Origin of the sequence: Allobosea sp. OAE752 (assembly GCF_050433265.1) — a bacterium.
Taxonomy (GTDB): domain Bacteria; phylum Pseudomonadota; class Alphaproteobacteria; order Rhizobiales; family Beijerinckiaceae; genus Allobosea; species Allobosea spartocytisi.
The window spans coordinates 164,943-517,150 of the sequence record NZ_JBNPXO010000004.1; the positions used below are offsets into that span (position 1 = coordinate 164,943).

Here is a 352,208-nt window from a genome sequence, read left to right on the forward strand (position 1 = left end):
GGGGAGGAACGCTGGTTTCGCCATTTTGCCATCGACCGCCCACGCCCGGCCTGAGATCCGCATTCTCACCGGTCTCGTCATTGCGATGGTGCAATCCCGCATTTGCCGACCGGAATGGCGACAAATGCGCCGCGAAGGACCATCTTCCCCGGAAGCGTGGCCTGGCCGCGCAAGGAAGGACAACGACATGCTCGCAGTTCAGGACAAGGCGGGAGCGGCCACGCGGCTCGAAGCTCACGACGCACCCTATCACATTGGCGCGGTGACCTTGCGGGCCCGCGATCTGCCGAAGCTCACGGCCTATTATCGCGATGCCATCGGGCTGAAGCTCCTGCGGGACGCTCCCGGCCTCGCCGAACTCGGCGTCGGTGAAACTGTTCTGGTCCGCCTCGTCGAAGGCGCCGCGCAGCCGACCTCGGCGGCCGGGCTCTTTCACCTCGCCATCCTGCTGCCGTCGCGGCGCGATCTCGCCAACTGGCTGCGCCATGCCGCCACGACCGGCATCCGGCTCGAAGGCGCCTCCGACCATCTCGTCAGCGAAGCGCTCTATCTCTCCGATCCGGAAGGCAACGGCATCGAGATCTATCGCGACCGCCAGCGCCAGGAATGGCCGCGCAAGCCGGATGGCGGCATCGCCATGGCGACCGAGCGGCTCGATCTCGACCGCTTGCTGGCCGAGGCGGCAACCGGCGCCTATGCCGGCATGCCGGAGGGGACGGGCATGGGGCACATCCATCTGCGCGTCGGCGACACGGCCGCCGCCGAGGCGTTCTATCACGGCCTGCTCGGCTTCGATGTGATGGTGCATTATCCCGGCGCGAGCTTCCTTGCCAGCGGCGGCTACCACCATCACATCGCCGGCAATATCTGGGGTAGCCGTGGCGCCGGCCTTCGCGGCGCCGGCGAGGCCGGGCTCGACCGTTTCGAGATCGTGGCGCGCGACACGGCCGATTTCGCGGCCATGCGGGAGCGCATCATCGCGGCCGGTGGCGAAGAGGCTGACGGGGTGCCGTCCATCGCCGACCCCTGGGGCAATCGGCTCGTGCTGACGCGCTGAGCCGGCTCAGCGCGTCAGGAGATGCGAGCGGCGCGTGCCGCCGTTATCGGGCGTGAAGCCGTTCGCTTCCCAGAAGGCCGCGGCGCGTGGGTCGGCCGCCCGCAGCGAAAGCCGCGGCGCCAGCTCCAGCCCCTGCTGGATCAGGGCCGTGGCGAGCACCCGGCCGACGCCGGCCGCGCGATGCAACGGCCGGACATAGACATGCCGCACCCGCAGCAGATCGGGCGCCGGGTCGTAAGGGTCTGGCGTCACCGCGCCGATACCGGCGAGCTCTCCCTCGCGGTAAGCCGCGAAGGCGGCGAAGCGGTCGTCATCGCCGCTATATTGCCCGGACAGCCACTCCGCGCGCAGCCCCTCGATGAAAGCGAAACTCTCGGCGCTCGCCTCGCTGCGCAGCGCTTCGAACTCGTCCGGCAGGCTTTCCGCCAGCCGGACGATATGGACGCTGCCTTCGCTCACAGACCCTCGAACAGGGCGCTGGAGATGTAGCGCTCGGCGAAGGAGGGGATGATCACGACGATGGTCTTTCCGGCATTCTCCGGCCGCGCTCCGACTTCAAGCGCCGCCGCGACCGCTGCCCCCGAGGAGATGCCGGCCGGGATGCCCTCGCTCTTGGCGAGCGCGCGGGCCGTTTCGAAGGCCGTCTGGTTGCCGACGGTGACGACCTCGTCGATCACGGCGCGGTCGAGCACGCCGGGCACGAAGCCGGCGCCGATGCCCTGGATCTTGTGCGGACCGGGCTGGCCGCCGGAGAGGACGGGCGAATCCTCGGGCTCGACCGCGACCATCTTCACGCCCGGCTTGCGCGCCTTGAGCACCTGGCCGACGCCGGTGATGGTGCCGCCGGTGCCGACGCCGGAAATGACGATGTCGACCTGGCCATTCGTGTCGTTCCAGATCTCCTCGGCCGTCGTCTTGCGGTGGATCTCGGGGTTGTGCGGGTTCTCGAACTGCTGCGGGATGATCGAGCCCGGAATCTCGCTCTTCAGCTCCTCGGCCTTGGCGACGGCGCCGCGCATGCCGCCGGGGCCGGGCGTCAGGACGAGCTCGGCGCCGAGCAGGGCGAGCATCTTGCGCCGCTCCAGCGACATCGTCTCGGGCATGACGAGGATGAGCCGATAGCCGCGCGCGGCGGCGACGAAGGCGAGCGCGATGCCGGTATTGCCGGAGGTCGGCTCGATCAGCGTGCCGCCGGGCTTGAGCGCGCCGGAGGCTTCCAGCGCATCGATCATGTTGACGCCGATGCGGTCCTTCACGCTCGAGATCGGGTTGAAGAATTCGAGCTTGGCCAGGATCGTCGCCTTGACGCCACGCTCGGCCGGAAGCCGGTTCAGCTTGACGAGCGGCGTGTCGCCGATGGTGTCGGTGATCGAGTTGTAGATCCGGCCGCGACCGGGGGCCTTGGCGGGGGGCGTCGAGGATTTCTGCGCTGCTTCAGCCATGGGAGACTCCTTGGGTCGGGCCGTTTTGGGATCGGGCCGTTTGGCCGGTGAAGCTAACGTAATTCACACGTTCTGTCGAAGAAAGAGATAAATCACATCTTTATATTGTGAAATCGGGGTGGGACCTGCCATCCGCGGCCGCCGCCCGGTCCAAAGCGCGCCGGCAGAACTCTTCCACAGTGACCTCCTCCAGTGACGACAGGAAGGCGGCTGAGGCGGCCTCGACCTGGGGCGCGATCACATCGTCGATCAGGGCCGAATGCGGCATCGGGCCGAGCGCATCCTCGCCATCGTCCTCCATCGCGGCGCGCACGATGTCACCGGCCGTGATCCTGCGGCGCTCGCGCGCCAGTTCGTAGCCGCCGCGCGGGCCGCGCACGCCTTTGAGGATTCCGGCGCGCACCAGCGCCTGCAGCAGTGTCTCGAGATGGCGCGGCGGCAAGGCGTGCCGCGCGGCGAGCAGCTTCGCCGCCACCGGCGAGGGTCGCGCATGCAGTGCGATGTCGACCACCGCGGCGATGGCGAGAAGGCTGCGGCGGGAGAGGAGCATCATGACCGGCCTCCCGGAGCCTCGCCGCCGGCGATGCCCGTCGAGCCGAAGCCGCCGCCCCCTCTTTTCGTGGAAGCCGAGAAGGCTTCGACGACTTTGAAGGTCGGCCGCAGGATGGGCAGGAAGACGAGCTGCGCTATTCTGTCGCCGGGGGTTATTCGAAGTGGCGCGCTTCCCGGCGGCGTTCTCAGCCAGGCGCTGATGAAGATCTGGTTCTGGTAATCCGCGTCGATCGTGCCGACGCTTTGGCCGAGGATGAGGCCCTTCTTGTGCCCCAGCCCAGATCTCGCGAGCAGGAAGGCGGCGACGTTGGGATCGTTCATCTGGATCGCGATGCCCGATGGGATCAGGACCGCGTCGGCTTGCGGCTGAAGATCGAGCGGTTCGTCGATGCAGGCGAAAAGGTCGATGCCGGCCGACATGTCCGTTTGATATGTCGGGAGGCCCCAATCGAAGATCCGGTCGTCGAGGACCATCATCTCGAAGCGGGGGCTGTCGTGCAGTGTGCTCAAGATGACCCCTCGCGTCGCGGACGCCCCGTTCTAGGCCGCATGCAGGGCGCTGTTCAACTCCCATTCCGGCCGCTGCCTGAGCTCCCGACATGCCTGCGCCCGACCCATCTGCCGGCCGGGGAATGGGGTCGCTGCGGAGGCGCCTTGACGGGGCTGCCCTGAATCGGGCTCGTGCCCGAGCGAGGAGAGGGGACCGGCCGCGCGCGGTCCGGCCCCGGCGTTCCTCGGGGAGGATATCGATCGATGAAGCGCATCGAAGCGTTGGAAGCGACCATCGGCTCGCCGCGGGACTGGCTGGGGCAGGTTCTGATCCCCGGCTGGATCGAGCGGGCCCTGCAGCCGGGCCGCCCGGGCTTCGTCGAGCATTTCGATCCGGCGCACGCCAGGCACGATGCCGGTGCGGTCAGGACGACGCTGGTCACGGCCCGGCTGACCTATGTGTTCAGCCATGCGCATCTGCTCGACCCTTCCGGTCCGGCGCTCGCCGCCGCTCAGCACGGTTTTGCGTTCCTGCGTGATCGCTGCCGCGACGGGCAGGGCCGGTTCCGCCATGTCGTCGGCGAGGACGGCACGCCGGTCGACGCCCGCACCGATCTCTACGATCTGGCTTTCGTCCTCTTCGCCATGGCCTGGTTTCATCGGGCGACGCGGGACGGGCAGGCGCTCGCCATCGCGGACGAGGTCATCGGCTTCATCGAGCGCGAGATGTCGCATCCGGAGGGCGGCTTCGCCGAGGACACGCTCGGCACGCTGCCCCGCCGACAGAACCCGCATATGCATCTGCTCGAAGCCTTCCACGCGCTTGCCGAGGCCACGGGCGAGAAGCGCTGGCTCGACCGCGCCGGCGATATCGTCCGACTGGCCCGCGAGCGCATGGTCGACACCGAGACCGGCTCGCTGGGCGAATATTTCACGCAGGACTGGCAACCGGTCCCCGGCGCCGCCGGCGCCTTGCGCGAGCCGGGGCATCATTTCGAATGGACCTGGCTGCTGCTGCATCACTGGCGGCTCACCGGCGATGTGGCGGCGCGCGACCTCGCGGACAGGCTCTACGCCTTCGCCATCCGTCACGGCCTGGATGATGGCGTCGCGGGGCCCGTCGCGGCCTTCGACGGTCTCGACCGGGCCGGAAAGCTCGTTGCGCCGACGAAGCTGCTCTGGCCGCAGACCGAGGCGATCAAGGCGTTTCTGGCCCGGATCGAATTGCTCGGCGATGACGACGCGGCCGGGCGTCTCGAACCCCATCTCGACGGCCTGTTCCGCACTTTCGTCGCGCCCGATACGGGGCTCTGGTTCAATCAGGTCACAAGAAGCGGGGCGCCCGCACAGACCGTGATCCCGGTGCGCGTGCTGTATCATCTCGTGCTGGCCCTGGCGGAATGGGACCGTGTCGGCCGCGGAGCTGCGCCGGGTTGACCGGCGCTATGCCCTCGCATCGACGGGCTGGCGGATGAAATGGCCGGGAGCGACCTCCACCAGCGCCGTCGGCACCGCCTGCCAATCGAGCTTGCGGATCGGGCTCGGCAATTCGTCGACGGCGAGTTCACGGCGTAGCGCGCGGCGGCGCGGATCGGGAACGGGGACTGCCGCCAGCAGCTTGCGCGTATAAGGGTGGCGCGGGTCGGAGAACACCGCCTCGCGCGGACCGATCTCGACGATCTCGCCGAGATACATCACCGCGACACGATGGCTGACGCGCTCGACCACGGCCATGTCGTGCGAGATGAAGAGATAGGCGAGGCCGAGTTCTGCCTGCAGGTCGAGCATCAGGTTCAGCACCTGTGCCTTCACCGAGACGTCGAGCGCCGAGACCGCCTCGTCCGCCACCACGAGCTTGGGCGAGAGCGCCAGCGCCCGGGCGATCGCGATGCGCTGGCGCTGGCCGCCGGAGAACTCGTGCGGAAAACGCACATGCATCTCGGGCGTGAGCCCGACCTTGCGCAGGAGTTCGGCGACGCGCTCGCGGGCTTCGTTTCCCTTGGCGAGCCCGTGCACCAGGATCGGCTCGGCCAAGGCGCTGCCGACGCTCTTGCGTGGATTGAGGCTGGCGAACGGATCCTGGAAGATCATCTGCATCTCGCGGCGGACATCGCGCAATTCGCTTTTGCCGAGCCCGGTGACGTCGCGCCCGCCGAAGCGGACGGTGCCGAAGGAGGGCTCGACCAGCCGCAGGATCGATCGCCCCGTCGTCGACTTGCCGCAGCCGGATTCGCCGACCAGCGCCAGTGTCTCGCCGCGCCGCAGGCTGAAACTGACGTCTTCGACCGCATGGACTTGGCCCCGCAAGCGGCCGAGCAGGCCACCGCGGATGCCGAAGCGGGTCGTCAGCCCCGCGACTTCGAGCAAAGGCGGCTCGGTCGCCGCGACCGTGTCGGGCTGCTCGACCGGCTTGCCCTCAACCTTGCCGTTATCGGGGTCGATGCGCGGAAAGCGCAACGGGCGGGCATGGCCCTCCATGTCGCCGAGCTTGGGCACTGCCGCGAGCAGCGCCTTGGTGTAGCCGTGGACAGGCGTGTTGAAGACCTGTGAGGCCGGTGCGTCTTCCAGCTTCTTGCCCTTCCACATCACCACGACGCGGTCGGCGATCTCGGCGACGACGCCCATGTCATGGGTGATGAAGAGCACGGACATGCGCTCCTCGTCCTGCAGCGTCTTGATCAGCTCGAGGATCTGCGCCTGGATCGTCACGTCGAGCGCGGTGGTCGGCTCGTCGGCGATCAGGAGCTTTGGCTTGCAGGCGAGTGCCGTCGCGATCATCACGCGCTGGCGCATGCCGCCGGAGAGCTGGTGCGGGTAGTTGTCGAAGCGCGTCTTGGCCGAGGGGATGCGCACCTTGTCGAGCATGCGCAGGGCCTCTGCCTTCGCCGCGCCGGCATCGAGGCCACGGTGGTAGCGTAGCGCCTCGGCGATCTGGAAGCCGACGGTGAGCACCGGGTTCAGGCTCGTCATCGGCTCCTGAAAGATCATCGCGACATCATTGCCGCGGACCTTGCGCATCTCCTCCTCGCTGAGCGCGAGCAGGTCGCGGCCCTCCAGCGCGACCCGGCCCTGGATGCGGCCATTGGCCGATGAGACCAGCCGCATCACCGAGAGCGCAGTCACGCTCTTGCCCGAGCCGGATTCGCCGACGATGGCGACGGTCTCGCCGGGGGCGACGTCGAAGCTCAGGTCCTCGACGGCCCAGCGCCATTGCCCGCCGACGCGGAAGGCGGTCTGGAGGTTTTCGACGGAGAGGACGGGGCCGCTCATCGCTCGCCCTTCAGCTTGGGGTCGATGGCGTCGCGCAATCCGTCGCCGAGGACGTTGAGCGCGAAGACGACGACGAGGATCGCGAGCGACGGAGCCAGCACCAGCCAGTAGCTGTCGAGAATGTTCTCGAAGCCTTCGCGGATCATGCCGCCCCAGGTCGCGATCGGCGGCTTGACGCCGAGCCCGATGAAGGCGAGCGAGGCCTCGGTGCGGATGGCGTTGGCAAGCCAGAGCGAGGCCATCACCAGGATTTCCGGGAAGATATTGGGCAGGATATGCCCTGCCATGATCCGCGCGTCGGAGAAGGCGAGCGCCCGGCCGGCGCCGATATAGTCGCGCTCCTTGACCGTGATCGTCGGCGCCCGCGCGATGCGGGCGAAGGAGGGGATCGAGGTCAGCGCGATCGCGATGGTGATGTTCTCCATCGAGGGGCCGAGCATCGCGACCAGGATCAGGCCGAGGATCAGCGACGGGAAGGCGAGGAGGATGTCCATCGCCTGCATCACCACCACGTCGAAGCGCCCGCCATAATAACCGGCGAGCAAACCGATCAGCGATCCCACGACCATCGCGATGACGGTCGAGGCGATGCCGATCACCAGCGAAATCCGGGCGCCGTAGAGCAGCCGCGAGAGGATGTCGCGGCCGAAATAATCGGTGCCGAGATAGAAATCGTCATGCGGCGGCTGGAGCCGCGACAGGATGTTCTGCTCCAGCGGGTCATGCGGGGCGATGACGGGCGCCAGCACGGCCGCGAGGATCACCGCGACGACGATGGCGAGCCCGACCCAGGAGGTCTTGTTGGCATTGAAGGCGCCGATCGTCGCCTTCAGCCAGCGCAGGCGCGGCGGGGCGACGGGGGCGGCATCATGGACGGAGGTGCTCATGACAGCTTCACCCGGGGGTCGACGAGGGCGTAGGTGATGTCGGTCGCGATGTTCACGAGCACGACGATCAGCGTGTAGATCACCATCATGCCCTGCAGCATGGTGTAGTCGCGCTGGTTCAGCGCACCGACGATCAGCTTGCCGAGACCCGGCCGGTTGAAGACGATCTCGGTCAACACCGAATTGCCGATGAGGATGCCGAGATAGAGGCCGACGATCGTGATGATCGGGATCAGCGCGTTGCGCAGCGCATGCCGCCAGACCACGACGCGCCAGGGCACGCCCTTGGCGCGGGCGCTGCGGACATAGTCCTCCTGCATCACCTCCAGCATGGCCGAGCGGGCGACGCGGGTGATGTAGGCCGCCATGATCAATCCGAGATTGAGCGCCGGCAGCGCCATCGACTGGAACCAGGCTGAGGCCGAGCCGCTGCCGGCCGAGATCACCGGGAACCAGCGCAGCATGATCGCGAAGACGATCAGCAGGATGATCGCCGAGACGAAGGGCGGGAAGGAGAGGCCGAGCAGCGAGGCGATGCGCGTGACATAGTCCGGCATGCGGTTGCGGTTGACGGCCGCCCAGACGCCGAGCGGCACGCCGATGACGATGCCGATCGCCAGCGAGACGATGGTGAGTTCGATCGTCCAGGGCAGGACGGCGAGTACCTCCTGGATCACCGGCCGCCCGGTGACGAGCGAGACGCCCCAGTCGCCGCGCACGGCGCCCCCGAGGAAGCTCAGGTATTGCTCGCTCATCGAGGCATCGAGGCCGAGCCGCGTGCGCATCGCGGCGATCGCGGCTGCGTCGGCCTGGTCGCCGAGGATCACCTGGGCGGGGTCGCCGGGGACGATGCGCACGACGACGAAGACCAGCGAGAGCACGGCCCAGAGCGTGACGATGGCGAAGCCGAGGCGTTTGACGAGGAAGGCGCTCATGATGCCGCCGGTCGTTGAGAAGCTGTTGATCTGGCAAGAAGCCTGGATCGCTGGGTACGGACACCCGGCCGTCAGCCCGGGCTTGTCCCGGGATCCATCGAAGGGCGCGGCGCTCTACGATGGATCCCGGATCGGCGCCGCTTCGCGGCTTGTCCGGGATGACGCAGAGTTTCCCCGTGAAGTCGGGAAACCCGGCCTCACTTCGTGAAGCGCGTCGTCTCCAGCACCGGCGGGCCGAGATTGAGCGAGGCCTTGAGCTCGTAGCCGAGGTCGAGGCTGTCCTTGTAAGCCCAGAGCTGCATCATCTCGTTGACCGGTATGGCGCAGACCTCGGCGATGATCTTCTCCTGCGCAGTCTTCCACAGCGCGAGCTGCTTGGCCTTGTCGGTCTCCGAACGCGCCGCGTCGATCTCGGCATCCGCCACCTTGCAATGCGAGAAGTTGGTCACGGCGGTCGGCGTCTTCACGATCGCGCGCGAATGGAAGAACTGCGAGAGATAGACATCCGCCACCGGGAAGCGCGCCGCCTGGAAATGCACGACCTGCGAGAGGTCCTGCCGGATCTGCTGGTGGAAGGTCGCGTGCTCCACCGGCTGGATCTCCAGGGTGATGTTCGCCTTCTTCAGCAGGGCCTGCACCGCCTCGGTGAAGCTCAGCATCGAGGGCAGGGTGGTGTTGATCGCCTTGATGGTGACGCCGTTCGGGAAGCCGGCCTCCGCCAGCAAAGCCTTGGACTTGGCGAGGTCGAAGGGCAGGAGCGGGGCCTTCTCGTCCGTGCCGAGATAGCCTGACGGCACGACCGAGACGGCCGGGCGCGAGATGTTCTTGCCGCGGAACTGCCAGATCGCGTTGCGGTCGATGGCATAGGCGATCGCCTGCCGGACCTTGATGTTGTCGAGCGGCGGCTGGCTCATGTTGAGATGCAGTACCGACATCTCGGCCGGGCCCATCGCCACGACCTTGACGCCGGGCAGTGCCGTCATGCGGTCGACCCAGGCCTGTTCCTGCCGCCCCAGCATCATGTCGAGCTCGCCGGACTGGAAGGCGAGATCGCGCGAGGAATCCGAGGGGATGAAGCGGTACAGGATTTCGGTCAGCTTCGGCCTGCCGCGGAAATAGTTCGGGTTGGCGACGAGCTTGGCGTATTGCTGAGGCACATATTCCTGGAACATGAACGGGCCGGTGCCGATCGGCTTCTTGGCGAAGCCGTCCTTGCCCAATTCCTCGGCGGCCTTCTTACAGACCATGTTGCCGCCATGGTAGTTCATGACGATGCCGAGCAGGCTCGGGATCGGCTCCTTCAGCGCGATCTTGACGGTGTACTTGTCGGGAGCCTCGATCGACTGCACCGCGCTATAGTCCGACGAGAAGGCCGAGCTGTCCTTGGAGGAGGCCCGCTTCAGCGAATAGACCGCATCCTCCGCGGTGAACTCGCCATAGCCGTGGTGGCACTGCACGCCCTGGCGCAGCTTGAAGGTCCATTCCTTGCCGTCCGCCGAGGAGGTCCAGCTCTCGGCGAGATCGGGCTCGATGAACTCCGGCGAAAGCTCGCCGGGCTTGATGCGGACGAGCCCGTTGAACATCCATTGCAGCATCGCCTTGCCGGGCGTGCCGGAATTCAGATGCGGGTCGAGCACCCCGGCATCCGAGCTCTGCATGCCGACGGTGAGCACGGTCTTCTGCGCGAGGGCCGGACTGGCCATCAGCGCGCCGGCCAACACGGCGGCGAGGATCGAAACGGGTCTCTTCATGATTTTCCCCTGCTTTTGTCGTTGAATACGGGTCTTCGTGATCCGGCATCGGCCTGTCCGGGGGAGCTATCTCCACCCCGGTTCCGGCCCGAGCCGCTTAAAGCGTGTCCTCCAGCCTGCAGTTGACGAGCAATTCCGCGACGGTCGCATTGTTGGGCAGTGCCAGCACGGTGGCAACCAGTTCGGCGAGATCGGCCGGCTGGGTCATCGCTTCCGGCGGCAGCGCGGTACTCGCGGCCGTCATGTCGGTGCGCACGAAGGAAGGGCAGAGCGCGGTGGCGCGCACGCCCTTGTCCCAGGCGATGCGCCGCGCCGCGTGGTTCAGCGCGATCATGGCGTGCTTGGTCATGTTGTAGGCGACATGGTCGTTGCGCACGCGCTTGCCCGACATCGAGGCGACATTGACGATGCGCCCGGCGCCGCAGGCTTCGAGATGCGGCAGGGCGCAATGGATCAGGTTGAGCGGCCCCTTGCAGTTCGCCGCCCAGATCGCGTCGAGCGCGGCCTCATCCGGCGTTCGCAAGGTCATGGCGCTATGCATGCCGGCATTGTTGACGAGCCCGTCGATCCGGCCGAAGCGGGCCGCCGCGGCATCGACCCAGGCGCGATGGCTCGCCCAGTCGCCGGCATCGTAACGAGCGACATGGACCCGCGACGGGTCCCAATCGGCGCTCATCGCCCGCAGTGAGGCGAGATCGCGTCCACCCATGCTCAGGCTGTAGCCTTCCCCATGCAGAAGCTCGGCGACGGCGCGACCGATGCCGCGATTGGCCCCGGAAATCAGGATGACGCGTCCCTCGGGAGCAAGCATGGCGGGCGGTGTCCTATCCGTGCAGGGAGAGTTCGGCGGTGCTGTTCCGGCCGTCCGCGAAACGGTTCAGCCGGAAGGGAGAGAGATCGAAGCGCGGTCGGCGCGACAAGGCGAGGTCGGCCAGGATCTCGCCGGTGACAGGGCCGATGCCGAAGCCATGCCCGGAAAACCCTGCGGCGACGACGAGCCCGTCGATGCCCGTTTCGCCGTCGATCGCCGGCAGGGCGTCGGGCGTGAGGTCGATCAGCCCGCCCCAGAGCCGGGCGATGCCGGCCTCCGCCAACGCGGGCAGGATTTGCGTCGTGCGCGCGATCAACGCTGCGACATCGCGGCTGCGCGGGGCGAGCAGCGCCTCCGTCCAGCCGCGTGGATCATGCGGCCAATCGCCGATGCCGGTGGTGACGCGCAGGCGACCATCGATCTCCTGCCGCCCGGCTGCATCGGCATTGGCGACGCCGAAGACCGGCGCGAGCAGCGGTGGCAGCGGCACGCTCTGCATGACGCAGACCAGCCTGATGGTCAGCGGCAGGGAGAGGCCGAGCGGCGCCAGCAGTTCGGGGGAATGGATGCCGGTCGCCAGGATGACGCGGTCGGCCGCGATGGTTTCGCGATCTTGCGTTTCGACGCCGGTGACGCGGTCGCCTTCGCGGATCAGCGCCCGGATCGGCACGCCTTCACGGATGATCGCGCCATGCCGGCGGGCGGCCTCGGCATAGGCACGCACGGCCGGAACCGGATCGGCATGGCCATCGCCGGGGCAGAAGGAGGCTGCGAGGATGTCCGGTCCGATCGCGGGAGCCTTGTCCCGCACGGAGGCGTTGTCGGGCAGGTATTCGATGGTCAGGCCGAGCTTGCCCTGTTGCGCGACCAGCTCGCGGATGACCGTGACTTCCGCTTCCGTCCGGGCCAGCCGCAGATTGCCGTGGCGGCGATAGCCGGTCGGCACGCCAAGCTCCGCGTCGAGCCCGCCCCAGCGCTCGACCGCCGCCTTCGCCAGCGGCAATTCGGCGGGATCGCGGCCGGATTGGCGGACGCCACCGAGCGTCCAGCCCGACGCCATCGCCGCGAGCTCACACGCCTCAAACAGCGTCACGGAATGGCCGGCCTTCGCGATCTCATAGGCGGCTGAGACGCCGCTGATCCCGCCTCCGACGATGACGACATCAGGCATGGCCGCGCTGCCTTCAGGAGAGGTCGACGTCGATGCGCTGCTCCGTCTCGTCCGGATTGCGGCGCCTGTAGGCGGTGACCTCGAACTCGACCTTGAGCTCGGGCTGGCCGAGCGGCGTGCAGGTCGTGGTGTTGGCGGGGTCGATGTCTCTGAACTTGCGGCCGACGACCGCGTTGACCGCCTCCATGTCGGCGATATCAGGCACGAAGACCTTGACCGCGACGACATCCTTCAACGATGCGCCGACGGCGGCGAGCGCGCCCTCGATATTGCGGAAGGCCTGCTCGGCCTGGCCCCCGGCGTCGGAGGCGATGGCACGGGTCTTGTAGTTCCGTCCGGCGGTGTTCGAGACGAAGATCATGTCGCCCGCCACCACCACCCGCGAATAGCTGTTCAGCGTCTCGTATTTGCTGCCGGATTTGACTTTGACGATCTCGCTCATGGCAGTCTCCGGAGGCGCGGCCTGCGTTGCCGGGCGTCCCGACCGGCAGCATCCCCTTGCGGGAATTGGTGTATACCATTCGAGTTGTTTTGGGCTGTCAAGGATGGGGATGCCCGGCGAGAGCGATGCCATGGAGGTGGCCGACGGAGAACGATCTTCCTGACAATAGGTCACGCGGGCAAAAAAGATACCGGGATACGCTGCTTGCGGGAGTGATCCAGGCTGTTCGCGCCCTGCGTGTCTTATGCCTTGTCGCGTCTTTCGGCGCCGGGGCGAGTCACATTGACAAGCTGGTATATACCAAATCATTCTGCGCTTTCGGCTGATCAAGCCGCCAGAACAGAGAGGGGTATGCGATGGTCTCGATCTCCCGCCGCAATCTGCTCGCCGCCGGTGCCGCCTTGCCTCTTCTGGGATTGCGAGCCCATGCCCAGGCTGCCGGCAAGGTGCTGCGCTTCGGCCTGTCGAGCTTTCCGCCCAGTCTGCAGCCCTGGCTCCATACCGGTACGGCGGCGCTGACCGTCAAGCTGCTGATCTTCCGCGGCCTGACCGGCTTCGACGAGAAGGGGGAGGTCAGGCCGGAGCTCGCCGAAAGCTGGGAGCGCGAGGGCGAGACCGGCTGGGTCTTCAAGCTGCGCCAGGCGAGCTTCCAGAACGGCAAGCCGGTCACCTCCGAGGATGTGAAATGGACGCTGGAGCAGATCGCGGCGCCCAATTCGACGGCCTTCATGAAGGCCGAGTTCGGCGGCGTCGAGCGCATCGAGACGCCCGATGCCCGCACCGTCCGCATCGTCATGAAGCAGCCGACCGTGACGCTGCCGATCTGGCTCGCCAGCCCCCATGTGCCGATCATCGCCAAGGATTCGATCGAGGGGCGCGCGGGTCTCGGCGTCGGTGCGGGGCCCTTCATGATCAAGGCACAGGAGCGTGGTGCTTCGATCGAGGTCGTGAAGTTCGACAAATACTACAAGCCGGGTCAGCCAAAGCTCGATGGCATCAAGCTCGTCGCCTATGCCGACGAGAACCTGCGGGTCGCGGCGTTGCAGGCCGGCGATATCGACCTCATCGAATATGTGCCCTGGCAGTCCATGGGGACGATCGAGAAGGATTCGCGCCTGCGGCTCGTCGCCGTCGACGGTCCTTTCATGGGGCTGAACTTCAACGGCGGCGCCGGCCCGTTCAAGGATGTGCGGCTGCGCCAGGCGGTCGCCCATGCCATCCGCCGCGAGGATATCGTCCAGGCCGCCTTTTTCGGCCGGGGCAGCAAGCTCGAGGGCATTCCGATCCCGTCGAGCAGCCCCTATTTCGACAAGGCCCGCTCGGAATACTGGAACTACGACCCGACCAAGGCGAAGAAGCTGATGGCCGAGGCCGGGGTGCCGAACGGCTTTTCCTGCACGCTGCTCTCGACGGCGCAATATGGCATGCACAAATCGACGGCCGAGGTCGTGCAGGCCAATCTCGCCGAGATCGGCATTCAGGCAAACCTCAATCTGCCCGATTGGGCGGCGCGCGTCGATCTGGCGGGCAAGGGCCGCTATGATTTCATGGTGCAGGGCACGACGGCGGACAACAACGACCCGGACGGTCTCGCACCACTGATCGACGGTGACCTGCCGGCCAACATGGCGCGGAGCTGGCAGATCCCGACCCCCGAGATCCACGCTCTCTTCGCCAAGGGACGCGCCGAGTTCGATCCCGCCAAGCGCAAGGCGATCTATGCCGAGCTGGAGAAGTCCGCCCTGGAACAGGCGCCGCTCGTCGGCCTCGCTTGGCGCTCGCAGGGCTATGCGATGGTGAAGGGTCTCAGCGGCTTCAAATGCTATCCCGGCGGAACGAATTTCTTCTCCGCCTATTCGCTCGACGAGGCCGCGCTGGCGTGAAGCGCTGCGGCGCACCGCATTTCAATGGACACACGCCGTCATTCCGGGCTTGACCCGAAATCCATCGTAGCGCGCTTCATTCTACGATGGCTTCCGGATCGGCGCCGCTGACGCGGCTTGTCCGGAATGACACCGCGTCCCCAGCGCCCTTCGCTCACCCCACCCGCGTCGTCCGCTCCAGCCGTGAAAACCGCTCCAGCCGGAAGGGTTTCGGATCGATTATCGGCGTGCGACCGCTGACCAGGTCGGCGGTGAGCCGGCCCGCGCCGGGGCCGATGCCGAAGCCATGGCCGGAAAAGCCACTGGCGATGAAGAAGCCGGGTAGCCGCGGCACCTCGCCGATCACCGGTACGGCATCGGGCGTCGCGTCGATCAGCCCGCCCCAGCTCTCCTTCACCTTCAGGCCGGCGAAGGCGGGGAAAGCGGCGGTCAGGTTGCGTTGCGCCTCCTGCAGAATGGCTTCGGAGGGTTTGGGATCGAGGATGCGCATGCGCTCGAAGGGCGTTTCCGCCTCGAGCGACCAGCGCCGCGGCGTGCGGGCTTCGTCGAGGAAACGATGGCCGAGACTGAGCCGCAATTCATGGCGCTGCTTGACCAGCGAGGGCAGGAAATCGAAGAGCAGCCGGAAGCTGTCCGGCGCGATCTCGGCCACGCTCGCGCCGCGATGGGCGATGGTGTAGCCGCCGTCCTGCCGTTTGCGGAAGGCGAAATCGGAGGCGCCGACGGCGTGGACGGGGGGACCGTCCAGAGGCTCGGTCCGGAACACCGAACCCAGGATCTTGAGAGCGGGCAGGTCGATTCCGAGATTGCCGAGGAAGAGCCGCGACCAGGCGCCGCCGGCCAGCACGACGCGCTGGCAGGCGATCGGGCCGCGCTCGGTGACGACCCCACTGACGCGGCCCGCCGCCGTCTCGATGCCGCGCACCGCGCAGCGTGTCAGCACGGTCCCGCCATGGCGGCGCAGCGCCCGGGCCATGGCCGGCACGGCCTTTTGCGGCTCGGCCCGCGCATCGCTCGAGGTGAACAGCGCTCCGGCGAAGGCGCGCTTGCCGCCCGGCAGCACGGCGTCGATCTCGCGCGTGCTGAGCAGGCGTGAGTCGAGCTGATAGGATTTGGCGTGGTCGAGCCAGGCTTCGTGCTCGGCAAGCTTGGCGGGCGTGTCGGCGACATAGACGATGCCGGAGCGGGTGAAGCCGGTATCGCCCCCGACCAGCCGGTCCATCTCCGACCAGAGCCGCATGCTTTCGAGGCCGAGCGGGATCTCGCCGGGGTCGCGCCCCATGATGCGCACCCAGCCCCAGTTGCGGCCGGATTGCTCGTGGCCGACCTCGCCCTTCTCGCAGACGGTGACAGAGATGCCCTCGCGCGCCAGGAAGAGCGCGGTGGTGATGCCGATGATGCCGCCGCCGATGACGACGACGTCGCTGGCGGCGGGGAGGGACGGGTCCGGCTCTATGGTCTCGATGGTGATGCCCATCACGAAGGCTCCGGCGGCAGGAAGGAGGAGGCGCCTTGACCGGCCGTCCGCGGCGGCGTCGGCCGGACCGGGGCTGCGATCACGTCTGCGCGGGTGGTGCCGCGCTGCGGAAGACGACGTGGTGGGGGTGGTTGATGGACCGCATATATTCGATCGGCCGGCCGTCGCCGTCGCGCGCCACGATCCGCAGCACGAGCGTCGGCGAGCCCGGCGCCAGCGCGAGAAGCTGGGCTTCGCGCTCGGTCGCCGTCCCGACGCTGATCTCGCGGTCCCGGATGCTGATCTCGATGTCGTAACGCTGCCGCAGCAATTCGTAGAGCGACTGGCCGCCGAGCAGATCCTCGGCCGAGAGGCCCGGGACGCGTTGCGCCGGCAGATAGCTCGTCTCGATGCAGAAGGCCTCGTCGTTCACGCTGCGCAGGCGGCGCGCCATGATGAGTTCGCTGCCCGGCGGCACCTCGAGACGCCGGGCGACGCTCTCGCTCGCGCCTTCCTCGCCGAAATGCAGCAATTTGCTGCCGGGCTCGCCGCCGGCATTGCGGATGATGCGGGTGATGCCCAGCGAGGCCGGCGCATCGATCGGCCGCGACACCTGGACCAGCGGGATGCGCGTGCCGCTGGTGCCGTTGCGCTCCAGCACGTTGCGCTCGACCAGCCGGTCGATCGCCTTGCGCACCGTCATGCGGTTGATGCCGAGCGTGTCGGCGAGCGTCCGTTCCGAGGGAATCCGGTCGCCGGGCCCGTAATCCGGCCCGCCGATGAGGTCGAGGATATAGTCCTGGGCCTCGACATAGATCGGTTTCACCCGCTTCAGCGGCTTGGACATGCCCTGCATCTCTATGCGTTGCGTCTCTCTCGGCGACCGTGGGCCCCGTCGACGGCGGCCGAGGCCGCTTCCTTCGTGTTTAAGGCGAAAAACCTGCGGATGGCTACTGTCCGAAGGGCGCGTGCACCGAAACTGGAATAGGCTTGACAGTCATTGGTATATGGAATTGGTGTATACCAATTCCATCGCCCTTTGAAAGCCCGTCCGGAGCCTTCCATGTCCATCGCCTTCGACCGCGGCGCAATCCTGTCCGGGCTGGAGCCGACGCGCGCGGCGCTGCCAGCGGCTTTCGCGCTCGGACAGGAGCTCGCTCCGCAGATCGACCGCGTCTACATGGTCGCCTGCGGCTCGGCGAACCGGGCGATGCTCGGCATCCAATACTGGCTCGAGCGCTCTTCGCCGGGCATCGAGGTCAGGCGCTATTTCCCGGCCGAGTTCATGGCGATCGACCCGCCGCGGCTCGACGACCGGACGCTGGTGCTGCTCGCTTCGAAATCCGGAACGACGCCGGAAACCGTGGCGGCGGCGCATTTCCTGAAGGATAGGCCCTGCCAGGTCGTCGCCTTCAGCCAATATGGCGACAAGCCGCTGGCGCAGGCGGTGCCGCGGCATTTCCTCGTCGGCGATACCAGCGAATCCTTCGCCGCCATGTTCATGCTGATGCAGGCGCTGATCGGCGGGCTGATGACCGCCAAGGAAGGCTGGCCGCTCGGCGCCAAGCTCATCGCCTCGCTTGACGCGCTTCCGACGGCGATGTGCGACGCGGCCGAGCAGAACGAGGCCCGCGCCGCGGCCGATGCCGCGACCTATGCGGAAGACGACCGCATCTACCACGTCGCCTCGGGGCCGGGCTTCACCACGGCCTATGTCTTCGGCGTCTGCATTCTCATGGAGATGCTCTGGCTGCACAGCTATCCGATCGAGGCGGCCGAGTTCTTCCACGGTCCCTTCGAGATTGTCGACAAGCAGACGCCGATGATCCTGATCACGGGGGAAGACCCGAGCCGGCCCTTGATGGAGCGGGTCGTGAAGTTCTGCGACACCTATGCCGGGCGCGTGATGAACTACGATTCCCGCAATTTCGCGATGAAGGGCATCGACCCGGAGATCCGCCCGATCGTCGCGCCCTATATCCTGCAGGCGGCGCTCAAGCGCTTCTCGGCGCATCTCTCGGTGCTCCGCAACCAGCCGCTCACCACCCGCCGCTACATGTGGAAGGTGGCGTACTGATCCGGGAAGGGACGGCGATGGCCTGGAGGCTGCTGGGGCTCGGCGACAACACGGTCGACACCTATGTCGATCGCGGCCTTCAATTCCCCGGCGGCAATGCCGTCAACGTTGCCGTGCAGGCGAAGCGGCTCGGTGCCGAGACGGGCTATCTCGGCTGTATCGGCTCGGACGAAGCGGGCATGCTTCTCTGCGATGTCCTGAGGCAGGAAGGCGTCGATACGTCACGCTGCCGGATCAGGCCCGGCCGGAACGCCCGCGCCTTCATCGGCCATGACGGGCAGGATCGGCGCTTCCTGCGTTCCGAGCGCGGCGTGCGCGGCGAATGGGGCGCGTTCGACGCCGAGGATCTGTCTTATATAGCCGGCTACGATCTCGTTCACTCCAGCATTTACAGCGAGCTCGGCGAGGCGCTGCCCCCTATGCGTGGCGTGGCCCGGCGGCTGTCCTACGATTTCTCGGAACGCTGGACGGACGAGAACCTCGCCGCGACGCTGCCGGCGGTCGATATCGCCTTCCTCTCGCATCCTTCCGCTTCGGATGCGGATTGCCGGGCCCTGCTGGAGCGCTGCATCGGCTGGGGTGCGGGCACGGTCGTGGCGACGCGCGGCGTGAGGGGCGCGCTGGCGCTCGTGGCCGGCAGCTTTCATGAACAGCCGGCCAGCCCTGCAACCGTGGTGGACACGCTCGGCGCCGGTGACGGTTTCATCGCCGCTTGCCTGCTCGCCATATTGGACGGAGCCGGCATCGCCGCCGCGCTGGCGGCGGGAGCCGAGCATGCGGCTGTTGTCTGCGGCTATCAGGGCGGCTTCGGCCATGGCGTGGCGTGGACGCCCGCCGAGACGACGGTGATATAAGGGAGGACGACAGAGATGGCGTGGCGGATCGGGATCGATTCCGGGGGCACATTCACCGATGTCTGCCTGTTCGACGATGCGACCGGCATGGTCGCGGTCTGGAAGGTGCCCTCGACCCCTGACGATCCCTCCCGCGCCATCGCGCGCGGCACGCAGGAAGGCGTCGAGCGCGTCGGCGCCAGCCCCGCCGACATCGCCTATTTCGGCCACGGCACCACGGTCGGCACCAACGCCCTGATCCAGCATCGCGGCGTGAAGACGGGCCTCGTCACCACCGAAGGCTTCCGCGATCTGATCGAGATCGGCCGGCAGAAGCGGCCGGACCTCTACGATCTCCAGGCCGACAAGGCGCCGCCGCTGGTCACCCGCGACCTGCGCTTCGGCGTCGCCGAGCGCGTCCGCCATGACGGCTCGGTCGAGACGCCGCTCGACGAGGACGCCGTCCGGCGCGCGGCGCGGGCGTTGAAGGCGGAGGGCGTCAAGGCGGTGGCGATCGGCTTCCTCTACGGCTTCGTCCGGCCGGAGCACGAGGAGGCGGCCAAGCGCATCGTCATCGAGGAATTCCCCGAGGCCTTCATCTGCGCCTCGCATGAGGTCGCGCCCGAGTTCCGCGAGTACGAGCGCATCTCGACCACCGTGGTCAACGCCTATCTCGGCCCGGTCATGCAGGGCTATATCCGCCGGCTCGCCGACCGGCTGAAGGAACTCGGCCTCAAGGCGGTGCCGCATCTGACGCAGTCGAATGGCGGCGTCATCGGCTTCGACATGGCGGCGCGCCTGCCGGTGCGCACGGTGCTTTCCGGCCCTTCGACCGGCGTCGTCGCGGCGCAGGCGATCGGCGCGATGATCGGCATACCCAGCCTCATCACCTTCGACATGGGCGGCACCTCTTCCGACGTCGCCCTGCTCAGCAACGGCGAGGCCAAGCTCGCTTCCGAGGCCAATGTCCACGGCTACCCGATCAAGGCGCCGATGCTCGACATCCACACGGTCGGTGCCGGCGGTGGCTCGCTCGCGGCGATCGATTCCGGCGGCTTGCTCAAGGTCGGGCCACGCTCGGCCGGCGCCGATCCCGGCCCCGTCTGCTACGGCCGCGGCGCGACCGAGCCGGCCGTCACCGACGCCAATGTCGTGCTCCAGACCCTGAATCCGACGCATCTGCTCGGCGGCCGCATGCCGATCGACCAATCGCTGTCGAAACAGGCGATCGGCCGCTTGGCGGACGAACTCGGCCTCGACCTGATGGCGACGGCGCAAGGCATCATCTCGGTCGTCACCGCCAACATGGCGAAGGCCATCCGCGTCATCAGCGTCCAGCGCGGGCATGATCCGCGCGACTACGCGCTGGTCGCCTTCGGTGGGGCAGGGCCGCTGCATGCCGCGCGGCTTGCGCGCGAGCTCGACATGAAGCGCATCGTGGTGCCGCGCAATCCCGGCATCGGCTGCGCGCTCGGCCTGCTGCTCACCGACCTGCGCGCCAATTTCGCGACGACGCGATTGGCGACGCTCTCGGAAGCGCTCCTGCCGGACATGGCGGAGATTTTCGTCGCCTTGCAGGAACAGGCCGATCACTGGTTCGCGGAGGAGGGCGTCGCATCGGCCGATCGCCGGCTGAAGCGCACCGCCGACCTGCGCTATCACGGCCAGAACTACGAGCTCGCCATCGACGTACCGGACGGGCCGATCACGCCCGCGACCATTACGGCGCTGGCCGAAGGCTTCGCCGCCGCGCATAAGCGCCTCTATGGCTTCGTCGCGGAAGGCGAGGCGGTCCAGCTCGTGACCTATCGCGTCGAGGCGGTCGGCCTCGTGCCCAAGGCCGCCTTCCGGCCGGAGCCCGATGCCGGGCCGGACGCCTCCCACGCCGTGATCGGCAGCCGCGAGGTCTGGTTCCCCGAGGCCGGCGGCTTCGTCGCCTGCCCGATCTACGACCGCGACAAGCTCAGATCCGGCAATCGCTTCACCGGCCCGGCCATCGTCGAGCAGATGGATTCGACCACCGTGCTGCTGCCGGGCATGACCGCCACCGTCGAGCCCTATCTCAACCTGATCCTGGAGATGCCGTGATGACCGCGACTGCATCCGTCAGCGTCGACCCGATCACCGTCGAGGTCATCGGGTCTTCCTTCGCCTCGATCGCCGAGGAGATGGGCGAGGCGCTGGTCAAGGCGAGCTACTCGACCAACATCAAGGAGCGCCGCGACTGCTCGACCGCGCTCTTCGACGTCGGGGGCCAGACGCTCTGCCAGGCCGAGCATATCCCGATGCATCTCGGCTCCTTCATCGGCATCATCCCGCATATCCTGAAGCGCCACTCCGTCGCGGATATGAAGCCGGGCGACGTCTTCATCGGCAACGACGCCTATGAGGGCGGCGGCACCCATCTGCCTGATATCGTGCTCGCCGAGCCGGTCTTCCACGAGGGCGTGATGATCGCCTGGGCGGTCAACACCGCGCACCATTCCGATTTCGCCGATCGCGGCCACGCCCATATCTACCAGGAGGGCCTGCGCATCCCACCGATCCGCCTCTATGACGGCGGCGTGCTGATGAAGGACGTGCAGGAACTCATCCTGCTCAACTGCCAGGTGCCGCGCGAGCGCCTCTCGGACCTGCGCGCCCAGATGGCGGCGAACCGGCTCGGGGTCGAACGCCTGCGCGCGCTCTGCGACAAATATGGCCGCGATACTGTGCTCGCCGCCGGCAAGGCCTTGCAGGACTATGCCGAGCGCAAGATGCGCGCCGGCATCGCCTCGATTCCCGACGGCACCTATCGCTTCTCGGATTCCTTCGACAATCCCGAGATCGACGAGCCGCTGACCTTCTCGGTCGCGATCACCGTCGCGGGCGAGGAGATGCGGCTGGCCTTCGACTCGCCGCCGCAGATGCGGGCGGGCTTCAACATGGTCTACACCGCGCTGCTCTCGACCGTGTATTACGCGGTCAAGACCGTGGCCGACCCGACCATTCCGCCCAATGCGGGCTTGGCGCGGCCGCTCACCGTCACCGCGACCGAAGGCACGGTGTTGAACTGCGTGCATCCCGCCGCCGTCAACGGCCGCATCGCCGCCTGCCAGCGCGTCGTCGACCTGATTCATGGCGCCCTTGCACAGGCCGTGCCGGACCGTGTGATCGCGGCCTGTTCGGGCGCGGTCGCCTCGGCGACCTTTGCCGGGGAGCAGCCGGGCAGCGGCGAGCTCTGGGTCTATCTGGAGACGATCGGCGGCGGTTCCGGCGCTCGCGCCAACAAGGACGGGCTCCATGGCGTCCATGTCCACATGACCAACACCTCGAACCTGCCGGTCGAGGCATTGGAGCTCGAATACCCGCTGACCCTGCTGCGCTACGAACTGGTCGATGGTTCGGGCGGGGATGGCCGCCAGCGCGGCGGTATGGGGCTCCGCCGCGTCTACCGGGCGGAAGCGCCGTGCCGGCTCAACGTCGACAATTCGCGCCTGACCTCGCGGCCCTGGGGACTGGCGGGCGGCGGCGAGGGGCAGGGCGGCTCCTTCGTCTTCAGCGAGGGCGTCGTGCCTTTCGTCAAGGGCGACGGCGCGCTGGAAAAGGGCCAGATCGTCGAGATCATCACGCCCGGCGCCGGCGGCTATGGTCCGCCCGCGGAGCGCAGCGCCGAGGCGCGGGCGCGCGACCGGGCGGAGCAGCGCCAGTGATCTAGCGCGCCCCTTGGAGCTCAGTCCGCCTTCGCGGCGGCGAGCTTCTGGGCGAGATGGGCGACGAGGCGGCTCGCGACTTCTTCCTTGGGCAGGGTCGGCCAGGTCTCGACGCCATCGACTGTCACGAGATGCACGGTATTGGCGTCGCCGCCCATCACGCCCGTACCGCCGACATCGTTGGCGACGATCAGGTCGCAGCCCTTCTTGGCGAGCTTGACCCTGGCGTGGTCGATGACGTGCTGCGTCTCGGCCGCGAAGCCGACGACGAAGCCCGGCCGCCCGTTCGGGCGATGCGCGACGGTGGCGAGGATGTCGGGGTTCTCGACCAGCGAGAGCGGCGGCAGGGCTCCGCCGTCCTTCTTCATCTTCTCCGATGCGGCGTCGGCCACGCGCCAATCCGCGACGGCAGCGGCGAAGATCGCAAGATCGGCCGGCAGCGCCGCCTCGACCGCCGCCAGCATCTGCCGGGCGGATTCGACATGGATGGTCTCGACCCCGGCTGGATCGGGCAGCGTGACCGGCCCGCTGACCAGCGTCACGCGGGCTCCGGCGGCGGCGGCCGCCGCCGCGATGGCGTGGCCCTGCTTCCCGGAGGAGCGGTTGGCGATGTAGCGCACCGGGTCGATCGGCTCATGCGTCGGCCCGGAGGTGATCAGGACATGCTTGCCGGCGAGCGAGCCGGGGGCCGGTGCATGGTCGCCGCCCGGCAGCCGGCCGAGGAAGCCGATGGCGCGGGTCGAGGGCTTCTCTCCGGCGAGCGCGAGCTCGATCGCGGCGAGGATTTCCGGGGGCTCGGCCATGCGGCCCGGCCCGCTCTCGCCGCGCTCGGCCATGGCGCCGCTATTGGGCCCGACGACGAGGATGCCATCCTTTTCGAGCTGCGCCATGTTCCGCCGCGTCGCCGGGTGCTGCCACATGCGCGGGTTCATCGCGGGCGCGATCAGCACGCGTTTGTCGGTGGCGAGCAGGGCGGTCGAGGCGAGGTCGTCGGCGTGGCCGTTCGCCATCTTGGCGATGAGGTCGGCGGTCGCCGGCGCCACCACGACGAGATCGGTCGAGCGCGAGAGCTGGATATGGCCGATATCGGCCTCGTCGGTCAGCGAGAACAGATCGGTGAAGCAGCGCTCGCCCGCCAGCGACGACACGGCGAGCGGCGTGACGAACTGCTCGCCCGCCTTGGTCAGGATGCAGCGCGAGGCGATGCCGCGATCCTTCAGCCGGCGGATCACTTCGAGCACCTTGTAGGCGGCGATGCCGCCGCCGATGATCAGGAGAACGGAGCGGGATGCGGACAAGGCGGCTCCTCGGGCAGCGCGGGCGTCGGGCTGCTTCCTAGCATCCGCGACGCCGGCCTGTCATGCACCGGCAAGGCTGGCCCGTGCCGCTCATGGGCGCGGCAGGTCCGGCACCTTGTAGGCGGTCGTCGCCTTGATCCGTTCCATGGCGAAGCGCGAGGTGACGTTCTTGAGCGGGATCGTCTCGATCAGCTTCTTGTAGAAGGTGTCATAGGCGGCCATGTCGGCGACGACGACGCGCAGCATGTAGTCGACATCCCCCGCCATCCGGTAGAATTCCATCACCTCCGGCATGGCGGCGGCCGTCTGCGCGAACTTGTCGAGCCAGGGGCCGGAATGGTCGGCCGTCTCGATCTGCACGAAGACGGTGAGCCCGAGCCCGATCTTCTCCGGCGAAACCAGCGCGACGCGCTTCAGGATGACGCCCGCCTGTTCGAGCTTCTGGATGCGCTTCCAGCATGGGGTCTGCGAGAGCCCGACCCGATCCGCCAGATCGGCGATCGAGATGTTGGCGTCGTTCTGCAGCACGGTCAGGATCTTGCGGTCGATGGCATCCATTCTCTGAAATCCGTCATAGGAGAAAATTCGTTCCGTTGATCGCGATCATAAGAGAATAAGTTTCTTTTTGATGTCGATCACTTGCATCCAGATAGAAAATCCTTTTCTCCATCTGTCAATGGGTGCTGTTTTGGCGCCGTCTTGCGAGAGGATTTGAACGATGGATCGCCGCCAGTTTCTCATCGCGGGTGCGACCCTGGCAGCGGCGGCCCCGTTCGCCGGCGCGGCTCGTGCCCAGGCCGTCACGGCACGGGTCGGTTACATCCCGGTCGTCGGCACCGCGCCCTTCTTCGTCGCCAATGGCGAGGGCTGGTTGAAGCAGGGCGGCCTCGAAAGCGCGGTCACCGTCTTCGAATCCGGCCCGAACATGATCTCGGCGTTGGCCTCGGGTACGCTCGACATCTACGTCGCCGGTGTGGCCCCGCTGGCCGTCGCTCGCTCGCGCGGCATCGACGTCCGCGTCGTCGCCTCGACCGCCATCGGCGAGAATGTCGTCGTCGCCGCGCCGTCGCTGTCGAAGTTCTTCACGGCCGGTACCGCGGCTGCGGCCGCCTTCAAGGCGTTCAAGGCGGCAAATGGCAAGCCGGCCCGCCTCGCCACCCAGCCGGCCGGCTCGGTGCCCAACACCACGCTGCAATACTGGCTCTGGGAGGTCGCGAAGGTCGACAAGGCCGATGTCGAGATCGTGCCGATGGGCATCGACGCGACCCAGCAGGCGATCTTGGCCGGCGCGGTCGACGGCGGCAGCGTGCGCGAACCGGCGCTGACCATCCTCCAGAGCCGCAACAGTGCGATCAAGCTCGTCGCTGGCGGCGAGGAGGTCTTCCCGGGTCAGCCGGGCACGGTCGTCGCCGTCTCCGGCGCCTTCGCCACGAAGAACCCCGACGCCGTCCAGAACCTCGTCTCAAGCCTCGTCAAGGCGGCGGCGCTGATCAAGGCCGACCCGGCCAAAGCCGCGCCGCATGTCGGCGCCGCGCTCGGCAAGGGCATCGTCGATCCCGAGCTGATCCGGAAGGCGTTGGGCTCGCCGGCGAGCGTCTTCGAGATCGATCCGCGCAAGATCATCGAGCCCGCACGCGCCATGCAGGCCTATCAGGTCAAGCTTGGCTCGCTCGACAAGGAATTGCCGTTCGACGGATTGTTCGAGACCCAGTATTACGAGCGCGCGATCAAGGCGGGCGGCTGACCACTGTGAAGAGACTTCGGGCTCCGGCCCTTGCCCTTCTGGGCTTGATCGCCTTCCTGCTGATCTGGGAGGCGGTGCCCTATTTCGGCTGGGTGAACCCCGCCTTCCTGCCGCCGCCGAGCGCGCTGCCCAAGGCCTTCATGCGCGAGGTGTCCTCGGGCGCCTGGCTCGCGGCGATCCTCGGCTCGCTCTGGCATTATTTCGTCGGGCTCTTCGTCGGAGCGGGCCTCGGCATCGCGCTCGGCGTGCTCGTCGGCATGTCGCGGATTGCCGAGGAGGCGACGGCCTGGGTCGTGCGCGTGCTGCGGCCCGTGCCCGGCCTCGCCTGGGTGCCCTTCGCCATCATCTGGTTTGGCGTCACACCGGGCGCGGCGGTCTTCATCATCGCCATCGGCGTGTTCTGGATCAGTTTCTTCGCGGCGCAGGGCGCGATCCGCGGTGTCGACCGCGACCTCGTCGAGGTGGCGGACGCCTTCGGCTTCCGCTCGCCCTGGCAGCGCCTGTTCAAGATCCTGCTGCCGGCGGCGATGCCGGGCATCCTCGTCGGTTTTCGCACGGCGCTCGGCCAGGCCTGGATGGCGGTGGTCGCGGCCGAGATCTTCGGCGTCGCCGGCGTCGGCCAGCGCATGATGCAGGCGTCCAGCCTGCTCGCGACCGACATCGTCGTGGTCTACATGCTGACGATGGCGGCGCTCTACGGGCTGCTCGACACGGCCTTCGTCGCCTTCCAGAGATGGGTGCTGCGTTGGAAAGCGTGATCGAGATCAAGAGCCTGTCGCTGACCTTCACCCGCGACGGCGAACAGACCGAAGTGCTGCGCAAGCTCGACCTGAAGGTCGGGCGCGGCGAGTTCCTCGCCATCGTCGGCCCCTCCGGCGTCGGCAAGTCGACCCTGCTGCGCGTCATCGCGGGCCTTGCGAAGCCGAGCGGCGGCGAGGTCGTCATCCACGCGAAGGACAATGCGCGTCGCCCTGTCTCCCTGGTCTTCCAGGATTCGCGGCTCCTGCCCTGGCGCAAGGTGATTTCCAATGTCGGCTTCGGCCTGGAAGGCCGGACATCGCGTGGCGAGCGCCTGAAGAAGGCACAGGAGATGCTCGATCTCGTCGGGTTGGGCGGGCTCGCGCAACGCTGGCCGCATCAGCTCTCCGGCGGCCAGCGCCAGCGCGTCTCGCTGGCGCGTGCGCTCGCGGTCGAGCCGGAAATCCTGCTGATGGACGAGCCCTTCTCGGCGCTCGACGCCCTGACGCGCGAGAACCTGCAGGACGAATTGATCCGCGTCTGGCAGCGCACCGGCAAGACCGTGCTCTTCGTCACCCATGACATCGACGAGGCCGCCTATCTCGCCGACCGTGTCGTGATCCTCTCGGGCGCGCCCGGCCAGATCATCGCCGAGCACCGCATCGACGCCGCCCGTCCGCGCAGGCGTGGCGCGGCGGCGGAGGCCGAGATCGTCCGCGCCGTCCGGCAGGGGCTCGGCGCGGACATCGTGACGGACGGTGCGGCGATCTAGGTCTTCGCGACGAACGCCTTGAACGCCTCGCCATAATCCTTGTGCCAGCGCGAGAGCGGCGGGCGGTTCTCGATGATGTCGCCCATCGCCCAGGCCATGCGCTTCTCGTCGAGGGTGCGCGTCGTCTCGTCATCCGGGCAGAGGATGTAGAAGTCGCCGGCCTTCAGCCGCTCCAGCATGAAATCGACGGTCTGCTCCGGTGTCCAGGCACCCTCCGGCTTCTCGACGCGCCCGCGCGCCGTCAGCGGCGTGAAGACGAAGCCGGGGATCAGCAGATGGGCGCTGACCTTGCAGCCTTCGGTGTTGCGGAGTTCATGCGCCAGCGCCTCGGTGAAGACCTTCACGCCGGCCTTCGAGACGTTATAGGCCGGGTTGCCCGGCGGCGTGGTGATGCCCTGCTTCGAGCCGGTGTTGACGATCAGCGCCGGCGCGCCATGGGCGACCATGCCCGGCCCGAAGATCTGCGTGCCGTTGACGATGCCGCCGAGATTGACCGCGAGGGTGCGTTCCCACGTCTCAGCCGGGCCGAAAATGCCGCTGCCCTGCTGCATCCCGGCATTGTTCATCAGCACATGCACGCGCCCGAAGCGAGCGAGCACCTTCTCCTGCAGCGCCGCGACCTCCTCGCGATGCGAGACATCGGTCGCGACCGCCAGCACGTTGTGCTCGCCGACCAGCGTGGCGAGCACCTGCCCGGCGGCCTTCAACCCTTCCTCGTCGCTGTCGGCGATGGCGACCCTCATGCCGAGGCCGGCGAAGGCGCGGGCGGCGGCGAAGCCGATGCCGGAGGCGCCGCCGGTGATGACGGCCGTATTGGCGGCGATGAGGGCGGGGTGGATCGTCATGGTCTCGGATCTCGCGATTTCAGCGGAGGCGGGAGATAAGGAGTGGTGCGCGGCGACATCATGGCGCGCTGCGGGCGGCGGCGCGATGGCGCAGGATCGCCCGAGACACTGCCTCACCGCCTTGTCATTGGCATGAACGGGTCGTTTGAGGCATCTGGGACCGATGATATCAGACAGAAGTGGGATGATGGCGCCGTATTCCGAAAGACCTGACAGGGGACCCGGCGTTTCGGCCCGGCGGTTTCTGACCGGCGCCCTGCTGGCTCTGGGGCTGGCGTTGCCGGGCGCGGCGCTTGCGGCCGAATCGGCGCCCGTTACCTCCCAGCGTGTCACCGCGACCCTGCTGTCGAGCCGCGACACGGTTGCGCCCGGCGAGCGCTTCCACGCGGCGCTGACCCAGAAGCTTGCCCCGCACTGGCATACCTATTGGCTGAACCCCGGCGATTCCGGCGAACCGACGCAGATCCAGTGGGATCTGCCGGCCGGCGCCAAGGCCGGCGATATCGCCTGGCCGGCGCCGCGCGCGATCCGGGTCGATCCGCTGGTCAATTTCGGCTTCGAGGGCGAGGTCGTGCTGCCGGTCGAGATCACCGTGCCGGCCGATGCCAGGCCCGGCGAGACCTTTTCGCTCAAGGCGAACGCGACCTGGCTGGTCTGCGAAAAGATCTGCATTCCCGAGGAAGGCAGCTTCACGCTCGACCTGGCCGTCGGCGCGGCAAGCGCAGTCGATGAGGCGGCGCAGCAGCGCATCGATGCAGCGCTCGCCGCCCTGCCGAAGCCGGCCGGCTTCCGTGGCAGGCTGAGTGCCGATGGCGACAACCTCGCCTTGGCACTGCCCGGCCTTCCGGCCGGCGCGAGCGATCTGCGCTTCTTTCCGATCTCCGACACGCTGATCGAGCACGCCGCCGACCAGCCCATGAAAGCCGGCGATGTGCCGGGCCTGACGCTGACCCGCTCCAGTGCCTTCAAGCTGGAGCAGCCTGATATCTCCGGCGTCCTGACCTTCAGGCAGGATGGCGTGCCGCGTGCGCTGACGCTGGTGGCCGATGCCGATCCTGCGCTGGTCTCCAAAGCGGCCGAGACCGGTTCCAACGCGCCCCGCCCGGCGGTCGTGCGGATTCCCGTCCCGGCGGAAGGCGCCGACCTCACGCTGCTCGCCGCATTGGCCTTCGCCTTCGCCGGCGGTCTCATCCTCAACCTGATGCCCTGCGTGCTGCCGGTGCTGTTCATCAAGGCGCTCGGCTTCGCCCAGACGGCGCATCGCAGCCGCACTGAGACGCGTGAGCAGGGCCTGATCTTCCTCTGCGGCGTGCTGCTGACCTTCCTGGTGCTGGCCGGAGCCGTCATTGCGCTGGGTGCGCTCGGCGGTAGCGTCGGCTGGGGTTTCCAGCTCCAGTCGCCGCTGCTGGTGATCGCGCTTACCGTGGTGATGGTGCTGATCGGGCTCAATCTGATCGGCGCCTTCGAGATCGGCGGCTCGGTGGTCGGCCTCGGTGACGGGCTCGCCAGCCGGGGCGGGCGCCTCGGCGCCTTCATGACCGGCGTGCTCGCCGTCGTCGTCGCCACGCCCTGCACGGCGCCCTTCATGGGCGCGGCGATGGGCTATGCGGTGACGCAACCGCCGGCGGTCGCGCTCTCGGTCTTCATGGCGCTGGCCCTCGGCTTCGCTCTGCCGGTGGTGGCGCTCTCCTTCGCGCCGGGCCTGCTCAGGCTGCTGCCGAAGCCCGGCCGCTGGATGCTGGTGCTGAAGCAGGCCTTCGCCTTCCCGATGTTCGCGACCGCGATCTGGCTGATCTGGGTCGCTTCGGTCCAGACCGGCCCGCAGGGCGTGCTGGCGGCGCTGGTCGCCGTGCTGGCGGCGGGTTTCGTCGTCTGGCTCGTCGGCGTCACCCGTGGCTCCCTGCCGCGCCGCGCCTTCGGGACTGTGCTGGCCGTGCTGGTCGCGCTCGGCGCCGGCTGGTTCACGGTCGAGAACGCCGTGCCGGGCACCAATGCGGAGGCGCGGGCCGGGGATATCCAGGCCTGGAGCCCTGAGCGCGTCGCCACCCTGCAGGCGCAGGGCAAGCCGGTCTTCGTCAATTTCACCGCCGCCTGGTGTATCACCTGCCTCGCCAATGAGCGCGTCGCGCTCTCGCGGCAGGAGGTGAAGGATGCTTTTGCCAGGCTCGGCGTCACCTATCTCAAGGCGGACTGGACCAACCGCGATTCCCGCATCGCCCAGGCGCTGGCCGAGCAGGGACGCGCCGGCGTGCCGCTCTATCTGTTCTATCCGGCGCGCAAGGACGGGCAGGCCGAGATCCTGCCGCAGCTCCTGACGCCGGATGCCGTGATCGCGGCCGCCGAACGCGCGGCGGGCCGGGATAAGACCGCGGCCAACACGCCGTAGATTCCAACCAGGGAGACAGACATGAAAAGCCTGACCAGACAGACTTTCATCGCCGGCCTCGCTCTTGCCGGGTTTTCGCTCACGACCGGTGCGGCCTTCGCTGAAGGCGCCGCCCGCGTCGGCCAGCCCGCGCCGGCCTTCCAGGCGGTCGATATCGACGGCAAGACCCGCAATCTCCAGGAATTCGCCGGCAAGACCGTGATCCTCGAATGGACCAATCACGACTGCCCCTATGTCCGCAAGCACTACAACAGCGCCACCATGCAGACGTTGCAGAAGGACATGGCCAAGGAGGGCATCGTCTGGCTCTCGGTGATCTCCTCGCCGCCCGGCGAGCAGGGCTATGTCGAGGCGGCGAAGGCGAAGGAGCTGACCGTCCAGCGCGACGCCGCCCCCGCCGGCATCCTGCTCGACCCGAAGAGCCAGGTGGCGCGCGCTTATGGCGCCCAGACCACGCCGCACATGTACATCATCGATCCCAAGGGCACGCTCGCCTATATGGGTGCGATCGACGACAAGCCGTCCTCGAACCCCGCGAGCCTCAATGGCGCGAAGAGCTATGTCCGGCAGGCGGTCGCCGAGCTGAAGGCCGGCAAGCCGGTCTCCGAGGCCAGCACCAAGGCTTATGGCTGCGCGGTGAAATACGCGCCGGCGAGCTGAGCTCTGTCAGCGCTCAAATGCAAAAGGCCGGGCATTTGCCCGGCCTTTTTTGTCGATACGGCAGCAGGCTACTGCGAACGCGGGCCGAGATCGCGCGGCGCGGCGTTGATCGTGACGATCTGGCCGTTGCGCAGTTCGAGCACCGCGAGCCCGCGCTCGACCTGCCCGTCCGGCCGGAAGCGGAAGACGCCGTCGGCTCCTGCGAAGCCCGAGGCATTGGTCAGCACCGCCTCGGAGAAGCGTTGCGAGCCTTGCGTGCGCGCCAGTGCCGCCGCCAGCGAAACCGCGTCGTAGGAGAGGGTCGCGGTGCGGGTCGGGCTGCTGTTGAAGCGCTGCTGGTAGCGTCCCGCGAAAGCGTTGAACCCGGCCGTGTCGGGCGAGGCGAACCAGCCGCCCTGGATCGCCTGCACCTGTGCGATGCCGCTGTCGTTCCAGACGCCGGTGCCGAGCGGCTTCACCTTGCGCGGGTCGAAGCCGGCCTGCTGCAGCGCCTGCCCGAGGGCGGGCATCGCATCGGCCGCGGCCGGAACGAAGAGCGCATCCGCCTGCTGCAGCGAGGGCATCAGGCGCTGGACGGCTGTGCGCATCGCGGCCGGGTCGGAGCCGAAATGCTCGATCGCCGCGACGCGGGCGCCGCGTGCCGCCACCGCCTGCTGGAAGGCGGCCTCGACGACCTTGCCATAGGCGGTGTCGGGCAGCAGCGCGGCGAAGGATTTGCGGCCCTGCTGCGCGGCATAGGCGATGACGCGGTTGACGTCGTTCTCGGGCGGGAAGGAGAGCAGATAGACGCCGCGCGAGGCCACGTTGGAATCGCTGGAGAAGGCGATGACCGGCCGGTTGGCCGCCCGCGCCACCTGTCCCGCCGCCTGCACGGTCGGGGCGAAGAGCGGCCCGATGATGAGTTCTGCGCCTTCCGAGATCGCTTCCTGCGCCGCGGCGCGCGCGCCTTCCGGCGTGCCGCGGTCGTCCTTGACCAGCAGCGTCAGGTCCGCGTTGGGGAATTCGGCCAGGGCCATCTCGGCGGCGTTCTTGAGTGAATTGCCGACCACGCCGCCCTGGCCTTCGGCGCCGAGCGGCAGGATGAGGCCGACCTTGACCTTGCCGGTGCCGATGGTCTGGCCGCTTGGCGCGGCCGGTTCCGTCGAGGCGGGGCCGTCGAAGCCCGGCAGGCCGGCGGGGCCACCGCTGCAGCTCGCGAGCAGCAAGGACAGGGAGACGGCCAGCGCGCCCGCCTTGAACCGCAGAACCGGTACGAAGTGCCGATGGTGCAACACGGGCGATCTCCAGTCGTGACCGGGCCGGCAAAGCCTTGCCCGGTGATACAGTCCCCCCGCGGGACTCTCGTGCCAGTGCCACATGCTATTTTCAAGTTGTTAACTATGGGTTGCATCGGGCCCGTCGCACGCACGCCATGGCGCGGCCGGGGGCGCTGTGGCAGCTTGCGGCCATGTCGAACGCCGCTCCGCCCCGCCCCGCCAGCTACACCGCCTTCGGTCTCAAGGCCGAGGCCGAGCCGCTGTCACCGGGGCTGCACATCGTCGCGACGCCGATCGGAAACCTGCGCGACATCTCCTTCCGGGCGCTCGCGACGCTCGCCGCCGCCGATGCGGTCCTGGCCGAGGACACCCGCACCTCGAAGACGCTGCTGGCGCATTACGGCATCTCGACGCCGCTCCTGCCCTATCACGAGCACAACGCCGCGCAGATGCGCCCGAAGGTGCTGGCGAAGCTGCGCGAAGGCGGCAAGCTCGCTTTGATCTCGGATGCCGGGACGCCGCTCGTTTCCGATCCCGGCTACAAGCTCGTGGCCGAACTGGTGGCGGAAGGCCTGCCGGTTACGGGTATTCCCGGCCCCTCCGCCGTGCTGGCGGCGCTGGTGCTGGCCGGATTGCCGACCGACCGCTTCTTCTTCGAGGGCTTCCTGCCGCCAAAATCGGGAGGGCGCCGCACCCGGCTGACCGAGCTCGCCGCCATTCCCGGCACGCTGGTCTTCTTCGAATCGCCCCGTCGTCTCGCCGAGATGCTGGCCGATGCCGCCGCTGTGTTGGGCGCAAGGCCGGGGGCGGTCGCGCGCGAACTGACCAAGTTCTACGAAACGGTCAGGCGCGGCACCCTCCCCGAGCTGGCCGCGCATTACGAGACGCAGGAGGAGGCGCGCGGCGAGATCGTCGTCATCATCGGCCCGCCGGGCGCCGTCGATCTCGTTCCCAGCGACGAGGCGATCGATGAACGGCTGCGCGCGGCGCTGGCGAAGGTCTCGCTGAAGGAGGCGGTGGCGCAGGTCGCGGCGGAGACCGGCCAGCCGCGCCGCAAGGTCTATGCGCGCGCCCTCGAACTCACCCGCGACGATCCGTGACAGAACCTGCGACGCGCTCGGCATTGCGCAGCCGCCGGGCGCGGCGTTCCGGCCTTTCGGGCCGTCGGGCGGAATGGCTCGCCATCCTCTGGCTGATGGCGAAGGGCTATTGGCTGCTGGAGCGGCGCTTCGGCGGCAAGGGCGGCGAGATCGATATCGTCATGCGGCGCGGGCGCACCGTCGCTTTCGTCGAGGTCAAGGCGCGCGGCCGAATCGAGGATGCGCTCACGGCCGTGACAACGGAAAAGCAGCGCCTCGTCGAGCGGCGCGTCCGGCAATGGCTCGCCCGCAACCCCTGGGCGATGGGCTACGATCTCAGGGCCGATGCGGTCTTCCTGGCGCCCTGGCGCTGGCCGCGCCATGTGCCGGCCGCCTTCGCGCTTGTCCTGTGACGCAGGGCCACCTACTTGCAGGAACCCGACCGGCAGCCCGATAAGAACGGGCCGCAACAGGAAGCCCGCCCATGACTCTCTCCGTCGCCATCCAGATGGACCCGATCGAGCGCATCCGGATCGCCGGCGATACCGGCTTCGCCCTGATGCTGGAAGCGCAGGCGCGCGGCCACACGCTCTACACCTACACCCCCGACAAGCTCTCGCTGCGCGACGGCAAGGTCACGGCGCCGATCCGCCCGGTCACGGTGCGCGACGTCGAGGGCGATCATTTCACTCTGGGGGCCGAGGAGAAGGTCGACCTTTCCCAGCTCGACGTCGTGCTGCTCCGGCAGGACCCGCCCTTCGACATGGCCTATGTCACCACCACCCATATGCTGGAGCGCATCCACCCCAAAACACTGGTGGTCAACAACCCGGCCGAGGTGCGCAACGCGCCCGAGAAGATCTTCGTCACCCATTTCCCCGAGCTGATGCCGCCGACGCTGATCACCCGCGACAGGGCCGAGATCGAGGCCTTCCGCGACGAGTACGGCGAGATCGTCATGAAGCCGCTCTACGGCCATGGCGGCGCGACCGTGTTCAAGACCGGCAAGGGCGATCCGAATTTCGGCTCGCTCTTCGACCTGTTCAGCAATCTCTTCCGTGAGCCCTGGGTGGTGCAGGGCTTCATCAAGGAGGTCACGGAAGGCGACAAGCGCATCATCCTGATCGACGGCAAGGCGGCGGGCGCGGTCAATCGCGTGCCGGCGGTCGGCGATCTCCGCGCCAACATGGTGCGCGGCGGCGCGGCGCGGCCGACCGATCTGTCGAAGCAGGAGCTCGCGATCTGCGAGGCGATCGGCCCCGAGCTCAGCCGGCGCGGCCTGCTGCTGGTCGGCATCGACGTGATCCACGGCAAGCTCACCGAGATCAACGTCACCGCCCCGACCGGCGTGCGCGCCATCAAGAAGCTGGGCGGGCCGGACCTGGCGGCGCAGCTCTGGGATGTGATCCAAGCGAAACGCTGAGAGGTTCCCTTAGACCTCTGACATGGCCATCCCGGGCGAAGCGCAGACCCGGGATCCGTGCCTGAATCTCGGCCGGAAGCGCTCCGGAATGGATCCCGGATCGGCGCCGCTTTGCGGCTTGTCCGGGATCACGGCGCCGTTAATTGATGGCGTTCAGGCCGCGACGTTCGTCCCGTTCAGCGGGTTCGTCTCGTCCCAGCCATAGCGCAGCGTCTCGAAGCGCATCGTCAGCGAATCGACCAGCAGGAGCTTGCCGACCAGCGGTTCGCCGAAGCCGGTGACGGCACGCACGACCTCCAGCGCCATCAGCGAGCCGATGATGCCGGGCAGCGCGCCCAGCACGCCGGCCTCCGCGCAGGTCGGGATCGCGCCCGGCGGCGGCGCATCCGGGAACAGGCAGCGCCAGGTCGGGTTCGGCCGCCCGTCCGGGCCGGTTTCATGGGCGCGGATCGTGGTCAGCGAGCCGTCGAAGCGGCCGAGCGCCCCCATCACCACCGGCCTGTGCTCGTGGAAACAGGCGTCGGAGACGGCATAGCGCGTGGCGAAACTGTCCGAACCCTCGGCGACGACATCGTAGAAGGCGATCATCGCGCGGGCATTGTGCGGGTCGATGCGGGTGACATGCTCCTCGACCACGACATTCGGGTTGAGCCGGCGGATGAAGTTCGCGGCCGCCACGGCCTTGCGCTTGCCGATGTCGTCGGTGGTGAAGATGGTCTGGCGCTGCAGGTTCGAGAGCGAGACCACGTCGTCGTCGACGATGCCGATCTTGCCGATGCCGGCCGCGGCCAGATACTGGATCAGCGGCGCGCCGAGCCCGCCGGCGCCGACGACCAGCACGCGGGCGTTCTTCAGCTTCTGCTGCCCCGGCCCGCCGATCTCCGGCAGGACGATATGGCGCGCATAGCGCTCGATCTCGTCGTCGTTCAGCATCATCTCCCAGAATAGGACCGGATGGCCTTCTTCGGCAATCGCATCGCGTTGCCGCGCCTGCGAAAGAGTTGACCTCATCGCCAGCTTGGCCGCGCCGCCGAGCCATGTCATCGTGGCACCATCGAGGGCCGGCTAACGGCACCCGGCTTCAACAGGGGACTATGCGATGCGTTTGGGTTCTTTCGCGGCGGCGCTGGCCGGCATGGTGTTTTCGGCGGCGGCTTTCGCGCAGCAGCCGATCAAGCCGGCGATCGTCTACGACAAGGGCGGCAAGTTCGACAAATCCTTCAACGAGGGCGTCTTCATCGGCGCCGACAAGTTCAGGAAGGAAACCGGCGTCGAGTTCCGCGATTTCGAGCCGACGAACGATGCGCAGATCGAGCAGGCCCTGCGCCGCTTCGCCCGTGACGGCAATTCGCCGATCATCGCGGTGGGCTTCTCGCAGGCGACCGCGCTGCAGAAGGTCGCGGCCGAGTTCCCGGACCTGAAATTCACCATCATCGACATGGTGGTCGAGCTGCCCAACGTGCAGTCGATCGTCTTTAAGGAGCATGAGGGCTCCTATCTTGTGGGCCTGCTCGGGGCGATGGCCTCGAAGACCGACAAGCTCGGCTTCGTCGGCGGCATGGACATCCCGCTCATCCGCAAATTCGCCTGCGGCTACATCCAGGGCGTCAAGGCGGCCAAGCCCGGCGCCGAGATCTTCCAGAACATGACCGGCTCGACGCCTTCAGCCTGGAACGACCCGGTGAAGGGCGGCGAACTCGCCAAGTCGCAGATCGACCGCGGCGCCGACGTCGTCTACCACGCCGCCGGCGGCACCGGCATCGGCGTGCTCCGGGCCGTGACCGATGCCGGCAAGCTCGGCATCGGCGTCGATTCCAACCAGAACGCGCTGCATCCCGGCAAGATCCTGACCTCGATGCTCAAGCGCGTCGACGTTGCCGCCTACAACTCCTTCATGGCGGCGCGCGACGGCTCCTGGAAGCCCGGCATCTCCGTGCTCGGCCTCAAGGAAGGCGGCATCGACTGGGCGCTCGACGACAACAACAAGGCGCTGATCACGCCCGAGATGAAGGCCGCCGCCGAGAAGGCCAAGGCCGCCATCATCGCCGGAACGGTCCAGGTCCACGACTACATGTCCGACCAGAAATGCACGATGTGAGGCGCGGGCCGCACTCTTGAGCCTCGTGCCTTCCCCTCCCGCGATCGAGCTCGTCGGCATCTCCAAGCGCTTCGGCGCGGTCGCGGCGAACCGGGACGTTTCGCTTGCGGTCGCGGCCGGCTCGATCCACGGCATCGTCGGCGAGAACGGCGCCGGAAAATCGACGCTGATGTCGATCCTCTACGGCTTCTACGAGGCCGATGCCGGCGAGATCAGGATCGCGGGCGAGCCGCGTCGCATCCGCTCCCCCGCCGATGCGATCGCGGCCGGCATCGGCATGGTCCATCAGCATTTCATGCTGGTCGAGACGCTGAGCGTCGTCGACAACGTCGTGCTCGGCGCCGAGGGCGGGGTCAGCCTCAAGGGCGGGCTGGCGAAGGCGCGGGCGGAACTGGCCCGCCTGTCGCGCGAATACGGGCTCGCGATCGACCCCGATGCCACGGTCGGCGATTTGTCCGTCGGCCTGCAGCAGCGCGTCGAGATCCTGAAGGCGCTCTATCGCGGGGCGCAGATTCTGATCCTCGACGAGCCGACCGCCGTGCTGACCCCAGCCGAGGCCGATCAGCTCTTCGCCCTGCTCCGGGCGCTGAAGGCGCAGGGCAAGACGGTGATCCTGATCACCCACAAGCTGCGCGAGATCATGGACGCCACCGACACGGTCTCGGTGATGCGGCGCGGCGAGATGGTCGCCGGGTTCCGGACGGCGGAAACCTCGCCGCCGGCGCTGGCCGAGGCGATGGTCGGCCGGCGCGTACTGCTGCGCGTCGAGAAGCCGCCGCGCGAGCGCGGCGCTGCCGTTCTCGAAGCGGTCGGCCTGTCCTGCCGCGACGCGCGCGGCACCGAGACACTGCGGGATGTGAGCCTGACCCTCCATGCCGGCGAGATCGTGGGCATCGCCGGCGTCGCCGGCAACGGCCAGAGCGAGTTGCTGGAGGTGCTCGCCGGGCTGGTCCAGCCCACGCGTGGCGTCATTCGCCTGGGCGGCCAGATCCTCGCGGCGGCGGATCGTCATCCGGCGCGGCTGCGCGAGCGCGGTCTCATGCATATCCCGGAGGATCGCCATCGCAGCGGCCTCGTCACCGCCTTCAGCGCGGCGGAGAACGCGATCCTCGGCTATCAGGGCGATCCGGCCTTCCGGACCGGGCCCTTCCTGTCGCCGTCGCGGATCGAGGCGCATGCGCTGACGGCCTTCGCGGCCTATGACGTGCGCCCGCCCGATCCCGCCCTGAAGACCGCGAAATTCTCCGGCGGCAACCAGCAGAAGATCGTGCTCGCCCGCGAGATCGAGCGGCATCCGCAGGTGCTGCTCGTCGGCCAGCCGACGCGCGGCGTCGATATCGGCGCGATCGAGTTCATCCACCGCAGGCTGATCGAGTTGCGCGATGCCGGCGTCGCGATCCTGCTGGTTTCGGTCGAGCTCGAGGAGGTGATGGCGCTCTCCGACCGAATCATCGCCCTCTGCGGTGGTCGGATCACGGGGGAACGCGCAGCAGAAACGGCGGATGAGCGCGATCTCGGCCTGCTGATGGCCGGCGTCACGGACGAAGCCGCATGAGCGCCGCCCCGGTCGAACTGCCGCGCTGGGCCGACACTGCGCTGGTGCCGCTCGTCTCGGTGGCGGCGGCCCTGCTGGTCGCCGGCCTCGTCGTCCTCGGCATCGGGGAGAACCCGCTGGAGGCGACGGCGCTGCTGCTGCGCGGCGCGCTCGGCAGCGCGGAAGGTATCGGCTTCACGCTCTACTACGCGACGAACTTCATCTTCACGGGGCTCGCCGTCGCCGTCGCCTTCCATGCCGGGCTGTTCAATATCGGTGGCGAGGGGCAGGCGACCGTCGCCGGCATCTGCGCGGCGCTGGCCTGTGGGGCGCTCTCGGCCATGCCGGGTTTCCTCTCCGTGGCGGGCTTCCTCGCCGCGCCGCTCGCCATCCTCGCGGCGGCTGCGGGCGGTGCGGCTTACGCCTTCATCCCCGGCTGGCTGCAGGCGAAGCGCGGCAGCCATGTCGTCATCACCACGATCATGCTGAACTTCGTCGCCGCGACGCTGATCGTCTATCTGCTGCGCGAAGTGATCGGTAAGATCGGCTCGATGCAGCCCGAGACAGCGGATTTCCCGGCACAGGCCGTGCTGACGCCGATGCACCAGCTCCTCGCACCGCTCGGAATCAAGCTGCCGCCGACGCCGCTCAACAGCGCCTTCCTGCTCGCCCTGATGGCGCTGGTCGCGGTCTGGTTGCTGATCTGGCGCACGCGGCTGGGCTATGCGATCCGCACCGTCGGGGCCAATCCCCGCGCCGCCGCTTATGCGGGGATCTCGCCCGCCGCGGTCACCATGATCGCCATGGCGATCTCGGGCGCGCTCGCCGGCGGACTCGCGGTCAATGAGGCGCTCGGCGTGCAGCACCGGCTGGTGCTCGATTTCACCGCGGGCTACGGCTTCGTCGGCATCGCCGTCGCGCTGATGGGGCGCGGCCATCCGGTCGGGGTGGGCCTGGCGGCGCTGCTTTTCGGCGTGCTCTACCAGGGCGGGGCGGAGCTTTCCTTCGACAAGCCGGCGATCACCCGCGACATGGTGGTGGTGATCGGCGGCGTGCTCATCCTCTTCGCCGGAGCGCTCGACGGGTTGTTCCGCCGGCTGGTGGCGACGGCGCTCGGTCGCGGGGCAGCCGGCTGATGGAGTGGCTCCAGACCCTTGCCGTCGTGCTCGATTCGATGGTCCGGCTCTCGATCCCGCTGATCTGCGCGGCGCTTGCCGGGCTCTGGTCGGAGAAGGCCGGCGTCGTCGATATCGGCCTCGAGGGTAAGATGCTGATCGCCGCCTTCGCCGCTGCGGTCGCGGCCCTCGCCACCGGCTCGGCCTGGGTGGGGCTGGGCGCCGGCATTCTTGCCTCGGTCCTGCTGGCGCTGCTGCACGGCTTCGCCGCCATCACCTGGCGCGGCAACCAGATCGTCTCCGGCGTCGCCATCAACATGCTGGCGGCGGGGCTCACCGTCGTCCTCGGCAATGCCTGGTACGGGCAGGGCGGGCGCACGCCGCCGCTCGAAGGGGCCGCCCGCTTCGGTGAATTGTCGCTGCCCTTCGGCCCATGGGCGCGCGAGCATGTGCCGGTGCTCGGCCTTCTCTATGACGAGGTGGTTTCCGGCCATGCCGCGCCGGCCTATCTCGCCTTTCTCTGCGTGCTGGCCACCGCGCTTGTGCTGAGGCGCAGCCGCTTCGGCCTGCGCATCCGCGCCGTCGGCGAGAACCCCGCCGCCGTCGATACGGCCGGCATCTCGGTGGCCGGCTTGCGTTATGCGGCGGTCGCGATCTGCGGGCTGCTCTGCGGCATCGGCGGCACCTATCTCGCCGTGGCGCAATCGGCCGGCTTCCTGCCGCAGATGACGGCGGGGCGCGGCTTCATCGCGCTGGCGGCCGTGATCTTCGCCAATTGGCGGCCCTGGCCGGCGCTCGGCGCCTGCCTGCTCTTCGGACTGCTCGATGCGGTCGCGATCAGGCTTCAGGGCGTGACGCTGCCGGGCATCGGGCTGGTTCCGGTGGAGGCGATCCAGGCTTTGCCTTATCTGATGACCATCATCCTGCTCGCCGGCTTCATCGGCCGCGCGACACCGCCAAAGGCTTCCGGGATACCCTATGTCAAGGAACGCTGACATGAAGGACCGCTGACTTGGCCGCCGATCCCGATTTCGACGCGCTCTTTGCAGCCGCTTCCCGCCTCCAGCCGCGCGCCTACGCGCCCTATTCACGCTTCAAGGTCGGGGCGGCGCTGCTGGCCGATGACGGCACGGTCCATGCCGGCTGCAATGTCGAGAACGCCGCCTATCCGGTCGGGACCTGCGCCGAGGCCGGCGCCATCGCCGCGATGATCGCGGCCGGCGGCACGGCGATCCGCGCCATCCTCGTCTTTGGCGAGGGCGACGAGCTGGTCACGCCCTGCGGTGCCTGCCGCCAGCGCATCCGCGAATTCGCGAGCCCCGAGACACCCGTCGCCATCGCCGGGCCCGAAGGCATCCGCGCGCGTTTCACGCTGGAGCAGTTGTTGCCAGCGTCCTTCGGACCGGCCAATTTGCCGCGGTGATTTGCGGCGGCCGCATGGACGGCCGGGAGAGGGTTTGCATGGCAGTCGATCCGGCTTTCGACGAAGCGGCATCGGTGCTGATCGACAGGGGGATCGACGGCCCGATCGAATGTGCCCTGGTGCTCGGCACCGGGCTCGGCTCGATCGTCGACGATGTGCAGGACGCCGTCACGATTCCCTATGCCGATATTCCTGGCTTTCCGCATGGCGAGGTGTCCGGCCATGCCCGCCAGCTCTGCTACGGCACGCTGTTCGACCGCAAGGTGCTGATCTATCAGGGCCGCGCCCATTATTACGAAGGCGGCGATTCCGCGGTGATGCGCGTGCCGCTCGGCCTGCTCACCGCCTTCGGCTCGCCGCCGCTGATCCTGACCAATGCGGCCGGCTCGCTTTCGCCCTCGATGGGGCCGGGCAGCCTTGCGCTCATCACCGACCACATCAACCTCAACGGCCCCAATCCGCTCGTCGGCGACCGGGGCGACGGCCGCTTCGTGCCGATGGTCGATGCGTATGATCCGTTGCTGCGCGGGCGGCTGAAGCGCGCCGCGGCGAACGCGATCGTGCCGTTGGGCGAGGGCGTCTACATGTGGTTCTCGGGGCCGAGCTTCGAGACGCCGGCGGAAATCCGCATGGCAAAGACGCTTGGCGCCGATCTCGTCGGCATGTCGACCGTTCCGGAAGTCATCCTGGCGCGGCGCTACGATCTCCGCGTCGCCGGCCTGTCCATCGTCACCAATATGGGCGCGGGCCTCCATGGCGGCGCGCCCCATCACGGCGAGACACGCGATGTCGCCGCGGTGGCCTCGCGCTCGCTGCGCCGCCTGCTGCGCGCCTTCCTGTCGGAGCTTTGAACCATGTCGGACGACGCTTTCGCCAGACGCGCGCTCGCGCTGCTCGACCTGACCGACCTCGCCGACGACGCCACCGAGGACGGCGCCCGCGATCTCTGCCGCCGCGCCGTCTCCGGCCCGGTTCCGGTCGCGGCGGTCTGCCTCTGGCCGCGCTTCGTCGCGACGGCGCGTCTGGCTCTGGGCGACGGCCCGGTGCGGATCGCGACGGTCGTCAATTTCCCGGAGGGCGGGACGCCGATCGCGCCGGTCATCCGCGAGACCGAGGAGGCGCTGGAGGCCGGCGCCGACGAGATCGACCTCGTCCTGCCCTGGCAGGCCGTGCTCGCCGGCCATACGACGGCGGCGACCGCGATGCTCCGCAATGTCAGGATGCGCTGCGGCGACAGGCTGCTGAAAGTCATCCTTGAGACCGGCGAATATCCCGATCTCGAAAAGGTCAGGACCGCGGCCGAGCTTGCCATCGCCTGGGGCGCGGACTTCATCAAGACATCGACCGGCAAGACCGCCCGTTCCGCCAGCATCCCGGCGGCACGCGTCATGCTCAACGTCATCGCCATGGCCGGCCGGCCGGTCGGGCTGAAGCCCTCCGGCGGCATCCGCACGCTCGCCGATGCGAAAGGCTATCTCGACCTCGCCGATGCGATCATGGGGCCGGACTGGGCGACGCCGCGAACCTTCCGCTTCGGCGCGAGCGGCCTGCATGGCGCCTTGCTCGCGGCGATCGACGGCGCCGCGGCCGGTGAGGCCGCACCGGGGAATTACTGATGCGGCTGACGCAGGAGATCATCGCGGCCAAGCGCGACGGCCATGAAGTGCCTGATGCCGATATCCGCCAGATCGTCGCCGGGCTGACCGACGGCTCGGTCAGCGAGGGGCAGGCGGCGGCCTTCGCCATGGCCGTGTTCTTCAACGACATGACCGAGAAGGAGCGCGTGGCGCTGACGCTCGCCATGCGCGATTCCGGCACGGTGCTGAACTGGAACGACCTGCCGGGCCCCGCCCTCGACAAGCACTCGACCGGCGGCGTCGGCGATACGGTGAGCCTGCCGCTGGCGGCGGCGGTTGCGGCCTGCGGCGGCTATGTGCCGATGATCTCCGGCCGCGGCCTCGGCCATACCGGCGGCACGCTCGACAAGCTCGATGCCGTGCCGGGCTATGTGACGCAGCCGGGCATCGATCTCTTCCGAAAGGTGGTGCGCGAGGCCGGCTGCGCCATCATCGGCCAGACCACCGATCTCGCCCCGGCCGACAAGCGCCTCTACGCCATCCGGGACGTCACGGCGACCGTGGAATCGCTGCCGCTGATCACGGCCTCGATTCTGTCGAAGAAACTCGCCGCTGGCCTGCACGGCCTCGCCATGGACGTGAAGTTCGGCTCCGGCGCCTTCCTGCCGGAACCCGCGAAGGCGCGCGCCCTGGCGCAGGCGCTCGTCGGCGTCGCCAATGATTCCGGTCTGCCGACCACGGCGCTGCTGACCGATATGGACGAGCCGCTCGCCAGCGCGGCCGGCAATGCGCTCGAGGTTGCCTATGCGCTCGACCATCTGACGGGGCGCCGGCGCGAGCCGCGCTTCCACGAGGTCACGGTCGCGCTCGGCGCCGAGATGCTGCTGCTCGGCCGTCTGGCGGCGAACCTCGACGAAGCGCGTGGCAGGATCGAGGATGCCTTCGCCTCGGGTGCCGCGGCCGAGCGCTTCGCCAGGATGGTGGTGGCGCTGGGCGGCCCTGCCGATCTGCTCGAAGCGCCGGCAAAGCATCTCGCCGCGGCGCCGGTCGTGAAGCCGGTCTTCGCCGAGACGGCCGGGACGGTCTCGGGCATCGATACCCGCGCCGTCGGCTTCGCGGTCGTGGCGCTGGGCGGCGGCCGGTTGCGGCCGCAGGACGGCATCGACCATGCGGTCGGCCTCACCGATATGGCCGGCATCGGCGCGACGCTCGGGCCGGACCGTCCGCTCGCCATCATCCATGCGCGCGGCGAGGACGCTTTCCTTGCGGCAAGCGAGCGCTTGCGCAAGGCCTATCGGATCGGAGAGGGTGCGGCGCAGGGCGAACTGGTCGCCGGACGGATCACGGAGAGAACACGGGCATGAGTTTGCTTCTGGCCATGACGGGCTGGCATGTCGAGGACTGGCGGGCGCGCTTCCAGGCGCTGCTGCCGGAGATGCCGATCGTGGTGCCGGGCGAGCCCTTCGACCGCCGGGCCGTGCATTATGTCGCGAGCTGGAAGCATCCGGCCGGCAGCCTGACCGGCCTGCCGAACCTCGCGGCGATCTTCTCGCTCGGTGCCGGCGTCGATTTCCTCTTCGCCGACGACAAATTGCCGGAAGTGCCGATCGCACGCGTGGTCGATCCCGACCTGACGACGCGGATGAGCGAATATGTCGTGCTGCATTGCCTGATGTATCTGCGCCAGCAGCATCGCTACATGCGCCAGCAGCAGGCGAAGCTCTGGGAAGACGACCGCAACCAGCCGGCGGCCCGTTCCGTCCGTGTCGGCATCATGGGGCTCGGCGAGCTCGGCCTCGATGCCGTGGCCAAGCTCAAGGTCATCGGCTTCGACGTGGCCGGCTGGAGCCGCTCGCCGAAGAGCGTCGAGGGGCTGCAGACCTTCTCCGGCGAGGACGGCATGAAGGATTTCCTGGCGCGGACCGACATCCTCGTCAGCCTGGTGCCGCTGACGCCCGAGACGCGCGGCATCCTCAACGCCGGGCTTTTTGCGGGGCTCGCGCAGGACGGCCGGCTCGGCGGGCCCTTCCTGATCAATCCGGGCCGCGGCGGCCTTCAGGTCGCGGACGACATCATCGCCGCGCTCGATGCCGGCACGCTCAAGGGCGCGACGCTCGACGTCTTCGAGACCGAGCCGCTGCCGGTGGAGTCGCCGCTGTGGAGCCATCCGGGCGTGACCGTCACCCCGCATAACGCGGCGATGTCCGAGCCGGAGGCGATCGCCACGCTGGTCGCGGCGCAGATCAGGCGGCTGGAGGCGGGCGAGCCGCTGCTGCATGCCGTCGATCCGGCCCGGGGCTACTGAGCAATGGCCCGAAAAGTCGAATCCGGTTTTCGGAAGCGGCCGATGCCGTAGCGCCATCTGGCGCCTTCACCGAACCGTCACCCCGTTGTTGTCGGCGTGCCATCCGGGCGCGCGAAGCCGGCTGGTCCTTTTCAGCCCGGAGAATTTCATGCGCTCGTCGCTCGCCATTATCCTGCTTCTGTCGTCCACCATGCTCGCCGGGGCGCAGGAGTCTCCGAAGGAATTTCCCGCGAAGCTTCTGAGCCAGGCGCTGCTGCCGGCCGAGACGATCATCCCCGCCCCCGCCGATGCACCGGCCGATCTCAAGGTTTCCGGCAAGTTCGTCACGCCGGGCAAGCGCGTCGAGGCCGTCAGCACGGTGATGGGCACCTCGGGCGGGCGCCCGACGGGGCTCTCGACCCCCTTCGCCGGCCAGCCGGTGCAGGGCTTCTCCGGCATCCGTTCGCTGGGCAACAACGAGTTCCTCGTGCTGACCGATAACGGCTTCGGCGCCAAGGTGAACTCGCCCGACGCGATGCTGTTCTTCCATCGCCTGAAGGCCGATTTCGGCAAGGGCGCGCTCGAACGTGTCTCGACCACCTTCCTGCACGACCCGGACAAGAAGGTCCCCTTCCGCATCGTCCATGAGGGCACCGAGAAGCGCTACCTGACCGGCGCCGATTTCGATCCGGAATCGATCCAGCCGATCGGTGGCAAATACTGGATCGGCGAGGAGTTCGGCCCCTATCTCATCCGCGTCGACGCCAATGGCAAGGTCGAGGCCGTGTTCGAGACGCTGGTCGACGGCAAGCCGGCCCGCTCGCCCGATCACTACGCCGTCACCACCCCGGCCGCGCCGAATCTGCCGGTCGAGTTCAATGTCCGCCGCTCGAAGGGCTTCGAGGGCATGGCCCAGTCGCCGGATGGCCGCTTCCTCTACCCGCTGCTCGAAGGCCCGCTCTGGAACGCGGAAACCAAGGGCAACGAGGAGGTCGACGGCAAGGAAGTCCTCCGCATCCTCGAATTCGACGTCCAGAACGAGAAGTGGACCGGCCGTTCCTGGTTCTTCCCGCTCGAAGCCAAGGGCCTCGCCATCGGCGACTTCAACATGATCGACGCCACGACGGGCCTGATCATCGAGCGCGACAACGGCGAGGGCACCGCCGACAAGGCCTGCGCGCCGGGAAGCCGCGGCCCGGACTGCTTCCACGACATCGCCAAGCACAAGCGGATCGTCAAGATCGAGATGACCGACGCCAATGTCGGCAAGCCCGTGCGCCGTATCGGCTATATCGACCTGATGAAGATCGCCGATCCCGACGGCAAGGCGAAGCAGGGCACGAAGGACGGTGTCTTCACCTTCCCGTTCTTCACCATCGAGAACGTCGACGTGGTCGACCGGGCGAATGGCGTGATCGTCGTCGGCAACGACAACAACCTGCCCTTCTCCTCCTCGCGCGACCCGAAGAAGGCCGACGACAACGAACTCGTCCTGCTGTCGGTGAAGGACCTGCTCGACGCGAAGTGAGATCGTGCCTGCGCCGGCACCGCAGTGCGCGGGGTCGGCGCAGGCGCTCCGCGCCAGCGACGCGGTCGTTCCTCGTCTGTTCTTGAAATATTGCCGGCTCGGCGTATAATAAATCGACCAAGCGCCTCGTGCGCGAGGCGTAGTGGTTGGATGATCTTCACCGATGGAGGTGATCATGTTGACCGCGAATACGAACATCAGACGGTCGCAGGACTGGCTAAATCTGATCCTTGCCGCGCTGCTGTTCTTCTCACCCTGGTTCATGGGCTTCGTCGGCGACTTCATGCCGACGCGCAATGCCTGGATCGTCGCCGTGGTGCTCGCCCTGGTCGCGGTCGCCGCGCTCACGGCCTTCGCGGAGTGGGAGGAATGGCTGAACCTGGCACTCGGGCTCTGGCTGGTGGCCTCGCCCTGGATGCTCGGCTTCACCGGCAATCCCGCCGCCTTCCGGACCCATATCGTCCTCGGTCTGCTGACCGCGGCGGTTTCGGCCTGGGCGGTCTGGGATTTCCATCACGAGCCGCACGCAACGGCCTGAGGAGCTCTGCTCCCTTAGCGGATGCCGGTCCCGGCGCGGTCTAATTCCGCAGCGCGCCGGGGCCGGCCATCGCTGCCGGAGGGCATTTGCCCGAGATGATCATGCCCAGCACTTCGTCCTGGGTGATTTCGGTCGTGCGGGCCGTGCCGACCACCTTGCCGTTCTTCATCACCGTGACCCGGTCGGCGAGATCGAAGACATCATGCAGGTCATGGCTGATCAGGAAGATGCCGATGCCCTGCTTCTTGAGCTGCAGGATCAGCTCGGCCACCTGCTTCGTCTCGGCCGGGCCGAGCGCGGCGGTGGGCTCGTCCATGATCAGCACACGGGCGTTGAAATAGATCGCGCGGGCAATCGCGACCGATTGGCGCTGGCCGCCGGAGAGCGCCTTCACCGGTTCCTTGAACCGGCGGAAATGCGGGTTGAGCCGGCCCATCACCTTGCGGGTTTCGGATTCCATCGTCGCATCGTCGAGCGTGCCCCAGCCGGTCAGCAATTCGCGGCCGAGGAAGATATTGGCGGCGGCGTCGACATTGTCGGCGAGCGCGAGCGTCTGGTAGATCGTCTCGATGCCGTGGCGCTTGGCGTCGCGCGGGCTTGAGACCGCGACCTCCTCGCCGTCGACCCGGATCACGCCCGAATCCGCCTTGTAGGCGCCGGACAGGATCTTGATCAGCGTCGATTTGCCGGCGCCGTTATGGCCGAGCAGGCCGACGACCTCGCCCGGCATCAGGTCCACGCTGGCGCCGTCGACCGCCTTGATGCCGCCGAAGGCGATCGAGATGTCGCGCATCTCGATCAGCGGCGTGCCCTGGCCGGGATGGGTGTCGGCGATATCTGCCGGTTCCGCGATGCTCATGGGACCTCCTCAGCCCAGCCGCTTGCGGTAGAGTCCGTCGAGCCAGACCGCGAGCACGAGGACGATGCCGACGACGATGTTCTGCAGGGGGGCGTCGACGCCGATCAGCACCATGCCCGATTGCAGCGACTGCATCACCAGCGCGCCGAGCATCGCGCCGACGATGGTGCCGACGCCGCCGGCGAGCGAGGTGCCGCCGATCACCGCCGCGGCGATGACATAGAGCTCGTCGAGCGAGCCGGCGGCATTGGTCGATGCGTTGAGCCGCGCCGTCGAGATGCAGGCGGAGATGCCGACCAGCGCTCCCATCAGCCCGAAGACCAGCATCAGCACCTTGCGGGTGTTGACGCCCGAGAGCTGCGCCGCCTCCGGATTGCCGCCGATGGCGAAGACGTAGCGGCCGAAGCGCAGACGGTTGGCGACGAAGGTCATGGCGATGCCGACGCCGAGCGCGACCAGCACCGGCACGGCGAGCCCGTGGCCGATGGTGAGTCCGCCCTCCGGCCAGATGCCGCCCTTCGCCTCGACGAGGCGGCGCGCGATGCCCGCCGGCAGCGCGTAGGAATTCGCCATCGTCACGGTCGCGATCACCGCGCCGCAGCCGAGGGCGGCGATCAGGGCTTCCGCCCAGAGCGGGCGCAGCGTGAAGCCGAAGCGCTTGCGCCGGCGCCGGATCAGCGCGGCGGCGACGCAGATCGCGATGCAGGCCAGGATGCCGATCGCCCAGGAGGCGCTGGTGCCGATGGCGCCCTCGACGCCGCCGCCGAGCGGGCGGAAGCGCGAATCCATCGGCGCGATGGTCTGCCCCTGTGTCACCCACCAGGCCGCGCCGCGCCAGATCAGCAGCCCGCCCAGCGTCACGATGAAGGAGGGGATGGCGAGATAGGCGATCAGCGCTCCCTGCAGCAGCCCGACCATGCCGCCGAGGCAGATGGCGACGATCAGGCTGACCAGCCAGGTCAGCGGATGCTCGAAGCCCCAGAGGCCGGGCAGGAGCCTGACCTGCACCAACCCGACCACCATGCTGACGAAGCCGAGCATGGAGCCGACCGAGAGGTCGATGTTGCGGGTCACGATGACCAGCACCATGCCGCAGGCCATCACGGCGATGGAGGAAGTCTGGACCAGGAGATTCCAGAGATTGCGCGCGGTCAGAAAGGCGCCGTCCGAGAGCCAGTTGAAGCCGAGCCAGATCACGGCGAGCGCCGCGACCATGCCGATCATGCGCGGATCGAACTCGATCTCGCGCAGATGGTCGGCGAGGCTGCGGCGCTCCTGCGCCGGGTTGACCGGCGCCGAAGTGGATTCAGTCACAGGCCTTGACCTTGCCGGGCGCGACGCCCTGGCAGACCGCCGATTTCGGCGCCCAGCCGGCGTCGATCACGACGTTGAGGTTTTCCTTCGTCACCGGCACGGGCGTCAGGAACAGCGCGGTCATCTTCTGCTTGGACGGTCCCTGGTCCCAGCTCATCGATTTCGGAATCTCGGAAAGCTTGCTGCCGCCGGCGAGCTTGATTGCGATCTCGGCGGCGTTGCGGCCAAGCTCGCGCGCATCCTTCCAGATCGTCACGGTCTGGGTGCCCAAAGCGACGCGGTTGAGCGCGGCGCGATCCGCATCCTGGCCGGAGACCGGCACCGAGCCGGCGAGCCCCTGCGCGTCCATCGCCGCGATTGCGCCGCCGGCCGTGCCGTCATTGGCGGCGATCACGGCATCGACCTTGTTCTGGTTGCGCGTCAGGATCTGCTCCATGTTGCGCTGGGCATTGGCGGGCAGCCAGCCATCGGTGAAGGCTTCGCCGACATTCTTGATCTTGCCGCTATCGATGGCGGGTTTCAGCACCTCGATCGAGCCCTGGTAGAGGAAACCGGCATTCGGGTCCTGGCTCGAGCCCTTGATGAAGACGTAATTGCCCGCGGGCTTCGCCTTCTGGATCTCGCGCGCCATCATCCGGCCGACCTCGACATTGTCGAAGGTCAGGTAGAAGACCTGCGGGATCTCGATCAGCCGGTCATAGCCGACGACGCTGATGCCCTCGTTCACCGCCTTCTCGACGGCGGGACGGATGGCCTGCGCGTCCTGCGCCAGGATGATCAGCGCCTTGGCGCCGCGGGAAATCAGGCTTTCGACATCGGTGAGCTGCTTGGCGGGGGAGGATTGCGCGTCGGCGGAAAGATAGGTGCCGCCGACCTTCTCGATCGCGGCCTTGATCGCGGCCTCGTCGGTCTTCCAACGTTCTTCCTGGAAATTCGACCAGCTGACCCCGACGACGGGGCCTTTCGATTGCGCGAAGGCGCCTGCGTGAATGGACATGGCGGCAACGGCGATGCTCGCCGCAAGGACGAAACGCTTCATCACTGACCTCCTGAGCTTCCTCTGCCGCAGACTCTCAGGCTTCTCCGAGCCTCCAGGGCGTCCGGCCCATGAAGCTCAGCCCAGCGCCGATGGGCTGTCAAGCAGACTAAGGGAGGTCTGACGAAGCGTCAGGTGACGCGCTTGTCCGCGGAGTCGCAGAGGTCGTTCTGGATGCAGCGCCCGCATTCGGGCCTCAGCGCCTTGCAGGTGTAGCGCCCGTGCAGGATCAGCCAGTGATGGGCGTGGCGGCCGAATTCCGGCGGCACCGCCTTCTCCAGCCCGAGCTCGACCTGCAGCACGTTCTTTCCCGGCGCGATCCGCAGCCGGTTCGCGACGCGGAAGACATGGGTGTCGACGGCATGGGTGGTCTCGCCGAAGGCGATGTTGAGCACCACATTGGCCGTCTTGCGGCCGACGCCGGGCAGGCTTTCGAGCGCCTCGCGCGTGGTCGGCACCTCGCCGCCGAATTCGGCGATCAGCTTCTCGCTGAGCGCGATCACGTTCTTCGCCTTGTTGCGATAGAGCCCGATCGTCCGGATATGCTCGCGCACCGTCTCCTCGCCCAGCGCCAGCATCTTTTCCGGCGTGTCGGCGATGGCGAAGAGCTTGCGCGTCGCCTTGTTGACGCCGGCGTCGGTCGCCTGTGCCGAGAGCACCACCGCGACCAGCAGCGTGAAGGCGTTCACCGATTCCAGCTCGCCCTTGGGCTCGGGATTGGCCGCCCGGAAACGCTCGAAGATCTCGCGGATCTCGGCCGGCTTGCGGGCGCGCGGTAACGTGATGCGCTTTGCGGGCGCGGCCTTGCGCAAGGGCCTGTTCTGCTGATCCATGCCCGCGTTATAATCCGCCGATGGACCTCGACAAGAGCCTCGTCGACGACAGCCGCGACGCCGCCCGGCGCCCGGTCTTCGACGCGACCATCACGCCGCACCGCTCGCTCGGCCAGCACGGCTTCCGCATCGTGATGACGCTGGTCTGTCTGGCGAGTGTGGTCTCCTCGATTCCCTTCGTCGTGCTCGGCGCCTGGCCGGTCGCCGGCTTCTTCGGCATCGACGTTCTCGCGCTGTTCATCGCCTTCCACGTCAATTTCCGTCATGCCCGCGCCTTCGAGCGCATCGTCGTGACGCCGCTCGAGGTCTTCCTGCGCAAGGTCTCGCATCATGGCCGCGAGGCGGTCTGGCGCTCCAATCCGGCCTGGACCCGGCTCGAAAAACAGGCCGACGAGGATTACGGCCTGCTCGGCCTCACGCTCGTCTCGCGCGGGCGCAGCGTCCCGGTCGCCGCCGCGCTCTCGCCGCAGGAGCGGGCGGGCTTCGCCGATGCGCTCGGCGCGGCGCTGGCGCGGGCGCGGCGCGGGCCGGAATATGATCCGCCTCGGTGAGGTTCGGCTGCCGGGCCTTGTCAGCTTTCGGGTGGGAGCGGCATGGTTGGCGCCCTAGATTCGCATCAAGATGACAGATGCGAGGATTTAGCCATGAACGCCCAGGCTCCGATGAAAACGGCGATGACCCCGACGCGCTTCTCCAATGCGGTGCTGTCCCGCGCGGCCGAAGCCATGCCCAACGAGGCGGATTTCCCCGCCGCGGCACCGGGCTCGGACTACGACACCGTCCGGCGCATTCTCTCCTTCATCACCCATAACTGGCGCGAGCAGCCGACGATCGAGGCGATCGCGGATGCGGCGGGCGCAACGCCGACCGATGTCCACCATCTCTTCCGGCGCTGGTGCGGCCTCACTCCCAAGGCCTTTTTGCAGGCGATCACGCTCGACCATGCCAAGGGCTTGCTCGCCTCCTCCGCCAGCGTTCTCGACACGGCGCTGGAAGTCGGGCTCTCCGGACCCGGCCGGCTGCACGATCTCTTCGTCACCCATGAGGCGATGTCGCCCGGCGAGTGGAAGCTCGGCGGCGACGGGCTGAAGCTGTCCTACGGCTTCCATGCCTCGCCGTTCGGCGAAGCGCTGATCGTGGTCACGGATCGCGGCCTTGCGGGTCTGGGTTGGGTCTCCAACAGCGTCGATGGCGGCAAGGTCGTCGGCGGCCGGGCCGAGGCTCTGGCCGACATGATGCGGCGCTGGCCCCATGCCGATTACCATTACGACCCCGCGCTGACGGCGCCCTATGCCGGCCGCATCTTCGATCCCAAGGCCTGGGCGGCCGAGACGCCGCTACGCGTCGTGCTGATCGGCACGGATTTCGAGGTGCGGGTCTGGGAGACGCTGCTCAGGATCCCGGTCGGCTGCGCCACCACCTATGGCGATGTCGCCAGCCATATCGGCAAGCCGAGCGCGGCGCGCGCAGTCGGCATGGCGGTCGGCAAGAACCCGATCTCCTTCGTCGTGCCCTGCCACCGCGTCATCGGCAAGTCCGGTGCGCTCACCGGCTATCACTGGGGGCTGACGCGCAAGCGCGCCATCCTCGGCTGGGAGGCGGGGCAAGCCGCCGCCGGCTGAGCCGCGCTACTTGCGCAGATACATGTCCCAGCAGGGCGCGAGCGCGATGCGTTCGCGCCCTTCGAGCGCCTTGCCGAAATGCTCGCGCAGCATGGCGCGGGCCGTGGTCGGCGGGCATTTCGGCGCCAGGATGGCGTCCGTGCGTGCGAGTTCCGCGAGCGTATCGGAGTCGAGTTCGGGCGTGCTGCGACCGGGATCGGCACCGACCGGCACGGCGCGCGGTGGTGTGCGGTCGAGCAGGCGGTTCATCGGATCGACGAAGTCGAGAGTGAAGAAGCCGTTGAGCTTGCGCCGGTTCGCCGCCTCCCAGCTCCGGATGGCGCGCACGGCCTGCTGCACTTCCAGCAGCCAGGTCGCCTGATAATCGATCTCGGAATAGAGGATATAGGACGGCGGCAGGTCGCGCCGGACGAGATCGTCATAAGTCGCCTGATGGGTCGCATAATGATCGAGCATCGCGGCGGCTCGCGCCTTGATGTCCGGCTTCACGCTGACGCGCCCGAGCGGGCCGAGTTCGGGCAGGTCGAGCGCGGCATAGCTCGGCGCGCCCAGCAGGGCCCGCATGCTGCGCTCGATATAGATCACCGCCGTCGGCAGGCTCACGGCGAGCGCCAGCACCAGCACCAGTGGGCGCATCGGGTCGTCGCGGCGCTGCCACCAGTCGCGGAGCAGGGTGAGCAGGATCGGCCAGAGCCCGATGAATTCGAGCGAGCCGGTGTTCTGTGTTTCGAAGAAGCTCAGCGCCGCGAATCCCGCTGCGAGCCAGCCGAGGGGGCTGTCGGCCAGCGCCCGCCAGCCGGCGAGGGAGGTAGGCAGGCCGCTCCGCCAGGATGCGAGGGCGAGCGCTCCGAGCAGCAGCAGTACCGGGCCGACCACGTTGAACTTGACCGAGGCGACGGTGAGGAAGCGCGGCAGCAACGCGCCGGTGTTGAGGCCGAGCAATTGCAGGATGTCGGCGAGATAGGCCGAGACGATGCCCGTCGCCAGCTCGAGCCCGGCCAAGGCCGCGATGACGAGGCCGGCGGCGATGGCGACGTCGAGCAGGCGCATTCGCCCGGCGACCAGCGCATAGCCGACGATGAGCGTGCCCGTCACCGCGCCGGTGATCTTCACGAGGAAGAGGCTCAGCATCAGCGCGGCGACGAGGCCGATCCGCAAGGCGCGATGACGCGCGAAGAGCAGCGTCGCGATCAGCAGATAGAGCAGCAGGCTGACATGACGGTTGTAATAGCCGTAGCCGTCGAAGCCGGGCGATGGGTAGAGTGAGTGCAGGTTGATCGGCAGCGCGGCGAACATCAGCAGCGGCAGGAGCAGTGCGAGCGCCTGTCCGCGTGCCCGTGGCGCGAGATCGGCCATCAGCAGCGCCGTGAGCGGCAGCAGCACCGGCAGCAGCGCCCAGTTGACCAGCAGCATCGGCTGCGCGGCCGGAAAGAACGCATCGAGCCCGGCGGCGAGATAATAGCCGAGCGGCCCGACCGGCGCGAAGAAGTCGAGCGCCGGGGCCTGCCCGACATGGATGCGCTGGATCGCGTCGAGATAGACGACCGTGTCCCAGGCATTCGGGCCGAGCGGCACGCGCAGCGGCAGGTTCAGCCCGGCGATGACCGCGACGACGAAGGCCGCGATCCAGACGAGAGGGTTGCGCAACAGGCGCCCGGCGAGGTTGCCGCCCTCGCCGCGGGGGAGCCCGGTCCTGATGTCGCCCACCGCCAACGCCAACCCTCCTGGTCGCGCGCTCTCTGACAGAAAAACCTTACCAGCAAGCTGACGCGGTTGCCGACACGGCCCCCTGCCGGCCGAGGTTATGGCCTCAAAGCAGCCCGCGCTTCGCGAGATGGCGCATCAGATGCGAGGCGCCATAGGTCCAGGGCTCGCATTCATCCGTGCGCTTCATCCGGTTGACGAGGCTGCCGAGCTCGGGCGCCGCGATGGTGACGATATCCCCGTATTTATGGGTGAAGCCGCCGCCCGGCGCATCGCGATCCTTGATCGGCGCGAACATGGTGCCGAGATAGAGCGCCGCCCCGTCCGGATACTGGTGATGCGGGCCGATCATCTGCGCGGCAAGATCGGCCGGGTCGCGGCTGATCTTGGCGATCGAGGAGGAGCCTTCGAGCGTGAAGCCGTCCTCGCCCGCGACCGTCAGCGTCACGGTCGTCCTGCGGACATGGTCGAGCGTGAAGCCCGCGTCGAAGAAGCGGATGAAGGGGCCGACCGCGGCCGCGGCATTGTTGTCCTTGGCCTTGCCGAGCAGCAGCGCCGAGCGGCCCTCGACATCGCGCAGATTGACGTCGTTGCCGAGCGTCGCGCCGACGATCGTGCCGGTCGAGGCGACGATCAGCAAGATCTCCGGCTCCGGGTTGTTCCAGCTTGAGGCCGGATGCAGGCCGGCATCGACGCCGGTCCCGACGGTCGACATCGCCGGCGCCTTGGTGAAGATCTCGGCGTCCGGACCGATGCCGACCTCGAGATACTGGCTCCAGGCGCCCTGCTTGATCAGCACCTCCTTGAGATGCATCGCCTCGGGCGAGCCGGGCTTCAGCTTGGACAGGTCGTCGCCGATGAGCTTGCCGATCTCCTCGCGGATCGTCGCGGCGGCGGCCGGGTTGCCGCGGGCCTTCTCCTCGATCACGCGCTCCAGCATCGAGACGGCGAAGGTGACGCCAGCGGCCTTGACCGCCTGCAGGTCGAGCGGCGAGAGCAACCAGGGCTTCGAGGGGTCGCGCCTATCCACGGGCGTGTTCGCCAGGATGTCGGCGAGCGAGGCGATCGCCTCGCCCTCGACCGCGCGCAGCGCCTTGGCGGGATCGGTCGATTCGCACAGATCGCGGCTGGTCGGGAAATGGGCGCTGACGTCGATCACCCGCCCGTTGCGGACGGTGACCACCGCCGGGCCGCCGAGATCGGGCCGCCAGACCCGGCCGGCCAGGACGGCGGTTGCGGCATCCTGCGGCAGGGTCGCTGCGACGGAGAGGTCGAGATCGGGCATGGCGTCGTCCAGGAGAGAAATCGTTCGGGAGCCGGAGAACAGCCGCTTATGCGCAAATGCGCAAGCCGGTTCGCGACCATAGGTGGATTGCGCCGGGCGTCATCGATTTGTCATTGAAATGTCGCCCGCGCTTCATGCTAGCTTGCGCACCAACGACAAGAACCGCGGCGGGGTCCGCCCGCGGAAGGGAGATCGACCCATGAGCATCAAATCCCGTATCCTGATGAGCGCGGCGGCGTTCGCGCTCGCCGGTGCTTCGCCGGCTTTCGCCCAGACCGAGATCCAGTGGTGGCACGCGCTGACCGGCGCCAACAACGACGTCGTCGTCAAGCTCGCCAATGATTTCAATGCCTCGCAGAAGGAATACAAGGTCGTTCCGGCCTATAAGGGCTCCTATCCCGATGCGTTGAACGCCGGCATCGCCGCCTTCCGCGCCGGCCAGGCGCCGCACATCCTGCAGGTCTTCGAGGTTGGCACCGGCACGATGATGTCGGCCAAGGGCGCGATCAAGCCGGTCCATGAGATGATGAAGGAAGCCGGCGAAAAATTCGATCCGAACGCCTATCTCCCGGCGATCAGCGGCTACTATTCGACGGCGAAGGGCGAGATGCTCTCGATGCCGTTCAACTCGTCCTCGATGGTGATGTGGTACAACAAGGACGCCTTCAAGAAGGCTGGCCTCGACCCCGCCAAGCCGCCGAAGACCTGGCCGGAGGTGTTCGCGGACGCCAAGAAGCTCAAGGCCGCCGGCTACGATAAATGCGGCTTCTCGAACGCCTGGGCGACCTGGGCCAATATCGAGCAGTTCGGCGCCTGGCATAACATTGCGCTGTCGACCAAGGTCAACGGCATGGCCGGCACCGATGCGGTGATGACCTTCAACAAGGACCCGGTCTTCCTCAAGCACTGGACCAATCTGGTCGAGCTGCAGAAGGACAAGACCTATGACTATTCCGGCCGCACCAACAATGGCGAAGGCCGCTTCACCTCGGGCGAATGCCCGATCTTCCTGACCTCCTCGGGCTTCTATGGCAACGTCGTCGCCAATGCGAAGTTCGACTGGGGCAACGCCCCGATGCCGTACTACCCCGATGTGCAGGGCGCGCCGCAGAACTCGATCATCGGCGGCGCCTCGCTGTGGGTGATGGGCGGAAAGTCGGCGAACGAGTACAAGGGCGTCGCCAAGTTCTTCACCTTCCTCTCCGACGTCGACCGTCAGGCGAAGCTGCACACCGAGTCGGGCTATCTGCCGATCACCAAGGCCGCTTATGAGAAGGTCAAGGCGTCCGGCTTCTACAAGGACAAGCCCTATCTCGAGACCCCGATCCTCGAGCTGACCAACAAGACCCCGACCGACAACTCGAAGGGCCTGCGCTATGGCAGCCTCGTGCAGATCCGCGACATCTGGTCGGAGGAGCTGGAGGCGGCGCTGAACGGTCAGAAGTCGCCGCAGGCGGCGCTTGACGCGGCTGCCGAACGCGGCAACCAGATGCTGCGCCAGTTCGAGCGGACCGCGGCCCGCTGAGCGGTCGGCGCTCGCATATCCAAGGCCATCCCGGACCGATTCCGTCCGGGATGGCCGTCTCGTTCCAGGGAAGCCGATGCAGAAGAACGCATACTTCAAGGGGCTGACGATCCCCTTCCTGCTGCTTCTGCCGCAGCTCGCGATCACCATCGTGTTCTTCTACTGGCCGGCGACCCAGGCGGTCTGGCAGAGCTTTCTGCTCGAGGATGCCTTCGGCACCGCGACGCAATTCGTCTGGTTCGAGAACTACCAGACCCTCTTCGCCGACCCCGGCTACCTCAGGGCCTTCTTCAACACGCTCATCTTCTCGACCTTCGTCTGCGTGTTCTCGCTGTCGATCGCCCTGCTCTTCGCGGTGATGGCCGACCGGCAGATCCGCGGCGCCGAAATCTACAAGACCCTGCTGATCTGGCCCTATGCGGTGGCGCCCGCCATCGCCGGCGTGCTCTGGCTCTTCATGTTCGATCCCTCGCTCGGCATGCTCGGGCGAGGCCTGCAATCCCTGGGCATTGCGTGGAATCCGCGGCTCAACGGCAACCACGCCATGCTGCTGGTGATCCTGGCCGCCACCTGGAAGCAGATCAGCTACAATTTCCTGTTCTTCCTCGCCGGCCTGCAGTCGATCCCGAAGAGCGTGATCGAGGCGGCGGTGATCGACGGCGCCAAGCCGATGCGCCGCTTCTGGACCATCGTCTTCCCGCTGCTCTCGCCGACGACCTTCTTCCTGCTCACGGTCAACATCGTCTACGTCTTCTTCGACACCTTCGGCATCATCGACTCCGTCACCGGCGGCGGCCCCTCGGGCGCGACCGAGACACTGGTCTACAAGGTCTTCGCCGACGGCAAGGGCGGCTCGAACCTCGGCGGCTCGGCGGCGCAGTCCGTGGTGCTGCTGGTCATGGTCATCGCGATGACGGCGGTCCAGTTCAAGTTCATCGAGCGCAAGGTGAGCTACTGATGGCCTCCGTGCTCTGGATGGACCTGACCGCGGAGGAGTTGCGGGCGAAGGCCGCGGTCGATGCGGTCGTCATCCTGCCGGTCGCCTCGATCGAGCAGCACGGCCCGCATCTGCCCGTCGGCGTCGACACGGTGCTCTGCGGCGGCGTCTGCAAGGCGGCGGCCGAGCGCGCTGATGATGTCGAGCTCGTCGTCGCGCCGACGCTCTGGTGCGGCATGGCCGAGCATCACATGGCCTTCGGCGGCACCTTCACCTTCGACATCCCGACCTATCGCGCGGTGCTCCTGTCCCTGCTGAAGAGCATCGAGCGCCATGGCTTCCACCGCGTGCTGATCGTCAACGGCCATGGCGGCAACATCGCCGCGCTCACCGCCTTCCTGCCCGACTTCGCCCGCGAGACGCGGCTGCATGTCGAGGCGACCACCTATTTCCTGCTGGCGCAGGACGCGCTCCCGTCGCTGCTGGAAGACCAGCAGGGGGTGCAGCACGCCTGCGAGGTCGAGACCTCGATGATGATGGTGCTGGCGCCAGGCTCGGTCCGCGAACCGCGCCTGACTGAAGCTTTCGGCGCGCGAGACGGCGCGCCCGGCCGGGCGACCGTCTCGCGGCACCGTTCTTTCCGTGAGATGACCGAGACCGGCGTGATCGGCGATGCCCGCCGTGCGAGCGTGGAAAAGGGCCGGGCCTGCCTCGATGCCTGCGCCGAGGCGCTGGCCGGGCTCTTGCGCGAAATGGGGAGGGCCGCCTGATGGTCGAGGACCGCCGCCTGGGCGACATGCTCGCCTACATCATCCTGACGATCGGTGTGCTGATCGTCGCCTTTCCGGTCTGGCTGACCTTCGTCGCCTCGACCTGGGACGCGGCGACCGTGATCAACGGCCATATGCCGCTCTATCCCGGGCCCTATTTCTTCGAGAACTACAACCGCATCCTGTTCATCGGCACGTCCAGCACAACGCGCGAGCCGGTGGTGCACATGCTGCTGAACTCCTTCATCATGGCGATGGCGATCGCGCTGGGGAAGATCTTCATCTCCGTGCTCTCGGCCTATGCGGTGGTCTATTACCGCTTCCCGTTCCGGATGACGGCGTTCTGGATCATCTTCGTCACGCTGATGCTGCCGGTCGAGGTCCGCATCTTCCCGACCTTCAAGATCGTCTCCGATCTGAACATGCTCGACACCTATCAGGGCCTCGCCATCCCGCTGATCGCTTCTGCGACCGGCACGCTGCTCTTCCGTCAGTTCTTCATGACGATTCCCGACGAATTGCTCGAAGCCTCCAAGATCGACGGCGCGGGCCCCTTCAAGTTCTTCAAGGACACGCTGCTGCCGCTCTCGATCACCACGATCGCGGCGCTCTTCGTCATCCAGTTCATCTATGGCTGGAACCAGTATCTCTGGCCGCTTCTGGTGACGACGAAGGACTCGATGCAGACCATCGTCATCGCCATCAAGAAGATGATCGTCACCGCCGACGCCCTGACGGAGTGGCAGCTCGCCATGGCCACCGCCATGCTGGCGATGCTGCCGCCCGTCTTCGTCGTCATCGCCATGCAGAGGCTCTTCGTGAAGGGCCTCGTGGAAACCGAGAAGTAATCCGCGAATGGCTCAGGTCACTCTCAGCAACGTCAAGAAGGTCTATGCCGGCGGCGTCGAGGCCGTGAAGGGCGTCTCCTTCGACATCCCCGATGGCGGCTTCTGCGTGCTCGTCGGCCCCTCCGGCTGCGGCAAGTCCACGCTCCTGCGCATGGTCGCCGGGCTGGAGACGATCTCGTCGGGCGAGGTCGCGATCGGCGAGCGCGTCGTCAACCAGATCGAGCCGGCCGACCGCGACATCGCCATGGTGTTCCAGAATTATGCGCTCTACCCGCATATGAACATCTACGACAACATGGCCTACGGCCTGCGCAACCGCGGCACGCCGAAGGAGGAGATCGACAAGCGCGTGCGGGAAGCCGCGCGCATCCTCGCCATCGAGCCCTTCCTCGAGCGCCGGCCGCGCCAGCTCTCCGGCGGCCAGCGCCAGCGCGTCGCCATGGGCCGCGCCATCGTGCGCAAGCCGCAGGTCTTCCTCTTCGACGAGCCGCTCTCCAACCTCGACGCCAAGCTGCGCGTGCAGATGCGCGTCGAGATCAAGAAGCTGCAGCGCGCGCTCGGCGTGACCTCGATCTACGTCACTCACGACCAGGTCGAGGCGATGACGCTCTCCGACAAGCTCGTGGTGATGAATGCCGGCCGGGTCGAGCAGATCGGCGTGCCGGCGGACGTCTATCGCAAGCCGGCGAGCAAGTTCGTCGCGACGTTCATCGGCTCGCCGCCGATGAACATCCTGCCGGGCCTCGTCGATGGCCACGGCATCGTCGCGCTGGGCGACACGGTGTTGCAGGTGCATGATTTGCGCGACGACCTGCCGCCGCAGATGCCGGTCGAGGTCGGCCTGCGGCCGGAGGATATCGAGATCGTCTCCGACGATGATGCCGGTTCGCTGCCCTTCGACGTCGAGTTCATCGAGGAGCTCGGTGCGACCCAGCTCTTCCACGGCAAGCTCGCAGGCCAGCCCTTCGTGATGCAGGCGGCGACGGGCGACGTCCCGGCGCAGGAAGGCCGACTCTGGATCACGGTCGATCCCGGCAAGGTCCATGTCTTCGATCCGAAGACGGGCGTGCGGCTGGGGAAGGACTGAGCACGGCACAGCCGTCATGCTCGGGCTTGACCCGAGCATCTCATGACGCGGAGCTTCCGGAGTCTCGTCGTACCTGAGCTTCTCGGGTCTGCGTTGCGCTGCGCCCGAGAATGATGCCCTGTTTTAGGCCGCCAGATCGGCCACCAGCGCATCGAGCAGCAATGCGCCGTCCGGCGTTGCCGCAAGCCGGCCGCCTTGCCGGTGCATCAGCAGCTTCTCGTCGATCAGGCTGGCGATGCGCTTGGCGTTGAGTTCGCGTCCTGACAGCGCCTTGAACACCGTGGGATCGATCCCCTCGACGAGGCGAAGCCCCATCAGCAGGTATTCGTCGCCCTGCGCCTCTTCGCTCAAGCGCTCGTCCTCGACCAGCGCATGGCCTTCGGCCTCGACCCGTTCCAGCCAGATCTCGGGCCGCTTCTCGGTCGAATGCGCCATGCGGCCTTCCGCCGTCACCAGCCTGCCATGGGCGCCGGGGCCGATGCCGGCGTATTCGCCATAGTGCCAGTAGACGAGGTTGTGGCGGCATTCCGCACCCGGCCGGGCATGGTTGGAGATCTCATAGACTGGCAGGCCGTGCTTGGCCGTGATCTCCTGCGTCGTCTCGTAGAGCGCCGCGCCGGCATCATGATCGGGAATCGCGAGTTTGCCGGCCCGGAACAATCGTTCGAACGCCGTGCCGGGCTCGATGGTGAGCTGGTAGAGCGAGAGATGCTCGGCCGCATGGCTGATCGCCAGCTCCAGCTCGGCGCGCCAAAGGGCCGGAGTCTGCAAGGGCGAGCGGGCATAGATCAGGTCGAAGGAATAGCGCTCGAAATATTGGCGCGCGATCGCCACCGCCGCCAGCGCTTCCTCAGCCGAATGCATCCGGCCGAGCGCCTTGAGATCGGCATCGTTCAGCGCCTGCACGCCGAGCGAGACGCGGTTGACGCCGGCCGCCCGGAAGTCGCGGAAGCGCCCGGCCTCGACGCTGGTCGGATTGGCTTCGAGGGACACTTCGCAGTTCGGATCGACCGCCCAATGCTCGCCGATGGCGTCGAGGATCGCGCCGACGGTGCGGCCCTCCATCAGCGAGGGCGTGCCGCCGCCGAAGAAGATCGAGGACACCGTGCGGCCCGGCACCAGCGCGGCCCGATGCGCGATCTCGCGACGGAAGGCGGCGATGTAGCGGGCTTGGTCGGGTGGCTGCAGCCGGACATGGCTGTTGAAGTCGCAATAGGGGCACTTCGCCAGGCAGAAGGGCCAGTGCACATAGACGGCGAAGCCCGCATCCGCAGTCGGATGCAGGAGCGGCGGCCGCTCGGCGAGGGCGGCCGGGGCGCTCAACCCGGCTTCCTCAAGCAGGCGGCGGCGAGCGCATGGAAGGCGCGCGCGCGGTGCGACAGGCCGGGCGAACCGTCGGCCGGGATGCCGTGCTTCTCCTCAGCCGTCATCTCGCCGAAGGTCTTGTCATGGCCATCCGGCAGGAAGATCGGATCGTAGCCGAAGCCGCCCGCGCCCCGGATCCGCTCGGTGATCGTGCCGTAGACGCGGCCCTCGAACAATTCCTGGTGCCCGTCCGGCCAGGCGATGACCAGCGCCGAGACGAAATGCGCCTTGCGCTGCTCGGGCGCATGGGCGCCGCGCTTGGCGAGTTCCATCTGGACGCGGGCGATCGCCGGGGCGAAATCCTTGCCCGGCCCGGCCCAGTTGGCCGAGAACAGCCCGGGCGCGCCGTCGAGCGCGTCGATGCAGACGCCGGAATCGTCGGAGAGCGCGGGCAATCCACTCGCCTTGGTCGCGGCGATCGCCTTGATCGCCGCATTCTCCGAGAACATGTAGCCATCCTCGACCGGCTCGGGCAGGCCGAGCTCCCCGGCCGAGACCAGTTCGATGCCGTAAGGCGCCAGCAAGTCGCGCATTTCGCGCAGCTTGCCCTGGTTATGGGTCGCGATCACGACCTTGCCGGTGAGGAGGCGGTGGGTGGTCATCGTCAGGCCACCGCGGCCTTCTGCAGCGCGACGAGCTTGGAAACGCCGCCCTTGGCGAGCTTGAGCAGCGCGAGCAGTTCTTCTTCCGAGAACGGTGCGCCCTCGGCCGTGCCCTGCACCTCGACGAGGCCGCCGGAGCCGGTGATGACGAAATTCGCGTCGGTCTGCGCGCCGGAATCCTCGACATAGTCGAGATCGATCACGGGCTGCCCGGCGACGATACCGCAGGAGACGGCGGCGACATGGTCCTTCAGCGGATTGGTGCCCTTGAGCAGGTTGCGGCCTTCCATCCACTTCAGCGCATCGTGCAGCGCGACCCAGGCGCCGGTGATCGAGGCCGTGCGGGTGCCGCCATCGGCCTGGATCACGTCGCAATCGACGACGATCTGGCGCTCGCCGATCGCGGTCAGGTCGACCACGGCGCGGAGCGAACGGCCGACGAGGCGCTGGATCTCCTGGGTGCGGCCGGAGGGCTTGCCGGAGGTGACCTCGCGGCGCGTGCGCTCATGCGTGGCGCGCGGCAGCATCGAGTACTCGGCGGTGACCCAGCCCTTGCCGGTGCCGCGCAGCCAGGGCGGACCCTTTTCCTCGACGGTCGCGGCGCAAAGCACCTTGGTCTCGCCGAACGTCACCATGCAGGAACCCTCGGCATAGCGCACCACGCCGCGTTCGAGCGTGACCTTGCGCATCTCGTCGGCGGCGCGTTTGGAGGGTCGCATGAAATGATCCTGTCTTGCGGGGAGAGGCGGCTTGTAGGCTCTCCCACGTCACCGGGCAAGGCAGGGCGAGCCATATAGCCCTCTTGATCCGCGCGCCCGCCATGCCGACAATAGGGCACGTGCGCGATTTCGCAGCCGAGGTTCATGAGCGCTCATACAACCCGCCCGGAGACGACGAGCAGCCTGGTCGAGATCGACCAGCGCTCGCGCGAGATCTTTCGCCAGATCGTCGACGGCTACCTGACGACCGGCGAGCCGCTCGGCTCCCGCAACATCGCCCGCCTGCTGCCGATGGCGCTCTCGCCCGCGACGGTGCGCAACGTCATGACCGACCTCGAGCTTGCCGGGCTGATTTATGCGCCGCACACCTCGGCGGGGCGCCTGCCCACCGAACGGGGGCTGCGCTTCTTCGTCGATGCGATGATGGAGGTCGGCAACCTCACATCCGACGAGCGCAAGCGGATCGAGGCCCAGATCCGGGCGGCGGCGAGCCATCACAGCCTCGACCAGACCCTGACGGAGGCTTCCGCGCTGCTGTCAGGCCTCTCGCGCGGCGCCGGCGTCGTCGTCACCACCAAGGCCGATCCGCGGCTGAAGCACATCGAATTCGTCCGGCTCGATCCTGCCCGTGCCCTGGTGGTGCTGGTTTCGGAAGACGGCGCGGTCGAAAACCGCCTGCTCGCCCTGCCGCCGGGCCTGCCCGCCTCGGCCCTGACGGAAGCCGCGAACTTCCTCAACGCGCGCATCCTCGGCAAGACGCTCGGCGAAGTGCGTGGCGAGATCGGGGCGCAGCGCGCGCTGATGGAGCGTGAGCTCGACGCGCTCACCGCCCGCCTCGTCGAAAGCGGCATCGCCACCTCCTCGGGCCCGAGCGGCGATCGCCACCTGATCGTGCGCGGCCAGGCCAATCTGCTCGACGATCTCAGGGCGCAGGAGGATCTGGAGCGCATCCGCATGCTCTTCGGCGATCTCGAGACCCAGACCGACGTGATCGACCTGCTCTCCCGCGCCGAGGAAGGCGACGGCGTCCGCATCTTCATCGGCTCGGAGAACAAGCTGTTCTCGATGTCCGGTTCCTCGATGGTGGCGGCGCCCTTCCGCGATGCCGAGCAGCGCATCGTCGGCGTCGTCGGCATCATCGGCCCGACGCGGCTGAACTATGCCCGCATCGTCCCGATGGTCGACTATACCGCCAAGGTCGTCGGCCGCCTGCTGGACGGCAGCCGGTGACGCGCTGGCTGCGGGCTTTAGCCCTTGGAGCTTGCCTGATGACGACCGCTGCCGCTCATGCCGCCTCCGATCTGCTCGCCGCTGCCGAATCCGGAAGAACGGCCGAGGTGGAGGCCCTGATCGCGAAGGGAGCCGATCTCGAAATGCGCGACTCGCAAGGCCGCACGGCGCTCCTCCTCGCTGTCGCCGGCAACCATGTCGAAATGGCCAGGGCCCTGCTCGCCGCCGGTGCGAGCCCCAACACGCAGGCCGCCAACCGCGACACGCCCTGGCTGCTCGCCGGTGCCTCCGGCCGCACGGACATCATCGCGGCGATGTTGCCGCTGAAGCCCGATCTGCGCTTGCGCAACCGCTATGGCGGCAATGCGCTGATCCCGGCCTGCGAGCGCGCCCATGTCGAGACCGTGAAGCTGCTCCTGACCAGCGGCATCGACGTCAATCACGTCAACGATCTCGGCTGGACCTGCCTTTTGGAAATCGTAATCCTCGGCGATGGCGGCCCGCGCCATCAGGAGGTGGCGAGGCTCGTCCTCGCCGCAGGCGCCGATCCGAACCTCGCCGATCGCGACGGCCTGACGCCGCTTGCCCATGCTCGCGCGAGGGGACAGGCAGCCGTGGCTGAATTGATCGAGCAGGCGGGCGGCCGGGCGAAGCGCTGAGTTGGCTTTGAGGGCGGAAGCGGCTATCGAGCGCGGAAAGCAACCGTTTCCGCATTGCAGGTTCCGCCATGTCCGACCAGCTTCCCGACCGTCTCTCCGTCAATCCGGACAGCCCCTTCTATGATGCTGACGTGCTGGCACGCGACATCGGCATTCGCTTCAAGGGCGTCGAGAAGACCAATGTCGAGGAGTATTGCGTCTCGGAAGGCTGGGTGAAGGTCGCGGCCGGCGCCGCCAAGGACCGCTTCGGCCGGCCGATGACGATCACCCTCAAGGGCCCGGTCGAGCCCTATGTGCGCGGCGAGGCCAAGGAAGGCTGAGGCAGCCCGAGCGACCGCCTTTCATTCTCGGGCGGGCGCGCAGCGGTGACCCGAGAAACTCTCCCAGAGGACGCCGGAGCCTCTTCCGGGCGTGAGATGCTCGGGTCTAGCCCGAGCATGACGCCTGTCCTCAGACGAGATCCTTGTAGAAAAACGTCGAGCCGCATTCGGCCCCGTCCGGCATCAGCGCGAAGCGCGGGATGGTGCCGAGCTCCGTCCAGCCCAGCCGGTTGTAGAGCCTTCGCGCGGCACCGTTCTCATCCGTGTCGAGCACCAGCAGGTTGCGTCCCCTTTCTCGGGCGATGGCCTCGGCCCGGCTCATCAGCGCCTCGCCGATCCCCTGCCGGCGCGCACGGGAATGCACCAGCACCTTGGCGATCTCGGCGCGATGCGGCTGGTTGGGCTTGCCGATCAGATGAAGCTGCGCCGTGCCGACGATCCCGTCCGCATTGCGGGCGACGAACAGCACGATCTGTCCTCCCGCGACGCCAGCCGCGACATCGCGCCAGAAGCGCTCGTAATCGGCGGCCGTATTCCAGTTCATGAAGCCGACGGAGGCGCCGTTGGCGACGCAGTCGCGCAGGATGTCTGCCAGCGCCGGCAAGGCCGCTTCGGCGGCCGGAGCGTGGAGGATGTCGATGGCGATGTCGGTGGTCGTGGGGAGAGCGTTCATGCGGCATGTCCCGGAAAAGTACCGCTGCCCGCGGTGAGGATGACGGCGTAGCGCACGGGCTCGACGCCCGGATTGCGGTAAGTGATCGGGCCGCGCAGATGCATCTGCAGGCAATCGCCTTCGGCGAGAGCGTGACTTGTGCCTTCGACCGTCAGGTCGAGCCGGCCGCGCAGCACCCAGATCTGCTGGTCCAGCGCCGGCGCCCCGGCAGCGCTGTCGAGCCGAACCTCAGTACCCCCCGGCAATTCCACCTCGACGATCTCGAAGCTGGAGCCGGTTCCGCGCGGCGAGACGTTGCGGCGCAGATAGCCGCTTGCCGGATCGCGCCAGACCGGTTGCGACGCGCGGCGCGACAGCGGCCCGGTGCCGGCCTCGTCCTCCAGCAGGGCGGAGAGCGACAGCCCGAGCCCGGAGCCGAGCCGGACCAGCACCGTCGCGGTCGGACTCGATTCGCCGCGCTCGATCCGCGAAATCATGGCGCGGCTGACGCCGGTGCGCTGGGCAAGCTCGTCCAGCGTCAGGCCGTGGCGCTGCCGGGCGGCCTTGAGTCGTTCACCCAGCCGGCGGTCGATATCGGTGTCGCTCTCGAATTCCATGAATGTGAGAATAATTCTTACATATTAGAATTGGCAAGATGCTTTCTTAAGTCTCCAAAACCTCCGCCGTCATCCCGGTCGACCGAAGGGAGACCCCGGGGTCCATGCCGGGGCGTTTCCGATGACGGTTCAGGGATGGATCCCGGATCGGCCCGCTTTGCGGCTTGTCCGGGATGACCGGTGTGGTTCTCGCGCCAGCACATGGCTTTGATGCCGCCTGAATCGCGCAACCGCTTGGCGCAACGCGGCTTCACTGCTATGGCGCGCGCATGAGCACCCGTACCATCGACAACATCCGCAACTTCTCGATCGTGGCCCATATCGACCACGGCAAGTCGACGCTGGCTGACCGGCTGATCCAGCAGACCGGCACGGTCGCCGCACGCGACATGAGCGAGCAGATCCTCGACTCGATGGATATCGAGAAGGAGCGCGGCATCACCATCAAGGCGCAGACGGTGCGGCTCGACTATCAAGCGAAGGATGGCAAGACCTACATCCTGAACCTGATGGATACCCCCGGCCATGTCGATTTCGCCTATGAGGTCTCGCGCTCGCTCGCGGCCTGCGAGGGCTCGCTGCTGGTGGTCGACGCCTCGCAGGGCGTCGAGGCGCAGACGCTCGCCAACGTCTATCAGGCGCTCGACGCCAACCACGAGATCGTTACCGTCCTCAACAAGATCGACCTGCCGGCCGCCGAGCCGGAGCGGATCAAGCAGCAGATCGAGGACGTGATCGGGCTCGATGCCTCGGAAGCCGTGCCGATCTCGGCCAAGACCGGGCTCAACATCGAGGGCGTGCTGGAAGCCATTGTCCAGAAGCTGCCCGCGCCGAAGGGCGACCCCGACGCGCCGCTGAAATGCCTGCTGGTCGATTCGTGGTATGACGCCTATCTCGGCGTCGTCGTTCTCGTGCGCGTCATCGACGGCGTGCTCAAGAAGAACATGACCATCCGCATGATGCGGGCCAAGGCGTCCTACGGCGTCGACCGCGTCGGCGTGTTCAAGCCGAAGATGCTGGAGGTCAAGGAACTCGGCCCTGGCGAGGTTGGCTTCTTCACCGCCTCGATCAAGGAAGTCGCGGACACCGCCGTCGGCGACACCATCACCGACGACAAACGGCCGATCGCCGAGCCGCTGCCGGGCTTCAAGCCGGTGCAGCCGGTGGTGTTTTGCGGCATCTTCCCGGTCGATGCCGCCGATTTCGAGGTGCTGCGCGCCGCCATGAGCCGGTTGCGCCTGAACGACGCCTCGTTCTCCTACGAGATGGAAACCTCCGCCGCGCTCGGCTTCGGCTTCCGCTGCGGCTTCCTCGGGCTGCTGCATCTGGAGATCATCCAGGAGCGGCTCGAACGCGAGTTCAACCTCAACCTGATCTCGACGGCGCCATCGGTCGTCTATCGCCTCAAGCTGCGCGACGGCACGTCGATCGAGCTCCACAACCCGGCCGACATGCCGGACGTGATGAAGATCGAATTCATCGAGGAGCCCTGGATCAAGGCGACGATCTTCACGCCCGACGAATATCTCGGCTCGGTGCTGAAGCTCTGTCAGGATCGCCGCGGCATCCAGACCGACCTCTCCTATGTCGGCTCGCGCGCCAAGGTGGTCTACGACCTGCCGCTGAACGAGGTCGTCTTCGACTTCTACGACCGCTTGAAGTCGATCTCGAAGGGCTATGCCTCCTTCGACTACGCCATCACCGACTATCGCGAGGGCGACCTCGTGCGCATGTCGATCCTGGTCAATGCCGAGCCTGTCGATGCGCTCTCGATGCTGGTCCATCGCTCGCGCGCCGATGCGCGCGGCCGCGCCATGTGCGAGAAGCTCAAGGAGCTGATCCCGCCGCATATGTTCCAGATTCCGGTGCAGGCGGCGATCGGCGGCAAGATCATCGCCCGCGAGACCATCCGCGCGCTGCGCAAGGACGTCACCGCCAAGTGCTATGGCGGCGACGCCACCCGCAAGCGCAAGCTTCTGGAGAAGCAGAAGGAGGGCAAGAAGAAGATGCGGCAGTTCGGCAAGGTCGAAATCCCGCAGGAAGCCTTCATCGCCGCCCTCAAGATGGACGATTGAGCGCGTAGCGCTCGCCGTTCCCAGCAAAAACTCGACCGTCATCCCGGACGCAGCGAAGCGGAGATCCGGGATCGATGCCTGAAGCTTTATCTCAAGCGCTCTGGCATGGATCCCGGGTCAAGCCCGGGATGACGCGGAGGTCTGGTGTTGACTGGAAGCGTCAGACGCTCTCGCGCCGATAGGCCGCGCGGTAGCGCGCATAAAGCCGCTGATAAGCCTCGCTCCACTCGGCGCGCGGCGTGACCACCCTCTCCAGCGCGGGCGGCTTGCACAGCGCCTCCGGCGCCTCGCCGGTGACGGCGAGCCGCGCCAATCGCGCCGCCCCGAAGGCACCGCCTCTTTCGCCGCCGGCGCGGTATTCCAGCGGCCGGTCGAGAATCGCAGCCAGAATCTCGCCCCAGAGCGCCGAGCGGGCACCGCCGCCGATCACGCTCAGCGTCTCGATGCGCGGCCCGTCTGCTTCGAGCGCGGCAAGCCCGTCGGCGAAGCTGAAGCCGACACCTTCGAGCACGGCCCGGCCGAGCTCGCTGCGCCGCGTGCCATGGGTCAGCCCGGCGAAGAGTCCGGTCGCCTGCGGGTCGTTATGCGGCGTCCGCTCGCCCGAGAGATAGGGCAGGAAGACGACCTCGCCCGGCTGGTCGGTCTCGTTGGCAATCTCATCCAGCAGTGCCGCTTCCGTCGTGCCGGTCACGCCGCTGACCCAGCTCAGGCTCGAAGCGGCGCTCAGCATCACCGCCATCTGGTGCCAGAGGCCGGGCAGGGCATGGCAGAAGCTGTGCACCGCCTGCGCGGGATTGGCCGAATAGGCGGCGCTGGTCACGAAGATCACGCCGGAGGTACCGAGCGACAGAAAACCCTGTCCCGGCGTGATTGCGCCGATTCCGATCGCTCCGGCCGCATTGTCGCCCGCCCCGCCCGCGACAACGACGCCCTTAGGCAGCCCCCATTCTGTTGCGAGCGTATCGCGCAGTACGCCGCCGGGCTCGCTGCCCTCGACGAGGCGCGGCATCGCCGTCTCGGAGAGCCTGGTCGCGTCGAGCATCGCTTGCGACCAGCGCCGGGCGGCGACGTCGAGCCAGAGCGTGCCGGCGCTGTCCGACATGTCGGAGATCGGCTCGCCGGTCAGGCGCAGCCGCAGATAATCCTTCGGCAGCAGCACCTTGGCGATGCCGGCGAAAATCTCGGGCTCGTGCCGCTGCACCCAGACCAGCTTCGGCGCGGTGAAGCCGGGCATGGCGAGGTTGCCGGTGATCGCGCGTGAGCGCGGTTCGCGCTCCTCCAGCAACCGGCACTCGGCGCCGCTGCGCCCGTCATTCCAGAGAATGGCCGGGCGCAGGACCCGCTCCTGCGCATCGAGCAGCACCGCGCCATGCATCTGGCCGCTGAGGCCGAGACCGCGCACCCCCGCCATCTCCGCCGGCCATCCGGCCTTGAGCCGCGTGAGCGCCCGGTCGAGCGCCTGCCACCAATCCTCGGGGCTCTGTTCGGACCAGAGCGGCTGCGGCCGCGAGACGGTGAGCGGCTCGCTCGCCTCCGCGACGACGCGCTCGTCCGTGTCGACAAGCACGGCCTTGAGGGATGAGGTGCCGAGATCGATGCCTAGGAACATCGCCGCGCCTCAGATGAAGCGCTGCACGAGGTTCTCCAGCATCTCCTGCCGCCCCGACACGGGATGCGGCTCCGGTCCAGCAGCCGCCTTCTCGGCGATCTCCGCGAGCGAGAGCCGCCCGGCGAGGATGTCCTGTCCGAAGCCGCCGTCCCAGCCGGCATAGCGGCGCGAGACGAAATCGGCGAGGCCGCCATCCACGATCAGCCTCTCGGCGTTGAGCAGCGCTCGCGCCAGCAAATCAAACCCGCCGACATGGGCATGCAGCAGGTCGATGGCATCGATCGACTGGCGCCGCACCTTGGCGTCGAAATTGAAGCCGCCGGTCTTCAAGCCCCCCGCCTGCAGGATGCGGTAGAGCACCAGCGTCATCTCGTTGAGGTCGTTCGGGAACTGGTCGGTGTCCCAGCCGTTCTGCGGGTCGCCGCGATTGATGTCGAGACTGCCGAGCAGATCATGCGCCAGCGCATAGGCGATCTCATGCTCGAAGCTGTGGCCGGCGAGCGTCGCGTGGTTGGCCTCGATATTGAGCTTCACCTCGCCGACGAGATCGTAGCGCGAGAGGAAACCGTGTACCGTCGCGGCGTCGAAATCATACTGGTGCTTGGTCGGCTCGCAGGGCTTGGGCTCGATCAGGATCGTGCCGGTGAAGCCGATCCTGTGCTTGTGCTCGACGACCAGTGCGAGGAAGCGGCCAAGCTGGTCGAGTTCGCGCTTCAGATCGGTGTTGAGCAGCGTCTCATAACCCTCGCGTCCGCCCCAGAGCACGTAGTTCGTGCCCCCGAGCCGCTTCGTCACATCGAGCACGGCGCGCACCTGCGCGGCGGCATGGGCGAAGATATGCGGGTCGGGATTGGTCGCGGCGCCCGCGGCATAGCGCGGATGCGAGAACAGATTGGCCGTGCCCCAGAGCAGTTTCACCCCCGTCCGCTCCATATGCCCGGCGAAGCGGTCGGCGATGGCATCGAGATTGGACCAGCCTTCGCGGATGCTGTGACCCAGCGGTACGGCATCGACATCGTGGAAGGCGAAATAGGGTGCGCCAAGCTTGGCGAAGAAGTCGAAGGCGGCATCGGCCTTCGCCTCCGCCATGGCGAGCGTATCGGGCCCGCCGAGCCAGGGCCGTTCGAAGGTGCCGCTGCCGAAGACGTCGCTGCCGGGCCAGCAGAAGCTGTGCCAATAGGCCACGCAAGGGCGCAGGATCTCCGCCATCGGCTGACCCAGCACGAGGCGATCGGGCTCGTAGTAGCGATAGGCCAGTGGGTTGCGGCTCTCCGGTCCCTCGAAACGGATCGCGGGCAGATCGGTGAAATAGCTCATGGCGTTCCCTCGGCTTGGAAGCTCGGGCCTTCACCTGCGAGGCTTGGAGAAATGCCTCGATATTTCAGGTATGACCCATCATTTTGAGTTGCGCACATCTAATCCCGTCTTTATCGCTTTGGGAAGGGGAGGGTGGCGCATGGCGCGGACCACGCTGCAGGATGTCGCGAGCGAGGCAGGGGTCAGCCTCGCCACGGTCGACCGCGTGATGAACGGCCGTTCCGGCGTCCATGCCCGCACCGTCGAGCGCGTCCAGGCGGCGGTGAAGGCGCTCGATTTTCATCCGGATCGCCACGCCTCGCGGCTGGCTCGTGGCCGCGACTACGATTTCCGGATCATCCTGCCCACCGGCGAAAACGACTTCATGAAGATGCTGGAGGGCGAGTTGCGCGAGACCGGCGCGCGGCTGCGGCATGAGCGGATCAAGCTCTCCGTGCAGCAGGTCGACGTCTTCGACGGCCCCCTGCTGGCCGCCGCCATCGAGGAATTGCCCGCGACGATCGACGGTCTTGCCGTGGTGGCGCTCGATCATCCCGCCGTCGTCGAGGCGATCAACAATCTGGTCGCGGCGGGTGTCACGGTGCTGACGCTGGTTTCCGATCTGCCGTCGAGCCGGCGCAGCCATTTCGTCGGTATCGACAATGTCGCGGCCGGGCGCACCGCCGCCAATCTGATCGGCCGTTTCGTGCATGGGTCGGGCAAGGTCGGGCTGATCGCCGGCTCGCTGGCGCTGCGTGACCATATCGAGCGGCAATATGGCTTCGAGCAGGTCATCGCCCGCGAATATCCGAATCTGCAGGTGCTGCCGCTGCGTGAAGGGCGAGACGACAACAGTCGCGTCGAAAGCGCCGCCCGCGCCCTACTGGCCGACCATCCCGATCTCGTCGCGATCTACAGCGCCGGCGGCGGCCAGTCCGGCGTCGTCGCGGCGCTCGAAGCCTCGGGCCGGGCGCGGGAGGTCGTCTTCATCGCCCATGAATTGACGCCTCTTGCGCGGCGCCATCTGGTGCGCGGCACCATCGACGCGATCATCAACCAGGATGCCGGTCACATGGCCCGCAGCGTCGCGCGCGTGCTGCAATCGGCCCGCGAAGGCGCGCCGATCGTGCCGGGGCAGGAGCGAATCCGCATTGACGTGTTTTTGCGAGACAACTTGCCTTGAGCATGGCAATCTGAGGTGCGCACCGCAAAGCCGGCGATAAGACCGAGAGGCGGGCAGGTGCTGTGACGGCTGAGCGGAACGGCAGTTTCCGAAAGGCCGACGGGAGGAGACGAGGGATGAAAACGATCAAGGGACCGGCGATTTTTCTCGCCCAGTTCGCGGGCGACGCCGCTCCGTTCGACTCGTTCGAGGCGATCTGCGCCTGGGCCGGATCGCTCGGCTATGAGGGCGTGCAGATCCCGAGCTGGGACGGGCGCCTCTTCGATCTGAAGAAGGCTTCGGACTCCAAGGACTATTGCGACGAGATCGCCGGCATCGCCCGCTCCCACGGCTTGGCCATCACCGAGCTTTCGACCCATCTGCAGGGCCAGCTCGTCGCCGCCCATCCGGTCTATGACGAGATGCTCGACGGTTTCGCGGCCCCGGAGGTGCGCGGCAATCCCAAGGTGCGGCAGGCCTGGGCGGTCGACCAGTTGAAGCGCGCCGCCCGCGCCTCGCGCCATCTCGGCCTGGACGCCCATGCGACCTTCTCCGGCGCGCTCGCCTGGCCCTTCCTCTACCCTTTCCCGCAGCGCCCGGCCGGGCTGATCGAGACCGCCTTCGCCGAGCTCGGCAAGCGCTGGCGGCCGATCCTCGACGTCTTCGACGAGAACGGCGTCGATGCCTGCTTCGAACTGCATCCGGGCGAGGACCTGTTCGACGGCACGACCTTCGAGATGTTCCTCGACCATGTCGGGCAGCATCCCCGCGCCAACATCCTCTACGACCCCAGCCATTTCGTGCTGCAGCAGCTCGACTATCTCGCCTTCATCGATATCTACCGTGAGCGCATCAAGGCCTTCCATGTGAAGGATGCCGAGTTCAACCCGACCGGCCGCCAGGGCGTCTATTCCGGCTATGCCAACTGGGTCGACCGGGCCGGGCGCTTCCGCTCGCTCGGCGACGGGCAGGTCGATTTCGGGTCGATCTTCTCGAAGATGGCGGCGAACGACTTCGCCGGCTGGGCCGTGCTCGAATGGGAATGCGCGCTGAAGCACCCGGAGGACGGCGCGCGCGAGGGTTCGGAGTTCATCCGCAGCCACATCATCCGCGTCACCGAGCGCGCCTTCGACGATTTCGCCGGTGCCGGCACCGACGAGGCCGCTAATCGCCGCCTGCTGGGCATCGGCTGAGGAGGCGCGCATGGTCATCGAAGCAGGCAGGCAGACGGGCCACGGCCACCGCATCCGCCTCGGCATGGTCGGCGGCGGGCAGGGCGCTTTTATCGGCGGGGTGCATCGCATCGCCGCAAGGCTCGACGACCGCTATGAGCTGGTTGCTGGGGCGCTCTCCTCGGAGCCGGAGCGGGCGAAGGCCTCGGCGCGCGAGCTCGGCCTCGCGGAAGAGCGCGCCTATGGTTCCTATGAGGAGATGGCCAAGGCCGAGGCGGCGCGGCCGGACGGCATCGAGGCCGTCTCGATCGTCACGCCCAATCACATGCATGCGCCGGTTGCGCGTGCCTTCCTGAAGGCCGGCATCCACGTCATCTGCGACAAGCCGCTGACGACGATGCTGGCGGAGGCGCGCGATCTCGCCGCCCTTGTGCGCGAGAGCGGCAGGCTCTTCGTGGTCACCCACAACTACACCGGCTATCCGCTGGTGCGGCAGGCGCGCGCGCTGGTCGCGAGCGGCGCGCTCGGCACGCTCCGTCTGGTCCAGGTCGAATACGCCCAGGACTGGCTGACCGAGAAGACCGAGGCGACCGGCCAGAAGCAGGCCGCCTGGCGCACCGATCCGAAACAGGCCGGCGCTGGTGGCGCGCTCGGCGATATCGGCACCCACGCCTATAATCTCGCGAGCTTCGTCACAGGGCTGAAGCTCAAGGAGCTCTGCGCGGAGCTGACGAGCTTCGTCGAGGGCCGCGCGCTCGATGACGATGTCCAGATCCTCTTGCGCTTCGAGGGCGGGGCCAAGGGCGCGCTCTGGGCGAGCCAGGTCGCGCCCGGCAACGAGAACGGGCTGAAGCTGCGCGTCTATGGCAGCAAGGGCGGCCTCGAATGGGCGCAGGAGAACCCGAACCAGCTCTGGTTCACGCCCTTTGGCGAGCCCAAGCGCCTGCTGACGCGCGGCGGCGCCGGCGCCCTCTCCGAAGCCGCGCGGGTGACGCGTATCCCGAGTGGCCATCCGGAAGGCTATCTCGAAGGCTTCGCGACGATCTACAGCGAAGCGGCCGACGCGATCATCGCCGCGCGTGGCGGCGCCAAGCCCGATCCGGCCGTGACCTATCCGACGGTCGAGGACGGGCTTGCCGGCATGGCCTTCATCGAGGCGGCGGTCGCCTCCTCCAGGGCGGGCGGGCGATGGACGAGCCTCTGATCCATCACGGTGGCGCACCGCCGGGCGCCAGCCCGCCCGTGCTGGCGGCGCGGGGCGTTGCCAAGGCCTTCGGCCCGGTCGAGGTGCTGACCGATGTCGGGCTCGCGCTGGCGACCGGCGAGGTCCATGCCGTCATCGGCGAAAACGGAGCCGGCAAATCGACGCTGATGAAGCTGATTTCCGGCCATCTCGCGCCGACGCGCGGGGCGATTGAGATCGACGGCGAGGCCGTGCATTTCGCCGGCCCCGTCGATGCCGAGAGCCGCGGCATCGTGCTGGTGCATCAGGAAATCCTGCTCGCGCCGCATCTCACCGTGGCGCAGAACATCTTTCTCGGCCGCGAATTGAAGCGCGGCCTGATGGTCGACGACCGCGCCATGAACGCGCAGGCCGCCGCGGCGCTGCGCCAGCTCGGCGTCGAGATCGACCCGAGGGCGCTGGTGTCCCGCCTCTCCATCGCCCGGCGCCAGCTCGTTCAGATCGCTCGCGCGCTCGCGGTGCCCCACCGTGTCGTCATCTTCGACGAGCCGACGGCGTCGCTGACCCCCATCGAGACCGAGGCGCTGCTCAAGGTCATCCGCGCTCTGAAGGCGCGCGGCGTCGCCATCCTCTACATCTCCCATCGCCTGCCCGAGGTCGCCGCCATCGCAGACCGCATCACCGTGCTGCGCGACGGCCGGCTGATCGCGACGCGCGACGCGGACACCCTCTCACCCGTCGAGATGGCCCGGTTGATGGTCGGCCGGGACATGGCGCAGCTCTATCCCCAGCGCAGCGAGGCGCCGCCCGGCGCTATCGCCCTGGAGGTTCGCGATCTCTCCGTGCCCGGCTTCGCGGCCGATATCTCCTTCACCTTGCGCAAGGGCGAGATCCTCGGCTTCGCCGGGTTGATCGGCGCCGGCCGCACCGAGCTGATCGAGGGCGTCACCGGCTTGCGTCCTGCTCACGGCGCGGTCTCGGTTGAAGGCAGGCCGATCCGCCTGGGATCGGTGCGCGAGAGCATGCGGGCCGGCGTCGTCTATCTGAGCGAGGACCGGAAGGGAAAGGGCCTGCTGCTCGGCCAGAACCTGCGGGTCAACCTGACGCTCGCGGCGCTGCGCCGCTTCCTGCGCCATGGCTTCATCGACCGGCAGGCCGAAGAGCGCGAGCTCGACGCCGCCATCGGTGCCTTCGATATCCGGGCGAGGCGCAAGGAGATGCTCGCCGGCCAGCTCTCGGGCGGCAACCAGCAGAAGCTGCTGCTCGCCAAGATGATGCTGCTCGCGCCCGAGATCGTCATCATCGACGAGCCGACGCGCGGCATCGACATCGGCACCAAGCAGCAGATCTATCGCTTCATCGCAAAGCTGGCGGCGGAGGGGAAGGCGGTCATCGTCATCTCCTCGGAGATGCAGGAACTGATCGGCATCTGCCACCGCGTCCTGGTGATGCGCGCCGGCCGCCTCGTCGGCGAGGTCGCGGGCGAGGCGATGACCGAGGACGAAATCGTCGTCCATGCCACCGGCGTCAACGCCATGGCGGGTGACGCATCCATGAGGGCAGCCCAGCCATGACCGACGAAGCCCGGCCACTCGACCTCGACAAGGATGGCGGCCGCAGCGGCCTGGCCCGATTCTTCGGCGAGATCGACATGGCGGCGGTCGCGCCCTTCATCGCGCTCGCCGCCCTGCTCCTGCTTGGCGCGCTGCTCAACCCGAATTTCCTCACCACAAACAACCTGATGAACGTGCTGACGCGCTCCTCCTTCATCGCGATCATCGCGGTGGGCGCGACCTTCGTGATCTCGGCCGGCGGGCTCGATCTCTCCGTCGGCTCGTCGGCGGCGCTGGTCGCCGGCATCATGATCCTGTTCCTGAATGGCGGCGGGCTCGATGGTGGCACGCTGCTGATCGGCGCGGCGATGGGCGTCGCGATCCTCGTCGGTGGCCTGGCGGGCTTCGCCAACGGCGCGGTAACGGTGCTCGGGCGGATAGAACCCTTCATCGTCACGCTCGGCACCATGGCGATCTTCCGCTCGGTCACGACCTGGCTCGCCGATGGCGGCTCGATCGCCGTCAAATCCCCGGACGTCCGTGGGCTGCTACGGCCGATCTATACCGGCACTGTCTTCGGCCTGCCCGTGCCGGTCCTGATCATGGCGGTGGTCGGGCTCGTCGGCGCCTTCATCCTCTACCGCACGGCCTTCGGTCGCCATGTCATCGCGGTCGGCTCGAACGAGGATGTCGCGCGCTATTCCGGCGTCCATGTCGGGCGGGTGCGGGCGCTGACCTATGTCATCCAGGGTGTCTGCGTCGCCATTGCGGTCATCGTCTATGTGCCGCGGCTGGGTGCGGCGACCGCGACGACCGGCCTGCTCTGGGAATTGCAGGCGATCACGGCGGTCGTCATCGGCGGCACGGCGCTGCGCGGCGGCGTCGGCCGGATCTGGGGCACGATCTGCGGCGCCTTCATGCTGGAGGTTGTCGGCAACATCATGGTGCTGTCGAGCCTGGTCAGCGAATACCTGATCGGCGCCGTCCAGGGCGTGATCATCGTCATCGCCATGCTCGTCCAGAAATCGCTGATGCGGAGGAGCTGACGCCCGCATTCCGATACGGCCGGCGGCACAGGGCTCCCGCCGGTTCCGATCCAAAGGCCCGAACCCGATAACCACAAGAAGCAAGGGAGTGAGACAATGCGCAGGATCATGATGGGCCTCGCGGCCGCCGCTCTGACGGCGACGCTTGCCCAGGCACAGCAGAAGAACGTCACCATCGCGGTGTCGATTCCGGCCGCCGACCATGGCTGGACCGGCGGCGTGGTCTATCACGCCGAGCGCGCCGCCAAGATCCTCCAGGCCAATCATCCCGGCCTCAAGATCATCGTGAAGACCTCGCCGAATGGCGCCTCCCAGGCCAATGCGCTGGAAGACCTAACGACGCAGAAGATCGACGCGCTCGTCACCCTGCCGCACAATTCCGACGAGCTCACCGACCCGATCCGGGCGGTGAAGAAGAAGGGTGTCTTCGTCACGGTGGTCGACCGGGCGCTGACGGATCCGACGATCCAGGACCTCTATGTCGCCGGCAACAATCCCGAGCTCGGCCGCGTCGCCGGCCTCTATCTCAAGGAGAAGCTCGGCAAGGGCGACATCGTCGTCATCCGCGGCCTGCCGATCGTCATCGACGAGGAGCGCCAGAAGGGCTTCGACGCGGCCATCGCCGGCAGCGGCATCAAGGTGCTGGAGAAGCAGTTCGGCAACTGGTCGCGCGACGACGCCTTCAAGGTGATGCAGGACTATCTGACCAAATATCCGAAGATCGACGCCGTCTGGTGCCAGGACGACGACATGGCGGTCGGCGTCCTCGAGGCGATCTCCCAGGCCAAGCGCACCGACGTCAAGATGGTCATCGGCGGCGCCGGCATGAAGGAGATGATCAAGCGCGTCGCCGACGGCGACAAGATGATCCCCGTCAACGTGCTCTACCCGCCGGCGATGATCGCGACGGCACTCGAGCTCACCGTCGCGAATTTCTACGACAAGGTGCCGGTGCGCGGCCGCTACATCCTGGACGCGACGCTCGTCACCAAGGAGAATGCCAGCGAGTTCTATTTCCCCGATTCGCCGTTCTGAGCGCAGATCGGAGCGGCGGATGACCGGGAGGGGTCCTCCCGGGCAAGCTGCGATGCGGCATGAGGGCTCCGGAGCAGAGGCGCTCCGGAGCCCTTTTGCTTTTGAGATTGCATCGATTTCACACGGGAACCGAATTGTCATCCCGGGATTGACCCGGGATCCATGCCGGAACGCCACCGATCCAGGCTGGATGTCAGATCGCCTCGGCACCGAGCTTCGCCAGCCAATGGCCGAGCCGTTCCTTGAGAAGGCGGTCGCGCACATAGGAGAGGCTCTCCTCGTCGAGCCGCTCCAGCTCCTCCAGCCGGAAGGCCTCCGGCCCATGCGCGTCCCAGGCGGCCTGCAGCCCGCGATGGGTATGGCTGCGGTGGCGCAAGGTGAAGCGCAGCCGGTTCTCGATGCTGCCGAGATCGGTCGCGCGGCCGACCCAGCGCTGGCCGCTCGGCTCGCAGCGCAGCAGATAGATGCCCGCCGCCGTCTTGCGTTCCTTGTAGGCGGCAACGGCCGCCTTCTTCTCTTCACTGCGCATGGCCGGCCTCGTCGAGGGATCGGGATGCGTAATATAACCCGGATGTTAATGGGGCAAGAAATTTATCCGGGTATATTATCGGCAACGCCGCCGCTTGATCCTCGGCTCCGCTCGTCCGAAGGTTGACCGATGAGCGAGAGCGAACCTGTCCTTCTCTTCGGCGACCTGTCCGGCAAGACCGCGCTCGTGACCGGAGCTTCCGGCGGTCTCGGCCTTCATTTTGCGCGGCTGCTCGCGCGCTATGGTGTCGCCGTGACGCTGGCGGCCCGGCGCAAGGCTGCCCTCGACTGTGCCTGCGCGGAGATCGCTGATGCCGGCGGGGAGGCGCAGGGCCTCGCGCTCGATGTTGCCGATGCGCGCTCCGTCCGGACAGCGCTGGAAGGCCATTCCTTCGACATCCTGATCAACAATGCCGGAATCAGCGGCGCCGCGCCGGCCGCCGAACTGGGCGAGGAGGAATGGGACCGCGTCCTCGACACCAATCTCAAGGGCGTCTTCCTGGTGGCGCAGGCGGTCGCGCGCGGCATGCGCGCCTCCGGCCGGGGCGGGGCGATCGTGAACATCGCCTCGATCCTCGGCCATCGCGTCGCCGGCGGCGTCAGTGCCTATGCCGCCTCCAAGGCGGGCGTGATCCAGCTCACCAGGGCGCTGGCATTGGAATGGGCCCGTGACGGCATCCGGGTCAATGCGCTCTGCCCCGGCTATATCGAGACCGACATCAATCGCGATTTCTTCGCCAGCGAGCCCGGCCAGAACCTGATCCGCCGCATCCCGCAGCGGCGATTGGGCCGGCCCGAGGAGCTTGACGGGGCGCTGCTCCTGCTCGCCTCGCAAGCCGGCAGCTACATCACCGGTTCGACCGTGGAGGTCGATGGCGGCCACCTCGTCTCGTCGCTCTGACGGCGTCCTAATACTTGATCACGCCACGGCGCCGGAAGGCGTCTTCGACCTGTCGGGCGGCCGGGCGACCTCTTGAGCCTTGGCACTCCGCGCCGGTCAGGGCGATTCCGGCGCGGTCCGGTTCGGAAGCTGGGACAACACGCCCATGATGGGCCGCAGATGCTGCTCGAGGATGCCGAGCGCCTTCGCCTCGTCATACTCGCTCAGCGCCTCGATGAGCGCGTGATGTTCTTTGCGGATGCGCGCGATCCGGCTCGGATCCGTGCTGATCGCCGTCATCGCGACGCGCTGCTGGCGCGCCCCGAGCGACTGGTAGAGCTCGGACAGCACGACATTGCCGACAGCGGCGACCATGGCGAAATGGAAGTTCCGGTTGAGCTCGATCCGGCCGAAATAATCGCCCTCCGGCCGCTCGTCGAGCTGCGCGAGGATGGTGCCCATTTCGGCGGGCAGCGGGATTTCCTCACGGCAGATCCGGCTGATGGCGTGGCTCTCGATCATCCGCCGGGCTTCGTAGAGATCGATGAGCTCCTGCGCCGTCACCTGCCGCACCAGCGCGCCGCGGCGCGGCAGCAGATCGATGAAGCGTTCGGCCTCGAGCCGGTGGAAGGCTTCGCGCACCGGCGTGCGCGAGACGCCCAGCGCCGAGGAGATCTGCTCTTCCTCGACGAAGGAGCCCCCCACGAAGCGGCCGCGCAGGATCTGCTCGCGGACATAGAGATAGACCCGCTCGCGCGTCGGCCGGCCGCGCTCTTCGGCGGGCTCGTCCTGAAGCTCGATCATCGCCATGAGCGTATCGTCCCGAAAACCGTATTCCTTTTCGACATGATGCCATGCCGAGTTGGCGGTGGACATCAAAAAATTCGCCACGTATACGTGACGCATCAGAAGCGAAGGGCGCGTCCTCTGTGGCGCGCGACTTGCGCCGGGGAACGTTAAACCGTGCACCTGCCGACTGTGATTCATGCTGTTTTGGCCTGTCGGGCGCCGCATTCGAGCGGCTGCCGTCGGCCGGGCACGGCATGGCGATTGCACATCGCGGGCTGACGCGGAGATCAGCAGCACGCGCGCCAGCCAGAGCAGAGGATCAGCCGATGAGCATCTCCCGCCGTTCTCTCTTAGGTGCCGGTCTTGCCGCTCCGGTACTGGTTTCGCCCCTGTTCAGGCAGTCCGCGCAGGCCCAGCGCGCGAACGGCATCATCCGCTACGGCCTTTCCGCCTTTCCGCCCAATCTCCAGCCCTGGGTCTCGACCGGCGCCTCGGCCGGCACGGTCAAGATGCTGATCCATCGCAGCCTCGTCTCCTACGGGCCGGACGGGGAATTGCGCGGCGAGCTCGCAGAATCCTGGTCGCGTGACGCCGAGGGGGCCTGGGTCTTCAAGCTCCGCCCGGGCTGCGTCTTCCAGAACGGCGACCCGGTCACCGCCGACGACGTCAAATGGTCGATCGAGCAGATCGCCGGCGAGAAATCGACCGCCTATATGCGCGCCCAGTTCCAGAGCATTGAGCGCGTCGAGATTCCCGATCCGGCGACGGTCCGTCTCGTCACCAAGGAGCCGCTGGTGACGTTGCCGAGCTGGTTCGGCAACTACAACACCTTCATCCTCTCGCGGAAATCGACGGCGAACGAGCCGATCGGCGCCGGCCCCTTCCGGCTGGTCGGGCAGGAGCGCGGCACCTCGCTCGACCTCGCGGCCTTCGACAAGTTCTACAAGCCGGGCTTTCCCAAGCTCAAGGGCATCAAATTCGTCGTCTATGCCGACGAGAACCTGCGCAACGCGGCGTTGATGTCCGGCGATGTCGACATGATCGAATACGTGCCCTGGCAGTCGATGGCGGCGGTGGAGGCCGATCCGCGCCTCAAGCTCGACAACCAGGAAGGGCCGTTCATGGACGTGCTCTTCAACGGCACCAAGCCGCCCTTCAACGACCCGCGCGTGCGCCGCGCCGTCGCCCATGCCGTGCGCCGCGAGGACATCGTCAAGGCTGCCTTCTTCGGCCGCGGCAAGCCGCTCGAAGGCCTGCCGATCGTCGAGGGCACACCCTGGTACGACGACAAGCTCGCCCATGGCTGGAACTACGATCCGGCCCGCTCCAAGGCGTTGCTGGCCGAGGCCGGCTTCGCCAACGGCTTCCAGACGACGCTGCTGTCGACCGCCCAGTTCGGCATGCACAAGGACACCGCCGAGATCGTCCAGCAGCATTTGGCAGCGGTCGGCATCCAGTGCGAATTGCAATTGCCGGACTGGTCGACCCGCGTCAGCCGCGGCATGCGCGGCCAGTACGACATGGCGATCCACGGCGTCTCCTCCGACAACAACGATCCGGACGGGCTGACGGTGGTGCTCGACACCACGCTGTCGCCGGCGCATGGCCGCTCCTTCAAGGTCGATGCGCCCCGCACCATCGCGGCCCTCGCGCGGGGCCGGGCCGAGTTCGACCAGGCCAAGCGCGTCGCGATCTACAAGGAGATGCAGGCCGCCGCCTTGGAGGAGGTGCCGCTGGTCGGCCTCGCCTGGCGCCAGCAGGGCTATGGCATGGACAAGAACGTGATGGGCTTCGTCAACCTGCCCGGCGCCCTGACGAACTCCTCCGGCAACATGCTCGAGCAGACCTATTTCGGATGAGCACGGCCTGGCTGACACGGCGGGTCCTGCTGACGCTGGCGATGGCCTGGGTGGTCGCGACCATCGTCTTCCTGGCACTGCACATGGTGCCGGGCGATCCGGCAGAGCTCCTGCTCTCGACCTCGGGCGCGGCGCCCGATCCTGCCTCCGTCGCGGAATTGCGCGAGAAGCTCGGCCTCGACCTGCCGCTGCTCACGCAATACGGGAACTTCCTCGCGGGTCTGCTGCGCGGCGATCTCGGAAACTCCCTCGTCGATGACTACCCCGTTCTGCAGGAGATCGGGCTGCGGCTGCCGCGCACGCTAGAACTGATCCTCGCCGGCACCGTCATCGCCGTCATCTTCGGCGTGCCGGCTGGGGTCTATGCGGCTGTCCATCGCGGCGGAGCCTTCGACCGCGCGGCGTCCTGGATCACGGCGCTGCTGCTCGCCGTGCCGGTCTTCGTCGTCGGTACGCTGCTGGTGCTGCTGCTGGCGCAGACGCTGCGGCTCATGCCGGCGGGCGGCTATGTTCCCTTCGCCCAGGATCCGGCGCAGCATCTCAAGCTGCTGACGCTGCCCGCCATCGCGATCGCGAAAGGCCTGGCGGCGGTGCTGTTTCGCATGACGCGCGCGGCGACGCTCGATGCGCTCGCCCATGACTATGTCCGCACCGCCCGCGCCAAGGGGCTGTCGCCCCGCCGCGTCCTCGTGGTGCATGTCCTGCGCAACGCCCTGAACCCGGTCGTCACCGTGCTCGGCCTGCAGATGGGCACGCTGCTCGGCGGTACCGTGCTGGTCGAATATGTCTTCAACTGGCCGGGCCTCTCCACGCCGCTGCTGCGGGCGGTCGAGGGGCGCGACTATCCGATGGTGGTCGGCATCATCCTGACGATCTCCGTGCTGTTCCTGCTGATCAACCTCGCCGTCGAGCTCCTCCATGCGGCGATCGACCCGCGGGTGCAGGCATGAGGCTCGCACGCGCCAAGGGCCTGAGGCGCCTGATCCTGCCCGCCGGCGTCGTCGGCCTGATCGTGCTCGTCGCGCTCGCCGCCCCGCTCCTGCCGCTGCCGGACCCGATCCGGCAGGATGTCGCCCAGCGCCTCGCCGGCCCGATGTCGGGTTCCTGGCTGGGCCGGGACGAGTTCGGCCGGGACGTGCTCTCGCGCCTGATCTGGGGCGCGCGCACCAGTCTCTCCGTCGCCTTCGCCTCGGCTGTTGTCGCCGGCCTCTTCGGGGTCACGCTCGGCCTGATCGGCGGCTGGACCCGGAGCTGGGGCGCCTTCCTGACCGTGCGCAGCGTCGAGATCATCATGTGCTTTCCGCCGGTACTGCTGGCGCTCTTGGTGGTCACGCTGCTCGGACCGGGCGCAGGCACGCTGCTGCTCGTGCTCTCGGTGCTCTACGTGCCGGGCTTCGCCCGCGTGACCTATGCCGAGGTGCTGGCGGTGAAGGGCCGCGACTATGTCGAGGCGACCCGCGCGCTCGGCGCCACCTCCACGCATCTGCTATTCCGCACCGTGCTGCCGAACATTGCCGGCCCTCTGCTGGTGCAGTTCTCGCTGGCGGTCGCGGCGGCGGTGGTGATCGAGAGCGGTCTGTCCTTCCTGGGCCTCGGCGTCGTGCCGCCATCGCCCTCCTGGGGGCTGATGATCCGCGGCGCGCGGGCGACGATGGAGCAGGCCCCGCTGCTGCTGCTCTGGCCCTGCGCCGCGCTGACGCTGACCATCCTCGCCATGAACCTGCTTTGCGACGCCTTGCGCGATCTGCTCGATCCGCGCACGGCGGAGCACTGATCTCACCGCTCTATCAAGATCAAGCCTGAAGGAAGGACGAAGCCATGGCCGCCAAGACAGATCCCCTCGTTCACATGGGGACGATCACGGGCGGGGAGGCCCGCCAGATTCTCGAAGCGAACCCGGTCATCCTGCTGCCGATGGGCAGCCATGAGGATCAGGGCCCGCACGCGCCGATGGGCGACTATCTCCTCGCCGAGAAGATCGCCGAGCTCGCCGCCATCCGCGCCACCAAGGCCGGCACGCGCACGCTGGTGGCGCCCGTCCTGCCCTTCGGTGGGGCAGACTGGTTCGGCGCCATGACCGGCGGCATCGCCATCTCGCAGGCGACGCTGACACAGGTCATCGCCGAGATGGTCGAGTCGCTGCACCGCAACGGCCTGACGCGGATCATCGTCATCAACGGCCATGGTGGCAATGTCGGGCCGATCGCCGAGGTCGCGCGCGAGCTCTATCTGCGCGAGCAGATCGTGCTGCCGAGCCTCTATCTCTGGCGCATCGGCTACGGCCTCCTGCCCGGCATCCTCGGCGGCGCCGACAAGGCGGCGGCGGTCGCCGGACACGGCTCCGATCCGCTGACCTCGATCGGCCTGCACCTCTTCCCCGAGCTGATCCGCAAGGACCTGATCCCGGAGGGCAAGCCGCTGAAGAAGGACCCGGTTCTCGATCTGCAGTTCACCGGCCTCGGCACGGCGAGCTTCGAGGGCCATGAGGTCGCGATGCCCAACGAATACGACGAGGTCTACAATCTCGGCGTCGCCAAGGGCGATCCGCGCCTGTGCTCGGCCGAGACGGGCGCTGCCCTCACCGAGAAGCTGACCGATATCTGCGCCCGTTTCATCGCGCATTTCGCCAGCAAGGTCTCGGCCTGACGATTCCGCCTGCCGCGGTCGCCCGCGGCAGGCTCGCCCATGCCCAGCGTTCGCACTCGCCAGTTGCAGGAGGTCCCCATGCCGACACGCCGCCTCATCCTCAAGACGGGTCTTGCGACCATCGCCATGCCGGCCGTTCTGCGCGCGCAGGGCCTCAGCGGTCAGATCACCCTGCAATCCTATTCCGGCATCTTCCAGGACAACTACACCAAGGCGGTGATCGAGCCCTTCATCGCGGCCAATCCGGGCGTGAAGGTCAATTTCGTACCCGGTGGCACCTCGGCCCAGATGGTCGGCACCATCCGCGCGCAGAAGGCCGACCCGCAGATCGACGTCTCGATCATGGACGTCACCACCTCCAGCATCGGCAATCTCGAGGGCCTGTTCGAGAAGCTCACCCCGGCCGAGTTCCCGGTGCTCGACGAATTGCTGCCGGAGGCGCGCAAGGCCGGTGGCGAGTTCGGTCCGGCCGTGACCTTCGACCATCTCGTGCTGGTCTATGATGCGGCGCTGACCCCGCCGCTCGCTAAACTCGCCGATCTCTGGCGCCCGGATCTGAAGGGCCAGATCGCCCTTTCGGCCCCGCCGAACATCCAGGGCCTGGCCCTGACCGCCATGGTCGAGAAGATGGAAGGCGGCGACTATCGCAAATCGATCGACGCCGCGATGAAGAAGCTCAGGGAGCTCGCCCCCTCGGTCAACACCTTCGAGCCCAATCCGGACGGCTACTCGCTGATCCTGAACGGCGTCGTCAAGGTCGCGACCGGCTGGAACGCCCGCTCGCAGCTCTATGGCGATCAGTCGAACGGCAAGATCCGCACGCTGCTGCCGCCCGAGGGCTCGGTCTTCCAGATCAACACCATCAACCTCAGCGCCGGCTCGAAGAACCGCGCCGCCGCTGCCGCCTTCGTCAGACACGCCCTCTCCCAGCCGGCGCAGAAGGCCTTCACCGAGCGCATGTTCTACGCGCCGACCAACGCCAAGGCCCAGATCGACGCCAAGGCCGTCGCGCGCACCGCCGCCGCGCCGGAAAGCCGCTCCACCATGATCCCGCTCGACTGGAACGACATCCTCAAGGTGCGCGACCAGTGGAACAATCGCTGGCGGCGCGAGGTCATCGCGGCGGCGCGCTGAGCGGGCAACGGGTAAGCGACGATGAGCTATCTCGAACTTGCCGGGCTGCAGAAGCGCTATGGCGCCTCTGTCGCAGTCGACGACGTCTCGCTCGCCGTGGAGAAGGGCGAGGCGGTCGCGCTGCTCGGCCCCTCCGGCTGCGGCAAGACGACGACCTTGCGGATGCTGGCGGGGCTGGTCGAGCCCGATCGCGGCGCAATCCATGTCGATGGCGCCGCGATTACCAGTTTGCCGGCTCACAAGCGCAATATGGGCTATGTCTTCCAGTCCTATGCGCTGTTTCCGCATCTGAGCGTGGCTGGGAACGTCGCCTTCGGGCTGGAAGAGCGTCGCCGGCCGAAGGCCGAGATCGCGCGGCAGGTCGAGGATGCGCTGGCGCTCGTCCGTCTCGCGGGGCTCGACCAGCGCCGCCCGCGCGAGCTCTCCGGCGGGCAGCAGCAGCGCGTGGCGCTGGCTCGCGCGCTGGTGATCCACCCCTCCGTGCTGCTGCTCGACGAATCCCTCTCCAACCTCGACGCCAAGCTGCGCGACGCGATGCGCCACGAGATTCGTTCGATCCAGCGCTCGCTCGGCATCACCACGCTCTTCGTCACGCATGATCAGGTCGAGGCCTTGACCATGTGCGATCGTATCGCCGTGATGCATCGCGGCCGCATCGCCCAGATCGGCACGGCCGAGGATATCTACGAGCGCCCGGCGACCCGCTTCGTGGCCGAATTCGTCGGACGCGCCAACGCCCTGCCGGCGACGCGCGGTCCAGACGGCAAGGTCCTGCTCTGGAACGAACCGCAGCCCGTCACCGCTCCCGCCAGCGAGGAATTCGACGTCTTCGTGCGGCCGCAACGCATGCGCATCGTTCAGCGTTCGGAGGCGGTCGGCGCGGAGAATGTCCGAGTGAGCGGGCGCATCCTGCGCAGTGTCTTCGTCGGCGACCATGTCGAGGTGCTGGTTGAGGGCGCGGGCGGGCAATTGACGGTCGAGATGCCGTCGGGCAGCCCGGCGCTGGCTGAGGGCGCCGAGGTCGCGGTTATCTGGCGGGCGCAGGACAGCCTGCCCTTCCCGCGCGAGGCGCCATGAGCGCGACGCGTCGACTGCCGCTGCTGCTGGTACCGGCCGGACTCTTCGTGCTGGCCATCTATGCCTGGCCGACCCTGCTCCTGCTGCGCAACGCCTTCAACGAAGTCGGCCCGACCGGCGCGCTGGTCGAGGCCTGGTCGCTGAAGACGGCTGCCGACACCTTCGCCGACGGCTTCACCTTCGAATTGACCTGGAACTCGCTCTGGCTCTCGCTCGTCGCGACGGCGATCGCGCTGGCCCTGGCCTATCCGCTCTCGCTTTTCCTGTTCCGCACGACCTCGCGCTGGCGCAGCATCCTGGCCGTGATCGCCATCCTGCCGATGCTGATCTCCGGTGTCGTGCGCGTCTTCGGCTGGCTCGCCATTCTCGGCGACCGCGGGCTGGTCAACGGCCTGCTGCAATGGCTCGGCCTGATCTCGGCGCCGCTGAAGCTCGTCTTCAACTGGACCGGCGTCACCATCGGCCTGGCCGAGAGCATCATGCCCTACATGCTCCTCGCCTTGCTCGCCGGCTTCGGCCAGCTCGACCGGACGCTGGAGGAGGCGTCGCGCTCGCTCGGTGCCTCGCCGTTCCGAACCTTCCTGCGCGTGACGCTGCCGCTCAGCCTGCCCGCCATCGTGCTGGCGGCGGGGCTCGGCTTCGTCCTCTCCATGTCGGCCTATATCACGCCGAAACTGCTCGGCGGCGGGCGTGTCTTCGTGCTGGCGACCGAAATCTTCGAGCAGGCGACGACCAACACCAACTGGCCGGCGGCCGCGGTGCTCGCGCTCTACACGCTCGTGCTCCTGCTGGTGCTGCTCGCCTTCTCCAACCTGCTGGCCCGGAGGCTGAGGCGATGAACGGCGCCGGCCCCGTCCTCTCCGGCATCGCGGCACTCGTCTATGCGCTGATCCTGGCGCCGATCGTCGTGGTCTTCACGCTCGCCTTCTCGGCGGATAATTTCATCCTGTTCCCGCCTTCGGGCTACTCGCTGCGCTGGTTCCAGGCGCTCGCCGGCAATGCTCCGCTGCTGTCGGCGCTTGGCTTGAGCGTGCAGGTCGCGAGCGTGGTGACGCTGTGCTCGCTCCTCGTCGGCGTGCCCGCCGCGCTGGCACTGGCCAAGGGCGAGTTCCGCGGCAAGGACGCGCTGACCGGCTTCTTCCTCGCGCCGCTGCTGCTGCCGACGCTGATCACCGGCCTCGCATTGCTGCTGTTCTTCACGCCGCTCCGGCTCACCGCGACGCTGCCCGGCCTCGTCCTCGGCCATATGACGGTGACGGTGCCCTTCGTCATCCGGATGATGGCGACGGCCCTCGCCAACCTGCCGCACGACATCGAGGCGGCCGCCGCGACGCTCGGCGCCACGCCCTGGCGGGTGGTGCGGCGCGTGACGCTGCCGCTGGCGGCGCCGGGTCTGATCGCCTGCGCCTGCCTGTCCTTCCTGCTCTCCTTCGACGAGACGGTGATCTCGCTCTTCATTGCCGGCCCGCGCGCCTCGACCCTGCCGGTCGAGATGGTGCGCTATGTCGAAGGCCGCACCGACCCGCTGATCGCGGCGCTCTCGGTCGTTCTCATCATCGCCACGCTGATCGTCGTCGTCGCGGTCGAACGCCTTGTCGGCGTCGCCCGCGCCGTCGGACGATAGCTTGGAAGCATCATGTCGTCCGAAAACCGGTCCCCACTTTTCGGCATCATGCCTCAGGAGAAGACACCATGCCCGATTACCGCATCGCCCCCATGCCCGAGCAGCTTCCGGCCGCGCTCGTGGAGAAGCTGCTGAAGGTCGAGACCGCGACCGTCGGCCACTCCCAGCATTGGGGCTTCATGGATCGCGGCATCCAGCCGTTGCTGCGCACGAAGCGCATCGCCGGCGCGGCGGTGACGCTCGCCATTCCCGGCCAGGATTCGACTTTGCTGCATCACGCGCTCGGGCTGCTCCGGCCCGGCGACATCCTCGTCGTTGACCGCCTGGGTGACGACAAGCACGCCTGCTGGGGCGGCGGCGTCACCGTCGCGGCCAAGGCGGCCGGCGCGCTCGGCGGCATCGTCGACGGCCCCTGCACCGATCTGACCGAGATCCAGGATTCCGATTTCCCGATGTGGTGCCGCGGCATGTCGCCGATCACCACCCGCCTCTACAATCTCGGCGGCACGCTCAACCATCCCATCTCCTGCGGCAATGTGCCGGTGAAGGCGGGGGACGTGATCCTGGCCGACGAATCCGGCGTGCTGGTGCTGCCCCGCGAGGAGGCCGAGGCGATCGCCGACGCGGCCATCGCCCGGCAGGAGCGCGGCGAGAAGACGCAAAACCGCGTCAAGGCCGGCGAGAAGCTCGGCGACATCTCCGGCGCCACCAAGATGGTGCTCGACGCGCTGGCCCAGAACGGCTGAGCCGCCTCGTCCCGAAGCCCCCACGACACCTTCGCCTTCAAGACCGGAATCCCATGATGTCTGAGACCATCGTCCTGCTCGATATGACGACGCCGGAGCGCGCCGACCGCCTGCGCGCGCTCCTGCCGCCGGGCTTCGTCCTGACCCATGGCACGGCGCGCGGCGACGAGCATATGAAGGAGATCATCGCCGAGGCCGACTATGCCATCTCCGGGCAGGTCGGCGTCTCGCGCGAGGTGCTGGCGGCGGGCAGGAAGCTGAAGCTCCTGCACAAATGGGGCGTCGGCTACGACAACATCGACATCGCCGCTGCGAAGGAGCTCGGCATCAGGGTCGCGCGCACCACCGGCTCCAACGCCGTTCCGGTCGCCGAATTCGCGCTCGGGCTGATGCTGTCCTCGCTGCGCTTCATCGCCTATGGCCATGAGGAGCTGAGACAGGGCCGTTGGGCGACCGGCAAGCTGCCCAGCGACACCTACATGCTCTCCGGCAAGACGGTCGGCATCGTCGGCTTCGGCGCCATCGGCAAGAACGTCGCGAAGCTGCTCAAGGGCTTCGGCTGCAAGATCCTCTACAGCAAGCGCACGCCGCTCAGCGCCGCTGAGGAGGCCGAGCTCGGCGTCAGCCATGCCTCGCTGGCGCAGATCCTGGCGGAGGCCGATGTCGTCTCGCTGCACTGCCCGCTGACGCCGGAAACCACGAACCTGATCGATTCTGCCGCCCTCAAGGCGATGAAGAAGACGGCGGTGCTGGTCAACGTCGCCCGCGGCGGGGTGGTCAACGAAGCCGATCTGGTCACGGCGCTGCGGGCGCGGGAGATCGCGGGCGCCGCGATGGACGTCTATTCGGTTGAGCCGCTGCCGCCGGACAGCGAGTTGCTGACCCTCGACAATATCGTGGTGACGCCGCATCTCGCCGCCATGGCGGCCGATAATTTCGCGCCGACGGTCAAGCGCATGTTCGCCAACATGGTGCATGTCTCGCGCGGCGAGCCCGTGCCGGAGCGCGACATCGTCGTCTGACCGGCAGCCTCAACTCCTGAGGAAGCCGATCGATATCCACGGGACTGCTGCGACGATCAGCAGCCCGATGAGAAGGGCCGCGATATAGGCCCAGATGTATTTGAGGCCATCGTCGGGGTTGATCTTCGAGATGGCGCAGGCACCGTAATAGCCGACGCCGAAGGGCGGGGCGAAAAGGCCGATGCCCATCGCGAAGATCACGACCATCGCATAATGGACCTCGTGCACGCCGAGCTGGTGGGCGATGGGGAAGACGAGTGGCCCGAACAGCACGATCGCCGGGATGCCCTCCAGCACCGAGCCGAGGACGGTGAAGGCGACGATCGAGATGCCGAGGAAGCCCCAGCTTCCGCCGGGCACGGCGGCCATGGCCTGGGCGAGGTCGCGCGAGAAGCCGGACTGGGTCAGGCCCCAGGCCATGGCGGTGGCGCAGCCGATGATGAAGATGATGGCACCGGTGAGGGAAGCGGTCTCGACCAGCATCTTCGGCAGGCGCCGCCAGTCGAACTGGCGGTAAAGCAGGAGGCCCGCCAGAATCGCATAGGCGATACCAATGGTCGAGACTTCGGTCGCCGTGGCGACGCCCTCGACGACGGCGGCTCGGATGACGAAGGGCAGCGCGATGGCGGGTGCCGCGATCAGGGCGAGCTTGGCGATCTCGCGGCGGGAGAAGCGCGTGACGTTGCTGAGATCCTCGCCCCTGCAGCGCCACCAGACGACGACGCAGAGCGCAGCACCGAGCACGACGGCGGGCAGCATGCCGCCGGTGAACAGCGCGGCGATCGAGACGCCAGTGACCGAGCCGATGGTGATCAGCACGATCGAGGGTGGGATCGTCTCGGTCTGGGCGCCGGTGGCGGAGAGCAGCGCGACGAGGTCGCCGGGCTTGGCGCCGCGCTTCTGCATTTCCGGGAAGAGCACGGGGGCGATCGCGGCCATGTCGGCGATCTTCGAACCGGAGATGCCGGAGACCAGATACATCGCGCCGATCAGCACATAGGACAGCCCGCCGCGGACATGGCCGAGCAGCGAGGCGAGGAACTGGATCATGGCGCGCGCCATGCCGGTCATCTCGATCAGGGCGCCGAGGAAGATGAAGAGGGGGACGGCGAGCAGGATGAGATGGCTCATGCCCTCGTCGAGCCGGCCGACCATGACGAGCATCGGTGTCGAGGTCGTGCAGGCGAGATAGCCGAAGGTGGCGAGGGCGAAGGAAAAGGCGATCGGCACGCCGGAGAAGACGTTGAGGGCGACGACCCCGACGAAGAAGACGATCAGGTTGAGCTTGCCGAGCGGCTTCAGCATTGGGCCGGCGAGCCAGAACAGGACGACGAGCGCGAGCGTGACGGCGCCCGCCAGCAGCACCGGCTTCCATGAGCCGAAGCGGACGAGGCGCAAGCAGGCGACGACGAGCATCAGGGCGATGCCGATGGGGAGCGCGCCCGCACGCCAGGCATTGGAGATCCCCAGCGCCGGGGTGACGATAAAGTTCTCTTCTTCCGCATACTCCAGCGCATGCGGCAGGATCATCAGCAGGAAGGCGATCGCGGCGGTGATGGCCAGCGCCTCGAGCACCGCACGGGTGCCGGGCGAGACGCGGCTGACAAGGCCGGTCATGCGCATATGCTCGCCGCGCCTGAGCGCGATCACCGCGCCGAGCATCGACAGCCACAGGAACAGGATCGAGGCGAGCTCGTCGGACCACACCAGCGGTGCGTGGAAGACGTAACGCGCCAGAACGCCGGCGCCGAGCAGCGAGATCTCGACGACGACCAGAATCGCCGCGATCGTCTCGACCAGCAGGCCGAGCACCCGCTCGACAGGGGCGGCAGCGCGCCCAAGCGCGGTCGCGGAAACATCCGCCGAAATCGGCAGGCTTGCGCCGTGAGCATCCATCGAGACGTTTCCGCTTATCGTATTTTGAGCCCTTATAGGCCGGGGTGGGTCCGGGAGACTAGCCGTAACGTCGGGTTCTCCCGTTCGGCATGCACGCACCTCGATGCGTTCGGCCGCCTGGCTCAGGCCGATATCCCGTCAAGCAGCTTCGCGGGTTGCCTTTTTGGAAACAAAGAGAGAACATGGGCTATGTCTCTCACCGACGCCATTCTCAACCCACCGCCGGCGCGGCCGGATATCACCCGCGCCGTCTGCCGGGGCGCCAGCCGGCATCTGCGCGAGCGCGGCCATGCCATCGTCAAGGAGATGACCTTTGCCAATGGCCGACGCGGCGACATCGTCGCGCTGTCGCCCGCGGGCGAGCTTTGGGTGGTCGAGGTCAAGTCCGGGCTCGCCGATTACCGGGTCGACGGCAAATGGCCGGATTACCGCGACTATTGCGACGGCTTTCTCTTCGCCGTGGCGCCGGAATTCCCGCGCGAGATCCTGCCTGATGATGTCGGGCTGATCGTCGCGGACGCCTATGGCGGCGAATTGCTGCGCGAGCCGCCGCGCCATCCGCTCGCGCCGGCGCGCCGAAAGATGCTGACCATCGCTTTCGCGAAGCTGGCGGCGGGGCGGCTGGCGCTGCTCGAGGACCCGCCCGGCGCGGGCTGAGCGTCGGAGACGGCTGCGTTGCGCGTGGCGGGGCGCCCCATCGTGAATTCATATCACAGATGATGATCCGTCTCTCATACTAATTCACAGCCGCTTCAGGGGCTATCTCCGGGACAAATCGTATCCGGAGGCTTCCATGCCCGTTGCCCTTTATGCCCTGACCGTCGGTGCCTTCGGCATCGGCGTCACCGAGTTCGTGATCATGGGCCTGCTGCTGCAGGTCTCGGGCGATCTCGGCGTGTCCATCCCCGTCGCCGGCCTGCTGATGACCGGCTATGCGCTCGGCGTCTTCGTCGGCGCGCCCATCCTGACCATCGCGACGCGCGGTCTGCCGCGCAAGACGACGCTGCTCGTGCTGATGGCGATCTTCACCCTCGGCAATCTTGCGGCCGCCCTGGCGCCGAGCTTCGCCTGGCTGATGACGGCGCGCATCGTGACCGCGCTGGCGCATGGCACGTTCTTCGGCGTCGGCTCGCTGGTGGCGACGAGCCTCGTCGCGCCCGAGCGCAAGGCCTCCGCCATCGCGATCATGTTCACCGGCCTGACGCTTGCGACCCTGCTCGGTGTGCCCTTCGGCTCCTGGCTCGGCCTCGCCTTCGGCTGGCGCTCGACCTTCTGGGCGGTCACCGCCATCGGCATCCTGGCTTTCCTCGTGCTCGCGGCCTTCGTCCCCGCCGACAAGGAGCGCGTCGTCCCGGGGCCGCTCGCCGAGGAGCTAAAGGTGCTCGCTCGGCCCCAGGTCCAGCTCGGCCTCGTCATGACCGTGCTCGGCTTCGGCGGCATCTTCGCGATCTTCACCTTCATCCAGCCGATCCTCGTCCAGCTCGCCGGCTTCAGCGAGGCCGCTGTCTCGCCGGTGCTGCTCGTCTTCGGCGGCGGCCTCGTCGTCGGCAACCTGCTCGGCGGTCGCTGGGCCGACCGGAGCCTGGCGCCGGCGCTGATCGGTTCCCTCGCCTTGATGACCGCGGCGATGTTCGCGTCGGGCTTCGCCTTCCACAGCCAGACCGGCGCGGTGATCGCCGCCTTCGTGCTGGGCGCGGCGGCCTTCGCCACGGTGGCGCCGCTGCAGATGTGGGTGCTCCAGCAGGCGGGCGGCGCCGGCCAGGGCCTTGCGTCCAGCCTGAACATCGCCGCCTTCAATCTCGGGAATGCGCTGGGCGCCTGGCTCGGCGGGCTGGTGATCTCGCATGGCCCCGGCCTTGGCGCGATCGCGCCGGTCGCCGCGCTGGTGCCGCTCGCGGCGCTGGGGCTGGCGGCGGTCGCGCTGACGTTGGATCGGAAGGCCGCGCGAACAGTCTGCGCCTGAGCGGTTGCCGACCGATCCAAAAAAGGGCTGCCGGACGATGAGTCCGGCAGCCCTTTTTCATATCCGCAGAGGGTTCAGCGCGGTGCGCGCTTGGCGAGGATGCGCTGCAAGGTGCGCCGGTGCATGCCGAGGCGACGCGCCGTCTCGGAGACGTTGCGGTTGCAGAGCTCATAGACGCGCTGGATATGCTCCCAACGCACCCGGTCTGCCGACATCGGATTTTCCGGCGGCGAGGGGCGGGCGTCGCGGGCGGCGGCCAGCGCGGCGTGGATTTCATCGGCATCGGCCGGCTTGGCGAGGAAGTCGAAGGCGCCGAGCTTCACGGCGCTGACCGCCGTCGCGATATTGCCGTAGCCGGTCAGGACGACGCCGCGCGCATCCGGGCGGCGCTCCTTCAGCCGGGCGATCACGTCGAGCCCGTTGCCGTCGCCGAGCCTGAGATCGATCACCGCGAAGGCGGGAGCCGCCTCTTCCACGGCGGCGAGGCCGGCCGCGACGCTGTCGGCGATGCGCACGATATAGCCGCGGCCTTCCATGGCGCGGGCGAGGCGGGTCAGGAACGGCTTGTCGTCGTCGACCAGCAGCAGGGACATGTCGGCGCCGGTTCCGGGCCTGTCGATCTCGCTCTGGGTATCCTGCATTCTGGTCTCCTTGCCGCTTGTCCATGCGCGCTGCGGTTGCGCGGGTTTTGGGATCGTTTCGGTTGTTCGCAGGGCTTTGGCCCCGCGCTCAACCCCTCTCATGTAGTGCGGATGGCGGGGCTGCGGTACCCCCGAAGGCCGGAAGGTCGGCTTCGAAGATGTCGCGGGGCCAGTCGATCCGGATCGAGGCGCCGCTCTCCGGCGCCGGCCGGTTCGAGAATTCGATCGAGGCGCCGCCGCGTTCGAGCAGCGTCTTGGCGATGAAGAGCCCGAGGCCGAGCCCGCCGCCGGCGCGGTTCTCCGCAGTCCCGCGCGAGAGATAGGGCTCGCCCGCCCGCATCAGCACGTCGGGCGGAAAGCCCGGCCCGTCATCGGCGATGGTCAGCGTGACATGGCTTGCGGTCCAGGATGCACGGATCGTCACGGCCGCGCGCGCGAAATCGACGGCGTTGTCGACGATGTTGCCGAGGCCGTAGATCATGCCGGGATTGCGTCGGCAGACCGGCTCCGGCTTCTCGCCTTGCATGGTGATCTCGAAGGGCACGCCGAAGGGTCGCTGCGGCCCGGCCGTTTCCTCGATCAGCAGGCGCAGCGTCAGCCTGTCGAGCGGGCCGGCATCTTCGTCCTGCAGGCTGGAGAGCTTGGCGAGGATGCCGCGGCAACGCTCGACCTGCTCGCGCAGCAGCGCGATGTCCTCCGCCATCTCCCCGTCGGGCGGGGCGAGGCGCGTCAGCTCGCGGGCGACGAGCGCGATGGTGCCGAGCGGCGTGCCGAGCTCATGCGCGGCAGCGGCGGCGAGCCCGTCGAGCTGCGAGAGATGCTGCTCGCGCGCCAGCACGAGCTCGGTCGCCGCCAGCGCATCGGAGAGGTCGCGCGCCTCCTTGGCGACGCGCCAGGCATAGATGCCGGTGAAGGCGAGGCCCAGCACCAGCGCGGCCCAGTTCCCGAGCTGGTAATAGGGCGGCAGGGTCGGCCGGTCCGGCCCGGCCCAGGGCAAAGGCAGGTGGAAGCGGCTGAGCACGGTCGCCAGCGCCGCGGCGAGCAGGCCGAGCACCAGCGTGCGCTGCGGCGGCAAGGCGGTCGCCGAGATCAGCACCGGCGCCAGGAAGAGGATGGCGAAGGGGTTCTGCAGCCCGCCGGTCAGGTAGAGCAGCGCCGCGAGCTGGACGATGTCGAAGGCCAGCAGCGCGGTTGCCGGAGCGTCCCTCAGCCGGTGGCTCAGCGGAAAACGCACGCGCAGCGCGATGTTGAGCCAGGCCGAGATCGCGATGACGCCGAAGCACCAGCCGAAGGGCAGGAGGAAGCCGAGGCCGAAATGGACGCCGGCGACGGCGACGCTCTGCCCGGCGATGGCGAGCCAGCGCAGGCGCACCAGCGTGTCGAGCCGCAGGTGCCGGTTGGAGCGCATCAGGGCAGGCGTCGTCAGGTCGGAGGCCGTCACTGTTCCAGAACCTTGCCCAAGACCTTGCCCAAAATCTCGCCTAAGACCGCGTTCGACACCCCGTTCAACACCTTGCGATTGCTGCCGTCCTGGCTCCGTCCGCGCCGCTGCGGAGCGAGGTTCCTGCCATTGGCCATCCACATGTCAGAGAATCTTAGCCTTTAGCCGGGTTGAATGAGAACAAAATCAACGTAAGGTGCGTTGTTGCGACGCATCATCGTTTTGCTGCGCCGCCGGAAGGACGTCGAAATCGCATGTACGGGGCCGCCATGTCGTTTGCCTATCATGCCTATGAAGCGGTTCACATGCTGGTGAGCCCGATGCGCGGCGTCTCGGACGCGATGCAATTGGCGTTCAAGAACCCCGCCAATCCGCTGACCTATACGCCGATGGGCCGCAGCGTCGCTGCGTCCTGCGAATTGTTCGAGCGCATGACCCGCCGCTACGGCAAGCCGGCCTTCGGCCTCGACGAGACGACGATCAACGGCGTCAAGGTTCCGGTCGAGGAGCGCGTCGTCTGGGAACGGCCCTTCTGCAAGCTCGTCTATTTCGACCGCAAGATTCCCGGCCGCCGCAAGCCCCAGCCCAAGGTGCTGATCGTCGCGCCGATGTCCGGTCACTACGCCACGCTGCTGCGCGGCACGGTCGAGGCCTTCCTGCCCGGCCACGAGGTCTACATCACCGATTGGGCCGATGCCCGCCTCGTGCCGCTCTCGGAAGGCCGCTTCGATCTCGATGACTACATCGATTACGTCATCGACATGGTGCACAAGCTCGGCCCCGACACGCATGTCATGGCGATCTGCCAGCCTTCGGTGCCGGTTATTGCTGCGGTCGCGCGGATGGAGGCCGAGGGCGACAACGGCGCGCCGCGCTCGATGACGCTGATGGGCGGGCCGATCGACACCCGCCGCTCGCCCACCGCGGTCAACCAGCTGGCCATGGAGCGCGGCACCGACTGGTTCCGGCGCAACTGCATCACCACCGTGCCGTTCCCGCATATGGGCGCGTTCCGGCAGGTCTATCCCGGCTTCATGCAGCTGTCGGGCTTCATGGCGATGAATATCGACCGCCACGTCACCGCCCATTACGACATGTTCAAGCATCTCGTTTCCGGCGACGGCGATTCCGCCGAGAAGCACCGCGATTTCTACGACGAATATCTCGCGGTCATGGATCTGACGGCGGAATTCTACCTGCAGACGGTCGACACCGTCTTCGTCAAGCACGCCTTGCCGAAGGGCGAGATGATGCATCGCGACAAGCCGGTCGACCTCACCGCCGTCCGGCGCGTCGCGCTGATGACCGTCGAGGGCGAGCTGGACGACATCTCCGGCGTCGGCCAGACCAAGGCGGCGCATGATCTCTGCGTCAATATTCCCGACGCGAAGCGGGTCCACTATCTCCAGCCCAAGGTCGGCCATTACGGCGTCTTCAACGGCTCGCGCTTCCGTGCCGAGATTCAGCCGCGCATCTCCGATTTCATGGTCAGCCTCGACATGGAGGCCGCCAAGGATCGCCGCGACGAGAGCGCGGGCGAGCAGCGCAAGGCGTTGAAGATCGCGGGCTGAGCCTTCCCGGCTGACGGAGGCTGCGGCGCGCAGCCTCTTCCGCATCGCCCGCGAATCCCGCACAATCACCGCGCATGCGCATCTCCCTGTTCAAGCGCCAGCCCGACCCGGACCGCATCGACGTGGTCCATGCCGGTCAGCGTTTTCCCGTGCTGGTGAAGCGGCGCGCCAATGCGCGGCGCATGACCCTGCGCGTCTCGCAGGCGACGGGCGAGGTCACCCTGACCTTGCCCGAGCGGGCCGATTTCGCCGCCGGCCGGGCGTTCGCCGAGAATCATGGCGGCTGGATCGCGGCCCGCATCGCCAAGCGCCCCCTCGCCGTGCCTTTCGAGCCCGGGCAGGTAATTCCGCTGCGCGGCGTGCCGCATCGCATCGTCCACTGGTCGAAGGCGCGGGGCGTGACGCAGACGACGACGGACAAGGACGGCGCGCCGATCGTCGCGGTGGCGGGCGAGGGCGCCCATGTCCCGCGCCGGGTCAAGGATTTCCTCAGGCGCCTTGCGCTCGAGGATCTCGAGAAGGCCGTGCGCCGCCATACCGCCAATCTCGGCATCCCCGCCCGCAAGATCACGATTCGCGACACCACGAGTCGCTGGGGTTCCTGCTCCGCGCAGGGGCATCTGAATTTTTCCTGGCGGCTGATCCTCGCCCCGGCCTTCGTGCTCGACTATCTCGCCGCCCATGAGGTCGCCCATCTCAAGGAGATGAACCACTCGCACCGCTTCTGGGCGCTGACGCACAAGCTCTGCCCGCGCACGGAGGAGGCCGAGGCTTGGCTCAAGCGCCATGGGGCGGGGCTGCACGGCTTCGGTTGAGGCGTCGCGGGCAGGCTTCGCCAGCCCTCTTTCCGCCGTTAACCACTTTCTGAAAATTGTGCCCGCACACTGGGCGTCGATTCGCCTTCAGTGTGAGTATGCTTATGGGTCAGGTCATCGCGTTCCGTCGTCCGCCGCAGCCCGCCCCGGCCGGGCAGCCCGTCCTGGGCCTGTTGTCGGCGGTTGATTTCGCTCTGCGCGACCTCGCCGAGATCATGCCCCACATCGCCCTCGATTCCGCCCGCCAGCAGGCCGAAGCCTGCCGCGCCATGCTGGCCGAAGCGTTCGACGCCGAGATCGAGGCCGAGCTCGGCAACTGAACCGTCGCTGCATGGCGCCCCGGCCTCCGTGAGGCTTGCCGGGGCGTCAGAATTGTCGAACCTCTGAGGGAAAGAGCCGGCTGAATCGCTGGCTGGCCGTGGGAGGTTTGCGGATGTTCCTGAGCAACAGCGACATGGTCGATCTGGTCGATCTCAGGCATCGGCTGCATCGCCGGCCCGAGATCTCCGGCGAGGAACGCGAGACCGCCGCGACCATCGTCGCCTTCATCGAACCGACGCAGCCGGACCGCATCGTCACAGGCCTCGGCGGCCACGGCGTCGCGGCGATCTACGAGGGCACCGAGCCCGGACCGACGGTGATGATCCGCGCCGAGCTCGACGCGCTGCCGATCGAGGAACTCTCCAGCAGCGATTATCGCTCTGAAATCCCCGGCAAGGGCCATCTCTGCGGCCATGACGGCCATATGACCATTCTGGCCGGGCTGGCGCGCGGGCTCCACCGCAATCCGCCCAGGCGCGGCCGCGCCATCCTGCTGTTCCAGCCGGCGGAGGAGACCGGCGCAGGAGCGGCCGCCGTCATCGCCGATCCGAAATTCGCCGGGATCGCGCCCGATTACGCTTTTTCCCTGCATAATCGCCCGGGCGTGCCGGTCGGCCATGCCCGCATTTCGGAAGGCGCGGCGAACTGCGCCTCGCGCGGTATCAGGATCGTGCTCACCGGCGAAACCTCGCATGCCTCGACGCCGGAGCATGGCCGCTCGCCCGCGCCGGCCATCGCGACGCTGATCCCCGCCCTGACGGCGCTTGGGCCGGGCGGCCCGCTCGACGAGCATTTCCGTCTGGTCACCGTCACCCATGTCGAGATCGGCGAGCCGGCCTTCGGCATCGCGCCCGGCCATGGCGAGCTCTGGGCGACGCTTCGCACCGTCAACGACGCGCAGATGGGCGCGCTCTGCGCGGCGGCGGAAGCGCTGGCGCGCGAGGCGGCGGAGGCGAGCCGGCTGACGGTCGAGATGAGCTATCACGACATCTTCCACCATTGCGAGAACGAGCCGGAGGCCGTGGCCATGCTGCGCCGGGCGATGGACGAGGAGAACGTCCCGCACGGGCCGACCAAGCCGTCGCGTGGCTCGGAGGATTTCGGCCTGTTCGGCCGTGGTGCGAAATCGGCGATGTTCCTGCTCGGTTCGGGCGATACCGCCCATCTGCACAATCCGGATTTCGACTTCCCGGACGACGCCATCGGCACCGGCGCGCGCGTCTTCATGCGGGCGCTGCGCAATCTCCTCGGCGAAGCGCAGCCGGCCTGAGTCATGGCAGCGAATTGGACAGGGGCCGCCGCGCGCGCGGCCGACATCGCCGCCACCTGGGATCGGGACGCCGGGCCGGGTGGCGCCGTCGTGCTCTTCGACCGCGACGGGGTTCGCGAGGCGTTTGCCGGCGGGTTCGCCAGCATCGAGCACGGCCTGCCCTTCACGCCCGCCACGCCGAACCGCTTCGCCTCGATCAGCAAGCATGTGCTGGCCGTCGCGCTGCTGCGCGAGGGCGTCCCGCTCGATGCCCCGCTCGGCCGCTGGCTGCCCGAACTGCCGGAGCCCTTGGCCGCGGTCGAGCTCGGCCGCGCCCTCGACATGACCGGCGGCCTGCCGGACATGATGGAGGCCTTCTGGCAGCAAGGCGCGCCCTACACGGCGACCTTGAGCGCCGACGAGATCTACGCGCTCGCCTGCCGTTTCCCGTCATTGAGTGCGCCATCGGGCACCGAGATGGCCTATTCCAACACGGGCTGGAGGCTGGGGCAGCGCATTCTCGAGAAGCTGACCGGCAAGCCCTATGGTGAGACCGTCGCGGCGCTGTCGGGCGAATTCGGGCTCTCCTTCCGCCTGCCCTATGACAGCGCGGAGATCGTGCCCGGCCTCGCCACCGGCTATTGGCGCGATGGCGCGGCCTGGCGGCGCGGCCATTACGGCTTCCATTTCTCCGCCTCCGGCGGCATCGCCGGTTCGGCCGCCGACCTCGCCGGCTGGTTTTCGGCTTTGCTCGCCGGCCGCGGTCCGCTCGCCGGCATGCGGGAGCGGCTGACGGCGCCGCGCCATTTCGCGGATGGCAGCGAGAGCGTCTACCGGCTCGGGCTGGTCTGCAGCCGTCTCGGTGGCTTCGACATCGTCGGCCATGGCGGCTCGCTGCCGGGCTATCGCAACCACGCCCTGATGGCGCCTGCGCGCGGCGTCGGCGTGGTCGTGCTGACCAATCGCGAGGAGGAGGCGCTCTGGCCGGCGCTGACGGTGCTGGCGGCCTTGCTGGGAGAGCCGCTGCCGGCTGCGGCAGAGGCTCCTGTGGGGCTCTTCGCCAGCGAGGAGGGCCCGTTCTGGGCCGAGCTGACCGCCGATTCGATCAGCTTCATGGGCGGTTATGAGCGCCTCGTCGCCGATGGCGAGGGCAGCCTGCGCAGCCTGCCGGCCTATCTCGACATCCGCCTGCGGCGGGAGGGGGCGGACGGCCTCGCCGGCCTGATCGGCGGCGTCCGGCGTTCGCTGCGGCGCGTGCCGGCCGACACGCCGTTCGACGCGCGATTGATCGGCCGCTGGCGCGATCCGCATTTCGGCACGGAGATCGCGATCCGGCCGGATGGCACCGCGCTATGGCCCTGGCCGGCCGGCGGCACCGCGACCCGGCTGACGCCGCTGCCCAACGGCCGGGCGCTGGCCGATCTCGCGCACGGACCCTGGCGGGCGCGACCTTGCCTCTGGCTCGACAGTACCGGCGGTTTGCGGGTCGCCGGCCACCGGGCGAGGATCTTGCAGATGGAGCGTGTCGACTAGGCGCTCCTGAGGGGGAGGCGCCGGCCTGACGAAGACTGGAGGAGGTTCCCATGCGTCTACCCCGCCTTGCAACGGCTCTCGCCCTGGCGGCGACGGCCCTGCTGCCCCTTGCCGCCCGGGCACAGACGCAGCCGGCGCCGAACCGGGTGCTGCGCGTCGCGCCGCATGCCGACCTCAAGACGCTCGATCCGGTCGCCGCCTCCATCGTCATCACCCGCATGCACGGGCTGATGATCTACGAGACGCTCTTCGCCTGGGATTCGAACCTCCTGCCCAAGCCGCAGATGGTCGAGAGTTTCGAGACCTCGCCGGACAAGCTGACCTGGTCGTTCACCCTGCGGCCCGGCCTCAAATTCCACGACGGCCAGCCGGTGACGACGAAGGACGTCATCGCCTCGCTCGCGCGCTGGATGAAGCGCGACACCATCGGCGGCAAGCTCGCCGAATATACCGAAGGCATGGAGGCGGTCGACGCCAGGACCTTCAAGCTGAAGCTCAAGCGCCCGCTCGCGCTGGTGCCCTTCGCGCTCGGCTCCGCTGTCGGCCAGATCCCGGTGATCATGCGCGAGGCCGATGCCAAGAGCGACCCGATGAAACCGATCACCGAGGCGATCGGCTCGGGCCCCTTCACCTTCAATCGCGCGGAATGGCGCAGCGGCTCGAAGATCGTCTATGACCGCAACCCCGATTACGTGCCGCGCTCCGAGCCGGCCGACGGGCTCGCGGGCGGGCGGGTCGTCAAGGTCGATCGCGTCGAATGGCTGATCATGCCGGATGCCGCGACCGCCGCGGCCGCGCTCCAGACCGGCGAGATCGACATCTGGGAGCAGCCGAGCCAGGACCTGATCCCGACGATCACTTCCAATCGCGACGTCAAGGTCGAGCGTTATTCCAACCTCGCCAATCAGGTGATGCTGCGGCCGAACCATCTCTATCCGCCCTTCGACAATCCCAAGGCCCGGCTCGCGCTCGCCTATGCCACGGACCAGGCCGATTTCCTCGCCGCCGGCTTCGGTGACGAGGAATGGTGGAAGCGCTGCAACGCCTATTTCGTCTGCGGCAGCCCGAACGGCACCGAAATCGGGGCGGAAGGCTATGCCAAGCCCGATCTCGAGAAGGCGCGCCAGCTCCTGAAGGAAAGCGGCTACAAGGGCGAGAAGCTGGTGCTCTCGACCAGCAATGACATCGCGCCGATCGGCCGCATGGCCGAGGTCGCGGCCGATTCGCTGAAGAAGGTCGGCTTCAATGTCGAGGTCCAGTTCGCCGATTGGGGCGCTGTCACCACCCGCCAGCAGAACAAGAGCCCGCCGGATCAGGGCGGCTGGAACCTCTTCGTCACCTATGCCTCCGGCGCGACCATGCAGTCGCCGCTGACCAATATCGGCACCAACATGGCCTGCGAGCGCGCCTGGGCCGGCTGGCCTTGCGATGCCGAGGCCGAGAAGCTGCGCGGCGCCTTCGTCGATGCGCCCGACGATGCCAGCCGGCAGCTTGCGCTCGAGGCGCTGCACAAGCGGCTGGCGGAGGTGCAGCCTTACCGCGTGCTCGGGCAGTTCGATCAGCCCTATGCCCGTCGCAGCAATATCAGCGGCGTGCTGGCGGCGCCGGTCATGCTGTTCTGGAACATCGAGAAGAAGTGAGGCCGCGCTCTATCTTGGCGCGCGCGTCGGAATGAAATGCGGCTCGGCCCGCCAGATGAAATCGCGGCTTTCGCCGGGTGCGAGCTTGAGCACGCCCGGCTTGTCCGCGAATTCGCCCTGCCAGCCGATCGGGCTCGCCATGCTGAACCACGGCTCGATGCAAAGGAAGGGCGCGCCCGTCGGCTTCGACCAGATGCCGAGGTCCTTGTAGCCTTCCCAGCTCACGCTCAGTGCCCGGACCTCGCGCCCGGCTTCGTCGAGAGCGGCGAAACGCGCGGCGTGATTGGCGACATCCGCAATGACGATGGCGTCATTGGCGAAAAGCCCCTCGGTCAGTTCGAGCTCCCGCCCGGCGAAGGGCAGCGGCAGCGCCGGGCCGAGCAAGCCACCCGCGACGCCGAGGCCGGGGCCGGGTTCGGCTTGCGGGAAGGTCAGCCTGTGCCGCTCCTTCGGAACGCCCTCGGCCAGGGGCCAGAGGAAAGCCGGGTGGGCGCCGACGCCGCAGATCAATGCGGTCTGCGCTGGATTCGTGACATGCGTCGTCACCGACAGCGCGCCATCGGCGATCTCGTAGATCATCCGCAGCACGAAGCGGAACGGATAGATTGCGAGCGTCGCCTCGCTCTCCCGCAATTCCAGCACGGCGCGGCTTTCGCTGCGCTCGACCCATGCGAACAGGCTGTCGCGGGCGAAGCCGTGCTGAGTCAGGTGGTAGGCGCGGCCCTGATGGATCAGCGTGTCCTCCGCCAATCGTCCGACGATGGGAAAGAGCACCGGCGCATGGCGCGGCCATTCCGGCCCGCCATGCCAGAGCAGCGGGCCATCCGCATCCGAAAACGCGACGACTTCACCGCCCTGTGCGCGGATTGTCGCCTTCAGCCCGCCGGAGGCGATCTCGTGGGTGTCGCTCATGGTTCTTCTCCGCCGGCGGCCTGTCCCTGTCGATAAGGCAATCGCCGGCCGCTGGGAATCCGTATGGCCGCACAGGCGCTGCGCGAGGCCCAGCCTTGCCGGCAGGCCGCTTGCCGAAGCCGGGCCTTTCGGGCGATCTGGCGGCGCGGGGCCGTCGAAGCCATCGCGAGCCATGCCTGAGCAGGACCGGCCATGCCCTTCACCATCGACCATATCGTCATCGCCGTCGCCGATCTCGACCAGGCGACGCGGGATTATGAAGCGCTGGGCTTCACGGTTCTTCCCGGCGGCGAGCATCCGCGCGGCTCGCGCAATGCGCTCGTGGTGCTGGCGGATGGCGCCTATCTTGAGATCATTGCCTTCCCGACCCCGGTTCCGGATTTCCGCTGGTGGGAGGTGTTCCGGGCGGCCGGCCCCGGCTTCGTCGACTACGCCTTGCTTCCGGATGATTTCGAAGCGGACATCGCGCGCCAGCGTGCCGCCGGCATCGAGCTGGAGGGCCCGATCGACGGCAGCCGGCTCCAGCCCGACGGCAGCCGCATCGCCTGGCGTTCGGCGCGCCCGCTGGAGCCGGATATCCCGTTTCTGGTCGAGGACACCACCCCGCGCCATCTGCGTGTGCCGGAAGGGGCGCCGCGCATCCATGCCAACGGTGTGACCGGCGTGGCGGCCGTAACTGTGGCCGTGCGCGATTTGGCTGCCGCGACGGCGCGCTACCGCGCCTTGCTCAGGCAGGAGCCTGTCGCGGTCGGCACCGTGCCGGGGCTCGGCTTCGGCCTCGCGCAGTTCCGCATCGGCGAGCAGATATTGTCCATCGTCGCGCCCCGCGACGCAGGCCAGGCGCCTTCGTCGCATCTGGCGGCGCGCGGCCAGGGCATCTGCGCGCTGTCCTTCTTCGGGGCCGAGGACATCGCGCTCGACCGGCGGGCGAGCCATGGCGCGCCGCTGGAGATCGTGCGGCGCCGGCGGTCATGATCTGGTCACGCGCATCGGCGACAAGGGTGCGTTTACATTCGAATCATTCTATTTATTCAATAAAAACAACGACTTGAACGAATCGCGCTGCTCGCCTATGTCTCCTTCCGCTGAAGGAATCGACGGAGGGAAGTGCCAGCATGACCGGCATCACCGAAGCAGATGTCGCGGCCGTCATCGGCCGAATCGACGAGATCATCATGCGGGAAGTGGTCCGCACCGGCGCGAGCCGGCCGGAACTGCGCCGCGCATTCGCCCTGGCCAAAGGGCCGGCCGATTTCTCCACCCATACCGCCTTGCCGGCGCGCATGCGGCGCCTTGTCGACCTGCTCGCTGTCGCCTTGCCCGAGCAGGGGCCGCCGCCGCCCCATCGTCCCGCGGCGATGCGGGGCATCGACCGTGCCGCCTGATCTGTCGGACGGCGAGATGCTCGAAGCGGCAGGGCGCGACATCCGCGAGGCGATGATGGCGGCGTTCTGCGCCGCGCTGCAGGGGACCCGGCTGCCGCCCCTGGCGCTGGTCGAACTGACGGCGGAGGCGCTGGGATCGATCTACAGGGAGGTGGCGGATGCTCATTGCGGCAATCGGCCGTGCCCTTGTGGCTGGCAGCCATGTCCTGCGGCGGATCTGGAGGCGCTTCAAGCGGCGCTGAAGCGCGGCGCGGCGCTGTCGCGGCATCCCGACCTCGCGCGGATGGCGGTGGCCGGCCGGGCCTGATCTCGCATTTCGGGTCGTGCTCATGGTAAGCCGCTTCGAGCCTTCGGAGCAGCATGCGCAACATCCTCGTCATCGGCATCGGAGCCGGCAACCCCGACCACGTCACGATCGAGGCGATCGAAGCGCTCAACCGCGCCGATGTGCTGTTCATTCCCGACAAGGGCGAGGAGAAGGCGGCGCTGCGCCACCTGCGCGAGGCCATTTGCGCGCGTTTCATCCGCAAGCCCGGCTATCGCAGCGTGCCGGTTACCATTCCAAGGCGGGCCGAAGCCGGCGACGACTACCAGGGCGTGGTCGACGATTGGCATGCGCGCATCGCGGCCCGCTACCGGGGCTTGTTCGAGAGCGAGCTGGTCGAGGGCGAGACCGGCGCACTACTCGTCTGGGGCGATCCGGCGCTCTACGACTCGACGCTGCGCATCATGGAGCGGGTCGCGGCTTCCGGCCTCGATCTCGACTGGCAGGTCTATCCCGGCATCAGCAGCGTCCAGGTGCTGGCCGCCCGCCACCGCATTCCGTTGAACACCATCGGCGCGCCGATCCTGATCACGACCGGCCGGCGGCTGGCCGCCGGCTTCCCCGTCGATCAGGACAGCGTCGTGGTGATGCTCGACGGGGAACAGGCCTTCGCCGAGATCGCTCCCGACGGGCTCGACATCTTCTGGGGGGCCTATCTCGGCACGGCCGACGAGATCCTGCTCGCCGGGCCGCTCGCGGAGACCCTCTCCGAAATCACCCGTGTCAGGGCCGAGGCCCGCGCCCGCCATGGCTGGATCATGGACACCTATCTGCTGCGCCGTCGCGTCGCGGCTTGACGGACGCTCCCTCATCCGCCATCGCTCCGGCCGTCCTTCAAGTGCCGGAGCCGTGTCCCATGTCCCTCGCCGATCTCGCCGCCACCATCGACGCCGCCTGGGAGAACCGGGCCGAGATCGGCATCTCGACCAAGGGCGCCGTGCGCGAGGCGGTCGAGCGGACGATCGAGATGCTCGATGCGGGCGAGGCCCGCGTCGCGGAAAAGCAAGGCGCGGATTGGATCGTCCATCAGTGGCTGAAGAAGGCGGTGCTGCTCTCCTTCCGCCTCACCGACAACGTGATCATCGCCAACGGCCCGGGCGAGGGCGTGTTCTGGGACAAGGTGCCGTCGAAGTTCGAGGGCTGGGGCGAGAACCGCTTCCGCGCCGCCGGCTTCCGGGTCGTGCCGCCGGCCGCCGCGCGCAAGGGCTCCTACATCGCGCCGAACGTCGTGCTGATGCCGTCCTTCGTGAACATCGGCGCCTATGTCGACAGCGGCACCATGGTCGACACCTGGGCGACGGTCGGTTCCTGCGCCCAGATCGGCAAGAATGTGCATCTCTCGGGCGGCGTCGGCATCGGCGGCGTGCTCGAGCCGCTGCAGGCCAACCCGACCATCATCGAGGACAACTGCTTCATCGGCGCCCGCTCCGAGGTCGTCGAGGGCGTGATCGTCGGCGAGGGCTCGGTGCTCTCGATGGGCGTCTTCATCTCGGCCTCGACCAAGATCGTCGACCGCGCCACCGGCCAGGTCCATATCGGCAAGGTGCCGCCCTATTCGGTGGTCGTGCCGGGCTCGCTGCCGGGCAAGCCCTTCCCTGACGGCACGCCGGGCCCGGCACTGTCCTGCGCCGTCATCGTCAAGACGGTCGACGCGCAGACGCGCTCCAAGACCGGCATCAACGAGCTGCTCAGGGACTGAGAACGCGTACCGTCATTCTCGGGCGAAGCGCAGCTTCGACCCGGGAATCTCCGGCAGGAGATGCTCGGGTCGAGCCCGAGCATGACGGGAGGGTGATCGCTCAGCCCACGGGCGAGGGAGCGCCGGTTCCCTGCGGCGCCGGCGCGGCGTCGGCTGCCGGCGGCATGGTCGCGTGGGCATCGGCCAGCGCGTCGCGCAGCTTCTGCTCCTGCGAGCGGTCGAGGGAGGTCTTGAGAACGGTGCCGCCGGTGCCGCGGATCGCCTCCAGCACCTTGTCGCCGGTCACCTTCTTGACCAGCACGAACAGCGCCGCATTGCCGGGCTGCAGGCTGCCGGCGAGGTCCTTCATGAACTTGTCGTCGATGCCGTAATCGGTCAGCGCGCCGCCGAGTGCGCCGGAAGCCGCGCCGAGCGCGGCGCCGAAGAGCGGCATCAGGAAGATCGCGCCGATCAGCAGCCCCCAGAACGAGCCGGAGACCGCGCCGAGCGCCGTGGTGTTGAGCAGCTGGTTGAGCTTCACCTTGCCGCCTTCATGCATCACCGCGATGGCGGCGTCGCCGATCTCGATCAGATATTCCTTCTGCAGGCCGATGAGCTTCTGGCGCATCTCCTCGGCGCGGGCCTCGGTCGGATAGACGATGACGACGAGATCGGACATGGCGGCGCTCCTGCTGCAAAGGCGGTGAGCCTGCCTCGGGCAGATGACAGGCAGATGGAAACGCGCCGCCGCCGGCCCGGTTCCTTCACTCCATCGCCGCGGCGGCCGTCGCAGCCTCGGCCGCCCCGCCGCGCAGCGGCAATTCCTCCATCCAGGTGATGAAAGCGAAGGCCAGCGCGAAGCCGAGGAAGGCCGCGCCGAAGACGTAGCGGAACAGCGTCACCATCATGTCGCGATCGACCGTGCCGAGCTTCAGCGCTTCGGGCGAGAGCTGGGCCGTCTCGCCGCCGACGCCGCCGAGTACGATGGCGCCCAGGGCGGCGACGATCAGCGCGCCGCCGATCTGCCGGAAGAAATTCGCCACGCCCGTCACCGTGCCGAGCTGATGCGGCCTGACGGCGTTCTGGATCGAGACCGTCGCGACGGGCAGCAGCGTGCCGAGCCCGAGGCTGACGATCGCCAGGATCATGCAGAACGGCACCAGCGGGATCCGGCCGGAAAACACGGCCATCACCGCGGTCCCCACGGCCGCGACGGCGAGCCCGACCATGGGCACGCGCTTGTAGTGGGTGAGCTTCGTCATCGCGCGCCCGGAGGCGGTGGCGCCGATCACCGTGCCGCAGGTCAGCGGCAACAGGCCGAGCCCGGAATAGGTCGCGCTCAGCCCCATCACCGTCTCGAAATAGAGCGGCAGATAGATGGTCAGGCCGATGAAGGTGCCCATGCCGAAGCCGGCGGCGACCGTGCCGGCGCGCACCACCCGGTTGGTCATGATGTCGAGCGGGATCAGGGGCTCGCTGGCCGTGCGCTGGCGCCAGGCGAACAGGCTCCACAACACCAGCGTGGCCGCGATGAGCCCCGCGATCGGCGCCGAGCGCCACGGATAGGCCGTGCCGCCGGAGGACAGGGCCAGCAGCAGCGAGAGCGTTCCCGCCGTCATTAGCATGGCGCCGAGAACGTCGAGCTTGTGCGGCCTTTCATGCCGCGGCAGGCGCTTCAGCGCCGCGCTCGACATCCAATAGGCGCCGAAGCCGAGCGGAACGTTGATCCAGAAGATCACGGACCAGTGCAGCTTCTCGGCCAGCACGCCACCCAGCACCGGGCCGATGAGCGAGGAGGACAGGAAGACGCTGGCGAAATAGACCTGATAGCGGCCCCGCTCCCGTGGCGGCACCATGTCGCCGACGATGGTCTGCGCCAGCGCGATCAGGCCGCCGCCGCCCAGCCCTTGCACGAAGCGGGCGACGATCAGCAGCCAGAGATTGGGCGCCAGCGCGCAGGCGACCGAGCCGATCACGAAGACGACGATGCCGGAGAGCAGCACGACGCGCCGCCCATGGATGTCGGCGAGCTTGCCGTAGAGCGGCGTAACCGCGGTCGAGGCCAGGAGATAGGCGGTGACGATCCAGGGCAGGTGGGTGACGTCGCCGAGCTCGCGCCCGATCGTCGGCAGCGCGGTCGCGACGATCGTCTGGTCGAGCGCGGCCAGGAACATCGCAACCATGACGCCGATCAGGATCGAGCGGATATCCGCATGCGTCAGCGGCGCGGCATGCGCCTGTGTCTCGACCCGCTTGTCCATGGAGCCTGCAGCCAAACTTGCATCTGGGGAATGGCCACAGGTTAATTCCACGACGCATCATGCGCTAGGAGCGGGGCGTGGGGTCGGCTCTGCGGTGGAGACGGGTCGGCTCAACCCTGGACCGCAGCCGGGTCCATCCACATCACTTCCCAGACATGGCCGTCGAGGTCGCGGAAGCCGTGACCATACATGAAGCCATGGTCCTGCGGCGCGTTGTAGGTCGAGCCGCCGGCGGCGACGGCGGCCTTCACGATCGCGTCAACATCCGCCCGGCTCTCCCGTGACAGGCAGGTCAGGACCTCGATGCTCTCATTGGTGTCGGCGATGGGCTTCGGCGAGAAGCTTTCGAATTTCGCGTGGGTCAGCAGCATCGCGAAGATGGTGTCGCTGATCACCATGCAGGCGGCGGTGTCGTCGGTGAATTGCGGGTTGAAGGAGAAGCCGAGCGCCTGGAAGAAAGCCATCGATCGCGGGAGATCCTTCACGGGCAGGTTGAGGAAGATCATCTGGGGCATGGCTTGTCCTTCAGAAGTGGGAAGCGAGGGTAATCAGACGATGCGGCCGAGTTCCCGCCGGAAGCGAGGCGGGTCGTTGAGCTGCGTATCGACGATCTCATGGGTCCGCTGCCAGATCGGCACTGCCGCGGCCAGAAGCTCAAGCCCCGCCGGGGTCAGCGAGAGCCGCCGGCTGCGGCGGTCGCGCGGGTCGGCCGCGATGCTGACGAGCCCGCGCCGTTCCAGCGGCTTCAGGGCTGCGGTGAGCGTGGTGCGATCCATGGCGAGCAGTTCCGCCACCGGCTTGAGCGAGGGCGGTTCGGGCCGGTTCAGCGACATCAGCAGCGAGAATTGCCCGTTGGTCAGCCCGAGCGGCCGCAGCGCCTCGTCGAAGCGGCGCGCCAATGCGCGGGCCGCACGCTGCACATGCAGGCACAGGCAACAGTCGCGGACAAGCAGGGTCGTCTCGAAGGGGACGCTTCGTGGTTCGGTCATGATCCTTTTCTGTTGATATCAACGATTCCTGTCAAGCCGGAAGCGACGCTCTGCCGGCTTGACGGTCGTTGCCGCGTGAGATGCCTATGGCGCACTTGTCGCAGGGAACCGGACCGATGCCGCTCATGAATGCAGGGAACGCCGTGCTGCTGGTCATCGATCTGCAGGCCCGGCTGGTGCCGGCGATCCATGACGGAGGACGGGTCCTGGCCAATGCGGTCCGGCTCGTCGAAGCGACACGCCTGCTCGACATTCCCGTGATCGTCACGGAACAGAGCCCGTCCAAGCTCGGCCCGACCGTTCCGGAACTCGCCGGAGCCGCCCCTGCCATCGCCAAGACGAGCTTCGACGCCTGCGCCGAGCCCGCCGTTCTCGAAGTCCTGGGCGGCGACAGGGACATCCTCATCTGCGGCTGCGAGGCGCATGTCTGCGTCGCCCAGACGGCCATCACCCTGCTCGAGCATCGTCGCCGCGTCGTGGTGGTGGAGGATGCCGTCGGCTCCCGCGCGCCGGACTCGCATGCTGTCGCGATCCGCCGCCTCGCGGCGCATGGGGCCGAGATCGTCACCACCGAGATGGTGCTGTTCGAATGGCTGCGGAGCGCCGAGCATCCGCAGTTCAGGGCGATCTCGCAGCTGATCCGCTGATCCCGCCGCTCTCGAGCGTCACAGCGGCTTCTTGATCCATTTCGCGACGAGGCCGACGATGCCCTCGCGGAAGAGCAGGACGCAGAGCACGAAGATGCCGCCCTGGACCACGAGAACCCAGGAGCCGAGGCTGGCGAGGTAGTTCTGCATGGCGACGATGACGACCGCGCCGGCGATCGGGCCGAAGACGGTACCGAGCCCCCCGACCAGCGTCATCAGCACGACCTCGCCGGACATCGTCCAGTAGACGTCGGTGAGCGACGCCAGCTGGAAGACGATCGCCTTGGTCGCGCCGGCAAGCCCCGCGAGCGTGGCCGAGAGCACGAAGACCATCAGCTTGTACTGGTTGGCGCGGTAGCCGAGCGAGATGGCGCGGGGCTCGTTGTCGCGGATCGCCTTGCAGACCTGGCCGAAGGGCGAGTGGATGATGCGGTAGATCATCAGCACCCCGCCAAGGAAGATCGCCGCCACCAGCCAGTAGAGCGCGCGGTCGTCCTCCAGGCTGATCAGCCCGAGGAATTTGCCGCGCGGCACGGCCTGGATGCCGTCCTCGCCGCCGGTGAAGCGCGGCGTCTGCAGCGAGAAGAAGAACACCATCTGGGCCAGCGCCAGCGTGATCATCGCGAAATAGATGCCCTGGCGGCGGATGGCGAGCGCGCCGAACACCGTGCCGAGCAGGGCTGCGACCACGGTGCCGAGCAGGATCGCGAGCTCCGGCGTGAGGCCCCAGTTCTTGGCGGTGTAGGCGCTGACATAGCTCGCCATGCCGAAATAGGCGGCGTGGCCGAAGGAAAGCAGGCCGCCATAGCCGAGCAGCAGGTTGAAGGCGAGCGCGAACAGCGCGAAGCAGAGCACCTTCATCACGAAGACGGGATAGGCGACGAAGGGCGCGACCACGAGCAGCGCCGCGATGGCGATGAACAGGTTGCGGTGCAGCTTCGCGGTGCTGTCGTCGGTCTCGGCGAGCGCGACGCCGCTGGCGGCTTCGGTGGTGGCGAGATCGGTCATGTCGTTGTCCTTCTCGCGTCAGGCCGGGCGGCCGAACAGGCCGGCGGGCTTCACCAGCAGCACCAGCACCATGATGACGAAGATCACGGTCGCGGCGCCCTCCGGATAGAACACCTTGGTCAGGCCCTCGATCAGGCCGAGCGAGAAGCCGGTGACGATCGCGCCCATGATCGAGCCCATGCCGCCGATCACCACCACCGCGAAGACGACGATGATCAGGTCGCCGCCCATATTCGGATTGACCGAGTAGATCGGCGCGGCGAGCACGCCGGCGAAGGCCGCGAGCGCGACGCCGAACCCGTAGGTCAGCGTCACCAGCAGCGGCACGTTGATGCCGAAGGCCTGGGTCAGGGTCGGGTTCTCGGTCGCGGCGCGCAAATAGGCGCCGAGCTTGGTCTTCTCGATCAGGAACCAGGTGCCGATGCAGACGGTGAGCGAGGCGACGATCACCCAGGCCCGGTAGTTCGGCAGGAACATGAAGCCAAGATTCTGCCCGCCCGAAAGCTGCGGCGGGATGCCATAGGGCAGGCCGGACGAGCCGTAATAATTGCGGAACAGGCCCTGGATGATCAGCGCCAGGCCGAAGGTGAGCAGGAGCCCATAGAGATGGTCGAGATGGGCGATGCGTTTGAGCAGCAGCCGCTCGATCAGGACCCCGATGGCGCCGACCACGATCGGCGCCAGCAGCAGCGCGGCCCAGTAGTTCAGTCCGAGATAGTTCAGCGCCATCCAGGCCACGAAGGCGCCCATCATGTACTGGGCGCCATGGGTGAAGTTGATGATGTTGAGCAGCCCGAAGATCACCGCGAGCCCGAGGCTCAGGATCGCATAGAACGAGCCGTTGATCAGGCCGAGCAGGACCTGGCCGAACAAGGCTTGTGGCGGGATTCCGAGAAGCTCGAACATGCGTGGCTCAGATCATCTTGTGGGTGGGCTCTCGAACCTCTTCGTGATCCCGGGTCGCCCTGCGGGCGCCCGGGATGACGGTGGAGGGACCGGAAGCGCTCGTTACTTGACCAGCGAGCAGCCGGTCTCGGCCAGAGGCTGGAAGGCCTGCTCGGCCGGCAGCACGGAGATCTGCTTGTAGTAGTCCCACGGGCCCTTCGACTCAGACGGCTTCTTGACCTCGTAGAGATACATGTCGTGCATCTTGCGGCCGTTCGGGCGGATCGAACCCTTGCCGAAGAGCGGGTCGTCCGTCGGCATTTCCTTCATCTTGGCCATGAGGGTCGCCGTGTCCTTGCTCTTGGTGGCCTCGACCGCCTTGAGATAGTGCAGCAGGCCGGCATAGACGCCCGCCTGCACCATGGTCGGCATCTTGCCGCCATTGAGCTTGGCGAAGCGCTGCGACCAGGCGCGGGTCTGGTCGTCGCGGTCCCAGTAGAAGGATTCGGTCAGGACCAGCCCCTGCGCCGCCTGCAGGCCGAGCGCATGGACGTCGCTGATGAAGACGAGGAGCCCTGCGAGCTTCTGGCCGCCGGCGACGATGCCGAACTCGCCGGCCTGCTTGATCGCGTTGGTGGTGTCGCTGCCGGCATTGGCGAGCCCGATCACCTTGGCCTTCGAGGCCTGCGCCTGGAGCAGGAAGGACGAGAAGTCAGTGCCCGGGAACGGCGTCTTGACCGAGCCCAGCACCTTGCCGCCGGCCTTGGTGATGGTCGCGGTCGCGTCGCGCTCCAGCGCATGGCCGAAGGCGTAGTCGGCGGTGAGGAAGAACCAGCTGTCGCCGCCGGCCTTCACCATGGCGCCGCCGGTGCCCTGCGCCAGCGCGTAGGTGTCATAGGTCCAGTGGATGGTGTTGGCGTTGCAGGCCTTGCCGGTCAGGTCCGAGGAGCCGGCGCCGGAGTTGATGTTGATCTTGTTCTTTTCCTTGGTGATCTGGCTGACGGCGAGCGCGACCGAGGAGGTCGGCACGTCGAGGATCAGGTCGACGCCGTCCTGATCGTACCATTGCCGCGCGATGGTCGAGCCGACATCCGGCTTGTTCTGGTGGTCGGCCGAGACGATCTCGACCTTGATGCCCTTCTCGGCCGCCTTGAAGTCCTCGACCGCCATGCGGGCGGCGACAACGGAGCCCTCGCCGGCGAGGTCGGCATAGAGGCCCGAGCGGTCGTTCAGCACGCCGGCCTTGACCGAGATCTGCTGGGCGAAGGCCGGGCTTGCCAATAGGACGGCGAGCGCGCTCGTCGCGAGGAAGGTCTTCAGCTTCATCATCGTTCTCCCTGAGGTGGATGCCGGCGTTTCCCGGCGCTTTTCTGATTGCGGGGCGCTGAGCGGGTCAGACCCCGAGATAGCGGTGGAGCTTGTCGATATTGGCGTCGAGCTCGGCATTGGGGATCATGTCGATGACCTTGCCCTGCTCGACGACATAGTGCCGGTCTGCGACCGTCTGGGCGAAGCGGAAATTCTGCTCGACCAGGATGATGGTGAAGCCTTCCTGCTTCAGCTCCGCGATGGTGCGGCCGATCTGCTCGATGATCACCGGCGCGAGCCCCTCGGTCGGCTCGTCGAGCAGGAGGAGATGGGCGCCGGTGCGCAGGATGCGCCCGATCGCCAGCATCTGCTGTTCGCCGCCCGAGAGCTTGGTGCCCTGGCTCTTCAGCCGCTCCTTGATGTTGGGGAACAGCGTGAAGATGCGCTCCAGCGACAGCCCGCCGGGGCGCACCTGCGGCGGCAGCATCAGGTTCTCCTCGACCGAGAGCGAGGCATAGATGCCGCGCTCCTCCGGCACGAAGCCGATGCCGAGCCGGGCGATGGCGCGCGAGGGCAGGTCGATCGTCTCCTTGCCCTCCAGCACGACCGAGCCCTTGCGCTTGCCGATGACGCCCATGATCGATTTCAGCGTCGTGGTCTTGCCGGCTCCATTGCGGCCGAGCAGCGTCACCACCTCGCCCGGCGCGACGTCGAGGTCGATGCCATGCAGCACATGGCTCTCGCCGTACCAGGCCTCGAGCCCGCGCACTTTCAGCAAGGGCGCGGTGCCGGCCGTGGCGGCCGGGGCCCGGGCGGCTTCAGTGATGGCCATGGCCGCCTCCCGAGCCGATATAGGCTTCGACCACGCGCGGATCCTTCGAGACGGTGGCGTAGTCGCCCTCCGCCAGCACCTGGCCGCGCGCCAGCACGGTGATGCGGTCGCAGAGCGAGGCGACGACCGAGAGATTGTGCTCGACCATCAGGATGGTGCGCTCGGCCGAGACCTTGCGGATCAACGCCTCGATCCGCTCGATGTCCTCGCGGCCCATGCCGGCCATCGGCTCGTCGAGCAGCAGCATCTCGGGTTCGAGCGCCAGCGTCGTCGCGATCTCCAGCGCGCGCTTGCGCCCATAGGAGAGTTCGCCCGCGGTCAGTTCGAGGAAGGGGGAGAGGCCGACCGCCTCGACCAGCCGCCGCGCCTCGGCGTCGAGGTTCTTCAGGCTGCGCTCCGAGCGCCAGAAATCGAAGGAGTCGCCGCGCTTGCGCTGCAGCGCGATGCGGACATTGGTCAGCACCGAGAGCTGCGGGAACACTGCCGAGATCTGGAAGGAGCGAACGAGGCCAAGCCGGGCGATCTCGGCCGGCTTCTCGCCGGTGATGTCGCGACCGTTATAGACGATCGTCCCGCGCGTCGGCGGGAGGAACTTGGTCAGCAGGTTGAAACAGGTCGTCTTGCCCGCTCCGTTCGGCCCGATCAGCGCATGAATCGAGCCGCGCTTGACCTTGAGGTCGACGCCGCTGACCGCCGTAAAGCCGGCGAATTCCTTGGTCAAACCTGAAGTCGACAAAATAATATCTTCAGGCATGCGGAATACTGGCCTTCATCAGCTTTGTCTTTCTTGGTTTATCGTTTCCCCTTGCATGTCATGCTGCACCGCGCTCCAGGCATAAGTCAACGTTCGCTCCCGCCCTGGACGCCGTCTGGCGCCTGATCTCATCCCTTTGTCTTATGCCGCCCTTGTCATGCGAATGAAGGATGCGCGGTGCGCGCCCGCACGCGCAGGCTGCGCGCGATTTCCCGGGTGGTTGGCCGGCATCGCTTTGAACCCATCGCGGATGGGCTGCGACCAAGGGAAAGCTGGTTTACCGGTCGGGGTGATTGCGGTAGAAATGTGACTGCCTTCGATCACCGCTATTTTGATATTTTAGGCGTGTCCCGTCGCGCGAGTGGCCACAGTTGGCCGCGATGCGCGCATGATTGAGCTGGGAGGTTGTCGTGAGCGTCGCGACTCGCATTTCGGTGTTCCGTGCCCGAATGGCCGTGGCCTTTGCGCTGGTGCTCTGTGCTGTGGCGCTTGCCCCGGCAGCCCATGCCGCCGTTCCCGAGCGCCGCGTCGCGCTCGTCATCGGCAACAGCGCCTATTCGGCGGTGCCGCCGCTGGCCAACCCGATGCGCGATGCCAAGGGTGTCTCGGCGGCGCTCAAGCGTCTCGGCTTCGAGGTGGTCGAGGGCTACGACCTCAAGATGGACGACATGACCAATCTGGTGCGTCAGTTCGCCCAGAGGCTCGACGGCGCCAAGGCCGGGCTGGTCTATTATGCCGGTCACGGCATCGCCGTGGGCGATGAGAACTACCTCATTCCGGTCGATGCCTCGCTGCGTTCGGAGGCCGATCTCGATTTCCGTGCCGTCAATATCCAGCTCATCCTGCGCCAGATGCAGCGTGACGAGCGGGTCAACATCGTCATCCTCGATGCCTGCCGCGACAATCCTTTCGCGTCCCAGCTTGCCGCCAGGTCGCGCGCCGTGACCCGTGGCCTGACGCCGATCGAGACGCAGTCCGCCTCCGGCATCCTGATCGCCTTCGCCACCGATCCGCGCGCGACCGCGCTCGACGGTGAGAAGGACGGGCACAGCCCCTTCACCGATGCGCTGCTGAAGCATATCGAGACGCCCGAAGTGTCGATCACCACGGTGATGGACCGCGTCCGCGCCGATGTCTGGGAATCGACGGGCAAGAAGCAGAAGCCCTGGACCAATTCCTCGATCATCGGTGAGTTCAAGCTGAACCCGACGCTGAAGCTGGCCGCGGCCTCCGCGACCGACGTGGCCGGCGGCAGCGCCGACGCGGCCAAGGCGATCAATGCGGCGGTGCCCGCGCCGACCATGCCGGCGGCACCGGTCTTCGACCGCGGCCAGATCGATATCAAGACTTGGGAAGTGGCGGAGCGCGGCAATTCCGCGGCCGACTATCGCGCCTATCTCGACGCCTTCCCCTCCGGCCAGTTCGCCACCTTCGCGCGCAACCGGCTCGCGAGCCTGGAGGCGGCGACGCCGCCGGCCAATGCCGCCACGGCCGCCGCTGCCGCTGCTCCCGCCGTGACCGATGAGGCGCTGAAGAAGGAGATCGGCACCGCCCAGACCGAGGCTGCGATGAAGCTCGACGCCAAGGGCCGGCGCGAGCTGCAGACCCGCCTGCGCGTCGCCGGCTTCCAGCCCGGCAAGCTCGCCGCGAATTTCGGGCCGGGCCAGCGCAAGGCGATCCAGGACTGGCAGAAGTCGCGCAGCGTGCCGGAGACCGGCTTCCTCACGGCCTTGCAGGCGACGGCGCTGCGCGCGCAGAGCGAGCCCGCCTACCAGCGCCTGCTCGCGGATGAAGCGAAGGCTGCCACCGAGAAGAAGAGCAGGACGGTCGAGCGCAAGGGTGGCACGGCGGCCACCCGCAAGATCACCTATGAGGGTGACGAGATGTATCAGCGCGACCTCGCTCGCGAGCGCGGCGTTGCCAGCTCCGGCACCCCGCGGGCCGGCACCACCAGCACTGGCTATCAGGGCCGCGTGCGGCAGCGCGGCGACGCGACGGGCGATTCAGCTGGTGCGGCCGCCTTCGGCTCGATCCTCGGCGGCGCCATCATGGGCGGCATTCTGCGCGGCCGCTGAGGCACGGGATTGAGCGGGACATGAAGAGCCGGCCCTTGGGCCGGCTCTTTGTTATGTAGGCCGGCCGGGGGCGACGCTTTGTCGACGGGTTCGGGACGCGCGCCGATCGCCTCGGGCTCCGCCCGTGCGGTCCTGGCTTATCGCCCGGTTTCCCAGCCCGCCTTGACCAGTTCCGGCACGGCGCATTCCTCTTCCGGCCAGCCGATGCAGAGATAGGCGATCAGCTTCCACTCCGGCGGCGCGCCCAGCGCGGCGGCGATTTCGGCGGGTTCGAGGATCGAGACCCAGCCGACGCCGAGGCCGTGGATGCGCGCCGCCAGCCAGAACTGCGTGATCGCCGCGACGACCGAATAATCCAGCATTTCCGGCATGGTCTGCCGGCCGAGGCCGTGGCCGCGTTGCGTGCCGTGGTCGCAGAACACGGCGAACTGCACGGGGGCCTCGCGCAGACCCTCGAGCTTGAGCCGGGCATAGAGAGCGGCCCGCTCGCCTTCATAGGCGGCCAGCGCCTCGGCGTTGCAGCGGCGGAAGCTCTCCTGCACCGCCTCGCGTTGGGCTGCCTCCGTGACTGCGAGCCAGCGCCAGGGCTGCGAATGCCCGACCGAGGGCGAAAGCTGCGTCTGCGCGAGCAGATCGTCGATCAGCCCGGCGGGGACCGGGTCCCGTCTGAACCGCCGCACATCGCGCCGCCAGCGCAGCAGCTCCGCAAATTGCTGCGCGAAGCCCGGGTCGAAGGCCGGGGGGCCGCTCACGCCGATTCCGCCGTCGCGATGGCGTGAAAGAACGAACCCGTCACCAGGCCGCGGCGGCTTCCCGCGACGGCGGGAGGCGAGCCATGCGGGTCGCGGACGGTGGCGAAGGGCGGGTCCTCGCCTTGCGCGACGATGCTTGCATAGTGGAATTCGTGCCCCGTCAGCGCCGTGCCGGCCGGGCCGAGCGGACCATCCGCCTCCAGCACCGCGCGGCGATAGCCGAGATTCATCTTCCGCTTCGCGAAGGAGGTCTCGACCGAGAGCAGCCCCGCCATGGCGTGCGTCACCCCGTCGGCGTCGGTGAGCTTGCGTCCCAGCACCATGTAGCCGCCGCATTCGCCATGGACCGGGCGGGTTTCGGCGAAGCGGCGCAAGCCTCCGAGGAAGCGGCCGGCGGCAGCGAGCCTGCCGGCATGGAGTTCGGGATAGCCGCCCGGCAGCCAGCAGGCATCGCAATCCTCCGGCGGCGGCTCGTCTCTCAGCGGCGAGAAGGGAAGGATCTCGGCGCCCGCCGCCCGCCAGCCGGCCTCGACATGCGGATAGACGAAGGAGAAGGCGGCATCGCGCGCGATTGCGATGCGTCGGCCGGGCGGAGGCAGCGGCGGGGTCGCCGTCTCCGCCGGTGGCAGTCGCGTCTCCCCGGCGGCCGCGATGACGGCCTCGAGATCGACAGCGGCGGACACGGCCTCGGCCAGGGCGTCGAGCCTGGCATGCAGATCGGCCGTCTCGCCGGCCTGCACCAGCCCGAGATGGCGCTCGGGCAGGATGAGGCTCGCCTCGCGCGGCAGCGCGCCGAGCACGGGCAGGCCGATCAGCTCCATACCCTGCCGCACCAGTCGCTCGTGGCGCGCGCTTGCGACCTTGTTGAGGATGACGCCGGCGACACGGATGCGCGGGTCATAGAGCTTGCAGCCTAACGCAACGGCCGCCGCCGATTGCGCCTGCCCGGAAACGTCGATGACGAGCACGACCGGCCAGCCCAGCAGCGCGGCGATGTCGGCGCTGGCGCCGGTATGGCCGGCCGCGCCCGGCACGGCGTCGAACAGCCCCATCGAGCCTTCGGCGATGACGATGTCGGCGCCATCCGCCGCCTCGCCCGCTATGTGCCCGAGCAGCCCGTCCGACATCGCGTAGCTGTCGAGATTGGCGCTCGCTGCGCCCGTCGCCGCGGCGTGGAAGGCGGGATCGATATAATCCGGCCCGCATTTCAGCCCGCGTACCGTGAGTCCGCGCCGCACGAGCGCGCGTTGCAGCCCGAGCGTGATCGTCGTCTTGCCGGAGCCGGAGCGCGGCGCGGCGATGAGAAGCCCGCGCGCGATCACGTGCCACCCCCCGGCCGGAAGCGGCGATCGTAGCCGGCTGAATAAAGCGCGCTCTCGGCGAAATCGTCGGCTGCCAGCGCCGGCCCGACCAGGATCAGCGCCGTGCGCTCCAGCGCGCCCGCCCTCACCTGCGCGGCGATGGTCGTAAGCGAGCCGCTGAGCACCGTCTCGTCCGGCCATGTCGCCCGGAACACCACGGCGACGGGGCAATCCGAGCCATAGAAGGGCGTCAGCTCCGCCACGACCTGCTCGATCACATGGATCGAGAGATGGATGGCGAGCGTCGCGCCGGAAGCTGCGAAGGTCGCGAGCGTCTCCTTTTCCGGCATGGAAGAGGCACGGCCGGAGGTGCGCGTCAGCACCAGCGATTGTGCCACGCCCGGCAGCGTCAATTCGCGTTTCAGCGCGGCGGCCGCGGCAGCGAAGGCCGGCACGCCCGGCGTCACCGTATAGGGAATCCCCAGCGCATCGAGCCGGCGCATCTGCTCGCCCACCGCGCTCCAGATCGAGAGGTCGCCGGAATGTAGGCGCGCGACGTCCTGCCCGGCCTGATGCGCAGCTTCCATCTCGGCAATGATGGCGTCGAGATCGAGCGGGGCGGTGTCGATGATGCGCGCACCGGGCGGGCACCAGCCCAGCATGGCTTGCGGGATCAGCGATCCCGCATAGAGGCAGACGGGCGCAGCCGCGATGAGATCGCGCCCGCGCAAGGTGATGAGGTCGGGCGCGCCGGGGCCGGCGCCGATGAAATGGATGGTCATGCGCAGAGCGGTTTCATGGTGCTGTCCTGGCGAGCGCGCAGGTGACGCGCCCGGTCGCGATGCGCGGCTGCACCAGCGTGCCGCCCGGCCCGGCGCCGGCGAGCGCGGCGGCCTCCGCCACCGAGCCGACGCCGTAGAGCGAGGCGATCCGGGTCGAGCGCGTGGCGCAGGCGGCTTCGTATCCCTTCAGCGCCTCGTCGGGGATGGCGACGAGCTCGGCCGAACGATCGGCGGCGGCCGCGACCATGCCGGCCTCGGCGGCGCGGCTCGCCAGTGTGGCGAAGCGCGGCGTCGCCATGCCGGAAAGCCCGGCGATCGCCAGAGCCTCGTCGAGGCAGGCGAGGATGTCGGCAGCCTCCGTGCCGGGCCTGATGCCGATGCCGGCGACGAGGCGGGCGGTCATGGTTGCGCACTCCGTTCGACCCGCGCCGTCATTCCGGGCGCAGCGAAGCGGAGACCTGGAATCCATCGTAGAACGCCGAGTCCTCCGCTGGATTCCGGATCGGCGCCGCTTTGCGGCTTGTCCGGACTGTCGATGGAGGAGAGGGAACGCGAAGCGGCCTTCAAGGCTTCTCGACCCGCCACTGCGTCACCGGCATCGCCGGGCGCCAGCCATGCTTGCCGCCGACCGGCGCCAGCCGGTCGATCGAGATGCGCCTGAGCGAGCCGCCATGTTCGGCATGGAGCGCGGCGAGCTTCGCCTCGCCCTCGAGGGTGACGACATTGGCGACGAGCCGGCCGCCCGGCTTCAGCGCCGCCCAGGCGGCGTCGAACAACCCCTCCTCCGTTAGGCCGCCGCCGATGAAGACGGCGTCCGGCGCCTCCTGTCCGACGAAGCCGGCCGGCGCCGCGCCCACCACCTCGACGGCGAGCCCGCCGAGCTCGAGCCGGTTGCGGGCGATCCGCTCGGCCCGCTCGGCGCGGGCCTCGAAGGCGATGGCTCGGTTGCGGGTGTGTCGCTGGCACCATTCGACGGCGACCGAGCCCGACCCGGCCCCGACATCCCAGAGCAGCTCGCCGGCGCGCGGCGCCAGCGCCGACAGCGTGATGGCGCGGATCTCCGATTTGGTGATCTGCCCGTCATGGGCGAACCATTCCTCGTCGAGCCCCGGCGTCAGCGGGAGGATGCGCGAGTCACGGGTGGCCGCGACCTCGACCGCGATCAGGTTGAGCGGCACGATATCGTCGAGCGCGAAGGCATCGGCTCGGCTCTCGCGGATGCGCTCCTGCGGGCCGCCGAGCGATTCCATCACGGTGATGCGGCTTGCGCCCATGCCACGCGCGGTCATCAGGTCGGCGACGGCTCGCGGCGTCGTCTCGTCCCAGGACAAAGCAAGGATGCGCGCCTCGGGCTGGAGATGCGGCACGATCCGGTAGAGCGTGCGGCCATGCAGTGAGACCAGCGCGCATTCCTCCTGCGGCCAGCGCATCCGCGTGCAGGCCATCGAGAAGGAGGAGAGCTGCGGGATGATCCGCATCTCCTCGGGCGGGATCGCCCGGCTCAGGCTGTTGCCGATGCCGTAATGGAACGGGTCGCTCGTCGCGAGCACGCAGACCTTGCGGCCGCGCTCGGCCAGGATCTGCGGCAGCGCGTTGCGGAAGGGCTGCGGCCAGGAGCGAAGCTCGCCGGGGACGGAGCCGACCAGCGCGATATGCCGCTCGCCGCCGAAGACGATCTCGGCTTCGTTCAGCGCCGCGAGCGCTTCTCGGCAGAGTCCGGCGGCGCCATCTTCCCCGAGGCCGACCAGCGAGAGCCAGGGCGAAGCCGGGCGGCTCGACAGAATAACCGATTCACGTAAGACTGCCGGCATGACCGTCCTCATCCTTGGCGGAACGAGCGAAGCTGCTGCGCTTGACCAGCTTCTGGCTGATCAGGCTCCCGAAATTCGTGCCATTATCTCGCTGGCGGGGCATACCGTCGATCCCCGGCCGACGAATCTGCCGGTGCGGATCGGCGGCTTCGGCGGCATCGAGGGTCTCAGGCGCTACCTCGTCGAGGAGGGCATCGTCGCCGTCGTCGATGCGACCCATCCCTTCGCTGCGATCATGCCCTTCCATGCCGAGCATGCCTGCAAGGCGGAAGGCGTGCCGCTGCTGGCGATCCGGCGCGATTCCTGGAAACCGCGCGACGGCGACCGCTGGAAGTCCGTGCCGGACATCGAGGCGGCGGTTCAGGCGCTGGGACGTGAACCCCGGCGGGTCTTCCTGACCGTCGGCCGGCTCGAATTGCCGGCCTTCGCCGATGCGCCGCAGCATCGCTATCTGGTGCGCGCCATCGAGCCGATCGGCGATCGCTTGCCGGTGCCGCATGTCGACGTCATCCAGCAGCGCGGTCCCTTCGATGCCGACGACGAGGAGGATCTGATGCGCCGCGAAGGCGTCGAGGTCCTGGTCAGCAAGAATTCGGGCGGGCCGGCGACCGTCGGCAAGCTCACGGCCGCGCGCCGGCTCTCCCTGCCGGTGGTGATGGTTGAGCGCCCGCCCAAGCCCGATGTCGAGACCGTCGATCATATCGATCAGGTCCTGCCCTGGCTGGTGACGCAGGGGCTCTTCGTCACCGAGCGCGGCGTGTAGACGTAAGGGGCTCCGCCCTCGCGCGCGATCAACCGCGTGCTGGACGCGCCGATCATCACCAGGGTCGCCATATCGGCCGTGCCCGCGGCCGCGATGGCCTCGGCCAGCGTCAAGATGCGCAGGCTCTCGTCCGGCCGTCCGACGGCGCGGGCGAAGAGCACGGGCGCCTCCGGCGCGCGATGCTCCGCCGCCAGCTCCAGCGCCCTGCCGAGCTGCCAGGGCCGCGCCTTCGAGATCGGATTGTAGAGGCAGATCACGAAATCGGCCGCGAGTGCGGCTCCGAGCCGTGCCGTCACGACGTCCCAGGGCTTGAGATTGTCCGAGAGCGAGATCGCGCAGAAATCGCCGCCCAGCGGGGCCCCGGCCTTCGCAGCCGCTGCCAGCATCGCGGTGATGCCGGGTTCCACCGTGATCGGAAGTGCACGCCATTCGACGGGGCCGGCCTCAAGCGCCTCGAACACTGCCGCCGCCATGGCGAAGACGCCGGGATCGCCGCCTGAGACGACCGCGACCTTGCGGTCCTCCGCCGCCAGCCGCAGCGCATGGGAGGCCCGTTCGACCTCGACGCGGTTGTCGGAGGCGTGCTTGGTCAGTCCCTCCCGCTCCGGCACCCGGTCGACATAGGGGCCGTAGCCGACGATGTCGGTCGCGGCATCGAGCGCCGCCTGCGCGGCCGGTGTGATCCACTCCGCCGTGCCCGGGCCGAGGCCGACGATGGTGAGGGAGCCGGTCACAGGCGTCGCCCTTCGCCGGGCACCAGCACCATTGCGAAATAGGGAGCCTCGTCATCGACCTTGTCGGTAAGCCGCGCCACCACCTGCCGCGCCATGGTCGCGCGCTCGACATAGATCGCGCGCCCTTCCAGCCCGGCGGCCACAAGCGCCCGGCGCACCTTCGGCAGGTTGCGGCCGAGCTTCATGATCACGGCGGCGTCGGTATCGGCGAGGCGGCGCGCCAGCTCCGCCTCCGGCAGCGTGCCGGGCAGCACGGTCATGACGTCGTCGCCCCAGGTGATCGGCGCACCGGCCTCGCCCCAGGCGCCGGTCATGCCGGTGACGCCGGGCACGATCTCGGTCGGGAAGCGCGGGGAGAGCCGCCGCCACAGATGCATGAAGGAGCCGTAGAAGAACGGGTCGCCGTCGCAGAGCACGGCGAGCGTCCGCCCGGCCCGCATCTCCGCCGCGAGGCGCTCGGCCGCCTCCTCGTAGAAGGCGGCGATCGGTCCGTCATAATCGGGCTCGCCGACATTGGCCTCGATCGTCACCGGAAAGGCGAGTTCGATCTCGCGGGCCGGATCGGGCGCGATGATCGCGTCGGCCGTGCCGCGGGCATTGCCGCGCCGGCCGCGCTTGCAGAAATGCACGAGCCGGTCGGCCGAGAGAATGATCTCGCGGGCCCTGACCGTCATCAGATCCGGTGCGCCCGGCCCGAGGCCGACGCCGTAGAGCAGGCTCTTCACTGTCCCGCTCACCTGGCTATTCCTTGTCCTGCGCCAGCGCATTGACGGCTGCCGCCGCCATCGCCGAGCCGCCGCGCCGCCCATGCACCACGACGAAGGGCACGCGCCCGTCCCTGGCCAGCGCTTCCTTCGATTCTGCTGCGCCGACGAAGCCGACGGGAATGCCGATCACGGCGGCAGGCCTCGGCGCACCGGCATCGAGCATTTCCAGAAGGCGAAACAGCGAGGTCGGCGCATTGCCGATCACGACGATCGAGCCGGCGAGCCGGGGCTTCCACAGCTCCATCGCGGCGGCGGAGCGGGTCGTGCCCATCCCGGCGGCAAGGGCCGGAACCTGCGGATCGTCAAGCGTGCAGACCACCTCGTTGCCGGCCGGCAGCCGTGCGCGCGTCACACCATTGGCGACCATCTTGGCGTCGCAAAGGATCGGCGCGCCGGCCCTGAGAGCGCTTTGCGCAGCCTCGGCGAAATCCGCCGACATCTCGACGTCATCAGGCAGATCGGTCATGCCGCAGGCATGGATCATGCGCACCACGACGCGCTCGGCCGCTCCGCCGAAGCGGGCGAGATCAGCCTCGGCGCGGATGATGGCGAAGGAGCGTTCGTAGATCGCCGCCCCGTCCTGAATGTAATCGTATGCCCTGCTCAACCGCGCGGTCCTGTTGAACGCGCGGCCCCGGTCAGGCGCGCGTGAATCTCTTGTCCCGGCTGCAATCGCGTGAGCAGCGCCGAAAGGTCAAGCGTCGCAAGCGGCTTGTCCCGCGTCGTGCCGCCGAGCACGACATCATATTCGCCCCGTCGCCCGACCAGCGTGAGGTCGGCGGCAGCGGGATGGGCGCAGGCCTTGACGCAGCCGGAGACATGCAGGGTCACGCCCTGCGCAAGGAGACCGGCGGCCGCGTCGGCGAGAACGGCCGCATCCGCCATGGTCGGTGCCTCTGCACGCGAGCAGGCGGGGCTGCCGGCGCAGGCCTGCACGGAGAGGCGCGGATCGTCGTCGCGCGTGATCAGCCCGAGATCACCCGCCAGCGCGAGCAGGTTCACGGCTTCCCTGCGGTCGAGATCGCGGAAGGCGAGCCCCCGCCAGGGCGAAAGCCGGATATCGGCCAGGCTCGCCTCGGTGCCCGCGCCGAGCTTGTCGAGCGCCGCCGCATCGCAGCGGCCGAAGGGCAGGCCGATGAGCGCCGCGAAACGCTTCCCCGCCAGCTTGAACAGCCCGGCGCGCCGCGGCGGAGGGCGTCGCATCGGCGCGGTGATGTCGGGCAAGGCGGTGAGGCCGGCCAGTGCTTCAGGCGACAGATCGCGCAGGCGACGGATGCGGTCGGGCGCCGCGCTTCGCAGCTTCGCAAAGCGGCCTAGGATGGCCTCAACCGCTGCGGCAGCATCATCGCCGGGGATCGGGCCGCGCCAGAGACGATCGGCAAGGCCCAGCGCCACGCGCCCGGCGCCGATGCCGACGAGCCGGATATCACAAGCGAACCCATCCAGCGCTTGGGGGCCGCCATCGTCGACGATGACGCAGAGCTTGGCCGGCAGGCCTGGAATCACGCGGGCCTGCCCTTCGATCTGCTCGGCCAGCGCGAAGGCATCGATCAAGCCCCGGCCGTCATTCTCGGGCGGCGCATGGCGCCGACCCGAGAAATTCTTCGAAGAGGTGCTCGGGTCGAGCCCGAGCAGGACGGCCTCGTTAAATCCCGCCAGCGGCGAAACCAGTGTCAGCCGCTGCGGCCCGTCGCCGTCATGTTCATCGACGAGACGCTCCGCCAGCAGTCGCTCGACCAGCGCCGGGTGTCTCTCGGGCTTCACGCCACGGATCTGCAGATTGGCGCGCGCCGAGATCTCGATCAGCCCGTTGCCATGCTCGCCGGCCAGAGCCGCAATCTGTCGCAATTGCATGGGAGTCAGCCGGGCACCGGGCGGATGCAGTCGGACCAGCCAGCCATCGCCGGTCTCCATCGGCCGCAAGGCGCTGGGGCACCAGCCGCGCCTCAGGGCTTCCTTGGGAAGCGCGCTCATTCCGCCGCCTCCCGCGCCAGGAAGGCGCCGACCGAGTTGCGGCGGCTCGTCCAGAGCCCGCGGCGGGCCGCTTCCGCCAATCGCGAGCGGATCGAGGCGGCGGCCGGCGCATTGCTGGCTTCGAGCGCCGCCCAGACCTGCGGATCGGCGCAATAGGCCTGGAAGACGGCGTCGAACAGCCCGTCGGCGACGGCATCCGTGCTCGCCGCGAAGACGAAGAGGGTGTCGACCGCCTCGGCCAGCTCCGCCGCGCCGCGCCAGCCATGGGCGAGCTGGCCGGCGATCCAGCGCGGATGTGTCAATCGGCCATGGACGATGCGGGCGATGTCCTCGGCCAGCGTACGCGCCTTCGGCGCCTCTGGATCCGAGCTGTCGAGGCTGTAGAGGGCGGGATCGGCACCGAGCGCCTTGGCTGCCGCGGCGAGCCCGCCGATGACGTCGGCGGCGCTCGTCGCTTCGAGAATGTCGCGCCCGGCGGTGTCGCTGACATGGATGAAGGCGTCGGAGGTGCGGATGCGCTCGGCGAAGCCGGCATCGCGCATGCCCACGCCTTCCGGCCCGCCATAGGCATGGTCGGAAGCCGCGAGATAGGCGGCGCCCAGATCCGCCCGCTCGGTCCAGTCGCCATCAAGCGCGCGGTCGGCCATGGCCGCGCCATAGCGGCCGGGCGCGGCGCCGAAGATGCGCGCGCCATGCCCGCCGCGACGGTGGGCAGCGGCCGGCTCGTTCCAATCGTTCGGCTCGTCCAGCGCCGCCACTGCGCGCGCGGCCTGGTCGATCAGCGCGATCTGCCCTGGAAACGTGTCGCGGAAGGTGCCGGAGATGCGCACGGTGACGTCGAGGCGCGGATAGGCGAGCTTCGGCTGCGGGATGATGCTGAAACCGGTCACGCGGGTCGAAGCTGCGTCCCAGAGCGGCTCGACGCCCATCAGCGCCAATGCATGGGCGATATCTTCGCCGCCGGAGCGCAGTGTCGGCGAGGCCCAGAGATCCATCACGATCCGGCGCGGATAATCGCCATGATCCTGCAGGTGGCGCGACACCACCGCCTGCGCCGCGAGTTGGCCTAGCCTCGCCGCCGCACGTGTCGGGATCGCGCGGGGGTCGAGCGTCGAGAGGTTGCGCCCGGTCGGCAGCACATCGGGGCGGCCGCGATGCGGCGAGCCCGCTGGGCCGGGCGGCACGAAGCGGCCGTCGAGCGCGGCGAGCAGGTTTTCGCGCTCGTTGCGCGCGGAAGCCGGGTCGGCGTCGGAATGGCCGAAGACATGCAGGCCATCGCGGAAGGGCAGTTCGGCGATGTCGCAGAGATGCGCGTCGAGCCGCGTCAACGCCTCGCTCATCGACATGTCCGGCGCGACGCCGCAGGAGGCCGCGAGCCCACTCGCTTCGGCCCGCGCCCGGATTTCTGCGGCGGCGACGTCGGCGCGGCGCGGATCCAGCACCTGCGCCTGCGAGAATTCCTCGACGAGATCGCGCAGCAGCGCGGTTTCGCCGGCGGCCTCGGCTTCGGCCAGCGGCGGCGGCAGATGGCCGAGCGTAAGGGCTGAGAGCCGCCGCTTGGCGGGCGCTGCTTCGCCGGGATCGTCGACAACATAAGGGTAGATCACCGGCAGCCCGCCGACAGCCAGGCGCGGCCAGCAGCCGGCCGAGAGCGCCACCGCCTTGCCCGGTAGCCATTCCGTCGTGCCGTGCGTGCCGAGATGGATCAGCGCGTCGATGGCTTCGGACTGGCGCAACGCAAGGTAGAAGGCGAGATAGCCGTGACCGGGCGGCGCGTCGGGGTCGTGATAAACAGCCTTGCGGTCGGGCGTCGCATCGCGTGGCGGTTGCAGGGCGACGATGAGCTTGCCATGGCGCACGGCGCGGAAGCGGAAGGCGCCGTCGCGGCAGGCTGGATCGGCCTCAGGCGCGCCATGGGCGGCGAGGAGTGTTTCGCGGGCGGGGGCAGGGATCGCGGCGAGCCAGTCGCTATAGGCTGTGAGCGGAATGCTCAGCTCGGCAGCCCCGGTAGTGAGGGCTGCCATCAAGCTAGCCCCCTCATTCATATCTGCGCTGTCATCTCGGACAAGACGCGTCAGCGGCGTCGATCCGGGATCCATGCCAAAACGTCGCTCGGAAAGGTTCAGGCATGAATCCCGGGTTTCCGTTTGGTCGCCCGGGATGACGATGGAGGATAACGGTCCAACCTCATATCCCGCCTCGGCCAGCAATTCCCGGATCGCCGTCACGCTCGCCGGCGTGTCGAGCCCGACGGCGAAGCCGGCCCGGCCGCCGCGCGCGGGATAGTCCGACATCACCAGCGCCAGCCGGCGCTCCGCTGCAGGCTTCAGTGCGAGAGCGATCCAGCCGGCCGCGAGATCGGCCAGCGCGGCGATGCCCTCGGCATCCGGCACCAGCCGGCGGATGGTAAGCCCGGTCGCCGGGTCATTCTCCTCCGCCTTGAAGGCGACTGGAATGGCGCCGATGCGTCCGTCGAATTCCGGCAGCGCCACCTGCATGGCGAGATCGGCGGCGGAAAGGCCGCGCGGCGAGGCGTCCCAGGCCTCGCGCGGACTGCCGACGGGCATGGCCTGCAGGATCGGGCAATTGGCGGCGTCGAGCACGAAATCGGTGCCTTCGCGAGCAGAGAAGGCGGTGGTGGTGACGATCAGTTCGGGTCTGCGGGTCGCGATCAGCGCTGCGAGCTCCGCCGTGACGGTCGGGTCCTTCAGGCTGGTCAGGGCCAGGGGCAGGGGCGCGAGGCCGCGGGCGGCGAGGGCGGCGGTCATCGCCTCGGCCATAGCCGTGTCGCCGGCCGCGACGCCGGAGCGGTAGAGCAGGATCGGGACGAGCGGCCGGCCGGCGGGCAGCGTGGCGAGTGCATCGCGCCAGGGCGAGGGCGAGCCTTTGGGGCCGAGGGCGAAGAACGCCGGCAGGACCAGCGGCACAAGGTCGGATGGAAGTCCTCGCCCTGCAACATGAAGCCCGATCCGCGCCAGCAGCCGCCGCATGTTCTCGGCGCCGCCGCCTGCCTGGAAATAGGCCAGAAGCGCTTCCGCAAGCTCCGCCGGCACCGTCGCATGCTCGCCGAGCCGCGGATCGTCGCGCTCGTCGCCGGGCAGGATCGCGAGCGGGATTCCCTTCTCGCGGCAGGCCGCCCCGAGCTGCTCGATGCCATAGCGCCAGTAGTCCAGCCCGCCGAGGCAGCGCAGCAGCACGAAGCGGCAATGCGCGGCCGTCTTCTCGATCAGGAAGTCGACCGAGAGCGGGTGTTTCAAGCGTCGGAGCGGCGCGAGCCGAACGGACAGGCTGCTGTCACCTGCCGCCACCGCCAGCGCCGAGAGGTCGCTGTCGGTGAAGGACAGGACAAGCACATCTCCCGGCGGCAGGGCGAGATCGACGGCGTCTTCGCCGTCGTCGAGCCTGATCTCGCTGGTCGGGAGAAGATGCATCGGCCGATGTTACGCCCCCGCGAGAGCCGCTTCCACGGCCTTGAGATCGAAGCCCTTGAGCCCGATCACGGTGAGGCGTCCGTCGCGCGACTCGCTCGCGCCCCAGGGCCGGTCGAAATGATGGCCGACGCGCCGGCCGACGCCCTGCACCACGAGCCGCATCGGCTTGCCCGGCACGGCGGTGAAGCCCTTGAGCCGCAGCACGCCCTCGGCCTCGGCGGCCCTGGCGACGCGCGCCGTGAGCTCCTCGGGGGACAAGCCGGCCGGCAGCGGCACGGCGACCGAGTCGAAATCGTCATGGTCGTGATCGTGCTCGCCCTCGCCATGATGCGAGGGGCGGGCGGCGAGGTCGCTTTCGGCCGCGGCACCGAGGCCGACGATCAGCGCCGGCTCGACCTTGCCATGGGCGGTCTCGACGATCTTGATTGCCTTGGGCAGATGCTCGGCAATCTCGGCCTTGACCCGCGCCCGGCCGGCCTCGTCGATGAGGTCGCTCTTGTTGAGCAGGATGAGATCCGCGCAGAGGATCTGGTCCTCGAACACCTCTTCCAGCGGGTTGTCGTGATCGACCGAGGCGTCGGCGGCCTTCTGCGCCGCGAGCGCCTCCGGATCATCGGCGAACTGGCCCTCGGCCACCGCCGGCCCGTCGACCACGGCGATGACGCCGTCGACCGTGACGCGCGAGCGGATCGCCGGCCAGTTGAAGGCGGTGACGAGCGGCTTCGGCAGGGCGAGGCCGGAGGTCTCGATCAGGATATGCTCGGGCGGGTTCGGCCGATTCAGCAGCTTCTCCAGCGCCGGCACGAAATCGTCGGCGACGGTGCAGCAGATGCAGCCATTCGGCAGCTCGACCACGTCCTCGTCGCTGCAGCCGGCGATGCCGCAGCCCTTGAGGAATTCGCCGTCGAAGCCGAGATCGCCGAATTCGTTGACGAGCACGGCGAGCTTCTTGCCCTGCGCGTTTTCGAGGAGGTGGCGCACCAGCGTCGTCTTACCGGCGCCGAGGAAGCCGGTGATGATCGTGCAGGGTGTCTTGCCGAGATTGGCGGTCTGCGGAGCGTTCATGATGTCATCCTTGCTGGCGCGCCGGCAAAGGCGGCACGCGCGCGACCACGCCCTTGCGGAAGGACTGCGGTCGTTCTTTCCAGGGAACGATGCCGTTGGCGCTGGCGGCATAGGCCTCCGCCGCGCCGACGATCTCGTCGAGATGGGTGTCGGTGTCGAGATCGCCGATCAGATAGGTCCATTTCCCGTCGGCGCTGAGCGCGATGGTGCAGGGCCGCTTGCAGACGGCGAGGCATTCGACGGGCAGCACGGGGATCGTGCTGCCCTTGGCTGCGAGCTGCGCGGCGAGGCGTTCGGCCAGCGCCAGCCCCGGCTGGTCGTAACCATCGGGGAGGTCGGCGCGGGCCCGGCGGCAGGCCGTGCAGACATGGATGGTGAGGTCGCCCTCGGACATCTGGTTTGCCTTTCGCGCGGCGCCCGAAGGCGCCGCTATCCTCAGGCCGCAGCCGCGCGGCGGCTCATCCAGGGCCAGAGCGTCCCGACCATGAAGGCGGTGACCAGCCAGAGCGCGGCCTGGATGCCGAGCGACAACGAGGTGAAATGCGCCGCGAGCTCGGCCGGCACCTTGCTCTCCGGCGTCGGCGCATGCGGAGCCCCGACGAGATGCGGCAGCAGGATCACGACGACGGCCAGGAGCTTGAGCCAGGGCGCCTCGTAGCGCAGGAACAGGAACAGCCCGATCGCGGTGGCGATGGTGGTCGCGAGCCACCAGAGCTGGCGCGCCTGCAGGGCGGCCGAGGCGGCTCCCGGCAGTTCCGGCGCGAGCCCCATTCCCGGCGCGAGGCCGAAGGCGAGGAAGCCGCAGGCACCCCAGATCAGCGCGCGGCGCGGGTCGATGCTGTCGCCGGCTGCGATCATGCCGGCCAGCAGCAGCGCCGCGAAGCCGATCGCGGTTCCGATGGTGGCGGCGCTGGTGAAGAGCATGCGCTGAGTGCCGTCCTGCGGCTTCCATTCGTCATGCTCCGCCCCTTCGGCGTGATCGGCGCCGCCATGGACGAGGATGATGCGGGCTTCGCCCTGCGCGAAGGCGAGATGCGCTCTCGCTCCGTCGCGCATGGCGTTTTCATAGGTTTCCGCCTTGAGGATCAGCGGGGTGGTGGTGACATGCTGAAGGGCGGCGATGATTAGCCCAGCCAGGAGCCCGGCCAGGATGCTGACCGTGAGAACACGCGTGACCATGATGGCTTTCCCTCAGTGGCAGGGAAAGGCGAGGCCGTGGCGGGTGTCGTGCGCGGCGTTGTGGACATTCGTCGAGGCCGCGAAACCGGTCGTATAGACCAATGCGATTCCGACGATGAGGGCGGCGGCGACTGCCTTCGCCCGCTCCGAGACGCTGATCTGCGAGGTGGAAACCGAAACGGTATTCATGACTGTTCTCCGTAGCCGCCCCGCCGGCAGCCGGTTGGATCGTTGCGGGTCGACGGCAGGTCTCCTGGCTCGCGGATTTGGCGCCCTTGTGCCGCCTTCCCGGAGCGTGCGCTCCAGTGGCCGATGGCGAAGGACATCCGCTTACAGTTGCGGGGGCAGCCGCGGTCTCGCACCGCGTTCCCTTTTCACCTCCTCGCGGAGGCACCGTCAGCGACGATCATTAGCCTTCGGCGGACTGCTGTGCAATGCAGGAACGGTCCGACACATACACGCTGTCATCCCGGCCGGAGCGCAGCGAAGAGCCGGGATCCATGCCTGAACCTTCTTCGGAAGCGCTCCGGCATGGATCCCGGGTCTCCCTTCGGTCGCCGGGGATGACGCCGAACGAACGCGAAGCCGCCGATGCAGCCCGCCGAAATCCCCCATCTCACCCTCGTCCTCGGCGGCGCCCGCTCCGGCAAGAGCCGCCATGCCGAGGCGCTGATCGAGGCCCAGCCGGCGCCCTGGACCTATATCGCCACCGCGCAGGCCTATGACGACGAGGTGCGCGATCGGATCGCCGAGCATCGCGCCCGCCGGCCCGCCGGCTGGCAGACGGTCGATGCACCGCTCGATCTGGCCGAGGCCATCGCCGCCCAGCCGGCGGGCCGTCCGATCCTGGTCGACTGCCTGACGCTGTGGCTGACCAACCTCATCCTCGCCGAGCGTGACACGGCCGCCGCCCGCGAAGCCCTCATCGCCGCCTGCGAGCGCGCCTCCGCCCCGCTCGTGCTGGTCGGCAACGAGGTCGGCCTCGGCATCGTGCCGGAGAACGCGCTCGCCCGCCGCTTCCGCGACGAGGCCGGACGGCTGCATCAGGCGCTTGCGGCGCGCGCAGCCAGCGTGGTCTTCATGGTCGCCGGATTGCCGATGCGCGTGAAATGATGCGGATGAAAAGATGACCGACAGCGAAGACGCCGCCCGCCACAAGGCGAAGATGGAGAAGCGCAAGGCGGTGCAGGACGCCGAGGTCGCTTCCAAGACGCAGGAAAAAGGACTGCTCATCGTCAATACCGGCCCCGGCAAGGGCAAGTCCACGGCGGCCTTCGGCCTGATCTTGCGGGCGCTCGGCCATGGCTGGCACATCGGCGTGGTGCAGTTCATCAAGGGCGCCTGGTCGACCGGCGAGCGCCGGGCGCTCGAAGCCTTCGGCGATCAAGTGAGCTGGCACAGCATGGGCGAGGGCTTCACCTGGGAGACGCAGGACAAAGCCCGCGACATCGCCGCCGCCGAGCGCGCCTTCGCCAAGGTCAGGGAGTTGATGGCCGATCCCGAGATCAGATTGCTGGTGCTCGACGAGCTCAACATCGCCCTGCGTTACGACTATCTGCCGCTCGCCGAGGTGGTCGAGGTGCTCCGCGCCCGCCGCCCCGACCTCCACATCGTCGTCACCGGCCGCAACGCCAAGCCAGAGCTGATCGAGGCGGCCGACCTCGTCACCGAGATGACGCTGGTGAAGCACCACTTCGCCGCCGGGGTGAAGGCGCAGGAAGGCATCGAGTTCTAAGGTTGCCTCGCAGGTTGGCACGGGAAGCCGGAAGCGTCGTCTTTCTGGGACGTGACTTCGGAGGTCCCGGTCGAGGCGCGAGGATCCCTCTCCTGGAAGGAGAGGGCAGGGCGAGGTGTGGGTGGTCGGACCAGTTCCGTGAGGGCTCCCGGCGGGTCGGGTTCAAGCCGACGTTTTCGCTCGGAACACCTTACCCCTACTCCTCTCCTTTCCAGGAGAGGAGTTCCCGAGCCCCTTGACGAGGGCGGCATTCGCTCTCAAATTGAATCTGAATTCAAGTTCAATTCGGAGCCCGCATGGCCGACGGAACGCCAAAGCAACCGCGCAAGGCCGGGAAGCGGGAGGCGATCCTCTCTGCCGCGCGCGGGATCGTCTCCGAAATCGGCTTCCACGAGACCTCGATCGCCGCGGTGGCCTCCGCCAGCGGCGTCTCGACCGGCAGCGTCTATTCCTATTTCTCCTCCAAGGCCGAGCTGATGGCCGAGATCGTCGCTATCGTCTCGACGCGCGAGCTCGCCGTGCTGCGCGAGATCGCCGCGAGCGATGCTCCCGTCACCGAGCGCCTGACCGCCGCGGTCGAGGCTTTCGCCCGGCGCGCCTTCGCCAATCGCCGCCTAGCCTGGTCGATGATCGCCGAGCCTGCCGACCCGGCGGTCGACGCGACACGGCTTGACTATCGCCGCGAGATCGCCGGCATTTTTCGCGCGCTCGTCGTCGAAGGCGGGAGACAGGGCGTCTTCCGTACCGTCGATTCGGATGCCGCCGCCGCGATGATCGTCGGCGGCTTCATGGAGGCGCTGATCGGCCCGCTCTCGCCGGAACGCTCGATCAGCCCCGAGCGTGGCCGCGAGATTGCGGCTGCGCTCGCCGATCTCTCCCTCGCCGCGCTGATCTCCCGTGAAGGACAGGCCGCATGACCACGCTCGATGCTTACGGCTACGACACCCATGAGGTGCTGAACCAGGCACCCGCGCTGGCGGATTATGACGCCTATGCCGCCGACCCGGCGCTTGGGCGCATTCTCGATGCCTTCGGCGCGGGCTGGTTCCGCGAGCAGGCGGGCGTGGTCGGTGGCCATGTCGGGTCGCAAGCGGTGCAGGACCTGGCGCGGCAGGCCAATCGCAGCCTGCCGGAATTGCGCACGCATGATCGCTGGGGCCGCCGCGTGGATCAGATCGAGTTCCATCCGGCCTGGCACGAATTGATGGGGCTCGCCATGCGCGACGAGTTCCATTCCTTGTGCTGGACCAAGCCGCGCCAAGGCGCGCAGGTGGCGCGTGCCGCCGTCTCCTATCTCTGGAACCAGGGCGAGAACGGCATCTGCTGCCCGCTCGGCATGACCTATTCGGCGATTCCCGTGCTGCGGCGCGATTCCGCGCGCTGGGCCGAGTTCGGCCAGCTGGTCACCTCGTCGGAGTACGACCCGCGCCCCCTGCCGGCCACGCAGAAGCGCGGCGGCACGGTCGGCATGGCGATGACCGAGAAGCAGGGCGGCTCGGATCTCCGCCAGACCCAGACGGTCGCGACGCGCAATGCCGATGGAACGTATTCCCTCACCGGCCATAAATGGTTCTTCTCCGTCCCGCATTCCGACGTGTTCCTGACGCTCGCGCGGACGGAGGAGGGGGTCTCCTGCTTCGTCGTGCCGGGCTGGCTGCCGGATGGCTCGCGCAACCGGCTGCAGATCCAGCGGCTCAAGGACAAGTGCGGCAACAAGTCGAATGCCTCCTCCGAGGTCGAATTCCGCGGCGTCCTCGCCCACCTCATCGGGGAGCCCGGTCACGGCATCCGCGCCGGGCTGGAGATGAACCACTATACCCGCCTCGATTTCGCCGTCGGCTCGGCCGGGTTGATGCGCCATGCGGTGGCGCAAGCCGCGCATCACACGGCCCATCGCCGCGCCTTCCAGAAGGCACTGATCCACCAGCCGATCATGGCGAATGTGATCGCCGATCTCGCTCTGGAGGCCGAGGCCTCCGCCTGGCTCGCCTTCCGCTTCGTCCATGCGCTCGATCGCGAAGGCGAGAGCGAGGCCGAGCAGCTTCTCGGCCGCATCGGCGCGCCGATCGCGAAATACTGGAATTGCAGGCGCGTCACGCCGGTCGTCGCCGAGGCGCTGGAATGCCATGGCGGCAACGGCTTCATCGAGGACCATCTGATGGCGCGGCTCTATCGCGAGGCGCCGCTCAACGGCATCTGGGAAGGCACGGGCAATGTCGTCTGCCTCGACGTGCTCCGCTCGATCCGCCGCTATCCCGATTGCGTGCCGGCCCTGCTCGACGAATTGCGCGCCGCCCGCGGCAACGATCCGCGCTACGACGCCTTCCTCGCCGAGCTTGAGACCGATCTCGTCGACGTGCTCAGGCACGAGCATCTGGCGCGACGCTTCGTCGAGCGGATGGCGCTGGCCCTGTCGGCCTCGCTCTTGATCCGCCACGCGCCGCACGGGGTCGCCGACGCCTTCGTCGCCTCGCGGCTGGCCGGCGGCTGGTCGGGACATTTCGGCTCGCTGCCGCAGGGCGTCGATCTGCAGGCGATCGCGGGGAGAGCCGTGCCCGTTCCCAACTAGGCGGTCACAGGATGGCTGTTGCCGCGAGCAGCGCTGCAAGCACCCAGAGCAGGCCGCAGGAGCGCCGATAGAGTGTAAGCGCTCGCCTGATATCGGCCGCATTCGCTTCGGCCCGGCCATCGCCCATCCAGTGATCCTCGACGCGGGTCTCGCCATAGACGCGCGGCCCGGCGAGGCGCAGGCCCAGCGCTCCCGCCATGGCCGCCTCCGGCCAGCCGGCATTGGGCGAGCGGTGCTTGCCCGCGTCGCGCCGCACGGCCCCCCAGGCATTGCGGGCATCGGCTGTCCGGTCGAGAGCGGTGGAGGCGACCAGCAGCAGCGCCGTCAGCCGCGAAGCGGGCAGGTTGACGAGATCGTCGAGCCGGGCTGCCGCCCAGCCGAAGGCGAGATGGCGCGGCGTGCGATGGCCGATCATCGAATCGGCGGTGTTGATCGCCTTGTAGGCGGCGATGCCCGGCAATCCGCCCGCGCCGAGCCAGAAAGCCGGCGCGACGATGCCGTCGGAAAAATTCTCGGCGAGGCTCTCGATGGCGGCGCGCGACACGCCTGCCTCGTCCAGCGTCTGCGGATTGCGCCCGACGATCATCGCGACGGCTCGACGGCCGCCGTCCAGCCCCTCGCGCTCCAGCCCTTCGGCAACACGAGCGACATGTTCGTGGAGGCTGCGCTGGGCGATGAGCGTCGAGGCGAGGAGCGCGAGCGGGATCAGGCCGAGCAGTCCGAAGGAGAGGCACAGGCGCTGGGCCAGTGCGGACAAGGCGATGATGACGGCGAGCAGCAGGGCCAGCGCCAGCGCGCCCATGGCCTTGCGTGTGACGAAGGAGGCGGCCTCGCGGTTCAGCACTCGATCAAGCATGCCGATCCATCGTCCGATCCAGGTGACGGGATGGCCGATTGCGGCATAGAAGCGCGAGGGATAGCCGAAGGCCGCCTCGATCGCGAGGGCAAGCACGAGCAGCGGCAGGCTGGCGGAGAGGTTCATGCGGAGCGCGGGCGCGATTGGGGCTGGAGACTTGGCTGAGGACGGCATCTGGCATGGCGGTGATCTCGCCACGGCTCGCGCGCTCTTTCCGGATGCGCCCGGGCCCTGGATCGATCTCTCCACCGGGATCAATCCGATCCCCTATCCGCTTCCGGAGCTGCCGTTAAGCCTGTGGACGCGCCTGCCGGGCGCCGATGACGAGGCCGCGCTCCTCGCTGCGGCCCGCGCCGCCTATCGGGTGCCGGGCGATGCCGGTATCGTCGCCGCGCCCGGCACGCAGATCCTGATCGAATTGCTGCCCCGTCTGGCGCCGGCGGGTCCAGTCGCCATCCTCGGTCCGACCTATGCCGAGCATGCCCATGCCTGGCGCAAGGCAGGCTATGTCGTCACCGAAGCGGCAAGGCCCGAAGAGGCGGCGGCGACCCTCGTCGTGGTCAATCCCAACAACCCTGACGGGCGGCTGCTCTCGCGGGCGGAAATCGCGGAGCTTGCGGCGCGCTGCGCTGCCCGCGGCGGCCTGCTCGTCGTCGACGAAGCCTTCGCCGATTTCACGCCGGAGACCAGCATCCTGCCGGATCTGCCGGCCGGTGTGGTGGTGCTGCGCTCCTTCGGCAAGACCTATGGCTTGGCCGGTCTGCGCCTCGGCTTCGCCATTGGTGCGCCCGATCTGATGGCACGGCTCGCGGCGGCGCTCGGACCCTGGTCGGTCGCCGGCCCGGCTCTGCATCTCGGCGCGCGGGCCTTGGCGGATGCCGCCTGGCTCGCCGATGCCGGTGAAGCGCGGGCGCGGGATGCTGCGCGCCTCGATGCCTTGTTGACGCCGCACGGCCGCGTCGTCGGCGGCACGAGCCTGTTCCGTTTGCTCGAAACGCCGGCAGCACCGGCACTCTTCGCCCGCCTCGGCCGCCACGGAATCTATGTTCGCCGCTTCCAGAATGCGCCGGATCGTTTGCGCTTCGGTCTGCCGGGCGATGACGCTGCTTGGTCGCGCTTGCAGCAGGCGCTGGCCGCCGATGTCCGGCAGGCATCGCCGTCAGCGTGAAGCTTGCATGCGATGGGCGCGGGGACAGCAGCCGGCGCGCCGTCTAACGTCGCCCAAAATGCGGATTCGGGAGGAACGGAACAGATGACGTTGTTGCCAGCGGAGAGCGAGCTGACGATCGGCTTCGCCCACGCCGCCTATCAGTTGCAGGACGAGTTCCTGACGCGCGGACGCGGCGCGAAGCATTTCGAGGTGCGCACCCTCGACGATCTGCGCGAGCGGGCGCCGGAAGCCGATGTCCTGGTCGTCTCGGGCCTCTGGCGCAACGACCTCCTGCCGCGCCTGCCGAAACTGCGTTTCATCCAGTCGGTGAGTGCCGGCACCGACCAGTTCGACAAGGCGGCGCTGGCGGCGGCCGGGGTCCGGCTCGCGAGCGCCCAGGGCAGCAATGAGCGCGCCGTCGCCGAGCATGCAATCTCGCTGATCCTGGCTCTGGCGCGCCAGATCCATTTCGCCCGCGACAACCAGATGGCGCAGCGCTGGCGCCCGATGATCGGCGACCGCGCCCGGCGCGAGGACGAGCTCGGCGGCAAGACGCTGGTGATCGTCGGCCTCGGCCGGATCGGCCTGAGACTCGCGAAGCTGGCCTGCGCCTTCGACATGCGCGTCATCGGCGTGCGCCGCAATCCGGAGGCGCATCCGCATGTCCATGCGATCGTCAAGCCCGACCGCCTCGCCGAGGTCGTGGCGGAGGCCGATTTCGTCGCCCTGACCTGCCCGCTCACCCCCGAGACCGAGGGGCTGATCGACGCCCGCATCCTCGGTGCGATGAAGCCTTCGGCCTTCCTCATCAATGTCGCGCGCGGCAAGGTCGTCGACGAGGCGGCCCTGCTCGGCGCGCTGGCGGGCGGCCAGATCGCCGGCGCCGGGCTCGACTGCTTCCATGAGGAGCCCCTGCCGGCCGCCTCGCCCTTCTGGCGCCTGCCGCAGGTGATCGTCACCCCCCACAGCGCCGGCGAGACGCGGCTCTACGAGCGCAATGTCGTCGACATGCTCCTCGACAATCTCGACAGGCTGGCGCGCGGCGAGCAGAGCCTGCGCAACCAGGTCGTCTAGGGAGGATCGCGGCGTGCCGCCGCATCTCTTCCGGCCGGGCGGGCCGGCGCTGATCCCCGCGCTCGGCGTCACCCAGATCTTTGGCTATGGCGCGCTCTATTACGCCTTCACCGTGCTCGCGCCGCGCATCAGCGCCGAATTCGGCTGGGCGCCGGAATGGACCTTCGGCGGTTTCGCCGTCGGCCTGCTGCTGGGCGGCGCGGTCGCGCCGGTGACGGGGAGCCTGATCGACCGCTACGGCACCCGGCTGGTGATGACGCTGGGTTCTGTCCTGGCTGGGCTTTCTCTGATGGCGCTCGCCGAGGTGCGCGGCATCGTCAGCTATGTCGCGGCGATGGTGGTGCTCCAGGCGGTCACGACCGCGGTGTTCTACGACGCCGCCTTCACGGCGCTGAGTCAGGCGCGTGGCGACCGGGCGCGCCGCGCGATCAGCCAGCTCACCCTGATCGCCGGCTTCGCCTCGACCCTGTTCTGGCCTCTGACCAGCACCCTGCTCGCCATCCTCGACTGGCGCGGCGTCTACCGGCTCTACGGCCTGTCGCAGCTCGTCATCTGCGCGCCGCTGCATCTCGCCTTCCTGCCCGGCCGGGTCCGCCGTGCGGCCGCCCAGCCTGCGGCGATCCCGGACAATGCCGGCGCGATCGCGGCGCCGGCCTATCTCGGGGGCGAGGCGCGCCGTCGCGCTTTCCTGCTGCTGGCGCTCGCCTTCTCGCTGCAGGGCTTCGTCGTCTCCGCCATGGCCGTGCATCTGCTGGCGCTGCTGCGCGGTTTCGGGCTCAGCGCGGCCGTGGCGGTGGGCATCGGCACGATGCTCGGGCCGTCCCAGGTTGCGGGGCGCCTCGTTGAGATGCTGTTCGGGAAGGCCGTGCCGCCGGTGACCACCGCCTGGGTCTCGGCCTGCCTGATGCCGCTCGGCCTCGCGCTCCTGTTGATCGGGGGCGCATTGCCGGCGGTCGCCGGCCTCTTCGCGGTCGCCTTCGGCATCAGCATGGGGCTGGGCTCGATCGTGCGCGGCACGGTGCCGCTCCAGCTTTTCGGGCCGGTCGGCTTCGGTGCGACGATGGGCAAGCTCGCGGCGCCCGGCCTCGTCATCAAGGCGGCAGCGCCACTCGTCTTCGCCGTCGCGCTGGAACGCGGCGGCGTCACGGTCTCGACGCTGGTGCTGATCGTGCTGTCCGCCCTGGCGGCGGCGGCCCTCTTCGTGCTCGCCCGCAGCCGTGCGGCGTAAACCTTCAGGCCAGCATGGTGCGCCACCACCGGCGCGCGGCGTCGCGCGTCCGCATGGCGAAGCCATAGGCCGAGGTTTCCCTGACCCAGCCGAGCATGGTGTCGCGCACCCGCACCACCTGCGCCATGATCCAGGCGAACCAGCGATAGCTCAGCAGCTTCTCGCGCCCGGCCTCATAGATGCGCTCGACCAGGACGAAGCTCATCAGATGCGCGAAGGCGGTCACGACGAGCCCGGGCCAGAACTGTCCGCGCGCGAACAGCAGCAGGCCGAAAATCTTCAGCGGTTCGGCGATCGCGAAGGGGATCGCCAGCGCCAGCAGCACGAGCGGGCGCGGCAGGGCGGCGACTTTCTCCTCCAGCTTTTGCACGACGCGCAAATCGGCAAGCCGGCGGATCAGTGGTCGGTAGAGCGGCCGCAGCAGCTCGTCGAGGACGATGAAGACGACGAGGATCGCGCGCAGCACCGCGAGCAGCCCGCGCTTGAGCGGGCCGCGCTTCGGGGCGGGCGGAGGCGAAAACGGATCGGACATCGCAGCCGGATTCATAAGCCTGAATTGATGGCGTTTCAAAGCCTGCGGCGCGGCGCAACCGGGACATGCCCCGCTCAGCGGCGCGCATCCTCCTTGAGCATCGCCGCGCCCTTCTCGGCGATCATCATGGTCGGGTTGGCGGTGTTGCCCGAGGTGATGGCCGGCATCACCGAGGCATCGATGACGCGCAGCCCGCTCACGCCGCGCACCTTGAGCCTTTCGTCCAGCACGGCGAGGGGATCGTCGGCGCGGCCCATCTTCGCCGTGCCGACGGGATGGAAGATCGTCGTGCCGAGCTTGCCGGCGGCCTCCAGCAGCGCCGCGTCGGAATCGGCGGCCGCGCCCGGCAGATATTCCTCCGGCCGGAAGCGGGCGAGCGGCGCCTGCGCCACGATCCGCCGCGTCAGCTTCAGCGCATCGATTGCGACCTGCCGATCCTCCTCCGTATCGAGATAGTTCGGGGAAATGACCGGTCCGTCATAGGGATCGGCCGACCGCAGATGCACGCTGCCCCGGCTCGACGGCCTGAGATTGCAGACGCTTGCCGTGAAGGCGTCGAAGGGATGCAGGCCCGATCCCCAGCTATCCAGCGACAGCGGCTGGAAATGATATTGCAGGTTCGCCGTCGCGTAGTCCGGCGAGGATTTGGCGAAGGCGCCGACCTGCGAGGGCGCCATGGTCAGGGGCCCGGTGCGCAGCGCCACCCATTCCAGCGCCATCAGCGGCCGGCGCCAGAGCCTCGCATAGTCGCTGTTCAGCGTCTTGACGCCATGGACCTTGTAGACCGGCCGGATCTGCAGATGGTCCTGCAGGTTCGCGCCGACGCCGGGCGCGTCGACCAGCGTCTCGATCCCGAGCGACTGGAGATGGGCGCCGCCGCCGATGCCGGAGCGTTCGAGCAGGAGCGGGGAGGCGACGGCGCCGGCCGACAGCACCACCTCGCCGCGCACCTCCACCCTGAGCTTCTCCGCGCTCGGCGTGCCCGCGCCATGGGTGAATTCGACGGCGGTCGCGCGGCCCTCCTCGAAGACGATGCGCTCGACATGCACCCGCGTCTCCAGCCGCAGATTGCTGCGGTCACGCTGGTCGAGCAGCGGCTTCAGAAAGGCGTTGAAGGCGCTCAGCCGCCGTCCGCGCCGCTGGTTCACCTGGAAATAGGAGGAGCCTTCATTGTCGCCGGTGTTGAAATCCGGGATCTTGGCGATGCCGGCCGCCTCGGCCGCGTCGCGGATGGCGTCGAGAATCGCCCAGCGCACCCGCGGATGCTCGACGCGCCATTCCCCGCCGGCCCTGTGCAGCCCGCCGGGCGGCGGCGCGATATGGTCCTCATGTCTGAGGAAATAGGGCAGCACATCGTCCCAGCCCCAGCCTGTGAGGCCGCGCTGCCGCCAGCCATCGTAATCGGCCGCCTGGCCGCGCATATAGACCATGGCGTTGATCGCCGACGAGCCGCCGACGACCTTGCCGCGCGGATAGGCCAGCACCCGGCCGCCGAGCCCCGCTTGCGGCTCGGTCTGGAACATCCAGTCGGCGCGCGGATCGCCGATGGCGAAGAGATAGCCGACCGGAATGTGGAACCAGATCCAGTCATCCTTGCCGCCGGCCTCCAGCACCATGACTTTCTGTTTCGGGTCGGCCGCCAGCCGGTTGGCGACGACGCAGCCGGCCGAGCCCGCACCGATGACGACATAGTCGAAAGTGCCGATCAGGCGGCGGTCGGTCGAAGGCGTATCGGGCATGGCGTTTCCAAGAATCCGGCTGCGAGCCTGCCTGTTCGCCGGCAGTGGATGTGCAATCTGACATAGGTCGGAACGCCGTGTCAGCGCGTGCTTGTGCACATCCATGCTGCTTCTCTGCGGCGCCCCGGACCCTGAGGGCGGATCGCGTTCCGCCGGGCTGGACGCGCGTTAACGGTCTCGCTCTGCCTGCAGAACCCACCGCTGCAGACTTGTCATCGCCGCGACGATGTGGCCGAAGATGAGATGGCCGGCGTTCGCATGCATCCGTTTCGCGACGGGAAGCAAGGCGTGGCCCTGGCGTCGAAGCTCCCGCTGCCGTTGATCCGAGAATGAGCGCCATGACTGAGATCCTGCCGGATGCGGCGGCGAAGAAACTGCTGCAGGGCGTGTCGGACCGCAGCTTCCGGGTCGGGATCATCGGGCTGGGCTATGTCGGCGTCCCGCTCGCCCTGGCCGCTCTCCGTGCCGGATTCCAGGTGCTCGGCTTCGATATCAACTCCGCCCGCGTCTCCGAGCTCAACGAGGGCAGGACCGGCATCAAGCATATTCAGGCCGACGATCTTGCGGGGGCAGCGAAGGCGGGGCGCTTTCTCGCCACGGATGATTTTTCGCAGCTGGACGAGCCCGATGGCCTCATCATCTGTGTGCCGACGCCCCTCACGCGCCACCGCGAGCCGGATCTGAGCTTCATTGTCCGGACCGCGGAAGCGATAGCGCGACGTTTGCGGAAGGGGCAGTTCATCGCGCTGGAGTCCACGACCTACCCAGGGACCACCGAGGAAGTCCTCAAGCCGATCCTCGAACGTACCGGCTTGAAAAGCGGGACGGATTTCTACCTGGCCTTCTCGCCCGAGCGGGAAGATCCGGGCAATCAGCGCTTTGGCACCGCTTCGATCCCAAAGGTCGTCGGTGGCGACGGCCCTGAGGCGCTCGCGATAGCGCAGGCCTTGTACGGCGAACTCGTCGTTCAGACCGTGCCGGTCTCGTCGACCTCAGTGGCCGAAGCCGTCAAGCTGACAGAGAATATCTTCCGTTCGGTCAATATCGCCCTCGTCAACGAGCTGAAGTCGATCTATGCGGCGATGGGCATCGATATCTGGGAGGTTATCGACGCGGCCAAGACCAAGCCATTCGGCTTCATGCCGTTTTATCCTGGGCCCGGACTGGGGGGGCACTGCATCCCGATCGATCCCTTCTATCTCTCTTGGAAAGCACGGGAATACGGAATCACCGCGCGCTTCATAGAGCTGGCCGGCGAAATCAACACGGCGATGCCGCATCTGGTTGTTGAACGGCTGGCGCAGGGTTTGGATCGGCATTTTGCGCGCGGATTGAATGGGGCGCGGATTCTTGTCATCGGCGCCGCCTACAAGAAGAACGTCGACGACATGCGCGAAAGCCCGTCACTGCGCCTGATCGAGCTGATCGAGCAACGCGGCGCCCAGGCGTCCTACCACGACCCGCATGTTCCCATCATCCCGCATACGCGGGAGCATGGCAGCCTGGCCGGGCGTCGCTCCATCGCGCTGGCTTCCGGGACGATCGGCAGTTTTGATGCAGTGCTCATCGCGACCGATCATGATGCGGTCGACTATAGGAGACTCGTTGCGGAGGCGCGCCTCGTCGTCGACACGCGCAATGCCTGTGAACGCAACGGCGCGCTCGCGGACAATGTCATCAAGGCGTGACGTCCTGATGCCGTTCGACCGGTCCGGGACAGGATTGTTATCCCTCCGGCCTCTTGCCACCAGGCCCGGCGAGTTGCGATGAGAGGAGCTGCGATGTCTTTTCATGAGTGCCGCCGTTGAATCACAGCCTGTCGTTGAACCGTGTCGTCGTGACGGGAGCCGCGGGCTTTATCGGCCTTCATGTCGCGGAGGCGCTGCTGGAGCGTGGCGTCGAGGTCATGGGCGTCGATGCGCTCGTCCCCTACTATGACCCGGCGTTGAAGCAGGCGCGCCTCGCCCGGCTGCTGGGCCGCAACGGCTTTTCCTTCGAGCAGATCGACATCGCCGATCATGACGCCTTCGATGCTGCGATCGGTGCATTCCGCCCCGATGCGATCATCCATCTGGCGGCGCAGGCGGGTGTCCGCTACTCGCTTGAAAATCCGCGCGCCTATGCCAGCGCCAATCTCGACGGTTTTCTCTCGGTGCTGGAGGCGAGCCGCCGGCATGCCGTCGGCCATCTCGTCTATGCCTCCTCGAGTTCCGTCTATGGCGCGAATGCGAAGGTGCCGTTCAGCGAGCATGACGGCGCCGACCATCCGGTTTCCCTTTACGCCGCGACCAAGCGGGCGAACGAGCTGATGGCGCATTCCTATGCCCATCTCTACGGGATTCCGATGACGGGGCTGCGGTTCTTCACGGTCTACGGGCCCTGGGGCAGGCCGGACATGGCGTATTTCAAATTCACCAAGGCGATCCTCGAGGGCAGACCGATCGACGTCTATGCCGAAGCGCAGATGAGCCGCGACTTCACCTATGTCGATGATATCTGCGAAGCGATCGTGCGCCTTGCCGCGCAGCCCGCGGCGGCGAACCCGGCTTTCGACCCCGGGCGCCCCGATCCGGCGACATCCACGGCGCCATGGCGCATCTACAACATCGGCAACCACACCCCGGTGGCGCTCTCGCACTTCATCGACGTGGTTGAAGCCGCCTGCGGGCGCAAGGCGATCAGGCGCCACCTGCCCGCGCAGCCCGGCGACGTGCCGGCGACCTATGCCGACGTGGCCGATTTGGCCGCCGCGGTCGATTTCCGGCCGGATACGCCGATCGAGGTCGGCATTCCCCGCTTCGTCGCCTGGTTTCGCGATTTCTACCGCGTCTGAGCCGGGAGGCGGGCCCAGTTCGAGCCGCATCGCGTCGCGCGAATCGAAGGCAGCCACTGCTGGCATCTGACCGCGTCGCGGCAGCCATGACCGGGGCCGCCTTGCTCCGCACAGGCCGTCTGCGCGATAAGCGATGTGCCGCGTCTTCGGTGTCCGAGCCCAACGGAGTCTCGATGAGTTTCGCGAATATCCACGAGCACGGCCTGGTTCGCCTCGCCTGCGCCGCGCCGCGGCTGAAGGTGGCGGATCCGGCTTTCAACGTCGCGGAGACGGTGAAGCTGCTGCGCCGGGCCGATGAAGGCGGCGCCTCGCTCTGCCTGTTCCCGGAGCTCGGCATCAGCGCCTATGCTATCGACGACCTCCTGCAGCAGAACGCGCTGCTCGACGCGGTGAGCGCGGCGCTGGCGCGACTCGTCGAGGAGAGCCGCAGCCTGCGTTGCGTCGCGGTCGTTGGCGCGCCGCTGCGGGTCGAGGGGCGGCTGTTCAATTGCGCCGTCGCGATCCATCGCGGCCGCATCCTCGCCGTGGTGCCGAAGACCTATCTGCCGAACTATCGCGAATTCTACGAGCGCCGCCAGTTCGCTTCGGGCGAGCGGGCAGGGGCCCTCTATATCGACCTCTGCGGCCAGGAGGTGCCTTTCGGCACGGATCTCCTGCTGGCGGCGAGCGATGTCCCGGACTTCATCGTCCATATGGAGATCTGCGAGGATGTCTGGACGCCGATCCCGCCCTCGTCCTTCGGCGCGCTCGCCGGCGCGACCGTGCTGCTGAACCTCTCGGCCAGCAACGTCACCATCGGCAAATCCGACTGGCGCCATGCCCTGTGCAAGGCCCATTCGGGGCGCTGCATCGCGGCCTATGCCTATTCCGCCGCCGGCACGGGCGAGTCGACCACCGATCTCGCCTGGGACGGGCAGGCGATGATCTACGAGAACGGCGCGCTGCTGGCCGAAGCCGAGCGCTTCGCCGCCGAGCCGGAGCTTATCCTCGCCGATATCGACCTCGAGCGGCTGGCGATGGACCGCATTCGCCAGAACACCTTTGGCGACAGCATCGACGTTCACCGCGAGAAGCTCGCCTTCCGCCGCATCGACTTCGCGCTGGAACCGGACCGGGAGAGCGATCTCGGCCTTGCCCGCGCCGTGGAACGCTTTCCCTTCGTGCCGAGCGACGATGCGCGGCTGAGCGAGCTCTGCTTCGAGGCCTACAACATCCAGTCGCATGGCCTGCGCAAGCGGCTGGAAAGCACGCGGATCGACAAGGTGGTGATCGGCGTCTCCGGCGGCCTCGACTCGACGCAGGCGCTGATCGTCGCGGCCCATACCTTTGATGCGCTCGGGCTGCCGCGCGAGAACATCCTCGCCTATACGCTGCCGGCTTTCGCCACCAGCCAGGGCACCAAGGACAATGCCTGGCGCCTGATGCGGTCGCTCGGCGTCAGCGCCGAGGAAATCGACATGACGCCGGCCTGCCGGCAGATGCTGGTCGATATCGGCCACCCCTTCGCCGCGGGCGAGCCCGTCTACGATATTACGTTTGAAAATGTGCAGGCCGGGGCGCGCACTTCCGTGCTCTTCCGCCTCGCCAACCGGCACAATGCGCTGGTGATGGGCACCGGCGATTTGTCGGAGCTGGCGCTCGGCTGGTGCACCTATGGCGTCGGCGATCAGATGTCGCATTACAACGTCAACGGCTCGGTGCCGAAGACGCTGATTCAGCATCTGATCCGCTGGGTGGCGCAGTCCGGCCGCTTCGGCGCGGAGGCTTCGGATGTGATGCTCGACATCCTCGCCACCGAGATCTCGCCCGAGCTGGTGCCCGGTGATGGCGACAAGCCGGCGCAGAAGACCGAGGATTTCGTCGGCCCCTATGCGCTGCAGGATTTCAACCTGTTCTACACGACGCGCTACGGCTTCAGGCCCAGCAAGATCGCCTTCCTTGCCGAACATGCCTGGCGCGATGCCGCCAAGGGCGCCTGGCCGCCCAATATGGAGGAAGGCAAGCGCGTCGCCTACGACCTGCCGGTGATCAAGCGCTGGCTCGGCGTCTTCATCCGGCGCTTCTTCGAGACGAGCCAGTTCAAGCGCTCGGCCATGCCGAACGGCCCGAAGGTCTCGTCAGGCGGCTCGCTCTCGCCGCGCGGCGACTGGCGTGCGCCGAGCGATGCTTCGGCGGCGCCGTGGCTGGCCGATTGGGCGCGCATCCCGGACTGAGCGAAGCAGCGGCGATCGGAGCGGATCGCCCGACCGCCCTTGGTTCGGTGGTGGGGCGCTCAGCTGACGCCGAGCACCCGGATGAGGCCGAGGCTGACTGCCGCCAATGCAAGCAGGGAAAGGGTGACGGCGGCGGTGACCCGCCCGCCGGCTCTGGCAACGACGCGGATATCGACCCCGAGACCCAGGGCCGCCATCGAGACGATGGTGAGGATGGTCGCGGTCGTGGCGATGGGCGCAAGCGCGACTTCCGGGATGAAGCCATGCGTACGCAACGCCGCCATCCCCAGGAAGGCGATGATGAACCACGGCACGAGTTTATTGAAGGCCACGCGTTGCGACGCCGGCTTGACGCCGCCTGTGCCGGTCGCGCTGACATCGTCCCGCAGCCTGTGGCCCAGGATGGAGAGCGCGAGCACGACGGGCCCCAGCATGAGGACGCGGACGAGCTTGACGAGAGTCCCGATCTGCACGCTGGCGGCCGCGACCGGAGCGGTGGCGGCAAGGACCTGGGGGACGGCGTAGACCGTCAACCCGGCGAGAACGCCGTATTGGGTCTCGGACAGGCTCAGGAGCGGGACGAGAAGGGGCAGGCCGAGCACGACCAGAACGCCCAGCACCGCGGTGAAGGCGATGGAGGCGGCCACATCCTTGCCGTCAGCGCCGATGACCGGCGCGACGGCGGCGATGGCCGAGTTGCCGCAGATCGAATTGCCGCAGGCGACGAGGACGGCCATGCGCTTCGGCAGCCCCAGCGCCCGGCCGAGCACGAAGCTGACGACGAGCGCGACCGACACCACCGCCGCGATGCCGGCAATCAAGGCAGGTCCGGCGGCGATGATCATCGCGACATTCAAGGACGCGCCGAGCAGCACGATGGCGATTTCCAGAACGGTCTTCGCCGAGAAGGCGATGCCCGCGCGCCACATTTCGGAGGGCGTCCAGACCGTGCGGACAGCGGTGCCGATCAGGATGGCCAGCACCAGGGCTTCAAGCCAGGCGCGGCCCGTGGCGAAGGCCTCGAGATGCTCCAGCGCGAAGGCGATCGCGCTGATGCCGGCGCAGAGCCCCAGGCCGGGCAGGATTCGCCCCAGGCCCCTCAGCGCTGAAGGGGAGGGCGCGGGCAACGGAGTGACGGAGCGCATATCGGCCATGGGAGAACCTTCTTCTCCGCGGACCTAATCGGAGAAGAATTATGCTGTCTATCGCATTGTTGCGATCATTCCGTTTCATCGGGCCGAACGATTGGCCCGCTTGCGCGTGTTTGCGGAGCCGATGCAGGGCGCTTCGGCAACACCTTCCGATTGGCGTGACCGAGCCATTCTGGCAAATTCAGCTTTCACAATGTTCGCCCGGGGGCAGAAGCCACAGGGAGTTCGTCATGAATCGCTTGCGCTTGACGCTCGAAGCCATCATCGCAAATTCCCGTTGGTTCCTGGCGCCCTTTCTCCTTGGCCTGATCCTCACCCTCGCGGCGCTGCTCTTCAATTTCGCGCTGAAGCTGTTCGATTTTTTCACGAGCGCCCGGATGTCCGATCCGTCCGAAATCATTGTCGGCAGCTTGAAGCTCGTCGACATTGCCTTGACGGCAAATCTGATCGTCATCGTGATCTGCTCGAGCTACGAGAATTTCTTGGCGCCGATCGACGTCCAGCAACGCCCGGCCTGGCCAACCAGCCTGGCAAATGTGGGGTTTTCGGGTCTGAAGCAAAGGCTGCTTGCATCCATCGTCGCCATCGCGGCGGTGAACGTTCTGGAGTGGTTCCTGGATATCGAGAACAGCGCGGATAGTACGAAGCTCGGATGGCTCATCGCCATCATGTTGGGCTTTGCGCTGACGATGCTGCTCATGGCGATCGCGGATCGCGTCGGAGAGGCTGAGCCGCCAAAGCATTAGGGCCAATCGAGGACCGCTGAAGCAGCGGCCACACCCCAACAAAAAACCCGCGGTTCGCGCCGCGGGCTGATCGTCTCGATCTTGGAAGGGCTCAGGCCGCGATCGCGGCCGGGTCCTTCTTCTCCCATTCCTCGCCCCAGATCATCACGGCATGGCCGGGCGAGACCTCGCGGTACTGGCGCACCGGCGGCTCGTAGTCGGGGGCGCGGACCGGGCTCTTGATCTCGTCGTTCGAGACCGGGCGCTTGATCAGGCGCCGGGCCGGATCGGCGACCGGCACGGCGGCCAGCAGGCGCTTGGTGTAGGGGTGCTGCGGGTTCTCGAAGATTGAGACGCGCGGGCCGATCTCGACGATCTCGCCGAGATACATCACCGCCACGCGATGGCTGACGCGCTCCACCACCGCCATGTCGTGCGAGATGAAGAGATAGCCCAGCCCCATGCGCGCCTGCAGGTCGAGCATCAGGTTGACCACCTGCGCCTTCACCGAGACGTCGAGCGCCGAGACCGCTTCGTCGGCCACGATCAGGCGCGGCTCGACCGCGAGCGCGCGGGCGATGCAGATGCGCTGGCGCTGGCCGCCCGAGAACTCGTGCGGGAAGCGGTTGGCCATGTCGGGCGAGAGGCCGACGCGCTTGAGCAGGTCCGCCACCTTGTCGCGCGCCTCCGAGCGGCTGGCAAGGTTGTTGATCAGCAGCGGCTCGGCGATCGCGGTCCCGACATTCATGCGCGGATTGAGCGAGGCGAAGGGGTCCTGGAAGATCATCTGCATGCGCTTGCGCTGCTCGCGCAGGTCATGCTGGTTGAGCTTCAGCACGTCGACGCCGTCGAGCAGCACAGAGCCGGTGAGCGGCTCGATCAGGCGCATCACCGAGCGGCCGGTGGTCGACTTGCCGCAGCCGGATTCGCCGACCAGCGCCAGCGTCTCGCCGGCCTTCAGGCTGAAGGAGACGTTCTCGACCGCATGCACCCGGCCCTTGACCGAGGAGAGCAGGCCGCCGCGGATCTCGAAGCGGGTGGTGAGGCCGGCGACTTCGAGGACGGGACGCTCGGCCGCCTGGACGGTGTCGGGCGTCTCGGTCGGCACGTCGGATTCGCCGGTGGCGCGGTCGACGACCGGGAAGCGCATCGGCCGGGCCTTGCCGATCATCGAGCCGAGCTTCGGCACGGCCGAAAGCAGCGACTTGGTGTAGGGCTTCTGCGGCCGGGCGAAGATGTCCTCGGTCGGGCCGGTCTCGATCTCGTCGCCATTGTACATGACGACGGTGCGGTCGGCGATCTCGGCGACGACGCCCATGTCGTGGGTGATGAAGAGGACGGACATGCCCTCCTCGTCCTGCAGCGTCTTGATCAGCTCCAGGATCTGCGCCTGGATGGTCACGTCGAGCGCGGTCGTCGGCTCGTCGGCGATCAGCAGCTTGGGCTTGCAGGCCAGCGCCATCGCGATCATCACGCGCTGGCGCATGCCGCCCGAGAAGCGGTGCGGATATTCGTGGAAGCGCGACTTCGCGGCGGGGATGCGGACCTTCTCCAGCAGGCGGATCGTCTCGGCCTCGGCCTCGGAGCGCGACAGGCCGCGATGCAGGATCAGCGCCTCGGCGATCTGGAAGCCGATGGTCAGCACCGGGTTCAGCGAGGTCATCGGCTCCTGGAAGATCATCGCGATCTCGTTGCCGCGGATATGGCGCATATCCGCGTCGGGCAGCGTCAGAAGCTCCTTGCCGTTGAGCTTGATCGAGCCTTCGATCTTGCTCGAGCCGGGCGGGGTCAGCCGCATGATCGAGAGCGCGGTGACGCTCTTGCCGGAGCCGGACTCGCCGACGACCGCCAGGGTCTCCTTCGGCTTGATGTCGAAGGAGATGTTGCGGACGACCGACTTCCACTGTCCCTCCACGCGGAAGGAGGTGGTCAGGTTGGAAACGGAGAGGATCGGGGAGGTCATGTCAGGTCCTTCTCTGGATCAGATCACGCGGCGCGGGTCGAGTGCGTCACGCAGGCCGTCGCCGATGAAGTTGATCGACAACACGGTGAGGAAGATCGCGGCACCGGGGAACAACGCCCAGTGCGGCGCGGAATCGAGATGGTCCTTGGCGTCGAACAGCAGGCGCCCCCAGGTCGGGATGTCCGGCGGGAAGCCCAGCCCGAGGAAGGAGAGCGTCGATTCGGCGATGATCGCCGCGGAGACCTCGATCGTCGCCGCGACGATGACGGGCCCGAGCGCGTTGGGCAGGATATGGGCGAACATCTGCCTGAGCTTGGTCGCGCCCTGGGCGCGAGCCGCCTCGACAAATTCCTTCTCGCGCAGCGACAGGAACTGCGCCCGCACCAGCCGGGCGACGGGCATCCAGCGCAGGCCGCCGATGACGACGACGATCAGCACGAAGACGCCGCCCTCGACGCCGAAGAGCGCCTTGAGCTGCTCGCGGAAGAGATAGATCACGAGCAGCAGCAGGGGCAGCTGCGGCAGGGACAGGAACAGGTCCGTCACCCACATCAGAACGGGGTCGGCGACCTTGCGCGACATGCCGGCGAGCGCGCCGATGATCACGCCGACGAAGGTCGCCACCACCATGGCCGCGAGACCGACGGAGAGCGAGATGCGCCCGCCATACATCATGCGCGCCAGGATATCCTGGCCGAGATCGTCGGTCCCGAGCGGGTGGGCGAAGGACGGTCCCTGCAATTGCGCCGTGAAGTCGATGTCGTTGATCGCGACCGGCCACAGCCAGGGCCCGACGACCACGCCGAGAATCAGGAAGCCGAGGATGAAGCTGCTGACCACGGCGAGGCGGTGGCGCTTGAAGCGCCGCCAGGTCTCGCGCCCCGGCGAAACCGCCGCCGTGGTGGCGCGCGCCGCCACGGCCGGTTCAGCTGAAGGAGATGCGAGGGTCGAGCCAGCCATAAAGAACATCCGCAATGAGGTTGAACAGGACCACCAGGCAGGCGAACACGAAGGTCACGGCCATGATGACTGGGGTGTCGTTGGCGAGGATTGCGTCGATCAGCAGCGAGCCGATGCCCGGCACGCGAAAGATCTGCTCGGTCACGAGCGCGCCGCCGAACACGGCGGGCATCTGCAGCGCGACCAGCGTCACCACCGGGATCAGCGCGTTGCGCGTGATGTGGCGCAGCGTGACCTTGCGCTCGCTGAGGCCCTTGGCGCGGGCCGTGGTGACATAGTCGAGCCGGATCACATCGAGCACCGAGGAACGCACATAGCGCGTATAGGACGCTGCCTGGAACAGGCCGAGCACGGTGATCGGCATGATCGCCTGGCGGAACATCTCCCAATACCAGCGCCAGCCGGTCGCGGCGATGTCGGAGCGGTAGACGAAGGGAAACCAGTCGAGCGTCACCGAGAACAGCAGGATGAAGAGCAGGCCGGTGAAGAAGGTCGGCAGCGAGAAGCCGATGAAGGCCAGCGTGTTGGCGATCTGGTCGAAGACGGAATAGGGCCGCGTCGCGGCGTAGATGCCGACGGGCAGCGCGACGCACAGCGCCAGGATCTGCGAGGAGCCGACGACGAACAGCGTGGTCGGCAGGCGCTGCAGGATGAGCTGGTCGACATTGATGCGGCTGGCGAAGGAGAAGCCCCAGTCGCCCTGGGCCATGGCGGAGAGCCAGCGCAGATAGCGCACGAAAATCGGGTCGTTGAGGCCGAAGCTGGCGCGGATGGCCTCGCGCACCTCAGGCGGCACGTTCGGATTCGTCGCCATCTCCGAGAAAGGATCGCCCGGCGCGAGCGCCAGGACCGTGAACAGGATCAGGCTGATGCCGAGCAGGCTTGGAATGGCGATAAGAAGCCGCCGTATCAGATATGTCGCCATGAAGTTTGTTTCTCTTTGCGTGCGCGGCCGGGCCGCGGACTGAACGCCGGTAGCAATCGGCAAGCCCTCCTGCACTTTTGGCACAGGAGGGGCAAGCCGATGCAGTCGCCCTTCACACAGCGAAAGACTGCGTGAAGGGCGTTTTCAAGCTCAGCTGCGATACCAGGCCGCAATGTTCCAGGTATCGACGTCCCAGCCGGAATGGTCGTGCATGACGTTGTTCGCCGCCGCGGCGACGCGGGTGCGCGAGAGCAGCGGCAGGATGATGTTGGCCTCGCAGAAGATCTCGTTGACCTTGATCAGCAGGGCTGCGCGCTTGGCCGGGTCGAGCTCCTTCTGGGCGGCCTTGTAGGCCTCGTCGGCAGCCGGATCCGAGTAGCGCGAGACGTTGCGGCCCAGCCACTTGTTCTCCTTGTTGGCGATCTCCCAGGAGACGAACTGGTTGAGGAAGCGCTCGGGATCGGGCTGCGGCTGCGTGGTCGTGTACATCTCCATGTCGACATAGAGCTTGGTGTAGGTGTCGGGGTTGGCGACGTCCGAGGAGAAGAACACCGAGGCCGTGACCGACTTCAGCTCCAGATCGATGCCGGCGCGCTGGCAAGCCTGCTTGATGATGGCCTGGGTCTTCTGGCGCGGGGCGTTGATCGAGGTCTGGAAGACGTATTTGAGCTTCTTGCCGTCCTTTTCGCGAATGCCGTCGGAGCCCTTCTTCCAGCCGGCCTCGTCGAGGATCTTGTTGGCCTTGTCGATGTTGAACTCGTATTTGAGCTTGGTCGACTTGAACTGCTTGGGCTCGTTGACGAAGCTCGCCGTCGCGATGCCGCCGCGGCCATAGATGAACTTCTGGACCGAGTCGCGGTCGATCAGCAGGTTGATCGCCTCGCGCACCTTCGGATCGCTCAGCGTCGGGTGTTTGGTCTTGACGCTGGAGCGCTCGCCGTCGACCTCGGTCCACGGATCGGTCGGGTTCAGGATGATGAACTCGATATCGCCCGAGGGAACCGTGCTGACCTTGCCGCGTCCGCCGGTCTCCATGCGCTTGAGGACCTCGTCCTCGACCTGCAGGTTCCAGGCATAGTCGTATTCGCCGGTCTGCAGCACGGCGCGCGCCGCCGAGACCGCGTCACCGCCGCCCTTGACCTCGAGCGTGTCGAAGGCGGGCTGGTTCTTGATGTGGTAGTCGGGGTTGCGCTCGCCGGTCAGCACGTCGCCCGGCTTGAAGTCGACGAACTTGTAGGGGCCGGTGCCGATGGGCTTCAGGTTGTCCGGCGCCTCGCGCGACTTGGCGCCGACATAATCGCCGAAGCGGTGCTTCGGCAGGATCTGGCCGACGGTGCCGACGAAGGGGTCGGCCCAGAACGGCGTCGGCTGCTGGAAGATCACCTTGACCGTGAGATCGTCGACCTTCTCGACCTTGATGTTGGTGTAGGAGCCCGTGGTGTAGGCGGCGGTCGCCGGCTCCTTGGCGTATTCCCAGGTGAAGACGACGTCGTCGGCCGTGAACGGCTTGCCGTCATGCCATTTCACGCCGGGCTTCAGCTTCCAGGTGACGCTCAGGCCGTCGGCCGAGAGGCCGCCATTCGCCTTCGTCGGCACCTCGGCGGCGAGGCAGGGGATGAGGTTGCCTTCCTTGTCCCAGCCGGCGAGCGGCTCATAGAAGATGCGCGAGGCGATCTGGTCCTTGGTGCCCGAGGCAAAATGCGGGTTCAGCAGGGTCGGCGCCTGCCAGAGCAGGATCTTGAGCGGTCCGCCGCCGCCGGCCTTGGTCGGCTTGTATTCGAGCGTGGCATTCGCCATCGCCACGTCGTTCCAGACGAGAATTTGGCTCGCGATCGGAGCGGCGATGCCGACTGCCGCCATTTTCTGGATGAAGGAGCGTCGCGACAGCGTGCCTTCCTTCACATCCGCGATCAGGCCGCGGATTTCCTGGTCTTTCATCGGATTGCCTCCACCTTAAAAAAAACAAAAAGCATCCCCGGCGCTCTGGCGCCATTGTTATGGTTGCGGCCTCAGCAAGGCATGTGCCAACGAAAGCGTCAACTGTGCAGCGCGGTGCAAATTCCGGATTTGCCCGCGCTAGCCGGCTGACATTCCCGGGCTACGGGAGTTTTTTCGCCGAACCGCGCCGGTTGTGCAATTTTGTGCGAATCAGTCGGTGAAGACGACAGTTTTTTGCCCGTTGAGGAGCACGCGATCTTCCAAATGGTTGAGCACCGCCCGGGCCAGGACGCGGCGCTCGATGTCGCGCCCCTTGCGGACGAGGTCTTCCGGCGTGTCGCGGTGCGAGATGCGCTCGACGTCCTGCTCGATGATCGGGCCTTCGTCGAGATCGGGCGTGACGTAATGCGCGGTGGCGCCGATCAGCTTGACCCCGCGCTCATGGGCCTGGTGATAGGGCTTGGCGCCCTTGAAGCCGGGCAGGAACGAGTGATGGATATTGATGCAGCGGCCGGCGAGCTTGGCTGAAAATCCATCGGACAGGATCTGCATGTAGCGGGCGAGGACGACGAGGTCGGTCTTCGTCTCCTGGATCAGGCGCCAGATCTCCGCTTCCTGCTCCATCTTGCTCTGGCGCGTCACCGGCATGTGGTGGAACGGCAGCGTGCCGAGATCGGTCGAGGCGATATGCTCGCGCGCATGGTTCGAGACGATGCCGGTGATCTCCATCGGCAGTTCCCCGATGCGCCAGCGATAGAGCAGGTCGGCCAGGCAATGGTCGAATTTCGAGACCAGCAGCATCACGCGCTTCTTCCGCCCGACCTCGCGCAGGCTGGCTTGCATCGCGAAGCGTTCGGCGAGCCCGTCGACGGCGGCCGCGATGGCTTCGTGCGGCTGGCTGCCTTCCAGCCGGTTGAAGACGACGCGCATGAAGAAGCGCCCGGTCTCGGTGTCGTCGAACTGTTGGGCATCGAGGATATTGCAGCCGGCCTCGAACAGCAGCGTCGAGACCGCCGCGACGATGCCGGGCCGGTTGGGGCAGGACAGGGTGAGGATGGAGATGTGTTCGAGCATGGCTGATGCCGCCGGTTCGGCGGCCCTTCGGCAGGAATGACGGGGGATGGCGATGGGACGGGCGGCGCGCGACGCGCTGCCGTCAACCTCGGCCGTTGGCCGGGCGGGTGCCGGCTCTGGCCGGGCTCGTCGGGGCTGGTGCCGTCATGGGCGTGGGGAACCGTTCCAGCGCGACCGTGCCATGGCCGCACCTCTGCAACACCGCGTCGGGCCGATCTTGTCAAGCGCCGGCCTCCGCGTCGTCTTGACTTGGCCTCTCCGAAAATGGAATGTTTATTCCAACAAAAGTGGAACTAAAAAATTTCTGCCGTTTTCAGGGAGCCGGCGCAGGTGCCGCAAGCCGCAAGTTTCAGCCGCAGCCTCGAGGGCCGGGTCGCGATCGTCACCGGCGCCAGCCAGGGGCTCGGCGAGGCGATCGCCCATGAATTCGCCGGCCGCGGCCTCCGCGCCATCCTGTTGACCGGGCGCAATGCCGCGCGCGGCGAGGCGGTCGCCGCGAGCCTGCGCGCGGCGGGCTGCGAGGCGCTCTTCCACCGTGTCGATCTCGCCGATCTCGACGCCGTCAGGCAGATCGTCCCGGCGGCGGAAAAGGCCTTCGGGCGGCTCGACATTCTCGTCAACGCCGCCGGCGATACCGATCGCGGCACGATCTTCGACACCGAGCCCGCGCTCTATGAGCGCATCATGGCGGTCAATCTGCGGGCGCCCTTCTTCCTGATCCAGGATGCGGCCGGGTTGATGCGCCGGCAGAGCATTGCGGGCGCGGTCGTCAACATCCAGTCGATGTCGGCCCATGGCGGTCAGCCCTTCCTCTCCGCCTACAGCGTCTCCAAGGGCGCGCTTGGCGTGCTGACGAAGAACGTCGCCTACGGCCTCATCAAGCACCGCATCCGCTGCAACGGCCTCAATATCGGCTGGATGGCGACGCCGGGCGAAGACGCGATCATGAAGCTGCGCCACGACGCCAAGGATGGCTGGCTGGAGGAAGCTTCGGCCTCCCAGCCTTTCGGCCGGCTGATCGATCCGCGCGAGGTCGCCAAGGCGGTGGCCTATCTCGCTTCCGACGAATCCGGGCTGATGACCGGAGCCAATATCGATTTCGACCAGAATATTCTCGGCGCGCATGACTAGCGCTCCGGGGCGGATCGCTGCAGGACGGCTGCGGAAACGATGACGGGACTTGAAGACACCATGAAGATCGGATTGCTGGGCGCCGGCCGCATCGGGCGCATTCACGGGCTGAACGTCGCCGCGCGGGGCGATGCCGAGCTTGTCGCCGTCACCGACGCGATGCCGGAGGCCGCCGCCTCGCTCGCTGCCGCCACCGGCGCGAAGGTTGCGAGCACCGAGGCGATTCTCGCCGATCCGGCGATCGACGCCGTGCTGATCTGCACCCCGACCGACACCCATGCCGACCTGATCGAGCAGGCGGTTTCCGCCGGCAAGGCCGTGTTCTGCGAGAAGCCGGTCGATCTCGACGCCGCCCGCATCCGCCGCTGCCTCGCCACGGTCGAAAAATCCGGCAAGCCGCTGATGATCGGCTTCAACCGCCGCTTCGATCCGAACTTTGCGGCGCTGGAGAAGCGCCTGCGCGCGGGCGAGGCCGGCGCGATCGAGATCGTCACGGTGATCTCGCGCGATCCCTCGCCGCCGCCGGTCGATTATGTCAGGCGCTCCGGCGGGCTCTTCCGCGACATGATGATCCACGACTTCGACATGGCGCGCTTCCTCCTCGCCGAGGAGCCGGTCGAGGTCTTTGCGCTCGGCTCTGCCCTCGTCGACAAGGCGATCGGCGAGGCCGGCGATGTCGACACCGCCGCCGTTGTCATGAAGACGGCCTCGGGCAAGATCGCCCAGATCTCGAACTCGCGCCGCGCCACCTACGGCTATGACCAGCGCATCGAGGTCCACGGCTCGCAGGGCATGCTGCGCGCCGGCAACATCCACGAGACCACCGTCGAGATCGCGACGGGGCAGGGTTTCCGCGCCGATCCGGTGCAGAACTTCTTCCTGGAGCGCTATGCCGCGGCCTATCGCGCCGAGCTCGACGCCTTCATCGCTGCCTGCCACGGCAAGGCCGCGCCGTCTCCGACCGGCCTCGATGGCTTGAAGGCGCAGATCCTCGCCGATGCCGCGACCGAGTCGGCGCAGACCGGCAAGCCCGTCCGCGTCGATCTGGGAGCGAACTGATGACCCCGGCGGAACGCGATCTGCGCTATTACGCGGCGCTCGGCCTCGCGGCCGAGGCGAGCCATCTGGCGCTGGGCTATTTCAGCAAGCGTGAATCGCTCGGCACCACCATGAAGGGCGCGCAGGACTGGCTGACCATCGCGGACGGCAAGGTCGAGGATTTCCTGCGCCAGCGCCTCTCCGCGCTCTTCCCGAACGATTCCGTCATCGGCGAGGAGGGCGGCGGCCAGGCCTCCGACGCGGTCTGGATTCTCGATCCGATCGACGGCACCGCGAATTTCGCCCATGGCGACCGCAACTGGTGCATCTCGATCGGCTTTCTGGCGGATCGGGTGCCGGAGATCGGCGTCGTCGCGGCGCCGGCGCTGGGCGAGGTCTATGCGGCCCGGCGCGGCGCCGGCGCGACCCTCAACGGCGATGCGATCAAGGTCTCGGGAGGGGCGGACATCGCCCGCGCTTCGGTCGAGCTGGGATGGTCGACCCGTATCCCGGCGCAGCGCTATGTCGAGACCATCGGCCGCAGCTATGCGGCGGGTGCGGCGGTCCGGCGCGGCGGCTCGGGCACGCTCGGCCTCTGCCATGTCGCGAACGGCAGCAGCGACGCCTATGCCGAATTGCACATCAACGCCTGGGACGTCGCGGCCGGCATCGTCATCGCCTCGGAGGCTGGCGCCCATATCAATGACTTCTTCGCCGGCGAAGGCATCGCCAAGGGCAATCCGATCCTGTGCTGCACGCCGGCTCTGGCGCCGGCTCTGAAGGAGATCACCGGGATCGTTTAGCCGGCACGCTATATCGTTGACCTTTTCGGCCAAGTCGTTTCACTTTCACGACAATCACAAAAACCGGACGTAAGAGGCCGGTCCACACAATCAGGGAGGTTATCATGCAGTCGAAATCCTGGCTCAAGGCGGGGCTTTTCGCCGCCATCGCCACCGCGGCCTTTGCCGCGACACCGGCCCGCGCTCAGGGGTCGCTCGTCATGTATTGCGGCGTCCAGGAGGAATGGTGCCGCGCCATGTCGACCGCCTTCGAGAAGGAGACCGGCATCAAGGTCGCGATGACCCGCAAATCGGCGGGCGAGATCTATGCGCAGCTCAAGGCCGAGTCCTCGAATCCGCGCGGCGACATCTGGTGGGGCGGCACCGGCGACCCGCATCTGCAGGCCGCCGAGGAAGGGCTGACGACCGAATACGAATCGCCCGCGAATAAGGACCTCAACGACTGGGCGCTGAATCAGTGGAAGGCCGCCAACAAGCGCACCATCGGCATCTATGCCGGCGCGCTCGGCTTCGGCTTCAACACCGAGCAGATCAAGGCGAAGGGCATCCCCGAGCCGAAATGCTGGGCCGATCTGCTCAACGCCAAGCTCAAGGACGACGTCCAGGTCGCCGATCCCAACTCCTCGGGCACGGCCTATAACCTGCTCGCCACCGTCGTTCAGCTCATGGGCGAGGAGAAGGGCTTCGACTACCTCAAGGCCCTGCACAAGAACGTCAGCCAGTACACCAAGTCGGGCGCCGCGCCGGCCAAGGCCGCGAGCCTCGGCGAGACGGCGGTCGGCATCGTCTTCATCCATGACGCGGTGGTCTTCGCCGTGCAGGGCGACCCGATCAAGCCGGTCGCGCCTTGCGAGGGCACGGGCTACGAGATCGGCTCGATGTCGATCGTCAAGGGCGCGCGCAATCTCGACAACGCCAAGAAGTTCTACGACTGGGCCCTGACCCCGGCCGCCCAGGCGCTCGGCGCTCCCGCGAAGTCCTATCAGGTGCCGTCGAACAAGAACGCGCCGGTGCCGGCCCAGGCCCCGAAGATGAGCGAGATGAAGCTCATCAACTACGACTTCGTGAAATACGGCTCCTCGGCCGAGCGCAACCGCCTGCTCGCGAAGTGGGACAAGGAAGTGAAGGCGCTGCCGAAGTAAGGCGGCACTTCCAAAGCGATCTGGGGAACTCGACCTCGGAAATACCCCGTCATCCCGGGCTTGACCCGGGATCCATGCCAGAGCGCTTGCGATAAAAGTTCAGGCATGGATCCCGGATCTCCGCTTCGCTGCGTCCGGGATGACCACGGCGGTATCGGTCGAACCGTATCATCGACATGAAAGCCGGAACGAACCGGCTCGAACCATCAGGTGAGGGACAGGGCAAGGATGGCACCGGCGACGCGACTCGTGCTGCTGATCGGCTGGATCGGCTATGCGCTGATGCCCTGGTATCTCGTCGAGGGCATGGGCCTGACCGATCTCGGCTGGCTTGCGGGATATCCGTTCGGCAAGGCCGGCAGTGCGCTGGCGCTCGCCCTTTCGGGAGAGGCGCCCTGGCTCCTGCCGGTGGGCATCGCCCTTGCGGTCGCGACCGCCTTCATGGGCAGCGCCGACCGTGCACGGACCGCGAAGGTGCTGATCGGGGCGGGCCTGCTCGGCATGCTCCTGTTCTTCGCCCAGGCCTTCGCCATCGTGCTCAAGGACCAGGGCATTCCCTGGCTCGCCGCTCTGCTGGGCGGAGCGGGCGCGGCCCAGCGCGGCATGGGTGGCGGCGGCTTCCTGACGCTGCTCGCATTGCTGCTGTTGCTCTGCCACGGGCTCGCCTATCGCGGCATCTGCCGCGGCGACCTCTTCACGACCTCCTCGATCGGCATCGTCATCCTGCTGATCGGCCTGTTCATCTTCTTCCCGGTCTGGATCATCCTGAAGAGCGCACTGATCGAAGCGGACGGCACTTTCGCGCCCGCCGCCTTCTTCGCGCGCTTCCTCGATTCCTCGATCTGGGGGCTCGGCTGCGTCACCAGCAACACCAATTGCGGCGTCGCCTGGAACACGCTGGTCCTCGCCGTGCTCTGCGGCGTCATCACCACCTTGCTGGGCTTGGCCTGCGCGCTTTTGATCCTGCGCACTGGCATGCCCGGCAAGCGCATCATGCGGGCGCTGACGGTGCTGCCGATCATCACCCCGCCCTTCGTCATCGGCCTCGCGCTGATCCTGCTCTTCGGCCGCGCCGGCGCGGCCTCGACCCTGCTCTATGAATGGTTCGGGGTTCCCCGCTCGCGCTGGCTCTATGGCCTCCCCGGCGTGCTGCTGGCACAGGTGCTGGCCTTCGCGCCGATCGCCTTCCTCGTGCTGATCGGCGTGGTGCAGGGCATCAGCCCGAGCCTGGAGGAAGCCTCACAGACGCTCGGCGCCAAGCGCTGGCAGACCTTCCGCACCGTGACCTGGCCGCTGCTCAGGCCGGGCATCGCCAATGCCTTCCTGCTCGGCTTCGTCGAGAGCATGGCCGATTTCGGCAATCCGCTGGTGCTCGGCGGCAATTTCGAGGTGCTCTCGACCAAGATCTTCTTCGCGGTGGTCGGCGCCTCCTACAATCAGGGGCAGGCGGCGGTGCTCGCCATCATCCTGCTCGCCTTCACGCTCGGTGCCTTCTGGGTGCAGCAGCGTTGGCTCGGCGACAAATCCTACACCACCGTCACCGGCAAGGGCGATGCCGGCCTGCCGACCCCGCTGCCGCGCCGCGTCTCCTGGCTCGCCACGGCGGCGATCGTGCCCTGGGTCGCGCTCACCGTCGTCATCTATGTGGTCATCCTGATCGGCGGCTTCGTTCGCAATATGGGCCGCGACTTCACCCCGACGCTGGAGCATTACCGCACCGGCTTCGCCATCGACTTCAGCCACGGCATCTTCTTCGAGGGCTCGGCCTGGTCCTCCTTCTTCACCACGGTGAAGGTCGCGGCGATCTCGGCGCCACTGACGGCGCTGATCGGGCTGCTCACCGCCTATCTGCTGACGCGGCAGCGCTTCCGCGGGCGCGGCGCGCTCGAATTCGCGACGATGCTCTCCTTCGCCATTCCCGGCACGGTGCTCGGCGTCGCCTATATCCTCGCCTTCAACGTGCCGCCGATCGAGATCACCGGCACCGGGCTGATCCTCATCATCGCCTTCGTCTTCCGCAACATGCCGGTGGGCGTGCGCTCCGGCATCGCCGGCCTCTCGCAGATCGACAAGAGCCTGGACGAGGCCTCGACCACCTTGCGCGCCCGCAGCTTCACGACGCTCTGGCGCGTCGTGCTGCCGCTGCTGAAGCCGGCGCTGGTTTCCGCCTTGGTCTACAGCTTCGTGCGCTCGATGACGGCGGTCAGCGCCGTGATCTTCCTCGTCTCGGCCGAGTACAACCTCTCCACCGCCTATATCGTCGGGCGCGTCGAGGCCGGTGAATTCGGCCTCGCCATCGCCTATTCCTCGGCGCTCATCGTTTTCATGGCCTTCGGCATCGCGCTGATCCAGTTCCTCGTCGGCGAGCGCAAGCTCGGCCGGCGCAAGATCGTCGCGCTGTCCAGCTCGGTCTCCAACCCCATCACCCAGGGAGCAGCAAGTTGACGAAGGCCGGCCCCGCTTCCGTTGAATTCCGCAATGTCTCGATGCGCTACGGCGCCGTGACGGCGGTCGACAACGTCAATTTCACCATCGAAGCCGGCAAGCTCGTCACGCTGCTCGGCCCCTCCGGCTGCGGCAAGACCACGACCTTGCGCATGATCGCGGGCCTCGAGATCGCCAGCGAGGGCCAGATCCTGATCGGCGGCAAGGACGTGACCAAGCTCTCGGCCGCCGACCGCGACGTCTCGATGGTCTTCCAGTCCTATGCGCTGTTCCCGCATATGAGCGTGCTCGAGAACGCCGCCTATGGCCCCACCGTGAAGGGGCTCGGCAAGGAGCAGGCGAAGCAGATGGCGCTGGAGAAGCTGGCGCTGGTCGGCCTGAAGGGCTTCGAGAGCCGCTACCCCTCCGAATTGTCCGGCGGCCAGCAGCAGCGCGTCGCGGTCGCCCGCGCCCTCGTGCTGGAGCCGCAGGTGCTGCTCTTCGACGAGCCGCTCTCCAATCTCGACGCCAAGCTGCGCCGCCGCGTCCGCGAGGAGATCCGCGAACTGCAGCAGGACCTCAACCTGACCGTCGCCTATGTCACCCATGACCAGGAGGAGGCGCTGGCGGTCTCCGACCGCATCATCGTGATGTCGAATTCGCGGATCGCGCAGGAAGGCGCGCCGCGCGAGCTCTATGAGCAGCCGGCCAATGCCTTCGTCGCGGATTTCATCGGCGACGCCAATCTGGTCGAGGTGACCGTGAAATCCGTGGCGGATGGCCGCGCCGAGGTCGCGATCGGCTCCGCCACGATTTCGCTGCCCGCCCGCGATCTCGGCCCCGGCCCGGCCAAGGTCGCGATCCGCCCCGAGGCGCTGCTGCTGTCCGGCACCGCAGGCCCGGCCTCGCTGCCGGGCAAGATCAGCAAATGCGCCTATCTCGGCAATCACCTCGACGTCATGGTCGAAACCGAGATCGGCGAGCTGTTCGTCGTCCAGTATGGCGCCCGCACGATGCTGGAACCGGGGGCGCCCGTCGCGGTTTCCTTTGCCGAGTCGGGGGTGACGCTGATCCCACCGGCCTGATTCCGCCGCCGAAAGCCCGGATTTCGCCTGCCCGGATCACAATTCCGGTGATCTCATTATGGGCACTTTTTTGCGAGATATCAGTTGGCCGGCTAATCAAAAATTGATAGATTCGGCAGATATTTCAATCCCAAACCGGAGAAAGACCGCACCGAAATGAACGCGAGCGAGAGCGCAACCACCATCCTGATCCATCTGGCCGGCGGCGTCGCGCTGCTGATCTGGGCGGTCAGATTGGTCCGAACGGGCGCGATGCGCGCCTTCGGCTCGCAGCTCAGGCATGCGTTGCAGAGTTTCACGCGCAATCGCTTCGCCGCCTTCGGCAGCGGCATCGCCGTGACCATGGTGCTGCAGAGCTCGACCGCGACGACGCTGCTGGTCTCCTCCTTCGCCGGGCAGGCGCTGATCGTGCCGGCGATGGCGCTGGCCGTCCTTCTCGGCGCCAATCTCGGCACGGCGCTCGCCGCTTTCGTGATCTCGATGGATCTGGGCTGGCTCTGGGGGCTCTGCGTCGCCATCGGCGTCGCGATGTATCTCTCCAGCGAGGCGATGGAACGGCCGCGCAATATCGGCCGCGTCCTCGTCGGTATCGGCCTCATCCTGCTGGCGCTGATCGAGCTCAACGCCGCCGCCGCGCCGCTCGCCCGCTCGCCGACCTTCCGCGTCGTCCTCGGGGCCATCGGTTCCGAGCCGCTGCTCGGTATGCTCGTCGCCATCGCCGCGACCTGGCTGGTCCATTCCAGCATCGCGGTCATCCTGATGATCGCGACCTTCGCCGCCTCGGGCCTGTTCCCGCCGGCAACCGCGCTGACGCTGGTCATCGGCGCCAATCTCGGCAATGCGCTGATCCCGGTGCTGGACCAGCTCGGCGCGCCGGCCGCCCAGCGTCGCGCCGCCGTCGGCAACCTGCTGACCCGGCTCCTGCTGGCGCTCGCCGTGCTGCCCTTCGTCGGCCCGCTCTCGGGCTGGCTGCTCGGCCTGTCTCCGTCGGGCTCGCGCCTCGCCATCGAGTTCCATGTCGTGCTGAACTTCGTCGGCGCGCTGATCTTCCTGCCCTTCGTCAAGCCCATCTCGGGGCTGGTCGAGCGCTTCATGCCCGGCAAGGAGGAGAAGGGCGAGGCGGTGACGCCGCGCTATCTCGACCCCAATGCGCTGGACAGCCCGACCGAGGCGCTCGGCGGCGCGATGCGCGAGGCGCTGCGCCTCGGCGACCGGGTCGAGTCCATGCTGCGCGACACCATGACGCTGCTGGAGAAGGACGAACTCAAGCTCTCCCGCGCCATCGCCCGGGCCGATGACGGCGTCGACACCATCCATGAGTCGATCAAGCTCTATCTGGTCAAGGTCTCGCGCAACGAGCTGACCGACGAGGAAAGCCGCCGCCTGTTCGAGATCGTCACGCTGATCACCAATCTCGAGCATATCGGCGACGTCATCGACAAGAACCTGCGCGAGCTCGCCGAGAAGAAGATCCGCAAGCGCTACTCCTTCTCGCCCGAGGGGCTGGCCGAGATCCGCGAGTTCCATCACCGCGTCGCCTCGGCGCTGGCGCTGGCGCTCAACGTCTTCGCGACGCGCGACCTCGTGCTCGCCCGCCAGCTCTTCGCCGACAAGGCGGCGATGCGCGAGGCTGAGCGGCGCGCCACCGACAGCCATTTCCAGCGCCTGCGCTCGGGCCGGCCGGAATCGATCGAGACCAGCGCGATCCATCTCGACATCATCCGCGACCTCAAGCGCATCCACGGCCACATCGTCTCGATCGCCTACCCGATCCTGGAGAGCGCCAACGAGTTGCGCGAAAGCCGCCTGCGCGAGACCAAGGAAGCGGCGCGCAATCGCGAGACGCCGGCCACGCTCATCCCCGCCCCGCATTCGGGCGGGTGAGCATCGGGCGTTTCGATCGGGAGGTGGCCCGTCCCCGCCGTCATGCTCGGGCTTCACCCGAGCATCTCCGGGCGGAAGGGCTCCCCTTCTTGCATGAGATTCTCGGGTCGAAGCCGCTTCGCCCGAGAATGGCGTTCATGCCTGCCTAACGCGGCGCCGCCAGGATGATCGCAGCGCCCGCGAGGCAGATGATGCCGCCCATCACGTCCCACCGGTCCGGCCTCAAGCCCTCCACCGCCCAGAGCCAGCCGAGCGAGGCGGCGATATAGAGCCCGCCATAGGCGGCGTAGGCGCGCCCGGCCGCGGCGCTTTCCGCCAGCGTCAGCAGCCAGGCGAAGAGCCCGAGCGCAAGGAGCCCCGGCAGCAGCCACCAGACGGGCTTGCCGAGCCGCATCCAGCCCCAGAAGGCGAAGCAGCCGGCGATCTCGAAGAGCGCGGCGCCGATATAGGCGGCAAGCGTAGGCATGGCAGGATCCGGCTGGGTCGCGAATGAGGTTCCCTCGCGGGAGCCCCCAGTCTAAGCCGTCATTGCGAGTGAAGCGCAATGCGAGCAAGCCCGGGACATGTCAGCACAGAATATCGCCATCATCGGCGCCGGCCCGGCCGGATTGATCGCGGCCGAGCGGCTGGCGCAGGCCGGGCATCGCGTCACGATCTACGAGCGCATGGCCTCGCCGGCGCGCAAATTCCTGCTGGCAGGCCGGGGCGGATTGAACCTGACCCACTCCGAGCCGCTCGATGCCGTCCTCGGCCGCTATCGCGAGGCGAAGGGCTGGCTGGAGCCGGCCATCCGCGCCTTTCCGCCGCAAGCCCTGCGCGACTGGGCCGATGGGCTCGGCGCGGAGACCTTCGTCGGATCGAGTGGGCGCATCTTTCCCCGTGCGATGAAGGCCTCGCCGCTGCTGCGCGCCTGGCTGCGGCGTCTCGAAGGGCTGGGCGTCGGGCTGGCGGCCGGGCGGCTCTGGACCGGCTGGGACGCTGCCGGTGCCCTGACCTTCCGGCTCGCTTCCGGCGAAACCGAAACCGTCCATCCCGCGGCCGCCTTGCTCGCGCTGGGCGGCGCGAGCTGGCCGCGTCTCGGCTCCGATGGCGGCTGGGTGCCGCTGCTCGCCGCCCGGGAGATCGCGCTATCGCCGCTCCGGCCCGCCAATGCCGGTTTCACCGTCGCCTGGTCGCAGACGATGCGCGCGCGTTTCGCCGGCACGCCGCTGAAGCGGATCGTGGCGCGCTTCGGCGATGAGGAGGTGGCGGGCGAGGCCATGATCGACGCTGATGGCATCGAGGGCGGCCTGATCTATGCTCTCTCGGCTCCGCTGCGCGAGGCCGTTCGGCGCGATGGCGCGGCGACGCTCCGGCTCGATCTGAGGCCGGACCTGTCCGCCGAGGCGCTCGCTGTGCGCCTGACGAAGCGCCGCAAGGGCGAGACGCTGAGCAACCATCTGCGCAAGGCGGCCGGGCTTTCGCCCGTCGCCGTGGCGCTGCTGCGCGAGGTTGCGGGCGCCGCGATGCCGGCCGAGCCCGGAGCCCTGGCGCTGCTCATCAAGGATGCTCCGCTGCGCCTCGCCGCGCCGATGCCGATCGCCCGCGCCATCTCGACCGCCGGCGGCATCGGCCATGGCGAGCTCGATGCCGGCTTCATGCTGAAGCGCTTGCCGGGCGTCTTCGTCGCCGGCGAGATGCTGGACTGGGAGGCGCCGACCGGCGGCTACCTGCTGCAGGCGAGCCTCGCGACGGGCGCCGCCGCCGCCGCCGGCTTGGAAGCGTGGCTCGGGCAGCGTTGAACGAGGTCGCGCCCGTCACCCCGTGGCGGTCAGCCGGCGCGCGAAGCGGATGCCGCTGTCGACGGTCGAGATTTCCCCGACACGGGCGAGCGAGACGAGGATCTCGCGCACGGCGCGTTCGACCCGGCGCCCCTGCCGGAACTGCCCGGCGATGGCTGCCGCATCGAGCGGGATCGCGGTGCCGCCCAGCATGGCGAGCACCGCCGCGACGCGCTCGACGGCATCGGCCGGAAAGCTCGGTTTCGTCGCGGCGGGACGCGCGGCGACCAGCACCTCCGCCTCGAGCTGTTCCCCGCCCCTGTCCGTGTCGCCATGGCGCGGGCGCTGATAGTCGGGCCGCAGCCAGTGGACATGGCGGCGCTTCTCCTCCTGCGCGCGCTGCTGGTTGAGCGCCACGAGCCGCGCCAGCACCTCCTCCTCGGCGAGATCGGCGGGCCAGCCATAGGCGCTCGCGACGGCAGCATCGACGGCCAGGTGATGCTCGTCGAGGATCAGCGCCAGGCCGCGATCGCGGACACTCGTCTCGGCCGCGCTCAGCGCGGAGCCGGCGCGGATCGCCTCGCGGACATTGTAGAGCTTGGTCAGGGTGAGGTCGGGATGCTCGGCCAGAACCTGCTTGCGCAGCGCGTCCAGTGCCTCGGCCGGCAGCCGGATCGCTTCCTTCTGGGCTTCGCTGGCCTCCGGGAAGGGAAACGGGTCGAAGCAGCGTGATTTCGAGTAGCGGGGCCGATCCTCCAGCGTTGCTCCCTGACGAAGGGACCACATGACATGGAAGCGCGAAGACAGCACGCCGAGATGGAAGGCATCCGACAGCGCGACCGCGACCAGCATGTTGTCGGGCAGGATCGACCCGTCGAGGAACTGGAAGACACGGTGCTTCGCGGTCTCGACCGTGGCGATGTAGCGCTGGAGCTGGGCCAGGGCGGGGCGCAATTCACGGCGCGGCTCCCCGAACAGCCACCATTGCGAGCGATAGCTGGCTCGCCGATTGGCGTCGCGGCCAATGGTCTTGCCGGCGTCGCTCTTGAGTTCCTTCACCGTCAGCTTGAGGTGCTGGTAGATCTCCGGAAAGCGCTCACGGACGGTCTCGGCTGAAAGGCCGAACAGGTCGATGACCATGACGCCGCGCGCTCTTTCCGTCAGGTCGCGGCCGTTGCGATAGGGACGGATGTACATTTCAAGCCCGGGTCTGCGCCCGAGCCCGAATGCCTCGGCTTCGGCCGGCGTCACGATGAAGCCCGCGCCGTGGAGCTTGACGCCGGGCGAACACAGCCCGTCCTGCGCACGCAGGGCGTTTGCCGTGGTCAAGTCGGTACCGATCGTCAGGTCGGTATTGATCCGCCCCCGCCGCTCGTGGAACGCGATCAATGGCTGGTCGCTGTCGAGCCCGGCTTCGGAAAGGACTTCCAGCCGCTTCCCTTCATGCCTGCCGGCCTGTGCGACCGTCATCGCGATACGCACGGCGGCTGCGTCCTTGCCGGCCTTCGTCCAGGGATGGTCGGGTATTGCCATCAAGATCGAAAGCGGGCGTTTGCCGGCGAGATGCCGCTCGATGGTCCGGCGCTGGAAGAGCTGGGTGATGGAGTTGGTGGTGACGAAGCCGAAGCGTCGGAGCTTCGTGCCCGGCCGGGTGAGGATTTCGGCGGCGTGATCCCACCAGTACATCACCAGATCGGCGCTCTCGTTCATCTGCGGATGCACTGCCCACAGGGCCTCGACGTAGACGTCGGTCAGCCGCATGCGCAGATCCTTGCCGCCGATGAAGGGCGGATTGCCGACGATGAACTCCGCTTCCGGCCATGCCGGCAGGCGCGGATTGGGCAGGAATTCGCCGCTGTCGCGCCATTGCGGGATCGGCCAACCGTCCCATGTGAGAACGGCATCGCACTTGTAAATGTGGTCGAGCCTTTCGAGGATCGGTTCCTTGGGCGCGAAGCCACGGGTGCGGAAATGCCATTGCAGATGGCCGATCCAAAGCACGAGATCGGCAATGGCGACGGCCCGACGGTTGATTTCCATGCCGAGGAATTGATGCGGGCCCACCGTGTGTCGCGCGAAGCCGCCAAGCGTCTCGGCACTGCCAAGCTCGCTCGCAGCGTCGAGGACCTCGCCCTCGAGCTTCTTCATCAACTCCTGCGCGACGTGGAGGAAGTTCCCGGTTCCGCAGGCCGGATCGAGCACCCGCGTTTTACACAGCGTCGTGTGAAAGCCCTCGACCAGCGTCAGCGCCTTCCTGGCGTCGCCGCCGTCGCGTGCCTGTTGGGCCGCGCCGAGCACGGCACGCCAATCCTCCCTGAGCGGCTCCATCACCGTCTCGACGACGAGCCGTTCGACATAGGCGCGCGGCGTGTAGTGCGCGCCGAGACGCGCACGTTCCTGCGGGTCGAGCGCCTGTTCCAGCAGCGCACCGAAGATCGCCGGCTCCACCTCCTTCCAGTCATGTTCGGCCGCCGCCAGCAATTCGCCGATTTCCTCGCGGCCCAGCGCGTAGACCTTGGCGTCCTCGTAGAGCTTGCCATTGAAGCGCTTCATGCGCTCGCGCACCGATGTCGAGTACTCGCCCTTGTCCATGGCCTGCCAGAGTTCCGAGACCAGCGGCAGGAAGGAGTCCGGATCGTCGCGGCATTCGCGCAGAAGCGTCTTGAAAGCGTCCTTGCGGATCAGTCCGACATCCTCGGCGAACATCGTGAACAGGCAGCGCATCAGGAAGAGCGCCACCTCCTCCGGGTCGTGCACCCGCTCCAGCGCCTTCGACACCGCCGCCAGCCGCTCGGCGATCGCGCGGGTGACGCGGGCGGCATGGCGCGCCGGGTCGAGCGTGAGAGGCTCGGTCCAGATCGCGGCGAGGCGCCGGCGGATGGCGGGATCGCGCAGTTGGTCGAGATAGACGCGATAGCTCTGCCGGTCGGGAAACTGGCTGTAGTTCTTACCTTGCCCGGTGAAGTCGGCATAGAATTCGAAACAATGACCGACATCGCAGATGATCAGGAAGGGCGGCCAGCCATGTGCCGCGGGCAGTGCCTTGGCATAATCCTCCGCCTGGCGGCGTGCGTTCAGCATCAGCACGTCCCAGGCACGGTCGGCGCCGCGCCGGCCGCGCGGTCCCGCCGGCTCGGCGAAGGGCAGGGCGCCCTGGGCCGGCAGCAATTCCTTGGCCTGCCCCTTCAGCCGGCTCTGCTTCGCCTCCAGGACGAAGGCGCTCTTCTTGTAGAGATCGATCCGCCCGGTCGTGTGTCCGCCCTGCCCGTCGGGAAAGCGCACGGGGTACTCGAAGCGATAGGCCGCCGCGTCGGCGTCGCTGGTTGGCGGCTGCGGCGCCTCGACGCCGATCAGAGGGCACAACTCGCTCAGGAACTGCGCATAGGCCGCGCGCTCCGCCCCCTCCGATACGCGCCAGCGAGTGATGAAGGCTTCGACCTCATCCTCCGCCGGCTCGGGTCTGCTCCCCGGCATCGTAACGGCCCCCTGATTGCGGATGCCGCATCTATACAACTATAAGTTGCAGTTTTCTGTCCTGTCAACTCCTGTCACCAATCATGCCAGCCGGGCGCTGCGCCCCCTCGCATCCGCGGCGGTTCCGCCCCATATTGCGGCCATGCCGAAAAGCTCCGACACCACCGCGACCAAGCCGAAGGCGGCGAAGAAGCCGTCCTCGGCCCGCACGCCGAATTCCAAGGCGACCAAGCCCGAGCTGAAGCCGCTCGAAGGCTATCTCGCCGACCTGCTCAACCCCGCGATCAACCGCGGCACGGCGGTGCCGGGTGGCGCGTCGGGCTTCAGCGACCGGCCGCAGGCCGGCTACGAGGCGAAGCCGAGCTATGCCACGGAACGGCCGGGCGGCGAGGAGAGGCCCAAGCGCAAGCTCTCCAAGAAGGCGGATGGCGCCTTCATCGGCGCCGAGGGCGCGGCGGCCGCGACGGCGAGCTCGCTGCAGCATCTGCTGGAGACCGGCAGCCCCTTCATCCAGCCCGGCAAGCCCTGGACGCCGCACCGGCCGGAGCGCCCCGAGAAATCGGAAGGCGGCATCCGCTTCCAGATGAAGTCGGAGTTCTCCCCTTCGGGCGACCAGCCGACGGCAATCGCCGATCTCGTCGACGGCATCCGCCGGCAGGAGCGCGACCAGGTGCTGCTCGGCGTCACCGGCTCGGGCAAGACCTTCACCATGGCCAAGGTGATCGAGGAGACGCAGCGCCCGGCGCTGATCCTCGCACCGAACAAGACGCTGGCCGCGCAGCTCTACGGGGAGTTCAAGAGCTTCTTCCCCGACAACGCGGTCGAGTACTTCGTCTCCTATTACGACTATTACCAGCCGGAGGCCTATGTCCCGCGCTCGGACACCTACATCGAGAAGGAATCCTCGATCAACGAGCAGATCGACCGCATGCGCCATTCGGCGACGCGCTCCCTGCTCGAACGCGACGATGTGATCATCGTCGCCTCGGTCTCCTGCATCTACGGTATCGGCTCGGTCGAGACCTATACGGCGATGACCTTCTCGGTGAAGCTCGGCGAGCGCATCGAGCAGCGCCAGCTCATCGCCGATCTCGTCGCGCTCCAGTACAAGCGCACCCAGCACGACTTCGCCCGCGGCACCTTCCGGGTGCGCGGCGACGTGATCGAGCTCTACCCGGCGCACTATGAGGACCGCGCCTGGCGCATCGGCCTGTTCGGCGACGAGGTCGAGAGCATCAGCGAGTTCGATCCGCTGACCGGCCAGAAGACCGGCGAGCTCGAATTCATCAAGGTCTACGGCAATTCGCACTACACCACGCCGCGCCCGACGCTGACCCAGGCCGTGAAATCGATCAAGGAGGAGCTGAAAGCCCGCCTCGACGAGCTCAACCGCATGGGCCGCTTCCTGGAGGCGCAGCGCCTCGACCAGCGCTGCACCTTCGACATCGAGATGATCGAGGCCACCGGCTCCTGTAACGGCATCGAGAACTATTCGCGCTATCTCACCGGCCGCAAGCCGGGCGAGCCGCCGCCGACGCTCTTTGAATATCTTCCGGACAACGCCCTCGTTTTCACCGACGAGAGCCATGTCACCGTGCCGCAGATCGGCGGCATGTATCGGGGCGACTTCCGCCGCAAGGCGACGCTGGCCGAATACGGCTTCCGCCTGCCCTCCTGCATGGACAACCGGCCGCTGCGCTTCGAGGAATGGGACGCGATGCGGCCCCAGTCGGTGCATGTCTCGGCCACGCCCGGCGGCTGGGAGATGGAGCAGACCGGCGGCGTCTTCACCGAGCAGGTCATCCGCCCGACCGGCCTGATCGACCCGCCGGTCGAGATCCGGCCCGCCAAGCACCAGGTCGCGGACCTCCTGGACGAGATCAAGGAGGTCACCGAGAAGGGCTACCGCACACTCGTCACCGTGCTGACCAAGCGCATGGCCGAGGATTTGACCGAATATCTGCACGAGAACGGCGTGCGCGTGCGCTACATGCATTCGGACATCGACACGATCGAGCGCATCGAGATCCTGCGCGATCTCCGCCTCGGCACCTTCGACGTGCTGGTCGGCATCAACCTGCTGCGCGAGGGTCTCGACATCCCCGAATGCGGCTTCGTCGCCATTCTCGACGCCGATAAGGAGGGCTTCCTGCGCTCCGAGACCTCGCTGATCCAGACCATCGGCCGCGCCGCCCGCAATGTCGATGGCAAGGTCATCCTCTATGCCGACCACGTCACCGGCTCGATGGAGCGGGCGCTGGCCGAGACCAATCGCCGCCGCGAGAAGCAGCTCGCCTACAATGCCGAGCACGGCATCACGCCGCAGACGATCAAGCGCGCCATCGGCGACATCCTCGGCTCGGTCTATGAGCGCGACCATGTCACGGTCGACAAGGGGCTGGTGGCGCCGGCCTCGGGCCACAACCTCAAGGCCGCGATCGCCGATCTCGAGAAGCGCATGCGCGAGGCTGCGGCCGATCTCGAATTCGAGACGGCGGCCCGCCTGCGCGACGAGATCAAGCGCCTGCAGGCGACGGAGCTGGCGATCGCGGACGATCCGCTCGCCCGGCAGGGCGATGTCGAGGCCTCCGCCGGCAAGTACAAGGGCGAGCGCTCTTACGGCTCCAGCGCCAACCTGCCGCCGACCCGCGCCCGGAAACCCACCGATGCGGATATGGGCCCGCATAATCTCGGCGGCGGCGAGGGCAAGCCGAAATCCGGCGAGAAGCCGAACCCGCTGCTGACCGGCACCTCACGGGTGCGGAAGCCGACGCTCGACGAGATGGGCCCGGTGCCGGAGTCGCGGCCGAAGGGAGCGTCGGAGAGGCGGCGGCGGAGGTAGTTTCGGTCCGAGCAGCCATTACGCCAACGGATTCTGAAATTCTAGGTTGCATTCACTTGGATTTCCTACTCCGATGGAGGGGGGAGAGCAGCCATGAACGAAAGCAGCGCGTCCATCAAAGACCAGAGCTCCGGAGAGAGTGAGAAGCAAGCAGGGGACAAGCAGGACACGAAGCGTCGCGAGATAAAGGGCGGTTTGCCCTATGCTGTAGCGCCAGGGGTCTTCAAGAAAGCACTTGACGGGATTATAGTTTCGGAACGACCTGATAGATTTTCTGGGCATTTCCTCTCGACAATTTTGAATTTGACTGGCGGTTCTTCTAGGGCTATCCCGCCTTTACTCAAGAAGATGAACTTCTTGTCATCGGATGGCACGCCTACTGAACTATATTCAAAATTTAAATCTGATAGTGCTCGTAGTTCAGCTGCTTTGGAGGGTCTGCGGTCAGCCTTTTCCGAGATGTTTCGGCGTAACGAATTTATTCATAAAGCCGACGAGCCCAAGGTGGTAGACCTGATCGTCGAAATAACAGGTCTTAGAAAATCCGACAGAATTGTCGGATTCATATATCAAACATTCGAGACGATAAGGGCTTATATCGATAAAAGCGCGCCTGTATCTGAAGGAGTGGCCGTTATCGATTTTCCGAAAGAGCAAACTGGCTCTCGCGATGACCATACTATAAAGCCGATGGGGATCGGGTTATCGTATAACATCAATATCATACTTCCAGAATCTGAGAATCCTGCCGTATTCAATGCTATCTTTAGAAGCTTGAAGGCTAATCTGCTGTCATGAGTGAGGAGCGGGTCATTGAGTTATTCGTTTTGAAGAACGCGGTTGTAACTGCAGAGCTCAGGAAAATTTCCCGGCAATTTAGAATCGAAAACGTAAAATCGAATATTGAATTAGTTACGGATTCACTTGTGAGTGATTATCTTCAGCAAGTTGATTTCGAGATAATTAAAGACGCAGATCGGATGAGTGAATTCTACAAGATATTTTATGCGCTGGAGAATGATATTAGAAATCTAATTGATGGCGCTCTTGAAGACTCAAAGGGAAAGAATTGGTGGGACACTTCGGTTCCGCAGGCAGTTCAGGAAAATGCTCGGAAGAATCAAGATCGCGAAGCTTCTGAGGGCTTACCTCCTCGATCTGATCGTTTAATTGATTATACAACATTTGGGGAATTGGGAGAGATAGTTAAAGAAAATTGGGATATATTTTCAGGAATGTTCTCAAACGCAAGCAAAAATCGTGTATTGCGAGTCATAAATCGACTTAATCTGGTACGTGGACCAATCGCCCATTGCAATTTTCTTCCGGAAGAAGAAGCAATCAGGCTAAAGCTAGCCGTAAGGGATTGGTATAAATTGATGGAATAGTGGGGAACCCTAAAAGGACAGGCGGTATCACGCGGCTTAAAGGAGCCGCTGAGCCTTTCCCGGAAACTGCTAACCCTCACCAACGTTCTGCGCCACCTCCTCCCATCCGGGCGAAGAGGGCCATCGCGGTGCGTGGGTGGCGTTAGCCATTGCTTGGCACGATTAGCCAGAAACTTGGCAGCGTTTGACGCGGACTCCCCATTGCCGTGGGGATATATAGATGGCCCCAATGGAACGGAGGCCTATGTGACGTTGCTGCAGTTTTCGTACTTGATGATCGCGGTTTCCTACTTGATTGCCGCGGTGGCACTCTATGCGGGCCACTAACCCGCTGAACTAGTCGCGCTAGAAACATGGATGGCGAGGACACGCTCGACCAAGACGACGAGCGCAGGGCGCGCTAGGACTGCCCCATGGCCGTCCCCTCCACCTTCGTCCACGCCTCGCGCGATTTCGAACGCTTTCTGCTCGATGCGCGCGATGAGCTCGGGCTCGGCACCACGCATCAGAGCTATGCGGCGGTGCTGGCCGTGCTCGTCACCTTCCGGGCGATGAAGTGAGCCGCGGAGAATCCCTCTCCCGTATGGCAGAGGGGCAGGGGTGAGGGACCGCCGCTGATCGTCTAGCCGCAACGGAGCCGTTGAGCCTTCTTCAGAAAACGCACACCCTCATCCGGCGCTCCGCGCCACCTTCTCCCAGCCGAGAGAAGGAAAGGCGTAGCGGTTCGGCAGCCCTATCGCTCCTGAGCCTCAGGCCCCGTCGAAAGCCGCGTGATAGCGCACCGTGCCGGCCGGCACCCCGGCGCCGAAGGCGAGGCGCATGAAATATTCCGGCGGCACGCCCTCCAGCACCAGCGCCGGATCGGCAGCAAAACCGAAGCGGCCGTAATAGCCGGGGTCGCCGAGCAACACGCAGCCGCCGGCGCCGATCTCGCGCAGGCGCTGCAAGCCGTCGCGGATCAGGCCTGAGCCGATGCCGCCGCGCTGCCGGCCCGGCTGCACCGAGACCGGCCCGAGCCCGAACCAGCCACGCTCCGCCCCGTCGATCGTCACCGGCGAGAAGGCGACATGGCCGACGATCTCACCGCCCTCGACGGCGACGAGCGAGAGCGTCAGCGCGCCGGCCGCGCGCAAGCCGTCGATGATGGCCGCTTCGGTGCCGCTGCTATGCGGCGCCGCCGCGAAGGCTTCGGTGGTCAGGGCGCGGATGGCGGCTGCGTCCGCGGGCTGTTCGGGGCGAATTGGCATGCTGGCTCCTTGAGAGAGCGCTTATGCCATGCCGCCATCCCGGCGTGGAGTCGAACCCGGTCCGCCGTCAGGCTCGGCCTTGTGCCGAGCATCCCCGTCTCGCGCGGCCGATGGAGGGCGCGGGAACCCTTCTCCCGCAAGGGGAGACGGGAAGAGGCGTCGCGGCTCGCCAAAACTTATCCCCGCCCTTGCAGGCCGCGCCTATCCTCGGCCCACCTCATCCCCGAGGGGCAGCCATCCGGAGGTGTGCCGTTGGTGGGGGTGGGGGCGGCGCCTGCGGGTGGAGTCACGATCCACTCCCGGGAGGCTTCGGGGCACCGCCCTGGGGACACTACGATCCCTGTGCGAGGAGCTCGCTGGGAACGGCCGATGGCATCACGCCTTCGTCCCATGCCCGAGTAGACGCGACAAGGCGATGAGCCGAACTGGCGTCGAAAGGGCTCGCGGCGAAGGATGGCCACAAGGCCCGATAAGCGCGGCCCGGAGACTTAAAGAACGCCGGCAAGCGGAGCGCCACGGGGCGTGCGGAAGGTGGCTCAATCCTTCCGCGCCGCATCCTGGCTCAATGGAAGCGGCCTTATACCCAACCGCGCCTCGCGGCGCTCCGCTGCCCCTCGCTCGCGAACGAACGCCGCAAGGCGGGCGGGGTTTTGGCTCGCGCGGCCCGCATCGGCCATTCTGTCCTCAGGGCGAGATGCCCTGCACCGCCCAGGCGCGCGCCTCCAGCGCGATCGTGCCGTCCTCGGCGATCGGCAGCCCGTCCCGCAGCCTCTGCCGCAGGGACTCGCGCGCCGCCGGCGCCAGGCCGGCGTAATAGGCCGCAGCCGGCTCGGTGCCGAGCGCGAAGGGCTGCCAGAAATCCGCGAAGTCGCGGAACACGGTCGGGATCGTGATCGGCGCGCAGGTGACGTCGGTGAGCCCGGCGGCAAGCGCGAGCCCGGTCAGCCCCTCCTGGGTGCAGAAGGGGAAGCGCCGGTCCTCGCCGAGATCGGCGGCTTGCGGGTCGAGCGCCGTCGCGGCGCTCCAGAAGGCGCGCAGGAACTGCACCCCGCCGCCCGGATAGTCCCAGACATAGAAGCAGATCAGCCCGCGCGGCCGCACCACCCGGCGCATCTCCGCCAGTGCCTTGGCCCGGTCCGGCACGATATCGAGCACCAGCCCCGAGCCGACGGCGTCGCAGCTTGTATTCGCCACCGGCAGGGCCTCGGCGCTGCCCTTCCGGAAGCTGGCGCGGGGATTGGTGATGCGCTCGCGCGCCAGCGCCAGGAGGTCCTCCGAGGGGTCGATCGCGACGACGCTGACCGGCACGGTCAGGCCGAGCAGCGCCTCGGTGAGCGTGCCGCTGCCGCAGCCGACCTCCAGCCATTCGAAGCCGGGCAGGGGGTTCAGCCAGTCGATGAAGCGCGGCGCCAGCTCCCGGCTCCAGCGCGCCATGAAGCGCTCGTCAGTCTCGCCGGCCTGCCATGCGTCATGGCGCGTCTGGTCGGGCATTGCCGGCCTCCGCTTTTCTTTGTTCCGGATGGTGACGCTACGTCATTTTCGTCAGATGCGCCAGTAATCGTCGGTTCTCGGCGCTGTCATTCGGGTGCGATCGCCGCGGGCTTTCATGCCGCCAGGGCAGGCAGCGTCTCCAGCTTGCGGATGGCGGTGCTGAGCTCGGGCTCGTCGACGATATCGGCGGCGTCGGCGAGCTTGAACCAGTGCAGGTCGCGCTGGTGCTGCTCGCGGAAGCTGCCGAGCTGCTTCTCGACCGCCAGCAGATAGAGCTTCACCTCGCAGAGCGCGAAATGGTCGCTCATCCGCTTCCAGTAGCTGTAGCGCCCGGCCGGCTCATGGCCGATGCGGCCGATCACGCCGGCTTCCTCATAGGCCTCGCGCGCAGCGGCGTCGTGGTCCTTGAGGCCCTTGATCGGCCAGCCCTTCGGCACGATCCAGCGGCGTGTCGTCCGCGAGGTCACGAGCAGGATCTCCATCGAACCGTCGGCGGCGCGGCGGATCGGCACAGCGGCGATCTGCGACCGCTTCTCTCCCGTTTTCCGCTTGGCCTTCTTCATCGGTGCGTGGAGACCTTTCCCGGGCAGCACATTTCTCCGGCTCCCGAATCGCGATGATCCGCCGGAGCGAATAAATATTGCATCCAATCGCGAAAATGGAAGAGGCGTTCTGTCATGGCCGGGGGATTACCGGCCCTGATCTGAGCGCATGCCGTCGTTTTCGTCCGGCACCGCCTTCCGTGGCGCTGCGCGAGACATGGGTTTGGTCGGGGAACTGCGCGGCGAGGGGCGCCGTCAGAGCTTCTTGCCGTCCTTGTCGAACTGCTTGAGGAAGGCGATCAGGTCCTGGATCTCCTTCTCGCTGCGGATGCCGGCGAAGATCATCTTGGTGCCGGGGATCTTCGCCTTGGGATCCTTGATGTAATCCGCGAAGGTCGCCTCGTCCCAGGTCAGGCCGGAATTCTTGTTGGCGTTCGAGTAGCTGTAGCCCTCGGCCGCGCCGGAATGCCGGCCGATCACGCCGTTGAGCTCGGGTCCGACGAGATTGCGCGCGCCCTCGCCGATCTGGTGGCAGGCGCGGCATTTGTTGAAGGAGCGTTGGCCGGCCTCGAGATCCTGCGCGGCGGCGGGATGGGCGAGGAGCGGCAGGGCCAGAAGCGATGAGGTCAGGAAGGATACAGCGAGGAGGCGGGGCAGAACGGCGCGCATGGGTCTCGTCTTTCGGGGCCCGGCTTGCGGCCCGGGTCTTCCTTGGAACGGTTCCGGTTTAGCGTGGGCCGGCGCCGGGCCGATATGGGTCCTTTCGACGCGGCCGGGCGGGTGGGGCGCTCAGAGCTCGCCGATCCATTCCGCCACGGAGGCGGTGAAGATGTCCGGGCGCGATACCGGGAAGAGATGTCCGCCGGTTTCCATGATCGAGCGGCGGCAGCCGGGCAGGGCGGCGGCCAGCGCCTCCTGATGGTAGACCGGCACGACCATGTCGTCCCGCGCCCCCATCACCAGGATCGGCATCGGCAGGGCTTCGATATCGGCGGTGCCGTCGAAAGCGAGCAGCGCGTCGATGCGTTCGCGCATCACGGTCCGGGCATGGTCGCTCACCGGCGCGGCCTCGATCGCGTCGTCATAGATGTGCCAGTTCGCCTCGAGCCAGCGCGGCTGGTAGGCGCTGAGCACGGACAGGGCGGCGAAGGCCTGGGGGGCGCAGTCGAGGATGGCGCGCCGGGCACCGAACAGGGCGGTCATGTAGCGGCAGGCCTTGAGCCAGCTTCCGCTGAGGATGAGCCCGTCGAGCCGGCCGGGCGCAAGCTTTGCCATCCCCTGCGCGATGCAGCCGCCGGTCGAATGGCCGAGCACGACGGCCCGGTCGAGCCCGGCCGCGTCGAGCACGGCGAGGCCGTCGCGGGCGAGCCTCTCGATGTCGCAGGGCGCCTCGCCGCGGCTGCTGCCGCCGATGCCGCGCTGGTCGAAGCGGATGATCTCGAAGGAGCGCCCGAGCGTCGCGGCGATGTTCGTCCAGAATCCGGCGGTGCCGCTGAGGCCGCTGACCAGCAGCAGCGGCTGGCCATGGCCCTCGCGGAAGCAGTGGAGCGTGGCTCCGTCATCCGTCTCGGCCCGGAAGTCGATGATCTCGGTTGTCGTCGTCATGTCGTCACCCAACGGGCATGGCCCCGTGCCGCGCAGCAATGGCGCGGCTGCGCCGCCATGGTTCCGCCTTCCCCCTGTCGCGGTGCATCGCCCCGCTGTTCTTCGGTTGCGCTCCGAAGGGCGCTGCCGTCACGTCAGGTCAGGATGACCCATGCGGGCGGAGCCCGCCATGGCGTGAGCGCGAGGGGCGGGATGCGATAAATGCAAGGTCGATAGGTGGAGGACTAACCGTTGCGCGCCTGTTGCATGGCGAAGCTGCGCTTCGCCGCAGCACCGGCAGGTCAGTCTCGTCGATTCGCGGCGTCCGGATCGGTCCGCCAGGTCGCGAGCGGCATGGTCGGCAGATCGAAATAGTCCCGCGTCGTCGCGTAGCCATGGCCGCCCATGCGGCCGACGGCGTCGAGCGCGACGGGGTCGACATGCAGGCGTTCGTCGACGGTATCGCCGCGGAAATGCGCATAGACGATCTCGCCCAGGATGATCTCGCGCGAGCTGCCGATGCCGAGCGTGGTGTGGTGGCGGCATTCGAAGGCGGCCGGCGCCTGGCCGATCCAGGGACAGGGCACCTTGATGCCGGGCATGGCGGTGAGGCCGGCCTCGGCGAGCTCGTCCGTGCCGGGCTCGAAGGGCACGGCGCAGATGTTCATGCCGGCGACAAGCGCGTCGGAGACGATGTTGACGGTGAAGGCCAGCGTCTCGCGGATGTTGCGGCCGGTATCCTTCTGCGCGCCGGTCGGGCGGTATTCGACGCCGAGAGCCAGGATCGCGGGATCGGCGGAGAGGCAGTTGAAGAAGGAGAAGGGCGCGGCATTGACCGTGCCCTGCGCATCGACCGTCGTCACCAGCGCGATCGGCCGCGGCACCACGGCGCCGATCAGCAGCTTGTAGCGTTCGCGCGGCGTCAGCTGCGCGAAATCGAAGGTGACGATGCCGGGGGCTTCCTCGGCCCGCGGCTGCACGGCCGGCGTCGCTGTCATGATGGGGTCAGTCCTTCGCTCAGGGCATAGGGGGCGAGCACGTCGCGGATGTCGCGCTCGATGCGGGGTGTCAGCAGCGCGCGGGTGACGACGGCGCGCAGGTGATGGTCCATCAGGTCGGCGGCGCGGGCGGCGTCGCCGTCGCGCAGGGCCTCGATCAGCTGGCGGTGTTCGGAGACGGCGCATTCCGAGGAATGCGGCCGGCCGTAGATCGCCAGGATCAGCGAGCAGCGCGACGAGGATTCCTGCACATAGCGCAGCAGCAGGGCGTTGCCGGTCATCTCGGCGAGCTTGATATGGAACTCGCCGGACAGGCGGATCGATTCCGGCCCGTCCTGCCCATGCGCCTTTTCCTCCTGCCGGACATGGGCTTCCAGCTCGGCCGCCTGCGCGGCGGTCAATCTCCCGGCGAGGTTCTCGGCGACGAGCCGCTCGAGCCCGCGCCGGACCTCGAAGACGTCGCGCGCCTCCTCCAGCGTCGGATAGGCGACGGAGGCGCCCTTGTTCGGCGTGAGCTCGACGAGCCCTTCCACCGAAAGGCGGTTGAAGGCCTCCCGGACCAGCGTGCGGCTGACCCCGAGCTGCTCGCCGATCGAATCCTCGGGCAGTTTCATGCCCGGTTTCAGCGCCTGTTCGATGATCGCGCGCCGAAGCGCCCTGTAGACGGATTGCGCACGCAATCCCGGCAGCCGTGACTCGCCCATATCGGCCTGTCCTCGCTTTGGTCTGACCTTGCTGGGGACCGTCAATGTCACGAGACGGGGCTCCGTTCCAGTTTGCGCTTGTGTTCAATAATCGCATACAATACGATCAAACAATCGTATGCAAGACTGAACATTAATCGCACACGAGATGGCGCGGAAAGCGCCACGATGCGCACAGAGGTGGCAGTGACGACCGCGCGGCTTCGTTCCGGGCTGCGCCGAATGAAAAAGGGGAGAGTGTCGATGAAGAAGGCCTGGTTGCTGGCGGCCGTTGCCGCTTTCGCGCTGAGCGGCGCGGCGGAGGCGAAGACGCTGAAATGGGGTGCGGGTCGCGAGATCGCCTCGCTCGACCCCTATTCCTTCGGCGAGACCTTCACGCTGTCGGTCCTGAACCACGTCTATGAAGGGCTGGTGCGCTATACCGGCGACCTCAAGATCGAGCCGGCGCTGGCCGAGTCCTGGGAGACGGTGTCGCCGACGGTCTGGCGCTTCCATCTGCGCAAGGGCGTGACCTTCCACAATGGCGACCCCTTCACGGCCGACGACGTCATCGCCTCGCTCGCTCGCGTCTCGGATGCCGCCTCGCCGCTGAAGGGCAATCTGCCGGCCTATAAATCCTCGAAAAAGATCGACGACTACACCGTCGAGATCGAGGTCGACGGGCCCTATCCGCTGCTGCTCAACGACCTCACCAACATCTTCATCTTCGACAAGAAGTGGCTGGAGGAGCACAACGCCCTGAAGCCGACCGATGTCGGCAAGGGCGTCACCGGCTATCCCACCGACCACGCCAACGGCACCGGCCCCTTCTCGATCGAGAGCCGCCAGCCCGACGCCAAGACGATCTTCGTCAAGAATCCCGGCTGGTGGGACAAGCCGCAGCACAATATCGACCGCATCGAGTTCGTCCCGATTGCCTCGGCCTCGACTCGCGTCGCGGCGCTGCTGTCGGGCGAGATCGACTACACCAATGTCGCGCCGCTGCAGGATCTGCCGCGCCTCAAGGCGTCGTCCGACGTCAAGGTGATGCAGACCAACGAATTGCGCTCGGTCTTCTTCGCCTTCAATCTCAAGGACCAGCTCTTCGAGAGCGATGTGAAGGGCAAGAATCCCTTCCAGGACATCCGGGTGCGCGAGGCGCTCTATCGCGCCATCGACATCGATGCGGTCCAGAAGCGCGCCATGCGCGGCCTCTCGCGCAACACCGGTGCGCTCATCGCGCCCGCCATCCCCGGCTATGAGCCGTCGCAGGACGAGCGTCCGCCCTTCGACCTGAACGCCGCCAAGAAGCTGCTCACCGAGGCCGGCTATCCCAGCGGCTTCTCCTTCCAGATGAATTGCCAGAGCGATTCGCTGGTCAATGAGGAGGAGTTCTGCCAGGCGGTCGCCTCGATGTGGTCGCGCGCCGGCTTCAAGCCCAATCTCAGCATGGCGCCGCGCGCCCAGCAGACGCCGAAGCGCACCAAGGGCGATTTCGACGTCCTCTCCTTCGGCTGGGCCAACGAGCCGATGATCGACGCCTATTCCCTGCTCGTGCAGGTGATCCATTCGAAGACCGGCACGGCGGGCGTGTTCAACTGGGGCAATTGGGGCAACTCACAGGTCGATGCCTTGATCGACAAGGCCGGCGTCGAGCTCGACAACGCCAAACGCATCGAAATGATGAAGCAGGCGCTCAAGCTGGTGAAGGAGCAGACCCTGTTCATCCCGCTGCACCAGCAGCCGATGGCCTGGGCGATGCGCGCGAATGTCGAGACGATGGTGCAGGCCTCCGACAACAAGCCGCGCCTGTGGCTGACCAAGCTGAAGTGAGGCTGAACCGCCGCCGTCATGGCCGGGCTTGACCCGGCCATCTCGGAAACGAGCCCTTCATCCGCCTGAGCTTCCCGGGTCTTCGCCAACGCGAAGCCCGGGAATGCCGCCGGAACCCAGGAGCCGCCCATGCCGGCCTTCCTCCTCAAGCGCTTCCTGAATGCCGCCGGCGTCATGCTCGCCGTGGCCTTCCTCGCCTTCCTGAGCTTCCGCTTCGTCGGCGATCCCGTCGAACTGATGCTGAACGAGCAGGCGAGCCAGCAGCAGCGCGACGAATTGCGGACCCGCCTCGGTCTCGACAAGGGCTTCGTGCTGCAATTCGCGACCTTCGTGAAGAATGCGGCCCAGGGCGATTTCGGCATCTCCTACCGCAATCAGCAGGATGTCTTCGCGCTGATCTCGGAGCGCTTCCCGGCGACCTTCGAACTCGTCCTGGTCGCGACCTTCCTGTCGCTCGCCATCGGTATCCCGCTCGGGGTCTACACTGCCATCCGACGAGAAAGCCTCCTCGCCAAGGCGCTGCAATTCGGATCGGTGCTCGGCGTCTCGCTGCCGAGCTTCGCGCTCGGGATCATGCTGATCCTCGTCTTCTCGGTGACGCTGCAATGGCTGCCGGCCTTCGGCCGCGGCGAGGTGGTGAAGCTCGGCTGGTGGAGCACCGGTTTCCTGACGCCGTCGGGGCGCAAGGCGCTGATCCTGCCCGGCATCACCCTCTCGCTCTTCCAGATCACGCTGGTGATGCGGCTGGTGCGGGCCGAGATGCTCGAGACCATGCGCACCGATTTCATCCGCTTCGCGAGGGCGCGCGGCCTGCCGGCCCGCTCGATCCATTTCGGCCATGCGCTGCGCAACTGCCTGATGCCGGTCATCACCGTCACCGGCCTGCAGATCGGCAACCTCATCGCCTTCGCCCTGGTCACCGAGACGGTGTTCCAATGGCCGGGCATGGGCATGCTCTTCGTCCAGGCCGTCACCTTCGTCGATATCCCGGTGATGGCAGCCTATCTGATCATCGTCTCCTTCATCTTCGTCGCGCTGAACACCCTGGTCGACCTGACCTATGCTTACGTCGATCCGCGCCTGCGCGAGGACGCGCTCTCGGGAGCCGCCAATGCCCGCTGAAACCGTCGCGACCGTCGCCAAACCTGCCGATGCCAAACCTGCCGATGCCAAGCCCGGCCGCATCCGGCGCTTTCTCGACAGCGACATTGGCTGGAGCTTCCGCAAGACGCCCGCCGCCTGGATTTCGGCGCTGGTGCTGACGCTGCTGATCGTCACGGCCTTCCTGGCCCCGCTGATCGCCGTGCAGAACCCCTATGATCTCTCGCAGATCTTCATCGACAAGGCCGAGATCCCGCCGATCTGGCAGGAGGGCGGCGAATGGCCCTTCCTGCTTGGCACCGACCCGCAGGGCCGAGACGTGCTCTCCGCCATCCTCTACGGCTCGCGCATCTCGCTGATCATCGGCTTTTCCGCCGTCGTCGTCTCGATGCTGATCGGCGTGTCCGTCGGGCTCGTCGCCGGCTTCCATGGTGGGCGCATCGACAATCTGCTGATGCGCCTCGGGGACACGGTGCTCTCCATCCCGACGCTCTTGATGGCGATCCTGGTCTCGGCGGTGTTCCGCGGCCTGCTGCCGCCGGAACTGCGCGACCCCTTCGCCGCGATGGTGCTGGTGCTCGCGATCTCGCTGACCAACTGGGTACAGTATGCCCGCACCGTGCGCGCCTCGACCATGGTCGAGCGCCGCAAGGAATATGTGCTGGCCGCCCGCATCATCCGCGTGCCGGCGACGCGCATCATGCTCTGGCACATCCTGCCGAACACGCTGACGCCGGTCATGGTCGCGGCGACGCTCAATCTCGGCCTCGCCATCCTCTCGGAGGCAACGCTCTCCTTCCTGGGGGTGGGCATGCCGATCACCCAGCCTTCGCTGGGCACGCTGATCCGCATCGGCAACCAGTACCTGTTCTCCGGCTCCTGGTGGCTCGTCGTGTTCCCCTCGCTGCAGCTCGGGCTGATCGTGCTCTCGGTCAACCTGCTCGGCGACTGGCTGCGCGATGCGCTGAATCCGAAACTTCGCTGACAAGAAACCACGAGGAAATGCCTGATATGACCGCCTCCCTGCTGCTCAAGAATGTCCGCCCGAACGCTGGAGCGGCCCTCGACATCCTCATCGAGAACGGCCGCATCGCCCGCATGGCGAAGGACATCGCCGCGCCGGCCGGCGTGGCGGTCGAGGATGGGCGCGGCGAGATCGTCATCCCCGGCCTCGTCGAGGCGCACACCCATCTCGACAAGAGCCTCTGGGGGCAGCCCTGGTACGTCAACGAGGTCGGCCCGAAGCTGCTCGACAAGATCGACAATGAGCGCGAGAGCAAGAAGCGGCTGGATATCGAGCCGGCGCGCCAGTCGGCCCGGCAGTCGATCCAGTCCTCGCTGATGGGCACGACCCATATCCGCAGCCATGTCGACGTTGACACCGAGCACGGGCTCTGGGGCGTCGAGGGCGTGATGAAGACCCGCGACGACTACCGCGACATCGTCGACATCGAGCTCGTCGCCTTCCCGCAATCGGGCCTGCTGCGCCGTCCCGGCACGCTGGAGCTGATGGATCAGGCGATGAAGGCCGGCTGCGAGATCGTCGGCGGCCTCGATCCCTGCGGCATCGACCGCGACCCCAAGGGCCATCTCGATGCCGTCTTCGCGCTCTGCCAGACATATGGCAAGCCGCTCGACATCCATCTGCACGAGCCCGGCGAGATGGGCGCCTTCTCGACGGAGCTGATCATCGAGCGCACCCGCGCGCTCGGCATGCAGGGCAAGGTCACGATCAGCCACGCCTTCTGCCTGGGCTCACCCGATCCTGCGCTGGTCGATCCGCTGATCGCGCAGCTCGCCGAACTCGACATCGCGATCATGACCACCGCCCCCTCGCGCAGCGCCGCCCCGCCGGTGAAGAAGCTGGTCGAAGCCGGCGTGCGCGTCTGCTCAGGCTCGGACGGCATCCGCGACACCTGGGGCCCCTATGGCAATGCCGATATGCTGGAGCGGGCGATGTTCGTCGGCCTGCGCAACAATTTCCGCCGCGACGACGAGCTCAGGATCGCGCTCGATGTCTGTACGCTCGGCGGCGCGCAGGTGATGGAGATCGCCGATTACGGGTTGGCCGAGGGCAAGGCGGCGGATTTCGTCATCCTGCCGGGCGAGACGCTGGCCGAGGCGGTCGTCACCCGCTCTCCAAAGCGCCGCGTCGTCAAGCGCGGCAGGGTCGTCGCCCGCGACGGTGTTTCGGTCAGGACCGCGCCGTGAGCCTCAAGCCGGCAAAGCGCCCCGAAGGCCGCATCCTCATGGCGGCGCGCTGGGTCGTCGGCCACAAGGACGGGCGCCATCGCCTCTACGAGGACGGCGAGGTGGTCTTCGAGGACGGCAGGATCGTTTTCGTCGGCCATGGCTTTCCCGGCGAGGTCAGCAGACGCGTCGACTACGGCAACGCCCTGATCGGGCCGGGCTTCGTCGATTGCGACGCGCTTTCCGACCTCGACACCACCATCCTCGGCTACGACAACCAGCCGGCCTGGAAGAAGGGCCGGGTCTGGCCGCGCAGCTATCTCGAGGCCGGACCCTACGAGATGTACAGCCGCGAGGAGCTGGCCTTCCAGAAGAAGCACGCCTTCGCGTCCCTGATCCGCAACGGCATCACCACGGCGCTGCCGATCGCCTCGCTGTTCTACCGCGCCTGGGGCGAGACGGTGCAGGAGTTCGAGGATGCCGCTGAAGCCGCCGCTGCGCTCGGCATCCGCGCCTATCTCGGCCCGGCCTATCGCACCGGCAACCAGCTCGTCGAGGAAGACGGCCGCATCGTCACCCATTACGACGAGGCGCGCGGCCTCGCCGAGCTCGCCGCCGCGATCGATTTCGCGAAACGCCATGAAGGCGCCGCCGGCGGCCTGATCCGTGCCATGCTCGCGCCGGACCGCATCGAGACCTCGACGGCGGAGCTCTTGCGCCGCACGGCCGCAGCCTCGCGCGAGCTCGGTATTCCCGTCAGGCTGCATTGCTGCCAGTCGAAGATCGAATACGACCTCGTCCTCGCCCAGCACGGCATGAGCCCGCCGGAATGGCTGGAGAGCCTCGGCTTCCTCGGCGAGCGCTGCCTCCTGCCGCACGGCACCGTCGTCTCCGGCAGCCGGCTCGTCGACCGGCCCGGCCGCGATCTCGAGATCATCCGCGATTCCGGCGCGAGCATCGTCCATTGCCCGCTGGTCTCGGGCCGGCACGGCAATGCCATCGATCATTTCGGCCGCTACCGCGCGATGGGGCTCAACATCGCCATGGGCACGGATACGAGCCCGCCCGACATGGTGACGAACCTGCAGGTCGGCATGATCCTCGCCCGCACCATGGCGGGCAATGCCGGCGCCGTGCGCTCCGAGGATTATTACGATGCCGCGACCATCGGCGGCGCCGATGCGCTGCGGCGGCCCGATCTCGGCCGGCTCCAGCCGGGCGCCTGCGCCGACATCACCGTCTTCGAGCTCGACCGGCCCCATAGCGGGCAGGTCATCGACCCCATCCAGACGATGATGCTGACCGGCCATGGCCGCGACGTCTCGACCGTGGTGATCGATGGCCGCTTCGTCATGGAAAACCGCATCATCCCCGGCATCGACGAGGCCGCCGACAACGCCCGCGCCCAGGCCCAGTTCGAGGGGCTGATGGCACGCTACCCCGAACGCACCCTCGGACACCCGCCGATGAGCGAGATCTTCTCGTCAAGCTACGCCATCGAACGCAGCGAGGCCATCGCATGACCGCATCCGCCGCCGCGCCTTTGCTCTCCGTGCGCGACCTGCGCATCGTCTTCGACGGCCGCCACGGCCCGTTGACGGCGCTCGACGGCGTCTCCTTCGACATCGCGCCGGGAGAGATCCTCGGCGTGGTCGGCGAGTCCGGTGCCGGCAAATCTCTGACCGGCACGGCGGTGATCGGCCTGCTCGATCCGCCCGGCCGCATCGCCGGCGGCGAGATCAGGCTGGAAGGGCAGCGCATCGACGATCTGCCGGCGGAAAAAATGCGCCGCCTGCGCGGCCGTCGCATCGGCGCGATCTTCCAGGACCCGTTGACCTCGCTGCACCCGCTGCTGACGGTCGGCGACCAGCTCGTCGAGACCATCACCACCCATCTGCCGGTCGGCAAGGCGGAGGCGCGCAGGCGCGCGCTCGACCTGCTCAAGGAGGTCGGCATCCCCGCCGCCGAGATGCGCATCGACCATTACCCGCACCAGTTCTCCGGCGGCATGCGCCAGCGCGTCGTCATCGCGCTCGCGCTCTGCGCCGAGCCGGTACTGATCATCGCCGACGAGCCGACGACCGCGCTCGACGTCTCCATTCAGGCGCAGATCACCACGCTGCTGAAGCGGCTCTGCCGCGAGCACGGCACGTCCATCATGCTGGTGACGCATGATATGGGCGTCATCGCCGAAACCGCCGACCGCGTCGCGGTGATGTATGCCGGCCGCATCGTCGAGATCGGCCCGGTCGAGGAGGTCGTGCGCCGCCCGCGCCACCCCTACACGGCCGGGCTGATGGCCTCGATCCCGAGCGTCCATGCCCGGCATGCGCAGCTCAACCAGATCGACGGCGCCATGCCGCGGCTCAACGCCATTCCGCCGGGCTGCGCCTTCAACCCGCGCTGCGGCCGGGCGGAGGGCGTCTGCCGCGATCACAAGCCGGGCCTTCCGCCGGTCGCCCATGCGGCGGCCTGCCACTTCCCGCTGCAGGAGTTGGCCCATGCGTGATACCGTGACCACGCTCGAACGAGGGCAGGCCGTGCCGGAGATCGCGACCACCGCTACGGCGACCATGGACGACATCATCCTCGATGTCGCCTCGGCCTCCTGCCGCTTCGACGTCTCGGCGCCGACGCTCTCGCGGCTGTTCTCGAAGCAGCCGCGCCGCATCCTGCGTGCCGTCGAAAACGTCTCCTTCACGGTCAGGCGCGGCACCACCTTCAGCATCGTCGGCGAATCCGGCTGCGGGAAGTCGACCCTGGCGCGCATGGTCGTCGGCCTCCAGCGCCCGACGCAGGGGATGCTGAACTTCCGCGACATCCGCCGTGCTGATGGCACCATCGGCCCGCCGCGCGTGCAGATGATCTTCCAGGACCCCTATGCCTCGCTCAACCCGCGCTGGCGCGTCGGCGACATCATCGCCGAGCCGATCCGCGAATTGAAGCTGCGGCCGGACGCCGCGAGCACGAAAGACCGTGTCGGCGACCTGCTGGAGATCGTCGGCCTGTCGCGCAGCGATGCGAGCCGCTACCCGCATGCCTTCTCCGGCGGCCAGCGCCAGCGCATCTCGATTGCCCGCGCCCTCGCCACCGAAGCCGATTTCCTCGTCTGCGACGAGCCGACCTCGGCGCTCGACGTCTCCGTGCAGGCGCAGATCCTCAATCTGATGGTCAAGCTGCAGAAGGAGTTGGGGCTGACCTATCTCTTCATCAGCCACAATCTTTCGGTCGTCAGGCACATGTCGGACGATCTCGCCATCATGTATCTCGGCCGCTTCGTCGAGGCGGGGCCGGCCGAGGAGGTCTTCAACCGGCCGCGCCACCCCTATACCCGGCTGCTGCTCGACACGATTCCCGATGTCGAGCGGCCGAACCGCGAACGCCGGCCGATGTCGGGCGAGGTGCCGAGCCCGATCGACCCGCCGCCGGGCTGCAGCTTCAACCCGCGCTGCTCACGCGCCGCCGATCGCTGCCGGGCCGAACGGCCGGAGTTGCGGATGCTGGGTGGCGTCAGCGTCTCCTGTCATTTCGCGTGAGGTGGCAGTTCCTCTCCGTCATGGTCGGGCTTGTCCCGACCATCCACGTCTTCCTTCGGCGAAGGCGGTGTTCAAGACATGGATGCTCGCCACAAGGGCGGGCATGACGTTGCGGCCGGAAACTCAACCTACCAATGTCGCCTCGAGCGTGATCGGCGCCTTCAGCACCTTGGAGACCGGGCAGCCGGCCTTGGCCTTGTCGGCCAGCGACTGGAAGGTCGCCTGGTCGGCGCCGGGCACCTTGCCCTTGAGGGTGAGATGGATCGCGGTGATGGCGTAGCCGTCATCGAGCTTGTCGAGCGTCACCTGCGCCGTGGTGTCGAGCGCCTCGGCGGTCAGCTTGGCTTCGCCGAGGATCAGCGACAGCGCCATGGTGAAGCAGGCGGCATGCGCCGCGCCGAGCAATTCTTCCGGGTTGCTGCCGGGCTTGCCCTCGAAGCGGCTGGCGAAGCCGTAAGGATAGTCCTTGAGCGAGCCTGTCTGCGTCGAGATCGCGCCCTTGCCATCCTTGATGCCGCCTTCCCAATGGGCCGAGCCGGTCTTGTTGATCGCCATGACGCTGTCTCCTCTCGTGATCGAAGCTGGATGGCGGCATCCGGGGAGGCCGCCTTTCCACAACGGGCGAGAGCGTAGCAGGTTCATTGTCGGGACAGATGACGACGAGCCGGGAACGGCGAAGCCCGCACCGGTCTGCCGATGCGGGCTTCGCGTCATGGCTCCGCCGAACTCCGCTTAGCGGAACAGCGCCAGCGATTTCGACAGGGTGATCCAGACGCCCCAGGCGATCGGCAGGCCGACGACGGCCCAGGCGAGCAGGGCCGTGCCGTCAACACCGCCCTTGCCGATGCCGTAGGAGCCGTAATGCGCGGTCGCGTTGGCATTGGCCGTGCGGGCCTGCAGCGCCGCGACCTCGGCATCCTTCATGAACCACTTTGCCGCGACGGGGCGGATCAGCAGGTTGCAGAGAAAGCCTAGCACCAGCATGCCCGCGAGGATGTACATCGTGCGGTCATAGACCTGCGCGCGCGGCACGCCGGCATTGATCTGCGCCTCGCGGATATAGTTCACCACGACGGGGCCGATGATGCCCGCGGTCGACCAGGCCGTCAGCAGCCGGCCATGGATGGCGCCGACGAACTGTGTGCCGAACATGTCGGCGAGATAGGCCGGAACCGTGGCGAAGCCGCCGCCATACATCGACAGGATGATGCAGAAGAAGCCGACGAACAGCGCCAGCGACCCCGCATGCGCCGCCCAGGGCGAGAGCGCGTAGAGCAGGATGCCCAGCCCGAAGAAGGTGGCATAGGTCAATTTGCGGCCGAGCTTGTCCGAGAGCGAGGCCCAGAAGAAGCGCCCGGCGATATTGAACAGCGAGAGCAGGCCGACGAAGGCGGCCGCGATCGTGGCGATCTGCGTCTTCTGCCCGGCGTCGAGGGCGGCGAAGCCGATCTCCGGCTTGCCGATCAGCGAACCCGCGAAGATCTCCTGCAGCATCGGCGAGGCCATGCCGAGCACGCCGATGCCGGCGGAGACGTTGAGGCAGAGCACCGCCCAGATCAGCCAGAACTGCGGCGTCTTGTGCGCGTTCTGGAGATGGACATGGCCGGAGGTGATCATCGCGTTCTGCGTCGCCGGGGGCGTCCAGCCCTCCGGGCGCCAGTTCGCCGGCGGCACGCGGTAGCCGAAGGTGCCGGCCATCATGAACACGAAATAGATCGCGGCCATCGCGACGAAGGTCTGCCAGACGCCGACCGAGGCCGGGGTCTTGAAATAGTTCATCAGCATGTCCGCCAGCGGCGAACCGATCATCGCGCCGCCGCCGAAGCCCATGATCGCCATGCCGGTCGCCATGCCGCGCCGGTCCGGGAACCATTTCACCAGGGTCGAGACCGGCGAGATATAGCCGAGGCCGAGCCCGATGCCGCCGATCACGCCGGAGCCCAACCACATCAGCCAGAGCTGGTGCGTGTAGACGCCGAGCGCCGAGACCAGAAGGCCGCCGCACCAGCACAAGGTCGAGACGAAGGCCGCCTTGCGCGGGCCGACGCGCTCCAGCCAGCCGCCCCAGATCGCAGCGGACGAACCGAGCAGGACGAAGAACAGCGTGTACATCCAGCCGAGATCGGCGACCTTCCAGTCGCAGGCGGTGGTGAACAGCGAGCCGATCAGGCCGACATCCGCGGCGCAGGCGACGGGCTTGGTGATGCCGATCGCCTGGCTCAGCGGCAGCCAGAACACCGAGAAGCCATAGGCCATGCCGATGCAGAGATGGATGCAGAGCGCAGCCGGCGGCACGAGCCAGCGGTTGAAGCCGGCCTTGGCGATGGTCCGTTCGCGATCGAGCAGGCCGACGCCGCCCCCGACCTGTCCGATATCCTCTGCGACACTCATTCCCCGGTTCCTTTCCCCAAAGCTTCGCCGTTCGGGCCGGGTAGGGTCCCAGCTCGTTGTCATCTCTTGTCGCCGGCAGAACCGGCGTCTGGCTGCTAACCTCCGCGCCCCGGCCTGATCTTCGGCAGGGCTTGCCGCAGCAGGGGCGTGAGGTCCTCCGGCCGGTCGGCGAAGGCGGCGAGGAAGTCGCCGCGCATGCGTCCGGTCCAGAACTGGTTGATATGGTCGGCGACGGAGGCGGCCGCCTCCGCTTCCGGATAGGCCTTGAAGAAATCGGCGATCTGCCCGGCCATGCGCCGGAGCTTCTCGACGTTTTCGGCGTGGTGATCGGTGGTCAGGCCGGCCTCCGTCATCGGGCGATCGTCTCGGGTTCGGGTGCGAGCGCACCGGTGAAGACGATGCAGCCGTCGCGCCGTGCGACCGCGGCGAGCGTCAGGCCGAGATGCCGGGCGCGTTCGATCGCGAGCGAGGTCGGTGCGGAGATCGCGACCAGCGTTCCCGCGCCGAAGATCGCGGCCTTCTCGACCATCTCGAAGGAGGCGCGGCTGGTGACGAGCAGGAAGCCGTCGCTGGCATTGGCCCCGGCACGCAGGCGGGCGCCGATCAGCTTGTCGAGCGCGTTGTGGCGGCCGACATCCTCGCGCACCGCCAGGATCGCGCCGGAGGCATCGCACCAGGCGGCGCCATGGACGGCGCGGGTGAGCTGGTTCAGCGGCTGGTGCTTGTCGAGCGCCGCAAGCGCGGCCTCGATCGCCGCGGCAGATACGGCGCGTGAAGCCCGCGTCGCGGCATCAGCCATCGGAATTTCTTCGATGGTCTCGACCCCGCAGAGACCGCAGGAGGTCCGGCCCGAGAGATTGCGCCGCCGCGCCAGATGCTCGCGGAAGCGGCCCGGCGCGAGCTCGACCGTGACGATGACGCCCTCGTCCTTCGGCTCGACCGCGATGCCGCGGATCTCATCCGCGCCGCGCACGATGCCCTCGGTCAGGCTGAATCCGGTGACGAAATCCTCAAGGTCCGACGGGCTCGCCATCATCACCGCATAGGGCATGTTGCCGTAGACGATGTTGATGGGGGTCTCGACCGCGACCTCGATCTCGCGCGCATCGTCCTGCGCCGCGCCGAAGCGCAGCGGCCGGGCCGTGACGGCGGCCGAGGCCGGCGGCTGGGCTGGCGGATTATTCCGCGGCATCGGGCAGGCGCTCCGCGATCCGGCGCAAGGTCACGTCCTCTTCGAAATTCTTCTCCTGCCAGGCGGAATAAGCATTCGTACGCCGGACGTCGACGGCGGTGACCTTGTATTCCGGGCAGTTCGTCGCCCAGTCCGAATAATCGGTGGTGATGACGTTCGCGCCGGTCTTGGCGTGGTGGAAGGTCGTATAGACCACGCCCGGCTGCATCCGCTCGGAAATCACCGCCCGGAGCGCGATATCGCCGGAGCGGCTGGCGAGCGCGACGAGGTCGCCGTCGCGGATGCCGCGGCTTTCGGCGTCGAAGGGGTGGATCTCCAGCACGTCCTCGTCATGCCAGGCGCCGTTCTCGGTGCGCCGGGTCTGCGCGCCGACATTGTATTGCGAGAGGATGCGGCCCGTGGTGAGCAGCAGCGGGAAGCGCGGCCCCGTCCGCTCGTCGGTCGGGACATATTCGGTGATCATGAACTTGCCCTTGCCGCGCACGAAGCGGTCGACATGCATCAAGGGCGTGCCGGTCGGGGCCTTGTCGTTGCAGGGCCACTGCACCGAGCCGAGCTTGTCCAGCTTGTCATAGGAGACCCCCGCGAAGCTCGGGGTGAGCCGCGCGATCTCGTCCATGATCTCGCTCGGATGGCCATAGGCCATCTCGTAGCCCAGCGCGCGGGCCAGATCGATCGTCACCTGCCACTCGTCCTTGCCGGCGAGCGGGGCCATGACCTGCCGCACGCGGTTGATGCGGCGCTCGGCATTGGTGAAGGTGCCGTCCTTCTCCAGGAAGGAGGCGCCCGGCAGGAAGACATGGGCGTATTTCGCCGTCTCGTTCAGGAAGATGTCCTGGATGACGACGCATTCCATCGAGGCGAGGCCCGCCGTGACATGCTTGGTGTTCGGGTCGGACTGGGCGATGTCCTCGCCCTGGACATAGAGGCCCTTGAAGGTGCCCTCGACCGCCTCGTCCAGCATGTTGTTGATGCGCAGGCCCTGTTCGGGATCGAGCGGCACGCCCCAGAGCATCTCGAAGACCTGCCGCGTCGAATCGTCGGAGACGTGGCGATAGCCCGAGAATTCGTGCGGGAAGGAGCCCATGTCGCAGGAGCCCTGGACATTGTTCTGCCCGCGCAGCGGATTGATGCCGACGCCGTCGCGCCCGATATTGCCGGTCGCCATGGCGAGGTTCGCCATCGCCATCACCGTGGTCGAGCCCTGGCTGTGCTCGGTGACGCCGAGCCCGTAATAGATCGCGCCATTGCCGCCGGTGGCATAGAGCCGCGCCGCGGCGCGCACATCCGCCGCCGGCACGCCGGTATATTGCTCGCTCATCTCCGGCGAGTTCTCCTCACGGGCGACGAAGCGAGCCCAGTGCTCGAAATCGCCGAGATCGCAGCGCTCGCGGACATAGGCCTCGTTGATCAGCCCTTCGGTGACGACGACATGGCTGAGCGCGTTGAGCAGCGCGACATTGGTGCCGGGCCTGAGCGGCAGATGGTAGTCCGCCTCGACATGCGGCGACCGCACCATGTCGATCCGGCGCGGGTCGGCGACGATCAGGCGCGCGCCCTGGCGGATGCGCTTCTTCATCCGCGAGGCGAAGACCGGGTGGCCGTCGGTCGGGTTCGCGCCGATGACCAGGATGACGTCGGACTTGGCGACGGACTTGAAGTCCTGCGTGCCGGCCGACGTGCCGAGCGTCGTCCTGAGGCCGTAGCCGGTCGGCGAGTGGCAGACGCGGGCGCAGGTATCGACATTGTTGTTGCGGAAGGCGGCGCGCACCAGCTTCTGGACGAGGAAGACCTCCTCGTTGGTGCAGCGCGACGAGGTGATGGCGCCGACCGATTCACGGCCATACTTCGCCTGGATTCGCTTGAACTCGGAAGCGGCGTAGGTGATCGCCTCTTCCCATGACACTTCCCGCCACGGGTCGGTGATCTTCGCCCGGATCATCGGCTTGGTGATGCGGTCGGTATGGGTGGCATAGCCCCAGGCGAAGCGGCCCTTGACGCAGGAGTGGCCCTCGTTCGCCTTGCCGTCCTTGTAGGGCACCATGCGGATGACGCGGTCGCCCTGCATCTCCGCCTTGAACGAGCAGCCGACGCCGCAATAGGCGCAGGTCGTCACCACCGAATGCTCGGGTTGGCCGTGCTCGATGACCTTGTTCTCCATCAGCGTCGCGGTCGGGCAGGCCTGCACGCAGGCGCCGCAGGAAACGCATTCCGAGCCCAGGAAATCGGTCGGCCCCGCCGCGACGCGGGAGTCGAAGCCGCGGCCCGTGATCGTCAGGGCGAAGGTGCCCTGCACCTCCTCGCAAGCCCGCACGCAGCGATTGCAGACGATGCATTTCGACGGGTCGTAGGTGAAGTACGGGTTGGAGGTGTCCTTCGCGAGCCAGTTCGCGTTGACCGCGCCGTCCTTGCCCTTGGCGAAGACGTGGTTCTCGCCCTCATAGCCATAGCGCACCTCGCGCAGGCCGACGGCGCCCGCCATGTCCTGCAATTCGCAATCGCCATTGGCGGAACAGGTCAGGCAGTCCAGCGGATGGTCGGAGATATAGAGCTCCATCACACCCTTGCGTAAGGACGAGAGGTTCTCCGACTGGGTACGGACGACCATGCCCTCTTCAGCCGGCGTGGTGCAGGAGGCAGGCGTGCCGCGCCGCCCCTCGATCTCGACGAGGCAGAGCCGGCAGGAGCCGAAGGGCTCGAGCGAGTCGGTGGCGCAAAGCTTGGGGATTTTGGTGCCGAGGCTCATCGCCGCCGCCATCACCGAGGTTCCGGCCGGCACCGTCACACTCTGGCCGTCGATGGTCAGCGTCACCGTCTTCTCGGAGAGCCGGATCGGCGTGCCGTAGTCGATTTCCTTGATCAGGCTCATCGTGGCCTCCTCACTCGGCCGCCAGAGGCAGCGGAGGACGGTCGAAATCCTCGGGGAAATGGTTGAGCGCGCTCAGCACCGGCATGGGGGTCAGCCCGCCCATGGCGCAAAGCGAGGCGTCGGTCATCAGCTTCGAGAGATCGCGCAGCACGGCAATGTTCTTCGGCACCTCAGTGCCGGCGATGATGCGGTCCATCGTCTCGACCCCGCGCGTCGCTCCGATGCGGCAGGGCGTGCACTTGCCGCAGCTTTCCTTGGCGCAGAATTCAAATGCGAAGCGGGCCTGTCTGGCCATGTCCACGCTGTCATCGAACACGACGATGCCGCCATGGCCGAGCATCGCGCGCATGGCGGCGAGCGCCTCGTAATCCATCTGCACGTCGAGCTGACTGGCCGTGAGATAGGCGCCGAGCGGCCCGCCGACCTGCACGGCCCGGATCGGCCGGCCCGACAGCGTGCCGCCGCCCATATCCTCGATGATCTCGCGCAAGCTGATGCCGAAGGCGAGTTCGATCAGCCCGCCGCGCCTGACATTGCCGCCGAGCTGGATCGGCAAAGTGCCGCGCGAGCGACCCATGCCGTAATCGGCGTAGGCCTGCGCACCATGGTCGAGGATCCACGGCACGGCGGCAAAGGAGAGCACATTGTTGACGACGGTCGGCTTGCCGAACAGGCCCTGCAAAGCCGGCAGCGGCGGCTTGGCGCGGACGATGGCGCGCTTGCCTTCGAGGCTTTCCAGCAGCGAGGTCTCCTCGCCGCAGATATAGGCACCGGCCCCGAGCCGCACTTCCAGATGGAAGGCGTGTTCCGAGCCCAGAACCGAGGCGCCGATCAGTCCGGCGGCTTCGGCCTTGAGGATCGCGCGCTGAAGCATGCGATGGGCATGCGGATATTCCGAGCGCAGATAGATGTAGCCGCGCGTTGCCCCGACCGCGATCGCGGCGATCGCCATGCCCTCGATGACGAGATAGGGGTCGCCCTCGAATAGCATCCGGTCGGCGAAGGTGCCGCTATCGCCTTCGTCGGCATTGCAGACGATGTATTTCTGCTCCGCCCTGGCGTCGTGGACCGTCTTCCACTTGATGCCGGTCGGGAAGCCGGCGCCGCCGCGTCCGCGCAGGCCGGACGCTTTTACCGCCTCGACGATCTCGCCGCCGGTCAGGGCCAGCGCCTTCTCCAGCCCCTTGAAGCCGCCATGGGCGCGGTATTCGGCGATGGAAAGCGGGTCGATGACGCCGACGCGCTCGAAGGTGAGCCGCTGCTGGCGCTTCATCCAGTCGAGCTCATCGGTCTTGCCGAGGCGCAAGGCATGCGCGCCGCCCGAAGCGAAGCCGGCATCGAACAGCGACGCGACGTCCTTCGCCGCGACCGGCCCGTAGGCGATGCGTCCCTCGTTCGTCTCGACCTCGACCATCGGCTCCAGCCAGAGCATCCCGCGCGAGCCGTTGCGGACGATCTCGACCGAGAGCCCGCGCGCCACCGCTTCGCTGGCGACGGCCTGCGCGACGGCTTCCGCGCCGACCGACAGGGCGGCGGCGTCGATGGGAACGAAGATGCGGACCGGTGCGGCGCTCATGAATGCGCCTTTCCGTGCTGGCAGAGCCCGGCCATGCGCGCGGCATCGACGCGCCCGATCAACTCGCCATCGACCAGGGCCGAGGGCCCGAGCGCGCAATTGCCGAGACAATACACCGTTTCGACGATGGCGTCGCCGGCATGGTGGTCGTCGACCGCGATGCCGTGGTTGCGGGCAAGCTCGTCGACGACGCTCTCGCAGCCCAAAGCCTGGCAGGCCTCGGCCCGGCAGAGCTTGATGACGCGGGCCGGCTGCGGGGCGGTCTTGAAGTCGTGATAGAAGGAGATCGCGCCATGGACCTCGGCGCGCGACAGGTTCAGCGCTTCCGCGATCAGTGGCACGGCCTGAGGGTCGACATAGCCGAACTCGTCCTGAAGGGCGTGCAGCATCGGCAGCGTGGCGCCTTCGAGATGCGCCAGACCGGCGACGATCATGCGTGCGCTGTCCTGATCCCAGGCCGGATAAGCCGCCATCTTTCCTCCATAGGCCCGGTGCGCCGGGCGCTCGTTATGGGGAGGGTGGTTGAAACTGGAATGATTTCAAATCGTTTCTTTCGAATGTGTGATAGTTTTTAGCTATCAAAATACGCGATATGGGCCCGCGCCCGTCACGATGCAGGTTTGACAGGGTCCAAAAATTCTTCTGATGGGCCGTTTTGCGCTGCACAATGCTGCGCTGCTTCTAAGACGATAGGCAAAGGCTATCGAATGATGGGGCGGCGCGGCAGCCCGGCATCGGTGACCGGCTTCGTCATCATCAGGAGGTTGCGCGCGAGCGGGGCCACCGGCTGCCGGTCCGCGACGATGAGCCCGATCGTGCGCTGCGCCTCGGGCTCGACCAGCGACAGCGCCCTCGTGCCGAGCGGCACGCCGAAGAATTCCAGCAATTGCAGCGAGACGATGCTGGAGACGCCCTGGATGCCGGCATGCGAACAGAGGTTGAAGATCGAGTTCGTCTCGATCATCGGGCGCGGCGCCGTGCCGACCGAGCGGAAGATGCCGTCGATGATGCGCCGGTTCTGCATGTCGCCTGTGAGCAGGCAGAGTTTCTGCTCGGCGGCCTCGGCCCAGGTGATGGTGTCGCGTGCGCCGAAGGGCCCGTCCTCGCGCGTCAGCAGCACATAGGATTCCTGATAGATCGGCTTCGAGATCACCCGGTCGAGCGGCTCGTTGTCGAGATAGGTCAGTCCGACATCGAGCTCGAAATCGTCGATGCCCTGCTGGATCTCCTGCGAGGTCAGCGACAGCACGGTGAGAGACACCGCCGGATAGCGCTCTGAGAAAGGCGCGGTGATATGGGCGATCATCGGCAGCGCGGTCGGGATCGCGCCGAGCCTGATCCGGCCGGAGACGCCCTCGCGCAGTTCGGCGATCGAATCCTTCATCACCTCGGCCTCGGCCAGGATGCGCCGGGCATGGGCGAGCACGACCTCGCCCTCCTTGGTGAAGCCCTGGAAGCGCCGCCCGCGCTCGACGATCATCACGCCGAGCTCTTCCTCGAGCTGCACGATCGCGGCCGAAAGCGTCGGCTGCGAGACATGACAGGCCTCGGCCGCGCGGCGGAAATGTTTTTCGCGCGCGAGCGCGTCGAGATAGATCAGTTGGCGGATGATCATGGCGTCTGTTCAATTGCGGCTGAGAGCGCCGCGCGCCGGAGCATCGGCAGCTTGCGCGGGCGATGCAAGCGCTGCGGTTGCATCGGTGCCAACAGCTTGTTGCTGGCAGGGCAACGCCTCGAGAATTGCGCTGCAGCAACCCCGACCCTAACTGCGGGGAGCCGGGATGGCCGGCAGGCAAAGGGTCGCGGCGCGGCCTCGGGATGATCATGGCACAGGAACTGGAATTCGGACTCGACACTTTCGGCGACGTCACCAACGGGGCGGACGGCAAGCCGCTGCCGCATGCGCAGGTGATCCGCAACCTCGTCGACGAAGCCGTCCTGGCCGACGAGATCGGCATCGATTTCATCGGCGTCGGCGAGCATCACCGTGCCGATTTCGCGGTCTCCTCGCCGGAGACGGTGCTGGCCGGCATGGCCACGCGCACCAGCCGCATCAAGCTGGGCTCGGCCGTCACCGTGCTGAGCTCGGACGATCCGATCCGCGTCTTCCAGCGCTTTTCGACGGTCGATGCGCTCTCGAACGGGCGTGCCGAGGTTATCCTGGGGCGTGGCTCCTTCACCGAATCCTTCCCGCTCTTCGGACTCGACCTGCGCGACTACGAAAAGCTGTTCGAGGAGAAGCTCGATCTCTTCGCCGGCCTGCTGCCGCAGGAGCCGTTGACCTGGCAGGGCTCGATCCGGCCGCCGCTGAAGGACCAGCTCGTCTATCCGCCGGTCGAGAACGGCCCGCTCAAGACCTGGATCGGCGTCGGTGGCAGCCCGGAATCGGTGGTGCGCGCGGTGCGCTATGATCTGCCGCTGATGCTCGCCATCATCGGCGGGGACCCGCTGCGCTTCAAGCCGTTCGTGGACTTGTACCATCGCGCCTATGGCCAGATCGGCAAGCCGGCGAAGCCCGTCGGCGTGCATTCGCCGGGCTATGTCGCTGCGACCGACGAGCAGGCCAAGGAGGAGTTCTTCCCGGCCTACAAGCAGATGCGCGACCGCATCGGCGCCGAGCGCGGCTGGCCGCCGATGGGCCGTGACGAGTTCGAGCAGGAGGTCGCGCGCGGCTCGCTCTATCTCGGCTCGCCCGAGACGGTGGCTCGCAAGATCACTGCTACCGCCAAGGGGCTGGGCATCGCCCGCTTCCAGCTGAAGTACAGCGCCGGCCCGCTGGCGCATGAGAAGGCGATGGAGTGCATCCGGCTCTACGGCGAGAAGGTCGTGCCGCTGGTGCGAGAGATGTTGGCGTAAGGTGCCAGTCAGACTCTGGTACCGCGACGCTTTTTCCTTCTCCCGAATGGGAGAAGGTGGCCCGGAGGGCCGGATGAGGGCTCGTCCTCAGCACTGAGGGCGCAACGGCACTGCCCCGTTTTTAACGATCAGCGCCAGGCCCTCACCCCTGCCCCTCTCCCATCCGGGAGAGGGGTTCCCCGCGTCTGACATCGACGACACCGCTCACCCCACAACCTTCAGCGGATCGACCGACAGCGTCCGCTTCAGCGCCCTCAGGCCGAAGGTCGTCCGCGTCTGCCTGACCCCCGGAATGCGGTAGATCGTGCCGCGCAGGAAGCGCTCGTAGTGGTCGGTGCCGCTGACCACGACCTTGGCGAGATAGTCGTATTCGCCGGTGACCAGATGCGCCTCGACCACCTCCGGCGCCTTCACCAGCGCCTCGGCGAACTGGTCGAGCACCTTGTCGTCATGCTTGTCGAGCGTGATCTCGACGAAGACGACATTGTTGTAGCCGAGAGCCTGATGATCGAGCAGGGCGACGTACTTCTCGATGACGCCGGCCTCCTCCAGCCGCTTCACCCGCGTCCAGCAGGGCGAGGGCGACAGGCCGACCTTTTCGGCCAGGGCCTGGGTGGTGAGCCTGCCGTCATCCCGCAATGCAGCAAGAATCTTGCGATCGATCGGATCGAGAGCAGGACTCTTCTGGCTCTTTTTATTCATCGGGTGATCATTCTGGGTTTTGGCTACAAGTCAGAATGATCTTCTGTCACGCTTCCGGGATGCCGGCAAATTCGGAAGGAACCTCCGGGGCGGTGGAGCTAGCGTTGGTTGCAAGGGGAACGATTGCCGGCGGCTGCGGTCGCAGGGCATGGCAGCACCGTTGACGGAACGCCTTGCCGGACGCCGGCAAAGGCGGAATGCTGGCGGCGACAGGGATGGAGGCGCTCATGAGCAGCGACAAGGCAGGCCAGGCGCCGGCAGTAACCCAGCCACTGCAGTTCCATGTCCCCAAACCGGCGAGTCGCCCGGGCGAGAAGCCAGACTTCTCCCATGTCGTGATCCCGAAGGCCGGCTCCGTCGCGCGCCCGCCCGTCGATGTCGACCCCAAGGATATCCGCGACCTTGCCTATTCGATCATCCGCGTCCTCAACCGCGAGGGCGAGGCGGTCGGCCCCTGGGTGCCCGATCTCTCGCATGACGATCTGATCCGGGGGCTACGCCACATGATGACGCTGCGCACCTTCGACGGGCGCATGCAGATGGCGCAGCGCCAGGGCAAGACCTCGTTCTACATGCAGCACACCGGCGAGGAGGCGGTGAGTTGCGCCTTCCGCATCGCGCTCCAGCCCGGCGACATGAACTTTCCGACCTATCGCCAGGCGGGCCTGCTGATCGCGAACGACTACCCGCTCGTCGACATGATGTGCCAGATCTACTCGAACGAGCGCGACCCGATGAAGGGCCGGCAATTGCCGGTGATGTACTCCTCCAAGGAGCACGGTTTCTTCTCGATCTCCGGCAATCTCGCGACGCAATACGTACAGGCCGTCGGCTGGGCGATGGCCTCGGCGATCAAGAACGACACCCGCATCGCCGCCGCCTGGATCGGCGACGGCTCGACGGCGGAATCGGATTTCCACGCCGCGCTGGTTTTCGCCTCGACCTACAAGGCCCCGGTCGTCCTCAACGTCGTCAACAACCAGTGGGCGATCTCGACCTTCCAGGGCATCGCGCGCGGCGGCTCCGGCACCTTCGCGGCACGCGGCCTCGGTTTCGGCATCCCGGCGCTGCGCGTCGACGGCAACGACTACCTTGCGGTCTATGCCGTCGCGCAATGGGCGGTCGAGCGCGCCCGCCGCAATCTTGGGCCGACGCTGGTCGAATACGTCACCTATCGCGCCGGCGCCCATTCCACCTCGGACGACCCGTCCGCCTATCGCCCCAAGCACGAATCCGACGATTGGCCGCTCGGCGATCCGCTGATCCGCCTGAAGCAGCATCTGATCGCGGTCGGCGCCTGGTCGGAGGAGCGCCACAAGCAGGCGGAGGCCGAGATCCTCGCCACCGTCATCGCCGCGCAGAAGGAGGCCGAGAGCTTCGGCACGCTGCATTCCGGCGGCAAGCCCTCGGCGCGCGACATCTTCGAGGACGTCTATGCCGAGCTGCCGCCGCATCTGCGCCGCCAGCGCCAGCAGATCGGAGTCTGACCCGATGGCACGCATGACGATGATCGAGGCGATCCGCTCCGCCATGGACGTCTCCATGGGCCGCGACGACGATGTCGTGGTCTTCGGCGAGGATGTCGGCTTTTTCGGCGGCGTCTTCCGCTGCACCCACGGGCTGCAGCAGAAATACGGGATGTCGCGCTGCTTCGACGCGCCGATCAGCGAGGCCGGCATCGTCGGCACCGCCATCGGCATGGCGGCCTATGGCCTGAAACCCTGCGTCGAGATCCAGTTCGCCGACTACATGTACCCGGCCTATGACCAGATCGTCTCCGAGGCCGCCCGCCTGCGCTACCGCTCGGCCGGCGACTTCACCTGTCCGATGGTGATCCGCATGCCGACCGGCGGCGGCATCTTCGGCGGCCAGACCCATAGCCAGAGCCCGGAAGCGCTCTTCACCCATGTCTCCGGCCTGAAGACGATCGTTCCCTCCAACCCCTACGACGCCAAGGGTCTGCTGATCGCCGCGATCGAGGACCCCGACCCGGTGATCTTCCTGGAGCCGAAGCGGCTCTATAACGGCCCCTTCGATGGCCATCACGACCGCCCGGTCACGGCCTGGTCGAAGCATGAGCTCGCCGAGGTGCCGGAGGGCCATTACACCGTGCCGCTCGGCAAGGCGGTGACGCGTCGCGAAGGCTCCGCCGTCACCATCCTCGCCTATGGCACCATGGTCCATGTCGCGCTGGCGGCGGCCGAGGATACCGGCATCGATGCCGAGGTGATCGACCTTCGCACGCTCGTTCCGCTCGATCTCGAGGCGATCGTCGCCTCGGTCCAGAAGACCGGCCGCTGCATCGTGCTGCACGAGGCGACGCTCACCTCAGGTTTCGGCGGCGAGCTTACGGCGCTGGTGCAGGAGCACTGCTTCTACCATCTGGAGGCGCCGGTGATGCGCGTTACCGGCTGGGATACGCCCTATCCGCATGCGCAGGAATGGGACTATTTCCCCGGTCCGGCTCGCCTCAGTCAGGCGCTGCAAGACATCATGGAGGCACGCTGATGGTCGAGCGCATCATCAAGCTGCCGGATGTCGGCGAGGGCATCGCGGAAGCCGAACTCGTCGAGTGGCACGTCAAGGTCGGCGACATCGTCCGCGAGGACGATCTGCTCGCCGCCGTGATGACCGACAAGGCGACGGTCGAGATTCCGTCGCCGGTCGAGGGCGAGGTCACCTGGGTCGGCGCCGAGGTCGGCGACACCGTCGCGATCGGCTCGGCCATCGTGAAGCTGAAGGTGGCGGGCGCTGAAGGCGCGGTGGCTGAAGAGCCTGCCGAGGAAGCGCCTGCCGAGGAAGCGCCTGCCGAGAAGCCGGCACCTGTTGCAGCCGCTCCGGCGCCCAAGGCGGAGAAGCCTGCTGCATCGGCAGCTCCCGTCAAGCCGGCAGTACCGCCTCAGCCGGCTCCCAAGCCTATGCGTGCCGACGCGGCCCCCATCCAGCGCCGCGCACCGGGCGAGAAGCCGCTGGCCTCGCCGGCCGTGCGCCTGAAGGCGCGCGAGGCCGGGGTCGATCTGCGTCAGGTCCAGGGCACGGGCCTTGCCGGTCGCATCACCCATCAGGATATCGACGCCTTCTTGTTGCGCGGCCCGGAGCCGGCGCGTGGCGGCGGGCTCGTCGAGCAGAGCGCCGTCACCGAGGTGAAGGTCGTCGGCCTGCGCCGCCGCATCGCCGAGAAGATGGCGCTGTCGAAATCGCGCATCCCGCACATCACCATCGTCGAAGAAGTCAACGTCTCGCCGCTGGAGGATTTGCGCGCCACGCTGAACAAGAAGCCGACGCCGGAGCGGCCGAAGCTGACGCTTCTGCCCTTCCTGATGCGGGCCATGGTCAAGGCGCTCGCCGAGCAGCCGGCGCTGAACGCGCTCTATGACGACGATGCCGGCATCGTGCGCCAGCATGCCGCGATCAATATCGGCATCGCCACGCAGACGCCGACCGGCCTGATCGTGCCGGTGGTGAAACATGCCGAGGCGCGCGATCTCTGGGGCTGCGGCATCGAGCTTGCCCGCCTTGCCGAGCGCGGCCGGCAGGGCACCGCGACCCGCGACGAGCTCATCGGCTCGACCATCACCATCACCTCGCTCGGCGCACTCGGCGGCATCGCGACCACGCCGGTGATCAACTACCCGGAAGTTGCCATCGTCGGCGTCAACAAGATGGTCGTGCGTCCGGTCTGGGACGGCACCACCTTCGTGCCGCGCAAGATGATGAACCTCTCCTCCAGCTTCGACCACCGCGTCATCGATGGCTGGGACGCCGCCGTCTTCGTGCAGCGGCTGAAGGAGCTGCTGGAGAACCCGGCCACGCTCTTCGTGGACATCTGAGGAGCGCTGCCCATGACCGAAATCACCTGCAAGCTCCTCGTCATCGGCGCCGGCCCCGGCGGCTATGTCTGCGCCATCCGCGCCGGCCAGCTCGGCATCGACACCGTGATCGTCGAGAGCACCAAGCTCGGCGGCTCCTGCCTCAATGTCGGCTGCATCCCCTCCAAGGCGATGATCCATGTCGCCGAGGAGTTCGAGAAGGCGGCGGAAGCAGCGGCCGGCAAGACGCCCTTCGGCCTGACGGCGGCCGAGCCGAAGCTCGACCTGAAGCAGGCGGTGGCCTGGAAGGACGGCATCGTCCAGCGCCTCAACAACGGCGTCGCGGCGCTGCTGCGCAAGGCCAAGGTCAAGATCGTCCACGGCAAGGCCCGCTTCCGCGACGGCAAGACCGTGGTCGTCGAGACCGAGACCGGGCCGAAGACGATCCAGGCCGAGGCCATTGTCATTGCGACCGGCTCCGCCCCGGTGGAGCTGCCCTTCCTACCCTTCGGTGGGAATGTGATCTCCTCGACCGGCGCGCTGGCGCTGACGGAGGTGCCGAAGCGCCTCGTCGTCGTCGGCGGCGGCTATATCGGGCTGGAGCTGGGCACAGCCTTCGCCAAGCTCGGAGCCAAGGTCACCGTCGTCGAGGCGCAGGACAAGATCCTGCCGCTCTACGATGCCGAGCTGACCGGCCCCATCTCCAAACGCCTGACCGCGCTTGGCGTCGAGGTGCTGACCGGCGCCAAGGCGCTCGGGCCGACGCCCAAAGGCGACGGCCTGCGCATCGAGACGGCCGATTGCAAGGAGCGCAGCCTGCCGGCCGACAAGATCCTGGTGACGGTCGGCCGCAAGCCGGTCACCGATGGTCTCGGCCTTGAAAACCTCGTGCTAGACATGGATGGCCGCTTCATCCGCATTGGCGAGCGTTGCGAGACGGCGATGCGCGGCATCTACGCCATCGGCGACGTCACCGGCGAGCCGATGCTGGCGCATCGCGCCATGGCGCAGGGCGAGATGGTGGCGGAGATCGTCGCCGGCTTAGCCCGCGCCTGGGACAAGCGCGGCATCGCGGCGATCTGCTTCACCGATCCCGAGATTGTCTCGGTCGGCCTCTCGCCAGACGAGGCCAAGCGCGCCGGCCACGAGCTCAAGATCGGCCAGTTCCCCTTCGCCGCCAATGGCCGGGCCATGACCCGCCATGCCGAGGTCGGCTTCGTGCGCGTGGTGGCGCAGGCCGGTAGCGACTTGGTGCTGGGCATCCAGGCAGTCGGGCAAGGTGTCTCGGAACTCTCGGCCGCCTTCGGCCTCGCGATCGAGATGGGCGCGACGCTGCAGGATATCGCCGGCACGATCCACGCCCATCCGACGCTTGGCGAGGCCTTCCCGGAGGCCGCGATGAAGGCGCTCGGCCACGCCCTGCACATCTGAGGAGCCGCGACCGATCCGCGCAGGTCGCCAGCTAAGATGCATACAATCTTGACATTGTCTGTATCGAGGGTGATCTGAGGGGCGACGCCAAGCGAACGGCGCCGTCCCGAGGAGACATTCCATGTCCGGCGAGCATTGGCCGCCACTCTCTCCGCTCCAGACCGGCCTGCGCGGCCGCTGCCCGCGCTGTGGGCAGGGCAAGATGTTCGAGAGCTTCCTGAAGCTGAAGCCGAAATGCGAGGTCTGCGGCCTCGACTATTCCTTCGCCGACCCGGCCGATGGTCCGGCCTTCTTCGTGATGATGTTCGTCTGCATCCCCGCGGCGGCTTTCCCGCTCTGGCTGGAATTGAACTACAACCCGCCGACCTGGGTGCATCTCGTCACGACGCTGCCGTTGATCCTGCTGACCTGTATCCCGCCCTTGCAACCCTTGAAGGGCTGGCTCGTCGCCTCGCAGTTCTTCCACAAGGCCGAGGAAGGGCGCCTCGCGGCTCCCGCCACGCCGAAGGACAGCCCCGCCGCCTGACTCGGCCATTGGCTCGGCTCAGGCCGGCGCGCGTTCCCCGGCGATGATTCCGGCGAGCAGGCGCAGCGCCTCGGCAAGGCGCGCGCGCTCGGGCACGGCTCCGAGCGCGACCCGGATCGCGTCCGGCACCTGTTCGCCCGTCGCGAACGCATCCGAGGCCATCACGCCGAGCCCTGCCTGACGCGCGCTCTCGATCAGCCGGTGCCGGTCCCGATGCGGTGGCAGCGGCTGCCAGAGATGCAGCGCATGCGGATGCGCTTGCATCGAAGCGGGCAGGATCGCACGCGCCAGCGCCTGCCGCTCGGCCGCCTCGCGGCGCACTCCGTCGAGCAAATCCTGCGCGGCACCGATCCTGATCCAGTGGGCGGCGAGAGCCGTCATCAAGGGAGCCGGCATCAGCGCCACGGCCCGCAACGCAGCAACAAGCCCGTCGCCCTCGATACCGTCGGGCAGCACGACGAAGGCAGTGCGCAGGCCGGGGGTGAGCACCTTCGACAAGGTCGCGACATGCCATGTCCGCTCCGGGGCCAGCACGGCGAGGGGCGGCGGTGCATCACCCGCAAGCAGGCTGTAAGGGTCGTCCTCGATCAGGGTGAGGTCGAGCTTGCGCGCCATGGCTGCGATCTCCTGCCGCCGTCCGAGTGGAACAGTCCGGCAGGTCGGGTTGTGCAGCGTCGGCGTCAGGCAGAACAGCCGGGCACCGGAACGGCGGGCGGCTTCCTCCAGCGCCTGCGGCAAGGGGCCATCGCCGTCCTCCGCCACCGGTGCAATGGCGAGGCTGCGCCGGCGGGCCGCGTCGATCTGGCCGGGATAGGCGAGCGGTTCCATCAGGACGGTGTCGCCGGGGGCGGCGAGCATCTGGAACAGGGCGGTGAGTGCGGTCTGGGCGCCGGGCGCCACCACGATCCTTTGCGGCGGCAGGGCACCCAGCAAAGGTGCAAGCCAGGCCGCGCCGGCCGCCCGCTCCGCCAGCGAGCCGCCCCCGGCATGGTAGTTCATCAGCTGGTCGGCGTTGCTGCGCGCCAGCAACTCGGCGATGCCGCGTTCCATCATCTCGCCCAGCCGCACGCCTTTTGGCGCGGGCGGGATCGTCATGCTCAGGTCGAGCGGCGGGCCGGCCTCTTCCTGCCGGGTCGAGATGAAGGAGCCGCGCCCCGTCACCGCATCGAGCAGCCCGCGCTCGCGCGCCTCGCCGAAGGCGCGGGTCACAGTGGTGAGGTCGACCTCGAGGAGTTCGGCCAGTTTCCGCTGAGGCGGCAACCGGTCACCGGGCCGCAGGCGTCCATCCGAGACAGCGCGTTCGATCAGCCCGACGATTTGCAGGTAGCGCGGCCCGGCAGCGGGGTCGAGCTCACCGAGCCATGACGGCATTGTCGCGGCTTGCGCCATGGCTGATCCCTCATGCCATACATTCTTGCTATTGTATGCGTCGATAGCGCAGCCGCTGCTGACAAGCCAGTGCCTCCGCCCTTGCGAGAACGAGGGCCTCTCTCTGGAGAAGAGCTATGCCCGAGCGTTCGCGTGTCGAGGATTTCATCGCGGCCGTTGTCGGAGGCGATCATGTCGCGGCCGTTGTCGGAGGCGATCATGTCGCGGCGATCCGCGATTTCTACTGGGAAGACGCTTCCATGCAGGAGAACATGGCCGAGCCACGGCGCGGCCGGGATCTGCTGATGGAGCATGAGGCGCGGGCGCTCGCGCGCCTTGAGCGCATGCACACCCATCCGCCGCGCGCCGTGCTGGTCGATGGCGACCGGGTGGTCGTCCACTGGACCTTCGACGCGACGGGCAAGGACGGTGTCACGCGCCGGCTCGACGAGCTTGCGATCCAGCGCTGGCGCGGCGACCGCATCGTCGAAGAGCGCTTCTTCTACGATACGGCCACGGCCTGGAGGCCGGTCGAGCCGGTGCCATGACGGGCGTGGCCGCCGAGGCTCAATGCGCGCCGGCGCTGACGAAGGCCTTGAGCTCCGGCGTCTGCGGGTTGGCGAAGAGCTCCTTCGACGGACCCTGCTCCCAGATCTTGCCCTGATGCATGAACACGGTGGTGTTCGCGACCGTGCGGGCGAAGTTCATCTCGTGGGTCACGAGCAGCATGGTCATGCCGCCCTTGGCGAGCTTCTCCATGACGAGCAGCACCTCGCCGGTCAGTTCCGGATCGAGCGCCGAGGTGACCTCGTCGAACAGCATCACCTTCGGCTTCATCGCCAGCGAGCGGGCGATGGCGACGCGCTGCTGCTGGCCACCGGAGAGATTGTCCGGATAGCTGTCGAACTTCTCGGACAAGCCGACCTGCGCCAGCACCTCCTTGGCCAGCGCCAGCGCCTCGGCCTGCGGCACGTCCTTGGTGATGCGCGGCGAAAGCATGATGTTCTGTCCCACCGTGAGGTGCGGGAACAGATTGTAGCTCTGGAAGACGATGCCGACATCCTTGCGCAATTCGCGCAGCTTCTTCGGATCCTGCGTCGTCAGGTGCCCGGCGACCTCGATCTTGCCGGCATGGAAGCTCTCGAGCCCGTTGATGCAGCGCAGCAGCGTCGACTTGCCCGAGCCGGAGCGCCCGATGATGGCGACCACCTGGCCGGCCTCGACGCTGAGCGAGACGCCCTTCAGCACCTCCAGCGAGCCGAAGCGCTTGTGGATGTCTTCAATGAGAACGGCTGGCATTCATCACCTTTTCGAGATGGCGGCTGAGCCGGGACAGTGGGAAGCAGATCGCGAAATAGATCAGCGCGACCAGGCTGAAGATCTGGAAGGCCTGATAGGTCGCGTTGTTGACCAGCATGCCGGCGCGCATCAGGTCGACGAAGCCGACGACCTGGACGATCGAGGTGTTCTTCACGAGCTGGACGAGGAAGCCGACCGTCGGTGGCAGCGAGATCCGGACCGCCTGCGGCAGGATGACATGGCGGTAGGTCTGCGCCGTCGTATGCGCCAGCGAGGCCGAGGCCTCCCATTGCTGGCGCGGCACGGATTCGATCGATCCGCGCCAGATCTCGGCGAGATAGGCCGAGACATAGATCGACAGCGAGGCGGAGGCCGCGAGGAAGGGCGGCAGTTCGATGCCGAGCGCCGAGAGCCCGTAATAGCTCATGAACAGCACCATCAGCACCGGGATCGACTGGATCACCAGGATGTAGCTGGCGGCGAAGCGGCGCAGCCACCGGAGCCGCGACAGGCGCATGATCGCGAAGACGCCGCCGATGATGCTGCCGATGAAGAAGGCGATTGCCGTGAGCGCCAGCGTCCAGCCGGCGGAGCGCAGGATGAAATAGGCCTCGGGCCAACCGAAGGTCTGCATCAGGCGGCCTCCCCATGCGCTTCGGTGAGCCGGGCAAGGCCCGACACCTGCGGGAAGAGCTTTCGGCCGAGCCAGTTCAGGAAGAGTTTGAAGGAGAGCGCCAGCACGAGGTAGAGCACGGTGACGACGATATAGGTCTCGAACGAGCGGAACGTGTCCTGCTCGATGATCGCCGCCGTTCCGGACAATTCCTGCACCGAGACGAAGGAGCAGATGCTGGAGGCCAGCATCATCAGCACGAACTGGCTCGACAGCGCCGGCCAGACGCGGGCGAAGGCCGGCTGCAGGATGACATGCTTCAGCACCTGCCACTTGGTCATTGCGAGCGCGAGACCGGCCTCGATCTGCGATTTATGGATGGAATCGACGCCGGCCCGGATGATCTCGGTGGCGTAGGCGGCGAGATTGAGCGTCATCGCCAGAACGGAGGCTTCGAGCCCGTTCAGGCGGATACCCAACTGCGGCAGCCCGAAGAAGATCATGAAGAGCTGTACCAGGAAGGGCGTGTTGCGCATCAGTTCGACATAGGCGTCGACGAGATAGCCGGCCCAGCTGCCCGCGAGGCTGCGCAGCGCGGTCATGCCCGTCGCCAGGACGAGGCCGAGCGCGATCGCGACGAAGGACAGCGCGATCGTGAGCCAGACCCCGTGCAGGATCATCGGCCATTTGGAAAGGACGTCTTGGAAGAGCAACGGCGCGCTCCTTCGGCCTGCGAGGTCGAGGGTCGCCGGCGCGCGCTCAGGCGCGCCGGCAGGTCCGATCGGAGGGTTGGATCAGAAGGTCGGCAGCGGCGGCAGCGGGCTGCCGACCCACTTCTGCGCGATCGCGTCGAGCTCGCCGTTCTGCTTGACGTAGTAGATGAAGTTGTTGAGCCACTGGCGCAGCTCCCAGGCGTCCTTGCGCATGGTCATCGAGTTCGGCTGCACGCCGAACACGAACTTCAGCTCGGTCTCGGTCTCGCCGCGCGCCTTCATGGCGGCGTTGGCCTGGGCGTCGGGGCCGGCGATGGCCTCGACCTGGCCGGAGAACAGCGCCTGCATGGTGGTGGCGTCGTCCTCGAAGCGCAGGATGGTGAGGTTCAGCTCCTTCTCGCGGCTGGTGAACTCGCGCTCGACGCTGGAGCCGCGGTTGACGCCGACCTTGCGGCCCTTGAGGTCGTCCCAGGTTTTGATGGCGACGTTCTTCTTGGCGTAGATGCCGGTCTGGAAGGCGCTGTAGGGGATGGAGAACATCACCGCCTTGGCGCGCTCGGGCGTGGGCGCCAGCGTGGCGACGAGGAAGTCGACCTTGTTGGCCTCCAGCGCCGGGATGCGGGCCGGCGGGGTGAGCTGCACCATCTCGACCTTGACGCCGAGATATTTGCCGATCAGCGCGATGACGTCGGCGTCATAGCCGATGGCGTTGCCCTGCGAGTCGACCGAGCCATAGGGCGGGGCGCCGATCAGTACGCCGATCTTGACCGAGCCGCGCTTGATGATGTCGGTGATCGACTGGGCCGAGGCCTGGCTCGCCGCGAACATGCCGGCGCCGAGCGCGAGAGCCACGCCGGCGATCTTGATACGCTTGAGGATATTCACTGGACGTCTCCCGTTGTGGTGCATTCGCGCTGATTGGTCCCCGGCTTCTTGTGGCCGGTTGATGGGCGAGAAGTGGTTATGCCTCTCGGTTCACTGTCCCCTTCGGACGACGTTCTCCAGCGGCTCGCCGGAGAAACGGCGCCTGATGTTACCAGCAATGACCGCCTGGCGCCGCCGGATCGTTCCGCTGGTCCAGCCGGACATATGCGGGGTCATTAAAACGTTTGAAAGCTCGTGGAAAGGCAGTTTCGACGGCAGCGGCGTGGCATCCCCAGCCTGTGGATAACGGTACCAGGTGTCGATGATCGCGCCGCCGATGCGGCGGCTCTTCAGGGCGTCGTAAAGCGCCTCTTCGTCGATGGTCGGCCCGCGCCCGACATTGACCACGACGGCGTCAGGACGCATCGCCGCGAAGGCCGCGGCGCCGACGATGCCCTTGGTCTCCTCCGTCAGCGGCACCGAGACGACGACGACATCGACCGAGCCGCAGAAGGCAGCGAGCTGGTCCAGGGTGAAGGCGCGGTCGACGAGGGGCGAGGGTGCGACCGGGCTTCGGTTGGCGACATGCACCTGCATCTCGAAGGCCTTGGCGCGGGCGGCGATCGCCTTGCCGATATGGCCGAAGCCGAGGAGGCCGATGGTCCGGCCGGCGATCTCGTCATGCACCCGCTCCGGCGCGCCGGCCCAATAGGCCCAGTCGCCCTGGCGCAGCCGCCGGTCGGCGTCGGCGAGCGGGATCGCGCGGGCGAGGAGGGCGCTCATCACATATTCCGCGATGGCCTGCTCGTGGCCGAAGCAGTTGCACACGGCGGCGGAAGCCGGCAGCAGGTCGAGATTGACGGCATCGTAGCCGGCGCCCGGCACATGGAAGAGCTTGAGCCCCGCCGGCACCGGCAGGCTCGCGTCGAACTTCACGCCGATGATGGCCTGCGCCTGCGCATAGGCCGCCTGCTCTGCCTCGGTCTCCAGCACATCCGGCAGCAATTGGATCTCGGCCGGCCCGCCGAGCAGGTCGGCGAAGCCGTGGCTGAAGCTGGCGGCGTTCTCGCCGTGGAAGATGATGCGCATGGTCTCGGATGTCCGGCGGTTCGGGAGTTTAGCGGGGCAGCAGCGGCTCGACGCTGCAGTCGAGCAGGGAGGGATCGATGTTCTCCTCCATCTCGTCGAACATGGTGTCGACGAAGGCGATCAGCTTTTCGGAGGCGGCGATGGCGCGCTCGGCCTGCGACGAGGCGATGCCGTTGAGCAGGGCGAGATGGTGGTCGATGGTCCCGTCCAGATTATGCTGGCCGGGCATGTAGCTGTGATGGATGAAGCCGATGCGCCGGAAGATGGTGTGCAGCGGCCTCAGCGTATGCTCGAGGAAAGGCTCGCCCGCCGCCGCCAGGATCATCTGGTCGATGCGCCGGTCGAGGCTGTTGAATTCGGCGAGCGTCAGCTCCTCGCGGCGGTCGCGGAGCAGCCGGGCCATATGCAGCATCTGGTTGCGGTGGGTCGGCCCGGCGCGCTCGGCGGCGAGCCGCGCGACGAAGCGCTCGAGATCGCCGCGCAGCTTGAGCAGCACGCGTTCGCGCGCCAGGTCGATCGGCGCGATCTGGAGCCCATGCCGGGGGCGAATATTGATCAGCGTGTCCGCCGCGAGCCGGTTGACGGCGTGGTGGACGGGGGTGCGGCCGAAGCCGGTCAGATCCTGCAGATCCTGCATCGTCAGCAGGCGGCCGGGCTTGAGCTGGCAATCTATCAGCATCGACTCGATGCGTTCATAAGCCAGTTCGAAGAAGTTCAGGCGGTTGCGGCGCGGCAGCGGCTCGAGCGCATCGAGCTCGGCGAGCTTCGGCTCCTCCTTGCGTCTTGCCATGTTTCCTCCGCAGCGGGCTCTTGCCGGCCCATGCTTGCCGGCGACGATAAACATGTTGTGATATTTTACAAGCGCTCTTATGGTCGGCACGCTCCGTCGCCATCCTAGGCCGACGGAAGCGCGGGTAAAGGATGGGAGGGCACGACCAAAGTCGAAGCCAGCCCTCGCCAGGGAGGCGGACTTTGAAAATCACAGCGATCGAGACGTTGCGGACCGAGGAGTTCGCCAATGTCCTCTGGGTGCGCGTGCACACCGATGCGGGGGTGATCGGCCTCGGCGAGACCTTCTATGGCGCGGCCTCGGTAGAGGCCCATCTCCACGACACGCTCGCCATGCGGCTCCTCGGCAAGAACCCGCTGCATATCGAGGCGCTGCACAAGGAGATGACCAACCTGCCGATGGCGCAGGCCTCGACGGGTGCGGAATCGCGCGCGACCTCGGCCGTCGACATCGCGCTCTGGGACATCTTCGGCAAGGTCTGCGGCCAGCCGGTCCACCAGATGCTGGGCGGCCTCTGCCGCGACAAGCAGCGCATCTACAACACCTGTGCCGGCTATGGATATGTCCGCTCGCACAACATCAAGCCGGTCTCGACCTGGAATTTCGGGCACTCCGAGGGCCCCTATGAAGACCTGCACGGCTTCATGACCCGTGCCGACGAGGTCGCCGAAAGCCTGCTCGAAAGCGGCATCACCGCGATGAAGATCTGGCCCTTCGATCCCCCGGCGATCGAGAACCAGGGCCTGTTCATCACGCCCGACCAGATGCGCAAGGCCTGCGAGCCCTTCGAGAAGATCCGCAAGGCCGTCGGCGACAAGATGGAAATCATGGTCGAGTTCCACTCGCTCTGGAACCTGCCGACCGCGATCAAGATCGCCCGCGTGCTCGAGCAGTACGAGCCGAGCTGGTATGAGGACCCGATCCGGATGAACTCGCCGCAGGCGCTGGCCGAATTCGCCCGCTCGACCAAAGTCTCGGTGACCGCGAGCGAGACGCTGGGCTCGCGCTTCCCCTACAAGGACATGCTCGACCGCGACGCGATGCATGTCGTGATGGCCGATCTGTGCTGGACCGGCGGGCTCACCGAGGGCCGCAAGATCGCGGCGATGGCGGAGACCTATCACCGCCCCTTCGCGCCGCATGACTGCATCGGCCCGGTCGGCTTCATCGCGGCGATCCACGCCTCCTTCAGCCAGCCCAACACGCTGATCCAGGAATCGGTACGCGCCTTCTACACCGGCTGGTACAAGGAGCTGGTCACCGAGATGCCGCGGATCGAGGGAGGCTATGTCTACCCGATGGAGGCGCCGGGCCTCGGCGTCGAATTGCTGCCGGCGGTGTTCGAGCGCTCGGACCTGACGGTCCGCCGCTCCAGCCTCTGAGATGACGTGATGACCAATCCCCTCTTCGATCTCACGGGCCGCACGGCCCTCGTCACCGGTTCCTCGCGCGGGCTCGGCCGCGCCATGGCGGAGGGGCTGGCGGCGGCCGGCGCCCGCATTCTCGTCAACGGCACGGATGCGGAACGGGTCGCGACCGCCGTCAAGGAGATGCGTCAGGCCGGCCATGAGGCCGACGCGGCGCCCTTCGACGTCACTTCCGAGGACGCCGTCGTCAAGGCCTTCGCCGGCTTCGACGCCGCCGGCATCGCCGTCGACATCCTCGTCAACAATGCCGGCATCCAGTTCCGCAAGCCGATGGTCGAGCTGGCGACGGCCGATTGGCAGCGGGTCATCGACACCAACCTGACCTCGGCCTTCGTCATCGGCCGGGAAGCCGCGAAGCGCATGATCGCGCGCGGCCACGGCAAGGTCATCAACATCGGCTCGCTGACCTCAGCGCTGGCCCGGGCCACCGTCGCGCCCTATACGGTCGCCAAGGGCGGCATCAAGATGCTGACCCAGGCGATGGCCGCCGAATGGGCCGAGCACGGCATCCAGGCCAATGCCATCGGCCCCGGCTACATGCTGACCGACATGAACCAGGCGCTGATCGAGAACCCGACCTTCGACACCTGGGTCAAGGGCCGCACCCCGTCGAAGCGCTGGGGCAAGCCGGAGGAACTGATCGGCGCCGCCGTCTTCCTCGCCGCGCCGGCCTCCGACTACGTCAACGGCCAGATCATCTATGTCGATGGCGGAATGCTCGCCGTCCTGTAGAACGGCGGAACCTGATCCGCCGGAGGACAAGGATGGCCCGCCCGCGCCTCGATGCGCTCGACCGCAAGATCATCGCGGAATTGCAGACCAATTCGCGCCTCTCGGTGCAGGAATTGGCCGAGCGGGTCGGCCTCTCCGCCTCGCCCTGCGCGCGGCGCATCCGCATCCTCGAAGAGGCGGGCGTCATCCAGGGCTATGCCGCGATCATCGACCAGACCAAGGTCGGCCTGCCGATCAGCGTCTTCGTCTCGATCAGGCTGGAACGCCAGCGCGAGGACGAACTCGACCGCTTCTCGCAGGCGGTGGCGCGCTGGCCCGAGGTGGTCGACTGCTATCTGATGACCGGCCAGCGCGATTATCTGCTGCGCATCGTCGTGCGCGACCTGCCGGCCTATGAGCGCTTCCTCAAGGACAAGCTCACCCGCCTCGACGGCGTCGCCTCGATCGAGTCGAGTTTCGCGCTGGGCCAGGTGAAGCGCTCCAGCGCCTTGCCGATCGCGGCGGCGCCGGAGGAGGATTAGGCTCGCTTCTCGCCGCTTGTCATCCCGGACAAGCCGCGAAGCGGCGCCGATCCGGGATCCATGCCTGAACCGTTCCGGAATGGATCCCGGGTCTCCCTCCGGTCGCCCGGGATGACCCGCGGGGGAGGCGAAGGCGTTCTACCGCTCCGCCGAAGCCGCCCAGATATTGATCCCGCCATCGACCGCATGCCTGTCGATCGCCGCCAGCTCTTCGGTCGAAAACTCGGTGTTCCCCAGCGCCGCGACGCAATCCATCACCTGTTCCGGCCGGCTCGCGCCGATCAGCGCCGAAGTGACGCGCCCGCCGCGCAATACCCAGGCGATTGCCATCTGGGCGAGGCTCTGGCCCCGCGCCCTGGCAATCTCGTTCAGCGCCGCGATGTGCTGGATGTTGTCGTCGCTGAGGAAGCCTTCGCGGAAGGAGGGCGCCTTCTTGTCGGCGCGGCTGCCGGCCGGCACGCCCTTCAGGTACTTGTCGGTCAGCATGCCCTGCGCCAGCGGCGAGAACACGATCGAGCCGATCCCTTCCGCGTCGAGCGTGTCGAGCAAACCGTCCTCCTCGATCCAGCGGTTGAGCATCGAATAGCTCGGCTGGTGGATCAGGCAGGGCGTGCCGAGCCGGCGCAGGATCGCGACTGCCTCCTGCGTGCGCTTCGAGTTGTAGGAGGATAGGCCGACATAGAGCGCCTTGCCCTGGCGGACGATGGCGTCGAGCGCCCCCATCGTCTCCTCCAGCGGCGTGTTCGGGTCGAAACGGTGCGAGTAGAAGATGTCGACATAGTCGAGCTTCATCCGCTTCAGGCTCTGGTCGAGGCTGGAGATCAGGTATTTGCGGCTGCCCCATTCGCCATAGGGGCCGGGCCACATCCGGTAGCCGGCCTTGGTCGAGATCACCAGCTCGTCGCGATAGCCGGCGAAGTCCTGGCTGAGAATCTCGCCGAAGGCGGTTTCGGCAGAGCCTGGGGGCGGACCGTAATTATTGGCGAGGTCGAAATGGGTGATGCCGAGATCGAAGGCCGTGCGGCAGATCTCGCGCATATTGGCACGGGCACCGGTCTCGCCGAAATTCTGCCAGAGGCCGAGCGAAAGCGCCGGCAGCATCAGTCCGCTGCGGCCGCAGCGGTTGTAGCGCATCGCGTCATAGCGGTTGGGATTGACCATGACTCAAGCCTCTCAATCGATTGAATGACGAATAAGATGAAGGCCCGGTGGCGTTGCGTCCACCGGGCCTCGTTGTCTATCGGGTCGCGATCCGATCAGGCGGCGGCGTAGCCGACCGTGCCCTTGATCTCGAGGAACTCCTCGAGGCCGAAATCGGCGTATTCGCGGCCGTTGCCGGACTGCTTGTAGCCGCCGAAGGGCGCGCCGGCGTCCCAGGCCGGGTAGTTGATGTAGACATTGCCCGAGCGCATCTGCGAGGCGATCTTGCGCGCGCGCTCCTGAGAGCCGGACTGGACATAGGAAGCCAGGCCATAGGGCGTGTCGTTGGCGCGCGAAACCACCTCGTCGTCGCTCTTGTAGGGCAGGATCGACAGCACGGGGCCGAAGATCTCCTCGCGGGCGATGGTCATCTCGTCGGTGACGCCGCCGAACACGGTCGGGCGGACATAGTAGCCGCGATTGAGCCCTTCCGGACGGCCCGTGCCGCCGGTGACCAGCGTCGCGCCTTCCTTGATGCCGGCCTCGATCAGGCGCTGGATCTTCTCGTACTGGACCTCGCTGACGACCGGGCCGAGGAAGACGCCGTCGGCCGAGGGAGCGCCGACCTTGAGCGGCTCGGCCACCTGCTTGGCGATGGCGAGCGCCTCCTCATGCAGCTTCTCCGGCACGAACATCCGGGTCGGCGCGTTGCAGGACTGTCCGGAGTTGCGCATCACGCTCTCGACGCCGAGCTTCACCGACTTCTTCAGGTCGGCATCGTCGAGGATGATATTGGCCGACTTGCCGCCGAGCTCCTGATGCACGCGCTTGACGGTATCCGCCGCCGCCTTGGCGACGAGGATGCCGGCCCGCGTCGAACCGGTGAAGGAGACCATGTCGACGCCCGGATGACGCGAGATCGCCTCGCCGACCGTCGGGCCGTCGCCGTTGACGAGGTTGAACACGCCCTTAGGCACGCCGGCTTCTTCCATCGCCTCGGCGAAGATGATGGCGTTGAGCGGCGCGATCTCGGAGGGCTTCAGCACCATGGTGCAGCCGGCGGCGAGCGCGGGCGCGACCTTGCACATGATCTGGTTGAGCGGCCAGTTCCACGGCGTGATCATGCCGACGACGCCGATCGGCTCCTTGGCGATCAGGGTGGTGCCGCGCAGCTCCTCGAACTCGAAGTTTTCGAGGGTCTCGATCATCTTGGCGAGATGGGCGGTGCCCATCGCGGCCTGCGCCCGGTGCGCCAGCTCCTTCGGCGCGCCCATCTCGCGCGACAGGATGTCGGCGATGGCGTCGTAGCGCTTCTTGTAGGCCTCGGCGAGGCGGCGCATCAGGGCGAGGCGCTCGGCCTTGGAGGTCGCGGCGAAGGCGGGGAAGGCGGCGCGTGCGGCCGCGACGGCCTTGTCGACATCGGCCTGCTCGCCGAGCGCGATGGTGGCGAAGACCTCCTCGTTCGACGGATCGATCACGCCGAGCGTGCGGTTGCCCGAGGGCTTCACCCACTGGCCGTCGATATAGAATTCGAGCTCATGCGCCATGGTCTGGTCTCCTGCCTTGTCTTGGCTCGGGCGCGCGGACAGCCTGCCGGAAGCGGCTGGCGATCGATGCCCCGAGCGGGAACTGTCGGTGTCGGATGCGAACGGGCCGCCTTGCGCGATCATGCATCGCCGGCCGCCATCGACGCTGTATCTGACGGGGCATAACGTTAGGGGGCGGATCCGCGCCTGTCACCGGGCACCGTGTCGCGTTTGCGGATGGCGGCCATGCAGTGGCGCTTCTTGTGCGAGGACGCGCCGGGCCTGTTCTTCACGAGAACCACCGCGTCATCCCGGGTCTACGCTTCGCTTCGCCCGGGATGGCGGTGGAGATGAGTGTGCTCAGAGCCGCGCCTTGACGCTGCGGGGCGTCGCCAGCAGCAGGCTGGTCTCGCTGTTGGTGACGCCGGGGATCAGGCGGATGCGCCGCAGCACCTGGTCGAAGGCGATCAGGTCGGAGGTGCCGAGCTCGACCACGAGGTCCCAGTTGCCGTTGGTGGTGTGGATGCTGGAGACCTCGCTGAAGCCGGAGAGCGCGGTGATGACCGCATCGGCCGCTTGGCCGGCGATCTCGATCATGGTGATGCCGCGCACCGGCAGGTCGATCGCGTCCGAGCGCAGGATCACGGTGAAGCCGATGATCTCGCCCGACTGCTCCAGCTTCTCCAGCCGCGAGCGCACCGTCGCCCGCGTCAGGCCGAGATCGGTGGCGAGGTCCGAGATGCTGCGGCGCCCGTCATGGCGCAGCAGGGTGATGAGGCGCTGGTCGATATCATCCATTGCTCAGAATGGATAATCGACTTTATCGATTCGATCAATATTGGCGCCGATCAGGTCGATTTGGCTTCTATCACCTGCCGCTGAAAACACGGACAATGGCTCCTCCATAAGAACAGCGCGGGGACCCATGATTCAGCAGCTCAACGTCGTGCCCTTCGTCAGCGTCGACCACATGATGAAGCTGGTCCATGCGATCGGCATCGAGCGGATGCTGTCCGACATCGCGGCTTATATCGAGCAGGATTTCCGGCGCTGGGAGATCTTCGACAAGACGCCGCGCATCGCCTCGCACAGCCTCGAAGGCGTGATCGAATTGATGCCGACCAGCGACGGCAAGCTCTACGGCTTCAAATACGTCAACGGCCATCCCAAGAACATGAAGGCCGGCTTGCAGACGGTCACCGCCTTCGGCCTGCTCTCCGATGTCGCGACCGGCTATCCGGTCCTGCTTTCGGAGATGACCATCCTGACGGCATTGCGCACGGCGGCGATGTCGGCGGTGGCGGCCAGACACCTCGCGCCGAAGAACGCGGCGACCATGGCGATCATCGGCAACGGCGCGCAGTCCGAGTTCCAGGCCTTCGCCTTCCGCGCCCTGCTCGGCATCGAGAATCTGCGGCTCTACGACGTCGATCCGGCCGCAACCGAGAAATGCGCCCGCAACCTCGCGCGCCACGGTTTTCGGATCACCCGATGCACCACCGCGATGGAAGCGGTCGAGGGCGCGCAGATCGTGACCACCGTCACCGCCGACAAGCAATACGCCACGATCCTGACCGACAACATGGTCGGCGCCGGCATCCATATCAACGCGGTCGGCGGCGATTGCCCCGGCAAGACCGAGATCCACCGCGACGTGCTGCTGCGGTCCTCGATCTTCGTCGAGTATCCACCGCAGACCCGCATCGAGGGCGACATCCAGCAGCTCGATCCCGACCACCCGGTCGAGGAACTCTGGAAGGTCATCGCCGGGGCGGCTCAAGGCCGCACCGATTCCAGCCAGATCACGCTGTTCGACTCGGTCGGCTTCGCCATCGAGGATTTCTCGGCGCTGCGCTATGTCCATGAGCGCATCCGCGAGGCCGGCACCTATGTCGATCTCGACCTGATCGCGGACCCCGATGATCCGCGCGACCTCTTCGGCATGCTGATGCGGGCCGCGCCGAGTTCGGCCGCGGCGGCCTGAGGTTCAGGCCGCGTCGCGATCCCAACGCGGAAACGGGTCTTCCAGCCCGAGCAGCGCCTGCGTCAGCCCGGTCGCCGGGCTGCCGGTCAGGCAGGAATCGAGCTCGGCGCGGATCGCCGCCTCGTCCATCTCCGGCCCGCCGATGAAGACCATTTCCTGGCGCCGGTCGCCCCATGTCGGCGACCAGTGCTTGCGCATCAGCGACTGGAACTCTTCCGAGCGCGGCCAGCGCTCCCGCGGTACCGCCGCCCACCAGCGCCCCATCGCTTCGGTGCGGGTGATCCGCCCGGCCAGCGAGTATTCGCCGACCCAATGCGGCCGGCTTGCCAGCCAGAAATGTCCCTTGGCCCGGATCACGCCCGGGAGGCGCTGAGCCATGAGCTCATGCAGCTTCAGCGGATGGAACGGCCGGCGCGCCCGGTAGACGAAGGAGCGGATGCCGTATTCCTCGGTCTCCGGCACATGGTCGCGGAAGCCATAGAGCTCCTTGTGCCAGAGGGGATGGGTCTGCGCCTTCTCCTCGCTGTAGAGCTTCGTATCGAGCAGCCGGTCGAGCGGCACGCGGCCGAAATCGGCCTCGACGATGCGGGCATCGGCATTGAGCCCGCGCACCACCTGCCTGACCCTCTCCAGCTCTTCGGCTGAGACCTCGCTCGCCTTGTTGATCACCACGACATCGGCAAATTCGATCTGCTCGACCAGGAGATCGACCAGCGTGCGCTCATCGCCTTCGCCGGCCGTCTCGCCACGATCGCCGAGAAAGTCGCGGCTGTCATAGTCCTTGAGCAGGTTGAGCGCGTCGACCACCGTCGCCATCGTGTCGAGCCGGGCGACGTCGTCGAGCGAGCGGTCCTCTTCGTCGCGGAAGGAGAAGGTCGCGGCGATCGGCAGGGGCTCGGCGATACCGGTGCCCTCGATCAGCAGGTAATCGAATTTGCACTCCTCGGCGAGGCGGCGCACCTCGCTCAGCAGATCGTCGCGCAATGTGCAGCAGATGCAGCCATTGCTCATCTCGACCAGGCTCTCCTCGGTCTTGGAGAGGTTGGCGCCGCCCTCGCGCACGAGATCGGCGTCGATGTTCACCTCGCTCATGTCGTTGACGATGACGGCGACGCGCCGGCCCTCGCGGTTGTTCAGGATGTGATTCAGCAAGGTGGTCTTGCCGGCGCCAAGGAAGCCGGAAAGGACCGTGACCGGCAGGCGCCGGTCGAGGAGGAGAGAGGATGCGGCCATCGGAAGGAGCCCGGTTTGGATAAAGGATAATTTGTTACAGTATAACATTTCATCTCTGTCAACCGATGCGCCCTCCGTCGTGAGTGGCTTGTCCTTGTCCGGAGGCTCGGGGGAGGGTTGCTCAGACGGCCGGCGGCGCTTGCGCGAGGTCGAAGAAGGCTTTCGCCGCCTTGGAGAGATAGCGTTCCTTGTGGCGCAGCACGAAGAAATGCCGCTTGGGCAACGCGATGGCGACGGTGGCGAGCCGGCCGGCGGCGATGGCATTGGCCGCGACGAGCCGCGAAATCGCGGTCGCGCCGGCGCCGGCCGCGACGGCGGAGCAGATGGCTTCGTTCGAGGGCAGCTCCAGCGCGACAGTAAGATCATCCGGCGCAAGGCCGAGCCCCGGCAGGGCGGCCTCGAACATGGCGCGCGTGCCGGAGCCGGACTCGCGCAGCACCCATGGCCCTTGCCGCAAGGCCTCGGAGGCGGGTGGCTGCCCTGCCCAGGAATGTCCGGCCGGCACGACGATCACCAGCTCGTCCTCCGCCACGGCGGTCACGGCGAGCGTCGGATCGTCGATCGCGCCTTCGATGAAGCCGAGATCGGCCGCGCCGTCATGGATCGCGGCCGTGACGGTCTCGGTATTGTCGATGCCCAGGCTCACGGTGATGCCGGGATGGACGGCACGGTAGCGCTGGATCAGCGGCGGCAGCCAGTAATTCGCCACGGTCTGGCTCGCCATCAGCGAGAGCGCGCCGCGCGACAATCCGGCGAGGTCGATGAGCACGGCCTCGGCAGCGGCGGCTCGTGCCAGCACGGCGCGTGCCTCGGCGAGGAAGAGCCGCCCGGCATCGGTGAGGGCGATCCGCCGGCCGATCCGGTCGAACAGCTTGGTCGCGTAGCGCGCTTCCAGCGCGGCGATCGCCGAGCTGACCGCCGATTGCGTCAGGTTCAGGGCGCGGGCGCCTTGCGTCAGATGCTCCCGTTCGGCGACGGCGACGAAGATGCGGAGCTGTTCGAGCGTCATCAGCCGATCTTACAGCCCGATCGAAAAAACTCAGCCTCTCAGGATGGGTCGCGAGGATCGATGTCGAAAACGATCATATAAAGACATCTTTATATCTTTGATTGCCTTCCGCCGCTGGCACTGCTAGAGAGCCGCCATCATTCAGCGAGCGATTGGAGCTTCCCCGTGTCGCAGGACTACATCGTCAAGGACATCTCGCTTGCGGATTACGGCCGCAAGGAAATCAACATGGCCCAGGACGAGATGCCGGGCCTGATGGCGATCCGCGCCGAGCACAAGGGCAAGGCCCCGCTCAAGGGCGCGCGCATCGCCGGCTGCCTGCACATGACCATCCAGACCGCCGTGCTGATCGAGACGCTGAAGGAACTCGGCGCCGATGTGCGCTGGTCGTCCTGCAACATCTTCTCGACCCAGGACCACGCCGCCGCCGCGATCGCCGCGACCGGCACCCCCGTCTTCGCCATCAAGGGCGAGACGCTGGAAGAGTATTGGGAGTACGTGCTGAAGACCGCCACCTGGGGCGACGGCGGCACGCCGAACATGATCCTCGACGATGGCGGCGACCTGACCATGCTGATCATCCTCGGCGCCGAGGCCGAGGCCGGCAAGGCCGAGTTCCTCGACAAGCCCGGCAATGAGGAAGAGACGATCTTCTTCGCGCTGATCAAGCGCCAGCTCAAGGCCAATCCGGGCTGGTTCACCAAGACCCGCGCCGCGATCAAGGGCGTCTCCGAGGAGACCACCACCGGCGTGCACCGCCTCTACGAACTGGCCAAGGCCAATCGCCTGCCGTTCCCGGCGATCAACGTCAACGACAGCGTCACCAAGTCGAAATTCGACAACCTCTATGGCTGCCGCGAGTCGCTGGTCGACGCCATCCGCCGCGGCACCGACGTGATGATGTCGGGCAAGGTCGCGGTCGTCGCCGGCTATGGCGACGTCGGCAAGGGCTCGGCCGCCTCGCTGCGCCAGGCCGGCTGCCGCGTGCTCGTCACCGAGATCGACCCGATCTGCGCCCTGCAGGCGGCGATGGAAGGCTATGAGGTCGTGACGATGGAAGACGCTGCCCCACGCGGCGACATCTTCTGCACGGCGACCGGCAATCTCGACGTCATCACCGTCGACCACATGCGCGCGATGAAGCACCGCGCCATCGTCTGCAATATCGGCCATTTCGACTCGGAGATTCAGGTCGCCGGCCTGAAGAACTTCAAGTGGGACAACGTCAAGCCGCAGGTCGACGAGATCGAGTTCCCCGACGGCAAGCGCATCATCCTGCTTTCGGAAGGCCGCCTGGTGAACCTCGGCAACGCCACGGGCCACCCGTCCTTCGTGATGTCCTGCTCGTTCTCGAACCAGACGCTCGCCCAGATCGAGCTCTGGAACCACCACGCCAACTACCAGAACAACGTCTACACCCTGCCGAAGCATCTCGACGAGAAGGTCGCGGCGCTCCATCTCGCCAAGGTCGGCGCCAAGCTCACCAAGCTCAATGACGCCCAGGCGAAGTACATCGGCGTGCCGCAGGCCGGGCCGTTCAAGCCCGAGCTCTACCGCTACTGACAGCCGCGCAGCGGCAAGAACGACGAGGCCCGGCGCAAGCCGGGCCTTTTTTCGGTCTGACGATGCCTTCGGAATAAAACAAGAACACAACTAATAGTGGTTTCGAAGCATAGAATATCTAGACCTTGATGCGGGTGCGCCTCCTTCGAGTCCGCCTCGAAAAACTCTCCGTTTACCTGCGATTAAGCACTTCCTGACGGAGTCAGGCGACGATTACAGTGGGGCTGATTCGGGGTGCTGCGACGGCGCGGCTCCCGGTTCAAGCTCTATAGTGATTGGCGTGGTGGCGCGCGTGGATCGGCCGCCGGGGAGGGTGTAACGCCCGGCTCCGCGATACCGATTCCGACGAGACCGGCGATGTTGGCGGCCGCCCGGCCGCCCAAGAGGCGACAGACGCGGAATGAGACGTGCGAGGCGACAGGGACGAGGTGGCGGCTGGCGTCCAGGCGGGCTTCTGCCCGCATTGGCCCTGCTTCCCGTGCCTGCCATGGCCCAGAGCGACCTGCTGTCGCCGGCCAAGCTCGATACGGTGAGCACCGGCGCGCTCTCCATCATCCTGGCGGGTCTTGCCGTCTTCGCCACGACGACATCCCTCGTCTATGTCCGCGAGCGCACGCGCTGGCAGCGGCGCGAGGCCAAGCTCGCGAGCGAGCTGGAGGCGGCGCGCGGCCATCAGGAGCGGCTTTCCATCCTGCTCGCCGCCGATCCGCAGGTGGTCGCGAGCTGGAACGGGCGCGACGCACAGCCGGTCTTCGAGGGCGATAGCGGCTTCCTCGGCGCACCCGGGGCGGCGCTGGCGCTGGCCTATGGCAGTTGGGCGACGCCGACCGACGCCAAGCGGCTGGAACTGGCCACCGACGCGCTGAAGGAGCGCGGCGAGGCCTTCAGCTTCACGATCCGCAGCAAGGCCGGGCCTTTCGTCGATATCGAGGGCCGGCCCGTCGCCGGGCGCGCCGTCATCCGCTTCCGCGAGGTCACCGGCGAGCGGGCACAGGTGATGACGCTGCGCAGCGAGCTGGAGCGGGTCACGGGAGACCATGCGGCGCTGTCGAGCCTGCTCGCCGGGCTGCCTCACCCCGCCTGGATGCGCGATGCCGACGGGCGTCTGCTCTGGGTCAACGCCGCCTATGCGGGCGCGGTCGAGGCCGGCGATGCAGCGACAGCCGCCAAGAGCGGGATGGAGCTGCTCGATCGCAACGAGCGCGAGGCGGCGGCGCGTGCGCGCCGCGAGGGCAACCCCTTCGCGATCCGCACCCCGGCCATCGTCGCCGGCCAGCGCCGGACGCTCGACGTCGTCGAATTGCCGACTGCGACCGGCTTCGCCGGCCTGGCCACGGATATGAGCGAGCTGGAAGCGGTGCGCAACGATCTGCAGCGCCAGATGGACGCCCATGTCCGCACGCTCGACCGGCTGAAGACGGCGGTGGCGGCCTTCGACGGCACGCAGCGGCTGCTCTATCGCAATGCCGGCTTCGACGCGCTCTGGTCGCTCGATCCGGCCTTCCTCGACGGCCAGCCGACCGATGGCGAGATCCTCGACCGCCTGCGCGCCGAGCGCCGCTTGCCCGAACTCGGCGACTACCGGAGCTGGAAAACGGGCGTTCACGCCGCCTATACCGCCACGCGCGCGAACGAGGATTGGTGGTACCTGCCCGATGGGCGCACCATACACGTCGTCTCCAGCCCCAACCCGCAAGGTGGCGTCACCTATCTCTATGACGACGTCACCGAACGCTTCACGCTGGAATCGCGCTTCAACGCGCTGACCCGCACCCAGCGCGAGACGCTGGATTCGCTGCGCGAGGGCGTCGCCGTGTTCGGTTCCGACGGGCGCCTCAAGCTCTCGAACCCCGCCTTCGCCCAATCCTGGCGCATCGACGCCGACCTGCTCGCCAGCGGCCCGCATATCGACGAGGTGGTCGGGCTCTGCCGGCCGCTCTTCCCGCAGGACGAGGTCTGGCGCGAATTGCTCAGCACCGTCACCGGCGTGCGCGATGCGCGCGAGGATTATCGCTGCCGGATCGAGCGCCGCGACGGCACCGTGCTCGATATGGCGGCCGCGCCGCTGCCCGACGGCGCGACGCTGATCTCCTTCGCCGACGTCACCGCCAGCGTGAATGTCGAGCGGGCGCTGACCGAGAAGAACGACGCGCTGGAGAAGGTCTCGCGGCTGCGCGAGGACTTCGTCCACCACGTCTCCTACGAACTGCGTTCGCCGCTGACCAACATCATCGGCTTCGCCCAGCTCCTTGGCACCGAGACCGTCGGCGCGCTCAACGAGAAGCAGCGCGACTACACCTCCCATATCGTGCGCTCCTCGGGCGCGCTGCTCGCCATCATCAACGACATCCTCGACCTCGCCACCATCGACAACGGTGCGCTGACGCTCGACATGCAGGATGTCGACGTCGCCGACACCATCGCGCAGGCGGCGGCCGGGCTTCAGGACCGGCTGACCGACAGCAAATTGTCGCTCAAGGTCGAGATCGATCCGCGCACCGGGCCGCTGCGGGCGGATGGCAAGCGCCTGCGGCAGGTGCTGTTCAACTTGCTCTCCAACGCGATCGGCTTCTCCTCGCCCGGCCAGACCATCGGCGTCAGGGCGACACGGCAGGGCGGCGACATCCGCCTCACCGTCACCGATCAGGGCCGCGGCATCCCTGCCGAGGTCAAGGAGAAGGTGTTCGAGCGCTTCGAAAGCCATTCTCTCGGCTCGACCCATCGCGGCGTCGGCCTGGGGCTCTCGATCGTGCGCTCGATCGTCGAGCTCCATGGCGGCCATGTCGAACTCGACTCCACGCCGGGGCAGGGCACGCGCGTCACCGCGATCTTCCCGGCTCAGGGCCTGCCGCTCTCGGACGCTGCCGAATGACCGAGGAAGCCCGCGCGGCCGGCACGCACCGGCTCCTGCTGGCGAATGAGGCGGCGACGATACGCCTCGCCGCCGACATCGCCGCCATCGTCAAGCCCGGCGACATCGTCGCGCTCTCCGGCCATCTCGGCTCGGGCAAGTCGCTGATGGCGCGCGCCATCCTGCGCGAGCTCGCCGGCGACCCCGCGCTGGAGGCGCCGAGCCCGACCTTCACCCTCGTGCAGAGCTACGAGACGCCGCGCGGCCCGGTCCTGCATGCCGATCTCTATCGCGTGCGCTCGCCGGACGAGCTCGACGATCTCGGCCTGGTCGAGGATGTCGACCAGGCGGTGATGCTGGTCGAATGGCCCGACCGGGCGGGCGGGCGCCTGCCGGCCGGGCGGCGCCTCGACATCCTGCTCGACATCGATCCCGACAATCCGGAAACCGGCCGCATCGCCGACCTCTCCGGCGGCGTGCTCTGGAAGCAGCGCCTCGCCATCGCGGTCGCGGCGCGCAAGCTCATCGACGGCGCCGGCTGGGGCGAGGCACGGCGCGACTTCATGCTCGGCGACGCCTCGACGCGCGCCTATGAGCGCCTGACACGGCCGGGCGGCGAGACCGCCGTGCTGATGATCTCGCCGCCGCGCCCGGACGGGCCGCCGATCCGCATGGGCAAGCCCTACAGCGCGATCGCGCATCTGGCCGAGACCATTGACGCCTTCGTCGCGATGGATCGCGGCCTGCGCTCGCTCGGCTATTCCGCCCCCGAGATCCTGGCCGAGGATCTGGCCGGTGGGCTCCTGCTGATCGAGGATCTCGGCGCGGAGGGTGTGCTCGACGCGGAAGGCCGGCCGATCCCCGAGCGCTACGAGGCCACGGCCCGGCTGCTCGCCGACCTGCACCGCCACACCCTGCCGACGATCCTGCCGGTGGCCGAGGGCCACGACCACATCATCCCCGAATACGACCGGCAGGCGCTGGCGATCGAGACCGAGCTGATCCTCGAATGGTATGCTCCGCATATCGCCGGGGTGACGCTGCCGGCCGTGACGCAGGCTGAGTTCGGCCGCATCTGGAACAAGCTCTTCGACGAGATCCTCGCCGCACCCGCGACCTGGACGCTGCGCGACGTCCATTCCCCCAACCTGATCTGGCTGGACAAGCGCGAGGGGCTGGCGAAGCTCGGCCTGATCGATTTCCAGGACGCGGTGCTGGGCCATCCCGCCTATGATCTCGCCGCGCTCGGGCAGGATGCGCGCGTCGACGTGCCGGCTGCGCTCGAACTCAGGCTGCTCGCGGCCTATGGCTCGGCCCGCCGGGCGGACGTGCCCGATTTCGACCTCGCCGGCTTCGCCCGCGCCTATGCGATCCTCGGCGCGCAGCGCAACACCAAGATCGCCGGCATCTTCGCCCGCCTCGACAAGCGCGACGGCAAGCCGGGCTATCTCAAGCACCTGCCGCGGATCGAGGCCTATCTGCGCCGCAATCTCGAGCACCCGGCCCTCGAGGAGCTCAAGGGCTGGTACCAGGCGCATATGCCGAGGCTGTTCGAGGAGCCGGGCGAAGCTGTCTGAAGGTCGGGGTCCGGTCCCCGTGACAGGGCGTCATTCTCGGGCTTGACCCGAGAATCTCTGGAAACCGGGCAGGGAGCCTTCTGCGGCAGGAGATGCTCGGGTCGAGCCCGAGCATGGCGGCGCGAACCGGGCAGAGCCCGTTCAGCGCCTCACTCGCCCTCGCCGAAGCGGTCGGCGATCAGCTCGCTCAGCGCCTGCAGCGCCTCGCCTGCCTCCGGTCCCTGGGCGACGATGGTGATGGTTGAGCCGATGCCGGCGCCGAGCGTCAGCACGCCCATGATCGAGGTCGCGCCGACCGTCTCGCCGCAACGGCTCACCGTAATGTCGGCCTCGAAGCGGGCGGCGCATTGCACGAATTTCGCCGTGGCGCGGGCGTGCAACCCCTTCTTGTTGATGATCTGGAATTCGCCGTAGCGGGCGCCGGCGGGAATCTCGGTCTCGGGGCAGTCGCAGTCTTCTTCCATTCCGCCCTTCCTGCTCGCCCTTATTTGCCGGCAAGAACCCGGCTGGCGACGGTGATGTATTTGCGGCCCGCATCCTGCGCGCTCGTCACCGCTTCGTCGAGGCTCTTCTCCTCGCGCACGCTGGCGAGCTTGATCAGCATCGGCAGGTTGACGCCGGCGACAACATCGACGCGACCCGGCTCCATCACCGAAATGGCGAGGTTGGAAGGCGTGCCTCCGAACATATCGGTGAGGATGACGACGCCGCGACCGCCCTCGACCTGCTCGACGGCGGCGATGATGTCGCGGCGGCGACTTTCCATGTCGTCATCGGGGGCGATGGCGATGGTCGCCAGGTTCGCCTGGGGGCCGACGACATGTTCGAGGGCCGCGCGGAACTCCGTCGCCAGATGCCCATGAGTCACGAGGACCAGTCCGATCATTCAATCCAGCACCGGAGAGCGCCCATCGGCGCCCGGACAAGGTGGCGGTTTATGCGGCAGGTGCGAGACAATCGCAAGGGACTCGCCGCCGAAAACGCCGAAATCATGGCCTTCACGCCTGGCCTGTGAACAAGTCGAGCGCGGTGAGCACCAGCCGCTCGTCGCCGACACGTCCCGCCACGCGCAACCGCGGCAGGTCGATCCCGCACAGGTTGTCCACCAGCTCTTCCGGTTCCGGCATGCGCGCCGGCTCCTCGCCGATCAGATCGACGAGCAGCCTGACGACGACGGCCGGCGTTGCCGGCTCCGGCGTCAGGCCGAGGCCGCGGCGCTCGACGATGCCTTCCAGCGGCGCGACCGCCCGGGCCACCAGCCGGTCGCCTCTTGCCGTCAGGGCGGTGCGATCATCGGCCACGAGCCGGCCGAAGCGGCCGGCCTGGCCGGCCAGCGCGATCAGCGCGAGCGCCAGCGTCGACTTGCCGCTGCCGGCAGGGCCGCGCAGCAGGATGCCGGCCTCGCCGACGGCGACGGTGGTCGCATGGACGCGCATCTCGCCGGCCCGGTGGGGGGGCGGCTTCCCCGCCGGATCAGGAAGCATGCTGATAGGCGGCCGGCAGCCGGACGATGAAGCGGGCGCCGAGCCGCGGCGTCTCACCGCCCGGCTCCGCCGGTCCGAGCCGGTTCTCGGCCCGGATCGAGCCGCGATGCGCCTCGACGATCTGGCGCGAAATCGACAGGCCCAGCCCCGAATTCTGGCCGAAGCCCTCATTCGGACGGTCGGTGTAGAAGCGCTCGAAGATGCGCTCCAGCGCATGCGGCTCGATGCCCGGCCCTTCGTCCTCGACGGTGACGAGCACGTCGTTGGCGACACGCGAGAGCATGACGCGCACCGTGCCCTCCGACGGCGAGAAGGAGCGGGCGTTGTCGATGAGATTGACCATGACCTGCCCGATCCGCGAATCGTGCCCCATGACGAGGAAGGCGTCGGCGCCGGGGCGCTGGCTGCGCCGCTCGGCCGAGAGCTCGATCTTCGCCTGCCCCTCGCGCCGCGTCTCGTTCTGGATCGTCACGACCGCTTCCAGCACCTGCGCGACATCGACCGGAGCGGAGTCGTTGCGGGCGAGTTCGGCATCAAGGCGAGAGGCGTCGGAAATATCGGAGATCAGCCGGTCGAGACGGCGCACGTCGTGCTGGATGACCGAGAGCAGCCGCCCGCGCGAATCCTCCGTCTTGGCCCGTGGCAGCGTCTCGACGGCGCTGCGCAGCGAGGTCAGCGGATTCTTGAGCTCATGGGCGACATCGGCGGCGAAGCTCTCGATCGCCTCGATGCGGCTGTAGAGCGCCTTGGTCATGTCGCGCAGCGAGCCGGACAAATGGCCGATCTCGTCATGGCGGCTGCCGAAATCAGGGATCTGCTCGCGCGACTTGACGCCGCGCCGCACGCGCTGGGCTGCGTCGGCGAGCTTGCGGATCGGCTCGGCGATGGTGCCGGCGAGCAGGACCGAGAGCACGATCATTACGCCCGCCGCCACGGCGAAGACCTGGAAGATGGCGAAGCGCTCGGCGGCGATCACCGCGTCGATGTCGCCTCCTTGCGTCGAGAGCAGCAGCGCGCCCTTCACCGCCCGGAAGCGCTGCACCGGCACCGCGACCGAGACGATGGTCTGGCCGCGCGTGTTGACGCGCACGACGCTCGCCGGCGCCCCGTTCAGGGCGCGCGCGACCTCCGGATAGGACTTGCCGTTGGCATTCTCGAAATCGTCATAGGTCGGCACGTCGGCCCGGCCGAGCCGGTTGCGCAGCATGTTCCAGGTGCGTTCCAGCAGCGGCGGCTCGTCGGGCTCGCCGACGCGCGGCAGGTCGAGGCGCAGCACGTCGCCGCGCGAATAGAGGCCGCGCGAGTCGATGGTGAGGAAGCCCTCCTTGTCGTAGACCCGCGCCCGCGTCTTCGTCGGCGTCACCAGGCGGCGCAGGAGGGGCGCGACCTTCTCGGGATTGATCGAGAAGTCGAGCGGATCATCGGCGATGCCGGCGCTTTCGCCGGCCTGGAGCTGCAGCAGCTTGTCCGGATCGATGGTGATCGTATCGGTCTCGACCGTGGCCGAGGCCGCGATCGCTCCGGCGATGATCTCGCCCTGCGTCAGCAGGCTCTGCACGCGCGCCTCGATCAGGCCTTCGCGGAACTGGTTGAGATAGAGGAAGCCGAGCAGCAGCGCGAAGAGGCCGCCGAGATTCAGCACCACGATGCGCCGCGTCAGGCTGGACGCCGCGCGCGACGAGACCGCACGCGCCATGCGGCGCCAGATCAGGCCGAGACGGCGCCGCAGAGCCGCGCTCCAGCGGCTTCCCGCCGATGACGCAGGTGCTTCGTTGTCGACCGTTGCCATGCCTTGGGTCTGTACTCGCTCCAGCCGCGCCCCAGCCCGATCCGGCACGCGGGATCCCAGCATCGATATCCGGCAGACCTGCCTCAGGTTTCCTTGAAGCGATAGCCCACGCCGTAGAGCGTCTCGATCATGTCGAACTCGGGATCGACCTGATTGAACTTCTTGCGCAGCCGCTTGATGTGGCTGTCGATGGTGCGGTCATCGACATACACCTCATCGTCATAGGCCGCATCCATCAGGGCGTTGCGGCTTTTGACCACACCGGGACGCTGCGCCAGCGACTGCAGGATCAGGAATTCCGTGACGGTCAGCGTCACCGGCTCGCCCTTCCAGGTGCAGGTATGGCGCTCGGGATCCATGCGCAGCAGGCCGCGCTCCAGCGCCTTGGCATCCTCGGAACGGGGAACGGCGGTGGGGTCCTTGGCGCCGGCGCGGCGCAGGATCGCCTTGACGCGCTCGACCAGGAGGCGCTGCGAGAACGGCTTCCGGATGAAATCGTCGGCGCCCATCTTGAGCCCGAAGAGCTCGTCGATCTCCTCGTCCTTCGAGGTCAGGAAGATGACGGGCAGGTCGGATTTCTGGCGCAGCCGGCGCAGCAGTTCCATGCCGTCCATGCGCGGCATCTTGATGTCGAAGATCGCGAGGTCCGGCGGGTTCTGCTTCAGCCCGTCGAGGGCCGAGGCACCGTCGGTATAGGTCATGATGCGGTAGCCCTCGGCCTCGAGCGCGATGGATACCGACGTCAGGATGTTGCGGTCGTCATCGACCAGCGCAATCGTTGGCATAAGGGTTTCATCTCTTGCTCTTGTTGCAATAAAGGGGTCCACTCCCCTGCGAGAGCGGCCAAAGCATGGCAGCAATCTAGCGCCTCGGAGGCGGATTCGCTATGGCGCAACGCTCGAACGCCCCAAGCGTTCATGTTTTTGCAGAAGAAATCGGACCGGCAGGAAGCAAACGGAGATGACCGAGGCCGTCGCCCCCTCCGCCATCACGCCGCGCGGCCTCGAACTCGGCGGCTCCGCGCCGGATGATTTCGACGCCGTCGCCATGGCTCGCGCGACATTGCGCAAGGCGCGGATCGCGGCGCTGGCGACGCTCGACCCGATGAGCGGCTTCCCGCTCGCGACGCTGACGAACATCGCCACCGATGTCGATGGTTCGCCGCTGTTCCTCGCCTCGAAGCTTTCGCTCCACACCCGCAACATCGAGGCCGATCCGCGCGTTTCCGTTCTCGTCTCGTCGCTGGGCAGGGGGGATCCGCTCGCCAATTCCGCCCGGCTCAGCGTCGTCGGGCGAGCCGAGCGCTGCACCGACGAGAACGCCAGGCGCCGCTTCCTCGCGCGCCACCCCAAGGCGAAGCTCTATGCCGACTTCCCGGATTTCTCGCTGTTCCGCCTCTCCGTCCAGGGGTTCCACCCCAATGGCGGCTTCGCCCGTGCCGGCGAGATCGCGGTCGGCACGGTGCTGCTCGACCTTGCCGGCTGCGAGGCGCTGATCGCGGCCGAGGACGACGCGATCGCCCATATGAACGAAGACCATGCCGAGGCGCTGAGCCTCTATGCGACGAAGCTTCTGGGCCTCCCCGAGGGACGCTGGAAGGCGACCGGCCTCGACCCGGAAGGGCTCGATCTCATCTGCGGCGACGAGAACGGGCGGCTCGTCTTTCCCTCGCGCGTCACCGAGCCGGCCGGGCTGCGGCATGTCCTCGTCGCGCTCGCGCAGGAGGCACGGGCGCGCGGATGATCGGGGCGCGGGGATATTCACCATCCTCGCTCACCATCCCCCGCGAATTCAAACGATTTAGCCGAAGTTGCGAAGTTTTTTGCGATTTCCGTGACTTGAGCGCCGTGCCGCCGAGGCTTAAAGACCGGACACGGCCGCAAGGTCTCCGCCCGGCGCTGGATCTTCTTCAAGGTCCGAGCGTACGCGTTCGACAACAGGCTGCCACGATGCGGCGGCTGCCGGAGGATTTCAGTGAACACGATCGGTCAGTTCAACGCCGCCCAGGGTGCCGAGGGCTTCGGCTTCCGCAAGCTCAAGGCCGTGTACTGGAACCTGGAGGCGCCACAGCTTTACGAGGAGTCGCTGCGCCGGGGCGAATCCCAGCTCGCGCGCGGCGGTGCGCTCTGCGCCGACACCGGCAGCCATACCGGCCGCTCGCCCAAGGACAAGTTCACAGTGCGCGACGCGCTGACCGAGAACACTGTCTGGTGGGACAACAACCAGGCGATGAGCCCTGAGCATTTCGAGACGCTGCTCGCCGATTTCCTGGCGCATGCCGAAGGCAAGGAGCTCTTCGCGCAGGATCTCTATGGCGGTGCCGACCCGGCCCATCGCGTCAAGGCCCGGGTCTATACCGAGATGGCCTGGCACTCGCTCTTCATCCGCAACCTGCTGATCCGCCCGGCGCGCGGGGAATTGGACGATTACGTCCCGCAGATGACGATCGTCGACCTGCCGAGCTTCAAGGCCGACCCCGCCCGGCACGGCTGCCGCAGCGAGACCGTCGTCGCGATCGATTTCACCCGCAAGATCGTGCTGATCGGCGGCTCGGCCTATGCCGGCGAGATGAAGAAATCGGTCTTCACCTATCTGAACTACGTGCTGCCGACCAAGGGTGTGGTGCCGATGCACTGCTCGGCCAATGTCGGCCCCAAGGACGACCCGGCGATCTTCTTCGGCCTGTCGGGCACCGGCAAGACCACGCTCTCGGCCGACCCCGCGCGCACGCTGATCGGCGACGACGAGCATGGCTGGTCGAAGGAGGGCATCTTCAACTTCGAGGGCGGCTGCTACGCCAAGACGATCCGTCTCTCGGCCGAGGCCGAGCCCGAGATCTTCGCCGCCTCGCTGCGCTTCGGCACGGTGCTCGAGAACACCGTGATGGACGAGCTGACCCGCGAGGTCGATTTCGACAATGAGAGCAAGACCGAGAACACCCGCTCGGCCTATCCGCTCGACTTCATCCCCAACGCCTCGCGCACCGGCCGCGCCGGCATCCCGAAGAACATCGTGATGCTGACCGCCGACGCCTTCGGCGTGATGCCGCCGATCGCCAAGCTCACCCCGGCCGAGGCGATGTATCACTTCCTCTCCGGCTACACCGCCAAGGTCGCCGGCACGGAGCGCGGGCTGACCGGCGTGCAGCCGGAGTTCTCGACCTGCTTCGGCTCGCCCTTCCTGCCGCGGCACCCGTCGGAATACGCCAATCTGCTGCGCGACTTCATCGCCAAGCACCATGTCGATTGCTGGCTGGTCAACACCGGCTGGACCGGCGGGCAGTACGGCACCGGCCGGCGCATGCCGATCCGCGTGACGCGCCGGCTGCTCTCGTCCGCGCTCGACGGCTCGCTCAACCGCGCCGATTTCCGCCGGGATCCCTATTTCGGTTTCGCCGTTCCCACGTCGGTGCCCGGCGTCGAGCCGCACATCCTCTATCCGGTGAAGACCTGGGCCGACAAAGCCGCCTTCGCCGAGACGGCGAAGAACCTCGTCGGCATGTTCGCCAAGAACTTCGCGAAGTTCGAGGCCCATGTCGACGACGCGGTGAAGGCGGCGGCGCCGAGCAATTCGCTCGCAGCCTGACGTCAAGCGGCTGCGGCTATGCTAGGAGAGGCGGCCATGCGCCGCCTCTTTCTCATTGTGCTGAAGCTCGTCCTGACCCTCGTGATCCTCGGTGCCGCGCTCTGGGGCGCGGGCTTCCTTTATTTTCGCCTGTCCGGTGTGACGGCCGGCATCGCGGCCATCGGCTTCGGCATCGCCGCGCTGGCCGGGCTCGTCGGCATCTGGACGAGCGAGGCGCGGCTCCCGCTGGGCTTCGCCGCCCTCTTCATCGGCCTTCTGTCCTGGTGGAGCAGCTTCCTGCCATCGCATCAGCGCGACTGGATTCCCGAGCTCGCCCGCCTGCCGAGCATCGCTCGCGAAGGCGAGGTGCTCACGGTCTCGAATGTCAGGAACTTTCGCTGGCGCAGCGAGCAGGATTACGACCAGCGCTGGGAGACGCGCCGCTACGACCTCGCCGCGATCAGCGGTGCCGACATCTTCCTGAGCTACTGGTCGGGCGAGGCGATCGCGCATCTGCTGGTCAGCTTCACCTTCTCCGACCAGCCGCCCCTGACCTTCTCGGTCGAGATCAGGCGCGAGAAGGGCGAGGAATATTCGGCCATCGCCGGCTTCTTCCGCAGCTACGAGATGGCCTATGTCGCCGCCGACGAGCGCGACATCGTCGGCCTGCGCACCAACGCCCGCAAGGAGGATGCGCGCCTCTTCCGGCTGAGCGCCTCGCCGGCCCAGGCGCGCGACCTGCTGCTGGCCTATGCCAAGGACGTCAACGACCTCGCCGCCAGGCCGCGCTGGTACAATACGCTGACCACGAACTGCACCACCGTGGTCTACCACCTCGTCGGCACGGTGGCGCCCGAATGGAAGTTCTCGCTGCCGCTCGATCCGCGCGTCCTGCTCTCGGGCTACCTGCCGGGCTATCTCCAGCGGATCGGCGCGATCCGGCAGGATGTGCCCCTCGACGAGTTGGTCCGCCTCGCGCGCATCGGCGACAAGGCGCGAACGCTCTCGCTCGACGATCCGGATTTCTCGGCGAAGATCAGGGAAGGCGTACCGACGGGGCGACCGTAGCAGCGCTCTCCCGTCATGGTCGGGCTTGACCCGACCATGACGGAAACCAGTGCCCTCTCGTCCAGCGCTTCTCGGGTCTGCGCCCGAGAATGACGATTGGATGTCCGGCGTTACCGGAAGAACAGGAAGGTCTGCAGGATGAACACCGGGATCAGGATCGCGCCGGACCAGAGCATGTAGCCGAAGAAGCTGGGCATCGCGACCTTACGGTCCTTGGCGATGGCGTAGACCATGAAGTTCGGCGCGTTGCCGATATAGGTGTTGGCGCCCATGAAGACCGCGCCGCCCGAGATCGCCGCCAGCGTCAGCGCACCTGTCGTCATCAGCTCCTTGGCATTGCCGCCCGCCAGCTCGAAGAAGACGAGATAGGTCGGAGCGTTGTCGAGGAAGGAGGAGAGCAGCCCGGTCAGCCAGAAATAGGCGACGGTGTTGTGGCTGCCATCGGGATGGTTGACCAGCGCGACCAGCGACGAGAAGGCGCCCTCGCGTCCGGCCTGCAGCATCGCCAGCACCGGGATGATGCAGATGAAGATGCCGGCGAAGAGCTTCGCGACCTCGAGGATCGGGCCCCAGGAGAACTCGTTGCCGGCGCGCACCTGCTTCGGGGTCAGCACCAGCGAGAGCCCGGCGAGCCCGAGCAGAATGACGTCGCGGACGAGGTTCTGCAGCTCGACATGCACGCCGTGGATATCGAAGACGACGCCCGGCTTCCAATTGGCGGAGAGCAGGATCGCGGCGATGACGCCGGCGAGCAGGGGGATGTTGACCTTGCCCCAGAGCTTCAGGTTGCGGTCCGGCGTCGGGTCCTTCAGCGACGGCAGGCTGTCGTCCTTGCGGTAGAGATAGCTGTCGAGCGCGTAGAACAGCGGCAGCAGGACCACTACGGCGAAGCCGGTCTCCGGCAGCAGGTGCCAGGTCGTCCAGAAGAAGTCGACGCCGCGCAGGAAGCCGAGGAAGAGCGGCGGGTCGCCGAGCGGCGTCAGCGAACCGCCGATATTCGAGACCAGGAAGATGAAGAAGACCACGACATGAACGTTGTGGCGCCGGTTGTCGTTCGCCCGCAGCAGGGGCCGGATCAGGATCATCGAGGCGCCGGTGGTGCCGACGATGCTGGCCATCACCGTGCCGATCGCGAGGATGACGGTGTTGGTCGCCGGCGAGCCATGCAGGTTGCCGGTGATCAGGATGCCGCCCGCGATGGTGAAGAGCGCGAAGAGCAGGATGATGAAGGGCAAATATTCGAGCAGGGCCGTATGGAGCACGGCGCCGAGCGAGGCGTCGAAGCCGCGCAGGGCGACCAGCGGCACCAGCAGCAGGAGCGCCCAGAAGGCCGCGAACTTGCCGTAGTGCAATTCCCAGAGATGGTGGAACAGGATCGGCCCGAGCGCGATCGAGAGCAGCATGCCGGCGAAGGGCAGCGCCCAGAGCGGCCCCATCGTCGCGCCGCCGATATCCCCGGCCGCGAGCGCGGCTCCTGGCAATAGGCTGATCACACCGGCGCCGGCCAGCGCCTTCCACCATTTCGCCATGCTGTCTCCTTGCTCAGGGCTTGGGTGGATCGATCGCCGGCGGCGCGGTGAAATCGAAGCCGCCCGGACCGCCGATGGTCGGAACCTGGATCGAGTCGAACTGCTTGTCGATCGCCTTCTGGTCGAGCTGCACGGCCGAGGCCTTGTAGTGCATCACCATCTGCGGGAAGAGCACGACGAGCGCGACCATGATGCACTGGATCACGACGAAGGGCACGGCGCCCCAGTAGATCTGCCCGGTGGTGACGGGCTGCATCATCCTGCCGGTGATCTTGTCCTTGTAGGGGTTCTTCGGCGCGACCGAGCGCAGGAAGAACAGCGCGAAGCCGAAGGGCGGGTGCATGAACGAGGTCTGCATGTTCACGCCCAGAATGACGCCGAACCAGATCAGGTCGATGCCGAGCTTGTCCGCCGCGGGGCCGAGCAGCGGCACGATGATGAAGGCCAGCTCGAAGAAGTCGAGGAAGAAGGCGAGCAGGAACACCATCACGTTGACGACGATCAGGAAGCCCGTCGCGCCGCCCGGCAGGCCGACCAGCAGGTGCTCGACCCAGACATGGCCGTTGACGCCGTAGAAGGTGAGCGAGAAGACGCGCGCGCCGACCAGGATGAAGAGCACGAAGGCCGAGAGCTTGGCGGTCGACTCCGTCGCCTGCCGGAGCAGCTCGAAATTCATGCGCTTCTTGCCCCAGGCGAGCAGGATCGCGCCGGCCGCGCCCATGGCACCGCCCTCCGTCGGCGTGGCGACGCCGATGAAGATCGTACCCAGCACCAGGAAGATCAGCGCCAGCGGCGGCACCATCACGAACACGACCTGCTCGGCCATGCGCGAGAGCAGGTTGAGGCCCAGCGCCTTGTTGATGAGCGCGATCACGAAGGACACGCCGACTGCGATCGACATCGTCAGCACGACGAAGTCCGACCCCGCCGTCACCTTGGTGAAGAGCTTCATATAGGCGTAGGCGAGGGCGAAGGAGATGACGGTGACGACGAGCAGCGAGAACCGCCGGGTCTTGCCGTCGGCGTCGCGCAGCGTCTGCGCTTCCGGCGGCAGGCCCGGGGCGCGCTTCGGATAGACGATGGTGACGAGGAAGACGTAGAGCGCGTAGAGGCCGGCCAGGACGAGGCCGGGAATGAAGGCGCCCTCATACATGTCGCCGACCGAACGGCCGAGCTGGTCGGCGAGCACGATCAGCACCAGCGAGGGCGGGATGATCTGGGCCAGTGTGCCCGAGGCCGCGATGACGCCCGAGGCGAGGCGCCGGTCATAGCCGTAGCGCAGCATGATCGGCAGCGAGATCAGGCCCATCGAGATCACCGAGGCCGCGACGACGCCGGTGGTGGCCGCAAGCAGCGCGCCGACGAAGATCACGGCATAGGCGAGGCCGCCACGGACCGGGCCGAAGAGCTGGCCGATCGTGTCGAGCAGGTCTTCGGCCATGCCGGAGCGCTCGAGGATGAGGCCCATGAAGGTGAAGAACGGGATCGCCAGCAGCACGTCGTTGTTCATCGTGCCGTAGATGCGCTCCGGCAGGGCCTGCAGGAAATTCTCCTGGAACAGGCCGAGATCGATGCCGATCAGCGCGAAGAGCAGGCCGTTGGCCGCGAGCGCGAAGGCGACGGGATAGCCCAGCAGCAGGAAGACGACGAGGGTGGCGAACATCACCGGCGCCATGTTGACGCGCAGGAAATCGCCGATGCCGCCGCCCGCCGCGAAGGCGTCGCCGGTGTGCAGGCTGAAGAAGGCGAGGACTGTGAGCGCGAGCAGCAGGCCGGCGGCGCGCGGAAGGCGAAATGCGTGCATGGCGAGTTTCCGGACTTCTTGCGGGCCGCTCACGAAGCGAGGCCCTGTTCCTTGGCTTGATCGAGCAGGCGCTGGGCTTCCGCCTCCGCCGCGGCGGCGTGACCGGCAGCCACCTCCTGATCCTCGAGATCGCCGCGCATGATCGCGATCTGCTTGATGATCTCGGAGACGCCCTGGATCGTCAGCATCAGGAAGCCGACGATGACGAGGCCCTTCGCCGGCCATTGCGGCAGGCCGCCGGCCGAGAGCGACTGCTCGTTGATCTCGTAGGAGCGCAGGAAGAACGGCCAGGAATGGTAGACGATCAGCAGGCAGAACGGCATCAGGAAGAAGAGATGGCCGAGCAGCTCGATCCATTGCCGTACGCGCTTCGGCAGCATGCTGTTCACGATGTCGATGCGGATGTGCTCCTTCACCTGCATCGTCCAGGAGGCGCACATCAGGAAGACCGCGCCGAACAGCATCCATTGCAGTTCGAGCCAGGCATTCGACGAGACGTTGAAGACCTTGCGGATGACGGCGTTGACGGTCGCGACGATCACCGCCGCAAGGATCAGCCACGCGATTTTCCGGCCGATGAAGCCGTTGACCGCGTCGATCACGCGGCTGACTGCAAGAAGGCCCTTCACGTCCCCGCTCCCATCGAGATGCGCGCAGGCCCGGTCATGCTTCGCCCGTCTGCCGGTTATGCGCCGTTTACGTGCTGGGTATAGGAGCACATGCAGCGGCGCAAGACGGGGGACGCCTTATCCATTAGACGAAAGAAGCACGTGTCCGGACGGGCTGCGAGAGGGTTCCGCAGGGCGCCCAGCTTCCGTCCTCACGGTCGCGGCGCCATGGCGGGGAACGATCATTATGTCGCCATTCATTTTTGAAGAATATTATTCTCGACCATCCGCCCCGGCCGATTCGAGCCCTTCATGTGCCGCTTCCTTGCCTATTCCGGCGTGCCCGTCTTTCTCGAGGACTTCATCGCCTCGCCCTGCCACTCGCTGATCCACCAGTCGCTCCATGCCGAGGAGGCCAAGACCGGCACGAATGGCGACGGCTTCGGCGTCGGCTGGTACGGGGAACGCTCCGAGCCCGGGCAGTATCGCGAGGTCAGGCCGGCCTGGTCGGACGAGAACCTGCTCTCGATCGCGCGGCAGGTGCGCTCGCATCTGTTCTTCGCTCATGTCAGGGCCGCGACCGGCACGGCGACGACGCGCGCCAACTGCCACCCCTTCGTCCATGGCCGCCATCTCTTCATGCATAACGGCCAGATCGGCGGTTATGGCGCCATCCGTCGCAAGCTCGAGAACCTGATTCCGGACGCGCTCTACGGCGTGCGCGCCGGCACCACCGATTCCGAAGCGATCTTCCTGCTGGCGATGGCGCAGATGGCGCGCGGGCTCGCCGCCGGCGAGGCGCTGGCTGCGGCGCTTTCGACGGCGCTGTCCCTGATGGAGGAGGCCGGCACGCGCGAGCCGCTGCGCTGCGCGGCGGCCCTCGCCGATGGCGAGACCATCCATGCCGTGCGCTGGTCCTCCGACGACCGGCCGCCGAGCCTCTATGTCTGCCAGAAAGCCGACAGCGTCGTCATCGCCTCCGAGCCGGTCGATGCAGCGCGCGAATGCTGGCAGGCGCTGCCCTGCAACACGCTGGCCACGGTGCGGGGTGGCACGGTCAGCCTCACTCCCTTCGAGATCGCGCTGCGCCAGGCGGCCTGATCGAGGGGTGTCCACGCGTCGCGGAAGCGAAAAAAGGGGCCGTGCGGGACGGCCCCTCTTCTGTTCTGCTCGACGAGCGCTCAGTTGTGGTGCGGCAACGTTCCGGCCGGAACGAAGGGCCGGGTCGGCTGCCCCTTGAAGTGCTCGTGATAGGCGAGATACTGGCTCTGTTCGGCCAGGGCGCGGTTATTTTGCGCCTGCTCATGCACGATGCTTTCCGCCCCGAGCTCGGCGGCATAGGCCGTGGAACCGGCCGCGGACAGCAGAAGCGCGGCGGCGACGGCAATAGTCTTGCGCGAAATCATGACAATCTCCTGTTCTTACGCCCACAAGCACCCAGCTAATTGTCGGAACCTGATTTCCAATGCCTCCGCGACTTCACTAGCATTCACGTCACCGTGAATGGCCGTCGTCGGCATGAATACAAGCGACGACTTGCCGCATTTACTTTCCTTCCTCTGTCAGGCGGCGCCCCGCGAACCGCGCGAGCGCCTGGCCGGGGCCACGGCGCCCAGGCGGAAGCCGCTATGCGCGAGGCGCGCTCGTAACTCCGTGGTTGCCTTCCTACGTCGGGAGCCTAGCGTTGCTGACCCGGCAGGGCAGCTCGACGGAAAGGCGACGACGATGAAGAAGGGTTCCGATCTTCTGGTTGCGGCTTTGGAGAATGAAGGCGTCGACCGCGTTTTCGGCGTTCCGGGCGAGGAGAATCTCGATGTCGTCGAGTCCCTGCGCAAATCCAAGATCGAGCTGGTTCTGACGCGGCACGAACAGGCGGCCGCCTTCATGGCCGCGACCCATGGCAGGCTCACCGGCAAGCCCGGTGTCTGCATCGCGACGCTCGGTCCTGGTGCGCTCAATTTCTCCACCGGCGCGGCCTATGCCCATCTCGGCGCCATGCCGATGATCCTGATCACCGGGCAGAAGGCGATCATGACCGCCAAGCAGGCGCGCTTCCAGATCGTCGATGTCGTCGCCTCGATGCGCCCGCTGACCAAGATGACGCGCCAGATCGTCAGCCCGGCCAGCATCCCCTCCGTGGTGCGCGATGCCTTCCGCGTCGCGATGGAGGAACGGCCGGGGCCGGTCCATCTCGAACTGCCGGAGGATGTGGCCGCCGAGGAGATCGACGACATCCCGCTCATCCCCGTCCATCCGCTCGACCAGCCTGTCGCCCCGGCCGTCGCGCTCGACCGCGCGGCGCAGATGATCCTCGCGGCCAAGCGCCCGCTGGTGATGATCGGCGCCGCCGGCAACCGGCCGCGCCTGGTCGAGCCGCTCTCGGCCTTCGTGCGCAAGATCGGCGTGCCGTTCTTCAACACGCAGATGGGCAAGGGCGCCGTCACCGGCGGCTCCAACCTCTATCTGGGCACCGCTGCCCTGTCCGAGGGCGATTATGTCCACGAGGCCGTCGCGGCGGCGGACCTCATCATCGCGGTCGGCCACGACACGGTCGAGAAGCCGCCCTTCCTGATGCGCAGCGCCGGCGGGCCGAAGGTCATCCATGTCGGCTACCAATCGGCCAATGTCGAGCAGGTCTACCATCCCGATGCGGAGGTGATCGGCGATATCGGCGCGAGCGTCACGGCGCTCGGCGACAGGCTCGGCGGCAAGCTTCCGGAGCAGGCCAAAATGCTCGAGCTGCGCCAGCGCATCCTGACGAAGATCAACGATCGGGCCGAGGAGGACCGCTTCCCGGTCACGCCGCAGCGGCTCGTCCATGACGTGCGCGCGGTGATGCCGGAGGACGGCATCGTCTGCCTCGACAACGGCATGTACAAGATCTGGTTCGCGCGGAACTACCGCACCCACGTCGCCAACACGCTGCTGCTCGACAATGCGCTGGCGACGATGGGCGCCGGCCTGCCCTCGGCGATGATGGCGGCGATGCTGCATCCGCGCCGGCGCGTCATGGCAGTCTGCGGCGATGGCGGCTTCATGATGAACTCGCAGGAGATGGAGACGGCGGTCCGCCTCGGCCTCAACCTCGTCGTGCTCGTGCTCAATGACGGCGCCTATGGCATGATCCGCTGGAAGCAGGCCGTCGACAAATTCCCCGATTACGGCATGACCTTCGGCAATCCTGATTTCGTGCGCTATGCCGAGGCCTATGGCGCCAAGGGCTCGCGCGTGACCTCGGCGGAAGCGCTGGTGCCGGTGCTCGAAGCCGCGTTCAAGGGCGGCGGTGTCCATCTCGTCGATTGCCCGATCGACTATTCCGAAAACACCCGCGTTCTCGTCGAGGAACTGCGCAACCGCGTGCCCGACGTCGATCTGGCCTGAGCTTTCACATTCATCGCGTTTTTAAAGGAGACGACCATGCTTCAGGTTGTTCAGGCTTATGACCGCGCGCCGATCACCGAGATCGAGACCGACGACGCAGCCGCTCTGGAACGCAAGCTCCAGGCCGCGCAGGCCGTCTTCAAGGACCGCGACAACTGGCTGAAGCCGCATCAGCGCATGGCGATCCTGCGCAAGCTCGCCGGACTGCTCGAGGCGAAGCGCGACCATTTCGCCATGCAGATCGCCCGCGAGGGCGGCAAGCCGCTGCCGGACGCCATCGTCGAGGCCAATCGCGCCGTCGACGGCGTGAACAATGCCGCCGACGAATTGCGCAATTTCGCCGGCCGCGAGATCCCGATGGGGCTGTCCGCCGCGGCCGACGGCCGCTGGGCCTTCACCACCAAGGAGCCGATCGGCATCGTCGCGGCGATCTCGGCCTTCAACCATCCGCTCAACCTGATCGTCCATCAGGTCGCGCCGGCGATCGCGACCGGCTGCCCGGTCATCGTCAAGCCGGCCGGCACGACGCCGCTTTCCTGCATCGACTTCGTCAGGCTGGTGCATGAGGCCGGGCTGCCCGAAGCCTGGTGCCAGACCTTCGTGCCGGCCGAGACCGCGCTGGCGGAAAAGCTCGCGACCGACCCGCGCATCGCCTTCCTCAGCTTCATCGGCTCGGCCAAGGTCGGCTGGTACCTGCATTCGAAGCTTGCTCCCGGCGCGCGCTCGGCGCTGGAACATGGCGGCGTCGCGCCGGCGATCGTCGACAGGAGCGCCAATCTCGAGGCGATCATCGAGCCGATCGTGAAGGGCGGCTACTACCATGCCGGCCAGGTCTGCGTGTCGACGCAGCGCATCTATGTCCATGATTCCATCGTCAACGACTTCACCGAGCGCCTCGTCGCGCGGGTGAAGAAGCTGCGCACCGGAGACCCCACGCTGAAGGACACCGAGGTCGGCCCGCTGATCACCCCGAAGGAAGCCGACCGCGTCGCCTCCTGGATCGACGAGGCCGTGAAGGGCGGCGCCAAGCTGCTGGCGGGCGGCAAGCGGCTCTCCGAGACGACGCTGGAACCGACCGTGCTGGTCGATCCGGCGCCGGAAGCGCGCATCTCACAGGAGGAGATCTTCGGGCCGGCGGTCGCGATCTATCGTTTCCGCGATCTCGACGACGCCATCGCCCGGGCCAATTCCCTGCCGGTCTCGTTCCAGTCCAGCATCTTCGCGCAGGATATCGATGTCGCGCTCCGGGCCGCCAACCGGCTCGACGCCTCGGCGGTGATGATCAACGACCCCACCACCTTCCGCACCGACTGGATGCCTTTCGCCGGCCGGCGCGTCTCGGGCTACGGCACGGGCGGCATCCCCTTCACCATGCACGACATGACGCAGGAGAAGATGATCCTGATGAAGCGGCGCTGAGGGGTCCGGGGCCCGGCCGCCGCGGCTCCGCGGCGTCGCGACCACGCGGCGGGCATGCCTGCCGGGGAGGCCGCCACGGCTGCGACGCCAAGCTGCCGATTGTGGCAATAATGCAGTGATATCAGTAGTTTATTATGCTTCTAAACTGAACGGTTTTGGTTGACCGGCCGGCGCGAGATGCCTAGGCAACAGGGCATCTGCGCCGCGAACGGCATCGGCCGCGACGCGCAACCGGACCTGGTTCGCCGTGATCGTACCGTTTCTCATCATGCTTCGCGAAGGCATCGAGGCCGCGCTGATCGTCGGCATCGTCGCGAGCTATCTGGTCAGGACCGGGCGGCGCGAATGGCTGCCGGCGCTGTGGGTCGGCGTCGGCCTCGCCTGCGCCGCGAGCCTGGTGGCCGGCGCGGCGCTCGACATCGTCGCGGGGGAATTGCCGCAGCGCGGGCAGGAGCTGTTCGAGGCCGTCATCGGCCTGATCGCCGCCGCCATGCTCGTTTCGATGGTGTTCTGGATGCGCAAGGCGGCGCGTTCGATCAAGGGCGAATTGCAGGCCGGCGTCGATGCGGCGCTTTCCGGCGAGCATCAGGGCTTCGCGCTGGTCGGCCTCGCCTTCCTCGCCGTGGTGCGCGAGGGGCTGGAATCGGTCTTCTTCCTGCTCGCCATCTTCCAGCAGAACGGAGGCTGGGGACCTGCGCTCGGCGCCGGGCTCGGCATCCTGCTCGCTGTCGCGGCCGGCTACGCCATCTATGCGCTCGGCGTGAAGCTCAATCTGCGCGTCTTCTTCCGCTGGACCGGCATCCTGATCCTGTTCGTCGCGGCCGGGCTGGTCGCGAATGCCGTGCGCTCGCTGCACGAGGCCGGTCTCTGGAACCATCTCCAGCAGAACGTCTACGATCTCGGCACGACCTTGCCGGCCGATGGTCCGCTGGGCGCAATCCTCTCCGGCTTCTTCGGCTATCAGGAGCGGGCCGCGCTCGGCGAGGTCATCGCCTATCTCGCCTTCCTGGTGCCGGCGCTCGTGCTTTTCCTCAGGGCGGGCGGCCAGGACCAGGCCACCACGGTGGCGCGCGCCGGAACCCGCCATTCGCCGCGCCTGAAGCTTGCCGGCGTCGCCACGCTGCTGCTGATCTGCGGCGGCATCAGTGCCTTCGTCTATGCCGCCGGCAACCGGCGCGCCGCCACGCCGGACCGGAACGAGATCGCCGTCGCCATCACCGACAAAAGCTGCGAGCCGGCAACGCTCACGGTCCCCGCCGGCAGGCTGAGCTTCGTCGTGACCAATCGCGGCGCACGCGTGCTGGAATGGGAAATCCTCGACGGCGTCATGGTGCTGGAGGAGCGCGAGAATATCGCGCCCGGCCAGTCGCGGCGTCTGACCACGCAGCTCCATTCCGGCGAGTACAGCATCACCTGCGGCCTGCTCAGCGCCCCGCGCGGCCGCCTGATCGTCCAGGCTTCGACGGTGCAGCCGCGGCCGGCGCTCACGCTGATGGACATGGTCGGCCCGGCCGCCGAATACCGCGCCGTCCTGAGCGAGCGCTCGGCCGCGTTCGGCAGCGCGCTCGATGCCTTCGAACAGGCGCAGGCGGCGGGAGACGCGCAGGCCGCGAGCAAGGCCCACCATGACGCCATTGCGCTCCTCCCGGTGCTGCGTCCCGCGACGGCGGGCGATAGCGAGCTCGAAACGCTCTTCGCCAAGGTGCAAACCGCCCTTGCCGGCGATATAGCGGCCGTCCCCGCCGAGATCCGGCAGGCAGGTGAGGCCTTCCGCATAGCGCTCAGCCAGCGCACCGTGCTGCCCGATACCATGCTGGCCGGGGCGATCACGCTGTTGTCGCCGCAGGATGGCGAGACGGGCGCGCCCGAGGATGTCGCCGCCGCGAGTGCCATCGCGCGGCTGCTGCTGCCGCTGACGGCGCGCATCGATCCCGATCTGGCGGCGCGGACCGGGGCCGATCTTGCCGGCCTGCCGCGGGACGCCAAGCCGGGCGGCGCGACGCGGGCGCTGGCCGAGGATCTCGCGGCCATGCGCAAGGCGCTCGCCCTGCCCGAGACGGAGCGCAGATCGTGACGAAACCGGGCAAAGGCTTCGCCCCCTCGCGGCGTTCGCTGCTGACCGGCGGCGCGGCAACCATCGGCGGCGCCACGCTGGCGCAGGCGGCGCCTCAACCGGCCCAAAACCCGGCCGCAGCGCCCGAGAGCGACGCGACCGCCCAGCGCCAGCCCTTCCACGGCCTGCACCAATCCGGCATCGTGACGCCGCGTCCCGCGACCGGTCTCGTCGCCGCCTTCGATGTCGCGGCCACCTCGCTCGACGAGCTCGACCGGCTCCTGCGCATCCTGACCGAGCGCATCGCCTTCCTGATGCAGGGCGGTCCGGCGCCTACCGCCGATCCCGGCTTCCCGCCGCCGGACAGCGGCATCCTCGGCCCGGTGATCGCGCCCGACAATCTCACCGTCACCATCGCGCTCGGCGCCTCGCTCTTCGACGAACGCTTCGGCTTGAGCCCGCTGAAGCCGAAGCGCCTGCAGCGGATGAAGCGCTTTCCGAACGACGCGCTCGACGGCGCGCTCTGCCATGGTGATCTCCTGCTGCAGATCTGCTCGAACACCGCCGACACCAATATCCACGCGCTGCGCGACATCCTGAAGAACACGCCCGATCTGTTGCTGCTGCGCTGGAAGCAGGAAGGTAGCGTGCCGGTGCGCCAGGCCAGATCGACCGATGCCAGGCCGGGCGAACCGCCCGAAAGCGCGCGCAACCTGCTCGGCTTCCGCGACGGCACGGCCAATCCCGACACCACCGACAAGGCGCTGATGGACCATCTCGTCTGGGTGCAGGAAGGCTCCGACGAGCCGGGCTGGGCAGCGCATGGCAGCTATCAGGTCGTGCGTATCATCCGCAATTTCGTCGAGCGCTGGGACCGCACCGCGCTCAGCGAGCAGCAGGACATCATGGGCCGCATGAAGGCGTCGGGCGCGCCGATGGGCGGCAGCCGCGAATATGACGAGCCCGCCTATGCCGACGATCCCGAAGGCAAGCGCACCAGGCTCGACGCCCATATTCGCCTCTCCAATCCGCGCCGGCCGGAGACGGAAGCGAGCCGCATGCTGCGCCGGCCGTTCAACTATTCCAACGGCGTCACCCGCGCCGGTCAGCTCGACATGGGGCTGCTCTTCATCTCGTTCCAGCAGGACCTGGAGCGCAGTTTCATCACCGTGCAGAAGCGCCTCGATGGCGAGCCGCTCGAGGAATACATCAAGCCCGTCGGCGGCGGCTACTTCTTCGCGCTGCCTGGCGTGCCCGACGCAGGCAGCTATCTCGGCGCAGGCCTGATCCGGGCCGCGCGCGGCATCGTTCCCGCCGCGGCTTCGACTTCCCCCCGCAAGACAGGAGATTGATATGAGCTTGCGCTTCGCATGGCTGGCCGGCGCCAGCCTGATCGCCGCTGTGACCGCCGGATCGGCGCAGGCTGCCTCGCCGCTCGATCTCGTCGCACCCGTCGCCGCGTACAAGCTCTATGTCTCGCAAGGCGTCGACAAGCTGGTGAAGGACACCAAAGCCTTCACCGACGCGGTCAAGGCCGGCGACCTCGCCAAGGCCAAGGCCCTCTATGCGCCCACCCGCGTCTCCTACGAGATGATCGAGCCGGTCGCGGAATTGTTCAGCGATCTCGATGGCAAGATCGACTCGCGCGCCGACGATCACGAGAAGAAGGAGGAGGACCCGGAGTTCACCGGCTTCCACCGCATCGAATACGGGCTCTTCGCCAAGAACAGCACCGAGGGGCTTGGCCCCTTCGCCGACACGCTCATGGCCGACGTCACCGAGTTGCAGGGCCGCATCAAGGGGCTGACCGTTCCGCCGGACAAGATGGTCGGGGGCGCGGCGGCACTGATCGAGGAGGTTGCCGCGACCAAGGTCTCCGGCGAGGAGGATCGCTACAGCCACACCGATCTCTGGGACTTCCAGGCCAATGTCGACGGCGCCAAGACGATCGTCGACCTGCTGCGCCCGCTCGTCGTCAAGGACGACAAGGCGCTGTCCGAGAAGATCGACGCCAATTTCGCCACGGTCGACAGGACGCTGGCCAAATACAAGCTCCAGGACGGCGGCTTCGAGACCTATGACAAGCTGAGCGAGGCCGACCGCAAGGCGCTCGCCGCGACGATCACCACGCTCGCGGAAGACCTCGCCAAGCTCAAGGGCGTGCTCGGCCTCGGCTGAGAGCCCCCGACACAGAGCGGTCACGCTGGCGCGGCACTCGACAGGTGGAAGCCGATGCGCCAATGACGGCACATCGGCGTCATCGCCTTTCAAGCCACCATCAACGGACCGCCAGCATGACCGCCTCTTCCGCGAACGCACCCGCCTCCCAGGGCCGCATCGCCCTGCTCGGCGCGCCGATCGAGGTCGGCGCCTCCCGTCGCGGCGCGCTGATGGGCCCCGCCGGACTGCGCACCGCCGGGCTCACGCGCGTGCTGGAAGAGCTCGGCTACACCGTCGAGGACCATGGCGACATCCTGCCGCGCGACCTGACGCCCGTCGACGGTCCGGCGCCCGAGAACGCCCGCTTCTACCCTGAGATCGCCGCCTGGATGCGCGCGCTCAGCGCCCGCGCCTATGAGCTGGCGCGGACCGGCGCCACGCCGATCTTCCTCGGCGGCGACCACAGCCTGTCGATGGGCTCGGTCAACGGCGTCGCGCGCCACTGGCAGGAGCAGGGCCGCAAGCTCTTCGTGCTCTGGCTCGACGCCCATGCCGATTTCAACATGCCGGCCATCTCGCCCTCCGGGAACATGCATGGCATGTCCTCGGCCTTTCTCTGCGGCGAGGCGGGCCTCGACGATCTGCTCGGCACGGAACCCCGCGCCTCGATCACCCCGGCCCAGCTCAGCCTGTTCGGCATCCGCTCGGTCGATCCGCTCGAGAAGGCGGCCGTGAAGGCACGCGGCGTCGATGTCGCCGACATGCGCGCCATCGACGAGCACGGCGTCGGCGTGCTGATCCGCCAGGTCATCGAGAAGGTGCGCGCGGCGAACGGCGTGCTGCACGTCTCCTTCGACGTCGACTTCATCGACCCGCCGCTGGCGCCGGGCGTCGGCACCACCGTTCCGGGCGGTGCGACCTATCGCGAGGCGCATCTGGTGATGGAGCTGCTGCACGATTCCGGGCTGGTGCGCTCGATGGATATCGTCGAGCTCAACCCTTTCCTCGACGATCGCGGCCAGACGGCGCGTCTCGCCGTCGAGCTGGCGGGCAGCCTGTTCGGCCAGCAGATCACCGACCGCCAGACGCCGTCCAACGCGATCGGCGCGGCCTGAAGTCGCGCTTTCGCGAAAGCCGATCTTCATTCTTGGATGGCATAGCCTGTTTCGCCGGCTGCAAGGCTGGCGGAACGGAACCGCATCATGAAGATCGCGCTCGTCGGCACGGGCTTCGTCGCCGACTATTACATGACGACGCTCGCGAACCACCCGGCACTGTCGCTCGCCGGCGTCTGGGATCGCGACGGCGCGCGTCTCGAAGCCTTCCGCAGCTTCCACAATGTCCCGGCCTATCCCGATCTCGGCACCCTGCTGGCCGATCCGGCCGTGCAGATCGTCGTCAACCTGACGACGCCCGAAAGCCATTACGAGATCACCCATCGCGCGCTGGCTGCCGGCAAGCATGTCTATTGCGAGAAGCCGCTCGCCATGGAGCTGGCGCAAGCCGAGGCGCTGATCTCGCAGGCGCAAGGCTCCGGGCTGACGCTCGCGACAGCCCCCGCCAACGGCCTCAGCGACGCGCATCGCCTTGTCGATGAGACGCTGCGCGCGGGCCGTATCGGCGCGCCCCGGCTGGTCTATGCCGCCATGGAGGACGGGCCGGTCTTCCGCGACAATTGGGCTCGCTGGCGCTCGCGCTCGGGTGCGCCCTGGCCGGGGCTGCACGAATTCGAGATCGGCTGCACGCTGGAGCATGCCGGCTACGCGCTCTCCTGGCTGGTCACGTTGTTCGGCCCGGTCGAGAGCCTGACCGCCTTCTCCGCCGTGACATTTCCGGACAAGGGGCCGGGCACCGGGCATATCGCGATGGCGCCGGATTTCTCGGTCGGCTGCCTGAGCTTCCGCTCCGGCGTCGTGGCGAGGCTGACGAATGGGCTGGCAGCACCGCGCGACCGGTCATTGCAGATCTTCGCGGAAAAGGGCTCGCTCACGGTGCGCGACCTCTGGGACAACCGCTCCACCGTCCATGTCGAGGAAACCGACGCGCCGCGCCCGCTGCTCGGCCGGCTCCTGACCCGCGCCGAGGCGAAGCTTGGGCGCGCCTTGCGCTGGAAGCCGACGCCCGGCCGGCGCCTGCCCTATCCGGCGCAGGCAGCGAGCAAGGCCCTGCCGAACTTCCCCTCGCAGATCGATTTCATGCGCGGCATCGCCGACCAGGCCGAGGCGATCGCTCGCGGAGAGGCGCCACGCTTCTCCGGCGCTCTGGCGCTGCACATCACGGAACTCGCGTTGGCCCTGAACAATGCGCGCGACCTGCCGCAGCCTTATCGGGTGAGGTCGCGTTTCTGATCAGCCGCGCCCTGCCGGCGGCTGGGCCAGCACGGTTTCGATGATGCGCAGCACGGCCGCGCTTTCCGAGAGCGGCATCGTCGCGCAACGCGTCTCTCCGGCCCGAATCGCAGCCATTACCGCCTCCGCCTGAAATTGCAGGCCGTGACCGGGAAAGGCGAAAACCTCGCTGCGGCGTCCGACCTTCGGAATGCGGTCGAGAAAGCGCGTGGCGAGACCCTGTCCGCGCTCATAGACCGCTGAAGCCCGAACGGGATCGCTGACGAAGCTCAGGCGCTGCGCCTTCAAAAACGGCGTTTCGATCAGCAGCGCCCCTCGCGTGCCTTCGATCAGGAAACGATTGGCGCTGTTGCGGTCGAAGCCGCAGGAGAGTTCGGCCACGGCCTCAGAATAATCGAGCCTGAATTCGCTGCGCAGATCGACGCCGCTCGCTGCCGCAAGCCAGCGCCCGCTGACGGCCTGCGGCTCGCCGAGCAGATGCAGCACCAGCGACAGCGGATAGACGCCGAGATCGAAGGCCGCGCCGCCGCCCAGCGCCGGATCGAAGAAGCGGCTGCCCGGCTCCTGCGGGTGGGCATAGGAGAGATCCGCGCGAATGCGCCTGATGTCTCCGATCCGCCCTGCCGCGAGCTGTTCGCGGACCGCGCGGACCGCTGGCAGGAAGCGGCTCCACAGCGCCTCCATGGCGAAGACGCCGCGCTCGCGTGAAGCCTGCGCGATCGCCTCGACATCGCCGCTCTTCAGCGCGATCGGCTTCTCGATCAGCACCGGCTTGCCGGCGGCGATGACCTTCAGCGCCTGCGCGGCATGGAGATGGTTCGGCGTCGCGATATAGACCGCTGCGACGGCCGGATTGGCGAGAAACGCCGCTTCGTCGTCATAGGCCGTCGCACTGAGGCGGCCGGCGAAGGCTTGCGCCTTGTCCTGCGAGCGTGAATGGACGGCCGCGATGCGTGCCTGCGGCAGCAGGCCGAGATCGGCGGCGAAGAGCCCGGCGATGGCGCCGGTGCCCATGATCCCCCAGCCGAATGACCGTTCCTGCGCCACGCGCCCCTCCGTCGCTGTCGCCAGCGATAGCGGGCGCGCGGTTAAGGGTGCGTTCCTCAGACCGCCAGCGCCATGCCGTCCTTGCGGTGGTCCGAGGCGCCGAACATCACGCCGCGGGCGTGATCGACCCAGATCGCCTGGCAGCCGCCGAGCGGCTCCTCGGCCCAGACCACGTCATGGCCGCGTGCCTTGAGATCGGCCGCGACGCTTTCGGGGATCGTCGGCTCCAGCGAGAGCTTGCCGTCATAGGCGAAGCTGCGGGCCGCATCGGATGCCTGCTGCGGATCGAGGCCGCGATCGAGGATGCCGGAGATGAAATGGGCGTGGCCGGTCGACTGGTACTGACCGCCCATCACGCCGAACGGCATCACCGCACGACCACCCTTGGCGAGCATGCCGGGGATGATGGTGTGGAAGGGGCGCTTGCGCGGCGCGATGGCGTTGGGATGGCCCTCGATCAGGCGGAAGCCCGAGCCGCGGTTCTGCAGCATGACCCCGGATTTCTCCGCATAGATGCCGCTGCCGAAGGCCGAGAAGATCGAGTTGATGAAGGAGATCATGTTGCCGTCGCTGTCGACGACGCAGAGATAGATCGTGTCCTTGTGCAAGGGCATGTCGAAGGCTTCAGGCTTCGCCGCCTTCTCCAGGCTGATCTGCGCCCGCAGCCGGTCGACGAATGCGTCGGACAGGAACGCTTCGGTGTCGAAGGGGCTCGCAGCCGGATCGGCGACCAGCGCGTCGCGCTGGCGATAGGCCGCCTTGCTGGCCTCCGCAAGGAGATGGATGCGATCGGCCTCGCTGAGCTTGCCGTCCTTGAGGTCGAAGCCGTCGAGGATGCGCGCGATCAGCAGCGCCGCGATGCCCTGGCCGTTCGGCGGGCACTCCCAGAGATGGTGGTCGCGATAAGCGGCGCCGATCGGATCGACATAGTCCGGCTTCGCGGTGGCGAAATCCTCGACCGCCATCAGGCTGCCGGCCTTGTTCAGGACGGCGACCATCTCCTCGGCGGCCTCGCCCTCATAGAAGGCGGCACGGCCTTCGCGGGCGATGCGGCGCAGCATCCTGCCGAGAGCGGGGTGGACCATCTTGTCGCCCGTCACCGGCGCCTTGCCGCCGGGCAGGTAGACGGCATTGCCGAGGCCGTGCTTCTCGATGCGGCCGCGATAGCGGTTCCAGTCGAGCGAGACGCGCGGCGTCACCACGAAGCCCTCCTCGGCGGCGCGGATCGCCGCAGCGAAGATCTCGTCGAGGCTCTTGCTGCCGTGATCGGCGTTGAGGCGGCACCAGGCGTCGATCGCGCCCGGCACGGTGACGGCATGAGGCGAATCCGGCGCGATCGCGGTCAGGCCCTGGCCGAGGAACCAGCCGAGCTCGGCCTTGGCGGGCGCGCGGCCCGAGCCGTTGATGGCGACCATCTTGCCGCCGGCCGGGGCATAGATCGCGAAGCAGTCGCCGCCGATGCCGGTCATATGCGGATCGACCACCGCCTGCACCGCGACCGCCGCGATGGCCGCGTCGACGGCGTTGCCGCCGGCGCGCAGGATGTCGACGGCCGCCAGCGTCGCCGCCGGATGCGAGGTCGCCGCCATGCCGCGCTCGCCGACCGCCACCGAACGGCCTGGCACCATGAAATCGCGATTGCCCCAGCTCATATCCCGCTCCATCCGTTCCCGGTGCCGATTCCGGCATCCTCGTTTCGGGCAAGGCTTTGACCGCAGAAACCGGCGCTGACAATCCCGCGCCGCGCATGGCCGGCATGGTTCCGCGGTGCCGGCAGGAGCGAGCGCCGCCTGGCCGGGACCCGCGGCAGGGACGGTGTGGTCTGCGGCCTTGTCTGCTAGCTTCGGTCGACGAACAGGGAGAGATTCGCGTGACCAAATCCGCCACGCCGCCGATCCGCCGGGCCATGGTGCTCGCAGCGGGCCTCGGCCAGCGCATGCGCCCGATCACCGATACGCTGCCGAAGCCGCTGGTGAAGATCGGCGGCCGAGCCATGCTCGACCATATGCTCGACCGGCTGACTGAGGCGGGTGTCGAGGACGCCGTGGTCAACGTCCATCACCTTGCGGGCCAGGTCGAGGCCCATCTCGCCGCCCGGCAATGGCCCCGCATCACCATCTCCGACGAGCGCGCCGAATTGCTCGAGACCGGCGGCGGCGTGAAGAAGGCGCTGCCCCTGTTCGGCACGACGCCGTTCTTCCACACCAATTCCGATGCGCTCTGGCGCGAGACGGGCCGGCCGGCGCTCCCGGCGATGGCGCGGAGCTGGGACCCGGAGCGCATGGACATCCTGCTCCTGCTCGCCGATCTCGAAACCAGCCTCGGCTTCGACGGTGCGGGCGACTTCTTCCGCGGCGCGGACGGGCGCCTGACACGCCGTGGTTCGGCCGCGCGCGCGCCATGGGTCTATGCCGGCGTCGCCATTCTGAAGCCCGGGCTCTTTGCCGACACGCCCGACGGTCCGTTCTCGCTCAACCTGCTCTTCGACCGCGCCATCGCGCAGGGCCGCCTCTTCGGCGAGGTGCTGGAAGGCCGCTGGCTCCATGTCGGCACGCCCGACGCGATCGCGCCGGCCGAGGCCGCGCTCGCCGCCCAGCCTGTCGATGCCTGAGCTCAACCTGTTCAGCATCCCGGCCGGCGCGCCGTTTCTGGAGGTGCTGGCCGGGGCGATGGTCGAGGGCCGCTTCGGCCCGGTCTACGACCCGGCCGACCCCACCGCCATGGCGCGCGCGACGCTCTATCTGCCGACGCGCCGCGCCGCCCGCGCCTTCACCGCGATCCTGGCGGGCAGGCTCGGCGGCAGGCCGTTGCTCCTGCCCCGCATCGTTCCGCTCGGCGATGTCGACGAGGCCGAGACGGCGCTGATCGGCTCCGGCGCCTGGGCGGGCGGGCGCGTCGCGCCGATCGAGCCGCTGACGCGCCGCATGCTGCTGACCAGGCTGGTCGATGCCTGGGGCCGCAGCGCCAATCGCAGCCATCTCCGGCTCGACCCGTCCGAGCCGTCATTGGTGCCGGCGACGCTGGCCGAGGCCTATGGGCTGGCCGGCGATCTCGCCGCCCTGCTCGACCAGATGCAGACCGAGGGCGTGCCTGTCGAGCGGCTGGGTAAGCTCGATGCCGCGCGCTTCGACAAGGTCTGGCAGCTCAATGCCGGCTTCCTCGGCATTCTCGGCGAGGCCTGGCCCCAGATCCTCGCCGAACAGGACGCCTGCGATCCCGCCGACTTCCGCAACCGGATGCTGGAGGCCGAACGCGAGCGGCTTCTCGCGGGTGAAGCGAAGGGGCCGATCATCGCCGCCGGTTCGACCGGCACCGTGCCCGCGACGGCGGAACTGCTCGCGGCGATCGCCCGGCTGCCGAACGGGGCCGTAGTGCTGCCCGGCATCGACCTCGGGCTCGACGAGCGGAGCTGGACGGCGATCGAGGCCGAGCCCGCGCCGTCCCACCCGCAAGCCGCGCTGCACCGCCTGATGGAGGTGCTTCAGGCAACGCGCGCCGATGTGCGCGAGCTCGCCGTGCCCGATGCCGCTCGCAGCGCCCGTGCCGACCTCGTACGTGAGGCGACGTTGCCTGCCTCGGTCACCGAGCTCTGGTCCGATCTCGGCCGGCGCGTGCCGCAGGATATGGCCGAGGCCGCCTTCGATGGCCTACGCATCGTCGAGGCGGCGGATGAGCGCGAGGAGGCGCTGACCGTGGCGCTGGCGCTGCGCGAGACATTGGAGCAGCCGGGGAGCCATGCGGCACTGGTGACGCCGGACCGGGGCCTTGCCGAGCGCGTCGCGGTCGAGCTGAGGCGCTGGGGCGTCGAGGTCGACGATTCCGCCGGCCTGCCGCTCGGCCGCTGGCCCGCAGGCGCGCTGCTGCGGCAGATCCTGGAGGCGGCGCTGGCGCAGATGACGCCGGCGACGCTGGTGCCCTTGCTCGCCCACCCGCTCTGTCGGTTGGGCTTGAGCCGCGAGGCGGTCGCGCGTGGCGCGGCGGCGCTGGAGATCGGCACCTGGCGCGGCAATGCGGTCGGCAAGGGGCTCGCCGGGCTCAATGTCGCGCTCGACCAATGGGACGAATTGCGCAAGGACCGGCACGTGCCCGGCCCGCAGGCGCGGCTGACGGTGGAGGATCGTGCCGCTGCCGCCACGCTGCTGCACGCCGTCGAGCGGGCGAGCGCGCCCCTGCTCGAAGCCCTGTTTCTCGAAGAGCCGTCGCTTGCCCGCGTGGTTCGGGCGGCCCGCGAGGCCGTCACCGCTTTCAGTGCGGGCGAAGCCGGTCAACCGCTCGCCCTTGTCGGGCCGGATGGCGAGGCGCTCTCCGGGCTGTTCGACGAGCTGGTTGCTGCCGAAACCGTGATGCCGCCGGGCGGCCGGGCCCAGGATTTCGTCGCGATCCTCGACGGCTTGCTGGGCGAGCGCGCAGTCGCGCGCAAGGCGCCGGGCCATCCGCGCGTCGCCATCTGGGGCTTGCTCGAGGCGCGCCTGCTCGAAGCCGACCATATCGTGCTGGGTGGGCTGAACGAGACGGTCTGGCCGCCGCAGACCACGACCGATTCCTTCATCAACCGCCCGATGCGCGCCGAGCTCGGCCTGACGCCGCCGGAGCGCCGCATCGGCCAGACGGCGCATGACTTCATCCAGGCGCTGATGGCGCCGACCGTCACGCTGACGCGCCCGCGCAAGGCGGGGGAGGCGGAAACCATCGCCTCGCGCTTCTGGCAGCGCCTGCAGGCGGTGGCGCCGGCGGGGATCTGGAAAGCCGCGCTTGAGCGAGGCGATCGGTTGCGCGGCTTCGCGGCCCTGCTCAGCGCGCCGGCTGCCGCGAAGCCCGTGGCGCGTCCGGCGCCGCGCCCGCCGCGCGAATGGCAGCCGCTGTCGCTCAGCGTCACCGAAGTCGAGACGCTCTATCGCGACCCCTATCAGATCCATGCCCGCAAGATCCTGAAGCTCGATGCGCTCGATCAGCTGATCGAGGACCCGACCGCGCAGGATCGCGGCAAGCTGCTGCACGGCATCGTCGAGGACTTCACCAGGACCTATCCCGAGCAATTGCCCGCCGATGCCTTGGGGCAGGTCGTCGCCATCGGCCATCGCCTGTTCCAGGCCTATGACGACGTGCCCGAGGTGCGCGCCTTCTGGTGGCCGCGCTTCCTGCTGACGGCAGGCCACTTCGTCCGCTGGGAGGAGCGCCGCCGCGGCGAGATCGCCCGCATCGGCGTCGAACTCGGCACCGGCGCGAGCTTCACTCTGGCCGATGGCAGCGAGTTCCGCCTGCATGGCCGCGCCGACCGTATCGAATTGACCCGCGAGCCGAGCCTGCGCATCGTCGATTTCAAGACCGGCGCACCGCCGAGCAAGGCGCAGGTCGAGAAGGGTTTCGCCCCGCAACTCACGCTGGAGGCGGAGCTCGCCGCCCGCGCCGGCTTCAAGGGGCTGGCCGGGCCAACGCCGGTCTCAGGCCTGCTCTACATGAAGCTGCATCACGATCCGAAGGGCTGGGCCAAGGACAAGCCGCTCGATTTCGACGGCGAGCCGCTGGCGGATGTCGCAGCCAGGCACCTCGACAACCTGCTCAAGCATCTCGATGCGCTGCGCTCCGGCCGCGAGGCCTATGTCTCGCGCCGCGCGCCGGACTATATCCGCTACGCCAGCCCCTACGATCATCTCGCCCGGGTCAAGGAATGGTCGGCCGCTCCCGGCGGAGACGAAGGGGGCGAACCATGAAGCCGGGCTGGATCGTTCCGCCGCTGACCAATCAGAGGCAGGCGCGGGCCGCCGATCCCGGCCTCTCCGCCTGGGTCTCGGCCAATGCCGGCTCCGGCAAGACCCATGTGCTGGTCAACCGGGTGCTGCGCCTGCTGCTCGACGGCGTTCCGCCCGGCCGGATGCTGTGCATCACCTATACCAAGGCGGCGGCCGCCAATATGGCGAACCGCATCTTCAAGGCGCTCGGCAACTGGGCGACGCTCGACCCGGAAGCCTTGCGCCGGGAGCTGACGCGACTGACCGGCGGTACGCCGACCATGGCCGAGCAGGCGAAGGCGCGCCGCCTTTTCGCGGAATCGCTGGAGACTCCGGGCGGCCTGCGGATCGAGACGATCCACGCCTTCTGCACCCGCGTGCTCCAGGCGGCGCCTTTTGAGGCGAACGTGCCGCCGCGCTTCGAGGTCGCGGATGATCTCGCCCAGGCGCAGATGCTGCGCGAGGCGCGGCGCGAATTGCTCGCGCTCGTCGCGGCCAACCCGCAGGGGCCGGAGGCGACGGCGCTCGACCTGCTGGCGCGGCTCGCGGCGCAGGACTCATTCGAGAGCATGGTACAGGAGGCGCTGCGCCAGCGCGCTTTGTTCAGCGATGCGAACGGCCGTGCCCGTGATCCGCAGGAGATGCGCGCCGGCATCGCCGCCTTCCTCGGCATCGCGCCCGATCTCACAGCCGATACGGTCAAGGCCGCTTTTCGCTCGGAATTCACCGCGCTGTCCGGCCTGCAGGCGCTGATCGAGGCGCTCGCCGCCGGCAGCAAGACCCGGCAGGATTTCGCCGCGACCTTGCGCGCGCTGCTCGCCGGGCAGGATGATGGCGACCCTGTCGCCTTTTGCCGGCGCGGCTTCATCACCGCGGAAGGGGCGATCAACAGCAATGTGCGTGGGCGGGGCAACTCCGCCTTCGACGGCGCCCTGCTTGCGACGCTCGAGGCGCTGGCGGATTGTCTGCTAACGGCGTCCGACCGGCTGAACGCGATCGCCATCCGCGACCGCAGCGCGGCGCTCGCCTTGCTGGTGACGCGCATGCTGGCGTCCTACCAACGCCAGAAAAGCCTGCGCTCGCTGCTCGACTATGACGACCTGATCGCGCGGACCCGCTCGCTGCTGGAGCGGGTCGAGGCCGCCTGGGTGCTCTACAAGCTCGACGCCGGCATCGACCACATCCTGCTCGACGAGGCGCAGGACACCGGCGAGGCGCAATGGGCGATCCTGCGCAAGCTCGCCGAGGAGTTCACCAGCGGCGGCGATCTCCGGCTGAAGCCGCGCACCATCTTCGTCGTCGGCGACGAGAAGCAGTCGATCTACGGCTTCCAGGGAGCCGCGCCCGCAGCCTTCGGTGAGGAGAGGCGCGCATTGGAAAGGCGGATCGAGGCCGCGCAGCTGGATTTCGAGGCGATCAGCCTCAACACCTCCTTCCGCTCGGCGCCCGACATCATGCAGGCGGTCGATGCCGTCTTCGCCCTGCCCGGGCATGCGCGCGGCCTCGTCTTCGACGGCGCGGCGCGGCCGGAAACGCACGACACCGTGCGCCGCAGTGCGCCCGGCACGGTCGATATCTGGCCGCTCGCCGCCAACGATACCGGCGAGCCGCCCGATGCCTGGACCACGCCGGTCGACGCGCCCGAGCGCCGCAGCGGCACGGTCAAGCTCGCCGAGCGCATCGCCCGCACCTTGCAGCGCTGGCATCGCGACCGCCGCGACGATCGCGGCAATCCGTTCAAGGCCGGCGACGTGATGATCCTGCTGCGCCAGCGCGGCGCGCTGTTCGAGGCGATCGTCAAGGCGCTGAAGGACGCCGACGTTCCCGTCGCGGGCCGCGACCGGCTGACGCTGGCCGAGCATCCGGCGGTGGAGGATCTCGTCGTGCTCGGCCGCGCTTTGCTGCTGCCGGATGACGACCTCACTCTGGCGACCGCGCTCAAGACGCCGCTGATCGATCTGAACGACGACGATCTCCTGCGCCTCGCCCCCGGCCGCAAGGGTTCCTTGCGCGCCGCCTTGCAGGAGGCCGCCGGAACCGAGCCGCGCTATGCCGCGGCGGAAGCGAAGCTGATCCACTGGACCCGTGAGGCCGGGCGCTGCGGCCCGTTCCGCTTCTTCGCCGATCTGCTCGGCCCCGGTGGCGGGCGCAGTCTCGCTCTGGCGCGACTGGGCGCCGAGGCCGGCGACGCGCTCGATGCCTTCCTCAATGCCGCGCTCGACCATGAGCGGCGCTACGGCCCCTCGCTCGCGGGCTTCCTCCAGCATGTCAGCGGCAGCGCCGCCGATGTGAAGCGCGACCTCTCGGCCAGCGCCGGCGAGGTGCGCGTCATGACCGTGCACGGCTCGAAGGGGCTGGAGGCGAAGATCGTCATCCTCGCCGATCTCGGTCCCGAGCCCGGCGCCAAGCGCCTGCCGAAGATCATGGCCGTTCCGGCACCGGGCGGCTCACTTGTGCCGATCTGGCCGCCGGCAAGCGCCGAGGACATCGCTGCGACCGCCGGCGCCAAGGCGATCGTGGTGGCGCAGATGGTCGAGGAGCATCACCGCCTGCTCTATGTCGCGATGACCCGCGCCGAGGACCGGCTGATCGTCTGTGCCGCGCAAGCCAAGGGCGAGGCGCCGGAGGGAAGCTGGTACGCGATGATCGCCGAGGGGCTCGCAGCCTCCGAGGCCGGCCTGCGCGAGATCGGGGAGGGGGATGAGGCGATCCTGCGCTTCACCGTGACGCCGCCGGCGCCCCCGGAGGATGAGCCCGAACCGACCCCCGCTCCGGCAGGGCTTGCGCCCCCCGATTGGCTGGCGCGCCCGGTCGTGCGGGAGGCCGAGCCGGCCCCGCCGCTGAAGCCGTCCGGCGCGCTCGCCGCCGCCGATCGCGAGGAGCGTCCGGGCGACGGGCCGTTCCTGGCCGAGGCCGCTGCGGCCGGCCGGCTGGCGCATCTCCTGCTCCAGCTCCTGCCCGATGTCCCGGCCGAGCGCCGCGCCGCAACGGCCGAAGCGCTGGCGCAGGCGCGCGGCGGCGCGCTGCCGCCCGAGCGCCGCGCCCGTCTCGCCGCCGACGCCTTGCGCCTGCTGGCGGTGCCCGACCTCGCTGCGCTCTTCACCGAGGGGGCGCTGGCGGAGGTTCCGGTCGCCGGCATGATCCGGCTTCCGGGCGGGATCGAGCGGGCCGTGTCGGGCCGGATCGACCGGCTGGCGATAACGCCCGACAGCGTGATCGTCGCCGATTTCAAGACGACGGCGAACCCGCCGCGCGACATCGAGGCGATTCCGGCCGGCACGCTGGCCCAGCTCGCGGCCTATGCCGCGCTGCTGGCGGATATCTATCCCGGCCGGCAGGTGCGGGCGCTGGTGGTCTATACGGCGAACCTCGCCTGCTTCGAGTTTTCCGCAGAGCGTCTCTCGGCGGCGCTCGCGACCTTGGCCGGGGCGGCGCCGGACGCTACGGTCGAGTTCCCTGCTGGATCCCGCCCATGAAACTCCTGCCGTCGCTGCTCCTGCGTCCACGACTTCTGGTGGCATTGGCCGCGGGCGCCGGGCTCACCGTCCTGCTGCCCGGCGACTGGCGCTGGGCGACGCGATTGCTGATCGCCTGGGATGTTGGCACGGTCCTCTATCTCGTTCTGCTCGCCTCGACCATGTTCACCGAGAGCGTCGATGAAATCCGGGCGCGGGCCGAGCGGCAGGACGAGGGCGCCTTCGCGATTCTCATCATCGCCTGCCTGGCGGCGAGCGCGAGCCTGGTCGCCATCGTGCTTCAGCTCACCGGCATCGGGGCGGTGCCGGCGCCGGATCGCGGCCTGCATCTGGCGCTCGGCGGGGCCACGATCCTGTGTTCGTGGACGCTGCTGCATGCGTTCTTCGCCCTGCACTATGCCAGCATCTATTATCGCGGCGGCAAGACCACGCCTTGCCTCGGCTTTCCGGGCAAGGGCGACCCGGACTATATCGATTTCCTGTATTTCTCCTACACGATCGGCTGCACCTCGCAGACCTCCGATGTCGGCGTGACCACGCGCGAGGCGCGGGCCGTCGTGCTGCTGCACTCAGTCCTGACCTTCATCTTCAACACGTCGATCCTGGCGATGGCGATCAATGTCGGGGCAAGCCTGGTTTCGGGGGGATCGTGACGCGTCAGCCTCGCCTCTGCCCTGCGATGCACGCGTCTTGACCGAAGGGGCGGTCGTTCATAGCTTCGCTGCGAAGGGTGGCATTGCCTCCCACTGAAACCGAAAGGCGGCCAGTCATGGCAACGAGCAAGGTAACCGACCAGAGCTTCGAGGCCGATGTCCTCAAGTCCTCCGAGCCGGTGGTTGTGGATTTCTGGGCGGAATGGTGCGGCCCCTGCCGCATGATCGGCCCGGCGCTCGAGGAGATCGCGACCGAGCTCAACGGCAAGGTCAAGATCGTCAAGATGAATGTCGACGAGAATCAGCAGATCCCGGCCCAGTTCGGCATCCGCTCGATCCCGACGCTGATGCTGTTCAAGGACGGCAAGCTCGCCTCGCAGAAGGTCGGTGCCGCTCCCAAGAGCGATCTCTCGCGCTGGATCTCCGCGGCCGTCTGATCCGCTTTTCAACGATCGCATCAAAAAAGGCCCGCTTCCGTGAGGAGGCGGGCCTTTTCGATTCGGGGGGCTACAGCGGCTTCAGGCGCGGCTGTCCTTGTCGATCGCGAAGGCGCCGGCGCCGGCGAAGACGAAGTAGAGGAAGACGAAGCAGTAGAGGATCGCCGCATCGCCGCCGTTCAGGGCCGGATAGAGGCTCTTCGGCGCATGCGCCATCCAGTAGGCGACGGCCATCTGGCCGGAGAGGATGAAGGCGACGATCCGGGTCTGGAAACCGACCAGCACAAGCAGGCCGCCGACGAATTCGAGCACGCCCGCGAACCAGTAGAGCGTGAAGACCGCAGGCAGGCTGGGGCCGGGAGGGGCCGGGAAGCCGAAGAGCTTCTGCGCGCCGTGCACGATGAAGATCAGCGCGGTGACGATACGCAGCAGGCCGAGCATATGAGGCGCATAGCGATTGAGGGAAGTCATCTGGATCCTCTGTCGAAGAAGCGGTGGTGGGCGGCGGGTTCCTGCGCGTTTCCTGCTCGGCTTTTAGGCAGGGCTTCCGACTTTGCGCAACATCCCGAACGGGCTCATCCTCGTTTGCGCATTTGCAAAATAATCACGTTCCCGCGACGACTGTGTTATCCTTGCCGCACTGCACGCTTTACGAACCCTTAAAAGCGCCATGTTTGAATTCTGATTGGCCTGACCGCCTTGAAGGGCGGGCTAGCGGCCGAACGGGACAGGATGAACGACCGGCTTTCACGAGGCGAGCGGCGCGAGCCCTCCTTTGATTCTGGGCGCGGCGAAAGCCGCGACGACGGTGACATGCGCCTTTCTCCAGACGATCGCCCGACACGATTCCAGCGGGCTCCGGCCCGGCCCGAGCCTGAGCGCCAACTGCGCAATCCGCCACGCCGCGACAAGCGCAATGGCAGCGGCGGTGGTGGTGGCGGTAAGAAACGCGGCAGGCGCCGGCGGCGTTCCCTCTTCGGCGGGCTGATCTACTGGACGATGGTGCTCGGCCTCTGGTGCGTCATCGGCGTCGGCGGCGTCGTGGCCTATTACGCCTCGCAATTGCCGCCGATCGATCAGCTCACCGTGCCGCGCCGGCCGCCGAACATCGCGATCCTCGCCGCCGACGGCTCGCTGCTCGCCAATCGTGGTGAGACGGGCGGGCGCACCGTCACGCTGGGCGAGATACCGCCTTATCTGCCGAAAGCCTTCGTCGCCATCGAGGACAAGCGCTTCTACGACCATTTCGGTGTCGATCCGGTCGGCATCTCCCGCGCCGTGGTCAACAATCTGCGCGGCCGCAACGGCGTGCAGGGCGGCTCGACGCTGACCCAGCAGCTCGCCAAGAACCTCTTCCTGACGCAGGAGCGCACCGCCGCCCGCAAGATCCAGGAAGCGATCCTGGCGCTCTGGCTGGAGCGCACCTACAGCAAGGACCAGATCCTCGAGCTCTATCTGAACCGCGTCTATTTCGGCTCCGGCGCCTATGGCGTCGAGGCGGCGGCGCAGCGCTATTTCAACAAATCGGCCCGCTCGGTGACGATCGCCGAGGCGGCGATGCTGGCCGGCCTCGTCCAGGCGCCGTCGCGGCTGGCGCCGAACCGCAACCCCGATCTGGCCGAGAAGCGGGCGCAGCTCGTCATCGCTGCCATGGCCGATCAGGGCTTCATCTCGCAGGACGCGGCCAAGACCGCGATGACCGCCCCGGCCGAAGTGCCCGAACGCACCGGCGCGGGCTCGGTCAACTATGCCGCCGACTATGTCATGGACGTGCTCGACGACTTCATCGGCGCGGTCGAGGGCGACGTCACCGTGCTGACCACGATCGACACCAAGCTGCAGGGCTCAGCCGAGACCATCCTCGTCGATGCGCTCTCGGCGCAGGGCGCCAAGCTGCATGCCTCGCAGGGCGCGGTCGTCTCGCTCGCGCCCGATGGTGCCATCCGCGCGCTGATCGGCGGGCGCGACTACACCAAGAGCCAGTTCAACCGCGCGACCGCGGCGCGCCGCCAGCCGGGCTCCTCCTTCAAGCCCTTCGTCTATCTGACGGCGATGGAGAAGGGGCTCACCCCCGACACGATCCGCGACGATGCCCCGGTCTCGATCAAGGGCTGGGAGCCGGAGAACTATTCGCGGACCTATCGCGGCCCGGTGACGCTGCGGACCGCGATGCAGCATTCGCTCAACACGGTCGCCGCCCGGCTGATCCAGGAGGTCACGCCCAAGGAGGTGGTCCGCACGGCCCAGCGCCTCGGCATCAGCTCGGCGCTCCAACCCAATATGTCGCTGGCGCTCGGCACCTCCGAGGTGACGCCGCTCGAGATGACGGCGGCCTATGCCACCTTCGCCAATGGCGGCCAGTCGGTGCTGCCCTATGTCATCCGCGAGGTCCGCCAGACCAGCGGCAAGGTCGTCTATGCCCGCAAGGCCAACAGCTTCGGCCCCGTCATCCAGCCGCAGCCGCTGGCGATGATGGACACGATGTTCAATGGCGTCATGAATGGCGGCACCGGCAGCAAATTCAACATTCCGGGCTGGGAGGTCGGCGGCAAGTCGGGCACGACGCAGGATTACGGCGACGCCTGGTTCGTCGGCTTCACGGCCAAGCTCGTCACCGCCGTCTGGGTCGGCAACGACGACAATTCGAAGATGAAGCGCGTCACCGGCAGCGGCCTGCCCGGCGAGATCTGGGGCAAGTACATGAAGCTGGCCCATGCCGGTGCGCAGCCGATCCCGCTGCCCGGCGGCTTCTGGCAGGGCGCGCCGACGCCGGTGGAGGCGCCGATCGCCCAGGCCGCGCCGCAACAGGGCGGCCCGATGCCGCTCGAGGGCGACCGCGCCTGGGTGCCGCCACCGCCGCAGGAGAAGAACTTCCTGGAGCGGCTGTTCGGGGGCTAGCATCGGTCCGAAAAGTGGAGTGCACTTTTCGGAGCAAGCCGATGCGTGACGCCTAGAGCCCCCCTTCAGTGTTTCGCGGCCCTGACCCGGCCGCTGAGCTTGAACAGCACGAAGGCCGCGACGCCGAGCGCCGACATCACCAGCGGCAGGGGCAGCGCCGCCCCCTTCAGCAGGTGGCCGACGAGCAGCCCGACGCAGGCCGAGAGCAGCATCTGGCACAGCCCGTTGAACGACGAGGCCGCGCCGGCACGGTCCGGAAACGGCATCATCGCCGAGGCCTGCGCCTGCGGCATGGTGAGCCCGACACCGCAGGCATAGACCGCCCAGGACAGCACCACCCCGAAGGCCCCGCCCGCGCCCGTCGCGACGGCGCCCAGCATCATCAGCCCGCCGAGCGCCAGGCAGAGCACGCCGAGCCCGATGATCCCGTCCATGCCGCGCGACCCGACGAGCCGCTGCGCCAGAATGGTGCCGCCAATGAAGCCGACGACGCCGAAAGAGAAGGAAAGCCCGTATTGCACCGGCGTCAGCCCGTAGACGCCGGTCAGCACGAAGGAAGAGCCGGAGATGAAGGCGAAGAGCCCGGCATAGGCCAGCGCCGTCAGCGCGACATAGACGCGGAAGGCGCGGTTCTCCAGCAAAGTGCCGAAGCCTTTGAAGATCGTGACGAGCGAGAGCGGCTGCGGGGAGCGCTTGCGCAGCGTCTCCGGCATCACGGTGACGATCACCGCCGCCAGCCCGAGCGCGAAGACGAGCGAGGCGATGAAGGTCGAGCGCCAGCCGAAGGCGACCTGCAGCACGCCGCCGATGACGGGTGCCACCGCCGGCACCAGCCCCATGATCATGCCCATCCGGGCCAGTTCCTTGCCGGCACGCGCGCCCTCGTAGAGGTCGCGCACCATGGCGCGGCCGAGCACGATCGGCCCGGAGGCGCCGAGCGCCTGCAGGGCCCGCGCCGCGGTCAAGGCCTCGATCGAGGGCGAGAAGGCACAGGCCAGCGTCGCCACGGTGAAGAGGCCGAGCCCGGCGAGCAGGACGGGCTTGCGGCCGAGCCGGTCCGAGAGCGGCCCCCACAGGATCTGCCCGGCGGCGAAGCCGAAGAGGAAGGAGGAGAGCGTCGCCTGCGCGCCGGCGACGTCGGTCCCCATCACGCGCACGATGTCGGGCAGCGAGGGCAGGTAGAAATCGGTCGAGAGCGGACCCAGCGCCGTCAGCATGGCGAGGACGGCCGTCATCGCCAGAGTATCGGGACGAAGCTTCATCGCGGGTCTCCGGCACACGGCCGGATCGCGGGCCGCGCGCCCCTGCTACGACGTCAGCCGGTCATCCGGCAATGGTCGTGGCCGGCGGAGCATCCTGCGTCTCACCAGAATAGTCCGTCGCCCGCATCGACGGGCGCTCGGAAAAAGCCTCGTACCACTGGGTCAGCCGGGGGCGGCCGGTGCGGAAATCCGGCAGCGCGCGGAATTCCAGCCAGGCGAGCGCGGTCGCCAGTGCGACATGGCCGAGATGCACGGGCCCTTCGAGTCCATTCTGCCGCTCGATGAGGTCGTAGGATTCGACGAGCTTGGCGGCCTGCCCCTCGGCCAGCGGCGGATGGCGCAGATGCGCGGGGCGGCGCTCGGTCTCCCAGCGCAGCGCGATGCCGGCATCGCAGAGGCCCTGCGCGATGGCGTGCAGACGCAGCGCCTCCCAGCGCGTCGGCCCGCCGGGCGGGATCAGCCGCCGGCCGGCATGAAGCCGGTCGAGATAGTCGCAGATCACCAGCGAATCGAAGATCGCGCCAACTTCCGGCGTGATCAGAACCGGCACCTTGCCGAGTGGGTTGACCGCGAAGACGGCGTTGTTCCGGTTGGTCGGGCTGGTCTCATGGTCGATCACCGCGAGCCGTTCGGCGAGCCCCGCCTCATGGGCGAAGACGATGACCTTGCGGGCATAGGGTGAGTGGCTCTGCGAATAGAGCGGCAGGCGCGCGCCGGTGCTCGCCGACGGCACGGTCATGGCGCCACCGCGCCGGGCGAAAGCCCGACCAGCTCGGCATAGCGCGCCGGGTCGGTCGCGCCCTCGGTGTTGACGAGGAAGACGCGCGAGGTCCCGTCGAGCTTCAGCGCCGCGCGCGTATCGGGATTGCGCAGCGCCGCCAGCAGTCCCGCAAGCCCTGCCGCGCCGCTTTCGCCGGCGACGATCGCGGGATCGCCCGCGACCGGGCGGGCGAGCCGGTTCATCGCCTCCACGGCATCGGAATCCGCTGCCGTGAGGAAGGCGTCGGCGGCGCGGTAGAGCACGCGCAGCGCCAGGGGCGAGGGATCGTAGCATTCGAGCATCGCCATCACCGTCGGGGCGCCATGGGCGATCTTGACCGGGCGGCCCTGCTGCGCGGCCGCGAAGACGCAAGCGGCGAGTTCCGGCTCGACCACGGTGAAGAACGGGCGGTTGGCGCCGAACTGCGTCTGCATCTGTGCCGCTAGCGCGGCTGCGATGCCACCGACGCCGGCCTGCACGAAGACATGTGTCGGATGCTCCGGGAGCTGAGCGAAGGCCTCGCTCGCGATGGCCGTATAGCCCTGCATCACCAGGCCCGGAATGCGCTCATAGCCGTCCCAGGAGGTATCCGAAACGACGGTCCAGCCCTGCTCGGCCGCGACGCGCGCGGCTTCGACGACCGAATCGTCATAGGTACCGGCGACCCGCACCATCTGCGCACCGAAGCGTGCGATCGCCGCGACGCGCTCCTCGCTGACGCCGCCATGCACGAAGATCACGGCCTTGGCCCCGATGAGCTGCGCGCCCTGAGCGACCGAGCGCCCGTGATTGCCGTCGGTGGCGCAGGCGAAGGTCATGCCGGCGGCGATCGCCCGCATGGCGGGGTCGTTGATCTCGGTGTCGTCCAACCTCCGGCCGAGCCTGGCCGACGCTTCCTCCAGCGCGAGCCGGATCACCGCATAGGCGCCCCCCAGCGCCTTGAAGCTGCCGAGCCCGAGGCGCCGGCCTTCATCCTTGATGAACAGCCCGCCGATTCCCAGCGCTGCCGCGAGGCCGGGCAGGGCATGGAGCGGCGTCGGCGCATGGCCGGCGCGCTGGGCGAGATGGCGCGCGATGGCCTGCGCCCCAGACGGCCCGAGCGTCGCGACATCGGCCGGGTCGAGATCACATCCATAGTCGTGATGCGTGTTGAGCAGGAACATGGATTGCCTCGCCATTCCACCGGATAGCGAATGGATATTGCAACGCAGGCGAAAAAGGTGCTGCAATCCAGCTCTTCGGATGCAAGTTTATTTCGCGGAGCAAGGCGTGCCCGAGCCGGATATGCAACTCGACGCTTTCGACCGCGCGATCCTCGCCATCCTCCAGCAGGACAACACCACACCGCAGCGGGTGATCGGCGAGCGGGTCCATCTCTCGGCGCCGGCGGTGCAGCGCCGCATCCGCCGCATGGAGGCGCAAGGTGTCATCCGGGCCAATGTCGCGGTGGTCGATCCCGCCGCGCTCGGTCATCCGATCACGCTCTTCGTCGAGATCGAGCTCGTCAGCGAAACGGCCGTCGACATCGACGCCGCCAAGACCGCCTTCCTCGCCGCGCCGGAGGTGCAGCAATGCTACTACGTCACCGGCGAGGTCGACTTCATGCTGGTCGTGCTGGTGCCGAGCATGGCGGCCTATGAGGCGCTGACCCGCCGACTCTTCTTCGCCAACCCCAATATCCGCAAGTTCCGCTCATTCGTCGCCATGGACCGGGTCAAGACCGGGTTGACTGTCCCGGTCTAGGGATCGCCCTCGAGCCGTCGCCGGTCATCCCGGACAAGCCGCCGCTGGCGGCGCCGACCCGGGATCCATGCCGGAGCGAATCCGCTGAAGGTTCAGGCATGGATCCCGGGTCTGCGCTGCGCTCCGCGCGGGATGACCGCGCGAGGGAATGCCGCGCAGTCCCTATCGCGTCAGCGCTGCTCGCAGATCCTTGACCTGCCCGGCCGTCACGGGCGGGGCGGCATTGCCCCAGCTGTTGCGGACATAGGTCAGGACATTGGCGACATCGGCGTCGCTGAGGTTCCAGCCGAAGGAGGGCATCGCCGGCGTCGTCGGCTTGGCGGCGGTGCTGGCTGCCTGGCTGCCTTCCAGCACGACGCGGATAAGCGATGTCGGGTCGGTGCCGTTGACCGTCGGAGTCTTGGCCAGCGTCGGGAACAGAGAGGGCTGACCCGCGCCGGAGGAGATGTGGCAGGCCGAGCAGCGGTCGAGATAGATCGCCTTGCCCGCGGTCATGGCGGCATCGGTCGCAGCGACCGGGGTAGGTGCGGGCGCGCCGTCGCCCTTGACGTCCTTGAGATAGGTCGCGACGGCTGTGAGGTCGGCGTCGTGCCACAGGCGCGTCGAATGGTTGATGGCCTCGGCCATCGGGCCCGACGCGATATCGAAGCGGTTCGCTCCGGTCTTGAGATAGGCGACGATGTCGTCGGTCGACCAGCTTCCGATGCCCTTATGCGGATCGCTGGTGATGTTCGGCGCAAACCAGCTCTGCAGATTGCCGCCGCGCAGGAATTCGTCGCCCTTGTCGGCGCCGGTCAGGCTCTTGGGCGTATGGCAGGTGCCGCAATGGCCGGCGCCGTTGACCAGATAGGCGCCCCGGTTCCACTCGGCCGATTTGCTGGCGTCGGGCTGGAACTCCTTCGGCGAGAAATTGAGGAGGTTCCAGCCGATCATCGCGGCCCGGATATTGAACGGGAAGGGGAGCTGGTTCGAGACGACGCGGTTCGAGACCGGCTCGACCTTCTGGAAATAGGCCCAGAGATCGGCGACGTCGGAATCCTTCATCGTCGCATAGGCCGGGTAGGGCATCGCCGGATAGAGACGCTTGCCGTCCTTGCCGACGCCGGTCTTCACCGCGCTGCGGAAATCCGCGTAGGTCCAGCTTCCGATGCCGGTCTCGAGGTCTGGCGTGATGTTGGACGGCACCAGCGCGCCGAAGGGCGTCTGCAGCGGTGCGCCCCCGGCGAAGGGCTTGCCGCCGGGCTTGGTGTGGCAGGCCGCGCAATCGGCCAGGATCGCCTGATAGCGGCCGGCATTGATGCGGTCGAACAGGTCGGAGGCGAGGACTTTCGCCCCGAAGAGCGTGGCGGCCGCGAGGCCGGCGAGGAGCGCTGCCTTCTTCATGCTTCCACCAGCTTGCCGGGGTTTTTGAGATAGTGGTTGCGGATCGAATCCGCGGCCCAGAAGGCAAGCGCGCCGACCGGCCCGGTCGGGTTCTTGCCGGCATTCTGCGGGAAGGCCGAGGCGCCGATGGCGAAGACGTTCGGCACGTCCCAGCTCTGCAGGTGCCGGTTGACCGCGCTGGTCCTCGGGTCGGTGCCCATGATCGCGCCGCCGGTGTTGTGCGTGCTCTGATAGGGCACGGAGTTCCAGCCCTTCTGCTGCTTGCCGACGACCGCCTGCTTGCCGCCGAGCGCGGTGGCGATCTCCTGCATCCGGTCGCTCACCCAGTTCGACATGCGGATGTCGTTGTCCGGGAAGTCGAAGGTGACGCGCAGCAGCGGCCGGCCGAAGCGGTCCTTATAGGTCGGGTCGAGGTCGAGATAGTTGCCGCGCGTCGCATAGGAGGAGCCCTGCGACGAGAAGGTCAGGGTGTTGTTGTAATACTGCTTGGTCGCCTTCTTCCAGGCCGAGCCCCAGCGCGGCGTGCCGGGCGGCACGGGCCGGTACTGGATCGGGCGGCCATTCGTCGGGATGCAGTTGATGCCGGCGCCGCCGACGAAGTTCAGCGCGCCATGGTCGAAGGCATCGCCATTGTAGTCGTCCACCGTCTGGCCGAGCGCGCCGGCCGCGATGAACGGGTTCATCGACTTGCCCTCGAAGAAGACCTGCGCCGAGGCATTGGTCTGGTAGCAGTAGTTGCGCCCGACCACGCCTTCGCCGGTTGCGGGATCGTAGGGCTTGCCGATGCCCGAGAGCAGCATCAGCCGGACATTGTGCAGCCCGTAGGCGTTGAGCAGCACGATATCGGCCGGCTGCTCGAAAGTTTCGCCGTTGACGTCGATATAGGTGACGCCCGTCGCGGTCTTGCCGTCGGGCGCCAGGTTGATCTTGAGCACCTCGCATTCGGTGCGCGCTTCGAAATTCGACTTGCGCATCAGGACGGGCAGCACGGTCGTATGCGCGCTCGACTTCGAATAATTGGCGCAGCCGAAGCGCTCGCAGAAGCCGCAGGCGGTGCATTGCCCCATGGCGATGCCGAGCGGGTTGACATAGGCCTTGGACAGGTTGGCCGAGGGCGTCGGGAAGGGGTGCAGCCCCCTGGACCGCGCGGCTTCCGCGAACAGCGTCGGCGCATAGGTCATCTGCATCGCCGGCAGCGGGTATTCGCGCTTGCGCGGTCCCTCGAAGGGGTTGCCGCCCGGCTGGATCGTGCCGTTGAGGTTCCCGGCCTTGCCGGAAATGCCGGCGAGATATTCGAAGCGGTCGAAGGCGCTTTCGAGCTCGTCATAGCTCACGCCCCAGTCCTGGATCTGAAGCTCGGAGAGCCTGTCCGCGCCGTAGCGCTCGGTCAGATGCGTCTTGAGCGTGAAATCGCTCGGAAAGAAGCGCCAGGTGTGGCCGTTCCAGTGCGTGCCCGCGCCCCCGACGCCGGTGCCGGGCAGGAAGGAGCCGTAGTCGCGCATCGGCAGCGCCGTCTGCGTGACGTTGTTGCGCATCGTCATCGCTTCCTGCGCCGGCTGCAGGAACAGGTCCTTGCGCACGGCATAGCGCAATTCGTCGGGGGCGTAGGCGACGTTGAAGTCGGTCGCGGTGTCGCGCCAGGGGCCGCGCTCGATCGCGACGACGTCGAGGCCGGCATCCGTCAGCTCATGCGCCAGGATCGAGCCTGTCCAGCCGAGCCCGACGATGACGACATCCTTGCGGGGGAGTTTGCGTGCCATCTGTCAGCTTCCCGCTTACTTGTCGCCCGTCTTCCACTCCGGCCGGCCCGCGATCGACAGCGGCGGCAGGGGGAAGGGCTGGTTATGGGCCGTGATGTAATCGCGATAATCGTAGCGGGCGCCGGGGAAGCCGATGAACTTCCAGCCGGCCATGTCCTTGTTGCCGCCATAGATCGGGTCGGCGAAGAAGCCTTCCATCGTGTTCTGCAGCACGAGGTTGAAGAAGCCCGCGGCGGGCTTGTAGTCGACCTTGCCGGCCTCGAAGTCCTTCAGCACCTGGTCCTGCTCGGCGGCGCCGAGATCGAAGAATGCTTTGCCGCCGAAATTCGCCCTTGTGTGCTTGTTGAGTGCGTCGAGCCCTTCCCGATAGCGCCGGGTCGGCGCCGCGCTGCCCTGATAGCCCTGCGTCGGCAGCCCGGCGGCAAAGGGGCCTTGCGTGTAGAGTCGTTCCGAGGAGCCGTAGCTGCCGGCGAGCTGCCGGTCGATGAAGCCTGCGCAGCCGGCCTCCCTGCCGCCGATGCTGAGCTCGTCGGCCGGGATCAGCCGGTCGACGATCGCCTCGACGGTGCGGGCTTCCTCCGGGGTGAAGACGTACCAGCGCCCGCCGGGCAGCGTCGTGGGAGGCAGGGCCGCGAAGGGCTTCCACGGCAGCGAACCGGAATGCTCCGCGGCGCGCGCTCCGGGAGCCGAGGCGATCAGCAGCAACATACTGGTGGAGGAAAGAAACTGGCGCCGACTGGGAGAGAGGGACGGCATAGACGGGCCTCGCTGGGCTGGTCTTCTGCGGCGAAGCGCCGCGGACCACATCGCCGAAACTTCACTTTGGAACGATGACAATCAACCGCGCATCGAGCGCGGCCGTCATGCGTCGAGGGCATGCAAACGGACATCTTTTTGAAACCACTTCACCCGAAAGCATGATGATCGCATCGGGCGACCGCCCGGCCCTTGTTATCGCCACGGCAATATGCGACCGCCGGCCAACGCAAACCCGCCTCACGGGCCGCTGCCTTGATCACCGTCAAAGCCACCCCTCCCGACACGTCGTCTCCCGATACGCCGCAGGGGCTGCGCGCGCTGATCCGGTCCAGCGAAATCGGGATCGTCGTCCTGGCGTCGGTGGTTGGCGTCCTGGCCGGCATTGTCGTCGTCGCGATGTCGCTGGCGACGCAGTTCCTGCACGAGCGGATCTTCGGCATCGCCAGCGGCCAGCGGCTTTCGATCGCGAGCGGCATTCCGCCCTGGCGGGCCATTGCCGGGCCGGTGGCCGGCGGCCTCGTCGTCGGTTTCGCCTCCTGGTTCTTCTTCCGCCGTCGCAGCCAGCCGGTCGACCCGATCGAGGCCAACGCGCTGCATGGCGGGCGCATGTCGATGCGCGACAGCATCATCGTCGCGCTCCAGACCATCGGCTCGAGCGGTTCCGGCGCCTCGGTCGGGCTTGAAGCCGGCTACACGCAGGCCGCCAGCGGGCTGGCCTCCCATATCGGACGCCGGTTGCGCCTGCGCCGGGCGGATATGCGGCTCATCGTCGGCTGCGCTGCCGGCGGTGCGATCGGCGCCGCCTTCGACGCGCCGCTGACCGGCGCCTTCTACGCCTTCGAGCTCATCCTCGGCAGCTATTCGATCGCGGTCTTCGTGCCGGTCATGGCCGCGACCTTCATGGCGACCGTCACGCATGATCTGCTCTCGCCGGCCCTGCTCTCGGTCGAGGTGCCGGCGATCGGCTCGATCACCATCTCGGACCTGCCGCTGGTCGTCCTGCTCGGCTCGGCCTGCGGCCTCGTCGGCATCGTCGTGATGCGCGCCGCCGCCTTCGTCGAGGCGGCCTTCCGCCGCTCGCGCATCCCGACCTATCTGCGACCGGCCTTCGGCGGCCTCGTCGTCGGCGCGCTCGCCATCTGGATTCCCTCGGTCTTCTCCGCCGGCCACGGCGCCATCAACCTCTATCTCGGCATGGATGCGAGCCTCGGCCTGCTGGCGCTGGTGCTGGTCGCCAAGGCGCTGGCCTCCTCGGTCTCGATCGGCTCCGGCTTCCGCGGCGGCCTGTTCTTCGCCTCGCTGCTGCTCGGGGTCCTGACCGGCCGGCTCTTCATCGGCCTGCTCACCCCATTCTTCCCCAATCTCGTCGGCCACGAGACCTTGTTCGCGCTGGTGGGGATGAGCTCGCTTGCCGTCTCGATCGTCGGCGGGCCGATGACGATGGCGCTCCTGGCGCTGGAGATGACGGGCAATCTCAAGCTCACCTTGGCGGTGATGGGCGCGGCTGGCGCCGCCTCGCTGGTGACGCGCCGGCTCTTCGGCTACTCCTTCGCGACCTGGCGCTTCCATCTGCGCGGCGAGAGCATCCGCGGCGCCTATGATGTCGGCTGGATCCGCGATCTCACGGCCGGCAGCATGATGCGTCTCGAAGTGCCGAAGATCGAGGCGGACGCGCCGATCGCCGAGGCCCGGCTGAAATATCCGCCCGGCTCGATCAACTACCTCGTCGCCGTCGGCCAGAACGACGCCTATGCCGGCATGATCCCGCCGGGCGCACTCTACGAGCCCGACCCCGCGCTCGACGAGCAGGCCGCGGCCGAGCCGGCGCCGCGCACCGTGCGCCATCTCCTGCGCAACGGCGACAAGATGCTCCTCGCCAACATGTCGGTGCGCGACACGCTGAAGCTGTTCGACGAGGCGGAGAGCGAGGCGCTGCCGGTGGTGGCTGATCGCGAGAGCCGGCGCCTCGTCGGCATCCTCAGCGAGGCGCATGCGATCAAGCGCTACAGCGAGGAGGTCAGCCGCCGCAATCGCGAGCTGACGGGCGAGTAGCCTGCCTTCCCTTTTCCGCCGATGATCTGAGAAGCCGCCGGCTCAGGCCGAGCGCAGGCTTGCCTGCGCAACCACACGCCATTCCGCGATCGGGACATCCTGCCCCGAGGTGACGACGCCGATCCGGTCGAAGCGGATGCTGCGTCCGGCGAGCCGCGCATTCACCTCCCGGATGGCTTCGGCCTTCGCCGCTGCCACGACCGGGCCGTAGAGCAGCGAGACATGCGGCATGAAGCTGTCGAGGCCGTCGGGATCGAGCGCGCGCTTGAGCTTCGCCAGCGGCGACGAGACCGCGAAACGCGCGTAGAATGAGCGGAAGAAGGCGTCGCTTCCCTCGACGACGGCGACCGGTTCCGCAAAGGCTTCGACCGTCGCCGCGGCCTCCGCCACCGCGCGTTCCAGGGCGGCAGGGGGCTGGGCGTGTCGCCGCGCAGCGTCAGATGCGGGGCGAAGATGGGCGTGCCGAAACGGCCCGATAATTCGCCGACGAGAGCCGCCATCATCGCCTCGTCATCGGCGGCCGGCAGAAGCCAGAGGGAATGAATTCCGGTTGTCATCCAAGTTTCACAAAGCTCTTGCATAGACTGCGCCCCGTACGTAACATTTATTTCAAAAGGATCGGCAATGGAAGAAATATTCCAGTTCGCCGGCGGCCGGGGAAGGGCCAGGGAGTAGCTGTCTTGCAGGTGGAAACGCAGCCCAAAACCGGCAGCGGCGCGGCGATCAGCGTGCGCGGTCTCGAGGTCGCCTATAGTGGCACGCGGGTGCTGCACGGCATCGATCTCGACTTCGCGCCCGGCAGTTTCACGGCGCTGCTCGGCTCCTCCGGCTGCGGCAAGACCACGCTGTTGCGCTCCCTTTCCGGCTTCGTTCCGGTCGAGGCCGGCTCCATCGTCGTCGGCGGCAAGGATATCGCCGGCCTGCCGCCTGAGAAGCGGGGCATGGCGATGGTCTTCCAGTCCTATGCGCTCTGGCCGCATATGACCGTGCTGCAGAACATCGGCTATGGCCTCAAGCTGCGCGGCAAGTCGAAGGCGGAGATCGCCGCCCGGGTCGCCGAGGTGCTGAGTTTCCTCGGCTTGTCCGGCTACGAGGAGCGCAAGGTCACGGCGCTGTCGGGCGGCCAGCGCCAGCGCGTCGCGCTGGGCCGTGCGCTCGCGATCGACCCCGGCATCCTGCTGCTCGACGAGCCGCTTTCCAATCTCGACGCCAAGATCCGCATGACGATGCGCCATGAGATCAGGGCCATCCAGCAGCGGCTCGGCCTCACCGCCGTCCATGTCACCCATGATCGCGAGGAGGCCATGACCATGGCCGACCGGCTGGTGATCATGCAGGCGGGTCATATCGCGCAGGTCGGCACGCCCGAGGAGGTCTATGACCGCCCGGCCAGTGCCTTCGTCGCCAATTTTATGGGCGCCGAGAACGTATTGCCGCTCCATGTGGAGCGCGGCGAGGGGCAGGCTGCCATCGCTGCCGGCGACGCCCGTGCGACGCTTGCCGGCGAAGCCGCCGCCGCACTGCCGGCCGGCGAGGCGCTCGCCTATTTCCGCGACGATGTCGCAAGCCTGGGCAACCTCGATGCGCCGGCTTCGGGGGGCGATCTCGTCGTCCCCGGCACCATCGCCGCACGCGCCTATCCCGGCGGCATCTACCGCTACAAGGTGGAAGCCGCCGGTCGCCAGATCACGGTCGACGATGTCGGCCGTCACGAACTCGGAACGAAGGTCGGTCTGCGCATTCCGCTGCAGCGCCTTCACATCTTCCCGGCGACCGAGGCCGGGATTGCCGCCTGACAGGGAGTCAGACACATGCGCATTATCACGCTTGCCTGCTCACTCGCTGCGCTGATTGTGGCATCGCCGCTATCCGCGCAGACCCTCAACGTCGCCTCCGCGGGCGACCAGAACATGGTCGATTACGTCAAGGACTATCTCGGGCCGATGTTCGAGAAGGCCCATCCGGGCGTGAAGGTCGTCTCTGTCGGCACCGGCCCCGGCGATGCCGGCTCGCAGAAGATCTACGAGAAGCTCGACGCCCAGAAGGGTTCGGCCACGACCGATTTCGACGTCGTCGTGATCCACCAGAAGGCCGCCGGCCAGATGGTCAAGGAAGGCCTGCTCGCCAAGTACACGGCCAATGTCGACACTTCGAAGCTCGTTTCCAGCGAGACGGCGAAGAACTCGCTCGGCTCCGACGTCTCCGGCTATGTCATGCCGATGTTCCAGTCGCAGACGGCGCTCGCCTACAACGCCGACATGCTGAAGAACCCGCCCGCCAACTTCACCGAGCTGAAGGAGTGGGTGAAGAAGAACCCGAAGCAGTTCGGCTATAACGGCATCAAGGGCGGCATGTCCGGCGTCGCTTTCGTCGCCGGCTGGGTCTACGCCTTCGGCGGCGACGCCAACAAGCTGATCCAGGGCCCTTATGACGCGGCCGAGAAAGCCAAGTGGGACGCCGCCTTCGGAGAGCTCAAGGAGTTCAACAAGAACGCCGTGATCACCCCCGGCAATGCCGGCACGCTCGACATGCTCAACCGCGGCGAGATCGCGATGGGACCGGTCTGGGTCGACATGTTCTATTCCTGGCAGGCCGACGGCAAGCTGCCGCCGAGCATGAAGCTGAAGCTCGCCTCGCCCGGCATGCCCGGCCAGCCGATGTATTATTCGGTTCCGGAGAAGTCGGCTCAGAAGAAGCTGGCCGAGGAGTTCATCGCGCTCGCCACCAGCCCGCAGGTCCAGGCCGACGGCATCGTCAAGAAGTTCAACTGGTATCCGGGCATCGACGCCAAGAACCTCGAAGGCAAGCTCGACAAAGCCGCCTGGGACAAGCTGTTCACCGACATCACCCCGGCCGACCTGTCCAAGAACGCTAAGCCCTTCCCGATCGCGCCCTACTTCAACGACATCCTCGAGGGCTACGAGAAGAAGGTCGCGAACTGAGATTCGCCTGCTGGGGCGGCGTGGGAAACCACGTCGTCCCGGGCCTCATCCTCCGTCATCCTCGGGCTTGACCCGAGGATCTCATGACCAGTTCGCTCTGGTTTCCGAGATGGTCGGGTCAAGCCCGACCATGACGGCATTTTCCGCCGCCGCGATTGGTTTAGCCGGAACCAAAGAATGTCCCTTTCCCAACGCAATCTCGCCCTGCTGCTGATCGCGCCCGGCCTCGCGCTCGTGGCCGCGCTGTTCATCTACCCGCTCAGTTTCTCGCTGATCTCGGCCTTTACCGGGCCGGAGGGGGGCTTCTCGCTGCAGGCCTTCGGCAAGGCCTGGGAGCTCTATTCCGGCGACGTCGTCTTCACCGTCGTCATCGTGCTCGCCTCCTGCCTGTTCACCGCGATTGCCGCGATCGTCATCGCCGGCACGCTGACGCTCGGCGAGAATCCTTACATCGTCGGCACGCTGAAGGCGCTCTATCGCTGGCCGCTCTTCATCCCCTTCATCGTCGCGGCGCAATGCATGCGCACCTTCCTCGCCAAGAACGGGCTGATGAACAACAGCTTCGTCTCGCTGGGCCTGATGGAGCCGCTGCAGGCGGTGAGCTTCCTCGACTGGCGCGGCATCATCGCCACCTTCGTCTGGAAGCAGACGCCCTTCGTCGCGCTGCTGCTCGCAGGCGCGCTGGCCTCGATCGACCGCGCCACGCTCGAAGCCGGCCGCAATCTCGGCGCCTCGCGTCTGCGGGTGATGATCGAGCTCGCCCTGCCGCAGGTGATGCCGACGCTGCTCGTCGCGCTCGTCCTCTCCTTCGTGACGATGCTCTCGGTACTCTCGGTGCCGATGATGGTGGCGGGCTCGCAGCCGACCATGCTGACCGTCGACATGGCCTTCCGCATCAATGCCTATGGCGACTACGCCACGGCCAACGCGCTCGGCGTCATCACCTATCTGATCTCGGCCGGGGCGGCGATCATCTATCTCAAGCGCGGCATGGCGAAGGAGGGCACGCCATGATGCGCCTTGCTTCCACGGCACGGGCGACGCTCGCCGCCTTCCTGCTCGCCGCCTTCGCCTTCGTGCTGATCGGCCCGCTCGCGAACCTCGCGCTCTGGTCCGTCGCCGAGCGCTGGTACACGCCCTACAAGCTGCCGGTCGTCTACGGCACGCGCTACTGGGAGCAGGTCTTCCGGCCGACCGGCGACGCCATGGCCTCGCTCGGCACCTCCGTCTGGATCGCGGTGCTGACGGTCATCGTCGCGCTCGCGCTCTCGATTCCCGCCGGCTACGCGCTGGCGCGATTGAAGCTGCCGGCGCGCGCCTTCTTCATGATCCTGTTCCTGCTGCCGCAGGCGTTCCCCTCGGTCGCGATCTACATCAACGTCGCCCGCATCTTCTACCAGCTCGGCATCAACGGCACGGTCTTCGCCGTCGTGCTGGTCCATGCCGCCCATGGTCTCGTCTATTCCGTCTGGATCGCGGCGGCCGCCTTCGGCGCCGTCGACCGGGATCTGGAACTGGCGGCCCGCAATATCGGCGCCTCGCCGCTCAAGGCCTTCTTCTCGGTGACGCTGCCGCTGGCCGCGCCCGGCATCATCGCCAGCGGCATCTTCGTCTTCCTGGAGTCGCTCGACGAGTTCACCGGCACCTTCTTCGTCGGCGTGCCGCAGGTCACGACGCTGCCGCTGCTGCTCTACAACGCGGCGATGGGTGGCAATTATCAGGTCGCCTCGATCACCGCGCTGATCCTGCTGGTGCCCTCGGTGCTGTTCATGCTGTTCATCGAGCGCTTCCTGCGCGCCGATGTCCTCGCCAAGGTCGGTGCCTGAACGGCATCGGCCGATTGTCCGGCGCCTCCGGCGGGCGTAAGCGCTTGTCGATGACGATCGGTCAGAGATTAGCCTTCGACCTGCGCCAGCTCGCGGTCTTCTGCGCCGTCGTCGAGACGGGCAGCATGACCAGGGGCGCCCGCCAGCTCGGCCTGACGCAATCGGCCGCCTCGCAGCTCGTCGCCGCGCTGGAGAAGGCGATGGGCGTTCCGCTGATCGACCGCGATATCCGCCCGGTCCGCGCCACCATGGCCGGGCGACTGCTGGCCGAGCGCGGGCAGGAGTTGCTGCGGCAGGCGCATGAGCTCGACACCGCCGTGCGCCTCAATGCCCGCGACGCCATTCCGGCGCTCAGGATCGCGATGATCGATTCGCTCAGCACGACGCTGGGGCCGGATTTCATCCGTGAATTGCGCAAGAGCTTTCCGCGCTACGCCTTGATCGCCAATCCGCGCGAGCTCAGCGAGCAGCAGTTCAACGCCCGCCAGATCGACATGATCGTCGGCGTCGACTTCCTGCAGGAGGTCGAGACGGCGATGGCGATTCCGCTGCTGGCGGAGCCTTTCGCGCTGGCCTTGCCGGCCGAGTGGGACATGGAGGTCGGCAAGCTTTCCGATCTGACCGGCCGCAGCATGATCCGCTACACGCTGCGCACCAGCACGGGCCGGCAGGTCGAGCAGGCGCTGAGCCGGCTGCGGCTCGATTTTCCGCGCGAGGTCGAGAGCGATACCGCCGAGACGGTGCTGACCATGGTAGCGGCCGGCCTCGGCTGGGCCATCACCACGCCGCTGATGGCGCTGCAGGCCCGCTCGCGCCTGGCCGGCGTGCGCCTGCTGCCGGTGCCGGGGCTGAGCCTGCGGCGGCGGGTCGATCTCTATGCCCGCAAGGGCGAGCTCGGTGCGATTCCCCAGGAGATCGCCGCCATCCTGCACACGCTCATCCAGGACAAGCTCGTGCCGGAATTGCGGGAGGTCGCGCCCTGGATCGGCGACGGCTTGCGGGTTTTCCCCCAGCCCCGCGGCTGATGCGCTTCAGGCCTTCGCGCCTGCCGAGCCGAGATAGTCGATGGCGCAGGCGATGTGCAGCTTCATCACCGCGATCACCTCCTCCAGCGTCGCATGCTCCTCATCCGTGCCCATGCTGATCGGGGAGGGGCCGCAGATCAGCGCCGGTACGCCGCGCCAGCGCCAGTAGCGTGTGTCGGTGCCGCCGAGGCTTGAGACGGGCGGTGCGTCATGGCCGAGCAGGTCGCGGATATTGCCGCGCAGGATATTGGCCATCTCGCTGAAGGGGTCGGTCAGGCTCGCCGGATAGCTGTGGTCCTCGTTCACGACCATCTCGCAATCGGCTTCCCGGGCGAGGGCTTCGAGATCGGCGCGGATCGCGTCGCGGTCCGAGCCGATGGGCACGCGCATGTCGAGATGAGCGATGCAATGCGTCGGGATCTGCGTCGCCTTCTGCCCGCCCTGCATGATGCCGACATTGACGGTGATGCGCCGGGCGATGTCTGCGGCACCTTTCCCAAGATTGTGGTCGGCCGCCGCGATGGTCTCGGGCGAGGTCAGCACCGCGTCGATCTCGGGCGGCAGCGTCGCGAGCTTGAGGTGGTAGCGGTCATAGATCAGGGTCACCAGCCGGCTGACATCGGCGATGGGGTTGCGGGCCCGGTGCGAATAGCCGCCATGGCCGCCGATGCTCTTTGCCGAAAGCGAGAAGCGCAGCGTGCCCTTTTCGGTGAAGCGCAGATTGGAGAGGCCGCTCGGCTCGCCATTGAGGCAGCAATCGCCGACCATCTCGTTCTCGAAATTGTCGAACAGGAATTTCGTGCCGTAGCGCCCGCCCGACTGCTCGTCGGAGACGACGGTCAGCGTCAGCGCGCCGTTCAGCCAGCCGCGATAGGGGTAGAGCCAGCAATAGGTCAGGATCGAGGCGAGCGTGCCGGTCTTCATGTCGGAAGCGCCGCGGCCCATGATCTTGCCGTCGACGATCTCGGCCTCCCAGAGCCTCTCATTGGTGACCGGGAAGATGTCCATATGGCCGTTGAGCACGAGATGGCGGCCGGGATTTCCGGTCTCCCAGCGGCCGATGATGTTCGGCATCTCCGGCGTGAAGGCCTCGGTGCGATGTGGCACGCCCGCCTTGTCCAGCAGCTCGCGCACGAAGTCTGCGGCCTCGCGTGTATCGCCTGGCGGATTGACGCTCTTGATGCGCAGGAAGCGTTGCAGCAGCGCCAGAATCTCGTCGCGGCGCGCATCGACGGCCTGGAGCAATTCGGCCTTGAGCTTGGCGGGGTCCCTGGTCATCGTGCTACCGGCAGCTTGCATGGTTGGATCGTCGATGGCGCGATCCAACCATGGCGAGGCTCGTGGCTGGCTCTTCATGGTAAAATCTAATGAAGAGCATCAACTTGCCTTCTTCTGTGGTGGGGGGCTCTGCCCTCAGCCCTTGCCGCGCAGTGACATGCCGCGGGTGATCTCGGTCTTCTCCAGCCGGCAGGCGACGCAATAGGCCGGGTTGAAGACGTTCGCGACATCGTAGCGCACCGCCTGTCCGAGCAGATGGCTGGCCTCGACGGCATCGACGCCGAGATCGGCCTGGATCCAGCGCAGCATCTCGGTGGTTGCGAATTGCAGCGGCTGGTCGAGCGGGCGCCCGGCGGCGATGACCAGCAGATCGGTCGCGGTCTCGCAGCGCGGCCAGCGCAGGCCCTGCTGCTTGCGCAGCTCGACGCGGAACTCGACCTCGAACGAGGTCTCGACGCCGGTGCCGGCGATCTCGCCGTCGCCTTGGCAGGCATGGCCGTCGCCCAGGAAAAACAGGGCGCCGGCCGCGAAGACCGGGAAGGCGATGGTCGCGCCCGGACCGAAGAACCGATAGTCCATATTGCCGCCATAGGGGCCGCTCGTCGCCGTCGAGATCGCCTGGCCGCGCTCGGGCGCGACGCCGAAGCAGCCGAGCATCGGCGCGAGCGGGAAGCTCCACTCCTTGATGCGCGGCGAGGGCTCGTGCAGCTTCACCGTGCCGGCCGTCGCATCGATCGCCCATTCATACCGTTCGCGCTTCGGCAGATCGGCCAGCGCGGCCGGGTCGAGCACGCCGGGCGCCAGCGGCGAATAGGTCCAGCCGGTGCCGCGATTCGGCGTCATCCGCTCGATCGTCACCAGCAGCGCGTCGCCGGGCTCGGCGCCGGTCACGAAGAACGGACCGGTCATCGGGTTGCCGCGCGGCGCCTTCTGGCCGCCGTCATGCCCGACCCCGGCCGCGTCGAGCGTCGTCGTGACGACGCTGTCGCCGCTTGCGATTTCCAGCACGGCCGGCAGGGTGCCGATCACGTTCGAATACTGCGTCGGCTGGAAATGATGGCGCGTCATGACGGACCTCTGCTGCGGCAAGCTTACGCGAAGCGGCGATCCGCTCCGTGGTGAAATCGTAAGGGAAGAAGCGCGGCCGGGAAGGGGCAACGACGGCAGGGCGCCCTGCTCGTTTCGCCGGGACAGGTCGGTGCCGAGTGGGAGACGCATGGATCGTCCGCCCGGCGCGGCGACAAAGGGAAGGCGATCGGCGGCCTGTCATCAGCCTGTCGCAAGAGGGCTTGCAGAAGCACCTTCCCCATCTTCTGCACCCGATGTCGATGTTTCGTTTCCTGGCCCTTCGCAGTCTGCGCGCTTTGCTGACCATCGCGATCTGCGTGTCGGCCGTGTTCCTCGCCTTGCGCCTGGCCGGCGACCCGGCCGAGATCATGCTGCCGAGCGATACGCCGCCGGATGTGCGGGCTCATTATCGTGAGGCCTGGGGCCTCGACCGGCCGCTGGCCGAGCAATATCTGCGCTATGTCGCCAGCGCGGTTCGCGGCGATTTCGGGCTGTCCTTCGCCGATGACCGGCCGGCCTTCGCCGCCGTGGTGGAGGCCCTGCCGAAGACCTTCCTACTCGGCTCCTCCGCGCTGATGCTGGCGCTCCTCGTCGGTCTGCCGCTCGGCGTCCTCGCCGCCTTGCGCCACAACCGCGCCGCCGACCGGCTCGCCATGGCAGTGGCGGTGTTCGGCTATGCCATTCCCGTCTTCTTCCTCGGCATCCTGCTCATCCTGCTCTTCGCGCTGAAGCTGCGCGTGCTGCCCTCGGCCGGCTCGGACAGCCTCTGGCACCTGATCCTGCCGACGGTGACGCTCGGCCTGCCGCTCGCGGGAAGGCTTGCGCGCTTCGCCCGCACCGCGACGCTGGAAGTGTTGGGCAAGCCCTATATCCGGGCGGCGCGCGGACGCGGCGTGATGCCGCTTCGCGTGATCATCCGGCATGCCCTGCCCAATGCGGCGGTGCCGCTGCTGATGTTCATCGGCATCGAGATCGGCCATATCCTCGCCGGCAGCGCGGTGGTCGAGACCATCTTCGCCTGGCCGGGGGTCGGCCGGCTCCTGGTCGATTCGGTTTCGACGCGCGACCTCGCCGTGGTCCAGGCCGTGATCTTCACCGTGACGGTCATCATGGTCGGCGCCAATCTCCTGGTCGATATCGTGCATATCCTCATCGATCCCCGGCTCGGCGGCTTCTCCCGCGCCCTTGGGAAACAGGCCTGATGGCGGCCGTCGACCTTTCCGCCGCGCCGGCGCCGGCCACCCGCGCCTCCGGCAACCGGATGTCGCCGGTCGTCAAGCTCTCGGCCGGTTTCCTGCTCGCCGTGGTGCTGGTCGCGCTGCTCGCGGATTGGCTGGCGCCGCTGCCCTACACCGCGCAGAACCTCGCCGCCCGGCTGAAGCCGCCTCTCACGGAAGCCGGGGGCACGACCCACTGGCTCGGCACCGACCAGCTCGGCCGCGACATCCTGAGCCGGATGATCTTCGCGGTCCGCACCTCGATCCTGATCGCCGTGATGGGCACCCTGATCGGCGCCATGTTCGGCACGCTGCTCGGCTTCATCGCGGCGCGGCTGCGCGGCTTCGTCGACCAGGCCATCATGATGCTGGTCGATGCCCAGGCGGCGATTCCGGCGCTCTTCCTCGCGCTGACCATGCTGGCCTTCTTCGGCAACAACATCGTCCTGTTCATCATCCTCGTCAGCATCGACGGCTGGGATCGTTATACGAGGCTGGCGCGCGGGCTCGTCGTCTCCGAACAGGAGAGCGACTACATCAATGCCGTCGAGGCGCTGGGTGCGAGCCCCTCGCGGGTCGTCCTGCGCCATCTCCTGCCCAATATCGCCGCGGCGCTGGTGGTTCAGGCGACGCTGAACTTCCCCGGCACGATCCTGCTAGAAACCTCGCTCTCCTTCCTCGGGCTCGGCGTGCAGCCGCCGGGCACCTCGCTCGGGCTGATGCTCGGCGAGGGCCGCCGCTACCTGCTGAACGCCTGGTGGATCGCGATCTTTCCGGGCCTGACGATCTTCCTGACGACGCTGTCGATGAGCCTGTTCGGCGACTGGCTGCGCGATCGTTTCGACCCGACCAGCGAGAGGCACTGACGCGATGCGACCCGGTTTCTTCGCCGCCGCTCCCCGCCCGCTCGCGATCGCGCATCGGGGCGGAGCCCTGCTCGGGCCGGAGAACACGGCCGAGGCCTTCGCGGCTTCCGCCGGGGCCGGCGCCGAGATGGTTGAAACCGATCTGCGCCTGAGCGCGGACGGCGCGTTCGTCTGTCTGCACGATGCCGATCTGACGCGCCTCGCCGGCTATCCGCGACGGGTCGCCGACACCGATCTCGCGACGCTTCGGACCATCCTGCCCGGCCTGCTGACGCTCGACGAGGCGATCGCGGCCTCCACGCCGCTCGGGCTCCTGCTCGACGTCAAGCTGTGCGACCCCGCCATCCTGCCACCGATCCTGGCCGTGCTGGAGGCCGCCGATGCGCTTCCGCGCAGCCTGCTCGGCCTTCGCGACATCGATCTGATCGCGGCGGCGCGCCGGCTGTCGCCGGAGATCGCGATCCTGGCCCTGCTGCCCGACCCCGACAGCGTCGCCGAGGCGCGTGCTGCCGGCGCCGACGGATTCCGTCTCTGGCAGGGCGATGCGACGCCGGAGCGGCTCGATGCCGTGCGCGATGCCGGCATGACCACCGTCATCATGGCCGGCCAGCCGCGTTCGGTGCCCGAGCCCGGCTATCCGCCTTTCCCGGTCGGCCGGATCGATGCGCAGGGCATCGCCCGCATTCTGGCGCTCGGTCCCGACGCCGTGATGCTCGATGATCCCAGCCTGCTTCTCTCGGCCCGAACTGTCACCGGCCCGTCGTCAATCTGATGCAAGGCAGCCGCATCGCGGCGCGGCTTGCCAGCGCCGCTCGATGTCTTGCGAGGAACCCCATGCCCGTCCTGTCCCGCCGCCGCTTCATCGAGGGCGCTGCCGCCCTGCCGGTCGCGTTCGCTCTGCCGACCGCCTTCGCCGCCGATGACAGCCGCCCGAACTTCACCGTCGCGGTGGCCGATCTGCCGGCGACGCTGGAACCGGCGCGCGAGCTCTCCAATGTCGGCACCCGCGTCACCTATTCGATCTTCGACACGCTGATCCGGCGTGATTTCCTCGGTGCTGCCGATGGCGGCGGCTCGGAACTCAAGCCGCATCTGGCGACGAAATGGGAGCGTGTCTCGCCGCAGGAACTCGTCGTCACGCTGCGCCAGGGCGTGAAGTTCCACAATGGTGACGAGCTGACCTCGGAGGACGTCGCCTACACCTTCCGTGAAGGCCGGATGTGGGGCGACAAGGCCCAGATCCCGGGCGGAAAGCCCTATTTCGGCATCCTCGCCGGCGTCGAGCCGATCGACCGCTACACCGTGCGCTTCAAGACCAAGGTCGCCGATGTGCTGCTGGAGCAGCGCCTCGCCTCCTGGTGCGCCTGGATCGTCAATAAGCGCGCCTATGAGGCGATGGGCTTCGAGGCCTATTCGCGCAAGCCGGTCGCGACCGGCCCCTACCGCGTCGTCTCGCATTCGGCCGCCGACGCCACGGTGCTGGAAGCCTTCGACGACTATTTCATGGGCAAGCCGACGGCCAAGCGCGTCATCTTCAAGCGCGTGCCGGAACTGGCGGCGCGCGTCGCCGGCCTCGTCGCCGGCGATTACGACCTCGTCACCAATATCCCGCCCGACCAGATGAGCGTGGTCGGCGGCTACAAGGACATCGACGTGCGCTCGGTCGTGCTCGCGAACGTTCATGTCCTCGCCTATAACGAGCAGGACAAGGTGCTCTCCGACAAGCGCGTCCGGCAGGCGCTGAACTACGCGATCGACCGCCAGAAGCTGGTCGAGGCGCTCTGGCAGGGCACGGCGCAGGTGCCGGCGAGCCATAATTTCCCGGAATACGGCCCAATGTTCGTCGAGGGCCGCAAGCTCTCCTACGACCCAGCCAAGGCGCGGGCCCTGCTCAAGGAAGCCGGCTACAAGGGCGAGCCGATCGTCTACCGGACGCAGGCCAACTACTACACCAATGCGCTCGAGGCCGCGCAGATCCTGACCGAGCAGTGGAAGGCCGTCGGCATCAACGCCTCGCTGCAGGTCGTCGAGAACTCGACCCAGATGCGCGGCGCCAACACGCAGATCTTCAACTGGTCGAACTCGACGCGCCTGCCCGATCCGCTCGGCTCGATCTGGGTGGCCTGGGGCCCGGCCGGCGAGATCCAGGTCTCGAAGTTCTGGACCTCGACGCAGGCCTTCAACAAGGCAGGCACGGCGCTGGAGGCCGAGACCGACCCAGTGAAGCGCAAGGCGCTCTTCACGCAGATGCTCGATATCTGGGAGGATGAGGCGCCGGCGACGATCCTCTATCAGCCGAGCGAGGCCTACGCGATCAAGAAGTCGATCGGCTGGCGGCCGACGACCTTCTACTTCATGGATCTGCGGCCGGACAATCTGAGCTTCGCTAGGGCCTGAGGCTTGGGTTCGGCCTCTGAAATTGGAAAGGGCGGCCATGGGCCGCCCTTTTTGCATTCGACGTCGTCATGGGCTTGCCGCGCCAGGTTGGAAACCCGTGAGCTCTACTGCCCGCCGCCGAGGATGAAGCGCCGGCCGTCCTGCTCGACGATATCGACATGCTGGGCGAAGGCGCCGGTGCCGGCGGAATGCCGCGCGACGCGGGCCTCCTCGAGGGGCGGAGCGGCGAGATTGCGCCCCATCATCGTCGCCGCCGGTGCGAGATCGAGCAGGCCGAGCACGGTCGGGCCGATGTCGATGATGCCAGCCGGTTCCTGCGAGACGCCGCCATGGCCGCTGGCATCGCCGAGGATCAGCACGGTGTTCAATTCATGCGGGTTGATGCCGCCATGCATGCCGCCACCGAGCGGTACGTCGCCCGGCGTCATCGCGCCGAGGCCGGGCAGGCCGTACTGATCGGCCTCGAGCGTCGATTTCAGGATGAACATCAATTCCGGCTGGCGCTCGGCATGGCCCGTATTCATCAGGCTCAATGAGAGCGTGCCCGCGACTTCGCCCTCGACGCCGTTACGGTCGCGCGAGAAGACATGGCCGATGGTGGGATGCTCCATCAGCCAGCTTGCGATGCGCTCGACTTCGCCGCGCTCGCCCTCGCGCAGGCGGATTTCACCGCTCATCCCGCCGGTGGCGACAAGGGTCGCGCCGTTGATCGCCTTCTCCGCGCTGAGGTCGAAGCCGGCCTCGCGCGCCGTCTCGAACAGCGGCTCGACCGAACCGGTCGAGATCTGCCCATGGTCGGAAGCGACGATCACCGCGATGCGCTCGGCATCGGCTTGAGCCTCGACCCAGTCGAGAATGCTGCCGAAGGCGCGGTCGGCTTCGCGCAGGCCGGCCATGGCTTCGGGAGAGCCGAGACCGCGATAGTGGAAGGTCGTGTCGGGCTCGTTGAACCAGATCAGGGCGACATCCGGCCGGAGTTCCGGCAGCACGATCTCGGTCATCACGCGCCCGCCATAGGCAAGCTCCTGCAGCCGGGGCAATTCGCGCTCCGGCAGCGGGCCGAGGCGGGCGATCGCCTGCTCGACCGCCTCCGGCGTCTGGGTCGCCCCGGCGCCGTGCATCGAGAAGGTCCAGTGCCCGTTGGCACGGGCGCGCGGATTGATGAAATGCGCCGAGCCGGCCGAACCGGTATGCACCACCGCCAGCCGCTTGCCGGCGCGGGCCAGCACGTCGCCGAAGGTGTCGGCGGCGAGCAGGCGCCCGTCATGATGCGCCTCGGCGCGGCGGATCTGGGCGGCATCGCTGGTATCGAACATCCGCTCGGGAATCGCCTCGCGATGATAGAAGGCGTTGCCGACGATGCCGTGGACGATCGGTGGCGCGCCGGCCGCGATCGAGCTCGTGGCCACCCGCGTCACCGAGGGAAAGACGCTCCGCGCCTGCCGGAACCAGGTTCCGCGCGCGGCGAGCCGCAGGATGTTCGGCGTGAGCTCGGGCGTGACGAGATCCGGCCGCAAGCCGTCGAAGACGGCGATGACGACACGGTCGGCGGTCGGCTGGTTGGGGCGGCTCATCTCGTCTCCGGGGTCGGCAAGGCAAACGGTCAGGCTGCGGCCATGGCGGGCGCCGCCACCGCCAGATGGCAGGCGGCGAGCCGGCCATCGGCCACGGGCCGCAGCACGGGCACCTCCTCCCGGCAGCGGGCCACGGTGCGCGGGCAGCGCGGATGGAAGGCGCAGCCCGAAGGCCTGTCGACGGGATTCGGCGGGTCGCCCTTCAGGATGATGCGCCCTTGCGTGCCGCGCAACGGCGTCGGCACGGCCGAAACCAGCGCCTCGGTATAGGGATGGGCCGGCGCATGGAACAGCGCATCCGGCGGCCCCTGCTCGACGATGCGGCCGAGATACATCACCGCGACCTCGTCGGCGATCTGCCGGACCACCTTGAGATCGTGGCTGATGAAGAGATAGGCCATGCCGAAGCGCGCCTGCAGATCCTGCATCAGGTTGATGACCTGCGCCGCGACCGAGACGTCGAGCGCCGAGATCGGCTCGTCGCAGACGAGCAGCGCCGGCTCGAGCACCAGCGCGCGGGCAAGCAGGACGCGCTGGCGCTGCCCGCCCGAAAGCTCATGCGGATAGCGCTCGAACAGATCGGCCCGCAGGCCCACCGCGTCGAACAGCGCTAGCGCCTTCTGCCGCTGTGCTTCCGCGCTGTCTTCGAGCGTGTGGATGACCAGCGGTTCGACGACCTGCTGCCCGACCGGCAGGCGCCGGTCGAGCGCGGAGAGCGGGTCCTGATGGACGAGCTGCATGCGTCGGCGCAAGGCGCGCCAGGCCCGGTCGCGCAGTGCGGTCACCGGTTGGCCCTCGAAATCGATCTGCCCCCGCGTCGCTGGCAGGAGGCCGAGCGCGAGCTTGGCGGTGGTCGACTTGCCGCAACCGGATTCGCCGACGATGCCGAGCGTCCGGCCGCGTTCGAGCGAGAAGCTCACCCCGTCGACGGCATGCAGGATCCGGCGCACGCCGCCGGCTGTCGAGACCGGGTATTCGCGGGCGAGGTCGCGAACATCGAGAAGAACGCTCATGCCGGCGCCCCGACCTGCGCTGGCATCGTCATGACCGGAAGGGCCGCGCTTTCAAGCGAGATCGGCTCGCCGAGCCGCAGGCAGGCCGCGCGCTGGTCCTGCGCCGCGAAGGTGAGTTCCGGCAGCTCGCGTCCGCAGCGCTCGACGGCGATCGGGCAGCGCGGCGCGAAGGCGCAGCCGGGCGGAATGGCGGCGGGTGCCGGCACGGTGCCGGGGATCGGCGTCAGCCGCTGGCGCGGACCGGTGAGCGTCGGCAGCGCCGCGAGCAGGCCCTGGGTGTAGGGGTGGCGCGGGCGGGTGAGCAGGTCATGCGTCGCCGCGGTTTCGACGATCCGTCCGGCATACATCACCGCGATCCGCTCGCAGAGGTCGCCGACCACGCCGATATCGTGCGAGATCAGGATCAGCGCCATGCCGGTCTCGCGGCGCAGCTCGCGGATCAGGTCGAGGACCTGCGCCTGGATGGTGGCGTCGAGCGCGGTCGTCGGCTCGTCCGCGATCAGCACGTCGGGCTCGCCTGCCAGTGCCAGTGCGATCATCATCCGCTGGTTCATGCCGCCCGAGAATTCATGCGGATATTGCTTGAGGCGGCGCGGTCCATCGGCGATCCCGACACGGTCCAGCAGGCGCAGCGCCTCGCGGCGCGCCGGTTCCCCGGTCAGGCCACGATGCAGGCGCAGCACCTCCGCGATCTGCGTGCCGATGCGCTGCACCGGGTTCAGCGCGCTGGCCGGATCCTGGAAGATCAGGGCGATGCGGCCGCCGCGGACCCGTGCGAGCTCGCGCTCGGAAAGCCCTCCGACATCCTGCCCGTCGAGCTGGACCTCACCGCCCGTGGTGACGTTGCGCCCGAGCAGGCGCAGCGCCGCGAGCCAGGTGATGCTCTTGCCGCAGCCGGATTCGCCGACGATGCCGAGCGCCTCGCCGCGACCGACCGACAGGTCGATGCCGCGCACGATCGGCACGGTGCCCGACAGGGTGACGGTGAAATCCTGAAGGCGCAGAAGCGCCGGGCGGCCCGCCGTGGCAGCGTGGCCGGGAGCGGGCCATTGCGGCCGATCCGATGATTGACCTGATATTCGCGACATGCCGAGCGGAGTACCGCCCAGCCCATGACCGTCTTGTGACAGCTGGCGCCGCTGGCGCTCACCAGCGCAGGAAGCGCGGAAAGATCAGGGCGCCGAGAGCGGTCATCGAGGCGATCGCGATCGTGTACCAGGTTGCCAGGAAAGGCGCCGCATCGTCGGGGCAGTGCAGCGCGTAGGCGACCGTCGCCAATCCGGCCGAGGCGAGGCCGGCGCAGGCGCCGGTCAGCGGCCCGTCCACCGGAGCCCCCCGGCGCGCCAGCAGCAAGAGCACGATGAGCGGACACAGCGCATAGAGCGGCACGGCGATGAGGCAGGCGCGCCAGTAGCGGCCGAAGATTAGCGTGCTCCATTGCTCCGCCGGCACTTGCACCAGCGTCAGCAGAGCCCAGCCGGCGGCCAGAAGGATCGGCAACGCCACGAGCGGCAGGCGCCGCGCCGGTTTCAGGCCGGGCCGCAGGCTGCGCTGGAACAGCGGCAGCGCGATGCCGGCGACGCTGGCGCCGAGGAGCATCTTGGCCAGGACCGGCGTGGTCAGCCAGGCACGGCCGAAATCGTGCCGCGCGCCGAGCGTGAGCAGGACGAGTCCGGCCGTCACCGCGAGCGCGCAGAGGGCGCCGAGCCAGGTGGCGCGGCGCAGCCAGCCGGTATCCACCGGCCGGTGGCTCGCGCTCATCAGGGAAATCAGCTCGTTGGTCTGCATGTCCGTTTTTTCGGTTGTCCTGCTTCAACGGGAATTCGCGGGGCGCTTGCGAAACGTTACGGGTATGGGATGTCGCAGCGGGTCATGTCGGTCTTTCCCCGCGCCGCGAGAGGAATTTCGCCATGGCTTGCAGGCCGCGATGGATCGCGACCTTGGCCGCGTTTTCGGTCATGCCGGCGGCATCCGCCGCCTCCGCGACGCTCGCACCCTGCAGCCTGACCCGGTCGATCAGGCCGCGTGTCCGTTCGGGCAGGCTCGCCATGGCTCGGTCGAGGTCGAGCCGTGCCTCGGTGGATGGCGCCTCCGGCCGGTCGGCGAGCTGGAAGGCTTCGTCGTCGAGCGGCAGGTTGCCGGCATGGCGGCCGGAGCGGCGCAGATGGTCGACCAGCTTGTAACGCGCGATCGCATGGGCCCAGGCCGTGACCGGGCTCGCCGGATCATAGGTGTGGCGGGAGAGATGCAGCGCTAGCAGCACCTCCTGCAAAACGTCCTCGGCCTCACTCGGCTCATGCCGGCCGGCACGCGCCAGCATCTGCCTGAGATAGCCGCGCAGGCGCCCCCCGATCGCGTCGAGAAAGCGCCGATAGGCGAAGGCGTCGCCGGCGAGCGCCGCGAGGAAGACGGGCCTGAGCTGCGTTTCGAACTCTTCGAGCGACAAGGCCGGTGCGCTTTTCCGGTGATGTGAAGCCGATCCCGCTTATCCCGTCGCATGGCGGCGCCCGGCTCACAAGCGCGTGACCGCATGATGAGCCTTGCCGACAGGGCCGATACGCTCGCGCTCCTGCGCAGGGAGGCGGTGCCTGCCTGCCCGGAGGATCGCTGATGGCTCCCGCTGCTCGTTTCGCCTTTCTGGTCGGCTTGGGCGCCATCCTCGCGGGCGCGGCGCCCTTGCAGGCGCAGCAGCCGGGCCGATCGGCCGAACCGTGTCCGGCCGATGGAGGCTGCAAGGTCGCGAGCGGCTCCTATCGCATCCTGTTGCCGCCAGAGGCCAAGCCGGGACGGCAGGGTGGCGCCATCGTCTTTTTCCACGGCTATCAGGGCACGGCCGCGGAGGTGATCGCGGATCCCGCCCTGGTTGCGGTGGCACGGCGGCTCGGCGTCGCGCTGATTGCGCCGGAAGGGCTCGGCCGCAGTTGGTCTTTCCCCGGCTCTCCGGCACGCAACCGCGACGAGTTCACTTTTGTCGCCGAGATGCTCGACGATATCGCGCGCCGCTTCCCGGTCGATCCCCACCGGCTGATGGCGAGCGGCTTTTCGCAGGGCGGCTCGATGGTCTGGTATCTCGCCTGCCGGATGCCGACGCGCTTCGCCGCCTTCGCGCCGATCGCCGGTGCCTTCTGGGAACCTCTGCCGGAGAGCTGTGCCGGCCCGCGACCGAAGCTGATCCATGTCCACGGCACGAGCGACAGCACCGTGCCGCTCGCGGGCCGGGCGCTGCGCCAGGGCTACAGGCAAGGCGATGTCTTCAAGAGCTTCGCCATCCTCGCGCCCGGCGGCTGCACGGCCGGCTGGGCCGATGCGGCGCGCGACGCCGTGGCTGGAGGAACGGCGCTGACCTGCCGGCTGGCGAGCGGCTGCGGCGGCGAGGCGCGGCTCGAACTCTGCCTGCATGGCGGCGGCCATGTCGCCGATGCGGCCTGGGTCGAGCGCGCCTGGCGCCTGACGATGCCGGCCGAGCCCGCGCCTCTGGCCGCCGGCGCCAGGCTCACATCTCCGTGAGGATGTAACCGGCGCCGCTCCGGCTGCGATCTCACTGGCAACGCCGCCCTCGCGGGCCGCCGGAGAGATGCCTATGCGCCACGACCCGATATCCGCTTCCCGCGCCGCCGGCATCGCCCCGGACGGGCTCGTCACCGGTGCCGACATCATCGCCGCCGGGCTGGCAGTGGCAGGCGCGACCCATGCCTTCGGCATCCCGGGCGGCGAGGTGCTGGCGCTGGTCGATGCGCTGGAACGTGCCGGCATCCGCTTCCTGCTCGCCAAGCACGAGAATGCGGCGGGCTTCATGGCCGAGGGGGTGTGGCATGTGACCGGAGCGCTGCCGGTTCTGGTGGCGACGCTGGGTCCCGGCGTCGCCAATGCGGTCAATGTCGTCGCCAATGCCCAGCAGGATCGCGTGCCGCTGCTCTTCATCACCGGCTGCGTCGACCAGGCCCTCGCCGAAAGCTACACCCATCAGGTCTTCGACCATCAGGCCGTGCTGCGGCCGCTGGTCAAGGCGAGTTTCCGTGCCGCGCCCGGAACCGAGGACCTCGTCATCGCCAAGGCGGTCGCGCTCGCCCGGAGCGGACGGCCCGGCCCGGTGCATGTCGACCTGCCGATCTCGGTGGCGGAGGCAAGGGGGCCGCGCCGCGCGCCCCGGGCGATGAAGCTGCCCGAGCCGGCCGTGCCGGCCGATCTCGGTCAGGCGAGCAAGCTTCTCGCGGCGGCGCGCAGGCCGCTCGTCATCGCCGGGCTCGACCTCGTCAATGACGGCAACGCCGCCGCGCTGGAACGCTTCATCACCCGCACCGGCGCGCTGCTGCTGACGACCTACAAGGCCAAGGGGCTGCTGCCGGAAGCCGACCCGCGCGTCATCGGCGGCGTCGGCCTCTCGCCCAAGGCCGACGCGATCGTCCGGCCATTGATCGAGGCGGCCGATCTGATCGTTCTCGCCGGCTACGACCCGATCGAGATGCGCCAGGGCTGGCGCAATCCCTGGCCGGAGGACAAGCCGGTCATCGACATCGTCGCCGAGGCGCTGCCGCATGGCATGCATGCCTCGACCCTGCTGCTCGAAGGCGATGTCGGCGCCATCCTGACGCGGCTGACGGAAGCGCTCCCGCCCGTGCAAGCCGTCTGGCCCGGCGGCGAGCCCGCGGCGGTGCGGGCCCGCTTCCATGAGGCCTTTGCGGCGCCTCCGATCTGGGGACCGCATGCCGTTTTCGAGGTTCTGCGCGACGTCGCGCCGGCCGGCACGGTCGCCACCGCTGATTCCGGCGCGCATCGCATCCTGCTCAGCCAGATGTGGACTTGCGACGGGCCGCGACGGCTGCTGCAATCGACCGGGCTCTGCACCATGGGTTGCGCCCTGCCGCTGGCCACCGGCGCCGCGCTCGGCGCGGGCCGGCCGGTGCTTTGCTTCGTCGGCGATGCCGGGCTGGAGATGGTGCTCGGCGAACTGGCGACGCTGCGCGATCTCGGGCTGCCCGTGGTCATCGTCACCCTCGTCGACGAAAGCCTCGGCCTGATCGCGCTGAAACAACGTCAGATGGGCCTGGCGCGGGCCGGCGTCGATTTCGGCGGCACCGATTTCGCGGCTGTGGCGCGGGCCATGGGCGGCCACGGCGTCGCGGTCGCGGATCGGGACAGCCTGCGCCGCGAGGCTGCCGCCGCCTTCGCCCGAGACGGCTTCACCATCCTCGCCTGCCGCATCGACGCCGGGCAATACGAGGGGGCCTTCTGATGGTCGCGCCTCACGACAAACCGGCAAAGCGCCCGCGCGACGAGCGGCTCGATGTCTTCCGTGGTCTGACGATGCTGATCATCTTCATCGCGCATCTGCCGGAGAATAGCTGGAACGCCTGGATTCCGGCTCGCTTCGGCTTCTCCTCCGGCGCCGAGCTCTTCGTCTTCTGCTCCGGCATCGCCAGCGCGCTCGCTTTCGGCAGCGTCTTCGTGCGGCGCGGCCTGTGGCTGGGCACCGCCCGCATCGCCTACCGGATCTGGCAGGTCTACTGGGCTCAGATCGGCGTGGTTCTGGCGCTGATCGCGCTGGCGGCCGGGATCGACCGGCTCTTCGACCTCGGCGTGCTGGCGAAACAGTTTCCGCCGCTCTCCGCCGATCCGGAACGCGCGCTGCTCGGCCTGGCGACGCTGACCTGGCAGCCGGACTATCTCGACATCCTGCCGATGTATCTCGTCATCCTCGGGCTGGTACCGGTGATGATGCTGCTCCGGCGCCTGCATGCGGCGCTGCCCTTCCTGCTCGTCGCGCTGCTCTATGCGCTGGTCTGGACGGAAGGGCTGAACCTGCCCGGCAATCCCTGGACCGGGGCCGGCTGGTTCCTGAACCCCTTCGCCTGGCAATTCATCTTCTTCATCGGCTTCTTCAGCGCGATGAAATGGCTGCCGGTGCCTCGCCTCGGCGATGCCCGATTGATGCTGGCGGCGGCGCTCTTCCTCGTGCTGTCGGTGCCGCTCTCCTTCTGGGGCGTGCTCGACCACTGGCCGGCGGCGCAGGCCCTGCACGATCTCATCCTGCCCGCGACTGAGAAGAACGACCTGCACATCCTGCGCGTGCTGCACTTCCTGGCGCTGGCCTATCTCGTGCTGAGCCTGATCGAACCTTGGCGCCAGCGGCTGGACCGCGGCATCGGCCATCTCCTCATCCTGATCGGTCGGCAGTCGCTGGCCTGCTTCCTGGCGAGCGTCGTGCTGGCACGGCTCCTGGGCGTCGTGGCCGATGTCGCCGGCCGCAGCGAACTGGTCGTGGCGCTGCTCAACCTCACCGGCTTCGCGCTGATCCTCGCCACGGCGATCGTGGTCGGTTGGTTCAAGAGCACGCCCTGGCTCGGGCCGGCGCCGAAACCGGCCGTCCAGCCGCCGGCGCCGGCACAGCCCGGCCTGGCCCTGCAAACACGGGTCCGTGAAGCGAGTTGAACGGCGTTTGATCGCGCCTCTGCGAACTCCCTGATGAGCGCTCGAAAAGAGCGCTGCAATGGAGCAGCCCATGTCCCAGCCCCTCTATCACGACCTCTCCGGCGACAGTCTCACCATCGCGAACGATTCCGCGCGCCTCGCCTGGAACGACACGCTGGAAGCCCTGCTGGCCCATGCCGCGGCGACGCCCGAGCATCTCGCCCGCACGCTTGCCGCCGATCCGGATTTCGCGCTCGCCCATGCCGCGAAGGGCTTGATGCTGCTCTCGCTCGCCCGGGCCGAGCTGCTCGCCCCGGCCCGAGACTGTCTGGTGACCGCGCGATCCTCCGCGCTGCTACGGCCGATCACGCGGCGCGAGCAGATGGTGATCGAGGCGCTGGCGCTCTGGCTCGACGATGCCCCGCGCCGGGCGGCGGAACGGCTGGAGGCGATCCTGCTCGCCCATCCCCATGACGTGCTCGCGCTCAAGCTCTCGCACGGTTTGCGCTTCGTGCTGGGCGACCAGCGCGAGATGCTCGCCACCTTGCATCGCTTCGCGCCGGGCTTTGGCGAGAGCCATCCCTTGGCCGGCTATGTCCATGGCTGCTACGCCTTCGCGCTGGAGGAGCGCGGCCTCTATGCCGAGGCCGAGCGCACCGGCCGCCATGCCGTGAGCCTGAGTCCGCGCGACGCCTGGGGCCGGCATGCCGTCGCCCATGTGCTGGAGATGACCGGCCGCGCCGACGAGGGCGTCGCCTGGCTCGGCGACGGCCGCGAGATCGCCCATGCCAATAATCTGCGCTTCCACATCTTCTGGCACCTCGCGCTGTTCCGGCTGGAGCGCGGCGAGACCGCCGAGGTGCTGCGGCTCTATGACGACGAGATCCGCGCCGAGCCGACCGACGATTATCGCGACATCGCCAACGGTGCCTCGCTGCTGGCGCGGCTCGACTATGCCGGCGTCGATGTCGGCGATCGCTGGGAGGAGCTTGCCGCCAAGGCGGGAGGCCGGGTGCAGGACGGCCGCCTCGTCTTCGCCGACCTGCACTATCTGCTCTCGCTGCTCGGCGCCGGCCAGCGCGATGCCGCCGAGAGCATCGCGCAAAGCCTCGTCCGCGATGCGCATGCCCATCCGAGCCGCGAGCGGGCCGAAGCTGCGCGCAGCGGCGCGCTTGCGGCCCATGGGCTGATCGCCTTCAGCGAAGGCGATCATGCGGAGGCGGCCCGCCTGCTCGGCGCGGCCCGCAGCGGCCTCCTCGCGATCGGTGGCAGCCATGCCCAGCGCGACCTGTTCGAGCAGGCCCATATCGAAAGCCTGATCCGCGCCGGCAGCCACGATCTCGCGGCCCGCATCCTCGAACAGCGCCTCGCCCGGCGCGGCGGCGCCAACCGCTTCGCCATGCGCCGTCTGGCGCAATTGCGCCGCCAGCCCTCGGGCCGTCTCGCCGCGCTTGCCGTCGCTGCAACGCCTCTCGCCATCGCTCACTGACATCCCAGAAAGGATCGACCCATGACCACCGCCACCATGACCCGCAGCCTCGCTCTGCCCTCCAGCCGCACCGTCATCAACCTTGCGCTCGGCGGCTTCGCCGGGCTGGGCTTCTGGGAACTGTTTTCGGCGGTGCCGACCGCCTGGGTCGCCGGCTTCCCGCTGGAGCCGCCGGAGCTGGTGAAGGCGCTGTTCTACACTCAGCTCGGCCTCCAGCTCTCGACGCTGGTGGCAAAGCTCATTCACTTCACCACCGGCTTCCTGTTCTACCCGCTCGGCTACTGGCTCCTGACGCGCTGGGTGAAGAGCTTCGGCATGCCGGCCGATGGCTGGATCTGGGGCGTGATCACCTATTTCATCGCGCTCGGCTTCCTCGCCCCGCTCGGCGGCCAGCACTTCCTGCTCAACGACGTGCCGCTCCTCTCCCTCATGAGCCTGATCGGCCACGCCATCTATGGCTGGCTCTCGGCCTATGTCTTCGAGGCGCTGGAGGCGCGTCCATCATGAGCGCGCTGCGGCAAACGCAGGAAGGGCAAGGGCAGGAAAGGCGACGCTTCCTGCCGGACAGGCGCAGCCTCATTCTGCTCGCGGTCACCGCGCTCGCCGCCTCCGGGGTGCAGGCCGGGAAGGCGCGCCCGGTCAATACGGTGGGTTCCTCGGACGGCGTCGCAATCCGCGGCTACGATCCGGTCGCCTATTTCCGCGATGGTGGGCCGCGGCTGGGCAAGCCGGAATTCTCGGTCTGGCATGGCGGCGCGCTCTGGCGCTTCGCCAGCGCCGAGCACAAGGCACTGTTCGAGGCCGATCCCGAACGCTATCTGCCTGCCTATGGCGGCTTCTGCGCCTATGGCACGTCGCGCGGCTATCTCGTCAAGATCGAGCCGGAAGCCTGGTCGATCGTCGAGGGCAGGCTCTACCTCAACTACGACCTCGATGTGCGCAAGACCTGGCTCGGCGCCACGCCAAAATACATCGCCAGGGCCGACCGGAACTGGCCGGGCTTGAACGCGGCGCCTATCCGATAGCCTTGCCCTTGGCGAACCGCTGACCCGAGCGCGAGGCCGGGCCGAGGGCTTCAGGTGCTGCCGCGCGCGATGAGATGCAGCGGCAGGCTCTGGATCGCGTGCTGTGGCTCCTGGCCTGCGAGGCGCGCACGCAGCAATTCGCCGGCGCGCCGGCCCAAATCATGAGCGTCCATGCTGATCGTGGTCAGGCCGGGCGCGATCTCGCCGGCGGCATCGTTGTCGCCGAAGCCGAGAATGGCGAGGTCGGACGGCACGGCGAGGCCACGCGCACGAGCCTCGATCACCGCCCCGGTCGCGAGCAGGTCGTTGGCGCAGAAGGCGGCATCGACCGGCCCGCCTTCCGCCAGCAGCGTCGTCAGGGCAGTGCGTCCGTCGGCGATGCTCTGGACCTCGTCCACCGTCACGATCCGCGCCAGCGTCAGGCCGCTGCGCCCGGCCTCCTCGCGAAAGCCTTGCAGCCGCAGCGCGCCGCGCCCGCCGCTGCGGCCGATGAAGGCGAGCCGGCGATAGCCCTTTTCGATGAGGTGCCGGGCGGCCATCGCGCCGGCATCGACATTGGAGAAGCCGACCAGCATGTCGATCGGGTCGCGCGGAAAGGCCCAGGTCTCGACCACGGGGATGCCGAGCTCGCGCAGTGCCTGCCGGTTCTCCTCCAGCTCGATGACGCCGGTGAACATCACCGCCGCCGGCCGCAGGCTGCGCAGCGAGCGGACCATCGCGACCTCCTTCGCATAGGAATAGGAGGTCTGGCCGATCATCAGTTCATAGCCCTCGGGCTCCAGCTCGGCCGCCAGGCCCTGGATCGCCAACCCGAATTGCTGGCTCAGGATGTTGGAGACGAAGGCCGCCACCAGCGTCGAGCGGCCGGAGCGGAGCGCTCGCGCATGCGGGTTGGATTCATAGCCGCTGCGCTCGACCGCCTCGAGCACCTTGCGGCGCGTCGCCTCGCTCAGCTTCTCGGGCTGGCGCAGGGCGCGCGACACCGTGATGGGCGAGACGCCGGCGAGCTGTGCGACCATCTCGATGCGAGGCGCCTTCGCCGCGAGGCGCGGTGCCTCGGCGCGCCCGCTGACCCGCACGACATTGTCATAGGTCGCAGGCATTCGCTCTCCCGTTAGATCACTGCGTCAGCTCAGGCCGAAGGCGGCACGGTCCAACCGGCGGCCGACCTGGATCAGGCAGTCGCCGGATTCGCTGTCGCTGTGCAGCCGGCGCGAGATCACCACGCCGGACACCGCGAAGCGCAGTTCCTCCTCCACCGCGTCGAGGCGGCCGAAATCATGGTACCAGCCCGCGAGCGCGCCCGCCTCGACCTCTGCACCGCAATCCACCGCCGGCTCGAACCAGCCGCGCCTTGTGGCGTAGATCGCCTGCTCATGGCTCTGCAGAGCGAGCAGCGTCATCTTCTGTTCGGCAGGCCGGTGTGGGCCGAGCACGGGCTCGGTGATGCTGCCGAGCGCGATCAGCAGCCGGTCGATGGCGCGCTGGGTCAGGGCCATGCTCTCGGGCGTGACGGTGCCGCCGCCGCCGAACTCGCCGGAGATGCCGATCGCGCCGGCCCGTGCCGCGGCCGCCATCGAGGTCGGCGCCGTCGCGCCGTTCTCGGCGACGAAGCCATAGGGCATGCCGAGCCCGTCCATCAGCGCGAGCGCCCGCGCGAAGGTCTCTGGGCTCCCCTGCCGTTCGATCAGCGCGCAGGGCAGATGCGCCATCGAGGTGCCGCCGGAATGCAGGTCGAAGACCACATCATGACGCGGGAACAGCTCGGCTTCGAGGAAATGCGCGATGCGCTGCGTCGGCGTGCCGCCGGCTTCGCCCGGAAAGGCACGGTTGAGATTGCCCTCGTCGAGGGGAGAGCGGCGCCGCGCCGCGAAGACCGCCGGCGCATTGGTGAAGGGCAGGATGGTGATCTCGCCGCGCATGCGCTCGGGATCGAGGCGGCGGATCAGGCGCGTCAGCGCGATCTCGCCTTCGTACTCATCACCATGATTGCCGGCCATCAGCAGGACGCGCGGCCCGTCGCCGTTCCTGATCCGGCAGACCGGCACCTTCACCTGGAAATAGGGCGAGCGGTCGACCGAGAAGGGAATGCTGAGATGGCCGACCGACTTGCCGTTCGCGGCGAAGTCGAGCGCATGGAAGAGACCGGTATGCATGGGGACCTCTGGAAGCGCCGGCACCAAGCTGGGCCGGCGGAAGCCGCCGGGCAGCTCATGCCCGGCGGCCGATGGCAGTGGGACCGAGCCGCGCCGTCAGAGCGTCGGCAGGGTCTGCTCTTCCTTGAACCACTTGAGCTGGAGGGCGCCGAGCTTGCCGTTCAGCTTGTTCGAGAAGATCGAGGTGTTCAGCCAGTTCAGCAGGTTCTGCTCGCCCTGGCGCACGCCGATATGGGCCGGCGACTGGCGGATGACGAACTTCATCTCGACTTCCTTGCCGGGGTTCTGGTCCATCACCTTGACCGCGATGGCGCTGTTCTCGGCGAAAGTGTCGGACTGGCCGGCGAGATAGGCGGCGATGGCCGCCGGCGTGTCCTCGAAGCGCACGACCTTCACGCCCGGCGCGTTGTCGGTCAGCCAGAGGTCGAGCGTCGTGCCCTTGGCGACGGCGACGGTCTTGCCGGTGAGGTTGTCGGGCTTCTTGCCGGTCGCGGCGGGGATCGACTTCGGCCCGTAGACGCCGAGATTCACCACCGCATAGGGCTGCGAGAACATGATCTGCTGGGCGCGCTCGGGCGTGGCGCCGAGGCCGGCGACGAGCACGTCGATCTTGTCGGCGAGCAGGCTCGGGATGCGGGCGGCGCCGGTGACCGGCACCAGCTCGAGCTTCACGCCGAGATCGTCGGAGAGCAGCTTGGCGATGTCGGCGTCGAGGCCGGCGATCTCGCCCTTCTCGTCCTTGAAGCCCCAGGGCGCGGCGTCGGTCAGGATGCCGACGCGCAGCTTCCCGGCCTTGAGGACGTCCTGGAGCTTGTCGGCCTTGGCCGCGACGGGGGCCGCGAGCGCCGCGGCGGCAACGAGCCCCGCCATCATGGTCTTGAACAGCGACATGGGTTCTTCTCCTCTGAGATCTCGTGCAGCCTTGGAAGTCGGCTACTTCACCGAGTTGATGAAACTGCGCAGCTCGGGCGTCTTCGGATTGGCGAAGAGCTCGGCCGGCGGCCCCTCTTCCCAGACCTTGCCCTGGTGCATGAAGACGATCTTGTTGGCGACGTTGCGGGCGAAGCCCATCTCATGGGTGACGAGGATCATCGTCATGCCCTGCCGGGCCATGTCCTCCATCACCTTGAGCACCTCGCCGACGAGCTCGGGGTCGAGCGCCGAGGTGACCTCGTCGAACAGCATCAGATGCGGCGCCATGGCGAGGCAGCGGGCGATCGCGACGCGCTGCTGCTGGCCGCCCGAGAGCCGCTCCGGCCAGGCGTCGATCTTGTCAGCGAGGCCGACGCGGCCGAGCACGTCGAGCGCGAGCGGGCGCGCTTCCGCCTTGCCGATCTTCTTGGTCAAGAGCGGCGCCAGCGTGATGTTCTTCTCGACGCTCAGATGCGGGAACAGGTTGAAGGCCTGGAAGACGATGCCGACGCGCTGGCGGAACTGGCGCAGATTCGCCATGCCGGCGCTGACCGCCTGGCCCTCGACCGTGATCGAGCCGGAATCGATCTTCTCCAGCGCGTTGATGCAGCGCAGCAGCGTCGACTTGCCCGAGCCGGAGCGGCCGATGATCGTGACGATCTCGCCTTCCTTCACCTCGAGCGAGACGCCTTTCAGCACATCGACCTGGCCGAAGCTCTTGCGGACATCACGGATTTCAACGAGCGCCATTGAGACGGGCCTCCAGGGTGCGCGACCAGAGAGTCAGGGGCAGGCACAGCGCGAAATAGATCGCGGCGACGATGCCGTAGGCGAGAAGGGGCTGGAACGTCGCCGCGCTCACGACCTGGCCGGCGCGGGCGAGCTCGACGAAGCCGACGATCGAGGCGAGCGAGGTGCCCTTGATGAGCTGGACGAGGAAGCCCACGGTCGGCGGCAGCGACAGGCGCAGCGCCTGCGGCCCGATGATGTGGCGAAACTGCTGCCAGGAGGTGAGGCCCAGGCAGGCTCCGGCCTCCCATTGCGCCGGCTTCACCGCCTCGATGCCGCCGCGCCAGATGTCGCCGAGGAAACCCGCCGTGTAGAGCGTGTAGGCGATGCCGACCGCGACGAGCGCGGGAACCTCGATGCCGAGGAAGACCGGCATGCCGAAATAGAAGAAGAACAGGAGCCCGAGCAGCGGCACGCCCTGGATGAGCTGGATCAGCCCCGCGGCGAGCCAGCGCAGCGGCGCGAGGCGGCTGGTGCGCGTGGTCGCCAGCAGCAGGGCCAGCGGACCGCCGAAGGCGAGCGCGACGATGACCAGCAGCACCGTCCATTGCAGCGCATGGACGAAGGAGAGAAGGTCGATATAGCCGAAGGAACGCATGGTGCCCGCTCTCCCTCAGCGCCTGACCGGCCAGCGGAAGGCGGCCAATCCGATGACGGCGAAGAGCGCCTTGAAGGCAATCACCATCGCGAAATAGATCGCGCAGACCACCGCATAGACCTCGAAGCTGCGATAGGTCCGGCTCTCGATGAAGCTCGCCGCATGGAAGAGTTCGCCGGCTGCAACCTGCGAGGCGAGCGAGGTGCCGAGCAGGAGCAGCACGAATTGGCTGGTGAAGGCCGGATAGACGTTGCGCAGCGCCGGCGGCAGCACGATGTGGCGGAAGACCTCCCAGCGCGTCAGCCCGAGGCATTGCCCGGCCTCGACCTGGCTCTTCGGGATCGAATCCAGCCCGGCGCGGACGATCTCGATGGCATAGGCGCCGAAATAGAGGCTGAGCGCGACCGCCGCCGCCTCGAAGGCCGGCAGCTTGAGCCCGGCGGCCGGCAGCACGAAGAAGATCAGGAAGATCTGGATCAGCGACGGCGTGTTGCGGAAGATCTCGATATAGGAGCGGATCGCCAGCCTGACCGGTTTCGAGCCGCTGCGCAGCAGGGCCGCCCCCGCGACGCCGATGGCGAGCCCGACCACGGCCGCGATCAGCGTCAGCGCGAGCGTGATCAGCGCGCCCTCGATGAACTGGTCCTGATAGCGCCAGAGCTGCTGGAAGTTCATGCCCGCCTCAGCCGAAATGGGTGCGCAGGACGCGCAAGACGGTGCCGTCCTCGCCGAGGCCGAAGACCAGCCGCCAGCGATCCAGGCAGGTGCAGGGATGGGAGATGCCGAGGCAGAGCACGTCCCCGACCTTGAGCCCGCTCTCCGGCGGCAGGCGCAGGAAGCCGTGCTGGTCGTTGAGTTTCTCGACCGTGATGCCTTGGGCTGCGCCGGCGATCTCCGTCCCGTCCCGGTGGACGGACAGAAGCACCGGCAGCCCCTGATCGAAGGAGACGTCGCGCATGCCGAAGCCGGCGATGGCGAGGCCGGTTTCCGGCCGCGACAGCACCTCGGCCCAGAGCCTCAGCGCCGGGCGGAACGCCTCGGCGGCCTTGAGCGTCTCGCCGCCGATGGCGAGGCCGCCGCGCGCGTCGAGCGCCGCGAAGGCCCGCGCATAGACGCCATGGTCGGCGAAGAAGATCGCGCCGCTGCGCAGCAGCAGGGTCGTCTTGCCGTCCGCCGCGACGAGCGGGGACAGCGCCGCGACGACGAGGTCGAAATAGGCCGAGCCGCCGGCGCTGAGGATGAGCGAGGCTTCCGGCTCGGCCGCCCTGACGGCGGCGAAGGCGGCAGCGGTTCGCGTCATCAGTCGGGCGATGGCCGCTTCGGTCGCGACCGGGTCCGGACCGGCGACCGCGCCTTCATAGGTGGCGACGCCGGCCAGTCGCAGCTGGGGCCCGGCCGCGCGGATGGCCGCGATCACGTTTGTCACGGCGACATCGTCACGCGCCCCGGCGCGGCCATCACCGATCTCGACGAGGATGGGCAAGCCCGTCCGCCCAGCGGTCTTGGCGGCGATGGCGAGGCTCGCCACGGCTTCGGGGCTGTCGGCGAAGGCGCAAAGCTCGACCTGCGGATGGGCGGCGAGGAGCGCACCGAGGCGCCGGCCGGCGACCGCGCCGCCGATCTGGTTGGCGAGCAGCAATCGCGTCTCGCCCGCCTGCATCAGGACTGCAGCCTGCTGGAGATTGGCGACGGAAGCGCCCCAGGCGCCGGCGTCGCGCAATTCGCGGACGATCTCCGGCGACATCGGCGTCTTGGCATGCGGCGCGACCTGCGCGCCATGGTCAGCCAGGTAACGGAAGAACAGGTCACGATTGGCGCGCAGCGCCGCTTCGTCCAGCGTCAGCGCAGGCAGCGAAAGATCGCCGCGGCGCGGGTCGAGCCGATTCTGCGGGAACTGCGCGGCTGGCACCGGCTCGACGAAGGGCACGCCGCGAAGGGTCGCGTCCAAGGCGGGCTCAGTGTTCGCACCACTTGTCTGCATCGCGGCTTACCCCTGCGTTTTGGGGGGCATAGCACCGGCGAAGCATTATGACAACGTTGTCATCAAAGATTTCCACGCGTCCGAAGGCTACCTCCGGTTGGTCCGGGGTGCCTTCGGGGGTGGAGATCCGTGGTCGGGTTTCTATTCGGCCGGGGCGGCCTGCTTCGCAGGCGCGCTCTGCGCCAGCCAGTAGAAGGCGACGGAAGCCGCCCAGACGATCAGGCCGAACAGGGCCGCTGCGCCCAGCACCAGCCCGAAGCCGCCTTGCGCATGGAGAACCGCCAGCATCGGCACCACGAAGCCGCTCACGGTGAAGCCGAGGAAATAGCGCACGCTGAACGCCTTGGCGCGGTGCTGGGCCGGCACGTAGCGGGCGACCATCGCGTCGTTGACGACCACCTGCCCATAGATCGCGGTCATCGTCAGGGTGAGGCCGAGCAGCAGCGGGATGCCCTGTGTCATCGCGGCGATGACGAGGCCGATCGGCTGCAGAAGGGCGAGGCCGACGAACAGGGCCGGCAGCGTATAGCGGTCGACGAGCCGGCCCATCAGCCACTGCGCCCCGGCGCCGAAGATGAAGACCAGTGTCGCCAGCGAGCCGATCAGCGCCAGCGGCATGTCCAGCCCGAGCCGCTCGTCGAGGATTTTCGGCAAGGCGATGGTGGTGAGGTTGAAGGTCATGCCGCCGGCGATGATGGCGATGGCGAAGACGACGAGAAGGGTTTTGGGGCGGCTCAGCGGGATGAGGTCCGCCTTGCCCGTGCGGTTTGCATGCGGTTCGCCGTCGCCGGGAACGAGCATCAGGAAGGCCGCTCCGAGGGCGAGGCAGACGAGGCCCGGCAGCACGAAGGCGGCACGCCAGCCGAGGCTCGCGGCCAGCAGCGCGGTGACGCCCGCCGCGGAAGCCGCGCCGAGATTGCCCCAGACCGCGTTGACCCCGAGGTCGCGGCCGAGCTGGCGGGCATGATTGACCAGCATCGTCGAGCCGACCGGATGGTAGATCGCGGATGCCACGCCGAGAACGAGCAGCCAGGCCGCGAAGGCCATCGGCTGGCTGGCGCTGGCGACGCCCAGGCAGGACAGGCCGTAGCTCAGGAAGAAGACGGCGAGCATGTTGCGCCGGCCGAAGCGGTCCGAGAGCCAGCCCATCGGCAGGGAGCACAGGCCGAAGGCGACGAAGGCGCCGGTCGCGAGCCCGATCAGTTCGGCATAGCTCAGGCCGGTCTGGGCCGCGATGGCGATCACCGCGGTCGGGTAGATGAGCAGCACGAAGTGATCGAGCGCATGCGCTGCGTTGACGAAGAGAAGCGTGCGCTTGGACAGCGTCTCGGGGCTCATGGGAACACTCGGCTCCATCGGACAGAGAGTGACGGACACGCCGGCCCGGTTGTCCAACCTGGTCGCGTCCGGCTTCGGGGAGGGATTTTGTAACTTGACCCGATGTGTCCTGTCGGGTCGTTTACGGGGCAATCGGGCCAAATGGAATCGCGATGCACGGCGACAGCGCTGCCTATCAGACCATTCCGCGCGCGGTCGCGGTCCTGCCGAAAGCCTACGCCGCGGGCGCGGCCACGGGGTGGCACAGCCATCCGCGCGCGCAATTGCTTTACGCGACCTCCGGCTTGACGCTGGTGACGGCGGAGGACGGCACCTGGATCCTGCCGCCGCAGCATGCGCTCTGGATCCCGCCCGGGCTTTTCCACGATGTCAGGATGCACGGCCGGGTGTCGATGTGCTCGGCCTATGTCACCCCCGAGGCGGTCGGAATCCTTCCGAAGGGCTGCCGCGTGCTGGAGGTGACGCCGTTGCTGGCTTCGGCGCTGGTCGCGCTGGCGGCCGAGCCGATGCTTTACGACGAGGGCGGGCGCGGCGGGCATCTCGCCGCCCTGATCCTCGACGAGATCGGGCGGGCGCCGGAAACGCCGCTGACCTTGCCCCTGCCGCGCGATCCGCGTTTGCGACGCGTCTGCGAGGCGCTGCTGAAGGACCCCGCTTCGGCCCTGGACATCGACGCCTGGGCGGAGCGAGCCGGGGCGAGCCGGCGCACGCTGACCCGCGGTTTCCGCGCCGAGACCGGCATGAGCTTCGGTGACTGGCGGGCGCGGCTGCGCGTCGTCAGGGCGCTCGCGCTGGCGACGGATGGTTGCCCCCCGCACCAGATCGCTCGCGCGGTCGGTTATGCCGATCTGCGCGCGCTCCGGACGGCCGCCCGACGCATCCTTGGAGGCGTCGAGCTCTCATGGTGACGGCAGGCGTGCCTGGCCTTGCCGCTTCGCTCAGGAAAACAAACGCTCCGGCCGGAAGCTTCCAGCTCCATCACGCAGTCGTTTTCCGGACCTGGTACCGGACCGACGGTGGAGAGGCCGTCCTTCGGGATCGGCTCAGGAGGCCCGGATCTCCGCCGTGTCGCGCTCGATCCGCATCGTGCTGACCAGTCCTGCGACCAGGGCCAGAACGGCGCTCACGGCAAGGCCGATCCGGGGCGCGGCCGCCGATGAGGTGAGCGTGAACAGCATCGCCATGATCACCGAACCCAGTGTCTGCCCGAGAAGGCGGGCCGTGGCTTGCATGCCCCCGGCCGAGCCGCTGCGCTCGCGCGGCGCCGAGAGCAGCATGTTGCGGTTGTTCGGCGTTTGAAAGATGCCGAAGCCGAAGCCGCCGAGCATCAGGAACGGCACGAGCGGCCAGGGATCCTTCTGGATCGGCCAGAGAGCGACGAGCGCAAGCCCAAGGGCAAGGAAACCGCCGCCGGCTGCGCAGAGCAGGCCGGTGGAGAACCGATCGGACATGCGTCCGGAGAGAGGGCCGGCAATGGCCACGACGAGAGGCCAGGGCGTCATGTAGAGCCCCGTCGTGAAGGCATCCAGATCGAGGCTGTGCTGGAAGTAGAAGGGCAGCGCGATATAGCTCGCCATCTGACCGGCGAAGCAGCACACGGACGCAATCACCGAAATGCGGAAGGGGCGGTTCGCCAGGAGATCGAGCGGGATGAGCGGCGCAGTGCGCGGCATCTCGCGCCTCACGAGAGCCGCGAAACTCGCGACCGATGTCACGAGCAGCGCAGCCGCCAGCCCGGGCTCGCTCGTGATCCGGTCAACGCCGAGAACAAGGGAAGCGAAAGCCGTCGCGTTGAGTGCCACGCTCGCCATGTCGAGCGTTCGGCCCGAGCCCGCAGGCTGCGGCAGCGCCAGCGCGGCGAGGAGCACGATCGCGCCGATCGGCAGGTTGATGGCAAACAGCCATTGCCAGCTGGATATGACGAGGATGGTAGAGCCGACCGTCGGCCCCGCCGCCGCCGACAGCGCGATCACCGTCGCATTCCAGCCGATCACCGCGCCGACCAGGCGGTGGGGATAGGTGAAGCGCATCAGCGCGATCCCCAGCGCCATCACGGCCGCGCCGCCGAGCCCCTGCATGAAGCGAGCCGCGATCAGCCACGGCAGCGATGGGGACAGTGCGCAGAGCAGCGAGGCGCCGGTGAAGATGAAGACCCCGGCCGTGAAGGTTCGGCGGAGACCCCAGCTTTCTCCCAGCGCGGCGCAAGGCAGCAGGGCCATCACCAGGGCCATTTGATAGCTGCTGACGACCCAGACCGATGCGGCAGGCGAGACCCGGAACGAGGACGCGATCGTCGGCAGCGCGATATTGGCGATGGCGCCGTCGAGGACGACCAGCACCATCGCCGCCATGATGGCCAATGTCGCATAGGAGCGGCGGGGCGCCGGCAATCCTGCGTCCCCGGCCGTCGCGCCATCGAAACTCCGGGCCGCTGGGGCTGAATGGGTCATCATGTTTCCTGTTCTCGGTCGATCGAGGACAGGATACAGATGGCCAGGCATGGCGGAAGGCGCAGGGAATACAATTTATCCCTGCATCAGACGCCATGTCTCAGTACGGGGGCGGATCGCTTCGCCGGGGTTTGCGTGAATGTCCCATCCAGACTTCAATCTGCTCGCTGCCCTGGACGTGCTTCTCGCCGAGGGAAGCGTCGCGGGCGCAGCCAGGGTTCTCGGCTTGAGCGACTCCGCCATGAGCCGGACCCTGCTGCGTCTTCGCACCGTAACGGGCGACCCTTTGCTCGTTCGGGCCGGCCGGAGGCTGGTGCCGACGCCGCATGCCCTGGCGCTCGGCGCACGCGTCAGGTCGCTGACCGACGAGGTGAAGGCCGTCCTGCGGCCGGCCGATCGCGCCTTGGATATCGCCGGTCTCGAGCGCGTTTTCACCCTCCGCGCCAATGAAGGTTTCGTCGCGACCTTCGCAGCTCCGATCGTCGCGGCGGTCACCGAAGCGGCGCCGGGCGTGACACTCCGCTTCGCGCCCAAGCCGGACAAGAATGTGCGCTTCCTGCGCGAGGGGATCGTCGACCTCGAGATCGGCGTGCTTGGCGATAGCGCGCCGGAGATCAAGGTCCAGACCTTGTTCCGGGACCGCTTTGTCGGAATCGTCCGGAAAGGACATCCATTGGCACAAGGCGAGGTCACCGCCGCGCGTTACGCGGCTTTTGGTCATGTCGTCACCTCTCGCCGCGGCCGAACGCATGGTCCGGTCGACGCCGCTTTGGAAGCGCTGGGCTTGCAGCGGCGCGTCGTCGTTGTCGTGCCCGACTTTCCGGCGACGATGGCGATCGCCGCGACTTCGGATCTTGTCGGGCTGGTGAGCAGATCATTCGTTCGCGCGGGAGCCGACAAGAGCCTGCTCCATGAATTCGACCTGCCCGTGCAGACAAGCGCGATCACGATCTCCCAGATGTGGCACCCGCGTTTTCATGCGGATCCCGCCCATGGCTGGCTAAGGGAGACGGTTCTGTCCGTTTGCCGGTCTCATCCGGCGGCCAGCGAGGCCTGAGCTTTGCTCTTGCCTAGATGCGCTGACCGGTCGAGCGCGAGAACAAGACAACCTCCGACAGGTCGAGCCCGACAGATACGGCTGCTCCGGGCTGAAGGTCGCTGTATCCCTGAACCGTCGCCATGATCTCTCCGGGCACGGCTCCCTCTTCGTCATGCGCCGTGGCGCCGTCCGACAGCTTCACGGCGACCACGGACTCGGCTCCGACATGCTCGACGAGACTGACGGTACCGGCAAGGCCGCCGCCGCTGGCCGAAGCATCCGATAGGCTCAGCGCGTTCGGCCGGATGCCGAGAAGGATGTTGTCACCCGCGACATCGGCCAGGGCTGGGGGAAGCGGCAGACGCGCCTTGCCGATGCAGATCGTTCCGTTATCGATGCGGCCTTCGATCAGGTTCATCGGCGGCGTGCCGATGAAGCGCGCGACATAGGTGTTGGCCGGCGAGGTATAGATCTCGCGCGGCGTGCCGAACTGCTGGATCACCCCGTCGCGCATCAGGGCGATGCGCGTGCCCATGGTCATCGCCTCGACCTGGTCGTGCGTGACGTAGACGAAGGTGCCTCCGACGCGCTGGTGCAGCCGCGTGATCTCCGCCCGCATCGCCGAGCGCAGCTTGGCGTCGAGATTGGAGAGCGGCTCGTCCATCAGGAAGACTTCCGGCTGGCGCACCATCGCCCGCCCCAGCGCGACGCGCTGGCGCTGGCCGCCCGACAATGTACGCGGATAGCGGTCGAGCATCTCGGTGAGCGATAACGTCTTCGCCGTCTTCTCGACGAGATCGCGCACGGCGGGCGAGCGCTCGATCTTCCGCTTGGCGAGCCCTCCGAGGAAGGGGATGTGGAACCACCATTTGAACTGACGCATGATCAGCGGGAAGGCGATGTTCCGGCGCACCGTCATATGCGGATAGAGCGCATAGGACTGAAAGACGAAAGCCATGTCGCGCGCGCTCGGCGGCAGCCGGTCGACGCGCCTTCCGCCGAGATGGATCTCGCCCGCGGTCACCGTCTCGAGCCCTGCCAGCATGCGCAAAAGCGTGGACTTGCCGCAGCCCGAGGGCCCGAGCAGAACGAGGAATTCGCCGTCCTCGACCTTCAGGTCGACATCGGCGATCGCGACCTTGTTGCCGAAATGCTTGGCGACGTGATTGAGCGTGATCGAGGCCATTCGTGTTCTTTCTGAGCCCGGTGCTTTGTCAGCCCTTGACGCTGCCGGCGGTCATGCCGGCCACGACATAGCGCTGGACCATCAGGTAGAAGGCGACGGCGGGCAGCGTGTACATCACGCCGATCGCCATGACGGTGTGGATCGGGGTCGAGAGTTCGCCAACGAAGCTGGCGAGGCCGACGGAGGCGGTGCGCAGCTCCTGGCTGAGGATTAGCGTCTGGGCGAAGACGTATTCGTTCCAGCCATGGAAGAAGGCGATCACCGAGGCGGCGGCGAGCGTCGGCGCCACCACCGGCAGCACGATGCCGAGAACGATGTCGAGCCGCGAGCAGCCGTCGATGCGGGCCGCCTCCTCGATCTCCAGCGGCACGCCGTCGATGGCGCCCTTCAGGATCCAGGTGATGACCGGCACCGTGAAGGCGGCGTTCGCCAGGATGAGGCCGCCCAGCGTGTCGAGCAGCAGCAGCTTGGCGAAGATCGCATAGAGCGGCACCACCAGCATCGCCTCCGGCAGCATCTGTGTCGCGAACAGCACGAAGCCGAGCACGCCCTTGCCATGGAAGCGGAAGCGCGAGAGCGCATAGGCCGGCAGGATGGCGAGCAGGATCGACAGCACCATGGTGCCGACGGCCACGATCGCGCTGTTCCTCAGCCAGAGCAGCACGCCGGTCTTGGCGAAGGTCTCGGCATAGTTGAAGGCCTGCGCCGGGTCGGGAAGCATCTGCGGCCGGTCGGCGAACAGGTTCGCCGAGGAGGTCAGCGAGGTGACGACCATCCAGTAGATCGGAAACAGCGCCGCGCTGAGCAACACCATGATCAGCGCCATGCGCAGCGCGTGGGAGGCAGGGGTCTTCATCAGCGGCGCCCCTGCGCGCGCTCGGTGCGCTGCGTGTACCAGAAGTAGACGAAGGTCACGACGAGGGCGATGCTGAGCCCGATCATGCCGACGGCGGCCGCTTCGCCGAGCTCGCGGGCGACGAAGCCACGCGTGTAGAGCTCGATGACCAGCGTCTTGGTCGCGCCGATCGGCCCGCCCTGCGTCATCACCCAGATCAGGTCGAAGCGGCGCAGTGACCAGATCGTGACGAAGAGCGCGAGCAGCGCCACCGTCGGTTGGATGGTCGGCCAGACCGCGACCTTGAAGATGCTGAAGCGATCAGCGCCGTCCATCTGGGCGGCCTCGCGGACTTCCTCCGACACGCCCTGCAGAGCGGCGAGCAGCACGACGGAGGAGAAGGGGAAGATCTGCCAGATCGTGGTGAACAGGACCGCCGGCAGCGCGAGCTTGGGATTGTCGAGCCAGCTCTCATAGCCGACCTCGAGATCCATCAGCTTCAGCACGTGGTTGAAGATTCCGTATTGCGCGTTGAGCATCCAGGCGAAGATGGTCGCGACCGCCACCGGCGGGGCCGCCCACGGCACCGTGACGAGCGCCCGCGCCAGACCGCGGCCGCGGAACGGCCGGTCGAGCAGCAGCGCGGCGCCGAGCCCGAGCGAGATCGCGAAGACCACGCAGGCGATCGTATAGATCAGCGTGGTCCAGAGTACGGAGGCGAAATCGCTCGAGGTCGCCAGGTCGTGGTAGTTGCGCAGGCCCACGAAACGGGCGTCCTGCGGCGCCAGCAGCGAGCTCTGCTGAAAGCTCAGCACGAACTCGCTGACCAGCGGATATCCCTGGAACACCGCCAGATAGAGCGCGACGGGCGCGATGAAGAGATAGGGCGTCCAGCGGCTCTCCCGGTCGCGCCCACCGCTCTGCGGAGGGCGGCCGGCCGCTGCCGTCGCCGGGCTGGCGGTGCTCATGCTCTTACTGCCGCTCGATGCGCTTCAGCGCCAGGGACTGCACCTCGTCCATGGTCTTCTGCACGTCGGCATTGCCGACGAGGATCTTCAGCACCTGCTCGACGACGATCTGCTGGATCTCCAGCGTCTTGGTTTCGAAGCCGAGCACGAGCTGCGGCAGAGCATAGGGAGTCTGCGCGTCGTAGACGCCGAGCCAGGGCGCGCGTTCCAGATCGGCCTTCGGCCGCTCGACCGGGGTGGCGACGCTGGCGGCGCCGAGGATGCCTTGCAGCTCGCTTTGCGCCGCGGGCTGCAGCATCCAGTTGATGAAGACGCCGCAGGCTTCCTTGTTCTTGGTGTTGGCGTTGACCGAGAGAGAGGTCAGGATCAGGCCCTGCTGGCGGTTCGGGAAGGGGGAGGGCGCCGCCTTGAAGCCGAGATTGGGGTTCTGCGCGGCGAAGATGCCGGCGACACCGCCATTGTCGATGTTCATGGCGATCTTGCCTTCCCAGAACATCCGCCGATAGGTCGCCGCATCCGCGCCCTTCGGGATCACGCCGGCATCATAGACCTGCTTGTAGGCGGTGATCGCCTCGACCACCTTCGGGCTGTTCAAGGTGAGCTGCTTGCCGTCGGCCCAGTTGCCGCCGAAGCCGTAGACATAGTTCGTCATGTCCTGCCAGAAGCCGGAGCGTTCCGGCATCGTCGCGCGGAAGGCGTAGCCGAAATTGCCCTTGCCGGTGGCGGCCTTCGCCGCGGCGAGGAATTCCGGGAAGGTCTTCGGCGGCTCGCCGCCCTGCAGCAGCGCCGGGTTGTAGATCAGCTGGTAATTGGCGAGCTCGAAGACGACGCCGTAGCGCTTGCCCTCGACATTGAGGAACTTGTCCGGCGCCTGGAAGGTGTACTTGCCGGCATCGACGAGGTCGTCGATCGGCAGGATGCGCTTGGCCGGCAGCGCCGCGAAGAAGTCGGTCTGGTCGAAGCGCACGAGGTCCGGGCCGCCACCGCCGCCCATCTGGGTGAAGACGGTGTTGGCGAGCTGCGAGAACGGGATCGCGACAGGCTGGACCTCGACCTTGTCCTGCGAGGCGTTGAACTTGTCGATCCAGGCCTTGAGCTTGTCGCCGCGGCCGGCCTCGGCGAAGGTCGCGGCGGCGAAGGTGATCGTGGTCTTGCCCTGGCCGAAGGCGGCGGTGGCGCCGAGCGCCGCGGTGGCGCCGGCGGCTGCCAGAACGGCGCGGCGGGTCAGTGTCGTCATGGCTTCCTCCGATTGTCCCGTTGCCCGGGCTGGTTTTGATCGCCGTGAGGATCGCCGCCGCCAAAGCACGCGCAACCGGCGATGATGGACGCACGGCGGGGCGCGATGACAGCGAGCAGAGCTCACATGAACAGTCGAGGAGATGGGGTTCAGCCGCCAAGCGTCGGCTTCTTGAATCTCCCTGGAACTCCGCGCTTCTTCGCCTTGAAGGCGTGGCACGGTGAAAGGCAAGCCTAAACATTTTGTAACATTTTACAAGAGCTCAAAGATCGGCGCCGCTGGTCCTCCTGTCTCGAAGCCTGCAATGAAAATCTGGAGAAGGCGCGAGAAATCGGCTCAAGGACCAGGACGCCACGATCCGGATCCCTTTGGCGTCGACAACCTCAGCCGGGAGCCTCGCCTTCATAGCCTCATGTCGTAGCCGGATTGACCCCGTGGCCTGAGCCGGTGATCCGCTGCCCGATCGGAAATCGATGCGGCGGCACAGCCGCTCCGCATGTCAGCTTCCAGAAAGCTCGGCAGCCTCCGCAGTCGGCGCGCTCCGAAAGCGGCGCCGATCGCCGAGACCGTAGCGAGGCTTGGCCGCCGACAAGCTGAGAGCAGCGGGGGCGGATGCGTACCCGGTCAAAGTGGCTCACCAAGGTAGGCCAGATCTGGTCTTTCGCCGGGAAGGAGTCGGTTTCAGCTGAGGGCGAAATGACACTCTAAGCGGTCGTCCTAGGTGCGGCGATCATCCCCAAGATATAGGCTCACCAGCCGAACAAGTTCACTCTGCATCGCGAGGTCGTCGATGTTACCCCGTCGCGCCGCATTGTGGATCACTCCGTCGATTGCGTCCGAAATCACGCGGCCGGCAGCATAATCGGCCGCGCTGGGTGGGCGCTTTCGATATGTAGCGACGGCCTGGGCATAGTAGGAGAGATATTCGTTCTCAAATTCGCTGTGGGGGTTTCGATACTCCTCGGAGCTGGGAGCTTCGTCTAGGAGGACACGATGTAGGCCGGGATGGATGCTCGACATTCTGCGAGTGCGGTCGCCCCGGCTTAACCAGAAATGGCTTAACCCTGAGCAACGGTCTTTCATCGCATCGGCCGAAGCCTTAATCACCTGCGTGCCAAAGATGTGGCCCCGCATCGATGATTGAGATGCCGATGTTTGCGCAAATGACCGACTTCGTCGGAAAGATCCTCGACAAGATCTCGGCGACGAGCCTGATCGCGACCGGAATGCTCCTGCTGACGGCGCTCGTCAGCGCGCTGGTCGCCTATCTCAGGACGACGAAGGAGCGCAGCTTCCGCGAGTTCTTCGATTTCGTGTTCCCGCATGAGATCATCATGCATCCTTCGGCGAAGGCGGACCTGCTGTTCTGGGTTACGCGCAAGGCGATCATGCCCTTCCTGATGCTGCCGGCGGGGATCACCTTCGTCGTCGCGGTCGGCTATGCGACCAACCGGGTGCTGGCGACGCTGTTCCACATCGATCCGCCCCTGATCCCCGGCCCGGCCGGCCCGCTCACCACGGTGATCTTCACCGTGACGATGCTGCTCGCCTACGACATCTCCTATTACCTGTACCATGTCGCGCAGCACCGCTTCCCGATCCTGTGGGAGCTGCACAAGGTCCATCACTCCGCCGAGGTGATGGTCGGCATCACCAAGGACCGCGTCCACCCGCTGGACGAACTGATGAACCGCGCCTGGGACGGGGTCATTCCCGGCATCTGCTTTGGCATCTGGTCGCTTGTCTCGCTCAACCTCGTCGAGCTTACCGTCTTTGGCATCAACGTCTATGTGATGCGCAATATCCTGATGATGGATTTCGTCAGGCACACGCATTTCAAGATCTCGTTCGGGCCGCTCAACAGCGTCGTGCTCTGCCCGCACTGGCACCAGTTGCACCACAGCGTCGATCCGCGTCATTACGACAAGAATTTCGGCCTGCTCTTCTCGTTCTGGGATCGCTTCTTCGGGACGCTCTGCGTGCCCAAGCCCGACGAGGACTTCAAGTTCGGCCTGATGGAGCGCAATGTCCGCGACTACCAGTCGCTTTCGGGCCTCTATCTCATGCCGCTGAAGCGGATGTGGCGCCAGATCAAGCTGCGTCTGCGCCCCCGCGCGGCCCGGCAGACCGCGCCCGAGATCGAGGAAACCCAGTCGTGACCGGGGGGAAGCGCGTTTCCGCAGCAGCCGGCCGCGAACTGGAGATCGTCACCTCCTACGAGCGGCTCGCGGCGCTTGCGCCGGCCTGGGACGACCTGTGGCGGCGCGCCGATGGGCTCGTGTTCCAGAGCCACGCCTGGATCGACGCCTGGTGGCGCACCGCGACGCGGCGCGACGATCGCGACCTGCTGATCGGGCTGGTCTGGAACGGTGCGGAGCTCGAGGCCGTGCTGCCCTTGGCCACGATCCGCCGCCGCAGCGTCACCGTGCTCGAATGGGCCGCCAAGGAGCATAGCGACTATGGCGATGCGCTCCTGGCGCCCGACCGGAACCGCGACGCCGTCACCGCCCTTTGGTGGGAGATCGCCGCGGCCGGCGGCTTCGACATGTTCTACCTCAACCGCCTCCTGCCGGATGCGGTTATCCGGGGCATCATCGCGCCCGACGTCGCGAGCGGCCGCTTGCGCCCCAATCACCGCAGCGAGATCAGCTATCGCGTCGCCGGCCCCTGGCGGCGCGGCACGGACTGGTTCGAGGCACAGTCGAAGAAGACCCGGCAGAACTACCGACGCGGCCGGAAATTCATGGAGGAAGCCGGCGAACTTCGCTTCCGCCTGATGACGCCCGACGAGCCGCTGGAGCCGGTGCTCACTCGCGTTGCCGCGCTCAAGCGCAAATGGCTGGAGCGGCATGGCCGCGCCTCCGATCTGTTCGACGAGGGCGCCCCTGCGCTCGCCGCGCTGGTCGACGTCATGGCCCGGCTCGGCATCCTGCATGCCTTCGTGCTGGAACTGGCCGGCACGGTCGTCGCCGTCTCGATCAATGTCGTCCAGCGCCGCCGGATGATGGCCTTCATCACCACCTACGACCCGGAATTCGAGCGTGCCTCGCCCGGCATGGTCCTGATGATGGACTATATCCAGTGGTCGATCGACCAGGGGCTGGAGATGGTCGACTTCATGTGCGGCGGCGAGGATTTCAAGCGGCGCTTTGCGACGGAATCCGCGACGCTGGAATCGGTGACGGGCGCGCGCACGCTGGTCGGCCGGCTGGCGATGCTCGCCGACAGCGCGGGCCACGCCATCAAGAACTGGCGCTCGCGCCCGGCGGCTACCGGCGCGCCAGCGGATTCCGCCGAACCATCGCCGAGCCATCGATAAACTCGAACCCGCCGGCACTGTTCAGGCTGTGCAGGCGGCGGCCGGGCCAGAGCGGCCCCCCCGCCTCCAGGATGGTCTCGACCTCCTGCGCGAAACCCGTGTCGTCGAGTTGGGTGACGCGGGCGATGCCGAGCGCCTTGCCGTACCCTTGACGGCAATCCTGCACCGGGCGCAGCAACTCCCCGTTGCGCAGTACCATCCGCCCCGCAGGCCGAGCCGAGGCGATGTCGATCAGCACGGGATTGCGCGGATGCGGCGTCCAGGGGCCGCGGAAATCCGGCGCCGACCACAGATGCAGCGCGTCCGAGAACGAGCCGCCGCCGTCGCGCACCGTCGCGAACAGCCACCACCGCCCATCCTGCTCGATGAGGGTGGCGTCGCTCGCGACCACCCCCTCGATCAGGGTCGCCTCCTTCACCCAGCCACCCGGAAAAGCCGTGGCGCGGAAGAGATCGACCCGCGCCGCGCTGCAGCTTTCCGGGATCATCCAGACCTCGTCGTCGCGGGCGAAGACGAAGGGATAGGACAGGTGGCCCGGCTGCTCGAACACGGGTTCGGGCCGGCCCAGCGGTCCGTCCGGCCCGAACGCGACCGCCGAGATGATGCCCTTGCCGGCCGCATGGGCGAAATCCTCGACGAAGAGCGTGACCCGGCCCTTGTGCAGGATCGGAAAGGGGTCGGCATAGAAGCGGGTGCCGTCATCCGGCAGGTCGGTCCAGCCGCTATCCGGATGCCGTTGCAGGGTGAACAGGTCAGGCCCGTCGAGCTTGCGCCAGCCGACCCGCCAATGCGGCGCGTGGAAGCAGGTCCGGTAGACCAGCTCGATCGCCTTCCCGATACCGGCCTTGACGACCGTCTTCGCGATGCCGGCCGGCGCGGCGGGCGGCGTCGGCGGCCCCGTCTCGTTCGCAGGCAGAACCGGAACGTGCAATCGTCCGCCGGCCATGGCGGCGACGATCAGCGTCACGATCCGGGCAAGGATATCGTCCAGCTTCGCCAGGAGGATGCGACCGTTTTCGGAGCCCGGCCGGCCCGCGGCGACGACATCGCCGCTTTCCCTGAGCTCGACGAGGGGAATCCCGCCGCCGAGCAGGGCGGCGACCAGAGCATCTTCTCCCGCCTTGCCGTCGAAATGCAGGGTCCAGCTCCGCCCGGCTCCCGCCGCGCTCCCGTCCCCGAGATCGAGAATCAGATCGGCGAGGCCGGCCCGCCGGCTGATCGGAACGGCCGCATCGCCGGGCTCAGCCACGGCGAACAGGCTGTCGGGGCGCAAGCCATGGAGCAGGCCCTCGACGCGAAACAGAGGGCCGAGCCCGCTCCCGTCGACAGGAGCTCTCTCCGGCAGGCAGAGCGACAGCTCGAGGCCCGGAATGCTCCGCAGGCGATCGATCAGCAGGAGATGCCATCGCCGCAACGGCGAAGCACCGATAGTCAACCTCAGTCGCATGCCCCATCCCACGCGGCTGCGTGCACCAAGTGGCCCGCGAGCGGAGGGTAGCCTGCCATGTCGGGATTTCGATTTCGTTAGCCCTGCCGGCGCAGTGGCGCGGGGGTAGAGCGGGGCTTGTTAAGGACTCGATGCCATTGTCCCCAGCGGTATCGCGACCGGGAAAGGCCGCGGTGCCGGCGTTGTTGTGTTGGTAGAGTAGAGGAATGGCCAGCCTGGCTGCGACCGATCATCGGCAGGAGGAAGCGGTGCAGCCGGCTCCTCGGGAGGCTTATCGCCGGCGTCAGGATGGCGCTGTCGAGATCTCCGAGCTCTGGCGCATCCTCTGGCACCGCCGTTTCATGATTCTGGCCATTGCCGGCCTGCTCGCAGGCCTGACACTGGCCTATGGCGTCGTGACTTCGCCCCTCTACACGGCATCAGCCCAGCTCCTGATCGACCCGCGGGACCGCAACGTCGTCAGCAACGACGTCAATCCGAGCTCCGTCTCGCCGGATGGCGGGCTGGCGCAGGTCGAGAGCCAAGCCAGCGTCATCCAGTCCACCAGCGTGCTGATGCGCGCGATCCGCACGACCAAGCTCGCCGAGGACAGCGAGTTCAACGGCCAGGGCCTGCTGTCGCGTCTGCTCGGCCGGGTCGCGGCCGACCCGCCGAATGCCGATGGCAGCCTGACGCCCGCGGAGGCGCGGGCGCTCGCCAACCTGCGCCGCAAGTTCTCGGTGCGGCGCGCCGACAAGGTCTTCGTCGTCGACGTCGTCGTGACGACGAAGGATGCGGAGAAATCCGCGAAGCTCGCCAATGCCATCGCCGAAGCCTATCTCGCCGACCAGGCTGACGCCCGCAGCAAGGCGGCCACCGAGGCAGCCGACTCCCTGACTGCCCGGCTCGCCGAACAGCGCAAGCGCGTCGAGAAGGCCGAGAACGCCGTCGAACGCTACCGTGCGGAAAACAATCTCGTCGCCTCCTCAGGCCGGTTGATCAGCGACCAGCAACTCGGCGAAATCAGCAATCAGCTTTCGGCGGCGCAGGCCCGGACGGCTGCGCTCAAGTCCCAGGTCGAGCAGATCGCCCAGCAGCACCGTGGCGGCAGCCTCGCCGGCAACTCGACCGAGGCGATCCAGTCACCCGTCATCGCCAAACTGCGCGAGCAGGAGGCGGCGCTCGTCCTGCGCGGTGCAGACCTGCAGAGCCAGCTTGGCCCGCGCCACCCCTCGATCGGGGCGGCCCAGAGCCAGCTCGTCACCATCCGCCGGATGATCGCGACCGAGATCACCCGCGTCGAACAATCCGTCCGCACCGATTACGAGCGCGCGCAGGGCAACGAGAAGCTCCTCGTCAGCAAGCTGGAAGCCCTGACACAGCAGACACAGGGAGCGGACCAGGCTTCGGTCCGGCTGCGCGATCTTCAGCGCGACCTGGAGGCTGCCCGCACCGTCTATGCCAATTTCCTGCTGCGCGCGCAGGAAACGCGCGAGCAGGCCAATCTCGACACCACCAATGCCCGTATCATCAGCCGCGCCCAGGCGCCGCAGCAGGCGAGCTGGCCGCCGACCCTGCCACTCGTCGCCGCAGCCGGAATGCTCGGGCTCGGACTTGGCGCAGGCCTGGCCTTGATTCGCGAATATGCCGCGCCCCATCTCATCTCCCGCGCCCAGGCCGAGGCGCTGGTGGGCGCGCCGGTCATAGCCGTGCTGCGCCCCGGCAAGCCCGCCGCGAAGCAGCGCTGGCGCCTGCGCAAGGTGCCGCCCGCGCCGTCCGGGCCCGATGGCGAGGCCGGGCTTGCCCTGCTCAGACTGTTCAATACGTCGGAAGCGGCTGCCGCTGCGGCGCGCAGCCTGCTCCTGACCTCGGTCGAAAGCGACGCTGTCGATCGCGAGCGTGTGACGGACCAGCTTGCCGAAGCAGCCCTCGGGCAGGGCGAGCGCGTCCTGCTGATCGATGCCGATTTGGAAAAGGAGCCAGAGGAAACCGGCCTCGGCCTGATGGACCTGCTGCGCGGCGAAAGCAGCCTGGAGTCATCGATCCATTTTGGCGCCAGCAAGGATGTCGCGATGATGTCCGGCGGGCGCCGCAAGGCCCCGCCGCAGAAGCATGTCGGCCGGACCTTCGCGGCGCGGATGCTCGCCGATGCCAGCCGGCATTTCGACCTCGTCGTGATGGATGGCGGCGCGCTCGGCCGCAATGTCAGGATCGCTCCGCTCGTCGGCATGGTCGAGGAGATCGTGCTGGTCGCACGCCTCTACGGCACGCGCCAGCAGGACATCGTCCAGGCCATGGAGGCCGCGCGCATCATGGGCCGCTCGATCACGGCCACGATCCTCGTCGATCCCGGCGGGCGCGGCTAGAGCATTTTCAAGCGAAGTGGACACCGGTTCGCGTGAAGAAAATGCAGCAAAATCTCCTCATGCGCGCCGCCGGGCTGCGGGCGGCACCGGGCTGGGCCCGGCTCGACGGCATCAGCCGCATCGGCCTCATCGCCACGGTGCTCGTGCTGTTCTGCATCTCCGGCGGCATGCTCTGGCTCGTCGGCTACAATTACGACGGCCTCGCCGGCTCGGCCGCGACCAAGATCCATCCCTCGACCTATATGGTCGTTCTGTTCTTCTGCTGGAGCGTGCTCGCCAGCGGCGATCCGGTCAGCCGCGCCATCCACCTCGCCAGCGCCCGGCCGGCGACGCTCCTGATGCTGGTCGTCACCATCGCCGTGATCGTGGTGACCATCCTGCGCGGCGGCGCCGGCATCGGCGGCATGGTCGACACCTATGTCGCCGCCTGCCTGCTGGTCTTCCTGCTCGCCGACGCCGATGACGAGACCATGGCGACACTGACCACGCTGCTGCATGTCGTGATGACGCTGAACGCCCTGCTCGCGCTCGTCGAATTCGTCACCCAGACCCGCTTCTTCCCCTACCGCTTCGACGGTATCGCCTTCGAGACCGACACGCGCTCCGCCGCGCTGCACGGCCATCCGCTGGCCAATGCCATGATCACCGCGTGCTATCTGATGGCGTTGATCAGCGGCTCCCGCCCGCTCTCGCCGGCCGTGCGCGGCACGCTGATCGCCTTGCAGAGCGCCGCCCTCGTCGTCTTCGGTGGCCGGACGGCGCTGCTGGTCTCGCTGGCGCTCGGCCTCTGCTACGGCGTCGCCATGCTGTTCGCCTCGTTGCGCGGCGGGCGGGTCTCGCTCGTCGGCGCCGCGATCGCCTGCCTGCTGGCGGCGCTGCTGCCGGTCGCGATCGGCGGATTGGCAACCATCGGCTTCTTCGACGACCTCGCGACGCGCTTCGTCTCCGATGGCGGCAGCGCCAACGCGCGCAAGGAGATGCTCGACCTGCTCGGCATGTTCTCGCTGGGCGATCTCGTCTTCGGTCCCGACAACGACCTCGTCGACACGCTCCGGCGTATCAACGGCCTGGAATGGGGCATCGAGAACCCCTTCATCCGCATGACGCTCTACCAGGGCGCGATCGTCACCGCGCTGGTGACCGTGGCCTTCGGCCTGTTCATGTACGAGCTCGCGCGGATCGGGCGGGCGGGCGGCGTCTGGCTGCCGATGCTCGTCTGGATCGTCCTCCTGAACGGCTCGGAGAGCATCGCGACGAAGACGAACCTGCCCGCCAAGTTCGCGATCGTGGTGCTCTGCCTCTATCGCTCGGAGCGCCAGACCAAGGCAGCGCCGCTCAGCCTGGCATCTTCAGCCCGAGCGCCTCGATCATGGCCGGGTCGAGCTGCCGGCTGACATCGTCGACCAGCAGCCCCAGGCTGTCGAACAGGTTCCAGAATGCCCAGGGAAAACCGAGCGCTTCGGCGCTCGTTCGAACATCCCTGACATAGCGCGCGCGGTCGGCGGGGGCCGATGCGGCGATGCCCGCGCCTGTCCGGACCGCCCCGAATTCGCCCATCAGGACGCGGCCGGGCGCGACGCTTTCGCGCTGCGCCCAGGCCCGGACCTGGCGCAGATAGCCCTCGATGAAGGGGCGGTCCGGCCGGGCGTCGAAATACTCCTTCAGCACCCGCTCGGTCTCCCGATAGGTCGCGGCGCCGCTCCCCGATGCCGGCTGGCCGAGCTCCGCCATCCGGGCGCGGACGGCAGCAAGCGTCGTCTCCAGCGTGCCGCGCGACGCGGGCCAGGGCACCGCGTTGAGCGCGGGATAGAACGGCTCGCTCATCCATTTCGCGCCCTGATGCGAGAACAGGTAGGGCTCGTAGAAATGGAAGGTGAAGAGCAGCGGCTCGAAGGTGGCGAGCGCGCTCGCCTTCAACGGCTCCAGCCCGGCGATCATGCTGCCGCAAGCCCCCGTCGCGACCAGGGTGAGATCGGGAGCAGCACTTCGCGCGGCGCCGAGCATGCGTCGCTGGAGCCGATCCCATTCGGTGGCGCCGCAAGCCTGGAACGGCTCGTTGACGGGTTCGAGCGCGACACGGTCCGGCCCCAGCCGCACGAGCCGCCTCGCCAGTTCCGCGATGACAGCGAGATAGCCAGGAAAGCCCGGCGCGGCCTCGCTGCCGAAGAGACGGGCCGGCGTCCAGTGATGCGTGGCCGCATTGGCATGGAGATTGAGGACGACGGCGAAACCCTGGCCGAGCGCCTGCGCGACCGCCGCCATGACCTGATCCAGCAGGATCGCCCGCTCGCGCGGCGCAGCGGCCAGGATCGGCCCGGGATCGACGGGGATGCGCACGAAATCGAAGCCCGCCCGGCGCAACCGGCCGAGATCGCGCGCGGTCGGAACGGGACGATCGAGCTGGAAGGGCGGCCAATCGTAATCGGTACGCGGCGCCGGAAATTCCCGCGTCAGCGAGAACCACGGCCATAGATTGATCCCGCGCCGAAGAACGAGCGGCTGTACGGCCTGCGCCGGTCTCGCGCCGAGCAGCGTTGCCCCGACGCCTCCCGCCAGGACGGCCCGGCGGCTGAAGCTCATCCGGAGCTCTTGTCGGCCAGCTTGACGGCAGCCAGTTCGGGTGCCGCGGCCCCACCCGTCAAGGCCAGCGCCTCGCGCTCGTAATGCTCGAGCACGGCCTGCCACCTGAACTTTTCCTGCGCCCGCGACAAGGCCGCCTTCTTCAGACGCCCGGCGAGAATGTCGTCGGCGATCAGCCTGCCGATCGCCTCGGAGCAGCTGGCCTCATCCTTGAAGAAAAGCCCGGCCTCGCCCGCCGTCCAGCGATTATAGGGATTGTCATGCGCGATGACCGGGTTGCCGGCCCAGAGCGCCTCGACCAGCGACGGATTGGTGCCGCCGACCGTATGACCATGCATATAGGCGCGTGCGTGGAAGCGCAGCGCCTGCACGATGCTGGCATCATAGATCCCGCCGGGCGTCAGCACCTCTGGCCCGGTCGCGGCCATGACCTCGCGGTGATACGCGATCTTGTCCGAGAACGTGCCGAGGACCACGAGCTTCATGCCGCGCGGCTCGCGCGAGAACGCCTCGACCAGCGTCAGGATCGAATTGTCCGGCTCGATCCGGGCGATCGAGACGAGATAGCGGCCGCTTTCGAGGCCGAGCTTCGCCAGGGGAGCCACCGGTGCCGACGGGATCGGCACGCCGCCATAAGGGATCATGGCTGTCGCCGAGCGCGGGCGCCGCGTTGCCAGATGGTCGGCGATGATGGGATGGTCGGCCACCAGCCGGTTGGACGACCAGGCCGCGATCCATTCGTTGAGCCAGAACCAGGCGCGGACCGGAAAGGACCATTTTGGCCGACGCCATTCGATGCCGTCCATGTTGGTGAAGATCTTGCGCCCGGCCAGCCGGAGATAGGGCAAGAAGACCGCCCCGTTATAGCCGAGCACGAGGCTCACCGCGTCGCGTCGTGCCGCATCCCGCACGCAATGCCAGTCGAATTCGAGCGTCGCCTTCGGTCCGTCCGATGCGACCTGCGTCCGGATCAGCTCGATGCCGCGCCACATCTCGCTGCGAAACCGTTGCGTGACGGTCGGAACCTCGTCCTGGCAGTAGACGCCCACGCGCCAGCCACGCTCGACGAGAAACAGAGCAAGTTTCTCCGCAAAGGTCTCAAAACCGCCATGCGCTGCCGGAATCCCGCGTGTTCCAAGGATCAGCAGGGTGGGAGGAGTGTCCATTTTCAATCTGTCCAAACCGACCCACGCACCGGCGCAGGCAAAGCGTCGCAATTTCATTATGCCTTGAATTTCCGTGATTTATCTTCCTTTCATCCGGAATGGTTAGGACGGGCTTTCCCGGATTGCGACCTTGTCCAGAACGGACCGACGCGGCCTCGAACGGAATTGGATCGTGACGCTCCGTATCGCCTGCATACATCAAGGGTACGAACTCTACGGCTCGGACCGCAGCTTCGCCGAAAGCGTCGCGGCGCTGCGCCAGGCCTACCCTTCGGCTGAGATCGAAGTCGTGCTGCCGCGCGATGGGCCGATCCGCCGGCTGCTCGAAGGCAACGCGAGCCGGATCGTCGTCGAGCCGCTCTGGGTGCTCCGCCGCAAGGACCTGCCGCGGCTGGTCGCGACCGCGCCGATCGCCTTGCCCCGCGCCATCTTCCGAGCTGCCCGCCGCTTCAGGCGCTCGGACCTCGTCTACATCAACACCTCGGTCATCGTGGACCATGTGCTGGCCGCCCGGTTCTTTCCGGGCAAGGCACTCCAGCACATCCACGAGATCCCGGAAGGCGCGACCCGCACGCTGCTGCGGCGGCTGATCCTCTGGGGTCGCGCCCGCCTGATCTTCAACTCCCGTGCGACGCGCGAGGCCTTCGAGGCTCCGCCCGGTATCCCCTCCGACGTCATCTATAACGGCGTCGCCGGCCCTGCCGACTGGGCACCGACCGACTATGACGGGCAGCGCCCCTTGCGCGTGCTGATGCTCGGCCGGATCAATCGCATCAAGGGCCAGGAAGTCCTGCTCGCGGCGCTGGCATCCCTGCCGCCGGAGATCCGCGAGCGCATCGAGACCCGCATCGTCGGCAGCGCCTTCGAGGATCCCGGCCTCGAAATTGCCTTGCGCGAAGCCGTGACCAGCGCCGGCCTCGCCTCCCATGTCAGCGTCGAGCCCTTCCTCGACGATCCGACCCCGCTCTATCGCTGGGCGGATGTCGTGACCGTGCCGTCGCGCCGGCCCGAATCGCTCGGCCGCGTCGCGATCGAGGCGATGGCCTTCGGCCGCCCGCCGCTCGCCTCGGCCATCGGCGGTTTGCGCGAGGTCGTGGCCGACGGCGTCACCGGCCGCCTCCTGCCGCCGGGGGATGCCGACGCGCTGGCACAGGCTCTCGCCGCCATCGTCAGCCATCCGAAGGCTCTCGCGCCGATGGCGCAGGCCGGTCGCGAACGCTTCAACGCCCTGTTCAGCGAGCAGGCCGTCGCGCAGGCGATCGCAGCGGTGGCCGCCGACATGCTTCGCCAGGGCTCGAGCCGCCCGCGATGAACCTCCAGGCCATCCGCCATATCGTGCTGCGACTCGTCGTCATGGTCGGCGGCGAGGCGATGCAGAGCGCCTTCCATCTCGGCCTCAACATTGCGCTGCTGCATTCCGTATCGGCCCGCGACTACGGCATCTTCGCCCTGGTGATGGTCGTTGGCGGGCTCGGCCTGACCTATATCCGCGCCTTCACGGCGCTGCCTGCCAGCATCGCGATCGCCCAGAGTCGCGGCTCCGGCGCGGCCGGCGCCTATGAGGTCACCTTCGGTTCGGCTGCGCTGCTGCTGTCGCTGCTGCTCGGCCTGGTCGTCACCGGCGTCCTCGGCGTCTGGCTCGACGAGGGCGCGCTGTTCGGCGGGGCCTTCATCGGGTTGTGGTCGATGCGCGCGCATGTCCGCACGGTCCTGTTTGCGCGCAATCGCCAGATGCTGGTGAGCCTCAGCGATCTCACCTTCACCCTCTGCGGCGCAGCGGGTACCGCCTGGGTGATCTGGGACGGCACCCATATCCTCCAGCACACCTTCGCGGTGATGACAGCAGCCAACGCGCTCGGCATCGCGGTGCTGTTGATCCTCTCGCGGCGGCGCCCCCTGCGGATCAATTTCGGCCGGCATGTCTGGCGGCGCTACCGCAAGCTCTGGCGCGAGCTCAAATGGTCGGTGCTGAGCGTAACGATCACCAACCTCCAGGGCCAGGGCATGGCCTTGATGGTCGCGGCGATGGCGGGTCCCGCGGCCTATGCTCCGATCGCGGCGGCGCTGGTCAATTTCGTGCCGCTGCGCATCGTCTCCACCGCCTTCGCCAACATGATGCATCCCGAGCTCTCCAAGCTCATGGCGCATCGCGATTTCACCAAGGTCGGGCAGCGGCTGCGGCGCTGGCCCCTGCCGCTCGCCTGCCTCGGCATCCTCTACGGCATCGTCGTCCTGATCGCCCTGCCCTTCATCGAGCCCGACAGCCTCGAAGGCACGCGCTTCTTCAAGATTTCCGTCCTGGCCTGGGTGATGAGCAGCCTGCCGATGCTCTATGTCATGCCGCGCATCTGGCTGGAAATCGCGCAGGACTACCGCTCCATCGCCATTCTCTCGGCCATCGCCGCCGCCGCCGGCCTGCTGCTCGTCTTCGTGCTGCTGCTGACCGTCCCGCCGTCCTGGGCCCTGCTCGGCGGCGCGCTCTCGGAGGTCATCGTGCTCATCGGCTCCTGGGCGATCGTCCGGCCACGGCAGCGCGCAGCCGAGCAAGCCGCCAGCCGGCGCTGAGAGGGGCGAGCCAATTCCAAGCTAGGCAATATCGATTTGCCTGCGCCGCCCCTCGGCTGAAATCCTGAGATCGATGGTTCGCTGGCAAACGTCGGCAACGGGCCGTCACCGGTAGCGCGTCAGGCGCTCGCGCGACGGCCCAGAAAGCGGATCGGGCACGCTACTGGAGGCTTTTTCACGCCACTTCGGTTCTCGCGGCGAACCGAAGCGGGCACGGGCCAGCCCAAGAATGCGGCCCTGCGATGCCGGGATATCTGCGCGCCCAGCCTCTCGAGAGGATCGCCCCCACCCTTTAACCTACGGAAGAACCTACGGAAGCTCCGCGGAATCGGGCGTGGCACACCGCATATGCGGGAAAGCTGAAACCAGCTGGCGGACAGGGCGGGATTCGAACCCGCGATACGGTTTCCCGTATACACACTTTCCAGGCGTGCGCCTTCAACCACTCGGCCACCTGTCCGGCGGGCTGCTTATGACCGCCGAGGCGTAATCTTTCAAGGGCCGAGTCGCAGTGTTTTCACAATCCCTTGCGATCAGGCCGCGGGCTCCGCTGTTCGCCCGCCTCGCGAAGCGATGCGCGCTTGGCGCGATCCGGCGGAAATCGTCCCGGGCGGGTTGCGCTCGGCGGTCGGCACGCGCACATCTCTGGTCGGCGCGGTGGCAGGCCCGTGCCGAAGGCGAAGGCGTGGACGCAGAGGGCTGAGCTGTGCGGTTTCTGGTCAGGCTTGTCGGATATCTTCTCGTCGCTGCGGGCTTTATCATTCTGGTCATCGATGGCGCGCGTTCGATCGCGAATGCGCTGCTGCGCTTCACCACGGTGGGGGATGTCCTCGCGGCGCTGCTGCACGAGCGCTATCGGCTGCTCGGCCCGATGATCGAGCGCGACATCCACCCCTTGCTATGGGATCCGGTGCTGCTTTCCGTGATGCAGGCGCCGGCCGCGCTCGTGGCGCTCCTGGTCGGCTTTGCCCTGCTTTGGCTCGCTAGGCCTCCCGAGCCCCGGATCGGGATCGTCACGCGTCGGTGAACGGGCTGCGACGCGGCATCCTGTGCAGAGGCCGTTTCGATGCTTACATAAGGCGTCGAGTTGAACGGAACGGAGCCGACGATGTTCTCCCTGCGCAAGAAGACTTCACTGCCGACCGCGGCCGAAGCGCTGCCCGGGCGCGCCGCGGCGATCCCCACCGCCGAAACCCATTTCGTCAACGGCCATCGCCTCGCTGGCCCTTATCCGGAAGGCCTGCGCCAGGCCGTGTTCGGGCTCGGCTGCTTCTGGGGCGCGGAACGGAAGTTCTGGCAGATGGGTGACGGCGTCTGGGTGACGGCCGTCGGCTATGCCGGCGGCGAGACCCCGAACCCGACCTATGAGGAGGTCTGCAGCGGCATGACCGGCCACACCGAGGTCGTGCTCGTCGTCTACGATCCGGCCAAGATCTCCTATGAGGATCTGCTCAAGGCCTTCTGGGAGAATCACGACCCGACCCAGGGCATGCGCCAGGGCAATGACATCGGCACGCAGTACCGTTCGGCGATCTATGTCTTCGACGACGCGCAGCGTGCGGCGGCGGAACGCTCCCGCGACGAATACGTGAAGGCGCTGGCGGCGAATGGCTACGGGCCGATCACCACCGAGATCCGCGAGGCGCCGCCCTTCTATTTCGCAGAGGACTACCACCAGCAATATCTCGCCAAGAATCCGGCCGGCTATTGCGGCCTGGGCGGAACGGGCGTCGCCTGCCAGATCGGCCTTGGCGTCCACGCCTGAGGCGAAAGGATCGGAGTTCCGGGGAAGGGCGCTGTCAGCGGCGCCCTTTTTTGTCAGTTCTCTATATGTTCTTGCGCTGGGCTCGAAGCTCCGCTAGCGTTTCGCTGGGGAACGGGGTGGGCTGAGATGGTGACGCGGGTCGCGACGGTGGCGTTCGAGGGCATCGAGGCGCGGGCCGTCGACGTGCAGGTGCAGGTTTCCTCCGGCAGCGTCGCCTTCGTCCTCGTCGGCCTGCCCGACAAGGCCGTCGCCGAAAGCCGGGAGCGCGTCAGGGCGGCTCTCATCGCCTCGGGACTGGCCCTGCCGGCCAAGCGCATCACCGTCAACCTCGCGCCGGCCGATCTGCCGAAGGAAGGCAGCCATTACGACCTGCCGATCGCGCTCGCCGTGATGGCGGCCATCGGCGCGCTCCCGCCGGATGCCCTGGCCGGCTACACCGTGCTCGGCGAGCTCGCTCTCGACGGCTCGATCGCGGCCGTCGCCGGCGTGCTGCCCGCCGCGATCGCGGCCTATGATCGCGGGCAGGGGCTGATCTGCCCGGCTTCGACCGGCCCGGAGGCGGCCTGGGCGGCGGCCGATATCGACATCCTGGCGCCGCGCTCGCTGATCCAGCTCGCCAATCATTTCAAGGGCACGCAGGTGATGGCGCGGCCCGAGCCGGCCGTGGCGCGCCAGAGCGGGGCCTTGCCCGATCTCGCCGACATCAAGGGCCAGGAGAGCGCGAAGCGCGTGCTCGAGATCGCGGCGGCCGGCGGCCATAATCTCGTGATGAACGGGCCGCCCGGCGCCGGCAAGTCGATGTTGGCGAGCCGCCTGCCTTCGATCCTGCCGCCGCTGACGCCACGCGAGCTTCTGGAGGTCTCGATGGTGCTCTCCGTCGGCGGCCATCTCGCCGGGGGTGCCCTGACCGATCGGCGCCCTTTCCGCGCGCCGCATCACTCGGCCTCGATGGCTGCGCTCGTCGGCGGCGGCCTGCAGGCGAAGCCCGGCGAGATCTCGCTGGCCCATCACGGCGTGCTTTTTCTCGACGAATTGCCCGAGTTCCAGCCGCAGGTGCTCGATGCGCTGCGTCAGCCGATGGAGACCGGCGACGTGCTGATCTCGCGGGCGAACCATCGTGCCGTCTACCCTGCGCGCTTCCAGCTCGTCGCGGCGATGAATCCCTGCCGCTGCGGCAAGGCGACGGAGCCGGGCTATGCCTGCCGGCGCCAGCCGAACGAGCGCTGCATGGCGCAGTACCAGGCCCGGATTTCCGGCCCGCTGCTCGACCGGATCGACATCGCGATCGACGTGCCGGCGGTCACTGCCGCCGACCTCATCCTGCCGGCCGCCAGCGAGGGCTCCGCCGAGGTGGCGGCGCGCGTCGCGGCGGCGAGGGCGCTCCAGGGCGCCCGCTTCGAGGCGCTCGGGCTTGGCCACGTCACCACCAATGCCGCCTGCCCGGGACCGGTGCTGGAGGAGATCGCCCGTCCCGACAATGCCGGCCTTGCCCTGCTGAGGGATGCGGCCGAGGCGCTGCGGCTCACCGCCCGTGCCTATCACCGCGTGCTGAAGGTCGCGCGCACGCTCGCCGATCTGGACGGCGAGGCGAAGGTCGGCCGGCTGCATCTCGCCGAGGCGCTGTCCTATCGCACGCGCGGCGGGGAGCTGGCGCAGGCGGCGTAGCGACGGCATCGTCCGCGCGGTTTTCGGGAAAGGCCGACGCTTCTGGGCTCCCCTCAGGGTTAAGCCTTGCTTGAAGTCCGCGGGCAAAATCGCGCTTTCCTCAAGCGGCTTTTTTCAGGGCGGCGGCCTTAGACGGGGAGCATGGCTCTCTCGTCCTGGACATGGTTCGTCATCGCTGCCGCCGTCATCGTCGCCCTGCTGGGAACGGGCGGCGTCCTCGCGCTGAGGCAGCTGGCGCGCACACGCCGCCAGCTTGCATCGCTCACCCATGAGGTCGAGACGCTGAACGACCAGCTCTGGACGCTGGCCGATAGCGAGCAGCGCTATCGCAGCCTGGTCGAGGCTCAGGGCGATTTCATCGTCCAGCGCGACGGGGCCCGCATCATCTACGCGAATACCGCCTATGCCGCGCTGTTCGGTGCCGAGGAGAACGATCTCGTCGGCAGCGAGGCGCAATTGCCGCAGCTCGCCTCGCGGGCGCTGCGGACGCTCGACGGCGGAGCCCGCAGTTTCGACGAATGCCTCGCGACCTATGTCGGGGAGCGCTGGATCGCCTGGATCGAGACGGCGGTTCCAGGCCCAGGCGGCCGTACCCTGATCCAACGCGTCGGCCGCGACATCTCCGCCCGTATCGCCGATGAAGACGCGCTGGTCGAGGCGCGCGCCCGGGCCGAGGCCGCCAATGAGGCGAAGTCGCGCTTCCTCGCCACGGTGAGCCACGAATTCCGCACGCCACTGAACGGCATCCTCGGCATGTCCGATCTGCTGGCCGACACCGGCCTCGATGGCGAGCAGTCGACCTATGTCCAGGCCCTGCGCATCTCCGGCGAGGCGCTGCTCGCCCTCGTCGACGACATCCTCGACTTCGCCAAGGTGGAAGCTGGCCGGCTGGAGCTCGTCGAGGAACCCTTCGATGTCGTCCAGCTGGTCGAGACGGTCTCCGAGCTGATGGCTCCCCGGGCCCAGGCCAAGGGAATCGAGCTTGCGGCCTATATCGCGCCGGAACTGCCGGCGCAGCTCGTCGGCGATCGCGACCGCCTGCGGCAGATCCTGCTCAATCTGGTCGGCAACGCCGTCAAGTTCACCGATGCCGGCGGCGTCGGCCTGAGCGTGCGGCGGGTGGGGAGAATGGTCGAGATCCTGGTCTCCGATACCGGGCCCGGCATTCCGGCCGACAGGCTCGAGGTCATTTTCGGGGAGTTCGAGCAACTGGACCATGGCCCCGGAATCCGCCATGCCGGTACCGGCCTCGGCCTCGCCATCGTGCGGCGGCTGGTCGGGCTGATGGAGGGCGAGGTCCGGGCGGAGAGCCGCCTCGGCGAGGGCGCGAGCTTCCGCGTGATCCTGCCGCTGGCCGCGGCGCCGGGCGCCGAGACGGTGCCGATCCCGCATTGGCCGGAGCAGCATGTCCTGCTCGCTTCGCCTGCGCCCTTCGCGGCGCGCTTCCTGTGGGAGTCGATCCGGGCCACGGGCGCGGCGGTCTCCGTCGCGGCCTCCGTGGAGGCGGCACGGGCGACCCTTGCCGGCGAACGCCCGGTGACCGCGGTGCTGATCGACCATGCGCTCGGCGACGGCGCGGCGAAGGAGCTGGCGGAAACGGTGCGGGAGGCGGGCATCCGCGATTGCCTGATCCTGCTGTCGTCGCTGGCACGGCGCCAGTTCGGCTCGCCGCAGGCCGCGGGATTCTCGGGCTTCCTCATCAAGCCCGTCCGCGCCCGCTCGCTCTATGAGCGGCTGGGTACGCGCTTTCCCCAAACCTTGCCGGCTACAGGCAAGAGCCACGCCGCCAGATCGCCGGTGCGCAAGCCCCTCAACATCCTCGTCGCGGAGGATAACGAGATCAATGCGCTGCTGCTGACGCGGACGCTGGAGCGTCTCGGCTCCTCGGTCATCTGGGTCCGCGACGGGCGCGAGGCCCTGCAGCGGATCGAGGCCAGCCTCGCCGGCGCGGCAGCGCCGCTCGATCTCGCGCTTCTCGATATCCGCATGCCGGTGATGACCGGGCTGGACTGCGCCCGTGCCGTGCGGACGCTGGAAGCGGAGCGTGGCCGCATCCGGCGCTTGCCGCTGCTGGCCGTCACGGCCAATGTTTCGGCGGCGGATCGCGAGGCCGCGCTCGCCGCGGGAATGGATGATTGTCTCGCCAAACCGCTCGAGCGCGCGGCGCTGTTGCGCTGGCTCGATCACCTCGGCAAGGAGGCCTCGCGGACATTGTCGGCTTGACGGGCGTCACCGCTTCGACGCAGTTTTGTCGCGAAGTTGTAAGATGCGCGGAGCAAGCCTTCCCGGATGCCGGAAGCGGCTTAGAGGGTGAGACAGGCGATGGCATTGCACGTTTCTGAGCGATCGAACGCGCTGCCGGCCCGGTTTTCCGCCGGCAATCCCCTGCTTTCGCGCCTCGCTCCGATGATGCTCATCACGGGCGGGGCGATGCGCCGTTACGGATTGGAAGCCGGCGAATCAGCGCCGCTTTCGGGGAGCCTGGGTCGGCTCGGCTCGCTCGAAGTCCGGCTGGCGCGCGGCCCCCGCGAGATCTGGCGCGCGCAGCGGCTGCGCTACCGCGTGTTCTATCAGGAAATGTCGGCGAAGCCCGACGTGGTCGCCCGCATGTTCCGCCGCGATGCCGACCGCTTCGACAAGGCCTGCGATCATCTGCTCGTCATCGATCACGCGGCGAAGGGCCGTTTCGGCGGCATCAAGCCGAAGGTCGTCGGCACCTACCGCCTGATGCGGCAGAGCGCGGCGAATCGGCTGGGCGGCTTCTATACGCAAAGCGAGTTCGATCTCGCGCCCCTGCTGGCACGCCATCCCGGCCAGCGCTTCCTCGAGCTCGGCCGCTCCTGCGTGCTGCAGCCTTACCGCAACAAACGCACCGTCGAGCTGCTCTGGTCCGGTATCTGGGCCTATCTGGAGCATCACCGCATCGACGCCATGTTCGGCTGCGCCTCCTTCGACGGCACCGACCCTGACGCGCTCGCCTTGCCGCTGAGCTTCCTGCACCACCATGCCCGCTCGCAGGGCGAATGGAGTGCTGAGGCGCATCCCGAGCATCTCGTCGGCATGGACCGGCTGCCCGCGGAGATGGTCGACTACAAGCTCGCGCTGAAGCAGATGCCGCCGCTGATCAAAGGTTATCTCAGGCTCGGCGCCCGCTTCGGCTCCGGCGCGGTCATCGACCGCCAGTTCGGAACGACCGATGTGCTCGTCGTGCTGCCCGTCTCGGCGATCGACAGGCGCTATGCCCAGTATTACGGCGGCGAGAACTCGCGCTACGCCGCCTGACGGCCGTTCATTCGCCGGCTGCGGCCAGCGCCTTCAGCGCTTCGCGATAGGTCCGATAGCGGAAGGCGTAGCCGAGTTCCCGCTTCACCAGCGCATTCGAGACCCGCTTGTTCTCGCCGTAGAAGCTCGCGGCCATCGGCGAGAGCTTCGCTTCGGCGAAAGGGATTTCGGGCGGTGGCTTCAGCCCCGTCAGCCCCGCGGCGAAGCTGACGACATCTTGCGGCGGAGCCGGCTCATCATCGGTCGCGTTGTAGATCGCGCCGTTGCGCGGCTGCGCGAGCGACGCCATCAGGATGCCGGTTATGTCGTCGACATGGATGCGGTTGAAGACCTGGTCCGGCTTGACGAGCCGCGTCGCCTTGCCCTCGCGCAATTTGGCGATGGGGTTGCGGCCGGGACCGTAGATGCCGGAAAGGCGGAAGATCTGCACGGCCTTGCCGCTGTCGCGCCCCAGCGCCAGCCAGTCCTCTTCGATCGCGACGCGCAGCCTGTTGCGGGCGCTGCCCGGATTCACCGGCTGGCTTTCGTCGATCCAGGCGCCGCCCTGGTCGCCATAGACGCCGATGGTCGAGAGATAGCCGATCCAGCGCAGCGCCGGCGCGGTGGCGAGTTCGGTGCGCAGCCGTTGCAGCACGGGGTCGCCGTCCTCGCCCGGCTGGACCGAGACGAGCACGGCTTCGGCCTCCGCCACGGCCTTGGCGAGCGGGGACGAGACTGCGAAGCCGCCGAAGACCAGCGTGCGGATGCCTTCGCGGCTGAGCTCCGCGGCCCGCTCGGCCGAGCGGGAGGTGCCGGTCACTTCCCAGCCGCGAGCGAGCGCGGCGCGCGCGAAGAAGCCGGCCGAATAGCCGAGGCCGAGGATCAGCAGTTTCATGCGGCATCTTCCGTCTGCGGGAGCAGGGCGGCCCATTCGGCCTGCACCTGATGGTCGGTTTCCGTGCGCAGGCTCGTCGGCGCCAAGAGGGCAGCCTGCGCCGGATCGAGGCGGCCGAGCGCCCAGACCGCCATCGCACGCACCAGCGGGGAGGGCGCGTCGAGATGCACAAGGGCACTGGCGGCCAGCTCCGGCCGGCCGCTATTGCCGATTGCGATCAGCACGTTGCGCAGGAAGCGGTCGCGCCCGGTCCGCTTCACCGGCGTGCCGGCGAAGAGCGTGCGGAAGGCCGCATCGTCGAGGCCGGCGAGCTCGGCCAGGGACAGCCCGTCGAGCTCGTCCTTCAGGGCGAGGCGGGTTTCCTGCGCGCTTTCGGCGAACTTGTTCCAGGGGCAGACAGCGAGACAGTCGTCGCAGCCGAAGATGCGGTTGCCGATGCCGCTGCGCAGCTCTGCATCGATATGGCCGGGATGCTCGATGGTGAGATAGGCGATGCAGCGGCGCGCATCGAGCTGGTAAGGAGCCGGGAAGGCCGCGGTCGGGCAGATGTCGAGGCAGCGCCGGCAGGAGCCGCAATGGTCGCGCTCGGGCTCGTCGGTCGGCAATTCGGCTGTGGTGTAGATCGCGCCGAGCAGGAGCCAGGAGCCGTGCTCGCGCGAGACGAGCACGGTGTGCTTGCCCTGCCAGCCGAGCCCGGCAGCCTGCGCCAGCGGCTTCTCCATGACCGGGGCGGTATCGACGAACACCTTGACGTCGCCGCCGCCGCGCGCCGCGAGCAGCCCGGCCACGCTCTTGAGCTTGCCCTTGATGACGTCGTGATAGTCGCGCCGCCGGGCATAGAGCGAGATCGCGCCCTTGTCGGGGTGGGCGAGCATGGCGAGCGGGTCGCCCTCGCCGGCATAGTTCATCCCGAGTATGATGACGGAACGGACCTCGCTCCACAGCGCCCGCGGATCGGCGCGCTGGGCGGTGCGCTCGTCCATCCACGCCATGTCGCCGTGATAGCCGGCCTCGAGCCAGGCCTTGAGCCGGCCCGGCGCGAGCGGAATCGCATCGGCCGCCGCGACGCGCATCGCGGCGAAGCCCTCGGTGCGGGCACGCGCGGCAATGGCGCGCTTCAGCGCCTCGCCGCTCAGAAGTCCAGATTGTCGTAATGGGCGCTCGGAGCCATGCCCGGCACCCGGTCGCTCAGCAGCGGCCGGAAGCTCGGCCGCGATTTGATTCGGGCGTACCATGCGCGCGCCGTCTCGTCCTCTTCCCAGGGCACGTCACCGAGATAGTCGACGCAGGAAAGATGCGCCGCCGCGGCGAGGTCCGCATAGCTCAGCCCGGCGCCCGCCAGCCAGTTCCGCTTGGCGAGCAGCCAGGAGATATAGCGCAGATGATAGCGCACATTGGAACGCGCCGCGCGGATCGCGCCCATCTCCGGCGGACCCCCGCCTTCGTCGCGGCTCATGAAGCGCTTCATCACCTTCTCCAGGACCAGAGGTCCGGTGATCTCCTCATGGAACTTCAGGTTGAACCAGTCGAGCAGCCGGCGCACCTCGACGCGCTCGCCCGGCCCCTCGGGCAGGAGCCGGCGGTCGCCGAGAGCGAGCCCGCGCGTCTCGTCGAGATATTCGGCGATCGGCCCGGCGCCGGGCACGGCCAGGCCGTTCTGCTCCTGGAAGACGGGCGTGGTTCCCGCCGTGTTGAGCTCGAGAAATTCCCGCCGCCTCTCCCAGACACGCTCCTCGACCAGCTCGGCCTCCATGCCGAACTCACCGAGCACGAGACGGATGAAGCGCGAATGCGGGCATAGCGGGTAATGATACAGCGTCGCCATGGCACTCATGAAGCCTTGAAGCGGGTCAAATGCGGCCGGAGCGGGGCAAGAGGCCAGAAAAATCCCCGCTATGCGTCCAGCGCCCGCTCTTATCACGCCCGAAAAGCGCCACAAGCGCGGGGGAAGCGGACGCGGACGATTTGCCTGGGTTCATTGGCGAAGTGGTAACCAATTTGCAAAGAGCCGGGCGTAAGCCGGTAACGCATCGACCGAAGCCAGCCGGCGCGGATCCAAGTCGCACGAGGACGTTCTCCCATGCAGAATCTCATCGAAGCCTTCGTCCTCGGCATCGTCGAGGGCCTCACTGAGTTCCTGCCGGTCTCCTCGACGGGCCATCTCCTGCTGCTGGGCCACTTCCTCGGCTTCGAATCGAACGGCAAGACCTTCGAGGTCCTGATCCAGCTCGGCGCGATCCTGGCGATCCTGCTGGTCTATTTCCGCCGCCTGCTCGACATCGCGCTGCGCCTCCCGAGCGATCCTGCCGCCCGGCGCTTCGTCATCGGCGTGCTGGTCGCCTTCCTGCCCGCGGCCATCATCGGCGCGCTCCTGCACGGCTTCATCAAGGGCGTGCTGTTCAATCCCCTGATCGTCTGCTGCGCGCTGATCGCCGGCGGGCTCGTCCTGCTCGTGGTCGACGAGCTGGAGCTCCAGGAGAAATACACCGACGCGACCGCCTTCACGCTGCCGATGTATCTCAAGATCGGCTTCTTCCAGTGCCTCGCCATGATCCCCGGCGTCTCCCGCTCCGGCGCCACGATCGTCGGAGCGATGCTGCTCGGCGCCAGCAAGCGGGCGGCGGCCGAGTTCTCCTTCTTCCTCGCCATGCCGACCATGGCGGGCGCCTTCGCCTACGATCTCCTGAAGAGCTACAAGGACCTGACCTTCAACGACAGCATGCTGATCGTCATCGGCTTCGTCGCCGCTTTCTTCTCGGCGCTGATCGTGGTGCGCTCCTTCCTCGACTTCGTCTCGAAGCGCGGCTTCGCGGTCTTCGCCTGGTGGCGGATCATCGTCGGCTTGGTCGGGCTTGCCGGGCTCTGGATCGTCGGCTGATCGCACCCACTTTTCGGTCGGGACGGCTTCAGATTTCGGATGGGATCCATGAGGTGATCCCATCTGAAATCATCCCGCCCTAGCCGGCCCGCGACGGATCCCCCAGCGGGGTGGCGACGGGCGCGGAGGTCGACGGGGCGGTGGCCGGGGCCGAGGTGAGCGAGGCGGTCTGCCGCTCGATCATGCGGTGGACGACAGGCGGGTTCGGCCCGCTGTGCAAGGCGCGCACGCGCTCTCCGATTTCGGCGTCGGCCTGCGTCACCCGCTGGTTCTGCCGGACATATTCGACCCAGGTCGGGCTGTCGTAGCGCTCGAACCAGAGCGTCGGATCGGTCAGGTCGCGCAGCAGCGTCCAGTGGCGCGCGCCGTCGCGCCGGCGGATGCGGCGGCGCTCCGCCATCACGTTCAGGAAGGCGACGACGTCCTCCGGCCTGATGATGTATTCGACGGTGACGATCACCGGCCCGCTGCGTGGCTCGATATCGACCGCGACCTTGGGCTCGCGCCAGCGGCTGAGCGGATCGAGATTGAGCTCCTCCAGCGGCGGCAGCCTGTAGAGCAGGCCCAGGCCCGCTCCGATCAGCAGGGCGATGGCCGAAAGCTGCAGGCCTCGGTCCGTTCCGAACAGCAGCGCCGTGCGCCCCCAGGCCCAGCTGCCCATCGCCATGCCGCCGAAGGTGGCCATCTGGTAGATCGCCAGCGCCCGGCCCACGACCCAGCGCGGCGCCGAGAGCTGGACCGTGGCGTTGAAGGTCGAGAGCGCCAGCACCCAGCAGGCGCCGCAGACGAAGAGGCCGGGGATCGTCATCCAGATCGTCCGGCTGAAGGCCACCAGCAGGATACCGACCGCATAGGCGATGAAGGTCGAGCGGACCAAGGCTTCCGTGCTCATCACCCGGCGCAGGCGGGCGCTCATGAAGGCGCCGGCGACGGCGCCGGCCCCGAAGCCGCCGAGCAGGATGCCATAGGTTAGCGGCCCGCCGCGGATCAGGTCGCGCGCCACCAGCGGCAGCAGGGCAAGGCCGACGATCGCGCCGAAGCCGAAGGCGAAGGCGCGCAGGATCACCGCGCGGATGTTCGGCGACATCGCGACATAGCGCACGCCCGCGCCCATCGCGATGAACAGCGTTTCGCGCGGCAACACCCGCTCGACCTTGGGCGGTTGCCAGCGGGCGAGCACGGTGATCAGGCCGATATAGGAGAAGGCGTTGATCACGAAGGCGGCGACCGCGCCGGCCGCGGCGACGATGGCGCCGCCGATGGCGGGGCCGACGCTGCGCGCGATGTTGAAGGCGACGCTGTTCAGCGTCACCGCCGCCGGCACGTCGCGGCGCGGCACCATGTCCCCGACCGAGGATTGCCAGGCGGGGTTGTTGAGGGCCGTACCGCAGCCGATCAGGAAGGTGAAGCTCAGGAGCAGCCAGGGCGTGATAAGCCCGAGCCAGGCGCAGGCCGCGAGCCCGACAGAGACGGCCAGCATGAAGAACTGCGCGGTCAGCATGATCCGGCGTCGGTCGTAATTGTCGGAGATCGCCCCGGCCGCGAGCGAGAACAGCATCACCGGCAGCGTCGTCGAAGCCTGGACCAGCGCCACCATTTCCGCCGAGGGCGAGATCGAGGCCATCATCCAGGAAGCGCCGACCGCCTGGACGAGGCCGCCGAAATTGGAGGCGAGGCTGGCGAACCAGACGGCCCGGAAGATCGGTTGCCGCAGCGGGACGAAAGGCGAGGTGTCCGAACGCGCTATGCCCTCCGAAGCGAGTTCGGCTTCCGCCACATCGGCTGTCGGTTGGGCATGCAAATCATCAGGCATGGAATAGGGTTAGCATGAGGGCGCGCGGAGGAAACCGTTTTCGATTTCGAAAACGGCGAAACTGGGAAAGTTTTTGCGCAGGCCCGCGGGCGCCCTCTCAGGCCGTTGCCGGCAGCCGCGCCTGGCGCGGCGGACGGGGCTTGCGGGCGCGCCACGCCCGCGCCGCCACGACGGCGAGCCCGGCCAGTGCCACCCAATGCGCCGGCCTGATCGAGGCATAGTCCCAATAGGTCAGGATGTCGGCGTTGGCCTGGAAGACGAGCCAGGGCGAGACGCCGCTGGTGAGCGCATACCAGCCGGTTTCGAGCAGCGCCGTGGCGAGCCCGGCCAGCAAGGCGAGGCCGGCGAGGGCGGGCAGCGAAACCGGCAGCTTCCAGCGATAGAGACCGCGATAGAACAGCAGCAGGATGAACAGCCCGCTCATCAGCGCGGGCTCGGTCACGTCGATCTTGGACTGCAGCGCGAAATGCAGCAGCGCCAGCCCCGCGATCGGATAGACGAGGTTGTGCAGCCTCTGCCAGTTCTTGCCGAGCCGGCGGATCATCCCGTCCGTCGAGGTCGCGCCGAGCGCGCAAAGGCCCAGCAGCGCGACGAAGCCGATCGTCAGATAGAAGCGCTTGACGATCTCGGAGACGATCAGCCCCCAGTCGAAGGCCATGTCGATGCAATGGAGGCCGAGATGGCCGAGCGCATACGCCATCACCGAGAGCCCGAGCATGCGCCGGACCCCGATCAGCTTGCCCCAGTCCAGGAGCCGCCGGAGCGGCGAGATCGCGAGCGACAGCACAAGCAGCCTGACCGCCCAGATGCCCGTGCGGTGGATCGCCTCCGTCCAGGGCTTCGAGCCGAGCTGGCCCATCCAGGCGGCGTAGATGATCAGCGCGGCCGGCAGCAGGGTCAGCGCGAAAGCGGCGGCCCGCAGGCCCGAAAACCGGCCCTGCCGGTCGAGCCAGGGCAGCCACTCCCTCAGCCCGGCCTTCTTGCCGTTCGCAGCGTTCTTGCCGCTTGCAGGCTTTCTGTCGGCCCGACCTGTCCGCGCGGTCGTCCGCCCGGCGTCGCCATGGATGGCGACGCCCTGGACGGCTTCGGCCTCTGCGCGCAGCGGAGCTGTCACGACCGCTCTCCATCATGCGGGTTCACGCCCCCGACATAGCTGAAGCTTGGGGACATTGTCCCACACCTCTGCACACAAGGGCGTGAAGGCGCGCTGTCGAGCTCGGCCGGGCTGCTTCGCCTCTGCGTCAGGCCGCGTTCTTGATCGCCGGCGCGAGCTTGAGCCCCGAAGCATCCGCTCCGCGCGCCTCGCGGACCAGCCGCGTTCCGGCCTTCGTCGCCAGGAAATCGGCGAGCGCGGCATCCTCCTGCCGCACGAAGCCCTTGACGGGCAGCTTGCCGGCGAGGAAGAGCTCGATCATGGCGACGCAGCCGGCGGCGGTGGTGAGCTGGATGGCGCCGAGCTCGTCATTGCCGTCATAGCGCAGCACCACGCTCTCCTCTTCCAGCCGGCCGGCGCGCTCGCCGACGCCGGTGACGAAGATCACCACCACATCCTTGCGGGTGAAAGGGGCGGAGTGGCTGAGGATGCGCCGCATCGTCTCGCGGTCATCGGCGAGATCGAGATCGCGCAGCAGGAGCTTCATGATCTCGGCATGGCCGGGATAGCGCAGCGTCTTGTAGCTCATGTTGCGGACCTTGCCGGCCAGCGTCTCGGTCAGCGTTCCCAGCCCGCCGGAGGTGTTGAAGGCCTCATAGGCGACGCCGTCGATCATCACGCCTTCGATACCCTCGAGCGCCGGCACCAGCGTCGACTGGCCGTCGAAGACGATCTCGCAAGGGTTGCAGTATTCGTTAATCAGCCCGTCGACCGACCAGGTGACGTTGTAGCGCAGTGCGTTGGTCGGGTAGAGCGGTAGCGCGCCGACACGCATCTTGATGGTGCGCACGCTGTCGAAGCGCGCCGCCATGTCGGCGCCGAGGATGCAGATGAAGCCGGGCGCCAGACCGCATTGCGGCACGAGCGCGACATCGGCGCTCCGGCCGAGTTCCTTGACATAGGCAGTGGTGGCGACGTCCTCGGTCAGGTCGAAATAATGCGTCTTCGTCTCGGCCGCGACCTTGGCGATGCCCTTGTTCAGGAAATAGGGGCAGGCGCTGACGACGATGTCGCGGTCGCGCAGGAAGGTGCTGAGCGCTCCGAGATCGGCCGCATCGACCACCGCCGTGCCGAAGCGCTTGCCGGCGGCATGGGCGAGCTGGGCTTTCGAGGCATCGGCCAGTGTGACCTCATGTCCCTGCTCGGCCAGCATGCCGGCGATGATGGCGCCGATCTGGCCCGCGCCGAGTACGGCGATGCGCTGTTTCTGGAAGGTCATGACGATCCCCTGACATGGCCGGCCCCCAGCGGACCGTTCCCTGACGCCATGCTGGAGCGAAGGGCTGCGTCGTTTAACGGGCGGATCGTCGATATGACGGCTTATGATGGGTCATATCGAAGGATTATGATTGAAATCGAAGGGAAATGATCGCGCCGGTGGAAGCCGCCTCAGCGCTCGAACTTCCGCGCGAGAATCACCGAGGATGTCGTACGGCGCACGCCCTCCATCTCGGCGATCCAGTCGATCACCGCGTCGAGATCGCTCGCAGTTTCGCATTCGACCTTCACGGAGAGGTCGAAATGGCCGCTCAGCGTGTGGCACTGCACGATTTCCGGCCGCTTCTTCAGCGCTGCGACGACGCCGCCCTGCCGCTTGACCTCGAGTTCGATCATGACGAGCGCCGCGATCGTCGTGGCAGGCCGGGCGGCCTTGCCGAGGATGGTCGTGTAGCCGGCGATGACCCCGTCGCGCTCCAGCCGGGCGAGCCGCCCCTGGGCGGTCGCACGCGAGACGCCGAGCATCCTGGCGATGTCCGAGAGGGGCAGGCGCGCATTCTCCGAGAGGATGCGGATCAGGTCTCGGTCTTTCGCCGCGTCGGATGGTCTTGCCATGCTGTCTCCGGTGCTTCGCAGGGCCGGCACCATGGCGGCAAAGGCCCGGCCCCGGCAAGCCGGGGAGGGCGGTTGTCATCATGCCGTCGAAAGACGTGCTGCAAGCGAGCGGAATGGAACCGCGCAGTCCGTGAAACGTTGTTGGGGGCGCCGGAAAAGGGCTTGCATCGCCGCAAGAATAGGAGTGCGATGCCGCTCGCGGCAGAGAAGCCTCGCTATGGAGACCGTCATGTTCAGGACTTTCGTTCTCGCATCCGCGTCAGCCCTTGCTTTGATGTCCTTCGCTGCGTCGCCGGCCTCGGCTCTGACGATGAAGGAATGCAGCGTCAAATATCAGGACGCCAAGAAGGCCAATACCCTGAAGGGCCAGAAGTGGAACGACTTCCGCAAGGCCCAGTGCGGCGATGACGACGCCGCCGATGACGAGGCCGCTGCGGCCATGCCGGCGGAGCCGGCAGCGCCCGCGACGGCCGCTGCCGCGACGACGGCCAAGCCGGTCGGCAAGGCCAAGCCCGCCGTGTTCCCGAAGGCGGTGTCGCAGAAATATTCGAGCGAGACGGCCGGAAAGGCCCGCCTCAAGACCTGCGTCGATCAGTACAACGCCAACAAGGCGGCGAACGCCAATGGCGATCTGAAATGGATCGAGAAGGGCGGCGGCTACTGGAGCCAGTGCAACACCAAGCTCAAGAGCTGATCCGGTCCCTGCCGGAATTCGAACGCCGCGCCGGCAGGCGCGGCGTTCGTCGTTTCAAAGCATCTGCGAAGGCCGCGAGGCGGGATCCGACGGCTGCGTCGGTGCCGGGTTGCCGAGAGGCGCCCAACGCTAAAGCAGCACGGCGAGAGGACCCCGGATTCGGCATGGGAATGGCGAGCCCGGCCGGATGGAGCCGGCCGGGCGGAGGCTCCCGCCTCAGTCGACGACCCGAACGGCGCCCTTCGCGGCACTCGTCGTCGTCGCGGCATAGGCCTTGAGCGCGGTCGAGACCTTGCGCTTGCGCGGCGCTGCCGGCTTCCAGGCATCCTTGCCCCTGGCTTCCATCGCGGCGCGGCGTCGTGCGAGCTCCTCATCGGAAACCTGCAGCGTGATGCTGCGGTTGGGGATGTCGATCGCGATGATGTCGCCGCTCTCGACCAAGCCGATCGCGCCGCCCTCGGCCGCTTCCGGCGAGACATGGCCGATCGAGAGGCCGGACGAGCCGCCCGAGAAGCGTCCGTCGGTGACCAGCGCGCAGGCTTTGCCCAGCCCCTTCGACTTCAGATAGCTCGTCGGATAGAGCATTTCCTGCATGCCGGGGCCGCCGCGCGGCCCCTCATAGCGGATCAGCACGATATCGCCCGGATTGACCTTGCGATTGAGGATGCCCTCGACCGCAGCATCCTGGCTCTCGAAGATCACGGCCGGACCGGAGAACTTCAGGATCGAGGCATCGACGCCCGCCGTCTTCACGATGCAGCCGTCGAGCGCGATATTGCCGAACAGCACGGCGAGGCCGCCATCCTTGGAATAGGCATGCTCGGCGCTGCGGATGACGCCGGCCTTGCGGTCGGTGTCCAACTCCTCGAAGCGACGCTCCTGGCTGAAGGCGGTCTGGGTCGGCACGCCGCCGGGCGCCGCGCTGTAGAACGAGCGCACCGCCTCGCTCGTCGTCTGCGTGATGTCCCAGCGCGCCAGCGCTTCGGCCATGGTGGTGGCATGGACGGTCGGCAGCGAGGTGTCGATCAGCCCGGCGCGTTCGAGCTCGCCGAGGATCGCCATGATGCCGCCGGCGCGGTGGACATCTTCCATATGGACGTTGGCGACGGCGGGTGCGACCTTGCACAGCACCGGCACGCGCCGCGACAGCCGGTCGATATCGGCCATGGTGAAGTCGATCTCGGCCTCATGCGCTGCCGCCAGCAGGTGCAGCACCGTGTTGGTCGAGCCGCCCATGGCGATGTCGAGCGTCATCGCGTTCTCGAAGGCCTTGAACGAGCCGACATTGCGCGGCAGCACGCTCTCGTCGTCCTGGTCGTAATAGCGCCGGGCGAGGTCGACGATCAGATGCCCCGCCTCGACGAAGAGGCGCTTGCGGTCGGCATGGGTGGCGAGCGTCGAGCCGTTGCCCGGCAGGGCGAGGCCGAGCGCCTCGGTCAGGCAGTTCATCGAATTCGCCGTGAACATGCCCGAGCAGGAGCCGCAGGTCGGGCAGGCCGAGCGCTCGATCACGTCGACCTGCTCGTCCGTATATTTGTCGTCGGCGGCCGCGATCATCGCGTCGACGAGGTCGACCTTCTTCAGCACGCCCTCGGCGATGAATTTGCCGGCTTCCATCGGACCGCCCGAGACGAATACGGTCGGGATGTTCAGCCGCATCGCCGCCATCAGCATGCCCGGCGTGATCTTGTCGCAATTGGAGATGCAGACCATCGCGTCGGCGCAATGGGCGTTGACCATGTACTCGACGCTGTCGGCGATCAGCTCGCGCGAGGGCAGGCTGTAGAGCATACCGTCATGGCCCATGGCGATGCCGTCATCGACCGCGATGGTGTTGAACTCCTTGGCGACGCCGCCGGCCTTCTCGATCTCGCGCGCGACGAGCTGGCCGAGATCCTGGAGATGGACATGGCCAGGCACGAACTGGGTAAAGGAGTTCACCACCGCGACGATCGGCTTGCCGAAATCGCCGTCCTTCATGCCTGTGGCGCGCCACAGGCCGCGGGCGCCGGCCATGTTGCGGCCATGGGTGGAGGTTGCGGATCTCAGCCTGGGCATCTCATGCGTCTCCGGTCTCGGGCTCCTGATGTCCCGTTGCGCGGCAAGCTATCGTCGCCGCGCCCTGAGACAAAATTGAATTCTTCGATTTCCATGATCGGCGCCACGCATGGCAGCCAGCCGCGTCTGCCCATGGGACAGACGCTTGCCGAATTGGCATAACGGCTCTCGCTGGATCGTTAAGAGGTGAGGGGCATTCGGCCATGCTGCGCAATATCGACGTCGATCTGCTGCGCAGTTTCGTCACCATCGCGGAGCTGCGCAGCTTCACCCGCGCCGCGGCGGCGCTCTTCCGCAGCCAGTCGACCGTCAGCACCCAGATCCGCCGTCTCGAGGAGCTGGCCGGGCAGACCTTGCTGCAGCGCTCGCCGCATGAGGTTCTCCTCACGCGCGCGGGCGAACAATTCCTTGGCTATGCCCGCCGCATCGTCGCGCTCCATGACGAGGCGCTCGACGTCATCAATGCGCAGAGCGTCAGCGGCCGGGTCAGGCTCGCGGTGATGGATGATTACGCAACGATCGTGCTGCCCGAGACATTGGCGCGCTTTGCCCGCTCCCATCCCGATGTCGAGCTCGAGGTGACGACGGGCTTCACCCGCGATCTTCTCAACAGTCTCGGCGAGGAGTTCGATCTCGTGCTCGCCACGCAGAAGGCGGGCGATGGCCGCGGCGAGGTGCTGCGGCGCGAGCCGACGCACTGGGCTTGCTCGGATAGAACGGCTTTTGTTCCGGAAGAACCCTTGCAGCTCGCCTTGCTGAAGGCGCCGAACATGTTCCGCGAATGGGCGCTGGACGCCTTGAACGAGGCGGGGCTGCGCTGGCGCATCCTGTTCTCCAGCTCCAGTATCGGCGCTGTCGAGGCGGTCGCGGCCTCCGGCGCGGCGCTGACCGTGGTCAAGGCCGGTACCGCGCGCGCGGATCTGCAGCTGCTCGGGATCGAGCATGGCTTGCCACCGCTGCCGGCTTCGGAGATCGCGCTGCATCTGGCGCCGGGCCGACCGGGAGCTGCCGTCGCGGCGATGAGCGCCTTCCTGGCCGACGCCTTGAACGACGAAATGGCCGTTCAGGGGCAGGAGGCGCATGGCGCGGGCTGAAGGCCCGCGGGGGCTTCGCCCGGCCCCGGGGAAGGACAGCGGGAAAAATTCCGGCGGAACGGCATCGGCCAGGGGCTGTGAACAGCGGATTCCTAGCTAAGTAATTGATTTCAAATCAAAAGCACTTTCCCTCGAAAAACTTTCAAAATGGCCGTTGACATGTCTCGGGGGTCCCGCCTATAAACCGCCCATCGAGACGGCGCCGCCGCTGAGCGGCGCCTCTTCTGCGCTTCCTAAGGACGCTGGGG

The 352,208-nt window shown here is 67.7% G+C and carries 316 protein-coding genes, 1 tRNA gene, 1 pseudogene and 1 riboswitch (1 of these 319 only partly in view); of the genes and pseudogenes, 166 read left to right on the plus strand and 152 right to left on the minus strand.

The annotated features are described in order from the left end of the window. Both GGC47_RS12495 and GGC47_RS12500 read left to right on the plus strand, forming a co-directional pair. On the plus strand, positions 1-54 hold the 3' portion of the coding sequence (locus GGC47_RS12495; RefSeq protein WP_142022370.1) for an NAD(P)/FAD-dependent oxidoreductase. 1,182 nt of this gene lie to the left of the window's left edge; only the last 54 of its 1,236 coding nucleotides appear in the window; its start codon lies off the left edge, out of view; its stop codon occupies positions 52-54. Positions 55-187: 133 nt separating this feature from the next. Further along, complete coding sequence (locus GGC47_RS12500; RefSeq protein WP_142022369.1) at positions 188-1,057, plus strand: VOC family protein; 870 nt, start codon at positions 188-190, stop codon at positions 1,055-1,057. Between the two features lie 6 nt (positions 1,058-1,063). On the opposite strand, the gene GGC47_RS12505 is transcribed toward GGC47_RS12500, so the two are convergent. The 4 genes from GGC47_RS12505 to dut all read right to left on the minus strand — a co-directional run bounded on the left by GGC47_RS12505 (position 1,064) and on the right by dut (position 3,471). Further along, on the minus strand, positions 1,064-1,516 hold the full coding sequence (locus GGC47_RS12505) for a GNAT family N-acetyltransferase (protein ID WP_038364760.1): 453 nt from the start codon (positions 1,514-1,516) through the stop codon (positions 1,064-1,066). After that, a complete protein-coding gene (gene cysK, locus GGC47_RS12510) occupies positions 1,513-2,499 on the minus strand; it encodes a cysteine synthase A (RefSeq protein WP_038364757.1) in 987 nt (328 codons plus the stop codon). Before cysK ends, GGC47_RS12505 begins: the two co-directional genes overlap by 4 nt. A 100-nt stretch (positions 2,500-2,599) precedes the next feature. After that, a complete protein-coding gene (locus tag GGC47_RS12515) occupies positions 2,600-3,052 on the minus strand; it encodes an RrF2 family transcriptional regulator (RefSeq protein WP_038364754.1) in 453 nt (150 codons plus the stop codon). After that, the gene (gene dut, locus GGC47_RS12520) at positions 3,049-3,471 is read right to left on the minus strand and encodes a dUTP diphosphatase (protein WP_429068249.1); all 423 of its coding nucleotides are present in this window, start codon (positions 3,469-3,471) and stop codon (positions 3,049-3,051) included. The genes GGC47_RS12515 and dut overlap by 4 nt, the downstream gene beginning before the upstream one ends. Positions 3,472-3,804: 333 nt before the next feature. Between dut and GGC47_RS12525 the strand changes: the two genes are divergently transcribed. Beyond that, positions 3,805-4,977, plus strand: a complete 1,173-nt coding sequence (locus GGC47_RS12525) for an AGE family epimerase/isomerase (RefSeq protein WP_142022368.1) — start codon at positions 3,805-3,807, stop codon at positions 4,975-4,977. A 6-nt stretch (positions 4,978-4,983) separates the two neighbouring features. Here the strand turns inward: GGC47_RS12525 and GGC47_RS12530 are convergent, their stop codons facing one another. From GGC47_RS12530 to GGC47_RS12560, 7 genes are all read right to left on the minus strand, one after another. After that, positions 4,984-6,810 (minus strand): ABC transporter ATP-binding protein, encoded by a 1,827-nt coding sequence (locus GGC47_RS12530; RefSeq protein WP_142022367.1) that lies wholly within the window; start codon positions 6,808-6,810, stop codon positions 4,984-4,986. After that, a complete protein-coding gene (locus GGC47_RS12535; RefSeq protein ID WP_112762517.1) occupies positions 6,807-7,697 on the minus strand; it encodes an ABC transporter permease in 891 nt (296 codons plus the stop codon). Before GGC47_RS12535 ends, GGC47_RS12530 begins: the two co-directional genes overlap by 4 nt. After that, positions 7,694-8,632 (minus strand): ABC transporter permease, encoded by a 939-nt coding sequence (locus GGC47_RS12540; protein WP_142022366.1) that lies wholly within the window; start codon positions 8,630-8,632, stop codon positions 7,694-7,696. Before GGC47_RS12540 ends, GGC47_RS12535 begins: the two co-directional genes overlap by 4 nt. Positions 8,633-8,829: 197 nt before the next feature. Continuing rightward, on the minus strand, positions 8,830-10,383 hold the full coding sequence (locus tag GGC47_RS12545) for an ABC transporter substrate-binding protein (protein ID WP_142022364.1): 1,554 nt from the start codon (positions 10,381-10,383) through the stop codon (positions 8,830-8,832). A 97-nt stretch (positions 10,384-10,480) separates the two neighbouring features. Next, a complete protein-coding gene (locus tag GGC47_RS12550) occupies positions 10,481-11,194 on the minus strand; it encodes an SDR family NAD(P)-dependent oxidoreductase (protein ID WP_142022363.1) in 714 nt (237 codons plus the stop codon). A 13-nt stretch (positions 11,195-11,207) separates the two neighbouring features. Then, positions 11,208-12,365, minus strand: coding sequence for an NAD(P)/FAD-dependent oxidoreductase (locus tag GGC47_RS12555; RefSeq protein WP_142022362.1), 1,158 nt, complete (start codon positions 12,363-12,365; stop codon positions 11,208-11,210). 13 nt (positions 12,366-12,378) lie between these two features. Beyond that, positions 12,379-12,807: a RidA family protein gene (locus GGC47_RS12560; RefSeq protein ID WP_142022361.1), complete on the minus strand. Its 429-nt coding sequence runs from the start codon at positions 12,805-12,807 to the stop codon at positions 12,379-12,381. A 356-nt stretch (positions 12,808-13,163) separates the two neighbouring features. On the opposite strand from GGC47_RS12560, the gene GGC47_RS12565 reads away from it, so the two are divergent. Then, complete coding sequence (locus GGC47_RS12565) at positions 13,164-14,690, plus strand: ABC transporter substrate-binding protein (RefSeq protein WP_142022360.1); 1,527 nt, start codon at positions 13,164-13,166, stop codon at positions 14,688-14,690. 154 nt (positions 14,691-14,844) lie between these two features. Here GGC47_RS12565 and GGC47_RS12570 read toward each other — a convergent pair whose 3' ends face one another. Together GGC47_RS12570 and GGC47_RS12575 are read right to left on the minus strand one after the other, a co-directional pair. Next, entirely contained in the window at positions 14,845-16,170 is a 1,326-nt protein-coding gene (locus GGC47_RS12570; RefSeq protein WP_370954949.1) for an NAD(P)/FAD-dependent oxidoreductase, read from the minus strand. Positions 16,171-16,246: 76 nt separating this feature from the next. Further along, positions 16,247-16,993 carry a GntR family transcriptional regulator gene (locus GGC47_RS12575; protein ID WP_185747973.1) on the minus strand — a complete coding sequence of 249 codons (747 nt, stop codon included), beginning with the start codon at positions 16,991-16,993 and terminating at the stop codon, positions 16,247-16,249. A 216-nt stretch (positions 16,994-17,209) separates the two neighbouring features. On the opposite strand from GGC47_RS12575, the gene GGC47_RS12580 reads away from it, so the two are divergent. Genes GGC47_RS12580 through GGC47_RS12595 form a run of 4 tightly spaced genes read left to right on the plus strand, consistent with a single transcriptional unit; the run spans position 17,210 to position 22,748 of the window. Next, positions 17,210-18,223, plus strand: coding sequence for an SIS domain-containing protein (locus tag GGC47_RS12580; protein ID WP_142022357.1), 1,014 nt, complete (start codon positions 17,210-17,212; stop codon positions 18,221-18,223). A gap of 17 nt (positions 18,224-18,240) precedes the next feature. Beyond that, a complete protein-coding gene (locus GGC47_RS12585; protein ID WP_142022356.1) occupies positions 18,241-19,077 on the plus strand; it encodes a PfkB family carbohydrate kinase in 837 nt (278 codons plus the stop codon). Between the two features lie 15 nt (positions 19,078-19,092). Further along, positions 19,093-21,144 (plus strand): hydantoinase/oxoprolinase family protein, encoded by a 2,052-nt coding sequence (locus tag GGC47_RS12590; protein ID WP_142022355.1) that lies wholly within the window; start codon positions 19,093-19,095, stop codon positions 21,142-21,144. Next, complete coding sequence (locus GGC47_RS12595) at positions 21,144-22,748, plus strand: hydantoinase B/oxoprolinase family protein (RefSeq protein ID WP_142022354.1); 1,605 nt, start codon at positions 21,144-21,146, stop codon at positions 22,746-22,748. The genes GGC47_RS12590 and GGC47_RS12595 overlap by 1 nt, the downstream gene beginning before the upstream one ends. 20 nt (positions 22,749-22,768) lie before the next feature. Here GGC47_RS12595 and GGC47_RS12600 read toward each other — a convergent pair whose 3' ends face one another. Both GGC47_RS12600 and GGC47_RS12605 read right to left on the minus strand, forming a co-directional pair. Beyond that, positions 22,769-24,046 carry a phosphopantothenoylcysteine decarboxylase domain-containing protein gene (locus GGC47_RS12600; protein WP_142022353.1) on the minus strand — a complete coding sequence of 426 codons (1,278 nt, stop codon included), beginning with the start codon at positions 24,044-24,046 and terminating at the stop codon, positions 22,769-22,771. A gap of 90 nt (positions 24,047-24,136) precedes the next feature. Further along, entirely contained in the window at positions 24,137-24,604 is a 468-nt protein-coding gene (locus GGC47_RS12605; RefSeq protein WP_051988217.1) for an Lrp/AsnC family transcriptional regulator, read from the minus strand. 160 nt (positions 24,605-24,764) lie between these two features. On the opposite strand from GGC47_RS12605, the gene GGC47_RS12610 reads away from it, so the two are divergent. From GGC47_RS12610 to GGC47_RS12620, 3 genes are read left to right on the plus strand one after another with little or no spacing between them, the layout of a single operon-like run. Further along, positions 24,765-25,790, plus strand: coding sequence for an ABC transporter substrate-binding protein (locus tag GGC47_RS12610; protein ID WP_112762532.1), 1,026 nt, complete (start codon positions 24,765-24,767; stop codon positions 25,788-25,790). Between the two features lie 5 nt (positions 25,791-25,795). Then, complete coding sequence (locus tag GGC47_RS12615) at positions 25,796-26,548, plus strand: ABC transporter permease (protein ID WP_038364715.1); 753 nt, start codon at positions 25,796-25,798, stop codon at positions 26,546-26,548. Then, positions 26,524-27,300 (plus strand): ABC transporter ATP-binding protein, encoded by a 777-nt coding sequence (locus GGC47_RS12620; RefSeq protein WP_142022352.1) that lies wholly within the window; start codon positions 26,524-26,526, stop codon positions 27,298-27,300. Before GGC47_RS12615 ends, GGC47_RS12620 begins: the two co-directional genes overlap by 25 nt. On the opposite strand, the gene GGC47_RS12625 is transcribed toward GGC47_RS12620, so the two are convergent. Continuing rightward, positions 27,297-28,145, minus strand: a complete 849-nt coding sequence (locus GGC47_RS12625; protein ID WP_038364714.1) for an SDR family NAD(P)-dependent oxidoreductase — start codon at positions 28,143-28,145, stop codon at positions 27,297-27,299. The two genes, GGC47_RS12620 and GGC47_RS12625, sit on opposite strands and share 4 nt — an antisense overlap. A 187-nt stretch (positions 28,146-28,332) precedes the next feature. Between GGC47_RS12625 and GGC47_RS12630 the strand changes: the two genes are divergently transcribed. Next, complete coding sequence (locus GGC47_RS12630) at positions 28,333-30,531, plus strand: protein-disulfide reductase DsbD family protein (protein WP_142022481.1); 2,199 nt, start codon at positions 28,333-28,335, stop codon at positions 30,529-30,531. A 21-nt stretch (positions 30,532-30,552) separates the two neighbouring features. Beyond that, positions 30,553-31,191 (plus strand): thioredoxin family protein, encoded by a 639-nt coding sequence (locus GGC47_RS12635; protein WP_113253547.1) that lies wholly within the window; start codon positions 30,553-30,555, stop codon positions 31,189-31,191. 68 nt (positions 31,192-31,259) lie between these two features. On the opposite strand, the gene GGC47_RS12640 is transcribed toward GGC47_RS12635, so the two are convergent. Next, positions 31,260-32,465, minus strand: coding sequence for a penicillin-binding protein activator (locus GGC47_RS12640; protein WP_038364713.1), 1,206 nt, complete (start codon positions 32,463-32,465; stop codon positions 31,260-31,262). Positions 32,466-32,638: 173 nt separating this feature from the next. Between GGC47_RS12640 and rsmI the strand changes: the two genes are divergently transcribed. The 3 genes from rsmI (at position 32,639) to gshB (ending at position 34,949) form a co-directional block, all read left to right on the plus strand. Continuing rightward, entirely contained in the window at positions 32,639-33,547 is a 909-nt protein-coding gene (gene rsmI / locus GGC47_RS12645; RefSeq protein ID WP_142022351.1) for a 16S rRNA (cytidine(1402)-2'-O)-methyltransferase, read from the plus strand. Next, entirely contained in the window at positions 33,544-33,939 is a 396-nt protein-coding gene (locus GGC47_RS12650) for a YraN family protein (protein ID WP_142022350.1), read from the plus strand. Before rsmI ends, GGC47_RS12650 begins: the two co-directional genes overlap by 4 nt. A 71-nt stretch (positions 33,940-34,010) precedes the next feature. Continuing rightward, entirely contained in the window at positions 34,011-34,949 is a 939-nt protein-coding gene (gshB, locus tag GGC47_RS12655; protein ID WP_142022349.1) for a glutathione synthase, read from the plus strand. A 153-nt stretch (positions 34,950-35,102) separates the two neighbouring features. On the opposite strand, the gene GGC47_RS12660 is transcribed toward gshB, so the two are convergent. Then, positions 35,103-35,885 carry a HesA/MoeB/ThiF family protein gene (locus GGC47_RS12660; protein ID WP_113253545.1) on the minus strand — a complete coding sequence of 261 codons (783 nt, stop codon included), beginning with the start codon at positions 35,883-35,885 and terminating at the stop codon, positions 35,103-35,105. Positions 35,886-36,048: 163 nt separating this feature from the next. Between GGC47_RS12660 and GGC47_RS12665 the strand changes: the two genes are divergently transcribed. From GGC47_RS12665 to GGC47_RS12715, 11 genes are all read left to right on the plus strand, one after another. Further along, a complete protein-coding gene (locus tag GGC47_RS12665; protein ID WP_113253544.1) occupies positions 36,049-37,047 on the plus strand; it encodes a BMP family lipoprotein in 999 nt (332 codons plus the stop codon). A gap of 25 nt (positions 37,048-37,072) precedes the next feature. Further along, positions 37,073-38,602: an ABC transporter ATP-binding protein gene (locus tag GGC47_RS12670; RefSeq protein ID WP_142022348.1), complete on the plus strand. Its 1,530-nt coding sequence runs from the start codon at positions 37,073-37,075 to the stop codon at positions 38,600-38,602. After that, positions 38,599-39,717: an ABC transporter permease gene (locus tag GGC47_RS12675; protein WP_142022347.1), complete on the plus strand. Its 1,119-nt coding sequence runs from the start codon at positions 38,599-38,601 to the stop codon at positions 39,715-39,717. Before GGC47_RS12670 ends, GGC47_RS12675 begins: the two co-directional genes overlap by 4 nt. Beyond that, a complete protein-coding gene (locus tag GGC47_RS12680; protein WP_112761533.1) occupies positions 39,717-40,691 on the plus strand; it encodes an ABC transporter permease in 975 nt (324 codons plus the stop codon). The genes GGC47_RS12675 and GGC47_RS12680 overlap by 1 nt, the downstream gene beginning before the upstream one ends. A gap of 17 nt (positions 40,692-40,708) precedes the next feature. Then, complete coding sequence (locus GGC47_RS12685; RefSeq protein WP_112761532.1) at positions 40,709-41,119, plus strand: cytidine deaminase; 411 nt, start codon at positions 40,709-40,711, stop codon at positions 41,117-41,119. 38 nt (positions 41,120-41,157) lie between these two features. Further along, the gene (locus GGC47_RS12690) at positions 41,158-41,970 is read left to right on the plus strand and encodes a purine-nucleoside phosphorylase (RefSeq protein ID WP_038364705.1); all 813 of its coding nucleotides are present in this window, start codon (positions 41,158-41,160) and stop codon (positions 41,968-41,970) included. Positions 41,971-41,973: 3 nt separating this feature from the next. Next, on the plus strand, positions 41,974-42,735 hold the full coding sequence (gene deoC / locus GGC47_RS12695; RefSeq protein ID WP_142022346.1) for a deoxyribose-phosphate aldolase: 762 nt from the start codon (positions 41,974-41,976) through the stop codon (positions 42,733-42,735). Further along, positions 42,735-44,060 carry a thymidine phosphorylase gene (gene deoA / locus GGC47_RS12700; RefSeq protein ID WP_142022345.1) on the plus strand — a complete coding sequence of 442 codons (1,326 nt, stop codon included), beginning with the start codon at positions 42,735-42,737 and terminating at the stop codon, positions 44,058-44,060. Before deoC ends, deoA begins: the two co-directional genes overlap by 1 nt. Next, on the plus strand, positions 44,057-45,001 hold the full coding sequence (locus GGC47_RS12705; RefSeq protein WP_142022344.1) for a 2-hydroxyacid dehydrogenase: 945 nt from the start codon (positions 44,057-44,059) through the stop codon (positions 44,999-45,001). The genes deoA and GGC47_RS12705 overlap by 4 nt, the downstream gene beginning before the upstream one ends. Before the next feature lie 148 nt (positions 45,002-45,149). Continuing rightward, complete coding sequence (locus GGC47_RS12710) at positions 45,150-46,508, plus strand: esterase-like activity of phytase family protein (protein WP_112761529.1); 1,359 nt, start codon at positions 45,150-45,152, stop codon at positions 46,506-46,508. Positions 46,509-46,683: 175 nt separating this feature from the next. Further along, positions 46,684-47,046, plus strand: a complete 363-nt coding sequence (locus GGC47_RS12715) for an SPW repeat protein (protein WP_112761540.1) — start codon at positions 46,684-46,686, stop codon at positions 47,044-47,046. Between the two features lie 40 nt (positions 47,047-47,086). On the opposite strand, the gene GGC47_RS12720 is transcribed toward GGC47_RS12715, so the two are convergent. The 4 genes from GGC47_RS12720 to nth form a co-directional block, all read right to left on the minus strand. Further along, entirely contained in the window at positions 47,087-47,905 is an 819-nt protein-coding gene (locus tag GGC47_RS12720; protein ID WP_429068276.1) for an ATP-binding cassette domain-containing protein, read from the minus strand. A gap of 9 nt (positions 47,906-47,914) precedes the next feature. Continuing rightward, complete coding sequence (locus tag GGC47_RS12725; RefSeq protein WP_429068279.1) at positions 47,915-49,219, minus strand: sugar ABC transporter permease; 1,305 nt, start codon at positions 49,217-49,219, stop codon at positions 47,915-47,917. After that, complete coding sequence (gene xylF / locus GGC47_RS12730) at positions 49,212-50,258, minus strand: D-xylose ABC transporter substrate-binding protein (RefSeq protein ID WP_142022343.1); 1,047 nt, start codon at positions 50,256-50,258, stop codon at positions 49,212-49,214. Before xylF ends, GGC47_RS12725 begins: the two co-directional genes overlap by 8 nt. A gap of 128 nt (positions 50,259-50,386) precedes the next feature. After that, positions 50,387-51,088, minus strand: a complete 702-nt coding sequence (gene nth / locus GGC47_RS12735; protein WP_370954933.1) for an endonuclease III — start codon at positions 51,086-51,088, stop codon at positions 50,387-50,389. Positions 51,089-51,108: 20 nt separating this feature from the next. On the opposite strand from nth, the gene GGC47_RS12740 reads away from it, so the two are divergent. Continuing rightward, entirely contained in the window at positions 51,109-51,639 is a 531-nt protein-coding gene (locus GGC47_RS12740) for a DUF2244 domain-containing protein (RefSeq protein ID WP_370954932.1), read from the plus strand. Between the two features lie 174 nt (positions 51,640-51,813). Continuing rightward, positions 51,814-52,710 carry a methylated-DNA--[protein]-cysteine S-methyltransferase gene (locus GGC47_RS12745; RefSeq protein ID WP_133560558.1) on the plus strand — a complete coding sequence of 299 codons (897 nt, stop codon included), beginning with the start codon at positions 51,814-51,816 and terminating at the stop codon, positions 52,708-52,710. 6 nt (positions 52,711-52,716) lie between these two features. Here GGC47_RS12745 and GGC47_RS12750 read toward each other — a convergent pair whose 3' ends face one another. Then, on the minus strand, positions 52,717-54,423 hold the full coding sequence (locus GGC47_RS12750; RefSeq protein ID WP_429068284.1) for a hypothetical protein: 1,707 nt from the start codon (positions 54,421-54,423) through the stop codon (positions 52,717-52,719). A gap of 97 nt (positions 54,424-54,520) precedes the next feature. Continuing rightward, a complete protein-coding gene (locus GGC47_RS12755) occupies positions 54,521-55,699 on the minus strand; it encodes a fumarylacetoacetate hydrolase family protein (protein WP_429068287.1) in 1,179 nt (392 codons plus the stop codon). Positions 55,700-55,898: 199 nt separating this feature from the next. Between GGC47_RS12755 and ugpB the strand changes: the two genes are divergently transcribed. From ugpB to GGC47_RS12780, 5 genes are all read left to right on the plus strand, one after another. Next, on the plus strand, positions 55,899-57,224 hold the full coding sequence (gene ugpB, locus GGC47_RS12760) for a sn-glycerol-3-phosphate ABC transporter substrate-binding protein UgpB (protein ID WP_112761522.1): 1,326 nt from the start codon (positions 55,899-55,901) through the stop codon (positions 57,222-57,224). A gap of 76 nt (positions 57,225-57,300) precedes the next feature. Beyond that, complete coding sequence (ugpA, locus tag GGC47_RS12765; protein WP_038364681.1) at positions 57,301-58,182, plus strand: sn-glycerol-3-phosphate ABC transporter permease UgpA; 882 nt, start codon at positions 57,301-57,303, stop codon at positions 58,180-58,182. Continuing rightward, positions 58,182-58,931 (plus strand): creatininase family protein, encoded by a 750-nt coding sequence (locus tag GGC47_RS12770; RefSeq protein ID WP_038364679.1) that lies wholly within the window; start codon positions 58,182-58,184, stop codon positions 58,929-58,931. The genes ugpA and GGC47_RS12770 overlap by 1 nt, the downstream gene beginning before the upstream one ends. Then, positions 58,931-59,779, plus strand: a complete 849-nt coding sequence (ugpE, locus tag GGC47_RS12775; protein WP_038364677.1) for a sn-glycerol-3-phosphate ABC transporter permease UgpE — start codon at positions 58,931-58,933, stop codon at positions 59,777-59,779. The genes GGC47_RS12770 and ugpE overlap by 1 nt, the downstream gene beginning before the upstream one ends. 7 nt (positions 59,780-59,786) lie before the next feature. Further along, positions 59,787-60,866 carry a sn-glycerol-3-phosphate import ATP-binding protein UgpC gene (locus GGC47_RS12780; protein ID WP_142022337.1) on the plus strand — a complete coding sequence of 360 codons (1,080 nt, stop codon included), beginning with the start codon at positions 59,787-59,789 and terminating at the stop codon, positions 60,864-60,866. Positions 60,867-60,989: 123 nt separating this feature from the next. On the opposite strand, the gene hemW is transcribed toward GGC47_RS12780, so the two are convergent. From hemW to rph, 3 genes are read right to left on the minus strand one after another with little or no spacing between them, the layout of a single operon-like run. Continuing rightward, complete coding sequence (gene hemW / locus GGC47_RS12785; protein WP_429068291.1) at positions 60,990-62,189, minus strand: radical SAM family heme chaperone HemW; 1,200 nt, start codon at positions 62,187-62,189, stop codon at positions 60,990-60,992. After that, the gene (rdgB, locus tag GGC47_RS12790) at positions 62,186-62,833 is read right to left on the minus strand and encodes an RdgB/HAM1 family non-canonical purine NTP pyrophosphatase (RefSeq protein ID WP_191123672.1); all 648 of its coding nucleotides are present in this window, start codon (positions 62,831-62,833) and stop codon (positions 62,186-62,188) included. The genes hemW and rdgB overlap by 4 nt, the downstream gene beginning before the upstream one ends. Positions 62,834-62,835: 2 nt before the next feature. Beyond that, positions 62,836-63,552 (minus strand): ribonuclease PH, encoded by a 717-nt coding sequence (rph, locus tag GGC47_RS12795; RefSeq protein WP_112761518.1) that lies wholly within the window; start codon positions 63,550-63,552, stop codon positions 62,836-62,838. 144 nt (positions 63,553-63,696) lie between these two features. Here rph and hrcA point away from each other — a divergent pair, with 144 nt between their 5' ends. From hrcA to GGC47_RS12810, 3 genes are all read left to right on the plus strand, one after another. Further along, positions 63,697-64,782: a heat-inducible transcriptional repressor HrcA gene (gene hrcA, locus GGC47_RS12800; RefSeq protein WP_051988210.1), complete on the plus strand. Its 1,086-nt coding sequence runs from the start codon at positions 63,697-63,699 to the stop codon at positions 64,780-64,782. A 38-nt stretch (positions 64,783-64,820) separates the two neighbouring features. Next, entirely contained in the window at positions 64,821-65,441 is a 621-nt protein-coding gene (locus tag GGC47_RS12805) for an ankyrin repeat domain-containing protein (RefSeq protein WP_370954924.1), read from the plus strand. Between the two features lie 68 nt (positions 65,442-65,509). Further along, positions 65,510-65,761 carry a DUF3297 family protein gene (locus GGC47_RS12810; protein ID WP_038364668.1) on the plus strand — a complete coding sequence of 84 codons (252 nt, stop codon included), beginning with the start codon at positions 65,510-65,512 and terminating at the stop codon, positions 65,759-65,761. A gap of 130 nt (positions 65,762-65,891) precedes the next feature. Here GGC47_RS12810 and GGC47_RS12815 read toward each other — a convergent pair whose 3' ends face one another. Both GGC47_RS12815 and GGC47_RS12820 read right to left on the minus strand, forming a co-directional pair. Then, entirely contained in the window at positions 65,892-66,434 is a 543-nt protein-coding gene (locus GGC47_RS12815) for a GNAT family N-acetyltransferase (protein WP_429068296.1), read from the minus strand. Next, positions 66,431-67,030: a helix-turn-helix domain-containing protein gene (locus GGC47_RS12820; RefSeq protein ID WP_370954922.1), complete on the minus strand. Its 600-nt coding sequence runs from the start codon at positions 67,028-67,030 to the stop codon at positions 66,431-66,433. Before GGC47_RS12820 ends, GGC47_RS12815 begins: the two co-directional genes overlap by 4 nt. A gap of 269 nt (positions 67,031-67,299) precedes the next feature. Here GGC47_RS12820 and lepA point away from each other — a divergent pair, with 269 nt between their 5' ends. Further along, on the plus strand, positions 67,300-69,105 hold the full coding sequence (gene lepA, locus GGC47_RS12825) for a translation elongation factor 4 (RefSeq protein ID WP_038364663.1): 1,806 nt from the start codon (positions 67,300-67,302) through the stop codon (positions 69,103-69,105). A gap of 160 nt (positions 69,106-69,265) precedes the next feature. Here the strand turns inward: lepA and xylB are convergent, their stop codons facing one another. Next, positions 69,266-70,714 carry a xylulokinase gene (gene xylB / locus GGC47_RS12830; RefSeq protein ID WP_370954921.1) on the minus strand — a complete coding sequence of 483 codons (1,449 nt, stop codon included), beginning with the start codon at positions 70,712-70,714 and terminating at the stop codon, positions 69,266-69,268. A gap of 9 nt (positions 70,715-70,723) precedes the next feature. After that, positions 70,724-72,031 carry a xylose isomerase gene (gene xylA / locus GGC47_RS12835; protein WP_370954920.1) on the minus strand — a complete coding sequence of 436 codons (1,308 nt, stop codon included), beginning with the start codon at positions 72,029-72,031 and terminating at the stop codon, positions 70,724-70,726. Between the two features lie 139 nt (positions 72,032-72,170). On the opposite strand from xylA, the gene GGC47_RS12840 reads away from it, so the two are divergent. The 6 genes from GGC47_RS12840 (at position 72,171) to GGC47_RS12865 (ending at position 79,161) form a co-directional block, all read left to right on the plus strand. Continuing rightward, a complete protein-coding gene (locus GGC47_RS12840) occupies positions 72,171-73,193 on the plus strand; it encodes a LacI family DNA-binding transcriptional regulator (RefSeq protein WP_038364657.1) in 1,023 nt (340 codons plus the stop codon). A 116-nt stretch (positions 73,194-73,309) separates the two neighbouring features. Further along, the gene (locus GGC47_RS12845) at positions 73,310-74,365 is read left to right on the plus strand and encodes a sugar phosphate isomerase/epimerase family protein (protein WP_038364655.1); all 1,056 of its coding nucleotides are present in this window, start codon (positions 73,310-73,312) and stop codon (positions 74,363-74,365) included. Between the two features lie 10 nt (positions 74,366-74,375). Further along, positions 74,376-75,548: a Gfo/Idh/MocA family protein gene (locus GGC47_RS12850; RefSeq protein WP_370954918.1), complete on the plus strand. Its 1,173-nt coding sequence runs from the start codon at positions 74,376-74,378 to the stop codon at positions 75,546-75,548. Beyond that, the gene (locus tag GGC47_RS12855) at positions 75,533-77,101 is read left to right on the plus strand and encodes a sugar ABC transporter ATP-binding protein (protein WP_142022327.1); all 1,569 of its coding nucleotides are present in this window, start codon (positions 75,533-75,535) and stop codon (positions 77,099-77,101) included. Before GGC47_RS12850 ends, GGC47_RS12855 begins: the two co-directional genes overlap by 16 nt. A 77-nt stretch (positions 77,102-77,178) precedes the next feature. After that, positions 77,179-78,126: an ABC transporter permease gene (locus GGC47_RS12860; RefSeq protein ID WP_370955009.1), complete on the plus strand. Its 948-nt coding sequence runs from the start codon at positions 77,179-77,181 to the stop codon at positions 78,124-78,126. Between the two features lie 96 nt (positions 78,127-78,222). Then, positions 78,223-79,161: an ABC transporter substrate-binding protein gene (locus GGC47_RS12865; protein ID WP_038364652.1), complete on the plus strand. Its 939-nt coding sequence runs from the start codon at positions 78,223-78,225 to the stop codon at positions 79,159-79,161. Between the two features lie 193 nt (positions 79,162-79,354). Here GGC47_RS12865 and GGC47_RS12870 read toward each other — a convergent pair whose 3' ends face one another. Continuing rightward, complete coding sequence (locus GGC47_RS12870) at positions 79,355-79,690, minus strand: GIY-YIG nuclease family protein (RefSeq protein WP_142022326.1); 336 nt, start codon at positions 79,688-79,690, stop codon at positions 79,355-79,357. Between the two features lie 129 nt (positions 79,691-79,819). Here GGC47_RS12870 and GGC47_RS12875 point away from each other — a divergent pair, with 129 nt between their 5' ends. Further along, a complete protein-coding gene (locus GGC47_RS12875; RefSeq protein ID WP_112761506.1) occupies positions 79,820-80,590 on the plus strand; it encodes an SDR family NAD(P)-dependent oxidoreductase in 771 nt (256 codons plus the stop codon). Between the two features lie 96 nt (positions 80,591-80,686). Here GGC47_RS12875 and GGC47_RS12880 read toward each other — a convergent pair whose 3' ends face one another. After that, complete coding sequence (locus GGC47_RS12880; protein ID WP_210245676.1) at positions 80,687-81,445, minus strand: GntR family transcriptional regulator; 759 nt, start codon at positions 81,443-81,445, stop codon at positions 80,687-80,689. A 239-nt stretch (positions 81,446-81,684) separates the two neighbouring features. Here GGC47_RS12880 and GGC47_RS12885 point away from each other — a divergent pair, with 239 nt between their 5' ends. The 10 genes from GGC47_RS12885 to GGC47_RS12930 all read left to right on the plus strand — a co-directional run bounded on the left by GGC47_RS12885 (position 81,685) and on the right by GGC47_RS12930 (position 91,466). Continuing rightward, positions 81,685-83,217 (plus strand): ABC transporter substrate-binding protein, encoded by a 1,533-nt coding sequence (locus GGC47_RS12885; protein ID WP_038364649.1) that lies wholly within the window; start codon positions 81,685-81,687, stop codon positions 83,215-83,217. Continuing rightward, positions 83,214-84,167 (plus strand): ABC transporter permease, encoded by a 954-nt coding sequence (locus tag GGC47_RS12890; protein WP_133560527.1) that lies wholly within the window; start codon positions 83,214-83,216, stop codon positions 84,165-84,167. The genes GGC47_RS12885 and GGC47_RS12890 overlap by 4 nt, the downstream gene beginning before the upstream one ends. Further along, positions 84,164-84,991 (plus strand): ABC transporter permease, encoded by an 828-nt coding sequence (locus GGC47_RS12895; protein ID WP_166652887.1) that lies wholly within the window; start codon positions 84,164-84,166, stop codon positions 84,989-84,991. Before GGC47_RS12890 ends, GGC47_RS12895 begins: the two co-directional genes overlap by 4 nt. 44 nt (positions 84,992-85,035) lie before the next feature. After that, complete coding sequence (locus tag GGC47_RS12900) at positions 85,036-85,863, plus strand: creatininase family protein (RefSeq protein WP_038364642.1); 828 nt, start codon at positions 85,036-85,038, stop codon at positions 85,861-85,863. Between the two features lie 78 nt (positions 85,864-85,941). Beyond that, the gene (locus GGC47_RS12905; protein ID WP_038364639.1) at positions 85,942-86,997 is read left to right on the plus strand and encodes an extracellular solute-binding protein; all 1,056 of its coding nucleotides are present in this window, start codon (positions 85,942-85,944) and stop codon (positions 86,995-86,997) included. 21 nt (positions 86,998-87,018) lie between these two features. Next, on the plus strand, positions 87,019-88,074 hold the full coding sequence (locus GGC47_RS12910) for an ABC transporter ATP-binding protein (protein WP_142022325.1): 1,056 nt from the start codon (positions 87,019-87,021) through the stop codon (positions 88,072-88,074). Then, complete coding sequence (locus tag GGC47_RS12915) at positions 88,071-88,913, plus strand: ABC transporter permease (RefSeq protein ID WP_142022324.1); 843 nt, start codon at positions 88,071-88,073, stop codon at positions 88,911-88,913. The genes GGC47_RS12910 and GGC47_RS12915 overlap by 4 nt, the downstream gene beginning before the upstream one ends. Beyond that, entirely contained in the window at positions 88,910-89,698 is a 789-nt protein-coding gene (locus GGC47_RS12920) for an ABC transporter permease (protein WP_038364633.1), read from the plus strand. The genes GGC47_RS12915 and GGC47_RS12920 overlap by 4 nt, the downstream gene beginning before the upstream one ends. 68 nt (positions 89,699-89,766) lie before the next feature. Further along, complete coding sequence (locus GGC47_RS12925) at positions 89,767-90,444, plus strand: RraA family protein (RefSeq protein ID WP_038364631.1); 678 nt, start codon at positions 89,767-89,769, stop codon at positions 90,442-90,444. Positions 90,445-90,500: 56 nt separating this feature from the next. Then, on the plus strand, positions 90,501-91,466 hold the full coding sequence (locus GGC47_RS12930) for a 2-hydroxyacid dehydrogenase (protein ID WP_142022477.1): 966 nt from the start codon (positions 90,501-90,503) through the stop codon (positions 91,464-91,466). A gap of 9 nt (positions 91,467-91,475) precedes the next feature. Here GGC47_RS12930 and GGC47_RS12935 read toward each other — a convergent pair whose 3' ends face one another. Then, positions 91,476-93,362 carry a TRAP transporter large permease gene (locus GGC47_RS12935; protein WP_142022323.1) on the minus strand — a complete coding sequence of 629 codons (1,887 nt, stop codon included), beginning with the start codon at positions 93,360-93,362 and terminating at the stop codon, positions 91,476-91,478. Between the two features lie 189 nt (positions 93,363-93,551). Between GGC47_RS12935 and GGC47_RS12940 the strand changes: the two genes are divergently transcribed. Together GGC47_RS12940 and GGC47_RS12945 are read left to right on the plus strand one after the other, a co-directional pair. Next, complete coding sequence (locus GGC47_RS12940; protein WP_133565880.1) at positions 93,552-94,019, plus strand: MmcB family DNA repair protein; 468 nt, start codon at positions 93,552-93,554, stop codon at positions 94,017-94,019. Positions 94,020-94,155: 136 nt separating this feature from the next. Beyond that, a complete protein-coding gene (locus GGC47_RS12945; protein ID WP_142022322.1) occupies positions 94,156-95,325 on the plus strand; it encodes an MFS transporter in 1,170 nt (389 codons plus the stop codon). A 74-nt stretch (positions 95,326-95,399) separates the two neighbouring features. Here the strand turns inward: GGC47_RS12945 and GGC47_RS12950 are convergent, their stop codons facing one another. From GGC47_RS12950 to GGC47_RS12960, 3 genes are all read right to left on the minus strand, one after another. Beyond that, positions 95,400-95,966, minus strand: coding sequence for an ActR/PrrA/RegA family redox response regulator transcription factor (locus tag GGC47_RS12950; RefSeq protein ID WP_038364622.1), 567 nt, complete (start codon positions 95,964-95,966; stop codon positions 95,400-95,402). A gap of 88 nt (positions 95,967-96,054) precedes the next feature. Further along, positions 96,055-97,374, minus strand: a complete 1,320-nt coding sequence (locus GGC47_RS12955) for an ActS/PrrB/RegB family redox-sensitive histidine kinase (protein ID WP_038365158.1) — start codon at positions 97,372-97,374, stop codon at positions 96,055-96,057. A 29-nt stretch (positions 97,375-97,403) separates the two neighbouring features. Then, a complete protein-coding gene (locus GGC47_RS12960) occupies positions 97,404-97,550 on the minus strand; it encodes a hypothetical protein (RefSeq protein ID WP_185747972.1) in 147 nt (48 codons plus the stop codon). A gap of 126 nt (positions 97,551-97,676) precedes the next feature. On the opposite strand from GGC47_RS12960, the gene GGC47_RS12965 reads away from it, so the two are divergent. From GGC47_RS12965 to GGC47_RS12990, 6 genes are all read left to right on the plus strand, one after another. Further along, positions 97,677-98,978: a polyhydroxyalkanoate depolymerase gene (locus tag GGC47_RS12965; protein WP_081925507.1), complete on the plus strand. Its 1,302-nt coding sequence runs from the start codon at positions 97,677-97,679 to the stop codon at positions 98,976-98,978. A 74-nt stretch (positions 98,979-99,052) separates the two neighbouring features. Continuing rightward, entirely contained in the window at positions 99,053-99,793 is a 741-nt protein-coding gene (locus tag GGC47_RS12970; protein ID WP_142022321.1) for a M48 family metallopeptidase, read from the plus strand. A 104-nt stretch (positions 99,794-99,897) separates the two neighbouring features. Beyond that, positions 99,898-100,113 carry a hypothetical protein gene (locus GGC47_RS12975; RefSeq protein ID WP_142022320.1) on the plus strand — a complete coding sequence of 72 codons (216 nt, stop codon included), beginning with the start codon at positions 99,898-99,900 and terminating at the stop codon, positions 100,111-100,113. A gap of 113 nt (positions 100,114-100,226) precedes the next feature. Next, positions 100,227-101,384 carry an amidohydrolase gene (locus tag GGC47_RS12980; RefSeq protein ID WP_142022319.1) on the plus strand — a complete coding sequence of 386 codons (1,158 nt, stop codon included), beginning with the start codon at positions 100,227-100,229 and terminating at the stop codon, positions 101,382-101,384. 3 nt (positions 101,385-101,387) lie between these two features. Continuing rightward, complete coding sequence (locus GGC47_RS12985) at positions 101,388-102,896, plus strand: serine hydrolase domain-containing protein (protein ID WP_429068315.1); 1,509 nt, start codon at positions 101,388-101,390, stop codon at positions 102,894-102,896. 50 nt (positions 102,897-102,946) lie between these two features. After that, entirely contained in the window at positions 102,947-104,536 is a 1,590-nt protein-coding gene (locus tag GGC47_RS12990; RefSeq protein ID WP_142022317.1) for an ABC transporter substrate-binding protein, read from the plus strand. 9 nt (positions 104,537-104,545) lie between these two features. Here GGC47_RS12990 and GGC47_RS12995 read toward each other — a convergent pair whose 3' ends face one another. Then, positions 104,546-105,448 carry an aldose 1-epimerase family protein gene (locus GGC47_RS12995; RefSeq protein ID WP_142022316.1) on the minus strand — a complete coding sequence of 301 codons (903 nt, stop codon included), beginning with the start codon at positions 105,446-105,448 and terminating at the stop codon, positions 104,546-104,548. Between the two features lie 192 nt (positions 105,449-105,640). On the opposite strand from GGC47_RS12995, the gene GGC47_RS13000 reads away from it, so the two are divergent. From GGC47_RS13000 to dapD, 5 genes are all read left to right on the plus strand, one after another. After that, a complete protein-coding gene (locus tag GGC47_RS13000) occupies positions 105,641-106,423 on the plus strand; it encodes a VOC family protein (protein WP_113253751.1) in 783 nt (260 codons plus the stop codon). A 140-nt stretch (positions 106,424-106,563) separates the two neighbouring features. After that, positions 106,564-106,833 (plus strand): hypothetical protein, encoded by a 270-nt coding sequence (locus GGC47_RS13005; RefSeq protein ID WP_038364612.1) that lies wholly within the window; start codon positions 106,564-106,566, stop codon positions 106,831-106,833. Between the two features lie 16 nt (positions 106,834-106,849). Continuing rightward, positions 106,850-107,140 carry a hypothetical protein gene (locus GGC47_RS13010; RefSeq protein WP_142022315.1) on the plus strand — a complete coding sequence of 97 codons (291 nt, stop codon included), beginning with the start codon at positions 106,850-106,852 and terminating at the stop codon, positions 107,138-107,140. Positions 107,141-107,193: 53 nt separating this feature from the next. Then, the gene (gene cobF / locus GGC47_RS13015; protein WP_142022314.1) at positions 107,194-107,955 is read left to right on the plus strand and encodes a precorrin-6A synthase (deacetylating); all 762 of its coding nucleotides are present in this window, start codon (positions 107,194-107,196) and stop codon (positions 107,953-107,955) included. A gap of 59 nt (positions 107,956-108,014) precedes the next feature. Next, positions 108,015-108,857, plus strand: a complete 843-nt coding sequence (dapD, locus tag GGC47_RS13020; protein WP_142022313.1) for a 2,3,4,5-tetrahydropyridine-2,6-dicarboxylate N-succinyltransferase — start codon at positions 108,015-108,017, stop codon at positions 108,855-108,857. Between the two features lie 100 nt (positions 108,858-108,957). Here dapD and GGC47_RS13025 read toward each other — a convergent pair whose 3' ends face one another. The 4 genes from GGC47_RS13025 to GGC47_RS13040 form a co-directional block, all read right to left on the minus strand. Beyond that, positions 108,958-109,515 (minus strand): DUF1269 domain-containing protein, encoded by a 558-nt coding sequence (locus tag GGC47_RS13025; protein ID WP_370954909.1) that lies wholly within the window; start codon positions 109,513-109,515, stop codon positions 108,958-108,960. Positions 109,516-109,600: 85 nt separating this feature from the next. Continuing rightward, positions 109,601-111,112 (minus strand): MDR family MFS transporter, encoded by a 1,512-nt coding sequence (locus GGC47_RS13030; protein WP_248312473.1) that lies wholly within the window; start codon positions 111,110-111,112, stop codon positions 109,601-109,603. Between the two features lie 95 nt (positions 111,113-111,207). Beyond that, on the minus strand, positions 111,208-111,612 hold the full coding sequence (locus GGC47_RS13035; protein WP_142022311.1) for a VOC family protein: 405 nt from the start codon (positions 111,610-111,612) through the stop codon (positions 111,208-111,210). A gap of 33 nt (positions 111,613-111,645) precedes the next feature. Then, on the minus strand, positions 111,646-112,086 hold the full coding sequence (locus GGC47_RS13040) for a MarR family winged helix-turn-helix transcriptional regulator (RefSeq protein ID WP_112765200.1): 441 nt from the start codon (positions 112,084-112,086) through the stop codon (positions 111,646-111,648). A 125-nt stretch (positions 112,087-112,211) separates the two neighbouring features. On the opposite strand from GGC47_RS13040, the gene GGC47_RS13045 reads away from it, so the two are divergent. After that, on the plus strand, positions 112,212-112,733 hold the full coding sequence (locus GGC47_RS13045) for a hydrolase (protein ID WP_429068323.1): 522 nt from the start codon (positions 112,212-112,214) through the stop codon (positions 112,731-112,733). An 18-nt stretch (positions 112,734-112,751) separates the two neighbouring features. Here GGC47_RS13045 and GGC47_RS13050 read toward each other — a convergent pair whose 3' ends face one another. The 5 genes from GGC47_RS13050 to GGC47_RS13070 form a co-directional block, all read right to left on the minus strand. Beyond that, positions 112,752-113,741 carry a branched-chain amino acid ABC transporter permease gene (locus tag GGC47_RS13050; protein WP_370954908.1) on the minus strand — a complete coding sequence of 330 codons (990 nt, stop codon included), beginning with the start codon at positions 113,739-113,741 and terminating at the stop codon, positions 112,752-112,754. An 18-nt stretch (positions 113,742-113,759) separates the two neighbouring features. Continuing rightward, positions 113,760-114,647, minus strand: a complete 888-nt coding sequence (locus tag GGC47_RS13055) for a branched-chain amino acid ABC transporter permease (protein WP_112765203.1) — start codon at positions 114,645-114,647, stop codon at positions 113,760-113,762. A gap of 102 nt (positions 114,648-114,749) precedes the next feature. After that, positions 114,750-115,952: an ABC transporter substrate-binding protein gene (locus GGC47_RS13060; protein ID WP_370955008.1), complete on the minus strand. Its 1,203-nt coding sequence runs from the start codon at positions 115,950-115,952 to the stop codon at positions 114,750-114,752. A 67-nt stretch (positions 115,953-116,019) separates the two neighbouring features. Then, the gene (locus tag GGC47_RS13065) at positions 116,020-116,766 is read right to left on the minus strand and encodes an ABC transporter ATP-binding protein (RefSeq protein WP_051988205.1); all 747 of its coding nucleotides are present in this window, start codon (positions 116,764-116,766) and stop codon (positions 116,020-116,022) included. Next, entirely contained in the window at positions 116,753-117,520 is a 768-nt protein-coding gene (locus tag GGC47_RS13070) for an ABC transporter ATP-binding protein (RefSeq protein ID WP_038364593.1), read from the minus strand. Before GGC47_RS13070 ends, GGC47_RS13065 begins: the two co-directional genes overlap by 14 nt. A gap of 410 nt (positions 117,521-117,930) precedes the next feature. On the opposite strand from GGC47_RS13070, the gene GGC47_RS13075 reads away from it, so the two are divergent. Continuing rightward, positions 117,931-119,595 carry a caspase family protein gene (locus GGC47_RS13075; protein WP_142022307.1) on the plus strand — a complete coding sequence of 555 codons (1,665 nt, stop codon included), beginning with the start codon at positions 117,931-117,933 and terminating at the stop codon, positions 119,593-119,595. A 137-nt stretch (positions 119,596-119,732) separates the two neighbouring features. Here GGC47_RS13075 and bluB read toward each other — a convergent pair whose 3' ends face one another. The 5 genes from bluB to cbiE form a co-directional block, all read right to left on the minus strand. Further along, a complete protein-coding gene (gene bluB, locus GGC47_RS13080; RefSeq protein ID WP_370954906.1) occupies positions 119,733-120,347 on the minus strand; it encodes a 5,6-dimethylbenzimidazole synthase in 615 nt (204 codons plus the stop codon). Next, a complete protein-coding gene (locus GGC47_RS13085; protein ID WP_370954905.1) occupies positions 120,344-121,669 on the minus strand; it encodes a cobyrinate a,c-diamide synthase in 1,326 nt (441 codons plus the stop codon). The genes bluB and GGC47_RS13085 overlap by 4 nt, the downstream gene beginning before the upstream one ends. After that, positions 121,666-122,430, minus strand: a complete 765-nt coding sequence (cobM, locus tag GGC47_RS13090) for a precorrin-4 C(11)-methyltransferase (RefSeq protein ID WP_142022304.1) — start codon at positions 122,428-122,430, stop codon at positions 121,666-121,668. Before cobM ends, GGC47_RS13085 begins: the two co-directional genes overlap by 4 nt. A 13-nt stretch (positions 122,431-122,443) precedes the next feature. Beyond that, positions 122,444-122,833: a cobalamin biosynthesis protein gene (locus GGC47_RS13095; RefSeq protein WP_142022303.1), complete on the minus strand. Its 390-nt coding sequence runs from the start codon at positions 122,831-122,833 to the stop codon at positions 122,444-122,446. Between the two features lie 160 nt (positions 122,834-122,993). Further along, positions 122,994-124,241, minus strand: coding sequence for a precorrin-6y C5,15-methyltransferase (decarboxylating) subunit CbiE (gene cbiE, locus GGC47_RS13100; RefSeq protein WP_142022302.1), 1,248 nt, complete (start codon positions 124,239-124,241; stop codon positions 122,994-122,996). Between cbiE and GGC47_RS13105 the strand changes: the two genes are divergently transcribed. After that, positions 124,240-125,004, plus strand: a complete 765-nt coding sequence (locus GGC47_RS13105; RefSeq protein ID WP_051988203.1) for a cobalt-precorrin-6A reductase — start codon at positions 124,240-124,242, stop codon at positions 125,002-125,004. The genes cbiE and GGC47_RS13105 overlap by 2 nt on opposite strands. On the opposite strand, the gene cobJ is transcribed toward GGC47_RS13105, so the two are convergent. Genes cobJ through GGC47_RS13150 form a run of 9 tightly spaced genes read right to left on the minus strand, consistent with a single transcriptional unit; the run spans position 124,947 to position 134,343 of the window. Continuing rightward, complete coding sequence (gene cobJ, locus GGC47_RS13110) at positions 124,947-125,738, minus strand: precorrin-3B C(17)-methyltransferase (protein WP_142022301.1); 792 nt, start codon at positions 125,736-125,738, stop codon at positions 124,947-124,949. The genes GGC47_RS13105 and cobJ overlap by 58 nt on opposite strands. Beyond that, on the minus strand, positions 125,735-126,475 hold the full coding sequence (locus GGC47_RS13115) for a precorrin-2 C(20)-methyltransferase (RefSeq protein ID WP_370954903.1): 741 nt from the start codon (positions 126,473-126,475) through the stop codon (positions 125,735-125,737). The genes cobJ and GGC47_RS13115 overlap by 4 nt, the downstream gene beginning before the upstream one ends. A 4-nt stretch (positions 126,476-126,479) precedes the next feature. Then, the gene (locus GGC47_RS13120) at positions 126,480-127,112 is read right to left on the minus strand and encodes a precorrin-8X methylmutase (protein WP_142022299.1); all 633 of its coding nucleotides are present in this window, start codon (positions 127,110-127,112) and stop codon (positions 126,480-126,482) included. After that, positions 127,109-128,479: a precorrin-3B synthase gene (locus tag GGC47_RS13125; RefSeq protein WP_142022298.1), complete on the minus strand. Its 1,371-nt coding sequence runs from the start codon at positions 128,477-128,479 to the stop codon at positions 127,109-127,111. Before GGC47_RS13125 ends, GGC47_RS13120 begins: the two co-directional genes overlap by 4 nt. Next, positions 128,476-131,910, minus strand: a complete 3,435-nt coding sequence (gene cobN / locus GGC47_RS13130) for a cobaltochelatase subunit CobN (RefSeq protein WP_429068335.1) — start codon at positions 131,908-131,910, stop codon at positions 128,476-128,478. Before cobN ends, GGC47_RS13125 begins: the two co-directional genes overlap by 4 nt. Positions 131,911-131,919: 9 nt before the next feature. After that, the gene (cobW, locus tag GGC47_RS13135) at positions 131,920-132,975 is read right to left on the minus strand and encodes a cobalamin biosynthesis protein CobW (protein WP_142022296.1); all 1,056 of its coding nucleotides are present in this window, start codon (positions 132,973-132,975) and stop codon (positions 131,920-131,922) included. A 4-nt stretch (positions 132,976-132,979) separates the two neighbouring features. Beyond that, the gene (locus GGC47_RS13140; protein ID WP_112765217.1) at positions 132,980-133,369 is read right to left on the minus strand and encodes a DUF1636 family protein; all 390 of its coding nucleotides are present in this window, start codon (positions 133,367-133,369) and stop codon (positions 132,980-132,982) included. A gap of 41 nt (positions 133,370-133,410) precedes the next feature. Next, positions 133,411-134,154, minus strand: a complete 744-nt coding sequence (locus GGC47_RS13145) for a CbtA family protein (RefSeq protein WP_142022295.1) — start codon at positions 134,152-134,154, stop codon at positions 133,411-133,413. A 12-nt stretch (positions 134,155-134,166) separates the two neighbouring features. After that, the gene (locus tag GGC47_RS13150; RefSeq protein WP_142022294.1) at positions 134,167-134,343 is read right to left on the minus strand and encodes a CbtB domain-containing protein; all 177 of its coding nucleotides are present in this window, start codon (positions 134,341-134,343) and stop codon (positions 134,167-134,169) included. A gap of 37 nt (positions 134,344-134,380) precedes the next feature. Next, a riboswitch (cobalamin riboswitch) is annotated at positions 134,381-134,566 on the minus strand. A gap of 179 nt (positions 134,567-134,745) precedes the next feature. Between GGC47_RS13150 and cobU the strand changes: the two genes are divergently transcribed. The 4 genes from cobU to GGC47_RS13170 all read left to right on the plus strand — a co-directional run bounded on the left by cobU (position 134,746) and on the right by GGC47_RS13170 (position 138,458). Continuing rightward, the gene (gene cobU / locus GGC47_RS13155) at positions 134,746-135,267 is read left to right on the plus strand and encodes a bifunctional adenosylcobinamide kinase/adenosylcobinamide-phosphate guanylyltransferase (RefSeq protein ID WP_429068338.1); all 522 of its coding nucleotides are present in this window, start codon (positions 134,746-134,748) and stop codon (positions 135,265-135,267) included. A 13-nt stretch (positions 135,268-135,280) separates the two neighbouring features. Continuing rightward, positions 135,281-135,889, plus strand: a complete 609-nt coding sequence (cobO, locus tag GGC47_RS13160; RefSeq protein WP_142022292.1) for a cob(I)yrinic acid a,c-diamide adenosyltransferase — start codon at positions 135,281-135,283, stop codon at positions 135,887-135,889. Between the two features lie 296 nt (positions 135,890-136,185). Further along, entirely contained in the window at positions 136,186-136,806 is a 621-nt protein-coding gene (locus GGC47_RS13165; RefSeq protein ID WP_133565908.1) for a TetR/AcrR family transcriptional regulator, read from the plus strand. Next, positions 136,803-138,458: an acyl-CoA dehydrogenase family protein gene (locus GGC47_RS13170; protein WP_429068341.1), complete on the plus strand. Its 1,656-nt coding sequence runs from the start codon at positions 136,803-136,805 to the stop codon at positions 138,456-138,458. Before GGC47_RS13165 ends, GGC47_RS13170 begins: the two co-directional genes overlap by 4 nt. A gap of 4 nt (positions 138,459-138,462) precedes the next feature. Here GGC47_RS13170 and cbiB read toward each other — a convergent pair whose 3' ends face one another. Continuing rightward, positions 138,463-139,440: an adenosylcobinamide-phosphate synthase CbiB gene (gene cbiB / locus GGC47_RS13175; protein ID WP_142022290.1), complete on the minus strand. Its 978-nt coding sequence runs from the start codon at positions 139,438-139,440 to the stop codon at positions 138,463-138,465. Here cbiB and cobD point away from each other — a divergent pair. From cobD to GGC47_RS13190, 3 genes are all read left to right on the plus strand, one after another. After that, positions 139,439-140,482: a threonine-phosphate decarboxylase CobD gene (cobD, locus tag GGC47_RS13180; protein ID WP_370954900.1), complete on the plus strand. Its 1,044-nt coding sequence runs from the start codon at positions 139,439-139,441 to the stop codon at positions 140,480-140,482. The two genes, cbiB and cobD, sit on opposite strands and share 2 nt — an antisense overlap. An 84-nt stretch (positions 140,483-140,566) precedes the next feature. Next, the gene (locus tag GGC47_RS13185) at positions 140,567-141,538 is read left to right on the plus strand and encodes a D-2-hydroxyacid dehydrogenase (RefSeq protein WP_133566015.1); all 972 of its coding nucleotides are present in this window, start codon (positions 140,567-140,569) and stop codon (positions 141,536-141,538) included. A gap of 13 nt (positions 141,539-141,551) precedes the next feature. Then, complete coding sequence (locus GGC47_RS13190; RefSeq protein WP_162720140.1) at positions 141,552-142,766, plus strand: MFS transporter; 1,215 nt, start codon at positions 141,552-141,554, stop codon at positions 142,764-142,766. A 4-nt stretch (positions 142,767-142,770) separates the two neighbouring features. On the opposite strand, the gene GGC47_RS13195 is transcribed toward GGC47_RS13190, so the two are convergent. Together GGC47_RS13195 and GGC47_RS13200 are read right to left on the minus strand one after the other, a co-directional pair. Beyond that, positions 142,771-143,298, minus strand: a complete 528-nt coding sequence (locus GGC47_RS13195) for a hypothetical protein (protein WP_162720139.1) — start codon at positions 143,296-143,298, stop codon at positions 142,771-142,773. 74 nt (positions 143,299-143,372) lie between these two features. Beyond that, positions 143,373-145,037 carry a GMC family oxidoreductase gene (locus GGC47_RS13200; RefSeq protein ID WP_429068347.1) on the minus strand — a complete coding sequence of 555 codons (1,665 nt, stop codon included), beginning with the start codon at positions 145,035-145,037 and terminating at the stop codon, positions 143,373-143,375. A gap of 338 nt (positions 145,038-145,375) precedes the next feature. Between GGC47_RS13200 and GGC47_RS13205 the strand changes: the two genes are divergently transcribed. From GGC47_RS13205 to GGC47_RS13215, 3 genes are all read left to right on the plus strand, one after another. After that, complete coding sequence (locus GGC47_RS13205; RefSeq protein WP_370954898.1) at positions 145,376-146,725, plus strand: nucleotide sugar dehydrogenase; 1,350 nt, start codon at positions 145,376-145,378, stop codon at positions 146,723-146,725. A 128-nt stretch (positions 146,726-146,853) separates the two neighbouring features. Beyond that, entirely contained in the window at positions 146,854-147,870 is a 1,017-nt protein-coding gene (locus GGC47_RS13210) for an NAD-dependent epimerase/dehydratase family protein (RefSeq protein ID WP_142022476.1), read from the plus strand. A 173-nt stretch (positions 147,871-148,043) separates the two neighbouring features. Continuing rightward, a complete protein-coding gene (locus tag GGC47_RS13215; RefSeq protein WP_142022284.1) occupies positions 148,044-150,083 on the plus strand; it encodes an NAD(+) synthase in 2,040 nt (679 codons plus the stop codon). 59 nt (positions 150,084-150,142) lie between these two features. Here GGC47_RS13215 and GGC47_RS13220 read toward each other — a convergent pair whose 3' ends face one another. Next, positions 150,143-151,228 carry a YeiH family protein gene (locus GGC47_RS13220; RefSeq protein ID WP_142022475.1) on the minus strand — a complete coding sequence of 362 codons (1,086 nt, stop codon included), beginning with the start codon at positions 151,226-151,228 and terminating at the stop codon, positions 150,143-150,145. A 236-nt stretch (positions 151,229-151,464) separates the two neighbouring features. Between GGC47_RS13220 and GGC47_RS13225 the strand changes: the two genes are divergently transcribed. Then, positions 151,465-151,980 (plus strand): YqhA family protein, encoded by a 516-nt coding sequence (locus tag GGC47_RS13225; protein WP_051988187.1) that lies wholly within the window; start codon positions 151,465-151,467, stop codon positions 151,978-151,980. Between the two features lie 91 nt (positions 151,981-152,071). Here GGC47_RS13225 and GGC47_RS13230 read toward each other — a convergent pair whose 3' ends face one another. The 5 genes from GGC47_RS13230 to purU all read right to left on the minus strand — a co-directional run bounded on the left by GGC47_RS13230 (position 152,072) and on the right by purU (position 158,819). Continuing rightward, positions 152,072-153,922: an ABC transporter ATP-binding protein gene (locus GGC47_RS13230; protein ID WP_112763901.1), complete on the minus strand. Its 1,851-nt coding sequence runs from the start codon at positions 153,920-153,922 to the stop codon at positions 152,072-152,074. A gap of 18 nt (positions 153,923-153,940) precedes the next feature. Further along, positions 153,941-154,882 (minus strand): ABC transporter permease, encoded by a 942-nt coding sequence (locus GGC47_RS13235; protein WP_038364517.1) that lies wholly within the window; start codon positions 154,880-154,882, stop codon positions 153,941-153,943. Beyond that, positions 154,848-155,807, minus strand: a complete 960-nt coding sequence (locus GGC47_RS13240; protein ID WP_038364515.1) for an ABC transporter permease — start codon at positions 155,805-155,807, stop codon at positions 154,848-154,850. Before GGC47_RS13240 ends, GGC47_RS13235 begins: the two co-directional genes overlap by 35 nt. Positions 155,808-155,957: 150 nt before the next feature. Beyond that, positions 155,958-157,745, minus strand: coding sequence for a peptide ABC transporter substrate-binding protein (locus tag GGC47_RS13245; RefSeq protein ID WP_038364513.1), 1,788 nt, complete (start codon positions 157,743-157,745; stop codon positions 155,958-155,960). Positions 157,746-157,955: 210 nt separating this feature from the next. Further along, on the minus strand, positions 157,956-158,819 hold the full coding sequence (gene purU / locus GGC47_RS13250; protein ID WP_038364511.1) for a formyltetrahydrofolate deformylase: 864 nt from the start codon (positions 158,817-158,819) through the stop codon (positions 157,956-157,958). 330 nt (positions 158,820-159,149) lie between these two features. On the opposite strand from purU, the gene GGC47_RS13255 reads away from it, so the two are divergent. The 7 genes from GGC47_RS13255 to GGC47_RS13285 all read left to right on the plus strand — a co-directional run bounded on the left by GGC47_RS13255 (position 159,150) and on the right by GGC47_RS13285 (position 168,326). Beyond that, entirely contained in the window at positions 159,150-159,950 is an 801-nt protein-coding gene (locus GGC47_RS13255; RefSeq protein WP_142022283.1) for an SDR family oxidoreductase, read from the plus strand. Between the two features lie 39 nt (positions 159,951-159,989). Continuing rightward, positions 159,990-161,009 (plus strand): inositol 2-dehydrogenase, encoded by a 1,020-nt coding sequence (gene iolG / locus GGC47_RS13260; protein WP_370954897.1) that lies wholly within the window; start codon positions 159,990-159,992, stop codon positions 161,007-161,009. Beyond that, on the plus strand, positions 161,009-161,791 hold the full coding sequence (locus tag GGC47_RS13265; RefSeq protein ID WP_112763898.1) for an inositol monophosphatase family protein: 783 nt from the start codon (positions 161,009-161,011) through the stop codon (positions 161,789-161,791). Before iolG ends, GGC47_RS13265 begins: the two co-directional genes overlap by 1 nt. 104 nt (positions 161,792-161,895) lie before the next feature. Further along, the gene (locus GGC47_RS13270) at positions 161,896-162,933 is read left to right on the plus strand and encodes an ABC transporter substrate-binding protein (protein ID WP_142022282.1); all 1,038 of its coding nucleotides are present in this window, start codon (positions 161,896-161,898) and stop codon (positions 162,931-162,933) included. A gap of 228 nt (positions 162,934-163,161) precedes the next feature. After that, positions 163,162-165,378 (plus strand): ABC transporter permease, encoded by a 2,217-nt coding sequence (locus GGC47_RS13275; RefSeq protein WP_142022281.1) that lies wholly within the window; start codon positions 163,162-163,164, stop codon positions 165,376-165,378. Continuing rightward, the gene (locus GGC47_RS13280) at positions 165,375-166,442 is read left to right on the plus strand and encodes an ABC transporter ATP-binding protein (RefSeq protein WP_211200595.1); all 1,068 of its coding nucleotides are present in this window, start codon (positions 165,375-165,377) and stop codon (positions 166,440-166,442) included. The genes GGC47_RS13275 and GGC47_RS13280 overlap by 4 nt, the downstream gene beginning before the upstream one ends. A 156-nt stretch (positions 166,443-166,598) precedes the next feature. Continuing rightward, positions 166,599-168,326 (plus strand): Na/Pi cotransporter family protein, encoded by a 1,728-nt coding sequence (locus GGC47_RS13285; protein ID WP_112763896.1) that lies wholly within the window; start codon positions 166,599-166,601, stop codon positions 168,324-168,326. Positions 168,327-168,471: 145 nt separating this feature from the next. Here GGC47_RS13285 and GGC47_RS13290 read toward each other — a convergent pair whose 3' ends face one another. Then, on the minus strand, positions 168,472-168,792 hold the full coding sequence (locus GGC47_RS13290) for a YnfA family protein (RefSeq protein WP_142022280.1): 321 nt from the start codon (positions 168,790-168,792) through the stop codon (positions 168,472-168,474). Positions 168,793-168,889: 97 nt separating this feature from the next. Here GGC47_RS13290 and GGC47_RS13295 point away from each other — a divergent pair, with 97 nt between their 5' ends. Beyond that, a complete protein-coding gene (locus GGC47_RS13295; protein WP_142022279.1) occupies positions 168,890-170,107 on the plus strand; it encodes a TIGR03862 family flavoprotein in 1,218 nt (405 codons plus the stop codon). 15 nt (positions 170,108-170,122) lie between these two features. Here the strand turns inward: GGC47_RS13295 and GGC47_RS13300 are convergent, their stop codons facing one another. After that, positions 170,123-173,560 (minus strand): class I SAM-dependent DNA methyltransferase, encoded by a 3,438-nt coding sequence (locus tag GGC47_RS13300; protein ID WP_429068352.1) that lies wholly within the window; start codon positions 173,558-173,560, stop codon positions 170,123-170,125. Positions 173,561-173,702: 142 nt separating this feature from the next. Here GGC47_RS13300 and uvrB point away from each other — a divergent pair, with 142 nt between their 5' ends. From uvrB to GGC47_RS13320, 4 genes are all read left to right on the plus strand, one after another. Continuing rightward, the gene (gene uvrB / locus GGC47_RS13305; protein ID WP_429068354.1) at positions 173,703-176,402 is read left to right on the plus strand and encodes an excinuclease ABC subunit UvrB; all 2,700 of its coding nucleotides are present in this window, start codon (positions 173,703-173,705) and stop codon (positions 176,400-176,402) included. Between the two features lie 93 nt (positions 176,403-176,495). Beyond that, positions 176,496-177,200 carry a DUF5343 domain-containing protein gene (locus GGC47_RS13310; protein ID WP_429068356.1) on the plus strand — a complete coding sequence of 235 codons (705 nt, stop codon included), beginning with the start codon at positions 176,496-176,498 and terminating at the stop codon, positions 177,198-177,200. Beyond that, positions 177,197-177,790 carry a Swt1 family HEPN domain-containing protein gene (locus tag GGC47_RS13315; RefSeq protein WP_429068358.1) on the plus strand — a complete coding sequence of 198 codons (594 nt, stop codon included), beginning with the start codon at positions 177,197-177,199 and terminating at the stop codon, positions 177,788-177,790. The genes GGC47_RS13310 and GGC47_RS13315 overlap by 4 nt, the downstream gene beginning before the upstream one ends. A gap of 413 nt (positions 177,791-178,203) precedes the next feature. Beyond that, entirely contained in the window at positions 178,204-178,350 is a 147-nt protein-coding gene (locus tag GGC47_RS13320) for a DUF2267 domain-containing protein (protein ID WP_429068359.1), read from the plus strand. A gap of 189 nt (positions 178,351-178,539) precedes the next feature. Here GGC47_RS13320 and GGC47_RS13325 read toward each other — a convergent pair whose 3' ends face one another. The 7 genes from GGC47_RS13325 to GGC47_RS13355 form a co-directional block, all read right to left on the minus strand. Next, positions 178,540-179,037: a GNAT family N-acetyltransferase gene (locus tag GGC47_RS13325; RefSeq protein WP_429068360.1), complete on the minus strand. Its 498-nt coding sequence runs from the start codon at positions 179,035-179,037 to the stop codon at positions 178,540-178,542. 684 nt (positions 179,038-179,721) lie between these two features. Next, positions 179,722-180,528, minus strand: coding sequence for a class I SAM-dependent methyltransferase (locus GGC47_RS13330; RefSeq protein ID WP_429068362.1), 807 nt, complete (start codon positions 180,526-180,528; stop codon positions 179,722-179,724). Positions 180,529-180,641: 113 nt separating this feature from the next. Next, the gene (locus GGC47_RS13335) at positions 180,642-181,091 is read right to left on the minus strand and encodes an NUDIX hydrolase (protein ID WP_112763888.1); all 450 of its coding nucleotides are present in this window, start codon (positions 181,089-181,091) and stop codon (positions 180,642-180,644) included. 234 nt (positions 181,092-181,325) lie between these two features. After that, positions 181,326-181,739, minus strand: a complete 414-nt coding sequence (locus GGC47_RS13340) for a c-type cytochrome (protein ID WP_038366636.1) — start codon at positions 181,737-181,739, stop codon at positions 181,326-181,328. A gap of 120 nt (positions 181,740-181,859) precedes the next feature. Further along, on the minus strand, positions 181,860-182,675 hold the full coding sequence (locus tag GGC47_RS13345) for an alpha/beta fold hydrolase (RefSeq protein WP_142022272.1): 816 nt from the start codon (positions 182,673-182,675) through the stop codon (positions 181,860-181,862). A 281-nt stretch (positions 182,676-182,956) separates the two neighbouring features. Then, entirely contained in the window at positions 182,957-183,652 is a 696-nt protein-coding gene (locus GGC47_RS13350; protein WP_197062796.1) for a flavin reductase family protein, read from the minus strand. Further along, on the minus strand, positions 183,649-184,356 hold the full coding sequence (locus GGC47_RS13355) for a GntR family transcriptional regulator (RefSeq protein ID WP_038366639.1): 708 nt from the start codon (positions 184,354-184,356) through the stop codon (positions 183,649-183,651). Before GGC47_RS13355 ends, GGC47_RS13350 begins: the two co-directional genes overlap by 4 nt. A 243-nt stretch (positions 184,357-184,599) precedes the next feature. On the opposite strand from GGC47_RS13355, the gene GGC47_RS13360 reads away from it, so the two are divergent. The 7 genes from GGC47_RS13360 (at position 184,600) to GGC47_RS13390 (ending at position 192,995) form a co-directional block, all read left to right on the plus strand. Then, complete coding sequence (locus tag GGC47_RS13360) at positions 184,600-186,168, plus strand: ABC transporter substrate-binding protein (protein ID WP_429068366.1); 1,569 nt, start codon at positions 184,600-184,602, stop codon at positions 186,166-186,168. Between the two features lie 129 nt (positions 186,169-186,297). Then, the gene (locus GGC47_RS13365; protein ID WP_429068368.1) at positions 186,298-187,290 is read left to right on the plus strand and encodes an ABC transporter permease; all 993 of its coding nucleotides are present in this window, start codon (positions 186,298-186,300) and stop codon (positions 187,288-187,290) included. Further along, positions 187,280-188,254, plus strand: a complete 975-nt coding sequence (locus GGC47_RS13370) for an ABC transporter permease (protein ID WP_133565931.1) — start codon at positions 187,280-187,282, stop codon at positions 188,252-188,254. The genes GGC47_RS13365 and GGC47_RS13370 overlap by 11 nt, the downstream gene beginning before the upstream one ends. 26 nt (positions 188,255-188,280) lie before the next feature. Further along, a complete protein-coding gene (locus GGC47_RS13375) occupies positions 188,281-189,480 on the plus strand; it encodes an amidohydrolase family protein (RefSeq protein ID WP_429068370.1) in 1,200 nt (399 codons plus the stop codon). Between the two features lie 38 nt (positions 189,481-189,518). Next, positions 189,519-190,982 (plus strand): amidohydrolase family protein, encoded by a 1,464-nt coding sequence (locus GGC47_RS13380; protein WP_429068425.1) that lies wholly within the window; start codon positions 189,519-189,521, stop codon positions 190,980-190,982. Next, a complete protein-coding gene (locus tag GGC47_RS13385) occupies positions 190,979-191,968 on the plus strand; it encodes an ABC transporter ATP-binding protein (RefSeq protein WP_142022268.1) in 990 nt (329 codons plus the stop codon). Before GGC47_RS13380 ends, GGC47_RS13385 begins: the two co-directional genes overlap by 4 nt. 64 nt (positions 191,969-192,032) lie before the next feature. Then, positions 192,033-192,995 carry an ABC transporter ATP-binding protein gene (locus GGC47_RS13390; protein WP_429068426.1) on the plus strand — a complete coding sequence of 321 codons (963 nt, stop codon included), beginning with the start codon at positions 192,033-192,035 and terminating at the stop codon, positions 192,993-192,995. Positions 192,996-193,118: 123 nt separating this feature from the next. On the opposite strand, the gene GGC47_RS13395 is transcribed toward GGC47_RS13390, so the two are convergent. From GGC47_RS13395 to GGC47_RS13430, 8 genes are all read right to left on the minus strand, one after another. Beyond that, a complete protein-coding gene (locus tag GGC47_RS13395) occupies positions 193,119-193,550 on the minus strand; it encodes an OsmC family protein (protein WP_370954889.1) in 432 nt (143 codons plus the stop codon). 177 nt (positions 193,551-193,727) lie between these two features. Further along, entirely contained in the window at positions 193,728-195,386 is a 1,659-nt protein-coding gene (locus GGC47_RS13400) for an OFA family MFS transporter (RefSeq protein ID WP_142022267.1), read from the minus strand. Positions 195,387-195,481: 95 nt separating this feature from the next. Further along, the gene (locus GGC47_RS13405) at positions 195,482-195,739 is read right to left on the minus strand and encodes a formate dehydrogenase subunit delta (RefSeq protein ID WP_051988373.1); all 258 of its coding nucleotides are present in this window, start codon (positions 195,737-195,739) and stop codon (positions 195,482-195,484) included. Continuing rightward, on the minus strand, positions 195,736-196,578 hold the full coding sequence (gene fdhD / locus GGC47_RS13410) for a formate dehydrogenase accessory sulfurtransferase FdhD (protein WP_142022266.1): 843 nt from the start codon (positions 196,576-196,578) through the stop codon (positions 195,736-195,738). The genes GGC47_RS13405 and fdhD overlap by 4 nt, the downstream gene beginning before the upstream one ends. Beyond that, a complete protein-coding gene (fdhF, locus tag GGC47_RS13415; protein WP_429068374.1) occupies positions 196,565-199,447 on the minus strand; it encodes a formate dehydrogenase subunit alpha in 2,883 nt (960 codons plus the stop codon). Before fdhF ends, fdhD begins: the two co-directional genes overlap by 14 nt. 10 nt (positions 199,448-199,457) lie before the next feature. Then, on the minus strand, positions 199,458-201,023 hold the full coding sequence (locus tag GGC47_RS13420; RefSeq protein ID WP_429068375.1) for a formate dehydrogenase beta subunit: 1,566 nt from the start codon (positions 201,021-201,023) through the stop codon (positions 199,458-199,460). Next, on the minus strand, positions 201,020-201,496 hold the full coding sequence (locus GGC47_RS13425) for an NAD(P)H-dependent oxidoreductase subunit E (protein WP_429068377.1): 477 nt from the start codon (positions 201,494-201,496) through the stop codon (positions 201,020-201,022). The genes GGC47_RS13420 and GGC47_RS13425 overlap by 4 nt, the downstream gene beginning before the upstream one ends. Positions 201,497-201,723: 227 nt before the next feature. Beyond that, entirely contained in the window at positions 201,724-202,638 is a 915-nt protein-coding gene (locus GGC47_RS13430) for a LysR family transcriptional regulator (RefSeq protein ID WP_429068378.1), read from the minus strand. A gap of 209 nt (positions 202,639-202,847) precedes the next feature. Between GGC47_RS13430 and GGC47_RS13435 the strand changes: the two genes are divergently transcribed. After that, complete coding sequence (locus tag GGC47_RS13435) at positions 202,848-203,879, plus strand: LLM class flavin-dependent oxidoreductase (RefSeq protein ID WP_429068380.1); 1,032 nt, start codon at positions 202,848-202,850, stop codon at positions 203,877-203,879. Positions 203,880-204,083: 204 nt separating this feature from the next. On the opposite strand, the gene GGC47_RS13440 is transcribed toward GGC47_RS13435, so the two are convergent. Beyond that, positions 204,084-204,581: an Lrp/AsnC family transcriptional regulator gene (locus GGC47_RS13440; protein ID WP_142022261.1), complete on the minus strand. Its 498-nt coding sequence runs from the start codon at positions 204,579-204,581 to the stop codon at positions 204,084-204,086. Positions 204,582-204,808: 227 nt separating this feature from the next. Between GGC47_RS13440 and GGC47_RS13445 the strand changes: the two genes are divergently transcribed. The 5 genes from GGC47_RS13445 (at position 204,809) to GGC47_RS13465 (ending at position 210,347) form a co-directional block, all read left to right on the plus strand. Further along, positions 204,809-206,068: a 3-methyl-2-oxobutanoate dehydrogenase (2-methylpropanoyl-transferring) subunit alpha gene (locus tag GGC47_RS13445; protein ID WP_370954883.1), complete on the plus strand. Its 1,260-nt coding sequence runs from the start codon at positions 204,809-204,811 to the stop codon at positions 206,066-206,068. Positions 206,069-206,072: 4 nt separating this feature from the next. Next, complete coding sequence (locus GGC47_RS13450; protein WP_370954882.1) at positions 206,073-207,089, plus strand: alpha-ketoacid dehydrogenase subunit beta; 1,017 nt, start codon at positions 206,073-206,075, stop codon at positions 207,087-207,089. Next, the gene (locus tag GGC47_RS13455; protein ID WP_429068382.1) at positions 207,089-208,411 is read left to right on the plus strand and encodes a dihydrolipoamide acetyltransferase family protein; all 1,323 of its coding nucleotides are present in this window, start codon (positions 207,089-207,091) and stop codon (positions 208,409-208,411) included. Before GGC47_RS13450 ends, GGC47_RS13455 begins: the two co-directional genes overlap by 1 nt. A 12-nt stretch (positions 208,412-208,423) precedes the next feature. Continuing rightward, a complete protein-coding gene (gene lpdA, locus GGC47_RS13460; RefSeq protein WP_370954880.1) occupies positions 208,424-209,821 on the plus strand; it encodes a dihydrolipoyl dehydrogenase in 1,398 nt (465 codons plus the stop codon). A gap of 121 nt (positions 209,822-209,942) precedes the next feature. Then, complete coding sequence (locus tag GGC47_RS13465; protein WP_038366678.1) at positions 209,943-210,347, plus strand: DUF983 domain-containing protein; 405 nt, start codon at positions 209,943-209,945, stop codon at positions 210,345-210,347. An 18-nt stretch (positions 210,348-210,365) separates the two neighbouring features. Here the strand turns inward: GGC47_RS13465 and GGC47_RS13470 are convergent, their stop codons facing one another. Beyond that, positions 210,366-211,736: an aminotransferase-like domain-containing protein gene (locus tag GGC47_RS13470; protein WP_370954879.1), complete on the minus strand. Its 1,371-nt coding sequence runs from the start codon at positions 211,734-211,736 to the stop codon at positions 210,366-210,368. Positions 211,737-211,852: 116 nt separating this feature from the next. Between GGC47_RS13470 and GGC47_RS13475 the strand changes: the two genes are divergently transcribed. Beyond that, positions 211,853-212,263: a nuclear transport factor 2 family protein gene (locus tag GGC47_RS13475; protein ID WP_370954878.1), complete on the plus strand. Its 411-nt coding sequence runs from the start codon at positions 211,853-211,855 to the stop codon at positions 212,261-212,263. A 19-nt stretch (positions 212,264-212,282) separates the two neighbouring features. On the opposite strand, the gene GGC47_RS13480 is transcribed toward GGC47_RS13475, so the two are convergent. The 6 genes from GGC47_RS13480 to GGC47_RS13505 all read right to left on the minus strand — a co-directional run bounded on the left by GGC47_RS13480 (position 212,283) and on the right by GGC47_RS13505 (position 217,083). Next, positions 212,283-213,014: an amino acid ABC transporter ATP-binding protein gene (locus GGC47_RS13480; RefSeq protein ID WP_038366686.1), complete on the minus strand. Its 732-nt coding sequence runs from the start codon at positions 213,012-213,014 to the stop codon at positions 212,283-212,285. Further along, positions 212,995-213,648 (minus strand): amino acid ABC transporter permease, encoded by a 654-nt coding sequence (locus GGC47_RS13485; RefSeq protein WP_038366689.1) that lies wholly within the window; start codon positions 213,646-213,648, stop codon positions 212,995-212,997. Before GGC47_RS13485 ends, GGC47_RS13480 begins: the two co-directional genes overlap by 20 nt. Further along, positions 213,648-214,307, minus strand: coding sequence for an amino acid ABC transporter permease (locus GGC47_RS13490; protein WP_051988399.1), 660 nt, complete (start codon positions 214,305-214,307; stop codon positions 213,648-213,650). Before GGC47_RS13490 ends, GGC47_RS13485 begins: the two co-directional genes overlap by 1 nt. A gap of 114 nt (positions 214,308-214,421) precedes the next feature. Then, positions 214,422-215,225 (minus strand): transporter substrate-binding domain-containing protein, encoded by an 804-nt coding sequence (locus GGC47_RS13495; RefSeq protein ID WP_038366695.1) that lies wholly within the window; start codon positions 215,223-215,225, stop codon positions 214,422-214,424. A gap of 90 nt (positions 215,226-215,315) precedes the next feature. Further along, a complete protein-coding gene (locus GGC47_RS13500; protein ID WP_142022256.1) occupies positions 215,316-216,293 on the minus strand; it encodes a 2-hydroxyacid dehydrogenase in 978 nt (325 codons plus the stop codon). A 28-nt stretch (positions 216,294-216,321) separates the two neighbouring features. After that, complete coding sequence (locus tag GGC47_RS13505) at positions 216,322-217,083, minus strand: GntR family transcriptional regulator (protein ID WP_038366701.1); 762 nt, start codon at positions 217,081-217,083, stop codon at positions 216,322-216,324. A gap of 182 nt (positions 217,084-217,265) precedes the next feature. Between GGC47_RS13505 and GGC47_RS13510 the strand changes: the two genes are divergently transcribed. The 3 genes from GGC47_RS13510 to GGC47_RS13520 are packed head-to-tail and all read left to right on the plus strand — an operon-like array spanning position 217,266 to position 219,763. Next, entirely contained in the window at positions 217,266-218,465 is a 1,200-nt protein-coding gene (locus GGC47_RS13510; RefSeq protein ID WP_162720138.1) for a mandelate racemase/muconate lactonizing enzyme family protein, read from the plus strand. Positions 218,466-218,474: 9 nt separating this feature from the next. Beyond that, the gene (locus GGC47_RS13515) at positions 218,475-219,242 is read left to right on the plus strand and encodes an SDR family oxidoreductase (RefSeq protein WP_142022255.1); all 768 of its coding nucleotides are present in this window, start codon (positions 218,475-218,477) and stop codon (positions 219,240-219,242) included. Between the two features lie 32 nt (positions 219,243-219,274). Next, on the plus strand, positions 219,275-219,763 hold the full coding sequence (locus tag GGC47_RS13520; RefSeq protein WP_038366710.1) for an Lrp/AsnC family transcriptional regulator: 489 nt from the start codon (positions 219,275-219,277) through the stop codon (positions 219,761-219,763). Positions 219,764-219,901: 138 nt separating this feature from the next. Here the strand turns inward: GGC47_RS13520 and mgrA are convergent, their stop codons facing one another. The 3 genes from mgrA to GGC47_RS13535 form a co-directional block, all read right to left on the minus strand. Beyond that, complete coding sequence (mgrA, locus tag GGC47_RS13525; RefSeq protein WP_370954877.1) at positions 219,902-220,924, minus strand: L-glyceraldehyde 3-phosphate reductase; 1,023 nt, start codon at positions 220,922-220,924, stop codon at positions 219,902-219,904. A 95-nt stretch (positions 220,925-221,019) separates the two neighbouring features. Next, positions 221,020-222,450 carry an aldehyde dehydrogenase family protein gene (locus GGC47_RS13530; protein ID WP_142022253.1) on the minus strand — a complete coding sequence of 477 codons (1,431 nt, stop codon included), beginning with the start codon at positions 222,448-222,450 and terminating at the stop codon, positions 221,020-221,022. Positions 222,451-222,789: 339 nt separating this feature from the next. After that, positions 222,790-223,227, minus strand: coding sequence for an Lrp/AsnC family transcriptional regulator (locus tag GGC47_RS13535; protein WP_038366719.1), 438 nt, complete (start codon positions 223,225-223,227; stop codon positions 222,790-222,792). 127 nt (positions 223,228-223,354) lie between these two features. On the opposite strand from GGC47_RS13535, the gene GGC47_RS13540 reads away from it, so the two are divergent. Then, positions 223,355-224,413 (plus strand): ornithine cyclodeaminase, encoded by a 1,059-nt coding sequence (locus tag GGC47_RS13540; protein ID WP_142022252.1) that lies wholly within the window; start codon positions 223,355-223,357, stop codon positions 224,411-224,413. A 3-nt stretch (positions 224,414-224,416) separates the two neighbouring features. Here the strand turns inward: GGC47_RS13540 and GGC47_RS13545 are convergent, their stop codons facing one another. Together GGC47_RS13545 and GGC47_RS13550 are read right to left on the minus strand one after the other, a co-directional pair. Continuing rightward, complete coding sequence (locus GGC47_RS13545) at positions 224,417-225,646, minus strand: GTP-binding protein (RefSeq protein ID WP_142022251.1); 1,230 nt, start codon at positions 225,644-225,646, stop codon at positions 224,417-224,419. A gap of 121 nt (positions 225,647-225,767) precedes the next feature. Then, entirely contained in the window at positions 225,768-226,655 is an 888-nt protein-coding gene (locus tag GGC47_RS13550; protein WP_142022250.1) for a LysR family transcriptional regulator, read from the minus strand. A gap of 165 nt (positions 226,656-226,820) precedes the next feature. On the opposite strand from GGC47_RS13550, the gene ahcY reads away from it, so the two are divergent. The 3 genes from ahcY (at position 226,821) to tsaE (ending at position 232,646) form a co-directional block, all read left to right on the plus strand. Next, a complete protein-coding gene (ahcY, locus tag GGC47_RS13555; protein ID WP_112763858.1) occupies positions 226,821-228,218 on the plus strand; it encodes an adenosylhomocysteinase in 1,398 nt (465 codons plus the stop codon). A gap of 487 nt (positions 228,219-228,705) precedes the next feature. Then, positions 228,706-231,090, plus strand: a complete 2,385-nt coding sequence (locus GGC47_RS13560) for a sensor histidine kinase (RefSeq protein ID WP_370954876.1) — start codon at positions 228,706-228,708, stop codon at positions 231,088-231,090. Beyond that, on the plus strand, positions 231,087-232,646 hold the full coding sequence (gene tsaE, locus GGC47_RS13565; RefSeq protein ID WP_038366734.1) for a tRNA (adenosine(37)-N6)-threonylcarbamoyltransferase complex ATPase subunit type 1 TsaE: 1,560 nt from the start codon (positions 231,087-231,089) through the stop codon (positions 232,644-232,646). Before GGC47_RS13560 ends, tsaE begins: the two co-directional genes overlap by 4 nt. Positions 232,647-232,795: 149 nt before the next feature. On the opposite strand, the gene GGC47_RS13570 is transcribed toward tsaE, so the two are convergent. The 5 genes from GGC47_RS13570 to GGC47_RS13590 form a co-directional block, all read right to left on the minus strand. Next, the gene (locus GGC47_RS13570; RefSeq protein WP_038366736.1) at positions 232,796-233,110 is read right to left on the minus strand and encodes an HPr family phosphocarrier protein; all 315 of its coding nucleotides are present in this window, start codon (positions 233,108-233,110) and stop codon (positions 232,796-232,798) included. 20 nt (positions 233,111-233,130) lie between these two features. Next, positions 233,131-233,532: a PTS sugar transporter subunit IIA gene (locus GGC47_RS13575; protein ID WP_038366739.1), complete on the minus strand. Its 402-nt coding sequence runs from the start codon at positions 233,530-233,532 to the stop codon at positions 233,131-233,133. Between the two features lie 112 nt (positions 233,533-233,644). After that, positions 233,645-234,082, minus strand: a complete 438-nt coding sequence (locus GGC47_RS13580; RefSeq protein WP_185747970.1) for an HPr kinase/phosphorylase — start codon at positions 234,080-234,082, stop codon at positions 233,645-233,647. A 37-nt stretch (positions 234,083-234,119) separates the two neighbouring features. After that, positions 234,120-235,919, minus strand: a complete 1,800-nt coding sequence (locus GGC47_RS13585) for a stimulus-sensing domain-containing protein (RefSeq protein WP_081925583.1) — start codon at positions 235,917-235,919, stop codon at positions 234,120-234,122. Between the two features lie 83 nt (positions 235,920-236,002). After that, complete coding sequence (locus tag GGC47_RS13590) at positions 236,003-236,704, minus strand: response regulator transcription factor (RefSeq protein WP_038366741.1); 702 nt, start codon at positions 236,702-236,704, stop codon at positions 236,003-236,005. A gap of 175 nt (positions 236,705-236,879) precedes the next feature. Between GGC47_RS13590 and GGC47_RS13595 the strand changes: the two genes are divergently transcribed. From GGC47_RS13595 to GGC47_RS13605, 3 genes are all read left to right on the plus strand, one after another. Beyond that, positions 236,880-237,662: a HugZ family pyridoxamine 5'-phosphate oxidase gene (locus GGC47_RS13595; protein ID WP_113254452.1), complete on the plus strand. Its 783-nt coding sequence runs from the start codon at positions 236,880-236,882 to the stop codon at positions 237,660-237,662. 231 nt (positions 237,663-237,893) lie between these two features. After that, on the plus strand, positions 237,894-239,504 hold the full coding sequence (locus GGC47_RS13600; protein WP_038366744.1) for a phosphoenolpyruvate carboxykinase: 1,611 nt from the start codon (positions 237,894-237,896) through the stop codon (positions 239,502-239,504). A 36-nt stretch (positions 239,505-239,540) separates the two neighbouring features. After that, positions 239,541-240,551 carry an Lnb N-terminal periplasmic domain-containing protein gene (locus GGC47_RS13605; RefSeq protein WP_370954875.1) on the plus strand — a complete coding sequence of 337 codons (1,011 nt, stop codon included), beginning with the start codon at positions 239,541-239,543 and terminating at the stop codon, positions 240,549-240,551. A 110-nt stretch (positions 240,552-240,661) separates the two neighbouring features. On the opposite strand, the gene GGC47_RS13610 is transcribed toward GGC47_RS13605, so the two are convergent. From GGC47_RS13610 to GGC47_RS13620, 3 genes are all read right to left on the minus strand, one after another. Beyond that, positions 240,662-242,080, minus strand: a complete 1,419-nt coding sequence (locus GGC47_RS13610; RefSeq protein WP_142022247.1) for a sodium:proton antiporter — start codon at positions 242,078-242,080, stop codon at positions 240,662-240,664. 13 nt (positions 242,081-242,093) lie between these two features. Continuing rightward, positions 242,094-243,755, minus strand: a complete 1,662-nt coding sequence (locus GGC47_RS13615) for a TRAP transporter large permease (RefSeq protein WP_370955006.1) — start codon at positions 243,753-243,755, stop codon at positions 242,094-242,096. Positions 243,756-243,913: 158 nt separating this feature from the next. Further along, the gene (locus tag GGC47_RS13620) at positions 243,914-244,513 is read right to left on the minus strand and encodes a TRAP transporter small permease subunit (RefSeq protein ID WP_038366753.1); all 600 of its coding nucleotides are present in this window, start codon (positions 244,511-244,513) and stop codon (positions 243,914-243,916) included. A 291-nt stretch (positions 244,514-244,804) separates the two neighbouring features. Between GGC47_RS13620 and GGC47_RS13625 the strand changes: the two genes are divergently transcribed. Next, positions 244,805-245,593, plus strand: a complete 789-nt coding sequence (locus GGC47_RS13625) for a class II glutamine amidotransferase (protein WP_038366756.1) — start codon at positions 244,805-244,807, stop codon at positions 245,591-245,593. An 80-nt stretch (positions 245,594-245,673) separates the two neighbouring features. On the opposite strand, the gene GGC47_RS13630 is transcribed toward GGC47_RS13625, so the two are convergent. Then, a complete protein-coding gene (locus GGC47_RS13630) occupies positions 245,674-245,898 on the minus strand; it encodes a hypothetical protein (RefSeq protein ID WP_038366758.1) in 225 nt (74 codons plus the stop codon). Positions 245,899-246,217: 319 nt separating this feature from the next. On the opposite strand from GGC47_RS13630, the gene GGC47_RS13635 reads away from it, so the two are divergent. The 8 genes and pseudogenes from GGC47_RS13635 to GGC47_RS13670 all read left to right on the plus strand — a co-directional run bounded on the left by GGC47_RS13635 (position 246,218) and on the right by GGC47_RS13670 (position 255,853). Then, positions 246,218-247,873, plus strand: a complete 1,656-nt coding sequence (locus tag GGC47_RS13635; protein WP_142022246.1) for an acetolactate synthase large subunit — start codon at positions 246,218-246,220, stop codon at positions 247,871-247,873. Positions 247,874-247,909: 36 nt separating this feature from the next. Further along, positions 247,910-249,292: an aldehyde dehydrogenase family protein gene (locus GGC47_RS13640; RefSeq protein WP_142022245.1), complete on the plus strand. Its 1,383-nt coding sequence runs from the start codon at positions 247,910-247,912 to the stop codon at positions 249,290-249,292. Between the two features lie 247 nt (positions 249,293-249,539). Next, positions 249,540-250,328 (plus strand): annotated as a pseudogene (gene efeU, locus GGC47_RS13645) (iron uptake transporter permease EfeU); the annotation flags it as partial. A 27-nt stretch (positions 250,329-250,355) separates the two neighbouring features. Continuing rightward, the gene (locus GGC47_RS13650) at positions 250,356-251,366 is read left to right on the plus strand and encodes a cupredoxin domain-containing protein (protein WP_429068427.1); all 1,011 of its coding nucleotides are present in this window, start codon (positions 250,356-250,358) and stop codon (positions 251,364-251,366) included. Continuing rightward, positions 251,363-252,697, plus strand: coding sequence for an iron uptake transporter deferrochelatase/peroxidase subunit (gene efeB, locus GGC47_RS13655; protein WP_429068395.1), 1,335 nt, complete (start codon positions 251,363-251,365; stop codon positions 252,695-252,697). The genes GGC47_RS13650 and efeB overlap by 4 nt, the downstream gene beginning before the upstream one ends. A gap of 1 nt (position 252,698) precedes the next feature. Next, positions 252,699-253,523 carry an iron uptake system protein EfeO gene (gene efeO / locus GGC47_RS13660; RefSeq protein ID WP_133565959.1) on the plus strand — a complete coding sequence of 275 codons (825 nt, stop codon included), beginning with the start codon at positions 252,699-252,701 and terminating at the stop codon, positions 253,521-253,523. A gap of 116 nt (positions 253,524-253,639) precedes the next feature. After that, a complete protein-coding gene (gene rocF, locus GGC47_RS13665) occupies positions 253,640-254,620 on the plus strand; it encodes an arginase (protein ID WP_038366767.1) in 981 nt (326 codons plus the stop codon). 87 nt (positions 254,621-254,707) lie between these two features. Beyond that, entirely contained in the window at positions 254,708-255,853 is a 1,146-nt protein-coding gene (locus tag GGC47_RS13670) for a Gfo/Idh/MocA family protein (RefSeq protein WP_429068398.1), read from the plus strand. Here the strand turns inward: GGC47_RS13670 and GGC47_RS13675 are convergent, their stop codons facing one another. Both GGC47_RS13675 and ggt read right to left on the minus strand, forming a co-directional pair. Beyond that, on the minus strand, positions 255,854-256,867 hold the full coding sequence (locus GGC47_RS13675) for a Gfo/Idh/MocA family protein (protein ID WP_429068428.1): 1,014 nt from the start codon (positions 256,865-256,867) through the stop codon (positions 255,854-255,856). A gap of 89 nt (positions 256,868-256,956) precedes the next feature. Then, complete coding sequence (gene ggt, locus GGC47_RS13680) at positions 256,957-258,552, minus strand: gamma-glutamyltransferase (protein WP_429068400.1); 1,596 nt, start codon at positions 258,550-258,552, stop codon at positions 256,957-256,959. A 218-nt stretch (positions 258,553-258,770) separates the two neighbouring features. On the opposite strand from ggt, the gene GGC47_RS13685 reads away from it, so the two are divergent. The 5 genes from GGC47_RS13685 to trxA all read left to right on the plus strand — a co-directional run bounded on the left by GGC47_RS13685 (position 258,771) and on the right by trxA (position 267,195). Continuing rightward, positions 258,771-259,511, plus strand: a complete 741-nt coding sequence (locus GGC47_RS13685; protein WP_429068402.1) for a nucleotidyltransferase family protein — start codon at positions 258,771-258,773, stop codon at positions 259,509-259,511. After that, positions 259,504-262,611 (plus strand): double-strand break repair protein AddB, encoded by a 3,108-nt coding sequence (addB, locus tag GGC47_RS13690; RefSeq protein ID WP_185747968.1) that lies wholly within the window; start codon positions 259,504-259,506, stop codon positions 262,609-262,611. The genes GGC47_RS13685 and addB overlap by 8 nt, the downstream gene beginning before the upstream one ends. Next, positions 262,608-266,105, plus strand: a complete 3,498-nt coding sequence (gene addA, locus GGC47_RS13695; RefSeq protein ID WP_185747967.1) for a double-strand break repair helicase AddA — start codon at positions 262,608-262,610, stop codon at positions 266,103-266,105. The genes addB and addA overlap by 4 nt, the downstream gene beginning before the upstream one ends. Then, positions 266,102-266,758 (plus strand): DUF1345 domain-containing protein, encoded by a 657-nt coding sequence (locus tag GGC47_RS13700; protein ID WP_112763841.1) that lies wholly within the window; start codon positions 266,102-266,104, stop codon positions 266,756-266,758. Before addA ends, GGC47_RS13700 begins: the two co-directional genes overlap by 4 nt. 116 nt (positions 266,759-266,874) lie before the next feature. Further along, the gene (gene trxA, locus GGC47_RS13705) at positions 266,875-267,195 is read left to right on the plus strand and encodes a thioredoxin (RefSeq protein WP_038366779.1); all 321 of its coding nucleotides are present in this window, start codon (positions 266,875-266,877) and stop codon (positions 267,193-267,195) included. Between the two features lie 81 nt (positions 267,196-267,276). On the opposite strand, the gene GGC47_RS13710 is transcribed toward trxA, so the two are convergent. Beyond that, positions 267,277-267,666 carry a DoxX family protein gene (locus GGC47_RS13710; RefSeq protein WP_113254438.1) on the minus strand — a complete coding sequence of 130 codons (390 nt, stop codon included), beginning with the start codon at positions 267,664-267,666 and terminating at the stop codon, positions 267,277-267,279. A 261-nt stretch (positions 267,667-267,927) separates the two neighbouring features. On the opposite strand from GGC47_RS13710, the gene GGC47_RS13715 reads away from it, so the two are divergent. Then, positions 267,928-270,093, plus strand: a complete 2,166-nt coding sequence (locus GGC47_RS13715; RefSeq protein ID WP_429068406.1) for a transglycosylase domain-containing protein — start codon at positions 267,928-267,930, stop codon at positions 270,091-270,093. Positions 270,094-270,158: 65 nt separating this feature from the next. On the opposite strand, the gene GGC47_RS13720 is transcribed toward GGC47_RS13715, so the two are convergent. The 3 genes from GGC47_RS13720 to GGC47_RS13730 form a co-directional block, all read right to left on the minus strand. Beyond that, on the minus strand, positions 270,159-271,355 hold the full coding sequence (locus GGC47_RS13720; protein ID WP_142022237.1) for a multidrug effflux MFS transporter: 1,197 nt from the start codon (positions 271,353-271,355) through the stop codon (positions 270,159-270,161). 61 nt (positions 271,356-271,416) lie between these two features. Then, on the minus strand, positions 271,417-272,094 hold the full coding sequence (locus GGC47_RS13725) for a glutathione S-transferase family protein (RefSeq protein WP_370954863.1): 678 nt from the start codon (positions 272,092-272,094) through the stop codon (positions 271,417-271,419). Further along, positions 272,091-273,278 carry a diaminopropionate ammonia-lyase gene (locus GGC47_RS13730; protein ID WP_142022236.1) on the minus strand — a complete coding sequence of 396 codons (1,188 nt, stop codon included), beginning with the start codon at positions 273,276-273,278 and terminating at the stop codon, positions 272,091-272,093. The genes GGC47_RS13725 and GGC47_RS13730 overlap by 4 nt, the downstream gene beginning before the upstream one ends. A 121-nt stretch (positions 273,279-273,399) precedes the next feature. Between GGC47_RS13730 and GGC47_RS13735 the strand changes: the two genes are divergently transcribed. Next, positions 273,400-273,858 carry an Lrp/AsnC family transcriptional regulator gene (locus GGC47_RS13735; RefSeq protein WP_038366932.1) on the plus strand — a complete coding sequence of 153 codons (459 nt, stop codon included), beginning with the start codon at positions 273,400-273,402 and terminating at the stop codon, positions 273,856-273,858. A gap of 162 nt (positions 273,859-274,020) precedes the next feature. Here GGC47_RS13735 and GGC47_RS13740 read toward each other — a convergent pair whose 3' ends face one another. Genes GGC47_RS13740 through GGC47_RS13750 form a run of 3 tightly spaced genes read right to left on the minus strand, consistent with a single transcriptional unit; the run spans position 274,021 to position 277,709 of the window. Beyond that, positions 274,021-275,241: a c-type cytochrome gene (locus GGC47_RS13740; RefSeq protein WP_142022235.1), complete on the minus strand. Its 1,221-nt coding sequence runs from the start codon at positions 275,239-275,241 to the stop codon at positions 274,021-274,023. After that, positions 275,238-277,001, minus strand: a complete 1,764-nt coding sequence (locus GGC47_RS13745; protein WP_133565967.1) for a GMC family oxidoreductase — start codon at positions 276,999-277,001, stop codon at positions 275,238-275,240. Before GGC47_RS13745 ends, GGC47_RS13740 begins: the two co-directional genes overlap by 4 nt. A 15-nt stretch (positions 277,002-277,016) precedes the next feature. Then, on the minus strand, positions 277,017-277,709 hold the full coding sequence (locus GGC47_RS13750; RefSeq protein WP_429068407.1) for a gluconate 2-dehydrogenase subunit 3 family protein: 693 nt from the start codon (positions 277,707-277,709) through the stop codon (positions 277,017-277,019). Positions 277,710-278,012: 303 nt separating this feature from the next. On the opposite strand from GGC47_RS13750, the gene GGC47_RS13755 reads away from it, so the two are divergent. Further along, complete coding sequence (locus GGC47_RS13755; RefSeq protein WP_429068408.1) at positions 278,013-279,812, plus strand: chloride channel protein; 1,800 nt, start codon at positions 278,013-278,015, stop codon at positions 279,810-279,812. 42 nt (positions 279,813-279,854) lie between these two features. Here GGC47_RS13755 and GGC47_RS13760 read toward each other — a convergent pair whose 3' ends face one another. Then, positions 279,855-280,202, minus strand: coding sequence for a hypothetical protein (locus GGC47_RS13760; RefSeq protein WP_429068409.1), 348 nt, complete (start codon positions 280,200-280,202; stop codon positions 279,855-279,857). A gap of 296 nt (positions 280,203-280,498) precedes the next feature. Between GGC47_RS13760 and GGC47_RS13765 the strand changes: the two genes are divergently transcribed. From GGC47_RS13765 to GGC47_RS13785, 5 genes are all read left to right on the plus strand, one after another. Next, positions 280,499-281,608: an ABC transporter ATP-binding protein gene (locus GGC47_RS13765; RefSeq protein ID WP_260368385.1), complete on the plus strand. Its 1,110-nt coding sequence runs from the start codon at positions 280,499-280,501 to the stop codon at positions 281,606-281,608. A gap of 15 nt (positions 281,609-281,623) precedes the next feature. Then, positions 281,624-282,754 (plus strand): ABC transporter substrate-binding protein, encoded by a 1,131-nt coding sequence (locus tag GGC47_RS13770; RefSeq protein WP_112763833.1) that lies wholly within the window; start codon positions 281,624-281,626, stop codon positions 282,752-282,754. 177 nt (positions 282,755-282,931) lie between these two features. Continuing rightward, a complete protein-coding gene (locus tag GGC47_RS13775) occupies positions 282,932-283,768 on the plus strand; it encodes an ABC transporter permease (protein ID WP_191125023.1) in 837 nt (278 codons plus the stop codon). Then, on the plus strand, positions 283,768-284,580 hold the full coding sequence (locus GGC47_RS13780) for an ABC transporter permease (protein ID WP_038366941.1): 813 nt from the start codon (positions 283,768-283,770) through the stop codon (positions 284,578-284,580). Before GGC47_RS13775 ends, GGC47_RS13780 begins: the two co-directional genes overlap by 1 nt. 50 nt (positions 284,581-284,630) lie before the next feature. Beyond that, positions 284,631-285,605, plus strand: coding sequence for a LysR family transcriptional regulator (locus GGC47_RS13785; protein ID WP_429068410.1), 975 nt, complete (start codon positions 284,631-284,633; stop codon positions 285,603-285,605). A 6-nt stretch (positions 285,606-285,611) separates the two neighbouring features. Here the strand turns inward: GGC47_RS13785 and GGC47_RS13790 are convergent, their stop codons facing one another. After that, a complete protein-coding gene (locus GGC47_RS13790) occupies positions 285,612-286,883 on the minus strand; it encodes a M20/M25/M40 family metallo-hydrolase (protein WP_429068411.1) in 1,272 nt (423 codons plus the stop codon). A gap of 135 nt (positions 286,884-287,018) precedes the next feature. Beyond that, positions 287,019-287,951, minus strand: coding sequence for an acetamidase/formamidase family protein (locus GGC47_RS13795; RefSeq protein ID WP_429068412.1), 933 nt, complete (start codon positions 287,949-287,951; stop codon positions 287,019-287,021). A gap of 260 nt (positions 287,952-288,211) precedes the next feature. Between GGC47_RS13795 and GGC47_RS13800 the strand changes: the two genes are divergently transcribed. From GGC47_RS13800 to GGC47_RS13815, 4 genes are all read left to right on the plus strand, one after another. Further along, entirely contained in the window at positions 288,212-289,153 is a 942-nt protein-coding gene (locus GGC47_RS13800) for an ABC transporter permease (RefSeq protein WP_113253158.1), read from the plus strand. Beyond that, positions 289,153-290,034 carry an ABC transporter permease gene (locus GGC47_RS13805; protein WP_142022226.1) on the plus strand — a complete coding sequence of 294 codons (882 nt, stop codon included), beginning with the start codon at positions 289,153-289,155 and terminating at the stop codon, positions 290,032-290,034. Before GGC47_RS13800 ends, GGC47_RS13805 begins: the two co-directional genes overlap by 1 nt. Positions 290,035-290,038: 4 nt before the next feature. Further along, complete coding sequence (locus GGC47_RS13810) at positions 290,039-290,806, plus strand: glycerophosphodiester phosphodiesterase (protein ID WP_113253151.1); 768 nt, start codon at positions 290,039-290,041, stop codon at positions 290,804-290,806. Between the two features lie 62 nt (positions 290,807-290,868). After that, entirely contained in the window at positions 290,869-292,431 is a 1,563-nt protein-coding gene (locus GGC47_RS13815) for an ABC transporter substrate-binding protein (protein WP_142022225.1), read from the plus strand. Positions 292,432-292,535: 104 nt separating this feature from the next. Here GGC47_RS13815 and GGC47_RS13820 read toward each other — a convergent pair whose 3' ends face one another. From GGC47_RS13820 to GGC47_RS13840, 5 genes are all read right to left on the minus strand, one after another. Then, positions 292,536-294,005 (minus strand): alkaline phosphatase family protein, encoded by a 1,470-nt coding sequence (locus GGC47_RS13820; protein ID WP_142022224.1) that lies wholly within the window; start codon positions 294,003-294,005, stop codon positions 292,536-292,538. 29 nt (positions 294,006-294,034) lie between these two features. Beyond that, positions 294,035-295,018, minus strand: a complete 984-nt coding sequence (locus GGC47_RS13825; protein ID WP_142022223.1) for an ABC transporter ATP-binding protein — start codon at positions 295,016-295,018, stop codon at positions 294,035-294,037. Further along, the gene (locus GGC47_RS13830) at positions 295,015-296,106 is read right to left on the minus strand and encodes an ABC transporter ATP-binding protein (protein WP_142022222.1); all 1,092 of its coding nucleotides are present in this window, start codon (positions 296,104-296,106) and stop codon (positions 295,015-295,017) included. The genes GGC47_RS13825 and GGC47_RS13830 overlap by 4 nt, the downstream gene beginning before the upstream one ends. Before the next feature lie 58 nt (positions 296,107-296,164). Continuing rightward, the gene (locus GGC47_RS13835; protein WP_142022221.1) at positions 296,165-296,806 is read right to left on the minus strand and encodes an NrsF family protein; all 642 of its coding nucleotides are present in this window, start codon (positions 296,804-296,806) and stop codon (positions 296,165-296,167) included. Between the two features lie 82 nt (positions 296,807-296,888). Then, positions 296,889-297,464: a sigma-70 family RNA polymerase sigma factor gene (locus GGC47_RS13840; RefSeq protein ID WP_142022220.1), complete on the minus strand. Its 576-nt coding sequence runs from the start codon at positions 297,462-297,464 to the stop codon at positions 296,889-296,891. 164 nt (positions 297,465-297,628) lie between these two features. Here GGC47_RS13840 and GGC47_RS13845 point away from each other — a divergent pair, with 164 nt between their 5' ends. The 6 genes from GGC47_RS13845 (at position 297,629) to GGC47_RS13870 (ending at position 303,940) form a co-directional block, all read left to right on the plus strand. Further along, positions 297,629-298,525 (plus strand): CE1 family esterase, encoded by an 897-nt coding sequence (locus GGC47_RS13845; protein WP_142022219.1) that lies wholly within the window; start codon positions 297,629-297,631, stop codon positions 298,523-298,525. Between the two features lie 73 nt (positions 298,526-298,598). After that, complete coding sequence (locus GGC47_RS13850; RefSeq protein WP_142022218.1) at positions 298,599-300,251, plus strand: thiamine pyrophosphate-binding protein; 1,653 nt, start codon at positions 298,599-298,601, stop codon at positions 300,249-300,251. After that, positions 300,251-301,447: an OpgC family protein gene (locus GGC47_RS13855; RefSeq protein ID WP_142022217.1), complete on the plus strand. Its 1,197-nt coding sequence runs from the start codon at positions 300,251-300,253 to the stop codon at positions 301,445-301,447. The genes GGC47_RS13850 and GGC47_RS13855 overlap by 1 nt, the downstream gene beginning before the upstream one ends. Before the next feature lie 70 nt (positions 301,448-301,517). Continuing rightward, the gene (locus tag GGC47_RS13860; protein WP_142022216.1) at positions 301,518-302,915 is read left to right on the plus strand and encodes a tetratricopeptide repeat protein; all 1,398 of its coding nucleotides are present in this window, start codon (positions 301,518-301,520) and stop codon (positions 302,913-302,915) included. Positions 302,916-302,936: 21 nt separating this feature from the next. Next, entirely contained in the window at positions 302,937-303,422 is a 486-nt protein-coding gene (locus GGC47_RS13865; protein WP_429068413.1) for a hypothetical protein, read from the plus strand. Further along, positions 303,419-303,940 carry a YHS domain-containing (seleno)protein gene (locus GGC47_RS13870; protein ID WP_210245673.1) on the plus strand — a complete coding sequence of 174 codons (522 nt, stop codon included), beginning with the start codon at positions 303,419-303,421 and terminating at the stop codon, positions 303,938-303,940. Before GGC47_RS13865 ends, GGC47_RS13870 begins: the two co-directional genes overlap by 4 nt. A 50-nt stretch (positions 303,941-303,990) precedes the next feature. On the opposite strand, the gene GGC47_RS13875 is transcribed toward GGC47_RS13870, so the two are convergent. The 8 genes from GGC47_RS13875 to GGC47_RS13910 form a co-directional block, all read right to left on the minus strand. Continuing rightward, entirely contained in the window at positions 303,991-305,043 is a 1,053-nt protein-coding gene (locus GGC47_RS13875) for a LacI family DNA-binding transcriptional regulator (protein WP_142022215.1), read from the minus strand. A gap of 24 nt (positions 305,044-305,067) precedes the next feature. After that, positions 305,068-306,096, minus strand: coding sequence for a succinylglutamate desuccinylase/aspartoacylase family protein (locus GGC47_RS13880; RefSeq protein ID WP_142022214.1), 1,029 nt, complete (start codon positions 306,094-306,096; stop codon positions 305,068-305,070). 96 nt (positions 306,097-306,192) lie between these two features. Continuing rightward, positions 306,193-306,987 carry a transporter substrate-binding domain-containing protein gene (locus GGC47_RS13885; RefSeq protein WP_038366836.1) on the minus strand — a complete coding sequence of 265 codons (795 nt, stop codon included), beginning with the start codon at positions 306,985-306,987 and terminating at the stop codon, positions 306,193-306,195. A gap of 42 nt (positions 306,988-307,029) precedes the next feature. After that, a complete protein-coding gene (locus GGC47_RS13890) occupies positions 307,030-307,758 on the minus strand; it encodes an amino acid ABC transporter ATP-binding protein (RefSeq protein ID WP_429068414.1) in 729 nt (242 codons plus the stop codon). Next, on the minus strand, positions 307,745-308,395 hold the full coding sequence (locus GGC47_RS13895; protein WP_038366842.1) for an amino acid ABC transporter permease: 651 nt from the start codon (positions 308,393-308,395) through the stop codon (positions 307,745-307,747). The genes GGC47_RS13890 and GGC47_RS13895 overlap by 14 nt, the downstream gene beginning before the upstream one ends. Before the next feature lie 15 nt (positions 308,396-308,410). Then, a complete protein-coding gene (locus GGC47_RS13900; RefSeq protein ID WP_038366844.1) occupies positions 308,411-309,070 on the minus strand; it encodes an amino acid ABC transporter permease in 660 nt (219 codons plus the stop codon). A gap of 7 nt (positions 309,071-309,077) precedes the next feature. Then, positions 309,078-310,376, minus strand: coding sequence for an alanine racemase (locus GGC47_RS13905; RefSeq protein ID WP_429068415.1), 1,299 nt, complete (start codon positions 310,374-310,376; stop codon positions 309,078-309,080). Between the two features lie 141 nt (positions 310,377-310,517). Continuing rightward, positions 310,518-311,714 carry an MFS transporter gene (locus GGC47_RS13910; RefSeq protein ID WP_038366848.1) on the minus strand — a complete coding sequence of 399 codons (1,197 nt, stop codon included), beginning with the start codon at positions 311,712-311,714 and terminating at the stop codon, positions 310,518-310,520. Between the two features lie 152 nt (positions 311,715-311,866). Between GGC47_RS13910 and GGC47_RS13915 the strand changes: the two genes are divergently transcribed. Further along, positions 311,867-312,622, plus strand: coding sequence for an AraC family ligand binding domain-containing protein (locus GGC47_RS13915; RefSeq protein WP_429068416.1), 756 nt, complete (start codon positions 311,867-311,869; stop codon positions 312,620-312,622). A 135-nt stretch (positions 312,623-312,757) separates the two neighbouring features. Here the strand turns inward: GGC47_RS13915 and GGC47_RS13920 are convergent, their stop codons facing one another. Continuing rightward, the gene (locus tag GGC47_RS13920) at positions 312,758-314,164 is read right to left on the minus strand and encodes an MFS transporter (protein WP_429068417.1); all 1,407 of its coding nucleotides are present in this window, start codon (positions 314,162-314,164) and stop codon (positions 312,758-312,760) included. A 139-nt stretch (positions 314,165-314,303) separates the two neighbouring features. Between GGC47_RS13920 and GGC47_RS13925 the strand changes: the two genes are divergently transcribed. Further along, a complete protein-coding gene (locus GGC47_RS13925) occupies positions 314,304-315,221 on the plus strand; it encodes a LysR family transcriptional regulator (protein WP_429068418.1) in 918 nt (305 codons plus the stop codon). A gap of 13 nt (positions 315,222-315,234) precedes the next feature. Here the strand turns inward: GGC47_RS13925 and GGC47_RS13930 are convergent, their stop codons facing one another. The 5 genes from GGC47_RS13930 to GGC47_RS13950 form a co-directional block, all read right to left on the minus strand. Further along, the gene (locus tag GGC47_RS13930; RefSeq protein ID WP_429068419.1) at positions 315,235-316,389 is read right to left on the minus strand and encodes an ABC transporter ATP-binding protein; all 1,155 of its coding nucleotides are present in this window, start codon (positions 316,387-316,389) and stop codon (positions 315,235-315,237) included. A gap of 28 nt (positions 316,390-316,417) precedes the next feature. Continuing rightward, on the minus strand, positions 316,418-317,245 hold the full coding sequence (locus GGC47_RS13935; RefSeq protein ID WP_038366856.1) for a carbohydrate ABC transporter permease: 828 nt from the start codon (positions 317,243-317,245) through the stop codon (positions 316,418-316,420). Next, positions 317,245-318,192, minus strand: coding sequence for a carbohydrate ABC transporter permease (locus GGC47_RS13940; protein ID WP_142022208.1), 948 nt, complete (start codon positions 318,190-318,192; stop codon positions 317,245-317,247). The genes GGC47_RS13935 and GGC47_RS13940 overlap by 1 nt, the downstream gene beginning before the upstream one ends. Before the next feature lie 4 nt (positions 318,193-318,196). Further along, positions 318,197-319,429, minus strand: coding sequence for an extracellular solute-binding protein (locus tag GGC47_RS13945; protein ID WP_142022207.1), 1,233 nt, complete (start codon positions 319,427-319,429; stop codon positions 318,197-318,199). 717 nt (positions 319,430-320,146) lie between these two features. Continuing rightward, entirely contained in the window at positions 320,147-320,563 is a 417-nt protein-coding gene (locus GGC47_RS13950; protein WP_162720129.1) for a hypothetical protein, read from the minus strand. Positions 320,564-320,592: 29 nt separating this feature from the next. On the opposite strand from GGC47_RS13950, the gene GGC47_RS13955 reads away from it, so the two are divergent. Then, entirely contained in the window at positions 320,593-321,588 is a 996-nt protein-coding gene (locus GGC47_RS13955; RefSeq protein ID WP_142022206.1) for a sterol desaturase family protein, read from the plus strand. Then, complete coding sequence (locus GGC47_RS13960) at positions 321,585-322,748, plus strand: GNAT family N-acetyltransferase (protein ID WP_142022205.1); 1,164 nt, start codon at positions 321,585-321,587, stop codon at positions 322,746-322,748. Before GGC47_RS13955 ends, GGC47_RS13960 begins: the two co-directional genes overlap by 4 nt. Here the strand turns inward: GGC47_RS13960 and GGC47_RS13965 are convergent. Beyond that, on the minus strand, positions 322,699-324,195 hold the full coding sequence (locus GGC47_RS13965; RefSeq protein ID WP_142022204.1) for a glucosamine inositolphosphorylceramide transferase family protein: 1,497 nt from the start codon (positions 324,193-324,195) through the stop codon (positions 322,699-322,701). The two genes, GGC47_RS13960 and GGC47_RS13965, sit on opposite strands and share 50 nt — an antisense overlap. 206 nt (positions 324,196-324,401) lie before the next feature. On the opposite strand from GGC47_RS13965, the gene GGC47_RS13970 reads away from it, so the two are divergent. Next, positions 324,402-326,540 carry a GumC family protein gene (locus tag GGC47_RS13970; RefSeq protein WP_081925492.1) on the plus strand — a complete coding sequence of 713 codons (2,139 nt, stop codon included), beginning with the start codon at positions 324,402-324,404 and terminating at the stop codon, positions 326,538-326,540. A 41-nt stretch (positions 326,541-326,581) separates the two neighbouring features. Beyond that, positions 326,582-327,934: a VpsF family polysaccharide biosynthesis protein gene (locus tag GGC47_RS13975; protein ID WP_185747965.1), complete on the plus strand. Its 1,353-nt coding sequence runs from the start codon at positions 326,582-326,584 to the stop codon at positions 327,932-327,934. Here GGC47_RS13975 and GGC47_RS13980 read toward each other — a convergent pair. Further along, on the minus strand, positions 327,876-329,120 hold the full coding sequence (locus tag GGC47_RS13980) for a glycoside hydrolase family 5 protein (RefSeq protein ID WP_142022203.1): 1,245 nt from the start codon (positions 329,118-329,120) through the stop codon (positions 327,876-327,878). The genes GGC47_RS13975 and GGC47_RS13980 overlap by 59 nt on opposite strands. Then, positions 329,117-330,286 (minus strand): DUF1972 domain-containing protein, encoded by a 1,170-nt coding sequence (locus GGC47_RS13985; RefSeq protein ID WP_142022202.1) that lies wholly within the window; start codon positions 330,284-330,286, stop codon positions 329,117-329,119. The genes GGC47_RS13980 and GGC47_RS13985 overlap by 4 nt, the downstream gene beginning before the upstream one ends. Positions 330,287-330,458: 172 nt before the next feature. On the opposite strand from GGC47_RS13985, the gene GGC47_RS13990 reads away from it, so the two are divergent. Beyond that, positions 330,459-331,598, plus strand: coding sequence for a glycosyltransferase family 4 protein (locus tag GGC47_RS13990; RefSeq protein ID WP_142022201.1), 1,140 nt, complete (start codon positions 330,459-330,461; stop codon positions 331,596-331,598). Beyond that, the gene (locus GGC47_RS13995) at positions 331,595-332,851 is read left to right on the plus strand and encodes a hypothetical protein (protein WP_142022200.1); all 1,257 of its coding nucleotides are present in this window, start codon (positions 331,595-331,597) and stop codon (positions 332,849-332,851) included. Before GGC47_RS13990 ends, GGC47_RS13995 begins: the two co-directional genes overlap by 4 nt. A gap of 370 nt (positions 332,852-333,221) precedes the next feature. Here the strand turns inward: GGC47_RS13995 and GGC47_RS14000 are convergent. After that, positions 333,222-333,311 (minus strand) — tRNA-Ser (locus GGC47_RS14000). A gap of 246 nt (positions 333,312-333,557) precedes the next feature. On the opposite strand from GGC47_RS14000, the gene GGC47_RS14005 reads away from it, so the two are divergent. From GGC47_RS14005 to olsB, 5 genes are all read left to right on the plus strand, one after another. After that, positions 333,558-333,878 (plus strand): hypothetical protein, encoded by a 321-nt coding sequence (locus GGC47_RS14005; protein ID WP_142022199.1) that lies wholly within the window; start codon positions 333,558-333,560, stop codon positions 333,876-333,878. An 81-nt stretch (positions 333,879-333,959) separates the two neighbouring features. Next, positions 333,960-334,616 carry a peptide-methionine (S)-S-oxide reductase MsrA gene (gene msrA / locus GGC47_RS14010; RefSeq protein WP_112763795.1) on the plus strand — a complete coding sequence of 219 codons (657 nt, stop codon included), beginning with the start codon at positions 333,960-333,962 and terminating at the stop codon, positions 334,614-334,616. A 126-nt stretch (positions 334,617-334,742) separates the two neighbouring features. Continuing rightward, positions 334,743-336,281, plus strand: a complete 1,539-nt coding sequence (locus tag GGC47_RS14015) for a YifB family Mg chelatase-like AAA ATPase (protein ID WP_038366872.1) — start codon at positions 334,743-334,745, stop codon at positions 336,279-336,281. Between the two features lie 141 nt (positions 336,282-336,422). After that, complete coding sequence (locus GGC47_RS14020; protein WP_142022198.1) at positions 336,423-338,504, plus strand: ATP-binding protein; 2,082 nt, start codon at positions 336,423-336,425, stop codon at positions 338,502-338,504. A 99-nt stretch (positions 338,505-338,603) separates the two neighbouring features. After that, positions 338,604-339,563 (plus strand): l-ornithine N(alpha)-acyltransferase, encoded by a 960-nt coding sequence (olsB, locus tag GGC47_RS14025; RefSeq protein WP_051988394.1) that lies wholly within the window; start codon positions 338,604-338,606, stop codon positions 339,561-339,563. A 7-nt stretch (positions 339,564-339,570) separates the two neighbouring features. Here olsB and GGC47_RS14030 read toward each other — a convergent pair whose 3' ends face one another. Genes GGC47_RS14030 through GGC47_RS14040 form a run of 3 tightly spaced genes read right to left on the minus strand, consistent with a single transcriptional unit; the run spans position 339,571 to position 342,262 of the window. Continuing rightward, complete coding sequence (locus GGC47_RS14030) at positions 339,571-340,437, minus strand: SDR family oxidoreductase (protein WP_142022197.1); 867 nt, start codon at positions 340,435-340,437, stop codon at positions 339,571-339,573. Continuing rightward, a complete protein-coding gene (gene queG / locus GGC47_RS14035; protein ID WP_142022196.1) occupies positions 340,434-341,672 on the minus strand; it encodes a tRNA epoxyqueuosine(34) reductase QueG in 1,239 nt (412 codons plus the stop codon). Before queG ends, GGC47_RS14030 begins: the two co-directional genes overlap by 4 nt. Then, positions 341,570-342,262, minus strand: a complete 693-nt coding sequence (locus GGC47_RS14040; protein ID WP_429068420.1) for a glutathione S-transferase family protein — start codon at positions 342,260-342,262, stop codon at positions 341,570-341,572. The genes queG and GGC47_RS14040 overlap by 103 nt, the downstream gene beginning before the upstream one ends. Positions 342,263-342,517: 255 nt before the next feature. Between GGC47_RS14040 and GGC47_RS14045 the strand changes: the two genes are divergently transcribed. Next, positions 342,518-343,315, plus strand: coding sequence for an undecaprenyl-diphosphate phosphatase (locus GGC47_RS14045; RefSeq protein ID WP_038366876.1), 798 nt, complete (start codon positions 342,518-342,520; stop codon positions 343,313-343,315). 79 nt (positions 343,316-343,394) lie between these two features. Here GGC47_RS14045 and GGC47_RS14050 read toward each other — a convergent pair whose 3' ends face one another. The 4 genes from GGC47_RS14050 to GGC47_RS14065 all read right to left on the minus strand — a co-directional run bounded on the left by GGC47_RS14050 (position 343,395) and on the right by GGC47_RS14065 (position 348,114). Further along, entirely contained in the window at positions 343,395-345,092 is a 1,698-nt protein-coding gene (locus GGC47_RS14050) for an MFS transporter (protein WP_429068421.1), read from the minus strand. Between the two features lie 133 nt (positions 345,093-345,225). Further along, positions 345,226-346,242: a protein-methionine-sulfoxide reductase heme-binding subunit MsrQ gene (locus GGC47_RS14055; protein ID WP_210245672.1), complete on the minus strand. Its 1,017-nt coding sequence runs from the start codon at positions 346,240-346,242 to the stop codon at positions 345,226-345,228. Between the two features lie 127 nt (positions 346,243-346,369). Beyond that, positions 346,370-347,500 carry a saccharopine dehydrogenase family protein gene (locus GGC47_RS14060; protein ID WP_429068422.1) on the minus strand — a complete coding sequence of 377 codons (1,131 nt, stop codon included), beginning with the start codon at positions 347,498-347,500 and terminating at the stop codon, positions 346,370-346,372. A gap of 170 nt (positions 347,501-347,670) precedes the next feature. Beyond that, positions 347,671-348,114: an Lrp/AsnC family transcriptional regulator gene (locus GGC47_RS14065; RefSeq protein WP_038366877.1), complete on the minus strand. Its 444-nt coding sequence runs from the start codon at positions 348,112-348,114 to the stop codon at positions 347,671-347,673. A gap of 229 nt (positions 348,115-348,343) precedes the next feature. Here GGC47_RS14065 and GGC47_RS14070 point away from each other — a divergent pair, with 229 nt between their 5' ends. Continuing rightward, positions 348,344-348,808 (plus strand): hypothetical protein, encoded by a 465-nt coding sequence (locus GGC47_RS14070; protein WP_112763909.1) that lies wholly within the window; start codon positions 348,344-348,346, stop codon positions 348,806-348,808. Positions 348,809-349,024: 216 nt separating this feature from the next. Here GGC47_RS14070 and ilvD read toward each other — a convergent pair whose 3' ends face one another. After that, on the minus strand, positions 349,025-350,866 hold the full coding sequence (gene ilvD / locus GGC47_RS14075) for a dihydroxy-acid dehydratase (RefSeq protein ID WP_142022192.1): 1,842 nt from the start codon (positions 350,864-350,866) through the stop codon (positions 349,025-349,027). Positions 350,867-351,069: 203 nt separating this feature from the next. Here ilvD and GGC47_RS14080 point away from each other — a divergent pair, with 203 nt between their 5' ends. Next, positions 351,070-351,960 (plus strand): LysR substrate-binding domain-containing protein, encoded by an 891-nt coding sequence (locus GGC47_RS14080; protein ID WP_133566013.1) that lies wholly within the window; start codon positions 351,070-351,072, stop codon positions 351,958-351,960. Positions 351,961-352,208 lie beyond the last annotated feature (248 nt).

Bases quoted from the DNA above. Each gene is read 5' to 3' on its own strand.
- GGC47_RS12500 (WP_142022369.1), top strand. From the start codon at position 188: ATGCTCGCAGTTCAGGACAAGGCGGGAGCGGCCACGCGGCTCGAAGCT.
- cysK (WP_038364757.1), bottom strand. From the start codon at position 2,499: ATGGCTGAAGCAGCGCAGAAATCCTCGACGCCCCCCGCCAAGGCCCCC.
- GGC47_RS12515 (WP_038364754.1), bottom strand. From the start codon at position 3,052: ATGATGCTCCTCTCCCGCCGCAGCCTTCTCGCCATCGCCGCGGTGGTC.
- dut (WP_429068249.1), bottom strand. From the start codon at position 3,471: ATGTCGGCCGGCATCGACCTTTTCGCCTGCATCGACGAACCGCTCGAT.
- GGC47_RS12525 (WP_142022368.1), top strand. From the start codon at position 3,805: ATGAAGCGCATCGAAGCGTTGGAAGCGACCATCGGCTCGCCGCGGGAC.
- GGC47_RS12530 (WP_142022367.1), bottom strand. From the start codon at position 6,810: ATGAGCGGCCCCGTCCTCTCCGTCGAAAACCTCCAGACCGCCTTCCGC.
- GGC47_RS12535 (WP_112762517.1), bottom strand. From the start codon at position 7,697: ATGAGCACCTCCGTCCATGATGCCGCCCCCGTCGCCCCGCCGCGCCTG.
- GGC47_RS12540 (WP_142022366.1), bottom strand. From the start codon at position 8,632: ATGAGCGCCTTCCTCGTCAAACGCCTCGGCTTCGCCATCGTCACGCTC.
- GGC47_RS12545 (WP_142022364.1), bottom strand. From the start codon at position 10,383: ATGAAGAGACCCGTTTCGATCCTCGCCGCCGTGTTGGCCGGCGCGCTG.
- GGC47_RS12550 (WP_142022363.1), bottom strand. From the start codon at position 11,194: ATGCTTGCTCCCGAGGGACGCGTCATCCTGATTTCCGGGGCCAATCGC.
- GGC47_RS12555 (WP_142022362.1), bottom strand. From the start codon at position 12,365: ATGCCTGATGTCGTCATCGTCGGAGGCGGGATCAGCGGCGTCTCAGCC.
- GGC47_RS12560 (WP_142022361.1), bottom strand. From the start codon at position 12,807: ATGAGCGAGATCGTCAAAGTCAAATCCGGCAGCAAATACGAGACGCTG.
- GGC47_RS12565 (WP_142022360.1), top strand. From the start codon at position 13,164: ATGGTCTCGATCTCCCGCCGCAATCTGCTCGCCGCCGGTGCCGCCTTG.
- GGC47_RS12575 (WP_185747973.1), bottom strand. From the start codon at position 16,993: ATGTCCAAGCCGCTGAAGCGGGTGAAACCGATCTATGTCGAGGCCCAG.
- GGC47_RS12580 (WP_142022357.1), top strand. From the start codon at position 17,210: ATGTCCATCGCCTTCGACCGCGGCGCAATCCTGTCCGGGCTGGAGCCG.
- GGC47_RS12585 (WP_142022356.1), top strand. From the start codon at position 18,241: ATGGCCTGGAGGCTGCTGGGGCTCGGCGACAACACGGTCGACACCTAT.
- GGC47_RS12590 (WP_142022355.1), top strand. From the start codon at position 19,093: ATGGCGTGGCGGATCGGGATCGATTCCGGGGGCACATTCACCGATGTC.
- GGC47_RS12595 (WP_142022354.1), top strand. From the start codon at position 21,144: ATGACCGCGACTGCATCCGTCAGCGTCGACCCGATCACCGTCGAGGTC.
- GGC47_RS12605 (WP_051988217.1), bottom strand. From the start codon at position 24,604: ATGGATGCCATCGACCGCAAGATCCTGACCGTGCTGCAGAACGACGCC.
- GGC47_RS12610 (WP_112762532.1), top strand. From the start codon at position 24,765: ATGGATCGCCGCCAGTTTCTCATCGCGGGTGCGACCCTGGCAGCGGCG.
- GGC47_RS12620 (WP_142022352.1), top strand. From the start codon at position 26,524: ATGGGTGCTGCGTTGGAAAGCGTGATCGAGATCAAGAGCCTGTCGCTG.
- GGC47_RS12625 (WP_038364714.1), bottom strand. From the start codon at position 28,145: ATGACGATCCACCCCGCCCTCATCGCCGCCAATACGGCCGTCATCACC.
- GGC47_RS12630 (WP_142022481.1), top strand. From the start codon at position 28,333: ATGGCGCCGTATTCCGAAAGACCTGACAGGGGACCCGGCGTTTCGGCC.
- GGC47_RS12635 (WP_113253547.1), top strand. From the start codon at position 30,553: ATGAAAAGCCTGACCAGACAGACTTTCATCGCCGGCCTCGCTCTTGCC.
- rsmI (WP_142022351.1), top strand. From the start codon at position 32,639: ATGTCGAACGCCGCTCCGCCCCGCCCCGCCAGCTACACCGCCTTCGGT.
- gshB (WP_142022349.1), top strand. From the start codon at position 34,011: ATGACTCTCTCCGTCGCCATCCAGATGGACCCGATCGAGCGCATCCGG.
- GGC47_RS12660 (WP_113253545.1), bottom strand. From the start codon at position 35,885: ATGATGCTGAACGACGACGAGATCGAGCGCTATGCGCGCCATATCGTC.
- GGC47_RS12665 (WP_113253544.1), top strand. From the start codon at position 36,049: ATGCGTTTGGGTTCTTTCGCGGCGGCGCTGGCCGGCATGGTGTTTTCG.
- GGC47_RS12675 (WP_142022347.1), top strand. From the start codon at position 38,599: ATGAGCGCCGCCCCGGTCGAACTGCCGCGCTGGGCCGACACTGCGCTG.
- GGC47_RS12680 (WP_112761533.1), top strand. From the start codon at position 39,717: ATGGAGTGGCTCCAGACCCTTGCCGTCGTGCTCGATTCGATGGTCCGG.
- GGC47_RS12690 (WP_038364705.1), top strand. From the start codon at position 41,158: ATGGCAGTCGATCCGGCTTTCGACGAAGCGGCATCGGTGCTGATCGAC.
- deoC (WP_142022346.1), top strand. From the start codon at position 41,974: ATGTCGGACGACGCTTTCGCCAGACGCGCGCTCGCGCTGCTCGACCTG.
- deoA (WP_142022345.1), top strand. From the start codon at position 42,735: ATGCGGCTGACGCAGGAGATCATCGCGGCCAAGCGCGACGGCCATGAA.
- GGC47_RS12705 (WP_142022344.1), top strand. From the start codon at position 44,057: ATGAGTTTGCTTCTGGCCATGACGGGCTGGCATGTCGAGGACTGGCGG.
- GGC47_RS12710 (WP_112761529.1), top strand. From the start codon at position 45,150: ATGCGCTCGTCGCTCGCCATTATCCTGCTTCTGTCGTCCACCATGCTC.
- GGC47_RS12715 (WP_112761540.1), top strand. From the start codon at position 46,684: ATGTTGACCGCGAATACGAACATCAGACGGTCGCAGGACTGGCTAAAT.
- GGC47_RS12720 (WP_429068276.1), bottom strand. From the start codon at position 47,905: ATGAGCATCGCGGAACCGGCAGATATCGCCGACACCCATCCCGGCCAG.
- xylF (WP_142022343.1), bottom strand. From the start codon at position 50,258: ATGAAGCGTTTCGTCCTTGCGGCGAGCATCGCCGTTGCCGCCATGTCC.
- nth (WP_370954933.1), bottom strand. From the start codon at position 51,088: ATGGATCAGCAGAACAGGCCCTTGCGCAAGGCCGCGCCCGCAAAGCGC.
- GGC47_RS12740 (WP_370954932.1), top strand. From the start codon at position 51,109: ATGGACCTCGACAAGAGCCTCGTCGACGACAGCCGCGACGCCGCCCGG.
- GGC47_RS12745 (WP_133560558.1), top strand. From the start codon at position 51,814: ATGCCCAACGAGGCGGATTTCCCCGCCGCGGCACCGGGCTCGGACTAC.
- GGC47_RS12755 (WP_429068287.1), bottom strand. From the start codon at position 55,699: ATGCCCGATCTCGACCTCTCCGTCGCAGCGACCCTGCCGCAGGATGCC.
- ugpB (WP_112761522.1), top strand. From the start codon at position 55,899: ATGAGCATCAAATCCCGTATCCTGATGAGCGCGGCGGCGTTCGCGCTC.
- ugpA (WP_038364681.1), top strand. From the start codon at position 57,301: ATGCAGAAGAACGCATACTTCAAGGGGCTGACGATCCCCTTCCTGCTG.
- GGC47_RS12770 (WP_038364679.1), top strand. From the start codon at position 58,182: ATGGCCTCCGTGCTCTGGATGGACCTGACCGCGGAGGAGTTGCGGGCG.
- ugpE (WP_038364677.1), top strand. From the start codon at position 58,931: ATGGTCGAGGACCGCCGCCTGGGCGACATGCTCGCCTACATCATCCTG.
- GGC47_RS12780 (WP_142022337.1), top strand. From the start codon at position 59,787: ATGGCTCAGGTCACTCTCAGCAACGTCAAGAAGGTCTATGCCGGCGGC.
- rdgB (WP_191123672.1), bottom strand. From the start codon at position 62,833: ATGACCACCCACCGCCTCCTCACCGGCAAGGTCGTGATCGCGACCCAT.
- rph (WP_112761518.1), bottom strand. From the start codon at position 63,552: ATGCGACCCTCCAAACGCGCCGCCGACGAGATGCGCAAGGTCACGCTC.
- hrcA (WP_051988210.1), top strand. From the start codon at position 63,697: ATGAGCGCTCATACAACCCGCCCGGAGACGACGAGCAGCCTGGTCGAG.
- GGC47_RS12805 (WP_370954924.1), top strand. From the start codon at position 64,821: ATGACGACCGCTGCCGCTCATGCCGCCTCCGATCTGCTCGCCGCTGCC.
- GGC47_RS12810 (WP_038364668.1), top strand. From the start codon at position 65,510: ATGTCCGACCAGCTTCCCGACCGTCTCTCCGTCAATCCGGACAGCCCC.
- GGC47_RS12815 (WP_429068296.1), bottom strand. From the start codon at position 66,434: ATGAACGCTCTCCCCACGACCACCGACATCGCCATCGACATCCTCCAC.
- GGC47_RS12820 (WP_370954922.1), bottom strand. From the start codon at position 67,030: ATGGAATTCGAGAGCGACACCGATATCGACCGCCGGCTGGGTGAACGA.
- lepA (WP_038364663.1), top strand. From the start codon at position 67,300: ATGAGCACCCGTACCATCGACAACATCCGCAACTTCTCGATCGTGGCC.
- xylB (WP_370954921.1), bottom strand. From the start codon at position 70,714: ATGTTCCTAGGCATCGATCTCGGCACCTCATCCCTCAAGGCCGTGCTT.
- xylA (WP_370954920.1), bottom strand. From the start codon at position 72,031: ATGAGCTATTTCACCGATCTGCCCGCGATCCGTTTCGAGGGACCGGAG.
- GGC47_RS12840 (WP_038364657.1), top strand. From the start codon at position 72,171: ATGGCGCGGACCACGCTGCAGGATGTCGCGAGCGAGGCAGGGGTCAGC.
- GGC47_RS12845 (WP_038364655.1), top strand. From the start codon at position 73,310: ATGAAAACGATCAAGGGACCGGCGATTTTTCTCGCCCAGTTCGCGGGC.
- GGC47_RS12850 (WP_370954918.1), top strand. From the start codon at position 74,376: ATGGTCATCGAAGCAGGCAGGCAGACGGGCCACGGCCACCGCATCCGC.
- GGC47_RS12855 (WP_142022327.1), top strand. From the start codon at position 75,533: ATGGACGAGCCTCTGATCCATCACGGTGGCGCACCGCCGGGCGCCAGC.
- GGC47_RS12860 (WP_370955009.1), top strand. From the start codon at position 77,179: ATGGCGGCGGTCGCGCCCTTCATCGCGCTCGCCGCCCTGCTCCTGCTT.
- GGC47_RS12865 (WP_038364652.1), top strand. From the start codon at position 78,223: ATGCGCAGGATCATGATGGGCCTCGCGGCCGCCGCTCTGACGGCGACG.
- GGC47_RS12870 (WP_142022326.1), bottom strand. From the start codon at position 79,690: ATGCGCAGTGAAGAGAAGAAGGCGGCCGTTGCCGCCTACAAGGAACGC.
- GGC47_RS12875 (WP_112761506.1), top strand. From the start codon at position 79,820: ATGAGCGAGAGCGAACCTGTCCTTCTCTTCGGCGACCTGTCCGGCAAG.
- GGC47_RS12880 (WP_210245676.1), bottom strand. From the start codon at position 81,445: ATGTCCACCGCCAACTCGGCATGGCATCATGTCGAAAAGGAATACGGT.
- GGC47_RS12885 (WP_038364649.1), top strand. From the start codon at position 81,685: ATGAGCATCTCCCGCCGTTCTCTCTTAGGTGCCGGTCTTGCCGCTCCG.
- GGC47_RS12890 (WP_133560527.1), top strand. From the start codon at position 83,214: ATGAGCACGGCCTGGCTGACACGGCGGGTCCTGCTGACGCTGGCGATG.
- GGC47_RS12895 (WP_166652887.1), top strand. From the start codon at position 84,164: ATGAGGCTCGCACGCGCCAAGGGCCTGAGGCGCCTGATCCTGCCCGCC.
- GGC47_RS12900 (WP_038364642.1), top strand. From the start codon at position 85,036: ATGGCCGCCAAGACAGATCCCCTCGTTCACATGGGGACGATCACGGGC.
- GGC47_RS12905 (WP_038364639.1), top strand. From the start codon at position 85,942: ATGCCGACACGCCGCCTCATCCTCAAGACGGGTCTTGCGACCATCGCC.
- GGC47_RS12910 (WP_142022325.1), top strand. From the start codon at position 87,019: ATGAGCTATCTCGAACTTGCCGGGCTGCAGAAGCGCTATGGCGCCTCT.
- GGC47_RS12915 (WP_142022324.1), top strand. From the start codon at position 88,071: ATGAGCGCGACGCGTCGACTGCCGCTGCTGCTGGTACCGGCCGGACTC.
- GGC47_RS12920 (WP_038364633.1), top strand. From the start codon at position 88,910: ATGAACGGCGCCGGCCCCGTCCTCTCCGGCATCGCGGCACTCGTCTAT.
- GGC47_RS12925 (WP_038364631.1), top strand. From the start codon at position 89,767: ATGCCCGATTACCGCATCGCCCCCATGCCCGAGCAGCTTCCGGCCGCG.
- GGC47_RS12930 (WP_142022477.1), top strand. From the start codon at position 90,501: ATGTCTGAGACCATCGTCCTGCTCGATATGACGACGCCGGAGCGCGCC.
- GGC47_RS12935 (WP_142022323.1), bottom strand. From the start codon at position 93,362: ATGGATGCTCACGGCGCAAGCCTGCCGATTTCGGCGGATGTTTCCGCG.
- GGC47_RS12940 (WP_133565880.1), top strand. From the start codon at position 93,552: ATGTCTCTCACCGACGCCATTCTCAACCCACCGCCGGCGCGGCCGGAT.
- GGC47_RS12945 (WP_142022322.1), top strand. From the start codon at position 94,156: ATGCCCGTTGCCCTTTATGCCCTGACCGTCGGTGCCTTCGGCATCGGC.
- GGC47_RS12950 (WP_038364622.1), bottom strand. From the start codon at position 95,966: ATGCAGGATACCCAGAGCGAGATCGACAGGCCCGGAACCGGCGCCGAC.
- GGC47_RS12955 (WP_038365158.1), bottom strand. From the start codon at position 97,374: ATGCGCTCCAACCGGCACCTGCGGCTCGACACGCTGGTGCGCCTGCGC.
- GGC47_RS12960 (WP_185747972.1), bottom strand. From the start codon at position 97,550: ATGTGGATGGCCAATGGCAGGAACCTCGCTCCGCAGCGGCGCGGACGG.
- GGC47_RS12965 (WP_081925507.1), top strand. From the start codon at position 97,677: ATGTCGTTTGCCTATCATGCCTATGAAGCGGTTCACATGCTGGTGAGC.
- GGC47_RS12970 (WP_142022321.1), top strand. From the start codon at position 99,053: ATGCGCATCTCCCTGTTCAAGCGCCAGCCCGACCCGGACCGCATCGAC.
- GGC47_RS12975 (WP_142022320.1), top strand. From the start codon at position 99,898: ATGGGTCAGGTCATCGCGTTCCGTCGTCCGCCGCAGCCCGCCCCGGCC.
- GGC47_RS12980 (WP_142022319.1), top strand. From the start codon at position 100,227: ATGTTCCTGAGCAACAGCGACATGGTCGATCTGGTCGATCTCAGGCAT.
- GGC47_RS12985 (WP_429068315.1), top strand. From the start codon at position 101,388: ATGGCAGCGAATTGGACAGGGGCCGCCGCGCGCGCGGCCGACATCGCC.
- GGC47_RS12990 (WP_142022317.1), top strand. From the start codon at position 102,947: ATGCGTCTACCCCGCCTTGCAACGGCTCTCGCCCTGGCGGCGACGGCC.
- GGC47_RS12995 (WP_142022316.1), bottom strand. From the start codon at position 105,448: ATGAGCGACACCCACGAGATCGCCTCCGGCGGGCTGAAGGCGACAATC.
- GGC47_RS13000 (WP_113253751.1), top strand. From the start codon at position 105,641: ATGCCCTTCACCATCGACCATATCGTCATCGCCGTCGCCGATCTCGAC.
- GGC47_RS13005 (WP_038364612.1), top strand. From the start codon at position 106,564: ATGACCGGCATCACCGAAGCAGATGTCGCGGCCGTCATCGGCCGAATC.
- GGC47_RS13010 (WP_142022315.1), top strand. From the start codon at position 106,850: ATGCTCGAAGCGGCAGGGCGCGACATCCGCGAGGCGATGATGGCGGCG.
- cobF (WP_142022314.1), top strand. From the start codon at position 107,194: ATGCGCAACATCCTCGTCATCGGCATCGGAGCCGGCAACCCCGACCAC.
- dapD (WP_142022313.1), top strand. From the start codon at position 108,015: ATGTCCCTCGCCGATCTCGCCGCCACCATCGACGCCGCCTGGGAGAAC.
- GGC47_RS13025 (WP_370954909.1), bottom strand. From the start codon at position 109,515: ATGTCCGATCTCGTCGTCATCGTCTATCCGACCGAGGCCCGCGCCGAG.
- GGC47_RS13035 (WP_142022311.1), bottom strand. From the start codon at position 111,612: ATGCCCCAGATGATCTTCCTCAACCTGCCCGTGAAGGATCTCCCGCGA.
- GGC47_RS13040 (WP_112765200.1), bottom strand. From the start codon at position 112,086: ATGACCGAACCACGAAGCGTCCCCTTCGAGACGACCCTGCTTGTCCGC.
- GGC47_RS13045 (WP_429068323.1), top strand. From the start codon at position 112,212: ATGAATGCAGGGAACGCCGTGCTGCTGGTCATCGATCTGCAGGCCCGG.
- GGC47_RS13050 (WP_370954908.1), bottom strand. From the start codon at position 113,741: ATGACCGATCTCGCCACCACCGAAGCCGCCAGCGGCGTCGCGCTCGCC.
- GGC47_RS13055 (WP_112765203.1), bottom strand. From the start codon at position 114,647: ATGTTCGAGCTTCTCGGAATCCCGCCACAAGCCTTGTTCGGCCAGGTC.
- GGC47_RS13060 (WP_370955008.1), bottom strand. From the start codon at position 115,952: ATGAAGCTGAAGACCTTCCTCGCGACGAGCGCGCTCGCCGTCCTATTG.
- GGC47_RS13065 (WP_051988205.1), bottom strand. From the start codon at position 116,766: ATGGCCATCACTGAAGCCGCCCGGGCCCCGGCCGCCACGGCCGGCACC.
- GGC47_RS13070 (WP_038364593.1), bottom strand. From the start codon at position 117,520: ATGCCTGAAGATATTATTTTGTCGACTTCAGGTTTGACCAAGGAATTC.
- cobM (WP_142022304.1), bottom strand. From the start codon at position 122,430: ATGACCATCCATTTCATCGGCGCCGGCCCCGGCGCGCCCGACCTCATC.
- GGC47_RS13095 (WP_142022303.1), bottom strand. From the start codon at position 122,833: ATGACCGCCCGCCTCGTCGCCGGCATCGGCATCAGGCCCGGCACGGAG.
- GGC47_RS13105 (WP_051988203.1), top strand. From the start codon at position 124,240: ATGACCGTCCTCATCCTTGGCGGAACGAGCGAAGCTGCTGCGCTTGAC.
- cbiE (WP_142022302.1), bottom strand. From the start codon at position 124,241: ATGCCGGCAGTCTTACGTGAATCGGTTATTCTGTCGAGCCGCCCGGCT.
- GGC47_RS13125 (WP_142022298.1), bottom strand. From the start codon at position 128,479: ATGAGCGCGCTTCCCAAGGAAGCCCTGAGGCGCGGCTGGTGCCCCAGC.
- cobN (WP_429068335.1), bottom strand. From the start codon at position 131,910: ATGCATCTTCTCCCGACCAGCGAGATCAGGCTCGACGACGGCGAAGAC.
- cobW (WP_142022296.1), bottom strand. From the start codon at position 132,975: ATGAACGCTCCGCAGACCGCCAATCTCGGCAAGACACCCTGCACGATC.
- GGC47_RS13140 (WP_112765217.1), bottom strand. From the start codon at position 133,369: ATGTCCGAGGGCGACCTCACCATCCATGTCTGCACGGCCTGCCGCCGG.
- GGC47_RS13145 (WP_142022295.1), bottom strand. From the start codon at position 134,154: ATGGTCACGCGTGTTCTCACGGTCAGCATCCTGGCCGGGCTCCTGGCT.
- GGC47_RS13150 (WP_142022294.1), bottom strand. From the start codon at position 134,343: ATGAATACCGTTTCGGTTTCCACCTCGCAGATCAGCGTCTCGGAGCGG.
- cobU (WP_429068338.1), top strand. From the start codon at position 134,746: ATGCAGCCCGCCGAAATCCCCCATCTCACCCTCGTCCTCGGCGGCGCC.
- cobO (WP_142022292.1), top strand. From the start codon at position 135,281: ATGACCGACAGCGAAGACGCCGCCCGCCACAAGGCGAAGATGGAGAAG.
- GGC47_RS13165 (WP_133565908.1), top strand. From the start codon at position 136,186: ATGGCCGACGGAACGCCAAAGCAACCGCGCAAGGCCGGGAAGCGGGAG.
- GGC47_RS13170 (WP_429068341.1), top strand. From the start codon at position 136,803: ATGACCACGCTCGATGCTTACGGCTACGACACCCATGAGGTGCTGAAC.
- cobD (WP_370954900.1), top strand. From the start codon at position 139,439: ATGCGGAGCGCGGGCGCGATTGGGGCTGGAGACTTGGCTGAGGACGGC.
- cbiB (WP_142022290.1), bottom strand. From the start codon at position 139,440: ATGAACCTCTCCGCCAGCCTGCCGCTGCTCGTGCTTGCCCTCGCGATC.
- GGC47_RS13185 (WP_133566015.1), top strand. From the start codon at position 140,567: ATGACGTTGTTGCCAGCGGAGAGCGAGCTGACGATCGGCTTCGCCCAC.
- GGC47_RS13195 (WP_162720139.1), bottom strand. From the start codon at position 143,298: ATGTCCGATCCGTTTTCGCCTCCGCCCGCCCCGAAGCGCGGCCCGCTC.
- GGC47_RS13200 (WP_429068347.1), bottom strand. From the start codon at position 145,037: ATGCCCGATACGCCTTCGACCGACCGCCGCCTGATCGGCACTTTCGAC.
- GGC47_RS13205 (WP_370954898.1), top strand. From the start codon at position 145,376: ATGACTGAGATCCTGCCGGATGCGGCGGCGAAGAAACTGCTGCAGGGC.
- GGC47_RS13215 (WP_142022284.1), top strand. From the start codon at position 148,044: ATGAGTTTCGCGAATATCCACGAGCACGGCCTGGTTCGCCTCGCCTGC.
- GGC47_RS13220 (WP_142022475.1), bottom strand. From the start codon at position 151,228: ATGCGCTCCGTCACTCCGTTGCCCGCGCCCTCCCCTTCAGCGCTGAGG.
- GGC47_RS13225 (WP_051988187.1), top strand. From the start codon at position 151,465: ATGAATCGCTTGCGCTTGACGCTCGAAGCCATCATCGCAAATTCCCGT.
- GGC47_RS13230 (WP_112763901.1), bottom strand. From the start codon at position 153,922: ATGACCTCCCCGATCCTCTCCGTTTCCAACCTGACCACCTCCTTCCGC.
- GGC47_RS13235 (WP_038364517.1), bottom strand. From the start codon at position 154,882: ATGGCTGGCTCGACCCTCGCATCTCCTTCAGCTGAACCGGCCGTGGCG.
- GGC47_RS13240 (WP_038364515.1), bottom strand. From the start codon at position 155,807: ATGGCGACATATCTGATACGGCGGCTTCTTATCGCCATTCCAAGCCTG.
- GGC47_RS13245 (WP_038364513.1), bottom strand. From the start codon at position 157,745: ATGAAAGACCAGGAAATCCGCGGCCTGATCGCGGATGTGAAGGAAGGC.
- purU (WP_038364511.1), bottom strand. From the start codon at position 158,819: ATGCTCGAACACATCTCCATCCTCACCCTGTCCTGCCCCAACCGGCCC.
- iolG (WP_370954897.1), top strand. From the start codon at position 159,990: ATGACGGGACTTGAAGACACCATGAAGATCGGATTGCTGGGCGCCGGC.
- GGC47_RS13265 (WP_112763898.1), top strand. From the start codon at position 161,009: ATGACCCCGGCGGAACGCGATCTGCGCTATTACGCGGCGCTCGGCCTC.
- GGC47_RS13270 (WP_142022282.1), top strand. From the start codon at position 161,896: ATGCAGTCGAAATCCTGGCTCAAGGCGGGGCTTTTCGCCGCCATCGCC.
- GGC47_RS13275 (WP_142022281.1), top strand. From the start codon at position 163,162: ATGGCACCGGCGACGCGACTCGTGCTGCTGATCGGCTGGATCGGCTAT.
- GGC47_RS13285 (WP_112763896.1), top strand. From the start codon at position 166,599: ATGAACGCGAGCGAGAGCGCAACCACCATCCTGATCCATCTGGCCGGC.
- GGC47_RS13290 (WP_142022280.1), bottom strand. From the start codon at position 168,792: ATGCCTACGCTTGCCGCCTATATCGGCGCCGCGCTCTTCGAGATCGCC.
- GGC47_RS13295 (WP_142022279.1), top strand. From the start codon at position 168,890: ATGTCAGCACAGAATATCGCCATCATCGGCGCCGGCCCGGCCGGATTG.
- GGC47_RS13300 (WP_429068352.1), bottom strand. From the start codon at position 173,560: ATGCCGGGGAGCAGACCCGAGCCGGCGGAGGATGAGGTCGAAGCCTTC.
- uvrB (WP_429068354.1), top strand. From the start codon at position 173,703: ATGCCGAAAAGCTCCGACACCACCGCGACCAAGCCGAAGGCGGCGAAG.
- GGC47_RS13310 (WP_429068356.1), top strand. From the start codon at position 176,496: ATGAACGAAAGCAGCGCGTCCATCAAAGACCAGAGCTCCGGAGAGAGT.
- GGC47_RS13315 (WP_429068358.1), top strand. From the start codon at position 177,197: ATGAGTGAGGAGCGGGTCATTGAGTTATTCGTTTTGAAGAACGCGGTT.
- GGC47_RS13320 (WP_429068359.1), top strand. From the start codon at position 178,204: ATGGCCGTCCCCTCCACCTTCGTCCACGCCTCGCGCGATTTCGAACGC.
- GGC47_RS13325 (WP_429068360.1), bottom strand. From the start codon at position 179,037: ATGCCAATTCGCCCCGAACAGCCCGCGGACGCAGCCGCCATCCGCGCC.
- GGC47_RS13330 (WP_429068362.1), bottom strand. From the start codon at position 180,528: ATGCCCGACCAGACGCGCCATGACGCATGGCAGGCCGGCGAGACTGAC.
- GGC47_RS13335 (WP_112763888.1), bottom strand. From the start codon at position 181,091: ATGAAGAAGGCCAAGCGGAAAACGGGAGAGAAGCGGTCGCAGATCGCC.
- GGC47_RS13340 (WP_038366636.1), bottom strand. From the start codon at position 181,739: ATGCGCGCCGTTCTGCCCCGCCTCCTCGCTGTATCCTTCCTGACCTCA.
- GGC47_RS13345 (WP_142022272.1), bottom strand. From the start codon at position 182,675: ATGACGACGACAACCGAGATCATCGACTTCCGGGCCGAGACGGATGAC.
- GGC47_RS13350 (WP_197062796.1), bottom strand. From the start codon at position 183,652: ATGACAGCGACGCCGGCCGTGCAGCCGCGGGCCGAGGAAGCCCCCGGC.
- GGC47_RS13355 (WP_038366639.1), bottom strand. From the start codon at position 184,356: ATGGGCGAGTCACGGCTGCCGGGATTGCGTGCGCAATCCGTCTACAGG.
- GGC47_RS13360 (WP_429068366.1), top strand. From the start codon at position 184,600: ATGAAGAAGGCCTGGTTGCTGGCGGCCGTTGCCGCTTTCGCGCTGAGC.
- GGC47_RS13365 (WP_429068368.1), top strand. From the start codon at position 186,298: ATGCCGGCCTTCCTCCTCAAGCGCTTCCTGAATGCCGCCGGCGTCATG.
- GGC47_RS13370 (WP_133565931.1), top strand. From the start codon at position 187,280: ATGCCCGCTGAAACCGTCGCGACCGTCGCCAAACCTGCCGATGCCAAA.
- GGC47_RS13375 (WP_429068370.1), top strand. From the start codon at position 188,281: ATGACCGCCTCCCTGCTGCTCAAGAATGTCCGCCCGAACGCTGGAGCG.
- GGC47_RS13380 (WP_429068425.1), top strand. From the start codon at position 189,519: ATGGCGGCGCGCTGGGTCGTCGGCCACAAGGACGGGCGCCATCGCCTC.
- GGC47_RS13385 (WP_142022268.1), top strand. From the start codon at position 190,979: ATGACCGCATCCGCCGCCGCGCCTTTGCTCTCCGTGCGCGACCTGCGC.
- GGC47_RS13390 (WP_429068426.1), top strand. From the start codon at position 192,033: ATGGACGACATCATCCTCGATGTCGCCTCGGCCTCCTGCCGCTTCGAC.
- GGC47_RS13395 (WP_370954889.1), bottom strand. From the start codon at position 193,550: ATGGCGATCAACAAGACCGGCTCGGCCCATTGGGAAGGCGGCATCAAG.
- GGC47_RS13400 (WP_142022267.1), bottom strand. From the start codon at position 195,386: ATGAGTGTCGCAGAGGATATCGGACAGGTCGGGGGCGGCGTCGGCCTG.
- GGC47_RS13405 (WP_051988373.1), bottom strand. From the start codon at position 195,739: ATGACGGAGGCCGGCCTGACCACCGATCACCACGCCGAAAACGTCGAG.
- fdhD (WP_142022266.1), bottom strand. From the start codon at position 196,578: ATGCCGCGGAATAATCCGCCAGCCCAGCCGCCGGCCTCGGCCGCCGTC.
- fdhF (WP_429068374.1), bottom strand. From the start codon at position 199,447: ATGAGCCTGATCAAGGAAATCGACTACGGCACGCCGATCCGGCTCTCC.
- GGC47_RS13420 (WP_429068375.1), bottom strand. From the start codon at position 201,023: ATGAGCGCCGCACCGGTCCGCATCTTCGTTCCCATCGACGCCGCCGCC.
- GGC47_RS13425 (WP_429068377.1), bottom strand. From the start codon at position 201,496: ATGGCGGCTTATCCGGCCTGGGATCAGGACAGCGCACGCATGATCGTC.
- GGC47_RS13430 (WP_429068378.1), bottom strand. From the start codon at position 202,638: ATGATCATCCGCCAACTGATCTATCTCGACGCGCTCGCGCGCGAAAAA.
- GGC47_RS13435 (WP_429068380.1), top strand. From the start codon at position 202,848: ATGGCACAGGAACTGGAATTCGGACTCGACACTTTCGGCGACGTCACC.
- GGC47_RS13440 (WP_142022261.1), bottom strand. From the start codon at position 204,581: ATGAATAAAAAGAGCCAGAAGAGTCCTGCTCTCGATCCGATCGATCGC.
- GGC47_RS13445 (WP_370954883.1), top strand. From the start codon at position 204,809: ATGAGCAGCGACAAGGCAGGCCAGGCGCCGGCAGTAACCCAGCCACTG.
- GGC47_RS13450 (WP_370954882.1), top strand. From the start codon at position 206,073: ATGGCACGCATGACGATGATCGAGGCGATCCGCTCCGCCATGGACGTC.
- GGC47_RS13455 (WP_429068382.1), top strand. From the start codon at position 207,089: ATGGTCGAGCGCATCATCAAGCTGCCGGATGTCGGCGAGGGCATCGCG.
- lpdA (WP_370954880.1), top strand. From the start codon at position 208,424: ATGACCGAAATCACCTGCAAGCTCCTCGTCATCGGCGCCGGCCCCGGC.
- GGC47_RS13465 (WP_038366678.1), top strand. From the start codon at position 209,943: ATGTCCGGCGAGCATTGGCCGCCACTCTCTCCGCTCCAGACCGGCCTG.
- GGC47_RS13470 (WP_370954879.1), bottom strand. From the start codon at position 211,736: ATGGCGCAAGCCGCGACAATGCCGTCATGGCTCGGTGAGCTCGACCCC.
- GGC47_RS13475 (WP_370954878.1), top strand. From the start codon at position 211,853: ATGCCCGAGCGTTCGCGTGTCGAGGATTTCATCGCGGCCGTTGTCGGA.
- GGC47_RS13480 (WP_038366686.1), bottom strand. From the start codon at position 213,014: ATGCCAGCCGTTCTCATTGAAGACATCCACAAGCGCTTCGGCTCGCTG.
- GGC47_RS13485 (WP_038366689.1), bottom strand. From the start codon at position 213,648: ATGCAGACCTTCGGTTGGCCCGAGGCCTATTTCATCCTGCGCTCCGCC.
- GGC47_RS13490 (WP_051988399.1), bottom strand. From the start codon at position 214,307: ATGATCCTGCACGGGGTCTGGCTCACGATCGCGCTGTCCTTCGTCGCG.
- GGC47_RS13500 (WP_142022256.1), bottom strand. From the start codon at position 216,293: ATGCGCATCATCTTCCACGGCGAGAACGCCGCCAGCTTCAGCCACGGC.
- GGC47_RS13505 (WP_038366701.1), bottom strand. From the start codon at position 217,083: ATGGCAAGACGCAAGGAGGAGCCGAAGCTCGCCGAGCTCGATGCGCTC.
- GGC47_RS13515 (WP_142022255.1), top strand. From the start codon at position 218,475: ATGACCAATCCCCTCTTCGATCTCACGGGCCGCACGGCCCTCGTCACC.
- GGC47_RS13520 (WP_038366710.1), top strand. From the start codon at position 219,275: ATGGCCCGCCCGCGCCTCGATGCGCTCGACCGCAAGATCATCGCGGAA.
- mgrA (WP_370954877.1), bottom strand. From the start codon at position 220,924: ATGGTCAATCCCAACCGCTATGACGCGATGCGCTACAACCGCTGCGGC.
- GGC47_RS13530 (WP_142022253.1), bottom strand. From the start codon at position 222,450: ATGGCGCATGAGCTCGAATTCTATATCGACGGCCAGTGGGTGAAGCCC.
- GGC47_RS13535 (WP_038366719.1), bottom strand. From the start codon at position 223,227: ATGGATGATATCGACCAGCGCCTCATCACCCTGCTGCGCCATGACGGG.
- GGC47_RS13540 (WP_142022252.1), top strand. From the start codon at position 223,355: ATGATTCAGCAGCTCAACGTCGTGCCCTTCGTCAGCGTCGACCACATG.
- GGC47_RS13545 (WP_142022251.1), bottom strand. From the start codon at position 225,646: ATGGCCGCATCCTCTCTCCTCCTCGACCGGCGCCTGCCGGTCACGGTC.
- GGC47_RS13550 (WP_142022250.1), bottom strand. From the start codon at position 226,655: ATGACGCTCGAACAGCTCCGCATCTTCGTCGCCGTCGCCGAACGGGAG.
- GGC47_RS13560 (WP_370954876.1), top strand. From the start codon at position 228,706: ATGGCCCAGAGCGACCTGCTGTCGCCGGCCAAGCTCGATACGGTGAGC.
- tsaE (WP_038366734.1), top strand. From the start codon at position 231,087: ATGACCGAGGAAGCCCGCGCGGCCGGCACGCACCGGCTCCTGCTGGCG.
- GGC47_RS13570 (WP_038366736.1), bottom strand. From the start codon at position 233,110: ATGGAAGAAGACTGCGACTGCCCCGAGACCGAGATTCCCGCCGGCGCC.
- GGC47_RS13575 (WP_038366739.1), bottom strand. From the start codon at position 233,532: ATGATCGGACTGGTCCTCGTGACTCATGGGCATCTGGCGACGGAGTTC.
- GGC47_RS13580 (WP_185747970.1), bottom strand. From the start codon at position 234,082: ATGCGCGTCCATGCGACCACCGTCGCCGTCGGCGAGGCCGGCATCCTG.
- GGC47_RS13585 (WP_081925583.1), bottom strand. From the start codon at position 235,919: ATGGCAACGGTCGACAACGAAGCACCTGCGTCATCGGCGGGAAGCCGC.
- GGC47_RS13590 (WP_038366741.1), bottom strand. From the start codon at position 236,704: ATGCCAACGATTGCGCTGGTCGATGACGACCGCAACATCCTGACGTCG.
- GGC47_RS13595 (WP_113254452.1), top strand. From the start codon at position 236,880: ATGACCGAGGCCGTCGCCCCCTCCGCCATCACGCCGCGCGGCCTCGAA.
- GGC47_RS13605 (WP_370954875.1), top strand. From the start codon at position 239,541: ATGCGCCGCCTCTTTCTCATTGTGCTGAAGCTCGTCCTGACCCTCGTG.
- GGC47_RS13610 (WP_142022247.1), bottom strand. From the start codon at position 242,080: ATGGCGAAATGGTGGAAGGCGCTGGCCGGCGCCGGTGTGATCAGCCTA.
- GGC47_RS13615 (WP_370955006.1), bottom strand. From the start codon at position 243,755: ATGGCGCCGGTGATGTTCGCCACCCTCGTCGTCTTCCTGCTGCTGGGC.
- GGC47_RS13625 (WP_038366756.1), top strand. From the start codon at position 244,805: ATGTGCCGCTTCCTTGCCTATTCCGGCGTGCCCGTCTTTCTCGAGGAC.
- GGC47_RS13630 (WP_038366758.1), bottom strand. From the start codon at position 245,898: ATGATTTCGCGCAAGACTATTGCCGTCGCCGCCGCGCTTCTGCTGTCC.
- GGC47_RS13635 (WP_142022246.1), top strand. From the start codon at position 246,218: ATGAAGAAGGGTTCCGATCTTCTGGTTGCGGCTTTGGAGAATGAAGGC.
- GGC47_RS13640 (WP_142022245.1), top strand. From the start codon at position 247,910: ATGCTTCAGGTTGTTCAGGCTTATGACCGCGCGCCGATCACCGAGATC.
- efeO (WP_133565959.1), top strand. From the start codon at position 252,699: ATGAGCTTGCGCTTCGCATGGCTGGCCGGCGCCAGCCTGATCGCCGCT.
- rocF (WP_038366767.1), top strand. From the start codon at position 253,640: ATGACCGCCTCTTCCGCGAACGCACCCGCCTCCCAGGGCCGCATCGCC.
- GGC47_RS13670 (WP_429068398.1), top strand. From the start codon at position 254,708: ATGAAGATCGCGCTCGTCGGCACGGGCTTCGTCGCCGACTATTACATG.
- GGC47_RS13675 (WP_429068428.1), bottom strand. From the start codon at position 256,867: ATGGGCACCGGCGCCATCGCCGGGCTCTTCGCCGCCGATCTCGGCCTG.
- ggt (WP_429068400.1), bottom strand. From the start codon at position 258,552: ATGAGCTGGGGCAATCGCGATTTCATGGTGCCAGGCCGTTCGGTGGCG.
- addB (WP_185747968.1), top strand. From the start codon at position 259,504: ATGCCTGAGCTCAACCTGTTCAGCATCCCGGCCGGCGCGCCGTTTCTG.
- addA (WP_185747967.1), top strand. From the start codon at position 262,608: ATGAAGCCGGGCTGGATCGTTCCGCCGCTGACCAATCAGAGGCAGGCG.
- GGC47_RS13700 (WP_112763841.1), top strand. From the start codon at position 266,102: ATGAAACTCCTGCCGTCGCTGCTCCTGCGTCCACGACTTCTGGTGGCA.
- trxA (WP_038366779.1), top strand. From the start codon at position 266,875: ATGGCAACGAGCAAGGTAACCGACCAGAGCTTCGAGGCCGATGTCCTC.
- GGC47_RS13710 (WP_113254438.1), bottom strand. From the start codon at position 267,666: ATGACTTCCCTCAATCGCTATGCGCCTCATATGCTCGGCCTGCTGCGT.
- GGC47_RS13715 (WP_429068406.1), top strand. From the start codon at position 267,928: ATGAACGACCGGCTTTCACGAGGCGAGCGGCGCGAGCCCTCCTTTGAT.
- GGC47_RS13720 (WP_142022237.1), bottom strand. From the start codon at position 271,355: ATGAAGCTTCGTCCCGATACTCTGGCGATGACGGCCGTCCTCGCCATG.
- GGC47_RS13725 (WP_370954863.1), bottom strand. From the start codon at position 272,094: ATGACCGTGCCGTCGGCGAGCACCGGCGCGCGCCTGCCGCTCTATTCG.
- GGC47_RS13730 (WP_142022236.1), bottom strand. From the start codon at position 273,278: ATGTTCCTGCTCAACACGCATCACGACTATGGATGTGATCTCGACCCG.
- GGC47_RS13735 (WP_038366932.1), top strand. From the start codon at position 273,400: ATGCAACTCGACGCTTTCGACCGCGCGATCCTCGCCATCCTCCAGCAG.
- GGC47_RS13740 (WP_142022235.1), bottom strand. From the start codon at position 275,241: ATGAAGAAGGCAGCGCTCCTCGCCGGCCTCGCGGCCGCCACGCTCTTC.
- GGC47_RS13745 (WP_133565967.1), bottom strand. From the start codon at position 277,001: ATGGCACGCAAACTCCCCCGCAAGGATGTCGTCATCGTCGGGCTCGGC.
- GGC47_RS13750 (WP_429068407.1), bottom strand. From the start codon at position 277,709: ATGTTGCTGCTGATCGCCTCGGCTCCCGGAGCGCGCGCCGCGGAGCAT.
- GGC47_RS13770 (WP_112763833.1), top strand. From the start codon at position 281,624: ATGCGCATTATCACGCTTGCCTGCTCACTCGCTGCGCTGATTGTGGCA.
- GGC47_RS13775 (WP_191125023.1), top strand. From the start codon at position 282,932: ATGTCCCTTTCCCAACGCAATCTCGCCCTGCTGCTGATCGCGCCCGGC.
- GGC47_RS13780 (WP_038366941.1), top strand. From the start codon at position 283,768: ATGCGCCTTGCTTCCACGGCACGGGCGACGCTCGCCGCCTTCCTGCTC.
- GGC47_RS13785 (WP_429068410.1), top strand. From the start codon at position 284,631: ATGACGATCGGTCAGAGATTAGCCTTCGACCTGCGCCAGCTCGCGGTC.
- GGC47_RS13790 (WP_429068411.1), bottom strand. From the start codon at position 286,883: ATGACCAGGGACCCCGCCAAGCTCAAGGCCGAATTGCTCCAGGCCGTC.
- GGC47_RS13795 (WP_429068412.1), bottom strand. From the start codon at position 287,951: ATGACGCGCCATCATTTCCAGCCGACGCAGTATTCGAACGTGATCGGC.
- GGC47_RS13800 (WP_113253158.1), top strand. From the start codon at position 288,212: ATGTTTCGTTTCCTGGCCCTTCGCAGTCTGCGCGCTTTGCTGACCATC.
- GGC47_RS13805 (WP_142022226.1), top strand. From the start codon at position 289,153: ATGGCGGCCGTCGACCTTTCCGCCGCGCCGGCGCCGGCCACCCGCGCC.
- GGC47_RS13810 (WP_113253151.1), top strand. From the start codon at position 290,039: ATGCGACCCGGTTTCTTCGCCGCCGCTCCCCGCCCGCTCGCGATCGCG.
- GGC47_RS13815 (WP_142022225.1), top strand. From the start codon at position 290,869: ATGCCCGTCCTGTCCCGCCGCCGCTTCATCGAGGGCGCTGCCGCCCTG.
- GGC47_RS13820 (WP_142022224.1), bottom strand. From the start codon at position 294,005: ATGAGCCGCCCCAACCAGCCGACCGCCGACCGTGTCGTCATCGCCGTC.
- GGC47_RS13825 (WP_142022223.1), bottom strand. From the start codon at position 295,018: ATGAGCGTTCTTCTCGATGTTCGCGACCTCGCCCGCGAATACCCGGTC.
- GGC47_RS13830 (WP_142022222.1), bottom strand. From the start codon at position 296,106: ATGTCGCGAATATCAGGTCAATCATCGGATCGGCCGCAATGGCCCGCT.
- GGC47_RS13835 (WP_142022221.1), bottom strand. From the start codon at position 296,806: ATGCAGACCAACGAGCTGATTTCCCTGATGAGCGCGAGCCACCGGCCG.
- GGC47_RS13845 (WP_142022219.1), top strand. From the start codon at position 297,629: ATGGCTCCCGCTGCTCGTTTCGCCTTTCTGGTCGGCTTGGGCGCCATC.
- GGC47_RS13850 (WP_142022218.1), top strand. From the start codon at position 298,599: ATGCGCCACGACCCGATATCCGCTTCCCGCGCCGCCGGCATCGCCCCG.
- GGC47_RS13855 (WP_142022217.1), top strand. From the start codon at position 300,251: ATGGTCGCGCCTCACGACAAACCGGCAAAGCGCCCGCGCGACGAGCGG.
- GGC47_RS13860 (WP_142022216.1), top strand. From the start codon at position 301,518: ATGTCCCAGCCCCTCTATCACGACCTCTCCGGCGACAGTCTCACCATC.
- GGC47_RS13865 (WP_429068413.1), top strand. From the start codon at position 302,937: ATGACCACCGCCACCATGACCCGCAGCCTCGCTCTGCCCTCCAGCCGC.
- GGC47_RS13870 (WP_210245673.1), top strand. From the start codon at position 303,419: ATGAGCGCGCTGCGGCAAACGCAGGAAGGGCAAGGGCAGGAAAGGCGA.
- GGC47_RS13875 (WP_142022215.1), bottom strand. From the start codon at position 305,043: ATGCCTGCGACCTATGACAATGTCGTGCGGGTCAGCGGGCGCGCCGAG.
- GGC47_RS13880 (WP_142022214.1), bottom strand. From the start codon at position 306,096: ATGCATACCGGTCTCTTCCATGCGCTCGACTTCGCCGCGAACGGCAAG.
- GGC47_RS13885 (WP_038366836.1), bottom strand. From the start codon at position 306,987: ATGTCGCTGTTCAAGACCATGATGGCGGGGCTCGTTGCCGCCGCGGCG.
- GGC47_RS13890 (WP_429068414.1), bottom strand. From the start codon at position 307,758: ATGGCGCTCGTTGAAATCCGTGATGTCCGCAAGAGCTTCGGCCAGGTC.
- GGC47_RS13895 (WP_038366842.1), bottom strand. From the start codon at position 308,395: ATGCGTTCCTTCGGCTATATCGACCTTCTCTCCTTCGTCCATGCGCTG.
- GGC47_RS13900 (WP_038366844.1), bottom strand. From the start codon at position 309,070: ATGAACTTCCAGCAGCTCTGGCGCTATCAGGACCAGTTCATCGAGGGC.
- GGC47_RS13905 (WP_429068415.1), bottom strand. From the start codon at position 310,376: ATGCAGACAAGTGGTGCGAACACTGAGCCCGCCTTGGACGCGACCCTT.
- GGC47_RS13910 (WP_038366848.1), bottom strand. From the start codon at position 311,714: ATGAGCCCCGAGACGCTGTCCAAGCGCACGCTTCTCTTCGTCAACGCA.
- GGC47_RS13915 (WP_429068416.1), top strand. From the start codon at position 311,867: ATGCACGGCGACAGCGCTGCCTATCAGACCATTCCGCGCGCGGTCGCG.
- GGC47_RS13920 (WP_429068417.1), bottom strand. From the start codon at position 314,164: ATGACCCATTCAGCCCCAGCGGCCCGGAGTTTCGATGGCGCGACGGCC.
- GGC47_RS13925 (WP_429068418.1), top strand. From the start codon at position 314,304: ATGTCCCATCCAGACTTCAATCTGCTCGCTGCCCTGGACGTGCTTCTC.
- GGC47_RS13930 (WP_429068419.1), bottom strand. From the start codon at position 316,389: ATGGCCTCGATCACGCTCAATCACGTCGCCAAGCATTTCGGCAACAAG.
- GGC47_RS13935 (WP_038366856.1), bottom strand. From the start codon at position 317,245: ATGAAGACCCCTGCCTCCCACGCGCTGCGCATGGCGCTGATCATGGTG.
- GGC47_RS13940 (WP_142022208.1), bottom strand. From the start codon at position 318,192: ATGAGCACCGCCAGCCCGGCGACGGCAGCGGCCGGCCGCCCTCCGCAG.
- GGC47_RS13945 (WP_142022207.1), bottom strand. From the start codon at position 319,429: ATGACGACACTGACCCGCCGCGCCGTTCTGGCAGCCGCCGGCGCCACC.
- GGC47_RS13950 (WP_162720129.1), bottom strand. From the start codon at position 320,563: ATGCGGGGCCACATCTTTGGCACGCAGGTGATTAAGGCTTCGGCCGAT.
- GGC47_RS13955 (WP_142022206.1), top strand. From the start codon at position 320,593: ATGACCGACTTCGTCGGAAAGATCCTCGACAAGATCTCGGCGACGAGC.
- GGC47_RS13965 (WP_142022204.1), bottom strand. From the start codon at position 324,195: ATGCGACTGAGGTTGACTATCGGTGCTTCGCCGTTGCGGCGATGGCAT.
- GGC47_RS13970 (WP_081925492.1), top strand. From the start codon at position 324,402: ATGGCCAGCCTGGCTGCGACCGATCATCGGCAGGAGGAAGCGGTGCAG.
- GGC47_RS13975 (WP_185747965.1), top strand. From the start codon at position 326,582: ATGCAGCAAAATCTCCTCATGCGCGCCGCCGGGCTGCGGGCGGCACCG.
- GGC47_RS13980 (WP_142022203.1), bottom strand. From the start codon at position 329,120: ATGAGCTTCAGCCGCCGGGCCGTCCTGGCGGGAGGCGTCGGGGCAACG.
- GGC47_RS13985 (WP_142022202.1), bottom strand. From the start codon at position 330,286: ATGGACACTCCTCCCACCCTGCTGATCCTTGGAACACGCGGGATTCCG.
- GGC47_RS13995 (WP_142022200.1), top strand. From the start codon at position 331,595: ATGAACCTCCAGGCCATCCGCCATATCGTGCTGCGACTCGTCGTCATG.
- msrA (WP_112763795.1), top strand. From the start codon at position 333,960: ATGTTCTCCCTGCGCAAGAAGACTTCACTGCCGACCGCGGCCGAAGCG.
- GGC47_RS14015 (WP_038366872.1), top strand. From the start codon at position 334,743: ATGGTGACGCGGGTCGCGACGGTGGCGTTCGAGGGCATCGAGGCGCGG.
- GGC47_RS14020 (WP_142022198.1), top strand. From the start codon at position 336,423: ATGGCTCTCTCGTCCTGGACATGGTTCGTCATCGCTGCCGCCGTCATC.
- olsB (WP_051988394.1), top strand. From the start codon at position 338,604: ATGGCATTGCACGTTTCTGAGCGATCGAACGCGCTGCCGGCCCGGTTT.
- GGC47_RS14030 (WP_142022197.1), bottom strand. From the start codon at position 340,437: ATGAAACTGCTGATCCTCGGCCTCGGCTATTCGGCCGGCTTCTTCGCG.
- queG (WP_142022196.1), bottom strand. From the start codon at position 341,672: ATGGTACGCCCGAATCAAATCGCGGCCGAGCTTCCGGCCGCTGCTGAG.
- GGC47_RS14040 (WP_429068420.1), bottom strand. From the start codon at position 342,262: ATGGCGACGCTGTATCATTACCCGCTATGCCCGCATTCGCGCTTCATC.
- GGC47_RS14045 (WP_038366876.1), top strand. From the start codon at position 342,518: ATGCAGAATCTCATCGAAGCCTTCGTCCTCGGCATCGTCGAGGGCCTC.
- GGC47_RS14060 (WP_429068422.1), bottom strand. From the start codon at position 347,500: ATGACCTTCCAGAAACAGCGCATCGCCGTACTCGGCGCGGGCCAGATC.
- GGC47_RS14065 (WP_038366877.1), bottom strand. From the start codon at position 348,114: ATGGCAAGACCATCCGACGCGGCGAAAGACCGAGACCTGATCCGCATC.
- GGC47_RS14070 (WP_112763909.1), top strand. From the start codon at position 348,344: ATGTTCAGGACTTTCGTTCTCGCATCCGCGTCAGCCCTTGCTTTGATG.
- ilvD (WP_142022192.1), bottom strand. From the start codon at position 350,866: ATGCCCAGGCTGAGATCCGCAACCTCCACCCATGGCCGCAACATGGCC.
- GGC47_RS14080 (WP_133566013.1), top strand. From the start codon at position 351,070: ATGCTGCGCAATATCGACGTCGATCTGCTGCGCAGTTTCGTCACCATC.